This is a genomic window from Paracoccus zhejiangensis, from assembly GCF_002847445.1.
GTDB classification, from domain to species: Bacteria; Pseudomonadota; Alphaproteobacteria; order Rhodobacterales; family Rhodobacteraceae; genus Paracoccus; species Paracoccus zhejiangensis.
Genome location: NZ_CP025430.1, coordinates 3,282,501 through 3,730,850, shown reverse-complemented (window position 1 = coordinate 3,730,850; position 448,350 = coordinate 3,282,501). Strand labels below are relative to the sequence as shown.

The following is a 448,350-nucleotide window of genomic DNA, read 5'->3' as shown; positions in this document are numbered from 1 at the left end:
ATCCCGCGCACGGTCTCGGCGATCGCCGTCTCGTCCGCGCTGTCCGAATAGCGCCATTCACTGTCCGCATAGCGGTTGATCTCCTGCACCACCATCGCGGTGGTGATCGGCTGGCGCAGGGCCGAGATCATCTCGAGCTTGGTCTCGTAGGGCTGGTGCATGAAGGGTTCGGGCGTAGTGAACCATTCATCCGGCATGTCGAAATCCATCGCGCGGGCCTTCACCGCATCGGTGATGTTCTTCACCGCGCGGCCGGTGAAGCGCGGCTCGGCCTGCGAAATGGCATAGAGATAGCTGCCAAGCTCGGCGAGGTTTTCCAGCTCTCCAAAGCGGCCCGAGACCTCGTTGAAAACCTTTTCCAGCCCCGCCTCCTGCGGGCGGGAATGGCCGGCATAGCTGTCGGCGACGGCCTTCTGCATCGCCTGCGCCTTCATCAGGTCGTGCTCGCCCACCGGAATGTCGTGGCGCTTGCCCAGAAGCAGCGCGAGGATGTCGATGTAATCGGCCTGCGTCTTCGGCCCGTCGATCAGGAAGCGGGCCGAGGCGCGCTGGCGCAGAGCGTCGTCGATGGCCTCGGCATAGTTCGAGAACATCCCGAAGGTACAATTGCCGCGCACCACGGTCGAGGCACCGGCAAAAGCCTCCATCAGCACGGCGGTAATCTCCTGCTGGCCGGCAGAGGACTGGCGGTCGCCGCGCTTGCCGGCGATCTGGTCGATATCGTCGATGGTGCCGAAACCGATCACCGCCGGGTCAATGATCGAGGTGATGAAGGCCTTGGCGTTCTGGCCCGACTTGCCCTGATAGCTGTCGATATTGTCCACCGACAGGTTGGCATAGCGGAAGGGATAGCCGCCGATATTGCAATAATCGTTCAGCATCCCGGCCATCATCTGGATCAGCGTGGTCTTGCCCGTGCCGGGCTTGCCGTCGCCCAGGAAGGTAAAGACGAAGCCGCCCAGTTCGACGAAGGGGTTCATCCGGCGGTCGAAATCATAGCCCACAATCATCCGCGCCAGCCGCATCGCCTGATGCTTGGCAATGGCATTGCCGATGACCTCCTCGGGCTTCTTGAAGGCCATTGTCAGGGGCTTGCCACGGGCGCGGGTCACCGGTGCAAAGCCGGCAATGGGCAAATCATCCGCCGCCACCCGCCAGCTTGCGCCGGTGAAGGCGCCGATGCGCGGGGCGGTCTCGGCCCGGGCCTGCACGGCGGCGGCCAGCGCCTCGGCAAAGGCGATCACCGTGGCGATCAGGGTCTTGTCATCCGAGGCGCGGGCGAGGTTCTGGTCCAGCTCCCACAGCGCGCCCTGCAGCGCGACCAGCGGGTTGTCGGTCAGCACCTCGTCGGCGGTGATGCCCTCGACCGTCTCGGGACCGGCATGTTCGGCCAGAAGGAAGGCGGTGGCATTGGCAAAGACCGACAGCGCCGCCAGCGCTTCCACCGCCAGCAATTCGGTGAACTCGCTGCGCCGCTCGGGCGGCAGGCGACCTTCGAGATTGGCGCGCTTCAGTTCCGCCGCGCCCGACCGCGCCGCGACCTCGTCACTGACCGCCAGCGCGATCGCCAGCGCCCGGCGCAGCGCCCGTGCAACGGTGGCGGCGGCGGGCGATGGCAGGTCATCGCCACCCACGCCCTCTATGCGCTCGATCAGCCTAACGCCGCTGGGGCGGGCGGTGGAGCGTGCCGCGAGCCCCGGCGTGGTCGAGCGGAAGCGCGAGGCCGAGGGGATGCCGGGCGAGCGTTCGGCGGCGGCAACGGCAACCGCCTTGCCAAGACGCGGCGCGTGGTCGAAGCCGGTCAGCAGGCTCAGCGCCTGCGGGTAATGGCCCCGGATCTCGGCCTCGGGCAGTTCCATCTCACTCTTCGCGTCCATTCAGCCCTCTTTCACCCAAAGCGACGGATAGTCGGTGACCAGCCCGTCGCCATCAATCGTCATCTCGGTTTCGAACCCATGGCCGGGCGAGCGATAAGACCAGCGCCCCTCGCCCCGATCTTCGTAATGCTGCGGCAGCGGTTTCACCTGCCAGTCGCCGGGGTCAAGCCAGGCCGATGCCAGATCGGCGCTGGCCTGCCTCGCGCCACGCAGCCGCCGGATCGGCAGCGTGTTGGTGGCGGGGGTAAAGCCCAGATCGATGTCGGCCAGCCCCGTCACCTCGGGCAGCGCCTCACCATTCACCCGCCAGTTGCCCATGCCGTCGCGGTGGATCGACAGGCTCAGCGCGCGCTTGCCCGCGCGCCCCATGATCCGGGCCGAGCGGGTGATCCAGTCCTCGCCCGCGGAAACCTCATAGGCGATCTGCGCCGGCCCCTCTGGGTCCAGCCACACCGCCATGCCCTCGATCCGCCAGAGGCTGCCTTCCGACCACAGCCGGCAGGCATCATGGCCGGGATGATCCAGCCGCCGCCAGACGATCTGTGCGCCGCCCTCGCCCATGGCCTAGCGATAGCTCGTCACCCGGCCATCGGGACCGGGCACGTATTTGCGGATGTTGCGAAAGCCCGGCGGGTCCAGTGTCGCCAGCGCCTGATAGGGCCGGGCCGGCAGGACCAGCAGCCGCGTGGCCGAGGTGGCCCCCTGCCCGGCGCCATATTGGTTCAGCGGGTCCAGCTTGAAGATCTGCCGCTCGGTCACGCCGAAGAAGCCCGTGGATTCCATCACCGCGCGCTCGGCCTGCAGGTCCTCGACCGTCATGGCCAGCGCCCAATCCTCGCCCGCCGGCGCGGCGGCACTGTCCAGCACCTCGCGGATCGGGCCTTCCTGCACGGTATAGCCGCTGGAATAGGCCGGCCCCAGCGTGATCCGGCGCAGGCGATGGGGGTGCAGCGTCTCGAAATCCCGGTCGAACCCCTGCGCGATGGTCAGCAGCTGCAGGCCCGAGACCGATTGCGCCAGCAGATGCGCCCTGACCTCGGGCCAGCGTTTCGGGTCATCGGTCAGCGCCCGGCGGCCGGTATCATCCACATCCATGAGATAGAGGATCGGCACGTTCAGCTGGCTGTCATAGACCGCCCAGTGCAGCAGCCAGCGCCGCCGGCTGCTGTCATGCCCCGACAGCCAGAACCCCTGCGGATGCATCTGCGGCCAGAACAGCCCGCCCGTCGCCAGTGCCTCGTAATAATATCGCTGCGACAGCGCGTATTGCAGGCGGGTTGGGATGGTCTGGCGGCCGACGATCTCGCGCACCATGTCATCCTTGATGGCAGCGGCATCGGGCGTGCGCGCCAGTTCCGCCTGCGCCTGCGCTGCATCGGCGGCAGTCTGGGCGATCTCCTGCCAGACCGGGAAGCCGGATTCATGGATATCGATGGTCAGATGCCGCTGCAGCGGTCCCTCGATCCGGCCGGCGACGAGATATTTCATCGCCAGCGCATCCATGCTGGCTTTCAGCGCCCCCAGATAGCCATCGATCACCTCGGTTTCGACCTGCGTGAACAGCCCGTCCCGCACCATCTCGTCCAGCGCGCCGGGAAGCACCTCGGCGATGTGGCGCGTCTGGTCGATGAAGGCCCGCGCCTGCAGGTCGTCGTCAAGCTTCCGGTGGTCGGCGTCGAGGGTTCCGGTTTCAGCCACGCTCAGCCGCCATAGAGGTTGCTGTCATGCTTCTTGACGATCTCGGCAAAGCGGCGGGCGAAGCGTTCGTCGGCCTTGGCTTTCTCTTCCAGCACCTTGCGGGCAAAGACCATGTGATCGCCATGGGCTTCCAGCATGTCGGCCATCTTGTCATTGGTGGCGGTGCCGATGGCGGCCATGGCGGCCTGCGCCTCCTGGTCCGTCCGCACACCGATCTCGTTGATGCGGTGGGCGATGTCCTGCTGCTGCGCGGTCTTCAGCGACTTGGTCAGCGCGTCATAGAGGACAACCCGCTGGCGGGTGTCGGTCTGCAGCTTGTTGATCAGCACCATCTGCGTCGCCGCTTGGTTCTGCAGACTGTCCACCCAGGTCTTGCCGGCCTCGATGTAACGCTCCAGCGTCTGCGACTTGGCCAGAGCCACCTGTTCGTCCTGCACCAGCGCGTTGTGGTCCTTGTTGGCATTGGCCAGCTCGGTCTCCAGCCGGGTGCGGTCGCTGGCATCGGTGGTGGTCGAGATCCTGTTCTCCAGCTCGATCAACTGCGGGTCCATCGCCTTGATCTTCTCGCGCAGTGCCTCGAGCGTGCCGACGGTTGCCTCGCGCTCCTCCAGCGTGCCCGTCAGGTTGGCCTCGACCTTGGCCTTCTGGTCGTTCAGCAGGTCCAGTTGTCCCTGCAGCAGCCGGGTGATGGTGTCGGACTTGGAAATCAGGTCCTGCAGCTTGTCGTCGATGCTGGCGTCGCGCAGACGTTCCTGCCGCATTGCCTCGGACTTGCCGCTGGCGAAGATGCCGACGAAGCTTTCCCAGCCCGTCTTCGACCGCAGCGCCTCGAAATCCTGCGAGAAGCCCGCCGTCACGTCATCGAGCCCCATGATCAACTCGGCGATATTGGCATTCATCGCCTCGGTATGGGCATGGACATCCTGCAGCGTCGCATTGGCCACGTCGATGGGCAGGCTGGCCACGTCGGCCCTAGCCGTCGCGCGGTCCAGTGCCTCGGTCATCTGGGCGATCTTGCCCTGTGCCTCGGCCACCTGCTTCTGGCTTTCGGTAATCTGTTGTTCCAGCGATGCCATCGCCTTCCCCCCTGATATGTTCGTTGTGAAAGATGTTAGGGCGAACGCCCGCCAGTGCAAGTGGATGCGCGGGAAACCGCGCCGAATTTGGCCGTTGTCAGCGCCGAACCGGCTGCCTAACCTGCACGTCATGGACGACTTGACCCGATCAGTTCAGAACCGCCGCGACGCGCTGATCCGCCTGACGCAGGATCTGATCCGCATCCCGACGCTGAACCCGCCCGGACGGCGCTATCGCGATATCTGCGACTATCTCGAGGCGCGGATGGCGCCGCAGGGATGGGAGTGCCAGCTGATCCGCGCCCATGGGACGCCGGGCGACAGCGCGGATTTCCCGCGCTGGAACTTCGTCGCCCGGCGCAAGGGGGCGCGGCCCGGCGATTGCGTGCATTTCAACAGCCATCACGACGTGGTCGAGGTCGGCCATGGCTGGACCCACGATCCCTTCGGCGGCGAGCTGGACGGCGACCGCATCTATGGCCGGGGCGCCTGCGACATGAAGGGCGGGCTGGCGGCCAGCATCATCGCCGCCGAGGCTTTCGTCGCGGCAAATCCCGACCATGCCGGCAGCATCGAGATCAGCGCCACGGCGGACGAGGAAACCGGCGGCTATGGCGGGGTAGCCTATCTGGCGGAACAGGGCGCGTTTGCCCATGTCGATCACGTCATCATCCCCGAACCGCTGCACAAGGACCGTATCTGCCTGGGTCATCGCGGCGTCTGGTGGGCCGAGATCGAGACGCAGGGCCGCATCGCCCATGGCTCGATGCCCTTCTTGGGCGATTGCGCCGTGCGCCACATGGGCGCAGTGCTGGATGAGATGGAGGCGACGCTCTGGCCGCTCTTGGCCGGCAAGCACACGGAAATGCCGGTGATCCCCGAGGGCGCGCGCTCCTCAACCATGAACATCAACTCGATCCATGGCGGCGCGGTGGAGCAGCCGGAAAGCTTCACCGGACTGCCCGCCCCCTGCGTGCCCGACCGCTGCCGCATCGTGATCGACCGGCGCTTCCTGATCGAGGAGGATCTGGCCGAGGTGAAGGCCGAGGTCACCGCCCTTCTGGAAAAGGTCAAGGCGCGGCGGCCCAGCTTTGCCTATGAGATCCGCGATCTCTTCGAGGTCATCCCCTCGATGACCGAGAAGGACGCCCCGGTCGTGCGCACCACCGCCGCCGCCATCGAGCGGGTGCTGGGGCGCGAGGCCGGTTACGTCGTCTCGCCCGGCACCTATGACCAGAAGCATATCGACCGCATCGGCAAGCTGAAGAACTGCATCGCCTATGGTCCGGGCGTGCTGGACCTTGCCCATCAGCCCGATGAATGGATCGGCGTGGGCGACATGATCGACAGCGCCAAGGTCATGGCGCTGGTGCTGGACGATCTGCTTTCGGGTAAGTGAAACCTTACCAATACCCGCTGAACGATATTTATTTCGGCCGACCCTTTCGATAAACTGTTGGAATATAGCAAAATGACGGATGGTCGTTTTGAAAAAGACCCTGCTGCTGATCGTCCACGGCATTGGCGAACAGGCGCCCGGTGAAACCATCGACGCCCTGACCGGCGGCGCGGTGCAGGAACTGGGTCTGCCCGGCCCGATCGAGGGCCGCACCGAGATGATCGCCGAGAAGGTCGAGGGCAGCGAATTGCTGAAGCTCTTTCCCTGCACCATCCGCCGCACCACGGTTCCGGCGACCGCGGCCAATAAACTGCCGGAAGATCAGGAGATTCTGGCCGGCGAGGTCTATTGGTCGGACCTGTCGCGCGCGCCGAACGGCTCGTTCGACACGGCCATTGACCTGCTGCGCACCATTCTTGGCCTTGGCTACCTGGCATTGGAAAATGTCGATGACAGCGCTGCCGAGGTCAGCCCCTGGTCGCGCCGCGCGGTCTATCTGTTCGTCTGGATCTTCTTTGCCCTGATCGCGCCCTTCAACGCGCTGCTGCTGATTGCCTCGATCTCGCTCTTGGTCGATCCTTTCCTGGTCCAGATTGGCATCGAACCGGGGCAACTACCGGGCACGATGTTGATTGCCGGGATGGGCGGGGTGGTGGCACTCTGCTGCCTGTTCTGGCGCGCGATGATCCGCAGCCCGCAAAGCTCGTACATGGTGCGGGCCTTCGTAGCCGGGCTTGGCGGGCTGGCCGTGCTGGCCGCGCTGGCGGCGCTGCTGGTCTCGTGGACCGGCGATGCACCCTGGCTCGAGGCACTGCGTCAGGCCTCGTGTCGGTCGATCGAGATGACCACCTGCTGGTCTCTTGACCATCAGGACATTGCCCTGTTCGCCTGGGGGGCGACCCTCTTGATGGGGATCATCTGGCTGGGTGCGGTGGCGATCCTGCTGGCACTGTTCGTCACATCGACCCTGACCGACCTTGGGCTGAAACGGACGCTGCTGGTCTTTGGTCTGCCGGTGCTGCTGATCGTCGCCGCGCAGGGCGCGCCGGCGGGCAGCCGCGACTGGCTGCTGATCGCCCTGGGAACAGTGGTGGCGCTGGCGCTGATCCCGGCGGCCCGGAAGCGCCTGATCCGCACGGCCAACCGCATCACGGAGTTCTTCGGTCAGCGCGGGCTGATCTACCTGTCGCTCTGCAATGCCATGCTGATCCTGTGGATGCTGATCACCTCGGCACTCTGGGCGCTGTTCTCGGGCGTGGTGCAGAAGCTCGACGGCGACGAGGGTGGCAAGACCCTGCTGACGCAGGTCTATGCGGATTATTCGGGCCTGCTGCTCAGCACCATGGCCTATATCATGATCGCGGTGGCGGCGCTGGTGCTGGTCGGGGTGGTGCCGCTGATGATCCGGCGCATCCGGCGTGGGCAGCTGGCGCAGGATGAGCAGACGGTGCTGGACATCTGGTGTGGGCGGCTGATCCTGAACCCGGTGCTGAACCAGCTGCTGTTCGTGCTGATCCTGTGGATCGCCTTCGGCGGGCTGTTCCAGGCCAGCAAGACCGGGTTGGATGTCGTCGGCATCCCCTATTACGAATGGAATACCGACACGCTGATCGGCCGGCTAAGCAGCTTTCACGAGCGCGTCACCGAGTTGAACGTGCTCGCCGTCGCCGTCACCGCCTTCCTGGGCCTTGCGATTTATCGCGGCGCCTCCTTCATCGCGGCGGCCCTTGGCGTGGCCCGCGACATCTCGATCTACTCGACCCGCACATTGGCCGGAAAGCCCGGCCCCGGCAGCGACAGCCACTATGCGCAGCGCGAGCGCATCCTTGCCCGCTTCCGGTTGGTGCATGACCATCTGGCCCGGCAGATGGACTATGACCGGCTGATCGTCGTGTCGCATTCGCAGGGCACGGTGATCGCGGCGCAGTCGCTGGCCGAGGGGGTGTTTCCCGACCGGCCGCGCTTCCTGCTGACCATGGGCTCGCCGCTGACCCATATCTACGGCCAGTATTTCGCCAAGGGTTTCGGGCTGGACCCGCTTGCCGGGCGGCTGGCGCGCTGGATCAACATCTATCGCTGCGATGATTTCGTCGGCACGCAGGTTCGGGTGCAGGGCGGGCTGGTCGAGAATCTGCGCGTCGGCCCGAACGGCCATACCGGCTACTGGACCGACCGCAATGTCTGGTCGGCGCTGCGCGGCGCACTGACCCGGACCGACACACCCGGAAACACCGTTTCCGACAGGGATTCCCCCAAGCCGCCGCTTGTGGCATGATGCCGGAAAAATACGGGCAGTCAAAAACCATGTCTCAGCGTTTCTCGATCAGTTCAGCGGTGCTTTTCGTGCTGGCCGCCGGCCTTTGCCTCTATTTCGCCTTTGCCGCGGTGCAGGGCCCCTCGGGCATCCTGCGCCGGGTGCAGCTCGAGGCGGAAACGGCCGAGTTGATGACCGAGCGGCAGGCCCTGGCCGAGGAATCGGCGCAGATGCAGAACCTGACCCGGCGCCTCTCGGACGATTATCTCGACCTCGACCTTCTGGATGAGCGGGCGCGCGCCGTTCTGGGCCTGATCCGCGCCGACGAAGCCGTGTTGCGCTGACCGCCAAACAGGCAGTTTCCCCCCCGCTTCACCACCTCCGGGCGATTTTCGCCACCGGGCAATTCGCCATGCGTTTGACGGATTGCACCCCCCCACGCGATCGTCTACGGATAGTTTAACGCTGAACTAATTCCGACCTAAGCACGAGTGGGGGACCGAATGGCCAGGAAAGCTACAGCCGCCAAGCCCGCAGCATCATCGACGAAAGCCGCCGCACCGGCCAAAGGCAAGTCGAACACTTCCAAGGAGGAGCTGCTTCAATATTACCGTGACATGCTGCTGATCCGCCGCTTCGAAGAGAAGGCCGGCCAGCTTTACGGCATGGGCCAGATCGGCGGCTTCTGCCACCTTTACATCGGCCAGGAAGCGGTTGTCGTCGGCCTCGAGGCCGCGGCGGAAGAGGGCGACAAGCGCATCACCTCGTATCGCGACCACGGCCATATGCTGGCCTGCGGCATGGAAGCGCGCGGCGTGATGGCCGAGCTGACCGGCCGCGAGGGTGGCTATTCGCGCGGCAAGGGCGGCTCGATGCACATGTTCAGCCGCGAGAAGCATTTCTACGGCGGCCACGGCATCGTGGCGGCGCAGGTGCCGCTGGGTGCGGGTCTGGCCTTCGCCGACAAGTATCTGGGCAATGGCCGCGTTACCTTCACTTATTTCGGTGACGGCGCCGCCAACCAGGGCCAGGTCTACGAGACCTACAACATGGCCGAACTTTGGGATCTGCCGGTGATCTTCGTGATCGAGAACAACCAGTATGCCATGGGCATGTCGGTCAAGCGCTCGACCAAATCCACCACCTTCTTCGGCCGTGGCGAAGCCTTCGGCATCCCGGGCGAGCAGGTCGATGGCATGGATGTGCTGGCGGTCAAGGCAGCGGGCGAGAAGGCCGTGGCCCACTGCCGTGCCGGCAAGGGGCCCTACATCCTCGAGGTCATGACCTATCGCTATCGCGGCCACTCGATGTCGGACCCGGCCAAGTACCGGACGCGCGAAGAGGTGCAGAAGATGCGCGACGAGCGCGACCCGATCGAACACGTGCGCACCATGCTCTTGGACGGCAAGCACGCCTCGGAAGACGACCTGAAGGCCATCGACAAGGAAATCAAGGATATCGTCAATGACTCGGCCAAGTTCGCCGCTGAAAGCCCGGAACCGGCGCTGGAAGAACTCTGGACCGACATCTACGCCGACGAGAAAGCCTGAGGGAGGGACAAGACCATGGCAACCGAGATTTTGATGCCCGCCCTGTCGCCGACCATGGAGGAAGGCACGCTGGCGAAATGGCTGAAGAAAGAAGGCGATGCGGTGAAATCCGGCGACATTCTCGCCGAGATCGAAACCGACAAGGCGACGATGGAATTCGAGGCGGTGGATGAAGGTATCCTCGGCAAGATCCTGATCGCCGAAGGCACCGAGGGCGTGAAGGTGAACACGCCCATCGCGGTGATGGTCGAGGAAGGCGAAAGCGTCTCCGACACCCCCGCCGCCGCTCCGGCCGCCGCGCCCGCTGCCGTCTCGACCGAGTCGGAAAGCTCGCCCGCGACCGTGGCCGCCCAGGCCGCCCCTGCCCCCGCCATGCCGCGCGACGTGTCGCCCGACTGGCCCGAGGGCACCAAGATGAAGACCATGACCGTGCGCGAGGCTCTGCGCGAGGCCATGGACGAGGAAATGGCCCGCGACGAGACTGTCTTCCTGATGGGGGAAGAGGTCGGCGAGTACCAGGGCGCCTACAAGATCTCTCAGGGTCTGCTGGAAAAATATGGTCCCAAGCGCGTGGTGGACACGCCGATCTCCGAGATCGGCTTTGCCGGCATCGGCACCGGCGCCGCACTGGGTGGTCTGCGCCCGATCGTCGAGTTCATGACCTTCAACTTCGCCATGCAGGGCATGGACCACATCATCAACTCGGCGGCGAAGACGCTCTACATGTCCGGCGGGCAGATGGGTTGCCCCATCGTCTTCCGCGGCCCGAACGGTGCCGCCGCCCGGGTGGGCGCCCAGCACAGCCAGGACTATGCCGCCTGGTATGCGCAGGTGCCGGGCCTCAAGGTGGTGATGCCCTACACGGCGGCTGATGCGAAGGGTCTGATGAAGACCGCCATCCGCGACCCGAACCCGGTGATCTTCCTTGAAAACGAGATCATGTATGGCCGCAGCTTCGAAGTCCCCGATCTCGAGGATTTCACCATACCCTTCGGCAAGGCCCGCATCGCCCGCCAAGGCAGCGACGTGACCATCGTCAGCTTCGGCATCGGCATGACCCATGCGCTGGCTGCGGCGGAAACGCTGGCCGCCGAGGGCATCGAGGCCGAGGTCATCGACCTGCGCACCCTGCGCCCGATGGATACGGCCACGGTGATCGAATCGGTCAAGAAGACTAATCGCTGCGTCACTGTCGAGGAAGGCTGGCCCGTCGCCAGCATCGGCAACTACCTCTCGTCCGTGCTGATGGAGAACGCCTTCGATTATCTCGATGCGCCGGTCCTCAACCTGACGGGCAAGGACGTGCCGATGCCCTATGCGGCCAATCTGGAAAAGCTGGCCCTCATCACCGCGCCCGAAGTTGTCGCGGCGGTGAAGAAAGTCACCTACAAGTAAGGAGAACGCGAGATGCCGACAGAAATCCTGATGCCCGCGCTGTCTCCGACCATGGAGGAAGGCACGCTGGCCAAATGGCTGGTGAAAGAGGGAGACGAGGTCAAATCCGGGGATATCCTGGCCGAGATCGAGACCGACAAGGCGACGATGGAATTCGAAGCCGTCGATGAAGGCAAGGTGGGCAAGATCCTCATCGCCGAAGGCACGGCAGGGGTGAAGGTGAACACCGCCATCGCCATCCTGCTGGAAGAGGGCGAAAGCGCCTCGGACATCGGCAGCGCCCCGGCTGCGGCACCTGCCGCGCCCGCTGCTGCGGCCCCGGCTGCTGCTGCTGCCCCTGCGGCGGCTGCGGCACCCGCGCCTGCCCCGGCTGCCCCCAAGTCGGCTGACGGCGGTCGGGTCTTTGCCTCGCCGCTGGCCCGTCGCATCGCGGCGGAGAAGGGCGTGGACCTGGCCGGGATCAAGGGCTCTGGCCCGAATGGCCGGATCGTTCGCGCCGATGTCGAGGGTGCCAAGCCCGGTGCCACCGCTGCCCCGGCCGCTGCCGCTGCCGCCCCTGCGGCTGCCGCCCCGGCTGCGGCCGCTGCCGCGCCGGCCGGTCCTTCGGCGGAAACGATCCTCAAGATCTATGCCGACCGCCCGACCGAAGAGGTCAAGCTCGACGGGATGCGCCGCACCATCGCCGCGCGCCTGACCGAGGCCAAGTCGACCATCCCGCATTTCTACCTGCGCCGCTCGGCCAAGCTGGATGCGCTGATGAAGTTCCGCGCCGACCTGAACAAGCAGCTGGAAGGCCGCAAGGTCAAGCTGTCGGTCAACGACTTCATCATCAAGGCCTGCGCGCTGGCGCTGCAAGAGGTGCCGGATGCGAATGCGGTCTGGGCCGGTGACCGGATCCTGAAGCTGAAACCCTCGGACGTGGCGGTTGCCGTCGCCATCGAGGGCGGCCTGTTCACCCCGGTGCTGAAGGACGCGCAGCAGAAAACGCTGTCGGCCCTCTCGACCGAGATGAAGGACCTGGCCAACCGCGCCAAGACCAAGAAGCTTGCCCCGCATGAATACCAGGGCGGCAGCTTCGCGATCTCGAACCTCGGCATGTTCGGGATCGAGAATTTCGACGCAGTCATCAACCCGCCGCATGGCGCGATCCTTGCCGTCGGTGCCGGCATCCAGACCCCTGTCGTCGAGAATGGCGAGGTGGTGATTCGCAACGTCATGTCGATGACGCTGTCGGTCGATCACCGGGTCATCGACGGGGCGCTTGGCGCGCAACTGCTGGAGGCCATCGTCAACCATCTGGAAAATCCGATGGGGATGCTGGCCTGATCTGGTAGATCCGCATTCGCACCACTCGAGTCTGCGGAGATCCGTTCTGGAACACTATCAAACCGGCGCAATCTTGCGCCGGTTTTGGCAATCTGGGGTCCATGACGCCGAGGGACTCGGTACCGAGTTCGATGCTGGCGGCAAGGATCTCGTCTTTTCGACCGACCTGCGGGCCGCATCATCTGGCTTCTGCTCGACCAAGGATCGGAGGTCACCCGCAATCTCTTGGTTCGGTGGTGCGCCCGATCAACCCTTGTCGCTGCCAACGAGGCTCAAGACGGCTCGTCGTGCGAAGGGAACCTCCGAAGACGTCAAGAAGGAACGGCCCCTTCATCTTGGCCCAAGTATCCCGCAGGGGGTCCGGGGGACGCGACGTCCCCCGGGTCTCACGGCAGCCCTATTCCGCCGGTAGCGTCCGCGCCCGGTTCAGCCCGATCTTGCGTCCGATCCAGCCAAAGACCCGGTGCTGCGATCCGTGCACGACCGAGAAAAGCGAGGGCACGAAGAGAAGCGACAGGACCGTCGACAACAAGAGCCCGCCGATCACGGCGATGGCCATCGGTGCGCGGAACTCTCCGCCCTCGCCCACGGCCAAGGCCGAGGGCACCATGCCTGCGCTCATGGCGATGGTGGTCATGACGATCGGGCGGGCGCGCTTGTGGACGGCATCCAGGATCGCCTCGCGCTTGGGCGTCCCTTCGCCCATCGAGGTCAGGGCGAACTCGACCAGCATGATCGCGTTCTTGGTCACGATTCCCATCAGCATCAGGAAGCCGATGACCACCGCCATGCTGATCGAATTGCCGGTGATGTAGAGTGCGAGGATCGCCCCACCGATCGCCAGAGGCAGTGACAGGAGGATCGAAATGGGCGTGACGAAATTGTGGAACAGCAGCACGAGCACAACATAGACCAGCAGAATGCCCGACCCCATCGCCAGCCCGAAGGCGCCAAAGACCTCGGCCATGATTTCGGCATCGCCCGCCGCCTGAATCGAGGTGCCCGGCGGCATCTCGACCTCGTTTTGCAGCGCCGTCACCTCGGCGCTCACCGGACCCAGAAGTGCGCCATCGGCAAGGTTGGCCGAGACCGTGGTGCGGTATTGCTGGTCATAGCGGCCGATCTCGGTCGCGCCCCGCGACAACACCACATCGGCCACCACGCCAAGCGGGATCTGCCCCACGGCCGAGGGCACGCGCAGGCTCTCGATCAGCTGCCAGTCCTCGCGCGCTGCGCGGTTCAGCCGCACCACGATCGGCACCTGCTCCTGCCCTGTGTTGAACTTGGCGAGGTTCGATTCCGTATCCCCCAGCGTCGCCACGCGCAGCGTTGTCGCAAGCGCGCTGGCCGAGACGCCCAGTTGCGCCGCGACATCGGCACGCGGCAGGATCTGGATCTCGGGCCGCTGCAGGCTGGCCGAGGAGGTGACCCCCTCGAGGCTCGGCAGCGTCTTCATCTTCTCGACCAGACGCTCGGCCGCAAGCGCCGCACCTTCCTCGGTTTCGCCCAGCACGCTGATGGTGAAGTCGTTCTGGCCGTTCTCGTTCTGGAAATTGATGCGCAGGTCGGGCACATCGGCCAGCCGGTCCTTCAACTCGGCCTCCAGCACGAACTGGCTGCGTTCGCGCGAATCCTTGGGGCCGTAGTTGATCATCAGCCGTGACTTGGTGATCGCCGCGCCGCCGCCATTGACGAAGACCGATTGCACCTCGGGCGTCTCGCGGACCATGGCGCTGATCGCCCGTGCCGCATCCTCGGTCTCGCCGATGGTCGATCCGGGCGGCAGTTCCAGCTCGATCTGGCTGCGCCCGTAATCCGAGGCCGGGATGAACTCGGTCGGCAGCAGCGTCGCCGAGAAGATCGAGCCGGCAAAGACCCCAAGCCCCGCCAGCAGGGTCAGCCCGCGATGACGCATGGTCCAGCGCAGGATGCGCATCAGCCCGCGCATCATGAACCCGTCGCGCTGCACCTCGGGATGGGCGCGGTCGCGGATGAAATAGGCCGCCAGCATCGGCGTGATGATCCGCGCCACCAGAAGCGAGAACAGCACCGAGACCGCGACGGTCAGGCCGAACTGCTTGAAATACTGCCCCGGAATCCCGCCCATGAAGCTGACCGGGGCAAAGACCGCGACGATGGAAAAGCTGATGGCGATGACGGTCATGCCGATCTCGGTCGCGGCTTCCTCGCTGGCCTCATAGGGCGGCATGCCCATGTTGATATGCCGGACGATGTTCTCGATCTCGACGATGGCATCATCAACCAGAATGCCGGTGACCAGCGTGATCCCCAAGAGGCTGATCCCGTTCAGGGTGAAGCCCAGCCAGTCCATGACGAAGAAGGTCGGGATGATCGACAAAGGCAGCGCCACGGCTGCGATCAGGGTGGCGCGCCAGTTCCTGAGGAACAGGAAGACCACGATCACCGCCAGCGCCGCGCCCTCATACAGCGTCTCCATCGCGCTGTGATAGCTGGACGAGGTGTAGGTGGTGGAATCGTCGATCAGGGTGATGCGGGTATCGGGATAGCGGCCGGCGATCTCGGCCAGCTTGGCCTTGGTACCATCGCCCGCCACCAGATCGGATTTACCGCTGGCGCGATAGACGCCGAAGGCCACGACCGGCTGGCCGTTCAGCAGGGCAAAGCTGCGCTCCTCGCTGGCGCCGTCGATCACCTCGCCCAGCTGGTCCAGCCGGATCGTCGCGCCATTGGCGATGGCGATGGGGGTAGCAGCCAGCAGTTCGACCGTATTGGCCGCGCCAAGCGTGCGGATGGAATACTCGCTGCCCGCCAGATCGCCGCGCCCGCCGCCCAGGTCGATGTTCTTGGCGACCAGCTGGTTCGAGATCTCGGCCGCGGTCAGCCCCTGCGCCAGCAGTCGGTCGGGGTCCAGTTCCACCTTGATCTCGCGCTCGGCCCCGCCGATCCGCTCGGTCTTGCCGACAGCATCGACGGTCGACAATTCACGGTCGATCACGTCATCGACGAAGCGCGACAGCTCCTCGATTGTCTGGGTCGGGTCGCTGACCGCATAGGTCAGGATCGGAAAGCTTTCGACATCGACGCGCTGCACGATCGGCTCGACGATGCTTTCGGGCAGGTCGCTGCGGACATTCGACACCGCGTCCTTGATGTCATTCACCGCCCGGTCGCTGTCGATTTCCAGCTCGAATTCGACAGTGATGGTGGCGGCGCTGTCGCTGGCCGTCGAATGGATGTGGCGCACGCCAGTGACGGCAGCGATGCTGTCCTCGATCGGCTGGATGATCTGCGCCGTCAATTCCGAGGGTGCGGCACCCGGCTGGACCACGGTGACATTGACGATGGGCAGGTCGATATTCGGCATGGCCGTGACCGGCAGGCGCTGAAAGCTGAACAGCCCGACGATCAGCAGCACCAGGAAGATGGCAATGGGCGGGACCGGATGCTTGATCGACCAGGTCGAGAGGTTCATGGCTTCTCTCCGCCCACCTCCGCCTCGACCGCCTCCGCCGCGGCAGGCTGCGCCCCCTTCGCCGTCACCGGCTTCACCCGGTCACCATCGCGGAAGAAGGCACCCGAGCGGGCAATGACGGTCTCGCCGGCCTCAAGCCCAGTGACAATCTCGCGCTGCGCCTGCCACAGGATCCCGGCCTTGACCTCGCGCCGCTCGACCGTGCCGTCACGGACCAGCAGCACCCATTCGCCCTCGTCGTCGGCCAGGACCGCCGGTGCCGGCACCGCCACCGCTTCGCGCCGGGCGGTGATCACCGCGCCATTGGCGAAAAGCCCGGTGCGCAGGCCGGGATCAGGGTCCAGCGCAATGCGCAGGCTGCCAAGCCGGGTCACCGGATCGACCCGCGCCGGCAAAAGGCGCACCCGACCCTGAACCAGTCCGACGCCCGCCACCTCGATCTCGGCCGGATCGCCAACCGACAGCTGATGCAGCGCCGTCTCGATCACTTCTGCCGACAGCTCGATCTCGCCCCCGGTTATCAGCCGGAACAACGGATCGCCGCCCGAGCCGGCAATCGCCCCCAGTTCGGCCTGCCGCTCGACGATCACCCCATCGGTGGGCGCGGTGATATCGGTGCGCGCGAGGTTAAGGCGGGCGATGCCCCGCGCTGCCTCGGCCTGCGCCAGTGCGGCGCGTGCGACCGCCAGCCCGTCGGCGGCCGAGGCCGCCTGTGCCTGCGCCCCGGCCTCGGCGGCAACCGCGTCATCCAGCGCCGCCTGCGAGGCGCTGCCGCTGCTGCGCAGCCGCCGTACGCGGTCCAGCGTGGCCACGGCCTGCACGCGCGTCGCCTCGGCGCTGGCAATGGCGCTTTGCGCCTGGCTGACGCTGGCCTCGGCGCGCTGATATTCGGCCTCGGCCTGCGCCAGCTGCGCCGCCAGCGTGTCACGGCTCAGCCGCGCAAGCACCTGCCCGGTCTCGACCGTATCGCCGGCCTCGACCAGCAACTCGGTGATCTCGAAACCCGAAACCTGCGGAAAGATCAGCGCCTCCTGCCGCGCGACCAGCGTACCCGATAGAAGCACCCGCGCCTGCATCTCGGTCATTGCGGCCGTGGCAACGGTCACGGACGGAATAGAGGGTTCGGTCGTCGTGGTCGCGGCGCTGACCTCGGCCCAGACCGGTCGGGACAGCGCGAGGGCCGCCATGGCGATGAGCAGATAGGTCTTCACGCGGCACTCGCCCCCATCATCCTACAGCCCGGATCACCCGGGGCCGAAATGTAAGAACCATTTACTTAGGCCGGATCGGCCCCGCGAACAATGAGGGCAAACGTAATTGCCCTCAATGGCCCAGAGCGGTCAGATCGCCGGGAATCGGTCACCTTGCCGTGCCTGACGCAGCGGAAACCAGTTCAGAATGTGACCGTGACGTTGGGCAGCTTCAGTTCCGCGATCAGGTCACGCAGCTCTTGCCGGGCGGCGATATTGGACATGTTCAGCGCCTCGGTGCCGATGTCCTTGAGGTCCAGAAGCGTCAGCCCGCGCGGGAAAAGCTCGCGGAAGATGACCCGTTCGGAAAAGCCCGGCGCCACCCGGAAACCGATGCGCCGCGACAGGTTGGTCAGCGCGTCACCGACCTTGCGCTTGTTGTGCATGGCCTGCGTGCCAAGGCGATTGCGCAGCACCAGCCAGTCGATCGGCCCGGCCCCGGCCTGCCCGCGCATCTGCCGCGCCGCCCAGACCATCTCGGCATAGATCGACGGCCCCAGCACATCGCCATCGGGCGACATATGTGCCAGAAGGTCGAAATCGATGAAACTGTCATTCAGCGGCGTGATCAGCGTATCGGCCAACGCATGGGCCATCTGGCTCAGCTTGGTATGCGAACCGGGGCAGTCCAGCAGGATGAAATCGCAGCGCGGGTCCAGCTCGGCCAGTACCGGGCTCAGCGGATCGGCGCCCTCGGCCATGAAGGCCAGTTCGGGCGTCGGCAGCTCGATCCCCTCGCGCGCCATGAAGGCCATGCGGTTTTCCAGGTAGCGGCCAAAGCTGCGCTGGCGCACGTCCAGATCCAACCCGGCGATCCGGTGTCCCATCCGCGCCAGCGCGGTGGCCACATGCATCGAGGTGGTGGACTTGCCCGAGCCGCCCTTTTCGTTCCCGACAACGATGATATGCGCCACGAATCCTCCGGCCTGCGAACGGATCGGACCATAGGAGAAGCGCGCGGGGTTGGGAAGCGGGCCAAGGCAGAACCGTGGCAGGTAATCCACCTCGAAATCCCGCATCACCCTTGCCGGATGGCGCGGCGATGCCTAGGAATGGAACATGATTACCCAGAAGATGAAATATGCGCTCAAGGCCTTGATCGTGCTGGCGGAAGAACGCGCCGGCCCGAACGGAGCCCTGCAGATCGAGGAAATCGCCCGGCGCTCTGGCGCGCCGAAACGGTTTCTCGAGCATATCCTGCTGCAGATCCGTGACGCCGGGATCATCGCCTCGATCCGCGGGCGCAAGGGTGGCTACCGGATGATCCGCGATCCGGGCGAGGTGCCGCTGGAGCCGCTGATGCGCCGGATCGAGGGGCCGCTCGCGCCCCTGCCCTGCCTGTCGCGCAGCGCCTATCAACGCTGCGAGGATTGCGTTGACGAGGCGACCTGCCAGCTCAGGCGCATGTTCAGCGGCATTTTCTGGTCCTATCTCCTGCTGGTCGAATCGCTGACCCTGGCCGATCTGGTCGGTGAGCCGGGCCACAAACTGCTGACCGACCCGGCGGAAGCCTCGCCCGAAGGTTGAGAAATCAAGGCCCTGCAAGAATCTCGACTTCATAGGTCGTTTTTTCTTGATAAACACGATACGATCAGTCGTAATAAACCTGTCAGCGCAAGCTGACAGAGCAACGACGGAGTATCCGCCATGACGATGCTGAACCACCTGACCGCCTTTGCCGGTGCCGCCTACCAGGCCATGCGCCCGCTGCCTCCGGTCTTCGCGGTCGACCTGATCGACCGTGACTCGGGCCGGCACCACTGCATCGCCGGCATCCCGGTGACGGTCATGACCCGGGACCCGGCCGCCGCCAGCGCCGAGTTGCTGCGCAACCGCGACACGATGCACTGGACCACCCGCGCCACGCCCCTGGAAGGACAGCCGCAATGAACGCGATCATCTCCCAGGGCTTCACCGCCCATGTGACCCCGCTTCTGCCCGAGCTGTTCCAGTCACCCCCGCCGGCGGCAAGGAGCCGCGATCTGGGCTTTGCCACCATCGAGCTCAGCGGCCAGCGATCGGCGCAGGGGCCGGTGCTGCGCCGCTTCCGCGACGGCCGCGTTACCATCGAGGCGGGCGAGCGCGAGATCACCGGACACCCGATCGGAGGGGCTGCCCCGAAAGGGTGGTGGGCATCGCTGACGACCTCCCTCTGATCCTTCAGCCGTCATCCCTGCCCTACGAAGAACGCCGCCCCAAGGGGCGGCGTTCGCGTAATCACACAGGTCGGGCTTCTCAGAAGCCGAGGCCGGCGTATTTGTTCTTGAACTTCGACACGCGGCCGCCGGTATCCATCAGCTTGGCCGAGCCGCCGGTCCAGGCGGGGTGCGAGGTCGGGTCGATGTCCAGCGACATGGTGTCGCCTTCCTTGCCCCAGGTCGACCGCACCGAAAAGGTGGTGCCGTCCGTCATCTTGACCTCGATCATGTGGTAATCGGGATGAATGTCTTTCCGCATCAGAGGTCTCCTCAGGCTTTCGCGTCAGCGCCCGACTTGGGCTTGTAGTTGGTTTTCTCGGCGATACGGGCCGACTTGCCGCGACGGTCGCGCAGGTAGTACAGCTTGGCGCGACGCACACGACCGCGGCGGACCACTTCGATCGAGTCGATGTTGGTCGAGTACAGCGGGAAGACGCGCTCGACGCCCTCGCCAAAGCTGATCTTGCGCACGGTGAAGCTGGCGGCGATGCCGCTGCCACCCTTGCGGCTGATGCAGACGCCTTCATAGTTCTGCACCCGGGTGCGGGTGCCTTCGGTCACTTTGTAGCCGACACGGATGGTGTCGCCGGCCTTGAAGTCCGGAATGGTCTTGCCAAGCTCGGCGATCTGCTCGGCTTCCAGTTGGGCGATCAGGTTCATCGCATTAGTCCTTTTCATGCTCGCGGTAGCCCCGCGATTGGTCTGATGCGCCCGAGAGCTGTCGGTCCTTTGTCGGGTCCACTTGCGTCTCCGCAAATGCCCGCCACAGGTCGGGGCGGCGTTCCTTGGTCAGGCTTTCGGCCTGTTCGCGCCTCCAAGCAGCAATGGCCGCGTGATTTCCCGACATGACGACATCGGGGATCCTGCGGCCTTCCCACTCGGCGGGGCGAGTATATTGCGGGTGCTCAAGCAAACCTTCGGAAAAGGATTCCTCGGTCAGTGACGCCTGATTCCCCAGCACGCGCGGTATAAGGCGAACCGTCGCGTCGATCAAGACCTGTGCTGCAAGCTCTCCACCGGTCAGGACATAGTCTCCGATGCTGACCTCTTCGATGCCGCGCGCCTCGAGCACCCGCTGGTCCACGCCCTCGAAGCGACCGCAGATCAGGGTGGCGCCCGGACCCTCCGCCAGCGCACGGGCGCGGGCTTGGGTGAAGGGCCGTCCGCGCGGCGAGAGATAGAGCACCGGCAGCCGCGGATCGGCCTGATCCAGTGCCGAGGCCATCACGTCGGGACGGATCACCATCCCGGCCCCGCCCCCTGCCGGCGTGTCATCGACATTGCGATGCTTGCCGATACCATGCTCGCGCAGCGGGATGGTGCGCAGGTTCCACAGCCCCTCGGCCAGCGCCTTGCCGGTCAGCGACAGGCCAAGCGTGCCGGGAAAGGCTTCGGGAAACAGCGTGACGATGTTCACCGTCCACGCCCCTTTCACCTGCGGCTCGGTGATCAGTTCACGCGGCTTCAGGCTGGGACGGATGGTCAGTCTTCCGTGAGATTTCGACGGCGTGTCGCTCACGCGCCCGGCCCCGGCGGCATCAGGTGCCGGCGCGCCATGGCGGCCAGAACGAAGACCACCGTGACGCCCACCGGCAGCCAGTTGGGCAACCCGGCCAGCGACCCCAGACGCCCGCCCAGCCACCAGAGCCCCAGCGACAGGCCCCCGATGACAAGGAAACCCACCACGAACACCCCGACCTCGCGGCCCGAGCTTTGCACCGGCGGGCGCAGCAGCGCGACCGAGATGAGGATGGCGAAGATATAGGCCAGCGGATCTGACTGGCCGGTCAACCCTTGGAGCAGCGGCCCAGCCAACATGCCAAGCGCCAGAGCCAGGGTCAGCGGATCGCGGCTCATGCGCCCTCTCCTTCGGCTGGATCATTATCCTCGCCCGGGGGGTCGGCGACGATGCGGCCGGCGGTCAGGTCGACCGTCGGCACCACCGCACGGGTGAAGGGCAGCAGCAGGATCTCGCGGCCCACCACTTCCAGAATATCACCCGCGCCATGGTCATAGATGGCGCGAACCCGGCCAAGCGCCTGCCCGCCGGTATCCACCACCTCGAGCCCGATCAGGTCGGTGTGGTAGAACTCATCGTCGGGAAGGCTCGGCAACACCTCGCGCGGCGCCCAGAGCGTGACGCCCTTCAGCGCCTCGGCCGCCTCGCGCGTGTCGACGCCGGTCAGCCTTGCCCCGAACCCGCCGGTAACGGGCCGGGTCAGGCTGATGGTGAAGGACCGTTTGCCGTCTTCACTGCTCAGAGGGCCGTAACTTGCAATGTCGCGCGGTTCCGAGGTGAAGCTTTTCAGCCGCACCTCGCCACGGACGCCAAAGGCGCCCGCGATCGCGCCGACACAGATGCGGCCCGCCGAGGCCATGGCTTACTCGGCGCTTTCTTCGGCCGGAGCAGCAGCGCGCGCGGCTTTCTTCTCGGCGCGCTCCTTGGCAGCCTTGCCGGGCTCGCCCTTCTTCAGGTTCTTGCGCTCGGTCTTGGCGGTAACGCCGGCAGCTTCCAGGAAGCGGGCCACGCGGTCGGTCGGCTGCGCGCCCTGGCCCAGCCAGTGCTGCACGCGCTCGATGTCCATCTTGATGCGGTCTTCGCTGTCTTTCGGCAGCAGCGGGTTATAGGTGCCCAGCTTCTCGAGGAAGCGGCCATCGCGCGGCATGCGCGAATCGGTGGCGACGATGGCGTAATGCGGGCGCTTTTTGCTGCCGCCACGGGCCAGACGGATCTTCATTGCCATTGGGATTCTCCTTTAGAATGGCGTGGTGCGGTGGGGGATAGCCCCACCCTAGGATTGGAAGGTTTCGTGGTGGCGGATGACTTCCGCGATCACGAAATTGAGGAATTTGCGCGCGAATTCCGGGTCCAGGTCGGCCTCGCGCGCGAGGCGTTCCAGCCGCTCGATCTGGACAGCCTCGCGGGCAGGATCGGACGGCGGAAGATCATGTTCGGCCTTCAGGCGGCCGACGGATTGGGTATGCTTGAAGCGCTCGGCCAGCGTATAGACGATGATCGCGTCCAGCCGGTCGATGCTGGCGCGATGCTCTTTCAGCAGGCTCGCGGCGCGGGTGGTTGCGTCAGTCATGCGCTGGCTCCGATGGCTGGCGTGGCGATCAGGGTGAAGTCGGGGGCTGTCTGCCCCCGGACCCCCGAGGATATTTGTGCCAAGATGAATGCGGCCCTCATGCGACAGTCCTCGCATGGCGGAAAACGAGGTCTTCCGGGCCGGGGCGGGCGGCGGCGGCATCAAGCTGGGCGCCAAGGCGGCGTGCCAGCGCGATCGAGCGGCTGTTATCCGCATCGATATAGCTGACCAGCGTGGGCCAGCCCAGATCGTCAAAGGCATAGTCCCGCAGGCGCGCGGCGGCCTCGGTCAGGTAGCCCTGCCCTTCATCAAAGGCCAGCCAGCCGATTTCACGTTCGGGGTAATGCGGCAGGTCGTTCAGGATCACCTGCCCGACCAGCCGGCCGGTCGCGGTTTCGGTGACTGCCAGCGCGCCGCAGCCCTTGAGCGGCCATTGCGCAACGTCCGAGGCGAACCACATCCAGGCATGAGCCAGATCATATGGGCCACCCATATGGATGGCGCGATCCGATTGCATGACTGCGGAATAGGCCGGGAAGTCCGTCATGTCATGCGGGCGCAGGGTCAGCCGGCCGGTGGTCAGGGTCGGGGCACTCATACGACACCTGCCGGGTGGCGGTAGATCGCGCAGCTTGCGCCACGGATCCGGAAGTCCGGAGTTTCGATCACCGCGCCAAGGCGCTCGGCAAGGCGCTGCGACCGGATATTGCCGTGATCGATCAGCGAGATCAGCGGACCAAGGCCCATCTGGCCCTGCGCATGGTTTCGGGCGGCCAGCGCGGCCTCATGGGCAAGGCCCTTGCTCTCGAAACCTTCATAGATATGCCAGCCCAGTTCCGGCTCGGGCCAGTCGAGGTGGTAACCCACGCCCACACGGCCAGCCGTCTGGCCGCTGGCCTTGTCTTCCAGCATCCACCAGCCGAAACCACGGGTGATCCAATGGCCGATGCTGGCGTTGAGCGCGCCCCAGCTTTGCCAGGGTTCGAATTTGCCGCCGACATATTGCGTCCTGTCCGAGACGCCGAATGCGATCATCGCATCCAGATCCGACAGGCGCGGTTCGCGCAGGATCAGGCGTTCGGTTTCGATCACCGGAATATCGACGGAGAGGGTGGTCATTACTTCTTCCCGAACAGCCCCGACAGACCCGCCGGCAGCCCTGCACCGCCCAGTTGACCGCCCAGCCCCTTGGGGTCCTGCAGCATCTTGGTCGCCTCGGCCATTTTCGCCGGATCGACATTCGCCATGTCGGGCAGACCGCCGCCCTTCCCTTGCATCGCGCGCATGGCCTGTTTCAGCATGCCCCCCTTGCCCATCTTGCCGAGCTTCTTCATCGTGTCGCCCATCTGGCGCTGCATCTTCAGAAGCCGGTTCAGTTCCGCCACGTCCAGGCCGGCGCCGGCGGCGATGCGCTTCTTGCGGCTGGCCTGCAGCAGGTCGGGATTGGCCCGTTCCTTCTTGGTCATCGAGTTGATCAGCGCGATCTGGCGGCGGATGGCGCTGTCATCCATGCCGGCCTCTTCGGCTTGCTTGGCCATCTTGCCCATGCCCGGCATCATCGACATGATGGACTGCATCCCGCCCATCTTCTGCATCTGCTCAAGCTGGTTCCTGAGGTCGTTCATGTTGAACAGGCCCTTCTGGAAGCGCTTCATCATGCGTTCGGCCTGCTCGACCTCCAGCACTTCCTGCGCCTTCTCGACCAGCGCAACAATATCGCCCATGCCCAGGATACGGCCGGCGATACGCTGCGCGTCGAAACCTTCCAGCGCGTCCATCTTTTCGCCCAGACCGACGAACCGGATCGGCTTGCCGGTCACGGCCCGCATCGACAGCGCCGCACCGCCGCGCCCGTCGCCATCCATCCGCGTCAGCACCACACCCGAGATGCCGACCTTGCCGTCGAACTCGGTCGCCACGTTCACCGCGTCCTGACCGGTCAGACCATCGACGACCAGCAGGGTCTCGCGCGGGTTCGCCACGTCGCGGACCGCCTGCACCTCGTCCATCAGCACTTCGTCGATATGCAGACGACCGGCGGTGTCCAGCATATAGACGTCATAGCCGCCCAGCGTCGCCTGCTGCTTGGCACGCTTGGCGATCTGGACGGCGCTTTCGCCCTTGATGATCGGCAGCGTGTCGACGCCGATCTGCTGGCCGAGGATCGCCAGCTGCTCCATCGCGGCCGGGCGGTTGGTGTCGAGCGAGGCCATCAGCACCCGCTTCTTCTCGCGGTCCTTCAGGCGTTTCGCCAGCTTCGCCGTAGTGGTGGTCTTGCCCGAGCCCTGCAGACCGACCATCAGGATCGGCGCGGGCGGGTTGTCGATGCGCAGAGCCTCGGGCTCGCCCTCGCCCTGCAGCACCTTGATCAGCTCGTCATGGACGATCTTTACCACCTGCTGGCCCGGGGTGATCGATTTCGTCACCGCCGCGCCCGTGGCCTTGCCGGTCACCGTCTTGACGAAGTTCCGTGCCACCGGCAGCGAAACGTCAGCCTCCAGAAGCGCGGTGCGCACCTCGCGCATGGCGGCGGTGACGTCATCCTCGGTCAGCGCGCCCTGCTTGGTCAGCCGGTCGAAGACGCCGCCCAAGCGGTCTGACAGGTTCTCGAACATCGCGGGCCTCCTGCGGTCCAACTACCCCGGCCCGGACGGACCAAGAAAAACAGTAATGCCCCCGTGGGCGCGACGCGCTGACGGGGGGCGATCCCCGTATCGGACGGGGACCGGAAGGATGGCCTTCCGGGAATTGAGGTTCTGATATGGAAAAACGGCCCCCGAGTCAACGAGGGCCGTTCTTGGCTGGCACGGAGGGATCAGGCGGCCAGTTTTTCCAGATCGGCGCTGGCGCGGGCCAGCGAGGCATCGCGGTCGAAAACCAGCCGGTCGGCGGCGACGAATTCGACATCGGTGATGCCGAAGAAGCCGAGGATGAAGCGGATATAGGCCGAGGCATGGTCCAGTTCCGAGCCGATCGGCGTGCCCGAGGCGCTGTAGGCCACGATGGCGCGCTTGCCGGTCAGCAGACCCTCGGGGCCGGCCTCGGTATAGCGGAAGCTGATGCCGGTCCGGGCGATCTGGTCGATCCAGCTTTTCAGCGGCGCGCCGATGGCGAAGTTGTAGATCGGCATCCCGATGACCAGCACGTCGGCGTCTTGCACTTCCTTCAGATAGGCGTCCGAGGTGGCAACGACGGTGGCATGGGCGCTCGAGGCGTCGCCGGCAGTGCCGCGCGTGGCCTCGACCCAGGTGCCGTCGATGGCCGGCACGCCCTTGGCGAGGTCACGATAGGTGACGCTGGCATTCGGGTGGCTGGCCTTCAGCTTGGCGACGATGTCGGCGGTCAGCTTGCGCGAAACCGAGGCGTCGCCGGTGATGGCGCTGTCGAGGTGCAGGATGTTCATGTGGATCTCTTCCCGAATTCTGGTGACGATGTGTTAGCGCCGATATAGGGCCTTGCAGCTCTGCGCATATCCGCAATAATCGCGCAGGTTCTGTTCACGGATGCACAAAATGGAAGATTGGGACGGGATTCGCACGGCACTGGCCGTCGCGCGGGCGGGCACGGTCAGCGGGGCGGCCTCCGCACTTGGCGTCCATCATGCGACGGTCATCCGCCACATCGACGCGCTGGAGGATCGCCTTGGGGCAAGGCTGTTCCAGCGCCATCCGCGCGGCTATTCCCTGACCGAGGCCGGCCAGACCCTGATGGACGAGGCCAGCGCCGCCGATGCCCGCTTTGCCCAGATGGCGGCCCGGATCGCCGGCTCGGGCGACAGGATCGAGGGCGAGATCGTCGTCACTGCCCTGCCGGACCTGACCGAGATGATCATGCCGAGGCTGATCGAGTTGATGCGCGCAAACCCCGGCCTAAGGCTGCGCTACATGACCGATATCCGGCTGTATCGCCTCGACACGGGCGAGGCCCACATCGCCATTCGCGCCGGTGCGCGCCCGACCGAGCCCGATTACATCGCCCAGCCCCTGATGCAGCTCCATGCCGCGCTTTACGGCTCTCCCGCCTATGTCGAAGAGGTGGGCATGATCGAGGATGTCAGCGCCCATCGCTTCATCCTGCCCGGCCCCGAGGCCCGGCGCTCGCCCGCGATGCGCTGGCTGGCCGACCAGATTCCGCCCGAGAACGTGGTCCTGGTCAGCAATGATTTCGAGGCGCGGCTGACGGCGATCCGGGCCGGGCTGGGCCTGGGCTGGGTCAGCCCGATGCGCGCCACCGGGCTGGTCGAGGTGCTGTCGCTGTCGGAATGGGACGCGCAATTCTGGCTGGTCACCCATGTCGACCTGCACCGCACCGCCAAGGTGCAGGCGGTGCTGTCAGCCCTGAAGGCGAAATAGCAGCAACATCATCAGCTAATGCGGCTTTCCCTGCCGCCGGAACCAGTCGCGCACGTCCTGCAGCTTGCCGCGCGAGACGGGAATGATCTCGCCCGAGGCGGTCTTGACGTTCGATCCGGACATCTCCACGGCCTCGGCGCGCGACACCCAGTAGGATCGGTGCGTCTGGATACCGTCGCCATCCTCGAGCTGTTCCAGAAAATCCTTCATCCGGGCTCGGAACTCGGCCGTGCCGGTCTTGGTCGTCACCACAAGGTAATGCTCGGCGCTGCGCACGCTGCGGATCAGCGGCACCGGCAGCGACCGACCGTTCAGCACGACATAGCGGATCGCCGGCGCTGCAGGCTTCGCAGCATTGGCGTCCACAGGGTCGCTGGCCCGGCTCTTTTCAGCCTCGAGCCGCTGGATCGGCAGCAGCCAGACCAGCGCGATCGTCTCGATTACCTGGGCGATGAAGCAGTTCTTGATGATGGTGATCCAGTTGATCGAATGACCCCGCGCCGGCACCAGGTCGCCAAAGATCACCGGCATGGCCGAGGCAAAGGCGGTCAGCGCGATCACCAGCGGGACGGTTGCCCCGATCATCGGCAACGGACCCGTCGAGATCTTGGGCCAGAAGCGGATCAGCGCATCGACCCAGAAGGGAAGCAGCAGCAGGTAGAGCGCGACCGAAACCGTCCAGTAGAACAGCCGCGACTGGTATTCCGGCAGGCTGGGAAACAGCGTCGGATCGCTGGTTCCGATGGCCAGCAAAAAACCGGCCAGCAGAATCAGCACCCGGCGGCTGTAGATCAATTTGCGCAATTCACGTGACGTGAAGTGCACAATCCCACCGTTCACGAGCACAACGTGAAGTTTAAGACTGTCGTTTTGGCTCATCTGTTCTGTTCTGCTATCGGCTGACTACTCGTTCAGCTCAATTGGCCCCTTCCCGAGGTTATGGCCGTTGCAAGCGCCGAGGGTTGGTCAGTGATATGTTTAGTTTTAACAAGTAATTCCGGGTGGGTTCCCGGCACTGACCACACCTTCGCGCGCGGCCAGCCTCGTGAAACCTTTCCCTCGTCCCGGTCGTGTTCGTCAGGGAAATTCCAGTCAATTCCTGTACGCTCAAATTGTCATAGGTCTATTATGACAGCACATTTCCATTCATGCCAGTTTCTGCTGATCGCGCCCTCGCGGGTGACGCTGCGGCAGGCTGAATCTGGCCGGCAGGTCAGGGCGAGTAGCCTGGCCGAATGAGACGCCCGTTCCTCGCGCCCGCGGCACCCCGTCCTCTGGCAGTGTCGCCGTCAGCCCCGTCTTCCATCCGGGAATGAACTGGCGCAATCTGCCCGCGAAGGAGGCCCCCATGACCCAAGACACCCATCCCATCAGCCGCTTCGCCATTCCCGATCTGCAAAGCCTGCCCGAGGACCTGCGCGAGGCCATCGCCAAGGTCTCCGAGAAATCGGGCTTCATCCCGAACATCTTCCTTGCGCTGGCCCATCGCCCGGCCGAGTTCCGCGCCTTCTTCGCCTATCACGACGCGCTGATGGACAGCGACGAAGGCCTGTCGAAGGCCGAGCGCGAGCTGATCGTGGTCGCCACCAGCGGGCTGAACCGATGCCAGTATTGCGTGGTTGCGCATGGCGCCATCCTGCGCATCCGGGCCAAGAACGTGCATATCGCCGACCAGGTGGCGGTGAACTGGCGCAAGGCCGATCTGACCGACCGGCAGCGCGCCATGCTGGCCTATGCCGAAAAGGTCACGCTGGACGCCCAGTCCATCACCGATGCCGATCATCAGGCGCTGGAGGCGGCTGGCTTCACCCCGGACGAGATCTGGGACATCGCCGCCATCGCCGCGTTCTTCGGCATGTCGAACCGGCTGGTGAACGCCGGCGACATTCGCCCCAACGACGAATTCTACATGCTGGGCCGGTCGTGAGCCGACCCAGATGAACCGCCCGCGTATCGCCGCCCCGGCGGCCACCATCGACGTGCAGATGGGCAAGGCTGAATGGGCCCAGCTTCTGCTGTTGTCGCTGATCTGGGGCGCCTCGTTCTTCCTGATCGCCATTGCCGTCACCGGGCTGCCGGTCCTCACCATTGTCACCCTGCGCGTCGGCGTGGCGGCCGTGGTGCTGTGGCTGGTCGTGGCCTTGAGCGGCGCGCGCCTGCCGCGTGACCCGGCCATCTGGGGCGCGTTTCTGGTCATGGGCTTTCTGAACAACGTGGTGCCCTTCGGGCTGATCGTCTGGGGCCAGACGGCAATCCCCTCGGGTCTGGCCTCGATCCTCAACGCAACCACGCCGCTCTGGACCGTCATCGTCACCTCGGCCTTTCTCAGCGACGAGGCTGCGACCCCGGCCAAGTTGATGGGCGTGGTCCTCGGTCTTGGCGGAGTTGCGGTGATGATCGGACTCGACACGCTGGCCGGGCTTGGCCATGCCGTGCTGCCGCAGCTGGCCATCCTCGGCGCCGCGATCTCCTATGCCTTTGCCGGCACCTATGGCCGCCGCTTCCGCCGCATGGGCGTCGATCCCATCACCACCAGCGCCGGCATGGTCAGCGGCTCGACCCTGATCCTGCTGCCGGTGATGCTGGCCGTGGACGGGCTGCCGGGCGCCGAGGTCCCGGGCACGGTCTGGCTGTCGGTGATCCTTCTGGGGGTGATCTGCACCGGGCTGGCCTATGTGCTCTATTTCCGCATTCTTGCCCGCGCCGGCGCCACCAACCTGTCGCTGGTCACCTTCCTCGTCCCGGTTTCGGCCATCCTGCTCGGTTGGTTATTCTTGAACGAATCATTGGGGGCGGCGCACTTTCTGGGCGTGTTGATGATTGCCGCCGGTCTGGCGCTGATCGACGGGCGGCTGACCCGCCGGCTGTTCGCCTGACACCGCCAAAGCAAAACGCCCGCACCTTTCGGCACGGGCGTTCGAAACCGGAAAGACCGGGCGCTTAGCGGCGGATGCCGAGGCGCTTGATCAGGTCCTGGTAACGGGCCTCGTCCTTGCCCTTCAGATAGTCCAGCAGCTTGCGGCGCTGCGCGACCATCATCAGCAGGCCACGGCGGCTGTGGTTGTCTTTCTTGTGGGTCTTGAAATGCTCGGTCAGCGTGGAAATGCGCGAGGTCAGGATCGCAACCTGAACTTCGGGCGAACCGGTATCGCCGGCTTTGGTGGCGAATTCGCTGATGACCTTGTTCTTCTCTTCAACCGTGATCGACATCGGGGTCTCCTTTTCGGATCAAAGGGTTATGGCGCAGGCCGGGATGTCGTCCAGCAAGGCCCATGGAGTGTGCCGCCAGAATCACCCAGCGGACTGGCGGTGGATAGGCAAAAACCGGTGGAAAGGAAAGTGTTTTCGGCCGTACCGCCGATCACGCTGCAGAAGGCCGAACGGTAGACCGGTCCATACGCAGAGCGTCAAGCCCGACGCCATCCGGCGCAACAATGCCACGCTTCGGATCCGGCGCTATATGCTTCACTGCGCAAACTGCTGGCAGCCAATCAAACCTCGCGCTGATGAACCTGAACCTGCAGGCCATCGACATGTACCGCACCTACAAGCCTGGCCACTGCGGTGCCATTCACCCGCAGCAACAACCCGCCATCATGCGCATCGGCTAGATCAACCACTGCCCGCTCCATCTCGTCGGGTAGTTGCAGCTCGAGCCGGTCGGCCCTGCCGTCAAGACCGGCGATCACCGGCAGCGGACCATCGCCCGGATGGACGATATAGACATCATCGCCCTCCTGCCCCTCGGCGAAATCACCTGCGCCGGCGGCCAATGTGTCATTGCCGGACCCACCGTGCAGCCAACTGGTCTCAACCCCGTCATTGCCGATTAGCAGGTCGTCACCGGCCCCGCCGGTCAGATCGTCCTCACCCGGTCCGGACACCAGACGGTCATTGCCGGCACCGCCGTCGACCCAGTCACGGCCTTCGCCACCTTCCAGCAGGTCATCGCCGTCGCCGCCCTGAATGCTGTCGGCGCCGGCGCCGCCCTGGATGGTGTCATCACCGCCCTGCCCGGCCAGAAGGTCATCGCCGGTCCCGCCCTCCAGCCGATCGTCTCCGCCGGGGCCGAAATCCGATTCGCCCTGGATCCAGTCATCGCCATCGCCGCCACGCAGCGTGTCATCGCCCTGGCCACCGCGAAGATCATCGGCGCCCTCGCGCCCCTCGAGCAGATCATCGGCTCCATCGCCCATCATCGCGTCGAAGAACTCGGTGCCGATCTGCAGTCCGTCGGGGGCAAACTCGAGAGCTTCCTCCCCCTCGCCCGGACCGGCCGGCAGCGCAGCCTGCGGATCATCGCCTTCGTCCTCGTCAGACGGCGACCCATTGGCCGCGATGCCGAGATCCACGGCCACACCGACCAGCATCAGGCCGATCAACCCGGCAATCATTAACATGATGATACCCAGAACAAGGCGCGGCATCCGGGCCGCACCTCCACCCTACCAAGGAATCGGATACCGGCTAAGTCGTTCCTTAAGAATGGGTTAACCGGTCCAAGCCTCGGGTGAGCGCGCATAGGCGACGTAAAGCGGATGACGGGGCGCGCCGCTCTTGGTCAGCCCCAGATGCAGCAACGGACGGCCCGATTGCCGCAGCAGCGACAGCAGCCTTGCGTCCTGTCCGCGATGACTGCCATGGGAACCCCAGGCGCAGAGCACCCCGTCGGCGCGGCGGAGGGCCAAGCGGATCGCCGCTTCGTTCAGCGGGCCGACCGGGTCCTCGGCACGCATCAGGTCTTCCGGACGCTTGGCGCGATAGGCGAACAGGTTGACCACGCCCAGCCCCGCATATCCCAGTGCCCTCGCCCGGCGCTCGCAGCGCTCGATGGTCGGGTCATTGGCAAACTCGGTCGCGGTCGAGGGGTTCAACATGACGTAAAGCAGTGCCGGCCCCGCCGCCCATCGCCGCGACAGGACATAGCGATAGGCCTCGCAGGGCGAATAGGCCGCGAAAGACCGAACGGGTCCGGTCCGATGGCGGCGGATCACGACGTCAGGCTGGGTCATGGCAAAGGTCAGCGCCAGTCATGAAAAAACCCGCCGGCAAGGGCGGGTCCATTCGTCGTCTGGCGCGATCCGCGGCTCAGCCCTGGCGGGCCTTGAAACGGCGGTTCGTCTTGTTGATCACGTAGATCCGGCCTTTGCGACGCACGACTTGGCAGTCGCGGTGCCGGTTCTTCAGCGACCGGAGCGAGTTGACAACCTTCATCGGTCTTCTCCTGCTGAGGGCGCCGCGACGGCGCCGTTAAAACAAATGCCCCCGGTCCTCCGGGGGCGCGAATATGGTGGGCGGTACTGGGATCGAACCAGTGGCCACTACGATGTCAACGTAGTGCTCTACCGCTGAGCTAACCGCCCCTACCTTGGTGATTCTGCCAGCCCCGCTTGGGTGATCCAGCCGAAATCGCGTCGGTCCGGATGCCTATATAGGGGTGATCCGGGGGTTTCAAGTGGTATTGGCGCGGATTTCCAAACCTCTATATAGAGAAGAAGGGCAGGCAAAGAAACGGATCTGAACCGGATGAGCGAAACCGGCACGGCCTTCACGGTGACCCGCCCGCGGCATTGGCAGAGCGGGGTGATCTTCGGGTCGCCGCATTCGGGGCGCATCTATCCCGACTGGTTCCTCGAATCGAGCCGGCTACCGCTGAACCTGCTGCGCTCCTCCGAGGATGCCTTTGTTGACCAGATCATCGCCTGCGCGCCCGAGATGGGGGCGGTCACGCTCAGCGCCGGTTATCCGCGCGCCATGGTCGATCTCAACCGCGGCGTCGAAGAGATCGACCCGCTGGTGGTCCGCGGTACCCCGCGCGCGCCGCTGAACCAGCGCACCATGGCCGGGCTGGGGGTGATTCCCCGCGTCGTCTCGCAGGGCCGCGCCATCCATCATGCACCAATCAGCCAGTCCGAAGCCGAACGCAGGCTGAACGCCTATTGGCGCCCCTATCACGCCGCGCTGCGGGCGCTGATCGATGAGGCGCGGACGCGCTTCGGGAAGGCGGTGCTGATCGACATGCATTCCATGCCGCATGACGCGCTGAACCACCTGACCGCGCCGCGCCCCGATATCGTGCTGGGCAACCGCCACGGCGCCTCGGCCTCGGCCCGCGTCACCGATGCCATCGCCAGCGCCTGCGAGGCCGAAGGCTGGCGGGTGCGGCGCAACTCGCCCTTCTCGGGCGCCTATATCGCCGCCACCTATGGCCAGCCGGCGCGCAATATCCATGTGGTGCAGCTGGAGATAGACCGCCGGCTTTACATGGACGAGGCGACGATCACCAAGCGCCCCGATTTCGACGATTTCGCCGCCCGCATCGCGCGGGTGATCCGCACCCTGTCATCGCTCGATGCCGGCGGTGCCGCGCGCCGTCCCTATGCCGCCGAGTAATCGCGGCCGTAACTTTACCAGTCACAGGATATCTTGATGGAAGAACAGCTCATCGGCCTTTTGACCCAGAACATCGCGCTGATCGTTCTGGCGATCGTCATCTTCGTTACCGTCAGCAAGGCCGTTCGCATCGTGCCGCAATCCGAGAAATACGTGGTCGAGCGCTTTGGCCGGCTGCGTGCGGTTCTGGGGCCGGGGATCAACTTCATCGTCCCCTATCTGGACCGGGTGGCGCACAAGATCTCGATCCTCGAGCGGCAATTGCCGACCACGCGGCAGGACGCGATCACCGCCGACAACGTGCTGGTGCAGGTCGAAACCTCGGTATTCTATCGCATCATCGAGCCGGAAAAGACCGTCTACCGCATCCGCGACGTGGACGCCGCCATCTCGACCACGGTCGCCGGCATCGTGCGCTCGGAAATCGGCACGATGGAGCTGGATCAGGTCCAGTCGAACCGCGCCCATCTGATCGAACGCATCCGCGAATCGCTGGCCAATATCGTCGATGACTGGGGCATCGAGGTCACCCGGGCCGAGATCCTCGACGTGAACTTGGACGAGGCCACCCGCGCCGCCATGCTGCAACAGCTGAACGCTGAGCGCGCCCGGCGCGCGCAGGTGACCGAGGCCGAGGGGCGCCGCCGCGCCACCGAACTGGCCGCGGACGGCGACCTCTATGCCGCCGAACAGCAGGCCAAGGCCAAGCGAATCCTGGCCGAGGCCGAGGCCTTTGCCACCACCGCTATCGCCGAGGCCATCGCCAAGGGCGGGCTAGAAGCTGCGCAATACCAGGTGGCGATGAAGCAAGTCGAGGCGCTGACCACCGTGGGGCAAGGCAGCGGCAAGCAGACGGTGATCCTGCCCGCCGCCGCGCTCGACAGCTTCACGGATGCCTTCCGCCTGCTGACAGGGGCGCGCAAATGAACTGGGAGAACGGCTGGCTCTGGCTGATTGCGGCGCTGGTTCTGGCGCTGCTGGAACTGCTGGTGCCGGCATGGGCGTTTCTGGGCGTCGCCATCGCCGTCGCGCTCATGGGGCTGGTGTTGCTGATCGGTCTCTGGTCCGGCGGTCTGCCGATGGCGCTGGTCGTGACCGCGATCCTCTCGGGGCTGATCTGGTATCTGCTGCGCCGCCTCGCCGGGGTGCGCAAGGATCAGGTCCGGGTCTGGGACCGCGACATCAACGACAATGACTGAAGCTGAGGACGACTTCGCCGCGACGAAGCTTCTGCTGACCCGTGACGGCGACATGCTGACCCATCTGCGCGACGAGATCGACAGCATCCCCTTTCCCGGTCACTGGGACCTGCCCGGCGGCGGTCGCGAGGCTAACGAGACGCCGATGGAATGCGGGCTACGCGAACTTTTCGAGGAATACGGCCTGACGCTACCGCCCGAGCGGCTGACAGCGCGGGCCTTTCCCTCGATGTCGCGCCCCGGCCTGTCCTCCTGGCTGTTGGTTGGCACCATCACCGAGGCCGAGATCGCCGCGATCCGCTTTGGCGACGAGGGGCAGGAATGGCGGATGATGCCGATTGCCGACTATCTGGCCCATCCGCTTTCGGTTCCGGCCTTCCGCGGCTGGATCAGATCGGCGCTCCACCTCGGCTGATCACCTGACCCCGGCGATCGCTCGCACCACGGTTTGCAGCCTGCGACCCTTGACCGACCAGCTTGTGGCAATGGCGGCACTGGCCAGCACTTCGAGCCAGAAGACCGGGTTCCATGATTCAAGATCAGACCCGAGCGGCGTGAACTGCACCAGCCCGATCAGCAGCAAGGCGGCGATGATGATCCAGCCGCAGGCGCGATAGATGCGATTCGCGCCGCGCTTCAGCGGTTCGCCGTCGTCACCGCGGGTGAAGAGGCAGACGAAGGTGACGGCCATTGCCCCGAAGAACAGCAGGGCCGCAGCGAAATGCACCACGCGGGTGAATTGCAGGCCGAAGACGCACTGGGTCAACGTGCAGACCACCTCCGGCGCGCCCGGCTCGGGTATGGTCGGCCAAAGCGCGATCCCGGCCGCACCAAGGGCCGCAGCCCGCGACAGATTGCGGTCGGTCAGCCAGTTAGCCTCGACGGGGCGATAGCCCTCGTAACTCCACAGAAACACCGCCTGCGCGCAGAGCGTGCCGACGAAGATCTCGCGCATGGGCGAGTAGTAATAGGACGAGAGGCTGCCCCGGATGCCCTCGCCGCTGAGGATGCCATATGCGATCAGCGCCAATGGCAGGAACAGCCCCAACAGGCCGATGGCCCGGCGCACGGCGAGGAAGGACAGGACCAGATCATTCTCGGCCCGCTGCCTGATGCCTGACAGATCCTGATCCATCGCCCGCCCTCCGCATGGTGTCGGGAAGGTGGCAGGCGGTGGCCGTGGCGGTCAACTGCGGATTGCCCGAAGGGCGTCAGCCGTTCGGATGGACGGCCTGCGGCGAGGCCATCTCGGCCAGGATCGCCTCGGCCGCCGCGCGCGGGTTCGGGGCTTTCCAGATCGGGCGACCGACGACGATGTGATCGACCCCCGCAGCGATGGCGCTGGCCGGGGTTTCGACCCGCTTCTGATCGCCCAGATCAGCCCCCGCGGGCCGCACGCCGGGGGTCACGATCAGCCCCGCATTGGGCAGGGCCCGGATTGCCGCCGCCTCGCGCGGTGAACAGATGATCCCGTCCGCGCCCGCGTCAAAGGCGCGCGCGGCCCGTTCCACGGTGATCTCGTGAATGTCACCCGGCAGGATCAGCCCGGCATCCAGATCGGCGCGATTGAGCGAAGTCAGGATGGTCACGCCCAGAATTCTCGTATTGCTGCCCGCCGCGCCCTCCTTGGCCGCGCGGACCACGTGCGGATCGCCATGGACGGTCAGGAAATCCAGATCGAACTGCGCCAGCCCGCGCACCGCCGCCTCGACCGTCGCGCCGATGTCATAGAGCTTCATGTCCAGGAAGATGCGCTTGCCATGCTCCTCCTTCAGCTCGTTGGCCAGCGCCAGCCCACCCCCGGTCAGCATCCCCAAACCGATCTTGTAGAAACTGACGGAATCGCCCAGCTTCCCTGCCAGTTCCAACCCCGCAATCGCATTCGGCACGTCCAGCGCCACGATCAGCCTGTCGTCCATCTCGACCTCCTGCAGATTGTGAAAACTTTGGGCTTATGCCATGATTTTTTCTGTCTTGAAAGGGTGTCGGGGCGTGACCAAATGGTCAGTGAAGACCCGCACCTGACCATGCCTTGATGGGTGGTCCGACAGCGGGGGCTAATCAGAAGGAGACTACTGCCGATGAACATGGAAAAGTTCACCGAGCGGTCTCGCGGCTTCATGCAGGCTGCGCAGACCATCGCGATCCGCGACGAGAACCAGCGGGTCATGCCCGAACACCTGCTGAAGGCCCTGATGGACGACGATCAGGGATTCGCAACGAACCTCATCACCAAATCCGGAGGCGATGCCCGCGCCGTGCGTCAGGCGGTTGATCAGGCCGTGGCCAAGCTGCCCAAGGTCTCGGGCGGCAATGGACAGGTCTATGTCGATCCCTCGATGGTCCGCGTGCTGGACGAGGCCGAGCAGCTGGCTAAGAAGGCCGGCGACAGCTTCGTGCCGGCCGAGCGCATCCTGACCGCGCTGGCGATCGTCAACACCAATGCCAAGGACGCGCTGACCGCCGGCCGCGTCACCGCGCAGAACCTGAACGCCGCCATCAACGAGATCCGCAAGGGCCGCACCGCCGACACGGCCAGCGCCGAGGAAGGCTATGAGGCGCTGTCGAAATACGCCCGCGACCTGACCGCCGCCGCCGAGGAAGGCAAGATCGACCCGATCATCGGCCGCGACGAGGAAATTCGCCGCGCCATGCAGGTGCTGTCGCGCCGCACCAAGAACAACCCGGTGCTGATCGGCGAGCCCGGCGTCGGCAAGACTGCCATCGCCGAGGGTCTGGCGCTGCGCATCGTCGATGGCGATGTGCCCGAGAGCCTGAAGAACAAGAAGCTGATGGCGCTGGACATGGGCGCGCTGATCGCCGGGGCGAAATATCGCGGCGAGTTCGAGGAGCGGCTGAAATCCATCCTGAAGGAGATCGAGTCCGCTGCCGGCGAGATCATCCTCTTCATCGACGAGCTGCACACGCTGGTCGGCGCCGGCAAGACCGATGGCGCCATGGATGCCGCCAACCTGATCAAGCCCGCGCTGGCCCGGGGCGAGCTGCATTGCGTCGGCGCCACCACGCTGGACGAATACCGCAAATATATCGAGAAGGACGCGGCCCTTGCCCGCCGCTTCCAGCCGGTGCTGGTCGAACAGCCGACGGTCGAGGACACCATCTCGATCCTGCGCGGCATCAAGGAGAAATACGAACTGCATCACGGCGTCCGCATCTCGGACGCGGCGCTGGTGGCTGCGGCGGAACTGTCGAACCGCTACATCACCGACCGCTTCCTGCCCGACAAGGCCATCGACCTCGTGGACGAGGCCGCCAGCCGGCTGCGCATGGAAGTGGACAGCAAGCCCGAGGAACTGGATGCGCTGGATAGACAGATCCTGCAGATGCAGATCGAGGCCGAGGCGCTGAAGAAAGAGGATGACGCTGCCAGCAAGGACCGGCTGGAGCGGCTGGAAAAGGATCTCTCGGACCTGCAGGAGCGCAGCAGCGAGATGACCGCCCGCTGGCAGGCCGAGCGGGACAAGCTTGAAGGCTCGCGCAACCTCAAGGAGCAGCTGGAAAAGGCCCGGGCCGAACTGGACCAGGCCAAGCGCGAGGGCAACCTGGCCCGCGCGGGCGAACTGTCCTATGGCATCATCCCCGGCCTCGAAAAGAAGCTGGCTGAAGCCGATGGCAGCAGCGGCGACGGCATGATGGTCGAGGAAAGCGTCCGCCCCGAGCAGATCGCCGAGGTGGTCGAGCGCTGGACCGGCATCCCGACGACCAAGATGCTGGAAGGCGAGCGTGACAAGCTGCTGAAGATGGAAGAAATCCTCGGCAAGCGCGTCATCGGCCAGTCCGAAGCCGTCACCGCCATCTCGAAATCCGTCCGCCGCGCCCGCGCCGGCCTGAATGACGAGAACCGGCCGCTGGGGTCCTTCCTGTTCCTCGGCCCGACCGGCGTCGGCAAGACCGAGCTGACCAAGGCGATGGCCGAATACATGTTCGACGACGAATCGGCGATGATCCGCATCGACATGTCCGAGTTCATGGAAAAGCACTCGGTCGCCCGCCTGATCGGCGCACCTCCGGGCTATGTCGGCTATGACGAAGGCGGCGTGCTGACCGAGGCCGTGCGGCGGCGTCCCTATGCGGTGATCCTGTTCGATGAGGTCGAGAAGGCGCATCCGGATGTCTTCAACGTGCTGTTGCAGGTGCTGGATGACGGGCAGCTGACCGATGGTCAGGGCCGGCGCGTGGACTTCAAGAACACGCTGATCGTGCTGACCTCGAACCTCGGTTCCCATGCGCTGTCGACCCTGCCCGACAATGCCGATTCCGGCGAGGCGCGGAAGGAAGTGATGGATGCGGTGCGGGCCCATTTCCGCCCCGAATTCCTGAACCGGCTGGACGAGATCATCATCTTCCGCCGCCTGACGCGTGAGAACATGGACGGGATCGTCCGCATTCAACTGTGGCTGCTGGAACAGCGCCTTGCGCAACGCAAGATCACACTGGACCTGGACGAGAAGGCGATGAAATGGCTGGCCGACGAGGGCTATGATCCGGTCTTCGGCGCCCGTCCGCTGAAGCGCGTCATCCAGCGCGCCCTGCAGGACCCGCTGGCCGAGATGCTGCTTTCGGGCGAGGTACTGGACGGCCAGACCGTCCAGGTCAGCGCCAACGAGAACGGCCTGCTGGTCGGCAACCATGTCGGCACCGCCGGGCACAAGCTGGGCGCGGTCGGCGAGGGCTCGCGCAGCAACACGGTTCACTGAACTGAAGAGAGAAGTGAAAAGGCCCCGGAGAGTCCGGGGCCTTTTTCATTGGAGCCAACTTGGATCAGGTCAGGCCATAGAACGCCCGCGCTGTGCCTTCGAACACCTGTTCCCTGTCTTCGGATGACAGCCCGGCGGTCAGGTCCATCGCGGCCTGATGCCAGCCCGCATAGTTGCCCGCGAGGTTCACCACCGGCCAGTCGCTGCCCCACATGACCCGGCCCGCACCGAAGCGGTCCAGCACATGCGCCGCATGGGCAGTCAGGTCAGCCATGGTCCAGTCCGGTCCGATCTCGGTGACCATGCCCGACAACTTGCACCAGACATTCGGCAGGGCCGCCAGCGCATCCATGCCGCTGAGCCAGACGGCCTCGGGCGCTTGCTCGCCCCCAATCCTCGGCTTCGCCATGTGATCGATGACGATGCGCAGATCGGGATGATGGGAAGCGAGGCGCGCGATCGCCTCCAGATGGCGCGGCTGGACCAGCGCATCAAAGCAGAGGCCGGTCGCCGCCATGTGGCGCAAGGCGGGCTCTGCTGCGGGCTGCAGGATCCAGTCCGTGTCCTCAATGCCCTGCAGCATGGGCCGCAATCCCTTCAGCGCCGGGTCAGCCTGCAGCCGTTCGATGGTCGCAACCGCATCCGGCGCGGTCAGTTCCACCCAGCCCACGACACCGGCGACGAACGGCGTGCGGGCGGCGATCTGCAGCAGGAACTCCGTCTCGGCCACCGTTGGTGTCGCCTGAACCAGAACGGTCTGGTCGATCCCTGCCGCCTCGATCAGCGGCGCAAGGTCCGACGGGCCGAAATCACGGAAGATCGGCTCCACATCCGCGTTGGGCCAGGCATAATCACCGCGACCCAATTGCCAGAAATGCTGATGTGCATCGATCATGCGAAGCCCCCTCCGTTCCGGACCGTTCGTCCATAATGATAAAAAACACTATCGAGACGGCAAATGCCCTGTCAATCGGTCTGGCGGTCACGCCAGCTGGTTCACCCGCAGCGAGGCGATCAGCGTTTCCTTCGAGGTCGCCAGGTGCGCCTGCATCGCGGCCTGCGCCGCAATCGGATCGCGGGACCGCATCGCCGCGATGATCCGCCGGTGCTCGCCGATGGCCGCCTTGTTCCGGTCGCGCTCCAGCTGCTTGTCCCATTGGTAATGGTAGTGGAAGATCAGCGAGATGACCTTCTGGAAATCGGTGATGAAGCGGTTCCTGACAACACCGTTCACCACCGCATGGAAGTCCTCGTCCAGCCGAGAAAATGCGTGGAAATCGCTGTCGATCCGGTCGAGCAGGTCCAGATGAGCGCGGTCGAGCCGGTCCAGTTCGGCCCAGACCGGATCGCCGTCGGGCAGTTGGGTTACACAGCGCGCCGCGTTCACTTCCAGCAGCAGCCGGAAGTCCGACAGCTCCACGGCATAATCGGCGGTGAAGCCCAGAAGCCGCCAGCCGCCGCGCGAGCGCCGCTCGACCAGTCCGAACTGACCGAGACCCGCGAGGAATTCCTGCAGAAGATGTGGCGGCACCGAGAAGCGCTTGGCCAGTCGCGCCACGTTCAAGGGCGTGCCGGCCGGTACGTCAAAGCGCAGGACCCATTCCAGAAAGCGGCGCTCCAATTCGCGCAGCGAGATATACTCCTCGCGCTCGGCCAGACGGTCCTTCTTGCGCGTCGCCCTGAGCAGCGGCTTGTGCCGCCCATCAAGCCCGATGATGCCGCTTTCCGCCAGCCGCTTCAGCACCGAACGCACGACCGTCCGGCTGACCTTCAACGTTTCGGCCAGTTTCATCTCGGACGGCAGGGCATCGCCGGGCGTCAGACCGCCTAGATGATCCAAGGCCTGATTGTATGCCGCACGAAATCGGCTGTCGGTCCGGGCCATGCTGTCCTGTACATTTGTACTGATCGATTAAAAACAGTTTACAGCGCCGAATTCCTTCGTCTAGTGTTCTTTATCATAAAAGCCCGAAAGCGACGGGAGGCGCTTGGAATGGCAAGGACGATGCTGTGCGGCACCTGCGTCACCCCGGGCCAGTTCGCCCTGACCGAGGTCGATCTGCCGGAAACCGCCCCCGAAGGCTGGGTGCTGGTCGACATCGCCGCCGTGGGGCTGTGCGGCACCGATTTCCACATCTTCGCGGGCAAGCATCCCTACCTGAATTATCCGCGCGTGATCGGCCACGAACTGTCCGGCCGCGTCGCAGCCGATGCGGCGGGCTGGGCCGCGGGCGATGCGGTGGTCATCAACCCCTATCTCGCCTGCGGGGATTGTCGGGCCTGCCAGCGTGGCAAGCCGAATTGCTGCGCCCGGATCGAGGTGCTGGGCGTGCATCGGGATGGCGGTCTTTGCGCAAGGATCGCGGTGCCAGCGGGGAACCTCTACCCGGCGGGCGACCTGCCATTGCACGCAGCGGCGATGGTCGAGTTTCTGGCCATCGGTGCCCATGCCGTGCGCCGGGGCGAGGTTGCGGCGGGCGACCGGGTGCTGGTCACCGGCGCCGGACCCATCGGGCTTGGCGCGGCGCTGTTCGCGCGGCTGAGGGGGGCGGAGGTGCATCTGCTGGACACCACGCCCGCGCGACTGGCGCAGGCGGAAGGGCTGGGGTTTCACCAGCTGCGCGGCAGCATCGACCCGGCAGCCTCTGATGGCTTCGACGTGGTCTTCGACGCCACCGGCCATGCAGGCGCGATCGAGGCTGGCTTTGCCCATGTGGCTCATGGTGGGAGTTATGTCCTGATCTCCATCGTGCAGGACCGCATCGGCTTCTCGGACCCCGAGTTCCACAAGCGCGAGATGCGGCTGATCGGTTCGCGCAATGCGACCGCCGAGGATTTTGAACTGGTGATGGAGGCGTTGCGTTCAGGCGCCATTCAGGCGGATGCGCTCATGTCGGAACAGATCGCACTGGCGGATCTGCCCCGGCGCCTGCCGGAACTCGCCGCCGACCGTGGCCGGCTGATCAAGGCCATCGTCACCATGGAGGCAGCAGGATGAGCGAAGTCATCCGCATGAGCGCCATCGAGAAACACTTTCCCGGCGTCCATGCCCTGCGCAATGCGCAGTTCGACCTGAGGGCCGGCGAGGTTCATGCGCTGATGGGCGAAAACGGGGCCGGCAAGTCCACGCTGATGAAGATTCTTGCGGGGATCTACAGCGCCGATAGCGGCAGCGTGCAGGTAAACGGCAGCGAGGTCCGCATCATCGGTCCCCGCGCGGCGCAGGATCTGGGGATCGGCATCATCCATCAGGAACTGGCGCTGATGCCGGACCTGACGGTGGCGCAGAACATCTTCATCGGCCGCGAACCCCGCAGCCGCTGGGGCGTGCTGGACGAGGAGCGGCTGAACCGCGACGCCGAGGCGATCTTTGCCGCGATGAAGGTGCCGCTGGACCCCACCGCCGAGGTGCGCCGGCTGACCATTGCCAAGCAGCAGATGGTCGAGATCGCCAAGGCGCTGTCCTTCCGTTCGCGCATCCTCATCATGGACGAGCCGACGGCGGCCCTGAACGAGACCGAGACGGAGGAGTTGTTCGCCATCATCCGCCGGCTGAAATCCGAGGGCGTGGCGATTGTCTATATCAGCCACAAGATGATCGAGATCCGCCGCATCTCGGACCGGGTGACGATCATGCGCGATGGCGCCTATGTCGGCACCGTCACCGCCGAGGATACGCCGATCGAGACGATCATCTCGATGATGGTCGGGCGCGAGCTGGAACAGACCAGCATCGCCATCCCCGATCTCGGCGATGCGCCCGTGGCGCTGGAGGTGCGGGGCCTGAGCGCCGGGCGGATGGTGCGCGATGTCAGCTTCACCCTGCGGCGTGGCGAGATCCTGGGTTTTGCCGGGCTGATGGGAGCAGGCCGGACCGAGGTGGCGCGGGTGATCTTTGGCGCCGATCCACGCGAGGGTGGCGAAATTCTGGTTCATGGCAGCGCCCGTCCGATCCGCAGCCCGCGCGACGCGGTGGGCGCGGGCATCGGCTACCTGTCCGAGGACCGCAAGCAGTTCGGGCTGGCCCTTGGCATCGATGTGCGCGGCAATATCGCGCTGACCTCGCTTGACCGTTTCTCGGACCGCTTCCTCAGGGTGAACGAGGCCGGGCTGGCCAAGGTCGCCACCAGCTATATCGCCAGCCTCGCCATCCGCACCCCTTCGGACCAGCAGGAGGTGCGGCTTCTCTCGGGCGGGAACCAGCAAAAGGTGGTCATCGCCAAGTGGCTGTTGCGCGACTGCGATATCCTGATCTTTGACGAGCCCACGCGCGGCATCGATGTCGGCGCCAAGGCCGAGATCTATCGGCTTCTGCAGAGCCTCGCCGAGGCCGGCAAGGCGATCATCGTGATCTCCTCGGAACTGCCAGAGGTGCTGCGCCTGTCCCATCGCATCGCCGTCATGTGCGAGGGGCGGCTGACCGGCATCCTGCCCGGCGGCCCAACCACCAGCCAGCACGAGATCATGCGCCTGGCCACCCAGCGCGACCACGCCGCAGAAGGAGCATCCGCATGACCGCAACCCCCATCGCCGCCAAGCCCCGGGCCATCGCCTCGGGCGCGCAGCAGAAGCTTCTGGCCTTCGCCAGCCTGATCGCGCTTCTGGTCTTCTTCTCGCTGGCCTCGCCGAACTTCCTGCAGACCGCCAATATCCTCGCCATCCTGCAGGCAACGAGCGTGAACGGGGTCCTGGCCATCGCCGCCACGCTGGTCATCATTACCGGCGGGATCGACCTGTCGGTCGGTACGCTGATGACCTTCACCGCCGTCATCGCCGGGGTGGTCTTGACCTTCTGGGGCCTGCCGCTGCCGCTTGGTGTCATCGCAGCCATCGCGGCGGGAACGGCCTGCGGCTTCATCTCGGGCTCCCTGGTCGCGCGGATGAAGATCCCGCCCTTCATCGCCACGCTGGGGATGATGCTGATCCTCAAGGGCCTGTCGCTGGTCATCTCGGGGACAAAGCCGATCTATTTCAACGACACCCCGTCCTTCCCGCTGATCTCGACCGGCTCGCTGATCGGGTCGATCTTTCCGGCGGTGCCGGTGCCGAATGGCGTGCTGATCCTGTTCCTTCTGGCGCTGGCGATCTCGTGGATGCTGAACCGCACCACGCTTGGCCGCTATTGCTTTGCGCTTGGCTCGAACGAAGAGGCGGTGCGGCTGTCGGGGGTGAATGCCGATGGCTGGAAGGTGGCGATCTATGCGCTGGCTGGCGGCATTTGCGGCATTGCCGGGTTGCTGATCGCCTCGCGCCTCAACTCGGCGCAGCCTGCGCTCGGTCAGGGCTACGAGCTGGACGCCATCGCCGCCGTGGTGATCGGCGGCACCTCGCTGGCGGGCGGGCGCGGCTCGATCCTTGGCACCATTATCGGCGCGCTCATCATGGGCGTGCTGCTGAACGGCCTGCGCATCATGTCCGTGGCGCAGGAATGGCAGACCGTCGTGACCGGCGCGATCATCATCTTCGCCGTTTACGCAGACATGCTGCGCCGGCGTCGTGCCGGATGACACAGAGAGAACGGACAACGTTCCAGACCCCGATACCCATCCCAACCCGGAGGAAACCAAGATGCTGAACAGACGATCCCTCATGGCCGCACTGGCCGCCGGCACGCTGCTGGCGACCAGCAGCCTCGCCATGGCGCAGGACAAGATGTACATCCCGCTGGTCTCGAAAGGCTTCCAGCACCAGTTCTGGCAGGCCGTGAAGGCAGGCGCGGACAAGGCCGCGACCGAGTTCGGCGTCGAAGTGACCTTCGAAGGGCCGGATACCGAGGCGCAGGTCGACAAGCAGATGGACATGCTGGCCGCCGCGCTGGCGAAAAAGCCCGCTGCTATCGGCTTTGCCGCACTGGACAGTCAGGCGGCCACGCCGCTGTTGAAGCAGGCGCAGGATGCGGGCATCCCGATCATCGCCTTCGACTCGGGCGTCGACAGCGACATTCCGGCGACGACCGTGACGACCGACAACCTCGCGGCGGCGGGGATGGCGGCGGACAAGATGGCCGAGCTGATCGGCGGTGCCGGCAAGGTAGCGCTGGTCGTGCATGACCAGACCTCGCGTACCGGCATCGACCGGCGCGATGGCTTCGTGAACCGGATGAAAGAGGGACATCCGGATATCGAGATCGTCGACATCCAGTATGGCGCCGGCGACCAGTTGCAATCGACCGAGATCACCAAGGCGATCCTGACCGCCAATCCCGACCTCAAGGGCATCTTCGGCGCCAATGAGGGCTCGGCCATCGGTGTGCTGAACGCGATCAAGGAGACCGGGACCACCGGCGTCACCGTCATCGGTTATGATTCCGGCACGGTGCAGAAAGAGGCCATCCGTTCCGGCGCCATGGCCGGTGCAATCACCCAGAACCCGGTCGGCATTGGTTACGAGACGGTCAAGGCTGCCATCGCCGCGACCAAGGGCGAGACGCTGGCCAAGACCATCGACTCGGGCTTCAAGTGGTATGACAAGACCAATATCGACGATCCCGAGGTTGCGGCGGTCCTCTACGACTGAGTCTCCGACCCTCATGCAAGACGCCGGTCCCGATTTCGGGGCCGGCCCTCTGACAAGGACTTTCGTGATGGATATGGGACTTGCCGGAAAACTCGTAATCGTGACCGGCGGCGGTGCCGGGATCGGCGGCGCCATTTCCGAGGCGCTGGCGGCCGAGGGCGCGGTGCCGGTGATCCTTGCCCGCCGGGCGCCCGATCCCGACTGGCTGGCCGGGCTGGGGCCGCGCGCCGGGTGGATCAAGGTCGATCTGGCGGAGGACGACCAGTGCCGGGCCGCCGTGGCCGAGGCGCGCGAGCGATACGGTGCGATCTACGGGCTGGTCAACAATGCTGGCGTGAATGACGGAGTGGGCATCGAGGCCGGGCCAGAGGCCTTTCGCGCCTCGCTGGACCAGAACCTGATCCACTACTACACGATGGTTCACCTGCTGGCCGAGGATATCAAGGCCAGCGCCGGCGCGATCGTGAACATCAGTTCCAAGACCGCCGTGACCGGACAGGGCAATACCTCGGCCTATGTCGCGGCCAAGGCGGCGCAGCTGGGCCTGACGCGGGAATGGGCGGCGGCCTTCGCACCCCATGGCGTGCGGGTGAATGCCGTCATCCCGGCCGAGGTGATGACACCGCTTTATGCCCGCTGGATTGCGACATTCGATAACCCGGACGCCAAGCTGGCCGAGATCACCGCCCGCATCCCGCTGGGGCAGCGGATGACCGAGGCCGGTGAGATTGCCGCGATGGCGGTCTTTGCCCTCTCGAACCGTGCCCGGCATCTGACCGGGCAATGGCTGTTCGTCGATGGCGGCTATACCCATCTGGACCGCGCCTTGGCCGGGGTGGGCGCGTGAGACCCGTTCGGATCACCGGCGCGAAGTTGAGGTAAGAGGGCAAGGTATCCTGATGCAACGCATGGGCATGATGATCGGGCTGAAGCCCGGGAAGGTGGCCGAGTACAAGGCGCTCCACGCGGCGGCCTGGCCCGCCGTCCTTGCGCGGATCTCGGCATCGAACATCCGCAACTACACCATCTTCCTGCGCGAGCCCGAGAATATCCTCTTTGGCACATGGGAATACCACGGCACCGATTTCGCCGCCGACATGGCCGCCATCGCCGCCGATCCGGTAACGCAGGACTGGTGGCGCCTGACCGATCCCTGCCAGGAGCCGCTGGCAAGCCGCACGGACGGCGAGTGGTGGGCGATGATGGACGAGGTGTTTCATCATGACTAGCGGATCGCGGATCCAGCGCGGAACCGATGGCTTCGTCAGCGACCTCCACTCACACGGCTAAAGCCGAAACAACGCTGATTTTAATATATGAGCTTCAATTTAAATAATTTCGCATATTTAAAATAAATCTCAATTTAAAAATAATTATGTTATTTATTAATTCGCGCAGATTCGCGCGAATATCTCTGGAGTAGGGATCGATTATGAAGGACATCTCCACCAACCCCGTCCGGGTCTCGCTGCCGGCCAGCGTCGCCTCGGATATCGACCGGCTGAAAAAGGCGGTCGGCAGCGTGCTGGGCCATCTGGGCTGCCAGGCCTGCTGCTCGGGTCACGACATCATGTTCGAACTGCAGCGCGACTTCATCTTTGAAAAGGATGTGAGCGAGCATCCGGTGTCCCTGCCGGGACGGCGCGGACTGGCGTCGGGCAAGACCCTGGATATCGGCCTCAACCCCGATGCGGCCGGCAATATCGACACGGTCTTTGCCGCCATCGACAAGCTGGCCGAACTGACCGGCCATGTCGCCTGTGCCACCGGCTGCGACTGGCGCTTCAACCTCGAACGTTCGCTGGTGCTCGACGCCCGGATGAACCTTCGCGAACAGGTGATGACCATTGGCTGACATGGCTGCATTCCAGGCCCCCAAGCTCGGAATCGGCATGATCTTCTCGACGGCGCTGAAGCCCTTCCTGCAGCGCCGTCCCACCGCACTGGATGTGCTGGAGATCGAGCCGCAGACGCTTTGGCTGGCCGATGACCCGTTCGACGGGCCCTTCTACGAATTCACCCCGGCCTTCGACATGCTTGCCGAACTGCCGCAGAAAAAGCTGGTCCATTCGGTCGGCATGCCGATCGGTGGCACCCGCCGCCCACATCCGGCGCAACTGTCTCTGCTGCGCCGCGTCGCCGAGCGACTGGACAGCCCCTGGGTCAGCGAGCACCTGTCGATCGCCGGCACCCCGCACAAGGCGGCGGGCTTCCTGCTGCCGCCGCTGCAGACCGATGAGGGCGTCCAGATCGCCGCCCGGAACATCCGCGCCTTTGCCGGAGGTGTGGGCCGCCCCGTCGCCATCGAAACCGGCGTCGCCTATTTCGCCCGCAAGGCGTTCGAGATGCCCGATGGTGAATTCGTCGCGCGCATCTGCGAGGAAACCGGCTGCGGCATCCTCTTGGACCTGCACAACCTCTACTGCAACGAGCGGAACGGCCGCATCCGGATGCAGGATTTTCTGGCGCAGATCCCGCTGGACCGGGTCTGGGAAATTCACCTGGCCGGCGGGCAGGAGATGGACGGCTACTGGCTGGACAGTCATTCCGGCGAGATGCCGGTCGACCTCGCTGCCTTCTCGCGCGAGGTGGTGCAAAGCCTGCCCAATCTCGGCGCGCTGAATTTCGAGATCTACGATACCTTCCTCGAGCGCATGGCGCCCGAGGAGCTGGACGATACGGTGAACGAGTTGCGCGAGATCTGGGACCGCGCCGGCATCAGCCGCTCGGACGCGCCGCCCGCCGCGCTTGTTCCCCGGCCAGCCACCCCCGGCCCCGCTTCCGCTGACTGGGAAGACGGCGCGACCCGCGCCGTCTGGCAGGCCGATCCCGAGCAGCATCCCTGGCCCGATGATGCCAAGGCGCTGCGGCTTTACGCCAAGCTCGCCCGCAGCTTTCGCGGCTCGATTCTGGTCCGTGCCATGCCGCGCACGCTGCGCTATCTGCTCTTGCGAGACGGCAACAGCACAGAGACGCTGCTGGGCCGCTTCCACACCGCCCGCGATCCGCGCCTTTTCACCCCGCTCGAGGCCGAGAGCTTTGCCGATTACCTGATCGGCGAGGGCGAGGATGATCCGTGGCTGCTGGCGCTTCTCGGCTATGATCTGGCCTTCCTCAGGATCGTGCGGCAGGGCAAGGCACAACTCGTCCGCTTTCCCGGTGACCCGACGACATTGTTCGAGGCGCTGGCGGTCGCGCGCCTGCCCGCGAACCTGCCTGACGGCCCGGAATGGGAGGTTGAACTCTTGCCCGATGGCTTCACTCTGGCCGACTTCACTTCCGACGCGGCGGCGCTGTAACGTCACTCTGAACAAGCACACGCAAGCCATTGACAGGACGGCACCCTGCGGCGACACCCGCGCTGTTTCACCAGCCCGAAAGCTCCCCCGATGCGCCTCTTTGCCGCCCTGCCCTGCCTCACCCTCCTCGCCACGCTGGCCGCCTGTACCGGCGATGCCCCCGCCTCGAACGAATTGCAGCTTGAAAATGACGGCGGCGGCAAGTTTAGCGGCAAGGCCGGACCGGAATGGACCGGCGCCGAGCTGAAGCAGGAGGCCGCAACCTCGGTCTGCGGCGGGGCGGAACCGGCGACGTTCAAACTGAGCCGCAAGAAGGATGTGTGGAGTTTCAAGGGTAAGTGTTGAGCACTAAGTGACGTGGCGGCGGGGCAGGCATTGCCCTCGCGTCACGCTTGCCGAAACAGGGCGTCCTCCGCATATTGACGCGAACGTCAAGGAGGACTCCATGCTGCCGCCGATCCTGCAGAACCTGCGCATTCCCGTCGTCGCCTCGCCCATGTTCATCGTTTCTGGCCCGGACCTGGTGATCGCCCAATGCAAGGCCGGCATCGTCGGCAGCTTTCCGGCGCTCAATGCCCGCGAAAAGGACGGCGATCCGATCCAGCTGGAAGCCTGGCTCACGCGCATCACCGAGGAGTTGGATCGCCACAACCAGGCCAATCCCGACCGCCCGGCCGCACCCTTTGCCGTCAACCAGATCGTCCATCGCAGCAATGCCCGGCTGGAACGCGATATCGAGATCTGCCACCGCCACCGGGTACCGATCTGGATCACCTCGCTTGGCGCCCGGACCGAGGTGAACGCCGCCGCCCATGACTGCGGCGCCATCGCGCTGCATGACATCATCAACAATGTCTTTGCCAAGAAGGCCATCGAGAAGGGCGCCGACGGGCTGATCGCCGTGGCCGCGGGTGCCGGTGGCCATGCCGGCCCGCAATCACCCTTCGCGCTGATCCAGGAGATTCGCGACTGGTTCAATGGACCGCTGCTGCTGTCGGGCGCCATCGCCACCGGTCGCGCCATTCTGGCGGCCCGCGCCATGGGGGCCGATCTGGCCTATATCGGCAGCCCCTTCATCGCCACAGAGGAAGCCAACGCGCCCGCCGAATACAAGGACATGATCGTCGAATCGGACGCGATGGATATCGTCACCTCCTCGCTTTTCACCGGGGTGTCGGGCAATTACCTCGCGCCCTCGATCCGAAATGCCGGCCTCGACCCCGAGGCGCTGGCCCATGCCGATGCGAGCAGCATGGATTTCGGCCAAGGTTCGTCGAAGCCCAAGGCGTGGAGCACGATCTGGGGCTCGGGTCAGGGCATCGGCGCGGTGCGCGAGATCCAGCCGGCGGGGCAGCTGGTCGACCGTCTGGCGGGCGAATATGCCGCCGCCAAGGCCGAACTCTCCTCGATGTAAGCTCAACGCCCTTCCAAAAAACCAAAGGCCCGCCATACGATTGGCGGGCCTACTGCTGTCGGAATGGTGGATCGGATCAGCTGTTATTCGCCGCCGAGAAAGTCGCCGGCTCGCCAGTGACGGTCACGATGCTGCCCACGCGCTCGAAATTGTACAGCGTTTCCTCGTGGCCGGGCAGCGAAAAGCTGACATCATCACCATCGCTCAGTGCCATCACCAGCCGCTGCGGCTGGTCGGGGGCGGCGTCGCTGACATAGGTGGCGACCAGCTCGTAGGCGCCGGCCTCGCCATCGGTGAAATAGAGGCTCATGTCGACGCTCTCGCCTTGCAGGGTCACGCCGTTCTGCGGCGCGGTCAGGGTGACGCTTTCGGCCAGAACGGCGGCGGGGGCGAGGGTTGCCAGCAGGGCGGCGGCGGCAAGTTTCAGGGTCATGTCGGATCTCCCATTGAGATGCGGTGTTTCGATGACTGGACAAATGGGGCCTGCGACAGAATAATAAAAATCGATCCACGATATGATTGGCATAACCCACATGGATTTACGCCGAAGCGATCTCGGCCTGCTGGTCTCGCTCGACGCGCTGCTGACCGAGCGAAGCGTGACCGCCGCCGCCCGCCGTCTTGGCATCAGCCAGCCAGCCCTCTCGGCGCAACTCGCGCGGCTGCGCGACCTGATGGGGGATGAAATTCTGGTCGGCAATGCCCATGGCATGGTCGCGACGCCGCGCGCGCAGGCGCTGCAGGCGCCGCTGCACGCGCTGCTCGCGGACATGTCTGACCTGATCTTTGCCGAGACCGATTTCGACCCCGCCACCGGCAACCGGCATTTCCACATCGCTGCCACCGACGTGTCGCTGGCGGTGATCCTTCCCTCGGTGCTGAACACGATCTGCGCCGAGGCGCCGGGCATCCGCATCACCACAGGCTCGCTCGATCATGACGACATGGTGACGGCTGCCGAGACCGGGAAGCTCGATCTGGTTATCACGGCGGCCACGCGGATGCCGCAAGGCTTCCAGACCACCCGCCTGCTGACTGCGCCCAATTGCGTGATCTGGCGACAGGGCCATCCGCGCCTGACGGGTGCCATCACGCTTGATCAGTTCTGCGACCTGTCGCAGCTGAATGTCACCCCGGTCGAGGGCAGCTTTCAGGGTCCGATCGACCAGATCCTGACTGCGATGGGCCGCAAGCGCCGGATCAGCGCCTCGATCTCCAGCTATGTGCTCGCGCCGGCGCTGGTTCGGGCGACGGATTTTGTCGCTGTGCTGCCGGAGATCATCCTCCGTTTCGACGGCACGGGGCTGGTCTCATCTCCCCTTCCCTTCGCGCAAGACCCGCCGGCCATCAGCCTTGGCTGGCATCCGCGCTTTCGCAATGACCGCGCCCATCACTGGCTGCGACAGTTGATCATCGACACCTGCCGCCGGCTTGAGCGCCAGGCGGGCGGATCCCCGAGCTAGGGCCGCGCGACCACCGTCAACCACTCTGTCGGCTCGCCGCGATAACCGCCGCCATGCCTCTGATCGATGGACAGATCGTCAAAGCCGGCGCTGCGGAAGGCGGTCTCCAGCGCCTCGCGCGTGGGTCGGTTGAAATAGCGCCCGGCAGCATCCCGGCCTGCCGCGCCGCCGGTCTTGAAGGTTGCGACCAGAACACCGCCCGGACGCAGGGCCCGGCGTACCCGGACGAGGATTTCGGGCAGGCCTGCAAACGGGACATGCAACAGGCTGGCATTGGCCAGAACGGCATCATAGCGCGCCACGACCGCCAGTTCATCGAAGCGCATCTGGCGCACAGTCATCCCGGTCCGCGCCCGCGCCTCGGCCACCATCTCGGCCGAGCCATCGGTCGCGTCGACCCGGAACCCCGCGGCCAGCAAGGCCGCCGCTTCGCGCCCGGCACCGCAACCCAGTTCCAGTACCTCGGCCCCCTCGGGCAGCAGGGCGATGAAATCGGAAAGGCCGGCCCAGATCCGGCCGGCCCCCTCGTTCGCATAGTCGGAGGACGACTGCGCATAAAAGCGCAGGGTCTCGTCATCCGAGAAGCGGCTCACGCGTGCTCCAGCAGCGCCTCGCCCGCCGTGACGGTGCAGACGCCGGGCGAGTCCTCGATCTGGATCACCTGGACCGACCCGTCCGAGGTCAGCATGGCGCAGCGCTTGCAGCGACCGAAAAGGCCGGCCGGCGGGGCGTCGAAATCCAGACCCATGGCGCGGGTGACGCTGCCATCGGCATCGGCCAGAACCTCGATCCCGGCGGCTTCGGCGCCGGTTTCCTTGCCCCAGGCGGTGGCCACGAAGGCATCGTTCACGGTCAGGCAGATGATCCGGTCCACGCCCTTGGCGCGGAACTGGTCGGCGGTGCGGATGAAGCTGGGCATATGCGCGGTGGTGCAGGTGCCGGTATAGGCACCGGGCAGACCAAAGATCGCCACGCGGCCCGAGGCCAGCTCGGCCATGTCCACCGGCTCGGGCCGGCCACTCTCGTTCAGCCGCATCAGATTGCCCTCGGGCAGCGTGTCACCAACCTTGATCGTCATGCGCTCTCTCCATCAATTGCAACAGATTCGCGGCGAATATAGGGTGCAGGCCGAACACAGACCAGCAGGGGCCTCCATGCGCATTCTCATCATCGGCGCCGGTCAGGCGGCAGCCTCGCTGGCCGCGCGGCTGCGCGCCAAGGGCCATGACGGTCCACTGAGCGTGATCGGCGCCGAGCCGGTCGCCCCCTATCAACGCCCGCCGCTGTCCAAGGCCTATCTCCTGGGCGAGATGGGGCTGGACCGGCTGATGCTGCGCGGGGCCGACTGGTGGGCCGAGAACAACATCGACCTGCATCTGGGTGAGCGTGCCCTAGCCATCGATCCCGCCGCCCGCATCGTCACCACCGACAAGGGCAGCCACGGCTATGACGCGCTGGCACTGACGCTTGGCGCAACGCCGCGCCGCCTGCCGGCGTCCATGGGCGGCCATCTGCCCGGCACCTTCACCATCCGCGACCTCGCCGATATCGCCGCCATCGCGCCCTTGATGCAGGCCGGACGCAAGCTGATCGTCATCGGTGGCGGCTATATCGGGCTCGAGGCCGCTGCGGTCGCCCGCAAGCTGGGTCTCGAGGTGACGCTAGTTGAGGCTGCGCCGCGCATTCTTGGCCGGGTCGCCGCACCCGAGACCGCCGACATGATCCGCGCCCTGCACCGCGCCCATGGCACCGAGATCCTGGAAGCCACAGCGCTCGCCCGGATCACCGGAAAGGATCGCGCCGATGGCGTCGAACTGGCCGATGGCCGCCACCTGCCGGCCGATCTGGTCATCATGGGCATCGGCATCGATCCCGATACCGCGCTGGCCGCCTCTGCCGGGCTGACGCTCGACAACGGCATCGCCACCGACGCCTTCGGCCGGACCTCCGATCCCGCCATCTGGGCGGCGGGCGATTGCGCCAGCTTCCCCCAGCACGGCCAGCGCATCCGGCTGGAAAGCGTCGGCAATGCCATCGACATGGCCGAGGCGGTGGCCGACAACCTGCTGGGCGCCCAAACGCCCTATGCCGCGAAACCGTGGTTCTGGTCTGACCAGTTCGACGCCAAGCTGCAGATCGCCGGGCTGAATGCCGGCTATGACCGCACGGTCAGCCGCCCCGGCGAGGGCGACCATGGCGGCAGCACCTGGTATTTCCGCGAGGGCCAGTTGATCGCCGTCGACGCGCTGAACGATGCCCGCGCCTACATGGTCGGCAAGCGGCTGATCGATGCCGGCCGCTCGGTTGAGCCCGACACCCTTGCCGCCGCCACCGACCTCAAGGCCCTGCTGAAATGAGGATCGTCGGCGGCAACCTGCGCGGGCTGAAGCTTGCCGATGTCGGCGATGGCGATGCCGCCGCCCATCTGCGCCCGACCACCGACCGGGTGCGCGAGGCGATCTTCAACCTCCTGATCAACGGCACCCATGGCAACCCGGTCCCCGGCGCGCGGGTCTTGGACCTCTTCGCCGGCACCGGCGCGCTGGGGCTCGAGGCGCTGTCGCGCGGTGCGACACGGGTGGCCTTTGTCGATGACGGGGTGAAGGCCCGGGCCCTGATCCGCAGCAATGTCGAAAAGGCCCGCGCCATGGGCGTCACCGACCTCTGGCGGCGCGATGCGACCGCATTGGGCGAAAACCGTGGTGCCGCCTATGACCTGATTTTCCTCGATCCACCCTATGGGCAGGGGCTGGGCGAGCGCGCCATTGCCTCGGCCCTCAGCGGCGGCTGGATCGCGCCCGGCGCAATGATCGTGTGGGAGGAATCGCGCGCCCCCGTCATCCCCGCCCCGCTCGGCCAGATCGACCAGCGCCGCTATGGCGACAGCATCGTCACGCTGGCCCGGATGCCATCCATGTGATCCCCGGTGAGCGGGGTTTGTTTTGCCTTGCCGCGCCGTCACAGGCTCAGTTGCGCCACGAGCACAACGAACGAGGCCAATCATGACCCGCAAGACCGCCGCCGTCGCCGCCCTCAGCCCCATTCTCTTCGCGCTGGCCTTTGGCGCCTATGCGCAGGAGGCCGGCCCGACCGGCAATGCCGATATTGATTTCGTCCGCAGCCTGATCCCGCATCATCAGGACACGCTGGCCATGGCGCGGACCGTGCTGGAACAGGGCCGCGACCCTGAAATCCTTGCCCTCGCCCGCGAGGTCATCGCCGCGCAGGAACAGGACCTGGCGCTGATGCGGCAATGGCTGGATGATCGCGGCCAGGCATCGGTCTAGGTATTTCCGCCGCGTTTAGCCAAGCCCGGCGATCACCCGCGCCGCCGCCTCGACCGCGCCGGTGCCATGCGGAATGTCCAGAGCGATCATCCCCGCCTCCATCGCCGCCAGCGTGCCGAGCAGCATGGCGGCGTTGCAATAGCCCATATGGGCCACGCGCAGCCCGGTCGCCGGATCCTCGGCCCCGAGGCCCACACCAAGCGTCACGCCCAGATTGTCGCTCAGCCATGCCCTGAGCGCATCGGCCTGCGGCACCGTCGCCGCCGTCACCGATTGCGCCCGGAGGGCGGGTTCGGCAACCACCAGCCTGATCTCCGGATGGCCCGCGCCCCAGGCATCGAAAGCTGCCCAGCAAGCTTCGGCCAGACGCTGATGCCGCGCCCAGGCCGCCTCCAGCCCCTCATCCTCCAGCAGCATCCGCAGCGCCTCGTCCAACGCGTAGACAAGCTGCACCGGCGGTGTACCGCCCCAGTATTGCCAGGCGGCTTCGGCAGCGGCGCGGGGATGCCAGTCCCAATAGGGCGTGGTCAGATCGGTCGGACCGCGCCCGGCCACCCGGTCCGAGAACCACGCGAAGGCCAGACCCGGCGGGCACATCAGGCCCTTCTGGCTCGCGGCGATCAGCACATCGACGCCCCAGTCGTCCATCTTCATCGGCGCGCAACCCAGCGAGGCGATGGCGTCCACGACCAGCAGTGCCGGGTGATCGCCCATCGCCGCTTTCAGCGCCTGAATATCCGCCCGCGCCGAGCTGGCCGTGTCGGTCTGGCAGACACAGACGGCGACGATCCCCTCTGCATCAGCCGCCGCCAGCCGCTCGGCCAGCCGTGCCGGATCGGGCGGGGCGAGGCCGAAATCCATCGCCTCGACCGCCACGCCCTGCCGCGCCATCACCTCGGCCCAGCTACGGCCAAAATGCCCGGACTGGATCACCAGCACCCGGTCGCCGCGCTTGAACAGGTTCGCGGTCACCGCCTCCCACCCGGCATGGCCATTGCCGATATAGCAGGCGAGATGGGCCTTGGTCCCGGCGACCTGCTTCAGCCGCGCCACCACGCTTTCGATCGCGGCCTGCATCCCCTCGCCATAGATGTCGGGCGAGGCGCGGTGCATCGCCCTGAGCACCCGGTCGGGCGTCGGCGAGGGGCCGGGAATGGCGATGACGGGATGTCCGGTGGCAAGGCGCATGGGGGACCTGTTTTATGTTCCGCGCCAATCGCTAAGCCGCGCATCGGCCATCGTCAACGCCCCTCGGCTGCGGCGCGCCTTGCCGCCCCGCGCCCTGCTGGGCTAACAGGGGGAATGCAAGACCCGGACCCACAGGCATGAGCACGAGACCCAAGAGAACGCCCGGCCTGTTCGCCCGGATGTGGAAGGACTACCTGCGCCCGCACTGGCCGTCGATGACGCTGGCCTTCATCCTGATGACCATCGAGGGCTCGACCCTCGCGGTGCTCTCCTGGATGCTGAAGCCGCTCTTTGACCGGGTCTTCGTCGGCGGCGATACCGGCGCGATCTGGTGGGTGGGCGGCGTCATCTTCAGCCTGTTCCTGATCCGCGCCATCACCCTGATCTTCAACCGCACAATCCTGACGCGGGTCTCGCTGTCGGTCGCAACCGCGATGCAGACCGACATGCTGCGCCATATCCTGACGCTCGACTCGCGCTTCTTCCAGGTCAACCCGCCGGGCGCGCTGATCGAGCGCGTGCAGGGCGACACCAGCGCCGTGCAGGGCATCTGGTCCACGCTGATCACCGGGGCGGGGCGCGATGTGGTGGCGCTGGTCTCGCTGTTCTCGGTGGCCATCATCATCGACCCGTGGTGGACGCTGGCCGCGCTGATCGGGGCGCCTGTGCTGATCCTGCCGATGCTGCTGGTGCAGCGCTATATCCGCCGCAAGATGCGCCAGACTCGCGAACAGGCCAGCGCCCGCGCCACGCGGCTGGACGAGGTGCTGCATGGCATCCGCGCCGTGCGGCTGAACCGGATGGAAGAGGCGCAGACCACCCGCTATGGCCAGATCGTCGAGCGCATCAAGGAGGCGCAGGTCAAGGTCGCCACCATCGGCGCCACGATCCCCGCACTGATCGACATCGTGACCGGGCTCGGCTTCGTCGGCGTGCTGGCCCTTGGCGGGGCCGAGGTCACGCGGGGCGAGCGGACGGTGGGCGATTTCATGTCCTTCTTCACCGCCATGTCGCTGGCCTTCCAGCCGCTGCGCCGCCTGGGCCTGCTGGCCGGTAGCTGGCAGACCGCCGCAGCCAGCCTCGAACGGATCTACCAGATCCTCGACACCCGCCCGACGGTGTTCTCTGGCCCGCGCAGCGAGCCGCCGACCGACACCACCATCAAGATCGAGGATGTCTGGCTGGGCTTTGACGGTCATCCGGTGCTGCAGGGCCTCAGCTTCACCGCCGAGGCCGGCCAGACCACCGCGCTGGTCGGCCCCTCGGGCGCGGGCAAGTCCACGGTCTTCAACCTGATCACCCGGATGATCGACCCGGACCGCGGCCAGATCACCCTCGGCGGCGTGCCGGTGCGCGACTTCACGCTGGAAACGCTGCGCGACCAGTTCTCGACCGTGGCGCAGGAATCGGCTCTGTTCGACGAGACCCTGCGCGACAACATCATCATGGGCCGCCCCGGCGCCGATGCCGAGGACCTGTCGCGCGCCGTCACCGCCGCCCATGTGGCCGAGTTCACCGAGGGCCTGCCTGCCGGGCTCGACAGCCCCGCCGGTCCGCGCGGCTCGAACCTTTCCGGCGGGCAGCGGCAGCGCGTCGCCATCGCCCGCGCCGTGCTGCGCGATGCCCCGATCCTGCTTCTGGACGAGGCGACCAGCGCGCTCGACACCGCCAGCGAGCGCATGGTGCAGGAGGCGCTGGATACGCTGTCCCAGGGCCGCACCACGCTGGTCATCGCCCATCGCCTTTCGACCATCCGCCAAGCCGACAAGATCGTGGTGCTCGAGGCCGGACGGGTTGTCGAAGAGGGCACGCATGACCAGTTGATGGACAGGGGCGGCACCTATGCCCGCCTTGTCCGCCTTCAATTCGGGGAAGAGTGAACCATGTCCCTCAACACTGATCGCCGCATCTTCCGCGTCACCGGCGAGGACCGGGTTCCGTTCCTGCAGAACCTCGTCACCAATGACATTTCGCACGGCGCGGCCTGGTCGGCGCTCTTGACGCCGCAGGGAAAGTACCTGGCCGATTTCCTGACCATTCCCGATGGCGACAGCCTGCTTCTCGACGTGGATGCGCGACTGGCCGAGGATCTCATGCGCCGCCTGACCATGTACCGGCTCCGCGCCAAGGTCGGGCTGAAGCCGACCGAGCTGACCGTCGCCCGTGGCACCGGCCCCGCGCCGGATGGCGCCATCATCGACCCGCGCCACCCGGCGCTTGGCTGGCGGCTTTATGGCGGGACCGGCGATGACGGCAGCAACTGGGACGCCATCCGCGTCGAGCACACCATCCCCGAGACGCTGGCCGAGCTGATCCCCAACGATACCTACCCGCTGGAAGCCGGGTTCGAGCGCCTTCACGGCGTCGATTTCCGCAAGGGCTGCTATGTCGGGCAGGAGGTGACGGCGCGGATGAAGCACAAGACCGAGCTGCGGAAAGGCTTGCGGACGCTGCGCATCAAGGGTGAGGCGCCGATCGGCACGCCGATCCTGACCGCTGACGGGAAAGAGGTCGGCACCCTCTTTACCCAATCCGGCGGGCGGGGAATCGCCCATGTCCGCTTCGACCGCTTGGGCGAGGGGATGCAGGCCGGCGAGGCACGGGTCTTTCCCGAATGAGCCCCGGGGCGGAACGCCCCCCCGGCGCGCCACCCATTCCGGTCACGCGCAAGATCATCCATATCGACATGGATGCCTTCTTTGCCTCGGTCGAGCAGCGTGACCATCCCGAATTGCGCGGCAAGCCCGTCGCCGTCGGCGGCTCGTCCCTGCGCGGCGTGGTGGCGGCGGCGAGTTACGAGGCGCGGGTCTATGGCGTGCGCTCGGCCATGCCCTCGGTCACGGCCAAGCGGCTCTGTCCCGACCTGATCTTTGTCAAGCACCGTTTCGATGTCTACCAGGCGGTCAGCGCCCAGATCCGCGACATCTTCAAGGATTACACCCCGCTGGTCGAGCCGCTGTCGCTGGACGAGGCCTATCTGGACGTGACCGATCATCTCTGGCCCGGCCAGACCGCCACCGAGGTCGCCCGCGAGATCCGCGCCCGCATCCGCGAGACCACCCGGCTGACGGCCAGCGCCGGGGTCAGCTATAACAAGTTTCTGGCGAAGCTCGCCTCGGACCAGAACAAGCCGGACGGGCTTTGCGTCATCCCGCCCGAGAAGGGGCCGGATTTCGTCCTGTCGCTACCGGTCGGCAAGTTCCACGGCGTCGGCCCGGCCACGGCGAAGAAGATGCAGGCCATGGGCATTGCCACCGGCGCCGACCTGCGGGCGCAGCCGCTGGATTTCCTGCAGAAGCGCTTTGGCAAGTCCGGGCAATATTACTGGAACATCTCGCGCGGCATCGACCATCGGCAGGTCCGGCCCGACCGCATCCGCAAATCCGTGGGGGCCGAGAACACCTATTTCACCGACCTGATGACGCTTCATGAGATCACCGAGGCGCTGGCGCCGCTGGCCGGCAAGGTGTGGCGGCATCTTGACCAGCGTGAACTCCATGGCCGAACGGTGACGCTGAAGGTGAAGTTCGCCGATTTCCAGCAGATCACCCGCGCCCGCAGCCTGCCCCGGCCGGTCACCACCGAGGCCGAGATGCTGGCCATCGCCTGCGAGCTGGCGGTGACGGTGCTGCCCGATCCCCGTGGTGCGCGGCTGTTGGGGATCACCCTTTCGGGCTTCGATCATCCCGATCCCGAGGCCGACATGACCCAGCTTGACCTCTTCGACTGAACGGCCCCGCCCGGGTCCGGACGGGGCCAGTTCACAGGGCGGTTCAGCCGCGCATCTTCTTCAGCACCATCCCGACGACGATCTGCAGGATCATCCCGGTGACGCCGCCGCCAACGAGGTTCGAGGCCAGCGCCCCGATATCCATGCCGCCCGCCGCCGCAGCATCCGCCGCGCCCGCATTCAGCAGCCCGCCGAGGATCTGGCCACCGCCCAGCCCGCCAAGCGCCCCGGCAATCATGTTGCCGAGACCGCCCATGTCCGAGCCCTTGACGATCTTGCCACCCCCGGCGCCGCCGGCAATGCCGCCGATCAGCTGCCCCAATATCTGTTCCATCTCATCCTCCCTTTGATGCCCCTCCTTTTCGCGGAGTGTGGCTGGCGGGATTGGATCATTAACAAAGATTAACGCAAGAGATTTCAGGGGCGTGACGCAAGGTCAGGTGCCGCGCGGCTTGGCCCGCGTGGTCGGGTCGGCCTCGGTCGGGTCTTCGGGCCAGGGGTGGCGCGGATAGCGCCCGCGCATGTCCTTCCGGACATCGGCATAGGACGAGGCCCAGAAGCCCGGCAGGTCCATCGTCACCTGCACCGGCTTGCCGCCGGGTGACAGCAGCGAGATCCGCAGCGGCCGCCCGCCAACGTTCGGGTGGCGGGTGACGCCGAACAGTTCCTGCAGCCGCAGTTCGATCGAGGGAGTCTCGTGGTCGTAGTCGATCGGGACCTTGCGCCCCAGCGGGGTGGTGAAATGCGGCGGTGCCTCGCGGTCCAGACGCTGCTGGCCGTCCCAACCGATCAGCGCCAGCAAGGGCCGGGTCAGGTCCAGCGCCCTGAGATCGGCCAAGGTCCGCGCCTTGCCGAGCCAGGGCAGAAGCCAGTCACCCTCGGCCAGCAGGCTGGCGTCATCCACGGCGGGCATGTCTGGCACCAGCGCGATCCGCGCCCTGAGACGTGCCGCCGCCGGCTTCCAGCTCAACCCGTCGAGCCGCAGCCCCTCCAGCGCCGCCCGCGCCACCGCCTCTTCGGGCGCATCCGGCCAGACCTGATCCGACAGGACCAGCGCCCCCAGCCGTTCCTGCCGGCGGGTGCGCACCCGGCCCTCGCGCCGCGACCAGTCGCAAAGCTCCACCGCCTCGATCCGCTCGCCGCAAAGGTCGCGCAGCTCATCCTCGCGCATCGGCGCGGCCAGCCGCACCCGCGCCTCGCGGGCATAACCGTCAAGATCGACCGCCACGATCAGCCTCTGCCCGGCCAATGGATCGCCTGCATCCAGAACCGCGCCCTTGCCACCCGACAGCACGAAACGCGGCTCGTCGCCCTTGCGCCGGAGGCCGATCCGGTCGGGATAGGCCAAAGCCGCCATCGCCCCCGGCGACAGCTTTCCCCGTTCTTCTTCACCCAAATATCCCCGGGGGTGCGGGGGGCTGGCCCCCCGTCCGTCTCGGGACGGGACGAGCCGCCGCAACCGCTTCGCCTCGTCCCGGATCCGGTGCAGCGCCGGCAGCGAGGCTTCGTGCGCCAGCCGCGCCTTGGGATCGCGGATCGCGGTCAACCGCAGCGACAGGTCCGAGGGCGCGCCGCGCAGAGGGTCACGATCGCCGATCAGCGCCGCCAAGTCCGCCGCCTCCGGGCCAGCGACCATCAGCATATGCGCCAGACGCGGATGCAGTGGCAGGCGCGCCAGCGCCTTGCCGTGATCGGTGATCCGACCTGCGGCATCCAGCGCCCCGAGCCCCGCCAGCAGCGCCCGCGCCTCGGCCAGCGCGCCCTCGGGCGGCGGGGTCAGGAAGGCCAGATCGCCCGGTTCCGCGCCCCAGGCCGCGAGTTCCAGCGCCAGCCCGGCCAGATCGGCCACGGCGATCTCGGGCGGGGCGAAGGCGGGCAGGCCGCCCTCCTCGGCCCGCGCCCACATCCGGTAACAGACCCCCGGTGCCACCCGGCCCGCGCGGCCGCGCCGCTGGTCGGCCTCGGCCCGGCTCACCCGCTCGGTCACCAGCCGCGACATGCCGCTGCCCGGGTCAAAGCGCGCCCGCCGCGCCCGGCCGGCATCGACCACCACCCGCACCTCGGGAATGGTCAGCGAGGTCTCGGCAATCGAGGTCGCCAGCACGATACGCCGCTGCGCCCCCGGCACCGACAGCGCCGCCCGCTGCGCCTTGGCATCAAGCGCGCCGTAAAGCGGCAGCACCTCGCAGCCGGTGCCGCCTAGCAGGCTCGAGACCCGGCGGATCTCGCCCTCCCCCGGCAGGAAGGCCAGAACCGTGCCACCCGTCTCGCGCGTCTCGGCCTCGGCATCGGCAATCAGACGCGCCGCCGCATCGATGAAGCGCGCCCCAGCGGGTAGCGGGCGGTCCAGCCAGCGGGTCTCGACCGGGAAGGCCCGGCCTTCGGAGCGTACCACCGGAGCATCTTCCAACAGCGCCGCCACCGGCTCGGCCTCCAGCGTCGCCGACATGACCAGCAATTGCAGATCGGGGCGCAACGCCCCGCGCGCCTCCCAGACCAGCGCCAGGCCCAGATCGGCATTCAGGCTGCGCTCGTGGAACTCGTCGAAGATGACGCAGCCGATGCCGTCGAGACCCGGATCGGACTGGATCATCCGCGTCAGGATGCCCTCGGTCACCACCTCGATGCGGTTGCCTGCCACCGCCTCGCCGCGGATGCGATAGCCGACGCGCTGTCCCACCGGCTCGCCCAGGGTCGAGGTCATGCGTTCTGCCGCTGCCCGCGCCGCCAGCCGGCGCGGTTCCAGCATGATGATCTTGCCCTGCACCTGATCCATCAGCGCCAGCGGCACACGCGTCGTCTTGCCGGCACCCGGCGGCGCCACCAGCACCGCCCGGCCATGCGCCGCCAGCGCCGCGCGCAGCGGCGGCAGGGCATCGTCGATGGGGAGTGCCTCACTCATGCCGGTGCTTATCGCAAAGAGGCTCGGCACGCGGAAGCCGGGTTTTTCCGAATCGCCAATTCTGCTAATATTCTCCCCATATTCACATGTTTTATCAGGGAGTTAGTCATGCTGAAATTATGCCTTTTTGCACTATCCCTCGCCGCCATGGCGCTGCCCGCCGCCGCTGACTGGGTGTATCGCGCGCCCGAAGCCTCTGACGATCTGGGCAGTGCCTATGTCGAGAACGCCGCCGGCTTTCGCCTTGATGTCGGCTGCGGCAATGGGGGCTCCGTTTCATTGGGGATGTCGCCCAATCCGGGGGTGCAGACCCTGCAGGGCCAAGTCGCTATGTTTGGCTTCAGCGTCGATGGAGGTCGCCCGCATCTGATGCCGACACAATGCAGCCAGAGTGGTTGCGGGCAATCCCTTACCGCCGACATTAAGCCTTGGCCGACGGCCGAAGCGGCGGCCCTGACCTCTGCCTTGCGTGGTGGCAGTTCGGTCGAGATCCTGCTCGGCTCCACCAAACTCACCCAATTCACCCTCGCCGGCTCCGGTGCCGCGCTTGGGCGACTGAAGGCGACGACGCCGCTCTGCGACGGCCTCTGACCCCGCCCCCTACCAATCGCCGGGATGGGAACCTATCTTGCGCGAGCCGCTTTGGTTTGACGGCAATGGGTTTTGGGGGCGTGAATGGGTATCGGCAGCGATCTGATGCAGGGCTTGGGTCTGTCGGACCCGGTGATCCGGCTTGGCGTCACCGGGCTCAGCCGCGCCGGCAAGACCGTGTTCATCACCAGCCTCGTTGCCAATCTGATGGATCGCGGGCGGATGCACGCCCTGCGCGCAGCCGCCGATGGCAGTATCAAATCCGCATGGTTGCAGCCCCAGCCCGACGATACCGTGCCGCGTTTCGACTATGAACGCCACCTTGCCGCGCTTACCGGCCCCGACCCGCACTGGCCCGAGGGCACGCGCCATGTCAGCCAGCTGCGCCTGTCGCTGAGGGTTCAGCCGCAGGGCTTGTTTGCCGGGCTGAAGGGGATGCAGACCATCCATCTCGATATCGTCGATTACCCCGGCGAATGGCTGCTGGACCTGCGGCTGATGGAGCGTGATTTTGCCGAATGGTCGGCCGAGACGCTGGACCGGATGCAGGGCCGCCCCGGAACCGAGGCCTATGAAGCCGCGCTGGCGGCGATCGACCCCGAGGCGCGCTTTGACGAACCCACCGCGCAGCGGCTGGCCGAGGTCTATACCGCGCATCTGCGCGAGGCGCGCGAGGCCGGGTTTTCCGATTGCACGCCGGGCCGCTTCCTTCTGCCGGGCGAAATGGCCGGCTCGCCGGCGCTGACCTTTGCGCCGCTGCCGGCGATCCTGTCGGGCAGCCCGCTTTACCGCGAATTCCGTCGCCGCTTCGATGCCTACAAGTCGCGGGTGGTGAAGCCCTTCTTCCGCGATCATTTCGCCCGGATCGACCGGCAGGTGGTGCTGGTCGATGTTCTGGGCGCGATCCATCAGGGGCCGCAGGCGGTCGAGGACATGCGCCGGGCGATGGCCGATATCCTGACCGCCTTCCGCCCCGGCCGCGCCGGCTGGCTGTCGCAGCTTCTGGGCACGCGGCGGGTCGAGCGCATCCTGTTCGCGGCGACCAAGGCCGATCACCTGAACCATGTGCAGCATCCGCGCCTGACCAATATCCTGACCGCCATGCTGCGCGAGGCCCGCGACCGCGCCGATTTCTCGGGCGCGCGGACCGAGGCCATGTCGATCGCCGCGCTGCGCACCACCACCGAGGACGTGATCCGGCAGGGCGACGAGGATCTGCCCGCCGTGCGCGGCACGCTGATGGACGGGCGGCAGGCGGCCTTCTATCCCGGCGAATTGCCGGCCGATCCGGCGGTGCTCTTGCATCCCGCCCGCGAGGGGGCCGAGCACTGGCTGGATGCGGATTATGCCATCATGAACTTTGCCCCCGCCGCCCAGACCGCGCGGCAAGGCGACGGCCCGCCGCATATAAGGCTGGACCGCGCCGCTGAATTCCTGATCGGGGACCGGATATGAGCGACGAAACACCCAAGAAACGCGGCCCGGTGCTGATCGAACTGGGCGAGCCGTCGCGCGCCCCGCGCCCGGACCCCCGCCCCTTTGCCGGCGACGAGCCGGAACCCGCGCCGCAGGCCCGCCCTGCCGCCCCGCGCATCGAGGCCCGGACCGAGAGCCGAGACAGCACGCCGAACCCGGCCGATGCCGCGCCGATCGATGATGGCATCGGTGCGCTGCCGCGTCCCCGGACGATGGAGATGGTGACGCGACTGGTGGGCAGCGGCCCTTCGCCACTGACCCGCTTCTTCATCAACAGTGGGGTGGCGCTGTTCACCTTCCTTCTGTCCATCGCGGCGCTGAACTTCATCAACCGGCTGATGAACGCCTATCCGCTGCTGGGCTGGATCGGGGTGGCGCTGTTCGCGCTGTTCACCTTTGCCGCACTGCTGATGGCCTTCCGCGAATACCGGGCCTGGGCACGGTTCGCGCGGATCGACCAGATCCACCGCGCGGCGGGAACGGCGCTGGCCAATGGCGATCTGGCGGCGGCGCGGCAGGTCACCGGTCAGTTGCAATCGCTTTATGGCAAGCGCCCGGAACTGGACTGGGCGCGGCAGAACCTGAAGGACCGCGAGGGCGATGCCTTCGATGCCGCGACCCTGCTCGGCATGGCCGAGACCAACCTGCTCGCGCCGCTGGACCAACAGGCCCGGCGCGAGATCGAGGCCGCCGCCCGCACCGTCGCCGCTGCCACCGCGCTCATCCCACTGGCGCTCGCGGATGTGCTGGCGGCGCTGGCGGCCAATCTGCGGATGATCCGGCGGATGGCGGAAATCTATGGCGGCCGGGCCGGGGCGGTCGGCGGCTGGCGGCTGGCGCGGACGGTGATGACCCATCTGGTCGCGACCGGCGCGGTGGCGGCGGGCGATGACCTGATCCATACCATGGCCGGCGGCGGGGTTCTGGCCAAGGTCAGCCGCCGCTTTGGCGAGGGCGTGGTCAATGGTGCGCTGACCGCCCGGGTCGGTATTGCCGCGATGGAGGTCTGCCGCCCGTTGCCCTTCATCCACCAGCCCCGCCCCAAGGTCGGCAACCTGGTGGCGCGAGGGTTGCGCGGACTCTTCGGCAATGACGACACCCCGGCGCAGCAGCAGCTCAGGCCCGAGAACGACGCCTGAGCCGGTCGCGGCTCAGCGCGCCAGTTGCGGCAGGGGAATGCTGATCCGGTGACTGAGGCCGGCCTCGCTGCGGCTGGTCTCGAACTGCCCCTGCAACTGACCCTCGATGGTCATTTCCAGCAGCTGCGAACCAAAACCCGAGCCGTTCGCCGGCCCCTCGGTGCCAGGCTGGGCCGGGGCGACGCCCTGCTCGACCCAGTCGAGTTGCAGATGATCCGCGCCAAGGACCCAGCCAAGACGAAGCTGCCCGCCGGGTAGGCAAAGCGCCCCGTACTTCACCGAATTCGTCGCCAGTTCGTGCAGTGCCAGTGCCAGATGGGTGGTGGCCTTGGGACCAAGCGGCACGTCCGGGCCGATCGCTTCGATCCGGTGCGCATCGCTCTCTTGGTCATAGGGCGCGAGAAGCGAGGCCAGCAACTCGTCCAGCGGCACGCCGGCATCCGCACCGGGGTCCAGCGCCGAGGTCGGCACGATCAGCTGGTGCGCACGCGCCAGCGCGTTCACCCGCGCCTCGAGGTCAGCGGCCAGCGCCTCGACATCCTGATGCTCGCGCCGGGCCAGCCGGACCATGCCGCCGACCATGGCGAAGAGGTTCTTCACCCGATGGTTCAGCTCGGTCAGGATCATTGCCCGTTCGGCCATGCTGTGACGCAGGGCCAGTTCGGTCTCGACCACCGCCGCCAGATCGCGCAGCGCCGCAGCCTGATCCTCGGTCCAGTCCTGCGGCACGTCATTGATGGCACAGAGCGAACCGATCACCTGCCCGCCCGGTGCATGGATCGGCACGCCCAGATAGGCGATAACCCCCAGCCCCGCCACCGCGCCGTTCTGCGACAGCAGCGGATGGGTGCGGGCATCACTGACCGCCAGCGGCTGATCCGAGGTCACGACATATTGGCAGAACGAACTGGACAGCGGCGTCTCGGTGACGGCGGCATTCTCGCCCACCAGACCCTCGCGCGCCTTGAAGGCCTGATGCCGGTCATCGACAAGCGTGAACAGCCCCACCGGCACACCGGTTACCTTGGTCGCCAGCCGAACCACCCGATCGAAGGCCTCTTCCGGCAGGCTGTCGATCAGCCCGGTGGCCGTCACCGCAGCCAGCCGGTCAGGGCTGGCAAGATCCCGTCGATGGGCATCGGTCTCGGTATCGGGAAAGGGATGTATCACGTTGGGGGAGTCGCCAGATCAGATGCGCGAGGTTCTGTCATAAAGACATTCGTGCGCCCGTCCACCGATTATTGCGGCATTCGGTCGCAGCGCCGGGCGACGCAACGTAACTTGTCGGACCGCCCACAGGCTGCGGTCAGTTGCCCGCCGCCTCGCCGACCTGCGCATCGGTTGCCTCGTCCTCAGGCGTGGCCGGTGCAGTAGCGGGCGCTTCGGGCGCGCCTTCCGCGTCGCTGCCCTCGGTAGACTGACCCTCGCCCTCGGGGACAGCCTCACGGGTCAGCCGGTCATCTTCCCATTCGCCCGCCGCGACCTCGCCCGAGGCATAGCGCAAAACGCCCTCGCCCTGACGCTTCCCGGCCTCGAAATGGCCGGTATAGCTGTCGCCATTGGCATAGGTCGCCACGCCCTCGCCGTCGATCTGGCCCTCGCGCCAGCCGCCCTCGTAGGTGAAGCCGTCGGGCGAGGTCAGCTTGCCCTTGCCCTCGCGCAGCCCGCCGACGAAATCGCCGGTATAGACCGTGCCATCTGGATAGGTCGCCTGTCCCGCGCCCTCGCGTTTCCCGTCGGCCCAGGCCCCGTTATAGACATAGCCGTTGGGATAGGTGATCCGCCCCTGCCCCTGATAGCGCGCATCGCGGAAGCTGCCCTCGTAGACCATGCCATTGGCATAGCTGGCCTTGCCCTCGCCGGTGATCAGCCCGTTGAGCCAGGCCCCTTCATAGGTCGAGCCATCGGCATAGGTGATCCTGCCGCTGCCATCGGGCAGGTCGTTCTTCATCTGGCCCTGGTAGACCGAGCCATCGGCATAGGTCAGTGTGCCCTGCCCCTCCATCCGGCCCTCGACCCAGGCGCCGGTATAGACATAGCCGCCCTTGCCGGTGAAGGTGCCGGTGCCGTGGCGCTGGTCGGCCTTGAACTGGCCGTCATAGACATCGCCATTGGCATAGGTCTCGATCCCCTGCCCCTCGCGCTTGCCATCGGCCATCTGGCCCTCATAGGCATAGCCGGTGCCGTCCTGCGTCAGCCGGCCGGTGCCTGCCATCTGCCCGGCGGCCCAGATGCCGTCATAGACGGTGCCGTCCTGCATGGTCAGCTTGCCCCGGCCAGCACGTTGCCCGGCCAGCATCCCGCCCTCGTAGATCGAGCCATCGGGATAGGTGATCTTGCCCTGCCCCTCCTTCACGCCGCTGGCCCAGTCGCCGTCATACTTGAAGCCGTTGGGCTGGCTCATCACGCCCTTGCCCTGATGCAGCCCCTTGACGAATTGCCCGGTATAGCTGCTGCCATTGGCATAGGTGGCGACGCCCGCGCCGGTGATGTCGCCCGCCAGCCAGTCGCCCTCGTAGGTCGAGCCATCGGCATAGGTGATCTTGCCCTTGCCATCGGGCAGCCCGCCGGCAAAGCGCCCCTCGTAGACCGAGCCATTGGGATATTTCGCCAGACCCTGCCCCTTGATCTCGCCATCGACCCAGTCGCCCTCGTAGCGATAGCCGCTTGGCAGGGTATAGATGCCGCGCCCGTGCTGGCGGCCATTGCGGAAGGTGCCCTCGTAGATGGCGCCATCCTCGTATTGCCGGGTCACGATGTCCTGCGCGAAGGCCGCATTGCCCCCCGCACCCATCCCTGTCCCGGCAATGGCGATCAGAAGCGCCAGCCCGCCCATGCCTGCCTTCATTCCGCCCGCCTTCCGTTCTGGCCAAGGTTCTCGATGATCGGCCCATGGTGTAGCGCAGCCGGCGCGCGCGCGCAAAGCCCGACTTTCCCTTTGCGCGGCCTTCCCCTATCACGGGGCCGAGAGGCAAATGAGGCGACCATGACCGATAAATTCCGCCTGACCCTTGGCCAGTTGAACGCCACCGTCGGCGATCTGGCCGGCAATGCCGCGAAGGCGCGCGAGGCCTGGGCCGAGGCCAAGGCCGCCGGCGCCGACATGCTGGCGCTGCCCGAGATGTTCATCACCGGCTACCAGACACAGGACCTGGTGCTGAAGCCCGCCTTCGTCGAGGACGCGATGGCGGCGGTCAAGGCGCTTGGCGAGGAACTGGTCGACGGACCCGCGATCGGCATCGGCGGCCCCTATGTCGAGGGCGGCAACCGCTACAACGCCTATTACGTCTATCAGCACGGCAAGCTGGTCGCGCGGGTGCTGAAGCATCACCTGCCTTACAAACAACTGTTCGACGAACTGCGCCTGTTCGATTCCGGCCCGGTCAGCGGTCCCTATCGCATCGGCCCGATCCGCATCGGCTCGCCCATCTGCGAGGACAGCTGGTATCCCGACGTGGCCGAGACGCTGGCCGAGACCGGGGCCGAGATCCTGCTGGTCCCGAACGGCTCGCCCTATCACCGCAACAAGTTGGACCTGCGCATGGGTCACATGGTCGGCCGCTGTGTCGAAACCGGCTTGCCGCTGGTCTATCTGAATCTTGTCGGCGGGCAGGACGACCAGCTGTATGACGGCGCAAGCTTCGTCCTGAACCCGGGCGCGAAGAAGGTGGTGCAGCTGGCCCCGTTCCAGGAGCGCGTGGTGCATGTGGACTTCACCCGTGGCCCCGATGGCTGGCAGGCCGAGCCGGGTGTGATGGAGACCCAGCCCGACGAGTGGGAACAGGATTACAACGCCATGATGCTGGGCCTGCGCGAATATGCGCGCAAGTCGGGCTTCAGGAAGGTGCTGCTGGGCCTCTCGGGCGGCATCGATTCCGCGCTGGTCGCCACCATCGCCGCCGATGCCATCGGCCCCGAGAATGTGCGCTGCGTCATGCTGCCCTCGGAATACACCTCGCAGGCCTCGCTGGACGATGCCGCCGATTGCGCCACCCGTTTGGGGGTGCGGCTGGACACGGTGAAGATCGACGGGGCCCGGGATGCGGTCGAGGACGCGCTGGCGCATCTGATGGAAGGCACCAAGCCCGACACCACCGAGGAAAACATCCAGTCGCGCCTGCGCGGGTTGATGCTGATGGCGATCTCGAACAAGTTCGGCGAGATGCTGCTGACCACGGGCAACAAGTCCGAGGTCGGCGTCGGCTATGCCACCATCTATGGCGACATGGCCGGCGGCTATAACCCGATCAAGGATCTCTACAAGACCCGGGTGTTCGAGACCTGCCGCTGGCGCAATGCCAATCACCGCGACTGGATGATGGGTCCTGCGGGCGAGGTGATCCCGCCGCAGATCATCAGCAAGCCGCCCTCGGCCGAGCTGCGTCCGAACCAGAAGGATCAGGACAGCCTGCCGCCCTATGAGGTGCTGGACGCGATCCTCGAAGGGCTGGTCGAGAAGGATCTGGCCCGCAAGGACCTGGTGGCGCAGGGCTTTGACCCCGAGGTGGTGAAGCAGGTCGAGAGGCTGCTCTATGGCAGCGAGTGGAAACGCTATCAGGCCGCCCCCGGTCCGCGCATCTCGACCAAGGCCTTCTGGCTCGACCGACGCTATCCGCTGGTCAATCGCTGGCGCGACGACAGCTGAACCCGCAGAAAAGCGGCGAAAATGCGATCGCGTTAGGGAATTATTAACCTTTGCCCCGTTAGGTTGAGTCCACGGAACAGGCGAAACGCCGATCACCGTGACCGAAGCGGGCGCCCTGCCTGCCCAAGCCAGACAGGGCGTTCGACGGACATTACCCCATACTGCCCCGATCCCCGACAAGACGTGTCGCGGATCGGGGATATGTCCTTCCGCGCTGACCAGAACAGCCGCCGCTTGCAGAGCCGATGTCTGCCGGTCTAGCGTCGCCCCATGTTGCGCTATGTCATCCGCCGTCTGATCGTGCTGGGGGTCAGCCTCGCGGTTGCCTCGGCGCTGATCTTTTCGGTGGTCGAGCTGGTGCCGGGCGATCCGGCCAGCTTCATGCTGGGAACCGGGGCGCAGCCCGAAACCGTCGCCGCGCTGCGCCAGCAGATGGGCCTCGATCAGCCGCTGCCGCTGCGCTATGCCCACTGGATCGCCGGCATCCTGCAGGGCGATTTCGGCCAGAGCTTCACCTACAAGACCCCGATTGCCGGGATGATCGCTGACCGGATGCAGGTGTCGCTGCCGCTGGCGCTGATGGCGCTGGCGCTGTCGACCCTGATCGCCTTTCCCGTCGGCCTCTATGCCGCCGCGCGGCGGGGCCGGACCGGGGATGCGACGGTGATGGGGGCCACGCAGATCGGCATCGCGCTGCCGAATTTCTGGTTCGCGATGCTGCTGGTTCTTCTCTTCGCGGTAAAACTGCAATGGCTGCCGGCGGGCGGGTTCCCGGGCTGGGGCGATCCGCTGGCGGCGCTGAGGTCGCTGCTGCTGCCGGCTATCGCGCTGGCCCTGCCACAAGCCGCCATCCTCGCGCGCGTGCTGCGCTCGGCGCTGATCGAGACGCAGGAGCAGGATTACATCCGCACCGCCCGCGCCAAGGGCCTGACCCGGGGCCAGACCCTGCGCCGCCATGCGCTCAGGAACGCGCTGATCCCGGTGCTGACCATCATGGGGATGCAGTTCTCCTTCCTGCTGGCCGGCGCGATCATCATCGAGAATGTCTTCTACCTGCCGGGGCTCGGCCGGATGATCTTTCAGGCCATCACCCAGCGCGACCTGATCGTGGTGCAATCGGCGGTGCTGGTCCTGGTCTTCGCTGTCATCGCCGTGACCTTCCTCGTCGATCTGGCCTATGCCGCCGTCGATCCGAGGCTGCGCAAGCGATGAGATGGGGGCTGATCCTTGGCGGGCTGCTGTCCGGGCTGGCGCTGCTGGCGGCGCTGCTGTCGCTGGTCTGGACACCCTATGACGTGACCACCATGGCCATCGCAAACAAGCTGCAGGTGCCAAGCATGGCGCATTGGCTGGGCACAGACCATTTCGGTCGCGACATCCTGTCAATGGTCATGGTCGGCGCGCGCACCTCGATCGCGGTCGCACTGGTCGCGGTGGGCATCGGCATGGGCTTCGGCGTGCCGCTTGGCCTGCTGGCTGCCGCCAGCCGGGGCGGTTGGCTGGACGAGATCATCATGCGCGGCAATGACCTGATCTTCGCCTTCCCCAGCCTTGTCATCGCCATCCTGATCACCGCCGTCTTCGGTCCCTCGGCGGTGAATGCCATCATCGCCATCGGCATCTTCAACATCCCGGTTTTCGCCCGGGTCACACGCGGCGGCGCGCTGCCGCTCTGGACGCTCGATTATATCCGCGCGGCGGAAGTCGCCGGCAAGTCGCGCGGCCGGATCAGCCTTGAACATGTGCTGCCGAATATCGCCAATCTCTTGATCGTTCAGGGCACCATCCAGTTCTCGCTTGGCATTCTGGCCGAGGCCGGCCTGTCCTATGTCGGCCTAGGTGCGCAGCCGCCGACGCCAAGCTGGGGCCGGATGCTGGCCGAGGCGCAAACGATGGTCACGATCGCGCCGCATGTGGCGGTCATTCCCGGCCTCTGCATCCTTCTGACCGTGCTGGGCCTGAACCTGCTGGGCGACGGGCTGCGCGATGCGCTGGACCCAAGGCTGAGGGTGATGCGGTGATCGAGATCCGCGATCTGGCCGTCAGTATCGGCGCGGCGCGGCTGCTGCGCGATGTCGATCTGCGGCTGATGCCGGGGACGATCACCGGGCTGGTAGGGGAATCTGGCTCGGGCAAGTCGATGACCGCGCTGGCGGTGATGGGGCTTTTGCCGGGGCAGGCCGCCGCGTCGGGCCAAGTGCTGCTCGACAGGCAGAACCTTCTGGACCTGCCCGAACCGGCGCTGTGCGGCATCCGAGGCCGGCGCATCGGAATGATTTTCCAGGAACCGATGACGGCGCTGAACCCGTTGATGACCATCGGCGATCAGGTGGCCGAGACGCTGCTGATCCATCAGGACATGGCCCGCGCCGAGGCGCTGGCCCGCGCGCGCGAGCGGCTGGATCGCGTCGGCCTGACCGCGCCGCGCTTTCCGCTGAGCCTCTACCCGCACGAACTCTCGGGCGGCCAGCGCCAGCGGGTCGCCATCGCGCTGGCCATCGCGCTGCGCCCGGACCTGCTGATCGCCGACGAGCCGACCACGGCACTGGATGTCACCACGCAGGCGCAGATCCTCGACCTCCTGCGCGAACTGGTCCGGGACGAGGGAATGGCACTCTTGCTCATCACCCATGACCTCGCGGTGGTGGCCGGCATGGCCGACCGGGTGGCGGTGATGAAGGCGGGCGAGATCGTCGAGGAGGACGCGACCGAGACGCTGTTCCGCGCCCAGTCACATCCCTATACCCGCCAGTTGTTCGCCGCCTCGCGCCATGTGCCCGATCGGGTGACGGTCGCGCCCGACGAGACGCCGATCCTGCGGGTCGAGGAGGCGCGGCGGGAATACGCCCTGCCCCGCACATCGGCCTTTGCGACGCCTGCGGTGCTGCGCGCGGTCGATGGCGTCAGCCTTACGATTGCCGATGGCGAAAGCGTCGGGCTGGTGGGGGAGTCCGGTTCGGGAAAATCCACCCTGACCCGCGCTATCCTTGGGCTCGATCCGCTGCAGGGCGGGCGCATCTGGCTTGACGGGCAGGCGGTGACGGCGGGGCGGTCGATGCCGCTCGATCTGCGCGCGGAAATGCAGGTGGTGTTCCAGGACCCCTTCGGCAGCTTCAACCCGCGCTGGCGGGTCGAGCATCTGGTGGCCGAACCCTTCCACCTGACCGGTCGCCCGCGTGATTGGCGGGCGCGGGTCGGGGCGGCGCTGGAAGAGGTCGGGCTGGCCGCGAACGACGCGCGCAAATACATCCACGAATTCTCCGGCGGCCAGCGCCAGCGCATCGCCATCGCCCGCGCCCTGATCATCCGTCCGCGCCTGATCGTGCTGGACGAGGCGGTCAGTGCGCTGGATGTCCGCGTCCGCGCGCAGGTGCTGGACCTGCTCACCGACCTGCGCCGCAGCCATGGGCTGGCCTATCTGTTCATCAGCCACGACCTGTCGGTGGTGCGCGGCGTGACCGACAGGGTGCTGGTCATGCAGAACGGCCGGATCGTGGAGCAGGGTCCGACGGCCAAGGTCATGGACGCGCCGACCCATCCCTATACGCGGCAGCTTATCGCCGCCGCGCCCGAGATTCCTGCTGACTGGGTGTGAGGCCGCGCCCTACCCCGCCAGTGCCGCCGCCACCGCCTCGCGCAGCGGCGTCGTTGGCCGGCCGATCAGTCGCGACAGCGCGCGGCCGTCCTCCTGCAGCGCGCCCTGCGCCGCATCGCCGTCCCAACCGGCAATGGCTTCGGCCAGCGGCGCGGGCAAACCGGCACCCTGCAGGATCGCTGCATATTCCGCCTCGGGCAGGTTGCGATAAGGGATATCCCGCCCGGTCTGGCGCGACAGTTCGGCAGCCAGATCGGCCAGCGTGAAGCCCTCATCCCCGGCAAGCTCATAGGTCTTGCCCTCATGCCCCTCGCCGGTCAGCACCACCGCGGCCGCCTCGGCGAAATCCTCGCGGGTGGCGGCGGAAATGCGCCCCTCGCCCGCGCTGCCCAGAAACGCGCCGCCGGCCAGCGCCGCCGGGATCGAACCCAGATGGTTCTCGGCGTACCAGCCATTGCGCAGGATGCTGTGGGCAAGGCCCGAGGATTTCAGCGCCGCCTCGGTCTCGCGATGCTCGCCCGCAAGGCTCAGGGGCGAGCGGTCGGCATGCAACAGGCTGGTATAGACGATGCGCCCCACCCCCGCCGCCTTCGCAGCGGCGATGACATTGGCGTGCTGCACCGCCCGCTGGCCGATCTCGTTCGACGAGATCAAGAGCAGCGTTTCGACCCCTTGCAGCGCCTGCTCCAGCGCCTCGGGCGCGGTGTAATCGGCTGCGCGCGCCGACACCCCCAAGTCGGCGGCCTTTTCCGGGCTGCGCGCGAGCGCAACGATCTCGGATGCAGGCACTTTGGTCTTCAGCGCCTCAATCACCAGCCGGCCCAATTGGCCGGTCGCGCCTGTCACGGCAATGGTCATGTCTGTCTCCTTTTCGGTTCTGGTAAATCCGATCTGGAGTTGCCACTTACGAAAAGTAAGAACGCACATTTCTGTAAGTATGAAAAAATGTCCCTGTCGGAAAAACTGCAACGCGGCGATCTGATGTCCGCCGACTGCCCCTCCCGCGACGTGCTGAAACATGTGACCAGCCGCTGGGGCGTGCTGGTGCTGATGGCGCTGGAAAGCGAGACCCGGCGCTTTGGCGAATTGCGCCGGATGATCGGCGGGGTCAGCGAGCGGATGCTGGCGCAGACGCTGCAATGGCTCGAGGCCGACGGGCTGGTGCAGCGCACCGCCTATTCGGTGGTGCCGCCCCATGTCGATTACCGACTGACGCCGCTGGGTCTGCAGGCAGCAGAACGGGTCAGGGGGCTGGCCGACTGGATCGAGACCAGCCTGCCCGAGATCATCGCGGCGCGGGACGGCGGACCGGGACCGAACTAAGCCGCATCACCCGCTCAGGGCACCTCGATCTTGCCGACCAGCGGCACGTCGTCGCTGGGGCTGACGGTGTGGCGCTCGATCATCCGGTGGACCAGTGGATCCGCCTCGCCCCGGTGCAGTTGGCGCAATGCCTGCGTGACCTCGTTATCGGTCTTGGTGCGGCGCAGGTTGTGGCGGACATAGTCGTCCCAGGTGGCGATCTGATAGCTTTCCGACCAGATCTCGGGATGTTCGAGATCGCGCAACAGGCTCCAGGCCCGCGCCCCGTCACGGCGGCGGATCACGCGGCGCTGGCGCATCAGGCGCAGGAATTCCGGCACATCCTTCAGCGCGATCTGATAGTCGACCATGATCTTGATCGGCCCCGAGCGTCCGCGCAGATCCAGCGCCAAGGGCGGCTCGCGGAAGCGGTCGGCGGGGTCGAGGTCGAGATTGCCGAATTCCGGCGCCTTGAAGACAAAGCCGATCAGCAGACCAAGACCCAGCACCGCCGAGGCGCAGACAAAGGCGGTGCCGACGCCATGCGCCCCGGCCACCCCGCCCCAGACCCATGACCCCGCCGCCATGCCGCCAAAGGTCGCCGTCTGGTACAGCGCCAGCCCCCGCGCCACCACCCAACGCGGCGTCGACAGCTGCACCGTCACGTTGAAAAGCGACAGCGCCAGCACCCATGAGGCGCCGGCCGGCAGCATTGCCAGCGCGTGCAGCCAGATCGTGTCGGTCAGCCCCAGCGCCAGCGTGGCCAGCGCAAAGCCGAGGAAGGCCAGGCGGATGACATGCTCGTTATCCATTCGCGCGCGGATGCGCGGGTTCAGGATCGCCCCGCTGATCGCGCCGAGGCCGAAACAGCCCAGGAGTCCGCCGAACAGCATCGATCCGCCCTGCGGATGGGCCTTGGCGACCAGCGGCAGCAGCGCCAGCACCGAGACCGCGCCAAAGCCGAACAGCGCCGCCCGTCCGATGACCCGCAGCAGGTTCGGCGACAGCGCGACATAGCGCAGCCCGGTGCCGACGGCGCTGATGAAGGGCTCGCGGGTATGGGTCGCCGGGCGTTTCGGCGGTGACCAGCGCAGCAGCGCGGCAAGCAGCGGGATATAGCTCAGTGCATTGACGAAAAATGCTGCCGCCGCGCCGAAGACGGCGACGATCAACCCGCCCGCCGCCGGCCCGACACTGCGCATCAGGTTGAAGCCGACCGAGTTCAACGTCACCGCCGCCGGCAGATCCTCGCGCGGGACCAGATCGCCCATGCTGGCCTGCCAGGGCGGGTTGTAAAGCGCCTGCCCCGCGCCGATCAGGAAGGTGAAGCCCAAGAGCAGCCAGGGCGTCAGGATTCCTTGCCAGGCGGCAAGGGCCAGCAGCGCCGAGAAGCTTGCCATCAGCACCTGCGCCGTCAGCAGCAGCGTCTTGCGGTCGAACATGTCGGCCAGCGCCCCCGACATCAGCGCCAGCAGCATGATCGGCAGGGTGTTCGAGGCCGCCACCAGCGCAATCAGCGTGGCGCTGTCGGTCAGTTGGGTCATCATCCAGGCCGCGCCCACCTGCTGCACCAACCCGCCGAAATTCGACACCAGCGTCGCCGCCCAGAGTGTGCGGAAATCGACATGGCGGAACGGGGCAAGGGCAGAGGGCTGACTAGGCAAGACGGCTACCGGGCTACGGGTCTGGGGTCAGACTAGGCGGATGTTCCGGGCGGGGCAATGCGCGAGCGCGCGGGGCGAGCGGCATGGAAGGCGGCATCGAAAAAGGCCCCGCCCTTGGGGAAGGCGGGGCCGCAACACTCGTTGAACAATCGGGTCGGGTCGTCAGGCTCGTTTGACCAGCCCGACGATCACCAGCAGGATCACCGCGCCAAGCGTGGCATAGATGATCGAGCCAAGGATCGAACCGGCGCCGCCGATGGCAAGACCGACAGCCGGGAACAGGAAGGACGCGATCACCGCGCCGAGGATGCCGATGACGATGTTCATCACCAGCCCCTGTCCGTGCCCTTTCACAATCTCGCCAGCCAGCCAGCCCGCGATCGCACCGATCAGCAGGGTAATGAGAAGTCCGGTAACAGTCATGGTTGCGCTCCTGTGCAGGTCATCCGGCGCAAGCACCGGAAATCATGCAATTTAACCATTATGTCTGCGAAAAGTTCCGCGCCGGGGGCCGTCCTTGCCGAATGGCAACAGTCCCGCGGCTAAATCGACGCGCATTGCCTGCAAGGGTTGACGCCACACGGCACCGACAGGCTGATAAAGATTGGCTCGAATCACGCTGGCTCTGCCGTCGGCGCGGTTCCGAACTTGGTATCCGCTGTCACAGGCGCGCTTGAGGCGCCTGCCGTTACGAAGGAAATCGCTATGCGTCTCGCTGTCACCGCCGCCGTGCTGGCCCTTGGGCTGGCCGGTTGTGCCCCTGAAACCGCTGTCCAACAGTCCGATCCGAACGATCCCCGCGAGTTGGCCACGCTGCCCGTCGGCGCAACCCCGGCCAACGAGGCGCAGATCTATGCCGCACGCAACGACGTGCTGCCCGGTGGCAAGCCCTTCGTCATCCCGGCCGTGCGCCCTGCCTATCTGACCGAGCGCAACCGCCGCCAGCGCGTGCCCTATAATGGCCCCGAAGCGCCCGGCACGCTGGTCGTCGATCCCTATGCGCGCGTCCTCTACGACGTGCTGCCGGGTGGCGAGGCCATGCGCTTTGGCATCGCGGTCGGTCGCGAGGGCAAGGGCTTCGCCGGCAATGCCACGATCCAGCGCAAGCAGGCCTGGCCCAGCTGGACGCCGACCGCCAACATGGTCCGCACCGAGCCGCAGCTTTACGCGCAATTCGCCGGTGGCGTTGCCGGTGGCCCGGAGAACCCGCTGGGGTCGCGCGCGCTGTACCTCTATCGCGGCGGCAAGGACACCTATTACCGCATCCATGGCACGATGGACCCCTCGTCCATCGGCAAGGCGACCTCGGCCGGCTGTATCCGCCTGTTCAACCAGGACATCATGGACCTGTTCGACGAATCGCAGCTGGGTGACGCGGTGAAGGTCCGCTCGCAGGCCGAAAGCCTGCGGCTGGAAGGCCCGATGGTCAACACGCCCGAGGGCTACGTGGTCCCGGCGCGCGAGATGCAGGCCGCGACCGGCACCGCCGCTCCGGCAGCTGCCACCGCCGCACCGGCTGCGCAGACCGTGTCCTTCGTCTCGCCGGTCGAAAGCGCCGTTCCCGGGAACTGATCCCGGCGCAGAGAGCGTTGACATGATCCAAGGCCCCGGCAATCTGCCGGGGCCTAATCATTTGCGTGCGCGGCTTTTCTGCGGCAAAGATGCGCCATGACCTCACCCTGCATCGCGAGGACCCGATGCCGAACTTTGCCAAACTGGCCAAGGAATTGCTGTCCGAGGAAGAACTTGCGCTGACCGACCGCGCCAGCAAGCCCGCCATCATCGCACTGGACGATGCCAGCCTGATGGCGCTGATCGCCGATCTGACCACGCGTCTGGCCGGGGCGGAAACCGCTGCTGCGACCGCCGGCGCGACCCCCGAGGGGCCGTCGAAAGCCGACATCCTGAACGCCGCCCTCAGGCGCGCCCATGCCGACCGCCGTCGCCGGGGTCTGACGACCGATGGTGGGGCGCGATCCGCCGGCAAAGCGCCCGCCAGCGCGCCGCGCGCGGCCACCGCAGCGCCGAAGAAGCCGGCGACCAAGGCCACGGCAGGTCCCGGCAAGCGCCGCCCGGCGGGTCGCAAACCGGCCTCGAGCAAGCCCGACACCCGCACCACGCCACGCCGCGTGGTCAAGGCGCGGCCGAAGCCCGAGACTGCCACGAGCGCAGCCACCACCGCCGAAACGCCCGCAGCGGCAAACCCCACCCGTGCGCGCCCGGCGCAGCCGCGCAAGCCGAAGGCCGCGACGACGACCGCCAAGCCCGCCAAGGTGACGCCGACCGCCGCCGAACTCGAGCAAGCCGCTGCCGCCAAGGAGGCGGCGAAGGCCGCGCGCAAGGCAGTGAAGAAGGCCGAGAAGCAGGCGGAGAAGGCGGCCCGCAAAGCCGAGAAAGAGGCCGAGAAGGCCAAGCTGAAAGCCGAGCGCAAGGCCGTCCGGAAGGCCGCGAAAAAAGCCGAGCGGCAGGCTGAAAAGGCCAAGGCCGGGAAAGCGAAATCAGACGCGGTCAAGTCGGGCGACAAGAAGAAAAAGAAGAAGGCCAAGGACAAGGCCTGACCCCGCGTTCCGCGCGCCGATCGGCAATCCGGGCGTTTTCAACGACGACCGGCGGTGCTAATCAGGCAAGGGGTTTTCTGTCAGGGGTCTGATGCGTCAGTTTGCGTTGATCTGTGCTGTGCTGCTGCTTGCGGTGACGACTGCGGCGGCGCGGCCGGCGGTGGATGCCATCGTGGGCTATCTGCCACCGAAAGAGCGCGAGAACCAGCGCTGCACCGATGACGGCCGTGACTGCGTTCGGCTGGAGCATTACGTCGAAGATGTCTGCATGCTGATCGAGCGCAATGCCGCGCAGAACCAGCTGGACCCGAGCTTCCTGGCCCGTCTCCTGTGGAAGGAGAGCCGGTTCGAACCCAGTGCCGTCAGCCCCGCCGGGGCCATCGGCATCGCCCAGTTCATCCCCTCGACCGCCGAGCTTTACGATCTGGACGACCCGTTCAACCCGGCACAGGCGATCTCGAAATCGGCCTGGTACCTGCGCTATCTGACCAACATGTTCGGCAATATCGGGCTTGCGGCGGTGGCCTATAACGGCGGTGAGAACCGGGCGGCGCGCTTCATCAACAGCAAGACCGTGCTGCCCTACGAGACGCAGGATTATGTCGAGTCGATCACCGGCCACAATGCCTGGCGCTGGCGCGATAACCCGCCGGGCGCCGAGGAATTGCAGCTGGCCCTGAACAAGGACCAGCCCTTCCGCGAGGCCTGCGTCGAACTGGCCGGCAACCGGTCCCTGCGCGAGTTCACCCCCGAGCAGCGGGCCTTTCCCTGGGGCGTGATCCTGGCCAGCCACCCCAGCCGTTCGGGCGCGCAGCAACAGGTCACGCGGCTGAACCGCAGCTTGCGGCCGATCCTGCAGGGCAAGCAGATCGGCTATGTCAGGAAGCGCATGACCGGATCGTCACGCGCGGTCTATACGGCGCAGGTGGGCTATGACAGCCGGTCCGAGGCCAATGCCTTCTGCGTGCTGCTGAAGCAGGTCGGCGGACGCTGCATCGTGCTGAAGAACTGAACCCTAGAAGAAGCTCTGCGGATCGATGTCCACCGACAGCCGCAGGTTGGTCGGCGGCTTGTGCGGGGCCAGCCAGTCGCTGATCGCCATCTGGATCGGCGCCTGCCGCGCGGCGCGGATCAGCATCCGCATCCGGTGGCGGCCACGGATGCGGGCGATGGGCGCGGGGGCCGGACCCCACAGCTCGCAACCGGCATCGCGCAGGGGCGCGGCATGGCGGGCGAGGTGCTGGGCGAAATCGGCGACCACGCCCGGATCGGGATGCGACAGGATGATCCCGGCCAGCCTGCCATAGGGCGGCATCCCGGCGCCCTGCCGGCCGAGCGCCTCGGCATCCCAGAAGCGTTCATCCTCGCCCGACAGGATCGCGCGGATGACCGGGTGGTCGGGTTGGTGGGTTTGCAAGAGCGCCAGCCCCGGCGCATCGCCCGGCTGCCGCCCCGCTCGACCCGCCACCTGCCGCATCAGCTGGAACGACCGCTCGGCGGCGCGCAGGTCCGCCCCCTGAAGACCCAGATCGGCATCGATGACGCCAACCAGTGTCAGGCGGGGGAAGTTATGGCCCTTGGCGACGATCTGGGTGCCGATGATGATGTCGGTCTTGCCGGTCGAGATCTCGGCAATGGTCTCTTTCAGCGCCCGGGCCGAATGGAACAGGTCCGAGGAGAGGACCGTGGCGGTGGCGTCGGGAAAGCGGGCGGCGACCTCTTCGGCCAGACGCTCGACCCCCGGTCCGACCGGGGCCATGCGACCCTCGACCTTGCAACTGGGGCAGGCGGTGGGGATGGGCTTTGTCTCGCCGCATTGGTGGCAGACGAGGCGATTCTGGAAGCGGTGTTCGACCATGCGCGCATCGCATTGGTCGCAGCCGACCTGCTGGCCGCAGGCCCGGCAGACCGTCACCGGCGCATAGCCGCGGCGATTGAGGAAGAGAAGCGACTGTTCGCCCTTGGCCAGCCGCGCCTCGACCGCGCCGGCGAGCGTGGGCGAGATCCAGCGGCTGCCCGGCATCTCTTCGCCGCGCAGATCGATGGCGGCCATGTCAGGGAGTTCCGCCTCGCCATAGCGCGAGCGCAGGTCGAGCCGCTGATATTTCCCGCTGGCCGCGTTCACCCAGCTTTCAAGGCTGGGCGTGGCCGAGGCCAGCACCACCTGCGCATCGCTGAGGGACGCCCGCAGCACCGCCATGTCACGGGCGCTGTAGAAGACCACGTCTTCCTGCTTGTAGCTGCTGTCATGTTCCTCATCGACGACGATCAGGCCGAGATCGCGGAAGGGCAGGAACAGGGCCGAGCGCGCACCGACCACCAGCCCGACCTCGCCCCGCCCCGCCATGTGCCAGAGCCGGCGGCGTTCGGTGCGGGTGATGCCGCTGTGCCATTCGCCGGGGCGCGCGCCAAAGCGGGCCTCGACCCGGTCGAGAAATTCCGCCGACAGCGCGATCTCGGGCAGAAGCACCAGCGCCTGACGCCCGGCCTTCAGGCATTCGGCCACGGCTTCCAGATAAACCTCGGTCTTGCCCGATCCGGTCACCCCGCGCAGCAGCGTCGTGCCATAGCGACCGCCGGCAATGGCGTGGCGCAGCGCATCCGCCGCCGCCTGCTGGTCGGTGGCCAAGGGCTTGCCGGGCCGGTCCGGATCGAGGCGAGGATAGGGCAGATCGCGCGGCGCCGCCATCTCGGCCAATGTGCCCGCAGTCACCAAGCCCTTGACCACCGAGGTCCCGACCCCGGCCAGCTGCGCCAGTTCCGAGGGCGCGAAGCTCGCCCCGCCGTAATCGGCCAGCACCTGCATCACCCGCGCCCGCGCCTCGGTCATCCGCTCGGGCGGATCGCCGGCCAGCGCGATCACCCGCCGCTCGGCGGTCGGGCGGTCGAGATCGGGCGCGCGCGTCGCCATGCGCAGCATCAGCGGCAGCGGCGTCAGGGTGTAATCGCCGGCACGGGCGAGAAATTCGAGGAAGTCGGGGGCCAGCGGCTCGGCCTCCAGGCCCCGGATCACCGGGCGCAGCTTGGCGGCATCGAACCCACCCAGCCCCTCGCCCCAGACCACGCCCAAGACCCGGCGCGGACCCAGCGGGCAGAGGACCAGCTGCCCGGTCGCCACGCCCCCCTCGGGCGCGAGATAGTCCAAGACGCCGACAGGCTCGGTCACCAGCACCGCGATGCGGTGGCCGACAGGGAAGAAGCGGGGTTCGGGAACGAGCGTCATGACGCGCTATAAAGGCGATGAGGGGGGGCGAGTTCAAGAGCCGAGGGGAGGGACAGCGGAGGACCGCGGGTGTCCGTTGCTGGCGTTTCGTGGAGGCGGTTTATGGTGCCAGCATATCGAACGGCTGTTCGGTGCGGGACGGCACCAAAGCGGACGACCGGGGGGCGGTCGTCCGCTGGCCCGGCGGCACTGCGTGCCTTGCTCCGGGCCGGGCCTGCAAGATCGGCGGGTCGGGCGCGGCCCGTGCTGGTCGCACGGGCCAAGGTCAGGCCACCCTTTCCGCCGCCCTGCCTTTGCGGTATCACCGCCCCAACCCCAAGCATGAGGAGCGCCGCCATGAAATTCTTCGTCGATACCGCCGATGTTGCCGCCATCAAGGAACTGAACGACCTGGGTATGGTCGATGGTGTGACCACCAACCCCTCGCTGATCCTGAAATCCGGCCGCGACATCATCGAAGTCACCAAGGAAATCTGCGACATGGTCGAGGGCCCGGTTTCGGCCGAGGTGGTGGCCGAGAAGGCCGAGGACATGATCCGCGAGGGCACCAAGCTGGCCGCGATCGCGCCGAACATCGCCATCAAGGTGCCGCTGACCTGGGACGGGCTGAAAGCCTGCCGCCATTTCTCGGATGCCGGGCACATGGTCAACGTGACCCTGTGCTTCAGCGCCGCGCAGGCGATTCTGGCCGCCAAGGCCGGTGCCACCTTCATCAGCCCGTTCATCGGCCGGCTGGACGACATCCATCTGGATGGCGTCGACCTGATCGCCGACATCCGCGAGATCTATGACAATTACGGCTACGAGACGCAGATCCTTGCCGCCTCGATCCGTTCGGTCAACCACATCATCGAGGTGGGTAAGATCGGGACTGACGTAATTACCGCACCTCCGAGCGTAATCAAGTCGATGATCAACCATCCCTTGACCGACAAGGGCCTCGCACAGTTCAATGAGGACTGGGCAAAGACCGGTCAGAAGATCGGCTGAGACCGCGCAAGAAGCGCGGCAAACGAGGGCAGAGGCATGAGTGCAGTTCTGGACGACGTTACGCGCGAAAAATTGCTGGCCGATCCGTCGGTCCTTCTGGGCGACCGCGACCTGATGCGGGCGCTGGTGGCGGCGCGCGAGGCGGAGGTCGGTCACAACGTGATCGACATTCGCGGCCGCGCGATGGAGGCGCTGGAGACGCGCCTCGACCGGCTGGAGGTCGCGCATGAAAGCGTGATCTCGGCCGCCTTCGACAACCAGTCGGGCATGGCGGTGATCCACCGCGCTGTGCTGGCGCTGCTGGAGCCGCAGGATGCCGCCGGCTTCGTCGAGAACCTGCAGGCCGAGGTGGCGCCGCTTCTGCGCGTCGACACGCTGCGGCTGGTCTTTGAAAGCGACGAACCGCAGCCGGGCCTGCCCGACCAGATCATCCTGGCCCCCAAGGGCGCGGTGGCGCGGCTGATCGCCGGGGGACGGCGCAATCCGCGCGGCGATGACATCATCCTGCGCAAGGCCGCTGCCATTACGCAGACCGTGCATGGCATGGAAGTGGCGTCCGAGGCACTGATCCCGCTGGATCTGGGCCCCGATCACCCCCCTGCCCTCCTGTTGATGGGCAGTGCCGAGCCGGGGCGTTTCTCGCCCGCGCATGGCACCGACCTGTTGCGCTTCTTCGGGCAGGTGTTCCGGCTGGCGCTGATGGGCTGGCTGCGCGAATGACCGAGCCGGGCCAGCTTGCCCTCGCGCCCGCCATGTCGGACGCACTGGCGCGCTGGCTGGAGGTCGAGGCGGGCACCCGCGACCGCTCGCCGCATACGATCAAGGCCTATCGTGACGATCTGGTCAGCTTCCTGCGCTTCCTTGGCGATTACCACGGCACCCCGGCCCTGCCCGGCGGGCTGGCGCGGCTGAAGCAGACCGACCTGCGCGCCTTTGCCGCCGCTGAACGGGCGCGTGGTTTGGGCGCGCGGTCGCTCGCCCGGCGGCAATCGGCAGTGCGGTCCTTCCTGCGCTGGATCGCGGACCGCGAGGGGGTCGACCTCTCGGCGGCGCTCTCGACCCGAAGCCCGAAATACCGCCGTTCGCTGCCCCGGCCCCTCGCGCCAGATCAGGCGCGGCAGATGCTGGACATGGCGGGCGAGGCGCATGAGACGCCCTGGATCGCCGCCCGCGATGCCGCCGTGCTGACGCTGCTTTACGGTTGCGGGCTGCGGATCTCCGAGGGGCTCGGCCTCGATGGCCGCGACTGGCCGTTTCGCGAGGCGCTGACCATTCGCGGCAAGGGCGGGCGCGAGCGGCAAGTGCCGGTGCTGCCGGTCGCACATCAGGCGGTGGCGGATTACCTGCGCCTCTGCCCCTGGCCCTTGAAGGCCGACCAGCCGCTGTTCCGCGGCGCGCGGGGCGGGCGGCTGAACGCGGGCATCGTGGAAACCACCATGCGCCGTGCAAGGCAGGCCATGGGCCTGCCGCCCACCGCCACGCCCCATGCGCTGCGCCATTCCTTCGCCACGCATCTTCTGGCGGCGGGGGGCGATCTGCGGTCGATCCAGGAACTGCTGGGCCATGCCAGCCTGTCGACCACGCAGGTCTATACCGGGGTCGATGACGCGCATCTGCTGGCGGTCTACCGCGCGGCGCATCCACGGGGATAACGGCGCGGATGCGCGGCCTCTGGCAATTTCCCGCTGAGGACGCCAAATAGGCAGCCAAGGCCGATGCGAACCCAAGGCGGGCGTTTCGCGTTCTTCGGCAGAAACTGGAAAGGACGCGCGATGAGCAATCACGCCATCTTCAACCGGCCCATGAATGGCCCCATCCCCGCGGGCTATGACGAGGCCATTTTCGGCATGGGCTGCTATTGGGGGATCGAGCGGCTGTTCTGGCAGCAGGAGGGCGTCTGGCTGACCGAGGTGGGTTTTGCCGGCGGTCAGGTCGAGAACCCGACCTATGCCCAGGTCTGCGAAACCGATACCGGCCATGCCGAGGTGGTGCGTGTGGTCTATGACAGTTCGCGCATCAGCTATGAGCATCTGCTGCAACTCTTCTGGGAAAACCACGACCCGACGCAGGGCAACCGGCAAGGCAATGACCTGGGCAGCCAGTATCGCAGCCTGATCGTCGCCATGAACCCCAGCCAGCGCACCGCCGCCGAGGCCTCGATGATCGATTATGGCAACCGGCTGGCGGTCGAGGGCTATGGCAAGGTGACCACCCAGATCATCGACAAGGTCCCCTTCTGGCCCGCCGAAGAGGCGCATCAGCAATATCTGCACAATAACCCGAACGGGTATTGCGCGATGAAGGGCACCGGCGTCGCCTGCGCCCTGCCGAACCCGGCAGGTCTCTGATGCCGACCTGGACCGCCCTGACCCATACGGCGTGTCACGCGCGCGCTGCGGCGCTGGCCGAGGCTTGCGAAGAGGTGCTGGACCCGGAACCCGTCGGTTCCGGCGTCTTCGAGATCGAGGATGGCAAGGATCGGTGGGAGGTCGGGGTCTATTTCACCGAAGCCCCCGACGAGGTGGCGCTGGCACTGCTGGCCGCCGCGCATGAGGCAGAGCCCTTCGTCATCTCGGAACTGCCCGAGGTCGACTGGGTCGCCAAGGTCAAGCGCGAACTGTCGCCGGTTCATGCCGGGCGCTTCTGGGTCCATGGCAGCCATGATGCGGACAGCATCCCCGAGGGGGTCGAGCCGCTGTGGATCGAGGCCGCCATGGCCTTTGGCACCGGCCATCACGGCACCACCAAGGGCTGCTTGGAGGCCGCCGACCGGCTGCAGGTTGCGGGTTTCGACCCCAAGCGCATTGCCGATATCGGCTGCGGCACGGCGGTTCTGGCGATGGGGGCCGCGCGGCTCTGGCCCGTAACGGTGCTGGCCAGCGACATTGACCCGATCGCGGTCGATACCGCCGCCGCCAATGTCATCGCCAACGGGCTGGATGGACGGGTGGTCTGCATCGAGGCCATGGGCTTTGATCACCCGATGCTGGACGAGGGCGAACCCTTCGATCTGGTCTTTGCCAATATCCTGAAACAGCCGCTGATCGACCTTGCGCCGCATATGCACAAGCATGTCGCGCATGGCGGCCGGATCATCCTGTCGGGCATCCTGAACGAACAGGGCGACGAGGTGATCGCGGCCTATGAGGCGCAGGCCTTCAAGCTCGAGGGTCGGGACGAGCTGGGCGAATGGACCACGCTGACCATGCAGCGCGGCTGATTTCGCCCGCTTCAGACATGCAAAAACCCCCGTTGCCACCGCATCGGGGGTTTTTCATTGGCCCGTTGACCCCGGGACCGGGGGGAAGGGGTGCGGCTCAGAAGCGGCGCGCGACCCGCTCGATATCACCACGGCAGAGGCCGATGTCGTTCAGCTCGTGATCCGACAGGCGGCTCAGCGAGTTGCGCGTCACGCGCGTGTCGTTCCAGGCGGTCAGACGCTCGAGCACCCAGGCGAAAACGCCGGTCGAGTGCGAGGCAGTGGCCATGCGGTTCATGTCAATCGCGGACATCGTGTCACCTTTTTCAGTTCATCTGCCCGCGTATCGGGCTGTTTCGGTATACCGATGCAAATAGATTTTGCAGATGCAGAAAACCATCTCCAAGAATGCAGGGCTGATATGCAGGAACTGCATAAAACCCCGCAATCGTTGACGTTTTCTTGATGCTGCACCGCCGCATCGGACGGAAGGAATGCCCGGCATTACGCGCAAGTAACGCATCACAATGCCCGATATTCAGGCGAAACGTCTGATCCGCCGATGCGAGGCGGCAGGTTGTCGCAGGCGGGTGACGTGACCTCGCCCCGATCCGTTGACCAAGCGCCAAGATGCGAGGGCGCGAGAATCACCCCCGCAACAGGCTGAGCGGCCCCGTTTCCGCCCCGGTAGGGACGGGTTGGACAATCGCCATCCGAGGCGTCAGTCTGACCCCAGAGCGGAGGGGCGAGACATGGGTATCATCGAGACGCTGATCGGCGAAGTTGCGATTCCGGCCATGGCCCCGGTGCGGCAGGTCTTTGACGACAGCCGCATCACCGATATCCCCGCCGCGATCCGCGCCGAATTCGCCCGGATGGACGGCGCGCACGGGCTGCGGCCCGGCATGAGCGTCGCGGTGGGTGTGGGCAGTCGCGGGCTTGCCGATCTGCCGATCATTGTCCGCGCCACCATCGACGCGATCCGGGCCGCCGGGGCCGAGCCCTTCATCGTGCCGGCCATGGGCAGCCATGGTGGCGCCAGCGCCGAGGGTCAGCGCGCGTTGCTGGCCGGGCTCGGGGTCACACCCGACAGCGCCGGCTGCGAGATCCGCTCGTCGATGGAGGTCGACCAGATCGGCAGCCTCCCGAACGGCCTGCCGATCTACCTGGACCGGCTGGCGCTGCAAGCGGACGGAATCGTCGTCATCAACCGGGTGAAGCCGCATACCAGCTTTTCCGCCGAGATCGAAAGCGGGCTGGCCAAGATGGTGACCATTGGCCTCGGCAAGCAGAAGGGCGCGGAAAGCTGTCATGCCATGGGCTTTGGACTGATGGGCCAGAATGTGCGCGACATGGCGGCGCTGACCCTTGGCACCCTGCCGATCCTGTTCGGCATCGCCTCGGTGGAAAACGCCTATGACCGGGTCTGTCATCTGGAGCTGGTGCCGGGCGCGCAGATCATCTCGCGCGAGCCGGGCCTGCTGCAGATGGCCCGCGCCCGGATGCCACGCATCCTGTTCGATCCGCTGGACGTGCTGATCGTCGACCGCATGGGCAAGGAGTTCTCTGGCACCGGCATGGACCCGAACATCACCGGCCGCGCCGGCACGCCCTATGTCCGCACCGCGCAGACGGTTGGCAAGCTGGCGGTGCTGGACCTGAGCACCAAGAGCGGCGGCAACGCCACCGGCATCGGGCTGGCCGATATCTGCACGAGGCGGCTGGTCGAGAAGATCGACTATCCGGCCACCTATGCCAATTGCATCACCTCGACCGTGCTGGCCAGTGCCCGCCTGCCGGTCATCATGGACAGCGAGAAGGCGGCGCTGCAGGTGGCGCTGAAGACCAGCAATGCCGCCGACCCCGAGGCCCCGCGCATGGTCTGGCTGACGGATACGCTACATCTTGAAACGATCCGTATCTCGACGGCGCTGCTGCCCGAGGCGCGCGATAATCCGGCGATCGAGATTCTGGGCGAGGCCGAATTGCCGGTCTTCGATGCGGCGGGCAATCGCACCTAACCCGCGCCGATGACCTTCCAGGCTGCTGCTGCGGCGCCGAAGCCATTGCCGATATTGGTGGTGACCACGCCGGGGGCGCAGCTTGCCAGTGCCGCAGTCAGCGCCACCTGCCCGCCCGCCGAGACGCCATAGCCCACCGGCGAGGGCACGGCGATCACCAGCCCCGGCACCAACCCGGCGAGGACGGAAAACAGCGCGCCCTCCATCCCGGCGACGGCGATCAGAACGCGGAACTGCCGCAACTCGTCGGCGACCTCCATCAGCCGCCAGAGACCGGCCACGCCGACATCGGCGTAAAGCGGGGCATCGGTGCCGAAGACCTGCAAGGCGCGGCGGGCCTCGGCAGCCACAGGCAGATCGCTGCTGCCGGCGCAGACCACGGCGATTTTTCCGTCCGTTTCGGGTCGGCGGGTGGGTATTCCGAAGATGCCGGTGCGTGAGATGGGGTCATAGTCCAGATCGGGAAAGCCTGTGGCGATCTCGGGGGGCAGCCGTGTCAGGAACAGAACGGTCCGACGCGCCCGCGCTTCCGCAAGAATGCGGGCAAGCTGATCGGGGCTCTTTCCCTCGGCCAGCACGGCCTCGGGGATGCCGGTGCGGGCGCGGCGCTGCCAGTCGAAGCGGATATCGCCGGGGTCACTGGTCATGCAGGAAGGCCGATCCGCGGCGATAGGGGCCGATGGTGGTAAGGATGCGGTGATCGGCACCGCAGAGCCGGGTGGCCTCGGCGGTCAGGCGGGCGATCAGGGCGGCGTCCTGCAGCAATTCCGGCTGCAACTCGATCCGCACGCCCTCAGCCGTGATCCGGCAGCGGTGATCGCCGGGGCCGGCGAGGGTGGTCAGCGCGGCCTCGACCCGCGCGACGAAAGCCAGATCATCGGCGCGCACCGGCAACCCGGTCTCGATCCGGCTGGCGAGGCAGGGCTGCGCCGGCAGGTCCTGCACATCGCTGAGGCCGAAGCCCGCCGCCATGCGCCGGATCTCGGCCTTGCCCATGCCGGCCAGCACGAAAGGATGGATCACCTGCCGCTCGGATGCTGCCGTCAGGCCGGGGCGGTAATCGCCCAGATCGTCCAGATTGGCGCCCGAGGCGATGGTGGCATCCGTGGCCCCGGCAATCCGGGCGTAAAGGTTCGACTTGCAGAAATAGCAGCGATTGACCGGATTCCTGAGGTAATCGGGATCGGCGAATTCGCCCGCCTCGATCACCGTCAGCTGCCAGCCATGCGCCTCGGCATGACGGCGGACACGCGCCGTCGCCTCCACGGGCACGGCGGGCGAGACGGCGTGAAACACACGCGGCACCTGCCCCGCCAGTCGCGCGACCCCATGGGCCAGCGTCAGGCTGTCCACCCCGCCGCTGACCGCCAGCGCCAGCCCCGGCTGGCTTGTCAGGATCGCGCGCAATCGCGCAGCGGGATCGTCGGCTTGGGTCATCGGCACTCCTTCCGGGCGCAGCTTATCAGGTCGATCCGCCGTGACCATGCCCCTTGCCATCCGCGGCCCTGTGGGGATCATCGGGCGGCGAAGGAGACGCCCATGCCGCAAGACACCCACCTGCATCTCGACCCGCTCGGCGGCATTGCCGGCGACATGTTCGTGGCGGCGATGCTGGATGCCGCACCGGACCTCTTGCCCGAAGCGCAGGCGCTGGCCGCACGGATCGGGCCGGGGGTCGGCATCGATGCGGTGGAACAGCGCGATCACGGGATGCGCGGGCGGCATCTTGCCGTCACCCTGCCGGAAAGCCGCCGGGGTCCGCGCCATTACGGTGAGTACCAGGCGCTGCTGGCAGAATTGGCCCCCGATCCGGGTGTGGCGCGCCGGGCCGACGACATTTTGCGCCGCTTGGGCGAGGCCGAGGCGGCGGTGCATGGGGTCACCCTGGCGCAGGTGCATTTCCACGAGATCTCGGACTGGGATTCCATTGCCGATGTGCTGCTGGCGGCCTTGTGCCTCGAACGGCTGGGGGTGAGTTCGGCCAGCACCTCGGCCCTGCCGCTTGGCGGCGGGCGGGTCGAGACGGAGCATGGCCAGATGCCGGTGCCGGCGCCGGCCACGCTGATCCTGATGCAGGGCCTGCCGGTGATCGATGACGGCATTCCGGGCGAGCGGGTCACGCCGACCGGCGCGGCGATCATGGCGCATCTGCAGCCTGCGCCCGCCCTGCCCGCTGGCACCATGACACTGCGCCGGACCGGCAATGGCCTTGGCACGCGGCGGATGGAGGGCGTTGCGAACCTGCTGCGGGTCGGGTTGTGGCAGGCGGAAGCAGCAGAGGATCGGGACAGGGTCGGCGTCATCAGCTTTCATGTCGACGATCAGACCGGCGAGGATCTGGCGGTCGGCCTTGCCAATCTGCGCGGTCGCGAGGATGTGCTGGATGTGCTGCAACTGCCGGCCTTCGGCAAGAAGGGCCGAATGATGAGCCGGATCGAACTCATCTGCCGCCACGCGGCGATGGAGGAGGTCGCGCGGGCCTGTTTCGCCGAGACCACCACCATCGGCTTGCGCCTGCGGGAGGAGCGGCGGATGCTGCTTCCCCGTGAAGCGCAGCCGGTGCAGGTTGATGGGCGCGAGATCGGCACCAAGACCCGGCAGCTCCCACTTGGCGGTCAGATCACCAAGGCCGAGATGGACGATCTCGCCACAGCCGGCGACCATGCCGCCCGGCAATCCCTGCGCCGCCGGGCCGAGACGCACGATTAGAACCGCCTCCACTTTGCGCTCCCCTTGTCAACTAAGTTGACAAGTGACGGCTGTTCGGTTGAACCTTTGGCGGTCGGCGTCTCCTTCGGGAGCCAACAGGCGCCGGGGGAGGACCAGCTTGCCCAGCCAGCCGCGACCGCCAGACAAGGCGGCGGGCAGTCATGGCCGGGCTTCAAGAGCATATGACAGGGAGGATAGAATGCGCATATTGATCGCAACCGGATTTATCGCCTTTGCCGCGACCGGCGGCATGGCCGAGGCCCAGCAATTGAAACTGATGACCGGGCCGCAGGGCGGGTCCTGGTATCCGCTCGGCGGGGCGATGCAGTCGATGGTCTCGGATGACGGTATCGGCATCCAAGTGCTGCCCGGCGGCGGCGTCGCCAATGTGCAGGGGGTGCAGGGCGGTCAGGCCGACCTGGGCTTTGGCAACTCGATCTCGGTCGTCGATGCGATCGAGGGGCGGCCGCCCTTCGAGGGCAAGGCCGACAATGTCTGCAACGTGGCCACGCTCTATCCGCAATATTTCCACATCGTCGCCACCGAGGCGAGCGGCATCCAGACCGTGGCCGACATCGCCGGCAAGCGGCTGGTCACCCAGCCCGTCGGCAATACCGCCGAAGAGGTCACCCGCGCCGTCCTGAAAACCGCCGGTACGGATTACGAGGCGATGCGCAGCGTCGATTACGTCTCCTATTCCGACGGGGTGGCGCTGTTGCAGGATGGCAATGCCGATTACTTCACCCTCGGCACCACCGTTCCGGCCTCGGCGGTGATGGACCTCGCCAATTCCACCGCCATCAAGATGGTGCCGCTGGAGCAGAGCTTCATCGACGACATGAAGGCCAACCTGAATCCCGGCTATGCCAGCCTGAACATTCCCGCCGGCAGCTATCCCGGTCAGGACGAGGATGTGCTGGCGGTGGGCTATGCCACCCAGGTCATCGCGCGCTGCGATCTGGACAAGGAAGTGGTGAAGACCCTGCTGACCCGGATGTGGGACGGGCGCGACGACCTGATCGCCATCAGCGCGGCGATGAAGGACACCACGCTGGAAAGCATGCAGGCCGATACCGGTGTGCCGCTGCATGAGGGCGCCAAGGAATTCTATGCCGAACATACCGGCGGCTGATCCCTGACCCCTCGTTGACCCATGGCGGGGCCCGGTCGGGCCTCGCCCCCTCGCGGCGCGGAAGGGAACGAATATGCTGGCAAACTCGATCTGGATGCGGCGCGTGGTGACGCTTGTCGCCGTGACCATGAGCCTCTTTCACCTCTATGTGGCGTGGTTCGGGCCGCCCAATGCCTTTACCCTGCGCGCCACGCATTTCGGCTTCGCGCTGGTGCTGGCCTACCTGACGCTACCCTTCACGCCTTCGCGAGCCGAGAAATCGCCGGGGATCATGGACCTGATCCTGATGGCGGCGGCGCTGGCGGCCTCGGCCTATCCGATCGTCAACCAGACCTATTTCAACACCCGCATGGCCTATGTCGGGCCGGTCTCGGTCATGGATCAGGTGATGGCGACGATCATGATCGTCACCGTGCTCGAGGCCACGCGCCGCGCCGTCGGGCCGATCCTGCCGATCACTGCGCTGGTCTTTCTCGGCTACCAGATCTTCTTCACCGGGGCCGACCTGACGCGGCTTCTGGAATATCAATACATGACCACCGATGCCCTCTTCGGCGTGCCGGCGCAGGTCTCGGCCACCTATGTGGTGCTGTTCGTGATCTTCGGGGCGATGGCCGAGCGGTTCGGCATCGGCAAGCTGTTCATGGATTTCGCCCTTGCGCTGACCGGCCATACCGCGGGCGGGCCGGCCAAGGTCGCCGTCGTCACATCTGGGCTTTTCGGCTCGGTCTCGGGTTCGGCCGTCGCCAATGTGATGACCACCGGAACCTTCACCATCCCGCTGATGAAGCGCATCGGCTATCCGGCCCATTTCGCCGGCGCGGTCGAGGCGGTGGCTTCGACTGGCGGGCAGATCATGCCGCCGATCATGGGCGCCGCCGCCTTCGTCATGGCCGAGTTCATGGGCGTCAGTTACCTGACCGTCGCCGCCTATGCGCTGCTGCCGGCGCTGCTCTACTATCTCGCGGTCTTTCTTGCGGTGCATTTCGAGGCCCGCAAGCGCGGCATGAAGGGCCTGCCCCGCGCCGACCTGCCGCGCGTGGGCAAGGTGCTGCGCGACGAGGGGCATCTGTTCCTGCCGCTGGTCATCATCATCGCCACGCTGATGTCGGGCTATTCCGCGCCCTTCTCGGCTCTTGCGGGGATCCTGTCGATCGTGCCGGTGGTGCTTCTGCGCAAGACCACGCGGAAAGAGTTCAGCATCCCGAAACTGATCGAGGCGCTGCAATCGGGCGCGGTCAATTCGGTGGTGGTGGCGCTGGCTTGCGCCACGGCGGGCATCGTCATTGGCGTCATCGCGCAGACCGGGCTGGGACTGACCTTCACCGGGCTGGTCAGGGCAGCAGCGCAGGACATGCTGCTGCCGGCGCTGATCCTGACGATGATGGCGGGGATCGTGCTGGGCATGGGGATGCCGACGACGCCCGCCTATATCGTGCAGGTGGCGCTTCTGGTGCCGGCGCTGGTCAAGCTGGGCGTCTCGATCCCGGCGGCGCATATGTTCGTCTTCTATTTCGCCATCCTCTCGGCCATCACACCCCCGGTCGCCATCGCCGTCTATGCCGCCTGCGGCATCGGGCGATCTCCGGTGGTCAGCACCTCGATGACCGCGGTGCGGCTGGGGCTGACGGGATATATCATCCCCTTCATGTTCGTCTTCGGCCCCTCTCTGCTGCTCATCGGGGAATGGCCCAAGGTGGTGCTGACGGTCATCACCGCGACGCTTGGCGTGACCTTTCTCTCGGCGGGGCTGGCCGGCTATCTGTTCCGCCCGGCGGGCTGGCTGGTCCGCATCCTGCTGATCGCCGCCGCCTTCACGCTGATCAAGCCGGGGCTGATGACCGATGCCATCGGGCTGGGGCTGGGGTTGCTGGGTGCGCTTCTGAACCGGCGTGAACCGGACCCGGAACACACTGCCGAGGCCGATCTGGAAGGCGAGACGCATGTGAAGATGAGCGACCTGAAGACCGGCGAGAACTGACCCCGACTAGACCCTGCGCCGCTGATCCGTCACCCGCTGGCGCGCCTGCGTCAGGTGATAGCTCATGAGCAGCGCCGCGCCCTCGCCGTCGCGGGCGCGGATCGCCTCGGCGATCTGGCGGTGCTCGGTGATGACCGCCTCGATCCGCTGGTCGGTGCCGATGCGCGTCAGGCTTTGCGCCACGCCGATCGCGGCCTGCATCTGCGCGCGCGTGGTGTCCAGCATCCGCGCAAAGATCTCGTTGCCGCTGGCGCGGGCGACGGCCATGTGAAAGGCGAAATCCAGCTCGATCACCGGCTCGCGGCTGCGCATTACTTGCTCGAGTTCCGCCAGCGCCGAGTCGATCCGGGACAGGTCATCGGGCGCGGCGCGCAGCGCGGCAAGGCGAGCGGCGGCGGGCTCGACCGCCAGCCGCGCCTCCATGCAGCGCATCAGCCCGGCCACATCATCGGCCCCGGCATAGTCGATCAGCCCCTGTGGCGGGCGGCGGCGCACGAAGCTGCCGATGCCGTGGCGCGCCACAATGATTCCGTCGTCGCGCAGACGCGCCAGTGCCTCGCGCACGACCGGGCGCGAGACCGAAAACCGCTCGCTGATCTGATGTTCCGAGGGCAGCTTGGCGCCCTCGGCGATCTGGCCAGCGGCGATCAGCTCCAGCACCCGGCCATAGATCTGGTCGGCCAGCGTCTCGCGCTTGCGGATCGGCTGGATCAGCAGCGGGTCTTGGCTCGCCGGCGCGTCGTTCATGCCAGTGTCCTGAAATCCGACCAGAGGGGCATGGCTTACTTGTAAGCTTCGTTGACAACCCTGTCCAGCATGGGACAAGACAGGGGCAGTCTTGAAGGAGTCGCGCGATGCCCGATGGCAGCCAATTGAAGCCCCGCACGGCGGGTCAGGTTCTGGTCGATCAATTGCTGATCCACGGCGCCGACCGCGCCTTCTGCGTGCCGGGCGAAAGCTATCTCGAGGTGCTGGACGCGCTGCATGACGTGTCCGACCGCTTTACCCTCTACAATGCAAGGCACGAGGCTGGCGCGGCGGATATGGCCGAGGCCTATGGCAAGCTGACCGGCAAGCCCGGCATCTGCATGGTGACGCGTGGCCCCGGTGCCTGCCATGCCGCCATCGGCGTCCATATCGCGCAGCAGGACAGCACGCCAATGATCCTGCTGATCGGGCAGGTTGGCCGCGACATGATGGACCGCGAGGCGTTTCAGGAGGTCGATTACCGCCAGATGTTCGGCGGGCTGGCGAAATGGGTGGCGCAGATCGACTGCGCCGAGCGGGTGCCGGAATACATGGCCCGCGCCTTCCGCATGGCCACCTCGGGTCGCCCCGGCCCGGTGGTGCTGGCCTTGCCCGAGGACATGCTGACCGAGACCGTGACGGTCGCCGATGCCGAGCCCTACCTGCCGACCCGCGCCGAAGTGAATGCGGGGAACATCGACCGCATCTGCGCCTTGCTGTCGACGGCAAAGCGGCCCCTGGTGATGCTGGGCGGATCGGGGTGGACCGAGCAAGCGGCATTGGACATCCAGACCTTTGCCGAGGCGAACGCCCTGCCCGTCTGCACCTCGTTCCGCCGTCAGGACGCCATCGACAACCATTCTTCGGCCTATGTCGGCGAGTTCGGCACCGCCGTCAGCCCGACCATCGTCAAACGCATCGCCGAGGCTGATCTGCTTCTGGTCCTCGGCGCGCGGCTGGGGGAGATGACCACGCGTGGCTATACCACGCTGACGCCGCCGCAATCGCGCCAGCGCCTGATCCATGTGCATCAGGATGCCGACGAGATCGGTCGGGTCTATGGCCCCGATCTGGGGATTGCCGCCGACATGCCGGGCGTCGTCGCCGGGCTGGCCGGGCGCAATCTGGGGCGGCGGGCGGATTGGGCCGATTGGGCCAAGACCCTGCGCGACGAATATATCGCCGACACCGAACCGCCGGGTGACAATCAGTGGCAGCTGGACATGGGCAAGGCCTTCTGCGCCATCCGCGACGAGTTGCCCGCCGACCTGATCGTGACGCTGGATGCCGGCAACCATACCGGCTGGGGGCAGCGCTACCTGCGCTTTGGCCGGCCGGGGCGCGAGGTCGGCTCGACCTGCGGCTCGATGGGCTATGCGGTGCCGGCGGCGGTGGCGGCGGCGCTGACCCGGCCCGAGAGCCTTGTGCTGGCGATGGTCGGCGATGGCGGCTTCATGATGAGCGGCATGGAACTGGCGACCGCCGCCCAATATGGCGCGACGCCCATCGTTCTGCTGTTCAACAACGGCATCTACGGCACCATCCGCATGCATCAGGAGCGCGAGCATCCGCGCCGCGTCTCGGGCACGACCATGGCCGGGCATGATTTCGGCAAGATGGCCGAGGGGCTGGGCTGCCATGCCGAGCGCGTCACCCGCACCGAAGACTTCGCCCCGGCGCTGGCCCGCGCCCGTGCCTCGGGCAAGCCGGCGGTGATCGAACTGGTGACCGATCCCGAACAGATCTCGAGCCGCACCACCATCACGCGGCTGCGCGAGCAGGCGGAGGCCCGGGGATGAGTGCGGCGCTGATCGCCGCCCTGCGCGCCGCCGTGGGCGAGCGGCATGTCTGGACCGACCCTGACCAGATCGCCCCGCACCTCCGCGAGGATCGCCGCCGTTGGACCGGCGAGGCGATCGCGGTGGTTCATCCCGGCTCGACCGAAGAGGTTGCCGCCTGTGTCCGCGCCTGCGCCGAGGCCGGCGTGGCGATGGTGCCGCAAGGGGGCAATACCGGACTGGTCGGCGGCGGCGTGCCGCGGGGCGGCGTGGTCATCACCACCGGGCGAATGAACCGCATCCGCTCGGTCGATCCGCTGAACGCCACCATCACGGTAGAGTCCGGATGCACGCTCGCCTCGGTGCAGGAAGCAGCGGCGGAAGCCGGGCGGCTGTTCCCGCTGTCGCTGGCCTCGGAAGGCACCTGCCAGATCGGCGGCAATCTCTCGACCAATGCCGGCGGTACCGGCGTCTTGCACTACGGCAATACCCGCGAGCTTTGCCTCGGGGTCGAGGTGGTTCTGCCCGATGGCCGCATCCTGAACGAGCTGTCGGCACTGAGGAAGGACAATACCGGCTATGACCTGCGCGACCTGTTCATCGGGGCCGAGGGCACGCTGGGGATCATCACCACGGCCGTCCTGAAGCTGTTCCCGAAACCCGCCACCAAGGTCACGGCCTTTGCCGGCTGCGCCGGGCCGGAAGCCGCGCTGGCGATCTTTGACATCCTGCGGGCGCGTGCCGGGGACAGCCTGACGGCTTTTGAATATCTCGAACGCTTCGGGGTCGAGATGGTGCTGGCCCATCTGCCCGGCGCGCGCGACCCGATGACGGAGGCGCACCCGGCCTATTGCCTGATCGAACTCAGCTCGCCCGATCCCGATGCCGATCTCGAGGCGCGGATGGAAAACGCGTTGGCCGAGGCGATCGAATCCGGGCTGGTCGCAGATGCCGTCATCGGCAGGTCCGAGGCACAGAATGCCGCGCTGTGGTCGCTGCGCGAGAACATGTCCGAGATGCAGAAGCATTACGGCGCTTCGATCAAGCATGACGTGGCGGTGCCGGTCGCCCGTGTGGCCGAGTTCATCACCACCGGCGTCGGCCTCTGCCGCGACTATATGCCGCCGGTCCGCCCCTGCCCCTTCGGCCATTTCGGCGACGGCAATATCCATTTCAACCTGACCCGGCCGGTGGACATGAGTGATGCCGAGTTCCTGTCGCATTATCCCCGGTTCAACCGCATCGTGCATGATCTGGTGGCCTCGATGGGCGGCTCGATCTCGGCCGAGCATGGCATCGGTCTGGCCAAGCGCGACGAGCTGCCGCGCTACAAGGATCCGGTGGCGCTGGCGCTGATGGCCAGCCTCAAATCCGCCATCGATCCGCAGAACCTGATGAATCCGGGCAAGGTGCTTGCCCCAGCGACGGAAGGCACAAGATGATCGACCTCTATACCTGGAGCACGCCCAATGGCCGCAAGATCTCGATCCTGCTGGAAGAACTGGGCCAGCCCTACACCGTCCATGCGGTCGATATCGGCAAGGATGAACAGTTCGATCCGGCCTTCCTGAAGATCTCGCCCAACAACAAGATCCCGGCGATCTTTGACCATGACGCGGGTTTCCCGGTGTTTGAATCGGGCGCGATCCTGATCCATCTGGCCGAACGCGCCGGGCGGTTTCTGCCGACCGAGCCGAAACCGCGGGCCGATGTGCTGCAATGGCTGATGTGGCAGATGGGCGGCTTTGGCCCGATGCTGGGTCAGGCGCATGTCTATCTGAAGAACAACCCGGGTCTGGCCCCCGCCGCCGAAGATCGCTTCCGCAAGGAAGCGCGGCGGCTTTACGGCGTGCTGGACCGGCAGCTTGCAGAGGGGGAATTCGTCGCCGGCGACTACTCCATCGCCGACATGGCGATCTTTCCCTGGGTCGCGCGGCATGACTGGCACCAGGTCGATCTGCGCGATTTCCCCAACGTCCTGCGCTGGTATCGCGCGCTGGCCGAGCGCCCGACGGTGCAGCGGGGCTATCAGGTGCCGAAGGATGTCGGGCCGATCCCGATGCCGGACTGACCCGCGCGGTCAGGCCACACCGGGCTTCGGCGGCGCCTTGGGGGTAAAGCTGCCGCGCTCGGGCTTGATGTCCAGAAGCGGGGTGCCGTCAAGGCAATCGAGCCCGCGCACAATCACCTCGGCGCCCTCGATCCCGACCAGACGCACGACCGAGGTGCCGATGGGGTTCGGCCGCACCGGCGAGCGCAGGGCAAAGGTGCCGAGCGTCTTGCCATCGCCCTTGGGGCTTTGCGTGACCAGATCACGACGGCTGCGGTCGAGCCAATAGAGCACCTCGATCCGCTCGTAATCCTCGAGCCCCGCCAGCGCCGGCTGCCAGACCGGGTCCAGCACCAGCCGACATTCCGGCCCGTCCTCGGCTCCCTGACGCGGGCAAAGGTCGCGCGTGACCCATGGCGTGCGGATCACGCCAATGAAGCGCAATTGCGCATCGGTGGCCGGACGCAGATCAACCACCGCCTCATTGGCCCTGGCTGGTTTCTGATCACTCACCGCGCACCCCGTAAATTTTGCATATCCATGCAGGTCTGCGCCCGGCACATCCTCTTTTTCGCCCGAGTCGTTCCCCTTTTCCAGACTTGAATTGTCCTGCTTTCACGCGCTACCGTCATGGTCAGCACAATTTCCCGTTGGGTGGAGAATTTGCAAGGCATCGGTGAGGCATTCGGACTGGCCTGGCAGCTGGTCCTGACAGGCGATGCGGCGTTGGTCGAGATCGTCGCCCTGTCGCTGCAGGTCAGCCTGACCGCGACCGCTCTCGCCTGCCTGATCGGCCTGCCCCTCGGTGCCATCGTTGCGACGCTGCGCTTTCGCGGCCGCGAGGCGGTGCTGATCCTGATGAATGCGCTGATGGGCCTGCCGCCTGTGGTCATTGGCCTTCTGGTCTATCTCTACCTGTCGCGCTCGGGTCCGCTGGGGTTCCTGGGGCTGCTTTATACACCGGCAGCGATGATTATGGCACAAACCATCCTGATCACCCCGATCGTCGCTGCGCTGTCGCGGCAAGTGATCGAGGATCTGCATGTCGAATATGACGAACAGTTTCGCTCGCTCTGCCTCAGCCGGGGTCAGACCATGCGGGCGCTGATCTGGGATGCGCGCTATTCGCTTCTGACCGTGGGGTTGGCAGGCTTCGGCCGCGCCGTGGCCGAGGTCGGCGCGGTGATGATCGTCGGCGGCAATATCGATCACCTGACCCGGGTGATGACCACGGCCATCGCGCTGGAAACCTCCAAGGGTGATCTGCCGCTGGCATTGGCGTTGGGCATCATCCTCTTGGTGCTGGCGCTGGGGGTGAATGCGGCGGTGCAATCGGTACGGCTGACGGCTGTGAGGCAGGCCTATGTCTGATCTGGCCGACAGGACGGTTCTTCGCGGCCGCGACATCCCGGCGGTGGCGCAGCCCGCGCGCGCCCCGGTTTTGCCCCTGAGCCTGCGCGGCGTGACCCTGCAACTGGCCGGGCAGACCATCCTCGACGCGCTGGATCTGGATCTCGGCACACGCGGTTGCACCGTCATCATGGGGCCGAATGGCACGGGGAAAAGCCTGCTCCTGAAGCTGCTGCACGGGTTGATCCTGCCGACATCGGGCCAGATCCGCTGGGGCGCGCTGCCGCCTGCCGAGGTGACGGCCCGGCAGTCGCTCGTCTTCCAGAAACCGATGCTGCTGCGCCGCTCGGTCGCGGCAAATCTGGATTTCGTCCTGCAAGCGCGCGGCAAGGATCGCGGGCGGGGCGATGCACTGCTGGACCATGTCGGGCTGCGGCACAAGTCTGATCAGCCGGCGCGGCAATTGTCGGGGGGCGAGGCACAGCGGCTGGGCATGGCGCGGGCGCTGGCCACCGATCCCGATGTGCTCTTGATGGACGAACCGACCGCCAGCCTTGATCCCGCCTCGACGCTGGCCATCGAGACGATCATGACCGAGGCGCGCAGCAGCGGCATCCGGGTCATCCTCGTTACCCACGATGTCGGTCAGGCCAAGCGCATGGCCGATGATGTCGTCTTCCTGCATCGCGGTCGCATCGCCGAGCACCGCGCGGCCCCGGACTTCTTCGCCCGACCCGATACCGAGGCCGCGCGGGATTTCCTGCAGGGCAACCTGGTGCTCTGACCCCTATCGCAACGGAGAGTGTTTTCATGACCGCAAAGACCGTGAGGATTGCCCTGCTGGCCCTTGGCCTCGCCACGCCCGCACTTGCACAGGAGCAATCGATCCTCGTGCAATCGACCACATCGACGGCAAATTCGGGGCTTTACGACTACCTGTTGCCGATCTTCACCGCAGAAAGCGGCATCACCGTCAATGTCGTGGCGGTCGGCACCGGGCAGGCGATCAAGAATGCCGAGAATTGCGATGGCGACGTGCTGCTGGTCCATGCCAAGCCGGCGGAAGAGAAGTTCGTGGCCGACGGCTTCGGCACCACGCGCACCGACCTGATGTATAACGACTTCATCATCGTCGGCCCGCCCGCCGATCCGGCTGGCATCAAGGGCATGAATGACGTGCAGCCGGCCCTGGCCAAGATCGCCGAGACCAAGGCGCCCTTCGCCTCGCGCGGCGATGATTCCGGCACCCATCAGAAGGAAGTGCAGCTCTGGTCGGAATCCGGTGCCGATCCCAAGGCCGCCTCGGGCGAATGGTATCGAGAAACCGGCTCGGGCATGGGGGCGACGCTGAACACAGGGCTTGGCATGGGTGCCTATGTGCTGACCGACCGTGCCACCTGGATCAGCTTCGAGAACAAACAGGACTACGAAATTCTCGTTGAGGGCGATCAGGATCTTTACAACCAGTATGGCGTGATCCCGGTCAATCCGGCGAAATGCCCGTCGGTCAAGACCGCCGAGGCGCAGGCCTTTGCCGACTGGCTGGCCTCGACCGAGGGTCAAGCCGCGATCGCGGGCTACAAGATCAACGATCAGCAGCTGTTCTTCCCGAACGCGCCGAAACAGTGATACGGTCCGGGGACCGGGTGACCGGCCCCCGCATGACAAGATGATGATGCCCGAGACCCTCGACAGCCCCGAATTCCTGACCGTGCGCGAGCTGGCCGAGCTTTTGCGCATCAAGGAGCGCAAGGTCTATGACCTTGCCGCCTCGGGCGAGGTTCCCGTTTCGCGTGCCACGGGAAAGCTGCTGTTCCCCGCCCGCGAAGTGCGCGACTGGATCGAGCGCGCCCGTTCGGGTGGCAAGGTCGAGCTGGCGGCGCGCCCGCCGATCGTGCTGGGCAGCCATGACCCGCTGCTCGACTGGACCATCCGGCAGTCGCAATCGGGGCTGGCCACCTTCTTCGACGGATCGATGGACGGGCTTGCGCGCTTTGCACGCGGCGAGGGGGTCGCAGCGGGACTGCATATCCATGACGCCCGCAGCCGCAGCTGGAACATAGTCGCGGCCTCGACCATGGCGCAGGGTCTGAACGCGGTTCTGGTCGCGTTTGCGAGCCGCCGGCGGGGGCTGGTGATCGGTGATGGCCTGCCAGAGCCCAAGGGGATCGCCGGGCTGGCGGGCCTGCGCGTCACCCCGCGGCAAGAGGACTCCGGCACTGCCATCCTGTTCCGCGAACTGGCCGCCGAGGCGGGGCTGGATCTTGCGCAGGTGGCGCTGCAACCCGTGGCACGAACCGAGGATGATGCCGTCGAAAGCGTGCGGCGCGGCGAATCCGATGTGACCTTCGGCCTCGAATCCGTCGCCCGCAGCTTTGGCCTGCGCTTTGTCCCGCTGATCGAGGAACAATATGCGCTGCTGGTCGATCGCAAGGCCTGGTTCGATCCCTGCTTCCAGAAACTGATCGCCTTCTGCCGGACCGACGCCTTCCGCCAGCGGGCGGAAGGCTATGGCGGCTATGATGTCAGCGAGGCCGGCAGGGTGCTGTGGAACGCCTGAGCGGGCGTCAGATCTTCCCCTCTTTCACCAATCCAAATCGTTTCGGGAAGTACCATTGCAGCACTTCGCGGAACCGCTGAGAACTGTCGCGCGCCCAGTTCCGCATCAGTTCGGACCCGAACTGGATCGCCGTGATCGGCGTCGCGCCGGCCGCCCGCATCCGTTCCAGCGCCTGGTCATGCGCCACCGGGGAAATGCCGCCCACGGCATCGGCGACGGGATAGACGTGATAGCCTTCGGCCTGCATGTCGAGGGTCGGGAAGGTCAGGCAGACCTCGGTCCAAAGCCCCGCCATGACGATGTTCTTGCGACCGGTCGCCTCGACCGCCTTGCGGAATTCCTCGTCCTCCCACGCATTGACACCGCTGCGGTCGATTTCGGTCACACCCGGCAGCTCGGCCATGATCGCCTCGGCGGTGCCGGTATTCACCCCCATGTCCACGCCGACCGTCGAGACGATCACCGGGATCTCGTAGGCCCGCGCCAGCTTGCAGAGCGCGATCACGTTCAGGTCGATCTCATCCCGCGTCGAGGAGGTGATCGTGCGGTACTGCTCGGGTTGATAGTCGATCAGCACCACCGCGCAATTCTGCGGCGTCAGCAGGTGATCCGTCTTCGGATCGCGGATCGGTTCGGGTTGGGTCTTGGCCATCGGGTCCTCCTTCTTCCAGTCTTGGCTCAAAATTCGCGCTTCAGCAGGCTGCGGTCAACCGACAGCGGACCCGCACCCCAAGCCGCCAGGAACAGCGCCGCGACGGTCCACATTGCCGACAGCCCCTCGGCCTTGAACTGCACCTGATGCAGGAAGACCGCGCCGCCATCCGCCGCCAGATTGCGCAGCCCGTCCTCGGTGAAGAGGCTCGCCTGCTGGGCTAGCTGCGCCATACCCTCGGACGTCAGGATCGCCGCGCCATAGGGGTGGCTGAGATGGAACCAATAGGTCACAGCCAACATCACGCCATTGGCCAGCGCCGCCGGACGGGTCAGGAGCCCCAGAACGATCAGCACACCGCCGACGAATTGCAGCGCCGCCAGCACGGCGGACCACAGCCAGCCGGGATAGAGACCAAGGTTCTCGGTAAAGCCAGCCATGGCGAAAGGCGCGACGATCTTGGGCCAGCCCTCGACGATCAGCAGCGCGCCGACGGCCAGCCGCAGCCCCAGATGCGCCAGCGGCTTGGCAAAGCTGTCATAAAAGCCTGCCATGAAAGGCAGAAACAACGGCGTTCTGGAAAGATTGTCCCGCATCACTCGCTCCTCGTTTCCCCGGCGCGGCCACAATATGCCGCCCGTCCGCCGCAGCAGGTCGCGCCTGCAAGCGTGCGATGCCAGATGACAATGCCAAAATACGGCGTTCTGGCTTATCGAACATAAGACATCTTCCCGCCGGCAGGCTCAAGACCCATCTGACCATCAAGAGCGGCGCGGCCGCATCACCCAACAGAGGTCCGAAATGCGTAAAATCCTGTCAAAATCCTCCGCGCCGCGCGGTCATTGGGTCGGCGACGGCTTCCCGGTCCGCTCGCTGTTCTCGCATATGTCCGGCGATAACGATAACACCCCCTTCCTGATGCTGGACTATGGCGGCCCGCACGACTTCGCCCCGGCCAAGAAGCCGCGCGGCGTCGATGTGCATCCCCATAAGGGCTTCGAGACCGTCACCATCGTCTACGAGGGCGAGGTTGAACACGGCGACAGCACCGGCAAGGGCGGCGTGATCCGCAAGGGTGACGTGCAATGGATGACCGCCGGCAGCGGCATTCTGCACAAGGAATTCCACAGCCGCGATTTCACCGCCAAGGGCGGCCGTTTCGAGATGGTGCAGTTGTGGGTGAACCTGCCCAGGAAGCACAAATCGGCCAAGCCGGGCTATCAGGGCATCACCGATGCGCAGATCCCGGTGATCGATCTGCCCGGGGGCGCCGGTCAGCTGCGGGTGATCGCGGGGGCCCATGGCGGCAAGAAGGGCCCGACGCGGACCTTTACGCCGATGGATGTCTGGGATCTGCGTCTGAATGCCGGCAAGCCCGTCACCCTGACGCCGGTCGAGGGCCATAACGTCATCGTCGTCGTGCTGAGCGGCGATGTGGTCGTGAACGGCGAAACCCGGCTCAGCGGCCCGTCTTCGGCGCGGCTGTCGCGCAAGGGCGGGGACATTCTGCTAGAGGCCGGCAGCGAGGCCAAGGTGCTGATCCTTGCCGGCCAGCCCATCGACGAGCCGGTGGCGGCCTATGGTCCCTTCGTGATGAACAGCGATGCCGAGATCCGCAAGGCGATGAGCGATTTCCAGTCGGGTCGCTTCGGCCGGATGTGATCGCCCGATTGAGGAGTGAGGTCATGGATGACGAAACGCTGAAACTGGGTACCCGCGCGGGTCTGCCCGAGGAGCTCATGTTCCTCGCGCGCCAGCACCCGCGCGGCAACTGGCGCGGCCAGCCCGGCCTTGCTGGCACTGGCGAGTTCTGGCTGGCCAATCACGACTATTTCCGCGGCATGATCCAGCGGATCGCGGGCAGTCTGTCCGCCCTGCGCGAAAGCGGCGAAACCGGCTTTGACAGCGGCCCGGCGCTGCAGCGCCACATCAACGGACTGCTCGGCGGCCTCGACGGGCATCACCGGGTCGAGGATCACCACTATTTCCCCGCCTTCCAGCGCGCCGAGCCGCGCCTGCTGCGGGGATTCGAAATCCTCGATGCCGACCATCACTTGATCCATGACAGCATCGACAAGCTGGCAGCCACGACCCGCGACAGCCTGCAAAGGCTGGGTCAAGCCGAGGGGGTGATGACCAGCGACCAACGGTTTGCCGTCGATGCGCTGGCAGCGGTGGTGGACCGCTTTGCGCCGCTCTTGCGTCAGCATCTGGCGGATGAAGAGGATCTTGTGATTCCGCTGATCCTCGAACGCGCCCGGCAGGACCCCGAGTTCTCGTAAACCCGGCTCAGCCCGCCACGATGTCGCCATATTCCGGGTGGGTCGCGAAGAAGCGGCCCATGAAGCTGCATTTCAGCACCGCCTTGCGCCCCGAGGCCCGGATCTGGTCGAAGACCCCGGTGGCCAGCCGCGTGCCGATGCCCTGCCCACCATAGGCAAAGGGCACCTCGGTATGGGTCAGCACGACATTGCCGTTCTCGTCGACCTGGTAATAGGCGGCGGCGATGTCCTCGCCCTCCAGCGCCAGTTCAAAGCGATGCTCGGCCGGGTTCTCGATCACCTCACTTGGCATGGGCTTCCCTTTCGCTCGTGGAACTCGCGAGCCCCAGAAACTGGACCAACTCGCCCGCCGCCGCGCCGCCAGCACGATTGGCGCCGATGGTCGAGGCCGAGGGGCCATAGCCCACCAGATGCACGCGCGGATCGCGGGCAGCCTGCGTGGCAAGGCGACCGGTCATGACGATCCCGCCATTCTCCTCGCGCAGTTGCAAGGGCGCCAGATGGTCCAGCGCGCTGCGGAAGCCCGTGGCCCAGAGGATAACATCCACCGCCTCCTCCCGCCCGTCGGGCCAGCGGATGCCGGTGGGGGTGATCTCGGAGAACATCGGCTGGCGGTTCAACACGCCGCGGTCCTGCATGGCGCGGATCGCTGGGGTTATCGGGATGCCGGTCACCGAGACGACCGAGCCGGGGATCAGCCCCTGCCGCACCCGCTCCTCGACCCGCGCGACGGCGGCACGCCCGTCCTCGGCGGTGAAATCGCCCTCGTGGAATTCGGGCGGACGGCGGGTGACCCAGATGGTCCGGGCAGCAACGCGGGAAATCTCGTCAAGGAATTGCAGTGCCGAGATGCCGGCGCCGACGATGACCACGCGCTTGCCGGCGAATTCCTCGGGACGCTGATAGTCATGGGTGTGCATCTGCCGGCCCTGAAACAGCTCGCGCCCCGGATAATAGGGGATCTGCGGTGCGTCCCATGTGCCGGTCGCATTGATGATGCCGCGCGCCGAGAAGGTCTCGTGATCAGTCTCGATCCTGAGCCGTTCGCCCCGGCCACAGACCAGCCGCACCGTCACCGGGCGATAGACCGGCAACTGGAACCGCTGCTCATAGGCGCGGAAATAGGCCGGCACCGCCTCGGCCGCGCGCACCTCGGTCTGGCCCGGGTCCAGCACCTCGGCAAAGCGCATGCCGGGCAGGTCGTGCAGCCGGTTGATCGTCTTCATGGTCAGCGAGGGCCAGCGGAACTGCCACGCCCCACCCGGTTCCGGGGATTTGTCCAGCAGCAGGAATTCCTTGCCGCCCTTCAGACCCAGTCGGTGCAGGTGATAGGCGGCCGACAGCCCGGCCTGCCCGCCGCCGATGACGAGAATGTCGATCTTGTAGGCAAGGTTGCTCATCACGCCTCGGGGTTCTGCCACGCCCCGAGGTTAACCGGCGCGCGCGCAGGTGCAAGCCCGTGGGACGGACGCCTCCCCATCAGTCGCGCAAGCTGCGGCCAAGCTCCTGCAACTTGCAGAAGGCGTCATAGCGCCGATCATGCACCGCCTCTGCCGCAGGGTCCGGGTCATAGACCGAGGATTTATGCGTCATCCGCCCCATTGCGTCGGGCATCTGGGCAAAGCTGCCGGCCGCCACAGCGCCAAGGATGGCCGAGCCCAGCAGCACCGGCTCTTCCGCCGCGACGGCCACGACCGGGCGGCCTGCGGCATCGGCCAGCAACTGCCGGACCAGCGGCAATTGCCCGGCCCCGCCCGAGATGACGATGCGATCCACCGACGCCCCGGCGCGATCCTGCGTCTCGATGATCTGACGGAGGCCATAGCCGATGCCCGAAAGCCCGGCGATGTAAAGCGCGACAAGGCTGTCGGCGTCCCGCGCCATGCCCAGTCCGGCGATCAGGGCGCGGGCATGGGGATCGGCAAAGGGGGCGCGGTTGCCCAGAAACTCGGGCACCACATGCAGGCCTTTCGCCAGCGCCACCACGCCCTCGGCCCCGGCCAGTGCCTCCGCCCGGCTTGCCAGCCAGACCGGCAGGGATTGCCCCGCCGCCCGCGCCGTCTCGCGCGCCTCCGCTGCGGCAGGATGGAAGGACAGCAATTGATCGATGGCGGCACCGGCGGCGGATTGCCCGCCCTCGTTCAGCCAGAGCCCCGGCACCATCGCCTGATAGTAGGGCCCCCAGACGCCCGGCACGAAGACCGGATCGCTGGTCGAGGTCATGGTGCAGGAGGAGGTGCCAAAGACATAGGCGAGGTTCGATTGCGGGCTGCCCTCGGCCCCGACCGTACCGATGCCGCCGGCATGGGCGTCGATCAGCCCGGCGGCGACCGGCGTGCCGGGGTTCAGTCCCAGATCCTCGGCAGCATCGGGTGTGAGGCCAGAGCCAAGCGGCGTGCCGGGGGCGACGACCGTCTGACCGATGCGGGCAAAATCCTGATCGGCCAGATCGCCCAGACCGATGCTGCGGAAATAATCCGGGTCCCAGCGGTCTTCATGCGCGAGATAGGTCCATTTGCAGGTGACGGTGCAGGTCGAGCGGTCGAGACTGCCCGTGGCGCGCCACGAAAGATAATCCGCCAAATCGAAGAACTGCCAGGCTGCACCATAGGTCTGCGGCATATTCTCGCTGAGCCAGAGCAGCTTCGGCGTCTCCATCTCGGGCGAGATGACGCCGCCGACATAGCGCAGGACATCATGGCCGGTGGCGTTGATGCGTTCGGCCTGATCGATGGCGCGATGATCCATCCAGACGATGATGTTGCGCGCCAGATCGCCCGATGGGCTGACGGTCAGCGGCGCCCCGCCCTCGCCCAGCACCACCAGCGAACAGGTGGCGTCAAAGCCGATGCCGGCCACCCGTGCCGGGTCGATCGCGGCCTCGGCCAGTGCATCGCGCACCGAGGCACAGATGGCCGACCAGATATCCTCGCTTGACTGCTCGACGATATCGCCCGCCTCGCGCCACATGCGGATATCGCGCTTGGCCGAGGCGAGCATGGTGCCCGAAGCATCGAACAGTCCCGCCCGGGCGCTGCCGGTGCCGACATCCACGCCCAGAAACACGGCGTCACTCATGGTCTTGTTCCTCCGTGAGAGGCGTCACAGGTCGACGCTGTTCGGCAGGATCACCAGATCGCGGATCACCACATTGCGCGGGCGCGACAGCATGAACAGCACCGCCTCGGCCACTTCCTTCGGCTGCATCAGCGAGCCATTGGCCAGCGCCTCTTCCATCTTGGCCTTGGGCCAGTCGTCCAGCAGCGCCGTCACCACCGGGCCGGGCAGCACCGCGCCCATGCGGATGCCGTGCGGACTGACCTGCCGACGGGTGGCGTGCAGGAAGGCCTGAACCGCGAATTTCGAGGCGGTATAGATCGGCTCCCACACCACCGGAACAACGCCCGCGACCGAAGAGGTGAAGATGATGTCGCCGGTCTTGCGCTCGATCATGCCGGGCAGAACCGCCCGGACCGAGCGGAAGGCGGCATTGATGTTCAGATGCAGCATCCGGTCCCATGCGTCGGGATCGCCTTCGGCCGCCGGGCCGCCGATATAGGCGCCCGCATTGGCATGCAGGATATCCAGCGGCGCGCCGGCCAGTGCCTCGATAGCGGCCGCCATGCCGTCCACCTGCGCCCCGTCCATCAGGTCGACGACCAGCGGTTTGGCCATCGGCCCCAACTCGGCGCAGAGCGTGTTCAGCCGGTCCGCCGCACGGTCCACCAGCACCACGGTTGCACCTTCGGTCAGCAGGGTCTTGGCGCATTCAAGCCCGATCCCCGAGGCCGCGCCGGTGACCGCCGCGACCTTGCCCTTCATCAGTTCAGCCATATCGGATTTCCTTCTTTCTCAGCCGCGGCCATGGCTGGCGCGGGACTGGCGGGCCAGGCTGTCGACGATGACCGCGATGGCCAGAACGGCCCCGGTGATCATGTAGCGCAGCGAGGAGCTGAGGTTCAGCAGCGTCAGTCCATTCGAGATCGCCTGAATGACGAGGATGCCCAGCAGCGCCGACCAGGCCGAACCGCGCCCGCCGAAAAGCGAGGTGCCCCCGATCACCGCCGCCGCGATGGCGTTCAGGTTCACGTCGCCCGCCCCCGCCTGCTGGCTCGAGGTGGCAAGCCGGGCCGAGGCCAGAACGCCCCCCAGCGCCGCCAGCGACGAACACAGCATGAAGGCGGTCATGCGGATGCGGTTCACATTGATGCCCGAGCGGCGGGCGGCCTCGCGGTTGCCACCGACGGCGAACATCGAACGGCCCCATTGGGTGCGGGTCAGCAGGTAGTTCATCGCCACGACCAGAAGGACGAACAGCCCGAACATGTAGGGCACGCCGCGTCCCTGATTGAGATAGATTACCGCGACCAGCAGCGCTGCCGTCAGAATCGCCGCCTTGGCGATCAGCACGCTGAGTCCGGGGCTGGACAGGTTCGCCTCGGCCCGGCGGCGCATGGTGCCGAGGCCCGTGATCACCATCACCACCCCCGGCAGGATCGCCAGCAGATAGCTGAGCCAATGCGGCATGATCAGGATCTGGCCGAACTTCACCAGCGCCGAATTGTAGCTGAGGTTGATCGAGCCGGTCGGCCCGAGGATGTAGAGCTGCATCCCCAGCAGCGCCAGCAGGCCCGAGAGGGTCGAGACAAAACTGGGCATGCCGAACTTGTTCAGAAGCGTGGCATAGATCATGCCCATGACCGCCCCGGCGGCCAGCGCCGCTAGGATCGCCAGCACTACCGGCATCCCCATATTCGCCCAGATGACGCCGACCATCGCCGAGGCAAGGCCGCTCATCGAGCCGACCGAGAGGTCGATCTCGCCCAGGATCAGCACGCAGACTATGCCAAGCGAGATGCAGCCCACGGCAGCGGCGTCAAACAGCAGGTTCACCAGGTTGTTCGGCGCGAGGAAGACCGGGTTCAGCGACGCGAAGACGACTGAGATCAGCACCAGCCCGACGGCGACGGGCAGCATGCCCAGATCGCCCGAACGGACGCGGTCGATGAAGGCGCGGATGGCGCCGGAAATGCCCTCGTCATGGCGCACGCGGCTGTCCGAGCGGTCCAGCGCGGCGGGTTTGTTCTGATCGCTCATGCGTGATGCTCCACTTCTTCCTTGCGGGCGCGGCGACGCGATACCGCGTTCTCGGTGGCGCCGGTGATGGCGGCGACCAGTTCGGCATTCGATGTTTCGGCGGTGAAGATGCCGTTGTTGCGCCCCAGCCGCAGGACTACGATGCGGTCGGCGACGGCGCGCACATCCTCCATGTTATGCGAGATGAGGACGACCCCATGACCGCGATCGCGCACCCGCTCGATCAGGTTCAGCACCTCGGCGGTCTGGGCCACGCCAAGCGCGGCGGTCGGTTCGTCCAGCATGATGATCTTGGGATCCAAGAGCAGCGAACGGGCGATGGCGACGGTCTGGCGCTGCCCGCCCGAGAGCGAGGCGATGGGCTCGCGGACCGAGGGGATGCGAGCGGCCAGCTCGCGCAGCAGGGTCCAGGCACGAACCTCCATCTGCACCTCGTCCAGCGCCCAGGGGTTCAGCTCGTGACCGAGGAACAGGTTCGCCACCACATCAAGGTTCTCGCACAGGGCGAGATCCTGAAACACCGTGGCAATGCCCATTTCCAGCGCCTTGCCGGGGCTGTCCAGATCGACCGGCTTGCCCATGAATTCGATGCTGCCCGCCGTCGGCTGGTGCACACCGGCCAGAACCTTGACCAGCGTCGACTTGCCGGCGCCGTTATCGCCCACAAGGGCCACCACCTCGCCCGCATGAATGTCCAGATCGATCTCGGTCAGGGCCGAGACCGCACCGAACTGCTTGGATACGCCGCGCAGCTTCAGGATCGGCTCGGCAGGGTTTTGGCCTGTGGCCATGGGCTGTCTCCTTCCCCGGAATGGCGGCGCGCGGCCGGGACCGCGCGCCGGTTGGCGTGGTTACTGGGTGATGCCCAGTTCGGCGCAGGCGTCGGCATAGTCGGCGGTGCAGATCTGCTCGGCCGTCTGGATGCCCTTGTCGAAGATCTCGGCCTTGATGTTCTCGCGCGTGACCACGGCCGGCACGAACAGCTCGGACGGCGTGTTGTAGAGCGTGGTCTTCGGCTCGGGCGTCTCGCTCTTGAGGAAGGTCACGGCCACTTCTGCGGCGGCGCGGGCGACGATCTCGGAGGGCTTCGAGATGGTGTTGTACTGATCCCCCGCGATGATCAGCTGCAGCGCCGCAATGGTCGCGTCATTGCCGGTGACCGGCGGCACCGGGTCAACGCCCGCCGCCTTCAGCGCCGCGATGGCACCGCCCGCCGTGCCGTCATTGGCGGCGACGATGCCGGTGATCTCGGCCCCGAAGCGAGTGATCTGGCCAGCGGTCCATTCCTGCGCCTTCGGCGGCGCCCAGTCCGGCGTGTCATATTCGGCCAGCGTCTTGTATTCGGACCCGTCCAGCGAGCTGTCGATCCCGTCGCGGATCAGACCGGCCGCCGCATCGGTGGGCGAGCCGTTGATCTGCAGCACGCCCGCGCCCGCCGCCACGCCCGAGGCCTTCAGGTGATCGACCAGCGATTGCGCGATGGCGGCACCGATGCCTTCATTGTCGAACGAGACATAGTAATCCGCCGGCACGTCCGGGATCGGCCGGTCATAGGCGATGATCTTGATGCCCTGGCTCTGCGCCATCTGCACCAGCCCGGCGGCCGCGGCGCTGTCAACCGGATCCAGCACGATCACCTTGGCGCCCTGCGCGATGACCGAGTTCACCTGCTGCTGCTGCAGCGAGACATCGGCATTGGCGTTCTGATAGATCACCGTGCACTCGGCACAAAGCTCCTTCATCGCCGCTTCGAAGCCCGGGAAGTCATGTTCCTCGTAACGGGTCGAGGCCTGGTCGGGCATCAGGAAGGCCACGGTCGCGGCCTCCTGCGCCGTGGCGGCGCCACCCAGCAGTCCGGCGATCAGGGCCGAAGCGGCGGCAATCGAAGTTCTGGTCTTCATCTCGTGTCTCCTCCCTCTGTGACACGCGCCGATGGAAGGTCTCACCCGGATGAAAGCCATGACGGGCCGCACCGCCAAGGCGGTCGATCTGCCCGTTTCCTTCTGGCTATCCTCCCGCCGCCTCCCAACAGCGCAACCGATGCAGCATGCTTGCTCAATCGATGTAGCAAGATTGTCTTAACCATCTCATCCTGTCAAGATGAAGCTGGCGAGGCGCATTTTCCGCGCCCCGGCGCGCGGAGGAAAATGACAGAGAACAGCGGAAATTCTGCAAGGCGGCCAACGATCTATGATCTGGCGCAGATCGCCGGGGCCAGCCCCAGCGCGGTGAGTTCCATCCTGAACGGCACTTGGAAGAAACGCCGAATCAGCGCCGCCACCGCCGAGCGCGTCACCAAGATCGCCACCGAACAGGGCTATGCGGTGAACCTGCAGGCCAGCCTGCTGCGCCGCGAGCGGTCGCATATCATCGGCATGATCGTCCCCAAATATGACAACCGTTATTTCGGTGCGATCGCCGAGCGGTTCGAGGCCATGGCCCGCGCCCGCGACCTGTTCCCGGTCATCACCTGCACCCAGCGCGATCCCGATCTGGAATTCGAGGCCGCGCGCGAGATGGTCTCCTACCAGGCCGAAACTCTGGTCATCACCGGCGCGACCGACCCGGACCGGATCGCCGATTTCTGCGCCGCGGCCGGGGTAAGGGCGATCAATCTGGACCTGCCCGGCAGCAAGGCGCCCTCGGTCGTCTCGGACAATTTCGGCGGCGCGCGCGACCTGACCCGGCTGATCCTGTCACGGATGCGGCGGGACTTCGGCGAGGCCGCGCCGTTGTGGTTCATCGGTGGCCGGTCGCATGATCACAATACCGTGGAACGCCTGCGCGGCTTTCGGGCGGCGCATGTCGAGGCCGGGCTGCCCGCGCCGGAGGCCCAGGTGATCATGCCCGGCTATTCCCCCGACAAGGCCGCCGCCGCGCTGGCTGGCCGGGTCTTCCCCCCGCGCTTCGGCATTTTCGTCAATTCGACCATCACCATGGAGGGTGTGGTGCGCTGGCTAGGCGAGAATCTCGCCATGGACCGCGTCCGGCTGGGGTGCTTTGACTGGGACCCCTTCGCCGCGCTTCTGCCGCAAAATGTCGGCATGGCCGAACAGGACGTGCCGGCGATGCTGCAGCAGGTGTTCGACGCCATTGCCGGCGGGACGGATCAGCTAAGCCGCATCGACGTGCCCTGCATCCTGCACCCCCTGCCCGCGCGCGGCGCGTGAGAACCGTCGCCTGAACAAGAAAAAACCCCGCAGCGACAATGCGCTGCGGGGTTTTTTGGTGCCCAGGAGAGGACTCGAACCTCCACGCCTTGCGGCACACGGACCTGAACCGTGCGCGTCTACCAATTCCGCCACCTGGGCAGGTGGTGAGCGGCTGATTACGGGCAGTCGAGGGGGGTGTCAATGGGCCGAAATCGAAAATATCGTCATTCCGAGTAGAAGACTTATCCCGCCGGTCGCTTGGAAGGACAACCAGCCCGCGACGATACCGCCCCCTTTGACCGCGCGCCCGGCTTGTCGTGCCGAGCGGGCTTCGGTATTGAACTGAAAAGCACCGCACGAAGCGAAGGGGCGAGGGCATGGCGAAACTGGTGACCATCTATGGCGGGTCTGGCTTTGTCGGACGTTATGTCGCGCGGATGATGGCGCAGGACGGCTGGCGCGTGCGCATTGCCGTCCGCCGCCCGGACGAGGCGCTATTCACCCGCACCTATGGCGCGGTGGGCCAGGTCGTGCCGGTCCTCTGCAATATCCGCGACGCGGCCTCGGTGAAGCTGGCGATGCAGGATGCAGATGCGGTCATCAACTGCGTCAACCTGACCGGGAAAGAGGGCAAGAGCACCTTCGAGACCGTTCTGGTCGAGGGCGCGGCGAACATCGCCCGCATTTCCGCCGAGCTGGGCGTTCAGAACATCGTGCATATCTCGGGCATCGGCGTCGATGCCGAATCCCCCAGCAAATATGTTTCGGCCAAGGCGCGCGGCGAGGCTGCCGTGCTGGAACACCGACCCGATGCGGTGATCCTGCGCCCCTCGGTGATCTTCGGGACCGAGGACCAGCTGTTCAACCGCTTTGCCGGGATGAGCCGGTTTGGCCCGCTGATGATGATTGCTGGTGGCAACAGCCGGATGCAGCCGGTCTTCGTCGAAGACGTGGCCGCGGCCGCGACCAAGGGGCTGGACGGCACCGCCGCTGCTGGGGTCTATGAACTGGGCGGTCCCGACATCCTGACCCTGCGCGAGCTTGTGCAGATGACGCTGAAGGCCGTCGACCGCCGCCGCGCCGTCATCAACCTGCCCTTCTGGCTGGCCGGCATCGGTGCCGGGGTGCTGGACCTGGTGCAGACCATTTCCGGCGGGCTAATTGGCAACAAGATGATCACCCGCGACCAGTTGCACCTGCTGCGCACCGATAATGTGGTCAGCGAGGGGGCGAAGGGCTTCGCCGATCTGGGGATCGAGCCGACCGCACCCGAGGCCGTCATCGACAGCTATCTGTGGCGCTTCCGCCCCTCGGGGCAATATGACGCGATCAAGGCCTCGGCGAAGAACCTGCGTCACAACTGATGACCCATGACACGATCGTTTCAGCCGTCCTCGGCCTGCTCGAGGGGCTGACCGAGTTTATTCCGGTCTCCTCGACCGGCCATGTCCTTCTGGCTGGGCACTTTCTGGGCTTCGATTCCCCGGGAAATGCCTTCGAGGTGATGATCCAGCTGGGCGCGATCCTCGCGATCCTGGGCGTCTATGCCGGGCAGCTGTGGCGCATCTTCAGCGCCGCGCCACATGATCCGGCAGCCCGTCGCTTCATCCTTGCCGTGCTGCTGGCCTTCTTGCCGGCGGCTGTGATCGGCGTTCTGGCCCATGGCTTCATCAAGCGGGTACTGTTCGAGACGCCGCTGCTGATCGCCATCAACCTGATCATCGGTGGGTTCGTCCTCTTGTTCGTCGACCGCATGGCCAAGCGTCCGATCTATCACCGGGCCGAGGATTTCCCGCTGCCGATGGCGCTGAAGATCGGGTTCATCCAGTGCCTTGCGATGATCCCCGGTGTCTCGCGCTCGGGCGCGACCATCGTCGGGGCGCTGGCGCTTGGCGCCGACAAGCGGTCGGCGGCCGAGTTCTCGTTCTTCCTGTCGATGCCGACCATGCTCGGCGCCTTCGTCTATGACTTCTACAAGAACCGCGAGCTGCTGGACGCGGCGGCGCTGGAAAACATCGCCATTGGCTTCGTCTGCGCCTTCATCATGGCAATCCTGGTGGTGCGCTGGCTGCTTGGCTATGTCTCGCAGCATGGATACGGGCTGTTTGCCTGGTGGCGAATCATCGTCGGCAGCCTTGCATTGCTGGCCCTTGCGGCAGGTATGTAACACATACTGACCTATTTTTGCGGTTGCAGCGTGAAGTTTTTGCACTCCACGCCATAAATCTTGGCAATAGGTCAGTATTGCTGACTTTTCATCGGAAAGCGTCTGGTTTATTTCCACGCGAGGGGATTTTCCGTTAAGAAGGTGCGCAGCGATGGCCACGCAAAAAATGCTGAAGTTTGTCTCGACTCCGCGCGAAATGCCGGAAAAGCGGGATGCGGCCACGCGCAGCGAGGATTTCCGCGAGATCTACCAGGAATTCGCCGCGATCAAGGCGGCCGAGCAGGCCAGCCGCTGCAGCCAGTGCGGCGTGCCCTATTGCCAGAGCCATTGCCCGCTGCACAACAACATCCCCGACTGGCTGCGCCTGACCGCCGAGGGCCGGCTCGAGGAAGCCTATCGCGTCAGCCAGGCGACCAATACCTTCCCGGAAATCTGCGGCCGCATCTGCCCGCAGGACCGTCTTTGCGAAGGCAATTGCGTCATCGAGCAGTCGGGGCATGGCACCGTCACCATCGGCGCCATCGAGAAATACATCACCGACACCGCCTTTGAAGAAGGCTGGGTCAGCGCTGCCGCTCCGGCACAGGAGCGTGCGGAAAGCATCGGCATCATCGGTGCCGGCCCGGGCGGGCTGGCGGCGGCGGATGCGCTGCGCCGCAAGGGCTTTCAGGTCACTGTCTACGACCGTTACGACCGCGCCGGCGGGCTGCTGACCTATGGCATCCCCGGCTTCAAGCTGGAAAAGGACATCGTCCTGCGCCGCAATGCCCTGCTGGCCGATGGCGGCGTCGAATTCGTGCTGAACTGCAATGTCGGCGAGGATATCAGCTTTGACGCGATCCGCGGCAAGCATGATGCGGTGCTGATCGCCACGGGTGTCTACAAGACCCGCGATCTCGACATGGACAATGCCAATGCCGGCGGCGTGGTGCGCGCCATCGACTATCTGACCGCCTCGAACAAGATCGATTTCGGCGACGAGGTTCCCGATTTCGCCGATGGCGAGCTGAACGCCGCGGGCAAGCGCGTCGTCGTCATCGGCGGCGGCGACACGGCGATGGATTGCGTGCGCACCGCCATCCGCCAGGGCGCGCTGTCGGTCAAATGTCTCTATCGCCGCGACCGCGCGAACATGCCGGGCTCGCAGCGCGAGGTGCAGAATGCCGAGGAGGAGGGCGTCGAATTCGTCTGGCTCTCGGCCCCCGGCGAGTTCGTCGGCCATGTCACCGGCTTTGCCGCCGAGGCGCAGGAGCGTGACGTGGACGAGGTCGCCCAGATCGGTGCGGTCCGGGTGCAGCGGATGCGCCTTGGCGCGCCCGATGTCAGCGGCCGCCAGTCGCCCGAACTGATCGAGGGCGCGGATTACGACGAACCGGCCGAACTGGTCATCAAGGCGCTTGGCTTCGAGCCCGAGGATCTGCCGAAGCTCTGGGGCACCGATGGGCTGGAAGTCACCCGTTGGGGCACGGTCAAGGCCGATTTCACCACCCATCGCACCAGCCTGCCCGGCGTCTATGCCGTGGGCGACATCGTGCGGGGCGCAAGCCTTGTGGTCTGGGCGATCCGTGATGGGCGCGAGGCCGCCGATGCGATCGAGGACTGGCTGACGGGCGAAGCCCGCATCGCGGCGGAGTGAGGGCGGTGGACGCGAACCGCGCCCTGCCGCTGACGGTGGCAAGCCTGCTGACCGCGCTGGCGGGGCCGGTTTCGGCCGCGACCTTCCGCGCGCCGCAGGGCTGCAATCTGGAGATGACCATCCAGAATCGCGGCTGCACGGTCAGCCAGATCTATCGCTGCTCGGCCGATCCCGCAGGCTACCAGCATGTCGCCATCTTCGGGCAGGACGGGATGACCCACCTGTCCACCATCGATGCCGAGACCCGCTGGATCGAAAGCACCGACCCGGAAACCGGGCTGATCGATCGTCTGGTCGAGGCGGCCGAGGATCATGCCAGCTTCTCGACGCTGAAACAGACCGGCCGCGACGATTTCGATTTCTGGACCGAGTCGAATACCGGCGAGAAGCTGCACCATGTCGGCCATGACGAGCTGACCGGCGAGACCGTCACCATCGACGGGATCGCGCTGGAAAAGACCCGCTTCCAGTTGACCACCACCGGCTCGGACGGGCAGGTGCTGATCCAGCGCGAGGGCCAGCAGTTCATCAGCCGCGCCAATGGCCGTTTCTATGGCGGCATCGAGACCTACAGCGACTGGACCGGCGCCTCGGGCGAAAGCAATGACAGCCCGGTCGATTTCAGCTTTCCCGGTCAGCCCGGCTATGGCGAGACCGAACCCCAATACGACTGCGACATGATGGTGGCGCAGCTTCTTCAGGAAAGGGCCATGCAATGAGCAACAACTGGCAAGCAGACGAACAGGCCCGCCGCGACTGGATGGCCGAACACAGCCTCTACCGCGAAGAGGACGAACATTCGTCCTGCGGCGTGGGTCTGGTGGTGTCGATCGACGGCAAGGCCAGCCGCAAGGTGGTGCAGAACGGCATCGACGCACTGAAGGCCGTCTGGCATCGCGGGGCTGTCGACGCCGATGGCAAGACCGGCGATGGCGCGGGCATCCACGTGCAGATCCCGGTGCCCTTCTTCTATGACCAGATTCGCCGCACCGGCCACGAGCCCGACCCGAAGAAGCTGATCGCCGTCGGTCAAGTCTTCCTGCCGCGCACGGATTTCGGCGCGCAGGAACGCTGCCGGACCATCGTGGAATCCGAAGTTCTGCGCATGGGCCATTACATCTATGGCTGGCGGCATGTGCCGGTGAACACCGCCGTTCTGGGCGAAAAGGCCAATGCCACCCGCCCCGAGATCGAGCAGATCCTGATCCGCTGCGACAAGGACATCGATCAGGTCCAGTTCGAGCGCGAGCTCTATATCATCCGCCGCCGGATCGAGAAGGCGGCCATCGCCGCGCAGATCGCCGGGCTCTATTTTGCCTCGCTCAGCTGCCGCTCGATCATCTACAAGGGCATGATGCTGGCCGAGCAGGTGGCCGAATTCTATCCCGACCTGAAGGACGAGCGGTTTGAATCGGCCTTCGCCATCTATCACCAGCGCTATTCCACCAACACCTTCCCGCAATGGTGGCTGGCCCAGCCCTTCCGGATGCTGGCCCATAACGGCGAGATCAACACGCTGAAGGGCAACCTGAACTGGATGCGCAGTCACGAGATCCGCATGGCATCGGGCGCCTTTGGTGAAATGGCCGAGGACATCAAGCCGATCGTCCCTGCCGGCTCGTCGGACAGCGCCGCGTTGGATGCGGTCTTCGAGGTCATGGTGCGCTCGGGACGTTCGGCGCCGATGACCAAGACCATGCTGGTGCCGGAAAGCTGGTCCAAGGCCACGACCGACATGCCGAAGGCATGGGCGGATATGTATGCCTATTGCAACGCGGTGATGGAGCCCTGGGACGGGCCGGCGGCGCTGGCGATGACCGATGGCCGCTGGGTCTGCGGCGGGCTGGACCGCAACGGTCTGCGCCCGATGCGCTATGTCATCACAGGGGACAACCTTCTGATCGCGGGCTCGGAAGTGGGCATGGTGCCCTCGGACGAGGCGACGGTGCGCGAAAAGGGCGCGCTGGGGCCGGGTCAGATGATCGCAGTCGATATGTGGGATGGCCGTCTTTATACCGACAGCCAGATCAAGGACCGACTGGCCGGCTCGCAGCCCTTTGGCGAGTGGATCGAGAAGGTCGTCGAGCTGAACGTCATCATGCGCGAGCTGCCCGAGAATACCAGCTTCAAGGGCGACGAGCTGCGCCGCCGGCAGACCGCGGCCGGCTATACGCTGGAGGAACTGGAAAACGTCCTTGCGCCGATGGCCGAGGACGGAAAAGAAGCGCTGGCCTCGATGGGCGATGACACGCCCGCCGCAGTGCTGTCGAACCAGTACCGGCCGCTGAGCCATTTCTTCCGCCAGAACTTCAGCCAGGTGACCAACCCGCCGATCGACTCCTTGCGCGAAGCGCGGGTGATGAGCCTCAAGACCCGGTTCGGCAACCTCAAGAACGTGCTGGACGAATCGAGCAGCCAGACCGAGATTCTGCTCTTGGAAAGCCCCTTCGTCGCCAATGGCGAATTCGCCGAGATGATGAAGATGTTCGACAGCTCGGTCACGGTGATCGACTGCACCTTCCCCGATGGCGCCGGTCAGGACGCGCTTGGCGAGGGTCTGGCGCGCATCCGGGCCGAGGCCGAGGACGCCGTGCGCAGTGGTGCCGGACATCTGGTGCTGACCGACGAGCATCAGGGGCCGGACCGCATCGGCATGCCGATGATCCTTGCGACCAGCGCGGTGCACAGCTGGCTGACGCGCAAGGGACTGCGCACCTTCTGCTCGATCAACGTGCGCTCGGCAGAATGCATCGATCCGCATTACTTCGCCGTGCTGGTTGGCTGTGGCGCGACCACGGTGAACCCCTACCTGGCGCAGGATTCGATCGATGACCGGATCCAGCGGGGCCTGCTGGAAGGCAGCCTGATCGAGAACATGCGCCGCTATCGCGACGCGATCGACCAGGGCCTGTTGAAGATCATGGCGAAGATGGGGATCTCGGTCCTGTCCTCCTATCGCGGCGGGCTGAACTTCGAAGCGGTGGGTCTGTCCCGCGCGATGGTGGCCGAATATTTCCCGGGGATGCATTCGCGCATCTCGGGCATCGGTCTGCACGGGCTTCAGGACAAGCTGGAGGAGATCCACCAGAAGGGCTTCCATACCGAGAACGTGGACCTGCTGCCGGTCGGCGGCTTCTACAAGCTGCGCCGCTCGGGCGAAAAGCACGCTTGGGAAGCCAATACGATGAAACTGCTGCAGGTCGCGTGCGAGCGGGCCTCTTATGACACCTGGAAGCAGTTCAGCGCCACCATGCGGGCGAACCCGCCGATCCATATCCGCGATCTTCTGGACATCAAGCCGCTTGGCAAGCCGGTGCCGCTGGACGAGGTGGAGTCGATCACCTCGATCCGCAAGCGTTTCGTCACGCCGGGCATGTCGCTGGGGGCGCTTTCGCCCGAGGCGCATATGACGCTGAACATCGCCATGAACCGGATCGGTGCGAAATCCGACTCTGGCGAGGGTGGCGAGGACCCCGCGCATCACATGCCGCTGCCGAATGGCGACAACCCCTCGGCCAAGATCAAGCAGGTGGCCTCGGGCCGCTTCGGCGTCACCGCCGAATACCTGAACGCCTGCGAGGAACTGGAGATCAAGGTCGCGCAGGGCGCCAAACCCGGCGAGGGTGGCCAGCTGCCCGGCATGAAGGTGACCAAGCTGATCGCACGGCTGCGGCATTCGACGCCGGGCGTGACGCTGATCAGCCCGCCGCCGCACCACGACATCTACTCGATCGAGGATCTGGCGCAGCTGATCTATGACCTGAAGCAGATCAACCCGCGCGCCAAGATCACGGTGAAGCTGGTGGCCTCCTCGGGCGTCGGCACCATCGCAGCGGGCGTGGCCAAGGCCAAGGCCGACGTGATCCTGATCTCGGGCCATAACGGCGGCACCGGGGCCTCGCCCGCGACCTCGATCAAGTTCGCCGGTCTGCCGTGGGAGATGGGTCTGACCGAGGCGCATCAGGTGCTGGCGATGAACCGCCTGCGCGACCGCATCACCCTGCGCACCGATGGCGGGCTCAGGACCGGGCGCGACGTGGTCATGGCGGCGATGATGGGGGCCGAGGAATACGGCATCGGTACCGCCGCGCTGATTGCCATGGGCTGCATCATGGTCCGTCAGTGCCAGTCAAACACCTGCCCGGTGGGCGTCTGCACGCAGGACGAACGCCTGCGCGCCATGTTCACCGGCTCGGCGGACAAGGTGGTGAACCTCATCACCTTCTATGCGCAGGAGGTTCGCGAGATCCTTGCCAGCATCGGCGCGCGTTCGGTGGACGAGGTGATCGGACGGGCCGATCTGCTGACGCAGGTCAGCCGTGGCGCCGCGCATCTGGACGATCTGGACCTGAACCCGCTTCTCATCACCGTCGATGGCAGCGAGAAGATCGTCTATGACCGCTCGAAGCCGCGGAATGCCGTTCCCGACACGCTGGATGCCGAGATCATCCGCGATGCCGAACGCTTCTTCAGCGATGGCGAGAAGATGCAGTTGAGCTATGCTGTCCGGAACACCCACCGGACCATCGGCACCCGCACCAGCTCGATGATCGTGCAGACCTTCGGCATGCGCAACAAGCTGCAGCCCGACCACCTGACCGTGCGTCTGACCGGCAGCGCCGGGCAATCGCTTGGCGCCTTTGCCGCGCCGGGCCTGAAGCTGGAGGTCAGCGGCGATGCCAATGACTATGTCGGCAAGGGCCTGTCGGGCGGCACCATCACCGTGCGCCCGCCGATGATCAGCCCGCTGACCGCGGCGGACAACGTCATCATCGGCAACACGGTTCTGTACGGCGCCACCGATGGTTACCTTTTCGCGGCCGGTCGTGCGGGCGAACGTTTCGGCGTCCGCAACTCGGGCGCGAAGGTGGTGATCGAGGGCTGCGGCAGTAACGGTTGCGAATACATGACCGGCGGCGTCGCGGTGATCCTTGGCCGGATCGGGGCCAACTTCGGTGCCGGCATGACCGGCGGCATGGCCTATCTCTACGACCCCGAGGGTGTCGCGCGCGACTATATCAACCCGGAATCGCTGGTGCTGAACGCCGTCAGCCACCCGCATTGGGAAGCCGAGTTGCGCGAACTGGTCGAGCGGCACCTGAAAGAAACCAATTCGCGCCGGGCTGACGAGATCCTGCAGAACTGGGACGAGGAACTGCCGAACTTCCTGCAGGTCACGCCCAAGGAGATGCTGGCCCATCTGAAGCACCCGCTGACCGAAACCGGCGATCTGGAAGCGGTGCCGGCGGAATAGGCCGGGGAAATGCGCTTGATGCGGGCGGGGCGGAAACGTCCCGCCCGATTTCGTTTGCCCCTCCCGCGACGACCCGGCGCAGCCCCGGCAAATTGACAATCCCTCCGCGCGGGCGTTGACTGTCGACAAGGCTTGTACCCCGTATCTGCCGGTCCGTTTTCCGAGAAGGAGCCAGCGCCCCATGTTCACTCCCCTTTTTCGCCGCGCCCTGCTGCCCGGCCTGCTGACGGCCTCGGCCTTCGTGCTTTCCGCCTGCACCATGACGACCGGGGCGACTAACCCGCCGGCCTCGAATGCCTTCTATGCCCAGTTGAGCCAGACCGGCTTCAGTGGGCGCTATGATCCGGCGGGCTTCCAGCCGCACGAGGTGCAGAAAGCCCTGGGCGAGGCCTGCGCCATTCGAGGCAATATCGTCGATTATTCCGAACAGCCGGTCGATGGCGCCATGGCCTTCCGCGCGCGCTGCCGCGGCGGCACCGATGTGCGTCTGGGGACGGTCTCGGTCTATCGCTATGGCAACCGGGCGCGGGTCGTGCTGCCCGGCTATGTCGAGTTGATGCGCGAGGACGAGACCGTGCGGACCATCTCGCTCTGATCCCGAAGCCGCATCCCCATTTCCAGCCAGTAGGAGATTACCCATGTCGGAATTGATCGTCATAGCCTTCGACACCGAGGCCGCCGGCTTCGATCTGCGGACCGAACTGGTCAAGATGCAGAAGGATTATCTCATCGAGATGGAGGATGTGGTCGTTGTCACCCGCAATTCCGAGGATGACATCAAGCTGCATCAGGCGGTGAACCTGACCGCCGCCGGCGCAGTGGGCGGGGGCTTCTGGGGCACGCTGGTTGGCTTGCTGTTCCTCAACCCGCTTCTGGGCGCGGCGGTGGGTGCGGCCTCGGGTGCGCTGGCCGGGCGGTTCACCGATGTCGGCATCAATGACGAGTTCATGAAAGAGGTCGCCCATGCCGTGCCGCCCGGCGGCTCGGCCGTCTTCGTACTGGTGCGCAAGATGACCCCCGACAAGATGCTGGAGCGTCTGTCGCAGGTCGGGCATGGCGGGCGGGTGCTGCGGACATCGCTGTCGAACGAGCAGGAGCAGAAACTGCGCGATGCGCTGGCAGGGGGTGACAGCAGCGTGGCACCGCCGCCGCCCTCGGCCTGAGAGATGCTGGCAGGGCGCCGCATCGGCTTGACGCAATCCCGACCCGCGTGACAGATGCGGGTCATGGCCGAAAAAGCGTCCGCGCCCGAGGAAACCCAAACACGCGCCCGGCGTCGTCGCGCGCCCTTCCGGCGCCTGTCGATCTGGCGCGGGCTGCGCTGGTTCGGGCTGCGGGTATTGCTGCTGATGCTGGCGCTGGTCGGCTTCTATGGGTTGATCAACCCGCCGACGACCTGGACCATTGCGCGCGAGGCAAGTTTCCCCCGCGAATGGACCGATCTTGAGGACATGACGCCGGCCCTGCCGCGATCGGTCGTGGCGGCGGAGGATGCGAATTTCTGCCTGCACTGGGGTTTCGACATGGCCGAGATCCGCAAGGTCATCGCCTCGAACAGCTCGCGCGGGGCCTCGACCCTGACCCAGCAGACCGCCAAGAATGTCTACCTGTGGCAGGGACGCAGCTGGGTGAGGAAACTGCTGGAAACCGCCTATACGCCGATGATCGAGGCGCTGTGGACCAAGCGCCGCATTCTCGAGGTCTATCTGAACGTGGCGGAATTCGGGCCGGGCGTGTTCGGCGTCCATGCGGCGGCGGCCCATCACTTCGGCACCACGCCCGATGCACTGACGCCTGCGCAGGCGGCGCGGCTGGCGGCAATCCTGCCCGCGCCCAAGACCCGGGGCACCGCGCAGGGCAGCCGCCGCAGCCGCGCCATCGCCGACGGGGCCGAGACGATCCGGCGCGACGGCCGCGCCGCCTGTTTCGAATAGGCCGGCTTTCGCCACCCGCCCCCCGGCTTGCGGTTGAAACATGACGGGGCCAAGCGTATCACGGCTGCCATGCGACACGAGCGACAGATGAACACCTCCAGCCAGCAGACCACCCGCCTTTACCACACCCCCCTCTCCCCCTTCTCGCGCAAGGTCCGCCTGGTGCTGGCCGAGAAGAAGATCGAGGTCGAACTGGTCGAGGAACGGTACTGGGAAAACAATTCCGAGCTGCTGCGCCGCAACCCCGCTGGCATGGTGCCGGTGCTGCGCCATGACGGTCGGCTGATGTCGGAAAGCCAGGCGATCTGCGAATATCTGGACGAAACAGTGCCGCAGCCCGCGCTGATGCCGAAAAGCCCCGCCGAACGCTACGAGGTGCGCCGGCTCTGCGCCTGGTTCGACGACAAGTTCAACCGCGAGGTGACGCGCCCGATCCTTGAAGAGCGGGTCTGGAAGAAGATCACTCGCTCCGGCCATCCCGACTCGCGCGCGGTCAAGGCCGGGCTGAAGGCGATCAAGGATCACATCGACTACCTGACCAGCCTCTTGGAAACCCGGCGCTGGCTGGCGGGCAGCGCGCTGAGCCTTGCCGACTTCACCGCCGCGGCGCATTTTTCCTGCCTCGACTATATCTCGGATGTCGATTGGGACCGCTCGGAAATCCTAACCAGCTGGTACGCGACGATCAAATCGCGCCCAGCCTTCCGTGGCATTCTGGCCGACCAGATCCCCGGCATCCACCCTGCCCCGCATTATGCCGAGCTTGATTTCGGCTGAAGCCGGGGGGCCAGCCCCCCGCACCCCCCGGGATATTTCCGCCAAGATGAAAGCCGATCTGGCCACGCAGGCCGGGATCGAAGGTTTCGCCAAGATGGGCGTCTGCCGCCCCGATGCGGTGCCGCAGCTACCCGCGCGGTTGGCGGAATTTCTGGAGGCTGGCCGGGAAGGCCAGATGGGCTGGATGGCCGAGCGGACCGGCTGGCGTGGCAATCCCGCCGCGCTCTGGCCCGAGGCGCGTTCGGTGGTGATGCTGGCCGAGGTCTATTCGCCCGACCACGACCCGCTGGCGGTGCTGGACCAGCCCGACCGCGCGGCGGTCAGCGTCTATGCCCAGGGCAAGGATTACCACGATCTGGTCAAGAAGCGGCTGAAGCGGCTGGGGCGCTGGCTGATCGACGCCCATGGCGGCGAGATCAAGGTCTTTGTCGACACCGCCCCGGTGATGGAAAAGCCCTTGGCGCAGGCGGCGGGGCTGGGCTGGCAGGGCAGGCACACCAATCTGCTGGCCCGCGATCTGGGCAGTTGGTTCTTTCTCGGCGCCATCTTCACCACGCTCGACCTGCCCCCCGACCCGCCCGAGGTCGAGCATTGTGGCAATTGTCGGGCGTGCCTGGACATCTGCCCGACCGGCGCCTTTCCCGCGCCCTTCCAACTCGATGCGCGGCGCTGCATTTCCTACCTGACCATCGAGCATAAGGGGCCGGTCGATCCCGATTTGCGGGCGCTGATGGGCAACCGCATCTATGGCTGCGACGATTGCCTGGCTGTCTGCCCGTGGAACAAGTTCGCCCGCGAGGCGAGCGAACTGCGCTATCGTGGCGTGATCGACGCGCCGCCGCTGGCGGAGCTTGCGACGCTCGACGATGCCGGCTTTCGTGCGCGCTTTTCCGGCAGTCCGATCAAGCGCATCGGGCGTGACCGCTTTGTCCGCAACGTGCTTTATGCCATCGGCAATTCCGGCCTGCCGCAGTTGCGGGCGGTGGCGCAGGGCTTGACGGGCGATGCCGACCCGACCGTCGCCGATGCGGCAAGATGGGCCGCCGGGCGGCTGGAGTTTCCCGCGTGAACCCGCTGCGCGGCATCCTGCTGAAACTGGGCAGCGTGACGATCTTCGTCCTCATGGCCGCCCTCATCAAGGCCACCGCCGATGAGGTGCCGCCGGGCGAGCAGGTCTTCTTTCGCTCGCTTTTCGCCATACCGGTCATCCTGATCTGGCTGATGCGGCGGGGAGAGCTGTCCTCGGGCCTGCGCACCTCGCGCCCGATGGGTCATGTCTTTCGCGGGCTGATGGGCACGGCGGCGATGGGACTGGGCTTTGCCGGCCTCGGCCTTCTGCCCCTGCCCGAGGTCACCGCCATCGGCTTTGCCGCACCGCTGCTGACGGTCATCTTCGCGGCGATGTTTCTCGGCGAGGATGTGCGCGCCTTTCGCCTTGCCACGGTGGCGCTGGGGCTGATCGGGGTGCTGGTGGTACTGTCGCCGCGTCTCGGGCAGGTGGGCGACGGGCTCTCGACGGCGCAGACCCTTGGCGCGGTCATCACCCTGATGGGGGCGATGTGCGCGGCGCTGGCGCAGATCTTCATCCGCAAGCTGGTGCAGGAAGAAAGCACCTCGGCCATCGTCTTCTGGTTCTCGATCACCGCGACGGTTCTGGCGCTGGTGACGCTACCCTTTGGCTGGGTGGTCCCCTCGCCGGGCACCGCAGCCCTGCTGGTTCTGGCCGGGCTGATGGGCGGGGTCGGGCAGATCCTTCTGACCTCGGCCTACCGCTTTGCCGATGCCTCGCTGGTCGCGCCCTTCGACTATGCCGCGATGCTGTTTGCGCTGGCCATCGGCTACGGCGTCTTTGGCGAGGTGCCGACCCTGACCATGCTGATCGGTGCCGCCATCGTCATCGCCGCCGGCTTCCTGATCATCTGGCGCGAGCACCGGCTGGGGCTGGAGCGCAGCCGCCAGCGCAAGGCGATGACCCCGCAAGGGTGATCCGGGTCACAACAACAGGCCATCGGCGGTGATCGGCAGCGTGCCGTCGATGCGGATCGCTAGGTCTGGCTGGCCGTCGCCATCCAGATCGGCCTGCAGCAGCTGATGGTCGGCGGCCATTGTCAGGCGCAGCTGACCCGCGGCCGAGAAAGCCTGCGCGCCGATGAACTGCAGATGCAAGGCCGTCAGGTCGATCAGATCGCTGCCGGACGCCAAATCTTCGATGCGATCCGGCAGGGCGATGGTCGAATCGATCACCGACCTAAACACAAAGCGATCCATCCCTGCGCCGCCGAGCAGGTTGTCGGCCCCCGCCCCGCCCTCGATCAGGTCGTTGCCATCACCGCCCCGCAGGTTGTCCTGCCCCTCGCCACCATAGAGCTGATCATCCCCGACATCACCGAAGATCATGTCGGGACCCGCCTCGCCCCAGACCGCGTCATCATCGCCGCCGCCGAACAGCAGATCGCGGCCGGCACCGCCCTCGATCCGGTCGGCGCCGCCATGACCAAAGGCGGTATCGTCACCACCACCACCCAGCAGCGTCTCGGCCAGCCGGTCACCGACGAGAAGATCGCTCCCCTCCCCGCCCTCGAGGCGGCTTGCCCCCGGCCCGCCGATCAAACTGTCATCGCCATTGCCACCGAGCAGAAGATCATCGCCGCCGCCCGTGAGGATCAGGTCGTTGCCGTCATCGCCCTGCAGCAGGTCGTCACCCAGCCCGCCATGCAGGGTGTCATTGCCCGCGCCGCCCTCGGCCGTGTCATTGCCGGCTTCGGCCAGAATGCGGTCGTCGCCTGACTCGCCATAGGCACGGTCATCCCCCTCGCCGGCCTCGATCACGTCATTGCCACCGCCCGAGCGGATCACGTCTGCCCCGGCCCCGCCGCGCAGCCGGTCAACGCCACCGCCGGCGGTCAGCGCATCATCGCCCGCATCCCCTGCCAGAATGTTGTCGCCATCGCCGGCATCGATCCGGTCGTCGCCCGCACCACCCGACAGGGAATCGTTCCCCGAACCGCCCTGCAGGTCATCGTCGCCGTCATCACCGGACAGGAAATCATGCCCCGCCCCGCCAAGCAGCGTATCACCGCCGGTCCCGCCGAACAGTGTATCGGCGCCCTCACCACCGTCGAGCAGATCTTCGCCGGCATCCGCGACCATGACATCATTCCCGGCATCAGCCGAAATCCGGTCCGCGCCATCTCCCCCGCGCAGCCGATCGTCGCCAGCGCCCCCCTGAACCGTATCCTGCGACGCCCCAGCCGAGATGGTATCGTTGCCCTCATCACCGATCAGCAGATCCTCGACCTCGCTACCGACGATCAGGTCTGCCCCGGCAAGGCCGTGGATCTCGGAGCCGCCACGCGCCGCGATCAGGCGGTCATCCCCGGTCGAGCCGACAATGATGGTATCGACATCGGGCGGCGTGTAATGGGCGACCGGGAACATCGCGTTGGTGAAGAGACTGGCCGAAAGCGTGGTGCCAAGCGACGAATGGATCTCGATCAGCGTCTCGCCAAAGCGGATGCGGATACCCTTGGAAAAGGGCGAGAAGCTCAGCTGGCCGATGCTGCGCACCATGCCCAGCTGCGACAGGTCCAGCCGGTCCTCGCCCGGTTCGAAATCGCGGATCAGGATGCGGCCCGCGACCGGGGTAGCAACGAAAACGTCGCGCCCCGCGCCGCCCCAGATCGTGATGTCCTCGCGCCCGGCGACCAGCACATCATCGCCATCGCCGCCCTTCAACTGCGTCGTGCCGCGCCCCGCGCTCAGCAGGTCATTGCCCGAGCTGCCCAAAACAATGCCTGCCCCCACCCTTCGCGTCAGACCCAGTTGGCCCGGATCGAGGGACAGCTGGGTAATGCCGGTCTCGCGCGAACTCGAGACAAAGAGAACGATCTTGCCCCTCACCTCCTCGGCCGCAATGGCGCTGACATCGGTCAGGGCCATCGCCGCGTCATCGACCAGCGTTTCAAGATGAAGAAGCTTGCCATCGGGCTGCAGGGTGAAGACCGAGATGCCGTCATCCATGCCACCGACGAAGACATAGGCGCGGCCATCGACCTCGACCGTGGCCAGTGCCGAGGCGCGCTGGAACCGGGTCGACAGCTCGTCGACAACATGATCGACCGGGATCATGCTGCCATCGGGCAACAGTCGCACGGTGGTGATCGAGGATGACCGCGCCGAGGTCACGATCAGATAGACCAGCCCGTCCACTGTCACCGCAGCCACGTCATTCGGGACGTTGAAGCCAGTGCCGTCCCCCGCCGTCAGATAGTCGGCGCGGATGATCCCGCCCTGCGAGTCAAGCCGGTGACTCGCGAGGAAATTCCCCAGACCCGAGATCGCCACCAGCACCGGCTGGCCACCCATCTGCAGGGTGATGATCTTGTCCAGCGAAGCCTCGGGCATGGTCGCGGCCAAGGGCATCAGCGACCGGGTGATGCGGGTCAGGCTGCCATCATCCGCCTCGCGATAGAGCGTGAATTCCACATCGCCCTGCCGCGCGGCATAGACATAGCTGTCGCCGCCGATCTCGATCTGGCCCAACTGGGTCAGGTCGCGCGGCAGCGGCGTGGCGCCGAAGAGGGCAGCAACCGGCCCGAGATCCCCACCCTCGAGCAAGGGCAGGCGCGTGTTCGGGCCGTTCCCCAGTCCGGTCAGGGTCAGCCACGGCTGCCCGCCTATCTCGAGCAGTTGCAAACACGGATCGCCCCAGTGCTCGAAGCCGATGGGATGGGACCAGAGGCTGCCCGCGCCCGCCGGCAGGTCGGCATCGGTGATGGCAAAGCTGGCCAGCCCGCCGCCCAGATAGGTGGCACTGATCAGAACCGGGCGACCTGCGACTTCTGCGATGACCAGATCGGTGATGCGGGTCAAAAACCGGTTCTGGTCGACCCGAAGCGTCGCAACATAGTCCATTCCGGCCCAACTCTGGGAAAACGGTCACTCACGAACTGCCCCCTACGAGGCCAGACCAAGGTGCCCGATCCCCGCCCAAACGGAAGGGGATCGGTCGAATTTGCCGCGTTTTCGGCGATCAGCCCTGATCCGGCCCCTGGGCCAGCGGGCCATAGAGGATCAGCGCCGGCTGCGTCACCGGCGCATCGGCCAGCATCTCGGCCAGCGCGGCGATGGTGGTGCGGATCAGCCGCTGATGCGGATGGCTGACGGCTTCGGCGAACAGCGCCGGCGTCTCGCCCGAGAGGCCATGTTCCTGCAGCCCGCGCGCCAGATCGGGAAAGCTGCGCTGACCCATGAAGACGACGGTGGTGGTGGCCGGATCGGCGATGGCGGCCCAGTTGATATCCCTGGGCAGCGCCCCGGTGACATCGGCACCGGTCAGGAATTGCAGCCGCCGCGCGGTCAGTCGCCGGGTCAGCGGGATCTGCGCCGCCGCCGCCGCCGCCACGGCCGAGGGCACGCCCGGCACGATCTCGAAGGCGATGCCGGCCTCGTTCAGCGCGATGATCTCTTCCTCGAGCCGCCCGAAGATGCCGGCATCGCCGGATTTCAGCCGCACCACACGCTGCCCGGCCAGCGCGTATTCGACCAGCAGCGCGTTCACATGTTCCTGCTTGGCCGAGGGCCGCCCGGCGCGCTTGCCGACCGGGACCAGCTCGGCATCGGGGTTGGCAAGCTCGAGAATCGGACCCGAGGACAGGTCGTCATAGAGCACCACCTCGGCCTGGCGCAGCCGCGCGGCGGCGCGCAGGGTCAAGAGTTCGGGATCACCCGGCCCCGAGGAGACCAGCGAGACAAATCCCTTTGCGTCGCCTTTTGCATCCGGCCCGGCCATGCGGTCTCTCCCTGAAGTCCCTGCCCTGCCCGGTAGCAGCCCCGGCGCGGTGATCGCAAGCCTCTGATATTGCGAAACCACCCGCAAGTCCGCGCACATCGCCGTTCTGCACAGAGATCGGGCAGGCGCAGGCGGAAACACCGTCGCGCCAGCGGGCTTGCCTCTGCCCACCTTGCCCAGCCGTCACCACCGCTTGCAGTCAATGCAACCAGAGGTCTATCCTGAAGGAATCTATCCAGCCATTGGGGGGCCAGAGAAGATGACGAAACTCACCATAAACGGGCAAGAGGTCACGCTGGAGCTTGACCCCGACACGCCCCTGCTCTGGGCGCTGCGCGACGAGCTGCGGCTGACCGGAACGAAATTCGGATGCGGCGTGGCGCAATGCGGCGCCTGCACGGTGATGCTGGACGGCGCGCCGCGCCGGGCCTGCGTGACACCGATCGGATCGATCGGCGGCTCCGAGGTGACCACCATCGAGGGCATGGCGGGGGCGGAATTCGACGCCATCCAGACCGCCTGGCGCGCCATCGACGTGCCGCAATGCGGCTGGTGCCAGTCGGGCCAGATCATGCAGGCCACGGGTCTGTTGCAAATGGTGCCGGCACCCAGCGACGAACAGATCGATCAGGCGATGGCCGGCAATATCTGCCGCTGCGCCACCTATCACCGCATCCGCGCCGCGATCCATGACGCGGCCAAGACGCTGGAGGGCTGAGCCATGACGATCCGCACCTCAGGTTTTAAGACGTCTCGGCGGGCCTTCCTGTCCGGCGGTGCCGGGCTGGTTCTGGCGCTGACCCTGCCGGTTCCAGGTCGCCGGCTTCTGGCACAGGAGGCCGCAGCACCCGCCGCAGTCGCCATTCCGCCCAATGCCTTCGTCCGCATCGCCGCCGATGACACGGTGACGGTGATGATCAAGCATATCGAATTCGGTCAGGGCCCGATGACCGGCCTTGCCACGCTGGTCGCCGAGGAACTGGACGCCGACTGGTCGCAGATGCGCGGCGCGCTGGCCCCGGCCAATGCCGCCTGGTACGGCAATGCCGTCCTTGGCGGGCTACAGGGCACCGGCGGTTCGACCGCGCTGCCCAGCAGCTTCATGGTCATGCGCCGGGCCGGCGCCGCCATGCGCGCCATGCTGGTCGAGGCCGCCGCCGCCGAATGGGGCGTGCCGGCGGCTGAGATCACCGTCTCGAAGGGCGTGATCGCCCATGCCGGCTCCGGCAAGCAATCGGGCTTCGGTGCGCTGGCCGAGGCGGCGGGCGCCCTGACCCCGCCGGCAGAGCCGGTGCTGAAAACGCCCGAGCAATGGACCCTGATCGGCACCGACCTGCATAAGCTCGACACCGACGAAAAGACCGACGGCAAGGCGATGTTCACGCTGGACCAGTATCCCGAGGGGATGCAGGTCGTGGTGGTCGCCCATCCGCCCGCCTTCGGTGCCACCGTGGCTTCCTTCGATGACAGCGCCGCGCTGGCGGTGCCGGGCGTGCGGGCTGTGCATCAGATCCCGCAGGGGGTCGCCGTCTATGCCGACAACACCTTTGCCGCGCTGAAAGGCCGCGACGCGCTGGCCGTCACCTGGGACGAGGCCAATGCCGAGACCCGCGACGATGCCGAACTGGCCGCCATGACGCTGGCGGCAGCGCGGCAGCCGGGGATAACGGTCGAGGAAGAGGGCGGCGATCTGGCAGCGGCTTTTGCTGCCGAGGGATCGACCCTGCACGAGGCAGAGTATCAATTCCCCTTCCTCGCCCACGCACCGCTCGAGGCGCTGGACGGGCTGCTGACGGTCTCGGGCGACAGCGCCCATGCCTCCTATGGCAGCCAGTTCCCCGGTCTCGACCAGCCGACCATTGCCGGGATCCTGGGTCTCGACCCGGCCAAGGTGACGCTGGACGTGATGCTGGCCGGTGGCTCCTTCGGCCGCCGGGCAACGGGTGACGCCCATCTGGCCGCCGAACTGGCCGAGGTCGCCAAGGCGGCGGGCGATGGCAGCTACAAGCTGATGTGGACGCGCGAGGATGACATCAAGGGCGGCTATTACCGCCCGATGACCGCCCATCGCTTCCGCGCGGCCACCGACGCTGACGGCAAGATCACCGCATGGGAGAACGTGGTGTCTGGCCAGTCGCTGCTGGCCGGCACGCCGATGGAGCCGATGCTGCAGGGAGCACCCGATGCCACCGCTTTCGAGGGCTCGGTCGAACTGCCCTATGATCTGGGCGCGCGCCGGGTGGGCTTCGAGCAGACCAAGACCGGGGTGCCGGTGCTCTGGTGGCGCTCGGTCGGCTCGACCCATACCGCCTTCGCCGTCGAGATGTTCCTCGACGAGGTGCTGGTGGGCGCGGGCAAGGACCCGGTGCAGGGGCGGCTTGACCTCTTGAAGCCCGATGACCCGCGCCCGCGCGCGGTGATCGAGAAGGTGGCCGAGATGGCCGGCTGGAAAGGTCCGAACGGGACCGAGGGCAAGGGCTATGGCATGGCCTATGCCAAAAGCTTCGGCACCTATGTCGCCCAGATCGCCGAGGTCGAGGATCGGGACGGCGCGCCCCATGTCACCGGCGTCTGGTGCGCGGTCGATTGCGGCGTGGCGGTGAACCCCAACGTCATCCGAGCGCAGATCGAGGGCGGCATCGGCTTCGGCCTCAGCGCCGCGCTGTTCAGCCAGATCACCTTTGGCGCCGGTGGCCGGGTGCAGGAAAGCAATTACGACAGCTACCGGATGCTCAGGATCGGCGAGATGCCGGATGTCCAGGTCGAGATCATCGCCAGCACCGCCGATCCAACCGGCATCGGAGAGCCGGGGGTGCCGCCGATCGGACCGGCGGTCGCCAATGCCTGGCGGGCGCTGACCGGAACCCAGACACGCAAACTGCCGATGGTGCAACGAGGGGTGGTGTAACCATGAAGCGACTGACACTGACTGCCGCCGCCTCGGCGCTGGCGCTGATGATGGCTGCGCCGGCTTGGGCGCAGGAGGCCGCAACGACGGAGGCACCAGCGGCTGAGGCACCAGCGGCGGAAGCACCGGCAGCCGAGGCAGCACCCGCCGAAGCCGCCGGCCTGCAATCCCCCGAGGCCATCACCGGCGCGGATGACGCCGCCCGCTCGGTGGCGCTGTTCGAGGAAATGGGCAAGGTCATCACCCATCCGCGCTGCCTGAACTGCCATCCGGTCACCGGGGGCCCGACGCAGGGCGATGACATGCACCCGCACAGCCCGCCCATGGTGCGCGGCGCGGCCGATTTCGGCCCGGACGGCCTCGCCTGCACCACCTGCCACGGTGCCGAGAACGTCGCCTATTCGGTCGAAAGCGGCTCGATCCCCGGCCATGAACCTTGGCAGCTCGCGCCCGAAAGCATGGGCTGGGCCGGGCAGTCGCTGGCCGATATCTGCACCCAGATCAAGGATCCCGAGCGCAATGGCGGCCGCGATCTCGAGGCGCTGCACGAGCATATGGCCGAGGACGGTCTGGTGGGCTGGGCCTGGGAGCCGGGCGAGGGCCGCACCCCCGCACCGGGCAATCAGGAGATCTTCGGCGCCCTGACCCGCGCCTGGATCGATACCGGGGCCGCCTGCCCGGTCTGAGGACAAGACCGGGGCCGCAGCCAGTTGCGGCCCCGATTGATCTGCCGTGTCGCCTTTCCTGCAAATGCTGTAGTCTCGATCAGGCCGACTCGTCGGCGGAAGCCGGGCACGGCGGAGGTGTTCACCATGTCGATCAAGTGTCTCGCGCTGTTGCTGTCGCTTTTCGCCAGCGCGTCCACGGCGCAGCAACTGGATGTGGAGTTCAAGGTCTTCGAGGACGGACAGGCGGCGGGCTGCGCCGGCAGCATCGTCGCCGGGCTTGACCCGAAGGGCGATGGCTTCCTGGCCGTGCGGTCCGGGCCGGGCACCGATTTCACCCGCATCGACGAGTTGCACAACGGTGACCTGGTGCGCACCTGCGCCCGCAGCGGACCGTGGATCGGCATCACCTATGGCAAGCCCCGCCGCAGGGGCTGGGTCCATGGCCGCTGGCTGGTGGACGGAGCCGGATAGGCCGGCCCCTCTCGCTCAGATATGCCCGATGTCGCGCAGATGCCCGGCCAGCAGGTCGGCGTAGAGGGCCGGCGCCTCGACGCAAGGCAGATGGCCCACGCCCTCGATGATCTCCAGCCGCGCGCCGCTGATCCGGTCGGTCAGGTCGCGCATCGCCTCGGGCGGGGTCGAGCCGTCGAGGCTGCCACCGATGCAGAGGACCGGCCCCTGAACCCCGGCCAGCCGCTCGCGGAAATCGGCCTCGGCGATGGCGCGGCAGCAGGCCAGATAGCCCGCCTGGTCCTGCCGTTCCAGCATCAGCTTCCAGGCGCCACAGTCGGGCGTGGCGCGGAAGGCGGGCGAGAACCAGCGTTCCATGGTCGGCTCGGCAATGACACCGATGCCCCCGGCCTCGATGGCGGCGATGCGGTCGGTCCAGATCGTGCTTTCGCCGATCTTGGCGGCGGTGTTCGATAGCACCAGCCCGCCAATGGCATCCCCGTGGCGCAGCGCCAGCGACTGCCCGATCAGCCCGCCGATCGACAGGCCAACATAGACCGGCCGGTCCAGCTCCAGCGCGGCGATGATCCCCGCCACGTCATCTGCCAGATCGTCTATGCTGATCGGCCCGGTGGTCTGCGACAGCCCGTGCCCGCGCTTGTCGGCGCGCACGATCCGAAGCCCCGGCGGCAGATGAGGCAGGATCGCGTCCCACAGCCGGAAATCGGTGCCGAGCGAATTGGCAAAGATCACCGCCGGCGCATCGCGCGGGCCCTCATCGGCGACATGCAGGCGCACATGGCCCAGATCCAGAACATCAACCATCAGTAAGGCAACCCCACATAATTCTCGGCAAAAGCCAGTTGTTGCGCGCGATTGTCGCGCAGGAAGGCAATATCGGCCTGCTGCATCTTCAGATCAAAACGGCTCTGATGCGGATAGCGGTGCAGCAGCCCGCTGAACCACCAGCTGAACCGTTCGGCCTTCCATACCCGCAGAAGTGCGCGTTCGGAATAGCGGTCGATCCCCTCGCGCTCGCCCGTGTCGTAGAATTGCCAGAGCGCGTGATAGAGGTAATGGACGTCGCTCGCCGCGAGGTTCAGCCCCTTGGCGCCGGTCGGCGGCACGATATGGGCAGCATCACCGCACAGGAACAGCCGCCCCCAGCGCATCGGCTCGCAGACGAACGAGCGCAGGGGCGCGATGGATTTCTCGATGCTCGGGCCGGTCACCAGCCGCTCGGCCATCTCGGCCGGAATGCGGCGCTTCAACTCCTGCCAGAAGGCGCGATCGGTCCAATCCTCGGGATGATCGGAGAGACCGCATTGCAGGTAATAGCGCGACAGGTTCGCGTTCCGCATCGAGCAGAGCGCAAAACCCCGTTCGGAATTGGCGTAGATCAGCTCGTGATAGACCGGCGGTGTCTCGGCAAGGACCCCCAGCCAGCCGAAGGGATAGGTCTTCTCGTATTCGCGCCTGACCGACAGCGGGATGGTCTGGCGACTGATGCCGTGGAAACCGTCGCAGCCCGCCACGAAATCGCAGTCGATGCGATGGCTGCGCCCGCCCTGTACATAGGTGACATAGGGGGCATCGGTTTCGGCACCATGGATCTCGACGTGATCGACCTCGAACTCCGTCCGGGCATGAGCCGCCTCGCGCGCGTCGTAAAGGTCGCGCGTCACCTCGGTCTGGCCATAGACCGTGACCGGCCTGCCGGTCAGCGCGCGGAAATCCAGATGGAACATCTCGCCGTCGCAGGCGATCTGGGTGCCGTCATGCTCCTGCCCCTCGCGGTGCAGGCGCTCGGCCACGCCGGCCTCTTCCAGCAGCCCGACCAGCCCGGCTTCCAGCACCCCGGCACGGATCCGCCCCAGCACATAGGCGCGCGTCTTGCGTTCCAGCAGCACGGTATCGATGCCGCGCCGATGGAGCAGCTGGCCCAGCAGCAGCCCCGCCGGCCCTCCGCCGATGATGACGACCTGATGGCGCATGGTTCCTCCCCGGCTGCCACGTTATCCAAGGCTCGGGTGGCGGTAAACCGGGTTGCGCCGGCCTGCCCCTCGCCGCACAACGGGATGACGAGAGGGAGACCGCCATGCCCGAGACCGACCTGATGACCCTGCTGACCGGCGATGCCGCCATCGCGGCCCTGTTCACCGACGCGGCATGGCTGGCGCGGATCGCCGAGGTCGAGGCCGCGCTGTCGCTGGCGGCGGGCGATGCGGGCGTGGTCGATGCCGCTCTGGCGCGGCAGGCGGCGGCGTTCGTCGAAGGTTTCCAGCCCGACATGGACACGCTGCGCAGAGCCATGGTTCAGGACGGGCTGCCGGTGCCAGACTATGTGCGCCAATTGAAGGCCGCCGCTGACCGGGTCCTGCGCCCGGCCTTGCATGTCGGCGCCACCAGTCAGGACATCCTCGACACCGCGACGGTGCTGGTTCTCAGGGGGCTGAACGACCGTTTTGTCGGCGAGATCACCGCCCTGATCGCCGCGCTCGACGATCTGGCCACGCGGCAAGGGCAACAGCCGCTGATGGGCCGCACCCGGATGCAGGCTGCGCTGCCGATCACCGCCGGCGACCGTCTGGCCGCATGGCGGGCGCCCCTGCCCCGGCATCTCGAGCGTCTGGCCCAGCTTCGCCCCCGTCTGGAACTGGTGCAATATGGCGGCCCCGTCGGGTTGCGCGGCGGCCCGGAAAAACGTGCCGAGGGCGATGCCATCGCCGACGCCCTGGCCGACCGTCTGGGTCTGCACCGCGCGCCTTCGCAATGGCACAGCGCAAGGGACGGCATCGCCGAATATGCCGGCTGGCTGTCCCTGGTCACCGGCGCCACCGGCAAGATCGGACAGGACATCGCGCTGATGGCGCAGATGGGCGAGATCGGTCTTTCGGGCGGCGGCACCAGTTCGGCCATGCCGCACAAGCAGAACCCGGTGGGGGCCGAGACGCTGATGACGTTGGCCCGCGACAATGCCGGGCAGCTCTCGCTGATGCATCAGGCGCTGCTGCACGAACAGGAACGCTCGGGCGCGGCCTGGGTGCTGGAATGGCTGGCCTTGCCGCGGATGTTGCAGGCTACTGCCCGATCCCTGAGCCTTTGCACCGATCTCATCACCCGGGTTCAGCGGATCGGCGCGGCCTAGATCGGCAGCGCCGTCGTGCGGAACACAGTGCGCAGCGCGAAGGAGGAATGCATCTGCTGGACGCCCGGCAGCTTGGCCAGATGCTGGCGGTGGATACGGGCGAAATCCTCGGTGTCATTGGCGACCACCTTCAGCAGGTAATCCGCCGCGCCCGACATCAGGTGGCATTCGAGCACATCGGGGATCTCGCGCACCGCGCGCTCAAAGGCTTCCAGCACCTCGTCGGCCTGACCCGACAGAGTGATCTCGACGAACACCATGGTCTGCCGGCCGACCTTGCGGCGATCCAGAAGCGCGACGTAATCGCGGATGAACCCCTCCTCCTCCAGCCGCCTGACCCGGCGATGGCAGGCACTGGCCGAGAGATTCACCTTGGCTGCAAGGTCGGCGTTACTGATTCGCCCGTCCCGCTGAAGCAGGTCGAGAATGCGGCGGTCTATTGCGTCAATGTCGTCCATGGACGCAGTTTCTTCCAATTTATGTCAATTTCAAGACAGAATCCGCCGTTCCAGCCCGCGCCGTTCGCAGCCTTTCGTCACACATTTCGCTGATTTCATGAGAGAATCCGCTCAAAACGATAACAGCGGAGGACCCCATGCTGATCGGCTGCCCGAAAGAAATCAAACCCCAGGAATTCCGCGTCGGCGTCACCCCAGCCGCCGCCGCGGAGGCCGTGGCCCATGGCCACCAGTTGCTGGTCCAGACCGGCGCCGGCATCGGCTCGGGCTTCACCGATGCCGACTACCTGGCCGCCGGGGCCGAGATCGCCCCGGATGCCAAGGCGGTCTTCGACGCCGCCGAGATGATCGTGAAAGTGAAAGAGCCCCAGGCGGTGGAACGCGCCATGCTGCGCGAGGGGCAGGTGCTGTTCACCTACCTGCATCTCGCCCCTGATCCCGATCAGACCCGTGACCTGCTGAATTCCGGCGTCACCGCCATCGCCTATGAGACAGTGACGGACCGCGCCGGCGGGCTGCCGCTTCTGGCGCCCATGTCCGAGGTGGCGGGCAAGCTGGCGCCGCAGGTCGGTGCCTGGACGCTGCAGAAGGCCAATGGCGGGCGTGGCGTGCTGATGGGCGGGGTGCCGGGCGTCGGTCCTGCGCGGGTGGTGGTGATCGGCGGCGGTGTCGTCGGCACCCATGCGGCGCGGGTCGCGGCGGGGATGGGCGCGGATGTGGTGGTGATGGACCGGTCCCTGCCCCGGATGCGCTATCTCGACGATACCTTCGGCGACAGCTTCAAGACGCAATTCGCCAGCGGTGCCAATATCGCCGAACAAATTGCACTGGCCGATATGGTCGTCGGTGCCGTGCTGATCCCCGGCGCCGCCGCGCCCAAGCTGATCTCGCGGGCGCAGCTTTCGACCATGAAGCCCGGTTCGGTGCTGGTCGATGTCGCCATCGATCAGGGCGGTTGTTTCGAGACCAGCCACGCCACCACCCATCAGGACCCGATCTACGAGGTCGACGGCATCCTGCATTACTGCGTGGCGAACATGCCCGGCGCGGTGGCGCGCACCTCGACCATCGCGCTTGGCAATGCCACCATGCCCTTCCTCCTGGCCTTGGCCGACAAGGGCTGGCGGCAGGCCGTGCTGGACGATCCGCACCTGCGCGCTGGCCTCTCGACCCATCAGGGCCGGCTGACCTCGCTGCCCGTGGGCGAGGCGCTGCAACTCGAGGCGGTGACGCCGGAACAGGTGCTCGCGGCCTGAAGCGCATCACGCAAAGACCGTTTGCCCGGTGCTCCGGGCAAACGCTACACGGCTCCGGCGGCCAGTCGTTTGGCCAACACCAGACTCAGGATCATTGCCATCAGCAGAAAGACGGCGCCGACACTCCAGGCAATGGGCGTCGAATAGATCTCGGCCAGGGCCCCGGCCATGACCAGCCCTATCGCGGCGCCGAATTGCTGGATGAGGGATCGAAGGGACAACATGGTGGACCTTTGCCGATCCTCCACGCAGCGGTGCAGGATGCTGCTCGCAGGCGTCTCGCTTGCGCCGAGAATGACGGAATAGAGCACAAAGACGCCGACAAACCCGACGATGCCGCCCACCATGGCCAAGGCCAGTTGAACGAGCGCGAGACAGGCAAAGATCGCCGCAAGCGAGACGGCGTGGCGACGCCTGAAGATCCGGCTGATATGGGGCGACAACCACGCACCGAAAGCGATGGCGAAGAAATATCCCGCCGTCAAAGCGCCAATGGCGGTGTTGGCATAATCCTCGTCCAGCATGGGCTTGGCATAGGTCGGCCAGATCACCTCAACCGGATTGGTCGCCATCAGGAACAGCGCCAGAGCCGCGAGAAGCAGGGAAAGCGTCGGATGTCTCAACGCCAGAACACCAGCCTCGGCAATCACCGACGGGACCCTTGCGAACCCTTGCCCGATTGCCTTGGGGTTCAGCGGGCGCGGTTCCTCGGCGATGGCGACCATGGTGTAGGTCAGCACCCCGACCATCACCACGAAGCTTGCCGCATAGGACACATCGTAGACGCTGATCCCATGATCCAGGCTTATCGCGCCCAGCGCATCTGGCAGGAGGCCACCCAGAACCGCACCGACCGCAAGGCCCATCGCATTGGCCCATTGCGCTTTCGCCAGAGCGGGTTGGACATCCACACCCGGCGCAGCGGCTTTGAAGGTTTCGACGAACCATGCATCGAGCGTGCCTGACCGCAGCGCGCGTCCGAAGCCGATGAAGGCGAAGGAAAGGGCCAGAACAGCGAAGTCGCTGGACGACAGAAAGAGGGCCACCGAGATCAGGCTGGCGACCACCGCTGCGAGGAAAACCGGCTTGCGACCGATATTGTCGGCCAGACCGCCGAAGGGCAGTTCCATCGCCATGGTCGTGATCGAGTAGACCCCGAAAAGCAGCGAAATCTGGAACAGGTCCATGCCACGATCCGTCAGCGCCAGCGCGACCACGGCCACCGTGAGGCCCATGGCAAAACGGTCAAGAAACTGCTGGAACTGAAACACCCGGATGTGGCGTCGCGCAGTCTCCGTCAAGGCGTTGAAAGCGAACTCGATCTCTATCGACATGACGGCAGCATCCGCCTTTGCACAGCCTTGCGCAAGAACCGGTCATGCGGACGGCCAGAGGAAACGGCAGCCCCTCCCCGCAACAGCGCCTCTCCGGTGTACGCCCTGTGCACCCCCGGTGCACCCGCTGTGCACCCGCTGTGCACGCCAAAACCCAGCATTCGCTGGCCGAACCGGCCCCCCGTTGCGATTTCCGCCGCAGCAGCGCACGCAGCTGTTGCGCCACGCAAAAAGGGCGCGCCAGTCCGGCACGCCCTCAACTCGTTTCGCTTGGCTCGGATCAGGCCGCGCGGGTGGCCAGCAGGTCGCGGATCTGGGCCAGCAGCTCTTCCTGGGTCGGGCCGGCGGGGGCCTCTTCCACGACTTCCGCCTTGGCGGTGGTCGCGTCCTTGATGCGGTTCACGCCTTTCACCAGCAGGAACACGACGAAGGCGATGATCAGGAAGTTGATGACCGCAGACAGGAACGAGCCATAGGCAAAAACGTTCGCGCCGGCATCGCGCGCCGCCTGCAGGCCAGCACCTTCCGGGGCGGTGCCCGACAGCACGAAGTACTTGCTGCTGAAGTCGGTCCCGCCGGTGATGATGCCGATGATCGGGTTGATCAGGTCACCCACCAGCGATGTGACGATGGCCGTAAAGGCCGCACCGATGATGATACCGACCGCCATGTCCATGACATTGCCGCGGGCGATAAACTCCTTGAATTCTTTGATCACGTCTTTACCTCGCTAAAACGCCGCGCTTGTTGCGCGCTAACGGGGCGTTTACCACAAACTCATGCCCCGCAACAAATAGTAAGGTGCGAACATGTCGAAATTGGCAGATTTCCCCATCACCCATCGCTGGCCACCACGGCGCGAAGACGTGATCCAACTCTATTCGCTGGGGACGCCGAACGGGGTCAAGGTCTCGATCATGCTCGAGGAACTGGGCGTCGAATATGACGTCCACCGGGTCAGCATCGGCGACCCGGCCGACCAGCTGACGCCGGAATTTCTCAGCCTGAACCCGAACAACAAGATCCCCGCCCTGATCGACCCGAACGGCCCCTATGGCGAGCCGATGGGGTTGTGGGAATCGGGCGCGATCCTGACCTATCTGGGCGACAAGTACGGCCGCTTCCTGCCGCAATCCGGGGCGGCGCGCTGGCACACGCTGCAATGGCTGTTCTTCCAGATGGGCGGCATCGGCCCGATGTTCGGGCAGGTCGGCTTCTTCCACCGCTACAAGGGAAAAGAGATCGAGGATCCCCGCCCGCGCGAACGCTATTATGGCGAGGCGCGGCGGCTGCTGGGCGTGCTGGACCGGCAGTTGCAGGGGCGCGACTGGATCACCGGTGACTATTCGGTGGCCGATATCGCCACCGCCCCCTGGGTGCGGACGCTGACCCGTTTCTACGAGGCCGACAAGGAGGTCGGGCTGGCCGATTTCACCAATGTCACCACCTGGGTCGACCGCTTCGAGGCGCGCCCGGCAGTGCAGCGCGGCTGGAACCAGCCGCCCAATCCCGAAGCAGCCAAATGACGAATGCGCGGCGGTCCTCCGGGGCCGCCGCGCGCGATTTCTCGGATAGGCCGCCGATCAGCCGCCCATCACCCCGCGGATCAGGAAATAGATCAGCGACGGCCCCAAGAGGCACCCAAGCCCGGTATAGAAGGTCGCCGTCATCGCGCCATAGGGCACCAGCCGCTTGTCGGTCGCCGCCAGCCCGCCCGCCACACCGCTGGTCGTGCCCATCAGCCCGCCATAGGCCATTGCCGCCTTGGGATTGTTCAGCCCGATCAGCGGCGCGATGAAGGGCGTGCCGACCATGACCAACACCGATTTGATCAGCCCTGCGGCAACCGACAGCGCGATGATCTCGCTCGAGGCGCCAAGGGCCGAGCCAGTGACCGGACCGACGATATAGGTCGCGGCACCCGCGCCAAGCGTGGTCATGCTGACCGCATCGCTGTAACCGAACATCAGCGCCACGACCGCACCGACGATGAATGACAGAAAGATCCCCAGCGCCAGCGACAGGACACCGACCAGACCCGAGCGCCGGATCTCGCCCAGATCGACGCCGTAAGCGGTCGAGACGATGGCAAAGTCGCGCAGCATCGCGCCACCCATCACCCCCAGCCCGGCAAACAGCGGGACGTCGGACAGACCCTTGCTGCCGCCGGTATAGTGGCCGCCGATATAGGCCAGCACCAACCCGACGATGATCGCCACGGCCGATCCGTGCAGCCGGCCACGGGTCAGGTGATGCGAGGCGTAATAGCTGAGCCACATCACCGCGCCGACGATCAGGAAGGCGAAAAGCAGCCCGTTCTTGATCAGCACATTCGCAATCAGTTCCATGGCTCAGACCTCCTCGGCTTCATCGACAGGGGGCAGCGGTGCCTCGGCCCCGCCGATCCGCGCCAGCACCGGCACCAGTGCCCAGCAGACGACGGTGGCGCCCACGCCCGCCAGCAATGCGACCGGGCCACCCTTCACCGCCGAGACGACGTTCTGGGTCGAGGCCATGGCGACGACGATGGGGATGTACATCGCGCTCCAGAACAGCACGCCCTCGGCGCTGTGCTGGGGGAAATGGCCAGAGCGGCGCATCCGGTCGGTCAGCACGATCAGAAGCAGCATGGCAAAGCCCACGCCGCCGACATTCGATTCCACGTTCAGCAGCGCGCCAAGCGCATCGCCCACGACCATGCCCGCCAGAAGGCAGCCAGCCAGAACGGCGACTCCATAGATAATCATTCGTCCCTCCTCCCTGAGGTTCGGCGCGCGCGGGACCCCTCCTGGCCCGCGGCGCGCCGGTCAATCACTTGTAAAGATCGGCATAGGTCTTGCGCAGCTCGGCCTTCTGGACCTTGCCCATCACGTTGCGCGGCAGTTCCTTGACGAAGAGGACCTTCTTCGGCTGCTTGTAGCGCGCCAGCCGGTCGCCGATGGCGGCGATGATCCCGGTCTCGTCGAGGCTCGCCCCGCCCTGCGGCACGACCACGGCGGTCACGCCCTCGCCCAGATCGGGATGCGACAGCCCGATCACGGCGCTTTCCAGCACGCCCGGAATATCGTCGATCAGCCCTTCGATTTCCTTCGGATAGACGTTGTAGCCGCCCGAGATGACCAGATCCTTGTCGCGCCCGACGATGCGCAGATAGCCGTCATCACCGATCTGCCCCAGATCGCCGGTGATGAAGAAGCCGTCGTCGCGGAACTCGGAGGCGGTCTTTTCCGGCATCTGCCAATAGCCCTCGAAGACGTTCGGACCCCGCACCTCGATCGCACCGATCTCGCCATCGGACAGGGTCGCGCCGCTCTCGCGGTCGGTGATTCGGATCTCGATCCCCGGCAGCGCCATGCCCACCGCGCCGGGCTTGCGGGCGCCGTCATAGGGGTTGGTGGTGATCATGCAGGTCTCGGTCATGCCATAGCGTTCAAGGATCGGATGGCCGGTGCGCTCCTCGAAAGCGCGGTGATCCTCGGCCAGCAGCGGGGCGGAACCGGAGACGAAGAGCCGCATCTTGGCGGTGGTGTCGCGGTTCAGGCGGTCGGATTTCAACAGCCGCGTGTAGAAGGTCGGCACCCCCATCAGCACGGTGGCATCCGCCATCAGGTCGATGGCCTCTTCACCGTCGAACTTGGTCAGCCAGATCATCGTCGCGCCGGAGACGATGGACATGTTCGCCGCCACGAAAAGACCATGGGTGTGAAAGATCGGCAGCGCGTGGATCAGCCGGTCCTCGGCGGTATAGTGCCAGCTGTCCAGCAGCGCGGCGGTGTTCGAGGCGAGGTTGCCATGGGTCAGCACCGCACCCTTCGAGCGCCCGGTGGTTCCCGAGGTGTAAAGGATCGCCGCCGGATCGCTCATGACGCGTTCAACACAATCGGCGCGCGGCGTCGCCGCCTCGGCCAGCGCCATCAGCGAACCCTCGCCCCTGGCGCCGAGGCTCTCGACGCGCAGGCCCCCCGTCTCGCGCGCTTTGTGCTCGGCCAGCGTTGCCGGTGTGCAGACAAACAGGCGCGGCGCGGCATCGCCGAGGAAATAGTCGATCTCGGCACCGGTATAGGCGGTGTTGAGCGGAAGATAGACCCCACCAACTTGCAGCGTGGCGAGGTAGAGGCAGATCGCTTCGGCGCTCTTGTCGGTCTGCACCGCCACGCGGTCGCCGGACTGGACGCCGATCTCGGTCAGCACGGCGGCGAAACGCTCGACCAGCGCGCGGGCCTCGGCATAGGTGATGTCGGGCTGGCCCGGACGCTCGAACAGCGCCTTGCCGGGTTGGGCCTCGACCGAGGCGATGAAGCTTTGATGAATGGTCTGCATGGTCCCCTCCCCAGATGCAGTCAGCGTGACAGGATGGCGGCCAGAGGCGCGCCGGTGGCGATGGTGCCGTCGCGGACAAAGGCCTCGTGCTGGGCCTCGATCGCGGCGGGTTCGTAGAGATAGTTGATCATCAGCCCGTGGGCGCGCTTCACCGCCCCGTCCGAGCGGTCGCCGGGCCAGTTGACGCGCCATGCGGCGGCGCCATTGCCCAGATGGAAACGCGCAACCGGATCGCGCGGCGCACCGGATTTCGACCGCGCCTCGGTAAAGTATCGCGCCGCCAGCGCCTCGACCTGCGGTTTCAGCCGCTCGGCCTCGGCGGCGTCCATCAGCCATGCGCCCTGATCCAGTTCCTCGGCCAGCTTCACCGCTTCCGGCTCTTTCACACCGCTCAGCCAGCCAGCAAAGCCCGGCGCGGGCGAGAGCGTGACATAGGTCGTCAGCGAGGGCAGTTCGGCGGCCAGTTCGGCCACCACCTGCTTGATCAGGAAGTTGCCGAAGGACACGCCCTTCAGCCCGGCCAGGGTGTTGTTGATCGAGTAGAAGACGGCGGTATCGGCCTCTTCGGCCAGATCGAGCGCGGGGGCGTTCAGGATCGGCGCGATCTCGGCAGGGGTGTCGCGCATCAGCGCCACCTCGACGAAGATCAGCGGCTCGTCGCCGGTCGCCGGGTGGAAGAAGGCATAGAAGCGGCGGTCGGCCGGGTCGAGACGGCGGCGCAGATCCTGCCAGCCCTTCATCGGGTGGACGGTTTCATAGCCCATGATCTTTTCCAGCACATTGGCCGGGGTCGACCAGTCGATGCGCTGGATGGTCAGGAAGCCGCGATTGAACCACGAGGCGAAGAGATGGCCGAAATCGCTGTCGAGCGGCGCAAGCTCGGGATCATCCGCGATGGCCTTCAGCAGATCGGCGCGCATATGGACCAGTTTCAGCGTGGCGCCCGGTGCGGTGTTCAGCCGGCGCAGCAGGGTCTGGCGCGGCGGTTCAACGGCGTTGAACAGCGGCACCAGCGTCCGGGCCGAAGGGTCGGCGTCATAGGCGGCAAAGGCCGTGCGGATGGCCTCGGGCGAGGAATTGAAGCGGTCGCGCAGCATCACGAAGAAATCGTGGCGTTCGGGCTTGGTCAACTGGGCATAGGCAGCCAGCGCCTGTTCGGCCACGGCGACGCGGGCGGCATCACCGATCCGGCCCATCAGTACGTCACAGGCCGCGGCCAGACGCTCGGAGGCCGGGCGCGAAAGGGCATTGCGGGCGGCGGCCTCCTCGGTGATCGGCGCGCGCTTGCCGCGACGCTCGTTGCCGGTGATCGCCTGAACCAGGTCGTTCAGGAATGCCAGTTTCGGTCTTGCCATGACGTGTCCTCCTCCCCAATCGTTATACATAACTCATTTCATGTTGTATATAACAAGATTGTTGTTGGACACTTCAACGGGATGGCGTAATTTTGTGGTGCCTTTGCAATCGCTTGATGGATGACGCCGTGACCAGCCCCGCCAAACCGACCGTGCAGCAGATCCGGCAGGTGCTGGAAAACGCCATCGTCGATGGCCGATTCGTGCCGGGGGAAAAGCTTGATCTCGAAGCACTGGCGGCGGAATTCGCCTGTTCGCGCACGCCGATCCGCGAGGCGCTGCAGGCGCTGGAGGCATCAGGCCTGGTCAAGGTCGAGCCGAAGCGCGGGACCTTCGTCACCGAGTTGGATGTGGTCGAGCTGACCGAACGCTTCGAGGTGATGGCAGAGCTTGAGGCGATGTGCGCAAGGCTGGCGGCCACCCGCGCCTCGGGTCCGGAGCTGGCGCGCATCCATGACGCTCAGGCCGCCTGCGACGAGGCCGCGCGCACAGGCGACAGCGACGCCTATTACCACGAGAACCGGGCCTTCCATCTGGCCATCTATGCGGCGTCGGGAAACCGGTTCCTCGAGGCCGAGGCGCAGCGGCTGCAGACCATGCTGCAACCCTATCGCCGGCGTCAGTTGACCGTGCGGGGGCGGATGATGCGCTCGCTGCAGGAACATGCGACCATCGTTTCGCGGATCGAGGCGGGCGATGCCGCTGGCGCTGCCGAGGTGATGAATGCCCATGTCCGCATTCAGGGCGACCGCTTCCACGAGCTCGTCGCGTCGCTCAGGACGGGCTAGGCGGCCGGCCCGAAGGCCGGCCAGCCCGCTTGGTTGGTCGGATTACTCGGCTGCCGCCAGCTTGTCGTCGATGATCTTCTTCAGGTCATCCCAGGGCTGGTTCTGCACCTTCTCGTCACCGATGATGAAGGTCGGCGTCGCCTCGATCTCGTCGGCGCCGGCATTCGTCTGGAAGGTGGTGACCAGCTGCTCGACCTTGGCGGTGTCGTTCCAGCAGGCGGTCATCTGCTCTTCGGTCATGCCGGCCTTGAGGCCGATCTTGCGCAGGTTCGCCGCGATCTCGTCGCCCGAGCTGCCGGCCAGCCATTTCTTCTGCTCGTCAAACAGCATGTCCGAGACGGCGTAATACTTGTCATCGCCGCCGCAGCGGGCGAGGATGCCGGCCCAGAGCCCCACGGCGTCGAAATAGATGTCGCGCTGGATGAAGCGGACCTTGCCGGTATCGACATATTCGGCCTTCAGCTTCGGCCAGTTCTCGTCGTGGAAATTGGCGCAATGACCACAGGTAAAGCTGGCATATTCATAGATGGTCAGCGGCGCATCCTCGGCCCCCATCGCGATATCGGGCAGCGTCTCGGCAGCGGCACCCTCGGTCGGGGCGGCCTCGGCGCCCTCGGCGGCGGTTGCAGCCTCGGCCGTGGCCGGGGCCTCAGTGGATTTGGTCGCGTCGGCGGGGGCGGCCTCGGTGGTCGCCTCGGCCTCGGGCGCGGTGGTGCTGTCGGTCTGGGCATAGGCCGGCAGCGCCAGCAACAGCGCCAGTGCGGTCAGGGTCGGACGAAGGGTCATGCGAAATCCTCTCGGTTCTGTCTTGTCTTGCGATGGGCGTGGTTGAGGGCGAGCTGCTGCATCGCTGCGGCAAGGCCCTCGTCGGAAAATCGTTTCGCAACCGCTTCCGCCTGCTTGCGCTCGACGGGGCTGGGTTCGGGTGCGGCGGGTGGCTTGGTCAGGAAACGCGCCTGTCCCTCGGCAAAGCCCTCGGGCGCGGTCTGGGTCAACAGGATGCGTTGCACGGCATTATAGCCGTAGCAGGCGTTCACCCGCTCCTTCAGCTGCGGCAGCTGCATCTCGACCATCGGTGCGACCGGCCCCATGGTCAGCAGGGTCAGCGTAGCGCCAAAGCCGCCGCGCGAATGGCTGATCTTCACCGGCCTTGTCATCGCCGCCAGTTGCTCGCCGGCGACCTCGGGCCAATGGGTCAGCAGTCGCGTCACCGCGAAGCCGCGCCCTTCCGAGGCGCTTTGCACCGGGGCGGCGACCAGCTTGGCCGCCGGCTCGAACCCGCGCATCCGGCGCCGGGGCGTCTTGGCGATGTCTTTCCTATGGGCCATGGCCGCCTGATTGGTTATCACCCTGTCATTCTTAAGGGCGGTCCCGAACGGATGAAAGCGTTGCGGCTTGAAACATCTCTGAATTATGCGTGACGGCTCGGTGATCGCCCCGCTGCTTCTGGGCTGGTATGACCGCCATGCCCGGGTGCTGCCGTGGCGCGTGCCGCCGGGCGCGGGCGTGGCCGATCCCTATCGCGTCTGGCTGTCCGAGATCATGCTGCAGCAGACCACCGTGGCGGCGGTGAGGGCCTATTTCGAGCGCTTCACCGCGCTCTGGCCGACGGTCGACGCGCTGGCCGCTGCCGAGGACGCGCAGGTGATGGGCGAATGGGCGGGGCTTGGCTATTACGCCCGCGCCCGCAACCTTCTGGCCTGCGCGCGGGCGGTGACCGCTGCGGGGGGCTTTCCGACGACGCGCGAAGGGTTGCAGGCCCTGCCGGGCATCGGCCCCTATACTGCCGCCGCCATTTCGGCCATCGCCTATGACCAGCCCGAGACGGTCGTCGACGGCAATGTCGAGCGGGTGGTGGCGCGGCTTTTCGCCGTGACCGAGCCGATGCCCGGGGTGAAGCCACGCCTGCGCGATCTGGCGGCGACGCTGACGCCCACGCAGCGGCCGGGCGATTTCGCGCAAGCGATGATGGATCTGGGCGCGACCATCTGCACGCCCCGCAGCCCCGCCTGCGGCATCTGTCCGCTGATCGACCATTGCGCCGCCCGCGCACAGGGCATCGCCGCCGATCTGCCCCGCCGCGCACCGAAACCCGAGAAGCCGACCCGAACCGGCATCGCCTGGCTCGGGCGCGACGGCCCGCGCCTGTTGCTGGAGCGCCGACCGGCCAAGGGGCTTCTGGGCGGCACGCTGGCCTTTCCCTCGACAGGCTGGGATGGCAGCGACCTGCCGCCCCCCGGTCCGGCTGACTGGCGCGAGGTCGGCGAGGTGCGGCATGTGTTCACCCATTTCAACCTGATCCTGACGGTCATGGCGGGCGATCTGGCCGGCCCGCCCGAACGCGGGGAACTGATGGAGCTGCGGCATTTCCGCCCCTCGGACCTGCCGGGGTTGATGCGCAAGGTCTGGGATATGGTGCAGGTGCCGGGCGGGGATTAGGATGGCACCATGACCATGACGACCACCCCGCCCCTGCCCGCTGCCCTGCCCTTCTGGATGTCGCTGGGGCTGGTGCCACTGGCCGCGCTGGCAACAGCATGGGGCGGATGGTGGTGGGCCCTGCTGCCGGGCTATGCGTGGTATCTGACCACCGGGCTTGACGCGGTGCTGGGCCAGAACGAGCGAAACCCCGACACCGGCACTGCCGAGGCCGCGCTGTTCTGGCACCGCGCGATCACGTTGATCTGGTTCCCGCTGCAGTTCCTGACGATCTTCGGGGCGATCTGGTATGTGACCCATCGCGGCGATCTGTCGGGCTGGGAACTGGCCGGCCTCTTCTTCGGCATCGGCATCATGTCGGGCAGCATCGGCATCGTCTATGCCCACGAGCTTCTGCACCAGAGAAACCGGACCGAGCGCTGGCTGGGTGACCTGCTGCTGGCCTCGACGCTCTATTCCCATTTCCGCAGCGAACACATGCTGGTCCACCACGCCTGGGTCGGCACCCCCCGCGACGCGGTCTCGGCACGCTATAACGAGGGGTTCCACCGCTTTTTCTACCGGGTGCTGCGCGATGGCCCGGGCAGCGCCTGGCGGGCCGAGCGGAACCTGCTGGCCCGCGCCGGACGGCCGGTGACCGACCGGCGCAATCCGTTCTGGCGCTATGCGGTGCTGCAGGGGGCGATGCTGGCACTGGCGCTGGCTCTGGGCGGGTGGCTGGGGCTGGTCCTGTTCCTGTGGCAGGCGCTGGTGGCGATCTGGCAGCTGGAGTTGACCAACTACGTCGAGCATTACGGGCTGACCCGCAAATATCTGGGCGATGGCCGCTATGAGCATATCAAGCCGCGCCATTCATGGAACGCGGCGCAAAGCGCGACCAACTGGCTCTTGATCAACCTGCAGCGCCATTCGGACCACCATTACAAGCCCGACCGCCGCTTTCCCTTACTGCAGACCTATGGCCCGGACGAGGCGCCGCAACTGCCGATCGGCTATCCGATCATGGGGCTGATGGCGCTGATCCCGCCCCTCTGGCGGCGGCAGATGAACCCGAGGGTGCGGGCCTGGCGGCGGCAGTTCTATCCCGAGGTTACGGATTGGGGGCCGTATAACCGGGGCGAATTGCCGATGCCGCGTGGGGCGCTGTAGGCCGCGCGATGACGGCGACTGCCGGTGCCCTGGAACAGCCGCAGATTGCATATCTGAACTGAAGAGTCCGATTGACCTTTACTCGCACCCTGCGAGAATGACCGGGCAAGGTAAACGCGGGGCGCGCGATGCCGAAAAATATCCTGATCTTCGCCGACGGGACCGGGCAGCTTGGCGGCCTGAAGCCCGATCAGCGCCTGTCGAATGTCTACAAGATGTACCGGGCGATGCGCCCCGACCCGTCCTCGCCGATCAGTCCGCATGAGCAGGTTTGCTTCTACGAGCCGGGTCTGGGTTCGGGCGAGGCCGGCGGCTTCACCCTCAGGCGGTTGAAGAACATCCTTGCCGCCGCCTTCGGCACCGGGATCGATGAGAACGTCACCGATTGCTATGCCGCCATCCTGTCCTGGTACGAGCCGGGCGACCGGGTGCTGCTGATCGGCTTTTCGCGCGGCGCCTATACCGTCCGCGCCACCGCCAACGTGATGAATGTCTGCGGCATTCCGACCCGGATGCCGGATGGCGGACCGATTCCGCGCTTCGGGCCAGCCCTGCACCAGATCGCCGGCGAGGCGGTAAACAAGGTCTATAACCACGGCAATGGCCGTCCGCGCGGGCAACAGCCTTTTCTGGCGCAACGCGAGGAGTTGGGCCGCCGCTTCCGGCGCAAGTATGGCAGCTTCGATCCCGATGCTGCCGAGGATGTGCAGGGCAATGTTCAGCCCAGCTTCATCGGCGTCTTCGACACGGTCGCCGCCCTTGGCGTGCCGATGGTGGCGCTGGCCGTGGGGATCGTCGTCTTCCTGATGCTGGTGATGGTGGCGGCGCTGATCCTGTCGAACTGGAACTGGCTCGTGGGCGCGCCGCTCATCACCGTTCTGGCCGTGATCGCGATCTGGTATGTCCGGCTGAAATGGTCGCAGTGGAAGTACTTTTCACCTGACGAGAACCACCCGCTGAGCATCCGCCGGATTGGCGACTGGCCGCAGATCTGGCGAAATGGCCACTACGCCACCTGGAACCTGCAGAACTATGACCGCTGGCTCGATTCCGACGTCGGCCATGCCCGCCATGCGCTTTCCATCGACGAACGGCGCAAGACCTTTCCGCGCGTCGAATGGGGCATGGCAGCCGAGGCGCAGAAGGCCGATGGCCGCAGTCCCTGCTGGTTGAAGCAGGTCTGGTTTGCCGGCTGTCACAGCGATATCGGCGGCAGCTATCCCGAGCCGGAATCGCGTCTGAGCGATATCGCCCTGTCCTGGATGGTCGACGAATTGCGCGATTGCGTGCCCGAGGTGCAGATCAATGACGCGATGCTGTATCGCACCGCGGACCCGCTGGGGATGCAGCATGAGGAGGCCTTTGCCTTCCGCATCGGCCCGATCAGCCGCCGCTGGCCGGTCGCGGCGCGGGCCATCCCGGCAACGGCGACCCTGCATCCATCCGTCCTCGAGCGGCTGAACGCGCCGGCCGTCTCGCATTTGGGCGAGATCCGGCCCTATCGCCCTGAACCCTTACGGGTTCATGAAGCGGCAAAACACCTTTACCAATAGGCCAGCCCTACCACGAAAAAACCCCGCCATCTTGCGACGGCGGGGCAAGGTCGTTCCGGCCCTGCGGCTATGCGGGCGGAACGCTGGCGAAACTGGTAGATCGGGTCAGTGCGGACGGGTCTCGTCGACCTCCATCTCGGCCCGGATCTGCTGGCGCAGGATGTCGATGGGGATCATCTTGCCCTCGCGGCGGTAATGCCAATAGGTCCAGCCATTGCAGCTGGGCGCGCCTTCCAGCGCGGCCCCGACCTGGTGGATCGAACCCTTCACGTCATTGCCGATCAGGCTGCCATCGGCGCGGACCTTGGCCTTGTGGCGGTTGCCGATGGAATACAACTCCTCGCCCGGGCGCAGCATCCCGCGCTCGATCACCTGGCCGAAGGGCACGCGCGGCTCGGCCCGTTTCGGCTTGATCGTGGCGATGGCCTCGCTGTCAAACTTGCGGATGCGGGACAGGCGTTTCTCGGCCACTTCGCGATAGGCTTCCTCGCGCTCGATGCCGATGAAATCTCGGCCCAGCATCTTGGCGACCGCGCCGGTGGTGCCGGTGCCGAAGAACGGATCCAACACGACATCGCCCGGATTGGTCGTGCCGACCAGCACGCGGTGCAGCAGCGCCTCGGGCTTCTGGGTCGGGTGGGCCTTGTCGCCCTGCGCATCCTTCAGCCGCTCGCCGCCATTGCAGATCGGGATCACCCAGTCCGAGCGCATCTGCACGCCTTCATTCAGCGATTTCAGCGCCTCGTAATTGAAGGTGTACTTGCTGTCCTCGGACTTGCTGGCCCAGATCATCGTCTCATGGGCATTGGTCAGCCGCTTGCCACGGAAGTTCGGCATCGGGTTCGACTTGCGCCAGATCACGTCATTCATGATCCAGTAGCCCTGGTTCTGCAGCTCGGCGCCGACGCGGAAGATGTTGTGATAGCTGCCGATGACCCAAATTGCCCCGTTCGGCTTCAACAGCCGGCGCGCGGCGGCCAGCCAGTCGCGGGTGAACTTGTCATAGACGGCAAAGTTGGAGAACTGGTCCCAGTGATCGTCGACGGCATCGACCTTGGAATTATCGGGGCGGTGCAGATCGCCCTTCAGCTGCAGGTTGTATGGGGGATCAGCAAAGATCAGGTCAACGCTGCCCTCGGGCAGGCTGTTCATGATCTCGATGCAGTCCCCGGCCAGAATCTGGTTCAGCGGAAGTGGCCGCGCGGAAACCGCGCGCTTGTCTTTGGTCGTCGTCATCGCTCTGCCCTTCAATGCCGACATTTGGTGCCGGTCTGTGTGGTTCAGATCATGAGTCAGAGGCGATTCGGCGTCAATTTCTTTATTGAATCAATGGGTTGCGATTTCATCTCGACACAAGATATTGTGCACCGGCTTGAACGACCGTCTATGATGTGGGGTAACGCCCATATCTAGGAGCGCGCGTTTATGCTCCGGCGTCGGATAGCCCGCATTCACCTCCCAGCCATATCCGGGATGTTGTTGCGCCAAATCCTCCATGATGCGGTCGCGCAACACCTTGGCCACGATCGAGGCGGCGGCAATGCTGAGACAGCGGGCATCGCCCTTGATCACGGCTTCCGCCGGCAGGGTCAGATCGCGCGGCAGGCGATTGCCATCGACCAGCACATGGCAAGGCGGCGTCGCCAGCCCCGCGACCGCCCGAACCATCGCCAGATGCGAGGCCTGCAGGATGTTCAACCGGTCGATCTCCTCGACGCTGACATGGGCGGCGGACCAGTCGCAGTTCTGCATCACCCATTCGGCCAGCGCCTCGCGCCGGGCCGCCGTCAGCTTCTTCGAGTCGTTCAACCCCTCGGGAATGAGGCCGGGGTCCAGGACCACCGCGCAGGCCGTCACCGGCCCGGCCAGCGGCCCGCGCCCGACCTCATCGACCCCGGCCACGCGCCGCGCCCCGCGGTCTAGCGCCGCGGCTTCAAAGCTGAAATCGGGGGCGCTCATGCGGTGATCGTCACCGGCGCGATAACCACCTCCTCAAGGTTCACCCCATTGCCCTCACGGTCCACCACCAGAAAATCGGCGGCGCGGTCCAGCGGCGTCAGAACACCATGCCAGACACCCGCGCGGAGGTTCACCCCCATGCCGGCGGGCACGATGAAGGCCAGCGGCGCGCCGGGCTTGCCGCCCTCGTCCGGGGCCACGACCGACAGCCAGGCATCGGGGCCAAGCGGCATGAAGGCCTGCGACCCCAGCGGATGCCGCTCCAGCAGCGCGCAGTCATAGGGCAGGCTGACCGGCTCGGAGCGGAAGATGGATATGATCGCCTCACCCTCTCCGCGCTCGACCGTGGCCAGCGCATGATGACGCTCGCAGCGCCCGGCATTGATGAACCGGTCGGGCGCCGGGCGCGCGGTCAGAAGCTCGCCATAGGGGGCGAAGGCCTCGGCGGTGATGGGCTTTGCGGTGATCGTGGTCATCGGTTTCCTCTCAGCGAAGGGCGGCAAGGCCGTCCAGAATGCGGCTCAGGAATTGCCGGCGGGCGGCGGGATTGGCCAGACGCGCCACCTCGGTCCGGGCGGCGGCCGACATCTCCTTGCAGCGCGCGGGGTTTGCCCGCGCCCATGCCAGCTTTTCCTCGAGGTCCACGCAATACAGGCTGACCGGGATGTAGTGAACCCATGGCGTGAAACGCCCGGAATAATAGACCTCCCAGCCATCCTCCTCTTTCAGCAGCACCGAGTTCGCGTTGATCGCGCCGATGAAGTTCGAGCCGTGGTCATAGCCCGCAAGCGTCAGCTGATAGCGAAAGCGCTGGAAAAAGCTTCCACCGGCACGTGGGCGTGCGTAGGGAGCCAGCAGCGGATGGCATGCCAGATCGCGGAAGCGCCAGGCGAGGACCATGCCGATATCGACATCGGGATGATCGATCCAACGCCGCAGGAAGGCCAGACGCGGCACATCGCAGAGGCGCGCGAAGATCTCGCCCTGCAATGGCTGTTCATCGCCGGCCGCGCGCAACTGGTCCAGAAGCTGATGCACGGGCCGGCGAGGCAGGCCATCGCGCGGCACAGCACTGCCCGAGATATGGCCTCGCCAGACCAGACGGTCCTCTTTCTCGTCGAAGGGGATGCGGTCCGGGGATTCGGCGCAGGGCTGGCCGGGGGCGGCGATCTCGTGCTGCCCGGGCAAGGGCCAAAGCGCGATGTTCCGCGCGCCCTCGCGGCGGTTATAGGCGAGGATCGGCAGGCTCGGCGGGCCGCCCGAATTCTCGTTGAAGCGGCGGGCATCCTGCATGTCGATGCGCAAGGGATCGGCGCGGCCAAGCCGCAGGACGTCGTTCATTACCCCCTCGGGCCGCGCCCATTTTCGTTCATGGCCACGCGCGGTCATCATGATCGGCGTGCCGTCGCCTGCGCCCTTGCCGATCGCAAAGGGCAAGGGCGCAGCTTTCCGGTCGCGCACCCCGTCCCGACCGTCCCAATCGACATAGATGCCCGAGACATCGCCAATTCCCACGCCGCCGGGGCCCAGGCCCTTCAGGCAGAACCGCGCCAGGTCCTCGACCAGTTCGGGATCTTCCCGTTCGGGGCCGGGGTGAGGGCGGTCCATCGACGTGGCAAGGCGCTGATCCAGCGGAGTCCGGTCTTCGGACTGCCAGCTGTCGTAATCCGGCGACTGGTCGAACGGCTGTGGCAAGATCTGCGTCAGCCGCTGACAGAAGGCAGCCGGCGTTTCCTGCTCCATATTCACCCGGATCAGCCGCGGATCATCGCCCAGAAGCGCATCGACCGCAGCCAGGTGTTCCTGCCAATCACGTCGCCAGCAATCGGTCAGCGCCTCCTCGGGCAGGTCCAGATGATGAGCATAGCAGCGGGCGATCACGCCAGCGTCCCGCGTCATCCGGTCGAGGATCCAGCCATCTAGGTCACGGGTGGTCAGGATGAAGTACGCCTTCGGAAAGGACTTCACGAGATAATCCAGCACCCGCCAAGCCTCGAGCGGCGGGCGGGCCGGATTGTTGACGCGGTGCAGCCCGGTCAACAGGTTCGCATCGCGCAAGGACCGTGGGGGCTTCTGGCCCTTCGCCCGCGCCATCATCAGCGTCTCGGCCAGCGCGCCCCCATCGTTGTGCAGCACCGAGAGCCCGTTCCGGCGGAAGATCTGCGCCAGCCGCTCCTCTCCGCACCAGTCGGGACTGATATGCAGAAACTGCGGACCGTCAGGCGTCATGCCGCCCCGGGTTCAAGCCGGCTGAGGCGGGGCAGGAAGATCGTCAGCACCCCCAGCACCGGCAGCACCGAGCAGAGCAGGAAGACGAAACGGATGCTGGTCGCATCGGCCAGCACCCCCAGCATGGCGGCGGCGATGCCGCCCATGCCGAAGGCGAAACCGAAGAACAGCCCGGCAATCGTGCCGGTGCGCCCCGGCACCAGTTCCTGCGCGAAGACCACGATGGCCGGGAAGGCCGAGGCGAGGATCAACCCGATCACCACGCAGAGGACGCCGGTTGCCACCAGCCCGACATGCGGCAGCATGAGGGTGAAGGGCAGCACGCCGAGGATCGAGAACCAGATCACCTTCAGCGCCCCGATCCGGTCGCCGACAATGCCGCCCAGCATAACGCCAGCGGCCATGCCCGCGAGGAACAGGAACAGCACGATCTGCGCGCCCTGCGTGCCAAGGCCAAAGCGGTCGATGACGAAGAAGGTCAGATAGCTGTTCATGGCAGCGGTATAGATGTTCTTGGTGAAGACGAGAATGGCCAGAACGACGATTGCCCGGATCACCACGGCACGCGGCAGCGTCAGGGCAGGCGCGGGCGTGGCCTTGGCGGCGCGGCGGCGGCCCTCGGCCCAGTCACCGACCCGCCACAGGACTGCCGCGCCAAGTGCCGCGGCCACCGCGAACCAGGCAACCGAGGGACGACCCAGCGGCACCACCACGAAGGCGGCCAGCAGCGGCCCCAGTGACTGGCCGAAATTGCCGCCCAGCTGGAACAGCGATTGCGCCGTGCCGAAGCGGCCGCCCGAGGCGATGCGCGCCACCCGCGAGCTTTCGGGGTGGAACACCGCCGAGCCGATGCCGATCAGCATCGCCCCCGCCAGCAGCATGGAATATTGATGCGCCGTCGCCAGCAGGATCACGCCCACAAAGGTTGACGCCATGCCAAGCGGCAGCGAGCGCGGCTGCGGATGCCGGTCGGTGATCGAACCCACCACCGGTTGCAGCAGCGAGGCGGTGATCTGGAAGCCCGCCGTCAGCAGCCCGATCTGGGTGTAATCCAGCGAGAACTCGGCCTGCAGCAGCGGGTAGATCGATGACAGCATCGACTGCATGACATCGTTGATCATGTGGCAAATGCTGATCGACCACAGCACCAGCCACGCCGTCGCCTGCGCCGGGGCGCCTGTTTGCTGCCGGGTCATCGCCATGGGAGCAATCCGTCCATAAAAACTTGCGTATTGTGCAATTCTACTACCAGCCGCGTCCCTGCTTGAACATCGCAATTCGGCAGCAAACTGCCGAACTTCAAAAACCTCGATTTTTCCGAACAATTTAGTTCAGTTCGGATAGTCTTTTAGATAGCTTCCAAGCCGAGTTCGGTTTTAGGACAATGGGTTCCATCCGCCTATGAAGAAAAGCAGTTCAAGCATGAGTCGGTTACCAGCAGAGGCCGCCACGGGCCTGCGCGGTGTCAGCCCCGAACTCGCGGGACGCAGCACCACGACCTGGCAGGCGGTTCGCAACGAGGTCCTGGCGCGAATCCGGTCACAGGAATGGTCCGCCGGCAAACTGATTCCCACCGAGAAGCAACTGGCGACCGAATGGGGCTGTGCCCGGGCGACGGTGAACCGGGCGCTGCGCGACCTCGCCGAGAACGGCATCGTCGAGCGTCGGCGCAAGGTCGGCACCCGGGTCTCGGCCTCGCCCAGCCTCAAGGCCAGCCGCGAGATTTCGGCCATCCGCAGCGATATCCAGGCGCTTGGCGCCGCCTTCAGCTATCGCCTCTTGCGGAGCGAGCGGATCGGCGCGCCCTCGGGCATTGCCCGGAACCTGCAGATCGCCAGCGGCGACCCTGTGCAATATGTCAACGCCGCTTTCCTGGCCGACCAGGTGCCCTATTGCTGCCAGGTGACCTGGCTGAACATCGCCGCCCTGCCCGATCTCGATGGCGTCGACCTGTCCGAAGGCTCGGCCGAGGAATGGCTGGAACATGCCATCCATCCCAATCACGGCCGTATCGCCATCATGGCCCTGCCAATCGAAGAGGGCAGCGCCGAGACGATGAACCTGCGGCCCGGCACCCCGGTGCTGACGATCGAGCGGACCGACTGGTCAGACAGCACTCCCGTCGCCTTTTCGCGACAATCCTTTCCGCCGGGCCACCGGCTGGTCTATGACCGCTGAGCGGATGGCGGGCTGAGCCTGCGGCCCGTTACTTCGGGCCCTTCTCGCTTTTCTTGAACACGCCCTGCGCCCGGGCGATGACGGTGCCATCCTCGTGGGTCAGCGTACCCTCAAGGAACAGGGTCTTGCGACCACCCCCGGTGATCCAGCCTTCGGCCACGGCACGGCCCGGACGACCCGGCGCCAGAAAGCTGACCGTCAGCGACAGGGTGGTGAAGGGCTGGCGGCCAGTGTCATCGACCGACAGGCTGGCCGTCGCGCCAAGCGCATTGTCCAGAACCGACATGGCGATGCCGCCATGCAGACCATCCTGCCGGTTCAGGTGCTGCGGCCCGATTTCGAGATGGCATCGCGCCCGGCCATCGCCCTGCCCCACATCCAGCACATAGCCGATCAGCGTCTGCGCGCCGGTCTCGTCGCGGATGATGCCGTCCTGCATGGCTGTCCCCTCTCCTCGCCCGTTCCCGGCTTCAGGGGTATCGGCAGGGCTGCAGGGGTTCAAGACCGGGCGGCCGGCGGAAATTCCGCGTGTCGCCGCGACGACATGACCAAAATTTGACGGCCCGCACCACTGGCAAAATCCTGCCGAACAAGGGACATTGCCCGGACCGCCACTTCGGAGAGCCTGATGACCCTGCGCCCTGTTTCCCTGCTCGCAACCCTCGTCGCCGGCGCGTTGCCGGTCCTTGCGATGGCGCAACCGGTCGACAAGCCCTTCAGCGCCGCCGATATCGAGATGGCGACCTTTACTGGCGCTGATCTGGTGCGCGGTCGCACGCCCCTGACCGCGAAGGTGCAGATCCTGCTCGACCGCTCGGGCACCTCGCCCGGGGTTATCGACGGCTTCAAGGGCGGGATGAGCGAAAGCGCCATCAAGGCCTTCGAGCGGCGCGAGGGGCTGGTGATCGACGGCGTGCTGGACCAGCAAGTTTGGGACCTGCTGCAACCCTATGCCACGCAGGGCATGACGATGAATTACACCATCACCCAGAGCGATGCCGAGGGGTTGGTCGACGCGATCCCCACGGATTACGCCGAGAAGGCGGCCATGTCGGCCATGGCCTATACCAGCGTCGCCGAGAAGCTGGGCGAACGCTTCCACATGGACGACAAGTTCATCAGTTTCCTCAACCCCGGCGTGGCGCTGGTGCCCGGCTCGACCATCAAGGTCATGGTGACGGCGCAGCCGATCAAGAAGCAGGTCACCCGCATCATCGTCGACAAGGCCACCCGCCGCGTCGCCGCCTATGACGCGCAGGGCAAGATGGTGGTGGATTACCCGGCGACTGTGGGCTCGGACGCGACGCCCTCGCCCGCCGGCAATCATACCGTGGTCACGGTCGCGCTGGACCCGACCTATACCTACAACCCGAACATCAATTTCAAGCAGGGCAACAATGACAAGGTGCTGATCGTGCCGCCGGGGCCGAACGGACCGGTCGGCAATGTCTGGATCGACCTGTCGAAGCCCACCTATGGCATCCATGGTACGCCGACGCCCTCGAAGCTGTTCGTCAACCAGTCTAATGGCTGCGTGCGCCTGACCAACTGGGATGCGCGCGAACTGGCCGGCATGGTCAAGGGCGGCGTCACCACGGTGGAATTCCTCGAGCCGGGCGTGACCATTGCCGATGTGACGGGCTATGTGGCCCCGACGACGTCGGTTGGCGCGACCGCTCCGACCACGACGCCGGCGACGACCACCGACCCGGCAGCGACGACCGCGACCACCGCGCCGCTGGCCCTGCCCACCGAGGCCCCCGCAGCCACCACCACGACCCCGGCAGTCACCACGACCACCCTGCCCGACCCGGCGACCACCGCCCTGCCCGAGGCGGCCACGGCACCACTGCCGGGACGCGTGCACGAGGACACGACCGAGATCGAAAGCGAGACCGCCGACGCCGAGGACCAGCAATTGCTGGATACCGATGCGCTGAGCGCGGCGCTGGCCAAGGCGCTGGCCGAAGGCACCGTCACGCCACCGACCGAGGCCGAGGGCCAGTGACGGCACGAACGGCAGGCGCGGGACTGGTGCTGGCGCTGATGGCCGGCATGGCGGCGGCTCAAGCCGTCCCCGACCCTGCCGGTGCCGAGCGGCCACCCGAAAAGCCGGTGCAGGCCGAGGCGGCCCAACCCGCACCCGCGCCGCCAGAGAAACCGGCTGAGGCGGCGGAGGAGGCAGCGGATGATGCCGTCGATGCCACCCTGCCCGTCGCACGGCCCGACTCCACGCCCGCAGAGCCTCCTGCCGATGGCCCTGAGGCCGAAGCCGGGGCCGAGCCGGAACCCGAAGCCAGCACAACGCCCCCCGACGATCCGAAACCGGTCGGCCGCCTGATCCCGCCCGAGGAAACCGCCGCGCCTGAACCGCCCGCAGAGCCGAAAGGCCCGCCGGTCCGCGAGACCCTGCGCGAAAGCGATTTCGACTACGCCGCCTGCCTTCTGGCGCTGCATGATCTGGGCAGCGTCTACGAGGAGATTGCCACGATCAGTCAGCCCGACCAGCGCGATTGCGGCATCGCCCGGCCGATCCGGGTGACCGAGATCCTGCCCGGGATCGCACTGCAAGGAGGCGCGGCGATGCGCTGCGACACTGCGCGTTCGCTTGGATTCTGGATGCGCGATTTCGTCCGCCCCGCCGTTGCGCGTCTGCCCGATGCGCCGCGCCTCTCCGGGGTGCAGCTTGGCACCACCTATGACTGCCGTGGCCGCGTCGGCGGCGAGGCCGAGGCCGAGGCGAAGCTGTCCGAACATGCCTTCGGCAACGCCATCGACATCAGCGCCTTCACTTTCCACGATGGACCGCCCCTGCCGGTCGAACCGCGTCAGGACAGCGGCGACCTGGTGGAATCCTTCCAGCGCGCGGTGCGTGGCGCCGCCTGCCTTGAATTCACCACGGTGCTTGGCCCCGGCAGCAATGCCAGCCACAATGACCACCTGCATCTGGATATCGCCGCCCGGAACGGCGGCTGGCGGCTCTGCCAATAGCGGAGGCCGCTTAGCGCCGGTGCTTTTCCATGTCGAGATAGGTCGGATCGAAGCGGGCCAACTTGACCAGGCCGGCCCAGTCCAGGATCTCCACCTCGTTGCCGTTCCAGCGCAGCAACCCGCGATCCCGCAGATCACGCACGGCGCGGTTGATGTGAATCGGCGAATAGCCAAGGATATCCGCCAGTTCCCGCTGCAAAAGCGGCAGGGTGAAGCGATAGTTGTCGGCAGCACCCACAGCGCTCAGCCGGGTGTAGATCTCGCAGAGCAGATGCGCCAGATGCGCGCTTGACCGCAGCGAAGCTGCGGCGACCAGCCATTGCCGGTGCACAGCGGCGTCGATCAGCGTCGACATCCACAAGAGCCGCGTCAGATGCGGATAGCTTTCGGTGATCTCGACCAGTTCCTCGTGATCGACGAATTCGATCTCGGTCGGACCCAGCGATATGACCGAATGTTCGAGGCCGGCCAGCACGAAGCCATGCAGATCGACGAAATCACCCGGAACATGGACGGCGGTGATCACCCGCTCGTCCGGCCGGCCCGACAGCTGGTGCGAGCGCGCCGACATGCCCTGCAGCATCATGCAGCTGCGATTGGCGATCCGGTCGACCGGCACAATGACTTCTCCGGGGCGAAAGCTGACATGCTCCGTCTTCATCGACCGAAGCCGCTCCAGGTCTTTTTCGCCAATCTCATCACGCCGTTGAAGATAGCGGATGAAATACTCGGTTATAGCCATTCCGCTCCTCGTTTGCTGGACCGCGCGGACAGTTGCAAATCGCTCTGGCCGGTGCAATGGCCGCTTCCAAACAACTAACAATGATTAAGCACACAGCGCGAAATCGGTTGCAGTCACTCAACCCGAACGCTGCGTCACCCCGCCTCGGGCTGGCAGGCGCAGGGCCTCGGCCAATGCCACAAAGCTGTCAGCGACACTGTCGCGCCTCAGGGAAATGAAACTGTCGAGACGGGGATAAAGTTTCACCGCCTCGTCCAACTTGGCGTCTGAACCGGGTGCATAAAGCCCTGCGCGGATCATCAGTTCAGACTCGGCATAGGCGCCAAGCGCCGCGCGCGCATGGGCGATCTGGCGGTTCTCGGACAGGCTCGCCGCTGCCGGCAACGAGCGCGAGACCGAGCGCACCACGTCGATGGCCGGAAAGCGCCCGCGCTCGGCAATGGCGCGGTCCAGCACCACATGCCCGTCCAGAACTCCGCGCAGGATGTCGGCGATCGGCTCCTCCATGTCCGAGCCGGCGACCAGCACGCTGAAGATGCCGGTGATGTCGCCCGTCCCCTCGACGCCCGGACCGGCGCGTTCGGCCAGCGACATGATCATGTTCGCGGTCGAGGGCGGAAAGCCCCGGTCGCTGGCCTGCTCGCCCGCCGACAGCGCGATCTCGCGATGGGCCTCGGCGAAACGGGTGATGGAATCGGCCAGGAACAGCACATGCCGCCCCTGATCGCGGAAATGCTCGGCCACCGACATCGCCGCCCAGGCACAGCGCCGCCGCATCAGCGGCGACTGGTCCGACGTCGCGGTGACGATCACCGCCCGCCGCATCCCGTCGGCCCCTAGTGTCTCCTCGACGAATTCGCGCAGTTCGCGACCGCGCTCGCCGATCATGGCAATGACCACAACATCCGCCTCGACCCCGCGCGCCAGCGACGAGAGCAGCGTCGACTTGCCCACGCCCGAACCGGCGAAAAGGCCCATCCGCTGCCCCCTGACCAGCGGCAGCAGCGTGTCAAATACCGCAAGCCCGGTCGCCAGCCGGGACCCCAGCCTGCGGCGGTCGGTTGCCGCAGGAGCAAGCGCGCGATAGGGCCGCGCAACCAGACCCCGCGGCAGCGGGCGACCGTCCAGCGGCTTCCCCAGCGGATCGACGATACGCCCGATCCAGGCGTCCGAGGGTGCGATGACCGGGGCGCCGATCAACCGCGCCTCGACCCCGATAGACAAGCCCTCGATGTTGCCTTCGGGAAGGATGGTGGTCAGGCCGGGGGCCAGCGCCACGACCTCGCCCGTGATCAGTCGCGCGCCCAGTGCTAGTGACACCCGGTCGCCGACCGAGGCCAGCCCGTCCAGCCCGGCGATGCCGATGATCCCGGCGCGGATGCCGGTAACACGACCATAGCGGGTGACGAAACTCGCCTGCCGCATCCGCTCGACGATCGCTGCAATTTTATCCATTTTCCGTTGCTCCGCGCGCGGCCAGTCCGGGCCTGCCGAAACGGTTTCTAAACCTCTTGGGGTTAAGACCGGGTTATCGGAACAGAGGAGAAACCTCGGTGTTTGACCGAATCGAACTGATCAGCATGAGCCGCGCCATGACCGATCACGCAGCACAGCGGCAAACCGTCGTGGCCCGCAACATCGCCAATGCCGACACGCCCGGATACCTGGCGCGCGATCTGGCGCCCTTCGCGGCCAGCTATCGTGCCGTGGCGGCGGACCCGCTGCGCGGCACCAACCCGCGCCATCTCACCGACCCGTTCACGGGCGGCGGCATTGCCCGCACCTTGGCGGATCAGGGCGAGATCTCGCCCAATGGCAACTCGGTTTCGCTGGAAACCGAGATGGTCAAGACGGCGGAACTGCGCAGCGAACATGACCTGTCGCTTGGTGTCTATCGCTCGGCGCTCGACATGCTGCGCACCAGTATCGGCCGGCGGGGCTGAGACCCACCATGACGGAACCCGTCTCTGCCCTGCGCCTCGCGGCGTCCGGGATGCAGGCGCAGGCCGACCGGCTGCGCCATATCTCGGAAAACATCGCCAATGCCGATACGCCGGGCTATCGCCGCAAGCTGGTCAGCTTTGACGAAACGGTCGCCTTTGGTCGGCCCACCGGTGAGGTCGAGGCCTCGCGGGCGATGCTGGACCAGACCGCGCTGCCGCGCATCTTCGACCCCGCAAATCCGCTGGCCGACGAAGCGGGCTACTACGATGGCTCGAATGTCGACCTGGTGGTCGAGATCGCCGACTCGCGCGAGGCCAGCCGCAGCTACGAGGCCAATCTTCGCATGTTCGAGCAGAGCCGACAGATGAGCGCGTCACTGCTCGACCTTCTCCGTCGCTGAAAGGATTTCAGATGATCACCGCCGCACAGGCCGGCCAGGCCTATTCCGCCGCACGCAGCGCCATCACCGGCACCGCCAAGGCTGCGCCCCCATCTTCCGGTCCCGATTTCGCCGCCATGGCGCAGGACTTCACCCGCGTCATGGACCGCGTGGACAACGCCGCGACCGGCGCCATGACCGGCACGGCGCCGACGCATCAGCTGGTGCAGTCGCTGGCCGAGGCCGAACTGGCGCTGCAGACCGTGGTGGCGATCCGCGACAAGGTGGTCGAGGCCTACCAGGAAATCCTGCGGATGCCGGTCTGAGCCGCTGCCATGGACGAGCTGATCCTCTTTGACATGATGCGCCAGGCGCTATTGCTGGCGGTGCGCATCTCGGCCCCGATGCTGGCGGTGGCGCTGGTGGTGGGGGTGGCCATCGGCCTTTTCCAGGCGCTGACCTCGGTGCAGGAGATGACCATCACCTTCGTCCCCAAGGTCGGGCTGATGCTGGCGGTCTTCTGGGTCACCATGAGCTTCATGACCACCGCCCTGTCCGATTTCTACACCGGGCAGATCATCCCGCTGATCGCCGGGGGCTGAGCCATGGAGAACGGCATCTATGCTGCCCTGACGCGGCAATCCGGGCTGATGCGCGAGATGCGCGTGGTCGCCAACAACATCGCCAATGCCAATACCACCGGCTTTCGCCGCGAGGGCGTGATCTTCGCCGAGCACCTGACCCGGCTCGACCGCCGGGGCGAGGGCCTGTCGATGGCCGATGCGCGTGGACGGCTGGTCGATCTGCGCCAGTCGGTCCTCGGCCAGACCAATGGCGCCTTCGACCTGGGGATCGAGGGCGAAGGCTTCTTCATGGTCTCCACCCCCGAGGGCAACCGCCTGACTCGCGCCGGCGCGTTCATGCCGTCGCCCGAGGGCGAGTTGATGAATGCCGATGGCAACCGCCTTCTCGACGAGGGCGAGGCGCCGATCACCATTCCTCCCGGTGCCGGCCAGATCGACGTGGGCGCCGATGGCACCATCTCGGCCAATGGCCAACCCGTCGGCAAGGTCGGGCTGTTCAACGCGGACGATACCCAGCTGACCCACCAGGGCGGGACGCTGTTCGCCTATGACGGCGCGGTTCTGCCCGCCGAGGCAACCGGTATCCGCCAGGGATTTCTGGAGGAATCCAACGTCGATCCGGTCTTCGAGATCAGCCGCATGATCGAGGTCCAGCGTGCCTATGAGCTGGGCCAGTCCTTCCTCGACCGCGAGGACCAGCGCATCCGCTCGACCATCACCGCCCTCAGCCGCTGAAAGGCCCGACCATGAGAGCATTGCAGATCGCCGCCACCGGCATGAGCGCCCAGCAGACCCGCGTCGAGGTGATCTCGAACAACCTCGCGAACATGTCGACCACCGGCTACAACGCCCGCCGCGCCGAGTTTGCCGACCTGCATTACCAGCAGGCGACGCGGCCCGGCAGCATCACCGCCTCGGACGGCACCGTCATCCCGGCCGGTGTGCAGCTGGGCCTCGGCGTGCGGCCCACCGCCGTCAGCGTGAACCTGCAGCAGGGATCGCTGAGCGAAACCAATGGCGATCTGGACCTGGCCATCGACGGGGACGGCTATCTCGAGGTGCGCCTGCCCTCGGGAACCTCGGGCTATACCCGCGATGGCGGGCTGAAGCGATCGCCCGAGGGGCTGGTCGTCACCTCGGACGGCTATGCCGTGACCCCCGAGATCACCATCCCCGACGATGCCCGCAAGATCAGCATCAACGCGGCGGGCGAGGTCTGGGCCTATTTCGCCGACCAGGTCCAGCCGACCATGCTGGGCCAGCTGACGCTCGCCAGCTTCTCGAACGAGAAGGGGCTCGAGGCGATCGGCTCGAACCTGTTCCTGGAGACCGGCGCCTCGGGCGCGCCGATGGTGGCGACGCCGGGGCAAAGCGGCCTTGGCACCCTGCGCCAGGGCTATCTCGAGGAAAGCTCGGTCGATGCGGTGCGCGAGATCACCGAGTTGATCAAGGCGCAGCGCGGATACGAGTTGAATGCCAAGGTCATCACCGCCGCCGACCAGATGCTGGGCGCAACCGTGCAGGTGCGCTGATGCGGCGGCTGATGGTTCTGGCCGCGCTGCTGGCCCCGCTGGCTGCCAATGCCGAGGGCGTCACCGCCGCCCGCACCCTGCCCGCGGGCACCGTGATCGGTCCGGGCGACCTGCTGCCCGCACCCGGCGGCGATGCCGTCGAAACCGAGGCGATGATCGGGTTGCAGACCCGCTTCGTCCTCTATGCCGGCCGGCCGGTCACGCCGGCACAATTGCAGATGCCGCAGCTGATCGCCCGCAACCAGATCGCGCCGCTTGTCTATCGCAGCGGCACGCTGCTGATCGAGACCAGCGGGCGCGCCCTGTCCGAAGGCAGCGCCGGCGAGGTAATCGCGGTGATGACGCTGGACACGCACCAGACCGTCAGCGCGCTGATCGCCCCCGATGGCCGCCTGCAGATCTCGCGCTGAGGAAAGACAACCGATGAAAGCCCTGCCGCTTTTCCTTCTGCTCCTGTCCCTGTCGGCCTGCAGCCGCGTCGCCAACCTGGGACAGGCGCCCGACATCACCCCACCCCGGCAATCGACCGAATTCATCGCCATGACCGAGCCGCCGCTGCTGCTACCGCCCAGCACCGGCCGGCCCGAAGCGGCAGCCTCGCTCTGGACCGCGCAACCGGCCTCGCTGGTCGCCGACCGTCGCGCCACCATGCGCGGCGACATCCTGACCGTGGTGATCCAGATCGACGACAAGGCCGAGATCTCGAACAGTTCGCAGCGCTCGCGCAAGGCCGGCGACAAGGTGAACATCCCCGCGCTGGCGGGCCTGCCGCAGCGGATCGACGCCAAGCTGCCCGAGGGTGCCAGCATGGAGGATCTGGTCGATGCGAATTCCAGCTCGACCTATGCCGGCGAGGGCAATGTCTCACGCCGCGAGAAGCTGACCCTGCGGGTGGCGGCGACGGTTCTCGACACGCTGCCGAATGGCGTGCTGCAGATCGAGGGCAGCCAGGAGGTGCGGGTGAATTACGAACTGCGCGAGCTGACCGTCAGCGGCTTCGTCCGCCCCGCCGATATCAGCAGCCGCAACGAGATCGCCTATGACCGGATTGCCGGGGCGCGGATCTCTTATGGCGGGCGGGGCCAGATCAGCGACGTGCAGCAGCCGCGCTATGGCCAGCAGGTCGCCGATATTCTGCTGCCCTATTGAGGTCCTGATGCGATGCTGAAGAAACTTATCTGGATTCTTCCTGTCCTCGCGCTGGTCGGAGGCGCGGTGGGCGGAGATCTTCTGGCACCGCAGCCCGAGGCGAAAGCCGACGAAACGGCGGCAGAGGGTGAGCATGCTGCTGCGGAGGGGGAACATCCTGCCACCGAGGGCAAGGCCGAAGCCGAAGGCGATCATGCTGCGCCGGACGGCGAGCCGGCAGCGGAGGGGGGCCACGGCGCCGAGGAGACCGAGGCCCATGGCGCAGACCAGTCAGGCCATGGCGGGTCCGGGCACGGCTCCGGCGAAAGCGAGGGCGGAAACGCCCCCGCCTGGTTCAGCTTCCCGAACCAGTTCTTCGTGCCACTGGTCGCGCGCGGCGAGATCGGCGGGATCATGGTGCTGACCATCTCGATCGAAACCACCGAGGCCGAAAGGACGACGATCGAGAACCACGAACATCACCTGCGCGATGCGCTACTGAGGGCGCTGATCGTCCATGCCAATACCGGCGGTTTCTCCGGCAACTATACCGACGCACCCAAGCTGGACCGGCTGCGCGCAGCCTTGCTCAAGGCAGCGGTCGATGCCTCCGGCACGGCCGTCCATGCCGTGCTGATCGAGGATATCGGTCTGGCAGGCACCTGATCGGGTAGGCGCCCGTCACCGCCGGCAATTGCAATCGGCGGCAGGAACGCGCTAGGGACAAGAGGTCATTTCCTGTCGTCAGCCATGCCCGATCTGCCACCCGTCACCATCCTTCTTGCCGTCTACAATGGCGGGCTGCACCTGTCGGAACAGCTGGACAGCTTCGCTGCGCAGGAGCGCAGCGACTGGCGGCTGATCATCTCGGATGACGGGTCAACAGATGACAGCCGGGCCATCTGCGCGGACTTCCAGACGCGCCACGGGGCCGACCGGGTGCGGCTGATCGACGGGCCGCGGGCCGGGGCGACGCGTAATTTCCTGCACCTGGTCGAGGCTGTACCGGCGAATGTGCCACTGGCCTTTTCCGATCAGGACGATGTCTGGCTGCCGCAGAAGATGGTCCGCGCCGCCGCGCATCTGGCCGGGCGAACGGGTCCGGTCCTCTATTGCGCCCGCACCATGATCTGCGATGCCAACCTGCAGAACCGCACCCCGTCGCGCCATTTCACGCGGCCGCACGGCTTTCGCAACGCGCTGGTTCAGGCCTGCACGCCGGGCAACAGCAGCGTCTTTACCCCGGCGGCGGCGGCGCTGCTGAAGCGCGGCGCGGCAAGCGCCATCGAACACGGGATCGAGGCGCATGACTGGTGGGCCTACCAGGTGGTCAGCGCTGCCGGGGGCGAGGTGATCTTTGATCCCGAACCCTCGCTGCTCTACCGCCAGCACGCGTCCAACGTCATGGGTCGGAACGATACCGCCTCGGGGCGCTGGCGACGGCTGACCATGCTGATGCAGGGCGACTATGGTTCCTGGCTCGCGGCGAATGTCGATGCGCTTGCCGCGGTGCCGGACCTGCTGACGCCCGAGAATAGCGCGCTTTTGGCCCGGTTCGACCAGATGCTGACCCTGCCCGGTCCGCTGGCCCTGCGCGAGATCAGCCGGCTTGGCCTCTATCGCCAGACCGGCAGCGGCGATGTCGCGTTGCGCCTTGCCGCCCTGACCGGGCGCTTGCGGCGGCCGGCCTGAGCCCGATCAGCCGCGCGTATCGGGCAAGAGGCGCATCAGGTAGGCGCCGTAATCGTTCTTCGCGAACAGTTTCGCGCGCTCGGCCAGCTGGTGGGCATCGATCCAGCCCTTTTCGAAGGCAATCTCTTCGGGACAGCCCGTCTGCAGCCCCTGCCGCCGCTCCAGCGTGCGGACGAAATTGCCGGCATCGAGCAGGCTTTCATGGGTGCCGGTGTCCAGCCAGGCATAGCCGCGCCCCATCCGCTCGACCGACAGGAGCCCGTCGGCGAGATAGGTTTCCAGCAGGGTGGTGATTTCCAGCTCGTTACGCTCCGAGGGCTTGATCAGGGCCGCGCGGTCGGGCGCGGTACCGTCGAGGAAATAGAGCCCGGTGACAGCATAGTTCGATGGCGGAACCTTGGGCTTTTCGATGATCGATGTGGCTTTCCACTCGGAATCGAAAGTGACCACGCCATAACGCTCGGGATCGACCACCTGGTAGCCGAAAACGGTGCCGCCGGTCTCGCGGGCATCGGCATTCACCAGCGCCTCGCTGAGCCCGTGACCGAAGAAGATATTGTCCCCCAGCACCATGGCCGAGGGCGCGCCGGCGAGGAAATCGCGGGTCAGCAGATAGGCTTGGGCCAACCCGTCGGGCGAGGGCTGGATGATCCATTCGAAATGCAGACCCCATTGGCTGCCATCGCCCAGCAGACGCTGGAACTGGCTCTGGTCGTCCGGCGTGGTGATGATGGCGATCTCGCGGATGCCGGCCAGCATCAGCACCGAGATCGGGTAATAGATCATTGGCTTGTCATAGATGGGCAGCAGCTGCTTCGACACGCCCATGGTGATCGGATAAAGCCGCGTGCCCGAGCCACCGGCCAGAATGATGCCCTTGCGATTGGTCATGGGTTTCCCTTCAATTCGGCCAGCACCTGCGCCAGACCGGCCTGCCAGTCGGGGCGCGCGACGCCGAAATCGGTGGTGATGCGGTGGCAGTCGAGCCGCGAGTTCAGCGGCCGGCGCGCGGGGGTGGGATAGTCGCTGCTGGGGATATCGACGACCTTGGTCGTCAGGCCCGAGAGCCGGAAGATCGCGCGGGCAAAATCGGCCCAGCTGGTATCAGGCGCGCCGGCAAAATGGTAGAGTCCGCCCTTCTGCGGGTCCGCGACCATCTGCCCGGCCATGGCCAGCAGCGCGGTGGCAATGTCGCCCGCCGGCGTCGGGCCGCCGATCTGGTCGGCGACGATGGTCAGCCGGTCGCGCTCGGCCCCGAGCCGCAGCATGGTCTTGACGAAATTCGCGCCATGGGCGGAAAACACCCAGGAGGTGCGCATCACCGCCCATTGCCCGCCAGCCGCCGCAATCGCCTCTTCGCCCGCGCGCTTGGTGGCGCCATACGCCCCCAGCGGCGCCGTCGGTGCGGTCTCGTCGCGCGCCGTCTCGCCCGAGCCGTCGAAGACGTAGTCGGTCGAGACATGGAGGAAAGGCACGCCCTTGGCCGCAGCCGCGCGGGCCATGGCGGCGGGGGCCTCGGCATTGACCAGCCGGGCGGTTTCAGCGTCGGTCTCGGCGCGGTCGACGGCGGTATAGGCGGCGGCATTGATGACGGCGCCGCAATCGCTTTGCGCAATCACGGCGGCGCAGGCGGCGGGATCGGTCAGGTCGACGGCTTCACGGCCCAGGAACATCGCCTCCGGCGCGCGGCGCTGCAATTCCCGCGCCACCTGCCCGCTGCGGCCAAAGACCAGAAGCCCGCCGCTCATCCGGCTTTTCCCAGACGCTGGCCCACACCGGAACGGGTCAGCAGCGGTTCCCACCAGTCGCGATTCTCGAGATACCAGGAGACGGTGCGGCGTAGCCCCTCCTCGACCGTGACCGAGGGACGCCAGCCCAGCTCGTCGCGGATGCGGGTCGGGTCGATGGCATAGCGGCGGTCATGACCGGGGCGGTCGGTGACGAAGGTGATCAGCCGCTCATGCGGCGCGCCCGCAGGGTTCATCTCGTCCATATGGGCGCAGATGGTGCGCACCAGATCGATGTTCCTTGCCTCGTTCTCGCCACCGATATTGTAGCTGCGACCGAGCTCGCCCTTCTCGGCAACCAGCAGCAACGCAACGGCATGATCCTCGACATAAAGCCAGTCGCGGATATTGCCGCCATCGCCATAGACCGGGATCGGCTTGCCAGCCAGCGCCTTGAGGATCACCACCGGCACCAGCTTCTCGGGGAAGTGATAGGGGCCGTAATTGTTCGAGCAATTGGTCAGGACGACTGGCAGGCCATAGGTCTCGTGCCAGGCACGGACCAGGTGGTCGGACCCCGCCTTGCTGGCCGAATAGGGGCTGCGCGGGTCGTAGGGGGTTTCTTCGGTGAACTGGCCGGTCTCGCCAAGCGAGCCGAAGACCTCGTCGGTCGAGATGTGGTGAAAGCGGAAGCTTTCAGGGCGACCCTGGGAGATCCAGTTGGCCCGCGCTGCTTCCAGCAGGTTATAGGTGCCGAGGATGTTGGTCTCGATGAAGGCCCCCGGCCCGTCGATCGAACGGTCGACATGGCTTTCGGCGGCCAGATGCATGACCACATCGGGATTGTGGGTCGAGAAGATGCGATCCAGCGCGGCGCGGTCGCGGATGTCGGCCTCTTCGAAACTGTAGAGATTGCTCTCCGCTACCGGCGCGACATTGGCGAGGTTCGCGGCATAGGTCAGCGCGTCCAGGTTGACGACCTCATGGCCGCGTGCAACGGCCAGCCGCACCACCGCGGAACCAATGAACCCGGCCCCGCCGGTAACGAGAATCTTCATCAGAACTCCCCATAGGCAAAGGGCGACTGCCAGTCGGCAAAGGAAGTGGCGACACGATCCTTGTCCGACAGCAGCGGATCGCTGACGCCCCAGTCGATGCCAGTGCTGTTCCAGCGCACCGCGCCCTCGCTGGCCCGATCATAGTAATCGGTGCATTTGTAAATGACCTCGGTATCCGGCTCGCGGGTGACAAAGCCATGCAAAAAGCCCGCCGGCACCCAGATCTGACGGCCGTTCTCGAAGCTCAGTTCGACGCCGATCCATTGCCCGTAGGTCGGGCTACTCCGCCGTGCATCGACGACAACGTCGAAGAGGCTGCCCCGGCCACAGCGAACCAGCTTGCCCTGGGCATGAGGTGGTGCCTGATAGTGTAGGCCCCGCAGGGTGCCTGCCTGACGAGACAGTGAATGGTTGTCCTGCACGAACTCGGGCAGGTCCACCCCGGCCTCGCGCAGCGTCTTGCGATTCCAGCTTTCTGCAAAGAATCCCCGCTCGTCCCCACGTCGTGCTGGGGTCAGGATCAAGACTTCGGATATCGCAGTTCTTTCAATCTGCATCATGGTCGAACACTCATATTTGAGCCTTTATTGCCACGGGACGAGCCGGAATGCACGCCCGCTCTCCGCTCTCTCGATGCCCTGCTAACCGCCTCAACCGGCAATGAAATCGATCACCAGGAACAGCAGCGCCGACAGCAGCGCGGCGGCGGGCACGGTGATGACCCAGGCCGCAATGATGGTCAGGAAATGCGAGCGACGCACCAGCTTGCGGCGGCGGCGTTCCTCGGGCGGCAGCGGCGGATTGTCGGGCATCGCCTCGCGGGCTTGGCGCAACCGCCGCTCGGTGTCCCATTCGCGGAAGAAGCCGACGCCGAAGACCCCGCCCACGGCGATATGGGTAGAACTGACCGGCAGGCCCAGCCAGCTGGCGACGATCACCGTCAGCGCCGCCGACAGCGCCACGCAATAGGCGCGCATCGGGTTCAGCTTGGTGATCTGGTTGCCGACCATGCGGATCAGCTTGGGGCCAAAGAGGAACAGGCCGAAACTGATGCCGAAGGCACCGATCAGCATGACCCAGGTCGGGATGCCCACCGCATCGGTCAGCGCACCCGACTGCGCGGTGGCGACGATGGCCGCCAGCGGACCCACGGCATTCGCCACGTCATTGGCGCCATGGGCAAAGCTCAAGAGCGCCGCCGAGACGATCAGCGGGATGCCGAACAGCACCTTCAGCGACTTGTTGCGATTCTCCAGCCCGGCCGACTGGCGGCGGATCACCGGGATCATCACCGCCCAGGTCACGATGCCGATGACCAGCCCGGTCAGGAGCGAGACGCCCATCGATACATGGATCAGCTGTTTCAGCCCCTTCAGCACCAGGTAAGCCGAGAACACCCCCGCCATGATGCCGACCAGCACCGGCACCCAGACCCGCGCGGCGGCGATCTTGTCGGGCTGATAGATGATCCGGGCCTTGATAAACCAAAGAAAAGCAACGGCGATCAGGCCGCCCAGCAGCGGCGAGATGACCCAGCTGGCGGCGATCGTGGTCATCATCGACCAGTTAACCACGCCAAGCCCGGCCGAGGCGATGCCCGCGCCCATCACGCCCCCCACGACCGAATGCGTGGTCGAGACCGGCGCGCCGATCCAGGTGGCGAGGTTCACCCACAGCGCCGAGGACAACAGCGCCGCCATCATCGCCCACATGAAGGTTTCGGGCGTAGCCATCGCCTCGGGCGCGACGATGCCCTTGGCGATGGTCGAGACCACGTCGCCCCCGGCAATCAGCGCCCCGGCGCTTTCGAAGATGGCGGCGATGGCGATGGCCCCGCCCATGGTCAGGGCATTGGCACCGACCGCCGGCCCCATGTTGTTGGCAACGTCATTAGCGCCGATGTTCAGCGCCATGTAGGCGCCAAACACCGCCGCGATGATGACGATCAGCGAATTTCCCGACAGGCCGATGGTCAGCCCGGCGATCAGCCCGGCCAGCAGGATGAAGACCAGCGCGATGCCGGGCGCCACCATCGGCCGTGCCGCATAGGCGGCGGCGTTTTCCAGGGTCGAGAACCGGCCAAGGTCACGGTCCAGTGTTTCAAGATGGCGGGCTTCGTCTTCGATCCGGCTCATGTCGTTCCTCGTGGTCAGGCCCTCGCCCTAGCAAATTCTGACAATAGCGCAACAGTCCTTGGATCAACTGCCGTACCGGCAGATTACTCCACCGACCCCGCGCGCACCTTGCCGATGCTGTAGCCGAAGGCCTGCTTGAAGGCGCGGCAGAGGCTTGGCACGGTCTCGAACCCGGCGCGCAGCGCGATCTCCTGCAGGCTCAGATCGGTCTCGACCGCCAGATCGCGGGCGCGGCTGAGGCGTAAGAGCCGGTAATAGCGGCCGGGGGCCATCTGCAACTCGTGGCGAAAGAGGCGATTGAGGCTGCGTTCCGACAGGCCGGCCTGACGTGCAAGGCGATCAAGCGGCAGCGGGCTTTCCACATGTCCCGCCATCAGGTTCAGGACGGCCCGCAGCGCGTCCGAGCCGCGACCGCCCAGCAACGCCGGCCCCCGCTGCATCTCGCGCTGGCGCGAGGCGTCGTGCAGGAACATGGTCGACACGTCGAAGGCCGCCGCCGGGCCATAGCGGCTCTGGATGAAATGCAGGATCAGGTCCAGCGCGGTCGAGGCTCCGCCGCAGGTCCAGACCGTGCCATCGGCGACGAAGCGGTCATGGCTGACCCGGATCTGCGGGAAGTCCTGCGCCAGGTCGCCCAGTACCTGCCAGTGGATCGTCGCCCGCGCGCAGTCGAGCAGCCCCAGATCGGCCAGCAGCCAGGCGGCGGTATCGGCCCCCACGACCATCCGCGCCCGACGCACGGCCTGCGCCAGCACCCGCCGCCCCGGCCCCTCGGCATGGGCGCGGAAGCCATAGCCCGAGATCACCACCAGGAGATCGCAGGCCTCGATCCGCGCCGCCGGGCCGTCAGGGCTTACCCTCAGCCCGCTGGAACTTTCGACCGCCGCGCCATCGGGGCTGAACACCTGCCACGACACCGGATGGGCCATCTGGTCCCGCAGGGCGCGCAGCGGCTCCAGGAGGCAGGCCAGCACCATGTTGGAGAAGCCATCATGGATGAGGACAGAAACGGCAAGCGGTGTCATTGGCAGGATAGGACAAGAAACTGGCCAGAACAGGTAATCATGGTTTCGGGCCGAAGGCTAGTCTTTGCGGAAATCGGATCAGATACGGATCACGCCCGAATGCCCCTTGCCATGAACCGCGATGTCTTCATCACCTGCGCCGTCACCGGATCGGGAGGCACGCAGGATCGCAGCCCGCATGTCCCCCGCTCGCCCAAGGAGATCGCCGACAGCGCCATTGTCGCAGCCCGCGCCGGTGCGGCGGTGGTGCATTGCCATGTCCGCGACCCCGAGACCGGTGCGCCCTCGCGCCGGCTGGACCTCTACCGCGAGGTAACCGAGCGGATTCGCGATGCCGAGGTGGACGTGGTGCTGAACCTGACCGCCGGAATGGGCGGCGATATCGTCTTCGGCGGGGTCGAGGCGCCGTTTCCGGTGAACCAGAAGGGTACCGACATGGTCGGCGCGACCGAGCGCATGGCGCATGTGGCCGACTGCCTGCCCGAGATCTGCACGCTGGATTGCGGCACGATGAACTTTGCCGAGGCCGATTACGTCATGACCAACACGCCCGGCATGTTGCGCGCCATGGGCGGGATGATGACCGAGCTGGGGGTGAAACCCGAGATCGAGGCCTTTGACACCGGCCATCTGTGGTTCGCCAAGCAACTGGTCGAGGAAGGCACGCTGGCCTCGCCGGCGCTGGTGCAGCTTTGCATGGGCGTGCCCTGGGGGGCGCCGAACGATCTGAACACCTTCCTCGCAATGGTGAATGCGGTCCCCGCCGACTGGACCTGGTCGGCCTTCAGCCTTGGCCGTGAGCAGATGCCCTATGTTGCGGCGGCGGTGCTGGCCGGGGGCAATGTCCGTGTCGGTCTCGAGGACAACCTGTTCCTTGGCAAGGGCCAGCTGGCGACGAATGCGCAGCTGGTCGAGCGTGCGGTGACCATCATCGAGGGCATGGGTGGCCGGATCATCGGGCCGCAGGCGGTGCGCGACAAGCTGGGGCTGGTGAAGAGGGCGCCGAAATGACCAAGAAGGCAGCAATCATCGGTGGCGGGGTCATCGGCGGCGGTTGGGCGGCACGCTTCCTGCTGAACGGCTGGAACGTGGCGATCTTCGACCCCGATCCCGAGGCCGAGCGCAAGATCAACGAGGTGATCTCGAACGCCCGGCGCAGCCTGCCCTCGCTCTACGACCGCCCCCTGCCCGCTGAAGGAACGCTGAGCTTTCACCGCGATCTGGCCGAGACCGTGGCCGATGCCGACTGGGTGCAGGAAAGCGTGCCCGAGCGGCTGGACCTGAAGCACCGGGTTCTGGCCGCGATCGACGCTGCTGCGCCGGCCCATGCGGTCATCGGTTCCTCGACCTCGGGTTTCAAGCCGTCGGAACTGACGGCAGAGGGATCGCGTGCACTCGTCGCGCATCCCTTCAACCCAGTCTACCTGCTGCCGCTGGTCGAGCTGGTGGGTGAAGGTGCCGATGCGGCGGCCGAAACCCTGCGCGGCATCGGCATGTATCCCCTGATCGTGCGAAAGGAAATCGACGCCCATATCGCCGACCGGCTGCTCGAGGCGGTCTGGCGCGAAAGCCTGTGGCTGGTCAGCGACGGCATCGCCACCACCGAAGAGATCGATCAGGCGATTCGCATGGGTTTCGGGCTGCGTTGGGCCCAGATGGGCTTGTTCGAAACCTATCGCATCGCCGGGGGCGAGGCCGGGATGCGGCATTTCATGCAGCAATTCGGCCCGGCGCTGGCCTGGCCCTGGACCAAGCTGATGGACGTGCCCGAATTCAACGAGGCGCTGGTCGACCAGATTGCCGGGCAATCCGACGCACAATCCGGCCACCGGACGATTCGCGAGCTGGAGCGTCTGCGCGACGACAACCTGGTCGGCATCATCCGTGCGCTCAAGCACTCCGGCAGCGGTGCAGGCGGCGTGGTGCAGGCGCATGAAACCGCCCTGCCCCTGCCCGAAACCGACGGGCTGCCGATCACGCTGGACCGGCAGGTGCCGCAGGGCTGGGCCGATTATAACGGCCATATGAACGAGGCGCGCTATCTCGAGGCCGGGGCCGAGGCGACCGACCAGTTCATGCGGATGATCGGCGCGGATGCGGATTACATCGCCTCCGGCAAAAGCTATTTCACCGCCGAAAGCCATGTCCGCTACCTGGCCGAGGCCCATGCGGGCGACCGGCTGATTTGCCGCACCCGGCTGCTGGACGGCGCGGGCAAGCGGATGCACCTGTTCCATAGCCTGACCACAGGTGACGGAACGGAAGTGGCGACGGTCGAGACGATCCTGCTGCATGTTGATCTGGGCACCCGCAAGACCTGCTTGGCCGAACCTGCCGTGGCCGAGGCGCTGGCGCGCCATGCCACCGCGCAGGCCGGGCTGCCGCAGCCCGAGGGTGTCGGACGATTCGTCGGACAGGTCAGATAAGGTTCTCGACCGAACCGGAATTTAGATCATAATGCCGCAAAAGGCAGAACAACGGGGAGACAACGAAAAATGACCAAGGAACTCGAGGCACTTGCCAGCCTCACCCGCATCGGCGCCATGTCCCGACGCGATTTTCTGGGCCGAGCCTCTGCGCTTGGCGTCAGCGCCGCCATGGCGGGCACCCTTCTGGCCGGCAAGGCCTCGGCGCAGCCGGTCAAGGGCGGCGTGCTGCAGATGGGCCTGGGCGGGGGCGAAAGCACCAACTCGCTCGATCCGGCGGCAGCACTGAGCCAGGTGCCCTTCCACACCAGCCGCGCCCTGGGCGAGACGCTGGTGGACGTGAATCCCGATGGCAGCCTCGATTTCCGCATCGCCGAGGCGGTCGAGGCCAGCCCCGACGCCAAGACCTGGACCTTCCGCATCCGCAAGGGCGTCGAGTTCCACAACGGCAAGACCGTGACGCCGGATGACGTGCTGGCGACGATGAAACGGCATTCGGACGAGAACACCAAATCAGGTGCGCTTGGCGTCATGCAGGGCCTCGCCGACATGCGCGTGGACGGCGACAACTTCATCGTCGAAACCACCACGCCCAATGCTGACCTTGCCTATCTGATGTCGACCTATCAGCTGGTGATCCAGCCGAATGGCGGGATGGATGATCCGGCGGCGGGCATCGGCACCGGCGCCTACAAGGTCACCGCCAACGAGCCCGGCGTGCGCTATACCTTCGAGAAGTTCGCCAATTACTGGGACAGCTCGCGCGGCCATTTCGACGGCATCGAGATGAGCGTGATCAACGATTCCACCGCCCGCAACGCGGCGCTGCAATCGGGCCAGGTGCAGATCATCAACCAGGTCGATCCCAAGGTCGCGGGCCTGTTGGCGCGGGCACCGGGTCTGCAGATCAAGAACGTCTCGGGCCGCGGGCATTACGTCTTCGTCATGCATTGCGACACCGCGCCCTTCGACAATCACGACCTGCGCATGGCGCTGAAACTGGCGATCAACCGCGAGGAGATGCTGGAGAAGATCCTGATGGGCTATGGCACGGTCGGGAACGACATCCCGATCAACAAGGCCTATCCGCTGTTCGACGACACCATCCCGCAGCGCACCTACGACCCGACGGCCGCCGCAGAGTTCTACAAGAAGTCCGGCCATGACGGCAGCCCGATCGTGCTGAAGGTCTCGGAAGTGGCCTTCCCCGGCGCCATCGACGCCGCCCAGCTGTTCCAGCAAAGCGCCGCCGCCGCCGGTATCCCGCTGGAGATCGAGCGCTCGCCCGGCGATGGCTACTGGTCAGAGGTTTGGAACAAGGCCCCGTTCTGCGCCTCTTACTGGGGCGGGCGTCCGGTGCAGGACCAGATGTATGCCACCGGCTACCTGTCCACTGCCGACTGGAACGACACCCGCTTCAAGAACGAACAGTTCGACGCGCTGCTGCTCGAGGCGCGGGGCGAGTTGGACCAGGACAAGCGCAAGCAGCTTTACCGCCAGATGGCCGATATACTGCGCGAGGATGGCGGGCTGATCCTGCCGATGTTCAACGACTTCGTCGAGGGCGTCAGCGACAAGGTCCAGGGCTGGGAGCAGAACGGCATGTGGGAGGTGATGAACGGCCTTGCCCCCAGCAAGTGCTGGTTTGCCTGACGGGCCGGCGCGGTGAACGCCCTCATCCTGAAAATCGTGGCTCAGCGCATCGCGCTGAGCCTTGTCATGCTGCTCATGGTCTCTGTGCTGATCTTTGTCGGCACCCAGATCCTGCCCGGCGACGTGGCGCAGTCGATCCTCGGCCAGTCGGCAACGCCGCAGGCGCTGGCCAACCTGCGCGAGGAACTGGGGCTGAACCAGCCCGCCTATATCCGCTATTTCCAATGGCTCGGCGGGCTGTTGCAGGGTGATCTCGGCACCTCGCTGACCAATGGCCGCGACATTGGCGAGGCGATCGGCCAGCGCTTCGGCAACACGCTGTTTCTCGCCTCCTGCGCGGCGCTGATCGCCGTGCCGCTGGCGATTCTTCTGGGGCTGGTCTCGGTGCTTTACCGCAACCGCTGGCCCGACAAGCTGATCTCGATCGTCGCGCTGGCCTCGATCTCGGTGCCTGAGTTCCTGATCGGCTATATCCTGATGTTCTATATTGGCGTGCAATTGGGCTGGGCGCCCTCGGTCTCGATGGTGACCGAAGGCATGCCGTTCTTCGCCCGCCTTCACGCCATTGCCCTGCCGGTGGCCGTTCTGGTGCTTGTGGTGCTGGCGCATATGATGCGCATGACCCGCGCCGCGATCCTGAACGTGATGCAATCGCCCTATATCGAAACGGCCGAACTCAAGGGCCTTGGCATGTTCCGCATCATCCGCAAGCACGCCTTCCCAAACGCCATCGCACCGGTGGTCAACGTGGTGATGCTGAACCTTGCCTATCTGGTGGTCGGCGTGGTCGTGGTCGAGGTGGTCTTTGTCTATCCCGGCATGGGGCAGTTCCTGGTCGATCACGTCGCCAAGCGTGACGTGCCGGTGGTGCAGGCCTGCGGGCTGATTTTTGCCTCGGTCTATATCCTGTTGAACATGATCGCCGATATCGTCTCGATCATGGCCAACCCGCGGCTGAGGCATCCGAAATGAGGCGCATTCCCCTGTCCGCGCTGATCGGTCTGTTCATCACCGCGCTGTTCTTCCTGACCGCGATCTTCGCCCCGCTGATCGCCCCCTATGGCGTGGCCGAGGTGGTGGGCGGGGTCTGGGACCCGCCCTCGGCAGATCATCTTCTTGGCACCGACAATATCGGCCGCGATCTGCTCAGCCGGATGATCTATGGCGGGCGCACGACGATCTTCGTGGCCACCGCCGCCACCGCCATCAGCTTCATCACCGGCGCGTTCCTCGGCCTTTCCGCCGCAGTGATTGGCGGCTGGTTCGATCAGCTTCTGTCGCGCTTCGTCGATGTGGTCATGGCCATCCCGACGCTGATCTTTGCCCTCGTGGTCCTGTCGGTCATGCCGGTGACCATGCCGGTGCTGATCGTGGTGATGGGCCTCTTGGACTCCACCCGGGTCTATCGCCTGTCGCGCTCGGTCGCCGTCGATATCGAGGTGATGGACTACGTCGAGGCTGCGCGCCTGCGCGGCGAAGGCCGCTTCTGGATCATGTTCCGCGAGATCCTGCCCAATGCCCTCTCGCCCTTGGTGGCCGAGATGGGCCTGCGCTTCATCTTCGCGGTGCTCTTCGTCTCGACCCTCTCCTTCCTCGGACTGGGGGTACAGCCGCCCGATGCCGACTGGGGCGGGATCGTGAAAGAGAACAAGGACGGCATCGTCTATGGCATCGGCGCAGCCCTGTGGCCGGCCATTGCCATCGCCGCGCTGGCGATCAGCGTGAACCTTGTCGCCGACTGGGTGCTGAACCGCACCACCAGCCTGAAAGGGGGCCGGGGATGAGTGACCCGCTTGTCCGTGTCCGCGGGCTGAAGATCGGCGCGACCATCCATCCGCCGGGCGAGCCGTCGCAGGATGTCGAGATCGTCAAGGGCGTCGATTTCGACCTCGCCCGTGGCAAGGTGCTGGGACTGATCGGCGAATCCGGTGCGGGCAAATCGACCATCGGCCTCTCGGCCATGGCCTATGGCCGCGGCGGAGTGCGGATCACCGGGGGCGAGGTCTTCGTCAATGGCCGCGATATCCTGAAGCTGCGCGAAGGCGGGTTGAGAAAGCTGCGCGGGGCCGAGGTCACCTATGTCTCGCAATCCGCCGCCGCCTCGTTCAACCCGGCCAAGCGCATCCTGGCGCAGGTGACCGAGGCCGCCGTGCTGCATGGCAAATTCAGCCGCCGCGAGGCCGAGGCCCGCGCAGTCGATCTGTTTCGCAAGCTGGGCCTGCCCGATCCCGACAATATCGGCCAGCGCTATCCGCATCAGGTCTCGGGCGGGCAGTTGCAGCGCTGCATGACGGCACTGGCCTTGTGTCCCCAGCCCGATCTGGTCATCTTCGACGAGCCGACCACGGCCCTCGATGTGACCACCCAGATCGACGTCTTGAAGGCAATCAAGGACGTGATCGCGCTGACCGGGGTGGCGGCGATCTATATCACCCATGACCTCGCTGTCGTGGCGCAGATCGCCGATGACATCATGGTGCTGCGCCACGGGAACACGGTCGAATACGGCACCACCGACCAGATCATCAACGCCCCGCGCGAGGATTACACCAAGGCACTGGTCTCGGTCCGCGAGATCGAACATCAGGAACAGCCGCCCGCCCCGCCGCCGGTCCTGTCGGTACAGGGGGTCAGCGCGCAATATCGCGGCATGGACCGCGACGTGCTGTCGGGGATCAATGTCGACCTGTCGCCCGGCCAGACGCTGGCCATCGTCGGCGAAAGCGGCTCGGGCAAATCGACGCTGGCGCGGGTCATCACCGGGCTTCTGCCGCCCTACAAGGGCCGGGTGACGTTCGACGGCCATGACCTGACGCCCGACCAGCGATCCCGTCCGCGCGAGGATCTGCGGCAGTTGCAGATGATCTATCAGATGGCCGATGTGGCGATGAACCCGCGCCAGACGGTCGAGACGATCATCGGCCGGCCGCTGGAATTCTATTTCGGCCTGAAGGGGGGCGAGCGGAGGAAGCGCGTCGTGGCGCTGCTCGACCAGATCGAGATGGGGGCCAAGTTCCTTGACCGCTATCCGGCAGAACTGTCGGGCGGGCAGAAGCAGCGGGTCTGCATTGCACGGGCGCTGGCCGCCGATCCCAAGGTCATCATCTGCGACGAGGTGACCAGCGCGCTGGATCCGCTGGTCGCCGACGGCATCCTGAAGCTGCTGCTGAACCTGCAGAAAGAGGCCGGGGTCGCTTATCTCTTCATCACCCATGACCTCGCCACGGTCCGCGCCATCGCCGATTCCATCGCCGTCATGCATCGGGGCAAGGTGGTGCGCTATGGACCCAAAAGCGATGTCCTGTCGCCGCCCTTCGACGATTACACCGATCTTCTGCTGAGTTCGGTGCCCGAGATGCGGCTCGGCTGGCTCGAGGATGTGATCGCCCATCGGCGGATGGAGGCAGGCGGCGAATGACGCCGCTGACCGATCCCGAGGTTCTGGACTTCATCGCCCGGACCGACGCCGCCTATCCGCCCGAGGCATCGAGCGCCGGGGTGGCTGAGAGCCGCGCCTATTACGATGCGATGTGCAAGGTCTTCCGTGCGCCCCGGCCCGAGGGTCTGACCGTCGAGGATCGCGTGATCGCCGGCGTGCCGGTGCGGCACTACGATCCGGGGCATGGCGCGGCGGACCGGCCCTTCGCCCTTTACCTGCATGGCGGCGGTTTCGTTCTGGGCGGTCTCGACAGCCATGACGATGTCTGCGCCGAGATTGCGGCCTCGACCGGGGCCGAGGTGTTTTCTGCCGATTACCGGCTGGCGCCTGAACATCTCTATCCGGCACAACAGGATGACACGCAGGCGGTCTGGCGGGCGCTGACGACCGACGGCCGACCGGGGGTGATCGCGGGCGACAGTGCCGGGGCCAATCTGGCGGCGGGACTGTGCATCCGGCAGCGGGATCAGGACGGGGCGATGCCACTGGCGCAGGTGCTGATCTATCCCTGGCTCGGGGGCGACGAGCCGTTGGCGTCTTATGTCGAGAACCGCGACGCGCCGATGCTGACCACGGCAGATTGCCAGATGTTTGCCGACCTCATCACCGGCGGCGATCTGTCGCTGATCCGCACGCGCGCGGACCTGTCACCGCTGGTTGCAAGGGATTTTACCGGACTGCCGCCGGCGGTGATCGTGACCGCCGATCTGGACCCGGTGCGGGATGACGGTCTGGTCTATTCAGAGAGGCTGGTGGCTGCGGGGGGCAGCGCCGTGCTGCGCAACGAGCCGCAGCTGGTGCATGGCTATCTGAGGGCGCGGCATATAAGCCGGCGCGCGGCCGAGAGTTTCGGCTTTATCTGCGCCGCGATTGGCGCGTCGGTCGAACAGGGCAAAGAAAAACCCCCATCGCCTTAACGGTCGATGGGGGTTCGGTCTGGTTGAGACGCTTGCGGTTGCGGTCGCATCTCAGATCTTGCTCACGATGCCGTCGATGTCGGCACGGACAAGGCCGATATCTTCCAGCAGGCGCTCGGACAGGCTGTTCAGCTCGTTGCGGGTCACGCGGCGGGCGTTCCAGGCGTTGAAGCGGGCGATCAGGCCGGCAACGGGGCTTTCGGTCACTGCTTCGGCGTAATGGGAAACCATGGCGGTCATGTCTTTGGTCCTTCTCGTGTTCCACCCGGACCATCCGGGTCGTCTCACAGGATCAAAGATAGATGCTGCACCTGCACAATTCCAGACAGGCGCCGATCACATCGGAGCTCACAGACGCCTCGTAAATTACTGATATTGAATGATTTACAATTTCTGCAATGCAGCATTATCGCTAACGCATAGCAGGAGGTCCGAAGTGACGCTGGGTCACGAATCCTGTCGCTGCCAGTCGCCCAATGCCGCCTGCCACAGGGTCAGCGCCGCCACAGCCGCCGTATCCGCCCGCAGGATGCGCGGGCCAAGGCTGATGCGGTGGACGAAGGGCAAGGCCCTCAGTCGCTGCCGCTCGGCATCGGAAAAGCCGCCCTCCGGCCCGATCAGGATCGCCCAGGGCCCGCCGGGCAGGTCCGAGAGCGGCGCAGCCTCGCCCGCCGCCGCCTCGTCCGCCCAGAGCAGGCTGCGCGAGGGATCCCAGCCCTCCAGCACCTTCGCGAGCGACAGCAGATCCCCGACCGGCGGAACGAAGGTGCCGCCGCATTGCTCGGCCGCCTCGACCGCATGGGCCTGCAGCCGGTCCTGACGAATGCGTTCGGAATTGGTGAAATCGGTCTGCACCGGCAGGATGCGCGCGGCGCCCATCTCGGCCGCCTTCTCGACGATGAAATCGGTCCGCGCCTTCTTGATCGGGGCGAAGATCAGCCAGAGATCGGGCGGATCGCGCTGCGGCGCCGTCTGCTCTGCGGCCTCGAGAATGCCGCCGCGCTTGCGGATATCGACGATGCGGCAGCGCCATTCCCCGTCGCGGCCATTGAAGACCAGAATCTCGTCGCCCGCGCCAAGCCGCATCACCCCGGAAAGGTAATGGGCCTGATCCGCCTCCAGCGGGACGGCTTGTCCCGCAGCCAGCGGGTGATCTATGAACAGTCGAACCTTCGCCATGACGGGCCGACGCTATGCAAAGCCAGACGGAAACGCCAGCCCCGACCACGGTCGCACAAACGGTGGCCGATGCCCCTGCGGGCAATTGGGTCGACCGCTATGCCCCGCCGGGCTGGCGGCCCTGGCTGCGGCTGTCGCGCGCCGACCGGCCCATCGGAACCTGGCTGCTGCTGCTGCCCTGCTGGTGGGGCATCGGGCTAGGGATGATGGCCACCGGGCCGCGCTGGTTCGACCTGTGGATTGCCATCGCCTGCGCCTTGGGCGCTTTCGTCATGCGCGGCGCGGGCTGCACCTGGAACGACATCACCGACCGCGACATCGATGGCAGCGTCGCACGCACCCGGTCGCGCCCCATCCCCTCGGGCCAGGTGACTTTGAAGGGCGCGCATGTCTGGATGGTGCTGCAGGCGCTGGTGGGCTTCGTGATCCTGCTGACCCTTGGCCGCACGGCGATCCTGCTGGGCGTGGCCTCGCTGGCGCTGGTGGCGATCTATCCCTTTGCAAAACGGTTTACATGGTGGCCGCAGCTGTTTCTGGGCTTCGCCTTCAACTGGGGCGTGATCCTCGCCTATGCCGCCCATACCGGCCGGGTCGATGCCGCGCCGGTGGTGGCCTGGCTGGGCGGCATTGCCTGGACCATCTATTATGACACCATCTATGCCCATCAGGATGCCGAGGATGACGCACTGATCGGGGTCAAATCCACGGCGCTGCTGTTCGGCGACAACAGCCCGACGATCCTTCTGGGTTTCGCCGGGCTGGCGGTGGTGCTGCTGGCTCTCGCGATCGTGCTGACGGGTGATGGGCTGGTGATCGGGCTGATCGGACTGGCCGGATTTGCCGCGCATCTGCTGTGGCAATGGTCGCGCTTTGATCCGAAAGACAATTCCGGCTGCACCCGGCTGTTCAGATCGAACCGCGATGCGGGGCTGATCCTTGCGCTGTTTCTTGCCGTGGCGGGGCTCGTCTGATTGCGAAATGTGTGCCGCGTGGCTACATCAGGCAATCCCTGCAGCAGCTTGAAGGCTTGCACATGACCGATGCCCGGCACCGACCCTCGACCGCCCTTACCACCATCGTGGTTCTTGCCGGGGCGGGTGGGCTGTGCTGGATGGCGGCCACCGCCACCGCCCATTTCATCGAACAACGCTCGCTGCAGGATGTCAGCCTCGCGCTGCAGACCGGCGGCTATGCCTGGGCCAATGTGACCACGAACGGGCTGCAGGTGCAGCTGGAAGGCACCGCGCCAAGCGAGGTGCAGCGATTCCGCGCCATGACGCAAGTGGCCTCGGTCGTCGATCCCAGCCGCATTGTCGATCAGATGCAGGTGGCGCAGGCCGAAGCCATCGAGGCCCCGAAATTCTCGGTCGAACTGTTGCGCAATGACGAGGGCATCTCGCTGATCGGTCTGGTCCCGGCCGAGACAGACCGGCTGGCCGTGGTGCGCCTGCTGCAAAGCGAGACCGCGGCGCCGCAGGTCACCGATCTGCTGGAGGCCGCCGAGTTCCCCGTGCCCGAGGGCTGGGAGTTGGCGCTGGATTTCGGCCTCGACGCGGCGCAACTGGCCCGAAGGGCCAAAATCTCGGTCGCCCCCGGTCTGGTCCGGGTCAGCGCCATCACCGACAGCCCGGCGGAAAAGGCCCGTCTGGAAACCGACCTGCGCCGCGCCAAGCCCGAAGAGGTGGTGCTGGTCAGCGAGATCTCGGCCCCCCGCCCGGTCATCGCCCCCTTTACCCTGCGCTTCGTCATCGACGACGAGGGCGCGCGGCTGGATGCCTGCGCCGCCGATGACGATGCCGCCCGCAACCGCATTCTGGATGCCGCCCACAAGGCCGGCGTGACCGGAGCTGCCGGCTGCACCATCGGCCTTGGCACGCCTTCGCCGCAATGGGCCGATGCCGCCACGCAAGCCATCGCCGCCGTGGCCGAGATCGGCCAAGGCTCCGTCGCCCTGTCGGATGCCGACGTGTCCCTGTTTGCGCCGGCAACGGTGGACCGGGAGAAATTCGACGATGCCGCCGGCCGGCTGGAACAGGCGCTGCCCGCTGTCTTCTCGCTTCAGGCCGAGCGCGAACAGCCGGTCGAGGCCGACGCCGGCCCGGCCGAGTTTCTGGCCAGCGTCTCGCCCGAACAGACCCTCTACATGCGCGGGCGCATCACCGACGAACGGATGCGCGAGGCGGTGGACAGCTTTGCCAGCGCCCGCTTCAAGGATGTGGAAAGCACGCTGCGCACCGATGACGCCGTGCCGGGCGGCTGGACCGTGCGGGTGATCGCGGCGCTGGAGGCCATGGCCTCGCTGAAGAACGGATCCGTCACGGTGACGCCGGATCTCGTCCGCATCACCGGCACCTCGGGCGACCAGCATGCCTCGGGCAAGGCGGCGGCGACCCTGTCGCAGCGGCTTGGCGCGGGCGCGGCCTATGAATTGGCGGTGCGCTATGACGAGCGGCTGGACCCGCTTCTGGGTCTGCCCACGGGCGAGGAATGCGTGGCCGGGCTGAACACGGTCATGTCGGAATCGGCCATCGGCTTCGAGCCGAACAAGTCGATCATCGCCGGAGATCCGGCCGAAACGCTGGCCCACCTGGCCGAGATCATGACCGATTGCGCCGATTTCCAGGTCGAACTGGGCGGGCATACCGATTCGCAGGGCTCGGAAGGCTTCAACGCCGACCTGTCGCGCGCCCGTGCCCAAGCCGTGCTGACCGCGATGCAGGCCGACGGGATGGACACCGGCAACCTGACCGCGCGTGGCTATGGCGAAAGCCAGCCGGTCGCCAGCAACGAGACGGAGGAGGGCCGTGAGGCCAATCGCCGCATCGAGTTCCGCCTGCTGTCGGACGTGCCCGTGCGCCGCGAACCCCTGCCCGAGCCGGTGGTTGTGTCGGGCGTGACCGAGGCACCCGCGACCTTGTCGGCCCCCGCGGCGACCGACGCCGAAGCCGAACCCGGCGCGGAAACCGAGACTGCGGCCTCGGAGGACCAGGCCGTCGAGGCAATCGGACCGCGATTGCCCGAGCCGCACCCCACGACCGGGACACAGGAAGTTTCAAGACCTGCAGGTCCGCAGGTCCAGACCCCGGCCACCGTTGGCGCCGCCGAGAACCTGTCGCATCCGCTGGTGCTCGGCCCGCCGGCCGGGCTGGACGCCGACGAGGAAAACGCTAGGCTGCCGGTGCAGACACCTGACGATAACACGCCCCGCCCGGAACCCCGGCCCGAGGACGCGGCGAACCCTCCGCAGTAAGGCCCCGGAACACCGATGAACCGCACCGAATTCATAACCGTCACCGCGATCATCCTGTTCACCGCCTTCGTGCTGGGCTGGTTCGCCAGCTGGCTGATCCACCGCCTGACCCGCCCCACCCGCGCCGACATGGGCGAGCTGGACAAGATGGCCCAGCAGCTGCACGAGGCCGAGGAACAGCGCGACGCGGCCATCGCCCGACTGGAGGAGCGCGAGGCCGAGCTGCGCTCGACCCTTGCCGGAACCGAGGCGGAACTGCGTGCCGCCATGGACGGGCTGCGCGAAAGCCGGTCCGAGATCGAGGAGCTGCGCGAGTATATCGAGCTGAAACTGGCCCGCAACCGCGCCAATCCCCCGCGCTGAGCGCCACCTTCGGTCCGGCAACGGAACTTCTTGCGACCGGTGCAAAAAGTACACGAAAACCGCTTGACCCCGCCCGACGCCCGTCCTAAATCCCCCGCACCCGTGGCGGAGTAGCTCAGCTGGTTAGAGCAGAGGAATCATAATCCTTGTGTCGGGGGTTCAAATCCCTCCTCCGCTACCATTTCACTTCATCTGAAAATCGAAGATCGACGCCGGACCAGAAGGGCGCGCGACCTTTGCGATGTTCGCTGCAGCAGGAAAACGGCGCCCGTGACGGGCGCCGCAGATGGTCAGGCTGTGGTGTTACTGCGTGTCGGCCTCAGGTGATCACGTCCGGCCCATCGCGCCCGGTCCGTTCGCGGATGCCCGCGATCGCATCGGCGGCGGCGATGACGGGGGCCAGCGCCTCCTGCGCGTCCCGCCCCAGGGCAGCGGGATCAGTTTCCAGTTGCTCGAGATAGACCCTCAGCGTCGCGCCCTCGGTGCCGGTGCCCGAGAGGCGGAACACGGCGCGGCCGCCCGAGGTGAAGCCGATGCGGATACCCTGCCCGGTCGAGCGCGAGCCATCCACCGGGTCGTCATAGGCGAACTCGTCCGCGGTGGCGACGGTCAGCGGGCCGAACTCCTGACCCGGCAAAGTGGCAAAGCGCGCGCGCAGATCGGCCATCAGCCCGTTCGCGGCGGCGCTGTCCACCGCCTCGTAATCATGGCGCGAATAGTAGTTGCGGCCATAGCGCGACCAGTGATCCTCCATCAGCGCGGCGACCTGCTTGTCGGTCGCGGCAAGGATGTTCAGCCACAGAAGCACCGCCCAGAGCCCGTCCTTCTCGCGCACATGGTTCGAGCCGGTGCCGGCGCTTTCTTCGCCGCAGATGGTGGCCTGCCCGGCATCCAGGAGATTGCCGAAGAACTTCCAGCCGGTCGGCGTCTCGAAGCAGGAAATGCCCTTGGCCGCCGCCACCCGGTCCACCGCGCAGGAGGTGGGCATCGAACGCGCGATGCCGGCCAGCCCGTCCTTGTAGCCCGGTGCCAAGTGCGCTAGGTCGGCCAGCACCGCGAGGCTGTCCGAGGGGCTGACATAGCAGCCCTTGCCGACGATCATGTTGCGGTCGCCATCGCCATCCGAGGCCGCGCCGAAATCCGGGCCATCGGCGGCATACATGTGATCCATCAGGTCCTTGGCCCAGATCGGGTTCGGGTCGGGATGGCCGCCGCCGAAATCGGGTTTTGGCGTCCCGTTGACCACCGTGCCCTTGGCCGCGCCGAGGCGGTTCTCGAGGATCTCGGTCGCATAGGGGCCGGTCACGGCATGCATGGCGTCGAAACGCATCCGGAAGCCGCCGGCGAACAGCGCGCGGATGGCGTCGAAATCGAACAGGCTCTCCATCAGCGCCGCATAGTCGCTGACCGGATCGACGATCTCGACCCGCATCCCGGCAAGGCTGGTCTCGCCGATGCGGTTCAGATCCACGTCCTGCGCCTCGGCGATGCGATAGCTGTCGATGACCTTCGTCCGCTCGAAGATGCGGTCGGTCACGCCCTCGGTCGCTGGGCCGCCATTGGGGCCGTTGTATTTAAGCCCGAAATCCTCGTCCGGCCCGCCCGGATTGTGGCTCGCCGAGAGGATCAGCCCGCCATCGGTGCCGCGCAGGCGGATCAGGTGCGAGGCGGCTGGCGTGGAGAGAATCCCCGCCTCTCCGACGATGCAGGCAGCCGCGCCATTGGCGGCGGCCATGCGCAGGATCACCTGGATGGCACGGTCGTTGAAATAACGGCCGTCACCGCCGACGACGAGGGTCTTGCCCTCGACCCCGCCGATGCCGTCGAAGATCGCCTGGACATAGTTTTCCAGGTAATGCGGCTGCATGAAGACGCGGGTCTTCTTGCGCAAGCCACTGGTGCCGGGCTTCTGGCCCTCGATGGGCGTGGTGGGGACGATAGTCGGGGTCATGCGTGCTCTCCCTTCGCCGTTCTGGCCGCTGCTCGGGCCCTGGATCTGGTCTTGTCGATCAGGTCAAAGACCGCGACCGAGTTTTCCTTGATGTCGTTTCTCAGCGTCGCCGGGGCGAGGATGCCCTCTTCGGCAGTGTCAAAGCAGCGCCGCCAGAACTGGCCGTCAGGGGCCTCGGGCAGGGTCACGCGCTGCGCCGCGCCGGCATTGAAGACGACATAGATCGCGCCGAGACGCGGCTCATAGGGCGGCGTCCCCCGCGCCATGCGGACCTCCATCCCCAGCAGGTGCAGCGCTGGATTTGCCCAGTCATCCACCGTCATCGGCTGGCCGTCGGCACGGCGCCAGTAGAGATCGGGCTTGCCATCGACGGTGCGCGGCAGCGAGTGCAGGAAGCGGCTCTGGCGCAGGATCGGGTTGGCTTTGCGGAAGGCGATGATCTTCTGGCAGAATTGCAGGAAATCCTCGTCCACATCGGCCCAGTTCACCCAGCCAAGCGGGTTGTCCTGGCAATAGGCGTTGTTGTTGCCGCCCTGCGAATTGCCCAGCTCGTCCCCGGCCAGGATCATCGGCGTGCCCTGGCTCAGCATCAGGGTGGCCATCATGTTGCGGCGGCGGCGGGCGCGGCGGGCGAGGATCTGGGCGTCATCCGTCGCCCCCTCGATGCCGCAATTATCCGAGAAATTATGGTCGTGGCCGTCGCGGTTTTCCTCGCCATTGGCCTCGTTGTGCTTGGAGTTGTAGCTGACGGTATCCATCAGCGTGAACCCGTCATGCGAGGTCAGGAAATTGATCGAGGAGGTCGCGCGCCGCCCGTCATGGTCAAAGCGCACCGACGAACCCGCCGCGCGGCTGGAGAGTTTCGGCACCATGCCCGCATCGCCCTTCCAGAAGCGGCGGACCTGATCGCGGTAGCGGTCGTTCCATTCCGAGAAGGGCGCGGGATAGGCGCCCAGCTGATAGCCGCCGGGTCCAACATCCCAGGGCTCGGCGATCAGCTTGACCTTGTTCAGGACCGGGTCCTGCCGGACCGCGCGCAGGAAGGGCGCATCACGGGTAAAACTGCCGCTGGTGCGCGCCAGCGTCGAGGCGAGGTCGAAACGGAACCCGTCCACCCGCATCACCTGCACCCAGTAGCGCAGCGAATCCATCACCAGCCGCAGGGTAAAGGGATGATCGAGGTTCAGCGAATTGCCGCAGCCGGTATCGTCCTGATAGTATCGCCGATCCCCGGCCAGCCGGTAATAGCTGGCATTGTCAAAGCCCTTGAGGCACAGCGTCGGCCCCATCTGGTCGCCCTCGGCGGTGTGGTTGTAGACCACGTCCAGGATGACCTCGATCCCGGCCGAGTGGAACCGCGCAACCATCTGCTGGAACTCGGCGATATCGCCGCCCGAGAGATAGCGCGGATCGGGCGCGAAGAAGCCATAGCTCATGTAGCCCCAGTAATTCTTCAGCCCGCGCTCGACCAGAAAGCGGTCATCGACGAAGGCCTGCACCGGCAGCAGCTCGATGGCGGTGATCCCGAGCTTGTCCAGGTGCTCGAGGATCGGGTCCGAGGCCATGCCGAGGAACTTGCCCGGATGCAGGATGTCCCGGCGCTCGGCCGTGAGGCCCTTCACATGCGCCTCATAGATCACCGTCTCTGACCAGGGATGGCCAAGCGCGCCGCCGGCCTCGCCCCAGGTGAAGGCGGGGTCCACCACCACGCTGCGCGGCATGAAGGGCGCGCTGTCGCGGCGGTCAAAGCTGAGGTCACGGTCGGCACTACCGATGGTATAGCCGTAAAGGGCATCGTCCCAGACCGGCGCACCGGTCAGCTTCTTGGCATAGGGATCGATCAGAAGCTTGTGCGGGTTGAAGCGATGGCCGTTCTGCGGATCATAGGGGCCGTGGACGCGATAGCCATATTGCTGGCCGGGCTGCATCCCCGAGATATAGCCGTGCCAGACATGACCGTCCCGCTCGAGCAGGTCGAGGATGACGGTCTCTTCGCCCTCTGCGCTGAACAGGCACAGCGACACCTTGGTGGCATGCTGCGAGAAAACGGCGAAATTGACGCCCTCGCCGTCGAAGGTGGCACCCAGAGGATAGGGGCGCCCGGCAGAGAGGTTGATCCGGCTTAACATCACTTGCCCAGGAGCCTTTCATAGAGTTCGGCATAGCGGGCAGCGGATTGGTCCCAGCCCACCGGCTGGCTCATGGCATTGCGCTGCATCTTCGTCCAGCGCTCGGGGTCGGCATAGAGATCACAAAGCCGCTCGAGCGCATGGGCCAGAGAGGCGGCGGTGACCGGGAAGAACTGGATGCCGGTTGCCACCTCGCGCGCCATGGTGGCGGGCGTGGCGGGGATGACGGTATCGGCCAGTCCGCCGGTCAGCGCCACCAGCGGCAGCGTGCCATAGCGCAGCCCGTAAAGCTGCGTCAGGCCGCAGGGTTCGAAGCGCGAGGGGACCAGAATAGCGTCACCCCCGGCCATCATCCGGTGCGACAGCGCCTCGTCATAGCCGATGCGGATGCCGACATTCGGCCCCGCAGCCGCCTGAAACGCCGCCTCCAGCCCCTTGTCGCCGGAACCGAGCAGGGCCAATTGCCCGCCCTTGGCGAGCAGCGCCGGCAGCGCCTGCAGCAGCAGGTCCAGCCCCTTCTGATCGCTCAGCCGCGACACCACGACGCAAAGCGGCCCACAGGCTTCGGCCAGTCCGAACTCGTGCTGCAACGCCGCCTTGTTCGCGGCCTTGCCCTTGGCGGTCTTGTAGGGGGTGATCGCCGCATCGGTGGCGGGCGACCAGGTCTCTTCGTCGATGCCGTTCAGGATGCCCGAGAAGCTGTCCTTGCGGGCGCGCATGACGCCTTCCAGCCCCATGCCGAATTCCGCGGTCATCAGTTCTGCCGCATAGGTGGGCGAAACCGTGGTCAGCCAGTCGGCGAAGACCAGACCGGCCTTCAGCGCCGAGATCTGGCCCCAGTATTCCAACCCGTCCGAGGTGAAATCGACCGGCGCGATCCGAAGCCCCTGCATCTTCCATGCTGGGGCGAGGCCCTGAAAGGCGATGTTGTGAATGGTGATGAGCGTGCGCACCCGACCGGCAGCCGGCGAGCGGGCGATGTAATAGGGCGCCAGACCCGCCTGCCAGTCATGGCAATGGACGATCGCGGGTTGCCAGTCACCGATGGCGCCATTGGCGATCTCGGAGGCCACCCAGCTCAGCGCCGCAAAGCGTTCGGGATTGTCGGGCCAGTCGCTGCCCGCCGGGCTGAGATAGGGCCCGCCGCTGCGGTCATAGAGATGCGGCGCGCTCAGAACCAGGAGGTCCAGACCGGCCACCTCGGCGGCCAGCAAAACGGCTGGCCCACCGAAGCAATCGGGAAAGCGCGCGACGATCTCGTTCTCGCCCAGCATCCGCATCACCTGCGGATAGCCGGGCATCAGCGTCCTCAGCCGGACGCCAAAGGGTTCGAGCGCCGCAGGCAGCGCGCCGGCCACGTCGGCCAGCCCGCCCGTCTTGATGATCGGTGCAACCTCGGATGCGACCGACAGTACCTGCGTCACCGCGCGGCCTCCCATTTCGCCACCATCTCCTTGGTGATGAGGGTCGTGCCCTTGTCGGTGACGCGGAAGAATTTCGCATCCTCGACCGGGTCCTCGCCCACCACCAGACCTGCCGGGATCTGCACGCCGCGGTCGATGACGCATTTCGTCAGCCGGGCCGAGCGGTTCACCACCACATGCGGCAGCACCACCGCATGATCCAGCACCGCGTAGGAATTGGTGTGGACCTGCGTGAACAGCAGCGAGTTCCGCACCTCGGTCCCCGAGATGATGCAGCCGCCCGAAACCATCGACGAGATCGCCACGCCACGGCGGTCCTTCTCGTCATGGATGAACTTGGCCGGGGGCTGGCTTTCCGAATAGGTCCAGATCGGCCAGTCGCGGTCCCAGAGGTTCAGGTCGGGGTCGAAATTGGTCAGGTCGATATTCGCCTCCCAGAAGGCATCGATGGTGCCCACATCGCGCCAATAGCTGGGCTTGCCCTCGGTCTTGACGCAGCTGTCGTCAAAGCGATGGGCGATGGCCTTGCCGTTCGCCACGATGTCCGGGATCAGGTCATTGCCGAAATCATGGCTGGAATTCGTGTCCTCGGCATCCTTCAGCAGAAGGTCGCGCAGGAAGGCCCAGTTGAAGACATAGATGCCCATCGAGGCCAGCGCCTTGCTCGGATCCTCGGGCGTGCCGGGCGGATCGGCGGGCTTTTCCAGGAACGAGGTGATGCGGCCGCTGGCATCGGTGGCCATGACGCCAAAGGCCGTGGCCTCTTCCCGCGGCACGGTCAGGCAGCCGATGGTGACATCCGCGCCCTCCTGCACATGCTGGCGGATCATCATCTCGTAATCCATCTTGTAGATGTGATCACCGGCGAGGATGACGATGTAGTCGATGCCATAGCTGTCGACGATGTCGATGTTCTGGGTCACCGCATCGGCGGTGCCGCGATACCACATGTCCTCGCCCATGCGCTGCGACGCCGGCAGCACATCCAGAAACTCGTTCCGCTCGGCCCGGAAGAAGTTCCAGCCACGCTGGCAATGGCGGATCAGGCTATGGGCCTTGTATTGCGTGGCGACCGCCATCTTGCGGATGCCGGAGTTCATCGCGTTCGACAGGGCGAAATCGATGATCCGGGTCTTGCCGCCGAAATAGACCGCGGGCTTCACCCGGCGGTCGGTCAGTTCCTTCAGCCGCGAACCGCGCCCACCGGCCAGAACGAAGGCCATCGACCGCTGTGCAAGTCGTCTATCATCCGTCATCTTTACAGTCCTCCCACTGTCGCGGCGATCACCGCGTCGATTGTTCCAAGCGTAACATCACGGTCGCAAGCGGCGGCAGGCGGATCTCAATCGAGTTCCCCAGCCCGTCCCATTCCTGCGGGCTGCTGTCAGCGCCCGCAGCATTCACCCGGTTGCCGCCGCCATAGGCCTCGGCATCGGTATTCATCACCTCGACCCAATGCCCCGCCTCGGGCACGCCAAGGCGGAAATGCCCGCGCTCGACCGGGGTGAAGTTGCAGATCACCACCACCGGCGCATCGCCCTCGGCCCCCGTGCGGGTAAAGACCATGGTCGATTGCTGCGGGTTGTTGGCGATCCAGCGGAAGCCCGCGGGGTCGCAATCCTGCCGGTAAAGCGCGGGGGTGTCGCGATAAAGATGGTTCAGGTCGCGCACCAGCGCCTGCACGCCCTGCTGATGCGCGCCATGCAGCGCGTCCCAGTCCAGCGAGACATTGTGGTTCCACTCTTCCCACTGGCCGAACTCGCAGCCCATGAAGAGCAGCTTCTTGCCCGGGTGGCCCCACATGAAACCGTAATAGGCGCGCAGGTTGGCGAACTTCTCCCACTCGTTCCCGGGCATCTTGGCAATCATGCTGCCCTTGCCGTGAACCACCTCGTCATGGCTGATCGGCAGGATGAAATTCTCGCTGAAGGAATAGTCGATCGGGAAGGTCATCAGGTGATGATCGTAAGAGCGATAGACCGGGTCCTTCTCGATGTAGCGCAGGGTGTCGTTCATCCACCCCATGTTCCACTTGAACCCGAAGCCAAGCCCCCCCGCATCGACCGGGGTCGAGACGCCGGGGAAAGCCGTCGATTCCTCGGCCACGGTGACGATGCCCTCGACCCGGCCATAGGCCTGCACGTTCATGTCCTTGAGGAAATCGATCGCCTCGTAATTCTCGCGCCCGCCATCGCGGTTCGGCACCCATTCGCCCTGACGCCGCGAATAGTCACGGTAGAGCATCGAGGCCACCGCATCCACGCGCAGCCCGTCGACATGGTATTCCTCGAGCCAGTAGAGCGCGTTGGCCACCAGATAGTTGCGAACCTCGGTTCGGCCGTAATTGTAGATCAGGGTGTTCCAGTCCTGGTGGAAGCCCTCGCGCGGGTCGGCATGTTCATAGAGATGGCTGCCATCGAACTGCGCCAGACCATGTGTATCCGAGGGGAAATGGCCGGGCACCCAGTCGAGGATGATCCCCAGACCGGCCTTGTGCGCAGCTTCGACCAGATCGCGGAATTCATGCGGCGGGCCGAAACGAATGGTCGGCGCATACATGCCCACCGGCTGATAGCCCCATGAGCCGTCAAAGGGAAACTCGCTGATCGGCAGGAATTCCAGATGGGTGAAGCCCATAAAGGTGGCGTAATCGACCAGCTCGGTCGCGAGCTCCTTGTAGCTCAGCGGCCGGTTGCCCTCGGCCCGGCGCCAGCTGCCCAGATGAACCTCGTAGATCGAGATCGGCTGGTCGCGCCGGCTTTTCTCGGCCCGGCTTTCCATCCAGTCGCCATCGTCCCAGCCATAGCCCGAGATGTCGCGCACGACCGACGCCGTTTGCGGCGGATGCTGCGCGCCAAAGCCCACCGGATCGGCCTTTTCCAGCAAGCCACCATGCTGCGGCGCGATCTCGTATTTGTAGAGCGCGCCATCACCGATGCCGGGGATGAACAGCTCCCACACGCCCGTCACACCGACGCGGCGCATCGGGTGGCGGCGACCGTCCCACTGGTTGAAATCCCCGATCACCGAAACCCGCGCCGCATTGGGTGCCCAGACCGCGAAATGCGTGCCATCGACACCCTCATGCGCGCGGACATGGGCGCCAAGCGCATCCCACAGCCGGCGGTGCGTGCCCTCGCCCATCAGATACTGATCGACATCGCCCAGAACCGGGCCAAAGCGATAGGGATCGTCAAAAACCCAGTCGCGGCCATCCTCGAACTGGGCGCGCAGGCGATGCGGGGTTTTCGACACCGGCACCGGCCCGCCGAACAGCGCGCCCTCGATCCGGGGCAGCTCGACCGTCTTCTTGCCGACCTCGGCCACCAACGAGACCGCATCGGGGACCAGTGCCACGATCCAGGCCTTGCGGCCCTGCTTGTGCAGGCCCAGCACGTCGAAGGGCGCATCATGCCGCGCCTCGAGCAGCCGCGACACATGCTGCCCGGAAAGATGCGGAGGAAGATCAGCCGTTGTCATGTCTCGCGCACTCCGTCCTGTGGTTGCTGTCTGCCGGCCCGGCAGTCTGCCCTACCCGTTCCGTTTCCGGCCGATGACAAAGCCGTTGGCGGCCAGCGTCACCTGACCCTCGGCAATCTCGGCCCCCTGCGTCAACAACTCTTGCACGGGTTGTGCCAGATCGATGGTGACCGGCTCGGCCGAAAGGTTAAAGAGGCAAATCACCGCCTCGCCCCGCTCGTAGCCCAGAACCGGCTCGGGCAGGTCGAGGAAGCGGATGTCGCCAAGCCGCAGATCCGGCTCGGCCCGGCGCAGCGCCAGCATCTCGCGGTAGAAGGCAAGAACGCTGTTCGGCTTGCCCTCCTGGGTCGAGACCGCCCGCGCCTGCTGCGGCGCCTTGACCGGCAGCCAGGTCTTGTTGGCCTTGGAAAACCCGCCATTCGCGGCCCTCGCATCCCAGACCATCGGGGTCCGGCAACCATCGCGGCCCTTGTATTCCGGCCAGAAGGCGATGCCGTCCGGGTCGGTCAGTTCCTCGAACTCCAGCTGCGTATCGACCAGCCCCAGTTCCTCGCCCTGATAGAGACAGACCGAACCTTCGAAGCTCAGCAGCATGGCCGCCGCCTGCTTGGCCAGCGCATCCTGGTCTGCCGCATGGGGCAACCAGCGCCCGACATGGCGCGGCACGTCATGATTCGAGAAGGCCCAGCAGGGCCAGCCCTCGGGCGCGCCCTTGAAGAAGCCTTCGATCCGGCTGCGGAAATGCTCGGCGCTGAAATTCGGCCCCAGCATCTCGAAGGAATAGGCCATGTGCAGCTTCTTGCCGCTGGTATATTTCCCCATCAGTTCGATCGACAGATGGCTGTCTCCGACCTCGCCCACGGTGGCGCGGGCGTCGAATTCGTCCATGAGCGCGCGCAGCCGTTCGAGGAACGCCAGGTTCTCGGGCTGGTTCTTCGAGAACAGGCAGAACTGCATGTCGAAAGGCTTCAGCGCCTGCTGCGACCAGGGCAGGTAATTCGCCGGGTTGTCGCGCAGCAGCTTGTCGTGGAAATAGAAGTTGACCGTGTCCAGCCGGAACCCGTCCACCCCGCGCTCGAGCCAGAAGCGCATAGTCGAGAGCATATAGTCCTGCACCTCGGGGTTATGGAAGTTCCAGTCCGGCTGTTCCTTCAGGAAGTTATGGAAATAGTACTGACGGCGGCGCGAATCCCAGGTCCAGGCCGGGCCGCCGAAGATCGACTGCCAGTTGTTCGGCGGTGTGCCGTCAAGGTTCGGATCAGCCCAGACATACCAGTCGGCCTTGGGATTGTCGCGCGAACTGCGCGATTCGGTGAAGAACGGATGCTGGTCCGAACTGTGCGAGATCACCTGGTCGATGATGACCTTCAACCCGAGCTTGTGGGCCTTCTCAACCAGCGTGTCGAACTCGGCCAGCTTGCCGAAGCCCGGATCGATGTCGGTATAATCCGACACGTCATAGCCCATGTCCTTCATCGGCGAGGGAAAGACCGGCGACAGCCAGATCGCATCGACCCCCAGCCTGGCGACATAATCCAGCCGCGAGATGATGCCGGCCAGATCGCCAATGCCGTTATTGTCCGAATCCATGAAGGACCGGGGATAGATCTGATAGGTCACCGATCCGCGCCACCAATCCGCGCCCCCTCGTTCAACAACCATCGGCACCCTCTCTACAATCTTCGATTCGCTCATGTTTGCGATAACATTTTTTAACCAGACTTGCCAATCCGGCACGAGTTGCAAGTACCGATTGCGCGGGGCGGCGCATTTTGGCCACGAGTGAGCGGCTTAGTCGAGGTGAGGGACGAGCAAACGCACGCGCGGAAACCGGCCTGCGGCGGAAACATCGGGTCTGGGAAGGACACTTATCGCCCGGCATCTCTGCTGCGATAAGTGGTGCCGCTGAAGGGACTCGAACCCCCGACCCCATCATTACGAATGACGTGCTCTACCAGCTGAGCTACAGCGGCCTCTGGTGCCGCGCCGGATAGCAGGTTCCATCCGGCGGGAAAAGGGGGCGCGACAGATTTTCCGCCGCGCCCCCGAAAGCGATCAGGACTTCTTGCCGGAAGGCGGCAGAACCTCGTCCTCGGGCGGCTCGACATCGGGGCGCACCAGCACCGGCTCGGCCGGGACGGGCTTGGCCGTATCGGTCATCACCGTCCCATTCAACGGCGCCTTCTCGGTCGCCGGGGCGGGGGCCGGTTTCACCACCTCGCGCGCAGGTTCAGGCGAGGTATCCGTGGAAGACGGCTCGATCTCCACGAAATCAACCTCGCGCGGGACCATGCCGGGGGCCACGGCAGCAACCTCGACGCGGGTCGCGCGCTCGGTCGCCGCGCGCGGTGCCGCGCCATTGGGTTTCGGCGCGGGTTTCGGCGTCTCGGTGACGATCTCGGCTTCTTCCGCCACGACCGTCGCCGGTTTCGGCGAAGCACCAACCAGAAGCGGCAGCATCTCTGCCCCCGGTCGTCCGGTCGTGGCGGTCAGCTTTTCATCCGGCACACGCCAGCTCAGCGTGTCGAAGCCGCCGCATTTGTCGCAGACCGGGGCCCAGTCCACCATCACGTTCTGGCATTTGTCGCAGCACCATTGCGGCCCGCGCGAGGCGGTCAGCGCGCGCGCCAGCCAGCCGCGCACCACGGCATCATCGGCACCCTCGCCACGTTCGACCGCGGCCATGATCGACAGCGTGCGCACGGTGGGCTGGGTCTCGGCCAGATTGCCAAGCGCACGCCGCGCGCCGGGGAAATCCTCGGCAGCCAGCGCCAGCTCGGCACGCAACAGACGGCTTTCCTGATCGTCCGGGTTCTTGCGGATCAGGTTCTCGAAGCGGCGCTGCCGCGCCACCGGGGTCTCGTCCGGCACGATCTCGGCATAGGCGGCGGCAATGTCGGGATGCGGGCGCACCGACCAGGTCTTTTCCAGAACCCGGCTCGCGTGGCGCGGATCGTCCTTGGCCATATAGCTGCGCGCCGCCAGCACCGCCGCCGGGATCAGGTCGGGCGAGGCGCGGTTGGCCGAGATCGCCGCCTCGCGGGCGCTGATCGAATTGCCTTGCGCCAGAACCTCGCTGGCCTCCTGCAGCGCCAGAACGGCGTCGCGGCGGATATGCACATCCTTCGGCAGATCGCCCTGCTTGCGCTGGTCCTTCAGCACGCCCCGCGCGCCCTTCCAGTCATGCCGCTGGGTCTGCAGTTCCAGCAACGTATCCTGAACCTCCTTGTGGCGCGGCTTCAGCGCATAGGCCTTTTCGGCCAGCTTCAACGCCGTTTCGGTGTCACCGGCCAGAAGCTTCTGCCGCATCAGCCCGCGCACGCCGACAAAGCGCGTGCGGTCATCCTCCAGCAGTTTGCGATAGACCGCATCGGCGCGCGTGGTATCCCCGGCCACCTCGGCCGCCTGCGCCGCCAGCAGGTTGGTGACATGCGGCTTGTCCAGGTATTTCTCGGCCTTGGCGGCCTTTTCCTGCGCCAGCTTGCCCTCGCCGGCAGCGACGGCCAGCATCCCCTCGCCCAGGGCCTCGTAACCCCGCCGCTCGCGCGAGCGGGCGAAATAGCGGTTGATGGCGGTCTCGTCCCCGGCGAGGAAGCGCAGGAAGGCCACGAAAAGACCCAGCAGCTTCATCGCCAGCCAGGCCGCGACCATCAGCACCAAGAGGCCGATGATGACCTGAACCGGCCCCAGCAGGTATTCGGTGCCGTTGAATTCCAGTCTCAGCGACTGGCCGGTTTCCGACAGGTGCATCGCCCCCAGCGCGACGGCGAGGACGACGGCAAAGAAGAACAGGATTTTCAGCAGAGACAGCAGCATCGTGTTCTCCCTTAGTTCGATTGGCCGGCGAGTTCGTTCAGCGCAGCGCGGGCGGCGACATGAGCCTCGGCCCCGGCCAGCCATGCGGCCATCTCGGGCTCGTCCCGCGCGACGGCGGGCAGGGTCTCAAGCTCAGTCAGCGCGGCGGCCAGATCGCCCGCCTGCACGGCGGCATCGGCGCGCGACAACACCGCATCGGGATCGGCCCCCTCGCGCGGCTCGACCGAGCGGGCGCCGGTCTGCGCCCGCAGGAAATTCCCGATCAGCGTGCCGCCATCGGCCTCGGCCGAGCTGTCGCGCAGCGCCACCTTCAGCGCCGCACGCGCGGCAGGTGCAAAGCCCTCCTGCAGCACCGGCAGGGTCGGCGGCTCGGCCTGCACCGCCTCGGGCGCGGCGACGCCGGCATCCTGCAATTGCTGGACGGCGGCATCGGTCGAGCTGCCCTCGTCCAGCGCCGATTTCAGCGCCGCGACGGCAGCCACCGCCTCGGCCCGGATCGTCGAGTTCTGCGCGGCTTCCTGCAGCTTCTGCGCCTCGGCCAGGGCAGAATCGATCTGGGTCTTGGCGGCTGCGGCCGCCTGTTCCAGCTCTGCCTGCATCGCGGCCAGCCGCTGCTGCAGCTCCGGCGAGGCCTCACCGCCACCTTCGACGGGCCCGGCGGTTTCCAGCGCCGTCAGCTTTTCGGTCAGCGCGGCGATCTGCTGCGACTGCGCCTCCAACGCGGCCTGCAATTCCGGCGTGGTATCGGCACCCGCCGGCATCTCCGCAATGATCTGGCGCGCAGCCTCGGCCCCGGCTTCGCCGGCCTGCTGCGCCACCGCCTCGCCCTGCGCAGCGATCTGGGCCGAGGCTGCCGTCGCCGCCTCGCCCAGAATTTCCTGCTTCAGCGCGGCGGTATCGACCGCCGCCGCCGGCTGCAGACCGTTCGGAAAGGCCCAGAGCGCAGCCGCCGCACCGATCCCTGCGGCCACGACGCCGCCAAGGGCCACCGGCCAGAAGCCGTTTTTCTGCACCACGGGCGCCGGGGCGCCGCTGGTTTTCACCGGTTCAGTCCTGGCGGGTTCGCTCTTGGCGGGTTCGGGCTTCGCGGCCTCGGTCTTCACAGGTTCGGCCTTGGCCGGCTCGGTCTTGGGCACCGTGGTCGCGGGCTTCGCCAGCGGAGTCGCCGGCGCGGTCTCGGCCGAAGCCACCCGGTCCTGCGTGGTCGAGACCAGCACCGTCGGCTTCACTTCAGTCTTCCTGGCCGCAGCCGCCTCGGGTTTCTTCTGTGCGCCGAGCAGGGCCGAGTCGGCGGGTTTCACCTCGCCTCCACTGGCCGCAGCCTTGGCGGCAGTGCCGGCCTCGACCGCCTTGCTCTCGATCACCGAAGCGTCCGCCGCCGGCTTCTTCCCGGTCGTGGCAGTGGCTGCGTCCTTCGCCTTGGATTCCGCGCTGGATTTCGCAGGCGTCTTGTTCTCCGGATTTTTCACGTCTTTTCCCCGTCAGAAGTTCGGCGCGGGCCCCCGCCTCGGCGCGACCCTTTGGCAGCCGATACTAGAGAGCCGCCGCCCCCGGCTCAACCCGCTCTCCGCATCATTGTTCCGGCGAAAGCAGGCTCAGGATCGCTTTTATTACCCCGTCGGCATCCGGGCGCGCGGCGATCCGCGACCGCTCGACCGAATGGCCCCAGTTGGCCCGCGCAGATTCGCTGATTGCTGCCAGCCAGATCGGGGCTTTCGGCGCGTTTTCCGCCGCTTCGGACAGAAGCCGGGCCGAGCGTGGAGAAAAGAGTGGCAGGATCACCGGCGCCGCGCCAGCCAGCAGACCCTGCGCCGCATCCGACAGAGGCTGCGACCATTGGTCATAGACCACCATCCCCTCGACCGGCAGCGCGCGCGCCAGATGCCGGCCTTGCGGATGGATCAGCGGCACCGGGTTGGCGGCGATCAGCGGCAGCAGCCCCCCGGCCTCGCCGGTCGCACCTTCCTGCACGTCGAAACCCGCCGCCCGCGCCAGCGCCGCCGTTCGCGGCCCGACACACAGCGCCAGCCGCCCCTGCCCCGGACCAGCGGTGGCGACCGCATGGGCCGAGGTGAAGACGAGGCCCGGCGCCGAGGCGAGGCGCGCGGCGTCATGCGCGACCGGCACGATTCGCAGGATCGGCGAGATCACCACCGGCAGCTCGGGCGGCAGCCCGGCGGCAAAGCGGCGCGAATCCGCTTCGGGCCGGGTCAGCAGCACGGTAGGGCGCGGGGGGACGTCGGGGGCGGTGCTTGGCATTGGCAATTCCCTGGTGAGGGTGATACCCCGAAGCCCTAACCCCGCGACCCCGACATGGCAAATGATGAGTGATCTGGTCTTTCTCGGCATCGAAAGCAGCTGCGACGATACCGCCGCCGCCGTCGTCACCGGCGATGGTCGCATCCTGTCCTCGGTGGTGGCCGGGCAGAACAGCCTGCACGCGGATTTCGGCGGCGTCGTGCCCGAGATCGCAGCCCGCGCCCATGCCGAGCGGCTGGACGGGGTGGTCGAACAGGCGCTGGCCGAGGCCGGCAAGGATCTGAGCGATCTTGATGGCGTGGCGGTGACCGCCGGGCCGGGGCTGATCGGCGGGGTGATGGCGGGGGTGATGATGGCCAAGGGGTTGGTCGCCGGGACCGGCCTGCCGCTCGTCGGCGTCAACCATCTGGCCGGCCATGCCCTGACCCCGCGTTTGACCGACGGGATCGGCTTTCCCTACGTGATGCTGCTGGTCTCGGGCGGGCATTGCCAGTTCCTGCGGGTTGAAGGCCCCGAGGATTTCACCCGGCTCGGCGGCACCATCGACGACGCGCCGGGCGAGGCCTTCGACAAGCTGGCGCGGCTTCTGGGCCTGCCCCAGCCCGGCGGCCCCTCGGTCGAGGCCGAGGCGGCTGAGGGCGACGCCAGCCGCTTCGACCTGCCGCGCCCACTGCTGGACCGGCCGGGCTTCGACATGTCCTTTTCCGGCCTGAAAACCGCCGCCCTGCGCCAGCGCGACGAGTTGGTGGCGGCGCAAGGCGGGCTTTACCAGCGCGACCGGGCCGATCTTTGTGCCGGCTTTCAGGCCGCCGTCAGCGATCTCTTGGCCGGCAAGGCCGCGCGGGTGCTGAAAGCCTCGCCCGCGCCGGTTCTGGCGGTGGCGGGCGGCGTCGCCGCGAACCGCACCATCCGCGCCGCGCTGGAAAAGGTTTCCAATGATGCCGGCGCACGCTTCCTCGCCCCGCCGCTCGCGCTGTGCACTGACAATGGCGCGATGATTGCCTGGGCCGGGATCGAGCGGTTCCGGCAGGGCGCGGCGGATGACCTGAGCCTTGCCGCGCGCCCGCGCTGGCCGCTGGATCAGCGCGCCGCGCCGATGCTGGGCGCGGGCAAGAAGGGGGCCAAGGCATGACGGTTTCAGTCCTTGGCGCCGGTGCTTTCGGCACCGCTCTGGCGGTCACGCTGGCCGGCAACGGGCCGGTGACGCTGTGGGGGCGTGATGCGGCCAAGCTGCGGACAAACCCGAAACTGCCGGGCGTCAGCCTGCCGCCCGAGGTGAAGGCGACCACTGATCTCGCCAAGGCCACCGCCGCCGACACCCTGCTGCTGGCCCTGCCGGCGCAGGCGCTCGGCGCCTTTCTGGCCGACCATGCCGCGCTGCTTGATGGCAAATCGCTGGTCAACACCGCCAAGGGCATCGACCTGACCACACTGACCGGCCCGTCCGAACTGATCCGCGCCGCCTGCCCCGCTGCCACGGTCGCGGTGCTGACCGGCCCCTCCTTCGCCGCCGACATCGCTTGCGGCCTGCCCACCGCGCTGACACTGGCCTGCGCCGATGCCGATCGTGGCGAGGCGCTGCAGGCAGAGCTGTCCACGCAGACCCTGCGGCTCTATCGCTCGACCGACGTGACCGGGGCGGAGCTGGGTGGGGCGCTGAAAAACGTCATCGCCATCGCCGCCGGCGCGGTCATGGGCCGGCAACTGGGCGACAGCGCCCGCGCCGCCATCATCACCCGTGGCTTTGCCGAAATGACCCGGCTGGCAACCCATCTGGGCGCACGGGCCGAGACGCTGACCGGGCTCTCAGGTCTGGGCGACCTGACGCTGACCTGCACATCGGACCAGTCGCGCAACTATCGCTTTGGCTTCAGCCTTGGCGCGGGGACCGAATTCGACAGCTCGACCACGGTCGAGGGCGCGGCCACGGCGCAAGCAGTGGCCGCACTCGCCGGCAAGCTGGGGCTGGACCTGCCGATCACCGCCGCCGTCGCGGGGCTTGTCACCCGCCGCGTATCCGTGGAAAAGCTGATGCAACAGCTGCTGAACCGACCTCTGAAGGACGAATAATGCCACTTTTTGCCGTCATTTGCCGCGACAAGCCCGGCCATCTGCAGACCCGCATCGACACGCGCGAGGCGCATCTGGGCTTTCTGAATGCCCATGGCATCGTCCGCATGGCCGGCCCGCTGATCGAAGAGGGCGAAATGCGCGGCTCGCTGCTGGTGATCGAGGCCGATGATCTGGCCAGCGCGCAAGGCTGGGCCGATCAGGACCCCTACAAGGGCGCCGGCCTGTTCGAGAAGGTCGAGATCATCGAGTGGAAGAAGGTGATCGGCTGATGCGCTACTGGCTGTTCAAATCCGAGCCCGATGTCTTTGGCTGGGACGATCTGGTCGCCAAGGGGGCCAAGGGCGAGGAATGGGACGGCGTGCGTAACTATCAGGCGCGCAACAACATGCGCGAGATGGAGATCGGCGATCGCGGGCTGTTCTACCATTCGAATATCGGGAAAGAGGTCGTGGGCATCGTCGAGGTCTGCGCCGAGGCGCATCACGACAGCTCGACCGAGGACCCGCGTTGGGAATGCGTCGATATCCGCGCGCTTGAACCGGTGAAGACCCCGGTGACGCTGGATCAGGCCAAGACCGAGCCGCGGCTAAAGGACATGATCCTGGTCAACAATTCGCGCCTGTCGGTGCAGCCGGTCAGCGAGGCCGAATGGGCCGTGGTGATGGAACTGGCCGGGATGGACGGGACCAAGGCCTAGGCTGCTGCGGAACGGGGAGGCAGGATGCAGGAGAAATCGAGGCGCCTGTCACTGACGTCGGACCACGTCGCCCATGTCCAGCGGGTTGTCGCGGATGCCGGCCCGCCACCCGGGGCCGAACAGCACACGGATGCCGATTATGACGATTGGGTCGCCCGCATCCTCGCCGGCCGCCCCGCGCCCGACCGGCCAATCCAGCTTTTCGCCTATGGCTCGCTGATCTGGAAACCCGAGCTTGAACACCGCGCCGAACAGGTCGGCATCGCGCGCGGCTGGCACCGCGCCTTCTGCCTGCGCGCCCTGCGTTTTCGCGGCACGCTGGACAAGCCCGGCCTGATGATGGTGCTGGACCGTGGCGGACAGTGCCGGGGCGTGCTGTATGAGTTGCCGATGGAGGATCTCGAGGCGCAGCTGCACCGGCTGTTCCGCCGCGAGTTCACCATGAAGCCGATCAACAACATTCCGCGCTGGTTGACGGTGCAGACCGCATCCGGCCCGGTCAAGGCGCTGGGTTTCGTGATGAACCGCCAGTCGCCCAACTATGCCGGACGCCTACCGCTGGAAGAGGTCGCGCAGACGCTGGCGGTGTCTTGCGGGCATTGGGGCAGCGGGGCGGAGTATCTTTTCAACACCGTCTCGCATCTTGAGGAGATGGGCATCCATGACAGCGGGCTATGGCGGCTGCAGCGGCTGGTTGCCGAGGAAATCGACCGGAACAGGGCGGACGGCAAGCAAGAGTGGAACCAACCGCAGGGGTAACGTCAGCCCGGAGGTAAAGCAGCTACGAGAGAAAGGGTTCCGGTCGCATACAGGTCAACCGGAACCCTCCCCCCATGCGCCCCACTTCCACCGCAGGCATTCTGTCAGGGTTTGAAACTCACCGGGGCGACCTTCTGCCCGCTCACCCTCTGGTGATACCTCACCTGCCGATTCCCAGCAAATTCAAAGCCCTTAGCCTTTGAGACAATCTTGCTAGAGTTCCCCGCCGGCACAGGGTAATTTCCCCCGCGAAACGAATTGCAGGAGGCCCTATGAGCCAGCGTTTGCACCTTGTCTTCGGCGGCGAACTTGTCGATCCGCAGAAGACCGAGTTCCGCGACACCAGCCAGATCCATGTCGTCGGCATCTTCCCGAATTACGAACAGGCCTACAACGCCTGGAAGGCCGAGGCGCATCGCACCGTCGACAGCGCCCAGACCCGCTATTTCATCGCGCACCTGCACCGGCTGCGCGACGAGGAAACCCCGGTCAGCCCGACCGAGGAACTGGGCAGCTGATGTCACGCTCCAGCCTTGGTTCGCTTGGGCTATGGCTGGAGCTGCGCCGCAAGCGCGGCGTGCGGTTGCAGAACCTGTCGCTGCCGCCGGGCAAGGGGCCGCTCTTGATCCTGCGGTCCACCCCCGATGCGGCGGCGGCGGCGGATCAGGTGGTGGCGGCAATGCGCAAGGCCACGCCTGACCTGCGCATCCTGTTTCTCGGCCGCGACGGCCTGCCCGATGTGGCCGACGATCCGGTCGCCGCGCCGCAACTGCTGGCCGAGGCGCAGCCGCGGGCCATCCTGCTCTTGGGCGATGACCTGCCCGCCGCCCTGATCAGCGCCGCCGAAGCCGGGGCGACGCCGCTGGTCCTGGGCCAGATCGCGATCCGCGAGAAGCCCATCTGGGGGCTGGAGCGCAGCCTGCAGCGGCACCTTCTGGAACCGGCCGAGGTGATCTGCGTCACCGACGAGGCCAGCCGCAAGGCCGCGCTCGGGATGGGCCTGCCCGCCGCGCGCATCCGCCTGACCGGGCCGGTGACAGAGATCCGCGATCCCCTGCCCGGCTTCGAGGGCGAGCGCATGACGCTGGCCGCGATGCTGCGCGGGCGGCATGTCTGGCTGGCCACCGCCCTGCCCGTGGCCGAGGAAGAGGCGGTGTTCCAGGCGCATCTGGCGGCGCTGCGTCATTCGCACAAGGCGCTGCTGGTGGTGAACCCTGCCGATCCGGCCGTGGCCGATGCCATGGCCGACCGTTTCGAGGCGGGCGGGCTGGTGGTGGCGCGGCGCAATGCCGACGAGGACCCGACGACCGAGGTGCAGGTGCAATTCGCAGAGGATGCACAGGAGTTGGGCCTGTGGTACCGGCTGGCGCCGCTTTGCTACATGGGCGGCACGCTTTCCGAGGATGACGCCGCCGCACGCCATCCCTTCGAGCCGGCTTCGCTGGGGTCAGCGATCATGCACGGGCCGCAGATCGGGCGCTACGAGGTGGTCTGGCGCCAGCTCGACGGCGCCGGCGCGACCCGGCGGTTGCGCGATGCCGGCGATCTGGCGGCTGCGGTCACGCAGCTGTCGCAGGCCCAGCAGGTCGCCACCCTGGCCGCCAATGCCTGGGCCGTCAGCACCGGCGGCGCCGGCGTCGCGCTGGAGATCGCCCGCTCGGTGCTGAACCTGCTGAAAGGGATCAAGGCATGAGCCGCCCACCCGGTTTCTGGTATTACCGCCCGCCGACGCTTACAGCGCGGCTCTTGTCGCCGCTCGCAGCTTTCTATGCTGCCGGCACCGCACGGCGGCTGGCCCGCGGCGCGCGCGAGAAACTCTCGGTGCCGGTCATCTGTGTCGGCAACCTGAATGCCGGCGGCACCGGCAAGACGCCGACGGTCATCCACCTGCTGCAGGCGCTGCAGTCGCGCGGAGTGGCGGCGCATGTGGTTTCGCGCGGTTATGGCGGTTCGGCAGAGGGGCCGCTCAGGGTCGACGAGCGCAGCCATGACGCCGCCCTGACCGGGGACGAGCCGCTGCTGATCTCGGCCTTCGGACCGGTTTGGGTGTCGAGGGACCGTCTGGCCGGCGCGCGCGCGGCCATCGCCGCCGGGGCGCAGGCGATCATCCTTGATGACGGGTTTCAGGACCCGGCGCTGGCCCATGACCTGTCGCTGATCGTGGTCGATGCCGCCAAGGGGTTTGGCAATGGGCTCTGTCTGCCCGCCGGTCCGCTGCGCGAGCCGGTGGATGTGGGGCTTCAACGGGCCGATCTACTGCTGTCGATCGGACCTGAAGCCGCGCAGGCGCGATTTCCCGCGCCCGGCGGCATTCCGCGTCTCAGGGGCGCGCTGGAACCCTTGCAGACCGGCATCGACTGGCAGGGCCACCGGGTCCTCGCCTTTGCCGGGATCGGCCATCCCGAGAAGTTCTTCGCCACGCTTGCAGGATTGGGCGCCGATCTTGTCCGGGGCGAGGCGCTGGACGATCACCAGCCCTTCACCGCCGGGCTGCTGACCCGGCTAGAAACCGAGGCGCGGCTGTCGGGTGCGCAGCTGGTCACCACCGAGAAGGACGCTGTCCGGCTGCCGCGCGACTTCCGACCGAAGGTTCTGGCCCTGCCGGTGCGGTTGCAGATCAGCGATCCGGCGCCGCTCACGGATGCGCTGGATCGCCTGTTTCCGGCGTGACACCGGGGGCTTTCCGCCCCCGGACCCCCGAGGATATTTGGACCAGGTGAAAGCTCAGGCGCGCAGCGTGCCGCCGGTGGCCTTCTGCACCTTCTCGATGATCTTCTGGCTGACCGCCTCGATCTCGGCATCGGTCAGGGTTTTGTCGCGCGGCTGCAGCCGGGCGGTGATGGCGATCGACTTCCTGCCGCCCTCGAGCCCGGTGAACTGGTCAAAGACCGTGACCTTCTCGATCAGCGCCTTGTCGGCCCCGGCGGCGGCATTGACCAGCGTCAGCGCCTCGACCTGGGCCTCCACGACAAAGGCAAAGTCACGCTCGACCGCCTGCAGGCCCGAGGCCTCCAGCGCCGGGCGGGTGGGCGTCTTGACCTTGGGGAAGGGCACATTCATCAGCCGGATGGTGAAGCCGACCGCCGGGCCTTTAACATCCATCTCGCGCAGGATCTTGGGATGGATCTCGCCGAAGCTTGCCAGCACATTCGGCCCCAGCGCGATATTGCCCGACCGACCCGGATGCCACCAGCCGTCCAGCTTGCGGTTGATCTGGGCCTTGGCCGGCGCACCGATGGCGGCCAGCACTGCCTCGGCATCGGCCTTGGCGTCATAGAGATCGACCTTGCGGCGGCTGCCAAAGGGATCGCGCGGCGTGGTCGAACCGACCAGAAGACCGCTGAGTTGCAGCGCCTGATCGCCCGGCTCGCCGCCCGAGAAGACCGGACCGACCTCGAACAGCGCCAGATCGGCGAGGCCGCGCGCCTGGTTGCGGGCGGCGGCGGCCAGAAGGCCGGGTAGCAGATCGGGGCGGAGATGGGTCATCTCGCTGCTGATCGGGTTCTCGACGCGCACGGCATCGGTGCCGCCGCCGAACAGTTCTGCCGATGGCTGGTCGATGAAGCTGTAGGTCACGCATTCATTGTAACCCAGGGCCGCAGCCTGACGGCGGGCGGCCTTCTCGCGCATCTGCAGGGGCGTCAGCACCGGCAGCGGCACGCCCCGCTGCGGGCGCGGCAGCGGTTTGCCCTCGAGCTTTGTGAGGCTGGCGATGCGGGCGATTTCCTCGACCAGATCGGCCTCGCCCAGAACATCGGGGCGCCAGCTGGGCGGATGGGCCATGTCACCTTCCAGCTGGAAGCCGAGCGCCTCCAGCGTGGCGCGCTGCGTGGCCTCGGGAATATCAAGGCCGACGAGGCTGGCGACGCGGGCCGGGTTCAGCCGATAGGCGCGGTCGCTGGTCGGGATCGCCCCCGCCGTGACCACCTCGGACGGCTCGCCGCCGCAGAGGTCGATCACCATCTGCGTCGCCAGTTCCAGCCCCTCAAGGGTGAAGGCCGGGTCGATGCCGCGCTCGAAGCGATAGCGGGCGTCGGAATTGATCTTCAGCGCCCGGCCGGTGGCGGCGGTGCTGATCGGGTCGAAATAGGCGGCCTCGATGAAGACATCGATGGTCTCGTCGGTGGACCCCGAGGCAGCGCCGCCCATGATGCCGGCGATGCTTTCCGGGCCATTGGCGTCGCAGATCACCACCGCGCCTTCGGGCAGGGCATAGGTCTTGTCATCCAGCGCCACGATCTCTTCGCCCGGCTTGGCGGGGCGCAGGATCAGGTCGCCATGGACCTTGGCCGCGTCGAAGACATGCAGCGGGCGGTTCAGGTCGAAGGTGAAGAAATTGGTGATGTCGACCAGCTTGCTGATCGGACGCAGCCCGATGGCCCGCAGGCGTTTCTGCAACCAGTCGGGGCTGGGGCCGTTCTTGACGCCGCGCACCAGCCGGCCTGAGAAGAAGGGCACCTTGGCGGCAACCTCGGGGGCGATGGTGACGCCGATCGGCGAGGGGAAGCTGCCGGCGATCTGCACCGAGCGCACCGGCTTCAGCACGCCCAGACCGCGCGCCGCAAGATCGCGGGCGATGCCGTGGACGCCAAGCGCGTCGGGGCGGTTCGGGGTGATCTTCACATGGATCATCGGATCGATCTTCTCGGGCGCGTTCGCCGCCAGCCAGTCGGTGAAGCGCTGCCCGACCTCGCCCGAGGGCAGTTCGATGATGCCGTTATGCTCGTCCGACAGCTCCAGCTCGCGTTCCGAGGCCATCATGCCATGGCTCTCGATGCCGCGGATCTTGCCGACGCTCAGCGTGGTGTCGATGCCGGGGACGTAATCGCCGGGCTTGGCCAGAACGCCGATCAACCCGGCCCTTGCATTGGGCGCCCCGCAGACGATCTGCTTCTCGCCCTCGTCGGTCGCCACCTTCAGCACCCGCAGGCGGTCGGCATCGGGATGGGGCGTTGCCTCCAGCACCTTGGCGATGGTGAAATTCCTCAGCTTGCCCGCCGGATCGGCGACCTCTTCGACCTCGAGGCCGAGATCGGTCAGGGCCTCGGTGATCTCGTCAAGCGAGGCCGTGGTGTCGAGATGCTCTTTGAGCCAGGAAAGGGTGAATTTCATGTCAGAAACCGTCGCTGCGGGCCGGGGCCGTGTTCGCTTTGGCGCGGGTCTAACCGATGTGCGCGGGGATTGGTAGGCCGGTGCCGCCCAGAGCTGCAGAAGACGCCGCCACGGGTCTTGTTTCGGCCCCGCGAGCCCCTATGTTAATCCCATGAACATTCACCCTGACTGTCGAGAAAGGACCAAGGGCCGATGACCGTGCAAGAGCAACTGCTGATCGAGCAGCGCGTGACCAACGAGGCGAAATCGCCGCTGGTCGCCTATCTGCTTCTGATCTTCCTCTGGGGCTTTGGCGTGCACCGGATCTATCTGGGCCGCTGGGACAGCGGCATCCTGATGGCGGCGACCTGGGGCCTCGGCTGGCTGACCGCGCCGATCCTGATCGGCTTCCCGCTGCTGGGCTTCGTCTGCCTCTGGGTGATCGTGGACCTGTTCCTCATCCCCGGCATGATCGAGGAAGACAATGCCGTGAACCGCCAGCGCATCGCCTCGGAACTGGCGCGGTACTGATCCGGTGCAGGCCCTGCTGGTCACCACTGGGACCGTCCTCCTCTGCGGCGGGGCGATCGGGATGTGGCATCTGGCGGCAGGCCTGCGCAAGGCGCGGCTGATGATCGTGGCGCTGTGGCTGGTCCTGCTGGCCATGGCGCTGATCGCCGGCTCCCCGTTCAACCTGGTGATGGGCGCGGCCACGGTGATGATGGCGCTGATCGTCTGGCTGATCGGGAAACCCTGGTGGATCTAGCGGATCAGCCCCTGTCGGTGCGCAGTTCCGCGCCGAAGCCGATGCGATAGGGTTCCTGCTCGGCCACCGGCGGCACCGCGATCAGCAGAAAATTCAGCTGCGAGACATGCTGAACCACGGTGACCTGCCGGTCGCCATCCAGAAGCCCATAGAATTCGATGATGTTCGGGTTGCGAAAGCCCATGCCGCGCACATGCAGCGCGCGCTCTCCACCGTAATTCGCCAGCTGGATGCCCAGCTCGTGATGGGCGGGCAGGTTCGCCTGAAACTCCTTCACCCGCGCCAGCAGATGGTTGAACACCTCTTCGGCGGCATGAAGCGTGGCCTGATCCGCCGCATCCTCTTGCGGCCAGAGATCCTCGGCAATGGCCGGAACCGGGATGGTGATGGCGGGTGGGGTGGCGGCGGGCGGGATGATGGTGGGGGCACCGGCGAATTTCGGCGCACCCGAGGGGGCGGCGAGGGGTTTCTGCTCGGGTTTCGTCGCCGTCTTGGGGGCGGCCTTGGGAGGGGCGGTCGGCGCCTTCAGCTCGGGCGTGGTCCGCGCGGGCTTGGTCAGCTTCGGCTCGGTTCTGGTTTTCGGTGTCCTGGTCATCATCATCTGCCCGCCTTGTGGTTTTTTCTTAGAATGCGCGAAAGGGGCGGGAAGGTGAAGGGATGGGAGGGGGGATTCACCGGGATGTGCGGTCAGGGAGGGGGAGCTTGGTGGGGTGGAACCCCACCCTACGGTTCCTACGTGTGATAGCGTGGTGGAGTGGGCCGCCGCACTACCTTTTGCTGCATGCGAACATAGCCCAGAAGTGCATCTTCGATATTTTTCAGAGCGGCCAACTGCTTGCTGCCCAGTTCGTCATTGTCGCCATAGTGCCCCCAGATCACTCGCCTCGATTCCAATTGCAGTTGCCGTAAGGCTGGATCATGTTGATCAGGCGGCTCACGAACTAAGTCTGCATAAACTTGGATCGACGCCGCAACGCTGTTCCTTATCTTCAGCAGCTCGTCATAGTCCCTATCAAGTTGGTCATCTCCCAGCACCGCCTTGAGCTTTATCTGAACCACTCTTGCCTCTGCAAAAAGCTCGTTGGCCTCGACAAGCCATCGATAGCGCCGCTCCACCCCGAAGAGCTTGTTATCTTTTTCTTCTATTGGAATGCTGTCGAGTGGATTACGAATCCGCTTCAGTTCGTCCGAAACTCGGTTCGCAAAAAGAATAGCTTCTTCCGCCACTTCACTTCGTCGAGTGGCCTGACGTTGATCTCGCCACGATGTAAGTTGCTGATACGCGATAACGACGCCAGCAATGACCGCAAAGCTAGAGATTAGCTGTGAAGTGTTTGAGAAAACCGCTAAAATTTCAGCTGTAGTCGGGTGAGAACTCACCTACTCAACCCACCCGCCACACTCGGCACATCCCCGGCAGCAAACCCATAGTGCCGGAGCCAGCGCAGGTCGGCCTCGAAGAAGGCGCGCAGGTCCGGAATCCCGTATTTCAGCATCGCCAGCCGGTCGATGCCCATGCCGAAGGCAAAGCCCTGCCATTCGTCGGGATCGACACCGCCCGAGCGCAGGACATGCGGATGCACCATGCCGGAGCCCAGAATTTCCATCCAGCTGTCGCCCTCGCCGATCTTCAGCTGGCCGTTTTCCCAGGAACAGCGGATATCGACCTCGGCCGAGGGTTCGGTGAAGGGGAAATGGCTGGCGCGGAAGCGCAGTTCGACCGAGGGCACCTCGAAGAAGGCGCGGCAGAATTCCTCGAGCGTCCATTTCAGCTGGGCCATCGAGATGTCGCGGCCGATGGCCAGCCCCTCGAGCTGGTGGAACATCGGCGTATGGGTCTGGTCCATGTCCATGCGATAGACCCGGCCCGGGGCGATGACGCGGATCGGCGCGCCGGTTTCCTGCATGGCGCGGATCTGCACCGGCGAAGTATGGGTGCGCAACACATGCGGCGGGCGGTCATCGCCGGGGGCGCGGTGCATGAAGAAGGTGTCATGCTCCTGCCGGGCGGGATGTTCGGGCGCGATGTTCAGCGCGTCGAAATTGTACCAGTCGCTTTCGACCTGCGGGCCTTCGGCGACGGCAAAGCCCATATCGGCAAAGATCGCCGTCACCTCGTCCATCACCTGGCTGATCGGGTGGATGGTGCCGGCGGGGCGCGGGCGGCCCGGCAGGGTCACGTCCAGCCATTCGCTGGCAAGGCGCGCGTCCAGCGCCGCATCTTCCAGCGCCAGCTTGCGGGCGCGGAGGGCAGCGTCCAATTCGTCGCGCAGCTCGTTCAGGGCCTTGCCGGTGGTCTGGCGTTCCTCGGGCGTCATCTTGCCCAACTCGCGCATCTTCAGGCTGATCTCGCCCTTCTTGCCAAGGGCCGCCAGCCGCACCTCCTCGATCTGCGCCGGATCGGCGGCGGTGGTGATGCGGTCCAACCATTGCTGGCGAAGGGGGTTCAGGTCGTCCATCGGGTGCCTCGAGCGTCTTGTCGCGGGATGCGTTAGCATTTCGGCGCGCGAGGGGAAAGCGCGAAGGGGTGGTAACGTAGGGCTGAGGGTCGCGCCCGACCCGGGGGTGGGCGTTCGTGGCAGCGCGCGAGCAGAGCTTTATGGTGCAATCCACATCCGACGCCCGTGCAGGTCGCGGCGTCGCAATGCGCCCGCCCTTGGGGCGGGTCGGGCGCGACCCGTGCTGGTCGCACGGGCCAAGGGCCGCTACAGCCCGTCGATCAGCCCGCGCACCGTCTCGGACGGGCGGCAGAGGCGCACGCCGTTCGGGCAGGCGACGAAGGGGCGGTTCACCAGGATCGGGTCATCGACCATGGCGTCAAGGATGGTCTCGTCACTCGCATCGGGCAGGCCAAGCGCCTCGGCTTTTGTGCCGTTGAGGCGCAGCGCCTCGCGCGGGGTCAGGTCGGCAGCGGCGAAAAGGGCCAGAAGCTGGGGACGGGTCCAGCCGGTCTGCAGATACTCGATGACGACAGGATCATGGCCTGCGGTGCGGGTGATCTCGACGACATTGCGCGAGGTGCCGCAATCGGGGTTGTGGAAGATGACGATCATGTGGGGGCTCCTTGCGGTTTGAACAGCCAGCGGCACAGCGCGGCCGCCAGCACCGCACCGGCCAGCTGCGCGGCAATGAAGCCGGGCGCATCGGCGGGGCGGATGCCGGAAAAGCTGTCGGTCAGGGTGCGGGCGATGGTGACGGCGGGGTTGGCAAAGCTGGTCGAGGCGGTGAACCAATAGGCGGCGGTGATGTAGAGGCCGACCAGAACCGGCACCGCCTCGGGCCGGGCGCGCAGCCCGCCGAGGATGGTGGTGATCAGCCCGGCCGTCGCCACGGCTTCGGCGATCCACTGGCCCGGGCCGCTGCGGATGGTGGCCGAGGGCAGCCAGAACGGCGCTTCGAACATGGCATGCGCCAGCAGCGTGCCGACCAGCCCGCCGGCGATCTGCGCACCGGCATAGGCCAGCGCCATCCGGGCTGGCAGCGCGCCCTGCAGGGCGAAGACCATGCTCACGGCGGGATTGAAATGCGCGCCCGAGACCGGGCCGAAAACGGTGATGAGCACGATCAGGATCGCGCCGGCGGGCAGGGTATTCGCCAAGAGCGCCAGCGCCGAGTCACCTGTCAGCCGTTCGGCCATGATGCCCGAGCCGACGACGGTGGCGACCAGAAGCCCTGTGCCGATGGCCTCGGCGGCAAGACGGCGGGCGGTATCGCTCATGCCGGGTCAGGCGCAGCAGGTCTTGGCGACGGGGCCGCTCTGGCCCGGGTCGCAGCAGAGGCTGTCGAACAGCGCCGCGCAATCGCCCGGACGGCCGCCGCAGCACTCCTCGACCAGATAGGTGACTAGCCCGCGCAGGCCCGGAAGCTCGACGAAATATCGGACATGTCGTCCCTCGCGCTCGCTGCGGATCAGCCCGGCATTGGCGAGGATCGAGAGGTTGCTGGAGAGCGTATTGGGCAGGACGCCGGCGCGCTCGGCGATCTCGCCGGCGGTCAGACCGTTATGGGCATGGCGCACCAGCTCGCGGAAGACCCGCAGGCGCGTATCCTGACCCAGCGCGGTCAGGGCGCGGATGGCATGGGCTTCGGCAGGCTGGTTGGAATCCATGTGACCCCCATTAATTCGATATTTCCAGAATTATCGAATTAATTGCCAGAAGCAAGGGGCCCGAAGGCCCCCTGCCCTGTCGCTTATTTCCAGATCTCGCGGTTCACACCCGGAGCGATCTCGGGGTGGTCGGCGATGTGGAACTTGGGCAGCTTGCCGGCCTTGCGCTGCGCCAGATAGTCACGCGTCACATAGGTGATCGTCCCCGATAGGGCGACAATGGCGATCAGGTTGATGGTGGCCATCAGGCCCATGCTGGCATCAGCGAAGTTGAACACCGTGGCGACGGTCTGGATCGCGCCCCAGATCACCATGGCCAGCGCGGCGACCCGCAGCACCATGATGCCGGTCGTTCCGGCGCCCAGATAGACCACCGCATTCTCGGCATAGGAATAGTTGCCGATGATCGAGGTGAAGGCGAAGAAGAAGATCGCCACCGCCACGAAAACATGGCCGAAGCTGCCGAAATGATCCGACAGCGCCGCCTGTGTCAGCGCCACCCCGGTCAGTTCCGCCGAGGGCATGACATCGGCCAGCAGGATCATGACCGCCGTAGCCGAGCAGACCAGCAGCGTGTCGATGAACACCCCCAGCGCCTGCACGAAGCCCTGCGACGAGGGGTGATGCGGGTCGGGCGTCGCCACCGCGGCGATGTTCGGGGCCGAGCCCATGCCGGCCTCGTTCGAGAAGAGGCCGCGCTTGATGCCGTTCAGTGCCGCCGCAGCGACACTCCCGGCGACGCCGCCGACCGCCTCTTGCAGCCCGAAGGCGGACTTGACGATGCCAATGAGGATGCCCGGCACATGGCCGATGTTCATCACCATGACGATGACCGCGGCCAGCAGATAGATCCCGGCCATCAGCGGCACGACCTTCTCGGCCACCCGCGCGATCTGCGGGATGCCGCCGAAGATGATGACCGCGGTCAGCACCGCCGTCAGCACGCCGACGATGGCCTTGTTGACGCCAAAGGCACCGCTGACCGCCTCGGCGATGGAATTGGCCTGCACCGCGTTGAACACCAGCCCGAAGGAGATGATCAGCGCCACCGAGAAGATCGCCGCCAGCCATGGCTGCTTCAACCCGTTGGCGATGTAATAGGCCGGCCCGCCGCGATACATGCCACCGGGGCCATGCACCTTGTAAAGCTGCGCCAGCGCCGATTCGGCATAGGCCGTCGCCATGCCGACCAGGGCCACCATCCACATCCAGAAGATCGCGCCCGGCCCGCCAAGGGTCAGCGCCACCGCCACCCCGGCGATATTGCCGGTGCCGACACGGCTGGCCAGCGACACGGTCAGCGCCTGGAAGGGCGTGATGCCGTTCTTGTCGGCCTCGCCCGATCCGACGACGCAGCGCCACATCTCGCCGAAATGCCGGAACTGGATGAAGCCCAAGCGGATGGTAAAGTAGACCCCCACCGCCAGAAGGCCGTAGATCAGGATGTAACCCCAGAAAATCGTGTTCAGAAAACCGATGATCGCGTCCATGGCATGTCCCCCTGCCCGTTTCTCGCTTGCGGAGTGTGTAACAGGACCGTGAAGCCGGCAAGCGTGCAGATATAGGCGCTAACACGCGCTGCGGGACGTGATGCCGGCTTGCAACCCCGACCGGCTCAACGACGTGGGTGAATGCGCAGCCAGACCCCGCCATGGGGACGCAGCGTCAGGATCATCCGCGGCTCGGGCACGCGGCCCGGCACCGCCTCGAAGCGCAGGCGCGCGAGCAGCGTGGCAAGGATGATGACCGCCTCTTGCAGCGCAAAGCTGGCGCCGATGCAGATGCGTGGGCCCGCGCCGAAGGGCAGGAAGGCATAGCGGTCGGGCGCGGTCAGGAAGCGGTCGGGGCGGAACGCCTCGGGTTCCTCCCACAAGAGGTGATTGCGATGCAGCGCATAGATCGGCAGCATCACCGTGTCGCGCGGCAGGATCTCGCGCCCGCAAAGCCGGTCAGGCACCTGCGCCGTGCGCGACAGGAAGGCGGCGGGCGGATAGAGTCGCAGCGTCTCCTGCACGATCCGCATGGTATAGGGCAGATGCTCGACATCCGCCGCGCCAGCCGGACGATCCCCCAGCACGGTGCGGGCCTCGACCGCCGCGCGCTCCTGCACTTCGGGGTCAAAGGCCATCAGGTACAGCGCCCAGGCCAGCGTCAGCGCCGTGGTCTCGTGGCCGGCGACGATGAAGGTCAGGAGATTGTCGCGCAGCTCGGTCCGGCTCATGCTGCGGCCCGTCTCGGGGTCCTGCGCCACCAGAAGCAGGTCCAGGAGGTCCGGGGTGCCTGCGGGCTTGCCGCGCGCGGCGCGGGTGGCGATGGCCTGATCGGCGACGCGCTTCATCCGCCCGAGGCTGACGCCCGAAAACAGCCGACCCGGTCGCGGCACCCAGCCCGGCAGGCCAAGAACGTCCATGACCGACAGCTTGGCGGTCTGGGCGATATAGGCGCCGATGGCATCATGGACGGCGTCACGGTCAAAGGCCTCATCGCCCGAGAGGGTGACATCCGAGATCACCTCGAAGGTGGCGGCGACGGTTTCCTCGAACACATCGACCGGTCCGGTGGCGGCCGAGAGCCGGCGCAGCGAGGCGGCGGCGGCGGCGGTCATCACCGGGGCAAGGCTTTCCACCGTGCGCTGCGAAAAGGCGGGCGCGGCGGCGCGACGCTGCCAGCGCCAATGCGCACCCTCGGCGATGAACAGGCTGTCACCGATGGCGGGCTTCAGGATCAGCTTGGTGACGACAGATTTCGGGTAGTCCTCGACCCGATCCTTCAACACCCGGCGCAGCGCGCCCGGGTCCATGACCATGTGAAAGCGCACCCCGGTCTTGCCCGAGACCATCGGCTGACGCAGTGCCAGTTCCGGGATCAGTTCCAGAAGGTTGCGCCGGGCGGTGACGGCGCTGGCGATAATGCCCAGAGGCTTGGTTGCCAGCGGCACGCGCGGCGGCAGGGCATCGGTTCGGTGATGGTCGGTCGTGTCTGCGAGGGCGCTCATGTCCGGGGCCGGCCTGACCGGCGATCAAGGGGCGAAAATCAGGGCGATATAGGCAAGAAACATGACCAGATGCACCGCGCCATGCAAGACATTCGTGCGCCGTGCCCCAAAGGTCTGAACCGAAACGATCAGAGTCAGGGCCAGCAGCACCTGCATCTGCGGCCCCAGACCCAGCACCACCTGCTGGCCCGTGACCATGCCGATGACCAGCACCGCCGGAATGGTCAGTCCGATGGTCGACAGCGCCGCGCCAAGGCAGAGGTTCACCGCCCGCTGCAGCCGGTTCCTCAGCGCCGCGCGCACCGCGCTCATCCCCTCGGCGGCCAGAACGATGATGGCGATCAGCACCCCGCCAAGCGCGGCGGGCAGGCGCAGCACGGCCGAGCTGTGATCGACGAAGGCGCCCATCTTCTTGGACAGAAGCACGATCGGAACCAGCGTGGCGATCAAGAGCAGCATATGCGCCCAGTTCGGATACTCCGCATGGGAATGGCCGTCCGTCAGCGGCGGCTCCTCGGCATCGCTGAAGAAGCCTTTGTGGCGCACGGTCTGGATCGACAGGAACACAAGATACAGAGCCAGCGTGATGATCGAGAAGAACACCGCCTGAAAGGTCGTGTAGGTCGGCGTGTCGCTGGAGATGGTATAGGTTGGCAGGACTAGGCCAAAGACCGCGAGCGGCACCAGCACGGTCAGAAAGGCCGCCGCGCCGGCGAGGTTGTAATTCTGCTCGCCAAAGCGCAGCGCACCCAAGAGCAGCGACAACCCGACCAGCCCGTTCAGCACGATCATCAAGACCGCGAACATCGTGTCGCGCGCCAGCGTCGGCCCGCCATCGCCCGAGAGCATGACCGAGGCGATCAGCGCCACCTCGATCAGCACCACCGAGAGGGTCAGGATCAGCGTGCCGTAGGGCTCGCCCAATCGCTCGGCCAGCGCCTCGGCATGATGGACCACGGCCGAGGCGCCCCAGATCATCACCCCGAAAAGCCAGAAGAAGCCGATCAGCCCCATCGTGTCATTGGTGGGCTTGGCCAGATCCAGGGGGTTGGCGTTGAAGATCGCCAGCGTCAGGATCACCGCCAGAATGGCGCGCTCGCGAAGCAGATTGTGAAATATACGGCTCATGAGGTCGAGAATAACAACGGGCCGGGTTTGCGACAATCGGCGCGTGCAGGAAAACGCGGCTCTGTTGCGTCAAATTGTAAGGGTGGAGGCGCAGCAGAGGGCGAGCGCCGGACCGCGCATCGGGCGGGGTTGCCGCTCGCGTTCCGCACGGCTCCCCCTGCCCGACCAACAGGTCCAAGCAAAAAGGCCCGTCCTTGCGGAACGGGCCTTCGGATGGGCTCTGCCAGGCGGGGATCAGGCCGCGGCTTTCGCCTTTTCCACGATCGCGCCAAAGGCTTCGGGTTCGTGCACGGCCAGGTCGGCCAGAACCTTGCGGTCAACCTCGATGCCGGCTTTCGACAGCAGGTTGATGAAGCGCGAATAGGTCATTTCGGCATCGACCGCGCGGACGGCGGCGTTGATGCGCTGGATCCACAGGGCGCGGAAGTTGCGCTTGCGGTTCTTGCGGTCGCGGGTGGCATACTGGTTCGCCTTGTCGACCGCCTGGGTCGCCGTGCGGAAGTTCCGCGAGCGGTTGCCGTAATAGCCCTTGGCAGCGTCAAGGACCTTCTTGTGGCGGGCGTGGGTAACCTTGCCGGATTTAACTCGTGCCATCTGTCAGTCCTCCGATCAGCGGTTATAGGGCATGTATTTCTTGACGATCTTGGCATCCGCGTCCGACAGGACGGTGGTGCCGCGCGCGTCGCGAATGAACTTGACGGTGCGCTTGATCATGCCGTGGCGCTTGCCGGCCTGAGCCGACTTGACCTTGCCCGAGGCCGTGAACGAGAACCGCTTCTTGGCGGCCGATTTGGTCTTCATCTTCGGCATTTTCGTCTCCTCTAGGGTCAGAGTGAACGCGCGACTCGGCAATGCCATATCGGCCGGCCGCACGGGTAGGAAGCGCGCCCTATAGAGGCGCGCGGGAAGGAAGGCAAGCCCTATTGGGCCGGAACTGCGGCGGGCTCCCCACCCTGAAGCCGGTCCCATGCGCCAGCGAAATCACCCAGCTGGAAGGGGCCGGGTGCCAGATGCGCGCCGGCGAACATCACCGCGATGCCCAGGCACAGCAGGATCGCCGCAACACGCGGCGGCTCCATGCGGATCAGCTGGATCACGGCAAGGATGACGGACAGCGCGCAGAGGACGACACCACCCAGAAGCAGAAGATCGGACATGAGATCAGGCCCAGTTAGGATTGTTCCGCCGTGGGTTATTCCGGATCGGTGCTGTAGATCAAGCGCTCATCACAGGGCGCGATGCGCAGGATGTTGGTGGTTCCGGGCACATTGAAGGGCACACCGGCCATGACCACAATCTGCTGCGTTTCATCGGCAAAGCCCGCATCCCGCGCCGCCTGCGCCGATTGCACCACCGCCTCCTTGAAGCGGTTGAGCCGCGGCGTCATGACGCAATGCGTGCCCCAGGTCAGGCACAGCCGGCGCAGCACCGTCTCGACCGGGGTCATCGCAAGGATCGGCACGCGCGGACGCTCGCGCGCGACCAGGCTGACGGTGGTGCCCGACTGGGTGAAGGCGCAGATGGCGGCGATATCGGTGGTCTCGGCGATCTCGCGCGCGGCGGTGACGATGCCGTCGGCGACCGAATGACGCTTGGCACTGCGCGTGGCCTCGATCATCTCGCGATAGTTCGGATCGCTTTCGACCGAGCGAGCGACGCTGTCCATGGTGGTGACGGCCTCGACCGGGAAATCGCCGGCGGCGCTTTCGGCCGAGAGCATGACCGCATCGGTGCCTTCATAGATGGCGGTTGCCACGTCGCTGACCTCGGCGCGGGTCGGGATCGGGTTCTCGATCATCGATTCCAGCATCTGGGTCGCCACGATCACCGGCTTGGCGGCGGCGCGGCAGGCGCGCACCAGTCGCTTCTGGATCGGCGGCACGGCATGCATCGGCAGTTCCACGCCCAGATCGCCCCGCGCCACCATTACCCCGTCCGAGACGGCAAGGATGCTGTCAAAGGCGCGCACGGCGGCAGGTTTCTCGATCTTCGACAGCACGGCAGCGCGGCCACGGGCCAGCTTCTTGGCTTCCTCGACATCCTCGGCGCGCTGCACGAAGGACAGCGCCAGCCAATCGACGCCCATGGCGCAGGCGAATTCCAGATCGGCCTTGTCCTTCTGCGACAGGGCCGCCAGCGGCAACACCACGTCGGGGACGTTCACGCCCTTGCGGTCCGAAATCTCGCCGCCCGCGGTGACGATGCAATCCGCGAAATCCTTGCCGTGATCTTCGACGCGCAGGCGGATCTTGCCGTCATTGACCAGGAGTTCCGAGCCCTTCTGCAGCGCCGCGAAAATCTCGGGATGCGGCAGCTGCACCCGGCTCGCGTCACCCTTGGCATCGTTCAGGTCAAAGCGGAAATGCTGGCCATTGGCCAGATCCACCGGACCGCTCTCGAACTGGCCCACGCGCAGCTTCGGTCCCTGCAGATCGGCGAGAATGGCGATGGGGCGGCCGGTGTCGGCCTCGATCTTGCGGATGGTGGCATGACGGGCGCGGTGGTCGTCATGGCTGCCATGGCTCATGTTCAGGCGGAACACGTCGGCCCCAGCCTCGAACAGCTTGCGGATCATTGCCTCGTCGCTGGAGGCCGGGCCAAGGGTGGCCACGATCTTGACCTTGCGGTGCCGTCTCATCTGAATTTGCCTCCGTCATGTTTGCGCTATCTATGCCCCAAGCCGCCCCCTGCGGCAACTGGCACTTGCCCGCCGGGTCGCATAAACCGGGGATTGGGGCAGAGTTGACACAATGAATGATGACGCTTTCACGATAATCGGCGAAAACCGGCCTTCGCGCTGGCTTCTGACCTGCGATCACGCGACGAATCGCGTGCCGGACTGGGTGAATGGCGGCGATCTGGGGATCGCGCCCGAGGATATGGCCCGACATATCGCCTTCGACGTGGGCGCGGCGGGGCTGACGCTGGCTTTGGCCGAGCGGATCGACGCACCCGCTATTCTGTCTGACTTCTCGCGCCTGGTGATCGACCCGAACCGGGGCGAGGATGACCCGACGCTGCTGATGCGGCTTTATGACGGCACCATCATCCCGGCCAACCGCCATGCCGATGCGGCCGAGCGCGAGACACGGCTGGACCGGCTTTACCGCCCCTATCACCGCGCCTATGCGGCGCTGGCCGCCCACCATCCCGCCCGCGCCATCTGCGCAATCCACAGCTTTACCCCGCAACTCCGCGGCCGCTCGCTGCGGCCCTGGGAGGTCGGCATCCTCTATTCCTGGAAGGATGAACGCCTTGCCCTGCCGATGATCGAAGCCTGCCGGGCCGAGGGCTGGGTCACCGGCAACAACCAGCCCTACAACGGCCATCTGGACGGCGATTCCATCGATGAGCACGCCCTGCGCCATAACCGCCCGAACCTGCTGATCGAGCTTCGCAACGACCTGATCGCCGATGCGGCGGGCCAGCAGAAATGGGCGGACCGCCTGGCCCCGGTGATCGAGAGGGTGCTGGCGGATTCGGGCGTCTGAGGCGGGCGGTCAGTCCTCGCTGCCACCCGTATCCCCGTGGATCGCAAAGGCAGCCAGGTCGGCATCCTGCGATTCGATATAGCGATAGTCCTCGGCCACGCCGGCCTCGGTCAGCCGTCGGGCGACGGTCAGCACGGTATTCGGGGCGTGATCGGCACAGAGATCGGCCATCTGGCGCATCTCTTCGGCGGCCACGGGCCATGCGGCTTCGATCGAGGGGGCGCCGTAATGGCTGACGAAATGCGCGGCCAGTGCGGCGGTCAGCGTCTCGTATTCCGAAGGCTCGATCCGGGCCACGGCGACGAAGGTGACGCGGCCAAAGCTTTCCAGTCCCAGCCAGCCATTGGCAAAGGCCTGCCGCGCCTTGCCGGTCAGATCGGCCTCGGTCCAGTTGGAAAACTCGAACCCGCCCGAGATCGCCCATTCGCCGGTGACTGCGGGGCGGTGAAAGATGCGGCTGTCGCTTTCGTCGAAATGTACGGCACGGGCGAGCAGCATGTCAGTCCTCCAAGAGCGTGGTCAGGGGCGTCAGCACTGTCTGGTCGCCCCGGCGGTCCAGCCGGCCGAAATCCTCGTCGACGCCGATGAACCCGTCCTCGCCAAGACCCTTGCAGAGACCCTGCCATTCCCGCGCCAATGCCCCGCGCCCCTGTTGGCTGTCGAGATCCCCCAGCCAGAACATGCTGTGTCGCCCCCAGGCGCTGACGATATCCATCGGGGCCAGCGTCACCCCCTCGTCGTAAAGCGCGGTCACGCCGGGGGTCGCCCCGGCCTCCTGCCCTTCCGGCATCATCAGCGGCAGCGACCAGCCGACGACCAGCCAATCCGGCGCCGTCGCGGGATCGCGCCCCGAGGCCGCGACGCGAAACCCGCCGCAGCGCGCGCCATTGACCCAGAAGCTCCCGTCCCAGCCCAGCAGGATCGTGACCTCGCTTGGCCCGATGCTGCCCAGCGCGTTCTGCATCCCCACCATCACCGCCGGCAGAACGGCCATGGCGCGCGACAGGGGAATGTCCGGGGCCAGCACGATGGCGCCCTGCACCGCATCGGGCAGCGGACGCCACGGCAGAAGCCCGCCATCCACGCCATCCCGCGCCGCCTGCCGTGCCACATCGAACGGGTCATCGACGCAAAGGAGACCCGACAGCAGCGGCGGCAGGTCCGGGGTCATGCCTGGCCTGCGGAGATCAGGGTGCGGGCGAGGTCTCGGAAGGCCTGCGCCTGCGGACTGTCTGCGGCGCTGACGACGACCGGCGCACCGCCATCACCGGCAGTGCGGATCGACAGGTGCAGGGGTATCTCGGCCAGCAGCGGCACGCCCATCTTCGCCGCCTCGGCCTTGACGCCGCCATCACCGAAGATGTGCTCGCGCGCGCCGCAGGTCGAGCAGACATGCACCGACATGTTCTCGATCAACCCGAGGATCGGCACGTTCAGCTTGCGGAACATGTCGATGCCCTTGCGCGCATCGATCAGCGCGATGTCCTGCGGGGTCGAAACGATCACCGCCCCGTCCACCCGCGCCTTCTGCGCCAGCGTCATCTGCACATCGCCGGTGCCGGGCGGCAGATCGACGATCAGCACGTCGAGCGCCCCCCATTGCACCTGGAAAAGCATCTGCTGTAGCGCGCCCATCAGCATCGGCCCGCGCCAGACCACCGCTTCGTCCTCGTTGGTCAGCAGGCCGAGACTCATCAGCGTGACACCGTGATTGCGCAGCGGCAGGATCGTCTTGCCATCGGGGCTGGCGGGCCGGCCCGAGACCCCCAGCATCCGCGGCTGCGACGGGCCATAGACATCGGCATCCAGAAGCCCGACCTTGCGGCCCTCGGCGGCCAGCGCGGTGGCGAGGTTTGCCGCGACCGTAGACTTGCCGACGCCGCCCTTGCCCGAGGCGACCGCGATGAGGTGCTTGACCCCCGGGATCGGCTCGGGTCCCTGCGGTGCCGCCTTGGGGCGCGGCTTCAGGTCGGGCGGGGCCTTGTCGCTATGCGCGGTCAGGACGATGGAAACTTTTTCCACGCCTGGCAGGTCGCGCAAGCGATCCTCGGCCTCGGCCTGCACCGCCTGCATCTGCGGCGCGGTGCGGGGATCGATCTCGATAACGAAGCGGACGGTGCCGCCCTCGATGGTCAGCGCCCGGACCAGACCGGCCGCCACCATGTCCTGCCCCGATAGCGGGTCGGTCACGGCCTTCAGGGCCGCCAGGACGGCCTCGCGGGTCAGGCTCACGCAGAGGGCCCCGCGATCTCGCCGGTCACCACATGCTTGAGGTCCAGCCCGTCGATGGTCAGCACCATCCGCACCTTGTAGGGGCCGGACTTGCCGCTGGTTCTCACGGCCTCTTCGATGGCCTGCTGCGAGGTCACGCCGACCTGTTTCAGATATTTGCGCATCGACATGTTGAAGGGGTCATCCATGGCGGGCCTCCTAGTGCTTTCCATTGGGTTTCTTCTGGTAATCCTCGGTGGTCCGGGGCTGGCGCGGGCCGCCGAAGGCCATCGGATCATCGCGGTTGAACTGCGCCTGGATCCGGCAATCCTCGCACATCTCGATCAGCCGTGTCTGCGCGCTGCCGGCAAACATCGGGTGCCGACCCTCCAGCTTTTCGACCACCCGGCGCACGGTCGAGGCCACGCCGAAGGGCTTGCCGCATTCGATGCAGGCAAAGGGCTCCTCCTCGTGCAGGATGACCGAGGAGAGCGCCGCATCCGAGGGATCAAAACGCGGCTCAAGCCGGATGGCATCCTCGGGGCAGAGATTGGCGCAGAGGCCGCATTGCAGGCAGGCATCCTCCTGAAAACGCAGTTGCGGCTTGTCGGGATTGTCCATCAGCGCGCCGGACGGGCACAGCGAGACGCAGGAGAGGCAGAGCGTGCAGGCCTCGTTATCGACCAGCACCGCACCATAGGGCGCGCCCTTCGGCAGGGCGACCGGCTCGGTCACCCCAAGCGCCTTGGCCGCAAGACGGGCGACCTGACGGCGCGAACCCATGGGCAGGGCGACCGCAACCGGCTCGGGCGCGAGATGACCGTAAAGGGCGTCGGACAGCGCGTCGGGCTCGGCCGGCTCGATCAGGTCCAGCCGACCCTCGGCGCCCATCAGACGCGCCAGCTCGATCTGCCCGTCCAGGACCTCGCGCTCGGTCCGGGGGCCGGGCAGGATCGTGACCTGACCAAAGCCCGATACCAGCGCCGCCAGCATCTCGGCATGGCCGAACGAGGGCAGCGCCTCGACCAGAAGCGGGATCACATTGGCGGGCAGGCCGCGGCCGAAACGGGCGGCAAGGCGGATCATCTCGGCCCCGTGCGCGTCATGGACCAGCAGGCGCGGCGCGGTGCCGCCGGCGCGGGTGTAGGTGTCGGCCAGCACGCGGATGCGGCGCAGCAGGTGATCGCGGGGCGGGTCCTCGAAGCTGATCGCGCCGGAGGGACAGACCGAGGCGCAGCCGCCGCAGCCGGCGCAGACCAGCGGATCGACTGCCACCGTCTCGCCCGCTGGCGTCAGCGCGCCGGTCGGGCAGATGTCGAGGCAGCGGTTGCAGGCCGGCTGACCGGCGCGGGAATGGGCGCAGAGGCCCTGCTCCAGCCGGATGTGCAGGGGCTTCTCGAAGGTGCCGACATGCCGCGCCGCCTTGGCCACCGCCTCGGCCACAGCCACCGGGCTGCCCGGATCAGCGCGCAGATACCCGTCGCGCTTCCCCGGCGCCGGGAACAGCGGCGTGCCGCCGGAAAGGTCGAGGATGACGTCGCAGTCCGACTGCGCCCCGTCGCGTGGCGCGGTGAAACCCGCCGCGCCGCGACCACCCGGCTGCAGCAATTGCAGCGCGTCGAGCTGCAGGTGAAACCGCCCCAGCGTGCCGATGGCGCGCGTCAGCCGCCCGGCAATGATGCGCAGATCGCCCTCGACCGGCGGCTCGTCCAGTTCGGGTCGGGGCAGCAGCACCGTAACCGCCATCTCGCCCGCCAACTCGCGCGCGGCGGGCAGGGCCACCTCGGCATCACCGATCACCAGACAGGTGCCGGCGGAGACCACGTCGCGGGTTGGCGTCTCGGGCTGCGGCAACAGCGCCTCGGCCAACAGCGCGGCCTGCTTGGGCGTGGCGTCGGCATCATCGGTCCAGCCGGCGCGGTCGCGGATATCGACGCAAAGCGGTGGCGCGACCCCCAGCCCCTCGGCGATGGCGGCGAACCGCCGCGCCTCCTGCCCGCAGGCGATCAGAACGTCACCCTCGGCCATGGCCGTGGCGGCAGCGTCACCTTGACGCAGACAGAGTTCGGTATAGGGGCGCGAAACCGGCTGCCCGAGGGCCGCTTGCAGGCGCTCGGGGTCAAGATTCTGGCTGTGAAGACAGTCGCAGACGAGAATTCTGGTCATTGGGTCGCGATGCTCATGGCCGCATTACTTAGGCAGGAAGCGCACGGCACAACAAGACCGAATGGATCAATTGATCGGGACGAGCGGCCCAAAAACGTTGCAATTCGGGGCGGTATCTGAAAACCTTTCTACAAGAGAGACCGCAAGCAGGATTTCTCGCCAAGGGAGAAAAAAGCCGAATATGGCTGCCATACGCGACCATATGCCGGTGGGAATCGTCGTCCGCCGCAGCCCCGGAGTGACCCGTTGGGCGAAATGGGCGTGGAAGATCGTCGCGGTCATTCCCGGCGCCGGTCCCGCCGAGTGGCGGGAACTGAGGCGCGAGGGCGAGGTGATCGAATATCACGCCGCCACCCTGACCTTGGAAGTCTGGTCCACTGATACCGAAGCCTATCTGACGACGCTGGCCGGCCATCGCCCCGGTGTTACCGTGGTGATGCAGCCCGACACCCGCCACAACGCGCCGATGCCGTGGCGCGCGAGCCATGTCACCGTCTCGGCCTACGAGGCGCAGGACTACGGCGATGCGGGCGAGGCGATGCTGGAAATCGTGCCCATGCCCGACGCGATGATCGGCTGGCTGCAGGCTTTCGTCGAGACCCATCACGTCGAGGAAACCTTCATCAAGCGCCGCCGTGACCGGTTGCGGGTCGATCTGACCGAGGACGGCAAGGGCGATGCCCGCATCCGGCAGATGGCCGATGTCTATCGCGCGCCGCGGGGCGGGACCGCACCATGAGCGATTTCTGGACACGTCGACGGACGCAGGTGCTGGCCGAGGATCGACAGATCGAGGCCGAGGCGCAGATGGCTGTCGAGGCGGCGGAAGACGCCGCGCGGGTAGAGGCTCAGGCGGGCCTGAGCGAACCGGAACTGCTGGCGGAACTGGGTCTGCCTGACCCGGACGGGCTGAAGGCCGGGGATGATTTCGCCGCCTTCCTGCGTCGCGAGGTGCCCGAGGTCCTGCGCCGCCGGGCGCTGCGGCAATTGTGGAAGTCGAACCCGGTTCTTGCCAATCTCGACGGCCTTCTGGATCACGACGAGGATTTTTCCGATGCGGCGACGGTCAAGCCGGCGATGCAGACCGTCTATCGCGTCGGTCGCGGCATGGTCGAACGCGCGCTCGACGGCGTTGACGCGCTGATCGCCGGGGCCGAGACCGGCGATCCGGCACCGCTGCCCGACCCGGTGCGGCGACCGACCTCGGCACGGGTCAGCGTATTGCCGCCCTCGACCCCGATCGAAGTGGTAGCTGAAGCCGTGCCGGTGGCCGAGGCCGCCGAGCCTCGCCCCGCCCCGCGCCACATGCAGTTCCAGTTCGCGGAGGCCCCGGCATGACCTCGCACAACACCGCCGCAACCATCGACCCCGACGAGAAGATGCGGGCGGATTTCTATGATTTCCTCGCAGGCTTCCTTGCCCGTCCGCCCTCGGCCGAGCGGCTAGCCGCGGCCGCAGCCCTTCAGGGCGATGACAGCCCGATGGGTCGAGCCATCGATGCCTTGGCACGGGTCGCCGCCCACAGCACGCCCCGCGCCGCCGAGCGCGAGTTCAACGCGCTTTTCATCGGTCTTGGCCGGGGCGAGCTTCTGCCCTTTGCCAGCGTCTACCTGACCGGCTTCCTGAACGAGAAGCCGCTGGCGCTCTTGCGCCGGGACATGGCGGTTCTGGGCATTCACCGCGCAGATGACGTGTTCGAGCCCGAGGACAATATCGCCAGCCTGATGGAGATGATGGCCGGGCTGATCGAAGGCCGATTCGGCGTGCCCGCCGGGCTGCAGAGCCAGCGCGATTTCTTCAGCCGCCACATCGCCCCCTGGGCCGGACCGTTCTTCAGCGACCTGGAGGCGGCGAAGGGATCGGTGCTTTATGCGCCCATCGGCCAGATCGGCCGCCTGTTCATCGAGATCGAGAAAGAGGCCTTCCGCCTCGGCGGATAGGTTCACCGGAAAGGAGCCAGCCATGAGCCAGCCAAAACCCTCCACCCGCCGCGCCTTTCTGAAACTGGCGGGCACTGCCGCCCCGGCAGCGGTCGCCGTGGCCGCCATCGCGCCCGGCGAGGCCGAGGCCGCGCCCGAGGTCAAACGCTCGGATCGCGGTGATGCCTGCATGCAGGACACCGCCCATACCCGGACCTATTACCAACTCGCCCGCTTCTGACCGCCCATCTCAGCCCTGCCGGATGCCCCGGCACAGCCAAGGACAAGACCCATGCTGAAACGCAAGACCAATGGCGCCCCGCGCCGCAGCGATGCCCCCGCCTTCGTCACCGCCCTGGGCGAGACACCCCTGGACCGGCGGAGCTTCCTGAAACGCTCGGGTCTTGCGGTGGGCGGCATCGCGGCGCTTGGCGGCATGGCCGGGACGGTGCGACCGGCCACGGCGCAGGAAGCAGCGGCGGCCGGGGGCGAGATCCAGACCATCAAGTCGGTCTGCACCCATTGCTCGGTCGGCTGCACGGTTCTGGCCGAGGTGCAGGACGGGGTCTGGATCGGGCAGGAACCGGCCTTTGACAGCCCGTTCAACCTGGGGGCGCATTGTGCCAAGGGCGCCTCGGTGCGCGAGCACGCCCATGGAGAGCGGCGGCTGAAATACCCGATGAAGCTGGTCGGCGGGGAATGGCAGCGGATCAGCTGGGAGGACGCCATCAACGAGGTCGGCGACCAGATGCTGTCGATCCGCGAGACCAACGGGCCGGACAGCGTCTATTGGCTGGGCAGCGCCAAGCACAGCAACGAACAGGCCTATCTGTTCCGCAAGTTCGCCGCCTATTGGGGCACGAACAATGTCGATCACCAGGCGCGGATCTGCCATTCCACCACGGTCGCGGGTGTTGCCAACACCTGGGGCTATGGCGCGATGACCAACAGCTACAACGACATCCACAAGTCGAAATCGATCCTGATCATCGGCGGCAACCCGGCCGAAGCGCATCCCGTCAGCCTGCAACACGTGCTGAAGGGCAAGGAAGAAAACAATGCGCCGCTGATCGTCTGCGACCCGCGCTTTACCCGCACCGCCGCCCATGCCGACGAATATGTCCGCATGCGGCCCGGCAGTGACGTGGCGCTGGTCTGGGGCATCCTCTGGCATGTCTTCGAGAATGGCTGGGAGGATGCCGAGTTCATCCGCACCCGCGTCTGGGGCATGGACCAGGTGCGCGAGGAGGTTGCCCGCTGGCACCCGGCGGAATGCGAACGCGTGACCGGCGTTCCCGGCGAGCAGGTCGAGCGCGTCGCCCGGCTGATGGCCGAGAACCGGCCCGGCACGCTGATCTGGTGCATGGGCGGCACCCAGCACACCACCGGCAACAACAACACCCGCGCCTATTGCATCCTGCAGCTGGCGCTGGGGAACATGGGCATCTCGGGCGGTGGCACCAATATCTTCCGCGGCCATGACAACGTGCAGGGCGCGACCGATGTGGGCGTGCTGTCCCATGACACGCCCGGCTATTACGGGCTGACCGACGGGGCCTGGGCGCATTGGTGCCGGGTCTGGGGCGAGGATCTGGCCTGGCTGAAATCGCGCTTTGCCGTGGTCAAGGATGCCGAGGGCAAGGACAAGCCCCTGATGAACGAGAACGGCATCCCGGTCAGCCGCTGGATCGACGGCGTGCTGGAAGACCCGGCGAACATGGGTCAGCCCGATGACGTGAAGGCCATGGTTTTCTGGGGCCATGCGCCGAACAGCCAGACCCGCATGACCGAGATGAAGACGGCGATGGAGAAGCTGGAGCTGCTGGTCGTGGTCGACCCGCATCCGACCATTGCCGCCGTCCTCTCGGACCGAACTGATGGCGTCTATCTGCTGCCGGCCTCGACCCAGTTCGAGACCCGTGGCTCGGTCACCGCCTCGAACCGCTCGCTGCAATGGCGCGAGCAGATCATGGCGCCGATGTTCGAGAGCAAGCCAGACCACACGATCATGAAGCTTTTCGCCGACAAGTTCGGCTTCACCGACCGGCTGTTGCGCAATATCGCGGTCGAGGGCGACGAGCCGGTGGTCGAGGACATCACCCGCGAGTTCAATCGCGGCATGTGGACCATCGGCTATACCGGACAGTCGCCCGAGCGGATGCGGCTGCACATGCAGAACCAGCACACGTTCGACCGCACCACCCTGCGCGCTTCGGGCGGACCTTGCGATGGCGAGTTCTACGGCATGCCCTGGCCCTGCTGGGGCACGCCCGAGATGAAGCATCCGGGCACGGCGAACCTTTACGACATGTCGATCCCGGTCAGCCAGGGCGGACTGACCTTCCGCGCCCGCTTCGGGGTCGAGCGCGATGGCGAGAACCTGCTGGCCGAGGGGGTCTATTCCAAGGATTCCGAGATCCAGGACGGCTATCCCGAATTCACCTATGAAATGCTGGTGCAACTGGGCTGGCACACCGACCTGACCGAATACGAACGCTTCATGATCGGCAAGGTCGCCGGCATCGAATCGATGCAGGGCAATTGGGAAGAGGTCGGCGAGGCCGAAGGCATGTCGGTGCCGTCGGATTACGATGCGCGGGCCAGCGCGATCAACTGGAAGACCGACCTGTCGGGCGGCATCCAGCGGGTGGCGATCCTGCATGAATGCGCCCCCTTCGGCAATGCCAAGGCGCGCTGCAATGTCTGGACCTTCCCCGACCCGATCCCGCTGCATCGCGAACCGCTCTATACCAGCCGGCGCGATCTGGTGGCCGATTACCCGACCTATTCGGACCGCTTCTTCTATCGCCTGCCGACGCTCTATGCCTCGATCCAGAGCAAGGATTTCTCGACCGACTTCCCCATCATCCTGACCTCGGGCCGCTTGGTCGAATACGAGGGCGGCGGCGACGAGACGCGCTCGAACCCCTGGCTGGCCGAGTTGCAGCAAGAGATGTTCATCGAGATCAACCCGAAGGACGCGGGCGATCGCGGCATCCATGACGGCCAGCAGGTCTGGGTCGAAGGCCCCGAAGGGGGCAAGGTCCGGGTGAAGGCGATGGTGACCGAGCGGGTGGGCGCGGGCGTGGCCTTCATGCCCTTCCATTTCGGCGGCTTCTACGAGGGCGCCGACCTCCGATCCAAGTATCCCGAGGGCGCCGACCCGATCGTTCTGGGGGAATCCACCAATACCGCGCAGACCTATGGCTATGACTCGGTGACCCAGATGCAGGAAACCAAGGCCACGCTCTGCAAGATCACGGCTGCGTAGGGAGGAAACGGAAATGGCACGAGCGAAATTTCTGTGTGACGCCGAACGCTGCATCGAATGCAATGCCTGCGTGACGGCCTGCAAGAACGAGCACGAGATCCCCTGGGGCATCAACCGCCGCCGGGTGGTGACCGTCAATGACGGCAAGCCGGGCGAGCGGTCGATCTCGGTCGCCTGCATGCATTGCTCGGATGCGCCCTGCATGGCGGTCTGCCCGGTCGATTGCTTCTACCAGACCCCCGACGGGATCGTGCTGCACAGCAAGGACCTGTGCATCGGCTGCGGCTATTGCTTCTACGCCTGCCCCTTCGGCGCGCCGCAATACCCGAAGGCCACGAATTTCGGCAGCCGCGGCAAGATGGACAAATGCACCTTCTGCGCCGGCGGCCCCGAGCCCGACAATTCCGAGGCCGAGTTCCAGAAATACGGCCGCAACCGCATTGCCGAGGGCAAGCTGCCGATCTGCGCCGAGATGTGCTCGACCAAGGCACTGCTGGCCGGTGACGCCGATCAGGTCAGCGACATCTACCGCGAGCGGGTGATCGCCCGGGGCTTCGGCACCGGCGCCTGGGGCTGGCAGCAGGCCTATGGCGACAACGATCTGGCTGCATTGCCCACTTCGCCGCGCACCGACAGCCCGGCGCGCAACACCGGCTCGCCGGTGCTCAACCCGGCAGGCGTCGGCTCGATGTCGAAGGTCGACCCGGCCAGCCTGCCGCCGCGCGTGCTGGAACAGCCCAGCAAGGGCGAATAGGGAGGGGCCATCATGACACCTCCCGCCGCCGTTCTACGGATCGCTGCCGCTGCCGGGCTTGCCGCCCTGCTGGCCCTGCCCGCCGCCGCGCAGCAGGTTCAGGTCAACGAGGGTGATTTCGGCCGCGACGTGCAGGACCCGACGCTGATGGAACCGATCGAGCCACCCTCGTCGACCGTCCGCCTGGATCCCCCGCGCGAGATCATCCCGGCCCCGGCGCCCCTGCCCCGCGACGAATGGCAGGTCACGCGGATGGCCGGCCCCTCGGCTGATACCGGGTCCTCCTCGGTGCGGATCGACGATCCGGCCGATGCCGGCATGGTCGCCGACAGCTTTGCCGATGTCATGTCGCACGAGCCGCCGGCGCAGGAATCCGGGTTGCAACTGCTGGGCCAGTTGATGCGCGGTGATGCGCAACCGACGCCCCCGGTTACACAGGCGGCCGATCCCGCGCTCGCGCCCTCGGCCGCCAATCCAGAGGCAACGGTCGGTCCCCTGTCCATCGGCGGGGCGCATAACGATGCCGAGATCTGGTCCGCAATCCGCGAAGGCCGTGCCGCCATCGACACCCAGGTTCGCGGCCCGGCGACGGCGACGCTGATCCAGGATGCCGGGATGCCCTGGCTGACCTTCCGCCATGGGGCCATGCTGCAATGGGGCGGCTGGCTGCTGCTCGGGACGCTGGCGGCGCTGGCGCTATTCTTCCTGATCCGTGGCCGCATCCGCATCGAGGGCCATGCGACGGGCCGGCTGATCGAGCGTTTCGCTTTCATCGAGCGCTTTGGCCATTGGCTGACGGCAGGCAGCTTCATCCTGCTGGCAATCACCGGCCTTCTGGTCTTGTTCGGGCGGGTGGCGCTGATCCCACTTTTCGGGCACCAAGTCTATTCGCCCATCGCCATCGCCAGCAAATGGGTCCACAATAACGTGTCCTGGGCCTTCATGCTGGGTCTGGTGATGATCTTCGTCATGTGGGTGGCGCAGAACATCCCGAACATGACCGACCTGCGCTGGCTGGCGAAGGGCGGCGGGCTTTTCAGCAAGGGCACCCATGTCCATGCGTGGAAGTTCAATGCCGGGCAGAAGATGATCTTCTGGTCGGTGATCATTCTGGGCGCATCGATCTCGGTCTCGGGACTGTCGCTGATGTTCCCCTTCGACTTCCACCTGTTCAGCCACACCTTCGGCTTCATCAACGGCATCCTCGGCACCAGCCTGCCCGAGACCATGGCGCCGCAGCACGAGATGCAGCTGGCCCAGACCTGGCACGCCATCGTCGCCTTCGTCTATATCGCGATCATCTTCTGCCACATCTACATCGGCACGATCGGGATGCAGGGCGCGTTCGACGCGATGGGCTCGGGCGATGTCGAGGTGCAATGGGCGCGCGAACACCATGACCTCTGGTACGAGGAAGTCACCGGCCGCAGCGCGCATGAACATATCCCGCCCCCGCAGGGGCAGGCCACGACGCGGCACAGCTAGGAGGACGCGAGATGAAGGCGATGTACACGGCCTTTCTGGCCATCGCGGTGATCGGGGTGGTGGCCGCCGTGGCGCTGAACAGCGTCGGCCACAGCACCGCCGAGGCCTGGCAGGCCGGCGGCGGGGCGGTGCGGCTGGAGGGTGAACCGGTCAGCCGGTGACGGCCCATCTTCCCGGCAAACGAAAAACCCCCGCGACCATGGGCCGCGGGGGTTTTCTGAACCTTTCCGGTCCGCGCGTCTTACGGCGCCTTGTCGAGGGCCCTTAGAGGGCGCCTTCGCGCTGAGCTTTTTTACGAGCCAGCTTGCGGGCGCGGCGGACGGCCTCGGCCTTTTCACGGGCTTTCTTGACCGACGGCTTCTCGAAATGTTGCCGAAGCTTCATCTCGCGGAATACACCCTCGCGCTGAAGCTTTTTCTTCAGAGCACGAAGCGCCTGTTCGACGTTATTGTCGCGAACGTTGACCTGCATGTGGTTGTCACCACCTTCCTAGGTTAGAGTTGCAATGATTGCAGGAAGCGTCCCCTTACCAGCGGGAATCGCTTTTGTCCAGCCGGGGTTGAGGACAGGATGACAGACGAACGCGACAGGCTGCTGAACGCAGCATTGGCCCATGTGCCCTTTGACGGGATGAACGACAAGGCGCTGATGGCGGCGGCCGAGGAACTGGGCATCAGCCGCGACATGGTGCGGGTGCATTTCCCCGAGGGGGGCGCCAGCCTTGCTGCGGCCTATCACCGGCGCGGCGATGCCCTGTTGCGCGACTGGATGGAGAAGACCCCGCCCGAGGGCCGCTATGCCGAACGGGTGGCGCAGGCGATCTGGCACCGGCTGGAACTGGTGCAGCCCGAACTGGTGCGGGCCGGCGCGACCGTCCTGTCCCTGCCCCAGCACGCGGCGCTTGGTGCAAGGCTGGTCTGGGAAACCGCCGACACGATCTGGAACGGCCTTGGCGATACCTCGCGCGACGTGAACTGGTACACCAAGCGCGCCACCCTGTCGGCGGTCTGGGGCTCGACCGTGCTCTATTGGCTGGGCGACGAGTCGGAGGGCAAGGCCGAGACCCGCGCCTTCATCGATCGCCGCATCGAGAACGTCATGGGCTTCGAGAAGTTCAAGGCGCAGGCGCGCAAGGTGCCGGGGCTCGCGGCCCTGACCGATCTGGCCACCGGCTGGATGCGCGCCCCCGGCCCCCGCGACTTGCCCGGAAAGACAAAGGAACACTGATGATCCCCGACGACATGACCGCCATCGAAATCACCGCCCCCGGCGAGGCCGATGTGTTGCAACCCCGCCGCCGCGCCGTGCCAGTGCCGGGCCATGACCAGATCCTCATCAAGGTCGAATGGGCCGGGGTGAACCGCCCCGACGTGCTGCAGCGCAAGGGCAGCTATCGCCCGCCCGCCGGCGCCTCGGACCTGCCGGGGCTGGAAGCCTCGGGCGAGGTCGTGGGCCTGGGCGCGGGCGTCATCCGCTGGAAGAAGGGCGACAAGGTGACGGCGCTGCTGCCAGGCGGCGGCTATGCCGAATATGTCACCTGCAATGCCGATCACGCGCTGGCCATTCCCAAGGGCCTGTCGATGCGCGAGGCCGCCTGCCTGCCCGAGACCGCCTATACCGTCTGGTCCACCATGGTCATGCGCGGCGGGCTGCAGGCGGGCGAGCGTTTCCTGATCCATGGCGGCACCTCGGGCATCGGGGTCATGGCCATCCAGATCGCCGTGGCACTTGGCGCGCGGGTCTTTGCCACCGCCGGCTCGGCCGAGAAATGCGCCGAGATCGAAAGGCTGGGCGCGACCGCGATCAACTATCGTGAGGCAGATTTCGTGGCCGCCTTGGAGGCCGAGGGCGGGGCGAACCTGATCATCGATATGGTCGGCGGCAGCTATATCCCGCGCAACATCAAGGCGCTGGCCGATGACGGGCGGCTGGTGCAGATCGCCTTCCTCGAAAGCCCCAAGGTCGAGCTGAACTTTGCCCCGATCATGACCCGCCGGTTGACCGTGACCGGCGCGACCCTGCGCCCGCAGACCGACATCGCCAAGGCCCGCATCGCCGATCAGCTGCGCGACCATGTCTGGCCGCTGGTCGAAAGCGGCAAGGTCAAGGTGATGATCGACAGCGAGTTTCCCTATGAGCAGGCGACCGAGGCGCATAAGCGCATGGAGAGCAGCCAGCATATCGGCAAGATCGTGATGAAGGTGGCGGGGGACTGACCGTCGTTTCCTGACCGCGACCGGCGCCGCCATTCGGAAGCGCCGGTCAAAATCTTGCACGATGCGCAAATGCGACATGGCACGGTCGCAAGCCTGTGGGACAGGGCCGCAAAGGCTCGATAAATCCACACCATGCCCGACCGCGCCAATTCCACACTGGTTCAGCCTGTCCTGCACCGCCCCGCCCCCGGCTTTCGCGATTTCGCCCTGCTGGGCGGCCTCGAATCCTGCGTGCGCGGCACGCTGGTGGCGATCTGGCCGCTCGAGATGTACAGCCAGCTCGGCAGCAAGGAAGCGGTCAGCTGGGCCTATTTCCTCGTCGGCATCGCCTCGCTGATCTGGGGCCTTGCGGTGCCCACATTGGGCCGGATCATGCCGAGGCGCTGGATGTATACGCTGGCGGCAGGCTTCTATCTTCTGGCGATGGCACTGGCGATTGCGGGCGGATCATGGCTGACGCCGCTGGCGCTGCTGGCCATGGGGTTCGGCGTCGTCACCAACCAGATCTGCATCAACGCCTATCTGATGGATTACATCTCGCGCGTCGATCTGGGCCGGTCCGAGACGCTGCGGCTGTTCTATTCCGCCCTGCCCTGGGCCATCGGCCCGGCGGTGACGGTGGTGCTGTGGCAATATTGGCGACCCGCGCCCTTCGTCATCGCGGGCTTTGCGACGCTGCTGATGCTGACCCAGTTCTGGCGGCTTCGCATGGGCAATGGCAAGGCCATCGCCCGCGCCCGCAGGCCGCATACCAACCCGCTGGCCTATCTGGGCCGCTTCCTGCAACAGCCGCGGCTGGTGGCAGGGTGGCTGTTCGCGGTGGTCCGCTCCTCGGGCTGGTGGGTGTTTGTCGTCTATCTACCGATCTTCTGCGTCGAGGCGGGTCTGGGCGACCGCATCGGCGGGTTGGCCTTTGCGCTCTCGTCGCTGATGCTGTTCCTCGCGCCGCAGATGCTGAAATGGCAGCGGAGGGTGACGCTGCGCCGGGCGGTGACGATCTCCTTCGCCTCGGCCTCGCTGTGTTTTGCGCTGGCGGCCCTTGGCGCGTGGTGGCCCTTGGCGGCAGTGGCGGGGATTCTGGCCGCCTCGTTCTTCCTCGTCAGCCTCGACGCCTATGGCTCGTTGCCCTTTCTCACCGCCGTGCGCCCCGCCGAGCGGACCGAGATGAGCGCCGTCTACACCTCGTTCCGCGACGTGTCGGGGATCGTGACGCCGGGCATCGCCTTCCTCATCCTGACCCTGACCGAGTCGATCCCACTGGTGTTCCTGGCAACCGCGCTTGGCATGGCCTCGATGGCCGCGCTGGCCGGGCGGATGCACCCGCGCAGCGGCATGGCGCGGATGCGCAGCGCGGCCTGAAACTACAGCCCCGTCCTACCCCGCCCAAGGGCCGTGCTGGTCCTTCGTCCCGTCATCCAGCCGCTCGAACCCGTGGCGGCCGAAATAATCCCTCTGGCCCTGCAGCATGTTCGCCGTACCGCGCGCCGTGCGCATGGCGTCGAAATAGGCCAGAGCCGCCGAATGCGCCGGCACCGCGATCCCGTGCAGCGCGGCCAGTGCCACGACGCGGCGCAGCGCGCCCTCGGTGCGCTTCAGGTGATCGGCAAAGGTGGGCGCGGCCATCAGCGGCGCATCGGGTGCGGCCTCCAGCGCCGAGGCCATGTCATCCAGCATGGCCGAGCGGATGATGCAGCCCGCGCGCCAGACCCGGGCGATGGCCGCGCCGTTCAGCGACCAGCCGAATTGCTTGCTGGCGGCGGCGATCATGCCGAAACCCTGATCGTAGCAAAGGATCTTGCCGCAGATCAGCGCCTGTTCCAGCACCGCCATCTCCGGCGCATCCGTGGTGATCGGCTGCGGGCCGGCACCAAAGATCGCCTGCATCTCGGCCCGGCGGGCGCGCAGGGCCGAGATGTTGCGCGCAGTCACGGCGGCGTCGATGACCGGGATCGGTGCGCCCAGATGCTGTGCCTCGATGGCGGTCCAGCGGCCGGTGCCCTTCTGCCCCGCCGCATCGACGATCACGTCGAGCACCGGTCCGCCGGTCGCGGCGTCGCTGGCGGCGGCAACCTCGGCGGTGATCTCGACCAGATAGGATTGCAGCGGGCCCTCGTTCCAGCCCCGGAACACCTCGGCCACGGCAGCGGCATCCATGCCCAGCCCGTCGCGCATGATGCCATAGACCTCGGCGATCAGCTGCATGTCGGCATATTCGATGCCGTTATGCACGGTCTTGACGAAATGGCCGGCGCCGTCCTCGCCCATCCAGTCGGCACAGGGCTGATCCTTGTAGCGCGCGGCGATGGCGGTCAGGATCGGTGCCGCGCGATCCCAGTTCGCGCGCGGCCCGCCGCCCATGATCGAGGGACCGTGGCGCGCGCCCTCTTCGCCGCCCGAGACGCCGATGCCGAGGAAGCGGCCGGGCAATTCAGCCATGCGGCGGTTGGTGTCGTTGAAGTTGGCGTTGCCCGCATCGATGATCAGGTCGTCGGGACCGAGCAGCGGCAGCAGCGCGGCAATCTGGTCGTCGACGACCTTTCCCGCCGGCACCATCAGCAGGATCATCCGCGGGGTCTTCAGCGCCTCGACCAGCGCCTGCAGCGATTCGGCCGGGGTGATCCGGTCGGCCAGCGGACCGGCTTCGGCTGCGAAATCGCGGGTGACGCTGGTCGTGCGGTTGAAGACGGCAATGTCAAAGCCCTTTTCGGCGATGTTCAGCGCCAGCGCGCTGCCCATGGTGCCAAGGCCGATCAGCCCGATATCGCAATTACCCATCGCCATAGTCCTTTCCTAGCGAACCTTTTCCATCAACACGGATTTCCGGCTGCAATCGCGCCGCGCATCCGGAGCGCAGGCGCGCGGCTCCAGATCGCGGGTCAGGCAGATGCGGACCTCCTGCAGATCCTCGCCCTGACAGGTGACGGTGATGCCGTCGCGGGTCAGATCGGGATTGGTCTCGATGAAGGCCTCTTCGATGACGGCGGGCGGCACCCGGACATCGCGGGTCAGGTCATCGAAGACCGCCGGGATCTCGGTCAGCTCCGCCGCGTCGCGGATCGCCTGGTAATAGCCCCGCGCCGACAGGCCCGAACAGCGGCCATGCTTCTGCCACTGATACCAGGCAAGGCCGCCCGAGCCCATCACGTCCTCCATCGCCTGGCTTTCCCGGCGCGAGGGATCGCGTTCCCGGGTGCGGCAATCCTGCGGCCAGCCATTCTCGTATTGCGGCCAGAGACCGTGGACGACGAAATCGATCCCCTGTCCCGGTTCGCACTGCTCGGCGTCGCGGGAATCACCTGTGGCGCTGCACCAGCTCGACGACCAGCTGAGCGACAACACGTAGTAATCGAACTCGCCCGCCACCGGCTCGCGCGCCACTGCCGCGCCTCCTGACAGAATCGTCCCCGCCAGAATCACGCCCTTCAGAATTCCCCGCATGCTGCCCCTGCCACCCTCTTGTTACCGGCACCATGGCAAAGCCCGGCAGCGAAGGCCAGCATCTGCTGAAGATGCCGCGCAGAATCCACTTTTCTCTGCCGCCCCGATTGCCTATATAGTCCGGCAATTCCCCCCGAAAATGGAATGGCACCCGCCAAAAAGCCGTTTTCCCGGCCAGTCCAGCCATGTTCGGGGGCATGAGATGCAAAGGAGAACGCGATGAACAAGCCGCTGATGGCCAGGGCCACTGCCGTTTGGCTGGTCGACAACACGACGCTGACCTTCAAGCAGATCGGCGATTTCTGCGGGATGCACGAGCTCGAGGTTCAGGGCATCGCCGATGGCGACGTGGCTGCGGGCGTCAAGGGTTTCGACCCGGTCGCCTCGAGCCAGCTTGACCCCGAAGAGATCAAGAAGGGCGAGGCCAGCCCGTCCTATCGCCTCAAGCTGAAGCACAACCCTGCCGCCGATGGCGAGGAAAAGCGTCGCGGCCCGCGCTATACTCCGCTGTCCAAGCGTCAGGACCGCCCGGCCGCGATCCTCTGGCTGGTCAAGTTCCACCCGGAACTGGCCGATGCCCAGATCGCCAAGCTCGTGGGCACCACCAAGCCGACGATCCAGGCGATCCGCGAGCGGACCCATTGGAACATCGCCAATATTCAGCCGATCGACCCGGTGGCCCTTGGCCTCGCCAAGCAGACCGAGCTGGACAGCGCCGTGCAGAAGGCCGCGAAGAAGAAGGCAGCCGAGGGTGGCGTGATGTCGGATGACGAGCGCCGCAAGCTGGTCTCGACCGAGACCTCGCTGGCCATGGGCGAAGAACCGCGCCTGCCGACCGCGATTGCCGGCCTCGAGAACTTCACCCTCACCAAGGACGAGGACGAGGAACCCAAGCGCGAGTTGGACGCCGACAGCTTCTTCAACCTGCCCGATTCCGACGAGGATGACGACGAGGACGATAACGGCCGTCGCTGATGGAAAAGCGCGTCCTGCCCGAGCGCCCGGACTGGCGCGCCGAAGCCGAAGACCTGGGGTTCACCTTTGCCGACATGCATGGTGAGCCCTATTGGGACGAATCCTCGGCCTATGAGTTCACGTTGAGCGAGATCGAGGACCGGATCGAGGATCCCGCGACCGAGCTTCACGCGCTGGCACGCGAGGCGGTGGACCGGGTTCTTAGCGATGAAAGCCTGATGGAGCGCATGGGGATTCCCCGCGCCCATTGGGATCTCGTCGCCGACAGCTGGCGCGCGGGCGAGCCCGAGCTTTATGGCCGGATGGATTTGGCCTATGACGGGCAGGGTCCGGCGGTGCTGCTGGAATACAACGCAGACACGCCGACCTCGCTTTACGAAAGCGCGTCCTTCCAGTGGCTGTGGCTGGAACAGCAGATCGCGGCCGGCGTGCTGCGGTCGGGTGATGACCAGTTCAACGGCATCCACGAGGCGCTGGTCGAGCGCTGGCGCGAGATGGCCCCGCCCGACACCGATATCCATTTCGCCGCGATGAAGGACCTGCCCGAGGATTACGCCACGGTCGAGGCCATGGCCTGGGCCGCGCGCGAGGCGGGGCTCGGGGCGCATTACACTGACCTCGAATCCATCGGCCTGACCACCGAGGGCCAGTTCGCCGATGGCGAGGACCGGGTAATCGGCACTCTCTTCAAGCTCTATCCGTGGGAAGACCTGCTGCGCGACGAGTTCTCGGCGCATCTGCGGACCTCGGGCCTGCGGATGATCGAGCCGGCGTGGAAGGCGCTGGTCTCGAACAAGGCGATCCTGCCGGTGATGTGGCAAATCGCGCCGGATCACCCGAACCTGCTGCCGGCCTTCTTCCTCGACGACGTGGCCGATGCACTGGCCGGTCGCGGCGCGGCCAAGGCAGCGGGCTTTGACGCCGCGGCCACGCGCATGGCGCAGGGCCATGTCATCAAGCCGATCTTCTCGCGCGAGGGCGCCTCGGTCCGCATCGTCGAAGGCGGCCGCGAAACCGAAGCCGCGCCCGATCGCAGCTATGACGACCAGCCGATGATCGTGCAGGCCTATCAAGCGCTGCCGATCTTCGACGGCTTCCGCCCCATCATCGGCGCCTGGATCGTCGGCGAAACCTGCGTCGGCATGGGCGTCCGCGAGGACCGCGCCCGCATCACGCAGGACCTGTCACGCTTCAAGCCACATTTTATCCGGGGGTGAGGGCGGGCAACATGTCGCTTCACCGTGTTGTCGGGTGACATTTCGCCGCCCACGCCCCTATATGATCTAAAAGCAGGAGGGTTCATCATGCGCAAACGCTCAGCCCATGTCTCGCTGGCCATTCTTGGCGCCGCGGCCTTTGGCCTTGCCGGCTGCAAGTCGCAGGAGACCGATGCCAGCGCCTTCCCGGACGAGGCGTCCTGTGTCGCCGCCGCCGATCAGGGCAGCCTGTTCTTCACCGCCGAGGACTGCAAGACCGCCTTCGCCGAGGCGCAGGCGAACCACCTGGAGACCGCGCCGCGCTATGACAGTCTCGAGGTCTGCGAGGAGCAGCATGGCGTCGGCAATTGCGGCGGCGATCCGGCGGCGCAGCAATCGGGCGGCGGGATGGGCTCGATCTTCATGCCGCTGATGATGGGCTATCTCTTGGGCTCGGCGCTGGGGGGCAGCCGCGGGGTGATGAGCCAGCCCCTGTCGCGCACCGCCAATGGCGGCTTTGCCACGCCGTCGGGCGATACCCGTCTGGCCACCAACAACGGCACCGGCAAGATGCAGGCCGGCGCCTTCACCAAGGCCCCCACCACCATGGGCCAGCCGCCGATGAGCCGCGCCCAGGTCGCGCAGCGCGGTGGGTTCGGCCAGACGGCCACCAGCCGCTCGGGCGGCGCGCGCGTGGGCGGCTGACGAACAACACGCAGACCAAAATGAAAAAGCCCGCCGCGATCGCTCGCGGCGGGCTTTTCCGTGTCCGGGATGATCCGTCAGCCGCGGCCGCGCACCATGCGGCCGGCCCAGATCAGGATGCAGGCGCCGATCACCGCCACGATCACCTGACCAATGGCTCCCCCGGCGGTCGCGTCGAACAGCGCGCGGAAGAGCCAGTTGCCCAAGAGCGCACCGATGATGCCCAGGATGATGTTGGTCAGCAGCCCGTGATCGCCGCCCATGATCTTTTCCGCGATCCAGCCGGCAATGGCGCCGAGGATGATCGAGAGAATCCAGCCGAAACCTTCCATAAGTCGTCCTTCCAGAAATATTGCCCGAGGCCGCCCGCCGGGCCGCCCGCATGTGAATGGAATGCGCAGAGCCGGGCTTGCGTTCCCGCTCTGCGCGAATTTCCTCAGATCGACAGGCAGATGTACTTCAGTTCCAGGTAATCCTCGATCCCGTGCCGGCTGCCCTCGCGGCCGAGGCCCGACTGCTTGACCCCGCCGAAGGGCGCGACCTCGGTCGAGATGATGCCGGTGTTCACGCCGACGATGCCGTATTCCAGCGCCTCCTGAACCCGGGTGATGCGGCCAATGTCGCGGGCATAGAAATACGAGGCCAGACCGAAGATGGTGTTATTGGCCTTCTCGACCGCCTCCTCTTCGGTCTCGAAGCGGAAAAGCGGCGCCAGCGGCCCAAAGGTCTCCTCGGTCGACACCTTCATCGCGTCGGTCACACCGGTCACCACGGTCGGTTCGAAGAACAGCCCCTCCTTGCGCTTGCCACCGGTCACGACCTTGCCACCGCCATCCAGCACGTCCTGGATATGCTCCTCGATCTTCTCGACGGCATCCTCGTTGATCAGTGGGCCGGTCGTCACGCCCTCGGCCATGCCATCGCCGACGCGCAGCTTGTCGACCGCCGCCGCCAGCTTCGCGGCAAAGGCGTCATAGACCCCGGCCTGCACATAGATGCGGTTGGCGCAGACGCAGGTCTGGCCGTTGTTGCGGAATTTTGACGCCATCGCGCCCTCGACCGCGGCATCCAGATCGGCGTCGTCAAAGACGATGAAGGGCGCGTTGCCGCCCAGTTCCATCGAGCATTTCAGCACCTGGTCGGCGGCCTGACGCAGCAGGATGCGGCCCACCTCGGTCGAGCCGGTGAAGGTTAGCTTGCGCACCAGCGGGTTCTCGCAGAATTCCTTGCCGACCTCGGACGAGCGGCTGGAGGTCACCACGCTGAAGATGCCCTTGGGCAGCCCGGCACGCTCGCCCAGCACCGCCAGCGCCAGCGCCGAGAGCGGCGTTTCCGCCGCCGGCCGAGCGACGAAGCCGCAGCCCGCCGCCAAGGCCGGGCCGCATTTGCGGGTGATCATGGCATTCGGGAAATTCCACGGCGTGATCGAGCAGGCGACCCCGATGGGCTGGCGGATCACCGTCAGGCGCTTGTCGGCCATGTGGCCGGGGATGGTCTCGCCATAGATGCGCTTCGCCTCTTCGCCGAACCATTCGATGAAGCTGGCGCCATAGGCGATCTCGCCCTTGGCCTCGGCCAGCGGCTTGCCCTGTTCGGCGGTCAGGATGCGGCCCAGATCGTCCTGGTTGGCGATCATCAGGTCGAACCATTTGCGCAGGATATTGGCGCGCTCTTTCGCCGGACGGGCGGCCCAGTCCTTCATCGCGGCATGGGCGGCCTCGATGGCGCGGGCAACCTCGGCGCGGGACAGATCGGCCACCTCGGCGATCACGTCGCCCCGGGCCGGGTTGGTCACCGGGAAGGTTTTGCCGTCCTTCGCATCGACCCATTCGCCGGCCAGATAGGCGCGGGTTTCCAGAAGCGAGGGTTCCTTCAGCTGCGTCTTCAGATCAGTCAGGTGCTTGTTCATCGGGATGCCCTTTCATGCGTCGGCGACACCATGATCCTCGGCGGGCAGCTTGTCAAAGCGCGCATCGCGGTCACGGCGGGGCACGGTTTCGTGACCGGTCGTGCCGGAACGCCCCGGAATGCCTGCCCGTTGGTGCCCCGACGATCCGAGAGCAGTCGGGTCCACAGTCAGTACAGGAGTTATCCATGCGTAAGCTGTTTACCGCCACCACCCTTGCCGCCCTGACCCTGTCGGGCGCGGCCTTTGCCCAGACCATGGCCACCGCCGGCACCGACCTGAACATGCGTTCGGGCCCCGGCGTCCAGCACCCGGTCTCGGGCGTGATTCCCGGCGGCGAGGAAGTCACCGTCAAGGGCTGCATCGAAAGCGCCAACTGGTGCGAGGTCACCCATGGCGAAAAGACGGGCTGGGCCTATGGCGACTATCTGGCCGCCAAGGTCGGCGAAGAATTCCAGCCGCTCTACCCGAACCGCCAGGCCGTCGGCGTGACGGTGATCGAAGCCCCGGTCATCGAGGAACCGAGCGGGCAGGACCAGGCCGTCGGCGGCGCCACCGGTGCGGCCATGGGCGCGCTGGTTGCCGGCCCGCTTGGCGCGGTCGTCGGCGCGGCTGCGGGCGGCGTTGCGGCCAGCCTGCCCGACCCGGACCCGGCGGTTCAGACCTACGTGGTCGCGAACCCGCAGGAAGCCGTGGTGCTGGATGGCGAGGTTGTCGTCGGCGCGGGTGTTCCCGAGACTGTGACTCTCTACGAGGTTCCAGATCACGCCGACTATCGCTATGTGAACATCAACGGTCAGACGGTTCTGGTGAACCCGGACGACCGCAAGATCGTTTACATCTATCGCTAAGCTATCCCTCTTGGCGATCTCTCGGGGGCGGGGCCGTATGGTCCCGCCCTTTCTCGTAGAACGAGGCCATCGCGCGGCTTGCCCTGTCAGCCCGTCCGGCACGACAACGGATCTTCAGCGCCCGCTTCTGCCAGCAGTGAGACGATCTTGACCGCTGCGTCCTTTTGGACACCGGGTCAAATAAATACCCCGGAGGCATGTTGGCACATCATCGCCTGACATGTACGGTTCGGTTTCCACGAAAACACATCATTCTGACGCAATTCTTGCGGATCGACTTGCTATAGCCCCGGACAGGACGTGAATTTCAATGCCCGATTATACGCTTGAATATGTCTACACCGATGCTGGCGTTAACTGGTCCACGACCTCCAGCCCTAGCAACAGCGTACCAGTAGGAACAACCTTCACGCTGAACGGTATCGGTGCGAGTGCCATCGTCCGAGATGACGATGGGCTGCTCGAGGACAACAATGCCGGCGCGCCTCAGACCCTGGACCTTTCCCAGCAGGTTCTGGCCTCGGCTTTCGGCAGCAATGCCGCTGGCGACTATGTCCATTCGCGCGGCTATTACGAGATCGTGGATTCGCTTGGCAATGTCGGTCGTCTCTACCAGGTCCGCATGGGACCCTGGAACTATCAGGGAAGCATCGCCTCCAGTAACGCCCAGTACTGGGCGATTGCCGGAGATGTCGTCATTGATCCGTCGGTAAGCTATACCGTGCGTGGAACGCCCGCCAGCGACGGTCGAATCTACCTGAACGGGTTTGGGAATGTCGACTACGGATTGCTGACCGAGCCTCGCTGTTTCGCCGCAACGACGCTGATCGAGACCGAGACGGGTTCAGTCGCGGTCGAGGATCTGGAGGTTGGTGATCTGGTGCAGACCCGTGACAATGGCTTCAAGCCGGTCCGCTGGATCGAATCGCAGACGCTGGATGCCGGGATGCTGGCGGCAATGCCGCATCTGCGCGCGATCCGTATCCGGGCCGGTGCCTTGGGCGCAGGCCTGCCGCGACGTGATCTCTGCGTCTCTCCCCAGCACCGGATGACGGTTCGCAACGCCATCGTCGCGCGCATGTTCGACACCGAGGAGGTTCTGGTCGCGGCCAAGCATCTGCTGGCGGTGGACGGGATCGAGATCCTGCCCGAGGGTAGCGGGATCACCTATCTCCATTTCCTGCTGGACCAGCACGAGATCGTCTTTGCCGAAGGCGCCGAGGCCGAGACACTCTATACCGGCCCGCAGGCCCTGCGCACGATGTCGCCCGAGAGCCGGGCCGAGCTTCTGGCGCTGTTTCCCGAGCTTGCGACACTGGATCACGACGCTTTGCCCGCGCGCGCAGGCCGTTTCGCAGAGGGGCGCCGGGCGCGCCGGCTTGCCGATCGCGCCGCCCGGAACAAGGTCAGCCTGATCGAGGGTTAAGGCCGGTCAAATGGTCGGCCTGCCATGTCGCCCCGACCAGCAGGGTTGCAGATCTCCCGCCGCCGGTTCGGCCGCGAAAACCCCCCGCGCGATGGCCCGGGCCAGAACCGAAGCCGCGGCATGGCCGAGACGGAACGGATCGGCCGCCGGATCGGTCAGCGGTTTTGCCCCGGTCGAGGCGGCAAAGATAAGATCGCCGTCAAAGGGCGTGTGGCTGGGCACCAGCGCGCGTGCCATGCCGTCATGCGCCGCCGTCGCCATGCGCTGCAGCGCGGGCTTGTCCAGCGCGGCATCGGTGGCGAGGATGGCGATGGTGGTGGCCTCGCCCAGCCTCTTGCCCGGCGCGGGTTCCTGCGCGGCCGGGAAATCCGGGGGCAATCCCAGCCCGCCGAACTCATCCGCCAACTCCCAGGGCGCGGCCCAGAATTGCCGCCCCTCACCCACGGTGGCCGAGCCGAGCGCATTGACCACCACCAGCGCGCCGACCGTATGGCCCGTGTCGAGCACTGCCGAGGCCGAGCCGAGCCCGCCCTTCAGCAGCGCCGTCATCGCCCCGGTTCCGGCGCCGTGGCTGCCGATGGAAAAGCTGTCCGAAGCCGCGCCGAACGCCGCCTCGCCCAGCGCCGGATAGGGATTGCTGCGCCAATCCTTGTCGCCGCCATTCAGCAGGTCAAAGACGATGGCGCCCGGCACAATGGGCACGCGAACCGGGCCGATCTCGAACCCTCGCCCCGCTGCGCGCAATCCGGCCATCACCCCGTCGCAGGCGCCAAGGCCGAAGGCGCTGCCGCCCGACAGCACCAGCGCATCCACGGCCTGAACCATCTTGTCGGGGGCCAGCAGATCGGTCTCGCGCGTGCCGGGCGCGCCGCCCATGACATGGACGGCGGCGGCAAAGGGCGCAGCGGCGGTCAGCACCGTCACACCCGAGCGCAAGCCGGCATCAGCGGCATTGCCGACCCTGAACCCGGCGACATCGGTGATGAGATTTCGCGGGCCGGGCCTCATATGCGATCCTTGGGGGCCGCGGTGGCGGGGTCGCCGGTATTGGGCGTGCCGGCGGGCTCGATCAGCAAGAGATGGGTTTCCTCCTCGGCGCGGGGCCGGTGCTGCACCCCGCGCGGCACGACAAAGACCTCGCCCGGTTCCAACGTGACCGCAGCACCCTCGGGCAGGTCGATCACCAGCCGGCCCTTCAGGACAAGGAAGAAGTCGTCGGTCTCGGCGTGCTCGTGCCAGGTGAACTCGCCCTCGACCTTCACCACCATCACGTCATGGCCGTTGAAGGCGGCGACGATCTTGGGGCTCCAGTGGTCCTCGAAGCCGGCCAGCTTCGCGGCAAGGTTCACCACCTCATGGCGTTCGGTCATTCCCAGTCTCCCTTCTGCCGCGCGCGGATGCTGCGCAGCGTCTCGATCATCACGGCGGTCAGCATGCCCATGTTCAATAGCCCGTTCACCGCCATGAGGCCGCCCAGAAGCCGCCACTGCTGCGGCAGAAGCACATCGCCGAACCCCAGCGTGGTAAAGACCACCAGCGAGAAATACAGCGCCTCCTCAAGACTGGCAAAGATGCCGAGCAGATGGAAGGTCAGCGCCCAGCCCCAGACGCCGAGCGTCACGATCAGAAGCACCCAGAGCGAGGCCAGCATCAGCGCCGCCACCAGCTTCGGATCATGCGGCTCACGCGCCAGCCAGTCGGACCGACGACGGAAAAAGCCCAGCATGGCCAGCGCCGTGGCGCCCGCGATGACCGTGCTGAGCATCAAAAGCACTGCCCCCAAGGCAATCTGGATCAGCACCCTTGCCCCCTTTTCCCGGCCCCAGCTCTGGCCTAGCCTGCCCGGCATGACGAAATCAATCACCCTGACCGATCCGATGGACCCGGCGCGCATGGTGGCGCTGGCCGCCACCCTGGGCATCGACTGGCAGAATGGACAGGCGCTGCCGCCCTTTGCCCATCACGTCTATTTCTGGCAGCCGCAGCCACAGGCGCGGCTGGGGCGGGACGGTCATCCGAAGGTGGGTGGGGACGGCCTGATCCCGGATTTCGGCCTGCCCCGCCGCATGTGGGCTGGCGGACGGCTGCGCTTCCATGCCGATCTGCATGCGGGTGTGCCGACCGAGAAGCGGTCGACACTGTTGAAGACCAACGAGAAGCAGGGGCGAAGCGGGCCGCTGGCGTTTGTGACGTTGCAGAACGAGATCATCCAGAACGGCAGGCTCTGCGTCACCGAGGAACAGGACCTGGTCTATCGCCCCGAGGCGGTGGACAGCGCGCCCGCCGCGCTGAAGCCCGCGCCGGTCGAGGCTGACGAGACGGTCGAGCGGCGCTTTTCCACGGTCGAACTGTTTCGCTATTCCGCGCTGACGCTGAACGGTCACCGCATCCATTACGACCGCGACTATGCCACCGGGGTCGAAGGCTATGCCGGGCTGGTGGTGCATGGTCCGCTGCTAGCGCAGAACCTGATGCTGATGGCCGGGCCGGGGCTGGCGGCGTTCAGCTTTCGCGGCACCTCGGCGCTGATGGATTTTGAAACCGCGCGGTTCTGCCGCGAGGGCAATGAGATGTGGGTGGCGGGGCCGGACGGGCGGCTCTGCATGGAGGCCTGCCGCACGCTCGCCTGACACAGCGTCGCCCCTTGCACCCTGCCCGGCCAAGGGCCAGCCTTTACAGACGCCGCTGCGACGCATATCTGACCGGCATGGCCAAGGAACCCGAGAACAAGAACTACAAGGTGGTCGCCGAGAACCGGCGGGCGCGCTTTGACTATTTCATCGAGAGCGATCTCGAGGTGGGCATCGTGCTGACCGGGTCCGAGGTGAAATCGCTGCGCACCGGGCAGACGAACATCGCCGAAAGCTATGCCAATGTCGAAGGTGGCGAACTGTGGCTGATCAACGGCTATATCTCGGCGCTGACCAATGCCGGGGTCTTCGGCCATGACGAACGCCGCCGCCGCAAACTGCTGGTCAGCAAGCGGGAACTGTCGCGCCTCTGGCAGGCGATCGGGCGCGAGGGCATGACGCTGGTGCCGCTGGTCATGTATTTCAACGACCGGGGCAAGGTGAAGCTGAAGATCGGTGTCGCCAAGGGCAAGAAGGTCGCCGACAAGCGCGAAACCAGCGCCAAGCGTGACTGGGGCCGCCAGAAGCAGCGGTTGCTGAAGCAGGGCTGAGGCCCCGGCTGGCCTACTGGCCTAGCCAGATCATCGCCATCACGATCACCGCCGGCAGCGTCTGCACCATGGCGATGCGCGGTTTCACGGTGATGCCGCCATAGATCCCGGCGACGGCGATGCAGCCGAGGAAGAACAGGATGATCCCGTCATCCGGCCGCAGATAGCCCCACAGGATCCCCGCCGCCAGAAAGCCGTTATAAAGCCCCTGATTGGCAGCCATCTTCTTGGTCAGCGCCGCAACCTCGGGCGTGGTGCCGAAGACCTTGCGGGTACGGGGATGCTCCCATCGGAACATCTCCATCACCAGAATCCAGAGGTGCAGCAGCGCGATCATCAGCGCGAGGAACAGACCGATCTGGTGCATGGAGCTTCCTTTCCTGACCGGCGGAAAGTCTATCCGGCGCAACTCGCTGCGCAAGCTGGCATTGCAGCGTTACCCTGCGGCGGTTAAAGCGGATGGGTGCGCCATGAAGGAGGGAAGAATGCAGGACGACCCGAAGACGCTCGTGTCCACCGGCTGGCTGGCGGATCACCTGAACGACCCCGATCTGCGCATCATCGACGCCAGCTCGCATATGGCCGCGACCGGCCGCGACGCCAAGGCCGAATACAACGCCGCGCATATCCCCAATGCGCGCTTCTTCGACATCGACGCGATTTCCGACAAGCGCAGCACCCTGCCGCATATGGCCCCGCCGGTCGAGCTGTTCGTCAGCCGGATGCGCGCCATGGGCATCGGCGACGGCCATCAGGTGGTGGTCTACGACAATTCCGACCTGCACAGTGCCGCCCGGGTCTGGTGGACCTTCCGGCTGATGGGCAAGACCGATGTGGCGGTGCTGGATGGCGGTCTGGCGAAATGGCAGGCCGAGGGCCGCGAGATCGAGGACATGCCGCCGATCCTGCGCGACCGCCACATCACCGTGCAGCGGCAGGCGGGCCTGGTGCGCGACGTGACGCAGGTGGCGGCGGCCTCGAAACTCGGCGATCACGAGATCATCGACGCCCGCAGCGCCCAACGCTTTCGCGGCGAGGCGGCGGAACCGCGCCCCGGCCTGCGCTCGGGCCATATTCCCGGCTCGAAGAACCTGCCCTTCGGCCAGCTTTACAATACTGACGGCACGATGAAAGAGCCCGAGGCCATGCGCGCCGCCTTCGAGGCCGCCGGTATCGATCTGTCGCGGCCTGCCATCACCACCTGCGGATCGGGCCTGACCGCCGCCACGCTGAGCCTCGCGCTGGAGCGGATCGGCCACCGCAACCACTCGCTTTACGACGGAAGCTGGACCGAATGGGGCAGCTTCCCAGACCTGAAAATCGCAACCGGAGACGCCTGAGCGATGCTGTCCAACCTGAAACCCCAAGCCCCCGACAAGATCCTGATGCTGATCGAGGAGTTCAAGGCCGATACCCGTCAGGGCAAGATCGACCTGGGCGTCGGGGTCTACAAGAACCCCGAAGGCGTGACCCCGGTCATGCGCGCGGTGAAAGAGGCCGAGAAGCGCATCTGGGACAGCCAGATCAGCAAGGCCTATACCGGGCTGGCAGGCGAGGCGGATTACCGCAATGCGCTGGCGGGCATGGTGCTGGGCTCGGTTCCGGCGGACCGGCTGGCCAGCGTCGCCTCGGTCGGCGGCACGGGCGCGATCCGGCAGGCGCTGGAACTGGCGCGGATGGCGAACCCGGATGTCACCGTTTACGTCTCGGACCCGACCTGGCCGAACCATCTGTCGATCATGAAGTTCATGGGCGTGCCCTATGTCGAGTATCGTTACTTCGACGGCGCGACGCGGGGCGTCGATTTCGAGGGCATGAAGGCCGATATCGCCAAGGCGAAAAAGGGCGATCTGGTGCTGCTGCATGGCTGCTGCCACAACCCGACCGGCGCCAACCTGACGCTGGCCCAGTGGGAAGAGGTCGCGGCGATCCTTGAAAAGTCCGGCGCGATCCCGCTGATCGATCTGGCCTATCAGGGTTTTGGTGACGGGCTCGAGGAAGATGCGGCGGCGACGCGGCTCTTGGCGGGGCGTCTGCCGGAAGTGCTGATCGCGGCCTCCTGCAGCAAGAATTTCGGCATCTACCGCGAACGCACCGGCATCCTGATGGCGCTTGGCGACAGCACGGCGGCGCGTGATCTGTCGCAGGGCGCGATGGCCTTCCTGAACCGGCAGAACTTCTCGTTCCCGCCCGATCACGGCGCGCGGATCGTCTCGACCATCCTGACCGATGCGGGCCTGACCGCCGAGTGGAAGGCCGAGCTGGAAGAGGTGCGGAACACCATGCTGGGCCTGCGCACGCAACTGGCATCCGAACTGCGCGACCTGTCGGGAAGCGACCGGTTCGACTTCATCCAGCACCATCGCGGCATGTTCTCGCGGCTTGGGGCGACGCCCGAACAGGTGGCGAAGCTGAAATCCGATGCGGCGATCTACATGGTCGGCGATTCGCGGTTGAACATTGCCGGGCTGAACAGCGACACCGTGCCGGTTCTGGCGCGCGCGATCATCGACGCCGGGATCTAAGCGAAACGCGGGCGGCGGGGTTACTCCTCGCCGTCCCTCGGTGCACCGCCGCCGAAAGGCGCGGCACCACGCGGATCGGGCGGGGCTTCCTGCATCTGCAGATGCAGCCCGTCACCCTGGTAGGCATGGGCCATCACCACATCCATATCGATCTCGATCCCGAGGCCCGGCGTGTCCGGCACCTCGATGAAGCCATCCCTCCATGGCAGGGCATCACCGATCAACCTGCGGTGGAAGTCACCGCCGGTCTCGATGGTCTCGATCATCAGCAGATTCGGGATCGCCGCGCCCAGTTGCACGCTGGCCGCCCATTCGACCGGGCCGCAGTAAAGATGCGGCGCGATCTGGACGCCATAGATCTCGGCAGCGGCTGCGATCTTGCGGGTTTCCCAGATGCCACCCGAACGCCCCAGCGCCGGTTGCAGGATGCCCGCAGCCCCCGCCCGCAGGATCGGCGCGAATTCCCAACGTGTCGTCAGCCGTTCGCCCGTAGCGACGGGGATCGAGGTCGCCCGCGCGACTTGCGCCATGGCCGGCACGTCATCGGGTGGCACCGGTTCCTCGAACCACAGGGGCCGCAGCGGCTCCAAGGCCTTGGCCAGACGGATCGCGCCCGAGGGGGTGAACTGCCCATGCGTGCCGAAAAGGATATCGGCCCGGTCGCCCACGGCCTCGCGGATGGCGGCGCAGAAGGCGACGGAACGATCAATATCGGCCAGGGCCGGCTGGTGCCCGCCGCGGATCGTATAGGGACCGGCGGGATCGAATTTCAGTGCGGTGAAGCCCTGATCGACCATCGCCAGCGCCCGGCGGGCATGGGCCTCGGCATCGGCCCAGAAGGCCGGGGTCTGGTCGCGCGGGCCGGGATAGATATAGGAGTAACTCCGCAGCCGCTCGTTTACCTTGCCGCCCAGAAGCGCATGGACCGGACGGTCGCGCGCCTTGCCCAGAATGTCCCAGCAGGCAATTTCCAGTCCGGAGAACGCGCCCATCACCGTCAGGTCGGGCCGTTGGGTGAAGCCCGAGGAATAGGCGCGGCGGAACATCAGTTCCACGTTCTCGGGATTTTCGCCCTGCATGTGGCGGGCAAAGACATCCTCGATCACCGCGCGCATCGCCACCGGGCCGACCGAGGCGGCATAGACCTCGCCCCAGCCCTGCAGCCCGCTTTCGGTGGTCAGCCGGACAAGGGTGAAATAGCGGCCGCCCCAGCCCGGGGGCGGCGTACCGACGATGAAGATCTCGCAGGATTCAAGGCGCATGGCGGCAGAGTGTGACAGCGCGATGCGCTTGTCGAGGGGGTGAACGGCGCGGAAATGCGGGTCAGACCGGGACGTTGTCCATCAGATCGAATTCGGCGTGCTGGTCTGCGGGGGCAGACCTGCTCAATCGCGCGGCGGGGGCAGGATCGGCCTGCGGCGTCTGCACCGCTTTCGAACCCTCGCGGAGGTCCTGCAAACCGGCGATTCCGCTCAAGCGCCAGCCGCGCTCGGTCATATCGTCTCTGAGATGTTTGGTCATGGCAGCCTCGTTCAAAAAAAGACATTCCGAAGTTCCGGCAGCAACGGAACAGCGGTCGGGGGGACCTGCGAGATACGACAGCACCCGGCTGGAAGGACTTAAAGAATTGAAAAAGCCTCGCGGTAACGATCGACCGGTCATCCCCTCCCAAGAATCAGCGCGGTCGTCTCAACCAAAGGTAGCAGAACATCCACGACAACTGGATGACAAATCTGTGGGAAAGGGCGTGCGGCGCGCAGATTGGCAGCGATCTGCCATTTTGCCCGATTCTTGACCAGAGCTGCCGCGCTGTCGAGCACGATCAGTCAACGAATCGGTTGATTAATGCGAGGCGCAATGTTAATTATACCAAATGGTAGAACGAGAATTACGCCAATGAACGAAATCTTCCACGCCCTCAGCGACGATACCCGCCGCACCATGCTGCGCGATCTGGCCCATGCCCCGCGCACGGTCAGCGAGCTGGCAGCGCCCCATCCGATGACGCTGGCCGCAGCCTCGAAACATATCAAGGTGCTGGAACAGGCCGGGTTGATCCGCCGCGAGATCCAGTGGCGCACGCATCTGTGCCATCTCGAAGCCGCGCCGCTGAAGCGGGCGATGGACGAGTTGGCCTACTATCAGCGCTTCTGGACCGAGCGGCTGGACGGGCTGGAGAAGCTGCTGACCGACGAAGATGCGGTCCAAGCGCCCGCAAACATTAGAACCCCCAAGACGGAGACAGAGTGATGCAGACCGATCAAATCGACGATCATGCCGTGATGCTGACCGGCTCGACCCTTGTAATCAGCCGCTGGCTGCCCGGCCCGGCCGAGCGGATCTGGCGCTATCTGACCGACAGCGAGTTGCGCCGCAAATGGCTGGCGGCGGGCGAGATGGAGCCGGTGGCCGGTTCCGCGCTGGAACTGGTCTGGCGCAATGACGAGCTGAGCCACAGTGGCGACCGGCGGCCCGAGGGCTTTGCCGAGGAACAGCGGATGGAGAGCCGGGTCATCGCCATCGATCCGCCGCGGCTTCTGACCATCGGCTGGGGCGCGGGCGATGTGACCTTCGAACTGCGCGAAGAGGGCGAACGGGTACTGCTGACCCTGACGCATCGCGGGCTGGACGATCCGCGCGACCGGCTCATGACCGCCTCCGGCTGGCACATGCATCTGGATATTCTTGTCTCCGAGGCCAATGGCGAGCCTCCGGCCTCGTTCTGGTCGGGCTGGGTCAAGCTGCGCGACGACTATGCCCGGCGTCTGAACGCCTGACATCGGCGGCAGGCGCCCCGGTTCAGGGGCGCTTGCGCTTGCGCTTGGCTGCGCGCTTCACCTCGGACAGCCGTGCCTGCGTGGGCTTCCTCCGCAAGGGCCGGCCACGCTTGCCGCCCTTGCGGGGGCCCTGCGACAGGCTGCGGCCTTCCAGTTCCACCAGTTCCAGCGTCAGCCCGCCGGTGGTCGGCACCGCCTCGGTCAGCCGCACGGTGACGCGCTGGCCGATGCCGATCTCGATCCCGGTTTCCGAGCCGATCAGCATCTGCGCATCGGGATCATAGTGGAAATATTCATTGCCGATCTCGCGGATCGGCAGCAGCCCGTCGGCCCCGGTCTCATCCAGCCGGATGAAGGCACCGAAGCGCTGGATGCCGTTGATACGGCCGGTCATCTCGGACCCGACACGCTCGGCCAGGAAGGCGGCGAGATAGCGGTCGGTCGTATCCCGCTCGGCCGCCATCGACCGCCGCTCGGTCTCGCTGATATGGGTGGCGGTCTCGGGCAGACGCTCGATCTCGGCATCGCTGAGCCCGTCCTTGCCCCAGCCATGCGCGGTGATCAGCGCCCGGTGGACGACCAGATCGGAATAGCGGCGGATCGGGCTGGTGAAATGGGCATAGCTTTTCAGCGCCAGACCGAAATGGCCGAAATTCTCGGGATGGTAATAGGCCTGGGTCATCGAGCGCAGGGTGGTGATGTTGATCAACTCGTCGAAATCCGTGCCCTCGGACTGCGCCAGAAGCCGGTTCAGATGATGCGTGTGCAGCACCTGCCCCTTGGCCAGCGTAAAGCCCGATGCCTGCGCCACCTCGCGCAGGGCGTCGATCTTTTCCAGCGTCGGTTCCTCGTGAACGCGGAACAGCAGCGGACGCTGGCGGCGGGTCAGTTCCTCGGCGGCGGCGACATTGGCCAGCACCATGAACTCCTCGATCAGCCGGTGGGCGTCGAAGCGGTCGCGGAAGTTCACCGATTTCACCCGCCCGTCCGGGGTCAACTCGATCCGGCGTTCGGGCAGGTCCAGATCCAGCGGCTGACGCCGCGCGCGGGCCTGCTTCAGCAGGTCATAGGCGTGCCAGAGGGGCTTGATGACCTCATCCACCAGGGGCGCGGTCTGATCATCGGGATTGCCGTCCGCAGCCGCCTGCGCTTGTTCATAGGCCAGCGAGGCGCGGCTGTTCATCAGCCCGCGATGGAAGCTGTGCGAGACCTTGTTGCCCTGCGCATCGAGCCGCATCCGAACCGCGATCACCGCCCGGTCGACGCCCTCGTGCAGCGAGCAGAGATCGCCCGACAGCGCATCTGGCAGCATCGGCACCACCCGGTCGGGGAAATAGGTCGAATTGCCACGTTTCCACGCCTCGCGGTCCAGCGCCGAGCCGGGGCGGACGTAATGGGCGACATCGGCGATGGCGACCCAGATGGTCGCGCCGCCGTCTTCCTCGATCATCGCCGCGACCGCGTCATCATGGTCGCGGGCATCGGCGGGGTCGATGGTGACCAAGGGCAGCGGGCGCAGATCCTCGCGGCCCTTCATCGTGGCGGGCTTGGCGGCATCGGCCTCGGCCAGCACCTGTTCGGGGAAATCGTCGGGAATGCCGTGCTGGTGGATCGCGATCAGACTGACGGCGCGCGGGGCGGAGGGATCGCCCAGACGCTCGGTCACCCGCGCATAGGGCAGGCCAAGGCGGTTCTTCGGGCCGACCTGCTCGGCCTCGACCAGTTCCCCCGGCTGCGCGCCATGGGTGGCGTCAGGGCGCACCCGCCATTCGCGGTCCTGGCCCTTGTCGATCGGGACGATCCGGCCGCCCTCTGCTTCCTTGCGGAAGATGCCGACGATCTTCTGCGGCGCGAGGGTGATCTTGCGGATCAGCCTTGCGTCATACTGGTAATCCTCGCCCTGCACCTCGATCAGCCGGGCAAGGATGCGGTCGCCCGGCCCCAGCGCGCTGTCAGCCTCGCGCGGCTTGTAGAGGATGCGCGGTTCCGGCCCCTCGCCCTGCCATTCCAGCGGCCGCGCCCAGAGATCACCATTGCCGTCGGGGGATTCCAGCCGCACGACCGTGACCGGGGGCAACTGATGCGTGTCCTGGTAGTGCCGGCGGCGGCGTTCCAGATGGCCCTCGGCCTCCAGCTCCTTCAGCAGGCGCTTCAGCTCGATGCGCTCGGCGCCCTTGATGTTGAAGGCCTTGGCGATGTCGCGCTTGGAATTTGCGTCCGGGTGGTCGGCCACCCAGTCGAGGATCTGCTGTTTCGAGGGGATCTGTGCCATGTCCGACTGTTAGCACGGCGCCATGCGGCGCACAGCGGCAAAATGCAGGGCGGCTTACAAGTCCAGAACCATGTCCCGATGCGGCACGCCGCCATCGTCGTAATCGGCCCCCTGCCCCACGAAGCCCAGTTTTTCATAGAAACCCATCGCCCGGACCTGCGCACTCAATTTCACGCGGCGGATGCCGGGCTGCGCGCGCAGCACCTCCAGCGCGGCGCGGACCAGATCGGCACCAAGGCCGGTGCCGCGCATCTCGGGCAGGACGCAGACCCGGCCGATCTTGCCGGTCGCTCCTTCTGCAAAGACCCGTGCCGTGCCGACCGGGCGGTCGCCGTCGCGCGCGAGGATCTGGATCGCATGATCGTCCTGTCCGTCCAGTTCCTCGGCCTCGGAATAGCCCTGCTCGGCGACGAATACCGCCATGCGCACGGCAAGGCAGGCCTCCAGATCGTCGGTGACCTCGATCTTCATGCGAAATACCGCTCAAGCATCTTCTGGTAGACGCGCTTCAGGTCATTCACCTGCTGCGCCGGCACGCGCTCGTCCACCTGATGCATGTAGAGGCCGACCAGCCCGAACTCGACCACCGGGCAGTGATCCTTGACGAAGCGCGCATCCGAGGTGCCGCCCGAGGTGGACAGCACCGGGTCGATGCCGGTCTCCTCACGCACCACGCCGCGGACCAGATCGACGAAGGGGCCGGGCTGCGTCAGGAAGCTTTCGCCCGAAACATGGACATCAAGCGTGATCTCGACCGCTGTTTCGGCACTGATCTTCGCGGCACGTTCGGTCAGGTCCTTGGTCAGCGAGGCGGAACTATGGGCATCGTTGAAGCGAATGTTCACCACCGCCTCGGCCTTTTCAGGGATGACGTTGCTGGCCGGGTTGCCGGTGTCGATGGTGACGATCTGCAAGCCGCTCGGGTCGAAATGCTCGGTCCCCTCGTCCAGCGGTGCGGCGATGAGGTCGTTCAGATAGCGCGTCAGCGCGTGCAGCGGGTTCTTGGCCCGGTGCGGATAGGCAGCATGGCCCTGCACGCCTTTGGCAGTGACATGGACATTCATGCTGCCCCGGCGGCCGATCTTCATCATCTCGCCGAAGGTGTTGGGGTTCGAGGGCTCGCCCACGACGCAGACATCCATCCGCTCGCCATTGGCCGTCATCCAGTCCAGCAGCGCGACCGTGCCGTCACGACCGGGGCCTTCCTCGTCGCCGGTGACGGTCAGGATCACCGCACCATCGGGCGGGGTCTCCGTGACGAAATCCACGGCGGCGGCGACAAAGGCCGCGACGCCGGATTTCATGTCGGTCGCGCCACGGCCCCAGATCACCCCGTCCTCGAGATGGCCGCTGAAGGGTGGATGGGTCCATGACCCCAGCGGACCGGGCGGCACCACATCGGTATGGCCGTTGAAGCCGAAGGTCTTTGCCCCCTTTGCGCCCCAGCGGGCAAAGAGGTTCGGCGTGCCATTGCGATCGACGCGCGTGACCTCGAATCCGGCATCCGCCAGCAGATCGCGCAGCAGGACCAGCGCGCCGCCCTCCTCGGGTGTCACCGATGGGCATTGGATCAGGCGGGCGGTCAGTTGGGCGGCGTCGGTCATCTCAGCTCCAGAGTTCAAAGGCACGGCGGACAAGGTTGGCCCCGCTGATGACCAGCAGGATCTGGGTCCAGCGCCGAAACTGCACCACATCCAGCCGGTCCTGCAAGGCAAAGCCCAGTTGCATCCCGATCACGGCAGGAATGCAGAGGATCAGCGAGAAGGGCAGAGTCTGCGCGTTCAGCACACCGGAAAACAGATGCGCGACCAGCAATGTCACCGCCCCGATCAGGAAGACGATCCCCTGCACCCGCACCTGCTCGCGCTTGTCGACGCCGATGGACAGGAGATAGACGATCAGCGGCGGCCCCCAGATGCCCGAGATGCCGCCATAGAGCCCGCCGATGATGCCGGTGATCGCCTCGACCCGGCTGCGGTGATGGATCGGGATCGTCAGCGACCTCCCGGACAGCTGCCAGAGCGCGTAGAGCATGATCGGCAGGCCCAGCAGGATATACATCACTGCCTGCGGGATCATCTTGGCAAAGCCGGCCGAGACGGCGATGAAGATCACCACCATGGCGATATGCAGCCGGAACCGCTTGACCGAGGCGATCATCTCGCCCCGTCCCTGACGGAAGGCCTGCTGGATATTGGTCACCAGCGTCGGCAGGATCAGCGCCGCCAGCGCCGTGGTGGCGGGCAGGATCGAGCCGAAGGCGGACATCATGATCATCGGCATGGCAAAGCCCACCGCGCCCTTCACGAAGCCCGCGAAAAGCGTGATGCCGATGGCCGCCCAGAACTGCCAGATTTCCAACCCGAACATGGGCCGCACGCTAGCCGGAGCTTCAGGCGAAGGGAAGCCGGGTTGCAGAATCTGCAGAGAACGAACAAGCGCCCGGATCGGCGGCGCAGCCTTCCGGACTAACGCGACATTTTCATTCGTTCATATCACATCTTGCGCATTATAGTTGCGCTGCGACTGCAAAGCGCCTAGGGATGCTGCAACGCCGCAATGCGAGGATTCGATGAAAGACATGGCCCAGACACCCGAAGCGATCCTGCCCGAACTGGATGATCTGCAAGCCCGCGCCACCTCGGCGCTGCGCGACATCGTGGCCCCCGGCGGCAAGGTCGATGCGGCACTTCTGGAACAGAACCAGCATGCGGCGCACGCCCTGTCCTGGCTGGCCACCTATGTCGAGGCGCTGAAGCAGCTTTCGGCATGGTCGGCCCGTGTCGATGGCGAGATCGAGCGGCTGATCCTGCAGATCGGCTTTGGCGAATATCTGAGCCAGATTGCCGGCGGCATCCTGATGAGCCAGAACGAATTCGCCCGGCTGTCGGATCTGGGGATAGAGTGGCAGCCGTCCGAGGCTGCACGCGCGCTGATGGCCGGCAACACCCCCGCCGCCCGCGCCCGTCTGGCCGAGCTGGTCGCCGACAATCGCGGCAGCGCCACCTTTGGCGCCACCGGGCTGGACGAGGATCTGGAGATGATCCGCGACCAGTTCCGCCGTTGGGCCGATGACAAGGTCGTGCCCCATGCCCATGGCTGGCATCTGAGGGACGAGCTGATCCCGATCGAGATCATCGACGAGCTGGCGGAACTCGGCGTGTTCGGCCTGACCATTCCGGAGGAACTGGGCGGTCTCGGCATGTCCAAGGCGGCGATGGTCGTCGTCTCCGAGGAACTGTCGCGCGGCTATATCGGCGTCGGCTCGCTTGGCACCCGCAGCGAGATCGCGGCAGAGCTGATCTTGGGCGGCGGCACGGACGAGCAGAAGGAACACTGGCTGCCGAAACTGGCCAGCGGAGAGATCCTGCCCACCGCCGTCTTCACAGAGCCGAATACCGGCAGCGACCTGGGCAGCCTGCGCACCCGCGCGGTCAAGGACGGGCTGGACTGGAAGGTCACCGGCAACAAGACCTGGATCACCCATGCTGCCCGCACCCATGTGATGACGCTCTTGGCGCGAACCGATCCCGCGACCGACGATTATCGCGGCTTGTCGATGTTCATCGCCGAAAAGACCCCCGGCACCGCCGAGGATCCGTTCCCCACCCCCGGCATGACCGGCGGCGAGATCGAGGTTCTGGGCTATCGCGGGATGAAGGAATACGAGCTCGGCTTCGACGGGTTCGAGGTCAAGGGCGAGAACCTGTTGGGCGGAGTCACAGGCCAGGGCTTCAAGCAGCTGATGCAGACCTTCGAAAGCGCCCGCATCCAGACCGCCGCCCGCGCCATTGGCGTGGCGCAGAACGCGCTGGAACTGGGCCTGCAATATGCGCTGGACCGCAAGCAGTTCGGCAAATCGCTGATCCATTTCCCCCGCGTCGCCGACAAGCTGGCGATGATGGTGGTCGAAATCATGATCGCCCGGCAACTGACCTATTTCAGTGCCTGGGAAAAGGATCACGGCCATCGCTGTGATCTCGAGGCCGGGATGGCGAAGCTGCTGGGCGCGCGGATTGCCTGGGCCAGCGCCGACAATGCCCTGCAAATTCATGGGGGTAACGGTTTCGCGCTGGAATATCAGATCAGCCGGGTGCTCTGCGATGCCCGCATCCTGAACATCTTCGAGGGAGCGGCCGAGATCCAGGCGCAGGTGATCGCGCGGCGGTTGCTGGGGTGACACGTGGCCGGGCAAGCGGTCAGGCCTGCGTGAAGGGGCGTGCAAGGAACGAAAATCCGGTGTAAGGCGTTGCTGACACACAAAAGTTCAGCTTCACGAGGACACTGCCATGATCCGCCCCGCCGTCACCCTGCTTGCCGCCCTCACCGCCCTTGCCGCCTGTGAGCCGGTGCCCTCTGCCAATGGCCTGACCGGCAACGTGCCGCTGGAAAGCTATTATCTGGTCGGCATCGGTCAGGACGCCGTGCCCGAGCGCAACATGGCCGTCCGTTTCACCGGCAACCAGATCCTCGGCAGCGGCCCCTGCAACAGCTTCACCGCCACCAATGCCGCCGCCCTGCCGGCGATCCAGGTGACGAATTTCGTGCCGACCAGCGCGCCCTGCGGCGAAGCCCGGCAGGAACAGCGCTTCTTCGAGGCCGTGCGCAGCGCCACCAGTGCCGACTACCAGGGCGGCGTTCTGCTGGTGAAGGGTCCGACCTACATGCAATTCGAACCCGGTCGGCCGCTCTGATGCGCGGGCTGGGGAAAGTTGCCGCGCTGGCACTGGCACCGCTGCTGCTGGCGGCTTGCGAGCCGGCGGCAACAACGGGTGGCAGCGCGGCTGCGGTGCCGCTTGGTGATTACCAGCTGGTCAGCATGGGCGGGCAGGATGTCGAATCCGCCCATGTGACCCTGCTGCTCGAGGCGGACCGGATCAGCGGTGCCGGCTTCTGCAACCGCTACAGCGGGGCGCAGGCGGGCACGCTGCCGGAACTGGCCATCGGGCCGGTCGTGTCGACGCGGATGGCCTGCATCGGCGACCGCATGCCGCAGGAGACCGGCTATTTCGCGGCAATCGAGGGGGCAACTGCCGCCCGCTTCGAAGGTGGCCGGCTGACCCTGACCGGCAGCGGCCCGGAACTGGTCTATACGCCGCATACCCCGGAAGGCTGAGGCCCGCCTCAGCTCCCCCCGGCCAAACGCCGCACCAGCCGCCCCCGCGCGGCTGGCAGCGGCTTTCCCACCAGCTCCCGCGCCAGCCGGGCATCCAGAAAATGCCCAGTGATGGCCAGCCCCTCGGCAATGCCCCGGCCGCGATTGTCCCCGGCCCCGCCGAGGATCGCCGGCAGCGGTAAAAGGCGGTCCGCCCATTCCCCTGCCCCGGCCCGACTAACGGCCCGGCCCGAGCGCGGGCTGACATAGGCCAGCCCCTCCCGCGCGCCGGTTACCGCGCAATCGACGAGATCGAGGCCGAAGCCCATCTCGTCGAGAAGCTGCATTTCCCAGTGCAGATAATCCTCGGCCCAGTCCCCGCCCGCATCCATCCGGTCCAGCAGCGCCTCGGTCGACAGTGTCAGGCCGGGATGCGGGTCGCGTTCGGGCAGGGCAAATCCCAGCATCGCGCAGACGGCGTTCAGCCCGGCCAGAGCCAGCGGATCGGCCATCAGCCCCGGACGGGCGCGCAGGGGTTCGGCGGCAAAGGTGCCCAGCTGGTCATCCAGCCGCGCCCGCCAGCGCAGCGAGAGGCGGTTCCCCGGTTGCAGCAGCGCCGCCCGCTTCTGCGAGGCACCCCCCGGCACCAGCCCGGCATGGCGGCCGAACTCCACCGTCATCACTTCGATGATGATGGCGTTTTCCCCATGCGCGCGGCGCGTGATCACCGTGCCCTCGGCCTGCCATTCCATGTCGGTTTCCCCGTGCTGGCGGGCAGCCTGCCGCATTCCGCGCCAAAGCGCAAAGGGGCGCTCAGCCCCCTTTGAAAGTCAGTCTGGAAGGGTCAGGCTGCCATCAGCGGCCAGCGGCCAGAAGGGGTTGGTGGCGATCTCCCAGACATGGCCGTCGGGATCGGAGAAATAGCCGGAATAGCCGCCCCAGAAGACCTTTTCGGGCTTCTTCAGCACCGTGCCACCGGCGGCGATCGCCGCTTGGAACGTTGCATCGGTCTCGGCATCGGTCGGGCAGTTCTGCGCCAGGGTGATCGCCCCCATGCCCAGCTCGGCATCGGGGCGCCCCTGGTCCTCGGCCAGGTCCTTCAGCCCGAACAGCCCCAGAACGGCACCCTGCATCTGGTAGAAGGCGACACCGTCCTGCGACCGGGGGTGCAGCTTCCAGCCCCAAGCCTCGTAGAAGTTGCGGGCACGGATCAGGTCGCGGGTTCCGAGCGTAATCAGCGTAACGCGTTGACGCGGCAGGGGCACGAGAGCCTCCTAGTTTGCACGTTGGCTGGCCATGTCCCGGCGCGTGCGGCGGCGTTGGCCAGCCTCTCGGATCAGCGTAACCGAATAGATCACCAGCGCCAACCAGATCATCGGAAAGGCGATCAGCCGCGCCCCCTCAAAGGGTTCGCCAAAGACCAGAAGCGCGGTGATGAAGACCATGGTGGGGGTGATGTATTGCAGCGTGCCGATGGTCGAAAGCCGTACCAGCTTGGCGCCATTGGCATAGAACATCAGCGGGATGGCGGTGGCCGGACCGGCGAGGATCAGGAGGATGCTGTCCTTGAGATTACCCTGCGCGAAGTGGCTTTGCCCGTTCACCTGCAGCCAGATGACATAGCCGATGGCGAGCGGAAGCAGCAGCAACACCTCGAGCGTGAACCCCTGATTGGGACCAAGCGGCAGGCTTTTCTTGCAATAGGCATAGAAGCCCCAGCTGAGCGTCAGCCCAACGGCCACCAGCGGCAGGCGCCCGGCCTCGACCGTCAGCAGGATCACCGCGGCGGCGGCCAGCGCGACCGCCAGCTTCTGCAGCCGGTTCAGCCGCTCGCCCAGCAGCATCGCGCCAAGGAAGATGCTGAACAACGGGTTGATGTAATAGCCAAGCGCCGCATCCATGGCGTGATCGTTGGTCACCGCCCAGACATAGATCAGCCAGTTGACCGAGATCAGCGCCGCCGTCAGCGCGGCCATCGCCAGCAGACGTGGGGTGCGCAGCGCAGTCAGCACATCGGCACTGCGGCCCTGCCAGAACAGCACGACGGCGGCGATGGGCAGCGACCAGATCACCCGATGGGCAATGATCTCGAAGGGCGAAATATGGTCCAGCGCCTTCATGTAGAGGGGCAGGAATCCCCACAGGACATAGGCGGCCAGCGCAAAGACCAGGCCGCGCGGCGAATCGCTGTTGGGATCGGGGATCGTGCTCATTTGGTTTGCATAGGCTGCAAAGGTGGGAGGGGGAAGGGGGAAGCGGAGGCGAGGCTGGGCCACTCGGACGCAAGCTGCACGAGCGCACCGTACGCCAAACTCGACGCCGCAGTTGCGATGGCGGCCTTCGACGTGAAATCGGCTACCCCTTTCAAAACCTGCGCAAAGCCCCGACGTTGACAACGAGAATATGCCCGGCGACATAGCCGGCGTCGGACGCGGCGAGACAGGTCATTTCAGAGCCTACGGCTTCAACCACGACATCGGTCCCGCCGTCACCTGCCAGGGTCGGCACCCGTGCCGCGACATACTCGCACGCGGTGTTGTTAACCTCAGATGCGCCCAATGCCCTCGCGCTGCACACCAATGGTCTGGTCGTTCCGGCAGGCATTCGGCCGGTTCAACGAAAGGCCTCGTAGCCGCCACAGTTGAGATCTGGCAGAATCGCCCAGGCACCAAACCCAATTAAGATACTGATCTGTTGTCATTCTTCTGATGGCACTTCTCCGACAGGACAATGGGAGCTCGGTGATGGCAGTCCCATTTTGGCTTTCGGGTCGGGCTTGGCTGGCGATTGAGCCGCTTTTTGCCGGCGAGCCAGCCGGGTGCGAGGAGGGCGGACGATCGCCGCATGATCAGCGGGATCATCCATGTATTGCATGTCGGATGCCGAGGGCAGGATTGTCCGCCCGGCTATGGGCCTGTGACGACGACCTATAATCGTTTCAACCGTTGGAGCCATCGCGGCATTTGGGGGCGCTTCTTTGTCACCCTTGCGGCACAGACAGTGTTGCTCGATGAACCGAGCATCGGCTTTACCGCCGAGCGCTCCGATCGGTCGACACACTGCGAAAAAGGGGGCGCAAATTCAGGCCATCCGGCACTCGCGCAGCGGCCCGACAGCTTTCGCCCGGTCATCGCGCAGCTTGGCCCTCACCCGCCGCTTCGGCCCTAGGCGTGGCCTTGAACCAGTGGCGGCTCACGCATCGATCTTCCGCAGCCGGAGGCCTAACTCTTTGTAAAAAATTATATACGATCTTGATACTGACCTCCGAGCCTTCCCGATCAAGGACGACGTAAACGCGGCGATGCCCATACCGCACATCAATCGCCGTCGGGCTCGAACCGATGGCGCCTCGACGGCTCATATTTCGCATCTCTCCTTGATCCGCCGTTTCAACTCTGCCGGATCGGTGCGGCGGGACTTGTAGTGGTAGCTCGAACAGTCGAACCGGAGGCTCCCGTTGTCATCTGCGCTCGGACCGATGGCGCGCCGACGACAACCCCGTGCAGATCGAAACTGCCCAGTCTGCGCACATCCCGCGAACCAGCTCGCGCGTCCGTTCCAGCTTCAGAGCTCTCGCCGCACGACACCCTGCACCATCTGGCGATCCAATGTCAGGTCGGCCAAATTGCGCTTCAGCCGCGCGTTCTCGTCCTCGAGTTGCTTCAGCCGGCGCATCTCGTCCGGTAGCAAGCCGCCATACTTCTTCCTCCACGCAAAGTAGGTCGACTGGCCGATCCCGGCCTTACGACAGATCTCGGCAACCGATGTGCCTTCCTCGACCTGTTTCAGGATGAATGCCTTTTGCGCTTCCGCAAACTTCGATGCCTGCATTGTTCTCAGCTCCTTTCCCAACCAGGAAATGTTAACTGAAAACTCCAGCCTCAAATGGTCCAGTTCTTAGGGGGCGTCAAAGGCGCTTGTGCTAAGTTGAGGCCAGTCTCGTCTTGTGCTCAAGGCTAGCGGCGAAATCGAACTGGTTGGCACGGGCATCAAACTAGCGGGTGGAAAAATTTGGCTCAACTGAGATTAGTTTCCGTTCTTGGTCTTGCGCTGCTCGCTGGTGCCGGCGCATGGATTCTTGCCGATCAGCGCGGCGAGGCCACGGAAATGACACCCTTGTGTCAAGGAGCACAAGCTGGTTCCGGCTTTGACGGGGCGCTTGCCTATATCCAGTCAGCGCAAGGTTACCTGACGGGGCGGGTTGACAGTAGCGACCCTGATCAATGCCCAGAAAGCGCGCTAGGCCAGTTTCTTCTGGCGAAAGACGACCCCGACGCCTTGGAGAAATACTATACGCAGCGGCTTGAGCAGCGCGACGCGATGCCTTCGGTCGAAGCGCGGTATGGCTGGGACGTTGAGACGCTTCTGCAGATCAACCTGGAATGCGATGCGGATCAGGATTGCGCACGGGAGCGTATTTTGGCGTTGATCGAGGCAGGGTTGAAGCCTTCGCACGGCTTGGTCTTCTGCGGCTTCGATAGCGCCCCATCGCCGGAAGCGGAAGAGGTGGACCGATTGGCCGAATTCGGCAGACCGCAGTCCCTGCCCTTCATATGCGACGAGCTGCTGCAGGGTAGCGGCGTGTCGGACGGATGGATGACAGCCTACGCCGACTATTTTGACGGTCGATAGCAGGACGGAGCATGTAATGGGTTACACGGTTATCGACGGCATTGAATATCTTGGAACGCCCAAGCTTGACCTGCCATTTGACGACGGGGATGGCCTAGAGACTACGACGAGGAGCGGCCTCATGGCGCGATCGGCAACAAAGTCCCGGCGGCGCTGATCAAATTGGCACACGCAGCCAGCCCGTGTATCCGACCAAATGGCAGAAACTCTGACAGCGGCCGATGACGCGTTGGGTAGCACATCAGATGGACAACATACTAATCTCAGACCGCGGATGTTTCAGGTGAGCAGGTCACGCCCTTCGTGCTTCCAATGTGCTTCCACTGGTGCAGCAGTAACGTCAAAACCCTCGCGCTGTGCGGGTATAATTCGTTATAATCGTTATTATTTTTTAGCTTACGGGGCAGGATTTGGACACTGTTTCGGATCATCCTTGTTTGCGCATTCATCAGCTTGATGACGCGAATAATCGCCGAAACCACCACAATCTTCAGGTCATGCCTCACGTCAAATGGACCATAACCGATTGCGAAGCAAAGATAGCTTTCGGTGACTGAAACCAGCTGCGGGAGGACCTAGCGCGTTGATTGTTAGGACCACGAATAGATTTCATCCTTGCGCTTCGCATCTGCGCCTCCCCCATGAGTTGCTTACGCCGCGAAAGGTACCAGCCGCCGTCAATCGCCTCGGCCCTACCGTGACCTGACGGGAGGGTTGCGCTAGCCGTTTGGTTCGCGGATGAAAAAGCGGCGCAGGCTTTGCCTTCCCTCGATCCCGCATTACCTGTCTCTACCCGAATACCAGTTCCGGCAGAACCACCTCCCACTCATCCCGGCGGATGTGGCTGCGATATTCTTCGCTGTTGTCGCGCTTGCGCCAGCGGATAACCGCGCCGACCTCGCCGCGCAGGAACGTCAAGCCCCCGGGGGGAGAGAACCCGCCTGACATACGGCCAAGGACCCGCCCGTCCAGATCGCAGATATACCAGCCGCGTTTGCCATTCAGCTCGCGGTAGACGAGATTCACCGGATCGCCGACACCAATTGCGGCAAGCTCGGTACTGGCGGATGCCTGCCGTCCGGCCCAGGACAGATCTACCAGTTTCATCTCGGGCATCACATAATGCTCTGACCGCCCCTGTAGCACCCGACAGTCGGGCCGGACCTCGCGCTGCAGCAGCGCCTCGCCAGTGGCCAGGAACGGATGCCTGCCATCCGCCATCACCGACAGGCTTCGGCGCGCGCGGGTCATGGCGACGTAAAACAGGCGGCGGGGGGCATCGCGGTCTTCTCCCCGCGATGGCTTTTCCCAGCCCCCGTCAAGAATGACCACATCGTTGAATTCCAGCCCTTTGGCGCGATGCGCGGTCAGCAGCAACAGCCCGCGCTGCTCACCTCGCGTATCACGTGCCCATTCGGCGAACCACTCGATCAGGTCGGGCGCCGGAATCGTCTTGTCGGCGATCTCGCGCGCCAGCGCGGCAATGCCCTCGGCGATAAGATCAATCCACCGGTTGCCCGGCTGGCAGTTCAGCCGTTCAACCAAATCCCCGATCCCCAGCCGCGCAGCGGGATCCTGTCTGATCGCGGCAACAAAAATCTGCATCTCGCGCAGCCGCCAGATATTCGGAAGGCTCTCGTTGGCCATCTCGACGGGAATGCCGCAAGCCTCAGCATAGGCACGGACCGGCCCCAACCGCTTCCACTCGCGCGAGATGATCGCGGCGCGGGACCAGCTCCAGTCAGGATCGAGGCGGGACAAGCGCAGAAGCTCGTCCACAGCCGCGACGGCCTGGGCGACGGCCCCGGACGGGCATCGCAAAAGCTGCACGCGACCGGCGGCGACGGGATCGAGATCAGCGAGCGCCCCGCCGGCGGGGTGCCCTGCGCGCTTGCGGTCAATTGTGATCTGCTGATCGGCCTTCATTCGTGCCCCGGCCGGGGCAATCACGGCATTGGCGGCATCGATGATGTGACGGGACGAGCGGTAGTTCTCGATCAGGTATTCGGGCTTAGCGCGATACTCACCTTCGAAGCGGCGAATGAAGTCCACCGAGGCGCCGGCGAATGCATAGATGTTCTGATCATCGTCACCCACGGCGAACAGGCTCAGACGCAGATCGGGATCTTCAAGCGATCGCCCGGCGATCGCCGCGATCAGCGCATATTCCTCGGGCCCGATATCCTGGTACTCGTCGACCAGAATCCATCGATATCCCTGTATGAGCGCATCGCGCTGCGCTTCGGCCTCGGCCTTGCTCAGCCCCTCGCCATTCAGCTGCCGGACGGCCTCCAGCACGATGCCATCAAAATCGTGGTCGCTTCCGGTGGCCCCGGCGAAGCTTGCCCCGACCAGCCGCATGGCCATGGCATGACAGGTCGAAACGGTAACATGAATTGCATCGTCCCCGATCAGATGGCGCAGCCGCGCGCGGATCTCTGCCGCAGCATGGCGATTATAGGCCAGGACCAGAATGCCGCGCGGATCCTCGCGCCGGACACGGATCAGATAGGCGATGCGATGCACCAGCACCCGGGTCTTGCCCGATCCGGGTCCGGCCAGGACCAGAACATTGGTCTGTTCGCGATCATCGGCAACGATCTTTTGCTGCACTGGATTGTTCAGCGCCTCGACGATCGAGCGCCACGAGATGCCGGTTGTCTGTCGACCGATTTCGGCGCCGCGACCCGGCAGCCACTTGTTCAGGAAGCTGTCCTGATCGAGCTGGAAGTAATCACTTGAAAGCTTCTCGGCCCGGTCCATTGCCTCGAGACCCTGCTGAGCATAGGCGGCCATCACATGGGTCTGGATCGTCTGTTCGGCATAATGCTGTTCAAGCGGCGTGAAATGGTCGACGGTGAAGGTCTCGCGACCCGGTCGCAGATGCACTGTCATCGCCGGGCGAAATACCGTCAGCCCCTTGCCGAGCGTCACCACCTCCTGCTCATGCAGCCACAGCAGGGCGCGCTCCATCAGCTTGTTCATGTCTTGCACCGCACTGCGCAGAAAGGCATCGCCGGTCAGGCTGGCCAGCAGGTCGCCCATCGTGGTTTCCACCTGCAGATCCTTGCCGCGCGTCCCTTTCGCGACCTTGCCGGTCAGATGGGTCAGCAGCAATTCCGCACCCTGACGCCGGATAACCGCCGTCTGCTCCACCACCTGCCAGGGCCGCTGCAATGTGACCAGCAGCGTATTGCGCGAGTCCTTGCGCAGATGCAGATTGCCGCGTCCGCCATCCTGGTCACGCCCGTCGCGCGCCATGCCACGCAAGAGCTTTTCAATGACATCGGGGCGCACCGCCCCATGGCCCCTGTCGCGCAACGCCTGACAGGTCTCGGCCAAATGCAGCGGCACAGCCGACGTGCCATCAGCATCCGGCGCGACCTCGCGCATCAGCGCGATCAACTCGGCCTCCCATCGCGACGCTTGCGCGTACCGGCTCTGCGAATGCCCCTCAACCCCGACATGGACAAAGACCGTCACCGCCAGATCGTTGCGGGCAATGCCAAGCGTCTCGAGATCGGCCATCGCCTTGTTCAGCCCCGCCCCTGTCAGCCCGCTGACGCCGGTTAGCTCGTCGGTGGAAATCCCCAGATCGGCCGGTGCATTCATCAGATGGCGGACGATATCCAGCAACTGCTTGCGCCTCACACCGGTGATCGACTGGCGGAAGAGGATCTGCTCGACCTGGTCCAGATTACGGATGCGCAACGAGGACGGAAACACCTTCACCCGGTTTTCCTCGCGCGACAGTAGACTGGCCTCCTCCAGCCAGGAAACGGCCGTCTTGACGCGGGTATCATCGGTGGCGCTGTCGCGCGCGAATTCCTGATCACGCTCGGCCCGGACGATCTCGCCAGAGGTGGCGACGACCTCGCCGGATTTCTCGGTTCGGCCATCGATCCGGCGCAACGCCCTGAGGATTGCGCCGATCTCGTGCCGCGCCAGCCGCGAGCGCGCCGACAGGGAAAACTGCCGCTCGACATCCTCGGTCGAGAACAGCAGCACGCAGTTGGCATGAGCCCGGTCGCGGCCTGCACGCCCGGCCTCTTGCAGATAGTTTTCCAGCGATCCCGGAATATCACCATGCACGACCAGCCGGATATCAGGCTTGTCGATTCCCATGCCAAAGGCATTTGTCGCGGCGATGATCCGCAAGGCGCCAACGCGGAACCTTTCCTGAATGTCGCGTTTTACGTCGGGGGTCAGCCCGGCATGGAAATGCTCGGCGGCAAGCCCTTGCCCTTTCAGAAAGTTGGCGACGCGTTCGGTCGCGCTGCGGGTGGCGCAATAGACCACCGCGCCTGATACGCCCTCGGCCGGCAGCTTCGCCTCTATCACGTCCAGAATATCGGCCAGTTTGGTATTGCGCTGCGTTTCGCGCACCTCGAAGGACAAATTGGTGCGCGCCGCGCCACCGTCCAGCAGCAACAGATCAACATCCAGCCGCGAGTGGAAATGTTCGCGGATGTCCTGCACCACCTCGGGCTTGGCGGTGGCCGTCAGGCACAGGACCGGCGGCGCCGGTTCATCGCCCGAGGTTTCCCTGATGAAGCGCGAGATATAGCGGTAGTCGGGCCGGAAATCGTGCCCCCATTTCGAAACGCAATGGGCTTCGTCGAGCACCCAAAGCCCGACCTCGCGCTGTCTCAGCACCGAACGGACCGTGACACTGCGCAGTTGTTCTGGCGAGATCAGCAGGATCGCCGCCTCGCCCATCCGCACCTGATCCAGCGCATTCTGCCGCTCGGGCATGGACAGCATTCCGTTGATGGTTACAGCCGACGAGATCCCCGCCCGTTCCATCCCCTGCACCTGGTCCGCCATCAGCGCGACCAGCGGCGAGATCACCACCGTCAGTGCCCCGGTCTTGTCGAATTTCGTCAGTGCCGGGATCTGGTAGCAGAGAGATTTTCCGGTCCCCGTCGGCAGAATGCCAAGGATGCTTTGACCCCGCATCGCCTCTTCGACAATCCGCTCCTGCAGGGGCCGACCGGTTTCAGGTTCCTGGGGCTGCGGACGAAACGCATCGAATCCAAACCAGCGGGTCAGGGCGCGGCCCGGGTCGCTCTGCTCGCGGCACCAGCTGCAGTCGGGGCTATCGCAGGCGGTATCGCGCAGATGCCGCACGATCAGCGAGGCCTCCCGGAACTGCATCCGCACCCAGGGTGGCATGACAGAATCCCCACCAGCGACCGAGATCCAGGCCAGCGCATAGGCCATGGGCCAGCCAAGCCTCGGATCGACCAGCCGGCTTAGCACCTGATCGACCCGTCTGTCGCAGGCACGCCCCGAAAGCAGCCGCCGGATCGCCTCATGGGCCGTTGCGGAAGAAGGGCAGGCTGCGCCGCGGACATGCCGGAAGACGGCATCAAACCCACACGATGCCTCGCCCCGCGTCGTCAGCAGATGATACGCGATCAACGCGTCTGGTTCCTTGACATTCAGCTGGCCGAACGCCTCGATCTGGTTTTCCAGCACCTGAAATACCAGACGTGCATCCTGTTCCGGATCATTCACATGGCCGACCTGCAATCGCCCATCATGGTAATGCTTGACCAGCCGATGATAGGGATTGCGCGGAAACGCCAACGGGTTCTGCCACAGTGTGTCAATCGCGTCCTGCGCCAGTCTCGCCAGCCTTGGCCGGACCGCCATCAGATGTGGCAGGTCGTGACGCAGGATATTGTGGCCGATCAGATGTCCGGTCGCGGGCAAGGCATCATCCAGTTTGTCGAGAGCCTCCTCTACCGCACCCTTGTGGGAAATGATGGCCGGGGTTTCATCACATCGCGCGGCGGCAAACGCGAATATCCTGGCGGATTTGGGATCGACCTCGAGATCAAGGGAAAGGCAACGCTCGAGAAATTCGCGGGAACGGGAGTCCATATTGAACGGCAGGTCCAATCCGATTGATCATTCCAAATGCTGCAATCGTCTCGGGATTATGTGTTCAGGTCAATATCACGTGTCTCGATCGAAACGGATCACGTCTTTGGCGACCGAGGATCGTCTCACGATCAGATCCGACAGTTCGGCCCTGACCTTGCGGCTCCGGCCCTCGATCCGATCGAAAAGCAGGTTCACCGCCTCCTCGGCGATCACCGGCAGATGCAGGTCGACAGCGGCAAAGATGCCGTCGATTTTCGGCGTCTCGCGCAGAAGCCGCAGGGTCTCGCGATAGCCGATCTCCTCGCCGCCCTCCTCGTCGAGCCTCAGCATCAGCGACGGCGCGCGGCGGCTGCCGATAAAGGCGGTGTAGGCCGCGGCGCTTTCGATCTGGCTGGTCCGCTCGGCTGACGCCACCAGCGCCGCCACGCAGCGGCATCCCTGCATCGCCAGATGATAGAGGAGCAGCTTTGCCGTCTCGTGCGAGCGCAGGTCAACTGCGGGAATGTCGAGGCGGTCGGGCACAGTTCCGAACGAGACGATGCGGATGCTGCGACCTTCGAAATGGGCGACCAGTGGGTCGTCGCGCCGGGGCTCGACCAACGCATATGCCGTATGTTCATGGTGAAGTTACGCTACGTCGACCATGGGGTCTATGAAAACTCCGATGATCAAGACCGAGGCATGGGAGCGCCACTGGTCCAAGCAACCACGGCGAGGCATGGAGCTCTCCGAGCTTCTGACCAAGCACTATCACTGCGACTTGGAACGCGACATCGCCGAGGCCGTCCTACAGCTGATTCTTGAGGCCGATATCGAATGCCTGATCGGCGCCGTAGGGCACGAAGGCAGCGGCGTGCGCTCGATCTGGCGCAACGGGTTTCGAATGCATGTGCTCGGACTTCCGCAGAGCTTCGCCAGCTTCCTCCGCCCTCGAGACGAGTCACGATCGCGCCGACAGAGGGACATCCTTGACATGGGGGCGAGACCCCTCCGCCAGCAGCCCTACGGCGTATTCCCGGCATTCGGCCAGCTGTGGCAGGTCACGCAGGTATTCGGCGCGCCCTGCTGTTCGTGGCAGTTCATGCAGCTGGCCATGCTGGTCACCGCCGTCACCTCCTGCATCTGCGGCATCTCCGAGACCGCGCTGTGGCAGGAGGTGCAATCGACCCCGGCATCGATATGGGTGCGATGGCTCCACGTAACGCCGGGCAGGACCTGATAGACCCGTTCCCAGGGGATCTGCTCCTGCGCTTCGTGATACTGGGTCAGGCGCTGGATCGGCTCTTTCTCGATGGCGATGTCGCTGTGGCAATCCATGCAGGTCTGGGTGGCCGGGAAGGTCATCATATTGCCGGGATCGGGGTTCACATGGCAGGTGGTGCAGTCGAGCCCCAGCTCGCCCACATGCCATTGATGGCTATAGGGCAAGGGCTGGTTCGGTGCAGGCGGCGGGTTCGGGTTGGCCTGAACCGGCTCGACCACCCGTTCGGCGGGCGGGGGCGCCTCCTGCTGCGCGGTGACCGGCGCGACCGTGACCATGGCCATGCCGGCGCCAAGGACGGCAAACCCGGTGAAAGCAATCCAACGGAGCATGAGATGCCCCCCCTTGCTGAAACTCAACCCCTTCCGACCACCTCGGCCAACGTCTTGCCGTCATCTTCCAGAATGGCGATGGCGGCGTTGCGGCCGGGCTGGCCGGTGACCGACCCGCCCGGCGCGGTGCAGGCCCCGGTCTGGTAAAGCCCCGGGATCGGCATCCGGTAGGGCGCGAAATTGCCCCAGCGCTTGTCCAGATGATGCACGCTGCCGCGCCACATGGCGGGGTTCATCCGCTCGATGTCGATCGGGCTCATGATCACCCGCGCCAGCACATTCTCGCGCGTGAGGTTCGGGGTATAGCGCAGGTAGCGGTCCAGCACCTGATCGGCGACCTCGTCCTTGATCGCGTCCCAATGCTCGGGGCCTTCCTTCAGCGCATAGGGCATCCCGCCCTCGATCTTCAGCAGCGAAAAGCCGTCGGGCGCGCGACTGCGGTCATAGCCGGCGGCATGGACGATCTGCAGCGGATAATCTTCCAGCGTCAGCTCGCCCCGGGCATTGTCCTCGTTCAGTTTGAAGATGCTTTCCGGACGCTCCATGATCGAGGCCTCGGCCCCGGTGACCGAACCACCCCCGGCCAGCGGATATTCGGGCGATCCCTTCAGCGCGAAATGGAAGGCGAACATGGCCATTTCGGGTTGCCAGACCTCGACGCTGTCGGTGAAGGCCTGCCCCCAAAGATCCGAGGGCGCCATCTGCATCAGATGCTTGACATGTATGGTCGAGACCACGCCCTTGCGGCCCCGGAAGCGGCTGCCATCGGCGCATTCGACGCCGGTGCAGCGGCCGTCCTCGATCATCAGCGCCACCACCGGCATATTGGTCAGGACCGTGCCCTGATGCGCCTCGATGAAGCGGCCAAGCGAGGTGCTGACCATGCCAGAACCGCCCTTGGGCATCGGCCTCCCGTTCATATGGGTCAGCATCGACCAGGCCTGCGACCCGCTGCCCGGGTCGCTGCCCTGCACCCCGCCCCAGCGCCCGCCCGAGATGTTCGCCGCCTGCATCTGCGGGCTTTCCCACAATTGCCGCGCGGCATCGAAGCCCGACAGCACCTCGAGCCGCTGGAAGAAGATCGCCTCGCGCGAGGGATCGGAGCTGGCCGGGTCTGAGAACGGCGGTGAGAAAGTCGACCACGGTAGCGGCGGGATGAGCCCGCTGCGGGCGGCGTAAAAGTCGTCCACCTTTACCCTTTCTGGCGACAGGGAGGGCGGGAGGATTTTCACCGTGGATTTGTATCGGAAGGTTCGCCTGGCTTGTTCAGAAGGCATGAGCCAGCGCGAGGCTGCGCGTCAGTTTGGGGTTTCCCGCGACAGCGTTCGGAAGATGTTGGCGTTCTCGGTTCCGCCTGGATACCGGCGGACGGCGCCGGTGAAGCGGCCGAAGCTGGATGGGTTCACCGAGATCATCGATGGCTGGCTGGAGGGGGATCGCGAGGTCCATCGAAAGCAACGGCACACGGCGAAGCGGGTATTCGAGCGGCTTCGCGATGAGCATGGCTTCACCGACGGCTATACGATCATCAAGGACTATATGCGGGAGCGCGAGCGGCGCGGCCGAGAGATTTTCGTGCCGCTAGCCCATCCGCCAGGACATGCCCAGGCCGACTTCGGCGAGGCTGTGGTCGTCATCGGCGGCGTCGAGCAGAAGGCGCACTTCTTCGTTATGGACTTGCCGCACAGTGATGCCTGCTTCGTGCGCGCCTATCCCGCGGCGACAGCGGAAGCCTGGGTAGACGGCCACGTCCACGCCTTCGCCTTCTTCGGCAGGGTGCCGGTATCGGTCCTCTACGACAACGATCGCTGTCTTGTTGCGAAGATCCTGGCGGACGGCACACGTCAGCGGGCCACGCTCTTCAGCGGGTTCCTGTCCCACTACCTGTTCCGAGACCGCTATGGCCGCCCCGGCAAGGGGAACGACAAGGGCAACGCGGAAGGATTGGTCGGCTATTCCCGCCGCAACTTCATGGTCCCGGTCCCGCGGTTTGTGAGTTGGGCTTCGTTCAACGCCTATCTGGAGGAGCAGTGTCGCAAACGTCAGGCGGATGTTCTGCGCGGCCAGTCCGAGACCATCGGGGAACGCCTCGTGCGAGATCTGGTCGTGATGTCTGATCTGCCACCCGCGCCGTTCGATGCCTGCGACCAAGCCACCGGGCGAGTCAGTTCCCAAGCGCTGGTGCGCTACAAGACCAACGATTACTCGGTGCCGGTCGCCTACGGCCACCGCGATGTCTGGATCAGGGGCTATGTCGACGAGGTTGTGATCGGCTGCGGTGGCGAGCTCATCGCACGCCACCCCCGCTGCTATGACCGCGAGGACATGGTGTTCGATCCGGTGCATTACCTCCCGCTCATCGAGAGGAAGATCAATGCTTTGGATCAGGCCGCGCCTCTTGCCGAATGGAACCTGCCGCCGGAGTTCGCAACCCTGCGCCGCCTGATGGAGGCGCGGATGATCAAGGCGGGACGCCGGGAATATGTGCAGGTTTTGCGCCTGCTGGAAACCTTCGACATCGATGATCTCCACGCGGCCGTGAAGAAGGCCCTGCAATTGGGCGCTGTCGGCTTCGATGCCGTGAAGCACCTCGCTCTCTGCCATGTTGAGAAACGGCCGCCGAAGCTGGACCTCGATGTCTATCCCTACCTGCCGCGGGCCAACGTGGGGACCACCTCGGCGGCAAGCTACATGTCTCTGCTGTCGGGAGACGCGGCATGACCGGTGCGCCGCAGATCCTGCTTGCTCATCACCTGAAGACGCTGAAGCTCCCGACCTTCTTGCGGGAGCACGAGAAGCTGGCGCGCCAATGTGCAGCCGAGGGCCTGGACCACGTCCAGTTCCTCGCCCGACTGGTCGAACTGGAACTGATCGACCGCGAGGGACGGATGATCGAACGCCGGATCAAGGTTGCAAAGTTCCCCGCCAAGAAGAGCCTGGACAGCTTCGACTTCAAGGCGATCCCGAAGCTCAACAAGATGCAGGTGCTGGACCTTGCCCGTTGCGAATGGATCGAGCGGCGCGAAAACGTCATTGCGCTCGGACCGAGTGGCACGGGCAAGACGCATGTTGCTCTGGGGCTGGGACTGGCCGCTTGTCAGAAAGGAATGTCGGTCAGCTTCACTACGGCCGCGGCACTGGTCAACGAGTTGATGGAAGCCCGCGACGAGCGCCGCCTCCTGCGGCTCCAGAAGCAGCTGGCTTCGGTCAAACTGCTCATCATCGATGAACTGGGCTTCGTGCCTCTGTCAAAGACCGGCGCCGAGCTACTCTTCGAGATGATCTCGCAACGCTACGAGCGCGGCGCCACGCTCATCACCAGCAACCTGCCGTTCGACGAATGGACCGAGACCTTCGGAACAGAGCGGCTGACCGGCGCTCTGCTCGACCGCCTGACCCACCACGTCAACATCCTCGAGATGAATGGCGAGAGCTACAGGCTCGCGCAAAGTCGGGCCCGAAACGCCGGCCAGACCCCATAGAAAACCGCAACGCGCGCTTGAGCCCGCCGCTCGGGCTACGCCCTCCCGGCGGGCTCAAGCGCGCAAGAAAGTGGCCTGCTTTTGCGCCGCCCCGTGGCCGGTTTTTGCTCCGCCGTTGACACACTGACCTGGAACAGGATTTTTCCAGCTCTGATTCTCCCCAAGTGAAGTGGTCCGTCGCTATTCTGAGGAAACGGAGGATCGAGAATGGCCAACAAGCGACCGAAGGCGGAAGAAATTGTTTCGAAGTTGCGACAGGTTGAGGTTTTGATGGGGCAAGGCCGTTCCCGCCTGGATGCTATCAGGCGGATCGATCTTGTCGAACAGACCTATTGCCGGTGGCGAACGCGGAATGGGCGTAGACCAACTCAAGGAGCTGGAGCGTCCTCAGCAGGAGTATGAGCGGCTTAGACGTGCCGTGTCGCATCTGACGCTGAGTATTCTTGACGAGTTTAGCCGCGAATGCCTGACGATTAGGGTGCGGCGCAAACTTAACTCAACTGATATGATTGATGCCCTGATGGATCTGTTCATCCTGCGCGACATCCCGGCGCTCATTCGCTCCGACAATGGCCCCGAGTTTGTGGCCCTGGCGATCCAGTCGGGGCGCAGAAGGCCTATATCGAACCGGGATCGCCCCGGGAGAACGGGTATCGGAAGAGCTTCAACGCGCGCTTTCGCGACGGGATGCTGAGCGAGAAAGTCTTCCATAGCCTGCGCGAGGTGCAGATCCTGATCGAGGAATGGAGGAAACGCTACAACACAAAACGACCATACAGCGGATTGGGCTATCGCCCACCAGCCCCAGAAGCCATCGCCCCGATGGACCAAAGACCGGTCATACACCAACCTTCCAAATGGACCACTCAGATGGGGTTGATCACCAACCCGAGCCCCGACCCGGTGCGGATCCATCCGTCCATGGCGCGCACCTATCGCGACCGAGTCGGCGCGCTGATCCGAGGTTTGTCGGATGCCGAGGGGATGGAAGAAGCGAAGGAGGCCTTGCGCGCGCTGGTCGAGCGGATCGCGCTGGCGCCCGACCCGAATGGAGACGGTATGACCATCGACCTGCATGGCGGGCTGGCGAGCCTTTTGCGCCTGGCAACGGGCCAGCCGCTGCACCGGATCACGCGGCACGCAAACGACAGAAAAGCCCTGGGCGCGAGCACCGAGGCTTTTGATAGGATAGGCGAATTAGTGTTGGTTACTGCGACAGGATTTGCATTACAGCGAACTGAAATAGCCGTAACATGCCGCCATTGTTCAGCTTCACAGTTGACGCTGTTTCGCCCACACTGAGCGCATATTCCTGAAGACTATCTTGTCCGATGCTGATGCCTCAATCAGTTCCCTCTCTCCGATCAGATCGACCGCCGCGCGATGTCGAAGAATGCATGGACCAGCTTGGAATTGCGCCGCTCCTGCAGGCAGATCAGCGCCTCGTCCATGATCAGGTCTTCCTCGGGCGTGAGCGTGATCGGGACCAGGCGCTTGTCCTCGCTGAACTCGGCCAGCGACACGAAGCCGATGCCGACGCCCGAGGCGACGATCTCGCGCACGGCCTCGCGGCCCTCGGCCTCGACGGTGGGCTGAAGCTCGACCCCGCAGGCCTGCGCCGCCACCTCCAGCTTGGTGCGGGTCTTTGACCCGCGCTCGCGCAGGACCAGCGGATGGCCCGGCAGCTGGTCCAGCCGCAATTGCCCGACCTCGGCCAAGGGGTGCCCGCGCGCCACGAAGCCGATGATGGGCGAGGAACTGAGCAGCTGGCAGTCAAAGCTTTTCAGCGTCGGCATCTCGCCGAGAATGCCCAGATCGGCCTCGTAATTGTAAAGGCTGCTGACGACGGTCTGGGTATTCCCCGCATGGACCGAGATGCGCACGCCGGGATAGCGTTTGCGGAACTGGGCGAGGATATGCAGCAGGTGATGGGCACTGTCGGCGATGACCCGCAGATGCCCCGATTGCAGCGCCCGGCTTTCTGACAGCAGGTCCAGCGCCTGCTGTTCGCAATCAAAGAGCCGCCGGGTGATCTGCAGCAGCGACTCGCCGGCGCTGGTCAGTGTTACCTGCTTGCGCATCCGGTTGAACAGCAGCACGTCATATTCTTCTTCCAGCTTGCGCACCTGATCCGAGATGGCGGGCTGGGTTAGCAGCAACTCCTCGGCCGCCCGCGAGAAGCCGCCGCAGGTGGCGACATAGTGGAAGGCCCGCAGTTGAACATAGCGCATGACAAACCCCGGTAGATTCTATGATACCATTGAAACTATCGATTTGATTTATGGATGGCAATGCCGCTTGCATGGGGCCTTCCAGCCGGAGGTCGCGCCATGCATCCCTTTCTGATCCTGCTTCACCTTGCCGCCGCGGTGATGCTGCTGCTCTGGGCGGTCCGCATGGTCCGCACCGGGGTTGAACGCGCCTGGGGGGTATCATTGCGTCGCAGCCTGCGGCAGGCGCGGGGCGGCACGGCCGGGATCGCGGCGGCGGGGATGGTGCTCGCAGTGGTGCTGCAAAGCTCGACCGCGGTGGGGGTGCTGGCGGTGGGCTTTGCCGCCTCGGGAATCCTCGGGGTGACGGCGGGCATCGCGGCGATGCTGGGGGCCGATTTGGGGTCCGCGCTGGTGGTCAAGATCCTGTCCTTCGACCTGTCCGAACTGATCCCGGTGCTGCTGCTGGCCGGCGCGACCATGTTCCTGAAATTCGAGAGCCGGCAGATCCGCCAGATCGGGCGCATTCTGCTGGGGATCGCCTTCATCCTTCTGTCGCTCAGGATGGTGGGCGAGGCGACCGAACCACTGCGTGACAGCGCCGCCCTGCCGCAGCTTGTCGCCTATCTTCGCGGCGATCCGCTGACCGCCTTCGCGCTGGCGGCGCTGCTGGCCTGGGGGCTGCATTCCTCGGTCGCGGCGCTCTTGCTGTTCGCCAATTTCGCCGCCAGTGGGCTCTTGCCGGTCGAGGCGGCGGCGCCGATGGTGCTGGGCGCCAACCTGGGCGGCGCGCTGATCGCGGCATGGCTGACGCGGGGGGCCGCCCTGCCCGAGCGGCGGATTCCGATGGGCAACCTGATCTTCCGCGGGCTTGGCGCGGTTATCGCGCTGATCCTGCTGCAGATCATGCCGCAACCCCTGCACCATCTGGGGGGGAGTGCCGGGGTGCAGCTGGTCAATTTCCATGTGCTCTTCAATGCCGCGCTGGTGATCATTGCCCTGCCCCTTGCCGGGGCGATGGGCCGGCTGACCCTGCGGCTCTGGCCGACGCCCGACACGCCGGGCGAAGCCGCCGCCTATCGCAGCGCGCTGGACCCTTTCGCGCTGTCGCAGCCGCGACTGGCGCTGGCCAGCGTGCGGCGCGAGTTGCTGCACATGGCCGAGGCGGTCGAGGCGATGCTGCGCCCGGTCGCCGATCTGCTCGAGGGCGGCGACAGCAAGCGGATCGCACAGCTGCGCGCGATGGATGACGAGGTGAACCAGCGCCATACCGACATCAAGCTATTCATCGCACGGATGAACCGCGCCAACCTGACCGATGAAGAGGCGCGGCGGGGGCTTGAACTGACCGGCATGGCCATCGATTTCGAGGCGATCGGCGATATCATTGCCAAGAACCTGCTGGCACAGGCCGATGAGAAGGTCGGCCGGCAATTGCGCTTCTCGGCCGAGGGCTGGGAGGAGCTGTCGCGTATGCATGCCCGGGTGCTGGCCAACATGCAGCTGGCCCTGCATGTGATGGTCAGCGGCGACCTGCCCACCGCGCGGCAGCTGGTGGCCGAGAAATCCGTCCTGCGCCGGTTGGAGCGCGAGAGCCACGACCGGCATCTGATGCGCCTGCGCAGCGGCCAGACCGACAGTGTCGAGACCAGCGACCTGCACCTGGAAGTGGTCCGGTCGCTGAAGGAAATCAATTCCCTGCTGGTCAAGGTCGCCTATCCGATCCTGACCGAAAATGGCGACCTGCTGGAGTCGCGCCTGCAGATGATGCTTCATCAGTAAAATCGATCATCTGATCTGAAATAACGATTTTACATATATCATACCCCGTGGAAATCTGCATCCAGACAAGGGTTACACTGCAACGAGGATTGCCATGACCACCGCCGATGCCGCCTTCCCCGATCCGCAGATGGGAGAGCCGTTTCTGCTGACACCGGGGCCACTGACCACCGCCTTTAGCGTGAAGCAGGCGATGCTGCGGGACTGGGGCTCCTGGGACGCCGATTTCCGCGCCATGACCCGCTCGCTCTGCGATCAGCTGGTGGCGCTGGCCGGAGATACCGCCGGCGAGTTTGTCTGCGTGCCGATGCAGGGCTCGGGTTCCTTCTCGGTCGAGGCGATGCTGGGCACGATGGTGCCGAAGGGCGGCAAGGCGCTGGTGCTGGCCAATGGCGCCTACGGGCTGCGCGCGGCAGAGACGCTGCGGGTGATGGGCCGGGCCTATACGCTGATCGACAAGGGCGACTACCTGCCCCCGCGCGGTGACGAGGTGGGCCGCGCGCTGGACGACGATCCGGCGATCACCCATGTCATCGCCATCCATTGCGAAACCTCTTCAGGCATCCTGAACCCGGTGGCCGAAATCGCCGAGGCAGTCGCGGCGCGCGGTCGCAGCCTGCTGATCGACTCGATGAGTGCCTTTGGCGCGGTCGAACTGGACGTGAACCAGATCCGCTATGACGCGATGGTCTCCTCGGCCAACAAATGCATCGAGGGCGTGCCGGGCTTTGGCTTCGTCATTGCCCGCAGATCGGCACTCGAGCCGGCCAAGGGCAATGCCCATTCCCTCAGCCTCGACGTTCACGCGCAATGGCAGGGGCTTGTGAAGTCCGGCCAGTGGCGCTTTACGCCGCCCACCCATGTGGTCGCGGCCTTCCTCGAGGCGCTGCGCCTTCACGCCGAAGAAGGTGGCGTGCCCGCCCGTGGTGCCCGCTATACGCAGAACCGCGATGTGATGGTGGCGGGGATGCGCGAACTGGGTTTTGAAACCCTGCTGGCCGATCGCTGGCTGTCGCCGATCATCGTCACCTTCTTCAACCCGGCGCATCCGAACTTTGATTTCTCGCGCTTCTACGAGCTGATGAAGGCCAAGGGCTTCATCATCTATCCGGGCAAGCTGACGGTGGTGGACAGTTTCCGCGTCGGCTGCATCGGCCGCATGGATGCCGAGATCATGCGCCGGGTGGTTCGCGCTGCCGGCGAAAGCCTGACCGAGATGGGTGTGGACAATGCCGCGCCCCCCGCCGCCGCCATTGCCGAGCGCGCCAAGCTGGCCGCCTGACCCCTTCCCTCCTTCACATGGAACCGAACCACATGAACGCCCATTCCCGCGCCCCGGTCCTCGCCAATGACCGCGCCTATCCCTGGCCCAAGGTCCCGGCCATCGCCATCTGCCTCGACGGCTGCGAACCCGCCTATCTCGAGGTCGCCATCGAAAAGGGGCTGATGCCCACGCTGAAGCGGATGCGCGAGACCGGCACCGACCGGCTGGCCCATTCGGTGATCCCCTCCTTCACCAATCCCAACAACCTGTCCATCGCGACCGGGCGCCCGCCCGCCGTCCACGGCATCTGCGGCAACTACCTCTACGAGCGCGAAACCGGCAAGGAAGTGATGATGAACGATGTGCGCTTCCTGCGCGCACCGACCGTATTCAGCCGCTTCTACGAGGCCGGCGCGCGCGTGGCCGTCGTCACCGCCAAGGACAAGCTGCGCGCCCTGCTGGGGGCCGGGCTGCGCTTTGACGAGGATCGGGCGATCTGCTTCTCATCCGAGAAATCCGATACCGCCACCGTCGCCGAGAACGGCATCGACAATGCCAGCGCCTGGCTGGGTCGCCCCGTCCCCGAGGTCTATTCGGCCGATCTGTCGGAATTCGTCTTTGCCGCCGGGGTCCGGCTTTTGGCCGAGTGGAAGCCGGACGTGATGTATCTGACCACGACCGATTACGTGCAGCACAAATACGCCCCCGAGGATGCCGAGGCGCAAAGCTTCTACAGGATGTTCGACAGCTATCTGGCGCAGCTTGACGCGCTTGGCGCGGCGATCGTGGTGACGGCCGATCACGGTATGAAACCCAAGCATCTGGCCGATGGCAGCCCCGCCGTGATCTATGTGCAGGACAAGCTTGATGCGATGCTGGGCAAGGACAAGGCGCGGGTGATCCTGCCGATCACCGATCCCTATGTTGTCCATCACGGCGCGCTAGGTTCCTTTGCCACCGCCTATCTGCCCGAGGGTGTCGATCAGGCGGCGGTCATCGCCGAGCTGTCGGCCATCCCCGGCATGACGCTGGTGGTGGACAAGGCCGAGGCGGTGGAACGCTTCGAACTGCCCGATGACCGGATCGGCGATCTGGTGATGATCTCGGGCGAGAACATGACCCTTGGCACCAGCGCCCACCGCCACGACCTTGCCGCGCTGAAGGAACCCTTGCGCAGCCATGGCGGGCTGACCGAGCAGGTGGTGCCCTTTATCGTCAACCGTCCGATCGACTTGCCCTCGGCGCCGGTGCTGCGCAACTTCGATGCCTTCCTTTATGCCTGTGTGGCGGCGGCGGTGTGATGATGCTGGACAAATCCCCTCCCATCGCCCTGCGGCACGAAGCCATGCGCATCGCCGGGCGCAAGGTCCAGACCAAGGACCGCGTTCCGGTGCATTACCCCTGGTCGGGCGAGGTGATCGGCACCGTGCCCGCCGGAACGGCCGAACACGCGCGCGAGGCCTTTGCCATCGCCGCCGCCTATCGCCCGACGCTGACCCGCTACGAGCGGCAGAAGATCCTGCTAAACGTGGCGCAGATCATCAACGACCGAAAGACCGAGCTTGCGCCGATCATCACCGCGGAACTGGGTATCTCGCTGGCCGATGCCCTGTATGAATGCGGCCGGGCCTATGATGTCTATACGCTGGCCGGGCAGATATGCATTCTCGACGATGGCGAGATCTTTTCCTGCGACCTGACCCCGCATGGCAAAAGCCGCAAGATCTTCACCCTGCGCGAACCCTTGCGGGCGATCTCGGCCATCACCCCCTTCAACCACCCGCTGAACATGGTCAGCCACAAGATCGCGCCGGCCATCGCCACGAATAATTGCATCGTGGTGAAGCCGACCGAACTGACGCCGCTGACCGCATTGTGGCTGGCCGATGCCATCTACGAGGCCGGGTTGCCGCCCGAGATGCTGTCGGTGCTGACCGGCTGGCCGCAGGATATCGGCGACGAGATGATCACCAATGCCGATTTCGACCTCATCACCTTCACCGGCGGCGTGCCGGTGGGCAAGATGATCGCGGCCAAGGCGGTCTACAAGCGGCAGGTGCTGGAACTGGGCGGCAATGACCCGCTGATCATCCTGAACGATCTGTCGGATGCCGATCTGGCCAAGGCCGCCGATCTGGCCGTGGCCGGGGCGACCAAGAATTCGGGCCAACGCTGCACCGCGGTCAAGCGCATCCTGGTGCAGGAGAGCGTCGCCGACCGTTTCGTGCCGTTGGTGCTGGAGCGGGCCAAGAGGCTGCGCTTTGGCGACCCGATGGACCCGGCGACGGAACTCGGCTGCGTCGTCCACGACCGCGCCGCCGAGACCTTCGAGCGCCGCGTGCTCGACGCCGAGGCGCAGGGGGCGAAGATCCTCTATCACCCGGGCCGGCAGGGCGCGCTGCTGCCGCCCATTGTGGTCGATCATGTAAACCATGAAAGCGAACTGGTGATGGACGAGACCTTTGGTCCGGTCATCCCCATCGTTCGCGTGCCCGATGACGATACCGAGGTCATGCGCATCTCGAACTCGACGCCCTTCGGCCTGTCCTCGGGGGTCTGCACCAATGACTACCGGCGGATGCAGGCTTTCATCTCGGGTCTGGTGGTGGGCACGGTGAACATCTGGGAAGTGCCCGGCTATCGCATCGAAATGTCGCCATTCGGCGGCATCAAGGACAGCGGCAACGGCTATAAGGAAGGCGTGATCGAGGCGATGAAAAGCTTCACCAACGTCAAGACGTTCTCTCTGCCCTGGGGGTGAGGGGCCCGGGTGAGCGAACGGGGGCGGGTCAATGCTGCGGCCCGCCCCGCCATCCACAGCGTCAAAGCCGTTCTGCGTGAGTCAAAGATGAGCCTTCTTTCGGTATCGCTGGTCCTTCTGGCCGCTCTGATGCACGCAAGTTGGAACGCGCTGGTCAAGGCGGTGGACGACCGCGCCGGGGTATTGGCGGCGGTGTCGGGGGTCCATGCGCTGACCGGGCTGGCACTGATCGCGCTGGCGCCTGCGCCCCTGCCGGCAAGCTGGCCGATGATCGCGACCTCGGCGTCGCTGCATTACGGCTATTACCTGCTGCTGTTCCGGTCCTATTCCATCGGGGACCTGAGCCAAGTCTATCCGATCTCGCGCGGGATCGCCCCGGCTCTGGTCGCGGTTTCGGCGGCGGTTCTGATCGGCGAGACGCTGCCGCCCGCCGGATGGCTGGGGGTGGTTCTGGTCTCGCTGGGGGTGGGCATTCTGGCGCTGCGCCGGGGTGCGGGGCCGGCGCCGCGCGGTGGCGTGACCTATGCCATCGGCCTTGGCATCCTGATCGCTGCCTATTCGGTCGCCGACGGTCTTGGCGTGCGGGTCTCCGGCAGCGTCCTTGGCTATATCGGCTGGCTGTTCCTGCTGGAATTTCCGGTGCCGCTGGCCATCGCGCTCGCGCGTCACCGGGGCGGCGGCGCGATCCCCCTGCGCGTGCTGTCACTAGGGGCCGGCGCCGGAGTCCTGGCCGTCTCTGCCTATGCAATCGTCTTGTATATCAACCTCTTGGAGCCGCTTGGCGCGGTCTCGGCCGTGCGCGAATCAAGCGTCGTGTTCGCTGCCCTGATCGGCATCTTCCTGTTCGGGGAACGCCCGGTGATTGGCCGCCTGATCGCCGCGACGGTTGTGGCGGCAGGGGTCATCACACTCGCGGTCAGCTGAACGCGTCATATTATCGATACAAGTAATCATTACATCGAAAGAATAGATTTTACTTATTGTTGGACCTCTTCAAACTCTCAAGGAAGGAAAGCCGGGCATGACGATCAACAGAATCCGGCGTCTTCACCACCCTGCGCTTAGCCCGGGCCGGGCAGCGGCGCGCAATATGCCCCAACGGGCCTCATAAACGACAGGGAAATTCTGATGAACCTCAAGACCGCCTTCAAGACCTCAGCCCTTCTGGCCTGCATGGCCGCGGGCGCGCAGGCCGAGACCGAGCTGACCGTCTATACCGGTCTCGAAGCCGACCTGCTGGATCGCTATGCGCAAGCCTTCAACAAGGATCACCCGGATATCAAGATCAACTGGGTGCGCGATTCCTTCGGCGTCATCACCGCCAAGCTTCTGGCCGAAAAGAACAACCCGCAGGCCGACGTGATCTGGGGCATCGCCGGGTCGTCGCTGCTGCTGCTGAAATCCGAGGGGATGCTGGAACCCTATGCCCCCAAGGGTGTCGAGACGCTGGACCCGCGGTATCGCGACAGTGACGAGCCGCCGGCCTGGGTCGGCATGGATGTCTGGGAAGCCTCGGTCTGCTACAACACCGTCGAGGGTGAAAAGCTGGGCGTGCCAGCGCCGACCAGCTGGGAAGACCTGACCAAACCCGAATATGCCGGGCATGTGGTGATGCCGAACCCCGCCTCATCGGGCACCGGCTTCATGGATGTCTCGTCCTGGCTGCAGATGTGGGGCGAGGAAAAGGGTTGGGACTATATGGACCGGCTGCACGCCAATATCGCCGCCTATACCCATTCGGGCTCGAAGCCCTGCAAGATGGCGGCGGCGGGCGAAACCGTGGTCGGCGTGTCCTTCGCCTTCCGTGGCGCCAAGTCGAAATCCGACGGCGCGCCGATCGAGGTGCTGATCCCCTCGGAAGGCATCGGTTGGGATATCGAGGCCTCGGCCATCGTCGCCGGCACCGACAAGCAGGAAGCCGCGCAGACCCTGATCGACTGGTCGATCACCCCGGAGGCGATGAAAGAATATAACGAGGGTTTTGCCATCCTTGCCGTGCCCGGCATCGCCCAGCCCGTTCCCAACTATCCGGCCAATACCGAGGCCGCGATGATCAAGAACGACCTGGAATGGACCGCCAACAACCGCGCGGCGATCCTGGCCGAATGGTCCAAGCGCTACGAATCCAAGTCCGAACCGAAATCGTGAACCCGGCAGGAGACCGGCTGGCAACGGCCGGTCTCCCCCACGCCCCTGAGGGACCAGCGACATGAATGCCATGACCCAGACCCGCGACCCCCACATGCCGGTGGTGCCGGACGCCTATCTCTGCATCGAGAATCTTTGGAAGGCCTATGGAGAGTTCATCGCGCTCCGCGATGTCTCGCTCAGCATGGCCAAGGGTGAGTTCATCTGTTTCCTCGGGCCTTCGGGCTGCGGCAAGACCACGCTGCTGCGCGCCATCGCCGGGCTTGACCCGCAGACCAGCGGCACCATCCATCAAGCCGGGCGCGACATCTCGCGGCTGCCGGCCTCCAAACGCGACTATGGGATCGTGTTCCAGTCCTATGCGCTGTTCCCGAACCTCACGGTTGCCCGCAACATCGCCTTCGGGCTGGAAAACACCGGCCGTCCCAAGGCCGAGATCGCGCAGAGGGTGAGCGAATTGCTGGAACTGGTCGGTCTGCCCGACCGCGCCGGCAACTATCCCGCCCAGCTTTCCGGCGGTCAGCAGCAGCGCATCGCGCTCGCCCGCGCCATCGCCATCAATCCGGGGCTTCTGCTTCTGGACGAGCCGCTCTCGGCGCTGGATGCCAAGGTACGCGTGCATCTGCGCCACGAGATCAAGGAATTGCAGCGCAAGCTGGGCGTCACCACCATCATGGTCACCCATGACCAGGAAGAGGCGCTGGCCATGGCCGACCGCATCGTGGTGATGAATCACGGCGTCGTCGAGCAGGTCGGCACGCCCACCGAGATCTATCGCCAGCCAGCCTCGCTGTTCGTGGCCGATTTCATCGGCGAGACCAACCGCGTGCGCAGCACTTATCGCGGCGGCGCCATCACCATCGGCGGCACCACGCTGCAAACCGCGACACAGGGCGCGCGCGAGGGACAGCAGGTCGTCGTCGCCATCCGCCCCGAGGATGTGCTGCCCCATGCGCTGGACGAGGAGACCGCCACCCTGCCCAACCACCTGCCGGTGACGATCATCGCGATGGAGTTTCTGGGATCGTTCTGGCGCGCCCATCTGCATAGTCCCGAACTGGGCGACACGCCGCTGCTGGCGAATTTCTCGATCAATGCGGTGCGCCGTTTCAATCTGCAGCCCGGCTGCGGCATGGCCGTAGAACTGCCGTCCGAGCGCATCCTCGTCTTCCCGTGCGAGGGCTGAGCGATGACCGCCTCCACCCTGCCCGCCGGCCGCGCCCTCAGCCTTCAGATCGACCGCGATGGCGCGATCAAGCGCGGGTTGATGCTGGTCATCGCGCTCTATCTGGTCGTGGCGCTGGCGCTGCCGCTCTACACCATGCTGTCGAAATCTTTCGTCACCTATTCCTTCGACCTGACCCGCTATGAATTTCAGGTCAGCGATGACAGCGGCACCAGCTTCGGCCCGATCACCAGCGCCTTTGACCTGAACCAAGAGACCAGCCGGCTTGGTCCCGATGATCTGCACAGCACATCGGAAGGCCGCCTGCCCGCCCCCGATCTCTTCGCCGATTTCAGCTTTCGCAGCCCGGTCACCTACCGCATCCGCGCCACCGAGCCCGGCACCAGCTGGCTGGTGGGGCTGGAGCGCGTCGCCTCGCAGGACTGGGTGCAATATGACAGCAACAGCTTTCGCCGGGTCAGCCTGCTGCCGGCGACCAGCACTGGCATTCAGAACTACACCGCCTATTTCTCGAACCCGGCGCTGTCACGCTCGATCTTCAACTCGCTCTTCATCGCCTCGGTCAGCACGGTCCTGACGGTGCTTCTGGCCTTTGGCTTTGCCTATGCGCTGAACCGCAGCTGCATGCGCTTCAAGGGCGCGATGAAGCTGATCGCGATGATGCCGATCCTCGTGCCCTCGCTGCTGCCGGGGATCGGGCTGATCTATCTCTTCGGCAATCAGGGCTTGCTGAAAGGGCTGCTGATGGGCCAGTCGATCTATGGCCCGCTGGGGATCGTGATCGGCTCGGTCTTCTTCACCTTCCCGCATGCGCTCATCATCATCTCGACGGCGCTGGCGATCTCGGACCAGCGGCAATACGAGGCCGCGGATTCGCTGCGCGCCTCGCCCTTGCGGACCTTCCTTACGGTGACGCTGCCCGGTGCGCGCTATGGCCTGATCTCGGCAGCCTTCGTCACCTTCACGCTGGTCATCACCGATTTCGGCCTGCCCAAGGTCATCGGCGGGCAATACAGCGTCTTGGCCATCGACATCTACAAGCAGGTGATCGGCCAGCAGAATTTCGAGATGGGCGCGGTGGTCTCGGTGCTGCTTCTGATACCGGCGGTGCTTGCCTTCCTGGTTGACCGGCAGGTGCAGAAGAAACAGGTCTCGCTGCTGACGGCGAAATCGGTGCCCTATCAGCCCAAGCCCAATGCCGCCTTCGATCTGGCCTGCCTCGGCTGGTGCGGCCTGATCGCCCTCTTCATCCTCGCCATCATCGGCACCTGCCAGCTGGCGGCGCTGGTCAAGCTCTGGCCCTATGACATGTCGCTGAGCCTTGGCAACTATGCCTTTGACCGGATGGATGGCGGTGGCTGGGGGGCCTATTGGAACTCTATCACCCTGGCCGGGCTGACCGCGGTCCTTGGCACGGTGATCGTCTTCACCGGCGCCTATATGGTCGAGAAGATCGACGGGTTCCGCTTTGGCCGGGGGCTGTTCCAGTTCCTCGCCATGCTGCCGATGGCGGTGCCGGGGATGGTGCTTGGTCTCGCCTATATCTTCTTCTTCAACAACCCGGCCAATCCGCTGAACGCCATCTATGGCACCATGGCGATCCTGGTTCTGTCGACGGTGACCCATTTCTACACCGTCGGCCACCTGACCGGACTGACCGCACTGAAGCAGATCGACGCCGAATTCGAGCCGGTGGCAGCCTCGATGCGGCAGCCTTTCTACCGGGTCTTCACCCGGGTGACGGTGCCGATCTGCCTGCCGGCGATCCTCGACATCATGATCTATCTCTTCGTGAACGCGATGACGACGGTTTCGGCGGTGGTCTTCATCTACTCGACCCACACGGCGCTGGCCTCGATCGCGGTGCTGAACATGGACGACGCCGGCGACATCGCCCCGGCGGCGGCGATGGGGATGATGATCTTCTACACCAATGTCGCCGCCCGGCTGCTCCACGCACTGCTGTCGCGGAGGCTGCTGGCTGCGACGCAGAGGTGGAGGGTGAGATCGACCTGACCGGGGATGGTACGCGATGCCGGTGGCTGATCACGGAACTGAAAAGGCGGCCTGATCGTCTGTGGCCCATATCGCAATGCGCCCTGTTTCGGTATCGGGGACGACTCGGCCGGACTGATTTCGGCGTAAGACATCGACATTTGACAGATGCGGTAGATTTCTGAAGGCTCTTTACTCGCGGGTGGGCAAGATCACCAGCAGCCCACACCCCGTGAAACAACGACATGGCCCGCCTGACAGCACGTGAGGACGAGCGCGATGCACTGCGTGCGGAGATCGCCAAGCTCACCGAACCGGCGGTCCAGCATGTCCCGACCCATGCTGAGCTTGAGACGATCTATCGGGCGCAGGTCGAGCGGCTGGAGAGCCTGCTGACCGGCAGTGACCAGATGGTGGCCACGAACGCGCTGCTGAAGGACCTGTTGGGCGAGATCCGCGTCATGGGGGACCCTGAGGCCGCAGACGGTGTGTCGATCACGCTCTGCAGCGCGGCGGCGCAGCTGCTGTAGGTGCCTGTTAGGCAACTAAAAAGCGCCCCGTGGGGCGCTCTGCTTCTGCCTAAGCCATTGATATCTTGCAAGAAAGTATGGTTGCGGGGACAAGCAACCATCTTTACTTGCGACCGCCCTATTCTCTTCACGCCATGCTGCTGCAGACGGAAACATCGCTCCATAGCGAGGTCTTTCGCGCAGCAGCGTAGACGACAATCCGAACCCGGATGCGACCTTTTCACCCACGTTTCGCGTTTCGATCGCCAGCACCTCAACGCTGCCTGATTTTCTTTAGCTCTTTGGGAATGGACAGATCAGACACCCGCCGGCAAAGGATCAGTCCCTTCGCTAAGGATCGCAAGATAGCGGCGGTAGCTGAACACCCGCCCCCGCTTGCGCCCGGTGATTTCGTCAATGATACCCATCTTCTCCAGATCGGCCAGGGCGGCATTGACTGTCGGGGCCGACAGGCCTGTCTGCCGGACCAGTTGGTTGGAAGTCAGGAACGGGTTCTGCTGGAAAAGGTCATGGATGCGAAGCGCCGATCCGGCACGGTCGCTCTCTGTCGTGATGCGCTCGCGGTCTTCCTTGAACAGGTCGACGATCCTGGTCGCGGCCTCGAACGCCTGGTTCGCCGTCTCAGCCACCCCGGCAAGGAAGAAATCCAGCCAGGCCTCCCAATTGCCATGCTCGCGCACCTCCTGAAGCAGCCGGTAATAGTCGGCCCGAGGTCACGTCCGTCAAGGTGGTGTAATTTCTCGGATGGCCTGAGGGCATGATTAGGCGGCTTTCGTTGTGATGCTAAGAATGGGATCGATCTCCTCCTTGTCGATCTGGGCGAAGGCCTCGACCATCATGTAGCGGCTTGCAGTCTGCCACTCGTCGTTTTGTTCGAAGAGGACGGCACCGATCAGGCGCATGATGGAGGCCTCGTTGGGGAAGATCCCGACGACGTCGGCGCGGCGTTTCACTTCCTTGTTCAGACGCTCGATCGGGTTGGTCGAGTGCAGTTTGGTGCGGTGCTGGCGAGGGAAGGACATGTAGGCCAGCACATCGTGCTCGCTTTCGTCCATGAGGTCGGCCAGCTTTGGCCATCTCGGGCGCAACTGCTCGGCCACCTTGCGCCAGGTTTCGCCGGCATGGGCACGGTCGGGCTGGTCGAAGGCCTGCCGGATCGCGGCTGCGATGACGGTGTGCTGGCCGCGCGAAACATGAGCGAGGGCATTGCGCATCCAGTGAACGCGGCACCGCTGCCACGTCGCTTCGAACACCCGGGCGATGGCGGCCTTGAGACCGGTGTGGGCGTCGCTGATGACCAAGCGGACCCCACCGAGGCCGCGCGCCTTCAGCGAGCGCAGGAACTCTGTCCAGAAGGTTTCGGCCTCAGAAGGACCGATGCCCAGACCGATGATTTCCCTGCGCCCCTCGGTGTTCGCGGCCACGGCGATTATCGCCGCCACCGGCACGATACGGCCGCCCTGCCGGACCTTCAGATAGGTGGCATCCAGCCAGAGATAGGGCCAATCGCCGGTCAGCGGCCGGTTCAGGAACTCGCCGACCCTTTCGTCGATGTCCTTGCACAGCTTGGACACGGTGCTCTTGGAGATGCCCGACAGCCCCATGGCCTGCACCAACTCGTCGACGCGACGGGTCGAGACGCCACCGATCCAGGCTTCCTGGATCACCGCGACCAGCGCCTGTTCCGAGGTCTTCCGGGCTTCGAGGAAGCCGGGGAAATAGCTGCCCTTCCGGAGCTTCGGCACCCGCAGGTTCAGCGTGCCCAAACGGGTATCGAGAGCGCGCTCTCGATACCCGTTGCGCCAGGTCGTGCGTTCGCCGCTGCGTTCATGCCGGCCGGCGCCGATCAGGCCGTCGACATCACTCTCCATGATCAGCTGAAGAACGGCCTCGGCAATGCCGCGCAGGAAATCGCCCTGATCATGCTTGGCCAGAAGCTCGGACAGGTCCATGTTGGTCTTGGTCATCGGGGTCTCCGTAAGGTTCGTGGTTGAAGCGTCGAAACTCCACCTCGACCATACACCTCGATGGCCACCCGGGATTACACCGATGAAGGCGTAGAAATTACACCACGTCCGCGGACGCTAACCGGCCCGATGTGTCTTCAGATAGAGGCTGAGGTAAAGCAGCGGCTTGCGCAGCACCCCGTTGACGCAAAGGTACAGCGTCACCAGCAGGCGGCCGATACGGCCGTTGCCATCTAGGAACGGGTGGATGGTCTCGAACCGGACATGCAGCAGCCCGGCCTTGATCAGCGCCGGGAGCCGCGTTTCGTCCTCGTGCATGAAGCGCTCCAGCGCGTCGAGACAGGCACCGAGCTCGGTAACGGGCGGCGGCACATAGAGCGCGTTTCCGGGACGCGAGCCGCCGATCCAGTTCTGCGAACGGCGGAACTCACCGGGGCTTTTCGTGCCGCCTCGTCCACTGTGCAACAGCCGCGCATGCATCTCGCGGATCAGGCGCAGGGACAGCGGCAGTTCCTCCAGCCGCTCCAGCCCGTACATCATTGCATCTACGTAGTTCGACACCTCACGGATGTCGTCGATCGGTTCCCCCGCCTGCGCCTCGGTTTCGAACCGCAGCAGGTCGGTCAACGTGGATTGCGTCCCCTCGATCTGGGACGACAGCACCGCCTCCTTGCGTAATACATGTAAAGGAACAGTTCCTGGCGCGGCAGCAGCATGGTAATGCCGTCCAGCCGCCCCAGCGCACGCTCGGCGAGGCTCAACCGCTCGAGAAGCGCCAGCACATCGATCTGCGGGTTCGGCGGCAGGGGCGGCGGGACAAAGGCGCGCACGATCTCACCCGCGACGGGGGTCTCGACAAAGCGGCCAAGGCGTTGATCAGGTTCGGAATCGGTCATGGGGCGATCATGGCACCCGAGTCCTATTTAAGCAATGTCAGCCAAGATTAAATAACGACAGTGCTAACATAAGCCACCTTAAATAGGCTCACCCTCTTCTGTCCGTAGCAGGTCCACAACCTGCACGACCTGCGATATACCTCTCAAGGATATCGCACACCGGAGCAGACCTCCCTAGGACGGCCGAACCGCAACCTGGCCCAAGAACGCCGCCAGAAGCCTTGCGCCGTTGCGAGTCCTCCAAGGCTGCGAATAGTGTGCCACATGGTCAGAAACACAAAATACACCCTTCCGGCAGGTACTTCGGACTGCGACGGCGCCGTCGAAAAGATGGCGACATCATACACCAATTCTCCTGCTTCCGCAGACATGCTGACCCCTCCAGGGCGGATACTAATGGGCACCGAGGGGCTCACGGCATTTCTTGCTGCCCTGGAGGCTCCAGCAGCGCCGGTGCCGGAGATGGTCGAAGTATTGCGGCGCCCGGCCCCTTGGGAAGCAAACTAAGGGCCCAGGTTCCACAGCCCCCACGAAGCTGCAGAGACGTCCTGGCAGACGTGATATGCTATCGGAATCGCTCGCCAACATCACGGAGGATCGCCGCCTTCCCCTTACATACTGCTGACGATCTTGGCCTCGCGTTGATGAACCTCGACCTGCATGGGTGCGTGGGCATCACCGCGGCCAACATGCTTTGCGATTATGAGCTGGTCTCGCCCGCCACCTTCGTCGCATCCCGCAACGATGCCGGAAACCTGGTCTTCAAAGCTATCGAGATGGAATTGCTGGCCACGGTCGAGATCGGTCGCATCTCGCAGGCCGGGGCCGCAAAACACCCCTTCATCACCGAAGCCTTCGCACGAATGCGGGCAGACCAGTTCGCAACACACAAGCATGTCGTGTTCGACTACGACTACCTTTCGCAATGCGGGCCCGAGGCGCTGGAAACCGCATTCGCAAGATCTGCGCGAAGATGGCGAAAGTAGGAGACGCCGAGCAGTCAGTGCGAACTCGCGACACAGGGAGAACACACCACTGTGCGCCGTACCCGGCCCAATCCTGCCCTTCGCGATTTCGGGATGCCGCAATGTTGCTTTCACCGAACCGGCCGTTCGACCGCTGGTGCAGCATTTTCGTGAGGCGGGCGGCAGCAATGCGGGACGGAGCGGGCTTTCGCTGCGGCTGCGTTCTGCAGACCAAATGCTACCGCTGCATAGACGTGTTGGGCGGGACGGAGACATTCGCTGCAAGCGCGAATGGAACCTTGCTAGAGCGTCGAAGCGGACATTCCGGTAAGACCGCGCCGCCGAACATCGCGCGACCTGCATAAGAGGGTGGTTTCCGGCCATTCGTTTTAAGCGCAAGATGCTCGTGGCCATCCTTCGAAACCGGACATCATCGGAACAGTGGCTTCCGGTTTGGATTTCCGATGTGGAGCATGGCCGCCTGAACTTAAACTGACCGTCACCAGCCAAGACAAGTTGGCAAGTGCAGAAACCCGCACTCTCTCGCAGCCGGCCCAGACCCGCTGCCCATTCGTGCCAAATGGACCGCAGGTTCCGAACGCTGGCCGAATGACCCCCGGTTGAGTCGCCTTAGCCGATAAAGTGCTGCAAAGCCCGGGCGGGGGCCCGGCTCACCAGGATATCTGGATTCGCGCGGCCAAAATCGTTTCCGGCAATTTATGCAAGTTGAACACCACTTCCGCGTAACCTTGGAACGGGCATCTGCGCTGCCCGCGTCACCCGCGTGTGTCATGTCTTACGGGTCACCGATAGCGTGGAGTCCTTCGGCGCGTTGTGGTAACGATCAAATATGACCACGACGACGCACTCACGCTGTCTCTCAAAGCGCCTCCAGCGAACCGGGATTAACGCGGAAACGCTTTGGACCACCGGCGCGCTGGTGTGGCGTGGCGTTCTGCTTGGAACCGCGCTCTATCTGCTTCTCGGCGAGGATCCTGAAGCCAACCTCAAGCTCAACGGCGTTTCCTACATCGTCGCCGTTGTCTGGTCCTACTATGACGGCATGTTCGCCAGACGGGTTTGGTCGATGGCGTTCATGGAGGCGATCTTCCTGCATCTGCTGGGGATCCAGGTCGGCAACCTGCTCGCGGTGATCTTCGGCAATCCGCTGCTCGGGACATGACAGGCGGCGGAAAACAATTCCACATGCCTCCCCGTTCGCTGACCCGCATCAGGACGCTGCATGAACGATCGGTCGGCGAAGGTGGCGTATCTCGGCATGAGACGTGGTCCCTTGTGGAGGTAGACGGGGAACGTAGGGTTCTCTTCGAGGCCCATAGCTCCGAGCAAGGCGGCGCTTCGCCGCCCCTCGAACAACGCCTGATGACCTTGCGGGAGGCGCTCCGCGGACCGCGGGCGGTCGCCCGTCAGATCTGGCTGGCGCTCGATGACTGACCTGCGACCCGCCCTCGCCGTTACCAAAGCCGACGCGTGGCTCAGTCGGCGCGTTGCGGCGGAATGGCGAGGATGTCGATCTGCGCTATTCTGAGCACCTGCTCTGTGACGCTTCCGATGAGCATCTTGGCCAGCCCGCTTCGGCCATGCGTCGACATCACGATCAGGTCCGCGTGCTCTTCACCGGCCGCCTTCAGGATTTCGTGCGGCGCTGGCGCCGCCTCGTAGCGCACGATCTGCCGCAGACGTCCCAGATCTGTCGAGGAGAGGAAGCGAGCGAGATCGCGAGAAGCGTCACGCTGTTCATCTTCGAGGTAGTGCTTCTGATCGTCCTTCGGGATCGAATGGCTGAAGACAAGACGGAGCGCAGGAGCATCAAAGATATGTAGCAGCGACGTCCGGGCATGGTCGGCAAGCCCCAACGTCTGGAACCAGAGCAACGCCTCGCGCGAGCCGTCGGACAGATCGGTCGTCTGCAGCACATGCCGATACTGCCCGGCTGGCGTAGCATTCACCATCAGGACCGGACAATCTACCGACCGGATCGTCCGCTCTGCCGTGGTGCCGACGAACACGTCCCTGAGCACCTGGCGTCGATGCGGGCCGATGACGAGAAGGTCAGGCGTCGCGTCCGCCACGGCTTGGGCGATGCCGACGAATGGGGACGCGAGGATGACCCGCGTCTCGCAGGTTACGCCGTCCACGTCCCGCAGCGTGGCGGCCATCTGGCGAAGCAACTTGGTGGCCTCGTCGCGCTCGGCGTCCACGATCCGGCGCGGTTGATCGTCGTCGACAACGTGGACCAGCAGCATGGTGGCTTGGAACTGGCGGGCCAGAAGGGTCGCGCGCCGCAGCGCCCGATCCGACCGCTCCGAAAAGTCCGTGGCCACCATGAGATTCTTCATCGTCTCCTGTCCCCGGCCATGGCCTCGCGTTTGTGAGCGATGCGGTGCGACGCATCCGGCTCTGTCTGAATCAGCTCAGCTATCCTATAATACGCTATATTAAGCCAAACTCGGTGAAAAGGCGCTAGCATGTCACGCGAGCAATATCGGACCGTCAAGGAGGTCGCGGACCTCCTGCAGGTCAACGAGGTCACCGTACGCCGCTGGATCAAGGACGGCGAGCTCCGGGCGATCGATATCGGCAAGGGATGGCGGATCGGCCCGGAGGACCTCGACGCCTTCCTGGAAGGTCACGCGACGCGGCCCGCCGCCAGGCCAAACGGCGGCACGAAAACGTCTCCGGAGGAGGCAGCGGCACAAAAGACGAAGGAACAGAAGAATTGATGGAAGTAATTGTTCAGTCGCCGTTCGCGGAGATCGCTGCACTGCTCGTTCTGGCGGCGGTGGTAGGCTTTCTCGGGATCATCCTGCGCCAGCCGCTGATCGTCAGCTTCATCGCGGTCGGCCTGATCGCGGGGCCCTCGGCGCTGGACCTGGTGCGATCTGACGAGCAGATTAGCCTGTTGTCCGAGCTCGGTATTGCAGTCCTCCTGTTCCTCGTCGGCATCAAGCTCGACGTGAAGCTCATCCGTTCCCTCGGGGCGGTCTCGCTTCTCACCGGCCTCGGCCAGGTCGCGTTCACGTCTGTCTTCGGCTACCTGATCGGGCTGGCGTTGGGACTGGGGCACGTCACCAGCCTGTATGTTGCCGTGGCGCTGACCTTCTCCTCCACGATCATCATCGTGAAGCTTTTGTCGGACAAGCGCGAGATCGACAGCCTGCACGGCCAGATCGCGCTGGGTTTCCTGATCGTGCAGGATCTCGTCGTCGTGCTGGCGATGATCGTGCTGTCAGCCATTGGCATCGGCACCGGGGATGGCGGCCATGGCGGCGGGTCGGTCCCGCTGGTCCTGGCCTCGGGCGTGGCGATGGTGGCGCTGGTCGTCCTCTTCGTGCGCTACGTCGCCAATCCGCTGACGGAGCGGCTGGCGCGCGCGCCCGAGCTTCTCGTGATCTTCGCCATCGCCATGGCGGCCATGTTCGCGGCGGCGGGCGACATCGTGGGGCTGGGCAAGGAGGTGGGCGGCCTCCTGGCCGGCGTCGCGCTGGCCTCCACACCTTACCGCGAGACGATCGCGGCACGGCTGGCGCCGCTGCGCGATTTCCTGCTGCTGTTCTTCTTCATCGCGCTCGGCTCCGCGCTCGATCTTTCCCTCCTTGGCGCGCATGTGACCGGGGCGATCATGTTCTCGCTCTTCGTGCTGATCGGCAACCCGCTCATCGTGCTCGCGATCATGGGGGCGATGGGCTACCGCAAGCGCACCGGTTTCCTCGCGGGCCTGACGGTGGCGCAGATCAGCGAGTTCTCCCTGATCTTCGTGGCCATGGGCGTGTCGCTCGGCCATGTGCAGGAAGACGCGCTCGGCCTCGTCACCATGGTCGGGCTCGTGACCATCGCCGCCTCGACCTACACGATCACCTATTCGCATCAACTCTATCCCGTGTTCGAGCCGCTGCTCGGCGTGTTCGAACGCAAGGGCACACCGCGCGAGCCGTCCGAGGCCGGGGCGCATCGCGAGGACGGCTACAAGGTGATCGTCTTCGGGCTGGGGCGGTTCGGCACCGCCATCGGGATGCGGCTGAAGAAGCGCGGCATCAGGGTGCTTGGGGTCGACTTCAACCCACTCGCGGTCCGGCGCTGGCGGGAACTGGGGCTGGAGACCGAGTTCGGCGACGCGACCGATCCGGAATTCGTGGCCGAGCTTCCGTTGTCGCGGTCGGAATGGATCGTCTCCACCGTGCCGATTCACCCGACCGGCCTCAGCCACGAGGACACGCGCACGACGCTGATCCAGCTGACCCGCACCTCAGGTTTCCGCGGGCGGGTGGCCGTCGCGTCTCACCACCCCAAGGACACCGAGGAACTCTTCGCCTCCGGCGCGGACATGGTTCTGGAGCCGTTTCAGGATGCGGCCGACCGTGCGGTGGACCTGCTCTGCGGCGCACGGGAGGAAGAGCGGACCGAGATCCCGTCCATCGAAACGGAAGAGAAACAGGCATCGTGATCGCGTAATCTCTTCGAAACCCGGGCATGTTGGCGGGAATACGCCGGCGAACTTGAAGAAGTACCCAGGTCGGATAGCTTTCCGGTTATGACGACGATGACCTGCACCCCCGCGCACCCTTTCCTTCCGACCAGCCCCGGACGAGCCCTCGCCAGCCTGCGCACCGCTCTCCCGCGCCTGCCCGTGAGAGACGCACTCCTTGCAGCCTGGCTCGTGCTGGCCGCCTCGGCCGTCGTCTACGCCGACGAGCACCTGCAGGACTGGATCCCCGACGTGCTCACGATCCCGGAGGATGCGGAGGTCGTCACAGATCGCGCCATCGGCTCAACCGTGCGGATGTTCTCCATCGCGACGGGCGCCGATGTCGATGCACTCTTTGCCGAATGGGAAGAAAGCCTGAGCGGCAATGGATATCCCGTGACGCAGGGTGCCGATGATCTGCTGGACCATTCGATCGAATTTTCCGGCCCGGGCATCGCCAACGCGAAGATCATCGTCGCGCCTACGACAGAGGACGGGCGCAGCGTCATCGAGTTCGACGCAACGCTGGACTGACTTCACACCGACATGCGATCGTCTGCCGGGCGCTCTACATTCGTGTCCTCGAACAGATGGTCCGGGTCGATCCCGCGTTTCTCGGCGCTCGCGCGGACGGCGTCCTGAAGGGCCTGGCTGCGGCCCAGCAGCCGGCGGAAACGCGCCTCGTCGAGGACCAGCAGCGTCGAGGGCGCGATGGCGCGCACTTCGGCGCGGCGAGCCTTTTGCAGTAGGATCGCCATCTGCCCGAACATCTCGCCCCGCCCGAGCCGCCATGTCTGACCGGCGGTTTCAAGTTCCACCGCACCGGAGGCAATAAAGAACACGCTTCGAGGGACGCTGTCCTTGCGGATGAGGACCTCGCCAGCGTTGACGTAGCGCGTCTCGAGCGCGCGGCCGAGCCGCTTCAATACGGCATCGTCGAGTTCGGAGAAGAGCGGGAACTGCCGGACCAGTTCGGCCCGCTGCAGCGCGATGTCGAGATGCGGACGTTCCTCGGCGGCGGTCCTGCGCGCATCGAGATCCTGCATCAACGTGGTGTAGACCTCGGCGCCGATCAGCCCGTCCTCGCGCATCGCGGTGTATTCCCGCTCCTCCAGCCGAAGCGCCGTGCGCCGGATGAACCGGCGCTCCAGCTCCTCGGCATAGCCCGGATATTGCAGGCGCAACCCCTCCAGCGCGGTCTCAACCATCTCGATCCGGCGGGCGAGCAACTCGTGCAGCAGCTCCGCCACGCGCCGTCCGTGAATGCGCCGGATGCGACCGTCGATAAAGGCGCCGAGATCCCGCAGGATCAGCCGCTGCGAGAGCAGAAGCTCGAACCGGTCGGCGGTCATGCGCGCCAGCGGCCCCGACAGGCGCAGACGGCCGTTCAGCACCACGGCGACGCGGAACCCCCGGCCGTAGGCAACGCTGCGCCGCGCGGCGCGGTTATAGCCGCTGCGCCCCTGGCTGCGGGCGCCCTCGATCAGCCGGTCGGCGTCTGACAGGACCTGTTCGGCCATCCACGCCGAGATCGTCCGCTCCCGCACGCGGGCAAGGATCGTGTCGCGCTCATGGCCGGCCAGTGCGATCAGGCCGAGCGTGACCCGGTCGCGGTCGAGGATGTCGGCGCTATCCTCCGCCAACTTCACCGCCGTGTCCAGCCGCTCACCGAAGCGCTTGGCCTCGGAGCGCACGGTGTCGTGGCTCAACTCGTAATTCTCGGTGGTGCGCGCCACGTCCTCGCGGACGGTCTGCAGCGCGACGGCGACGGCCTGACGCGACAGCGCCTCGTCGATGGGCGAGAGCCGGGCGAGACCCAGCCGGCCGATTACCCACCTAAGCGTCGTCCCCTGCACGATCAGCGTGAACAGCGTGAAGCCTGTGGCAAGAATGCCCACCACGCGCTGGATGCCGTCTGGCACGCGGAAGCTTTCCGTCACTGCGAGTGCGAGTGCGAGCGTCACCGCGCCCCGCAGGCCACCCCAGAGGATTGCGACACGGTAAGGGCGCTCGACCGCGGGCGAGAGCCTGAGCGCGGTCAGGAGCGGCAGAAGCCCGAACAGGATCACCGCCCGCGCCGCGATGGCAGCGAGGATCACCACGCCGACCAGAACGAAATCCTCGACGCGCACCTCCTCCAGCATCCGCGGGATCAGCAGCGCGGCAAGAACGAAGATCAACGCCCCAGCCCAATGCGCCAGCACGTCCCAGATCTCGCGCAGGTTCGTCCATGCCTGTGGCGGCAGGCGCCCCGGTCCGGTCAGGTTCAGCGTCAGTCCAGCGGCCACCACCGCGATCACGCCCGAGGCGCCGATACTTTGCTCGGCCCCGATATAGGCGAGGTAGGGCAATGCGACCGAGATCGAGATCTGCGCCAGCTCGTGGCGCGAGAACAGCGCCATGACCCAGACCGCCACCCGCGCCGCCAGCCAGCCGACAGCTGCGCCTCCCGCGATCAGGACCGGGAACCGGACAAGCGCCTCGTAAAGGTTGGGATCCGGCATCCCAAGCATCACGAAGCCCATGAACAGGCCGAAAAGCGCGATGGCGGCGGCATCGTTGAGCAGGCTCTCGCCCTCGATGATCCGCGCCAGCCGACGCGGCGCCGAGATCGACCGGAAGATGGTGACCACCGCGGAAGGGTCGGTCGTGGAAACAATGGCGCCAATCAGGAGGCAGGCCACGAGAGGCAGCGCGCTGGCCCACGACAAGGCGTAGCCCACGCTGAACGTCGCCACGACCACGGCCACGATCGCAAGAACGAGGATCGGCACCCAGTCGTCAAGCATCCGCCTCAGGTTCATTCCCAGTGTCGCCTGGAACAGTAGCGTCGGCAGGAACACGTAGAGGAATACGTTGGAACGGATCGGCAATCCCAAGATCGCCTCGGCTACTGGGTTCAGTGCGTCAGTCAGCTCGGTTCGCAGGAAAAAGATCGCGCCGGCGCCGATCATCACGCCGAGCACGGCCAGGATCACGCTGTAGGGCAGCGTCAGACGCGCGGCGAGCGGCTCCGCCGCTCCTATGACAAGGAACAGGGACGCAATGACAGTGGTGGCGAGAACGATATCCATACGCCTGAAATAGCTTGATTTTCGTGAGAGGGGAAACGGCGATGTGGGAACATCACCAGAGGAAAGTGCGGGCTGCACTTCCGGCTTTGTGCCCACTATCGTCAATCCCCTAACCAATGCCAAGAAACAAAATCAGCGGTTCAGGCTTCGATCAACGGAGCGTTCTCAAAAGAAAATGCCAGCTGCAGTCATTCCCTCGCGATATCATTCGTGGGCACAACAGAGGATCGAGCGTTCCTTACACGGCAGCATGTCCCGCAGTGGGTAGGACCTGCCTTTGCTTCCTATCTGTCGTAGTGAATGACTGGTCTGGTAATGCTGCGGCGCCGCGTAGATCTTCACTTAAAACGGCTGGATTGGGCCGTCTCTGCCGGGCGGACCCACTCGCCTGGGCGTCCAGCACGCCGCGCCGCCGCATGACCGCCTCGAGCCCAAATACGACGTAAGCTTTGGATTCAGCAAGAGCTCGGACCGTGCCCCGTCCAATCGCTCTCCAGCCCTAAGACGGCTCTTGAACGACGGAGGGCGATCGCCGGCGGTGCCGGCGATCACGGTCTAACTCAGGCAGCTTTTGCAGACTTGAGCGAGGCGTAGAAGGCGCTTTCGAAGTCCATGTAGCCGACGAAGGAGACGGGATCTCCGAATGGGAGAATCTGTGTCGCCCAGAAGCCTCCGAACCCGTTCGCCCTATCGATCCAGTAAAACAGGTTCGCGAGCCCCGCCCAGCCCAACGCCCCTGCCGGCCGACCTGTGGGGGCTGCCTCGTCGTTCACCATGAAGCTATAGGACCATGACTTCAAAAGGCCCGGGAAGAACTCGGCGTCGTTCGACAGGGACGGGATCACCCCCGGCAACATGCCGATCTTCTTCTCGCCAAGGTGGTTCTTCTCGGCCATCACCACCGTCTCGGGCTTCAGGACGCGCCCGTTCGGCCCCATGCCGTCGTTCAGCCACATGCGGATGAACTTCATGTAGTCGCCGACCGTGCCGTATAGGCCGTGCCCGCCCATGTGGATCTCGGGCCTATCGGGCAGCTCGAAGTCCATCGGTGTCAGCGAGCCGTCTTCCCCGCGCGCATGCATGCCCGCAAGCCGCTTGCGGAGACTGTCGTTCAACTCGAAGGTCATGTCTTCAATCCCGAGCGGCTCGAAGATCCGACTCTGGAAGACTTCGCCCAGACGCTTGTCGGTGATCCCCTCGACCACCTGCCCGCACCAGTCGATGTTGGTGCCGTATTCCCACTTGTCGCCCGGGTCGAACTGCAAGGGCGTCATCAACGAGGCCTTCGATGCGGTGATGACGCTGGGCTGGCCCTTCTCCTGCGCAAGCCGGTTGTAGGTTTCGGAGAAGAAGTCGTATCCAAAGCCGGCGGTATGGAGCAGCAGGTGCTTCGTCGTGATCGGGCGTTTCGGGTCGCGCAGGATCGGCTCGCCGGCGTCGTCGAAGCCGTCGATCACCTTGAGCTTTCCGATATCGGGCGCGTAGTCGCTCGCCGGTGCGTCTAGGTCGAGCTTGCCCTCCTCGACAAGCTGCAACGCGGCCGTCGCGGTGATAGCCTTCGTGGTCGAGAAGATCGCGAAGACGTCGTCGGTGGTCATCGCCGTGTCACCGTCGATCCGGCGGACACCCGCGGCACCTTCGTAGATGTTCTTCTCGCGGTCCGTGACCATCGCCACGACGCCGGGCACGCGTGGATCGGACGTCACGACACCATTCAGGACGGAATCAGCGTTGAATTTGTGGCCCATGGTTTCCTCCCATTCTTTGAAGCCGGTCTTGGGAACGCCCCGTCGCGGGGACAGGGCGGTCTTGTCGTTTGCTGGATTTCAGGCGTCACCGCTATTCTACTTTCCGCTCAGTTTAAGAAGCGAGCTAAGCATGCAGAGCGCTCGCGATTGTAAGACCTCACTACGCCTGAGCGAAAGCTATTCACACCTTCACTGACCTGGAAAAGTCGCGTGTTTTGCGGGCTGCTAGTTACGCGTGAAGCCAAGAAGCAAACGGCGGCTTCGTCCCGCATTGCTGCCGCCCGCCTCACGAAAATGCTGCACCAGCGGTCGAACGGCCGGTTCGGTGAAAGCAACATTGCGGCATCCCGAAATCGCGAAGCGCAGGATTGGGCCGCGAGCGCCATGCTATACCGCCAAAGTGATTTGGCTGCACGCCGCTCGACCGCTTCGAGCCCATTTCCACTAATGAAACACTCTGGCAAAATCCTGTCATACAGCGAAATCGGGACGGGTCTCGTGACGCCTCATATTCTTTGGTCTGGTCGATTTCCGGCAGCCAGCAACCAGATCAGAATGACCGACGCTGTCCAAGACAGTCGCTTCTCCATCTACAATTCGAGATCCAGCAGCGCCTGCCGCATGACGTGCGGATCGACATCCACACCGGTCCAGTATTTCACTCCAATCACGCCCTGCTGCACCAGCATCCCGAGCCCGTCGACGGTCTTACAGCCGCGATCCTTGGCGGCCTGAATCAGGCGTGTCAGGGGCGGGTTGTGAATGCCGTCGGCAACGACCATCTCGGGCGTCAGGCTGTCGGTGTCGATGTCGGGCATTGCGTCGACGTCGGGATACAGACCGACGGATGTGGCATGAATCACGATATCCGAGCCGGACGGCACGACGAATGTGCCCTCCCACGACGTGTAGCTTGCCTGCGTGTCCGTGCGGTCGTTCAGCAGATCGACGACCACTCGCCCCCGCTCCGCGCTGCGGTTGACGACGGTGATCCGCGTGGCGCCGGCCAGCGCCATCTCGACCGCAACCGCCCGCGCCGCACCGCCCGCACCGAACAGGACGACGGATTTGCCCGCCGGATCCACGACGGTTTTCAGCGCCGCGACAAAGCCGCGCCCGTCGGTGTTTTAACCGATCAGCCGGTCACCGTCGCGCACGATGGTATTGACGGCTCCTATGATCTCGGCCGATTTTCCCAACCCATCGAGGTGGTCGATCACGGCGACCTTGTGCGGGATGGAACAGTTGAAGCCGCGCCAGCCCATCGCCCGCGCGCCGCGCACCGCGTCCGCCAGATCGTCGGGCGAGACCTCGACGTTGATGTAGCGCCAATCGAGACCGTGATGGCGGTAGGCGGCCTCGATCATCGCGACGGTCGGGTTCTCGGCTGCGGGTTGTGCGAAGGAACCCGTCAGGGGCAACAGGAAGTTCATGGGGCGTGTCCTTTCAGATGGCGCGGGCATTGCGTAGATGCGCCCCGACCCGAAGCGCCTGGGCTGCGATGGTCAGGGCGGGGTTCAGCGCGGCGGATGAGGGAAAGAACCCCGCGTCCACCACGTAAAGGTTCGGATGATCATGCGCGCGGCACATGGCGTTTAGGGCTGATGTCGCCGGATCATCGCCCATCCGCACCGTGCCGCATTGGTGCGAGGGGGCCTGAATGCCGAAGCTGTGACGCAGAACGACCGGGAACCCTGCCCGGCGCAGCACATGCCTGACATGGCGCACGAACCGGTCATGGGCGGCCCGCCCGCCGGGGCGGTAATCGACCTGCACCCGGTCACCGTCCAGAAGGCGCACGCGGCTCTCGCGGTCGGGCAGATCCTCGCCCATCGCCAGCACGTCGACGGAATGGCGGCCCAACCAGTCGGCCGCGGCACGCGGCGTTCTGGGATACGTTGCACGGATCATCGCACCCTGGATATTGCCGAGCATCTGGATGTTGCCGCGCGCATCGGGATCATCTGGCAAACCGTGGTAGAAGTCATTCAACGACAGGGTTTTGGGGAACTTCGTGGTGTTTGTAGTGAAAGGCTTCACCCCCATCAGCCCGGTCAGGTGATGGTTCATCAGGTATCGGCCCACGACGTCGGACCGGTTGGCAATTCCGTCCGGTGCCGCCTCACAGGCGGACCGCAGCAGGATCAGAGCGGAATTGATCGCCCCCGCGCAGAGGGCGAAGACCTGCGCTTCCACGCGCAGGATCTCTCCGGACCGGAGCACCTCAGCGGCGACGATATGCTTGCCCTCGCCATCGGTGATCAGTCGCGTAACCTTTGCGTTGCGGTCCAGCCGCACGTCCGAATGCGCCAAAAGTGGGCGGAGCACGCGCTTATCCGCGTCACCCTTGGCGTCGAACCGGCAGGCAAAGGCATCGCAGGTGCCGCAGCGCCGGCAGGTGCCATCGGGGCCATAATCGATTGCAGATGGCATCGCAAATGGGTGCAGGCCCTGGGCGCGCAACCGATCCGACAGCGCGGCAATCACCGGCTCGTGCGGGATCGCGGCGTGGGGGAAGGCATCGCGGGGCGGCTCGGTCGGATCGACACCTGCCGCGCCGCGCACGCCATACAGGCGTTCGGCTGCGGCGTAGTATGGCGCAAGATCGGCGTAGCTGACCGGCCAGGCGGGGGATGTGGCGCCATCGATCTGCGTGTGCGTGAAATCACTTTCGCGGAACCGGAACATCGCAGTGCCGTAGAACTTCGTATGCCCGCCGACATAGTAGTATTGACCGGGCCGATAGGGTGCCCGCTTCGCGTCCACCCATTCATCCGTCGTCTTGTATCGGGACTGGACGAAAACCGCCTCTGCATCGCTGTTCTGCGGCTCATTCGGCAGATCGTCGCCGCGTTCGAGGATCAGGATTTTTGCGCCGCTGCCTGCGAGTTGATGCGCCACGGCAGATCCACCCACCCCCGACCCGATAATCGCGACATCCGTCCTAATGGTTTGCATCACGTCCTCCCCGGTTTCCGCTTCACAGATGCCAAGCCTTCACCGCGCGCACCATTCCCTATTGCCGCATATCCTTGTATGATTGCCGCATCTCAGCGCTACAGTTGAATGTAATGCCCATATCGCCACCCTACTTCGAGACCGTTGCCATCCCGCCGGACCGGTCCCTGCATGTCTTCGACCGCCGCCTGCCAGAGTTTCCGTTCAACTGGCATTACCATCCGGAATTCGAGTTGACCCTCACGGTGAACAGCCGCGGATTGTGCTTTGTGGGAGATCATGTCGGGCCCTACAACGATGGCGATCTTGTCCTGATCGCCCCCAATCTGCCGCACGCGTTTCAATCCCAAAACCTGATCGAGATTGCCGGCGACCATCGCGCCATTGTGTGCTGGTTCACCAGTGACTGGATCACCAGCCTGATCGGTCTGGTGCCAGAGCTTTCGCCCGTCACGCCGCTGCTTGCGCAGGCCCGGCGTGGATTGCGGTTCGGCGCACAAACGTCGGCGCAACTGCGAGACCGGATCCTGCAACTGGGTCAGATTGACAGCGTGGATCAGGTGATTGCCTTCCAAGCCATCCTTGCGACCTTGTCAGGATCTACTGACCGAGTGCCGCTGGCCAGCGGAGAGGTTACCGTCAGCGAGATGCCGCGCGACCGGGCGCGGATGCAGAAGGTGCTGGACCATTTGCATGCCCATTACGATGAACCGGTGCGGCTGGCCCCGCTGTGTGATCTTGTGCATCTGACCGAAAGTCAGCTGCAACGGATCTTCAAGCGCAGCGCCCGCATGTCCATCAGCGCCTATGTGCTGCAACTGCGGCTTGGCCGGGCGTGCCAAATGCTGATGCAGACCGACAGCCCCGTGGGCCTGATCGCAACCGAGTGCGGTTTCTCCGATGCCGCCGACTTCGCGCGACGCTTTCGCAATGCCCGCAACATGACGCCAACGGCGTTCCGGACCGCAATCAGGGGGCAGGAGCTGAAATCTGTGCCAAAGCGAGGTCGGTCCGTCCGCCAAAGCCCGCAGACATAGGAGGCTCGCGCGACCTTTCCGAAAATCGTGCAATATTGGCAGGAATGGCCAATGTGATCCCGATTAGGTTTTTCTCTTTTGTGCGCGATTGCATGACCTCGTTGTCCCGCGTTGTGCGAGTTCGATGTTTCGGAACCCATGCAGGCGCAGCGAAAGTCCGGTCTTATGATGCCGCGCTGCGGCGTTGGTCATCCTGGCGAACGGCAGCTTCGGGCCGAAGACGTCGATACAGTGGCGGCTCCCTCGTGATGGAGCTGCCGCGCCGCCGCATGTCGGCTCTGAGCCCAATTTCAGCTTTCCGCGCTGAACGAAACGCCCCTCCGGGCAAGCCGGGGCGGTTCAAATTGTGAAAAGTTTCGTTGAGTGTAAGAGTGAGGGGGAACGGAAGGGCGCCAACTGATGCTAATTGAAACCCGGACATTGTACGTAATGACCGTCCTGGCGTTGATGAGTACGCCGGGACCAAGCCAGTTATTGATGCCCGCCGCGCCTCTTTGTCTCCTAGTTTCACTCATTGTTTGGTGTGCATTGCAGCAGGGACTCTTCCTTGATCGTATCGGTCAGCGTGACATTCTCACCCTTTGTCCACCATTCGTACCGCCCAGACACGTAACGGGCGCCTGAGGCGGAGACCACGTTGACGAATACACGATGATCTTCATCCACTGGCACCAGTGCCAGCACGTCGGATTCTGAAGTGAAATAGTGCACGACGAACGGTTGCCCTTTGTCGCATTCGTATTCTATCGTGCGTATCGCCATGTCTTCGGTATCAAAGCCGAGCGAAAACGAGACGTCCGCCGACGCGGCCGAAGCTAATGCGACAGTTATCGCAATACTTGACACAAAGCGCATAAAATATCCTTCCTGTTTGTCAGAGACGGCCTTAGTAACAGCCGTTGTCCACGATCCTACTCCGACTGTATGGCTCCTACGAACGGCAGAAAAGTCCCGCATTGCTGCCGCCCGCCTCACGAAAATGCTGCACCAGCGGTCGAACGGCCGGTTCGGTGAAAGCAACATTGCGGCATCCCGAAATCGCGAAGGGCAGGATTGGGCCGTCACCGTCCGCAGGCTTGGCGTGCCAGGGCGAGGTGCATGCCGCACCGCCGCATGTCCGCTTCGAGCCCAAACCAGCCGCCCCGGCTCAGAGTTTATAGCATTCGCAGCATTCTTATCCGTGGCGACATAGAACAGATTGGGTCGAGCATCCGGTAACCTCGCCACAATGCTCCTGTCTTGCGAACCGGCCCTCCGCTATAGGAATTCTGGGCTGCGCCGCTCCCGCATCAAGTCCACATGGATCAAGAATGCCATCGAGAACGGGACGATGGCCGTTGCGGCGAGAAGGACCATCGTCGTTTCGGCGCCGACCTTGTCAATGAGCAATGCCCCAAGCGTCGGGGCGGCAGCGCCAGCCAACAGCATCGGGCGAGCCAAACGTCCCATTAGAGCGCCATAGTGCTCCGGACCGTAGAGCGCGAGCGGAAGAGCACCGCGCGCGATGGACCAAAGGCCATTTCCGGCCCCGTATGCGACGAGAGCGGCGGCAGCTGGAAATCCCATCTGCAGCCCCAGGAAGCCGACGAAAACGAGCATGGTCGCTGCAAGCATGGTCCATATCGGGTGATGTCGGCCCCCTCCCATCATTTCGACGACGCGGGCACCGACTTGGGATGGCCCGATCAAAGTACCGACCGCGATCGCTGCAGCCGTGGTGTAGCCCCCGGCGGTCAGGATCGTCACCATGTGAATGGACCAGATGGTCGCAAGAAGAGTCAGCGTGACGCCTGCGACGACGATACAGAGGAACCTGATATCGGCGCGGCGAACGCCAACTTCCGATCGGCGCACTGGTTCATGCATCGTTGCTGAGTGCGTGGCGGAAGCATGCGGCAAGGCCCACCAGCAAAGGGGCAGCGTTCCGAAGATGTGGATGCCAGCATAGAGCAGACAGGTTGTGCGCCAGCCGATGCTTTCGACCAGCCAAGCCGAAAGCGGCCAGCACACGGTACTGGCAAAGCCGCCCCAGAGGGTCAGTTGCGTGATCGCGGATCGCGCATCACGTCCATAGGCGGCACCCAGGACGGAGAAGGCGGCGTCGTAGAGCCCGGCAGCCATCCCGCAACCGAGGACGCTCCAAGCGAGCAGGTAGACCCATGGGGCGTGCGCCATGCTGAGAAGGAACAGACCAATGGCCATGAAGGCCATCCCGAGGCAGAGGGTCTTTCTGCCACCGCTCCGGCCGATCCAGCGGCCGATTTTCGGTGCCGTCAGACCTGACATGAGCAAGGCAACCGATACACCGGCGGAAATCATGGCATGGCCCCAGCCGGTATCGTCTGCGATCGCACCGGCCAGCGGTGCCAGCAGGTAATAGCTGCTGCCCCATGCGAAGATCTGGACGATCCCGAGCGATGACACGACTTTTGCGCGTGACAGCGTCATTTGCCTGACGCGGCCTCATCCGCGCAGCACTCGTCGACCAAAAAGCCCACCAACGCCTTCATCGCCGGATATTCGGCGTGGCAATGGAGCGTGTTGCCGCTGCGCTCCTGGCGGATCAAACCGACGTCGAGCAGCTTTTTCAGGTGATGCGACAGGGTCGATGCCGGAAGCCCAAGAGTGTCTTGCACCCGACCGACTGGAGCGCCGCTTTCACCGGCGCGCACGAGTGTCCGGTAGATGCGCAGACGCGTCGCGTTGCCGAGGGCGTCGAGTTGGCGGGAAGCTGTTTCGATGTTCATGGAAATAGATGCGCGCCAAATCTTGCGGGCGTCAACATCCATTTCCATTTCCGTCGAATTAGATCGTCTTGAGGTTCACCCGCGCCGACAGTTCGGCATGGCTTTCCTTCCGCTCGGAATAGCGGTCGACCAGATGATCGCGGATGTCGCGCGTCAGAAGGGTGAACTTCACCAGCTCCTCCATCACGTCCACGATCCGGTCGTAATAGGGCGAGGGTTTCATCCGCCCGTCTTCCTCGAATTCATTCCAAGCCTTGGCAACCGAGGATTGGTTCGGGATGGTGAGCAGGCGCATCCAGCGCCCGAGGATGCGCAGCTGGTTGACCGTGTTGAAGCTCTGTGACCCGCCTGAGACCTGCATCACCGCCAGCGTCTTGCCCTGCGTCGGGCGCACGGAGCCGAGCGAGAGCGGAATCCAGTCGATCTGCGCCTTCATGATGCCGGTCATGGCCCCGTGGCGTTCGGGCGAGGACCAGACCATGCCTTCGCACCACTGCACCAGATCGCGCAGCTCCGCCACCTTGGGGTGATCGGTCCCGACACTGTCAGGCAGCGGCAGATCACGGGGATCGAAGAACCGCACCTCAGCCCCGAGGCGTTCGAGAATGCGCGCCGCCTCTTCGGCTGCAAGACGCGAGAAGCTGCGCTCGCGCAGCGATCCATAGAGCATCAGGATGAGCGGTGGGTGGATGCAGCGGGTAGCAGGGAAAAGCGTGTCCGAGTCTGGCTGGCGTAGCAGCGTGTCGTCCAGGTTCGGCGTTTCAGGCAAGCCGTTCTCCTTCTTCGTTCAGGATCATTTCTCCGTCCTCCTTGAACAGCGGTCCGGGCGGCAACCGGTCCAGAAGGTCGAGAACGGTTTCAGAGGGGCGGCACAGGCGCACCCCCTTGGGCGTGCAAACAATGGGCCGGTTCACCAGGATCGGGTGTTCGATCATCGCATTCAGGAGCGTGTCATCAGAGGCACCCGGTTCCAGAAGCCCGAGCGCCTCTGCGGGCGATTTCGTTTCCCGCAGGGCGCTCCGCGGGTTCAGTCCTGCCGCGGCGAACAGGGCCAGGAGCTGAGGACGCGTCCAGCCTTCCTTCAGATACTCGATGACGACCGGCTCCTCGCCGGTCGCTCGAAGAAAGGCCAGAACATTGCGGGAGGTCCCGCAATCCGGATTGTGATGGATGACGATGCTCATGCCGCAGGCTCGGGAAAGCGTGCGCGGGTGCGATTGGCAAAGGCCACGAGCGACAACATCACTGGCACCTCAACCAGCACGCCTACCACCGTGGCCAGCGCTGCGCCGGAGTTCAGGCCAAAGAGCGAGATGGCAACCGCAACCGCCAGTTCGAAGAAGTTCGATGTTCCGATCAGGGCGCAGGGCGCGGCGATCTGGTGCGGCACCTTGAGGGCGAAGGCTGCGCCATAGGCCAGGGCGAAGATGCCGTAGCTCTGGATGATGATCGGCACCGCAATCAGCAGAATCACCGTCGGCTTGGCGAGGATCGTTTCTCCCTGAAGGCCGAAGAGGATTGCGACGGTAGCAATCAGCCCGACCATGGACCACGGCTTTACCTGCGCCGAAAACGCGTCGATGGCCGCCTTGGAGCCCAGCTTGCGGCGTGTGATCAGACCGGCTCCAAGCGGCAGGACAACATAGAGCACCGTGGCCAGCAAAAGCGTTTCCCACGGCACAGAGAGGTCCGTCACGCCCAGAAGGAAGGCCACAATCGGCGCGAAGGCCACCACCATGACCAGATCATTCACCGAGACCTGCACGAGCGTGTAGGTGGCGTCTCCCTTGGTCAGCTGCGACCAGACGAAAACCATCGCCGTGCAGGGTGCGGCCCCGAGCAGGATCAGCCCCGCCGTATACTGGGCGGCATCTTCGGGAGAAATCAGCGGCGCGAAGACATGGTCAAAGAACAACACGGCCAGAAACGCCATGGTGAAAGGCTTGATCAGCCAGTTGACGGCCAGCGTAACCAAAAGCCCCTTGGGTTGGCGCGCGACACCGGCGACCGCGCCGAAGTCCACGCCCACCATCATTGGGTAAACCATGGCCCAGATCAGCACGGCCACGACAAGGTTCACGCTCGCGACCTCGGTCGCGGCAATGGCCTGCACAAGCCAGGGTGCGCCCTGACCAATCAGGACACCGGCAATCATCGCGAGACCGACCCAGACGGTCAGGTAGCGTTCGAAAATACTCATGCAGTCACCTCGTTCGTCTGATCGGTCAGGCGACCCGAGGTCAGGGCCGCCAGGACGACCATGACCGCCGCCGTGCCCATGACGAGGGTCAACCCGCCGATCTGGTAGGTCAGGCCGGACAGGAGCGTGCCGATCAGACGACCGCCCGCATTGGCCATGTAGTAAAAGCCTACATCCATCGTGACCCGTTCAGATTTCGAGAAGGCGAGGATCAGGTAGGAGTGGAGCGAGGAATTCACGGCAAACAGCGCGCCGAAAGCCAGCAGACCCAGGACCAGCGTCACCGTCAGCCAGGTCTGCGGCGCAGGCGAAAACGCAACGGCCACCGTCAACGCGGCTGGCACGACGAAGAGCGCAAGAGCCCAGCTCCGAGCCGCACGGATCAGCTCGCCCTCCGGGCGGCTCGCCGCGCGCAGGATCTTCGGTGCGCTGGCCTGCACCATCCCATAGAGGATGACCCAGACCGCCATGAAGGTGCCGATCATGAAGAAGGCAGCGCGGTTGCCATCCTCGGTGCCGTCCGAGAGCACCGCATAGAAGTAGATCGGGATGCCCACGACGAACCAGACGTCGCGCGCCCCGAACAGGAACACCCGCGCCGCCGACAGCCAGTTGACGTTGGCCGATTTCGAGAAGACCTCGGAAAACTTGGTGCCCTTCCTGCCCTTGGGCAGGCCCGAAGGCATGAACAGCACGACCGCGACGAGGATCACCCCGAGGACGATGGCCATGCCCAGCACGGCCCAGTCGAAGCCAAGCACCGCCAGCAGCGCCGCGCCAAGCAGGAAGCCCAGCCCCTTCACTGCGTTCTTCGAGCCGGTCAGTACCGCGACCCAGCGAAACAGTCCGCCATCGCCCGAAGGAGCCAGCAGTTTCACCGCCGATTTCGAGGACATCTTGGCGAGGTCCTTCGCCACGCCTGAAAGACCCTGGACGCACATGACGAAGGCGACCGAAGCCGCGATGCTCCAGCCCGGATCGAGCTGCGCAAGCGCAAGCAGCGCGACCACCTGCAACCCGAGTCCAGCATAGAGCGTCGAGGTCAGCCCGAACCGAAGAGCGATCCAGCCTGCCGCGAGGTTGGTGATCATCCCTGCGACTTCGTAAAGAATGAACAGGTAGGCCAGCTGCACCGGGCTGAAGCCTAGCGTGTGGAAATGCAGCAGCACCAGCATCCTGAGCGCGCCATCGGTCAGCATGAAGGCCCAATAGGCGGCCGTGACGGCGATATAGGCAGACAGCCCTTCGGGACGGGCCGGGGCGAGATGGCTCACAGTGAGTCCCCGACCATCAGCGCGACGTCGACCAGCCGGTTGGCATAGCCCCATTCGTTGTCGTACCAGGCGTAGATCTTCAGCTGCGTGCCATTGATCACCACCGTCGATGGCGCGTCTATAATCGAGGAGCGCGGATCATTGGTGTAATCGGTCGAGACAAGCGGACGCGTCTCGTAGCCGAGGATGCCTTTCAGCGGGCCATTGGCCGCAGCCTCGAAGGCGGCGTTGACCTCTTCCGCCGTGACAGCACGCTCCAGCTCGAAGACGCAGTCGGTCAGCGAGGCATTGAGCAGCGGCACGCGCACCGCATGGCCGTTCAGACGACCCTTCAATTCCGGATAGATCAAGGTGATCGCGGTGGCCGAGCCGGTCGTCGTCGGGATCAGCGAATTCAGCGCAGACCGCGCCCGACGCAGGTCCTTTGCCGGGCGGTCGACGATGGTCTGGGTGTTGGTCACGTCATGGATCGTGGTGATCGAGCCATGCTTGATGCCGAAAGTCTCGTGAACCACCTTCACCACCGGCGCGAGGCAGTTGGTCGTGCAGGAAGCCGCGGTGACGATCCGGTGCTCGGCAGGATCATATGTCTCGTTGTTGACGCCGTAGACGATGTTGGCCGCATTGCCGTCCTTCACCGGGGCGGAGACCACGACCTTCTTCACGCCCGCCTCGAAATAGGGGGCGATCTTGGCCTCGGTCTTGAAGACGCCGGTGCAGTCGATCACCACATCGACACCGTCCAGCGGCAGATCGGCAATCGCGCGTGCGCCGATGAACGGCAGGCGTGTGCCATTGATCGTGACGCTTTCGGCGTCATGCGAGAACGCGGCATCCCAGCGTCCGTGGACCGTATCGAACTCCAGAAGATGCGCGTGTATCTCCGGATCACCCACAGCGTCGTTGATCCAGGCGATCTTGGCGCCGCTATCGAGGAGAGGCTTGAGGGCGAGCTTGCCCATGCGACCGAGGCCATTCAGTGCGTAGGTGGTCATGCCAGTGTCTCGGGGCTGGCGCGGCCGATGTCGTCCACGGCTTTTTGCAATGCAATGCGGTCCAGGGTCTCGATCGGTAGGGCGACAAAGGCTTCGATCCGGTGCTTGAGCGCCCCGTAAGCCTGTTGGAAGGCCAGCGCTTTTTCAGCATTGGTTCCTTCGACTTTGACCGGGTCCGGCATACCCCAATGGCCACTTACTGGCTGCCCCTCCCAAGCGGGGCATTCCTCGTTTGCCGCCTGATCGCAAACCGTGAAGACGAAGTCGAACTGCGGCGCATCGGGGCGAGCAAACTCGGACACGTCCTTCGAGCGCAGTACGGAAACGTCATGCCCCTTGTCCTGCAAGACCTGCACCGCGAAGGGATTGAGTTGGGTCCCCGGTCGAGTTCCTGCGGAATACGCAATGAACCTGTCGCCAGCGGCACTGCGCAGGAGTGACTCGGCGAAGATGGACCGCGCGGAGTTGCCCACGCAGATGAAGAGGACGTTGTATTTGCGGCCAGACATGGGGGTGGTTCCTGTGCTGAAAGGCATGCAGATATCGGGACGGCCACGGCAGCAATCGCTGAACAGGTATCCGAACAGCCGTTGCACCGTGGTCATGTTGATCGCGTAGAGAAGCGACGTGCCTGCCCGTTGTTGTTCCACCAGCTGGTCCCGCGTCAGTGCGGACAGATAGGTGGACATCGTGCTCGCCTTGACGCCAAGCGTGGAGGCGATCTCCCCGGCCGGAACACGGTCAGGGTATCGGCGCATCAGCAGCCGGAAGATCGCCAACCGCTGCGGATGGCCGAGGGTGGACAGTTGGTCGGGAATCTCTTTTTCCATATTTCATGTATTATTGAATTATTGATTGCCTGCCAAGTGAAGGTTTTGTAACGGCCTGCTTCCGACGAGGCAGCGCTCTGTTTGTCGCCTCTACTTCAGGCTATGCGCATTGTGCCGTGCCCCTCGATGACCAAAGGTGATAACGGCAGGCGGTATTTCGAGATCGGAACGGTTGTGGCGAAGGAAATTGAACGCAAGTTTCTGCTCAGCACGGATACTTGGCGCGAGCTCGCCACGCATAAGGTTGAGATCCGTGACGGCCTCTTGGCATTCCGTGATGGACGGAAGATCCGGGTGCGCTTCTGCGACGACAAGGCAACTCTCAGCGTCAAAGGGCCCAAGAAGGGTCTGACCCGCGACGAATTCGAATACGAAATTCCTGCCAGAGATGGCCTTGCCCTCTTGGAAGACCATTGCGACGGGACAATTCTGAAGAAGACTCGGTACTTCATCCCCCATGGTGGGTATGTCTGGACAGTCGACGAGTTTCAGGGCGTTCACACAGGCCTCGTGCTGGCCGAGATTGAACTGCCGAGCGAGGATGCTGAATTCGAGAAGCCGACATGGTTGGGGCGCGAAGTGTCGGGAAAGAGCCAGTATAGGCAGTCGTCGCTGTTCAAGAAACACCGGCAGGCGACCAAGTAACCGCATTCACGCGAAAATCGGCGGGAAGCCGCAAGGTCTCTCGGATGCAGCCTAAACCCCGCTTGCTGCGGCTGCGAGCAACTCCAACGCTATGCTGCGTTTGCACCGGATGGTCGCCGAATGACCGAAAAGTCCCGCACTGCCGACCTTGGGGCTCTGGACTATGCTGCGCGGTGCCACAGATGGCCGGTTTGGGGAAGCCGCGCCACGGCGTTGGTGGCACAGGCGAACGGCAGGTTCGGTGAAGGTTTTCCGATGCGGGTCGCGTTGGAACGCTGTTCATTGGCGCGACCACGACCCGCGTTGGGAAACCTCCCAAGGTGGAAGCCGCGGGGGTCTTGGATCAGGCTATGGGGAAAATGCTCGAACGGTTGCGGCGGCGGCTGTATTCTGGGCGCTGCTAATGGCGAGGCAGGCGCCAGATACGGTCTCAAACCCGGCGGATGCTCCCAACAAGGCGGTGTGCTCTGGACATACTGCCGCCCTCTGCCGGGTTGGAAGTAGACGAGCACGCGCTGTTCGGACCGGGTCTGCGGAGTGTAGCCGGTGCTGTTTCGTGACGGATGACGGGCGATATGTCATGCTGCCTGCTCCCTGGGTGGTGCACGCGATATCGGTTTCTGTCCCCGCCTGAAGATCTCGATGATCCGCATGGGACCGCCGCAACAGGGGCATGGTGCGCGCAGGGTGAGCGGGGGGATCTCAAGCTCTGGCTCTGGAACGGCAGGCGGTTCAGACTGCTGGACGCAGAGCAAGGCACGGATCTTGGTGATGTTGGCCTTGCGGGTCGAACTGGCGAGCAGGCCGAAATGCCGGATGCGATGGAAACCATCGGGCAGGACGTGGATCAGGAACCGGCGGATGAACTCTGACGTGGCCAGCCGCATCACCCTCGAGCGGTCGCCGCGCTTGATCCTATAATCCTTCCAGCGGAACGCCACGGTATCGGCATCCGCGCTGACCAAGCGGGTGTTGGAGATCGCGACCCTGTGCGTGTATCGGCTCAGATAGGCCAGCACGGCCTTGGGTCCGCCGAAGGGCGGTTTGGCATAGACCACCCATTCGGATTTGCGGAATGGGGCGAGCCAAGCTCTGAAGGTGTCCGCGCTGGCCAGTTCAGCCAGATCGCCGAAGAAGGCCAACTGACCGGCCCGGTGCAGATCCCTCAGCCCCTCCAGAAACAGGCGTCGGAACAGCCGCGACAGAACCCGCACATGCAGGAAGAACCCGGGGCGGCAGGCGACCCATCTGGTGCCATCCGGCGACAAGCCGCCGCCCGGGAGGATCATGTGGATATGGGGATGATGGGTCAGCGCCGATCCCCAGCTGTGCAGCACGCTGGTCATGCCGACCCTTGCGCCGAGACGCCTGGGGTCGGCAGCGATGGTCATGACCGTTTCCGCAGATGCCTTGAACAGCAGCCCGTAGATGGCCTTCTTGTTCCAGAACGCGATCTGCGCGATCTCAGCCGGCAGGGTGAAGACGACGTGGAAGTATTCCACCGGCAGGAGATCCTCGGCGCGCGCGGCCATCCAGTCCCGTGCCGCTGGCCCCTGGCACTTCGGGCAATGCCGGTTCTTGCAGGAGTTGTAGGCGATGTGGTGGTGGCCACAGTTGGCACAACCGGCCACATGCCCACCGAGTGCCTCGGTCCGGCAGGCCTCGATCGCTGACATCACCTTCAGCTGGGTCAGGCTGACATGCCCCGCATTGGCCTGCCGCCACGCAGGGCCATGGGCACGGAAGATGTCAGCCAGTTCCAGCAATGGCCGGGACACCCCGGCGCCCGATCACTCCAGGCTTCGCTTCACGGTCTGGTCCTGCAACTTGGCCAGCATCTCGTAGGGACTGACGGTGTCACGGATCGTCTTGGTCGCCACATGAGTGTATCGGGCGGTGGTCGTCAGCTTGGCATGCCCGAGCAGCACTTGGATCACGCGCACATCGGTGTTGGCTTCGAGCAGATGCGTCGCGAAGCTGTGGCGCAACGTGTGCAAGGTGGCGGGCTTCTTGACCCCGGCCATATGCTTGGCCGAGGTGAAGGCGCGGTTCAGTTGGCGCGGCGAGATCGGGTTGATCTTGGGCTTGCCGGGGAACAGCCAACCCTCCGGCCGGGCCTCGCGCCACCAGTCGCGCAGAAGGTTCAGCAGGCCTGGCGACAGCATCACCTTGCGGTCCTTCTGGCCCTTGCCCTGCTCGACATGGATCAGCATTCGATCACTGTCGATGTCGCCGAGCTTGAGGTTGCAGACCTCGGCGGCTCGGAGCCCTGCGCCATAGGAAATGCTGAGCGCGGCGCGATACTTCAGGCCTGGCCCCGGCGCCGCCATCAGGATGTCGGACACTTCCTCGACGCTGAACACCACGGGCAACTTCCGCGGTTCGGTGCGGAATTGCATGTAGCGCTTCATCTCCTCCCGCCCGCAGGTCATGCCGAAAAAGAACCGAAGCGCCACGATCCGCACGTTGAACGTCGATGGCGTGACCCCGGTGTTGGTCATGTGGAGCTGATAGGCGCGCAGATCCTCCGGCGTCGCCGTATCGGGTGACCGCCCGAGAAAACCCGCGAAATCCCTGATTGCCCGGATGTGCGACTTCTGTGCCTTGTCGCCCATCCCACGGATGCGCATGTCTTCGATCATCCGCTGCCGCAACGGGGATACTCTCTCCTCTGTCATGGGAACCTCCTGTCTGATGATTGAGAAGGCCCCAATCGTCAGGCAGGATCGCCCATTCCCAAATGCAAGACGGTCAGATCAGCGCGCGACCTCAACAACACGCGCCACTGCCGCGCGAGCGGCTTCGTCCTTGGGCCGTTTTTGACGAATGCTGCCGAGCGACTGGACGGCCGCTTCGGCGGACCCGCAGCTTAGCGAGGTGTTCTCCGTTCGGGTCTAGACATACTCCGTAATGCGTTTCAACAAGGCGACACCGGCACCTGATAGAACGCCGCAAGAAGACGTAAGCTCTTGACGACGCCCGGTGTCGAGCGGGTGGGGTCCTGTTATGTGACCGTAAACTGCCCCATCATGCCCGCATCCTCGTGTTCGAGGATGTGGCAGTGATACATGAATGGTGTCTCTTCCGAAGCCAGCTTGTCGAACCTCAGCAGGATTTCGGTCGGACCCTGCACACGGACGACATCTTTCCAACCGATCTGCGCCGAGTCGACCGGCCGTCCGTTCTGACTCACGCCTCACGATAATTGTCACACGCCTCAACACCCTCTGCGACCACGTCAAGAAGTGCGTCCACATCGTTCAGAAGGACCGTGATGCGCGGGCTGCTGATACGGTAGCGGATGAAACGCCCATGGCGATCGCTGGCGACAAGCCCGCACTCCAGCAGGCACCTCAGATGGTTGGAGACGTTGGGTTGCGATAGTTTCGTCCGCTCGACGAGCTCGTGAACGGCCAATGGCTCGTTACAAAGTGCACCGAGGATGGCCAGGCGGCTCGGGTCCGCGAAGCCGCGAAACAGCTTCGCCCGTCGCTCGATGGTTGCGCTCTTGCGGTCATCGACGAATTGCGCCATATCACTCCTCGCTGATATGTTGTTCTTTGATTCATCCTAGCAGGAATAGCGCGACCATGGCCAACACCGAAAGTGCCGGATTGACGGCAGATGCCCCGCCCGTCCGTTACCGGGTTTCCGGTATGGACTGCGCCAAGGATGCCGCACAGATCGAGCGGGCGGCACAGTCGGCCGGAGTCGCGCCCGGCGATGTGAAGGTGTCGGCCGCAACTCACATCATGACACTGAATGCCCCCGAAGCGCGCCTGCCGGACATCGAAAAGGCAGTCGCGGTGACAGGCTATGGCTTCGACCGGATCGATGGCGATGAAGACATTCCGCCGAATCCTGCCCATCAGGACCCGGCCTACCGCCGCGCCCTCTGGATCGTCGTGATCCTGAACGTGGGATACGGGGTCCTCGAAATGATCGGCGGTTTCATTTCCGGATCGCAGGCCGTGAAGGCCGATGCGCTCGATTTCATCGGCGATGGCGCGATCACCTTCCTCGGCCTGCTGGCCATCGGCTGGAGCCTCGCTTGGCGGGCACGGTCGGCTCTGATCCAAGGCATCTTCCTCGGGCTCCTCGGTCTTGGCGTCCTCGGCACGACCATCGTCCGGGTCTTCGAACAGACGACGCCGGATGCAGGTCTCATGGGCCTGCTTGGCATGATCGCCCTTTTCGTCAACGCCATCTCCGTTCTGCCACTGCTGCGGTTCCGCAAGGGCGACGCGAACATGCGGGCCGTCTGGCTCTTCTCGCGCAACGACGCCATCGGTAATGCGGCGGTCGTCGTTGCCGCCGGTCTTGTGGCGTGGCTGGGCAGCGCATGGCCAGACCTCATCGTCGCTTTCGGTATCGCCGGGCTGTTCCTGCACTCGTCATGGGCGATCATCCGCGACGCGCGGGCCGATCTGAAGGCGCCGGCATGAATAGCCGCTTTCTGGGCGGGCTTTGCGCGATCGCAGCCTTTGGTCTCGATCAGGGCACCAAGGCGCTTGCCCTGAACACACCGGCGCTTGAGCGCGGAGTCGAGGTTCTGCCCTTTCTCAATCTCGTGCGGGTTCTGAACGATGGCGTCAGCTTCGGTATGTTGGGCGGGATCGTGCCATGGTGGGGTCTCATCGCACTTGCTGCCGTAATCGTGGCATGGCTGCTGATCTGGTTGTGGCGCGCGCCGGACAGGCTGACGGCTGCCGCTCTCGGTCTGATCATCGGCGGCGCGCTCGGCAATGTCCTCGACCGGCTGCGTTATCGGGCCGTCCCAGACTTTCTGGATTTCCATTACGGAACATACCACTGGCCGTCCTTCAATCTTGCGGATGTGGCGATTTTCTGCGGTGCAGTCCTGCTGTTCTGGGACAGCTTCCGCTCGGCGCAGAACAAGCCCGAACGTAACCACCGAGAAGAAAACGTTACGGGGAAATAATCGATGTCCAGCATTCCATCCGCAAAGGGCATCGACAGCACGCTTGCCCTGCTGCGCAACCCATATGGGTTCATTCCGGACACATGCCGCGATCTTGAGGGCGACCTATTCGAGACCCGCATCCTCTTTCAAAAGACGATCTGCATGACTGGTGCCGCAGCTGCGGAGGTCTTCTATTCCGAGGATGGGCTCGTGCGCGCAGGCTCGATGCCGAAGCGTATCCAGAGAACCCTGCTCGGCGAAAAGGGCATCCAGGGGCTCGATGGCGAGGCCCACCGTCATCGGAAGCGGATGTTTATGTCACTCATGGCGTCGGAGCGGATCGAAGCTCTCGAAAACACGACGCGGGACCTGTTGGACCGCTACGCACGGGACTGGCAAGCGGCGGAGAAGGTCGTTCTCTACGACGAAGTGCGCGAAATCCTCACCAGAGCTGCCTGCGCCTGGTCGGGCGTGCCGCTTCCCGAAGCGGAGGTCGAGACGCGGACGGCGCAGATGACGGCGCTCTTCCAAGACGCCGGGGCGGTCGGCTGGAAGCACTGGGGTGCGCGTCTGGCGCGGCATCGCGCAGAGCGTTGGATAGCCGGGATTATTGAACGGGTGCGCGACGGAAGCCTTCAGACAGGACAGGAAAGCGCCGCCCATGTCGTCGCGACGTGGCGCGATCTGAATGGGGAGCTGCTGACCTCCAAGGTTGCCGCCGTGGAGCTTCTGAACGTAGTACGCCCGATCGTCGCCGTCTCTGCGTTCATCGCCCAGGCGGCGCATGCCCTGCATCGGCATCCCGAGTGGCGGCAAAAGCTGAAGGACGACGAGGGACAGCTCGAACCTTTCGTGCAAGAGGTCCGCCGTCTGTATCCGTTCTTTCCCGCGGTCGCGGCACGGGTGAAGAGCGATTTCGAGTGGCGCGGATATCGCTTTTCCAAAGGGTACAGGGTTCTGCTCGACCTCTACATTCGTAGAACTTACGCGGCCATTTTCAGTTTCATGGCGGGTGTTATGCCGCCGATGCCCATGTTCGGGCGGTCGTTGTTATAAGTCCATAGCCATTGCGTGGCGTGATCCTGGGCCTCCTCAATGGTTTCGATGATGTATTGGTCGAGCCATTCATGCCTGACCGTGCGGTTGTAACGCTCGATGTAGGCGTTCTGTTGGGGCTGGCCGGGTTGGATGTGCTGAATGGTGATGCCGCGTTTCTCGGCCCAGATCAGCAGCTTGCCACTGATGTATTCCGGGCCGTTGTCGACCCTGATGGTGCCAGGTTTGCCGCGCCATTCGATAATTCGGTCGAGACTTCGAATGACCCGTTCGGCCGGCAGCGAGAAGTCGACCTCGATCCCCAGGCCTTCGCGATTAAAGTCGTCCAGCACGTTTAGCAGCCGGAATGGGCGGCCATCGCCGAGCCGGTCGGCCATGAAATCCATCGACCAAGTCATGTTCGGGGCCTCAGGCACCGCCAGCGCATCCGGTTTGTCCCGCTTCAGTCGCTTGCGCGGTTTGATGCGCAGGTTCAGTTCCAAGGCGCAATAGATGCGATAGACGCGTTTGTGGTTCCACGGATGCCCCTTCACGTTGCGCAGGTGCAGGAAGCACAGACCGAACCCCCAGGTCTTGCGCGCATCGGTCAGACCGACCAGCAGATCGGCAATCTCCTCGTTCTCGGCCTTCAGCTTCGGGCCATAGCGATAGCAGGTCTCGCTCACCCCAAAGGCACGGCAGGCCAGCGCAATGCTCGCTCCTCTTCGCGCCACCGCATTCTCGGCCATCTCGCGGCGTTGAGACGGCCCGGTCACTTTTTTCCAAGAGCCTCCTTCAGCAGATCAGCCTGCATGCTCAGGTCCGCATACATCCGCTTCAGCCGCCGGTTCTCGTCCTCGATGGCCTTCATCTGGCTGATCAGGGACGCATCCATCCCGCCATACTTCGCCCGCCACTTGTAGAACGACGCGTTGCTCATGCCGTGCTCGCGGCACAGCTCGGCCACCGGCACACCGCCTTCTGCCTGCCGCAGAATCGCGATGATCTGCGCCTCGGTGTATCTGCTTGTCTTCATTCGGAATCTCCTCGTTCATCTTGCCGAGAAAATTCTACTTATGCAGCCCCTTACTTTCGGGGGGGATTACCCCTACTGCCAACTTACCTGCCATCCGCGCTTGCCGCCCTGCCTGGAACAAGGGGCGCCTGATAGGTCAGAAACGCCCACTTTTGCCGAAACATGTCTGGGCCATCCGCGTTCGCCTAGAGATCGCCGGGAACGATCGCGACCTTGCCCTCTTCAACTTGGCCGTCGACAGCAAGCTCCGTGGCTGCGACTTGGTGAAACTAAAGGTCGTCGACGTCTACGCTCCCGGCCAGGTCAAGGAACGTGCATCGATCATTCAAAGCAAGACCCAACGGCCGGTCAGGTTTGAGATCACGGAAGGAACGCGGAAATCGCTGTCGCGCTGGATGGAAGAGCCGTTGATGGTCGGCTCGGAATTTCTCTGGCCGGGCCGTTTCCATGAGCGCCTGCACATCTCTACACGGCAGTACGCTCGTCTCGTTCGGGATTGGGTGTCATCCATCGGCCTGGACCCCACATCCTACGGAACTCACTCCATGCGCCGGACGAAAGTCGCGGAGATCTATCGGAAGACGGGGAACCTGCGCGCCGTTCAGCTTCTTCTGGGACACACCAAGATGGACAGCACGGTCCGGTATCTGGGCGTGGACCTAGAAGACGCGCTTGCCATCTCCGAAAGTGTTGAAATCTAATGGACCGGGCCGCCGTCACTGGCGGCCCACAGCCGCCGTTCAAGAAGGTGCCGCGCTGCTATGCGGCATTCACCAGACCAGTCATTCGATCCCCGGGGCAGCATTTTCACGGGTTGTGTGGCAGCAATGCGGACCAAGCGGTCATACGCTGCAGATGCAAAAAAAGTCTGTGCCATAGCAGTTGCCTAAACCTGACGGGCAGCGAGCTACCTGACATAGATACAGTATGGCTGGTGCAAATCTGGGTGAAGCAGACATCTGCTTCGGAGCGCCCAATGCCGGGTCACTTTCAACTCTAGGCTGTAGCGCTGATTCATGATTAAGCTATCCTTAAGCAGATATGATAAGGGAGTTTCGATGGCGCAGGTTCGAACAATAGCCTCGGCAGCGGGCTTGGCATGCCTTCTGGGTCAGACTGCCGCCGCCGACGGCTATTTCCTCCAAGGAGATGCGGGTGGGCGCACCCAATCCGTGGTTGCTTCGGTGAGCCGCAGCTCCCTGAACTACGGGCTGAACTTTTCCAACTACGAGGATGGGCATTCTGGCGCGATCAGCCTCACCTATGCGCTGCCGCTGGCGGATATTGCCGTCATGAAGGTCGGTCCTACCATCGGCTTTCAGCACGAGCAGGATGAGGGCGATGATGTTCAGGCCGGCCTCAAGCTGTCGCTCGAGCGTTACACCCCCACCTCCTTCGGATCCACCTATTTGCTGGCTGATGTCAGCTCGGTTCACCAGTCCTGGTTTCTGCTTGGACAGTTGACATTTGCACCAGGCAATTTTGGCGTCGAGCTGTCACGCGGCGGAAGCGACACTTACCACGAGACCACCCTGGCCTTTCAAAAACGCATCGCTGACGGGCCGCTCAGCGTCCGGCTCGGCTACAAACTGAGCTCTGACGAAGTCTTTGCCGGCTTCTCCATCAACACGTTCTGAGGTGCCATGACCCAGCTGCCAACCCTGACCCTGCGCAAGGCTCTTGTCGGCTTTGCGCTTTCCTGCATCCTGGTGATGTGCCTGGTTCCCATGGCATTTGCATACCTTCGCGGCGACCGCTTTACTGACAGCACCCTGGATTATGCGGCCCGCTTCCGCACCACCGCCGCCGCCGAGGGCCTGGCCCGAACCCTCGAGCGCGACTGGCGTGACCTGGCGTTCCTGACGGAAAGGGTTGACGAGTTGAACCCGGAGCAGCTGACCTACCTGATGACAGGGGCGAGCGGCGACGGCAGCCGCATCTCCTGGGCGGGCTTTGCCGATCTGAGCGGCCAAGTCATCGCGGCGACGAATGGCTTGCTGATCGGGCAGGATGTCAGCGAGCGGCCCTGGTATCGCAACGGCCTCAGCGGTGGGTTTGCGGGCGATGTTCATGACGCAGTGCTTCTGGCCCAGCTTCTCGGAGGTGAAGGGGACGAGCCGCTGCGCTTCATCGATCTGGCCAGACCGGTCACGGACGCCAATGGTGATCTGATCGGCGTCGTCGGCATGCACATCAACGCGACCTGGTTGGCCGAACATCTGCGCGAGACCTCGGAAACCTTTGGCATTGACCTCTACCTGATCAATCCCTCTGGCGACATATCTGCCTCTTCAACGGATGAGGCACCAGACACAGCGGAGTTGCAGATCCTGGGCGCGGCGCAGACCGGCGTACAGTCTGGAGGACGCGAGACCTGGCCTGATGGGCGGGAGTATTTCTCGGCGTTGGTGCCGGAGGTGTCTTACGGAGACCTGCCGAACTTCGGGTGGCGGATGGTGGGACGGCTGGATGCCGAGCGCCTTGATATCGGCGTCGACCTGATCCGGAACGGGGCGCTTTACGCGCTTGGGGTCGCCGTTTCCCTGATCGGGCTGCTGACCGCTCTTGTCACGCGTGCTGTCAGGACGCCCTTCGCCCAGCTTGCCGCCTCTGCGCAGCGCATCGCGGACGGCTCTCAGGAATATCCTCCGAGCTTCCACGTCACCCGCGAAGCCGCGCTGCTGTCGGCGGCGCTGACCCAGCTTCAGCAGGATCGCGTCAGCGACGATCGCTGAACGACAAGCGCTGCCCCAGCCCGGCCAGCAGTCCCGCCAATTGCGCCCGGCCTGTGCCGGGTGCAGCCCCTTCAGCGTAAAAGCGGATCATCAGCGCCTCGCGCTGCACCGGCGTGGGCCTCAGCCGGACCCGATTGCCGTCTACCGTCTGCGCGATGACCTCGACTGGCACATCGCCAACATCACGCAGCCGCAGCAGGCCTGTTGCGCCAACCGGATAGATTTTTCCGCGCAGCCGCGCCTCCTCCATGGTCAGTGAGCTGATCCACTGGCGGCGAATGTCGCCATCCGTGACTAGGATGCCCCGGTCCGGCAGATCAGCGATGTGGCGCTCACGGCGGGGCAGCTCGACACAGGCCAAGATCGTCATGAGCAACACAAAGACATTGTAGATCGTCCAGAAGATGACCACCCACTTGCCGTCGCCTGCATCGTTGAAGGCGAAGCGGTCCACGAAGATGCCCAGCGTCAAGCCGAGAAGCGTCAGGACCAGCAAAACCAGGAACGGGGACATCATCTCCCACTGCACGATGACCTTGGTCCGGTCGCCGCCCTTGGCCGTGACCGAGAAAGGATGGCCCTTGGGCCGGAAGAGCCCCGTGAAGGCCGCCCGGCTGATGGGAAGGGCGCCGATCAGCTGGCTGGTGTCGTGAAGAACGGGCACGAACATGCCAGGCATCAACGTCCGCTGTGCCAGAAACGACCAGACGAAATAGACGCCGAAGTAGCTGATCACGTCTGTCAGCGTCGCGTTCACCACGATCACGTTGAAGAACCAGTAAAGCAGCGGATATACGACAACGGCTATCCGGAAGGGAAAGCTGGTCAACCAGAAGAACACCGAGTCGATCACGCTCCAGCGGTCGCGAAGGCGCAAATTGTTCTTGGCCAGAGGCCCATATTTAGAGCGGGCGATCTGCATCAGCCCCAGGCACCAGCGGGCGCGCTGCGTGACGTATTCCTTTAGCCCCTCGGGCGCCAGACCTTCGGTCAGCGGCTCGGCCAGATAAACAGTCTTCCAGCCGCGCTCCTGCAGGGCCAGCGTCAGCAGGAAGTCCTCGGTAACGCTTTCCGTGGGAAAGCCACCCATTTCTCGAAGGGCACTCCAGCGGCAGATCGACGAAGTGCCACAGCAGATCGCAATCCCCCAGGCGTCGCGCGAGGGTTGCATGTAGTCAAAGAAGAACCTCTGCTCGTCCGGGTAGGAGCGGCTGATGCCGAGATTGTGCTGGATCGGGTCGGCGTTGAAGAAGTGCTGCGGCGTCTGGACCAAGGCCACCCTGGGATCATGGAACAGCGCCAGGCTGCGCGAGATGAAGCCGCGGTGGGGCACGAAGTCCGCGTCCAGCACCGCCACGAAATCCGGCGGCACCGGGTCCTCCGCCAGGCGATCCAGGCAGTGGTTGATGTTACCGGCCTTGGAGCCCTTGTTGTCAGGCCGGCGCATGTAGCGCACGCCTTGTTCAGCGCAATAGTCGCGCAGCCAATCGCGCCGGCTGTCGTCGAGGACCAGCACCTCCTTGTTCTTGTGGCGCAGCGACCGGGCACCAACGATCGTCCGCTCCAGGATTTCCAGCTCTTCGTTATAGGTGGCGATCAGGATGGCGACGCGGGGCTCCTGCTCGCCCCACCATCCTTCATGCGCATCGGCCTCCTCGCTGCGCAGGCGGATGCGCGACATGATGGTGAAGGCGCTGATCGAGCCAATGAGAGCCAGCATCTCCAGTGCAAACAATGACCAGCTGGCCAGCATGTCGATGGTCCACCCAGCCGGCGCCAAGGTCTCGGTCCCTCGCCACCAGACATAGCGGAGAGCCAGAAGGAAGGAGATGCCCATCAGGGCGGCCCGGTGGCGATTGTTGGTCGGATCGACCACCGAGGGCAGGATGAGGCCTGCGCCGAGCGCCAGCAGCACATGGGTCCAGCTGGAGCCGAGTTCAGTCAGGTGAGGAAACGGAAGCATATCAGCGGAACAGGTTGCGCAGCCCGTCCAGCGGGCGGGTTTCAAAGAAGGCGCGGCCGGTGCGCCCGATCATGCAGCCTTCCGGCCCTGCCTGCCGCAGTGCGGGAACGATTAGGGCCACGTCATACCGCTCGAGGTGACGCTGGCTGGGAGCCACGGCCAGGCTGCGATAAACTGCGGCAGCCCCGCTGCCGGCAAGGCGGCTGATCGTGGCGTCAAGCACCTCGGACGTGCCGCCAAGCCTGAACGTCGCCGCCTGACCGACCGTCAGGCCGTTGTAGACGCGTTCGGTCACAGAAACTGTCACCAATGTCGCCTGACAATCCACCAGCCGCAGGAGAGGATCACCGCGCTGGACTGTAACGCTATCGGCCTCCAGCACCTCCCAGAAGAGGCCATCCACAGGAGCCTGAAGATCACCACCGGTCAGGCCATTGACGCGGATCCGCTCGCGATCCGCCCGCTCCCGGACGGCAGCGCTGCGCTCCTGGGCCTCTGCGAGGTGCGAGGCTAGAATGGCAATGTCTTTGTCCAACTCCCGCAGGCGCTGCCCGGCATCGTTGCCATCGCGGAGAAACACATTCTCTTCGGCGGCCCGAAGCGCAATCCGCAGGACGTCCACCCGTTCGCGTGCATGGTCGAGGACCAGAGCGTCCAGTCTCGGCTCACCTGGCAGACGATCGGCATCCTGCGCAACGGCATCGAGCAGCTGCTGATCTTCATTCTCCAGCGTCACTCCGCCAGTTTCCAAGATGGTCAGGCGTGCTTCGGCATGGGACAGATGCTCGCGCAGTTCCTCCAGTCGACGGGCACGGTCGCTCCGGGTTTGTTCGGCCAGATGCTCCCGGATAGATTGCGTCTCCGACAGCAAAGCCGCGATCTGCGCTTCGGCAGCCGCTTCCAACCGGGCCTCCATCAACAGATCGTCTAGGCGTATCCGATCCACAATGGGATCCTGAAGGCTGGCCAGAACCTCGCCCCGGCTGACCCGCGACCCCAACTGGCGCGCCGGCATCTGCAGATTGCCAGCGACCGGAGCGCGGACGGTCACCACAGGGGCGTTGACCACTGCATCGGCGCTGGCGCCTGACATCTGCTCGCCCAGGATGATCCAAAGGGCTGTGATGACGGCCACAATGCCGATGATCAGTCTTCCATACTTCATGAGCGTCGCCTTGGTTCGATCCGGTTGTGTCACTCAACCTAAACGGTATGCCGCTAGAAATTAACCAAGTTCGATTAGTGCTTCGGATTTTTCTTGTTGCCTGTGGTTCAAACCTTGCATTGACCTTCGCGCTGCGCCACCTGGGCCAGCATCAGCAGGCTGTCCGAGTAATAGTCGCTGCCGTCCGGCCTCCGATCCGGCACGTCTCGGCAGTGCGCAAGCGCGTGCAACGCCAGAAAACCGGGTTTGTTGCTCTGCGCCAAGATCTGCCCGTCCGGGGAAGCCTCCACGGCGAGATGATCCGGGATGCTGCCCCGTTCCATCAGCTCGCGCGCCAGACCAACGGCCGGATGATCGGCGCGGCCAGACCACGTCAGGTAAAGCGGGATACGAAGGGCATCATACCCCCATAGCAGGTCGTGCTCGAGCGGCTTGACGAACCCTGATAGCGTGACATCCACCCAGTTGGGCAGAAATCCTGTCATCGCCAACTCAGCCAGCACCGTCTCGCCATGCTCCGCGGCCTTGATCAGGCGCGGCTCCCCGGCAGCGGCCCCCAGCTCTCGAAGCGCGCGGGGCAGGATATAGGAGGGATTGAAGAGGACCCGCTTCGGGCTGCGACGGGCCTCGGCGCCCGGCACCAGGAGCCACTCGGCTGGTGCCCTGGGGTCGGCGGTCAGGCACAGTTCAGCGATATCATGAGCGATGGCAAGTGCGGTTTCCCGATATCCGGACCATCCGGAGTCCCGTTCCGCGCGCAGCAGTGCCCAGGCTCGAAACAGATCGCCATCCGTCGCATTATGCCAGTCTGCAATATTGGTGTGAGGATCCGGCACCCATTTCCACGCCATCAACCGGTCCTGCCGCACTGCCAGGTGGCGTTCAGTCCATTCCTCAAGCTCCGTGAAAACCTTGCGATCACCAAACGCCTGCGCGAGCAAAAGCCCGTAGCCCTGGCCTTCGGAATGCGTGATCCCATCCTGGCGCCGATCAATGACGCGGCCGCCGTTCACGTAAGATCGAACCCATTTTGACCATCCCCTGTCGAGCGCCGCAGCTTGGACACGGGCCGAGGTAACCAAACCCGCCACCATGGCAGCCCCGAGAAACAGGCGTCGTGTTGGCATGTCTGGCTCCTTGCATCTTCCAGTCTCGTACTCGCCTCTGGATGCAGTAACTCGTCTAGGTTCGATCTGACCACTTTGCTGCGCCAAGCACGAACGGCGGCTATGAGGAAATTTGCATCCTTATGTAAGCGGAGGTCGAAAGTATGGGCAAAGAACCGAATGCCCATGCTGCAGATGCATTCACTGCGCCGTGAACGAATGTCTCCGATGGCTCTGACCCGACCTGCGGCGCTGCGGCACTGTTATTCAACCTCGGCCAAGGCCGCTCGGCAGGGTCGGCCCATTGCCGACAGTCGAGATGGCTCGACGCTGCAATGCAGCATTCACCAGACCTGCCGTTCGATCATCGGTGCAGCATTTTCGCTGGCCGGGCGGCGGCTGAGCGGACCAAGCAGCCGTCTGGATCGCGGAAACGAAGGTCTGCTCCAATACGCTTTGAGGACCTTGACAGCGGATTGTATATCAACTGTACGCTAAATGACCCTCAGCGCATTGGCGAGACTGTTGGGTCTTTCCGTTCCTCCAGCGAAGTCTAGGTAAGGTGACCAATGGACCCAAAGCAAGCCCATGGCCGGTGCGAAACATTCCTATCCTATTGAGACGCCGAACAACGCCCCCACCGCAGCCGTCGCGCCCATGGCCAGCGCGCCCCAGAACGTCACCCTTGCGGCCCCACGCACCACGCCGGCTCCGCCGGCTGACGCGCCGAGCCCGCCGAGAACCGCAAGCCCGATGATCGACGATGCCGCCACTAGAAGCCCGATCCGGGTTTCCGGCACCAACAGCGCGACGATCAACGGAAGCACGGCGCCCACGGCGAAGGTCAGGGCCGACACCAAGGCGGCCTGGATCGGGCGGGCCATCACCGTCTCGGAGATGCCGAGTTCGTCGCGGGCATGCGATCCGAGCGCGTCGCGTTCGGTCAGCTGGTGGGCCACCTTCTCCGCCAGGTCGCGATCCAGCCCCCGGTCAACGTAGATCCGGGTGAGCTCCTCGAGCTCTGCCTCAGGCGTTTCCGCCAGCTCGCGGGTCTCGCGGGCAAGATCGGCTTGTTCCGCATCGGTCTGGGAACTGACCGAGACGTATTCTCCTGCCGCCATGGACATCGCACCGGCCACGAGGCCAGCCAGCCCCGCGATCAGGACCTCCGGCTTTCCCGATCCTGCCGCGGCGACGCCGACAACGAGGCTCGCAGTCGACACCAGTCCGTCGTTGGCTCCGAGAACGGCGGCCCGCAGCCAGCCGATGCGATGCACCATGTGGATTTCGGAATGCGAGAGGCGGCTCATGGCGTGGCTCCTTGCGCGATGTCGGCCTGCCCGGAGGAGACAGCCTTTGGATTCGGGATAGTGGGCTCATGGGGCGCGATGCGCAGCGCGCGCAGGGCGTTCAGGATCACGGCGACGTCGATGATCTCCTGCAGGAGCGCCCCCTGCACCGGAGTGAGATAGCCGAAAGCCGCGGCGATCATGCCCATGACCGACAGGCCGATTCCGGCGACAACGCTTTCGACAGCGATGCGGCGCGCACCGCGCGCAATCTCGATCCCCGGCCCGAGCCGGTCGATACGGTCGACGAGCAGCACGACGTCTGCCGCCTCCGCCGATGCAGCGGCTCCGCGTGCGCCCATCGCGACACCCACATCGGCCGCTGCGAGAGCCGGCGCGTCGTTGACGCCGTCGCCCACCATCATCACGGGCCCGCGCTTGCGCTCGGAGAGAACCAGCAGAACCTTCTGGTCGGGCGTGAGCCCGGCGCGCAGCCCGTCGAGGCCAAGCCCCTCGGTCACGCGCTCAGCCACGTCCGCGCGGTCGCCGGTGGCGAGCAGGATACGCGCGATGCCCTCGCGGCGCAGACCGTCGAGCATGGCGCCCGCACCCTCGCGCAGCGGATCGGACATCACGAGGTGCCCTGCCATTTGCCCGTCGACGGCGACGGCGACGAGAACCGAACCGGCGGCAATGGCGGAATGATCGCCCGGCTGGCGCCCCACGCGCGCGGCCACGAAGCCGTCGCCACCGACGATGACCTTCCGGCCCTCGACATGGCCCACGACGCCTTCACCCGGGATCTCAGCCACGTCCGACGGAACCGGCAGCGTGAAGCCGCGCGCCTTCGCGGCCGCAACGATGGCCTGCGCCACGGGGTGCTTGGACGCCTGGTCGAGCGCTGCAGCGAGGCGCAGTATGTCGTCCTCCGCCATCCCGTCGTGGCTATCGATCGAGACGATCTGCGGCCGGCCGTCCGTCAGCGTGCCGGTCTTGTCGAGGATCAGCGTTCGGATGCGCGCCATCGTCTCGAGCGGTCCCGCCCCCTTGATCAGCACCCCGAAATGCGCGGCACGCGACAGCCCGGCCACCAGCGCCACAGGCACGGCCAGGATCAGCGGACAGGGCGTGGCGACGACGAGCACGGCGACGGCCCGGATCGGGTCGCCGGTGAACCACCATGCAGCAAAGGCAATGCTGACCGTGACCGCCAGAAACCCCAGCGACCAACGGTCGGCCAGCCGCGACATCGGCGCCTTCGAGGCCTGCGCCTCCTCGACCAGCCGGACGATCCCGGCATAGGTGCTGTCCTTGGCTTCTCTCGTCGCCGTCAGATCGAACGCCTCGCCTGCGTTTGTGGAGCCGCTCATGGCTTCGGCGCCGTGGGCGAGGCGCACTGGCAGGGACTCGCCCGTCAGCGCTGAGGTGTCGACGAAGGCCGTCTCCGAGGCCACCTTGCCGTCCACCGGCACCACGTCGCCCTGACGTATCAGGAGGCGGTCGCCGGGCGCGATGTGGTCGAGCGGGATCTCCTCCAGCCCGCCGTTGCGGTGCCGGGTCGCGGTCCGCGGCACGCGGGAGAGGAGGTCGTGCATCTCGCGCCGGGCGCGGCCTTCGGCGAAGGCTTCGAGGAATGTGCCGCCGGAATACATCACCGCGACCACCGCCGCGGCGAGGGTCTCGCCGAAGACGAGCGCCGCCGACATCGACAGCGCTGCGACGATATCGAGGCCCACCTCGCCGGAGCGCAGGCTGCGCAGGATCTCGACCACGAGCGCGGCGAGCGCTGGAACGACGCCGGCGATCCAGATCAGGTTCGCAGCGTTGGGTCGGCCGGAAAAGTAGAACGCAAGTCCCGCAAACAGGCCGGTCGCGGCAATGAGCAGGATAGCGGTCTTTAAGCGGTCAGTCCTTGTCGTCTCCATGCGGCCTATCTCCCCTCTGCAGGGGTAATCGCCGCTGGCTCTTCGGAAAAAAGTCGTCCGACTCCCACGCCCCTCACGCTCCCGCAATCTTCGCGCAAGAGGAACAGGGCGTCGAGCCCTTCTTTTCTTGCGAGTTCGGCCCCTTTGCCGAGACCGAGCACCATGAGCGCCGTCGCCCAGGCATCGGCCTCGGCACAGCTGCGGGCAACGACGGTGACGGAGGCCGGCGATGCGATCAGCGGCGCACCGCGCCTCGGGTCCATTGTGTGCGACAGGCGTCGTCCCTGAACCTCGACCCAGTGGCGATAATCGCCGGAGGTGGCGACGGCGGCATCCTGCAGCGCGAGGATCGAATGCGGCGTCCGGCGTTCCGCGTCCGGCGCCTCGACCGCAATGCTCCAGGCCTCGCCGTCAGGCCGGAGACCCATCGCGCGCATCTCGCCATCGACCCCGACGAGGGCGTCGGCGATCCCGTAATCGCGCAGGGTTTCGGCCAAACGGTCCACGCCGTAGCCCTTGGCTATGCCGTTCAGATCCAGCGCTATGGGAGCGACCTTGCAGATGCGGTCGCCTTCGAACTCCAGAGCCTGATCCGCCGGGCGGCGCGGGGTTTTCATCGCGGCGCGGATGCCCTCGGGCGCGGCCGTCTTCGGCCCGAACCCCCAGGCCGTCACCGCGTCACCCATGCCGATGTCGAACGCGCCGCCGGATATGCGCCCGATCTTTAGGCCGAGTCGCAGCACCTCGGCGAGCCGCGCGGGAAGCGCGATCCATTCGCCCACCGGCGCCGCGTTGAGCCGCATCAGGCCGCTGTCGGGCTTCCAGGTCGACATCTGTCCGTCCACTTCGTCCACGGCCGCCTGCAGCGCCGTGCGGATCGCCGCCGTGTCGAGACCGGGCCCTGCGAAGAACAGCGCCGACCAGCGCGTGCCCATGGTCGCCCCATTCAGGGCGTGCCTCGTAAGCTCAGTAGACATCTTCGACATACCGCCCCTCCGCCTTCAGGACCGCCGGCGTCAGCCCGGCCGGTGCGAGGATCTCGGCCAGCGCCTCGGCCACGCCGGCGGCCATGTCCCGTCCGCCGCAGACCATCACGCGCGCGCCATTGCGGATGAGCTCTGCGACCTGAGTGGCCTCGCTGCGCAGCGCGTCCTGGACGTAATGGGGACGCGCCCCGCGCGAGACGGCGGTGACCAGCCGGCTTACACGCCCTTCGTCCTGCCATCCGGGGAACTCCTCGCCGTAGAAGAAATCGCTGTCGGGATGGCGCATGCCGAAGAACAGGTGGATCGGCCTGCGGCGCGTATTGCCGCGCACAAAGCCCGCTAGCGGCCCGATGCCGGTCCCTGCGCCGATCAGGATCAGGGGCGCCCGGCTCCGCCCCGGACGGAAACCGGGGTTGGGGCGCAAGAAGGCGCTCACCGTGTCGCCAGGTTCCAGCGCTGTGAGCTGACCCGAGCAGAGGCCGCCGGGATGCTTCTTGACCACGATCTCGATGAAGCCGTCGCGGCGCCCAGAGGCGAGCGAATAGAGCCGCGGGACGGTCCCGCCTTCGGGCAGAATGCCGATCAGGTCACCCGCCTGGAACCGTGCGAACCCGCCCCCGAGCAGCCGTTGCCCGAGCGAGACGCGGGGAAACGCGAAGCGGAGGATCGCCGTCGGGGCCGGCACCTCAGCGCCGTAGTCGCGCCGCGAGACGAGGGTCAGCGTGGTCGTTTGCGGCTGGACCGGCTGGTGCGTCAGTTCGAGCGCAATGCCGAGCACGTCTCCGAGCGCCCGGCCCCAGCGCGCGAAATCCTGCGGCGATTGCCGGTCGATTGTGTCGAGCGGCAGAAGCTCGGGCCAACCCTTCGCCTGCGCCGCTGCCGCGACGTCCCTTGCGAAGGCGCAATAGGCAGGAAAGCTGCGGTCGCCGAAGCCGAGCACCGCCAGAGAAATGTCCGGCGCCCTGTCGGAAGCGTTTAGCCGCTCGAGAAAGCCCTTCGCCGAGGCGGGCGCCGCGCCGTCGCCATAGGTTGCGGCGAGCAGGATGATCCGCTGGGCCGTAGCGTAGCGTTCTGGCGCGAAGGCCGACATCGGCGCTGTGTGTACCTTCTGCCCGGCTTGCGTCAGTGCGGTGTGGAGCGTGGCCGCAAATCCCCAGGTGCTGCCGCCCTCGCTGCCGACGAGCAGGATCGTCTCGGCACGTCCCGCGGGCTGATTGCCTCGGATGCGCGGCCGACCGCGCCGCCCGGCGAGCCAGATCAGCACGCCGGTCGCGCCCATCGCGGGCACGCCGAGCGCCATGAGGCCGAGCACCAGGCCGAGCGTCGCCGCGCCCTGTCCGGTGTGCAGCATGTAGATGGTCTCCGAGACGCGCTCCCATCCCGTGAGGTCGGCCCAGGCCAGGAGGTCTCCGTCGCCCTGGTCGAGATAGCCGGTGCCCCGGTCGGTCTTGAGCGTGAACACGTCCGTCGCGTCGCCGGGATAGGGAAAGCTCAGTTCGCGCAACTCGGCGACGGGCGTCTGCTGCAGCGTGGCCATTCGGTCCGGCGCAAACCCCGTCGCTCCACTGACCTCGGTCGGCATGGCCGGGATGGCGCTGCCATCCGGCAGGAGATCGAAGGTCGACGCCGTCATCCAGAGGGCGGTCGTGGAAGACAGAACGAAGCCGACGACGGCGATCCGGGCGATCTCGACGTGCAGCCTGCCCGCGAGCGGACCGCGCAGGCGCGCGAACCAGTGCCGCCAGCCGCCCGTCCGCCGCGCGACCAGCGCCGCACCGGAGAGCGAGAGGATCAGCATCGCGGCAGCCCCTGCAGCCATGGCTATGCGCCCGCCGTCCCCGAGGAACAGCGACCGGTGCAGGTTGGTGAGCCAGCGTTCGGCCTGGTTCGGGTCGGCCGAGGCCACGCCCTCACCGGTCACCGGGTCAATCACGGCAGCGCCCGGCGCGCCCTGGTCGAACCAGTAGGCGGTGATCCGGCCCGAGGGTGATCGGCGGATCTGCTCGACGCCCGGATAGACCGTCTGGATGCGGTCCGCGAGGGCGGCGACGGTCAGTCCGGCTTCCGCCTGCGGTGCGGCAAGCCGTTCGGCCGCTGGGAAGACCGACAGCGCCGCGCCGCTCAGACTCAGGATGGTGACGAGCGCAAGGGCCAGAAGACCCGGCCAGCGATGGAGTGCACGGATCATGGCCCCGCTCCTCACATGTCGTAGGCGAAGCTGGCGATGTAGCGGCGGCCCTGCACCGGCGTGCCGGCGCCGTCGGTCGTGAGCGGGACGGCCACCTCGTTCGGGCTGTCGCGCATGTCCTCGACGGCCGCGTCGATGTGGAGCGTGTAGCCCGCGTCGAAGAGCGCGTCGGCCAGGTCGAGCGTGATCTCGAGCGTGCGGCCCGCGCCGACGCTGGCGCCGGTGATGCCGTTCACCTGCGCGGTGTCGCCGCCGGTGGCGCGGTACCAGTCGCTGAGGTGCTCGTAGTACTTGGACTTGCCGCCAGCCATCCAGAGACTGCCGACATAGGCGCCCGAGGTGTCGGTGACGTAGAGCGCGAGATAGGCCCCGTCGCCGCCGTAATTGTTGAGGATCGTGGTGAGCGTCACCGGACGCGCCATGGCGAGGCCGGGGAGCGTCAGCGCCGTGGTCAGCGCGAGCGTGGCGAGAAGCGATTTCATCGTATGGATCCTTGTTCGGAGAGGAACTTCGGAGCGGTTCAGTTCACCTGAACCTGCGGCGGCGCACCGTTGCCGAAGAGGCCGTTCTGCGGAGGGGCGACCGTGCCGGCGGGCGCGGGATTGCGAGCGCCGCCCTGACAATCGTCGTCGTCATCATCGTCGTCGCAGTCATCGTCGTCATCGTCGTCATCGTCGTCGTCGTCGTGGCCGCGACGAGAACCGTCCCGCCAGCGGTCGTCATCGTCGTCGTCGTCGTGGCCGCGACGAGAACGAGCGGCATCGCTTGCGGGGCGTCATCGAAGAGAGCGGCGACGGGCCGAAGGACGCCGGGCGGGGATTGCATCGCGCTCCAGGCGGGGACGCCGATCGCGGTGGTCAGCGCCGTGGACGCGACCAGAAGTGTCAGGGTCTTTTTCATGGCAGGGTCTCCTTTCGTCTGCTGAAGCCAATCTGGCGGCCGGACCTGAGGGCTTCCTGACGGAATCGTGCAGACCGCTTCAGCTTGCCGTCAGGTACGAAAAAGGCCCCGCCGATTTCGGCGGGGCCAGTGCGGCCGTTGGGACGAAGCGGCCGGGGGAACGCTCAGGCGATGTCGCCAGGGCCGGGCGCGCGCTTCTCGCCGGTCACCATGGCCCGCGCCAGATTCTCGCGGTGGCGGAACGACGCCAGTACCACGCCGGCGACATGCGCCGCGATCAGAAACAGCATGAGGTTCGCGAGCACCTCGTGCAGTTCCTCCACGGCACTTTCGCCCCCTTCGCCCCGCTCGCCATATTCCTCGCGCTCGTCGCCATCATCGTCGGCCCAGGCCGGCGCCACGATCTGTGGCAGGGCAGGCAGCATGGCGATGCGGTTTTCATCTTCCAACAGCCATCCGCTGAAAGCGGTTCCGGACAACGTGAGCAGCAACGCGACAATCATCGCCGCGCCTGCAGGGTTGTGCCCCAGGTAGTGGCGTTCCCGGCCGCCGAGCATGTCACCCAGATAGCCGACCGTGGCAGACGGACCTTTCAGGAACTGTGAAAACCGGGCGTACCGGCTTCCGGCGAAGCCCCAGATTAGGCGAAAGACCACCAGTCCCGCCACGGTGTAGCCCGCGATCTCGTGAACGGTGGAAAGCTCCTCGGCTGTCAGGTAGGCGACGGCAAAGGCCGCGACCAGGCCCCAATGGAAGACCCGCACCAGCGGATCCCAGACCCGGATCGTGCCATCCGCACCACCTCTGCCGGCAGCGTGCCCGGAGGCGGAAGTTTCAGTCATCGTCATCATCCTCGAATTCGAACTCTATGATTTGCAGGGTTGACGGGTGCACGGTCACCTCGATCCGGCGACCCTCGGCATCGCGGCCGTCGATCTCGTAACACCCGTCGTCGATCTTGATGCGGCGCACGGTCCAGCCGTTATCTTCCGCAAGCCGCGTCACCGCGTCTCGCGGTTGCCAATCGGCCATCGGCACGAAGCAGTCATCGTCCGCCAGGGCGACGCTGGCCGGGAAGACCGCGAGAAAGCCAAGAATTGTCAATGTCTTCTTCATGGGCCAAACTCCTCGTCACGGCCATCTCGATGAGATTACTGCACCACAAAGCTGACGGCAGCCTGAAGCGGCTTGACGTGCCCGCTTCAGCTTCACGTCAGCCTGCCGGATCATTGAAGGCCACCGGTTAAGTGCGGAGAACGGGATGCGCATCCTTCTGATCGAAGACGACATGGTACTGGGAGCCGCAGTGCGCGATCAGATCGCGGCGGATGGCCAGTCGGTGGATTGGGTTACGCGTCTCGATGTGGCGGGCGATTCGGTGCGAACCACTGCCTTCGATCTGATCCTGCTCGACCTGATGCTGCCTGATGGCCGTGGCATCGGGTTTCTCAAGGGCTTGCGCGCGCGCGGCGACGTGACCCCCGTCATTATTCTGACCGCGCTCGACCAGGTTTCGGACCGGATCGAGGGGTTGAACGCGGGCGCGGATGACTACCTCGTGAAGCCTTTCGACCTTGCCGAACTGTCCGCCCGGATCGGCTCGGTCGCCCGGCGCTACAGCGGCGATCCCAACCCTCTCGTGTCGCTCGGGGCGCTGCAGATCGACCTCGCGGCCCGCAGCATCCACCGCGATGGCAAGCTTGTCCCCCTGACCGCCCGTGAATGGGCGCTGTTCGAGGCGTTTCTTGCACGGCCGGGGCAGCTTCTTTCGAAAGCACAGCTGGAAGAAAAGCTCTATGCCTTCGACGCCGAAGTGGAGAGCAACACCATCGAGGTCCATGTGAGCCGCCTGCGCAAGAAGCTTGGGGCTTCCGTTATCGAGACCGAGCGTGGCATGGGCTACAGGCTCGGCAAATCATGAAATGGCCTGCGAGCCTTCAGGGCCGACTCGGCCTGTCGCTCGGCCTGGCGCTGACGGTGCTGTGGCTGCTCGCGGCGACGTTGACTGCCGTCATCGTCAGAGGTGAGCTGGACGAGGTCTTCGACAGTGCCCTGCGCGAGACGGCGGAACGCATTCTCCCGCTGGCGGTGACCGATATCGTCGGGCGGGAAGATCAGGGCGTGACGCAGCGGCTCGCGCCCATCCGGGAGCACGACGAGTTCTTCACCTACCTCGTGCGCGATGGCGAGGGGCGCATCCTGCTGCAATCTCATGCGGCCGACCCTGCCGTGTTCCCGCCTTGGGACGGGCGCGGGTTTCGGCAGACCGCCACCCACCGGTTCTACAGCGACGCAGCGCTTCAGGACACGATCCGGATCACCGTGGCCGAGCCGCTGGCCCATCGCGCGTCGGTCGCGCGTGAGATCCAGATGGGCCTCGGCCTGCCGCTGATCATCGTGCTGCCGATCGCGCTGGTGGCGATCATTCTTGCCGTTCAATTCAGCCTCGATCCGCTGCGCCGGTTCCGTGCTCGGCTGGAGGCGCGCGGCGCCCGCGACCTCTCGGAGGTTCCTGCCAACGATCTGCCGACGGAGATTGGTCCATTGGCCAAGACGCTCAACGGCCTTCTGGCCCGCTTGCGCGAGGCGTTCGAGGCCGAGCGCAGTTTTGCCGCGAACGCGGCCCACGAGTTGAGAACGCCGCTGGCCGGCGCAATCGCTCAGGCGCAGCGGCTGAGGGCGGAGACGCAGGAGCCGGCCACCGAAGCGCGTGCCGCCGAGATTGAGGCGACGCTCAAGCGCCTGACCCGGCTTTCCGAACGCCTCATGCAGCTTGCGCGGGTCGAAGGCGGGCGGCTACGGCTGGACCGGAGCGCGGACCTTAGGGGGGTCGCCCGCATAGTGGTGGACGATCTTGGGCGCGCCACTGGCGAGGGCCGCATCGCGCTGACGCTGCCGCCGAGAGCCGTGATGTCCGATATCGACCCCGACGCCTTTGCCATCCTGTTGCGCAATCTCGTTGAAAACGCCCTCCGTCACGGGTCCGAGAATTCGGCGGTCGAGGTGACCCTTATGGCGGACGGCCACCTTGTCATCGCGAACGATGCTCCCGTCGTGCCGCGCGAGATGCTCGACCGCCTGACGGCACGTTTCGAACGGGCGAACGCAAGCACAGATGGCAGCGGACTTGGCCTTGCCATCGTCGCGGCCATCGCGAACCGGGTCGGAAGCTCGCTCGTTTTGAAATCGCCACGACCTGGTTCGGCCTCCGGTTTCGAGGCATCGATTGGTTTGCCGATAGAGCACCCCTCCCATCGCAAGGATTTATCGCACGGGGTGTGAGGCGTGGTGAGCGTCTTGGATGACCGCTTCTCCGGGTTTTTCGATAGTTGGTGCGTTTTGCAGCATCGGCCAGTTTGGTGAAGGTTTTCCGATGCGGGTCGCGTTGGGACGCTGCACACTGGCGCGACCACGACCCGCGTTGGAAAACCTCCCAAGGTGGAAGCCGCGGGGTCTTGGATCAGGCTATGGAGAAAGTGCGCGAGCGGTCGCGGCGGCGGCTGTATCCTGGGCGCTGCTGATGGCGAGGCAGGTGCCGGCTACGGTCTTAAACCCGGCTGATGCTCCCAACGAGGCGGTGCGTTCTGGAGATGTTGCCGCCTTGTGCCACGTTGGAAGTAAACGAGCACGCGCTGTTCGGACCGGGTCTGCGGAGTGTAGCCGGTGCTGTTTCGTGACGGATGACGGGCGATATGTCATGCTGCCCGCTCCCTCGGTGGCGCGCGCGACATTGGTTTCTGTCCCCGCCTGAAGATCTCGATGATGCGCATGGGACCGCCGCAACAGGGGCATGGCTCGCGCAGGGTGTGCGGGGTGATCTCAAGCTCTGGCTCCGGAACGGCGACCTGTTCAGACTGCTGGACGCAGAGCAAGGCGCGGATTTTGGTGATGTTGGCCTTGCGGGCCGAGCTGGCCAGCAGGCCGTAATGCCTGATGCGGTGGAAGCCATCGGGCAGGACGTGGATCAGGAACCTGCGAATGAACTCCGGCGTGGCCAGCCGCATGACCTTTTGCCGATCGCCGCGCTTGATCCTGTAATCCTTCCAGCGGAACGCCACGGTATCGGCATCCGCGCTGACCAGGCGGGTGTTGGAGATCGCGACCCTGTGCGTGTATCGGCTCAGATAGGCCAGCACGGCCTCGGGTCCACCGAAGGGCGGTTTGGCAAAGACCACCCATTCGGATCTGCGGAACGGGGCGAGCCAGGCGGTGAAGGTGTCCGCGCTGGCCAGTTCGGCGAGATCGCCGAAGAAAGCCAATTGACCGGCCCGGTGCAGATGCATCAGCCCATCTAGAAACAGGCGTCGGAACAGCCGCGACAGAACCCGCACATGCAGGAAGAAACCGGGGCGGCAGGCGACCCACCTGGCGCCGTCGGGCGACAGTCCGCCGCCCGGGACGATCATGTGGATGTGGGGATGATGCGTCAGCGCCGAGCCCCAGCTGTGCAGCACGCTGGTCATGCCAACCCGTGCGCCCATGCGCTTGGGGTCGGCCGCGATGGTCATGACCGTTTCGGCCGAAGCACGGAACAGCAGGTCATACACCGCCTTCTTGTTCCAGAACGCGACCTGCGCGATCTCGGCCGGAAGGGTGAAGACGACGTGGAAATACTCGACCGGGAGCAGGTCCTCGGCACGGGCCGCCATCCAGTCCCGCGCCGCCGGCCCCTGGCACTTGGGGCAATGCCGGTTCTTGCAGGAATTGTAGGCGATGTGCTGGTGGCCGCATTTGGCACATCCCGCCACATGCCCGCCGAGCGCCTCGGTCCGGCAGGCTTCGATGGCCGACATCACCTTCAGCTGGATCAAGCTGACATGCCCCGCATTGACCTGCCGCCACGTGGGACCATGGGCGCGAAAGATGTCAGAGATCTCCAACTTCGGCCGGGGCACCCCGGCGTCCGGTCACTCTAGGCTTCGCTTCACCGTCTGATCCTGCAACCTGGCCAGCATCTCGTAGGGACTGACGGTGTCACGGATCGTCTTGGTGGCCACGTGGGTATATCGGGCGGTGGTCGTCAGCTTGGCATGCCCGAGCAGCACCTGGATCACGCGCACGTCCGTGTTGGCTTCGAGCAGATGCGTCGCGAAGCTGTGGCGCAACGTGTGCAAGGTGGCGGGCTTCTTGACCCCGGCCATATGCTTGGCCGAGGTGAAGGCGCGGTTCAGTTGGCGCGGCGAGATCGGGTTGATCTTGGGCTTGCCGGGGAACTGCCAACCCTCCGGCCGGGCCTCGCGCCACCAGTCGCGCAGTAGGTTCAGCAGGCCTGGCGACAGCATCACCTTGCGGTCCTTCTGGCCCTTGCCCTGCTCGACATGGATCAGCATTCGATCACTGTCGATGTCGCCGATCTTGAGGTTGCAGACCTCGGCGGCCCGGAGCCCTGCGCCATAGGAAATGCTGAGCGCGGCGCGATACTTCAGGCCCGGCCCCGGCGCCGCCATCAGGATGTCGGACACTTCTTCGACGCTGAACACCACGGGCAACTTCCGCGGTTCGGTGCGGAATTGCATGTAGCGCTTCATCTCCTCCCGCCCGCAGGTCATGCCGAAAAAGAACCGAAGCGCCACGATCCGCACGTTGAACGTCGATGGCGTGACCCCGGTGTCGGTCATGTGGAGCTGATAGGCGCGCAGATCCTCCGGCGTCGCCGTATCGGGTGATCGCCCCAGGAAGGCCGCGAAATCCTTGATCGCCCGGATGTGGGACTTCTGTGCCTTGTCGCCCATCCCGCGGATGCGCATGTCTTCGACCATCCGCTGACGAAGCGGGCTTACTCTCTCCTCTGTCATGGAAGCCTCCTGTCTGATGATTGAGAAGGCCCCAATCGTCAGGCAGGATCGTTCATTCCCAAATGCACGACGGTCAGATCAGCGTCCAACCTTTACCAAAGGCACCATTGCCGCGCGAGCGGCTTCGTCCATGGGCTCGGAGCCGACGCGCGGCGCTGCGGCGACGCCCAGGAGACCCGTTGCAGGCCAACCATCTGCAAGGACGGCCCAAAGCCGGCGGTCATCCTATTGCTGGCGCTGCAGTGCAGCTTCCAAAAAGCGGACGGTGGTGCAACGCGCAGCGACATCTTCATGCTGTATCCGCAGCGTGGGAATTGGCCGAAGCGGTTCCGCGGCGTTGGCGCCCGCGCCGCCGGTGGGACGCTTAGCGCATGTGGACGCGGCCTGTTGCCTGGTCGACAAAGACAGTAAGCGGCTCCTTGTGGAAGCCTTCCCCGTCCCACATGGTTGCCGTCATCGGAACCCGCAGACCCGAGGCGGGATCATGGCTGGCCGCACCAGGCCCGAAGGTCATCCCGCCCCAGCCTTGCCCGTCATCCGTAATGAGCAGCCTGCAGATCCGGGCACCATCCAGCGGGGTCGGGCATCAGCACGGCAACGGCGGTGCCGCAACAGGCAGGCTCTGGCGCAGAAAGGATCAGGATGCGCACCGCGCCTTGCGCATATGAGCGCGTCGTTTCCTCAAGAGGCTCTGTCACGTGCGCAAGATAAGCCAGGTTTTGCCCGACGCAGTTGATGCTCTCGCGAGCCACAGCAGCAGCGGCGGGCAAAGTTGCTAGAGTTGCAGCAAGAAGGATACGCATCATCAACATCCCCGGGTCGTCTCACATGCCGCTTGTTTAGCTCCCTTCTGGTCACGAGCAATCCCGGCCGTCATTCTCATCGGAAGGTGTCGGTAGCGGTCAGCCATGGTTGCGCCGAAGCCGGCTTGGCCGCGGTCCGGTGCTGGCGGCGACGAGCGACATAGCAAGAGCTTCCGCCCTTGGTCTTCGCCGCGCCTTCGGTTGGCTCAGGTCACTTCTCGTGCTGATCGGCTTGTCTTGCGTCCGACGAGCACATCCCGCGCGGCAGCAAGATGTTGCTCTCTGGCAGGTTGTGGGTAACGTCCCGACATGATCGTCGGGAGGACATGCATGGTGGGCGAATCGCGCCTCTGGTGTCGTGCTGCGCTTGTGACGGCGGTGCTGGCGGTTGCGGCCTGCGCCCCGCGCGCAGACCTGTCACTCATGAACCCGCCCCCGCCCGGCAGCCTGCTCGAGGCCGAACGGTTCGAGGTGCTGGCTGTTACCACCCGCGCTCGGCTGTCTCCGACGGCCAACGTCTTTACGACGACGCGCAGCCTCGTCCCAAGCCACGCGCTGTTTCACATCGCGGCGGCGCAGGGGCGCCAGCCGGGCGTGACGCAGTCCGCGGGACACGCGCCCGTCATAGCCGTCGAAAGGCAGGCCATCATCACCTCGCGGCAGGCACTGCTCGACCATCTTGCCGGCAGTCCGCGCCCCCGCGACATCAGCCTGTTCATCCACGGCTTCAACCTGAACTTTCCCGAAGCGCTGATGCGCACCGCGCAGTTGTCGGCGGACGAGATCCTCCGCGGCCAGCCGCTGCTCTTTGCCTGGCCCTCTGAGGCGCGGGTGCAGGGATACCTTCATGACCGGGACTCGGTGATCGTGTCACGCGATGCGCTGGTCCAGCTGCTGGTGGATCTGGCGGGTGACGCACGCTTGGGGAACGTGGACGTTCTCACGCATTCCATGGGCGCACTGCTGATGGTCGAGGCGATGCGACAGCTGCGACTGACTGGGCGCGGGGACGTGCTGGACCAGCTGTCGGTGACCTTGGCAAGCCCGGACATCGATCTGGATGTCTTTGCCGCCCAGATGGCGGTGATCGGCCCCATGCGTCGACCCATGAAGATCCTGGTGGCGCGGGACGATCGCGCCCTGATCCTTGCGGGCCGCCTCAGCGGCGAGGCGAGACTTGGCGTTCTGGACGTGGCGAATCCGCGTGTCCAGAAGGCCGCAGAGGCATACAACATCGCCATCATCGACATCTCGGAGCTGCGGGCAACGGACGGGCTGCGCCACGACCGCTATTCCGGGCTCGGCAGCCGAGGAGCGACGCGAGCCCAGCTTGGCGAGCTGCGGCAAGCCGGCGCATTTGTCGTGACCGCGCTCGGCGCCATCGTCAGTGCCCCCTTCGACGTGCTGGAAGGGGTGCTGGCGCTGGAGTGAGCGGCGTCTGGTTGTCACTGCAGAAGGCGCTTGATCTGGAACAAGTCCCGGGAACGCAGCTCAATATATAAGCGCAGAAGACGGAAGGGCAGATCATCGGCTCATCCGGGCAACGAACTTCAATGCGGGAGGCAAGATGCGGTTGTTCGTCATTGGGGCGTCAGGCGGCGTCGGCAGATGCCTGCTGGAACGGGGTGCGGCCCGTGGGCACGCGATCACGGCGCAGAGCCGCAGCGGAAACGGCCTGGTGCCCGGTGCGGCTCTTCACGTCGTCAAGGGTGAGCCGACCGATGCGCCATTCCTTCGCCAACACATGACTGGTCATGATGCCGTCGTCTTCTGCCTCGGCATCGACAGCCGCGCGCCGACGACCCTCTTCTCGGACACGACGGCGGCGGTGGTCGAGGCGATGGACGCTGCAGGCCTCCGGCGGCTCGTTGCGGTGACCGGCATCGGAGCGGGTGACAGCACGGGGCATGGCGGGCTCGTCTACAACCGCATCATCTTTCCGCTCTTCACGCGCAACCGCTATCTCGACAAGGACCGGCAGGAGGGGATGATCGAGAGAAGCCGCCTCGACTGGACGATCGTCAGGCCGGCGCCGTTTGCCCGCACCTCCGGGGCTGGGCCGCTTCGGGTGGTGACGCAGATCCCACCGGGGCTGCAACTGCGAAGAGTGACCCGCCAGGAAGTCGCGGGCTTCATCCTGGACTGCCTCGAAAAGGTCAGCTTTCTGCGCCAGAAGCCCTTCATCGGGCATGAATAAGAGCGCACCGCGATCTGACATAGGTCAATGTCGCGGCCTGCCATCTCGCTAAGAAGGAGCCGTGCCAAGGCCACGCGCAACATGTGCGTTGCAGGCACACCGACTCTGCTTTTGGAAGGAGCAAGACCATGACCGACCTTCGCTTTGACTTCTCTGGCCGCACGGCCGTCGTCACCGGCGCCGCCTCGGGGATCGGCCGGGAGATTGCGCTGGAGCTTGGGCGCTCGGGCGCGCTGGTCGTCGTCAGCGACCTTCAGGAAGATGGCTGCCAGCGGGTGGTCGGCGAAATCACCGAGGCCGGGGGACAGGCGCGGGTCTTTCCTGCGGATGTGACGGACGAGGCGGCGATGAAGGGTCTCGTTGCATTTGCCGAAGCCGAAGGCGGCGGGCTGCACATGGCGGTGAACAACGCCGGGGTCGGCGGGCCGAGCCTGCCGACCGGAGAATATCCGGCCGAAGACTGGCGGCGCGTGATCGACATCAATCTGAACGGTGTCTTCTATGGCATGCGCTGGCAGATCCCGGCGATGGAGCGCGCCGGCGGCGGGGCGATCGTGAACATGTCCTCGATCCTCGGCTCGGTCGGTTTTGCCAATGCCGCACCCTATGTCGCGGCCAAGCACGCGCTCCTGGGGCTGACGAAGACGGCGGCGATGGAATATGCGCAGAAGGGCGTGCGGGTGAACGCGGTCGGGCCGGCCTTCATCGACACGCCACTCCTGTCGGCGAACCTCTCGGCCGAGGTGATGGCGGGGCTGGCCGCGCTGCATCCAATGGGCCGTATTGGCACGCCCGCCGAGGTCTCGGCCCTGACCTGCTTCCTGCTGTCCTCGCGCGCGAGCTTCATCACCGGCAGCTATCACCTCGTCGATGGCGGATATACCGCGCCGTGAGGAATGTGTCAGAGGCAGAGGATCTGAACCATTGGGCCATGTCAGCGGACGAGGTGCTGCGGGCACTAGGCACCATGCCTGCTGGGCTGGATGCGGCCGAGGCCGCCGCGCGTCTTGAGCGGCACGGGCCGAACCGGCTGCCCGAGCCGCCCCGGCCTTCTGCGCTGGCGCGGCTTGCGCGGCAGTTCGGCAACCTGCTGATCGTGGTCCTGATCATCGCTGCAGGGATCACGGCGCTGCTGGGGCACTGGATCGATACGGGCGTCATCCTCGCGGTGGTGATCGTGAACGCGGTGATCGGCTTCGTTCAGGAAGGACGGGCCGAGCAGGCGATGGAGGCGCTGCGAGACATGCTGGCGCCCCGCGCCTCGGTCCTGCGGGGCGGGCAGCGGCAGGGGGTGGATGCGTCGCAGCTTGTGCCGGGCGACATCGTGCTGATCGAGGCTGGCGACCGGGTGCCGGCCGACCTGCGACTGATCGAGGTGGCGAACCTGACCGCGGAAGAAGCGATGCTGACGGGCGAGTCCCTGCCGGTGCGCAAGGCGCTGGCCCCGGTCGCGGCCGAGGCGCCGCTTGGCGACCGCAGCTCGATGGCCTTCAGCGGCACCATGATTGCCGAAGGCACCGGCACCGGCGTCGTAGTGGCGACGGGGCCGGCGACGCAGATCGGCCGCATCAGCGACATGATGAGCGCGGTCGAGGTGCTGACGACGCCGCTGATCGCCCAGATGAGCCGCTTTGCGAAAGTGCTGACCGGCTTCGTGCTGGCGGTCGCGGCCCTGGTCCTGGCCTTCACCAGCCTGGTCCGCGGCACGCCTTTCGCCGAGGGCTTCATCGTCGTCGTCGGCCTGATCGTCGCAGCAATCCCCGAGGGCCTGCCGGCGGTCCTCACAGTCACCCTCGCCATCGGCGTCCAGCGGATGGCCGCGCGGAGCGCCATCATCCGCCGCCTGCCATCCATCGAGACGCTCGGCGCAGTTTCCGTCATCTGCTCGGACAAGACCGGCACGCTGACCCGGAACGAGATGGTCGTGGCGCGCATCGCCACAGCCGAAGGCGATGCCGAAGTCGGCGGCGCCGGCTACGCGCCCGAAGGCGACGTCACCGGAGCGAGCGGTGCGGCGCTGCCTGGCTTGGGGCGCATCGCGGCGCTCTGCAACACCGCGCATCTCCGCCATGACGGTGCTTGGCGGGTCGAGGGCGATCCGATGGAAGGGGCGCTGCTCGCACTGGCCGGCAAGTTGGGCGCGCCCTGGCAGGACCGCCCCGCGCCCGAGGCGGCAATCCCCTTCGACGCGCGCTATCGCTACATGGCGGTGCTGCAGGACGGGATGATCCTCCTGAAGGGGGCGCCCGAGGCCGTTCTGTCGCGTTGCGACAGCGCCCTTGGCGCCACCGGGCCGCTGGACCGCGCTGCGTGGGAGGAACGTGCCGAAGCCATCGCGGCAGACGGGATGCGCGTTCTGGCACTGGCGCAGAAGCCGCATGACGGGCCGGCCTTGGACCACGCGGATGTCGAAGCCGGGCTTGTCCTTGTCGGCCTCGTTGGCCTGATCGACCCGCCGCGTCCCGAGGCGATTGCCGCCGTGGCCGACTGCCGCCGCGCCGGCATCGCGGTCAAGATGATCACCGGCGATCACGCGGGCACCGCCGCCGCCATTGGCCGCCAGATCGGGCTGGCGCGCCCGGACCGCGCGCTGACCGGGGCGCAGATTGACGCGCTGGACGACGAGGCGCTGATCGGCGCCGCAGCGGGCACCGATGTCTTTGCCCGCACCAGCCCCGAACACAAGCTGCGCCTCGTGATGGCGCTTCAGGCGCCGGGGGCCGTGGTCGCGATGACCGGCGACGGCGTGAACGACGCGCCTGCGCTGAAGCGCGCAGATGCAGGCATCGCGATGGGGCAGAAGGGATCTCAGGCGGCGCGCGAGGCGAGCGATCTGGTGCTGGCGGACGACAACTTCGCCTCGATCGTAGAGGCGGTGCGGCAGGGGCGGACCGTCTACGAGAACCTCAAGAAGGTGATCACCTTCCTGCTGCCGGTGAACGGCGGCGAAAGCATGAGCCTGATCATCGCCGTCCTCTTCGCGCTGACCTTGCCGATCACGCCCCTGCAGATCCTGTGGGTGAACATGCTCAGCTCGGTCGCGCTGGCCATGGCGCTGGCCTTCGAGCCGCCCGAGAAGGGCGTGATGGCACGCCCGCCGCGTCCGGCCTCGGCGCCGATCCTGTCGCGCTTCGTGCTCTGGCGCATCATGCTGGTCTCGGTTCTCTTCACCATCGGCATCTTCGGACAGTTCGAGATGGCGCTGGCGACAGGGGCGGATCTGGACGTGGCGCGGACCATGGCGGTCAACACATTGGTCGCGATGGAGGTGTTCTATCTCTTCTCGGTCCGTTACCGGCACGGCGCCTCGGCGACAGTGGAGGGCTCGCGGGGCACGCCGGCCGTCCTGATCGCGCTGGCCGTCGTGCTGGCATTGCAGGCGCTTCTGACCTACGCGCCGCCGCTTCAGGCGCTGTTCGGCGCGGCTGCGCTTTCCCTGTCGCAACTGGCCACCTGCGCCGCTGCGGGCGCCGTGCTTCTGGCGGTGCTGGAATTCGACAAGCGCGCGGCCGCCTTCTGGAAGCGCAGCCCGACAGGAGACACCGCATGAGGGTCCTCGTCTTCAACGCCGGCAGCTCCAGCCTGAAGCTGGGCGTCTTCGACGGCGAGCAGCAGGTCTTCAAGGCCAGCTTCGACCGTTTCGGCCCGGAGGGTTGCGACCTGAAGATCGGCGGTGAGACCAGCCGCGCCCCGCAGCCGGATCTCGCTGGCGCCATCGCCGCCGTTCCGGCGCTGCTGGATCGTCACGGCGTCGAGAAGATCGACGCTGTCGGCCACCGATTGGCGCATGGCGGAACCGGCTTCACCGCCCCGGTGCGGATTGACGACGAGGTCGAGACCCGCATCGAAGCGCTGACGCCGCTGGCGCCGCTGCATAATCCGGCGATGCTGCAAGCGGTTCGGCTGGCGCGGCAGCTGTGGCCCGACCTGCCGCAGGTCGCGGTCTTCGACACCAGCTTCCACCTGACGAACCCCGCACGCGCCACCACCTACGCCGTGCCCAAAGCGTGGCGCGAGGCCGGGCTGCGGCGCTTCGGCTTTCACGGCACCTCGCACCGCTACGTCGCTCAGCGCGCGGCCGAGGCGCTTGGCCAGGACGCGAAGGACCTCAGGATCGTCAGCATCCACCTCGGCAACGGCGCCAGCGCCTGCGCGGTGCAATACGGGCGCAGCATCGACAGCTCGATGGGGATGACGCCGCTGGAGGGGCTGGTGATGGGCACGCGCTCGGGCGATGTCGATCCCGGCGCCTTCGGCTTTCTGCAGCGCGAGCTGGGGCTGGACATTCCGCAGATCGAGGCGGCGCTTTACGCAGACAGCGGCCTCAAGGCACTGACAGGCAGCGCGGACATGCGCGATGTCGAGGATCGCGCGGCGGCGGGCGACCTTGAGGCGCAGCTGGCCATCAACATCTACGCCTACCGGGCGCGGAAGTATCTCGGCGCCTATGCGGCGGCGATGGGCGGGCTGGATGCGGTCGTCTTAACCGGGGGGATCGGCGAGAACTCGGCATCGATGCGGCGGCGCATTTGCGACGGGCTGGGCTTTCTGGGGCTGATGCTGGACGACGACCTGAACCGCGCGCCCGACCTGACCGATCGCGCTGCGCCGCAGATCCAGGCGCAGGGCAGCCGCGTCGCGGTCATCGTGACCGAAACAGCCGAGCAGCTGATGATCGCCCGCGAGGTGCGCCAGCTTCTGCTCCGGTCCGCGCCGGTCCCGCGCAGCATCCCGGTGGCCGTCTCGGGCCGCCACGTCCACCTGTCGGCCGATGCGGTGGAGGCCCTGTTCGGCCCCGGCTACCGCCTGAACCCGGGGGCGCCCCTGCGGCAGCCCGGCAACTGGGTCGCAGAGGAACGCCTCTCGCTGGAGGGGCCGAAGGGCCGGCTGGAGCGGGTGGCGATCCTCGGCCCGCTGCGCCCGCGCACCCAGATCGAGGTATCGCGCACCGACAGCTTCGCGCTTGGACTCGACGCGCCCGTCCGCGACAGCGGCAAGCTCGACGGCACCCCCTCCGTGCGCCTGATCGGGCCGGCCGGGCAGCTGGACTGCAATGGCCTGATCGTCGCCGCGCGGCACATCCACACCAGCCCCGCGGATGCCGAGGCCATGGGCCTCACCGATGGCAGCCTCATTCGTGTCCGAGTCACCGGCGCGGGCGGCCGCGACCTGGTCTTCGACCGCGTGCTGATCCGGGTCGCACCCGGCACGGTGACGGAAATGCATATCGACACGGATGAGGCCAATGCCGCCGGCATTAGCGGCGCCGGAGAAGGAGAGCTGGCAGGAAAGGCTGTTGCTGAACTCTGAAGGGAGAGGCGCATTGCTCCAAACCGGCCGGTCACTATGCGCCTCTGTCAGCGGCAGGGTCCCCCAAAGCGGCCTTAGCGGCGCTGCAGCGAAAGTGCGCAGCCAAAAGGCCGAAACGCGAAGCTCCCGCTCGGGACATCAACTTACCCCAAGCGGCCTGAGGATCTGCTGGGCGATGCCGGGCTGATGAAAGAGCTGAAGGTCCGGCTGATGGAACGGATGCTGGGGGCCGAACTGACCGCCCATCTGGGCTATGAGGCCGGTGCGGTGCCGCCAGCCGAACAGAGCAACCGCCGGAACGGGGTTGCGGCGAAGCGCGTGAAGGGTTCGGACGGCGAGGTGCCGCTTTTGGTTCCGCGTGACCGGGACGGCAGTTTCGAGCCGGAGCTGGTGAAGAAAGGCCAGACCCGGATCGACGGGGTGGATGACAAGATAATCGGGCTCTATGCCGCCGGGCTGTCGGTGCGCGACATCCAGGCCCATCTGGAAGAGCTTTATGGCCTGAGGGTCTCGCCCGACCTGATCAGCCGTGTCACCGATGCCATGCTGGGGGAGGTCCGGGAATGGCAGCACCGGGCACTGGACCGGATGTATCCGATCGTCATTTTCGACGCGCTGCGGGTTAAGATCCGCGATGCCGACAGCCGGATGGTCAAGAACAAGGCCGTTTACATCGCCCTCGGCGTCACCCGCGAGGGGGAGCGGGAGGTTCTGGGCCTGTGGATCGCCGACAACGAGGGGGCCAAGTTCTGGCTGTCTGTGATGAATGAACTGCGCAACCGGGGCGTTCAGGACATCCTGATCGCCGTTGTTGACGGGCTGAAGGGCTTCCCGGAGGCTATCACCGCGGCCTTCCCCGAGACCATGGTCCAGACCTGTATCGTCCATCTGATCCGGCATTCGATGAACTTCTGCAGCTGGAAGGACCGCAAGGCAGTGGCCGCCGATCTGCGCCCGATCTACGAGGCCCCGACCGCCGAGGAGGCCGCCCGCCAGTTGGAGGTATTCGAGGAAAAGTGGGCCGGGAAATACCCGTCCATCGCCCCGGCCTGGCGCCGGGCATGGGCCGAGGTCACGCCGTTCTATGCCTTCAGCGCGGCGATCCGGAAGATCATCTATACGACCAACGCAGTGGAATCGCTGAACCGGGTGCTGCGGAAAACGCTGAAGACCAAGGGCTCCTTCCCGACCGAGGAAGCTGCCACGAAGCTGATCTTCCTGGCCATCCGCAACTTCGAGAAGGGCGGCCGCGCCGTCCGGGAGTGGGTTGCGGCCCGCAATCAGCTGGCCATAATGTTCGCCGGGCGCTTCGACGCCTGAACGTATCTGAAAACCGCATGGGCCCGCTCAGATACACAGAGTTCCTGACACTCCCCGGGCCGAAGGCCATGATCTTTGCTCACGGCTTCGGCTGCGATCAGAACATGTGGCGCTTCGTCTGGCCCGCCTTTGCCAACGAGTATCGCGTCGTGCAGTTCGACCATGTCGGCTGCGGCGGCTCGGACCTGAGCGCCTATGATGCGAGCAGATACGCCTCCCTGGACGGCTATGCCGACGACCTCAGGGAGATTTGCCATGAGCTTGATATCACCCATGGCGTCTTTGTCGGCCATTCAGGTCCTGTTCACCTCGGGCTATACGCGCAACGCCGTCGTCCATAACGGCACTTGATCCCTCTGTGAACCTTCTGCAGAAGCCGGCTTCGCTGGAGCAACTGGCAGCAAAGGTCAGAGCGGTGCTGGATCAGTAGCTCGGACTGTAGCGATGCTGCGCTCATAGAAAAATGTCGGTGCCGCTCGCTGCCGCCCACGCACTAGCCCAGGACTACTGTCTACTCTTGCCTTGCTGCAGTTGCTGTCGGACGCGTTTTTCCGCCCGCTAGCAGCGGCGCAGGGCAGAGGGCGCTTTGGGAAGAAGCCAGTGTCTGCTTGGGCTTGATGCTGCACATGCTCAGCGGCACCACAGACAGACCGCTGTCCGCCCTTCAGGTCGATCATGGCGTCAGTGGTGCTGCGGCGGAGACGAACGGCCGCTTCCACGTGATGCGCAAGGTCCTTGCTGCATCACTGACAGGCCGCTCTCCGCCCGTTGCGATGGACCAAGCGCCTGCGGAGCTGCGCTGGCGGCGAATGACCGCTTCTGCATCGTGAGGCTTTCGGTTCGCCGCACTGCCGTCAGGCCGCTTTCCGCCCCTTCCCGCCATCTACTCTACATCATCAAGAGCCGCGATACCCTCTGCTCGAACCCTTGCCGGACGGAGTCGCACAACCCACCAGGGAAGCCTGGCGGCATGTCCGCCACGGCCGCATCGAACGCCTGTTGGCCCTTGCCTTAATGTCTTCGAACACCTGTGCGACCTGTTCGCGCGAGAAGCCTGCCGCAAGGCCCGTCTCGACGAAGTGCCGACCCTGGATCTCTGATACCTTGTAGTGCCGACCCTTGCCTACCCGCATGGCGAGCTTCATGTCCTTGATCTTAAGCTGCCCGGCATCCAGCGACGGCTGCACGGTCAGCACATCGTAGAGTGGCGTCATCGTGAAGCGGCCGCCGGGCGTCAGCGCGATACTGAAGTTCTTGGCATGGCCGTCGGTCGCGCCGATCAGCCAGAACAGGACATTGGCCTTGAGGAAGTCGGCGCGGTCACGCAACGGCTCGTCGCTGCCCTGAAGTAACTCACAGATCTCAACGGAGCCGGGGCCGCCCTCGCTCTGGTATTTGCGTGTGGGCGGCACGGACAAAGCCTGGCAGCAATCCTCCTGCGGCAGGCGGATCAGGCGGCCGTCGTCGGCGCGCAGCCGGTCGAAGCGTTCGATGATCAGCGCCCTGGTCCCCGCAAAACTGGCGATCTAGGTGTGAGCAACCTTAAGACCGAAGGAGGCCATCAGCCTCAGGCAGAAATGCTCGTTCTCGATGCTGTCGGTCAGGTCCATGCCGTTCGGCAAGGTGCCGATCGCCGGCTTCAGGATATGCGTCGTCGGCGTCGTGCCGGTCGGCTCGACCCATTGGCCATCATGGAACAGCAGCGCGGTCTTTTCCTGCGCGCCAGCGACGGAGATGCGGAAATCCCGCTCGGCCCGGATGCCGAGGGGCGTGCGGTGCAGATCCTTCAGCATCGCGGCGATCTGGGCGTCAGAGAGAGTTGAGCGCGGCGAACATCCAGGCGATCGCGCGCGCTCTCGCACTTGCCTCATCCGGCAGCAGGCCCGGGTGGTGCTCGGCGATATGGAGGATGATCGCCCCTGATCGAACAGGGCAAGCTCGCCGTCCTCATAGGTCGGGATCTGCCCGAACGGATGCAGCGCCAGATGAGCGGGCTCCTTCATCTCCTCGAACGAAAGAAGACGAACGTCATAAGGCTGTCCCACCTCTTCAAGCGCCCAGCGCACGCGCATGTCACGCGCCAGCCCCCGACCCTCATCGGGCGATTTCTCGAACGCGGAGATCGTGGGGGGCATGGACGGCTCCGATCATGCGCATGGGCGTCAGTCGTCGAGCCTGGGATACCACTCCGCGCCGCGGCCCTCGGGCGTCGTGTCGCGCAACACCCAGAGCGGGTTCATGTCCGGCGCGTTGTGCGGATCCTGGCCGGGATCGGCGATCTCGGTGCCGCCCTCCGCCGAATAGAAATGGCGCAGGGTGCCGTCAGGATCCCGGCGAAAGACCACATAGGCCGGGTCGTCGGCGTCGCGATCGTGATTGTAGTCGGCCCAGAAGTCGCCAGACGGATCGCTGTAGAATTGCAGGCCCGTCCAGCCGCGATCGCGCGCATAGTCGAGAATGCGCGCGATCGGCGAGCCGGCGACGACCGCCAGGGCCGCGCGCTTCTGGATATGGCGGGCCTCGCCGTCCCAGGCATCGAGCATGGCCGAACACATCGGGCAGCCGGCCTTGCGCTCTGGCCCATACATCATGCAGTAGATGATCAACGTGTCGTGGTCGCCGAACATCCGCGACAGTGTGACCGACCCGTCCGCACCCTCGAAGCGATAATCCTGCGGAACCTCGCCCCCCGGCGGCAAGGCGCGGCGCCGGGCCGCGACCCGCTGGATATGGCGGCGCTGCTCGTCGAGGAGATCGAGCTGCGCGGTGCGTGCCTTGCGATACTCGGCGCTCTCGTTCGGCCAGGTGGCCGGCTTCAGCGCGGCGAGTTCATCGGCGGGGCTGAGCGTTTCGGTCATCGTCAACGTCCTTTCGTCGTCAGGATGCTGCCGTCCGAACCCGAGGCCAGGCGTGCTGCCGCAGAGATCGCCGGCGGTCGAGATCGGAGACCACGAGGGTGAGGACGAGCCTTGTTCTTCTGCATGAGGGTCTCCCTCGCACCGCTTGATGGCCAAGACTGGCATCAACGCCCCACCCGTCATGCCAGTTCCGCCCATGGACGCCGCTCTTCAAGTCATTTCCCGGGCGACTCCACGCCACGAAGAACGGCAGACGATGCCGCCGGAGGCGCGAGTTAGCCAGCTTCAGTGGGCCGTTTGATCCGCGCCATCGCGCTCGACAAAGACCCAATCCCGAAAAGTCTTGGCGTTTGATTGCATGGAACTGACGGTCAGCGGTCCCCAGAGCAGATAATAGCCGAACTCCTCCAGCACACTAGTCTGCGACAGGCATACGAGATGGCCAGCGTCGAGATCGTCCCGGATCATGGCTTCGGGACAGAGCGCCACCCCCTGTCCCGAAAGCGTCGCCGCGCGCAGCAGGTTGAAATCCTCGAAGACCGGTCCGGCGGGTGGCGGGTGATCGCCCGCGCCTGCTCGGGCGAACCATGACTGCCAGCCCGACAGATCGGTGTCATGCAGCAGCCCAAGCGCCGCAATGGCACCGGCGCGATCGCCCTGCCCCAGCCGCGCGGCCACCGGCGGGCTGCAGACCGGGACCGAGTCGCCGGGCAGGAAGGGCTCTGCCGTGATTCCGGGCAGCGCGGGCATGCCCCTGGCGAAGACGAAGGCCAGATGGACATCGTGGAAATCGATGTCGCGGCCATGCATGGCATAGATGATGCGGATCTCGAGTTCGGGATGGGCCTCGCGGAAGCGCGCCAGCCGGGGAATGAGCCAGCACACCGCGACCGAGGGAATGGCCGCGATGACAAGTGGTTGAGAAATTCTGCGCTCCTTTATCGTCTGGCAGGCCGCCGTCATCTCGGCGAAGGACAGGGAAAGCCTGCGGGCCAGTTCCTCGGCATGGGGCAAGGGGCGCGGGCGGTTGCCGTCGCGCGCGAAAAGCGGCGTGCCGAAATATTCCTCAAGTTGCCTGATTTGATGGCTTATCGCGCTTTGCGTCACGAACAGCGCCTCGGCGGCAGCGCGGAAGGATCCGGTGCGAACCACCGCCTCGAAGGCGCGGAGGGCGTTGAGCGAAGGAAGCGCGGACATCGGCATGTACATGAATTTTCCTCATCTTGCCTTGAGAAAGCCTCTTTTGACAAGACCCCGGCTTCGGCGGACTGTCGGGGCTGCCAGCCCGGTCGGGGCGTCAATCACAGGATCAGCGCATGGAACGCGAACGGCTTCAGAACTATGTCGGCAATGGCGCACAGGTGCGGCCCACCTTCACGCAGGCGGAGATGCAGCGGCGGCTGGATGCCCTTCGCACAGCCATGGCCGGCACGGAAATCGACGCGGCGCTGTTCACCAGCTATCACAATATCAACTATTATTCGGACTTTCTCTATTGCCAGTTCGGGCGCCGCTACGGGTTGCTGGTGGATCATCAGGCGATGACCTCGATCAGCGCCGGGATCGATGGCGGCCAGCCCTGGCGGCGCACCTTCGGCGGGCGCAACCTAACCTATACCGACTGGCGCAAGGACAATTACTTCCATGCCATCCGGCAGCTGACCGGCGGCGTCCGGCGGCTGGGGATCGAGTTCGACCATGTGAATATCGACCTGCTGAACCTGTTGAAGGCGGAATTTCCCCAGATGGAATTCGTCGATATCGCCCAGCCCGCGATGCGGCTGCGGATGGTCAAGTCACCCGAGGAGATCGCGCATATCGAGAAGATGACCGCCATCGCCGATCTTGGCGGCGCGGCGGTGGTCGAGGCGGTGCAGGTCGGCGTGCCGGAACACGAGGTCGCGCTGCATTCCACCGCGACCATGGTGCGCGAGATCGCCCGCACCTGGCCACATGCGGAATTGCTGGACACATGGACATGGTTCCAGTCCGGCCTGAACACCGACGGCGCCCATAATCCCGTCACCTCGCGACGGATCGAACGCGGCGACATCCTGTCGCTGAACTGTTTTCCGATGGTCGCCGGTTACTATGTCGCGCTGGAGCGCACGCTGTTCGCCGAAACCGCCAGCAACGCGCATCTGCGCCTGTGGGCGCTGAACTGCAAAGTCCATGACCGGGGCAAGGAATTGCTGGTGCCGGGCAATCGCTGCAGCGACATCGCGAAAGAGCTGAACGAGATCTATGCCGCCGAAGACCTGCTGCAATATCGCAGCTTCGGCTATGGCCACAGCTTCGGGGTGCTGTGCCATTACTATGGGCGCGAGGCCGGGCTGGAACTGCGCGAGGACTGCGACACGGTGCTGGAGCCGGGCATGGTCGTCAGCATGGAGCCGATGATCACCATCCCCGAGGGAATGCCCGGCGCCGGCGGCTATCGCGAACATGACATTCTGGTCCTGACCGAGACCGGCAACCGCAACATCACCGGCTTCCCCTATGGCCCCGAACATCTGATCGTAGACCATGGGGCGAAAGTCGCCTGCTAGGGAAAAACGGGGGGCGCCGCGACGGCGCCCCCTGTCGTTTCAACGGTCCCGAACGAAGGGCCGCCCGCCGCGCGTGACGCGGCCAATGACAACCGACAACATCCAACAGGGAAACCAGAACCATGAAGACATGTCTCAGCCTTTCGACGGCCCTGACGCTCATCGCGACCGCCGGCATGGCGGAAAGCATCACCATCATTTCCTGGGGCGGCACCTATGCCCACAGCCAGGTCGAGGCCTATCACAAGCCCTTCACCGCCCAGACCGGCATCGGTGTAATTTCGGTGGACAGCGACAACCCCGCGACGCCGATCAAGGCGCAGGTCGAGGCGGGCAATGTCACCGCCGATGTGGTCGATGTGGAATATGCCGATGCAATCCGCCTTTGCGATGAGGGTATGCTGGAGGAAATCGACCCGGCCGTGCTGCCGCCGGCCCCCGACGGCACCCCCGCGACCGAGGATTTCCTGCCGCAGGGCCTGAGCGAATGCGCAATCGGCTCGATCGTCTTCTCCACGATCTACGCCTATGACAGGACGAAATTCGCCGAGGGCGATGCGCCGCGGACCATCGCCGATTTCTTCGACACCGACAGGTTCCCCGGCAAGCGCGGCTTGAAGAAGGCGCCCAAGGCGTTGCTGGAAATGGCGCTGATGGGCGACGGAGTGCCAGCGGATCAGGTCTATGACCTGCTGTCCACCGATCAGGGCATCGACCGCGCCTTCGCCAAGCTGGACAGCATCAAGCGCGATGTCGTCTGGTGGGAAACCGGCGCCCAGCCGCCGCAGCTTCTGGCCGATGGCGAGGTGGTGATGACCGCTGCCTATAATGGCCGGATCTTCAACGCCGCCGTGTCCGAGGGCAAACCCTTCGAAATCGTCTGGGACGGGCAGGTCTACGAATACAACCTTTTCGCCATCCCGGTCGGGGCACCGAACCCCGAGGGGGCGCTGGAATTCATCAAATTCGCCACCGATACCCGGCGACTGGCCGATCAGGCACAATGGATCAGCTATGGCCCGGCCCGGCGATCCTCGGCCGGGCTGGTGGGGCTCTATCACGATGGCCAGACCGAGATGGGTCCGCATATGCCGACCAATCCCGATAATATGACGAACGCGCTTGGTTCATCCTACGACTTCTGGGTCGATCACGAGATGGAACTGGCGGAACGCTTCGGTGCATGGCTGACCGCGAATTGACAACCTTGCCCTCGCTTTGATCAAGCCGTCGACCGAGCGCGTCGAGATGCCCTGAACTGCGCCTCATGGATCACTATCTGGACTGCGCAGATCGGGGCACCTACAGCCATCGGCGGCTGCATAGCTATCCCGACGGCGGCGTCGCGCGCCTGCACGTCTACGGCCATCCGTGCGCCCCGATCCGGCCCGGCCATCGGGTATCTCGCCGGCTCAGTTCAGGCGGCGGATCTGGACAGCGGCACGGCGGCGCTGACGAAATCGGTCGTGACCAGTGCAATGTTCTGGCCCAGCCTGCTGCCGCAGACCCCGTCGATCACGTTGAGAATGCAATACTTCCTTCCATCATGGGGTGTTCGTCGGGAAAACAGTCCCCCGGACTGTTTTCCGATCCTCCTCACTCCTCGACGACGTCGTAGAACCAGACACGGTTGGACCGTTCGGCGCGCAGGCGGATACATGATCCGTCGGCGAGCCAGAGCCGGCCTCGCTTCGGTTGTTTCGCCGGAACCTTCAGCCCTTCTTGCCGCCAGATCCGCTCGACCCGCTTGTCGTTGACGACCCAACCCGCCTGGCTGCGCAGGAGTTCGGCGATCTCGCGATAGCCGTAGCGGCCATAGCGGCGGGCCAGTGCAACGATGTCCTCGGTCAGTTGCCACTCGTCGTCCCGGCCGCGGGGAATGCGGCGCTGCGTGGAGCGGTGCTGCCCCACCACGCGGCACACCCGGCGCTCCGACAAGCGCGGCAGGACAGTGCGAACGTGGTCGATGCAGGCCCGGCGGCGCGAGGGGCTCAAAAGTTTCCCCGTGCCGCCTCCGTCAGGATCAGCTTGTCCAGCGTCAGATCGGCCACCGCCTTGCGCAGCCGCTCGTTCTCCTTTTGAAGCTCCTTCAACTGGCGAAGCTGATCGCGGCTCATGCCGCCATACTGTTTGCGCCACCTGTAATAGGTCAGTTCGGAAACTCCGATCTGGCGCACCGCATCCGCCATCGCCATCCCCTGGCCGCGCAGCACTTCAACCTGCCGCAGCTTCGTCACGATCTCATCGGGCTTGTGTCGCTTCTGTGCCGTGGTGGTCCTCCTTCATGGTCAAAACCAGACTTCAAGGTGGACCCGTTCAACGGGGGGCGGATCAGTCTTGCGCCGTTCGTTCCCAAGCAAGCCATCGAGAAACTGCCCCGCCGATGCCGCAACCCGGTCCTGCGTGAACAGCACCCGCATCCGCGGCTTCACGTCCGGAAGCGACGAAGCCCTCAGTTCAAGCGTTTCCTCGACAGGCAATCCCGACATCCATGACCTCATCCACATCATGGTAGCCCACTGGTTCAGCGGTCGGGTGAAAACGCAACTGTAATGCTAAGCACAATGATCCCATATCCCGAGACCGTTTCGGGCGGCCATATCTGACGGCAATGGGCGCCAACATGACGACTGCATCGATAATCATTCGTGCCGCGCGGCACGGTCACTATGGTCTACGCCGGATTCATGGGTGGAAAAGCCTGAAGTAGTCATCTGCTAATCGAGATGGACTCCGCGCAAATCGTGCCAGCACTGGCTTATGGAAACCAGCCCCTTCACCCGACCCGAGAACGCGACCATGCCCCGGCGCGTATTCAGCAGCGGCAGAACCGGAAGTTCCTCCATGACGCGCCTGTCGGCCTGCCGATACAGCCGCATGCGTTCGGCATCAGCAAGCGTTCCCGCTGCACGATCAAGCAGATCATCCAGAAGCGGATCGCTCGCATAGCCCGCATTGAATCCCGTCGGCGAGGCGTTGCGGCTGTGCAGGACCTGCCGCAGCCACAGGTCGCTGGACATCGCCCAACTCATCTCGCTGAAAGAGACGCCCGATGCCGCGCCCTGCCGCCATTCGTTGCAATAGCCGACCCAATCGGGACGAAGCGTCATCTTCAGCCTGACACCGACCGCGGCGAGATCCCGTTCAATCTGCCGGTAGATCGCGCCGGGATCGAGTTGGGCCGAGCCCGCGCGCGCCCCAAGCGCGTGCAGCGTCAACCCCTCTGGTGTGCCCGCTTCGGCAAGAAGCGCACGGGCGCGATCCGGATCATGGGGATAGAGATCCTCGGCTTGCGGATCATGGGACGGCGAGCCGGGGGGCAACATGCCGAATGCCGGGACCGCAGCCCCGGGAAACAGTTTCGCGCACAGGGCCTCACGGTCGACCGCATGGGCGATGGCGCGGCGGACCCTGATATCGGCCATCTGCGGATCGCGCAGGTTGAAGACCAGATACCAGATATAGGGTGGATGGTATTCTGGAATCCTGAAGCCCTGCGCGGCCAGTTCCGCGAGATCGGCGCCTTCGAGGCTGTAGGCCATATCCACCCGCCCCTCGGTCAGCGCCCTGACCCGGTCGCCCGGATCGGGAAAGGGCAGAAAGCGTATCCCCGAGAGCCTTGGCCGACCGCCCCAGTAATCGTCGTTCCGCACCAGTTCGACCCCTGAGCCATGGGGCGTGTCGAAGCGCCGATGAAAGCGGAACGCGCCGGTTCCGGGCGCGCGGTCGACGCATCCGTCGGGACCGAAACGCTTCAGCGCCAGTGGACTGACCAGCGACTGCGCGCCCGGCGCGTCCTCCTGCGTCATGTAGCGCAGGAATTCCGGCGACGGCTGCGTCAGCGTGATCTCGACCGTCAGGGAATCGACTGCCCGGACCTTCGCGATCAGTTCCGCCGCCGCGCGGTTCAGATCGGCCGCCTCGGGTGAAAACATGGGCGATGCCGGATCGCAGAGGCGGGCGTAGTTCAGGACCACGGCTTCGGCATCGAGCGGTGCGCCATCGTGAAAGCGGATGCCGGGACGCAGACGGAACAGGAACCGGCGGGCGTCGTCCGAGACATCGCAGCTTTGGGCCAGACGCGGAACGATTGCGGTCGGCTGGCCCGGATTTACCGGAGCGGTGTCGAAATCGTCCTCCATCAGGCTTTCATGGGTCTGCTGGACCACGCGGCCCGTATTCCAGCCGCCGAAGGACCGGGGCGGGTCGATCCCGTCCACCTCCCAGTCCAGCGCCACGCGCAGAACATGTCTCTCATCCATTCCGGTTACTCCGTGCCGATCCTTGATTCATTGCGGTATTCATGTGGCGAACAGACGGCCGTGGTCCCGCGCATGGCGCATGACGGCCGTCTCGATCACGGCGGCTGCGCTGCATTCCATCTCGTCCAGCGCGGTCGCCAGGGCGATCCGGCTGGCCGCCAGTATCTCGGGCGCAAGGCTGGCGAGCATCGCCTGCGACGCCGCCGCAGGCAGAATGTCCAGACGCACCGCCGCCGACAGGATCATCGTGGCGATGCCCCGCATTTCCATCAGAACCGCCGCCGGGCGGGAAACGCCGCAGGCTGCCAAAATTGCCGCCGAGATCACCGCCAGATGGCCGGGGCTGCGGCCCGCGGCGATGGCCGCTGCATAGTCCGCCAGCACCGCGTCGCGCGACAGCGAGGGCGCGAGCCCCGCCAGCCTGCGACCGCATCGCCGGGAGGCCGCCTGCGCCGCATCGGTCAACTTCAGGCAATCGAGCCGGGCGTCGATGGCCAGCAACCGGGACCCGTTCCCGGAAGTCAGGGCCTGATGCGCAAGGGATGCCGCCGCCCCGTCGCAGCGGGCGCCTCCCTGCATCAGTGCCGAGACGACGATCTGCCGAAGACGCTTTTCGTCGGGCACCCGACCGTCCCGCAGCAGGCGCTCGAGTCCCAGGGCATGGGCATGACGCCCGATGGGCAGCGCCGTGTCCGACAGTTGCATCAGGGCCAGCAGCGCCGGACCATCTGCCTGCGCGCCGGGCGTCGGGTCACGGGTCATTCTGCGTGATGGTGGTGGTGGTGACGTGGCCGGTCCACCGGATGATCGTGCCCGGCCCCCGCGCAGACAGGCGGGGCATCCGCCGCAAAAGGCATCCGAGCGAAACGGATAAGCGCGGGGTCAATACTGTGCGCCAGGAGCGGGCGCGGTCAACTCCGGGGTCTCGGTCACCGGAACGATGACCTCGAAGCCTCGCAGCTCGCAGGGGGCGTGGCGATTTCCAAGGGCGTGCCCGACCCGGAACGCCGCAAGCGCATCGGTTTCCGACAGGGTGACGATCATGACCTCCTCCGGCAGGCGGGCCACGGTCAGGATACGGGTGCCGTCGTCGTCCAGAACCGCCTCGTCCGACAGCCAACCCGGCTTGCGCAGCTCGATCCCGACATCGGTGCCCGCTTCGCTGGTCCTGCGCAACCGGCGCCGGCCGGCATCGGCGGCGGCGATCCATATCCGGTCCCGCCGCCGCCGGCCGAAGCGCGGCTCATCGGCATGACCCAAGATTTCACGAACAATCAGCATGATCTTTCCCTTATTTTCTGAGGATCGGGGCGGGCCGGCCCCGCATCCGCCGCCTCGACGCGTCCCAGGCCCGGTGGCTGGCAAGACGCAGCGCCGGCGCATCGGCGGCAAGGAAGCGCGCGACGACGCCGTGACCCCAGGTCAACGGGGCCGCGCCACCGAATACCCCCTCCGTGCCGTCAAGCGCGGCGGCGATGTCGGCGGCCAGAGCCATGGAATCCACCTGCGCACTCAAGGCGAACATCGTCCCGACATAACCTTCCTCGCCCAATGCGCCTGCCAGGGCGGGATCGGCCTCGGCGGGGCAGAAGCGCGCGCCGTCGATCAGGATGTCGCGGCCCTCGCAAGTCACGACCAACCGCAGCAGGACGAGGGCATAGTCGTGCCGCTCGCCCCGCGCCGCCCGGCCCGGCGCCATGCTGTCCAGAAGGATTGCACCCGCATCCCTTTCCATCGCCAGGCGGGTGATCTGGTGATGGCAGGCCCCGGCATGGGGGATGATCATGTCCGGCACGGATTCCAGAAAACCGTTCCGCGCCACGGAAATGCGGGTCTCCTGCACGGACAGGGCTGAGAACGGCGGTGAGAAAGTCGACCACGGTAGCGGCGGGATGAGCCCGCTGCGGGCGGCGTAAAAGTCGTCCACCTTTACCCTTTCTGGCGACAGGGAGGGCGGGAGGATTTTCACCGTGGATTTGTATCGGAAGGTTCGCCTGGCTTGTTCAGAAGGCATGAGCCAGCGCGAGGCTGCGCGTCAGTTTGGGGTTTCCCGCGACAGCGTTCGGAAGATGTTGGCGTTCTCGGTTCCGCCTGGATACCGGCGGACGGCGCCGGTGAAGCGGCCGAAGCTGGATGGGTTCACCGAGATCATCGATGGCTGGCTGGAGGGGGATCGCGAGGTCCATCGAAAGCAACGGCACACGGCGAAGCGGGTATTCGAGCGGCTTCGCGATGAGCATGGCTTCACCGGCGGCTATACGATCATCAAGGACTATATGCGGGAGCGCGAGCGGCGCGGCCGAGAGATTTTCGTGCCGCTAGCCCATCCGCCAGGACATGCCCAGGCCGACTTCGGCGAGGCTGTGGTCGTCATCGGCGGCGTCGAGCAGAAGGCGCACTTCTTCGTTATGGACTTGCCGCACAGTGATGCCTGCTTCGTGCGCGCCTATCCCGCGGCGACAGCGGAAGCCTGGGTAGACGGCCACGTCCACGCCTTCGCCTTCTTCGGCAGGGTGCCGGTATCGGTCCTCTACGACAACGATCGCTGTCTTGTTGCGAAGATCCTGGCGGACGGCACACGTCAGCGGGCCACGCTCTTCAGCGGGTTCCTGTCCCACTACCTGTTCCGAGACCGCTATGGCCGCCCCGGCAAGGGGAACGACAAGGGCAACGCGGAAGGATTGGTCGGCTATTCCCGCCGCAACTTCATGGTCCCGGTCCCGCGGTTTGTGAGTTGGGCTTCGTTCAACGCCTATCTGGAGGAGCAGTGTCGCAAACGTCAGGCGGATGTTCTGCGCGGCCAGTCCGAGACCATCGGGGAACGCCTCGTGCGAGATCTGGTCGTGATGTCTGATCTGCCACCCGCGCCGTTCGATGCCTGCGACCAAGCCACCGGGCGAGTCAGTTCCCAAGCGCTGGTGCGCTACAAGACCAACGATTACTCGGTGCCGGTCGCCTACGGCCACCGCGATGTCTGGATCAGGGGCTATGTCGACGAGGTTGTGATCGGCTGCGGTGGCGAGCTCATCGCACGCCACCCCCGCTGCTATGACCGCGAGGACATGGTGTTCGATCCGGTGCATTACCTCCCGCTCATCGAGAGGAAGATCAATGCTTTGGATCAGGCCGCGCCTCTTGCCGAATGGAACCTGCCGCCGGAGTTCGCAACCCTGCGCCGCCTGATGGAGGCGCGGATGATCAAGGCGGGACGCCGGGAATATGTGCAGGTTTTGCGCCTGCTGGAAACCTTCGACATCGATGATCTCCACGCGGCCGTGAAGAAGGCCCTGCAATTGGGCGCTGTCGGCTTCGATGCCGTGAAGCACCTCGCTCTCTGCCATGTTGAGAAACGGCCGCCGAAGCTGGACCTCGATGTCTATCCCTACCTGCCGCGGGCCAACGTGGGGACCACCTCGGCGGCAAGCTACATGTCTCTGCTGTCGGGAGACGCGGCATGACCGGTGCGCCGCAGATCCTGCTTGCTCATCACCTGAAGACGCTGAAGCTCCCGACCTTCTTGCGGGAGCACGAGAAGCTGGCGCGCCAATGTGCAGCCGAGGGCCTGGACCACGTCCAGTTCCTCGCCCGACTGGTCGAACTGGAACTGATCGACCGCGAGGGACGGATGATCGAACGCCGGATCAAGGTTGCAAAGTTCCCCGCCAAGAAGAGCCTGGACAGCTTCGACTTCAAGGCGATCCCGAAGCTCAACAAGATGCAGGTGCTGGACCTTGCCCGTTGCGAATGGATCGAGCGGCGCGAAAACGTCATTGCGCTCGGACCGAGTGGCACGGGCAAGACGCATGTTGCTCTGGGGCTGGGACTGGCCGCTTGTCAGAAAGGAATGTCGGTCAGCTTCACTACGGCCGCGGCACTGGTCAACGAGTTGATGGAAGCCCGCGACGAGCGCCGCCTCCTGCGGCTCCAGAAGCAGCTGGCTTCGGTCAAACTGCTCATCATCGATGAACTGGGCTTCGTGCCTCTGTCAAAGACCGGCGCCGAGCTACTCTTCGAGATGATCTCGCAACGCTACGAGCGCGGCGCCACGCTCATCACCAGCAACCTGCCGTTCGACGAATGGACCGAGACCTTCGGAACAGAGCGGCTGACCGGCGCTCTGCTCGACCGCCTGACCCACCACGTCAACATCCTCGAGATGAATGGCGAGAGCTACAGGCTCGCGCAAAGTCGGGCCCGAAACGCCGGCCAGACCCCATAGAAAACCGCAACGCGCGCTTGAGCCCGCCGCTCGGGCTACGCCCTCCCGGCGGGCTCAAGCGCGCAAGAAAGTGGCCTGCTTTTGCGCCGCCCCGTGGCCGGTTTTTGCTCCGCCGTTGACAGAAAGCAAGCATGGTCGTGGCGATCCCAGAGGAACCAGACGACAATACTTGCCAAAGAAGGATAGCACCATCAAGTTAGGGTATCAAATACCGAAGCGATATCAGGTTCGCGCCAGTCATACGATGGTTAGAATTTCAAAGCTGCAAACGCACTGACTGAGTTGTCATCCACATTGTTCACGCCGTACTTGTTCTTGTAGTACGTATATTCCAGACCCAAGATGGCACCGCCCTCCTTGCCTACATCCCAGCGCAGTTGGGGAGAGAACACGATCTGGCTTTCGAAGCCATCGCCTTGCTCCCCGATAAAGTCCGCAAATCCCCGGATCGACAGGTTTTCATTGCCTATCATGAAGGGATAATCCCAGACAAACGTTATCTGGTATGTCGTGTCGAGGTCGCGATCGAATGGATCATCGACATTTTTATAGACATAGGCACCGGCCGTGAAGACGGAAAAGCCGCTCACGTTCAGGTCGGCGCGGACACCCGGAGCGACGACCAGAAAATCCTCGCCATGGTTGATGCCAAGATCGGGCCCGACGTCCTTGACGAACGCGCCTTGGGGAAATGTCAGCCCCATAACTTTCCCGCTCAGGTGCAGCCAGGCCTCGGCGTAGTGATGGTTTTTCGATCCGGTTCCCTGATGGTCCTTGTTAAGGTCGACGAAATAGAAAAGATCGCCCCAGTCGAACAGGGTGTATTGTTCAAAGGTCAGGGTGGTGCGGGTGGTCGAGTCTAGGCCGTTGGCGCCCAGATGAAATCCGTCGCCGTAGTGCAGCTGTATCTCGCCTCCGGAAAAAAGCACTTCGGCCTGGCCTTCATGCCCGATAATTCCCAGCCCAAGTGCCAGTATCGACGCCGGGATGATGCTGTGTTTGGTCATAAGTAATCCTCCTGTTGCAACAGGTTTTTCTGCTTTTGTGATATTCTAGGCGGTCATCGGCATGCACCCGGCAAGCGCATGGTCAATGGGAGGATCAGCCCGTTTCGGGGTCAATCCCGAGAAAATGGCAGCGAACGCCTAGTTCTGCAGCCGCGTGTCGATGCCTTGGACAAGGAAGTCCATACTCTTGATCTCGGTCGAATCCAGCGTCTTTCCGAATGCGATCGCCTCTGACCCGTCATTGTTCATGACCGGGCCGGTGAAGGGATCGAAACTGCCGTCGCGCATCGCGTCCTGCTTTGCCAAGATCGCCGCCCGCTGTTCTTCCGTCAGATCCTTCGACAATCCGGCCACTTCCATGGCTCCCTCGGCGACACCGGCGAAGGTGTCCTTGCCTTCGAAGGTTCCATCGATCACGGACTGGACGACATCGGCATAGACGACCCCGAAATTGGCCTGCCCCGCGCACAAGTGCTTGGTCGGCGCGTGGGCAGAGTTGTCGCTGAGCGTCGTGACGGCATAGACGCCCTTTTCCTCGGCCGTGGCGACGGCTGACGGGGTGCCCGGGAACAGCGAATAAACCACGTCAGCGCCCTGCGAAATCAGGCTTTCCGCCGAGGATCGGTCGCGCGGCGGATCATACCAGGCATTCAGCCACACCACCTTCACCGGCTTGAGGTCCGGGTTGACGCTTTGTGCGCCCAGAACATAGGCGTTGAGGATGCCCAGGACTTCCGGCAGCGGGAAAGCGGCCACGACACCAAGCTGCTGGTTCTTCGTCGCATAGCCAGCCGCCATGCCGCACAGATAGGATGCCTGGTAGTGCCGGACGGTGAATGTCGCGAAGTTCGGAAGGTTCTGGTACCCGCCGATATGCAGGACCTTCAGGTCGGGCGATCTCTTCGCCAGCGCCAGACCGTCGCTCAGGTATCCGAAACTGCCCAGGATCAGGATGTCGGTTCCGTTCGCCACAAGCCGGTTCATGGCGCGGGTGGCGTTGGGCCCCTCGCCGACCGAATCCACCACCGTCACGTTCAGCTTGTCCCCGAACCGTTCCTCGAGAACCTCCTTGCCGCGTACGATCTCGTGGTCCCAGCCGACATCGCCGATCGCGTTGGGCGCGACGATTGCAACGTCGAGCGGTTCCTGCGCGAGCAGAGCCCCGGACCATGACATGGAAAGGATTGCAGCAAGCAAGGGTGCGTGAATGATATGGTACATGATTGCTCCTGTTGGTCGCTTGTTCTTATTTTGATGGTCGAAAGTTCTGGCCCAGCGAAACCGGTGCGTTCAGCCGGATCAGGAGTGCGTTCCTAGACACAGCCGCGAGAACGACGATGGTCATCACGTAGGGCAGGGATGTCATGATCTGCGCCGGGACGCTGAAACCTGTGGCTTGGACCGCCAGATCTCCCAGCAGGAGCGCCCCGAACAGATAGGCTCCGAATGCGATCCTGAGTGGCCGCCAAGTGCCGAACACAACCAGTGCAACCGCGATCCACCCCCGGCCGGCGATCAGGCCGTCCGACCAGCCGGGCGTCAGGATCGTCGAGGCATAGGCGCCCCCAAGGCCCGACATGACGGCGCCGAAGATGATCGCGAAAAGGCGGATGCGGATCACGGCAAAGCCCAGGTTGTGCGCGATGGCCGGATCTTCGCCCACGACCTTCGTCATGCGGCCATGGCGCGTCCTGGCAAGGAACCACCAGGTCAGGAACGCGACCGCAAAGGCGAAATAGGTGATGGCGCTTTGTCGGAACAGGATCGGCCCGACAAGAGGCAAGTCCGACAGGACGGGGAGCGAAAGGTTTGCCGGAGCCATCATCGTCAGGTTCTCGAAACTGCGCCCGGCCAGGCTGGAAAGCCCAAGGCCAAGAATCCCGACGGCAAGCCCGGAAACGATCTGGTTTGCCGAAAAGCCCAGCACAAGGATCGAGAAGACCAGGGACAGCGACACGGATGCGCCGACCGCAAGGCCGAAGCCCAGCACGATGTTTCCCGTCTGATAAGTGACGGCAAAGGCCACGGCTGCCGCGAATGCCATCATGCCTTCCACGGAAAGGTTCATGACCCCTGTTTTCTCTGCCACGGCCTCGCCGATCGCGGCAAGCAGAAGGGGTGTTGCGGTTGCGAAGGCGCCCGCCAGGACGAAGATGATCGTGTCTGTCATGCCCTTGCCTCCTGATGGATCCGAACGATGCGGTATTGGACCAAGGCGAAGGAGGCGAGGTAGAACACGAGAACCATTCCCTGGAAGATTACCGGCGCTGCCGAGGGAAGGCCCACATCGATGATCGCACCGTCCGCGCCGACATAGACGATTGCCATGAATGTCCCGGCCAGCAGTATCCCGACCGGATGAAGGCCTCCGAGATAGGCCACGATGATCGCGGCAAAGCCGTAGCCGGGGGACAACGACGGCTGGAGCCGGCCGATCGGCCCCGAAATCTCGCCCACTCCGGCCAGGCCCGCCGCGGCACCGCCGATCAGCAGCGTGATCCAGACCGCCTTCTTGGCGCTGAAGCCTGCATAGCTTGCGGCACTTGGGGCAAGCCCCCCCACAAGCAGCGTGTATCCCGAGAAGGTGCGCGTGACATAGATCAGCGCCGCAATCGACAGCAGGATGACCACGAGGATGGACGCGCTCGCCCTGAGCATTCCGTCATCCGACAGGAGCGGATACATCGCCACCGGAGGAAAGCTTACCGACTGGGGATAGGAGAACCCCATCGGATCCTTGAGCGGCCCGCTGATGAGAAAATACAGGATCTGCACCGCGATTTGGTTCAGCATCAGCGTCACGATGATCTCGCTGGCGTTGAAGCGTGTCTTCAGCGCAGCTGCGATCCCGGCCCACGCCGCCCCCGCGATCGTGCCGGCAAGCATCATCGCCGGAAGCATCAGGACGTTCTGGCTTTCCGGAAAGGTTATGGGGATGACGCTTGCCGCCACGGCGCCGATGATCAGCTGGCCTTCCGCGCCGATGTTCCAGACCTTCGCCCGGAACCCGATAGCCAGACCCTGGGCGATCAGGATCAGCGGGGCAGCCTTTATCACCACCTCGGAAATGTTGTACGCCGATGCCAGCGGATCAATCAGCAGCCTGTATAGGACTTCGAGAGGCGGGGCGCCCAGAAAGCCGAACAGGACCATGCTTCCCAGCAATGCCAGAACGAAAGTCACCAGTGGCACGAGCATGATACTCTTGAGCGACACCTCGCTTCGCTGGACAAGTGCATACCGACCCATCATCACGCCGCCCTCTTCGTCTGGTCGAATTCGCCCATCATCATCCGCCCGACATCTTCGGCGGTCACCGACCTGGCCTGGACCGAGGGGGACAGCCGTCCATGATACATGACGTGGATGCGGTCGGAGATCTCGAATATCTCCTCCAGTTCCTCGGAAATCATGAGGATCGCCGTGCCGTTGTCCCTCAGGTCCACCAGCTTCTGCCTGACCATCGCCGCCGCTCCGACATCGATGCCCCAGGTCGGCTGTGAAACGATCAGGATGCGGGGCTCCAGCAGAATCTCGCGGCCCAGCACGAACTTCTGCAGGTTGCCGCCCGAGAGGCTGGATGCGATCGATTGCCGCCCCCGGGAACGGACATCCATGCCGGAAATGCATTTGTCAGCAAAATCGGCCTGCTGCCGTCGTCTGATCAATCCCTTTCGGACCAGGCCTGCCCGGTGGGCGGTAAGCAGCACGTTGTCCGCAAGGCTCATGGTAGGGACCGTGGCGCGCCCCAGTCGTTCTTCGGGAACGAAGGTCACCCCCATTTGCCGGCGCGTTCCCGGCGGAACATCCCCCACGGGGCGATCGAAAACCTGGATTCTGCCGGCCATATCGCCCTGCAACCTGATTTCACCTGACAAAAGCCGCGCCAGCGTGGACTGGCCGTTGCCCGACACCCCGGCAATGCCGACGATCTCGCCAGGGCGCACCACCATCGACACGCTGTCGAGGCTTTCTCCCAGCGGATCGGGATTGTCATAGGCGAGGTCGCTAACGGTCAGGGCGGGTTCGCAGCTCGGTTTCGCCTCGGCGTGGCGGGCTGTCGGGATGTCCTGCCCGATCATCAGGCGGGCCAGTTCCGCCGATGTGGCCTGCCGCGGGTTCGCCGTGCCCGTGACGCGTCCCTGGCGCAGTACGACGGCGCAATGGCACAGGTCCCTGATCTCTTCCAGCTTGTGCGAGATGTAGAGCATAGCAACGCCACGCTCGGATAGTTTCCTCAGCGTCCCGAAAAGCTGCTGCACACTGTGGGGCGGAAGCACGGATGTCGGCTCGTCCAGGATGAGCAGCTTCGGATCCTGCATGAGGCAGCGGATGATCTCGACCCTCTGCCGCTCGCCAACGGAAAGGTTATGCACCGGCGCGTCAGGATTGACATGAAGGCCGTATTCATTCGCCTTCTGCCTGATTTTTTTGGCCAGGTCCGGCAATGATCCGGGAACGGTCAGCGAGATGTTTTCAACGACGCTGATAGTTTCGAACAACGAAAAATGCTGAAAAACCATTCCGATACCCAGATCTCTGGCAACACTCGGACTGGTGACGGCGACCTTTTCGCCGTTCCAGACAATCTCGCCCTCATCCGGTTGCTGAATACCGTAAATGGTCTTCATGAGGGTGGATTTGCCTGCGCCGTTTTCACCAAGGATGGCGCAAATCTGGCCGTGTTCCAGCGCAAGATCCACGCTGTCGTTTGCCACATATGTGCCGTATCTCTTGGTAATGTTCCGCAATTGAAGCAATAGGGGGGATTCACCTGCCTTGGTCTTCAAATGCTGCTCCCTGTTGTTGATGACGACGCGCACTGGCGGCAGCCTCGATCACGTACGCCGAGCTTGCGACGAAAGTCGTGTTTTTGTTCTTTCTGCAGGCATGGATCGGCTGAAACGTTAAGCTTATCGGTCCGCCGAACGCTGATTGCCATTTTTGGTATCAAGGCCAACAGGGGACGAATAGATAAACAACAGAGACGTTCTGTTCCAAAAATCGAACGCCACCCAAGGATGAAGCAAGCCTAGTTAGAATTGAAGACATTAGCAATTTTGTGCTTATTGCCCGGACGGGCAGTCTGACACGCTCGGCAGTGGTGTCCGGCGTTCCAAAGGCGACGTTGAGCCACAGCATCCACCGTCTAGAGAACCTGCTGGAAGTCGAACTGTCCTCAGGTCCCCGAAGGGGCTGCACCTGACTGATGCAGGCCGCGCGCTGCTAGACAGCGCACGCGTGTTCGACAGCATCGAGGCCGCGACGATCCGAAGGAATGACTGACATTCTCTGCCAGCATGCGAGGAGCGCGCAAAGATGCGTCCGCCATGAGCCGTTCTCAACTAGGACCGTGCCTGCGCCCAGGCCGAGAAAGGTTTTCGGGCTGCCGAGAAGCGGTCCGTGCTTTGGGTCGATCGGATGTACAGACATCCGGTCGGGCGAAAGGCCTTTGGACAGACCGGATTATGCAAGCCGAAGCACGAAAGCACCTGCAATCGCTTCGAAAATCCGGGTCGAAGAGCACACGGAAGCAGGGGCATGCTCTCGGCAAAAGGTCGCATTCAGCGGCGGACAAAGGTTGATTGCCAGATTGTGAATCGTCGCCTGTTCGGCAGCGCTACCCAGCGTTCCGAACTGTCGTTCAAAATCCGAAACACAAGGTACAATTTAATGCACTTTTTGAAACGCGCTGCCTTCCGTTAGGCTTTTATGAAGCAACTATTACAACGGTAGCTAACCGGGGGGAATAATGAACGCCTTGACTCCACTCACCGCAGATCAAAGCTATCTGCGCCATTTCTGGCATCCTGTCGCAACCGTGAACGAACTCGAGGTTGCCGATCCGGCAGGCAACGGTCCGATCGGTAGGACGCTTCTTGACGAACCGCTGGTCATCGCGAAGCTGAATGGAAAATACGTCGCCATGCGAGACCGCTGCGCGCATCGCTACGCGAAACTGTCCGTCGGGAAGGTGCTTGAGAACAACCGCATCCAATGTCCGTATCACGGCTGGGAATATGGTGCCAGCGGCCGCTGCGAACTTATGCCGGCCTGTCCCAGCGACGCGATCCCTAAAAAGGCGTTTACGCCCGCCTATGCCTGCGAAGAGCGGTACGGAATCATCTGGGTCCGCCTCGACAGCTCGTGGGATTGCACGAACATCCCTTACTGCGAAGCTTGGGAAAACCCCGAATTCAAGCGTCAAATCATCGCGGAGCCCTACAACTGGGACAGCTCGGCCGAACGCCGCTGGGAAAACTTCACCGATTTTTCGCACTTCGCCTATGTGCATCCGGGCACCCTCTATGACCCGGCATATTCGGAACCGGCGATCGTGCCCGTTGACCGCGTGGACGGGGAACTTCGCTTCTTCATGGAGCCGGGCCGCGACATGCTGGACACGCTGCCGGACGATAGCCCGCTGGGAAGCTGGAACTACCGGAACTCCATGCCGTTCAGCGTCAACCTGTCGATCAGGTTGTACAAGAACGACAAGCCTTTCCTTCTCTGGACCACCTCCAGCCCGATCTCACAGAACTCGTGCCGCAACTTCATGATCATCGCGCATACCGAAGACGACTTGCCCGACAGCCAGCCGCTCGACTTCCAGAAGCTCGTCTTGGCCGAAGACCAGCCGGTCATCGAGACGCAGCCTGGCCCGATCTACCTGGACGAGGTTTCGCTGCCGACGGACAAGATCTCGAACCAGTACCGGAAATGGCTGCGCGAACTGTCCACTGCCGCGGCAAAGGGCGAAGAAGCGTTCAAAGCGGCACTGTTCACCGACGTCACCGAAAGCAAGTGACCGGCATGAACGAACGTGAAGACCCGATGGTCTGGAACCGTTGGTACCCGCTTGGGTCGCCAACGGACATCCGGCGGAGGAATGCGACAAGGACCCGGCTGCTGGGCCATGACATCGACCTGGAAATCCACAAGACCTGGATTTCCGTGTCGAGCGACTCCCGGCCTTTGCCGGTGACCGAGCGGCTGGGATATATCTGGACAAGCCTTGGCAAGCCCGACGGCCCCCCGCAGCAGTTGCTGGAATATTACGAGGTCGATCGCCTGGTCATGAACATCTGGTCCACGCCCATCAAATGTTCGGGCCTGCGGATCGTTGACAACGTGATCGACAACGCACATTTCCCCTTTCTGCATCCCAATATCCTGGGCGATGAGGATCACCTTGATCTGGTTCCGGGACAGGCCAGCGTCGATGCGGCGGGTGCGCTGTGGCTGAAATCGCAGAAGGCCTGGCTGCCGCTGATCAACTCGGTCGCGGAATACACCTACCGGATTTCGGACCCTTATTCGGTCGTTCTTTTCATCCATCGCCCGTCGACACCGGGCCGATACGACTATCTTGGCATATTCGCACAGCCTTTGGATGAAGAAAACTTTATCGCGCACAAACTGCTTGCGTGGATAAAGGAAGACTGGATGGATGAGCGTCAGTTGAAAGCCGACCAGCAGAGCATCTCGGCGCAGGACAAATATGTTCTCGAACGGCATGTCCACAAGAAGTTGCCGCTCAACGGTGCGGAAACCTCGATCGAGGTGGACAGCCCTTCGCTGAACTACCGCGAATGGCTGCGGGCCAACAATGTATCCTATGGGGCGATGACATGACCTCATATGTTGTTGCAATCGAAAAAGACGTGCGCGACGGCTCGATCGTCAGGTCGATGATGGGCGACAAGCCCCTGGTCATCTGGCGGGGCGCCAGCGGCGCGATCAACGTCTGGCTGGATCTTTGTCCGCACCGCTCCGTAAGGCTCAGCGCCGGACGGAACATGGGGGAATACCTCGAAGGCGTATATCATGGCTGGCGATTCGACGAATCGGGCAAGGTGACGCTGGTTCCCGCGCTGCGGGGGCGCCCGTCCCAGGACATAAGCGCGACCGTCTATTCCACCGCCGTGGCGGACGGCTTTGTCTGGGCAAGCGAGAAAGAATGCTCGCCCACGGGCAGCACAGGCAAGCCTTGCTATCCGGTTCACATCGCGGCACCGGTCGATCAGGTCAGACTGCATGTCGATTCCAGCGTCGATCGTCTTACCCCCTGGGGCGTCGATGGAACGATGGTTTACCCGACCGGCGATCCGGCGCAAAGGCGCGCAGAACTGTCGGCGATCCGGCGCAGATTGGAGGCGTCATGATACAGCTCCATGACTACCCGCTTTCGGGAAACTGCTTCAAGGTCCGGTTCCTGCTGGATCAGCTGGGCCTGGAATACCAGTCGGTCCTTGTCGACTTTTATCCGGGATACGAACACAAATCGCCGCGGTTCCTTAGCATAAACCCGCTGGGGCAGCTTCCGGCCATCACGGATAAAGGTCAAACGGTTCGCGATGCGCAGGCCATCCTGGTCTATCTTGCCGCCGCTTACGACACGTCCGGCAAATGGTTTCCGCGCGATCACCAGGGCGCGGTCTATCAATGGCTCGCCTTCGCGGACCAGTTGACGGGCTCCATCTCGGCTGCGCGGCTGCATGATGCGATGTTCTATCGGCTGGACGTGAACAAGGCCCGGACCGAAGGCATCAGGCTGCTGCGGATCATCGACGAACATCTCTGGTTCGCCGAAAGAGACGGCCATGACTGGCTGCTGCCGTTACCGCATCCGACCATCGCGGATATCGCCTGCCTTCCCTATATTGCACTTGCCGAAGAAGGTGGCATCGACCTGGCTCCGTTTTTCTCCGTTTCACGGTGGATGGAGCGCTTCATGAGACTCGAGAAGTTCAAGCCGATGCCCGGCATGATGCCTCTTCAAATGCCGAAGGAAACGCCATGAACACTCAACGTGTAAAGATCAGGCGGATCGTAGAGCAGACGCCCGAAATCCGTTCGTTCGAACTGGTCCCCTGCGATGGATCGTCTGTCAAATTCACACCAGGCGACCATATTGAGGTCCGCGTGGGCGACGGTCTCGTCCGTCAATACTCGCTCTGGAACGCCCCCACCGACTGCGATGCCTATCATATCGGCGTAAAGCGCGAAACGAACGGCCGCGGCGGATCGGTTGCGATGCACGCGCTGAACGAAGGCGACGAGATCGAGGTTGGCCTGCCACGGAACAACTTCGAGCTTCGCTCGGACGAGGGTCCGGTGATCCTGATCGCCGGCGGCATCGGCATCACCCCGGTGCTGGCGATGGCGCGCCATCTTCAGTCCGTGAACCGCAAATGCGTTTTGCACCTGTTCGCCCGAAGCGCCGAACATGTGCCGTTCAAAAGCGAACTCGCCACCCTGGACGACGCTCCAATCTATCTTGGCCTTGTTCCGCCGACGCTCAACGCAGTTCTGACCGGGATCCTGTCCGATCCGCCCGTCGATGCTCGCCTGTATTTCTGCGGACCCGGACCCTTTATGGACCTGATCGAGAAACTGGCGAATAACTGCGGCTGGAAAAGCGACCGCGTCCACCTGGAACGGTTCAGCGTCGATGCGGCCACGCTGGAACTCGACGGCGACAGCTTCGAGGTGGTGCTGCAGAAATCGGGTGTCACCCTGACGGTCGAGGAAGACCAGACCATCATCGGCGCGATGGAGGCTGCCGGGCTGGAGCCGATGACATCCTGCGAACAGGGGGTTTGCGGCACCTGCCTGACCACCGTTCTGGAGGGCGAACCGGATCACCGCGATCTCTACCTCAATCCGGCCGAGAAGGAATCAGGGACGCTGATCCTGCCTTGCGTGTCGCGTTGCAAGGGCAAGAAGCTGGTGCTGGACCTGTGACATGGTAACACGGCGCGTATCTCTTGAGGGAGCTCTCAAGACCGAGTCCTGCCTTGCCATGATCAGCCACTTTGCTCGGCGTCTTTCGTTGTCGAGCACGATCACAAGCGCGACCCCCAGTTACATCACGCTGATCCTGACCGGGGATGAACGCCTTATCGACATGTTCGAGATTGCCTGCTGGCTCGGACCGGACGACGTAAACATCGACACGATCACGCTTGAGACTGTCTGACGCGGTACAGAATCGAAGCCCGGCGCCGCGAAGGACGCTGAAACGGACGGGCTGGACTACAGCCCAACCGACCAGTGTCCAGGGCTGAAAACACAGAAATGGGGAGTAAAATGAAACCTTCAGAACTGGAAGCCGGGTGGTTCCCTGCCGGACTTCAGAACTACGTCCTTCCCAAGACGGCAGGACGTGTCGTGATCGCCGACAACGACATCGCCCTGTGGCGCGGTGAGGACGGCCAGATCCGCGCATGGGAAAACAGATGCCCCCACCGGGGCATGCGCCTGTCCTACGGCATCGTCCGGGGCAACACGCTGACATGCCTGTATCATGGCTGGTCCTATGACGGGGCGGGTGCCTGCGCGGGCATCCCGGCGCATCCTGACCTGACTCCGCCCAAGACGATCCGCGCCAAGGCCTATCGCGCGGCGGATTCCGGCGGGTTCATCTGGGTTGCAAACTCGGGCGAGACGACGGCGGCGCCGTCGATCGATGGCGACTGGGTTCCCAACCGTTCGGTCCATATCGACCTTGCCCCGGCTAGCCTGAATGAGCTTGCCAAAGGCATTGGCGCCGAACTGGTATCGAAGATCACCGATCACGCCGCGATCGTCCGCGTTCCCGAAGTGGAGGGAAAAGTCCTTTTGGCGTTCCTGGACATGAAGGAACACGGGGCGATGATCCACACCTCGGTTCCGGCCAGTGCATCGGAGGATGTCGTGATCGCCGTCAGCAAGCTGTCCACCCGTCTGCGGCAGGTATTCAAGGCGTCAAGCGCCGCTTGATAGGCATCGCAGCCTAGCAAATTGATCGTCTCACTTCGACAAGCGAGGAGAAACACTATGACACCCGACACTTTCACCCGTTCGCAATGGTATGCAATCGGTCGCCTTCCCGATTTCGAAGGTGCGGAAGCGAAACCCGTCCGACTGCTTTCGCAGGATCTGACCGTGAGCGACGCGGCTGGCGTTCTTTCGGTGAACGATGCCGATGGGCGCAGCCTTCTGACGCAGATCCGCTACGGCCATCTCTGGACCACGCTGAGCGATACGCCGCGCCCGCTTTATGACATGCCGGAGTTCGACGAGCCGGACCGGCGTCTTGTGACCGCAGGTGGCGTGGGCGTTCGCTGCTCGGGACTGCGCTGCGTCGAGAACTTCCTCGACATGGCTCATTTTCCCTTCGTTCACACCGACATCCTCGGCGTGGAAGAACATCCGAGCGTCGAGAGCTACGACGTCAGCATGGATGCGGAAAAGGACGAAATCTGGGCGACCAAATGCAAGTTCTTCCAGCCCATGGCTTCCGCGGCGGCATCGGGCGGCCAGATGACCGAATACAAGTATCGCGTCCCGCATCCCTATTCGACGATCCTGTACAAGACCTGCCCGATCCGAGAGAATGTCTGGGATCTGGTCGGGCTGTTCATCCAGCCCGTGGAAGAGGACGAGTGTATCGTCCACTCGTTCATTCTGGTCTTTGACGAGGAAAACACCGACACCGGCCTTCTCCACTTCCAGCAGAACATCTTCCTGCAGGACCGGATGATCCTCGAGAACCAGGTTCCCCGGAAGCTGCCGCTCGATCCCCGTTGGGAATTGCCGACCCGCGCGGACGCGTCCTCGATCGCCTACCGCCGCTGGCTGAAGGCCAATGAACTTCAGTGGGGGGTCGCCCTCTTCAACGAGGCGGCATGAGATGAAGCTGTTTGACTATGTCCTGTCCGGCAATTGCTACAAGATACGGCTGTTGCTGGATTTTCTTGAGCTTTCCCATGAAAAGCAAGCCGTGGACTTCTTTCCGGGTCGTGAACACAAGTCCGATGCATTCCTCCAGATAAATCCGTTGGGACAGATCCCGGTTCTGGAGGACGACGGAGCCTATATCCGGGATGCGCAGGCCATTCTCGTGTATCTCGCCTCGCGCTACGATCCGACAGGAACGTGGTGGCCGGTCAACGATCCGTCCGAACTGGGTCGGGTCGCGCAATGGCTGGCCTTCGCTGATAGCATCACGTCCACGGCCTCGGCGGCGCGGCTGCATGACGTGCTGGGCTATGACCTCGATGTGGCGCAGGCAAGGGCCGACGCTCACAAGCTGTTCCGTGTCCTGGATGACCATCTGGCCAACCAGGAACTGCAAGGGTTCAACTGGATCGCGGGATCACGCCCCACGGTGGCGGATATCGCGTGCTTCCCCTATGTGGCGCTGGCAGGGGACGGCGGCATCGAGCTATTCTACTACCCAGCGATCCAACGCTGGATACGCAGGTTCGTCAATCTTCCGCGCTTCAAGCTGATGCCCGGGATCAACATCTTCGACTGACCCTGTCGGGATGCGATGACCGGGAACGTCACCTGCCATCAGGATGCCGTTCTCGGTCTTTTATTTCTGACCCGCCCGCGTCAGCAGCAGTCTCAACGTTCCGCGTCTGACCGCAGGGCAGGATATTCGACCGTTCCGTCCTGTTGACGCGCTACAGACGACCATTGGCTGAGTTTTTGCTGCAGACTAGAAACCGTCACGCCGAAGTGGGTGGAGCCGAATCGGTACTTCCGAATAGCAACTCGCTTGCCTTGTCCATTCCCGGCATCATCGCCCTGCCTCCGATCACGCAAAGGATGAAACATGCTCTTGCACGGCATAGAGTGTCGGCTTTTGCAGCCTGCTAGGCTTCGCTGCTGCGTAGGATCTTTTCGATACGCTCGGCATCCGACTTCGACAAGCGCCCGCTTGCGGTACCCCCTCTAACCTTTCGATAAATGGCACTCGTATACCTATCCGTGTGGCCGCCCTTCTTGGTATGGCGCAAGGTAAGGATTTCCGATGGCTTGGAGATCGGAAAGCACGACCGAAGGAAAGTCGTCCTTATCTCCGAATGAAGCTCGGCGCTATCGCCGCAGATTGCGCTTATGCCCTCCGAGAAGGCCCAGTCGAACAGGTTTTCCTGTGTCTCCCGGTGTGAAGCAATACTTGAGGCAACAAAAAAGGGATGTGCCGGATCGTCTCCCAAGCAAATGTCGCAGCTTATGCCGGTTATTCTGGCAGGCAGGCGCGCAGCAAAAATCTTCAGGCCATTCAGCTCAAGCTCATCCGACAGGCTTCGAAACGAGCGGGAACCGATCCCCAGTCGATGCCGGATCATGTCTGCCATGCCGGTAGCAGTCTGATGCTTCGGATCGCAAAGGTCCATCCTGCTGGGCGGGGTGATGGTTCCGGTGGCCAGAAACTCGGCCGAGATATAGTTCTCGACGGCAATATATGTCGCCACCAGTGCCCGTGCCCTGATCGCCAGAGAGTCGACGTCATCGCCGAAGTATCTCTGCACCTTGATGTCTCTGACAAGCGGCGGCAGGAAAAAGCAGAGCGAGATGCCCGCCAGCGAACCGATGGCCGTCAGCTCACGAAGTGTCGGCGATGCCTCGTCTGCCTCCCACCTGGCAAGGGAGGCGGCGTTGCCATCCATGCCAAGCGCCGAGGCAAACTCGGCAATCTCCATGTCGAGGCTTTGGCGCGCAATCTGAATTCGTTGACCAAGCATCGCGGCCCCTTAGCGATCAGTAAAGAACGACCGACCGGATCGACTCGCCCTTGTGCATCAGGTCGAAGCCCTTGTTGATGTCCTCCAGCGGCATGGTGTGGGTGATCATCGGGTCGATCTCGATCTTGCCGTCCATGTACCAGTCCACGATCTTCGGCACGTCCGTCCGGCCACGGGCGCCGCCGAAGGCCGTGCCCTTCCAGACCCGGCCGGTGACAAGCTGGAACGGCCGGGTGCTGATCTCGGCACCCGCCGCCGCCACGCCGATGATGACCGACTGGCCCCAGCCGCGATGCGTGCATTCCAGGGCGTCGCGCATCACCTTGGTGCTGCCGGTGGCGTCGAAGCTGTAATCGGCGCCGCCGATCTGGTCGAAGGGGGTCTTGGTCATCTCGACGATGTGCTGGACGATATTGCCGTCGATTTCCTTGGGATTGACGAAATGCGTCATCCCGAACCGCTCGGCCATCTCCTTCTTGTCGTTGTTCAGATCGACGCCGATGATCATGTCGGCGCCCGCCAGGCGCAGGCCCTGGATCACGTTCAGCCCGATCCCGCCCAGGCCGAAGACCACCGCCTTGGCGCCGATTTCCACCTTGGCGGTGTTGATGACCGCGCCGATGCCGGTGGTGACGCCGCAGCCGATGTAGCAGATCTTGTCGAAGGGCGCGTCCTCGCGCACCTTGGCCAGCGAGATTTCCGGCAGCACGGTGTGGTTGGCGAAGGTCGAGCAGCCCATGTAATGCCGGATCGGGGTGCCGTCCAGCATCGAGAAGCGGGTGGTGCCGTCTGGCATCAACCCCTGGCCCTGGGTGGCGCGGATGGCGTGGCACATGTTGGTCTTGCCCGATAGGCAGGACGCGCATTGCCGGCACTCGGGCGTATAGAGCGGGATGACGTGGTCGCCGGGCTTGACCGAGGTCACGCCGGCGCCGACTTCCAGCACCACGCCCGCGCCTTCATGGCCCAGGATGGCGGGGAAGACGCCCTCGGGGTCGTCGCCCGAGCGGGTGAATTCGTCGGTGTGGCAGATGCCGGTGGCCTTGATCTCGACCAGGACCTCGCCGGGCTTCGGGCCTTCGAGGTTGACCTCCATGACTTCCAGCGGCTTCCCGGCCTCGAGGGCGACGGCGGCGCGTGTTCTCATCGTCTGTTCCTTCGTTCCATACCTGTCCACTAATGCGGACAGGCGATCTTCGCGTGTTAAGGATGTTAGCGAAGCCTCGACAGGGAGGATCGAGGCTTCGCCTCGTCCGGCAGAAGAGATTGTAGGCGCCGGACGTGTCTTACTGGACAGCGCAATAGTAAGGTCATTCACCGTCCAAAGGAGCCAGTTTATCTGGACCTAATGTACAGAAAGTTAGACAATGTATTGCTCTTGCACACCGAGTTGGGATTTCTAGAGCAAGGTTGCTGGCGCTTTTCCTTGCGCTATATTGTCAGTTCACCCTAGCAGGCCCATGGCCGAATTGAACAAGGCAATCTTGTCTGAAACCCGTCTTGTCTGCAAGACGACGGGCGCGAACAAAGCGTCTGAGAAAATGCGCCGTACCATATACGTCCACGGCAGATAGATCATGTTGCGGATTTTAGACACCCTGTTCACATATAAATTCTATGTTGCAGAGACATGTTGGGCTGACACTGCTGGTCTATTCTATGCAGCAAAAGCTACAAAAGGAATGCCGGTATGGGCGCACGTCCCTTAATCGAGAACATGGAATTTCTCCGCCATTTTTGGCATCCGGTCGCGACTCTCGACGAATTCGAGAAGGCCGACCCGCTGGGCAATGGCCCCATGGCCGTCACCTTGCTTGACGAGAAGGTCGTTCTTGCTCGTCTCGACGGCAAGATGATCGCAATGAAGGACCAGTGCGTCCACCGTTCGGCCAAGCTGTCCGGCGGCAAGGTCAAGGACGACCAGCTTCAGTGCCCGTACCACGGATGGATGTACAATGCCGAGGGCAAGTGCACCCATATGCCGGCATGTCCGACGCAGAAGATTTCCTCGCGCGCCAAGGTTCCAAGCTACCAATGTGAACTGAAGTACGGTTTGGTCTGGGTCCGTCTGGACAGCTCGTGGAACGTGACGGAAATCCCGTATTTCAGCGTCGCTGATGACCCGAGGATGAAGATAGTCGTGCAGGAGCCCTACTGGTGGAATGCCAGCGCACCGCGCCGCTGGGAAAACTTCACGGACTTTTCGCACTTCGCGTTCGTTCACCCGGGCACGCTGTTCGATCCGAACAACGCCGAGCCGCCCATCGTGCCGATCGATCGCGTGAAGGGCCAGCTGCGCTTTGTCTATGACACCCCTCCGGGCATGGATGTTCCCGATCAGGCACCCATCGGCAACTTCACCTACCATTGCAGTATGCCGTTCACGATCAACTTGGCGGTTCAAAAATATGTGGGGAACAACCTTCACGTCCTCTTCAACGTGTCCTGCCCGGTGAACGCGAAGCAAACGAAGAACTTCCTGATCTTCGCCCGCGAGAAGAGCTTGAACGATTCGGATCATCCCCACATCGCCTTCAACGACCTGGTCTTTGCCGAGGACCAGCCGGTCATTGAATCGCAGTGGCCAGAAGAGATTTACGACGACGAACTGTCGGTCGTGACCGACAAGATCTCGATACAGTACAGGAAATGGATCAAGGAACTGGAAAACGCCCACGCGCAGGGCAAGGAGGCTTTCGAGAAAGCTCTCCTGACGCCGGTTCTTGAAAGCGACCGGATTCACCCTGAACTGCAAGCAGTCGCGGGCTGACGCTCGGCCGGATTTCAGGAGATATCCCAGTGTCAGTCCATTTCATGACCAATTCTCCCGATGCGCTGCTTCGGGAGTTCAACCGGAGAATTGTCCAGGAAGAAGCGTGGGGGAAGGCGGAAGGCTGGATGCTGGAGGCTGATACCTCCTACCAGCATTCCGAAGACGTGTCGGATATCGGCGCAAGGCTTGTGCCAAGCGTCGATGCGGGCACGTTGACCTTCGAACTTCAGGCCGATGGCGGCAAAGGCATCCCGCCTGACGTGGTCAAGCTGTACTACACGAGGCTGGTGGAAACCTTCCTCCGGTGGATGGACGTGCGCTTTGATGAGGTTCTACTGGACTGAGCAGTCACGAAAGCTGTCAGGCGGATAGATTTGGAACGGAAAGGAAAAAAGTTGGCCTTGTATGTAAGCACCGCCGAACCGGAGAAGGCACTTAGGGCCTTCAATGCGTCGGTCGGCAATATCGATCAACCTCATGACGGCGCAAGATGGCTGCGACCGAAGAACTCGGACTACTTCACGCATGCGGACCCGGAATGGGCCTACAAGTCCTGGGTGCTGCCCACTGTCCGCCAAGGATCGCTGATGTTCAACATCATCAGACCCGAGGACCGCTATGTTTCAGTGAAAGCCTATGCCGCCTATCACGCCGAGCTTGTCGGGACGCTGATGGATGCGGGACTGGCGGCCCCGCTGGGCATAAAGATGTCGTCTCGATGCGCCGACGGCGACCTCAATGCCTGATCTCAAGAGGAGCGTGGACACACCGATGGCCAGTGCAGACAAGTTCCAGCCTATGCACAACATCTTCTGCGATGATGTGGAGAAACAGAAACAATTTTACGCTGCAATCCTGGGTTGGGACGACATTCCCGAGGCCTCTTCGCCGATCTACCGGGTTCTGCAAGGCAATGGCTTCCAGCTGGCCTTCAACGGCGTCCCGGCCTATGAGCTTCTGGGCCTGAAGGATCGTGAGAGACGCAGGACATCAACATCCAGCGCCGGCACGATGGTGACGTTCGTGGTTGAAGACTGGGCAACGGTAGATGAGATCGCGCACAAGGTGCCCCAGCTTGGCGGGTCGATCGTCAAGGGGCCGTTTGCAACCTATTACGGGCAGTGGCAGTTGGTCTTCAACGATCCGGAGTTCAACATCGCGCGCATCACAGCCATGACCATTCCCGAGGGTGCCGAAATTCCGGTTGTCAACTTCGACTAGGGCCTGTGTCTATACGCAGGCCCTGTGCTGCCAAGCCGTGCCGCTTTTCAGGACGGCGTTCCCGGTGCAGGCTCCATTCTGAATGCACCAGTGCTGCGGAGCAGGAGCACGTCGGGCTTTGATTGTCAGCCGGAGGTCGACGTAGGCACGGCACAACAGCGCCCTTGACCGTTACCACCTCCGGCCCATAGCTGAACCCTCTTGTCTTCTAGCGACGACAAGCAAACTGCCGCGCCCTTGGGCGCGGCTCTTTCGTTCGTGATTATCCGCTCCGGCCCCCGGCCGGTGCTTGCAGGGCATACAGTGCGCGGGCTTACGCCCTTTCCTTCAGGCACTGCAACGGTTCGAGGAGGCTTTCGGCTGGGCCAAAGCCATCGGAGGTGCCGTCCAGACCGTTTATCGCGGCATTGAACGCGCACGGGCTCGCTTCATCATGACGCTGGCCGCCGGAAATCTCGCCGGACTGCCAAAGCTGCTCCCAGCCTGAGCAGAAGATCACGCCACAAACCGACCAAACCCGCCACACAGAACAGATGAACAAGCCAAAGCCGCAACAAACCTGAGAACAACGTTTTCAGCGCGGCACTAAATCAGAGGCCTGTTAGTCTCCAAGTGCTACTCCCTGTTGCTATATCGTCTTCTCAAGCCCTATCGTTCTCGGACGGAATCCCCACCAAATGCTACTTAAGTAGTTATTTTTGTTGTTACCTTGCATAGAATGGCAGCGAAGTGCTAACCTCACCTGCCGAAGACAGAACGCTGTCATAATTTGGTAGCAACGCGTTGGCACCCGGAGTAGACGAACTAACTAGATCTTCCGTTCGAAGTTTGGAAGACAGCCCAGGCCCCCATGACGACCAAGGTTGAATTCAAGGATATCAGCAATTTCGTCCATGTCGCGAGGACAGGAAGCCTGACGCGCGCCGGTATGATCTCCGGCGTACCAAAGGCAACGCTCAGCCACAGCATCCGCCGCCTAGAGGATTTGCTGGAGGTTGAATTGTTTCATCGTTCTCAGAGAGGCTTGCAACTCACAGATGCTGGACGTGCCCTTCTAGATAATACCGGCCGTATATTTGATAGCATCGAATTGGCTGCAAGCGCGGCTCAACGTGCCCATAGCTCCTTGAATGGTAAAGTGAGGATATTAGGAAGCGCGGAGTTTGGGACCAGCATTATTGGTGCAGCAACTTTGTATTTGGCAAGAGAGCATCCGGGGCTATCCTTCGAAACACGAATGTACCCTAGTGACACCCCATTGCCGGAACAAACAGAATTTGATTGCCTTATTTTTGTTGGCACTGCCCCATCATCTGATCACGTTTGTCGAAAGCTAGGCAATGTTGGGTATCGCGCTTACGCTAGTCCACTACTTCTGCAGCGACTAGGAACCCCTAAGTCCGTTGAGGATATAAGGGAAATGCCCGGCATAGAATATACGCGCAAGGGAATAGCGGAACCTTGGTTACTTCAAGACGCAGATGGACAGCGGATTGGCGATTACAATGTACGGTTCAGTGTTCATGATTATTGGATGGCAAAATTCTATGCAGTTTCAGGAGAGGCAATAGCATATCTGCCGGACTTTTTTGTGCATTATGAGGTTGCTGAAGGTGACCTCATACCGCTCCTCCAAGAAGCCAACGAGAGTGAGAAAATATCTGTCTGGGCAATATATGGCGCCGCCCGCCATCGCAACCCGCGCGTTAAACTAGTAATTGATACGCTTTGCCAAAACTTCGACAAATTGATTCGTCATCCAGGCTATGCACTCGTGCGTCAGTACCCATAACTCCAAAACCAAATATTCAGCACACAGTGCAAGGAATAATATTAGCCTACAAGGCCAAAAAGCAAGAGTACTTCGGTTTGCGACAGGTCCAATCAGTCGATCTTTGCCCTAACCAAGAATCATGGCGAGGAGTGGTTACCTATCTCGGCCAATGGGCGCGCTCGTCATGATAACGGATGACAGCCTAGGGTCCAGACTCATTGAATTTCACAGCCAGAACAAGACGGTTGCGGCGAGCATGATCGCGGAGAAGAAGGTTTCCGGGCAACGGTCGTATCGGGTGGCGACGCGCCGCCAATCCTTCAGACGGCCGAACATGATCTCGATGCGGTTGCGCCGTTTGTAGCGCCGCTTGTCGTATTTGACGGCCTTCCTGCGGGACTTTCGACCGGGGATGCAGACTTTTATCCCCCTGTCTTTCAACGCTTCTCTGAACCAATCAGCGTCGTAGCCCCTGTCAGCCAGCAGCCAACCCGCCTTCGGCAGACTGCCCAGAAGAGCCGCTGCGCCTGTGTAGTCGCTGACCTGGCCGGCCGACATGAAGAACCCGATCGGCCGCCCCGTGGCATCGGCAACGGCGTGCAGTTTGGTGTTCATGCCGCCTTTTGTCCGCCCGATCTGGCGTGCGCGCCCCCCTTTTTCACGCACAGGCTCGACGCCGTGCGGTGTGCCTTGAGATAGGTCGCATCGATCATGATCGTCTTGTGATCGGCGCTCTCAGCGGCCAGGCCGACCATGATCCGGGCGAAGACCCCGTTGTCACTCCAGCGCTTCCAACGGTTGTAGAGGGTCTTGGCGGGCCCGTATTCCTTCGGCGCATCACACCACCGCAACCCATTGCGGTTGATGAAGATTATGCCGCTGAGAACGCGGCGATCATCGACGCGGGGCTTGCCATGACTCTTGGGAAAGAACGGCTTCAGGCGTTCCATCTGGGCATCGCTCAGCCAGTAAAGATTGCTCATCGATCAGGTCTCCTGGCGGAGCCTGAATCATGCCAAACGCCGGAAATCAATGGGTCTGGAGCCTAGCGGTGGCCAGACTGCCGACGGTGCATCAGAACCCACTACCACGGGGAGGAGGCCAACCCGATTTGCCGGAACGGTGATGGTATCTGCCGACAGGCCGGCGCGGGACATGCACCAGATCGTTGAGGCCATCGTCGAACAACTCACCATCATTCCCGGTAGCGATGTGAAGTTGAGGCTCGAAATCGAAGCCGAGATCCCTTCTGGCCTCGATCGGGCAAAGGTCAGAACGCTGGTCGAAAACGCCAACACACTCGGGTTCATCGAAAAGTCGGTAGAATAGTCGAGATGGGTTGCCCGTCGTCCCGCAGGTAAGAATGATGGTACAAACTGGCCACGGCAGCGGTGGCTTGGTTCAGGAAGTGGGGATCCGTGGCGGAAGGGCAGATCGAAACAGCGATAGCGGAACTGGCGCGGCTGCAGGACGATGACAGCGCGCGCCGCGAGGTGCTGGACCGCGCAAGCTTTACGATGCTGCATCGGCCTGCATTGGGTGGGCGTCTGGTTGCGAAGCTCTGCGCCACGGAGGAGAGTGCCCCCGAGTTGGAGCCACTCACCGAATTGCTGGCATCGGCACTGGATGCCGCGCGCATGGCCAGGGAGAACCGCAAGAAGCGAGGTGATACCTTTCTTGAGGCAGTGACGGATGCGGTCGAACTGGCTTCTGGCCAGGGGCGCCTGAGTCCCTTCCACCGCCTGCTTCTTGCAAGCGCATGGACGAGGAGCGGACTGCCCGCACCCGCATCTCTTGAGGTTTCTTCCGCCGATATGATGCGCGCAGCGCCCGGCCCTGCCCCGCAGGATCGTGTCGCGGCGGAGGCGGCGCTGGAAGATCTGTTCCGCAGTCTGATCGAGCAGACCGAAGGCGATGCGCTCGCGCTGCATGCCGCGCTGACCGAGACATTCCCGGCAATGCCGTCGGCAATGCGTCAGCACGTCATCGCATGGTCGGTTGGACGATCGGAGCCGATCCACGCGAGGCTGGCATGTTTCTGGCTGCTCGATCCCGCTGCACCGGTCCGCGCTGCGGCGGCGCAAGCCTTGGGCGAACGCGCCGCGGCAGGCACGCTCTCGCAGGAGATAGCGAGCAAGATGGTGATCCTGCGCAGCTGGATGCCTCAGGACGAGGCCCGCGCTTCGGTGGACGAGGCATTGAAACTCGCCATGCGGTCGGGTCTGGCGACCGGCGCATCAGCCAAGCCGTGGATCATCCATTCGGTCATGGCCACACTGCCCGATGGCGGCGGCGCGCAAAGCGTCATGATCGCGCTACAATCGGGCGGAAGCCGCAAGACCGCGATGCTGCTCTTCAAGCAGGGCCACGGGGTCAAGGACGCCTATGCCGTGCCCTGCACGTCGGCGAGCGAACAGAAGGCGCTGATCAGCCGCATCAGCCAGGAGACCGGCTCGGTCAAGGTGCCCCTCAACTGGCTCGAAGGCAGCCTCGCCATGGCGCTGGCCGATGGCCTTGCAGCAGGGTTGCCCCCGGCCCCGGGGATCATCGAGGTGTCGGAACTTTGCGGCCTCGACAAGCTGCGACCTGAAGCCGTCACGACAGAAGCCATGATCTCTGCCTTGCCCGCGTCGGAACGTATACGCGACCTCTCGGCGCAGGCGCGAGGCAAGCTGATCAATGCCAGCGAAGGCTGGTGGGATCGTCATGAGATCGTCCAGAGCTGGTTCGAGGAAAGCGATCATGCGCATGAGGTGCTCGAGGGCCGCCACAGCCCGCGCGCGCTGGACTCGGCGCTGTGGCGATGGCTTGAGACCCGACGCGACTTCTGGGCGCGACTTGTCGGGCGGGCAGCCGATGTGCTGGCGGCGGCCGACCACCCGGACGCCAACAGCTTCACGGCCACGGCGATTGCGCTCCTCGAAGGGCGCGATCTGAATAAGATCCCGGTCATGGCCGATGTCCACGACCAGACAATCGAGGCGTGGTTATTCGACGACCCGAACGTGGATCAGGACACCACGCTTGAGGAATGGGTGGAAGAGGCGGAAGCAGAGGCGCCAAAGCCGGAGCGGAAGGGCGAACTGGCGCGCCTCGTGAAAGGCTCGGCGATCACGGCGGACTGGATCGACGGGTTCCTGATGTCGGCCACCATCGCGCCGAAGGTAATCGCGCCGAACAGGTGGCTACCCGAGATCCTCGGCAGCGCCATTGGCAACCTCACGTCGGATAGTATCCAGCGCTTCGCCGATCTGATCCTGATGCGCGCGAACGCCTGCTTGGACCAAGCGAAAGAGGCTGCGGAGTTTTCAGCGGCGATGTCCGCGCGAAGCCAGATGGCCATGCGGGACTGGGCGGCCGGGTTCAGTTATGCCTGTGGGCATTTCCGATCATCCTGGCCCGCAAAGTCGACCGGCCCGGATGATCGGGCGATGATGCAGCGCGTTGCCGATGCGATGGCCACGGGCTTCAGCGCTGCCGAGGTGAAGGCGCTCAGCCAGTGGATAGCCGCGCGCCATAATCGAAACTGCGGTTCCTGAAGCCCGCGACTTCCGCCGAATTTCGTTCGGTGGGGGGAACGCAGGAGTTCTTGTGCCACGCATCCTGCGGAACTGAGGCTTCCCGTCGGCGCTGAATGTCAACGGCGGAGCAAAAACCGGCCACGGGGCGGCGCAAAAGCAGGCCACTTTCTTGCGCGCTTGAGCCCGCCGGGAGGGCGTAGCCCGAGCGGCGGGCTCAAGCGCGCGTTGCGGTTTTCTATGGGGTCTGGCCGGCGTTTCGGGCCCGACTTTGCGCGAGCCTGTAGCTCTCGCCATTCATCTCGAGGATGTTGACGTGGTGGGTCAGGCGGTCGAGCAGAGCGCCGGTCAGCCGCTCTGTTCCGAAGGTCTCGGTCCATTCGTCGAACGGCAGGTTGCTGGTGATGAGCGTGGCGCCGCGCTCGTAGCGTTGCGAGATCATCTCGAAGAGTAGCTCGGCGCCGGTCTTTGACAGAGGCACGAAGCCCAGTTCATCGATGATGAGCAGTTTGACCGAAGCCAGCTGCTTCTGGAGCCGCAGGAGGCGGCGCTCGTCGCGGGCTTCCATCAACTCGTTGACCAGTGCCGCGGCCGTAGTGAAGCTGACCGACATTCCTTTCTGACAAGCGGCCAGTCCCAGCCCCAGAGCAACATGCGTCTTGCCCGTGCCACTCGGTCCGAGCGCAATGACGTTTTCGCGCCGCTCGATCCATTCGCAACGGGCAAGGTCCAGCACCTGCATCTTGTTGAGCTTCGGGATCGCCTTGAAGTCGAAGCTGTCCAGGCTCTTCTTGGCGGGGAACTTTGCAACCTTGATCCGGCGTTCGATCATCCGTCCCTCGCGGTCGATCAGTTCCAGTTCGACCAGTCGGGCGAGGAACTGGACGTGGTCCAGGCCCTCGGCTGCACATTGGCGCGCCAGCTTCTCGTGCTCCCGCAAGAAGGTCGGGAGCTTCAGCGTCTTCAGGTGATGAGCAAGCAGGATCTGCGGCGCACCGGTCATGCCGCGTCTCCCGACAGCAGAGACATGTAGCTTGCCGCCGAGGTGGTCCCCACGTTGGCCCGCGGCAGGTAGGGATAGACATCGAGGTCCAGCTTCGGCGGCCGTTTCTCAACATGGCAGAGAGCGAGGTGCTTCACGGCATCGAAGCCGACAGCGCCCAATTGCAGGGCCTTCTTCACGGCCGCGTGGAGATCATCGATGTCGAAGGTTTCCAGCAGGCGCAAAACCTGCACATATTCCCGGCGTCCCGCCTTGATCATCCGCGCCTCCATCAGGCGGCGCAGGGTTGCGAACTCCGGCGGCAGGTTCCATTCGGCAAGAGGCGCGGCCTGATCCAAAGCATTGATCTTCCTCTCGATGAGCGGGAGGTAATGCACCGGATCGAACACCATGTCCTCGCGGTCATAGCAGCGGGGGTGGCGTGCGATGAGCTCGCCACCGCAGCCGATCACAACCTCGTCGACATAGCCCCTGATCCAGACATCGCGGTGGCCGTAGGCGACCGGCACCGAGTAATCGTTGGTCTTGTAGCGCACCAGCGCTTGGGAACTGACTCGCCCGGTGGCTTGGTCGCAGGCATCGAACGGCGCGGGTGGCAGATCAGACATCACGACCAGATCTCGCACGAGGCGTTCCCCGATGGTCTCGGACTGGCCGCGCAGAACATCCGCCTGACGTTTGCGACACTGCTCCTCCAGATAGGCGTTGAACGAAGCCCAACTCACAAACCGCGGGACCGGGACCATGAAGTTGCGGCGGGAATAGCCGACCAATCCTTCCGCGTTGCCCTTGTCGTTCCCCTTGCCGGGGCGGCCATAGCGGTCTCGGAACAGGTAGTGGGACAGGAACCCGCTGAAGAGCGTGGCCCGCTGACGTGTGCCGTCCGCCAGGATCTTCGCAACAAGACAGCGATCGTTGTCGTAGAGGACCGATACCGGCACCCTGCCGAAGAAGGCGAAGGCGTGGACGTGGCCGTCTACCCAGGCTTCCGCTGTCGCCGCGGGATAGGCGCGCACGAAGCAGGCATCACTGTGCGGCAAGTCCATAACGAAGAAGTGCGCCTTCTGCTCGACGCCGCCGATGACGACCACAGCCTCGCCGAAGTCGGCCTGGGCATGTCCTGGCGGATGGGCTAGCGGCACGAAAATCTCTCGGCCGCGCCGCTCGCGCTCCCGCATATAGTCCTTGATGATCGTATAGCCGCCGGTGAAGCCATGCTCATCGCGAAGCCGCTCGAATACCCGCTTCGCCGTGTGCCGTTGCTTTCGATGGACCTCGCGATCCCCCTCCAGCCAGCCATCGATGATCTCGGTGAACCCATCCAGCTTCGGCCGCTTCACCGGCGCCGTCCGCCGGTATCCAGGCGGAACCGAGAACGCCAACATCTTCCGAACGCTGTCGCGGGAAACCCCAAACTGACGCGCAGCCTCGCGCTGGCTCATGCCTTCTGAACAAGCCAGGCGAACCTTCCGATACAAATCCACGGTGAAAATCCTCCCGCCCTCCCTGTCGCCAGAAAGGGTAAAGGTGGACGACTTTTACGCCGCCCGCAGCGGGCTCATCCCGCCGCTACCGTGGTCGACTTTCTCACCGCCGTTCTCAGCGCGTTCTCTGACTCGACATCATCGATCGGAACAAAGGTCAGCTCAAGGTCGAGCGAGAGGGTGCGAAGCTGCCCGAAATAGCCGGACGGGGTGCGGGTAAACTGGCCGATCTGTGCCATGGAAGGCTCCTTTCCTATGCGGTAGAGAAGACGCGGGCCGCTCGCACGCCCCGCACTGGACGCGCCGTCACCGCATCGGCGCGCGCCAGACAAAGCGGCCATCGCCGTCTTCGTCGGTGAAAAGCGGGATCGCGTGGCCGATCACCGCGGAGGCGGGGAGCGGGCCGAAATAGCGGCCGTCGAGGCTGTCGCCGACGTCCGGGTTCATCAGGAAAACCTCGCCCTCGGCGATGACGCGGCAGCCCAGCCAGACCGGCAGGTCTCGGCCGAGGCTGTCGTGGTCGCGCGCCTCGCCGAGCGGAACGCCGTTGACGGAGATGGCGCGGCCAGCGCGACATACGCGCTGTCCGGGCAAGCCGAGGACATGCTTCAGAAGCGGCACGTCGCGGGCGACATAGCCGCGCTTGACCATGAACGAAGCGATGGGTTCGGGTGGGATGACGGCGACCAGATCGGGCACCTCGATCCGCTGAGTGGGCGTGACGGTGTAGAAGCCGATGGGCACGCTGGCCGATGCGTTCCAGACCAGCCTTGGCGCGGTCGGAACGAATCCGGTAATGGCGATCCCGAGCGTGGCAGCCGTTGTCGCCATGACATAGCGAAAGCGCGTCATGGGGCGATCTCCCGGCGCCGGAGCCATGCCTGATGGCGCTCGGCGGTGTAGGGTCGCGGCGCTTCGCCCGCGTTCATCCAATGGGCAACGTGCCGCCAGTGATCGGGATCGACCTGGGCGGGATCGACGCCAATGGCCTCGATCCCGTCGACATGGCGGAGGACGGCCTCGACCTTCGGCCAGCCTTCGATCTTCAGCAGGATTTCGCCGCCCGGACGGGCGAAGGGCAGCGTCTGATAGGACTCGCCCGGCGCAACCGCGCGCAGGATGTCGAGGCGCGAAATGATCGTGCCGTGGTCGTTCGCCGCCCAGCGGACGAACGCGAACACCGCGCCAGGACCGAAAGAGACGATACGGCGGTTGCGGTCGAGGAGCTGCGTTCCCGCCTCATGGCCGAACCTGATCCAGTATTCGGTCCTGCCTTCCACCCAGGTCAGTTCCACGCGGGTCAGATCGTCGTCATGGGCGTCGATGCCGTTCATGGGCGGTCTCCCGATATGTCGGGAAACTCGCGCGCCAGCAGGTCGCGCAGCATGTCGGCGACGGTGATGCCGCGTCTGATCGCGGCGATCTTGATCCGCCCGCGAAGCTCGGGCGTGATGTCAATCGTCAGCCGGGCGGAATGGGCGGTTACGGCGCCATCTCGCGCTGGTCGCGCATCGCCGGCCCTGATCCAGCCTTCGGGATCGGCCGGGCGGGCGGCGAAGCCGCGCTTGTCGGTGCGCGCCGTCATGACGGGCCTCCGTCATGAAACGGCAGCACGGTGGCGATGCGCGCCCGCGCGCGCTCGGCCATGTCGGGGTCGATCTCGCAGCCGATATAGCGCCGGCCGGAAAGCCGGCAGGCTTCCCCGGCCGCGCCGGAACCGGCGAACCAGTCGCCGACCAGGCCACCTTCCGGGCAGCTCGTGCGGATCAGAATTTCCAGGAGCGCCGCAGGTTTCTCGCTCGGATGGATGGCGCGGCCATGACAGTTGCGCAGGTAGATGACCGAGCGCATGAGGCGCGGCCCGCCGTCATGGCTGACGTAATGGCCGGCGTCGATCTTGCCGGTATGGGGTGGGCGCCGCTTGCGCCGGACGGTGCGGGCTGTTGCGTCGGGCGTGGTCTGGACGTCGTTGTAGATGTCGCGCCATGTCGTCTCGGCGGGATAGAACTGCACCGCCAGTTCATGCACGCGCTTGAAGCGGTCGGCATGAAAGCCGGTGCCGTTCTGCTTCTCCCAAACCACCTCCTGCGCGATCCGCAGGCCCGCATCAGTGAAGCGGTCCGCTGTCGCCATGAAGCTGCGCAGCGAACCGAAGACCCAGAGCGAGCCGGTCGGCGTAAGCGCGGCGCGCGCCAGCCCGACCCAGCCCTCGACACGCCGATCCCAGGCGAGCGAGGTGCCGCCATAGGGCGGATCAGCGAGGATCATGTCGTAGGGTGCGTGCCAGGGCATCTGTTCGCGGCAATCGCCGGTGAGAATCGTCATGCCGACGCCCTCCCGATGCCCAGCCGTTCGACCTCGGTAGCCAGTGCTGCGATCTCGCGCGCCGCAGGTGATCGGGCGTCGATCTCACTGGCGAGCCGCCCGGTCTGCGCGGCGTCGGCGAAGACGACGCGCTGGCCGATGGCGCTGGCGAGTAGCGGGGGGTCGTGGTCCGCCAGCGTCTCGGCCGTTTCGCGGGCAATGACGGTGCGCGAGCCGCAGCGGTTGAGCACGAAGCGCGCGACGAGCTGCGGGCGATAGATGCTCGCTTCCGTCAGGAGGGCGAGCATCTCGGCCGAGGCCCAGCCGTCGAACGGCGATGGCTGCACCGGGATCAGCACGAGATCGGCGGCGAGCAGCGCCGAGCGCATGAGGCCGGCGACGCGCGGCGGCCCGTCTATGACGATATGATCGACATCGCGAGCAAGCTCTGGCGCCTCACGGTGCAGCGTATCGCGCGCCAGGCCGAGTGTGCCGAAGGCACGGGGCAGGCCCTCACGCGCGCGTTGTTGCGACCAGTCGAGGGCGGAACCTTGCGGATCGGCGTCGATCAGGGTGACGCGCTTGCCACCCTGCGCCAATTCTCCGGCAAGATGCAGCGCCAGCGTCGTCTTCCCGACGCCGCCCTTCTGGTTGAGGAGCGCGATGATCATTCGCACCCCCCCGGCAGATCGAGAGGCAGGCGGGGTGTATCGGCAGATTCAGGAGCCTCGGTTGCGCCTCGATCAGATGCCGGTCGAGGCGGTGTCAGGGCACATGAGGCCCTCTCCTTCGCGGCTCTACCGAGGTTTCTGGCGGTGTCGCGGATGAGGTTTTCCACATCGCGCGCGCGCTCTTCAAAGTTAGACTCTTTGTTAGACTCTAAGTTAAGGGCGCGATTTCCTGAATGGGTTCCGGGTGTTAAGCCCGGTTTCGGTTCCTGATAGCACGAGACTCCGGTTCCCGATAGCACGATAGTCCGGGTTCCTGATAGCACGAGGCCATCCACAGGTTTTCCACAGGGCGCGACCGGCTCGAAGGCCAGCAGCATCCGCCCGCCAACCTCAGCTTCGAGAAACAGCGAATAGCCCGGCAGAGGCTGGCGCCGGATGATGTCGCGCAGCTCGAAGGCGAAGCGCTTGAACGGCGACAGGCTGCCGGATTTCTGGTGAAGGTGACGGAAATCGAACCGCCAGCCATCGCGCTGGCGACCGCCGTGCTTGCGCACCAGGCGATAGAGCCAGCGGTCAAGGCCGCCGGTTAGGTCGAAATAGGTCCGGTCGATGGTCAGCACGAGCGCATCGTCGAGGACGGCCTGGTAGAACCAGTCCGGCACGATCATCTCGATGCCATCGGGTCTGCCGCTATGGTCGGTGCGTTCCTGCCATTCGTTGATCCAGGAGAAGCGATGCCGGCGCCCTTCGACCGGCTGGCGGATCGAGGTGGAAATCGTGGTCGATTGCAGCCGGTCGAGCGCCGCCTTCAGGCGCTGATAGTCGCGCAAGCCGGTGCCGCGCCCGACATAGGTGAGAATCTCGTAGGGCGTGGCGGCCATCAGCCGGGAGGTGCGAAGGCCGCTGTCGCGGGCTTCGACGATCTGGCTCGCCGCCCAGATCAGAATATCGGCGTCCCAGATCGTGGCCATGCCGTGATCGGGAACAGCCTCGACCCGGATGGAGACATTGCCGGCGGCGAAGTCGATGGGCGCGATGCGCTTCGACTTGGCGAGGGAGAAGAAGGGATAGGCCATGAGATCCTGCGCGTCTCGTGGCGCGAAATCGCCGGGGAGCGCCCTGAACAGGTCGAGTTGCCCGCGCTCGGAAAGGGATCGACGTCGCACCGTCATGAAGAAAACCGCGAGCGGTCAGCGGGCGTAACGACCAGCCTGCGGGCCGGACGGAAACGCATGACGCTTGGCGGGCAGCACGGAGCCGCGCGGATCGGAGGTGGAGGTCACCGCGCCGCGCTCGGTCCAGGCCTCAAGATCGTCGATGGCATAGACCACACGGCCGCCAAGCTTGCGATAGGCTGGCCCGGTTCCGTAGGTGCGGTGTTTTTCGAGCGTCCGGGCCGAGAGGCTGAGAAAGGTCGCGGCCTCTTTGGTCCGTAGAAAACGCGGCGGCAGGACGACGGGTTCATGTGGCATGATCGGGCCTCCGTGGGGTTGCAAACGGCCGCTGCGGATCAGCGGCGGGCAACGACCACGGTGGCGAAGAAAGACTGGCGAGATGCAGGGCGAAGTTGGGAGGCATCGAAATCGCCCACCATCGGGGTGAAAGGCACCCTCTCCGTATCCGTGATGAGGGCAGCACCGAACTGTTCTGAGGGCGACGGCTCGATTTATGCCCCTTCTCACGAACGCCACCGGCATCGAAATGTTCAGACGGGCGATCTCGAAAAAGAAAACGATTTCAGATTACTGTAGGTAATTTACCAAACCGGCGCAGTCATCAGGTCAGGAGAGTATCGGTCCGGAGAAACCGCTTCCGGACCTCATGGCAGCGGGGTCAGTGTTCAGCCGCCCGAATAGCCCTCGAAAACAACGAAAAAATCCGGCCGCAACCGGATCGGGAGAACGCTTTCGCGAGGGCAAGTGCCGGAGGGGATGCGCCTGATGTTGAATGCTCCCCAAATTAATGCATTGATATATTAAAGCCAAACCCCGCCAGCTCACGCTTCAGATCACGAACACGGGCGCGAAGCCGCCCCCTGGCGTCCTGAAGTTCGTGGTCTGACCTTGATAAAGGCGCGCGGCCACCAGAAGCACCTGCCCATCATAGGTGTACAGTCGCACGTCCATCTTGCGCCTCTGGGGTGTCTCGTCGATCTTGATCATGCGTTCGCTGGGGCGGACCAGCGTCTGGGCTACGTATCCGCCCTCCGCGATCTCCGCCCAAGCTCCTTTCGTCAGCTTGTCGCCACGATAGACCGCCTTGCCGCCATGCCCGCCGGTCGGCTTGAAGAACAGGTCCCTGCGGGATTTCCAAAGTGCGTCAGCGTTATCGGGATTGACCAGGACGGTGCGTGGAACGGCATCAAGCAGGGCGCGAAGTCTCGGCTCCACGCCCCAGGCCTCCAGCGTCGCGGGTTTTGAAAGAAGCGAAAGATTGCGCTTGTCGGCAAGGAGCGCGTGGTTGTGCGGATTCGGCGTCACAACCACCGCGCCGTCCCGGTAGGCTTCCTGCAATGCCTTGTGCTCGGGCTGATCGAAGGAGAAATCGGTGACCCGGTTGTAAACGAGATCGATTGTCTTTCCATCGACGCTGAGCCGACCATCGTCGTAGCGAAGTTGGCTGGCATCGGCGATGACCGCGTCTACCCCTCGTGCCGCGAAAACCCGCCGCGCGAGCACGAATTCGGGATAAAGATACTGTTCCGGCGGATTGTCGTCGACGATGGCGATGCGTTCTGGCGCGCCCGTTCCCCGCTGCCGAATCCATTCGTTCTGGAACATGCGGAACGCCGCGTCCTCAAAGGATAGCAGCGTCGGGGGGATGTCCATTTCGGCACAACACGCGCGCTGCGCCCTTGCAAGAAAGGCATTGAGAAATGCCCCGCCGGCGTTGGTATTGATCTCGATCAGCCGGGGGCCGTCTTCGCCAAGATGAAAGTCGTAGCCCATCAATGCCCCGATCGGACCGTGATCCGCCCGCGCGATTTCCGGCGCCCAGGAAAGGACCGCGGCTTTGTATGCCGCGAGTTGGGCGGTGGTCTCCACAGCCGCTGCGATGGCGCGCATCTCATCCACGGTGGTGGCCGAAAGGAACACCGGTACGTGCGAGAACAGATGGGCCTTGGGGCGGATGAACGTCTCGAAGAATGCCGGCTCACCGGCCTCGCGCTCCATCGCTTCGCGCAGCGATGGAAGGTCCAGTGTAACGCAGAAGCAGTTCTTGTTGAGTCGGTCCGTGCGGTCCTGAACCCGCTTCGATGAACTGGAGCCGGGATTGTTCATCGAGGGAAAACCCGAGGCGGCGCCAAGATCGAGCGCGCTTCAAATGCCAAGTAAGCCATGAATAATCCCACGAACATCCCTCCCAAAGGTTTCGCCATCAGGTCGATCCAAACATGCCGCTTCTGTTCGGCGGCCTCAACTGTGACCGGTGGGCCTCGGGAAATTGCACTGCCGGTCGCAGGGGCAGCTCCATCCCGAAGGTGCCATCAGTGTGGTTGCGACACATTCTCCTGGTAGGTCCGCTCGCGCTCTGGCCAGGTGCTCTTGATATAGGCGAGGACAGCCCGGATCTCGGCGTCGCTGAGAAGATCGGCAAACCCCGGCATGTCGCTCTCATAGCCGCCCCCGACGATGGCGGCCGTGCCTTCCCTGACGATGCGGAACAGGATGTCATCGGGATGGTGCCACGTGTGGCCGCCGGCATCGTGCGGTGGCGCCGGGAGACGCCCGGACGGAAGGGGCGTCTTCCAGTCCGGCTGCCCCTCGAGCTGCGCACCGTGGCAGGACGCACATTGGTCCGCATAGATCTGCCGGCCCTGTTCGATGACTTCTGCAGATGACGCGGCGTTGGATGCGGTCTGGGCATAGTGCCTGCCAGCGAAGACCGCCATGACCAGGCCTCCGACGAGCAACCCGGGCCACAAGATATTACGGAGTTCTTTTCGCATGAGTTGCATGATTGGTGGCGAGGAATTTCTATTGGCTATATGCCGAGGATGAATTTCTGCCAGAGGCGCGACGCCGGAGGCAATGGACATTCCCGTGACCAGCGCCTATCTTTCCGGCATGTTCTCGCGCCTCGTCACCATGCTTGCCGTCCTCGCGATCGCCGTCATGACGACGGCGACGTCCGCGCACGCGGCGCGCTTGAGCGCAGAGCCGGATCACTCGGTGCATGTCGGCGAGATGATGCAGGTTGCGGCCGGCAGCGAACATTCCTGTGATGGCGAACAGCACTGCGGATCGATCGACACCGGAAGCTGTGAGCTGCTTTGCGTAGGTTTTTCGGTCTTCCTGACCTCGCCGAGCGAAGGCTCTGGCAGCGATTACGCGCCTGCCAGCCATGACCTGCCGACCGGTGCAGTGCTTGCCAGTCGGGCACCTGGGCTGAACGAACGACCTCCCAAGCTCCGTCTCCTCTGATTGCGTCCGGGCTGGAGCCCGCGGCGTTCTGTCGGTTTTGATGAACGGGACAGGCTGTCCCGAGGAGACGACCATGAATACCCTTTCACGACGCGGCTTTCTTGCCGCTGGCGCAGCCGTGCTGGCCTATGCGCATCTGCCCCGGATCGCGGCCGCGCAGGGCGCCGCCCCGCTATCATTGCACGCCGCTAGCCGGACGCTGGACATCGACGGTCGCGCCGCCACCGTCTGGGGTCTTTCCGGACCCACCGGACAGGGCCTGACACTCAACCCCGGCGCGCGCTTCCGGGTGGATCTGCGCAACGATCTCGATGTTGACACGCTGATCCACTGGCACGGCCAGATCCCGCCCAACGCGCAGGATGGCGTGCCCGACATGCCTTTGCCGATGCTCGCCCCCGGCGAGACACGCGCCTATGACTTCGCGCCGCTGCCCGGCACCTACTGGATGCACGCGCATGTGCCGCTGCACGAAATGCGCCTTCTGGCAGCACCGCTGATCGTGCGCAGCGCCGAGGATATCAGCGCCGACCGTCAGGAAGTAGTGCTTTTCCTGCATGACTTCTCGTTCAAGGCGCCCGAGGAAGTGATGGCCGAGATCCTCGACGGCCATGGGACGGCAGACGGCCATGGAGGCGGCCACGGCGCGGGCATGGGCGGCATGGCGGGTATGGATCATGGCGCCATGGGGAACATGCCGATGGAAGGCATGGATCACGGCGCCATGGGCGGCATGATGGGGATGGGTGCCATGGACGCCATGGCGATGGACCTCAATGACTACGACTGGGACGCCTATCTTGCCAATGACCGCACGCTGTCGGACCCCGAGGTGGTGCAGATCGAGCGCGGCGGGCGCGTCCGCCTGCGTGTGATCAACGCCGCCGCGGCGACAGTGTTCTGGATCGAGACCGGCGAGGCGCAGGCGCGGCTTGTTGCGGTGGACGGACATGCGGTTCAGCCGGTTTCTGGCACGCGCTTCGGCCTGGCCATGGGCCAGCGGCTCGATCTGGAGATCGACCTGCCGAACGAGGGCGGCGCTTGGCCGATCCTCGCGCTGCGGGAAGGCGCGCGTGAGCGCACCGGCCTGATCCTTGCCACGCAGGGTGCCGAAATCCGGCGCATCGATGCCGTGGCTGAATCGGAAGCCCCCGCCTTCGACACCGATCTGGCGCAGGAGTCGCGTCTGCTCGCGGCGGAGGCGCTGCCGGATCGGCCGGTGGACCGCAGCCATATGGTGATGCTGGGCGGCTCGATGCAGCCCTATGTCTGGACGATCGACGGAGCCGTCTGGGGACAGCATCGCCCGATAGCCGCGCGCAGTGGTGAGCGGGTAGTGCTGTCCTTTCACAACATGTCGATGATGGGTCACCCGATGCATCTGCACGGGCATGTCTTCCAGGTCGTCAGGCTGAACGGACGTGCGGTCGCGGGCGCGTTGCGCGACACGGTCTATGTGCCGCCGATGTCGATGGTCGATGTGGCGCTCGACGCCGGTGAGGCGGCGCGCTGGATGTTGCATTGCCACCACATGCCGCATCTCGAAACCGGCATGATGACCGAATTCGCGGTCAGCGCATAGGCCAAACCGAGAACGCCGGATCCCGGCGTTCTCCCTCAGCAACAAGGAGGCGGACTCATGTCGATGTCTCACGGCGGCCATGCCGGTCACATGCCCGTGGGCGGCGATCGCAAGGCGCTTGTCATCTCGGGCTGGCTCACCGGCCTTTACTTTGTCATCGAGCTGGGAATCGGCATCTGGACGGGCTCGGTCGCCGTCATCTCCGATGCCTTTCACACCTTCTCGGCCGTGGGCGGCGTGCTCATCGCGCTGGTCGCGCTACGCTTGACCGAGCGGAAATCCAGCCCGGCGCGCACCTTCGGTTATGTCCGGGCCGAGATCCTCGGCGCCCTTTTCAACGGCCTGTTTCTCGTCGCGATGGCGCTTTTGGTGCTGTGGATGGGCGCGATGCGCCTCATGGAGCCGATCGAGCTGGCCACGACGCCGATGCTGTTTGCCGCTGCGGGCGGGATCGCCACCGAGCTTGTCGCGCTCTGGCTGCTGTACGAGCGCCAGAAGGGCAACCTGAACATGCGCGGCGCCTACTGGCACATCCTGCAGACCTTCGTCGGCAGCTTCCTGATCATCATCTCTGCGCTGGTGATCCGGTTCACGGGCTTTATGGCCATCGATCCTCTGCTTGGCATGGCCTTCGGACTGGTGCTGCTCTGGGCCTCCTGGGGCATTCTGCGCGAGGCATTGCACATCCTGCTGCAAGGCACGCCGGAAGACCTCGACCTGGAAGCCGCCATCGAGGCCATCCGGCAATTGGAGGGGGTGACGGACGTGCATCACGTCCATGCCTGGAGCCTGACATCCGGGCGCAATGTCTTCTCGAGCCATATCTGCGTTCGGAACTGGCAGGACGGCGAGCGGGTGCTGCGGCAGGCGAACAATCTTCTGCGCCAGCAGTTCAACATCTACTTCTCGACGTTGCAGATCGAGGAATACTGTCTCGATGGTGAGGAGACCGCGGCCGACATCGACATCACGCGGTCACATGCCGGGTCAGGACGGGCCAGCGTCGGAAAGGTCCACGGTAGTCACTGACGGCAGGAACTCCGGAATCCAATCACCTCTTGACCTTCCAGCGATTGGAAGGCGCAGAACAGACGAAACGCAAGCTCAGGAAACGCCGAGGAGGCGTGAACATGACCAGCAAGACGGAACACGATCACCAGAACCAGACTCACGCCCATTCGGCCCACGGACATGTGCATGATCACGCGCATGACCACGCAGCCGCCGCGCAGGACGACACGCACAAGGTCAAGGACCCGGTCTGCGGAATGATGGTCGATCCCCACACGACCCAGCACAAGGCCGAGCATGCCGGTCGGCCATATTACTTCTGCTCGGCCGGGTGCCGGGCGAAGTTCTTGGCCGAGCCGGAACGCTATCTCGATCCGGCCGCCGCGGCGGCCAAGGCAGAGCCGGTTCCCGAAGGGACGATCTACACCTGCCCGATGCACCCGGAGATCCGGCAGGTCGGGCCCGGATCATGCCCGATCTGCGGCATGGGGCTGGAGCCGGTTCTGGTCAGCCTAGAGGCAGAGCCGAATGTAGAACTGATCGACATGACGCGCCGGTTCTGGATCGGCCTTGCTCTGACGATCCCGGTGTTCGTCCTCGAGATGGGCGGGCATCTTTTCGGGCTGACCCACGCCATCGGTCAGCAGGCCTCGAACTGGCTGCAACTGCTCCTCGCCACGCCAGTCGTTCTCTGGGCGGGCTGGCCATTCTTCCAGCGCGGCTGGCAGTCGCTGGTCAACCGCAGCCTCAACATGTTCACCCTGATCGCCATGGGCACCGGCACGGCCTGGATCTACAGCGTCGTGGCGACGCTGGCGCCGGGCATTTTTCCTGACCAGTTCCGCCAGCCCGACGGCTCGGTCGCGGTCTATTTCGAGGCGGCGGCGGTCATTACCGTGCTCGTGCTGCTCGGGCAGGTGCTGGAGTTGCGCGCGAGAGAGAGCACCAGCGGCGCGATCCGCGCGCTGCTCGACCTTGCCCCCAAGACCGCCCGGATCATCCGCGACGACGGCACCGAGGAGGAGGTTCAGCTCGACACCGTTCATGTCGGCGACCGCCTGCGGGTGCGGCCCGGCGAGAAGGTTCCGGTCGATGGCGAGGTGCTCGAGGGTCGCAGCGCCGTCGATGAATCGATGGTGACCGGCGAGTCGATGCCGGTGACCAAGGAGGTCGGCGCCACCGCCATCGGCGGCACCATGAACCAGTCCGGCGCGCTGGTGATCGAGGCGAAGAAGGTCGGCCGCGACACCATGCTGTCGCAGATCGTCCAGCTTGTCGCCGAGGCGCAGCGGAGCCGCGCGCCGATCCAGCGGCTGGCCGATCAGGTCTCCGGCTGGTTCGTCCCGGCGGTGATCGTGGTCGCGGTGCTCGCCTTCATCGCCTGGTCGATCTGGGGTCCCGAGCCGCGCTTCTCGTTCGGTCTCATCGCGGCGGTCTCGGTTCTGATCATCGCCTGCCCCTGTGCGCTGGGGCTGGCGACGCCGATGTCGATCATGGTCGGCGTCGGGCGCGGCGCGCAGGCGGGCGTGCTGATCAAGAACGCCGAGGCGCTGGAGCATATGGAGAAGGTCGACACCATCATTGTCGACAAGACCGGCACCCTGACCGAGGGCCGGCCCGCCGTCACCGCCATCGTTCCGGCTGCTGGCTTTACCGAGGAAGAAGCCTTGCGCCTTGCCGCCAGTGTCGAACGCGCCAGCGAGCATCCGTTGGCGCTGGCCATCGTGCGGGCGGCCGAGGAGCGCGGGCTTGAACTCGCACCGGTCGCGGATTTCGACTCACCCACCGGCAAGGGCGCGCTCGGAGTGGTCGAGGGCAAGCGCATTCCCCTTGGCAATGCCAAGTTCCTCGCCGAGCAGGGCGTCGATGTCGCGCCGCTGGCCGATGAGGCCGACCGGCTGCGCGAGGACGGCGCAACCGCGATCTTCATGGGGGTGGACGGGCAGGTTGCGGCCATCTTTGCCATCGCCGATCCGGTCAAGCCATCGACGCCCGAGGCGCTCGCCGCGCTCAAGGAGCAGGGCATCCGCGTGGTGATGCTCACCGGCGACAACTGGACCACGGCGAAGGCCGTCGCGCGCCAGCTCGGCATCGACGAGGTCGAGGCGGAGGTGCTGCCCGACCAGAAGAGCGCGGTCGTGCAGCGGCACAAGGCGGCGGGCGAGGTGGTGGCGATGGCCGGCGACGGCGTCAACGACGCCCCGGCGCTGGCCGCTGCGGACGTTGGCATCGCCATGGGCACCGGCACCGATGTGGCGATGGAAAGCGCGGGCGTCACATTGCTCAAGGGCGATCTGACCGGCATCGTCCGCGCCCGCAAGCTGTCGGAAGCGGTCATGGGCAATATCCGCCAGAACCTGTTCTTCGCCTTCATCTACAACGCTCTGGGCGTGCCGGTCGCGGCCGGGGTGCTGTATCCGTTCTTCGGCATCCTGCTGTCGCCGATCATCGCGGCGGCCGCCATGGCGCTGTCCTCGGTCAGCGTGATCACCAATGCCGCTCGGCTGCGGAGGGTGAAGCTGTGATGCCCGCTGGCGCGCCTCTGCCGGCACCATGCCGCAGCATGCAAGCACCTGCTCACCCCTTCGTGCGTCGCGCCCGGACCGTGACGGCGAGATAATGAATCCATGAAACGAGGTTTGACGATGAGAAACGATCACCCCATCAGCCGGCGCACCGTTCTGGCCGCTGCCGGCGCGCTGCCCCTGCTGATGTCCATGCCAAGGCGGGGACATGCAGAAGCGCTGCCGCTGGTGAGCGTCAGCAAGGATCCATCCTGCGGCTGCTGCGATGGCTGGGTCGCGCATATCGAGGCCGCAGGCTTCCCGGTGAAGGTGGTAGAATCCTCCGATATGGACAGCCTCAAGCAGCGGCTCGGCGTCCCGGCCGAACTGGCCTCCTGCCACACCGCCGAGGTGGGCGGCTACGTGGTCGAGGGCCATGTGCCTGCCGCAGCCATCCGCCGCCTTCTGGCCGAGCGGCCTGACGCGACGGGGCTGGCCGTTCCCGGCATGCCGGCCGGCTCGCCCGGCATGGATTTTCCGGGCGTCGATCCCGAGCCCTATGAAGCGTTCCTGTTCGGCCCGACCGTCCGGAGCTTCGGGCGCTTTCTCGGTCCACGGGAAATCTGACACGGGGCTGCCGACATGATCGCCCGACTTGCGAATGATCCGAAACAGCACCTGGCCGAGGCGGCTTGCCTCCGTCAGCGGGGCGGTCTCGCGGCGTCGGGTGGCGGGAGACGTGAACGCGACATCGCACTGGCCCGGCGTGCCGCCGGGAAGGAAAGTGGCGCATGACCGGGCGGGTGCGAGCTGCCTTCCGGGTGAGATGCGGCCGATTGCGCCAGTTTGCGGTTTGCATCCTGCTGCTTGCCATCGGCGCCCTGGTTCTGCAGGTCCCGGTACATGCCGGCCCCGCCGGACACGCCATCCACCAGCAGCAGGTCGCCGCCACGGCAAGCCACTGCGCCCAGCCTCACCTGCCGGACGAGCATGGCGCAGATCAATCGGCAGGCTGCCTGAACGAGGACAGTGGCCAGGGTCCGGCGGACTGCTGCCAGATCTGTCTGGCCGCCGCGGTTCTCGTCGCGCCGCCGACGTTCGGCCCGTCCGTGAACGGTGAGGTTTTCACGGTTGTGCGCACTGATCCGCACGACCGATCACCCGAAGGCATCCTGAAGCCGCCACGTCTCATCGCTGTGTGATGCGCAGGGATCGCCGCGAGGACGAGAGACGTCTCCGGCCGCTCCGCGCAAACCCGAAAGACAAACGAACAGGATGGAGAGCCGCGCCCGCAAATCCGGGCCGGTGCTCCGGAACCAGAGGATGAAATCCAATGAACCGAACAGCAATCGTAATCGCCCTTACTGTCAGCCTGCTGGCAGGCCTGCCAGGCGCTGCTCTCGCGCAGGCCGGACATGACACCCATCACCCGGGAACCCCGCCCGCACAGGCGGAGCAGGCGCCCGCGCCAACGCCGCCTTCAGGCCAGATGCCCGGCATGCAAGGGATGATGCCCGAGCAGTGCCAGGCCATGACCCCGGAATGCATGGGCGCGATGCGCCAGATGATGCAGGGTGGGATGATGCAGGGGATGATGGGCGCGCCGAACGCCGGGGCGGCCCCGGTTAACGAAAGCCTTCCGGATTTCACCCGGGCCTACGTCGAATCGATGAATGAAATGCACGGACCGATGATGGACGGCGTCATGGCCGACGATCCGGATGTCGCCTTCGTCCGGGGCATGATCCCGCACCATCAGGGCGCGATCGATATGGCCCGGATCGTCCTGCAGTATGGCGACGACCCGAAGACAAGGGAGTGGGCGGAGCAGATCATCGCGGTGCAGGAAGGCGAGATCGCCGAAATGCAGGCATGGCTGGAGGCGAAGGCCGGCGAGGCACCTGCGCCCTTTGGTCAGACCGGCGGGACTGTCTGGTCCGCCAATGAAGGCGGCAATTCCATCAGCGCCATCAATCTCGCCACCGGAGCGGTCGACACGGTTTTGATCCCGATCGCGCCCCACAACGTCGACCTGACGCCTGACGGCAAGCTGCTGTTGGCCGTTGGCGATCCTGCCGTCGAAGGGGATCACGGGTCGGACGGGCATGGGCACGGCGGGGACGGTGCGGCCGAGGGTCTGTTGGTCATTCTCGATCCGCAGAACCTCTCGGCGCCCAAGGCGACCGTCGCGGTAGGCTCGCACCCGGCCCATGTGGTCGCTGACCGGCAGGGGCGCGCCTATGTCTCCTTGGCCGGCGGAGACGAGATCGCGGTCGTCGATCTCGCACGGGCCGAAGTCATCGGGCGTATCGCGACGGGGGACTATCCGCACGGCCTACGGCTCAGCCCGGATGAGACCCAGCTTTACGTGGCCAATGTCGAGGACGGGTCCGTGTCCGTCATCGACACCCAGGCGCTGTCCGAGGTCGCGCGCATTCCGATCGGGACCGCGCCGGTTCAGGTCGGGTTCACGCCCTCGGGCGATCAGGTCTATGTCTCGCTGCGCGACGAGAACCGCGTCGCCGTGATCGACACTTCAACCCGCGAGGTGACGAACAGGATCGACGTCGGGCCGAACCCGATCCAGCTCATCGCGACGCAGGATGGGAAATTCGTCTATGTCGCCAATCAGGGCACCGAGGCCGAGCCGAACGACACCGTATCCGTGATCGACACCGCAATCGGTCAGGTGGTGAAGACCATCACCACCGGCCGCGGCGCCCATGGAGTATCGGCATCGGCGGACGGGGTCTATGTGTTCGTGACCAACATCGCCGACGATACCGTGTCGATCATCGACGTGGGGAGCCAGGAAGTGGTCAAGACAGTGCCGGTTGGCGATCGCCCGAACGGCATCGTCTACGGCGGCCCGGCGCGCTGAGCGATCGGCGCCGGAGTTCGCTCCGGCGCCAGCTACCGGCCAGGCACCGAGCCGCGGTCGGTCAGAACAATAGGGCCCGCCGTCTCATTGGCGGGCCCTCGCTATCCCTTGGGGGGCGCGAGCCTGTTACTGACCGCGGGCGGCCAGCCACTCGCGCATCATGGCGATCTCGCCCTCCTGCGCCGCGATCACGTCTTCGGCGAGGGCACGGATCTGCGGGTCCTCGCCGTGTCCCAACACGACGCGCGCCATGTCGATGGCGCCCTGATGGTGCGGGATCATGCTGCGCATGAAATCCACGTCGGCGTCGCCACTGAACTCGACGGCCATCCCGGCATGCATGCGGTCGTTTGCGGCCATGTAGGCCTGAACTGCCGGGCTGTCGGAGGCAGCCGCACCATGCGCGCCATGACCCATGTCCGAACGATCCGTGATCGTAACGCCTTCATCCACGATCTGCGATTGCGCAACGGCCAGTCCGCCCGCGGCGGCAAGCGCGGTCGCCATGAACAGAACGGACAGCTTGTTCATCAGGCGACCGTCCCCACCGGCGCGACGGGAAAGCCCGCCTCGGCCAGCGCGGCCTCGAAGGCGGCGCGGGGCTGCCCGGAGGTGACGACGACCTTGCGCTTCGGGGGATCGGCCTCGACGTTCGCTGCGGGATCAACCGTGTGAATCGCCCTGGTCACGCCGCACGCGCAGCCGCCGCAGGTCATATTTTCAATGTGGAACTGCATGAGTGCCTCCTGTGGTTCGTCTCATGCAAGGTGAGATAGGGTTTCCCATCGTTGGAAGGTCAAGAGGAAAGAATCGATCCTGACAGGTCTTGACCTTCCAGCGATGGGAACCCTTATCTCCCTTGGCGGATGATGGAATAGCTTCAAGGAGACCCCCTTCATGACCGCCCCAGCGCGAGATCGCGAGCCCGGAGCCGGCAGCATCAATCTGCCCCCGATCAGCCTGTCCATCGAGGGCATGACCTGTGCCTCATGCGTGGGCCGGGTCGAGAAGGCGCTGCGGGCCGTGCCCGGCGTCGCCTCGGCAAATGTCAACCTGGCCACCGAGCGCGCCGACATCCGTCTCAGCGCGCCGGTCGAGCGTGCCGCGCTGGTGGGTGCGGTGGAAAGCGCGGGCTATGACGTGCCCAAGCCCCAGGGTGCGGTCGAGATCGCCATCGAGGGGATGACCTGCGCCTCTTGCGTGGGCCGGGTCGAAAGGGCGCTGCAGGCGGTGCCCGGCGTTGCTTCGGCGACCGTCAACCTCGCCACCGAGCGCGCGACCGTCACGGGCCCGGCCGATGCCGGCGCGTTGCTGCGGGCCATCACCGAAACCGGCTACGAGGCGCGGCTGATCGACGGCGGCGGGGCCGATGAGGCGCAGGCCAACGCCCGCAAGGAGGCCGAGCGCGAGACGCTGCGGCGCGACCTGATCCTGGCGGCGGCGCTGACCCTGCCGGTCTTCGTCCTCGAGATGGGCAGCCACCTCATTCCCGCCGTCCATGACCTCGTCGCGGGCACCATCGGCATGCAGGCCAGTTGGTATATCCAGTTCGCGCTGACGCTGCTGGTCCTCGCCATCCCCGGCATCCGCTTCTACCAGAAGGGCCTTCCCGCCCTGTTCCGTGGCGCGCCTGACATGAACAGCCTTGTCGCGGTCGGCACGCTGGCGGCTTTCGGTTATTCACTTGTCGCCACCTTCGCCCCCGGCCTGCTGCCGGCGGGCACCGTCAACGTCTATTACGAGGCGGCAGCCGTTATCGTGACGCTGATCCTGCTCGGCCGCTATCTCGAGGCGCGCGCCAAGGGCCGCACCTCCGAGGCGATCACCCGCCTTGTTGGCCTGCAGCCCAAGACCGCGCGCGTGCGCCGGGGCGGCCGCGTCGAGGACATCGCGGTGGCCAACGTGGCTCCCGGCGATCTCGTCGAGGTCCATCCGGGCGAGCGCGTCCCCGTGGACGGCGAGGTGGTCGAGGGCGAGAGCTGGGTGGATGAATCGATGATCACCGGCGAGCCCATCCCCGTCCAGAAGCAGGCGGGCGCTGCCGTGACCGGCGGCACCGTGAACCAGAAAGGCGCCTTCGCCTTTCGCGCCACTGCGGTCGGCGGGGACACGGTGCTGGCGCAGATCATCCGCCTGGTCGAGGAGGCGCAGGGCTCGAAACTGCCAATCCAGGCGCTGGTGGACCGCGTCACCATGTGGTTCGTCCCGGCCGTCATGGCGGTGGCGGCGCTGACCTTCGGCATCTGGTTCTTCTTCGGTCCCGACCCGGCGCTGACCTTCGCGCTGGTGAACGCCGTCGCGGTCCTGATCATCGCCTGCCCCTGTGCGATGGGTCTCGCCACGCCGACCTCGATCATGGTGGGCACCGGGCGCGGCGCCGAGATGGGCGTGCTGTTCCGCAAGGGCGAAGCGCTCCAGCTGCTGAAGGATGCCAGGGTCGTGGCGGTGGACAAGACCGGCACGCTGACGGAAGGCGCCCCCGCGCTGACCGATCTGGAACTGGCCGCCGGGTTCGAGCGGGCCGAGGTCCTGAGCCTCGTCGCCGCGGTCGAGGAGAAGTCGGAGCACCCGATCGCCCGTGCGATCGTGGACGCGGCCGCCGGGGAAGGCCTTACGCTGCCCGCCGTCTCGAACTTCGAGTCGGTGACAGGGTTCGGCGTCAGGGCCGTGGCCGGCGGCAAGCCCGTCGAGATCGGCGCAGACCGCTACATGGCCGAGCTTGGCCATGACGTGGCCGGTTTCGCCAAGATCGCCGAGCGTCTCGGCAACGAGGGCAAGTCGCCCCTCTACGCCGCGATCGACGGCAAGCTGGCGGCGATCATCGCCGTGGCCGACCCGATCAAGGAGACGACGCCGGCCGCGATCGCGGCGTTGCACGACCTCGGCCTGAAGGTTGCGATGATCACCGGCGACAACCGCCGCACGGCCGAAGCCATCGCCCGGCGGCTAGGCATCGACGAGGTCGTGGCCGAGGTGCTGCCCGAAGGCAAGGTCGAGGCCGTGCGCCGTCTCAAGACCAGTCATGGGACGCTGGCCTATGTCGGTGACGGCATCAACGACGCCCCGGCGCTGGCCGAGGCGGATGTGGGCCTTGCCATCGGCACCGGAACGGATGTGGCGATCGAGGCCGCCGACGTGGTGCTGATGTCGGGCAGCCTCAAGGGCGTGCCCAACGCCATCGCGTTGTCGCGCGCGACGATCGGCAATATCCGGCAGAACCTGTTCTGGGCCTTCGCCTACAACACCGCGCTGATCCCGGTCGCGGCGGGCGTGCTCTACCCGGCCTACGGGGTTCTGCTGTCGCCGGTCTTCGCCGCCGGGGCGATGGCGCTGTCCTCGGTCTTCGTGCTCGGCAACGCGCTCCGCCTGCGCCGCTTCACGCCGCCGATGGGGACCGATCCGACGGCCCCAGCGACCGCCAGCCCCGCCATGTCCGGCCGGCTTGCACCTGCCGAGTGATCGCCACCCGCGCCGACCGGGGCGCCAGAGTGCGTCCCGGTCATTCCCCTAGCCTGGAAGACCGTCATGACCAATATCACGCACGTCACGCACGACGTCATCTTTCCGCCAGCGGCCGTTCCGCTCATCTTCACCACCAACCAAAGGAGCCACCCATGAACATCGGACAAGCAGCCCACGCCTCGGGAGTCTCCGCCAAGATGATCCGCTACTACGAACAGACCGGCCTCATCCCTCCCGCCAACCGGACCCAATCGGGCTATCGCGACTATTCGGACACCGACGTCCACATGCTGCGCTTCATCCGTCGCGCGCGCGATCTGGGGTTCTCGGTGCCCGAGATCCAGAAGCTCCTGAACCTCTGGCGTGACGGCAGCCGGCAGAGCGGCGATGTCAAGCGCGTCGCTCTTCAGCACATCGAGGAGCTGCGGCATCGGATCGCCGAGATGGAGGACATGGTCACCACGCTCACGACGCTGGCGGACGCCTGCGCGGGCGACCACCGGCCCGACTGCCCGATCCTCTGCGACTTCGAGCAAGCGGCCCCGGAGCATCGGCCGGCACCCGCGAGGGCACCCCTGCCAGGCAGCCGCCCCTCCGTCTGACTGCGGGGCATTGTCGGCCATCGCCGCTTAATCCGGCGGCGCGGCCTCTTCGCCGTCGAGGCCGATATCCGCCAGTGCGCGTTTTGCGCCTTCTTCCGCCGTGCGCGTCAGGATCGCCTCGAACTCGGCGTCCGGCATGCGGACAAAGCCCTGATCGGAACGGGTGGTGTCATCACTTCTCCCTTCCGCCGCTCAACCGACCTTGCAGCCCCAGAACGACGTGTGATCGGCCGCGAAATACCCATCCGCCGCGCGAAAGGTGCCCTGCAACTCGACGGTGTCGCCCTGCGCGAGCGGCGCCATGGTCTGCAGCCAGAGCGCCGTCGCCTCGGAGGCGTGCGCCCCTGAAATCTCGCCCTTTGATCTCGGATTTCGGTCGATCCGTTCAGCACCAGCCGCCCGCGCATACGCGCATTGGTGCTGGAGTTGATCTTGTATAGCAGCGTGGCACCGAAGAGCCACGCGCCCGCGACGGGCGCAACGAAGTGGCTGTTGCCGGCGCAAACCCGCGCTATCGTGGGCGGCGATGACGAAGGAGTTTCCGATAACCGCCGGCGACCATGGAACGGGCGTCACGCAGGAGTGCCTTGATGGCATGACGGGCGGAGGATGCCTGCCATTCGTCCCGGTCGAGACGGCCGGTGTTCAGGAGGACACGCGCGATCTCCTGCTGCGTGGTGCCGGCCCGATGGCCATCGAAAGCCCGCAGCATCCGTCGGAGTCGCTCCCTTTGCTGGCGTGTCAGGCGCGTATCCGGGGGAATCGCGCGTCCATGCAGGGCGGAAAGGAAGCGTTGAACGGCTTCGATCCGGTCGAAACCGGCGAGACTGAGAGGGACGACGGCGACCGCGATCGCGTCCCCCATAATGGCGCCGTCGAAGATCTGGAGCTTCTGCCCATTGCCAAGCGGGACATGGAACTCCGCGCCAGCGTTCTCGACCGAGAAGTCGAGGCGCCAGTTCGGCGGAGCGCCGTCAGTGCTGTCGTCAAGTTCCGAAGGGGCTTCGGTCAGCACCACCACACTTGTGTCCTCCGCTGGGAGCCAGAAGACCGGCGCATCGGGTGGCGGGACCAGCGGATCGACAGGGAAATCGCAACCCCCAGCGCTGCCGGATCCGTTCGGTCAGCGGTTGGGGGTCTCCTTGGTCGGCAATCGAGGCTTCAAAATCTGCGTCATAATCGTCATTGCGGCGCAGCCATTCCCAGGCCAGATCGGATGCCGTCAGTTCATCCAGATGGTCGTATCGCGCCGAAGAACGCCAGGTCGATGCGTCAGGGGTCATCGCGGCCTCCCGAATCCACTCAAACGAATAGGGAAGGCTCAAGATTCCCGCATGAGTTGCGTTTCGGAAGTCAGGCGCTGGTCAACAGGTGATGCGCGGCACGCATCACGGGTCAGGTCTTGCGCTGACTTTCGCGGACCAGTTCGCGGTAGCCCTGTTCGGTCATCCAATGCGCGCGAGCGAGATGAGTATCATGGATGGAGCGGCAGCGGTCGGGATCGCACTCTGGATCGAGGCCAAAGAGAACCTGCACAGCTTCGCGCCAATCGGCGCCATCACGCTCGGCATCGAGAAGGCGCATGTAGAGCTTCATGTGCTCGCGATCATAAGACGTCAGCGTCTGGCTGGACGGTGGTGTGTCGAGATATGTCTGTGTCGCGCGGCCCATCATTCGCTCACGTACGGGTAACGTATTTGTTAACCATCTTCGGCGGAAGATAGCCATTCCTTTTGACGAGAACCTGACATCACGCTGGCCGCTATTTCACCGTTTGTCGGTGTTGGCCCCATTGTGTTGCAGCAACACGCCCTCGCCCTTGTCCGTCGACAGGAATACGATCCCGGCCGCTTCGAGAGCGCGGCGCACCTGGTCACGGGTGGACTCGAACACCTCGAGCCCGCTTTGGGATTCGAGGCGTTTGAGTGCGGTCAATGCGACCTGGGCCTTGTCGGCGAGCGTCTCCTGTGTCCATCCCAGTAACGCGCGCGCAGCCCGTGATTGGCGAGCGGTGATCATACATGATCACCTCCCACCGGGATATGCACGCACTCCAGAACTACGGCTATAATAGTCGTTCTCGCTGTGAGCACCAGCCGAAATTCAGGTGCAATTATCAAGGATAGAGAGACGACGCTCCCGTCCATGCCCGTCTGATTCGGTCGCTGGACCTTGCCAGAAGCGGCGGGCGCGATCCGGTGAAGCAGGAGGGAAACCCGGCGGCTTGCGCCGCCGGGCCTCGGGTTCCCGATCAGAACGGAATGTCATCGTCGTCGATGAACTTGCCGTCGTCGTTCTGGGTCTGCTTCGCCCGGCTCAGGAAATCGACCGTCTCGGCGATGATCTCGCAGCCGTAGCGATCGACCCCGGCGGCATCGGTCCATTTCGTGTAGTGGATGCGGCCGCGAACCAGAACCTTCATGCCCTTGTCGCAATGCTGCTGGACCGTCTTGCCGAGGCCGTTGAAGCAGGTGATGCGGTGCCATTCGGTGTCCTGGACCCGATAGCCGTTCTCGTCGCGCAGGACGCGGCCTTCCGAATAGCGGGGGCGCGAGGTGGCCAGGGTGAAGTGGGTGATGCCGGTGCCGCCCTGGGTGGTGCGGGTTTCGGGGGCCTGGCCGATGTTGCCGGCGAGGATGACGATGTTCTGCATTGTAGGTCTCCGTTGCTCCTCGGAGGGACCGTCCCTCCGACGAGACCCGGCCAAGGCCGTCGGAAGACTCCTGCAACTGCCGCCCTTGCTGCAGCTTGCCCCCAAGGCCCCAGGTGGGGCGGGCAGCCGCGCTTGCGCGGCAACACGGCTGGGAGCCGCGGGGGTTGCTGGTGGAAGCCGAACGGACTTAGGGGATCAGTCAGGCGGAGGGATGGTGCTTTCGTGAGCGGATCGGGGACGCACAGCAGAACCATCGTCCTTGCTTGCAACCGTGACCTGTCAGCCCCATTTGAACCAAGACCACCCGGCATGGCAGCCGTCACCCGTCATTGTCGGCCGCCCTCGCGTCCGCCGCCGGAAGGCCCTGTCATCCGCGATGTGATCGAACAGGCTATCGGGTTCCCAGGTCCAGTGTGGCACCGTCCTGCTTCATCGGCCAAAGGCTCGGTCCCACTGCATCGTGAAGGGGCAAGGAAGGTGTTCTCGGAGGCCCTACGAAGCGAGGTGGACCGATGCAGCGGGGTATCGACCGCAAAGAACTGCGGGTTCGCACCGATGAACCGTTTCCAGAGCCGGGCGAAGCGGGCCGGGAGCGACGGCGACATGCCCGCGATGAACTCACTTTCCGTCTTGGGTGGAACGACCGAGGCCCGATAGCGCAAGCTGCCGGGTTTACTCGGAGGTGGCGGATCGCGGCGGGAGTTTCAGCGCGAGAACACCGACTCGCCGAGGGCATTCAGATTGACGATGGCCGAGATGCCGAGGACGAGACCGCCCATGCCGCCGAGCAGATTGAGGACCAGGCCCGAGTCGATGGCGTTCTTGGTGATGCCATAGACAAGGGCATAGCCGGCAATGACGGCAGGCACGGCGAAGAGAGCAAGCGCAATGAGCCGCAGCGCCGGATTTTTCGCGAAGCCGAGAACCACGATCACAAGGGCGATCGAGAACAAGGCAGCGCCGATGGCAGCAAAGCCCGACATCACGACACCGGCTCCCGCGCCCCAAGCATATTGCGCGGCCGTGATGGCCGCCATGACGGGCAAGGCATAGATCGCGAGATTCCAAGCGATCACGCAGGCCGCGATGGTGAGCGAGATGGCAAGCAGGATCAGCGTCATGGAAACCTCCAGAGAACGGTTGGGGATCACGACAGGCTGCCGGGAGATGCGCTCCGCCTGCGACTATGCTGCTTCGCCGGTTCTGCAAGGATGTTTCATCAAAGGCGCGGCGGCACTTTCTGTCAAGGTTTGGCGGCTGAAAGCCGCCGAACGGCGGGGCTTACGCCCCGCCATCGAACTTCATGACCGGAATGCCGAGCTTGCGGGCCTTGTCGGCGAGATTCTCCTGAATCCCGGTGCCGGGGAAGACGAGGACGCCGACCGGCAGCACGTCCAGCATGGTATCGTTGCGCTTGAACGGCGCGGCCTTGGCGTGCTTGGTCCAGTCGGGCCGGAAGGCGACCTGTGGAACCTTGCGGTTGTCCGCCCAGCGGGATGCGATCAACTCCGCCCCCTTCGGCGAGCCACCGTGCAGCAGCACCATGTCGGGGTGCTTGGCATGGACCTGATCGAGCTTCGCCCAAATCAGGCGATGATCGTTGAAATCCGCACCGCCGGTCAGCGCCACCTTTGGACCGGCGGGCAGCATCACCTCGGTCTCGGCCCGGCGCTTCGCGGCGAGGAAGTCGCGGCTGTCGATCATCGCGGCGGTCAGGTTGCGATGGTTGACCATCGAGCCGGTGCGCGGTCGCCAGGCGCTGCCGGTATGGTGCTCGAAAGCCTCGGCGGCGAGGTCGCGGAAGAGTTCCATGCTGCTGCGCCGTTCGATCAGAGTCTGTCCCTCGGCCGTGAGGCGTTCGAGTTCGACGGACTTCACTTCGCTGCCGTCCTGTTCCCGCTGCATCCGGCGCTGTGCCTGCTCGTTGTCGTCGAGATCGCGTTCCACCCGGCCGGTGGCCCGGTGGAAGAGATTTGCGGTCCCCCAGAGCAGTTCTTCGAGATCGGGCTCAAGGCGGGTGTCACTGAGCGTCGCCACAAGGGCGTCGAAGATGTCGGTGACGGCGGCAGCGACGGTATTGCCCTCGGGCAGCGGCCTTGGATCGGGTTCATCCTGGAAGGGACGCCAGCCGTAGAGCTGGAGCTCAGAGAGGGCGTGATCGGTCTGGGAGGAGGTGTGGACCGGCTCGGCCCCTGCATATTCGGGATCAATCGTCATCGGGAGCGTCCTTTGTCTGGAGACCGCGCCCATCGCGGCCTTCGCAGGCGTCGAAGCGCACGGGCGAGGCGGGTTGGCAGCCCTCGCCCGCTCCGCGAGGGCCTCGATGGCCGGGGTGGGCTATTTTGACTTTCGCGATGCAAAGGCGGGGCCAGAGACGGGGTCCCCACGCGACCTGTCGCGTGGGGTGGCTCCCCGCCGGCGGAAAATAGTCCACCCCCGGCCATTGCCAGCCCGGCCCGTTTGTGCGCCGATCGCCCTCTCCGAAGGCCGTGGGTGCGGGACTCTCCGACGAAGGATGCGGCTGCCGATGGCGAGTGGTTGAGCCCGGCAGGGGATGAAGCAGGACCACGCCACCGGGACCGATCATGCGCTTACCCCGCCATGAAACGGCGGACGTCTTCGGGATGAAGCTGATCCTTCAGGGCCGCCCGAAGGGCATCGGCACCGTGGCGTCGCAGATCATCGTTGAAATCGCCCCTGAGCGGCGTGAGCGATATCGCCTCGATCCCGAGGCTCGCTGCTCGGGCGACCAGGCGGTCTCTTGCGCCTTCCCCGGCCGGGTCGCGATCCCTGACGACATAGAGCCGGCGCAGGGACGGCGGGAACAGGATGGCGGCGAGGTGAGCGGCCGAAAGCGCCGCCAGCATCGGCATGCGGGGCAGAACCTGACGGGGCGACAGCACGGTCTCGATGCCCTCGCCGGCGGCAAGCACCTCATTGGCGGTGCCGAAGCGGACGGCGTGCCCGAGAAGGTCGCCCATCGCCCGCCGCGGTGTCTCGACAGTTGCTTTGCCGGAACCGTCCGGGGCGAGCCAGGTGCGATGCGCGCCGGTCTGGTGGCCGGAGAGATCGGTGACGGCGGCAACGAGTGCCGGCCTGATCTCGGTGGGCGAATGATCATCGGGCCGGTAATAGCACCGGGGATGGAAGCGCAGCACGGCGGTGCCGGAAAGGGAGGTGATCGCCCGCCCGTTGAGATAGATCTCCGCAAGCGTGCCGCGGATCGGCTGCGCCATGGCGAAGAGGCGGCGCGACGCTTCAGGCGAACCGGGCGCGGTGCTGGAGGTGCTGCCGGTCGGCATCCTCGTCGACTCCGGTTCGGGATGCGGGATCGACAGGAAACGGCGCGCTTCCTCGGCCACGTCCCTGAAGTCGGCAAGGCCAAGCGCCTCGCGGATGACGTCGAGCAGATCGCCATGCTCCCCGGTGGCCATGTCGGTCCATTTCCCCACCGCGCCCTTGCCGGATTCCGGGCCAGTCAACCGCACGAACATGGAGCGTCCTGGGGTGTTCTGCACGTCGCCGACCAGCCAGTATCGCCCAGTGCGTTGGCCGGACGAGAGATAGTGGCGGCAAACCGCCTCGGCCTCCCGGCCGAGACGAATCGCCAGTTCAGATGCGTCGTGACGCGGCATCATGCGGCCTCCCGCTCGCCGATGCGCAGAGCGGGCCAGCGGTCGAAGAGCTTGGCCAGCACGGCGGGTCCGCTGGCATCGACCGGCACGAACATGCGCAGCTTCCACGAGATGATCTCGTGGAACAGACCATAGGCCGTGAGCCGCTGGCGCATGGTGTCGGTGAAGCCCGACAGCTCGATCCGGTTCACCCCCATGACGCGCACCCGGCGAAGCTGGAGGCCCTCGGCGAGATCGAGGATGGTCCGACTTTCCAGCAGCGCCGCGAAAGCGTCGTCCGGCGAGACCGAGGTGATGCCGGTCTCGGTCGCATTGGCCGCCCAAGCCGGGGAGACCTTGCGGCCGATGATGCGCTCGCCGGCGTCAGACTGAAGCCGATAGACGCGAGTGGAGTCGTTCGGCAGCCGCTTCCAGATCGGTAGCAGCAGGCCCGTCACCATGTGCAAGGTGGACTCGGCGAACTCCGGCACCTCCGCGACTTCGGCTTCCCAGGCCGATGCGAAGGCATCCCTGTCGGCTTCGACCCAATGGGTCTCGCGCATCATCCTGACCTGGACGTTCTGCGCTTCCATCGGCCGGATCAGCCGGACGCGGCGCTCGCTCTCGCCATCGTCCAACATCACGCTGGTGGTGGGGATCTGCACCGCTGCCCGGCCTGAGCGCTCGTTGATCAGCAGCCTGGCGCGGGGATCGTCGAGTTCCGCCAGCGCGGCGTCGAGCGTCACCGGGCGGTTGCGCCTGCGTTCGGTGATGGTCAGCAGGCTGGTCTCGGCCCCGGTGCGCGGGTGCGTGTAGATCACCTGCCGATCCGTCACTACGAAGCTCTCGGCGCGCAGGGTCTCCAGCCCGGCGTCATAGGTGCCGGAGGCGATGGCGCCCTCGATGCGGGCGGTCAGAAGTTGTTCGAAGGCGGTGAAGAGGATGCCCTGAAGCTCGATGGTCAGCGCCAGCAGCCGGTTGAGGAAGGTGGTGATGGCCGGCAAATCGTCCTTGATGCCGTTCGCATCCATCAGCTTCAACCCGGTGGCAGCCTCGAACCGCTCCAGTGAGCAGCCGTCGACCTTGCCGCGCACCAGCAGGAGATAAAGCTGGCGCAGCGCGTCACGGGCGTAATGCGATTCCAGGTTATCTTCCGGGCGGAACAGGCCCTGACCACCGGTCTGGCGCTGGCCGCGCGTAATCGCGCCCAGCGTGTCAAGACGGCGGGCGATGGTCGAGAGGAAGCGCTTCTCGGCCTTCACATTGGTCGAGATCGGTCGGAACAGTGGCGGCTGTGCCTGGTTGGTGCGATGCGTGCGGCCGAGGCCCTGGATGGCGGCGTCCGCCTTCCACCCGGCTTCGAGGAGATAGTGGACACGCAGCCGGGTGTTCTTCGCCGACAGTTCGGCGTGATACGACCGGCCCGTGCCGCCCGCATCGGAAAAGACCAGCACGCGTTTCTGATCGTCCATGAAGGCTTGCGTCTCGGCCAGATTGGCCGAACCGGCGCGGCTTTCCACGACGAGCCGGTCGATGGAGACGCTGCGTTTGCGGACGATACGGCGCGAACGACCCGTGACCTCGGCCACCGTGTCGGTCCCGAAATACTGGATGATCTGGTCGAGCGCGCCGGGAACCGGCGGCAGGCTGGCGAGACTGGCGATCATCTCGTCGCGCCGGGCTACCGCCTCCCGGCTCTCGACCGGCTGGCCGTCCCGATAGACCGGGCGCGAGGACAGATTGCCCTCGCTGTCGGTGAACGGCTCGTAGAGTTGGACCGGGAAGGAATGGGCAAGGTAATCTAGGACATATTCGCGCGGCGAGAGGTCCATTTTCAGATCGCCCCATTCTTCGGTAGGGATCTCCGCCAGCCGCCGCTCCATCAGCGCTTCGCCGGTCGAGACAATCTGGATGACGGAGGAATGGCCCGCTTCCAGATCGCTGGCGATCGAGCGGATCAGCGTCGGGGTTTTCATGCTCGTCAGCAGGTGCCCGAAGAAGCGCTGCTTCGCGCTCTCGAAGGTCGAGCGGGCGGCGGATTTGGCCTGCCGGTTCAACGTGCCGGAACCGCCGTCGCCGCCGGTGATGTTGGCGGCCTGCATCGCCGCATCCAGATTGTTGTGGATGATGGCGAAGGCATCGGCATAACTGTCGTAGATACGGACCTGCTCGGGCGTCAGCTCGTGGTCGAGCAACTCGTATTCGACGCCTTTGAAGGACAAGGACCGGGCGGTGTAGAGGCCGAGCGCCCGCAGGTCGCGGGCCAAAACCTCCATCGCCGCGACGCCGCCCGCCTCGATCGCCTCAACGAACTCGGCCCTGGTCGAGAACGGGAAATCCTCACCGCCCCAGAGGCCGAGCCGCTGCGCATAGGCGAGATTGTGGACGGTGGTGGCGCCGGTGGCCGAGACATAGACGACTCGGGCATCGGGAAGTGCATGCTGGATGCGCAGCCCGGCACGGCCCTGCTGCGAGGCGGCGACATCGCCGCGTTCTCCCCTGCCTCCTGCTGCATTGGCCATGGCATGCGCCTCGTCGAAAATCACCACCCCATCGAAGTCTGTGCCCAACCATTCGACGATCTGTTTGACCCTGGAAACCCTTGTCCCCCGGTCGTCGGAGCGCAGCGTGGCATAGGTTAGAAACAGGATGCCTTCGTTCAGCGTGATGGGCTTGCCTTGCGGGACTCGCGACAGCGGCGTGACCAGCAGCCGCTCCATGCCGAGCGCCGACCAGTCACGTTGCGCGTCCTCCAACAGCTTGTCGGATTTCGAGATCCAGATCGCCTTACGCCGCCCCTGCATCCAGTTGTCGAGGATGATGGCGGCGGATTCCCGACCCTTGCCGACGCCGGTGCCGTCGCCGATCATGAAGCCCTGACGGAAACGGATTGCTCCCTCGGCATCCTCCGGCGCGGCGGCGAGATTGTCGAGCGTGTCATCGATCGTCCAGCCCCCGGCGAGGAAGCCCCCATGGGCCTCGCCCGCATAAATCACGGTCTCCAGCTGCGCCTCGGACAGCTTGCCGAGAATGTCGTTGGGAAGCGTCGGCCGATAGCTGGGCTTCGGCGGCGCGATGCTCGCCATCGAGGCCGACTGCACGAGCTGGGTAGGATGCGCCTGCGCCCCGTCGATGCGGATGGTCTGAAGCCCGTATTCCTCGTAGATCGCGTCGGAGAGGCCGCCGCCCTCGGCCGGTTCCCAATCCACGGTCTCGTAGGCGACCGGCACGGCCTCCGGTTCCGCAAGGGGCGCGGCGGGCGCGGATCGCGCGGCGCGGTTGACGTAGCCGCGCACGGTGCGGGGCGCGGTGGGTCGTGCGACCGGCACCGTCAGGCCGGGATCGACCGGCAGCCGCGTGGGAAGCATGTCGGCTAGCCAGGCGATCAGCGTGGCCACGTCCGGCGCGACACCAGGCGCTGCCGGAAACACCGCCGCATCTTCGGCCGGCAGCTTGTCGATGACCGTGAGCCGGGTCGGGACAGTGGTGCCTTGCTTGGCATAGACCGAGCCGTCGATGGCGGCGGAAAAGGTGACGCGACCGCGTTCCTGCAGCCGGGTCCAGGAGGCGGTCCACGCCGGATTATCGGGGGCGAAGCTCGCCCCGGTGATGGTCACGAGCCGTCCGCCGGGCGCAAGACGCGCCAGCGCCGAAGCGACATGGCGGAAGGCAGCATCGGCCATGCGGCCCTCGACATGGGCCATGACCGAGAACGGCGGGTTCATCAGCACAACGGTCGGAACAAGGCAGGGATCGAGATGGTCATCGATCTGGGCCGCATCGAAGCGGGTAACGGAAAGGGCCGGAAAGAGGGAAGACAAGAGGCCGGCGCGCGCCTCGGCCAGTTCATTGACGAGAAGCGCGCCGCCGGCGATCTCGGCCAGGATGGCGAGGAGCCCGATGCCGGCCGAGGGTTCCAGCACCCGGTCGGCGGGGGTGATCGCCGCCGCCGTGACCGCCGCGAAACCGAGCGGGATCGGGGTGGAGAACTGCTGGAAGCTCTGCGCTTCTTCCGAGCGGCGCGTATGCGTCGGCAGAAGCCCGGCGATCTTGCCGAGTTGCGGCAGGATGGTGGCCGGAGACCCGGTTTTGCGGAAAAGCGCTTTGCCGTATTTGCGCAGGAAGAGGACGGTGGCCGCCTCGCAAGCATCATAGGCGATCTTCCAGGTCCATGCGCCGGTAGCGTCGGAAGCGCCGAAACCCGCTTCCATCGCGCCGCGCAGCGTGGCGGCGTCGACACGCTGACCGCGTTCCAGATGCGGCAGCAGCAGACCGGCAGCGGTGAAAACGCAGGCTGCGGTCTCGGCGCCATGGTCGAGCGGAAGCGGCGCGGTGGCGGATGCCGCCGCGGATGCGGAAATCATGTTCATCGGGGATTCCTCGGGAGAGCAAGTCAGGATCAAGCCGGGCAGCGCTCTCTCTCGACCGCACCGGCTCAAACCCCTTCCGGCCCATCTCTCGCTCTGAAGCCGTGGCGAAAGCAGGCATGAAACAAGCGCCCGACCGTCAGGCTGGGCGCTTGTGGGTTTCAGTCGATGGCCTGGAAGATCGCCGCCGCCTCCGGGTGATTGGCGGCATGTTCGTAGAGACGGCCATAGCCCTCGGCGAGTTCGTCGTCATCGTAGCGGAAGGAAAGATGCGAGAAGGCGAAGAGCGTGGCGATGATCCCAGCCGCATCGCATGAGACCTCGCCCTCGAAACCGTTGCCTTCGCAGAACAGGAGGTAACGGGGCTTTGATGTCGGCGCGAGATAGAGCGGCTGGCCGGCGCGTTCGTAGAAATCCCAGAGCCCGCCGCCGTAATCGGCGGGGCTGAGGATCTCCATGAATCGGAAGACGGCATGCTCGCCGATGATGAGCAGGCGCCGGCCGAAAAGGCGCGGCAGGAACTCCATGCGGCGCGCGTCGGGGACACGGGTTGCGGATTGAGAAGCAAGTTCGGGCAAAGCCATGATCGGTCTCCTGGAGGGAAAGGGACGGCAGCCGGACGACCCTCTCTCAACCCGTCCGGAGGCACCCTCTCCCGGCCCTCCTCTCGCTCTGGGGGCTTGAAATGGACCATTCTATGGACCATCTTGGCAGGATAGCGGAGAACATCTGGAGCGATGTGCGATGAGGGTTTCTGTCACCGAGGCGAAAGGGCAGCTCACCGAACTGGTGAAACGCGCCGAGGCCGGCGACGAGGTGATCCTGACCCGGCGGGGCCATGAGGTCGCCCGCCTCGTGCGGGTTGCTGTCGCAGCGACCCCGAAAGGCCGGCGTGCGCTGATGGAGCGGGTCCGGGCCACGGCGCGGGGCAAGGCACTGCCCGGCGCCGATGCCGCGCGCAGTCAGGACTTCCTCTATGGTGATGACGGGATGCCGGCGTGATCGTCGTCGACACCTCGGCGCTGATGGCGATCGTGCTGGACGAGCCGCAGGCCGAGACCTGCATGGCGGCGATCGAGGCGGCGGACGGATTGCTGATCTCGGCCGGAACCGTGGCCGAGACGCTGATCGTCGCAGGGCGCCGCAATGTTGGGGAAGAGATTGCCGCCCTGATCGAGGGCCTTGGGTTCGAGGTCGTCTCCGTCACGGAGGCTTCGGCACGCAGGATCTCCGAAGCCTATGCTCGCTGGGGCAAGGGCGTTCATCCCGCCGGTCTCAACTACGGCGATTGCTTCGCCTATGAGGTCGCGAGCGAGCGCGGCTGTCCGTTGCTCTTTGTCGGCGATGATTTCTCACGGACGGACCTGCGGTCGGTACTGTAACCCCGGAAAGCCGGGCTTTAGCCGAAGCGATTCCCATCAACGGTGAAGCTGTATTCGTTGGCACCGATGGCCTCATCGACCGCCTCATCCGAAGTCAGGTCATCGTAGTCGCGCTCAAGCTGGCGATAGAGCCAACGCGCGAGATCGCGCAATGCCTCGATGACGGTCTCCTCGGCATCGGCGGTCATGCCCTGCCCTGTCGGGCTGTCGCGGGTGACCGAGATCGCCATGCAGTATTCGTGATAGTATCGCCCCCGATGGGTCGTCTCGGCCGTCAACTGGTAGAAGTTGCGGCGTTGCGCCTGATGTAGGGCATCCGCGATGCGGTGCAGCTCCGCATCCTTCGGCGCATAGGCACGGATTTCCGCCGCCGTGCCTTTGCGATAGGAATAGTGGCCTTCGAACGCGGCGCCATCGCCCTGCGACCAGAAGCCCGTAAACCAGATGCAAGGCTCTTGTCGCACGCCGCCGCCCATGAGGCGGACGGTGCGGGTCTTGATGCGGATGCCGAGGATGTCCGCGATCCGCCGGAAATCCTCATAGACGGCATCGTACCAATCGTAGTCGAAGCCGCCCTCGCGATACCAGGCGCGGGCCTTGCCTTTCGCGGCTTCGGAAAGCTCGTCGAGCCGATAGACCGTGGTTTCGATGACGTCAGGCATGAGCGTCGCCTCCGTCCAGAACGGTGGAAAGCCAACCGTCGGTGTAGATCCAGTCCACCGTCTCGCCGGTGGCGAGGTCGAGGACATGCGCGCCGCCCCCGAACCCGTCGATTCTCGGACGTGAGCAGGTATTGGCGTATTGCATCCCCCATAGCCCGGTCAGGCCGAACGCGGCGGCACAGCGTTTGACGAACTGGATGACATGCTCGGGATCGCCGGTGCCGTCATCGCGCATCCAGAGCTGGGTGCCGCCATGTTCGGGCTGGATCGAAAGCATGAAGCCGTCCGAGGGCGGATCTTCGGCGGCGTTTTCGTGCGCCAGCGCGTTGTAGAGATCAAGCGCGCGGGCGGCGTTCTCGGGGCTGCCCACGTCGAGCAGGCAGGAGAAATGGGTGAAGTAGTCGGCCATGTCAGGCTCCTGAAACGAGAAGGCCCGGCGCGGGGCCGGGCCTAGTGGATGGAAAGGGGCGACAGGTCAGGCAGCTTGTGGCAGCCGCAGCAGATCGGCAGTCGTCTCGCGCCAGAAGGGATCGACCAGCCGCGCCTCGAGCAGGCTGGCGCGGTGGCGGAGATCACGAGCCGATACCGCATCGCCGCGCCCGGATGCCGTGAAGGCCATGCCCCGCAGACGGCTGGCCTCCGTGACGGTGCGGCGAGCCTCGGCGTCGGAGGCGACCGGATGCTGCCAGAGCACGATCCCGGCCCGGACCTCACCGGCAAGGACAAGGCCCAGTTCGTTGTCCTGAATGACCATGACGCGGGGGCGAAAGCGCAGCGCATCGCCCTGTCCAACGCGGAAATCACCGCGCGCAACGCGCTGGCTGGCGATGATCAGCGCCTCTTCGGGGGATTGGCACTGGCCGATGACGAGCGTGCGGTCGAAGCCGCCGACGTCATCGCTTTCGTCATCGCTGGCGATACCGATGCAGGAGATGCGCAGCGGCAGCTTCTGGGCATGACGCAGCCGGGGCAGGATCTGTCGCGCGACAATTTCGCCGATCGAGGCGAAAGTGGTGTGGTGGGAAAGGCTCATGGGGAATGCTCCGCGACGGACGGCGGAAGCCCCTCTCCCGCCTCACAATCCGTCACGGCCAACCGGCCCGCACTCTTACTCTCCCGTCCCGACGGTGGATCGTCCCGCACCTCGGCGGGACGATCCGGCGATCAGCACCAGGGCTCACGCCGCCCGGCCCAGGTTCTCGCCAGCCCTTCATCGACGAGAATATCGCCGACATCGCGGCCTTCGACGCGTATCGCCGCCAGGGTCCGGCCATAGCGGTCGGTCCCCTGACGCAGGATTTCGACCCGCCGACCTTGCAGGATTTCCGCCAGCCTGATCTTCGCTTGCCGGGCAGGGTCGGTTTCATGGATGCAGCGGCCCTCCATTTCGGGAGCGTCGATGTTGAATATCCGAACAGCTTCGGACTGCTGTCCCATACCCAGCCGGATCGAGTCACCGTCCCAGACGCGGATTTCCGCCGGTTCGCAGGAAGCCGTGCAGAGCAGGACGGAGATGACGATATGGCTGAGCATGGCAAGAGGCTTTCATAAGGGGGAGGCTGACGCGACTGCTCAGACTTCTTCCTGAAGTCGGCCATTGACGCAATGCGGATCGACCTCCGCCTCGATCCGCTGCGTCCGCCCCATCCAAGGCGCCGGGTGGATTGCCCGCGCCCAATCGGCGAAGGACGGGATACGGCCCAGATCCTCGCGGACATGCTGCTCCCCGACCCATCGGGCCGGGATCACCCTGCCGGTGGACAGGGTGATCGTCGCCCCGAAAATGGTCTCGGCCATGAAGATGCCCTCGGCATGGTGGCGAAGCGCGCGATGACGAAAATCGGCCAGGATCTCCTTGCTGGCATCGAACCAGCTATGGATGGGCAAGTAATCCTCGACCGTGCCGCCCCATTTCTTCACCGACGAGAGCGCATGATGATAGGGATGTGCCATTTCCGCCCCCTCAGAACTCGTGACTGTAGAATTCGGTGGCGGTGTAGCGCTCGTTGTAGTCGAGCGTGATGGTGCGCGCCGCCACATCGAAGCTGAACTCGCCATAGGCGCCATCATTGTTCTCCCAGCCGCCATGGGTTTCCGAGAGGAAGTCATAGGCGAGCTGTTCGATGGCCGCCTCAACGCCCATTGAGATTGCGGTCACCTTGTCGGTTCCCCATGCCACCGTGGCAATGGTGATCTCGCCCTGCGGCAGGTCCACGGTCCGGTCGTCCGATTGCGCGGTGATGTCCTCGATCTGGCCGCTGTCGCCAGAACCGTCGAAGGTGACGGTCACGAGAGTGATGCCTGCGGCGGCCAGCGCATCGAACAGCGCCGTCTTGTTGTCGGGACGGACCGCTTCAGCGCGACGGTTGCGCTCATCGCGCTCGGCGAAGAAGCGCGCGACGCTGGCGGCCATGTCGAATTCCGGCGTGGCTGGTTTGTCGGTATCGGTCATTGGATGATCCTCCAGGAGAGCGGGATGATATGGCCCGGCGGCGCTCTCCTCTCCTTCCGCCAGGCTCGCCCCGATCCCGGCCCAACTCTCCCTTTCCACAGCCGAGGCGAGGCCTCGGCACCGCCGCTGGCGATGCGCAGCCTGCGCATGGCACAAGGCCCGGCTGCGCCTGACGCGGGCCGGGCCGTCGGGCGGAGGCGCTTTCGCGCCTCAGCCGAAGGGATCGAGTTCGAGCTTCACCATCTCTTCGTCGCCGTCGAACTCGTCGGCGGGCATGGCGCCGTGGGTGCCGTCCCCGGCCTGGAACACGACGATCACGACCATCAGCGTGGTGGCGAGGCTGGCGGCGAAAGCGGTGGCATCTGCGTAGGACATGGGTTCCGGCTCCTGTCTTTGGAGGCGGGGGACCATCCCCCGCGCGACAGGCGCCCGAAGTGTCTGACCGGATCTGCAATCACCCTCGGGCGTTCGGATTCTTTCCGAATCCCCGAGGGCGGCACGCGCGCGTAAGCCGACCCCACCGGGGTTGAATGCAAAGAGACGGTCGGACCAAGGTTAGCGAATGGAAGCGGGGGATGGTGCTTTGCGTCGAGCCGGTGCCGGAAACCCGTCGCAGATGCTTTGCTGCGCCAGCCTCGTTGCCGGCGGATATTCAGGGTGTGTTTCAGGCCGGGGACGGAACCCGTTGCCCCCACAACACCAAGGAGTTGGCGCAATGGTGAAGCTCGAACTCGATCCATCGCTGCTTGTGCAGCGATACCCGATAGCCCCGTGTGCAAGGTTCGGCTTTCAGGGCCGGTCAGTCCCAGAACCCATCGGCGATTTCGCGGGCGATCATGGCGCGGGCCTTCATCATCACATCGTCGCCGGAGGTGTCGATATGACCGAAAAAGCGCGTCCGGGCGCCATGGGCCGTCCAGTCGGCATAGCGGCAGTATTCGCGGGCATCGAGCCGGAAGGCGCGCATGTCCTCGGCCCAATGCGGTTTCGGTTCCACGATGACGGTGACGCCGTTGCGGGTTTCCTTCCAGGGAAGCGAGCGCTCCGATGGCGGATTGCGGCGGTCATCGGCGAAGATTTCATCGACCGTCATCATGATGCGCCCCCATCTTCGGCCTTCTCGACAAAGCCGGCAGGATCGTCGGGATCCGGCGGCAGATAGGCGTCATAGGGGTTGCCGCTTGCGAGATGGCCGAACGGCGTGAAGACGTAATCACCCCCGTCGCGGCCGACCGCGCACAGGACATAGCGTGTCTCACGGGTCGCGGCGTCGAGGCATTCCATAAGGGCGAGATTGCCGTCATCGGCAGCACGAAGCAGAGTGTCGAAGTTCGTTCGAACGGGATCGGGAATGGCCATTGTGTTCTCCTGAAACGAAGAAGGCCCGCCGTTACGGGACAAGCGGGCCGGATGAACGGGATCGGCGAACGTCACGCGGCAGCTCGACCCTCGACGGCGTCGGCGCCTGCCTCGTCGGCGGTGATCTCCTCGAGGCGCGCGCGGGTGTAGCCGTTCCTGGCTAGCCAGAGTTCGGCCGCCTCGTGGTTCTCCGCGAGGTGCAGCAATTCGACGTTCTCTCCGACATCCTGCACAACGCGGACTTGACCGATCTTCGGGCGTTCGATCACCCGGAAGCTCAGATCGCTGTCGATGCCGTAGCTGCGCATGACGGTGATAAGAATGATGCCGCCTTCGCCGAAATCGCCTTCATGCAGGGTGAAGGACGGCGTGGTCGTGTAGGTCGGGCGCTCGCGGCCCGGTTCCTTGCGCACGAGACGACCGGCCCCGTTGCGGGATTTCCACGCGGCGAGCTTCTTGGTGAAACGTGCGGGCGGCTTCGGCTGGCCGTCGCTGTAGGCCACGAGCGAGCCGAGCGGCACGATGTCGAAGATGAGGGAAGCGGACATGATCTTGCTCCTGAAACGAAAGCGGCCCGGCGAGATGCCGGGCCTTGAGATGGAAGGGATGGAATGCGGGGCGACGGAGGCCGCCCCGCTGATTCGCGTCACTCGGCGGCGACGAGGGCCTCCGGATCGTCGGCGGCCTCGGCCGTGTCCTCATGGCCACCGGCGAGGAAGTCGGGCAGCGCCACGCTGTCCTCGTCCTGATCGGTCGCGCCATCCACGGCCTGCGCCTCGATGGCGGGGCGCAGCGGCTCCGGCAGCCAGCCGGTATCGGCCAGGAGCCGTTCGGCCTCCTTCGCCATGTCGCCCTTCTTGAGATGCGCGATGAGATCGGCCGCGCGATCGCCGGCACCCTCGCGCACCGCCTCGATGATGCGGGTCTTGGTCACGCGGCCCAGATAGTTCTCGACCGTTGGCCTCCAGCCCGCTTCGACGAGGTCGAGGCCGGTGGCCTGCGCCAGCCGTTCGGCCTCGGCCATGCGGCGGTCGAGACCGTGCTGCGAGATGCCATTCCCCGAATAGGGGTTGGGCCGCTCGTAGAGCGCGTTGACGCCGAAACTGACGCAATGCGCAAGCAGCGCCAGGCGGCTGGCATCGTCGAGACCGTCGATCCAGTCCCAGAGCCGGTCGTCATCACCGGAGGGAATGTCCCCCCGCCAGGCGTCCGCGCGCTCGTCGATCATCTTCGCGGCGGCGCTGTCAGCGAGCCCGGTCGCATCCGTGGGAAGATAGATGTGACGCACGGCGGCATAGAGGCTGGTTCCCGAGGTGGCGGTGCGCTCGAAAGTATCGAGAACCAGCTTGTGCAGCAGCGCCGTCATGGCGACGCGCGGATTCTCGGCAAGCGCATTGCGCAGCGCCAGCGTCCGCCAGGCGGTCAGGTCGGTCACGAGTCGCTCGGGCAACGGCTTGACGGCATCGTCCTCCTCTTCATCGGCGTCCGGGACGGGCTCGCCGCCGACGGTGATGACCGCGCGCTGCACGGCATCGGGATCGGACGGGTCCGCACCCTCGGTGGCATCCTCGCCATCGACGGTCTCGGGTTGTTCGTCCTCGGAGCGGACGTAGCCGTTGCTGACGATCAACTCGCCATCGCGGCCGATGCTGACGAAGACACCGGCACGAGCGATGTCTTCCGGCGCGAAGGTGACAGGCCGATTCTCGAAGGCTTCCAGCTCGGCTTCGATTTCCCCGAGCCGCTGATCGACCTCATCGGGCAGCTCGTCGGCTTCGGCATACTGCGCTTCGAGTTCGTCATACTCGTCGCGCAGCGCCTCTCGGGTGGCGCGTTCCTCGTCGGTCAGTTCCTGGGTCACGCCGACCAGCCTGCGCAACCCGTTGGTGTGGCCGTAGGGCAGCTCGACTGCCGCGTCGATCCACTTCCAGCCCTGACCGGCGATCTCGTCGGCGACGGTGCGCAGCTTCTCGTCGACCAGCCGGTCGAGAAGCGTGACGTCCTGCAACCAGCCGCCGTTCTCCTCGGAGAAGAGGTCGCGCAGCACCGGGCCACCCGCCGCATCGTAAGCGTCAACGCCAATGAAGCGGGCGCGCTTGTCGGCGGCCGGAACCGTGGTCTCGGTCAGCATGTTGCGGATCTGCCAGGGTTCCTTCTGCCACGACGTGCTGATGCGCTCCCAGACCTGCTGCTGGCGCTCGTGGTCGGGGTTGACGGTGAAGGCTTCCAGCATCGCCAGCGTCATCTCGTTGCGCGCATAGGCGTCGTGCAGCGTCGGCGCGACGGTGGCGAGGCGAAGACGCTGCATGATGTAGCGCGGGGTGGTCCGCCATGCGTCGGCGATCTCCTCCTTCGACATGCCCATGTCGAACATCCGCTTGAACGCCTTGAACTGGTCGAGCGGATGCAGGGCGAGGCGCAGCAGGTTCTCGGCCAGCGAGTCGTCCACGGCCGAGGTCTTGGCGTCGGCCTTCTTGACGATGCAGGGCACGAGCCCTTCGGCCGGGAAGCGACCGGCCTCGACAAGGCGCGCGATGGACCTGTAGCGGCGGCCGCCGGCCGGGGTTTCGAACTCGCCGGTCTCATTGCCGTCCTCGTCGAGGATGGCGCGGACATTGAGACCCTGCACGAGATCCTCGCGCCGGTCGATGTCATGGGTAAGTTCGTCCAGACCCGCCTCGACATCGGTCTCGCGGACATTGCTGTCCGACAGCCTGATGCGGTTGAACGGAATGTCGCGCGCCCGCGAAAAGACGATCATCGGGGCGACGGGCTTCTTCCTGGCAGCTTTGGCCATGGTGGTTTCTCCGCGACGGGCGGCCGGGAGCCTCTCTCTCGACCTCCAACCCGTCACGAAGCGAAGCGCCGCCCTCTTCCTCTGAAGAGCGCGACGCCAGGCCACAAAGCCGACAGCCGGAAATCAGGAATCCCGGCTTTCCGTATCTGCGGATGTGCAGGTGAATGCCGCACCGGCGCGGTAGAGGGCTCGCTCCGCCGCACGGATGCTGCCGGCTTCCCGCGCAGCCTCCGCCCAGACCGAGATCGGGAAATCCCCGGTGAAGAGCAGATCCCGCTCGATCCCCATGCCGAAGGGCAATCGGACCCTGCGCAGCTCTTCCAGGCTCCACGAGCCAAGTTCGGGGTAGCCGATATCGGCCAGGCCGAACATGATGTCGCCGCCCGGATCCAGCTCAGTGGCGAGCCAGACGCCCGCGCCGAAGGGGTTGAAGAATTTCACGACGGGGATGTGATCCCCGCCGCGCTGGCATCCATTGGCCAGAAGCCGGTCACGCTGTGTTCCGGTCAAAAGGATCATGCCGCGACCCTCCCTTCGATTGCAGCCGGAACCGGCTCCCCGGCATCTTCGTCGGGCAGATGCGACAGCAGCCAGTCGGCCGCCTTGCTGGCCTGAGAAGCTGCGCGGACGATGGCGCGGTTGTCCTCGCGCAGCACCTCCAGCCAGGAGCCGATATAGTCGGCATGGCGCACGGTCGGCACGATACCAAGCGAGGCGCAGCAGAATGCCGCGTTCATCTCGGCCACCAGCTCCTCGAAGGCGTATTTCTTCGTGCCGAAACTGCCCGAAAAATCCCGCCCCAGGCGCGAGGCATGGCCTGTGTGTTGATTTCCACCCAGAACTGACCCGGGTTTTCCATCGAGAATTGACCCACCTTGAGATTATGTTGGTCGGGTCATGACCGGGTCAAGACATCAGAGGTCTCCTTCTTTTTTCTGGTCGCAGCAGCCGAGCTTGCCTTGAAGCGGAAGCTGTCATTGCCGGTTTCCAGGATGTGACAGCGGTGGGTCAGGCGATCGAGTAGCGCGGTGGTCATCTTGGCATCGCCAAAGACCGTCGCCCATTCGCTGAAGCTGAGATTGGTGGTGATGATGACGCTTGTGCGTTCGTAAAGCTTGCTCAGCAGGTGAAAGAGCAATGCGCCGCCTGATGCGCTGAACGGCAGGTATCCCAACTCGTCCAGGATCACGAGATCCAGCCGCATCAGGGTTTCAGCCAGTTGGCCGGTCCTGCCTCTCGCTTTCTCCTGCTCGAGCGTGTTGACCAGTTCTATGGTCGAGAAGAACCGGACCTTACGGCGATGATGCTCGATGGCCTGAATGCCAATGGCGGTTGCGACATGGGTCTTCCCGGTGCCTGGGCCGCCGATCAGGACAATGTTCTCGGCGCCGCCCATGAACTCGCAGCGATGCAGCTGGCGCACAGTCGCCTCATTGACTTCGCTGGCCGAGAAGTCGAAGCCTGACAGGTCCTTATAGGCGGGAAAGCGGGCGATCTTCATGTGATAGGCGACTGAGCGAACTTCTCGCTCGGCCATTTCGGCCTTCAGCAGTTGGGTGAGGATCGGCACGGCGCTTTCGAAGGCTGGTGCGCCTTGCTCGATCAGATCGGTGACGGCTTGCGACATGCCATGCATCTTGAGGCTGCGGAGCATGATCACGATGGCGCCGCTGGCAGGATCATGACGCATGGCGGCCTCCGGTCATGTGCGCGCGCAAGCCATCATAGCGTTCGACATTGGCCTTGGGCTCTCGGCGCAGATGCAGAGCCTGGGGCGTGTCGATGGGTGGTCCGTCGGTCTTTCCGTCGATCAGGCGGTGCAAAATGTTCAGCACATGGGTCTTGGTCGCGACGCCCTCGGACAGGGCAAGTTCGACCGCGGTCAGCACCGCTTGCTCGTCGTGATGCAGGACCAAGGCCAGGATATCGACCATCTCGCGATCACCGCCAATCCGCCGTAGCATCTGCTCCTGCAGCCGTTTGAAGGCAGCGGGCAACTCGGCAAACGGGGCTCCGTTGCGCAGGGCACCGGGTTTGCGCTGGATGACGGCGAGGTAATGCCGCCAGTCGTAGATGGTGCGCGGCGGCAGGTGGTGCGAGCGCTCGATCACCCGCTCATGCTCGCACAAAATCTGCCCTTCGGCGGCAATGACCAGGCGCTCGGGATAGATCCTGAGGCTCACAGGGCGATTGGCAAAAGACGCCGGCACGCTGTAGCGATTGCGCTCGAAGCTGATCAGGCAGGTCGGTGAGACGCGCTTGCTTTGCTCGACAAAGCCATCGAAGGCAGGCGGCAGGGCCATCAGCGCGGCCTGCTCCTCGGTCCAGGCATCGGCGATGCTGCCGGCACGGGTTCCATGTGGGATCTCCCGCCACAGTTCCATGCAGCGCTGCTCCAGCCAGGCGTTCAGGGCTGCCAGGTCCGGGAAGTTGGGCATTGGCTGCCACAGCCGCGGGCGCGCATCCTGGACGTTCTTCTCGACCTGTCCCTTCTCCCAGCCCGACGCCGGATTGCAGAATTCCGGCTCGAAGACATAGTGATTGGCCATGGCGAGGAAGCGCATATTGACCTGACGCTCCTTGCCGCGGCCAACGCGATCCACAGCGGTCCTCATGTTGTCGTAGATTCCCCGCCCAGGAACGCCGCCGAAGACGCGAAAGCCATGCCAATGGGCGTCGAACAGCATCTCGTGGGTTTGCAGCAGATAGGCGCGAACCAGGAAAGCCCGGCTGTGTGACAGCTTGATATGGGCGACTTGCAGCTTGGTGCGTTCTCCGCCCAACACCGCGTAATCCTCGCTCCAGTCGAACTGGAAGGCCTCCCCCGGGCGGAAGGCCAGCGGCACGAAGGTACCGCGTCCCGTGGTCTGCTGCTCGCGTTGCCGGTCGGCGCGCCAGTCACGAGCAAAGGCGGCGACGCGATTGTAGGAACCGGTATAGCCGAGCGCGACCAGATCGGCGTAGAGTTGCTTCAATGTCCGGCGCTGCTTGCGCGACTTCGTCGTCTCAGTCTTCAGCCAAGCCGCGAGCTTCTCGGCGAACGGATCGATCTTGCTCGGGCGCTCAGGCACCGAGAACTTCGGCTCGATCGTGCCCGCGTTCAGATACTTCTTGATGGTGTTCCGAGATAGCCCGGTCCGGCGGGCTATCTCGCGGATCGGCAGCTTCTCACGCAGCGCCATCCGCCGGATGATATTCAAAAGTCCCATGTGGATCACTCCGTTGCTCCCCGCCGCTGATCGCGTTGGGGAAGGGTCACATGGGTCAAATCTCAATGGAAATTACGCGCCAACCCGGGTCAGTTCTGGGTGGAAATCAACACCAAGCACCCTGCTCCATCTCAATAGGCTCGGGAGTGTCCACGATCCGGACTGAGGCAGGCGCACGCCCGCGCAGCCTGCTCCAGAGTCCACCGGCTCGCGCATGATCGTGGTTGCCCGGCATCAGCCACCAGGTGACCGACGCCCGCTGCATACGTGACAGCATCTGCGTGACGATGCGGTCGCCGGGTTCGACGTTGTCGAACACATCACCGGCGACGACGATGTGCGTGGCACCGCTGGATATTGCCGCAGCACCGAGGCGATCGATGGCATCGAGGCGAGCCTCAGCCAACGCACTACGCACCTCCTGCGGAAAGCGCCCGAACGGCTTTCCGAGCTGCCAGTCAGCCGTATAGATGATCTTGAGCGTCGCCACGAATCAGTTCCTCGTTACAGTGCCACACATGGATCACGCACCCACTGCTACCGGAGCTTGCGCCTCCGTCGGGTCCGGGATTTCCTCATCGCGGAAGAAACGCCACATGGCACGGACGAGGCTCTTCAGCATCTCGCTCTCGTGGCCCTGTTCTTTAGCACGGAGAAGTGTCTGATAGACGATTTCCGGTATCTTCTGCGCATCGTTGCTCGGATGCACACCAAAGGGTTCGCAGGCAGCAGCAAGGCACGCCGTGTGTACTTCAGGCGTGAGATGCCTTCGGTTGACAGGATGGCGATGCCGGCCGCCTCGAAATTCACGCCGAGCATCCGCGCCGTCGCGGTGAGCGCCGCTTTATCGCTTCGGCCCTCAACCAGAATCACACCGGTGGCGAAAAAGCCTTCGGCCAATTCAGCACCGAGAATGTGCAACCGCGGCATCAAAGTCTGTGCACTGAAAGTGCCAGCGGGCTTATTCCAGCCGCGTTCGAGCTTCTGCGCAACGGTGCCGAGATCCAGCGCTTGCAGGCTGCATTGCTTGAATTCACTGTCGTCACAATGCGAGCGCCGGGTAAGCCTGATCTCGTCGGCCTTCCCCATCGAAATGAACATTGGCGAGTGCGAACCGAAGATAACCTGTGTGTGGCCCTGCGCGCCAGGGAGCGTACCGCTACTCAAGCCCCGCAGCACTTCCGCGAAGTGCCGCTGTTTGGTCGGATGCTGATACAGTTCGGGTTCTTCAATTGCGAGGATAAGCGTCGGTGCCTGCGCCATGACCGCAGCCGCAGCCGCAGCGGGCGCGTCATCACTGCCGTCAACGTCACTATCAGGGGGTGCCTCGTCGCCCTCCGGCACGGCAGTTCGCGCAAGATGCTGGAGAAGTGTAAAGATGAAGGCACGCTGGAGGCCGTGACCTTGCCTGTCCACCGGTCCACCGAAGCCTTCGTCCTTGAGAAACACATCCGCCATTGGCAACGGGACTGGCATCTCGCCGACCTCGCGCCAGGCCAACGAAACTTCAGCATCTTGATACAAACCCCGCAGGTCGGCGGTGAGGGTCCCAGCGAGCGCACCGAGTTCAGGCATATTTTCGGCGGATACCAAGGCCTGGTAGGCCTCGGTCATCTGCGCCTTGAACGCTTGAACGTCCGGCCGCTGAAGGATCTGACTGCGCACTAGCAGTTCGAGTAGTTTGCCGATGACGCTCGTCTTGCCGTCCGCCGCGTCCGCTGATGCGTCGCGAACCGCCGGAATGAACACGAAGCTCGTGTGCTGCTGGAGCTTGCCTCGGCTGTTGTTCTGGAATCCGAAAAACTGACCATCGTCGGGCAGCAGCACCAACTGATCGGGATGCTCAGCCTCCCAGGTTAGCATCGCCTGGTCGACCGCTGCCGCACTGCCAGCAGTGGGAAGGTCGGCGTAGAGTGGGTTATTCTCGCGCAGGGCATTATAAGCAGCGCGCTTGGGTGTGGCTGCGGAATGAGCCCGAACAGCGACGAAGTCGGGAATCTGTGGAACGACACCATGATAGCGTCCACTTGATGGACCTCCGTCAAAAATGCGGGTGACGACCAACCTACCATCCCGCACCCGATCCTCGAACGCTGCGGCTTCTTGCTCGCTAAGCTGGTGAAAGGTTAGTTCAATCTCGATCGGCTGCCCTTGATCGCGTCCAAAGAAATCGTCAGCGTCGCAGTTTTTCGTAGTCGAGTAGAACTTCTCGATAGCCTTCAAGATTGAAGACTTTCCTGCGCCATTGCCGCCGATCAATGCGGTGTGTGCGCCAAAAACGACTTCGACATCGCGAAGTGAACGGAAATTTCTGATGCGAGCACGCTCAAGCTGCATGGCATTTTCCCCCGAGTACACCAGTTGTCGAATCCGAGCGGCGGGAATGCAAGTGCGATGAACAGCTACTCCATCAAGTCGCGCCTACCTCGCACGGCAAAGCCTTGGTCACACTGGGCGCTGAAAAGCTGCTTCCAGGATCAGCGGATCATCGTCGAAACGACCGAGAAGGGGCGCACAGTGAGTTAGTTTGATCTCGCCAGGCGGTCGACGGCGTGGAACTAACGTCTACGGGTTGCACCACCATTCTTCGCCATCGGGCCAGGGTCTGGCCAGCCTTTCGGCAATCAGGATGTCACCGATGTCGCGACCACCGATTCTGATCGTCACGAGCGTCCGCGTGCCGGTGTTGTCCGGCTCTCCATATTCGACGGTCCAGTCGTGCGAGTTCAGCAGCTCGATCACCCGATCACTGGCTCGGTGTGCCAGCGCGATTTCGGCGTCGCCACCACAGATGTGGGTTTGCGGTTCCGGGGTGTCGTAGCCTTCCATGCGCAGCTTTTCCCCGTCGATCCAGATCGTGTCGCCATCAACGAGGCAATATTCGTCGGCGGTACGGGCCTGGCCGGGAACGCACTTCGCAATCTGCGGCCGAGGCTGAGCCTTGGCAGGTTCGGGCATGCCGCCGACCGCCCAGAATAGCGCGAAGGAAAGCACGAACATCTGCCAGTGGAATGTGGGCAATGGGGGAGGACGAATTTGCATGGGCGGATCTGATCTACTTCAATCTGACTGAAGGGGCGGATCGCTACGGTTGGAGGCCAGCCAAGCTTTCACCCACCGCCCTCGCCGAGCGAGGCAGCGATGTCGCTGATCGAGCGGAGCAGAACCAGGGGATCATCCCTGGAAGGCTCGAAGCCACGCCGCCTCCAGAACTTGGCCGCCTCCCCGTCGACGGCGTTGACCAGCAAGGCCCGCCCGCCGATCAGCGATGCGGCCTGAACGCAGCGCTGGAGAGCATGCTTCACAAGACCGGTCCCGATGCCCAGCCCTGCCCATCCGGTGTCGGTTGCGAGTTGGCCGAGCAGCATACAGGGGACCGGGTTGGGCGGCTGCCCCGTCCTGATCGAACGCGGCAGAACCGAAGGCACCACACCGGTAGGCGCGAGGCCGTAGAAGCCGACCACGCGCCCAGCCTCATGCACGACGAGGACGGCGGTGAAGCCCTTCTGCTGATTGGAGAGGGCGCGTGATTTCAGCCAGTGGTCAAGCGTGGGCTTGCCACAGGTGAACTCGGACACATCGTGTTCGGCAGAGAGCGGTTCAGGACCCGAAAGGTGCAAGAGCTTACCGCTTCGCCACGTAGCCGGGCTCCCATGGCGCGGGCCGCTTCAGAACGTCTACCATCTCCGGAACGGGAGCGGCCGGACGCGCCAGCACATCCATGAACTCGGCGAAGCCCTCCGGGCTCATCCGGATCAGGCCCTGCTCCATGACGACCTCCTCGGCCGCGCGCACAGCGGCGTCGCGCACGAAATCGGTGCGCGAGCGGCCGCGCAAGCTGGCGGCGCGATCGATCATTGCGACATCCGCCTCGGGCAAGCGCATCGAGATCGGGTATTCCTTGCGTTCGGCGGTCGTGGCCATGGCGAATCTCCTTGGTCGGCATATAGCGTCTTGTATCGCGAATTACAATACGATAAGGTTGCGCCTACAGTCAATGACCTCATGAGGAGAGGCGACGAGGCCAATGATGACCGGGCCAGCGAGGGATTCCGATAGGTTATTTTGCTACGCCATGGCTCGCCAGGACACGCTGAGCTACGCGATAGCACGCTCACCCGCGCCAATTGCCGCCGAATATTCGCCTTCAATTTCCGTTGCTTATGCTTCCCTCGGGGCGAATGCTGCAAGTTATGACCTTGCGAGCCCCAGGAAACCCGGCAAAGATGACAGGAGGAGAGCGCGAAGCGCTGCTCGAATCCTTGCTGCTGGACGTGCCGGAGCTGACGTTTACGCCACGCGGCAATCCCGACCCACGCCTTCTGCGACTGGTCGGCATCCTGGCGAGGCAGGCGGCGCAGGAGTGCTATGCAGAGGAAGTGATGATGTCACGGCAAAGGAGGAAGCGCTCCTCCTGATATGGATGGGAGCCAAGTTTTGAAAGTCGCGATCTACGCTCGCTATTCTTCCGACAATCAACGCGACGCTTCCATCGCCGACCAGTTCCGTATGTGCCGTCTCCATGCCGAGAAGCAGGGCTGGCACATCGTCGAGGAGTATTCGGACCACGCGATCTCCGGCGCCTCGCTGATCCGGCCGGGCATTCAGGCGCTCATGGCCGACGCAATGGGCGGCCGCTTTGACCTGATCCTCGCCGAGGCGATGGACCGCCTCTCCCGCGACCAGGAAGACATCGCGGGCATCTTCAAGCGCATGTCCTATGCCGACGTGAAGATGTTCACCCTGTCGGAAGGCGAGGTGACGCATCTGCATGTCGGCCTCAAGGGCACGATGAATGCGCTGTTCCTGAAGGATCTGGCCGACAAGACCCGCCGCGGGCAGCGCGGCCGCGTCGAGGCAGGCAAATCGGGTGGCGGCAATGCCTATGGCTACGATGTGGTCAAGAAGTTCGATGCGAACGGCGAGCCGATCCGCGGCGATCGCACCATCAACGAATTCCAGGCCGAAGTCGTGCGCCGCATCTTCCGCGACTATGCCGCCGGCAAATCGGCCAAGACCATCGCCTTCGCCCTGAACAAGGAAGGCATTCCCGCTCCGTCAGGCGGCGACTGGGGCTTCAGCACGATCAACGGCAACCCGAAACGGGGCAACGGCATCCTCAACAATGAGATGTATGTCGGCAAGATCGTCTGGAACCGACAGCGCTTCGTCAAAGATCCGAGCACCGGCAAGCGGCAGGCCCGCCCCAACCCGGAAGAGGAATGGGTCATCCAGGAGGCGCCGGAGCTGCGCATTCTCGACGACGACCTCTGGAGCGCGGTGAAGGCGCGACAGGAAAAGAACAAGATCGCCCGGAAGGAAAACGGCGAGGCCGATCTCTCCCGGATCAATACCCGCCGCCGTCCCAAATACCTCTTCTCGGGACTGACCAAATGTTCCTGCTGTGGTGGCGGCTATTCCGCGATCTCGGCGACGCTGATCGGATGTGCGACAGCGCGCAACAAGGGGACCTGCAACAACCGGGTCAACATCCGCCGCGACGAGCTTGAATCGCGTGTACTCAATGCGCTGCGCACCAAGCTCGTCGATCCGGAGCTCTTCGCCCATTTCTGCGAGGTCTTCACGCAGGAGATGAACCGCCTGCGCATGGAAGGCCGTGCGGGTATCGCGTCGGCCGAGGCGGAACTGGCCAAGGTCAACCGAGAACTGGAAAAGATCCTCGACCTGTACCTGAGCGACGCCCTTTCGGTCGACATGGTGAAAGAACGCAGCAAGAAGCTCGAGGCCCGAAAGACCGAACTGGAACAGTTCCTGGCCGAAGCCGACGAGCCGCCACCGCTGCTGCACCCGAGCATGGCACTGCAATACCGCAAGCGGGTCCAACAGCTTTACGACGCTCTGCAGGACGAAGATGAGGGGAAGCGGATCGAGGCCGCCGACACGCTGCGCTCGCTCGTGGATCAGATCGTGCTGACCCCAGTCGACGGCAAGGTGGAGATCGACGTTCAGGGCGATCTCGCTGGAATCCTTACGATTTCCACGCAAAGCAAAAACCCCGCAGCGGGTGCTACGGGGTCGCAAGTAAAGATGGTTGCGGGGACAGGATTTGAACCTGTGACCTTCAGGTTATGAGCCTGACGAGCTACCGGGCTGCTCTACCCCGCGACAGGGTATGTCTTGTTCGGAGGTTATCCATCGTTTCAGAGAGTTCCGTTTCTTTCCAGGTCTGGCGGTGACCTACTCTCCCACGTCTTGAGACGCAGTACCATTGGCGCGACGGCGCTTAACGGCCGAGTTCGGGATGGGATCGGGTGTTTCGCTCGTGCTATGGCCACCAGACCGGGAAAGAAACGGATCAGCGTTGCGCCCTTTTTACCGGGCAGGTGTTGTCCAAGTTGCATGTCTGCATGCTTGTGATCGGTTTGGAAGTCTGTCTTCCACCGGATCAAATCAAGCCAATCGAGCCATTAGTACCGGTCAACTGAACGCATTGCTGCGCTTACATCTCCGGCCTATCGACGTGGTGGTCTTCCACGGCTCTCAAGGGATACCTTGTTTTGAGGGGGGCTTCCCGCTTAGATGCCTTCAGCGGTTATCCTGTCCGTTCATAGCTACCCAGCACTGCCGTTGGCACGACAACTGGTCCACCAGTGGAACGTTCACCCCGGTCCTCTCGTACTAGGGGCAACTCCTCTCAAGTATCCTACACCCACGGCAGATAGGGACCGAACTGTCTCACGACGTTCTAAACCCAGCTCACGTACCTCTTTAAACGGCGAACAGCCGTACCCTTGGGACCTGCTCCAGCCCCAGGATGAGATGAGCCGACATCGAGGTGCCAAACGATGCCGTCGATATGGACTCTTGGGCATCATCAGCCTGTTATCCCCAGCGTACCTTTTATCCGTTGAGCGATGGCC

442 protein-coding genes, 5 tRNA genes, 2 rRNA genes and 8 pseudogenes (2 of these 457 running past the window's edge) are annotated in these 448,350 nt (G+C 65.2%); 217 read left to right on the top strand and 240 right to left on the bottom strand.

Annotated features, from left to right (window positions below; translation table 11 throughout):
- The 4 genes in view from CX676_RS18135 to CX676_RS18120 are tightly spaced (at most 3 nt apart) and all read right to left on the bottom strand, a layout consistent with a single transcriptional unit that may run on beyond the window.
- A protein-coding gene (locus tag CX676_RS18135) for an AAA family ATPase (protein ID WP_101753810.1) crosses the window boundary here: on the bottom strand, positions 1-1,877 show its 5' portion. Its footprint begins 46 nt before the window's first position; the window shows 1,877 of its 1,923 coding nt (coding positions 1-1,877); it begins with the start codon at positions 1,875-1,877; its stop codon lies beyond the left edge, outside the window.
- On the bottom strand, positions 1,878-2,438 hold the full coding sequence (locus CX676_RS18130) for a putative glycolipid-binding domain-containing protein (protein WP_101753809.1): 561 nt from the start codon (positions 2,436-2,438) through the stop codon (positions 1,878-1,880). It lies immediately after the preceding gene.
- A 3-nt stretch (positions 2,439-2,441) separates the two neighbouring features.
- The gene (locus CX676_RS18125) at positions 2,442-3,575 is read right to left on the bottom strand and encodes a hypothetical protein (RefSeq protein ID WP_101753808.1); all 1,134 of its coding nucleotides are present in this window, start codon (positions 3,573-3,575) and stop codon (positions 2,442-2,444) included.
- A 2-nt stretch (positions 3,576-3,577) separates the two neighbouring features.
- Positions 3,578-4,651 carry a hypothetical protein gene (locus tag CX676_RS18120; protein WP_101753807.1) on the bottom strand — a complete coding sequence of 358 codons (1,074 nt, stop codon included), beginning with the start codon at positions 4,649-4,651 and terminating at the stop codon, positions 3,578-3,580.
- Between the two features lie 130 nt (positions 4,652-4,781).
- Here CX676_RS18120 and CX676_RS18115 point away from each other — a divergent pair, with 130 nt between their 5' ends.
- The 6 genes from CX676_RS18115 (at position 4,782) to CX676_RS18090 (ending at position 12,575) form a co-directional block, all read left to right on the top strand.
- On the top strand, positions 4,782-6,050 hold the full coding sequence (locus CX676_RS18115) for an acetylornithine deacetylase/succinyl-diaminopimelate desuccinylase family protein (RefSeq protein WP_101753806.1): 1,269 nt from the start codon (positions 4,782-4,784) through the stop codon (positions 6,048-6,050).
- Positions 6,051-6,138: 88 nt separating this feature from the next.
- The gene (locus tag CX676_RS18110; protein ID WP_157935986.1) at positions 6,139-8,325 is read left to right on the top strand and encodes a hypothetical protein; all 2,187 of its coding nucleotides are present in this window, start codon (positions 6,139-6,141) and stop codon (positions 8,323-8,325) included.
- A gap of 29 nt (positions 8,326-8,354) precedes the next feature.
- Positions 8,355-8,648 (top strand): FtsB family cell division protein, encoded by a 294-nt coding sequence (locus tag CX676_RS18105; RefSeq protein ID WP_101754427.1) that lies wholly within the window; start codon positions 8,355-8,357, stop codon positions 8,646-8,648.
- Positions 8,649-8,807: 159 nt separating this feature from the next.
- Positions 8,808-9,854, top strand: a complete 1,047-nt coding sequence (pdhA, locus tag CX676_RS18100; protein WP_232816520.1) for a pyruvate dehydrogenase (acetyl-transferring) E1 component subunit alpha — start codon at positions 8,808-8,810, stop codon at positions 9,852-9,854.
- Between the two features lie 15 nt (positions 9,855-9,869).
- Positions 9,870-11,249 (top strand): pyruvate dehydrogenase complex E1 component subunit beta, encoded by a 1,380-nt coding sequence (locus tag CX676_RS18095; RefSeq protein ID WP_101753804.1) that lies wholly within the window; start codon positions 9,870-9,872, stop codon positions 11,247-11,249.
- Between the two features lie 12 nt (positions 11,250-11,261).
- On the top strand, positions 11,262-12,575 hold the full coding sequence (locus CX676_RS18090) for a pyruvate dehydrogenase complex dihydrolipoamide acetyltransferase (RefSeq protein WP_101753803.1): 1,314 nt from the start codon (positions 11,262-11,264) through the stop codon (positions 12,573-12,575).
- Positions 12,576-12,972: 397 nt separating this feature from the next.
- On the opposite strand, the gene CX676_RS18085 is transcribed toward CX676_RS18090, so the two are convergent.
- The 3 genes from CX676_RS18085 to CX676_RS18075 all read right to left on the bottom strand — a co-directional run bounded on the left by CX676_RS18085 (position 12,973) and on the right by CX676_RS18075 (position 18,193).
- Positions 12,973-16,029, bottom strand: coding sequence for an efflux RND transporter permease subunit (locus CX676_RS18085; protein WP_101753802.1), 3,057 nt, complete (start codon positions 16,027-16,029; stop codon positions 12,973-12,975).
- Positions 16,026-17,240 (bottom strand): efflux RND transporter periplasmic adaptor subunit, encoded by a 1,215-nt coding sequence (locus CX676_RS18080; RefSeq protein ID WP_232816519.1) that lies wholly within the window; start codon positions 17,238-17,240, stop codon positions 16,026-16,028. Before CX676_RS18080 ends, CX676_RS18085 begins: the two co-directional genes overlap by 4 nt.
- 182 nt (positions 17,241-17,422) lie before the next feature.
- On the bottom strand, positions 17,423-18,193 hold the full coding sequence (locus CX676_RS18075; protein WP_101754424.1) for a division plane positioning ATPase MipZ: 771 nt from the start codon (positions 18,191-18,193) through the stop codon (positions 17,423-17,425).
- A gap of 145 nt (positions 18,194-18,338) precedes the next feature.
- On the opposite strand from CX676_RS18075, the gene CX676_RS18070 reads away from it, so the two are divergent.
- From CX676_RS18070 to CX676_RS18060, 3 genes are all read left to right on the top strand, one after another.
- On the top strand, positions 18,339-18,806 hold the full coding sequence (locus CX676_RS18070) for an RrF2 family transcriptional regulator (protein WP_101753801.1): 468 nt from the start codon (positions 18,339-18,341) through the stop codon (positions 18,804-18,806).
- Between the two features lie 120 nt (positions 18,807-18,926).
- On the top strand, positions 18,927-19,169 hold the full coding sequence (locus CX676_RS18065) for a hypothetical protein (protein WP_101753800.1): 243 nt from the start codon (positions 18,927-18,929) through the stop codon (positions 19,167-19,169).
- Complete coding sequence (locus tag CX676_RS18060; RefSeq protein WP_232816518.1) at positions 19,166-19,435, top strand: hypothetical protein; 270 nt, start codon at positions 19,166-19,168, stop codon at positions 19,433-19,435. The genes CX676_RS18065 and CX676_RS18060 overlap by 4 nt, the downstream gene beginning before the upstream one ends.
- A gap of 79 nt (positions 19,436-19,514) precedes the next feature.
- On the opposite strand, the gene rpmE is transcribed toward CX676_RS18060, so the two are convergent.
- From rpmE to CX676_RS18010, 11 genes are all read right to left on the bottom strand, one after another.
- The gene (gene rpmE, locus CX676_RS18055) at positions 19,515-19,736 is read right to left on the bottom strand and encodes a 50S ribosomal protein L31 (protein WP_101753799.1); all 222 of its coding nucleotides are present in this window, start codon (positions 19,734-19,736) and stop codon (positions 19,515-19,517) included.
- A gap of 11 nt (positions 19,737-19,747) precedes the next feature.
- Entirely contained in the window at positions 19,748-20,137 is a 390-nt protein-coding gene (rplS, locus tag CX676_RS18050) for a 50S ribosomal protein L19 (RefSeq protein ID WP_101753798.1), read from the bottom strand.
- A gap of 4 nt (positions 20,138-20,141) precedes the next feature.
- On the bottom strand, positions 20,142-20,996 hold the full coding sequence (gene trmD / locus CX676_RS18045; RefSeq protein ID WP_232816517.1) for a tRNA (guanosine(37)-N1)-methyltransferase TrmD: 855 nt from the start codon (positions 20,994-20,996) through the stop codon (positions 20,142-20,144).
- Positions 20,993-21,334, bottom strand: a complete 342-nt coding sequence (locus CX676_RS23060; protein WP_232816516.1) for a hypothetical protein — start codon at positions 21,332-21,334, stop codon at positions 20,993-20,995. Before CX676_RS23060 ends, trmD begins: the two co-directional genes overlap by 4 nt.
- The gene (rimM, locus tag CX676_RS18040; RefSeq protein ID WP_101753796.1) at positions 21,331-21,855 is read right to left on the bottom strand and encodes a ribosome maturation factor RimM; all 525 of its coding nucleotides are present in this window, start codon (positions 21,853-21,855) and stop codon (positions 21,331-21,333) included. The genes CX676_RS23060 and rimM overlap by 4 nt, the downstream gene beginning before the upstream one ends.
- Before the next feature lie 3 nt (positions 21,856-21,858).
- The gene (gene rpsP, locus CX676_RS18035; RefSeq protein WP_101753795.1) at positions 21,859-22,221 is read right to left on the bottom strand and encodes a 30S ribosomal protein S16; all 363 of its coding nucleotides are present in this window, start codon (positions 22,219-22,221) and stop codon (positions 21,859-21,861) included.
- A gap of 48 nt (positions 22,222-22,269) precedes the next feature.
- Entirely contained in the window at positions 22,270-22,566 is a 297-nt protein-coding gene (locus CX676_RS18030; protein WP_101753794.1) for a chorismate mutase, read from the bottom strand.
- Between the two features lie 97 nt (positions 22,567-22,663).
- On the bottom strand, positions 22,664-23,164 hold the full coding sequence (locus tag CX676_RS18025; protein WP_101753793.1) for a GNAT family N-acetyltransferase: 501 nt from the start codon (positions 23,162-23,164) through the stop codon (positions 22,664-22,666).
- The gene (locus CX676_RS18020; RefSeq protein ID WP_101753792.1) at positions 23,161-23,685 is read right to left on the bottom strand and encodes a GNAT family N-acetyltransferase; all 525 of its coding nucleotides are present in this window, start codon (positions 23,683-23,685) and stop codon (positions 23,161-23,163) included. The genes CX676_RS18025 and CX676_RS18020 overlap by 4 nt, the downstream gene beginning before the upstream one ends.
- Positions 23,685-25,181, bottom strand: coding sequence for a signal recognition particle protein (gene ffh / locus CX676_RS18015; RefSeq protein WP_101753791.1), 1,497 nt, complete (start codon positions 25,179-25,181; stop codon positions 23,685-23,687). The genes CX676_RS18020 and ffh overlap by 1 nt, the downstream gene beginning before the upstream one ends.
- Positions 25,182-25,381: 200 nt before the next feature.
- The gene (locus CX676_RS18010; RefSeq protein WP_101753790.1) at positions 25,382-25,969 is read right to left on the bottom strand and encodes an FMN-dependent NADH-azoreductase; all 588 of its coding nucleotides are present in this window, start codon (positions 25,967-25,969) and stop codon (positions 25,382-25,384) included.
- Positions 25,970-26,078: 109 nt separating this feature from the next.
- On the opposite strand from CX676_RS18010, the gene CX676_RS18005 reads away from it, so the two are divergent.
- The gene (locus CX676_RS18005) at positions 26,079-26,918 is read left to right on the top strand and encodes a LysR family transcriptional regulator (protein ID WP_101754422.1); all 840 of its coding nucleotides are present in this window, start codon (positions 26,079-26,081) and stop codon (positions 26,916-26,918) included.
- 15 nt (positions 26,919-26,933) lie between these two features.
- On the opposite strand, the gene CX676_RS18000 is transcribed toward CX676_RS18005, so the two are convergent.
- A complete protein-coding gene (locus CX676_RS18000; protein ID WP_157935985.1) occupies positions 26,934-27,722 on the bottom strand; it encodes a LytTR family DNA-binding domain-containing protein in 789 nt (262 codons plus the stop codon).
- Positions 27,723-28,266: 544 nt separating this feature from the next.
- On the opposite strand from CX676_RS18000, the gene CX676_RS17995 reads away from it, so the two are divergent.
- On the top strand, positions 28,267-28,845 hold the full coding sequence (locus CX676_RS17995; RefSeq protein ID WP_101754421.1) for a peroxidase-related enzyme: 579 nt from the start codon (positions 28,267-28,269) through the stop codon (positions 28,843-28,845).
- Positions 28,846-28,855: 10 nt separating this feature from the next.
- Entirely contained in the window at positions 28,856-29,794 is a 939-nt protein-coding gene (locus tag CX676_RS17990; RefSeq protein WP_232816515.1) for a DMT family transporter, read from the top strand.
- A gap of 64 nt (positions 29,795-29,858) precedes the next feature.
- On the opposite strand, the gene rpsO is transcribed toward CX676_RS17990, so the two are convergent.
- From rpsO to CX676_RS17965, 5 genes are all read right to left on the bottom strand, one after another.
- The gene (gene rpsO, locus CX676_RS17985; RefSeq protein ID WP_101753788.1) at positions 29,859-30,128 is read right to left on the bottom strand and encodes a 30S ribosomal protein S15; all 270 of its coding nucleotides are present in this window, start codon (positions 30,126-30,128) and stop codon (positions 29,859-29,861) included.
- Positions 30,129-30,409: 281 nt separating this feature from the next.
- Positions 30,410-31,318: a calcium-binding protein gene (locus tag CX676_RS17980; RefSeq protein ID WP_101754419.1), complete on the bottom strand. Its 909-nt coding sequence runs from the start codon at positions 31,316-31,318 to the stop codon at positions 30,410-30,412.
- A gap of 90 nt (positions 31,319-31,408) precedes the next feature.
- Positions 31,409-31,930: a DUF1643 domain-containing protein gene (locus CX676_RS17975; RefSeq protein WP_101753787.1), complete on the bottom strand. Its 522-nt coding sequence runs from the start codon at positions 31,928-31,930 to the stop codon at positions 31,409-31,411.
- Between the two features lie 76 nt (positions 31,931-32,006).
- Positions 32,007-32,132: a type B 50S ribosomal protein L36 gene (gene ykgO, locus CX676_RS17970; protein WP_101460224.1), complete on the bottom strand. Its 126-nt coding sequence runs from the start codon at positions 32,130-32,132 to the stop codon at positions 32,007-32,009.
- A gap of 74 nt (positions 32,133-32,206) precedes the next feature.
- A tRNA-Val gene (locus tag CX676_RS17965) sits at positions 32,207-32,281 on the bottom strand.
- A gap of 163 nt (positions 32,282-32,444) precedes the next feature.
- On the opposite strand from CX676_RS17965, the gene CX676_RS17960 reads away from it, so the two are divergent.
- The 4 genes from CX676_RS17960 to CX676_RS17945 are packed head-to-tail and all read left to right on the top strand — an operon-like array spanning position 32,445 to position 34,925.
- A complete protein-coding gene (locus CX676_RS17960) occupies positions 32,445-33,311 on the top strand; it encodes an N-formylglutamate amidohydrolase (protein WP_101753786.1) in 867 nt (288 codons plus the stop codon).
- Positions 33,312-33,347: 36 nt separating this feature from the next.
- On the top strand, positions 33,348-34,238 hold the full coding sequence (locus CX676_RS17955) for an SPFH domain-containing protein (protein WP_101753785.1): 891 nt from the start codon (positions 33,348-33,350) through the stop codon (positions 34,236-34,238).
- Positions 34,235-34,510: a hypothetical protein gene (locus tag CX676_RS17950; RefSeq protein WP_101753784.1), complete on the top strand. Its 276-nt coding sequence runs from the start codon at positions 34,235-34,237 to the stop codon at positions 34,508-34,510. The genes CX676_RS17955 and CX676_RS17950 overlap by 4 nt, the downstream gene beginning before the upstream one ends.
- The gene (locus CX676_RS17945) at positions 34,503-34,925 is read left to right on the top strand and encodes an NUDIX hydrolase (RefSeq protein WP_198590240.1); all 423 of its coding nucleotides are present in this window, start codon (positions 34,503-34,505) and stop codon (positions 34,923-34,925) included. The genes CX676_RS17950 and CX676_RS17945 overlap by 8 nt, the downstream gene beginning before the upstream one ends.
- On the opposite strand, the gene CX676_RS17940 is transcribed toward CX676_RS17945, so the two are convergent.
- Both CX676_RS17940 and pyrF read right to left on the bottom strand, forming a co-directional pair.
- Complete coding sequence (locus tag CX676_RS17940) at positions 34,926-35,645, bottom strand: DUF998 domain-containing protein (RefSeq protein WP_101753783.1); 720 nt, start codon at positions 35,643-35,645, stop codon at positions 34,926-34,928. It lies immediately after the preceding gene.
- Between the two features lie 76 nt (positions 35,646-35,721).
- Positions 35,722-36,429, bottom strand: a complete 708-nt coding sequence (gene pyrF / locus CX676_RS17935) for an orotidine-5'-phosphate decarboxylase (protein WP_101753782.1) — start codon at positions 36,427-36,429, stop codon at positions 35,722-35,724.
- 162 nt (positions 36,430-36,591) lie between these two features.
- Between pyrF and clpB the strand changes: the two genes are divergently transcribed.
- Positions 36,592-39,228: an ATP-dependent chaperone ClpB gene (gene clpB, locus CX676_RS17930; RefSeq protein WP_101753781.1), complete on the top strand. Its 2,637-nt coding sequence runs from the start codon at positions 36,592-36,594 to the stop codon at positions 39,226-39,228.
- Between the two features lie 64 nt (positions 39,229-39,292).
- Here clpB and CX676_RS17925 read toward each other — a convergent pair whose 3' ends face one another.
- Both CX676_RS17925 and CX676_RS17920 read right to left on the bottom strand, forming a co-directional pair.
- Positions 39,293-40,123, bottom strand: a complete 831-nt coding sequence (locus CX676_RS17925) for an amidohydrolase family protein (RefSeq protein ID WP_101753780.1) — start codon at positions 40,121-40,123, stop codon at positions 39,293-39,295.
- Positions 40,124-40,210: 87 nt separating this feature from the next.
- Positions 40,211-41,113, bottom strand: coding sequence for a GntR family transcriptional regulator (locus CX676_RS17920; protein ID WP_101753779.1), 903 nt, complete (start codon positions 41,111-41,113; stop codon positions 40,211-40,213).
- Positions 41,114-41,221: 108 nt separating this feature from the next.
- Between CX676_RS17920 and CX676_RS17915 the strand changes: the two genes are divergently transcribed.
- The 10 genes from CX676_RS17915 (at position 41,222) to CX676_RS17870 (ending at position 50,457) form a co-directional block, all read left to right on the top strand.
- A complete protein-coding gene (locus tag CX676_RS17915; RefSeq protein ID WP_101753778.1) occupies positions 41,222-42,226 on the top strand; it encodes a zinc-binding alcohol dehydrogenase family protein in 1,005 nt (334 codons plus the stop codon).
- Positions 42,223-43,743, top strand: coding sequence for a sugar ABC transporter ATP-binding protein (locus CX676_RS17910; RefSeq protein WP_101753777.1), 1,521 nt, complete (start codon positions 42,223-42,225; stop codon positions 43,741-43,743). The genes CX676_RS17915 and CX676_RS17910 overlap by 4 nt, the downstream gene beginning before the upstream one ends.
- Complete coding sequence (locus CX676_RS17905) at positions 43,740-44,735, top strand: ABC transporter permease (protein WP_101753776.1); 996 nt, start codon at positions 43,740-43,742, stop codon at positions 44,733-44,735. Before CX676_RS17910 ends, CX676_RS17905 begins: the two co-directional genes overlap by 4 nt.
- 61 nt (positions 44,736-44,796) lie before the next feature.
- Positions 44,797-45,744, top strand: a complete 948-nt coding sequence (locus tag CX676_RS17900; protein ID WP_101753775.1) for an ABC transporter substrate-binding protein — start codon at positions 44,797-44,799, stop codon at positions 45,742-45,744.
- A gap of 67 nt (positions 45,745-45,811) precedes the next feature.
- Complete coding sequence (locus CX676_RS17895) at positions 45,812-46,591, top strand: L-fucose dehydrogenase (RefSeq protein ID WP_101753774.1); 780 nt, start codon at positions 45,812-45,814, stop codon at positions 46,589-46,591.
- A gap of 52 nt (positions 46,592-46,643) precedes the next feature.
- Positions 46,644-46,973, top strand: coding sequence for an L-rhamnose mutarotase (locus tag CX676_RS17890; RefSeq protein ID WP_101753773.1), 330 nt, complete (start codon positions 46,644-46,646; stop codon positions 46,971-46,973).
- A gap of 203 nt (positions 46,974-47,176) precedes the next feature.
- Complete coding sequence (locus CX676_RS17885) at positions 47,177-47,599, top strand: hypothetical protein (RefSeq protein ID WP_101753772.1); 423 nt, start codon at positions 47,177-47,179, stop codon at positions 47,597-47,599.
- A 1-nt stretch (position 47,600) separates the two neighbouring features.
- A complete protein-coding gene (locus CX676_RS17880) occupies positions 47,601-49,043 on the top strand; it encodes a DUF692 domain-containing protein (protein ID WP_101753771.1) in 1,443 nt (480 codons plus the stop codon).
- 90 nt (positions 49,044-49,133) lie between these two features.
- The gene (locus CX676_RS17875) at positions 49,134-49,388 is read left to right on the top strand and encodes a hypothetical protein (protein ID WP_101753770.1); all 255 of its coding nucleotides are present in this window, start codon (positions 49,134-49,136) and stop codon (positions 49,386-49,388) included.
- A gap of 100 nt (positions 49,389-49,488) precedes the next feature.
- Positions 49,489-50,457: an NAD(P)H-dependent flavin oxidoreductase gene (locus CX676_RS17870; protein WP_101753769.1), complete on the top strand. Its 969-nt coding sequence runs from the start codon at positions 49,489-49,491 to the stop codon at positions 50,455-50,457.
- Positions 50,458-50,533: 76 nt separating this feature from the next.
- Here CX676_RS17870 and CX676_RS17865 read toward each other — a convergent pair whose 3' ends face one another.
- A complete protein-coding gene (locus CX676_RS17865) occupies positions 50,534-50,890 on the bottom strand; it encodes a hypothetical protein (RefSeq protein ID WP_101753768.1) in 357 nt (118 codons plus the stop codon).
- A 100-nt stretch (positions 50,891-50,990) separates the two neighbouring features.
- Between CX676_RS17865 and CX676_RS17860 the strand changes: the two genes are divergently transcribed.
- Positions 50,991-51,920 carry a LysR family transcriptional regulator gene (locus tag CX676_RS17860; protein ID WP_198590239.1) on the top strand — a complete coding sequence of 310 codons (930 nt, stop codon included), beginning with the start codon at positions 50,991-50,993 and terminating at the stop codon, positions 51,918-51,920.
- On the opposite strand, the gene CX676_RS17855 is transcribed toward CX676_RS17860, so the two are convergent.
- Both CX676_RS17855 and CX676_RS17850 read right to left on the bottom strand, forming a co-directional pair.
- The gene (locus CX676_RS17855) at positions 51,917-52,513 is read right to left on the bottom strand and encodes a class I SAM-dependent methyltransferase (RefSeq protein ID WP_101753766.1); all 597 of its coding nucleotides are present in this window, start codon (positions 52,511-52,513) and stop codon (positions 51,917-51,919) included. The genes CX676_RS17860 and CX676_RS17855 overlap by 4 nt on opposite strands.
- The gene (locus tag CX676_RS17850) at positions 52,510-52,998 is read right to left on the bottom strand and encodes a peroxiredoxin (RefSeq protein ID WP_101753765.1); all 489 of its coding nucleotides are present in this window, start codon (positions 52,996-52,998) and stop codon (positions 52,510-52,512) included. The genes CX676_RS17855 and CX676_RS17850 overlap by 4 nt, the downstream gene beginning before the upstream one ends.
- Positions 52,999-53,074: 76 nt before the next feature.
- Here CX676_RS17850 and CX676_RS17845 point away from each other — a divergent pair, with 76 nt between their 5' ends.
- From CX676_RS17845 to CX676_RS17835, 3 genes are all read left to right on the top strand, one after another.
- Positions 53,075-54,277: an NAD(P)/FAD-dependent oxidoreductase gene (locus CX676_RS17845; RefSeq protein ID WP_101753764.1), complete on the top strand. Its 1,203-nt coding sequence runs from the start codon at positions 53,075-53,077 to the stop codon at positions 54,275-54,277.
- Complete coding sequence (gene rsmD / locus CX676_RS17840; RefSeq protein ID WP_101753763.1) at positions 54,274-54,840, top strand: 16S rRNA (guanine(966)-N(2))-methyltransferase RsmD; 567 nt, start codon at positions 54,274-54,276, stop codon at positions 54,838-54,840. Before CX676_RS17845 ends, rsmD begins: the two co-directional genes overlap by 4 nt.
- A gap of 82 nt (positions 54,841-54,922) precedes the next feature.
- The gene (locus CX676_RS17835) at positions 54,923-55,207 is read left to right on the top strand and encodes a DUF305 domain-containing protein (protein WP_101753762.1); all 285 of its coding nucleotides are present in this window, start codon (positions 54,923-54,925) and stop codon (positions 55,205-55,207) included.
- A 15-nt stretch (positions 55,208-55,222) separates the two neighbouring features.
- On the opposite strand, the gene CX676_RS17830 is transcribed toward CX676_RS17835, so the two are convergent.
- Positions 55,223-56,395 carry a pyridoxal-phosphate-dependent aminotransferase family protein gene (locus CX676_RS17830; RefSeq protein ID WP_101753761.1) on the bottom strand — a complete coding sequence of 391 codons (1,173 nt, stop codon included), beginning with the start codon at positions 56,393-56,395 and terminating at the stop codon, positions 55,223-55,225.
- A gap of 137 nt (positions 56,396-56,532) precedes the next feature.
- Here CX676_RS17830 and CX676_RS17825 point away from each other — a divergent pair, with 137 nt between their 5' ends.
- The 3 genes from CX676_RS17825 to dinB are packed head-to-tail and all read left to right on the top strand — an operon-like array spanning position 56,533 to position 60,125.
- Positions 56,533-58,275, top strand: a complete 1,743-nt coding sequence (locus CX676_RS17825) for an ABC transporter ATP-binding protein (RefSeq protein WP_101753760.1) — start codon at positions 56,533-56,535, stop codon at positions 58,273-58,275.
- Between the two features lie 3 nt (positions 58,276-58,278).
- Entirely contained in the window at positions 58,279-59,013 is a 735-nt protein-coding gene (gene ygfZ, locus CX676_RS17820) for a CAF17-like 4Fe-4S cluster assembly/insertion protein YgfZ (RefSeq protein ID WP_101753759.1), read from the top strand.
- Positions 59,010-60,125: a DNA polymerase IV gene (gene dinB, locus CX676_RS17815; RefSeq protein ID WP_101753758.1), complete on the top strand. Its 1,116-nt coding sequence runs from the start codon at positions 59,010-59,012 to the stop codon at positions 60,123-60,125. Before ygfZ ends, dinB begins: the two co-directional genes overlap by 4 nt.
- A 43-nt stretch (positions 60,126-60,168) precedes the next feature.
- On the opposite strand, the gene CX676_RS17810 is transcribed toward dinB, so the two are convergent.
- Together CX676_RS17810 and hrpB are read right to left on the bottom strand one after the other, a co-directional pair.
- A complete protein-coding gene (locus tag CX676_RS17810; protein WP_101753757.1) occupies positions 60,169-60,459 on the bottom strand; it encodes a hypothetical protein in 291 nt (96 codons plus the stop codon).
- A gap of 102 nt (positions 60,460-60,561) precedes the next feature.
- Positions 60,562-63,027, bottom strand: a complete 2,466-nt coding sequence (gene hrpB / locus CX676_RS17805; RefSeq protein WP_101753756.1) for an ATP-dependent helicase HrpB — start codon at positions 63,025-63,027, stop codon at positions 60,562-60,564.
- 108 nt (positions 63,028-63,135) lie between these two features.
- Between hrpB and CX676_RS17800 the strand changes: the two genes are divergently transcribed.
- From CX676_RS17800 to CX676_RS17790, 3 genes are all read left to right on the top strand, one after another.
- The gene (locus CX676_RS17800) at positions 63,136-63,618 is read left to right on the top strand and encodes a hypothetical protein (protein ID WP_157935984.1); all 483 of its coding nucleotides are present in this window, start codon (positions 63,136-63,138) and stop codon (positions 63,616-63,618) included.
- An 84-nt stretch (positions 63,619-63,702) separates the two neighbouring features.
- The gene (locus tag CX676_RS17795; protein ID WP_101753754.1) at positions 63,703-65,073 is read left to right on the top strand and encodes a YcjX family GTP-binding protein; all 1,371 of its coding nucleotides are present in this window, start codon (positions 63,703-63,705) and stop codon (positions 65,071-65,073) included.
- Positions 65,070-66,233, top strand: coding sequence for a YcjF family protein (locus tag CX676_RS17790; protein WP_101753753.1), 1,164 nt, complete (start codon positions 65,070-65,072; stop codon positions 66,231-66,233). Before CX676_RS17795 ends, CX676_RS17790 begins: the two co-directional genes overlap by 4 nt.
- A gap of 12 nt (positions 66,234-66,245) precedes the next feature.
- Here CX676_RS17790 and CX676_RS17785 read toward each other — a convergent pair whose 3' ends face one another.
- Both CX676_RS17785 and CX676_RS17780 read right to left on the bottom strand, forming a co-directional pair.
- Positions 66,246-67,403, bottom strand: coding sequence for a GAF domain-containing protein (locus tag CX676_RS17785; RefSeq protein ID WP_101753752.1), 1,158 nt, complete (start codon positions 67,401-67,403; stop codon positions 66,246-66,248).
- Between the two features lie 136 nt (positions 67,404-67,539).
- On the bottom strand, positions 67,540-69,081 hold the full coding sequence (locus tag CX676_RS17780) for an MORN repeat-containing protein (RefSeq protein ID WP_101753751.1): 1,542 nt from the start codon (positions 69,079-69,081) through the stop codon (positions 67,540-67,542).
- Positions 69,082-69,219: 138 nt separating this feature from the next.
- Between CX676_RS17780 and CX676_RS17775 the strand changes: the two genes are divergently transcribed.
- The 4 genes from CX676_RS17775 to CX676_RS17760 all read left to right on the top strand — a co-directional run bounded on the left by CX676_RS17775 (position 69,220) and on the right by CX676_RS17760 (position 74,473).
- Positions 69,220-70,878 carry an NAD+ synthase gene (locus CX676_RS17775; RefSeq protein ID WP_101753750.1) on the top strand — a complete coding sequence of 553 codons (1,659 nt, stop codon included), beginning with the start codon at positions 69,220-69,222 and terminating at the stop codon, positions 70,876-70,878.
- 270 nt (positions 70,879-71,148) lie between these two features.
- Entirely contained in the window at positions 71,149-72,090 is a 942-nt protein-coding gene (locus tag CX676_RS17770; protein ID WP_101753749.1) for an ABC transporter permease, read from the top strand.
- Complete coding sequence (locus CX676_RS17765; protein WP_101753748.1) at positions 72,087-72,899, top strand: ABC transporter permease; 813 nt, start codon at positions 72,087-72,089, stop codon at positions 72,897-72,899. Before CX676_RS17770 ends, CX676_RS17765 begins: the two co-directional genes overlap by 4 nt.
- Positions 72,896-74,473: an ABC transporter ATP-binding protein gene (locus tag CX676_RS17760; RefSeq protein ID WP_101753747.1), complete on the top strand. Its 1,578-nt coding sequence runs from the start codon at positions 72,896-72,898 to the stop codon at positions 74,471-74,473. Before CX676_RS17765 ends, CX676_RS17760 begins: the two co-directional genes overlap by 4 nt.
- 9 nt (positions 74,474-74,482) lie before the next feature.
- On the opposite strand, the gene CX676_RS17755 is transcribed toward CX676_RS17760, so the two are convergent.
- On the bottom strand, positions 74,483-75,331 hold the full coding sequence (locus CX676_RS17755) for an SDR family oxidoreductase (RefSeq protein WP_101753746.1): 849 nt from the start codon (positions 75,329-75,331) through the stop codon (positions 74,483-74,485).
- Between the two features lie 87 nt (positions 75,332-75,418).
- Here CX676_RS17755 and CX676_RS17750 point away from each other — a divergent pair, with 87 nt between their 5' ends.
- Complete coding sequence (locus CX676_RS17750; protein WP_101753745.1) at positions 75,419-75,796, top strand: winged helix-turn-helix transcriptional regulator; 378 nt, start codon at positions 75,419-75,421, stop codon at positions 75,794-75,796.
- 14 nt (positions 75,797-75,810) lie between these two features.
- On the opposite strand, the gene CX676_RS17745 is transcribed toward CX676_RS17750, so the two are convergent.
- Positions 75,811-77,439: an MFS transporter gene (locus tag CX676_RS17745; protein WP_101753744.1), complete on the bottom strand. Its 1,629-nt coding sequence runs from the start codon at positions 77,437-77,439 to the stop codon at positions 75,811-75,813.
- 162 nt (positions 77,440-77,601) lie between these two features.
- Positions 77,602-77,862: a GlsB/YeaQ/YmgE family stress response membrane protein gene (locus CX676_RS17740; RefSeq protein WP_101753743.1), complete on the bottom strand. Its 261-nt coding sequence runs from the start codon at positions 77,860-77,862 to the stop codon at positions 77,602-77,604.
- A gap of 282 nt (positions 77,863-78,144) precedes the next feature.
- Between CX676_RS17740 and CX676_RS17735 the strand changes: the two genes are divergently transcribed.
- The 3 genes from CX676_RS17735 to CX676_RS17725 all read left to right on the top strand — a co-directional run bounded on the left by CX676_RS17735 (position 78,145) and on the right by CX676_RS17725 (position 81,009).
- Positions 78,145-79,011 carry a L,D-transpeptidase gene (locus tag CX676_RS17735; RefSeq protein ID WP_101753742.1) on the top strand — a complete coding sequence of 289 codons (867 nt, stop codon included), beginning with the start codon at positions 78,145-78,147 and terminating at the stop codon, positions 79,009-79,011.
- Positions 79,012-79,100: 89 nt separating this feature from the next.
- Positions 79,101-79,997 carry a hypothetical protein gene (locus CX676_RS17730; RefSeq protein ID WP_101753741.1) on the top strand — a complete coding sequence of 299 codons (897 nt, stop codon included), beginning with the start codon at positions 79,101-79,103 and terminating at the stop codon, positions 79,995-79,997.
- Between the two features lie 91 nt (positions 79,998-80,088).
- On the top strand, positions 80,089-81,009 hold the full coding sequence (locus CX676_RS17725) for a lytic transglycosylase domain-containing protein (RefSeq protein ID WP_101753740.1): 921 nt from the start codon (positions 80,089-80,091) through the stop codon (positions 81,007-81,009).
- Positions 81,010-81,012: 3 nt separating this feature from the next.
- On the opposite strand, the gene CX676_RS17720 is transcribed toward CX676_RS17725, so the two are convergent.
- Positions 81,013-83,220 carry a primosomal protein N' gene (locus CX676_RS17720; RefSeq protein WP_101753739.1) on the bottom strand — a complete coding sequence of 736 codons (2,208 nt, stop codon included), beginning with the start codon at positions 83,218-83,220 and terminating at the stop codon, positions 81,013-81,015.
- Between the two features lie 336 nt (positions 83,221-83,556).
- Here CX676_RS17720 and fsa point away from each other — a divergent pair, with 336 nt between their 5' ends.
- From fsa to CX676_RS17695, 5 genes are all read left to right on the top strand, one after another.
- Entirely contained in the window at positions 83,557-84,210 is a 654-nt protein-coding gene (gene fsa / locus CX676_RS17715) for a fructose-6-phosphate aldolase (protein WP_101753738.1), read from the top strand.
- 36 nt (positions 84,211-84,246) lie between these two features.
- On the top strand, positions 84,247-84,930 hold the full coding sequence (locus tag CX676_RS17710; protein WP_101753737.1) for a DUF484 family protein: 684 nt from the start codon (positions 84,247-84,249) through the stop codon (positions 84,928-84,930).
- Positions 84,927-85,862 (top strand): tyrosine recombinase XerC, encoded by a 936-nt coding sequence (locus CX676_RS17705; RefSeq protein WP_101753736.1) that lies wholly within the window; start codon positions 84,927-84,929, stop codon positions 85,860-85,862. Before CX676_RS17710 ends, CX676_RS17705 begins: the two co-directional genes overlap by 4 nt.
- A gap of 120 nt (positions 85,863-85,982) precedes the next feature.
- The gene (gene msrA / locus CX676_RS17700) at positions 85,983-86,558 is read left to right on the top strand and encodes a peptide-methionine (S)-S-oxide reductase MsrA (protein WP_232816514.1); all 576 of its coding nucleotides are present in this window, start codon (positions 85,983-85,985) and stop codon (positions 86,556-86,558) included.
- A complete protein-coding gene (locus CX676_RS17695; RefSeq protein WP_101753734.1) occupies positions 86,558-87,430 on the top strand; it encodes a 50S ribosomal protein L11 methyltransferase in 873 nt (290 codons plus the stop codon). The genes msrA and CX676_RS17695 overlap by 1 nt, the downstream gene beginning before the upstream one ends.
- Before the next feature lie 97 nt (positions 87,431-87,527).
- On the opposite strand, the gene CX676_RS17690 is transcribed toward CX676_RS17695, so the two are convergent.
- Entirely contained in the window at positions 87,528-87,722 is a 195-nt protein-coding gene (locus tag CX676_RS17690) for a DUF1127 domain-containing protein (RefSeq protein ID WP_101753733.1), read from the bottom strand.
- A gap of 439 nt (positions 87,723-88,161) precedes the next feature.
- On the opposite strand from CX676_RS17690, the gene CX676_RS17685 reads away from it, so the two are divergent.
- On the top strand, positions 88,162-89,430 hold the full coding sequence (locus tag CX676_RS17685) for a nickel pincer cofactor-dependent isomerase, group 22 (RefSeq protein WP_101753732.1): 1,269 nt from the start codon (positions 88,162-88,164) through the stop codon (positions 89,428-89,430).
- Here CX676_RS17685 and larB read toward each other — a convergent pair.
- Together larB and CX676_RS17675 are read right to left on the bottom strand one after the other, a co-directional pair.
- Positions 89,427-90,077: a nickel pincer cofactor biosynthesis protein LarB gene (gene larB / locus CX676_RS17680; protein WP_101753731.1), complete on the bottom strand. Its 651-nt coding sequence runs from the start codon at positions 90,075-90,077 to the stop codon at positions 89,427-89,429. The genes CX676_RS17685 and larB overlap by 4 nt on opposite strands.
- Positions 90,067-90,867 carry an adenine nucleotide alpha-hydrolase family protein gene (locus CX676_RS17675; RefSeq protein ID WP_101753730.1) on the bottom strand — a complete coding sequence of 267 codons (801 nt, stop codon included), beginning with the start codon at positions 90,865-90,867 and terminating at the stop codon, positions 90,067-90,069. Before CX676_RS17675 ends, larB begins: the two co-directional genes overlap by 11 nt.
- Positions 90,868-90,969: 102 nt before the next feature.
- On the opposite strand from CX676_RS17675, the gene larC reads away from it, so the two are divergent.
- The 3 genes from larC (at position 90,970) to CX676_RS17660 (ending at position 95,252) form a co-directional block, all read left to right on the top strand.
- Complete coding sequence (larC, locus tag CX676_RS17670) at positions 90,970-92,139, top strand: nickel pincer cofactor biosynthesis protein LarC (RefSeq protein ID WP_101753729.1); 1,170 nt, start codon at positions 90,970-90,972, stop codon at positions 92,137-92,139.
- A 199-nt stretch (positions 92,140-92,338) separates the two neighbouring features.
- Positions 92,339-93,271 carry a TAXI family TRAP transporter solute-binding subunit gene (locus CX676_RS17665; RefSeq protein ID WP_101753728.1) on the top strand — a complete coding sequence of 311 codons (933 nt, stop codon included), beginning with the start codon at positions 92,339-92,341 and terminating at the stop codon, positions 93,269-93,271.
- Positions 93,272-93,344: 73 nt separating this feature from the next.
- Positions 93,345-95,252 carry a TRAP transporter permease gene (locus CX676_RS17660; protein WP_101753727.1) on the top strand — a complete coding sequence of 636 codons (1,908 nt, stop codon included), beginning with the start codon at positions 93,345-93,347 and terminating at the stop codon, positions 95,250-95,252.
- A gap of 6 nt (positions 95,253-95,258) precedes the next feature.
- On the opposite strand, the gene CX676_RS17655 is transcribed toward CX676_RS17660, so the two are convergent.
- Positions 95,259-95,999: a FadR/GntR family transcriptional regulator gene (locus CX676_RS17655; RefSeq protein WP_101753726.1), complete on the bottom strand. Its 741-nt coding sequence runs from the start codon at positions 95,997-95,999 to the stop codon at positions 95,259-95,261.
- A 107-nt stretch (positions 96,000-96,106) separates the two neighbouring features.
- Between CX676_RS17655 and CX676_RS17650 the strand changes: the two genes are divergently transcribed.
- The 3 genes from CX676_RS17650 to CX676_RS17640 are packed head-to-tail and all read left to right on the top strand — an operon-like array spanning position 96,107 to position 99,848.
- Positions 96,107-97,798 carry a thiamine pyrophosphate-binding protein gene (locus tag CX676_RS17650; RefSeq protein WP_101753725.1) on the top strand — a complete coding sequence of 564 codons (1,692 nt, stop codon included), beginning with the start codon at positions 96,107-96,109 and terminating at the stop codon, positions 97,796-97,798.
- A complete protein-coding gene (locus CX676_RS17645) occupies positions 97,795-99,219 on the top strand; it encodes an FAD-binding oxidoreductase (RefSeq protein WP_101753724.1) in 1,425 nt (474 codons plus the stop codon). The genes CX676_RS17650 and CX676_RS17645 overlap by 4 nt, the downstream gene beginning before the upstream one ends.
- Positions 99,216-99,848: a glutathione S-transferase family protein gene (locus tag CX676_RS17640; protein WP_101753723.1), complete on the top strand. Its 633-nt coding sequence runs from the start codon at positions 99,216-99,218 to the stop codon at positions 99,846-99,848. Before CX676_RS17645 ends, CX676_RS17640 begins: the two co-directional genes overlap by 4 nt.
- 9 nt (positions 99,849-99,857) lie before the next feature.
- On the opposite strand, the gene tsaA is transcribed toward CX676_RS17640, so the two are convergent.
- Positions 99,858-100,340 carry a tRNA (N6-threonylcarbamoyladenosine(37)-N6)-methyltransferase TrmO gene (gene tsaA, locus CX676_RS17635; RefSeq protein ID WP_101753722.1) on the bottom strand — a complete coding sequence of 161 codons (483 nt, stop codon included), beginning with the start codon at positions 100,338-100,340 and terminating at the stop codon, positions 99,858-99,860.
- Positions 100,341-100,490: 150 nt separating this feature from the next.
- Between tsaA and CX676_RS17630 the strand changes: the two genes are divergently transcribed.
- Genes CX676_RS17630 through CX676_RS17615 form a run of 4 tightly spaced genes read left to right on the top strand, consistent with a single transcriptional unit; the run spans position 100,491 to position 103,737 of the window.
- A complete protein-coding gene (locus tag CX676_RS17630) occupies positions 100,491-101,198 on the top strand; it encodes an ABC transporter permease (protein ID WP_101754417.1) in 708 nt (235 codons plus the stop codon).
- Positions 101,191-101,961, top strand: coding sequence for an ATP-binding cassette domain-containing protein (locus tag CX676_RS17625; RefSeq protein ID WP_101753721.1), 771 nt, complete (start codon positions 101,191-101,193; stop codon positions 101,959-101,961). The genes CX676_RS17630 and CX676_RS17625 overlap by 8 nt, the downstream gene beginning before the upstream one ends.
- Positions 101,962-101,987: 26 nt before the next feature.
- Entirely contained in the window at positions 101,988-102,806 is an 819-nt protein-coding gene (locus CX676_RS17620; protein WP_101753720.1) for a substrate-binding domain-containing protein, read from the top strand.
- Between the two features lie 43 nt (positions 102,807-102,849).
- Positions 102,850-103,737: a helix-turn-helix transcriptional regulator gene (locus CX676_RS17615; protein ID WP_198590237.1), complete on the top strand. Its 888-nt coding sequence runs from the start codon at positions 102,850-102,852 to the stop codon at positions 103,735-103,737.
- Between the two features lie 7 nt (positions 103,738-103,744).
- On the opposite strand, the gene CX676_RS17610 is transcribed toward CX676_RS17615, so the two are convergent.
- Together CX676_RS17610 and CX676_RS17605 are read right to left on the bottom strand one after the other, a co-directional pair.
- Entirely contained in the window at positions 103,745-104,389 is a 645-nt protein-coding gene (locus CX676_RS17610) for an isochorismatase family protein (RefSeq protein WP_101753719.1), read from the bottom strand.
- Between the two features lie 26 nt (positions 104,390-104,415).
- Positions 104,416-104,985: a DoxX family protein gene (locus CX676_RS17605; protein ID WP_101753718.1), complete on the bottom strand. Its 570-nt coding sequence runs from the start codon at positions 104,983-104,985 to the stop codon at positions 104,416-104,418.
- A gap of 205 nt (positions 104,986-105,190) precedes the next feature.
- On the opposite strand from CX676_RS17605, the gene CX676_RS17600 reads away from it, so the two are divergent.
- Positions 105,191-106,051 (top strand): pirin family protein, encoded by an 861-nt coding sequence (locus CX676_RS17600; RefSeq protein ID WP_101753717.1) that lies wholly within the window; start codon positions 105,191-105,193, stop codon positions 106,049-106,051.
- Positions 106,052-106,074: 23 nt separating this feature from the next.
- A complete protein-coding gene (locus CX676_RS17595; RefSeq protein ID WP_101753716.1) occupies positions 106,075-106,671 on the top strand; it encodes a hemerythrin domain-containing protein in 597 nt (198 codons plus the stop codon).
- Between the two features lie 7 nt (positions 106,672-106,678).
- Here the strand turns inward: CX676_RS17595 and CX676_RS17590 are convergent, their stop codons facing one another.
- From CX676_RS17590 to CX676_RS17560, 7 genes are all read right to left on the bottom strand, one after another.
- Positions 106,679-106,963 carry a GNAT family N-acetyltransferase gene (locus tag CX676_RS17590; RefSeq protein ID WP_101753715.1) on the bottom strand — a complete coding sequence of 95 codons (285 nt, stop codon included), beginning with the start codon at positions 106,961-106,963 and terminating at the stop codon, positions 106,679-106,681.
- A complete protein-coding gene (locus CX676_RS17585; RefSeq protein ID WP_101753714.1) occupies positions 106,953-108,071 on the bottom strand; it encodes an NAD(P)-binding domain-containing protein in 1,119 nt (372 codons plus the stop codon). Before CX676_RS17585 ends, CX676_RS17590 begins: the two co-directional genes overlap by 11 nt.
- 79 nt (positions 108,072-108,150) lie before the next feature.
- Positions 108,151-109,749, bottom strand: coding sequence for an FGGY-family carbohydrate kinase (locus CX676_RS17580; RefSeq protein WP_101753713.1), 1,599 nt, complete (start codon positions 109,747-109,749; stop codon positions 108,151-108,153).
- A 24-nt stretch (positions 109,750-109,773) separates the two neighbouring features.
- Positions 109,774-110,505 (bottom strand): SDR family oxidoreductase, encoded by a 732-nt coding sequence (locus tag CX676_RS17575; protein WP_101753712.1) that lies wholly within the window; start codon positions 110,503-110,505, stop codon positions 109,774-109,776.
- A gap of 18 nt (positions 110,506-110,523) precedes the next feature.
- Positions 110,524-111,768, bottom strand: a complete 1,245-nt coding sequence (locus CX676_RS17570) for a sugar ABC transporter permease (protein ID WP_101753711.1) — start codon at positions 111,766-111,768, stop codon at positions 110,524-110,526.
- Positions 111,765-112,559: an ATP-binding cassette domain-containing protein gene (locus CX676_RS17565; RefSeq protein WP_101753710.1), complete on the bottom strand. Its 795-nt coding sequence runs from the start codon at positions 112,557-112,559 to the stop codon at positions 111,765-111,767. The genes CX676_RS17570 and CX676_RS17565 overlap by 4 nt, the downstream gene beginning before the upstream one ends.
- Before the next feature lie 60 nt (positions 112,560-112,619).
- Positions 112,620-113,669, bottom strand: coding sequence for an ABC transporter substrate-binding protein (locus CX676_RS17560; protein ID WP_101753709.1), 1,050 nt, complete (start codon positions 113,667-113,669; stop codon positions 112,620-112,622).
- 246 nt (positions 113,670-113,915) lie between these two features.
- On the opposite strand from CX676_RS17560, the gene CX676_RS17555 reads away from it, so the two are divergent.
- Positions 113,916-114,938: a LacI family DNA-binding transcriptional regulator gene (locus tag CX676_RS17555; protein WP_101753708.1), complete on the top strand. Its 1,023-nt coding sequence runs from the start codon at positions 113,916-113,918 to the stop codon at positions 114,936-114,938.
- Positions 114,939-114,994: 56 nt separating this feature from the next.
- Here the strand turns inward: CX676_RS17555 and CX676_RS17550 are convergent.
- Positions 114,995-115,079: transfer RNA gene (locus CX676_RS17550), tRNA-Leu, on the bottom strand.
- Between the two features lie 218 nt (positions 115,080-115,297).
- Between CX676_RS17550 and CX676_RS17545 the strand changes: the two genes are divergently transcribed.
- The 11 genes from CX676_RS17545 (at position 115,298) to CX676_RS17495 (ending at position 128,674) form a co-directional block, all read left to right on the top strand.
- Positions 115,298-116,284 (top strand): complex I NDUFA9 subunit family protein, encoded by a 987-nt coding sequence (locus CX676_RS17545; RefSeq protein ID WP_101753707.1) that lies wholly within the window; start codon positions 115,298-115,300, stop codon positions 116,282-116,284.
- Positions 116,284-117,087: an undecaprenyl-diphosphate phosphatase gene (locus CX676_RS17540; protein ID WP_101753706.1), complete on the top strand. Its 804-nt coding sequence runs from the start codon at positions 116,284-116,286 to the stop codon at positions 117,085-117,087. Before CX676_RS17545 ends, CX676_RS17540 begins: the two co-directional genes overlap by 1 nt.
- A 151-nt stretch (positions 117,088-117,238) precedes the next feature.
- The gene (locus CX676_RS17535) at positions 117,239-118,723 is read left to right on the top strand and encodes an NAD(P)-dependent oxidoreductase (protein ID WP_101753705.1); all 1,485 of its coding nucleotides are present in this window, start codon (positions 117,239-117,241) and stop codon (positions 118,721-118,723) included.
- A 5-nt stretch (positions 118,724-118,728) separates the two neighbouring features.
- Positions 118,729-119,442: a hypothetical protein gene (locus CX676_RS17530; protein WP_232816513.1), complete on the top strand. Its 714-nt coding sequence runs from the start codon at positions 118,729-118,731 to the stop codon at positions 119,440-119,442.
- On the top strand, positions 119,439-123,977 hold the full coding sequence (gene gltB / locus CX676_RS17525) for a glutamate synthase large subunit (protein WP_101753703.1): 4,539 nt from the start codon (positions 119,439-119,441) through the stop codon (positions 123,975-123,977). Before CX676_RS17530 ends, gltB begins: the two co-directional genes overlap by 4 nt.
- Before the next feature lie 181 nt (positions 123,978-124,158).
- Positions 124,159-124,572 carry a hypothetical protein gene (locus CX676_RS17520; RefSeq protein ID WP_101753702.1) on the top strand — a complete coding sequence of 138 codons (414 nt, stop codon included), beginning with the start codon at positions 124,159-124,161 and terminating at the stop codon, positions 124,570-124,572.
- 43 nt (positions 124,573-124,615) lie between these two features.
- Positions 124,616-125,140, top strand: a complete 525-nt coding sequence (locus tag CX676_RS17515) for a DUF1269 domain-containing protein (RefSeq protein ID WP_101753701.1) — start codon at positions 124,616-124,618, stop codon at positions 125,138-125,140.
- Positions 125,141-125,203: 63 nt separating this feature from the next.
- Complete coding sequence (gene mtgA, locus CX676_RS17510; protein ID WP_101754415.1) at positions 125,204-125,911, top strand: monofunctional biosynthetic peptidoglycan transglycosylase; 708 nt, start codon at positions 125,204-125,206, stop codon at positions 125,909-125,911.
- Between the two features lie 87 nt (positions 125,912-125,998).
- Positions 125,999-126,688, top strand: a complete 690-nt coding sequence (gene fzlA / locus CX676_RS17505; RefSeq protein WP_101753700.1) for an FtsZ-binding protein FzlA — start codon at positions 125,999-126,001, stop codon at positions 126,686-126,688.
- 46 nt (positions 126,689-126,734) lie between these two features.
- On the top strand, positions 126,735-127,757 hold the full coding sequence (queG, locus tag CX676_RS17500; protein WP_101753699.1) for a tRNA epoxyqueuosine(34) reductase QueG: 1,023 nt from the start codon (positions 126,735-126,737) through the stop codon (positions 127,755-127,757).
- A complete protein-coding gene (locus CX676_RS17495) occupies positions 127,724-128,674 on the top strand; it encodes a DMT family transporter (protein ID WP_101753698.1) in 951 nt (316 codons plus the stop codon). The genes queG and CX676_RS17495 overlap by 34 nt, the downstream gene beginning before the upstream one ends.
- A gap of 6 nt (positions 128,675-128,680) precedes the next feature.
- On the opposite strand, the gene CX676_RS17490 is transcribed toward CX676_RS17495, so the two are convergent.
- A complete protein-coding gene (locus tag CX676_RS17490; protein ID WP_232816512.1) occupies positions 128,681-131,602 on the bottom strand; it encodes a calcium-binding protein in 2,922 nt (973 codons plus the stop codon).
- Positions 131,603-131,720: 118 nt separating this feature from the next.
- On the bottom strand, positions 131,721-132,479 hold the full coding sequence (gene cobA, locus CX676_RS17485; protein ID WP_101753697.1) for a uroporphyrinogen-III C-methyltransferase: 759 nt from the start codon (positions 132,477-132,479) through the stop codon (positions 131,721-131,723).
- A 259-nt stretch (positions 132,480-132,738) separates the two neighbouring features.
- Between cobA and CX676_RS17480 the strand changes: the two genes are divergently transcribed.
- The 4 genes from CX676_RS17480 to CX676_RS17465 all read left to right on the top strand — a co-directional run bounded on the left by CX676_RS17480 (position 132,739) and on the right by CX676_RS17465 (position 136,526).
- On the top strand, positions 132,739-133,197 hold the full coding sequence (locus tag CX676_RS17480) for a (2Fe-2S)-binding protein (protein ID WP_101753696.1): 459 nt from the start codon (positions 132,739-132,741) through the stop codon (positions 133,195-133,197).
- Positions 133,198-133,200: 3 nt separating this feature from the next.
- Complete coding sequence (locus CX676_RS17475; protein WP_101753695.1) at positions 133,201-135,387, top strand: xanthine dehydrogenase family protein molybdopterin-binding subunit; 2,187 nt, start codon at positions 133,201-133,203, stop codon at positions 135,385-135,387.
- A gap of 2 nt (positions 135,388-135,389) precedes the next feature.
- The gene (locus tag CX676_RS17470; RefSeq protein ID WP_232816511.1) at positions 135,390-136,073 is read left to right on the top strand and encodes an Isoquinoline 1-oxidoreductase subunit; all 684 of its coding nucleotides are present in this window, start codon (positions 135,390-135,392) and stop codon (positions 136,071-136,073) included.
- Positions 136,074-136,199: 126 nt separating this feature from the next.
- The gene (locus CX676_RS17465) at positions 136,200-136,526 is read left to right on the top strand and encodes an SH3 domain-containing protein (protein WP_101753694.1); all 327 of its coding nucleotides are present in this window, start codon (positions 136,200-136,202) and stop codon (positions 136,524-136,526) included.
- 15 nt (positions 136,527-136,541) lie between these two features.
- On the opposite strand, the gene pcaD is transcribed toward CX676_RS17465, so the two are convergent.
- Both pcaD and pobA read right to left on the bottom strand, forming a co-directional pair.
- Positions 136,542-137,330 (bottom strand): 3-oxoadipate enol-lactonase, encoded by a 789-nt coding sequence (gene pcaD / locus CX676_RS17460; protein WP_101753693.1) that lies wholly within the window; start codon positions 137,328-137,330, stop codon positions 136,542-136,544.
- The gene (gene pobA, locus CX676_RS17455) at positions 137,330-138,499 is read right to left on the bottom strand and encodes a 4-hydroxybenzoate 3-monooxygenase (protein ID WP_101753692.1); all 1,170 of its coding nucleotides are present in this window, start codon (positions 138,497-138,499) and stop codon (positions 137,330-137,332) included. The genes pcaD and pobA overlap by 1 nt, the downstream gene beginning before the upstream one ends.
- A 104-nt stretch (positions 138,500-138,603) precedes the next feature.
- On the opposite strand from pobA, the gene CX676_RS17450 reads away from it, so the two are divergent.
- Positions 138,604-139,653, top strand: coding sequence for a 3-carboxy-cis,cis-muconate cycloisomerase (locus CX676_RS17450; protein ID WP_101753691.1), 1,050 nt, complete (start codon positions 138,604-138,606; stop codon positions 139,651-139,653).
- On the opposite strand, the gene CX676_RS17445 is transcribed toward CX676_RS17450, so the two are convergent.
- Positions 139,650-140,111 (bottom strand): Lrp/AsnC family transcriptional regulator, encoded by a 462-nt coding sequence (locus CX676_RS17445; protein WP_101753690.1) that lies wholly within the window; start codon positions 140,109-140,111, stop codon positions 139,650-139,652. The two genes, CX676_RS17450 and CX676_RS17445, sit on opposite strands and share 4 nt — an antisense overlap.
- A 137-nt stretch (positions 140,112-140,248) precedes the next feature.
- On the opposite strand from CX676_RS17445, the gene ald reads away from it, so the two are divergent.
- Positions 140,249-141,367, top strand: a complete 1,119-nt coding sequence (gene ald / locus CX676_RS17440) for an alanine dehydrogenase (RefSeq protein ID WP_101753689.1) — start codon at positions 140,249-140,251, stop codon at positions 141,365-141,367.
- Between the two features lie 44 nt (positions 141,368-141,411).
- Here the strand turns inward: ald and CX676_RS17435 are convergent, their stop codons facing one another.
- Both CX676_RS17435 and mscL read right to left on the bottom strand, forming a co-directional pair.
- Positions 141,412-142,701: an MFS transporter gene (locus tag CX676_RS17435; RefSeq protein WP_101753688.1), complete on the bottom strand. Its 1,290-nt coding sequence runs from the start codon at positions 142,699-142,701 to the stop codon at positions 141,412-141,414.
- Positions 142,702-142,981: 280 nt separating this feature from the next.
- Complete coding sequence (mscL, locus tag CX676_RS17430) at positions 142,982-143,419, bottom strand: large conductance mechanosensitive channel protein MscL (protein WP_101753687.1); 438 nt, start codon at positions 143,417-143,419, stop codon at positions 142,982-142,984.
- Positions 143,420-143,510: 91 nt separating this feature from the next.
- On the opposite strand from mscL, the gene CX676_RS17425 reads away from it, so the two are divergent.
- Positions 143,511-144,227: a glutathione S-transferase N-terminal domain-containing protein gene (locus tag CX676_RS17425; protein ID WP_101753686.1), complete on the top strand. Its 717-nt coding sequence runs from the start codon at positions 143,511-143,513 to the stop codon at positions 144,225-144,227.
- Between the two features lie 57 nt (positions 144,228-144,284).
- Here CX676_RS17425 and madM read toward each other — a convergent pair whose 3' ends face one another.
- The 4 genes from madM to CX676_RS17405 all read right to left on the bottom strand — a co-directional run bounded on the left by madM (position 144,285) and on the right by CX676_RS17405 (position 148,376).
- Positions 144,285-145,049 carry a malonate transporter subunit MadM gene (gene madM / locus CX676_RS17420; protein ID WP_101753685.1) on the bottom strand — a complete coding sequence of 255 codons (765 nt, stop codon included), beginning with the start codon at positions 145,047-145,049 and terminating at the stop codon, positions 144,285-144,287.
- Positions 145,050-145,052: 3 nt separating this feature from the next.
- Positions 145,053-145,448 carry a malonate transporter subunit MadL gene (gene madL, locus CX676_RS17415; RefSeq protein ID WP_101753684.1) on the bottom strand — a complete coding sequence of 132 codons (396 nt, stop codon included), beginning with the start codon at positions 145,446-145,448 and terminating at the stop codon, positions 145,053-145,055.
- Between the two features lie 64 nt (positions 145,449-145,512).
- Positions 145,513-147,021, bottom strand: a complete 1,509-nt coding sequence (locus CX676_RS17410; RefSeq protein ID WP_101753683.1) for a malonate--CoA ligase — start codon at positions 147,019-147,021, stop codon at positions 145,513-145,515.
- A gap of 20 nt (positions 147,022-147,041) precedes the next feature.
- A complete protein-coding gene (locus tag CX676_RS17405; protein ID WP_198590236.1) occupies positions 147,042-148,376 on the bottom strand; it encodes a malonyl-CoA decarboxylase in 1,335 nt (444 codons plus the stop codon).
- A 128-nt stretch (positions 148,377-148,504) separates the two neighbouring features.
- Between CX676_RS17405 and CX676_RS17400 the strand changes: the two genes are divergently transcribed.
- The gene (locus CX676_RS17400) at positions 148,505-149,164 is read left to right on the top strand and encodes a GntR family transcriptional regulator (RefSeq protein WP_232816510.1); all 660 of its coding nucleotides are present in this window, start codon (positions 148,505-148,507) and stop codon (positions 149,162-149,164) included.
- Positions 149,165-149,206: 42 nt separating this feature from the next.
- Here the strand turns inward: CX676_RS17400 and CX676_RS17395 are convergent, their stop codons facing one another.
- On the bottom strand, positions 149,207-149,950 hold the full coding sequence (locus tag CX676_RS17395; RefSeq protein WP_101753680.1) for a DsbA family protein: 744 nt from the start codon (positions 149,948-149,950) through the stop codon (positions 149,207-149,209).
- Positions 149,947-150,492 carry a DUF721 domain-containing protein gene (locus CX676_RS17390; RefSeq protein ID WP_232816509.1) on the bottom strand — a complete coding sequence of 182 codons (546 nt, stop codon included), beginning with the start codon at positions 150,490-150,492 and terminating at the stop codon, positions 149,947-149,949. The genes CX676_RS17395 and CX676_RS17390 overlap by 4 nt, the downstream gene beginning before the upstream one ends.
- 85 nt (positions 150,493-150,577) lie before the next feature.
- Between CX676_RS17390 and CX676_RS17385 the strand changes: the two genes are divergently transcribed.
- The 3 genes from CX676_RS17385 (at position 150,578) to CX676_RS17375 (ending at position 154,305) form a co-directional block, all read left to right on the top strand.
- Entirely contained in the window at positions 150,578-151,603 is a 1,026-nt protein-coding gene (locus CX676_RS17385; protein WP_101753679.1) for an A/G-specific adenine glycosylase, read from the top strand.
- A 15-nt stretch (positions 151,604-151,618) separates the two neighbouring features.
- Positions 151,619-152,752 (top strand): alkane 1-monooxygenase, encoded by a 1,134-nt coding sequence (locus CX676_RS17380; RefSeq protein WP_408634491.1) that lies wholly within the window; start codon positions 151,619-151,621, stop codon positions 152,750-152,752.
- A gap of 128 nt (positions 152,753-152,880) precedes the next feature.
- The gene (locus CX676_RS17375; RefSeq protein ID WP_101753677.1) at positions 152,881-154,305 is read left to right on the top strand and encodes a DUF2235 domain-containing protein; all 1,425 of its coding nucleotides are present in this window, start codon (positions 152,881-152,883) and stop codon (positions 154,303-154,305) included.
- 105 nt (positions 154,306-154,410) lie between these two features.
- Here the strand turns inward: CX676_RS17375 and CX676_RS17370 are convergent, their stop codons facing one another.
- The 5 genes from CX676_RS17370 to CX676_RS17350 all read right to left on the bottom strand — a co-directional run bounded on the left by CX676_RS17370 (position 154,411) and on the right by CX676_RS17350 (position 159,695).
- The gene (locus tag CX676_RS17370) at positions 154,411-155,541 is read right to left on the bottom strand and encodes a site-specific DNA-methyltransferase (protein WP_101753676.1); all 1,131 of its coding nucleotides are present in this window, start codon (positions 155,539-155,541) and stop codon (positions 154,411-154,413) included.
- A 90-nt stretch (positions 155,542-155,631) separates the two neighbouring features.
- Entirely contained in the window at positions 155,632-156,264 is a 633-nt protein-coding gene (locus CX676_RS17365) for a ribonuclease HII (protein WP_101753675.1), read from the bottom strand.
- Complete coding sequence (locus CX676_RS17360) at positions 156,261-156,740, bottom strand: ureidoglycolate lyase (protein ID WP_101753674.1); 480 nt, start codon at positions 156,738-156,740, stop codon at positions 156,261-156,263. The genes CX676_RS17365 and CX676_RS17360 overlap by 4 nt, the downstream gene beginning before the upstream one ends.
- Before the next feature lie 10 nt (positions 156,741-156,750).
- Positions 156,751-158,493 (bottom strand): glycosyl transferase family 90, encoded by a 1,743-nt coding sequence (locus CX676_RS17355; protein ID WP_101753673.1) that lies wholly within the window; start codon positions 158,491-158,493, stop codon positions 156,751-156,753.
- Complete coding sequence (locus tag CX676_RS17350) at positions 158,490-159,695, bottom strand: MFS transporter (RefSeq protein WP_101753672.1); 1,206 nt, start codon at positions 159,693-159,695, stop codon at positions 158,490-158,492. The genes CX676_RS17355 and CX676_RS17350 overlap by 4 nt, the downstream gene beginning before the upstream one ends.
- Positions 159,696-159,915: 220 nt before the next feature.
- On the opposite strand from CX676_RS17350, the gene CX676_RS17345 reads away from it, so the two are divergent.
- The gene (locus CX676_RS17345) at positions 159,916-160,671 is read left to right on the top strand and encodes a GntR family transcriptional regulator (RefSeq protein ID WP_198590235.1); all 756 of its coding nucleotides are present in this window, start codon (positions 159,916-159,918) and stop codon (positions 160,669-160,671) included.
- Between the two features lie 28 nt (positions 160,672-160,699).
- Here CX676_RS17345 and CX676_RS17340 read toward each other — a convergent pair whose 3' ends face one another.
- Positions 160,700-161,110: a PaaI family thioesterase gene (locus CX676_RS17340; protein ID WP_101753670.1), complete on the bottom strand. Its 411-nt coding sequence runs from the start codon at positions 161,108-161,110 to the stop codon at positions 160,700-160,702.
- A 189-nt stretch (positions 161,111-161,299) separates the two neighbouring features.
- Between CX676_RS17340 and CX676_RS17335 the strand changes: the two genes are divergently transcribed.
- Positions 161,300-162,679, top strand: coding sequence for a L,D-transpeptidase family protein (locus tag CX676_RS17335; RefSeq protein WP_101753669.1), 1,380 nt, complete (start codon positions 161,300-161,302; stop codon positions 162,677-162,679).
- Entirely contained in the window at positions 162,676-163,662 is a 987-nt protein-coding gene (locus CX676_RS17330) for an extensin-like domain-containing protein (RefSeq protein ID WP_232816508.1), read from the top strand. The genes CX676_RS17335 and CX676_RS17330 overlap by 4 nt, the downstream gene beginning before the upstream one ends.
- Positions 163,663-163,672: 10 nt before the next feature.
- Here the strand turns inward: CX676_RS17330 and CX676_RS17325 are convergent, their stop codons facing one another.
- Positions 163,673-164,404 carry a Crp/Fnr family transcriptional regulator gene (locus CX676_RS17325; protein WP_101753668.1) on the bottom strand — a complete coding sequence of 244 codons (732 nt, stop codon included), beginning with the start codon at positions 164,402-164,404 and terminating at the stop codon, positions 163,673-163,675.
- A 117-nt stretch (positions 164,405-164,521) separates the two neighbouring features.
- Positions 164,522-165,859 (bottom strand): FliI/YscN family ATPase, encoded by a 1,338-nt coding sequence (locus CX676_RS17320; RefSeq protein ID WP_101753667.1) that lies wholly within the window; start codon positions 165,857-165,859, stop codon positions 164,522-164,524.
- Between the two features lie 98 nt (positions 165,860-165,957).
- Here CX676_RS17320 and CX676_RS17315 point away from each other — a divergent pair, with 98 nt between their 5' ends.
- The 10 genes from CX676_RS17315 to CX676_RS17270 all read left to right on the top strand — a co-directional run bounded on the left by CX676_RS17315 (position 165,958) and on the right by CX676_RS17270 (position 171,663).
- Positions 165,958-166,347, top strand: coding sequence for a FlgB family protein (locus tag CX676_RS17315; protein WP_101753666.1), 390 nt, complete (start codon positions 165,958-165,960; stop codon positions 166,345-166,347).
- Positions 166,348-166,355: 8 nt separating this feature from the next.
- The gene (gene flgC / locus CX676_RS17310; protein ID WP_101753665.1) at positions 166,356-166,748 is read left to right on the top strand and encodes a flagellar basal body rod protein FlgC; all 393 of its coding nucleotides are present in this window, start codon (positions 166,356-166,358) and stop codon (positions 166,746-166,748) included.
- Positions 166,749-166,759: 11 nt separating this feature from the next.
- Positions 166,760-167,053 carry a flagellar hook-basal body complex protein FliE gene (locus CX676_RS17305; RefSeq protein WP_101753664.1) on the top strand — a complete coding sequence of 98 codons (294 nt, stop codon included), beginning with the start codon at positions 166,760-166,762 and terminating at the stop codon, positions 167,051-167,053.
- Between the two features lie 9 nt (positions 167,054-167,062).
- Positions 167,063-167,329 carry a flagellar biosynthetic protein FliQ gene (locus CX676_RS17300; RefSeq protein WP_101753663.1) on the top strand — a complete coding sequence of 89 codons (267 nt, stop codon included), beginning with the start codon at positions 167,063-167,065 and terminating at the stop codon, positions 167,327-167,329.
- A gap of 3 nt (positions 167,330-167,332) precedes the next feature.
- A complete protein-coding gene (locus CX676_RS17295; protein ID WP_101753662.1) occupies positions 167,333-168,046 on the top strand; it encodes a flagellar hook-basal body complex protein in 714 nt (237 codons plus the stop codon).
- 11 nt (positions 168,047-168,057) lie between these two features.
- On the top strand, positions 168,058-168,843 hold the full coding sequence (flgG, locus tag CX676_RS17290; protein ID WP_101753661.1) for a flagellar basal-body rod protein FlgG: 786 nt from the start codon (positions 168,058-168,060) through the stop codon (positions 168,841-168,843).
- Positions 168,843-169,253, top strand: coding sequence for a flagellar basal body P-ring formation chaperone FlgA (gene flgA, locus CX676_RS17285; protein WP_101753660.1), 411 nt, complete (start codon positions 168,843-168,845; stop codon positions 169,251-169,253). Before flgG ends, flgA begins: the two co-directional genes overlap by 1 nt.
- 13 nt (positions 169,254-169,266) lie before the next feature.
- Positions 169,267-169,992: a flagellar basal body L-ring protein FlgH gene (gene flgH / locus CX676_RS17280; RefSeq protein ID WP_101753659.1), complete on the top strand. Its 726-nt coding sequence runs from the start codon at positions 169,267-169,269 to the stop codon at positions 169,990-169,992.
- A 12-nt stretch (positions 169,993-170,004) separates the two neighbouring features.
- Positions 170,005-170,637 (top strand): hypothetical protein, encoded by a 633-nt coding sequence (locus tag CX676_RS17275; protein ID WP_101753658.1) that lies wholly within the window; start codon positions 170,005-170,007, stop codon positions 170,635-170,637.
- Positions 170,638-170,721: 84 nt separating this feature from the next.
- Complete coding sequence (locus CX676_RS17270) at positions 170,722-171,663, top strand: glycosyltransferase family 2 protein (protein WP_101753657.1); 942 nt, start codon at positions 170,722-170,724, stop codon at positions 171,661-171,663.
- Positions 171,664-171,669: 6 nt separating this feature from the next.
- Here the strand turns inward: CX676_RS17270 and rfbA are convergent, their stop codons facing one another.
- The 6 genes from rfbA to CX676_RS17240 form a co-directional block, all read right to left on the bottom strand.
- Positions 171,670-172,554: a glucose-1-phosphate thymidylyltransferase RfbA gene (rfbA, locus tag CX676_RS17265; protein ID WP_101753656.1), complete on the bottom strand. Its 885-nt coding sequence runs from the start codon at positions 172,552-172,554 to the stop codon at positions 171,670-171,672.
- Entirely contained in the window at positions 172,551-173,411 is an 861-nt protein-coding gene (rfbD, locus tag CX676_RS17260) for a dTDP-4-dehydrorhamnose reductase (protein WP_101753655.1), read from the bottom strand. The genes rfbA and rfbD overlap by 4 nt, the downstream gene beginning before the upstream one ends.
- On the bottom strand, positions 173,408-174,448 hold the full coding sequence (rfbB, locus tag CX676_RS17255) for a dTDP-glucose 4,6-dehydratase (protein WP_101753654.1): 1,041 nt from the start codon (positions 174,446-174,448) through the stop codon (positions 173,408-173,410). Before rfbB ends, rfbD begins: the two co-directional genes overlap by 4 nt.
- On the bottom strand, positions 174,448-175,005 hold the full coding sequence (gene rfbC / locus CX676_RS17250) for a dTDP-4-dehydrorhamnose 3,5-epimerase (RefSeq protein WP_101754410.1): 558 nt from the start codon (positions 175,003-175,005) through the stop codon (positions 174,448-174,450). The genes rfbB and rfbC overlap by 1 nt, the downstream gene beginning before the upstream one ends.
- A 93-nt stretch (positions 175,006-175,098) precedes the next feature.
- On the bottom strand, positions 175,099-176,583 hold the full coding sequence (locus CX676_RS17245; RefSeq protein WP_101753653.1) for an inorganic phosphate transporter: 1,485 nt from the start codon (positions 176,581-176,583) through the stop codon (positions 175,099-175,101).
- 83 nt (positions 176,584-176,666) lie between these two features.
- Positions 176,667-177,608: a GlxA family transcriptional regulator gene (locus CX676_RS17240; protein WP_101753652.1), complete on the bottom strand. Its 942-nt coding sequence runs from the start codon at positions 177,606-177,608 to the stop codon at positions 176,667-176,669.
- A gap of 99 nt (positions 177,609-177,707) precedes the next feature.
- Between CX676_RS17240 and CX676_RS17235 the strand changes: the two genes are divergently transcribed.
- From CX676_RS17235 to CX676_RS17205, 7 genes are all read left to right on the top strand, one after another.
- Complete coding sequence (locus tag CX676_RS17235; RefSeq protein WP_101753651.1) at positions 177,708-178,619, top strand: BKACE family enzyme; 912 nt, start codon at positions 177,708-177,710, stop codon at positions 178,617-178,619.
- Positions 178,616-180,034: a carnitine 3-dehydrogenase gene (locus tag CX676_RS17230; protein WP_101753650.1), complete on the top strand. Its 1,419-nt coding sequence runs from the start codon at positions 178,616-178,618 to the stop codon at positions 180,032-180,034. The genes CX676_RS17235 and CX676_RS17230 overlap by 4 nt, the downstream gene beginning before the upstream one ends.
- 69 nt (positions 180,035-180,103) lie before the next feature.
- Positions 180,104-181,687, top strand: a complete 1,584-nt coding sequence (locus CX676_RS17225; RefSeq protein WP_101753649.1) for an ABC transporter substrate-binding protein — start codon at positions 180,104-180,106, stop codon at positions 181,685-181,687.
- Positions 181,688-181,753: 66 nt separating this feature from the next.
- A complete protein-coding gene (locus CX676_RS17220; protein ID WP_101754409.1) occupies positions 181,754-182,659 on the top strand; it encodes an ABC transporter permease in 906 nt (301 codons plus the stop codon).
- Entirely contained in the window at positions 182,656-183,471 is an 816-nt protein-coding gene (locus tag CX676_RS17215) for an ABC transporter permease (RefSeq protein ID WP_101753648.1), read from the top strand. Before CX676_RS17220 ends, CX676_RS17215 begins: the two co-directional genes overlap by 4 nt.
- A complete protein-coding gene (locus CX676_RS17210) occupies positions 183,468-185,105 on the top strand; it encodes an ABC transporter ATP-binding protein (RefSeq protein WP_101753647.1) in 1,638 nt (545 codons plus the stop codon). Before CX676_RS17215 ends, CX676_RS17210 begins: the two co-directional genes overlap by 4 nt.
- Complete coding sequence (locus CX676_RS17205) at positions 185,102-186,043, top strand: alpha/beta hydrolase (protein WP_101753646.1); 942 nt, start codon at positions 185,102-185,104, stop codon at positions 186,041-186,043. The genes CX676_RS17210 and CX676_RS17205 overlap by 4 nt, the downstream gene beginning before the upstream one ends.
- A 51-nt stretch (positions 186,044-186,094) precedes the next feature.
- On the opposite strand, the gene CX676_RS17200 is transcribed toward CX676_RS17205, so the two are convergent.
- Together CX676_RS17200 and CX676_RS17195 are read right to left on the bottom strand one after the other, a co-directional pair.
- Complete coding sequence (locus tag CX676_RS17200; protein ID WP_101753645.1) at positions 186,095-186,283, bottom strand: DUF1127 domain-containing protein; 189 nt, start codon at positions 186,281-186,283, stop codon at positions 186,095-186,097.
- A 207-nt stretch (positions 186,284-186,490) separates the two neighbouring features.
- Positions 186,491-187,222, bottom strand: coding sequence for a 16S rRNA (uracil(1498)-N(3))-methyltransferase (locus tag CX676_RS17195; protein WP_101753644.1), 732 nt, complete (start codon positions 187,220-187,222; stop codon positions 186,491-186,493).
- A gap of 14 nt (positions 187,223-187,236) precedes the next feature.
- Here CX676_RS17195 and ubiA point away from each other — a divergent pair, with 14 nt between their 5' ends.
- From ubiA to CX676_RS17175, 4 genes are all read left to right on the top strand, one after another.
- Positions 187,237-188,193 carry a 4-hydroxybenzoate octaprenyltransferase gene (gene ubiA, locus CX676_RS17190; RefSeq protein WP_101753643.1) on the top strand — a complete coding sequence of 319 codons (957 nt, stop codon included), beginning with the start codon at positions 187,237-187,239 and terminating at the stop codon, positions 188,191-188,193.
- A 62-nt stretch (positions 188,194-188,255) separates the two neighbouring features.
- Positions 188,256-190,472, top strand: a complete 2,217-nt coding sequence (locus CX676_RS17185) for an OmpA family protein (RefSeq protein ID WP_101753642.1) — start codon at positions 188,256-188,258, stop codon at positions 190,470-190,472.
- A gap of 15 nt (positions 190,473-190,487) precedes the next feature.
- Positions 190,488-190,835 (top strand): cation:proton antiporter, encoded by a 348-nt coding sequence (locus CX676_RS17180; protein WP_101753641.1) that lies wholly within the window; start codon positions 190,488-190,490, stop codon positions 190,833-190,835.
- 104 nt (positions 190,836-190,939) lie between these two features.
- Positions 190,940-191,016 (top strand) — tRNA-Met (locus CX676_RS17175).
- Positions 191,017-191,154: 138 nt separating this feature from the next.
- Here CX676_RS17175 and CX676_RS17170 read toward each other — a convergent pair.
- The 10 genes from CX676_RS17170 to CX676_RS17125 all read right to left on the bottom strand — a co-directional run bounded on the left by CX676_RS17170 (position 191,155) and on the right by CX676_RS17125 (position 205,894).
- Positions 191,155-192,786, bottom strand: a complete 1,632-nt coding sequence (locus CX676_RS17170) for an alpha-D-glucose phosphate-specific phosphoglucomutase (protein ID WP_101753640.1) — start codon at positions 192,784-192,786, stop codon at positions 191,155-191,157.
- Positions 192,783-194,915 carry a glycogen debranching protein GlgX gene (gene glgX / locus CX676_RS17165; RefSeq protein ID WP_101753639.1) on the bottom strand — a complete coding sequence of 711 codons (2,133 nt, stop codon included), beginning with the start codon at positions 194,913-194,915 and terminating at the stop codon, positions 192,783-192,785. Before glgX ends, CX676_RS17170 begins: the two co-directional genes overlap by 4 nt.
- Positions 194,915-196,354 (bottom strand): glycogen synthase GlgA, encoded by a 1,440-nt coding sequence (glgA, locus tag CX676_RS17160; RefSeq protein WP_232816507.1) that lies wholly within the window; start codon positions 196,352-196,354, stop codon positions 194,915-194,917. The genes glgX and glgA overlap by 1 nt, the downstream gene beginning before the upstream one ends.
- Complete coding sequence (gene glgC / locus CX676_RS17155) at positions 196,336-197,595, bottom strand: glucose-1-phosphate adenylyltransferase (protein ID WP_101753638.1); 1,260 nt, start codon at positions 197,593-197,595, stop codon at positions 196,336-196,338. Before glgC ends, glgA begins: the two co-directional genes overlap by 19 nt.
- Positions 197,596-197,623: 28 nt before the next feature.
- The gene (glgB, locus tag CX676_RS17150; RefSeq protein WP_101753637.1) at positions 197,624-199,819 is read right to left on the bottom strand and encodes a 1,4-alpha-glucan branching protein GlgB; all 2,196 of its coding nucleotides are present in this window, start codon (positions 199,817-199,819) and stop codon (positions 197,624-197,626) included.
- Positions 199,820-199,870: 51 nt separating this feature from the next.
- Positions 199,871-201,481: an alpha-amylase family glycosyl hydrolase gene (locus CX676_RS17145; protein WP_101753636.1), complete on the bottom strand. Its 1,611-nt coding sequence runs from the start codon at positions 201,479-201,481 to the stop codon at positions 199,871-199,873.
- Between the two features lie 235 nt (positions 201,482-201,716).
- Positions 201,717-201,792: transfer RNA gene (locus CX676_RS17140), tRNA-Thr, on the bottom strand.
- An 82-nt stretch (positions 201,793-201,874) separates the two neighbouring features.
- Complete coding sequence (locus CX676_RS17135) at positions 201,875-203,635, bottom strand: heme biosynthesis protein HemY (protein ID WP_101753635.1); 1,761 nt, start codon at positions 203,633-203,635, stop codon at positions 201,875-201,877.
- Positions 203,636-203,646: 11 nt separating this feature from the next.
- The gene (locus tag CX676_RS17130; RefSeq protein WP_101753634.1) at positions 203,647-205,104 is read right to left on the bottom strand and encodes a COG4223 family protein; all 1,458 of its coding nucleotides are present in this window, start codon (positions 205,102-205,104) and stop codon (positions 203,647-203,649) included.
- Between the two features lie 103 nt (positions 205,105-205,207).
- Positions 205,208-205,894 carry a uroporphyrinogen-III synthase gene (locus CX676_RS17125; RefSeq protein ID WP_101753633.1) on the bottom strand — a complete coding sequence of 229 codons (687 nt, stop codon included), beginning with the start codon at positions 205,892-205,894 and terminating at the stop codon, positions 205,208-205,210.
- 61 nt (positions 205,895-205,955) lie between these two features.
- On the opposite strand from CX676_RS17125, the gene tsaD reads away from it, so the two are divergent.
- The 8 genes from tsaD to lpxK all read left to right on the top strand — a co-directional run bounded on the left by tsaD (position 205,956) and on the right by lpxK (position 212,093).
- Positions 205,956-207,026, top strand: coding sequence for a tRNA (adenosine(37)-N6)-threonylcarbamoyltransferase complex transferase subunit TsaD (gene tsaD / locus CX676_RS17120; protein ID WP_101753632.1), 1,071 nt, complete (start codon positions 205,956-205,958; stop codon positions 207,024-207,026).
- Entirely contained in the window at positions 207,023-207,964 is a 942-nt protein-coding gene (locus CX676_RS17115) for an NAD(P)H-dependent glycerol-3-phosphate dehydrogenase (protein WP_101753631.1), read from the top strand. Before tsaD ends, CX676_RS17115 begins: the two co-directional genes overlap by 4 nt.
- Entirely contained in the window at positions 207,964-208,236 is a 273-nt protein-coding gene (locus CX676_RS17110) for a YciI family protein (protein ID WP_101753630.1), read from the top strand. The genes CX676_RS17115 and CX676_RS17110 overlap by 1 nt, the downstream gene beginning before the upstream one ends.
- Positions 208,236-208,664: an EVE domain-containing protein gene (locus CX676_RS17105; RefSeq protein ID WP_101753629.1), complete on the top strand. Its 429-nt coding sequence runs from the start codon at positions 208,236-208,238 to the stop codon at positions 208,662-208,664. The genes CX676_RS17110 and CX676_RS17105 overlap by 1 nt, the downstream gene beginning before the upstream one ends.
- Before the next feature lie 24 nt (positions 208,665-208,688).
- Positions 208,689-209,423 carry a gamma-glutamylcyclotransferase gene (locus CX676_RS17100; RefSeq protein WP_101753628.1) on the top strand — a complete coding sequence of 245 codons (735 nt, stop codon included), beginning with the start codon at positions 208,689-208,691 and terminating at the stop codon, positions 209,421-209,423.
- A 272-nt stretch (positions 209,424-209,695) separates the two neighbouring features.
- A complete protein-coding gene (locus CX676_RS17095) occupies positions 209,696-209,941 on the top strand; it encodes a DUF4170 domain-containing protein (RefSeq protein ID WP_101753627.1) in 246 nt (81 codons plus the stop codon).
- Complete coding sequence (locus tag CX676_RS17090) at positions 209,941-211,116, top strand: 3-deoxy-D-manno-octulosonic acid transferase (protein WP_101753626.1); 1,176 nt, start codon at positions 209,941-209,943, stop codon at positions 211,114-211,116. The genes CX676_RS17095 and CX676_RS17090 overlap by 1 nt, the downstream gene beginning before the upstream one ends.
- Positions 211,113-212,093: a tetraacyldisaccharide 4'-kinase gene (lpxK, locus tag CX676_RS17085; protein ID WP_101753625.1), complete on the top strand. Its 981-nt coding sequence runs from the start codon at positions 211,113-211,115 to the stop codon at positions 212,091-212,093. Before CX676_RS17090 ends, lpxK begins: the two co-directional genes overlap by 4 nt.
- 54 nt (positions 212,094-212,147) lie before the next feature.
- Here lpxK and pheT read toward each other — a convergent pair whose 3' ends face one another.
- Complete coding sequence (gene pheT, locus CX676_RS17080) at positions 212,148-214,535, bottom strand: phenylalanine--tRNA ligase subunit beta (protein ID WP_101753624.1); 2,388 nt, start codon at positions 214,533-214,535, stop codon at positions 212,148-212,150.
- Positions 214,536-214,727: 192 nt separating this feature from the next.
- Between pheT and CX676_RS17075 the strand changes: the two genes are divergently transcribed.
- Both CX676_RS17075 and CX676_RS17070 read left to right on the top strand, forming a co-directional pair.
- Positions 214,728-215,045 carry a TM2 domain-containing protein gene (locus CX676_RS17075; protein WP_101753623.1) on the top strand — a complete coding sequence of 106 codons (318 nt, stop codon included), beginning with the start codon at positions 214,728-214,730 and terminating at the stop codon, positions 215,043-215,045.
- Positions 215,046-215,049: 4 nt separating this feature from the next.
- Entirely contained in the window at positions 215,050-215,280 is a 231-nt protein-coding gene (locus CX676_RS17070) for a hypothetical protein (protein ID WP_101753622.1), read from the top strand.
- Between the two features lie 4 nt (positions 215,281-215,284).
- On the opposite strand, the gene CX676_RS17065 is transcribed toward CX676_RS17070, so the two are convergent.
- The 13 genes from CX676_RS17065 to pyk form a co-directional block, all read right to left on the bottom strand.
- On the bottom strand, positions 215,285-215,881 hold the full coding sequence (locus CX676_RS17065) for a DUF6173 family protein (RefSeq protein ID WP_101753621.1): 597 nt from the start codon (positions 215,879-215,881) through the stop codon (positions 215,285-215,287).
- 131 nt (positions 215,882-216,012) lie between these two features.
- On the bottom strand, positions 216,013-216,660 hold the full coding sequence (locus CX676_RS22620) for a hypothetical protein (RefSeq protein WP_157935983.1): 648 nt from the start codon (positions 216,658-216,660) through the stop codon (positions 216,013-216,015).
- On the bottom strand, positions 216,657-217,739 hold the full coding sequence (gene pheS / locus CX676_RS17050; RefSeq protein WP_101753618.1) for a phenylalanine--tRNA ligase subunit alpha: 1,083 nt from the start codon (positions 217,737-217,739) through the stop codon (positions 216,657-216,659). Before pheS ends, CX676_RS22620 begins: the two co-directional genes overlap by 4 nt.
- 246 nt (positions 217,740-217,985) lie before the next feature.
- Positions 217,986-218,333 (bottom strand): arsenate reductase family protein, encoded by a 348-nt coding sequence (locus CX676_RS17045; RefSeq protein ID WP_101753617.1) that lies wholly within the window; start codon positions 218,331-218,333, stop codon positions 217,986-217,988.
- A complete protein-coding gene (locus tag CX676_RS17040) occupies positions 218,330-218,998 on the bottom strand; it encodes an aquaporin (RefSeq protein ID WP_101753616.1) in 669 nt (222 codons plus the stop codon). Before CX676_RS17040 ends, CX676_RS17045 begins: the two co-directional genes overlap by 4 nt.
- A 6-nt stretch (positions 218,999-219,004) precedes the next feature.
- Complete coding sequence (locus tag CX676_RS17035) at positions 219,005-219,388, bottom strand: ArsR/SmtB family transcription factor (protein WP_101753615.1); 384 nt, start codon at positions 219,386-219,388, stop codon at positions 219,005-219,007.
- 83 nt (positions 219,389-219,471) lie between these two features.
- On the bottom strand, positions 219,472-220,878 hold the full coding sequence (locus tag CX676_RS17030) for an alanine/glycine:cation symporter family protein (protein WP_101753614.1): 1,407 nt from the start codon (positions 220,876-220,878) through the stop codon (positions 219,472-219,474).
- A 125-nt stretch (positions 220,879-221,003) separates the two neighbouring features.
- Positions 221,004-222,383 carry a cytochrome P450 gene (locus CX676_RS17025; RefSeq protein ID WP_101753613.1) on the bottom strand — a complete coding sequence of 460 codons (1,380 nt, stop codon included), beginning with the start codon at positions 222,381-222,383 and terminating at the stop codon, positions 221,004-221,006.
- 24 nt (positions 222,384-222,407) lie between these two features.
- Positions 222,408-223,511: a calcium:proton antiporter gene (locus CX676_RS17020; protein ID WP_101753612.1), complete on the bottom strand. Its 1,104-nt coding sequence runs from the start codon at positions 223,509-223,511 to the stop codon at positions 222,408-222,410.
- Between the two features lie 234 nt (positions 223,512-223,745).
- Entirely contained in the window at positions 223,746-224,105 is a 360-nt protein-coding gene (rplT, locus tag CX676_RS17015) for a 50S ribosomal protein L20 (RefSeq protein ID WP_101753611.1), read from the bottom strand.
- Positions 224,106-224,120: 15 nt separating this feature from the next.
- Positions 224,121-224,321 (bottom strand): 50S ribosomal protein L35, encoded by a 201-nt coding sequence (gene rpmI / locus CX676_RS17010; protein ID WP_101753610.1) that lies wholly within the window; start codon positions 224,319-224,321, stop codon positions 224,121-224,123.
- 110 nt (positions 224,322-224,431) lie between these two features.
- Complete coding sequence (locus CX676_RS17005; protein WP_101753609.1) at positions 224,432-224,668, bottom strand: hypothetical protein; 237 nt, start codon at positions 224,666-224,668, stop codon at positions 224,432-224,434.
- A 35-nt stretch (positions 224,669-224,703) separates the two neighbouring features.
- Positions 224,704-226,149: a pyruvate kinase gene (pyk, locus tag CX676_RS17000; protein ID WP_101753608.1), complete on the bottom strand. Its 1,446-nt coding sequence runs from the start codon at positions 226,147-226,149 to the stop codon at positions 224,704-224,706.
- A 112-nt stretch (positions 226,150-226,261) separates the two neighbouring features.
- Between pyk and CX676_RS16995 the strand changes: the two genes are divergently transcribed.
- Positions 226,262-227,002: an N-formylglutamate amidohydrolase gene (locus tag CX676_RS16995; RefSeq protein WP_101753607.1), complete on the top strand. Its 741-nt coding sequence runs from the start codon at positions 226,262-226,264 to the stop codon at positions 227,000-227,002.
- Positions 227,003-227,011: 9 nt separating this feature from the next.
- Here the strand turns inward: CX676_RS16995 and CX676_RS16990 are convergent, their stop codons facing one another.
- The 5 genes from CX676_RS16990 to CX676_RS16970 are packed head-to-tail and all read right to left on the bottom strand — an operon-like array spanning position 227,012 to position 231,379.
- Complete coding sequence (locus CX676_RS16990; RefSeq protein ID WP_101753606.1) at positions 227,012-227,500, bottom strand: DUF6505 family protein; 489 nt, start codon at positions 227,498-227,500, stop codon at positions 227,012-227,014.
- A 1-nt stretch (position 227,501) separates the two neighbouring features.
- Entirely contained in the window at positions 227,502-228,173 is a 672-nt protein-coding gene (locus CX676_RS16985; RefSeq protein WP_101753605.1) for a biotin/lipoate--protein ligase family protein, read from the bottom strand.
- Positions 228,170-229,234 (bottom strand): Mrp/NBP35 family ATP-binding protein, encoded by a 1,065-nt coding sequence (locus tag CX676_RS16980; protein WP_101753604.1) that lies wholly within the window; start codon positions 229,232-229,234, stop codon positions 228,170-228,172. The genes CX676_RS16985 and CX676_RS16980 overlap by 4 nt, the downstream gene beginning before the upstream one ends.
- The gene (locus tag CX676_RS16975) at positions 229,231-229,422 is read right to left on the bottom strand and encodes a DUF6494 family protein (protein ID WP_101753603.1); all 192 of its coding nucleotides are present in this window, start codon (positions 229,420-229,422) and stop codon (positions 229,231-229,233) included. The genes CX676_RS16980 and CX676_RS16975 overlap by 4 nt, the downstream gene beginning before the upstream one ends.
- Positions 229,423-229,432: 10 nt before the next feature.
- Complete coding sequence (locus CX676_RS16970; protein ID WP_101753602.1) at positions 229,433-231,379, bottom strand: 4Fe-4S binding protein; 1,947 nt, start codon at positions 231,377-231,379, stop codon at positions 229,433-229,435.
- 181 nt (positions 231,380-231,560) lie between these two features.
- Here CX676_RS16970 and CX676_RS16965 point away from each other — a divergent pair, with 181 nt between their 5' ends.
- The 8 genes and pseudogenes from CX676_RS16965 to CX676_RS22820 all read left to right on the top strand — a co-directional run bounded on the left by CX676_RS16965 (position 231,561) and on the right by CX676_RS22820 (position 238,969).
- Positions 231,561-232,118 (top strand): DUF3305 domain-containing protein, encoded by a 558-nt coding sequence (locus CX676_RS16965; protein WP_232816506.1) that lies wholly within the window; start codon positions 231,561-231,563, stop codon positions 232,116-232,118.
- On the top strand, positions 232,115-232,717 hold the full coding sequence (locus tag CX676_RS16960; RefSeq protein ID WP_101753601.1) for a DUF3306 domain-containing protein: 603 nt from the start codon (positions 232,115-232,117) through the stop codon (positions 232,715-232,717). Before CX676_RS16965 ends, CX676_RS16960 begins: the two co-directional genes overlap by 4 nt.
- Positions 232,714-233,319, top strand: a complete 606-nt coding sequence (locus CX676_RS16955; protein ID WP_101753600.1) for a TorD/DmsD family molecular chaperone — start codon at positions 232,714-232,716, stop codon at positions 233,317-233,319. Before CX676_RS16960 ends, CX676_RS16955 begins: the two co-directional genes overlap by 4 nt.
- Positions 233,320-233,341: 22 nt before the next feature.
- Positions 233,342-233,539: a twin-arginine translocation signal domain-containing protein gene (locus tag CX676_RS16950; RefSeq protein WP_101753599.1), complete on the top strand. Its 198-nt coding sequence runs from the start codon at positions 233,342-233,344 to the stop codon at positions 233,537-233,539.
- A 51-nt stretch (positions 233,540-233,590) separates the two neighbouring features.
- Positions 233,591-236,569: a formate dehydrogenase subunit alpha gene (locus tag CX676_RS16945; RefSeq protein ID WP_101753598.1), complete on the top strand. Its 2,979-nt coding sequence runs from the start codon at positions 233,591-233,593 to the stop codon at positions 236,567-236,569.
- A gap of 13 nt (positions 236,570-236,582) precedes the next feature.
- Positions 236,583-237,158, top strand: a pseudogene (fdh3B, locus tag CX676_RS16940) (formate dehydrogenase FDH3 subunit beta); the annotation flags it as partial.
- 177 nt (positions 237,159-237,335) lie between these two features.
- Positions 237,336-238,808 (top strand): formate dehydrogenase subunit gamma, encoded by a 1,473-nt coding sequence (locus CX676_RS16935; RefSeq protein WP_232816505.1) that lies wholly within the window; start codon positions 237,336-237,338, stop codon positions 238,806-238,808.
- 11 nt (positions 238,809-238,819) lie between these two features.
- The gene (locus CX676_RS22820; RefSeq protein WP_198590234.1) at positions 238,820-238,969 is read left to right on the top strand and encodes a hypothetical protein; all 150 of its coding nucleotides are present in this window, start codon (positions 238,820-238,822) and stop codon (positions 238,967-238,969) included.
- A gap of 103 nt (positions 238,970-239,072) precedes the next feature.
- Here CX676_RS22820 and rpsU read toward each other — a convergent pair whose 3' ends face one another.
- On the bottom strand, positions 239,073-239,279 hold the full coding sequence (gene rpsU / locus CX676_RS16930) for a 30S ribosomal protein S21 (RefSeq protein WP_022705914.1): 207 nt from the start codon (positions 239,277-239,279) through the stop codon (positions 239,073-239,075).
- A gap of 99 nt (positions 239,280-239,378) precedes the next feature.
- Between rpsU and CX676_RS16925 the strand changes: the two genes are divergently transcribed.
- The 3 genes from CX676_RS16925 (at position 239,379) to CX676_RS16915 (ending at position 242,383) form a co-directional block, all read left to right on the top strand.
- Positions 239,379-240,035 (top strand): COQ9 family protein, encoded by a 657-nt coding sequence (locus CX676_RS16925; RefSeq protein ID WP_101753597.1) that lies wholly within the window; start codon positions 239,379-239,381, stop codon positions 240,033-240,035.
- Positions 240,035-241,024 carry an NAD(P)H-quinone oxidoreductase gene (locus CX676_RS16920; protein ID WP_101753596.1) on the top strand — a complete coding sequence of 330 codons (990 nt, stop codon included), beginning with the start codon at positions 240,035-240,037 and terminating at the stop codon, positions 241,022-241,024. Before CX676_RS16925 ends, CX676_RS16920 begins: the two co-directional genes overlap by 1 nt.
- A 132-nt stretch (positions 241,025-241,156) precedes the next feature.
- Positions 241,157-242,383 (top strand): MFS transporter, encoded by a 1,227-nt coding sequence (locus CX676_RS16915; protein ID WP_101753595.1) that lies wholly within the window; start codon positions 241,157-241,159, stop codon positions 242,381-242,383.
- 15 nt (positions 242,384-242,398) lie between these two features.
- Here the strand turns inward: CX676_RS16915 and gndA are convergent, their stop codons facing one another.
- Complete coding sequence (gndA, locus tag CX676_RS16910) at positions 242,399-243,799, bottom strand: NADP-dependent phosphogluconate dehydrogenase (protein ID WP_101754405.1); 1,401 nt, start codon at positions 243,797-243,799, stop codon at positions 242,399-242,401.
- A 15-nt stretch (positions 243,800-243,814) separates the two neighbouring features.
- Complete coding sequence (locus CX676_RS16905; protein WP_101753594.1) at positions 243,815-244,462, bottom strand: ribonuclease T2 family protein; 648 nt, start codon at positions 244,460-244,462, stop codon at positions 243,815-243,817.
- Between the two features lie 219 nt (positions 244,463-244,681).
- Here CX676_RS16905 and CX676_RS16900 point away from each other — a divergent pair, with 219 nt between their 5' ends.
- From CX676_RS16900 to CX676_RS16890, 3 genes are all read left to right on the top strand, one after another.
- The gene (locus CX676_RS16900; RefSeq protein ID WP_101753593.1) at positions 244,682-245,437 is read left to right on the top strand and encodes a DUF1013 domain-containing protein; all 756 of its coding nucleotides are present in this window, start codon (positions 244,682-244,684) and stop codon (positions 245,435-245,437) included.
- Positions 245,437-246,654 carry a glutathionylspermidine synthase family protein gene (locus tag CX676_RS16895; protein ID WP_101753592.1) on the top strand — a complete coding sequence of 406 codons (1,218 nt, stop codon included), beginning with the start codon at positions 245,437-245,439 and terminating at the stop codon, positions 246,652-246,654. Before CX676_RS16900 ends, CX676_RS16895 begins: the two co-directional genes overlap by 1 nt.
- Positions 246,655-246,741: 87 nt before the next feature.
- Positions 246,742-247,338 (top strand): DUF1190 domain-containing protein, encoded by a 597-nt coding sequence (locus tag CX676_RS16890; protein ID WP_101753591.1) that lies wholly within the window; start codon positions 246,742-246,744, stop codon positions 247,336-247,338.
- Between the two features lie 77 nt (positions 247,339-247,415).
- Here the strand turns inward: CX676_RS16890 and CX676_RS16885 are convergent, their stop codons facing one another.
- Both CX676_RS16885 and CX676_RS16880 read right to left on the bottom strand, forming a co-directional pair.
- Entirely contained in the window at positions 247,416-247,670 is a 255-nt protein-coding gene (locus CX676_RS16885; protein WP_101753590.1) for a GlsB/YeaQ/YmgE family stress response membrane protein, read from the bottom strand.
- Positions 247,671-247,774: 104 nt separating this feature from the next.
- The gene (locus CX676_RS16880) at positions 247,775-249,247 is read right to left on the bottom strand and encodes an NAD-dependent succinate-semialdehyde dehydrogenase (protein WP_101753589.1); all 1,473 of its coding nucleotides are present in this window, start codon (positions 249,245-249,247) and stop codon (positions 247,775-247,777) included.
- Between the two features lie 185 nt (positions 249,248-249,432).
- Here CX676_RS16880 and CX676_RS16875 point away from each other — a divergent pair, with 185 nt between their 5' ends.
- Both CX676_RS16875 and CX676_RS16870 read left to right on the top strand, forming a co-directional pair.
- Positions 249,433-250,095, top strand: coding sequence for a DUF1236 domain-containing protein (locus CX676_RS16875; protein ID WP_101753588.1), 663 nt, complete (start codon positions 249,433-249,435; stop codon positions 250,093-250,095).
- 310 nt (positions 250,096-250,405) lie between these two features.
- On the top strand, positions 250,406-251,521 hold the full coding sequence (locus CX676_RS16870; RefSeq protein ID WP_232816504.1) for a Hint domain-containing protein: 1,116 nt from the start codon (positions 250,406-250,408) through the stop codon (positions 251,519-251,521).
- 6 nt (positions 251,522-251,527) lie between these two features.
- On the opposite strand, the gene CX676_RS16865 is transcribed toward CX676_RS16870, so the two are convergent.
- Genes CX676_RS16865 through CX676_RS16855 form a run of 3 tightly spaced genes read right to left on the bottom strand, consistent with a single transcriptional unit; the run spans position 251,528 to position 253,322 of the window.
- Positions 251,528-252,529: a P1 family peptidase gene (locus CX676_RS16865; RefSeq protein ID WP_101753587.1), complete on the bottom strand. Its 1,002-nt coding sequence runs from the start codon at positions 252,527-252,529 to the stop codon at positions 251,528-251,530.
- Positions 252,526-252,891, bottom strand: coding sequence for a cupin domain-containing protein (locus tag CX676_RS16860; RefSeq protein ID WP_101753586.1), 366 nt, complete (start codon positions 252,889-252,891; stop codon positions 252,526-252,528). Before CX676_RS16860 ends, CX676_RS16865 begins: the two co-directional genes overlap by 4 nt.
- Complete coding sequence (locus CX676_RS16855) at positions 252,888-253,322, bottom strand: potassium channel family protein (RefSeq protein WP_232816503.1); 435 nt, start codon at positions 253,320-253,322, stop codon at positions 252,888-252,890. The genes CX676_RS16860 and CX676_RS16855 overlap by 4 nt, the downstream gene beginning before the upstream one ends.
- Before the next feature lie 46 nt (positions 253,323-253,368).
- Between CX676_RS16855 and CX676_RS16850 the strand changes: the two genes are divergently transcribed.
- Together CX676_RS16850 and smpB are read left to right on the top strand one after the other, a co-directional pair.
- Positions 253,369-254,151, top strand: a complete 783-nt coding sequence (locus tag CX676_RS16850) for an FAS1-like dehydratase domain-containing protein (protein WP_101753584.1) — start codon at positions 253,369-253,371, stop codon at positions 254,149-254,151.
- Between the two features lie 77 nt (positions 254,152-254,228).
- On the top strand, positions 254,229-254,702 hold the full coding sequence (gene smpB, locus CX676_RS16845) for an SsrA-binding protein SmpB (protein ID WP_101753583.1): 474 nt from the start codon (positions 254,229-254,231) through the stop codon (positions 254,700-254,702).
- A 13-nt stretch (positions 254,703-254,715) separates the two neighbouring features.
- Here smpB and CX676_RS16840 read toward each other — a convergent pair whose 3' ends face one another.
- On the bottom strand, positions 254,716-255,069 hold the full coding sequence (locus CX676_RS16840) for a DUF1304 domain-containing protein (protein ID WP_101753582.1): 354 nt from the start codon (positions 255,067-255,069) through the stop codon (positions 254,716-254,718).
- A 118-nt stretch (positions 255,070-255,187) separates the two neighbouring features.
- Here CX676_RS16840 and sseA point away from each other — a divergent pair, with 118 nt between their 5' ends.
- On the top strand, positions 255,188-256,042 hold the full coding sequence (gene sseA / locus CX676_RS16835) for a 3-mercaptopyruvate sulfurtransferase (protein ID WP_101753581.1): 855 nt from the start codon (positions 255,188-255,190) through the stop codon (positions 256,040-256,042).
- Positions 256,043-256,045: 3 nt separating this feature from the next.
- Positions 256,046-257,227, top strand: coding sequence for an amino acid aminotransferase (locus CX676_RS16830; protein WP_101753580.1), 1,182 nt, complete (start codon positions 256,046-256,048; stop codon positions 257,225-257,227).
- Positions 257,228-257,247: 20 nt separating this feature from the next.
- On the opposite strand, the gene CX676_RS16825 is transcribed toward CX676_RS16830, so the two are convergent.
- Positions 257,248-258,489, bottom strand: coding sequence for a mandelate racemase/muconate lactonizing enzyme family protein (locus CX676_RS16825; protein ID WP_101753579.1), 1,242 nt, complete (start codon positions 258,487-258,489; stop codon positions 257,248-257,250).
- Between the two features lie 61 nt (positions 258,490-258,550).
- A complete protein-coding gene (locus CX676_RS16820) occupies positions 258,551-258,748 on the bottom strand; it encodes a hypothetical protein (protein ID WP_101753578.1) in 198 nt (65 codons plus the stop codon).
- A gap of 375 nt (positions 258,749-259,123) precedes the next feature.
- On the opposite strand from CX676_RS16820, the gene CX676_RS16815 reads away from it, so the two are divergent.
- Both CX676_RS16815 and CX676_RS16810 read left to right on the top strand, forming a co-directional pair.
- A complete protein-coding gene (locus CX676_RS16815) occupies positions 259,124-259,477 on the top strand; it encodes an ArsR/SmtB family transcription factor (RefSeq protein ID WP_198590233.1) in 354 nt (117 codons plus the stop codon).
- Positions 259,477-260,004: an SRPBCC family protein gene (locus tag CX676_RS16810; RefSeq protein WP_101753576.1), complete on the top strand. Its 528-nt coding sequence runs from the start codon at positions 259,477-259,479 to the stop codon at positions 260,002-260,004. The genes CX676_RS16815 and CX676_RS16810 overlap by 1 nt, the downstream gene beginning before the upstream one ends.
- Before the next feature lie 22 nt (positions 260,005-260,026).
- Here the strand turns inward: CX676_RS16810 and rnr are convergent, their stop codons facing one another.
- The 4 genes from rnr to CX676_RS16790 are packed head-to-tail and all read right to left on the bottom strand — an operon-like array spanning position 260,027 to position 264,646.
- Positions 260,027-262,276, bottom strand: a complete 2,250-nt coding sequence (gene rnr / locus CX676_RS16805; RefSeq protein WP_101753575.1) for a ribonuclease R — start codon at positions 262,274-262,276, stop codon at positions 260,027-260,029.
- A gap of 54 nt (positions 262,277-262,330) precedes the next feature.
- Positions 262,331-262,747, bottom strand: a complete 417-nt coding sequence (locus CX676_RS16800; protein ID WP_101753574.1) for a GNAT family N-acetyltransferase — start codon at positions 262,745-262,747, stop codon at positions 262,331-262,333.
- Entirely contained in the window at positions 262,744-263,880 is a 1,137-nt protein-coding gene (gene dapE, locus CX676_RS16795; RefSeq protein WP_101753573.1) for a succinyl-diaminopimelate desuccinylase, read from the bottom strand. The genes CX676_RS16800 and dapE overlap by 4 nt, the downstream gene beginning before the upstream one ends.
- Position 263,881: 1 nt before the next feature.
- Positions 263,882-264,646 (bottom strand): sulfite exporter TauE/SafE family protein, encoded by a 765-nt coding sequence (locus CX676_RS16790; RefSeq protein WP_101753572.1) that lies wholly within the window; start codon positions 264,644-264,646, stop codon positions 263,882-263,884.
- A 202-nt stretch (positions 264,647-264,848) separates the two neighbouring features.
- Between CX676_RS16790 and CX676_RS16785 the strand changes: the two genes are divergently transcribed.
- The 3 genes from CX676_RS16785 to CX676_RS16775 all read left to right on the top strand — a co-directional run bounded on the left by CX676_RS16785 (position 264,849) and on the right by CX676_RS16775 (position 267,392).
- Positions 264,849-266,456, top strand: coding sequence for an acyl-CoA dehydrogenase family protein (locus CX676_RS16785; protein ID WP_101753571.1), 1,608 nt, complete (start codon positions 264,849-264,851; stop codon positions 266,454-266,456).
- A gap of 109 nt (positions 266,457-266,565) precedes the next feature.
- Positions 266,566-266,970: an META domain-containing protein gene (locus tag CX676_RS16780; RefSeq protein WP_101753570.1), complete on the top strand. Its 405-nt coding sequence runs from the start codon at positions 266,566-266,568 to the stop codon at positions 266,968-266,970.
- Positions 266,970-267,392, top strand: coding sequence for an META domain-containing protein (locus CX676_RS16775; protein WP_101753569.1), 423 nt, complete (start codon positions 266,970-266,972; stop codon positions 267,390-267,392). The genes CX676_RS16780 and CX676_RS16775 overlap by 1 nt, the downstream gene beginning before the upstream one ends.
- Positions 267,393-267,400: 8 nt before the next feature.
- Here CX676_RS16775 and recO read toward each other — a convergent pair whose 3' ends face one another.
- The 3 genes from recO to rarD form a co-directional block, all read right to left on the bottom strand.
- Positions 267,401-268,123, bottom strand: a complete 723-nt coding sequence (gene recO, locus CX676_RS16770; protein WP_101754403.1) for a DNA repair protein RecO — start codon at positions 268,121-268,123, stop codon at positions 267,401-267,403.
- A 78-nt stretch (positions 268,124-268,201) separates the two neighbouring features.
- Positions 268,202-268,630, bottom strand: a complete 429-nt coding sequence (locus CX676_RS16765) for a VOC family protein (protein ID WP_101754402.1) — start codon at positions 268,628-268,630, stop codon at positions 268,202-268,204.
- A gap of 15 nt (positions 268,631-268,645) precedes the next feature.
- Complete coding sequence (gene rarD / locus CX676_RS16760) at positions 268,646-269,584, bottom strand: EamA family transporter RarD (protein ID WP_101753568.1); 939 nt, start codon at positions 269,582-269,584, stop codon at positions 268,646-268,648.
- Positions 269,585-270,215: 631 nt separating this feature from the next.
- Between rarD and CX676_RS23335 the strand changes: the two genes are divergently transcribed.
- Positions 270,216-270,539, top strand: coding sequence for a transposase (locus CX676_RS23335; RefSeq protein ID WP_408634465.1), 324 nt, complete (start codon positions 270,216-270,218; stop codon positions 270,537-270,539).
- Here the strand turns inward: CX676_RS23335 and CX676_RS23050 are convergent.
- Positions 270,477-271,202, bottom strand: a pseudogene (locus tag CX676_RS23050) (transposase); the annotation flags it as partial. The gene CX676_RS23335 and the pseudogene CX676_RS23050 sit on opposite strands and share 63 nt — an antisense overlap.
- A gap of 180 nt (positions 271,203-271,382) precedes the next feature.
- On the opposite strand from CX676_RS23050, the gene CX676_RS16745 reads away from it, so the two are divergent.
- On the top strand, positions 271,383-272,003 hold the full coding sequence (locus tag CX676_RS16745) for a hypothetical protein (protein ID WP_157935982.1): 621 nt from the start codon (positions 271,383-271,385) through the stop codon (positions 272,001-272,003).
- A gap of 789 nt (positions 272,004-272,792) precedes the next feature.
- On the opposite strand, the gene CX676_RS16740 is transcribed toward CX676_RS16745, so the two are convergent.
- Entirely contained in the window at positions 272,793-277,265 is a 4,473-nt protein-coding gene (locus CX676_RS16740) for a RecQ family ATP-dependent DNA helicase (protein ID WP_232816501.1), read from the bottom strand.
- A 93-nt stretch (positions 277,266-277,358) separates the two neighbouring features.
- On the opposite strand from CX676_RS16740, the gene CX676_RS23045 reads away from it, so the two are divergent.
- Entirely contained in the window at positions 277,359-277,919 is a 561-nt protein-coding gene (locus tag CX676_RS23045; RefSeq protein WP_232816500.1) for a hypothetical protein, read from the top strand.
- 48 nt (positions 277,920-277,967) lie between these two features.
- Here CX676_RS23045 and CX676_RS16735 read toward each other — a convergent pair whose 3' ends face one another.
- From CX676_RS16735 to CX676_RS16725, 3 genes are all read right to left on the bottom strand, one after another.
- Entirely contained in the window at positions 277,968-278,495 is a 528-nt protein-coding gene (locus tag CX676_RS16735; RefSeq protein ID WP_101753564.1) for a type 1 periplasmic-binding domain-containing protein, read from the bottom strand.
- Positions 278,496-278,897: 402 nt separating this feature from the next.
- Positions 278,898-279,488, bottom strand: coding sequence for a cytochrome c3 family protein (locus CX676_RS16730; RefSeq protein WP_101753563.1), 591 nt, complete (start codon positions 279,486-279,488; stop codon positions 278,898-278,900).
- A 23-nt stretch (positions 279,489-279,511) separates the two neighbouring features.
- Positions 279,512-280,678, bottom strand: a complete 1,167-nt coding sequence (locus CX676_RS16725) for a phytoene desaturase family protein (protein ID WP_101753562.1) — start codon at positions 280,676-280,678, stop codon at positions 279,512-279,514.
- A gap of 43 nt (positions 280,679-280,721) precedes the next feature.
- Here CX676_RS16725 and istA (CX676_RS16720) point away from each other — a divergent pair, with 43 nt between their 5' ends.
- From istA (CX676_RS16720) to CX676_RS23330, 3 genes and pseudogenes are all read left to right on the top strand, one after another.
- Positions 280,722-282,209, top strand: coding sequence for an IS21 family transposase (gene istA / locus CX676_RS16720; RefSeq protein ID WP_157935981.1), 1,488 nt, complete (start codon positions 280,722-280,724; stop codon positions 282,207-282,209).
- On the top strand, positions 282,206-282,970 hold the full coding sequence (istB, locus tag CX676_RS16715; RefSeq protein ID WP_028095139.1) for an IS21-like element helper ATPase IstB: 765 nt from the start codon (positions 282,206-282,208) through the stop codon (positions 282,968-282,970). The genes istA (CX676_RS16720) and istB (CX676_RS16715) overlap by 4 nt, the downstream gene beginning before the upstream one ends.
- A gap of 433 nt (positions 282,971-283,403) precedes the next feature.
- Positions 283,404-283,813: pseudogene (locus CX676_RS23330) on the top strand (integrase core domain-containing protein); the annotation flags it as partial.
- 521 nt (positions 283,814-284,334) lie between these two features.
- Here CX676_RS23330 and CX676_RS16705 read toward each other — a convergent pair.
- A complete protein-coding gene (locus CX676_RS16705; protein ID WP_101753560.1) occupies positions 284,335-285,201 on the bottom strand; it encodes a LysR substrate-binding domain-containing protein in 867 nt (288 codons plus the stop codon).
- Between the two features lie 99 nt (positions 285,202-285,300).
- Here CX676_RS16705 and CX676_RS16700 point away from each other — a divergent pair, with 99 nt between their 5' ends.
- The 9 genes from CX676_RS16700 to CX676_RS16660 all read left to right on the top strand — a co-directional run bounded on the left by CX676_RS16700 (position 285,301) and on the right by CX676_RS16660 (position 296,846).
- Entirely contained in the window at positions 285,301-286,962 is a 1,662-nt protein-coding gene (locus CX676_RS16700; RefSeq protein WP_101753559.1) for a Na/Pi cotransporter family protein, read from the top strand.
- A gap of 94 nt (positions 286,963-287,056) precedes the next feature.
- Positions 287,057-288,244 (top strand): 2-aminoethylphosphonate--pyruvate transaminase, encoded by a 1,188-nt coding sequence (locus CX676_RS16695; protein WP_198590231.1) that lies wholly within the window; start codon positions 287,057-287,059, stop codon positions 288,242-288,244.
- Between the two features lie 32 nt (positions 288,245-288,276).
- Positions 288,277-289,527: a phosphonoacetate hydrolase gene (gene phnA / locus CX676_RS16690; RefSeq protein ID WP_101754400.1), complete on the top strand. Its 1,251-nt coding sequence runs from the start codon at positions 288,277-288,279 to the stop codon at positions 289,525-289,527.
- Positions 289,528-289,529: 2 nt separating this feature from the next.
- A complete protein-coding gene (gene phnY, locus CX676_RS16685) occupies positions 289,530-290,987 on the top strand; it encodes a phosphonoacetaldehyde dehydrogenase (protein WP_101754398.1) in 1,458 nt (485 codons plus the stop codon).
- An 87-nt stretch (positions 290,988-291,074) separates the two neighbouring features.
- Positions 291,075-291,911, top strand: a complete 837-nt coding sequence (locus CX676_RS16680; protein WP_198590230.1) for an EamA family transporter — start codon at positions 291,075-291,077, stop codon at positions 291,909-291,911.
- A 204-nt stretch (positions 291,912-292,115) separates the two neighbouring features.
- The gene (locus CX676_RS16675) at positions 292,116-293,135 is read left to right on the top strand and encodes a putative 2-aminoethylphosphonate ABC transporter substrate-binding protein (RefSeq protein ID WP_101753558.1); all 1,020 of its coding nucleotides are present in this window, start codon (positions 292,116-292,118) and stop codon (positions 293,133-293,135) included.
- Positions 293,136-293,196: 61 nt separating this feature from the next.
- Positions 293,197-294,321, top strand: coding sequence for a putative 2-aminoethylphosphonate ABC transporter ATP-binding protein (locus CX676_RS16670; RefSeq protein WP_232816499.1), 1,125 nt, complete (start codon positions 293,197-293,199; stop codon positions 294,319-294,321).
- Positions 294,322-294,324: 3 nt separating this feature from the next.
- On the top strand, positions 294,325-296,337 hold the full coding sequence (locus CX676_RS16665) for a putative 2-aminoethylphosphonate ABC transporter permease subunit (protein WP_101753557.1): 2,013 nt from the start codon (positions 294,325-294,327) through the stop codon (positions 296,335-296,337).
- A gap of 224 nt (positions 296,338-296,561) precedes the next feature.
- On the top strand, positions 296,562-296,846 hold the full coding sequence (locus tag CX676_RS16660; RefSeq protein WP_101753556.1) for a hypothetical protein: 285 nt from the start codon (positions 296,562-296,564) through the stop codon (positions 296,844-296,846).
- Between the two features lie 296 nt (positions 296,847-297,142).
- Here CX676_RS16660 and CX676_RS16655 read toward each other — a convergent pair whose 3' ends face one another.
- The 4 genes from CX676_RS16655 to CX676_RS23030 form a co-directional block, all read right to left on the bottom strand.
- Positions 297,143-297,526 carry a winged helix-turn-helix transcriptional regulator gene (locus tag CX676_RS16655; RefSeq protein WP_232816498.1) on the bottom strand — a complete coding sequence of 128 codons (384 nt, stop codon included), beginning with the start codon at positions 297,524-297,526 and terminating at the stop codon, positions 297,143-297,145.
- A gap of 81 nt (positions 297,527-297,607) precedes the next feature.
- On the bottom strand, positions 297,608-298,813 hold the full coding sequence (locus tag CX676_RS16650; protein WP_101752090.1) for an IS256 family transposase: 1,206 nt from the start codon (positions 298,811-298,813) through the stop codon (positions 297,608-297,610).
- A gap of 117 nt (positions 298,814-298,930) precedes the next feature.
- Positions 298,931-299,440, bottom strand: coding sequence for a Fic family protein (locus CX676_RS23035; RefSeq protein ID WP_232816497.1), 510 nt, complete (start codon positions 299,438-299,440; stop codon positions 298,931-298,933).
- Positions 299,437-299,709: a hypothetical protein gene (locus CX676_RS23030; protein ID WP_232816496.1), complete on the bottom strand. Its 273-nt coding sequence runs from the start codon at positions 299,707-299,709 to the stop codon at positions 299,437-299,439. The genes CX676_RS23035 and CX676_RS23030 overlap by 4 nt, the downstream gene beginning before the upstream one ends.
- Before the next feature lie 644 nt (positions 299,710-300,353).
- Here CX676_RS23030 and CX676_RS16640 point away from each other — a divergent pair.
- Together CX676_RS16640 and CX676_RS16635 are read left to right on the top strand one after the other, a co-directional pair.
- Positions 300,354-300,695, top strand: coding sequence for a hypothetical protein (locus tag CX676_RS16640; RefSeq protein ID WP_101753555.1), 342 nt, complete (start codon positions 300,354-300,356; stop codon positions 300,693-300,695).
- Positions 300,696-301,524: 829 nt separating this feature from the next.
- Positions 301,525-301,857: a hypothetical protein gene (locus tag CX676_RS16635; protein ID WP_157935980.1), complete on the top strand. Its 333-nt coding sequence runs from the start codon at positions 301,525-301,527 to the stop codon at positions 301,855-301,857.
- A gap of 313 nt (positions 301,858-302,170) precedes the next feature.
- Here the strand turns inward: CX676_RS16635 and CX676_RS16625 are convergent, their stop codons facing one another.
- Positions 302,171-303,034 (bottom strand): universal stress protein, encoded by an 864-nt coding sequence (locus tag CX676_RS16625; RefSeq protein ID WP_101753552.1) that lies wholly within the window; start codon positions 303,032-303,034, stop codon positions 302,171-302,173.
- Between the two features lie 129 nt (positions 303,035-303,163).
- On the opposite strand from CX676_RS16625, the gene CX676_RS16620 reads away from it, so the two are divergent.
- From CX676_RS16620 to CX676_RS16610, 3 genes are all read left to right on the top strand, one after another.
- Positions 303,164-303,418 (top strand): helix-turn-helix domain-containing protein, encoded by a 255-nt coding sequence (locus CX676_RS16620; protein ID WP_101753551.1) that lies wholly within the window; start codon positions 303,164-303,166, stop codon positions 303,416-303,418.
- Positions 303,418-305,139 carry a cation:proton antiporter gene (locus CX676_RS16615; protein ID WP_198590229.1) on the top strand — a complete coding sequence of 574 codons (1,722 nt, stop codon included), beginning with the start codon at positions 303,418-303,420 and terminating at the stop codon, positions 305,137-305,139. Before CX676_RS16620 ends, CX676_RS16615 begins: the two co-directional genes overlap by 1 nt.
- 87 nt (positions 305,140-305,226) lie before the next feature.
- Positions 305,227-305,694, top strand: coding sequence for a hypothetical protein (locus tag CX676_RS16610; protein ID WP_157935979.1), 468 nt, complete (start codon positions 305,227-305,229; stop codon positions 305,692-305,694).
- Positions 305,695-305,696: 2 nt separating this feature from the next.
- Here CX676_RS16610 and CX676_RS16605 read toward each other — a convergent pair whose 3' ends face one another.
- The 5 genes from CX676_RS16605 to CX676_RS16590 form a co-directional block, all read right to left on the bottom strand.
- Positions 305,697-308,234: a cation:proton antiporter gene (locus tag CX676_RS16605; RefSeq protein ID WP_101753548.1), complete on the bottom strand. Its 2,538-nt coding sequence runs from the start codon at positions 308,232-308,234 to the stop codon at positions 305,697-305,699.
- A 560-nt stretch (positions 308,235-308,794) separates the two neighbouring features.
- Positions 308,795-309,982 (bottom strand): serine hydrolase domain-containing protein, encoded by a 1,188-nt coding sequence (locus tag CX676_RS16600; RefSeq protein WP_101753547.1) that lies wholly within the window; start codon positions 309,980-309,982, stop codon positions 308,795-308,797.
- A gap of 590 nt (positions 309,983-310,572) precedes the next feature.
- A complete protein-coding gene (locus tag CX676_RS22815) occupies positions 310,573-311,067 on the bottom strand; it encodes a shikimate dehydrogenase family protein (RefSeq protein ID WP_198590228.1) in 495 nt (164 codons plus the stop codon).
- A gap of 42 nt (positions 311,068-311,109) precedes the next feature.
- Positions 311,110-311,415 (bottom strand): shikimate dehydrogenase family protein, encoded by a 306-nt coding sequence (locus CX676_RS22810; protein ID WP_198590227.1) that lies wholly within the window; start codon positions 311,413-311,415, stop codon positions 311,110-311,112.
- 13 nt (positions 311,416-311,428) lie between these two features.
- Positions 311,429-312,883, bottom strand: coding sequence for a GMC oxidoreductase (locus CX676_RS16590; protein WP_198590226.1), 1,455 nt, complete (start codon positions 312,881-312,883; stop codon positions 311,429-311,431).
- A gap of 170 nt (positions 312,884-313,053) precedes the next feature.
- On the opposite strand from CX676_RS16590, the gene CX676_RS16585 reads away from it, so the two are divergent.
- Entirely contained in the window at positions 313,054-313,977 is a 924-nt protein-coding gene (locus tag CX676_RS16585) for a helix-turn-helix domain-containing protein (protein ID WP_101753545.1), read from the top strand.
- A gap of 507 nt (positions 313,978-314,484) precedes the next feature.
- Here CX676_RS16585 and CX676_RS16580 read toward each other — a convergent pair.
- From CX676_RS16580 to CX676_RS16540, 9 genes are all read right to left on the bottom strand, one after another.
- Positions 314,485-314,832, bottom strand: coding sequence for an MliC family protein (locus CX676_RS16580; protein WP_157935978.1), 348 nt, complete (start codon positions 314,830-314,832; stop codon positions 314,485-314,487).
- A 402-nt stretch (positions 314,833-315,234) separates the two neighbouring features.
- Positions 315,235-316,425: an MFS transporter gene (locus CX676_RS16575; protein ID WP_101753543.1), complete on the bottom strand. Its 1,191-nt coding sequence runs from the start codon at positions 316,423-316,425 to the stop codon at positions 315,235-315,237.
- Positions 316,422-316,766 carry an ArsR/SmtB family transcription factor gene (locus CX676_RS16570; protein WP_232816495.1) on the bottom strand — a complete coding sequence of 115 codons (345 nt, stop codon included), beginning with the start codon at positions 316,764-316,766 and terminating at the stop codon, positions 316,422-316,424. Before CX676_RS16570 ends, CX676_RS16575 begins: the two co-directional genes overlap by 4 nt.
- Positions 316,767-316,782: 16 nt before the next feature.
- Complete coding sequence (gene arsH / locus CX676_RS16565) at positions 316,783-317,493, bottom strand: arsenical resistance protein ArsH (protein WP_101753542.1); 711 nt, start codon at positions 317,491-317,493, stop codon at positions 316,783-316,785.
- A complete protein-coding gene (gene arsC / locus CX676_RS16560) occupies positions 317,486-317,908 on the bottom strand; it encodes an arsenate reductase (glutaredoxin) (RefSeq protein ID WP_101753541.1) in 423 nt (140 codons plus the stop codon). The genes arsH and arsC overlap by 8 nt, the downstream gene beginning before the upstream one ends.
- A complete protein-coding gene (gene arsB / locus CX676_RS16555) occupies positions 317,905-318,924 on the bottom strand; it encodes an ACR3 family arsenite efflux transporter (protein WP_101753540.1) in 1,020 nt (339 codons plus the stop codon). Before arsB ends, arsC begins: the two co-directional genes overlap by 4 nt.
- Entirely contained in the window at positions 318,921-320,123 is a 1,203-nt protein-coding gene (gene arsJ / locus CX676_RS16550; protein ID WP_232816667.1) for an organoarsenical effux MFS transporter ArsJ, read from the bottom strand. Before arsJ ends, arsB begins: the two co-directional genes overlap by 4 nt.
- Positions 320,124-320,194: 71 nt before the next feature.
- On the bottom strand, positions 320,195-321,193 hold the full coding sequence (locus CX676_RS16545) for an ArsJ-associated glyceraldehyde-3-phosphate dehydrogenase (protein WP_101753538.1): 999 nt from the start codon (positions 321,191-321,193) through the stop codon (positions 320,195-320,197).
- Positions 321,190-322,023 carry an arsenate reductase/protein-tyrosine-phosphatase family protein gene (locus CX676_RS16540; protein ID WP_088233789.1) on the bottom strand — a complete coding sequence of 278 codons (834 nt, stop codon included), beginning with the start codon at positions 322,021-322,023 and terminating at the stop codon, positions 321,190-321,192. The genes CX676_RS16545 and CX676_RS16540 overlap by 4 nt, the downstream gene beginning before the upstream one ends.
- 126 nt (positions 322,024-322,149) lie before the next feature.
- Between CX676_RS16540 and CX676_RS16535 the strand changes: the two genes are divergently transcribed.
- Complete coding sequence (locus CX676_RS16535; RefSeq protein ID WP_198590225.1) at positions 322,150-322,668, top strand: CYTH domain-containing protein; 519 nt, start codon at positions 322,150-322,152, stop codon at positions 322,666-322,668.
- 578 nt (positions 322,669-323,246) lie between these two features.
- Here the strand turns inward: CX676_RS16535 and CX676_RS16530 are convergent.
- The 4 genes from CX676_RS16530 to CX676_RS16515 form a co-directional block, all read right to left on the bottom strand.
- Complete coding sequence (locus tag CX676_RS16530; RefSeq protein WP_101753537.1) at positions 323,247-324,446, bottom strand: IS91 family transposase; 1,200 nt, start codon at positions 324,444-324,446, stop codon at positions 323,247-323,249.
- Positions 324,447-324,458: 12 nt separating this feature from the next.
- On the bottom strand, positions 324,459-325,346 hold the full coding sequence (locus tag CX676_RS16525) for a tyrosine-type recombinase/integrase (protein ID WP_101753536.1): 888 nt from the start codon (positions 325,344-325,346) through the stop codon (positions 324,459-324,461).
- A gap of 326 nt (positions 325,347-325,672) precedes the next feature.
- Positions 325,673-325,801 (bottom strand): multicopper oxidase domain-containing protein, encoded by a 129-nt coding sequence (locus CX676_RS16520; RefSeq protein ID WP_231564796.1) that lies wholly within the window; start codon positions 325,799-325,801, stop codon positions 325,673-325,675.
- Positions 325,802-325,857: 56 nt separating this feature from the next.
- Positions 325,858-326,202: an ArsR/SmtB family transcription factor gene (locus CX676_RS16515; protein ID WP_036743566.1), complete on the bottom strand. Its 345-nt coding sequence runs from the start codon at positions 326,200-326,202 to the stop codon at positions 325,858-325,860.
- A gap of 56 nt (positions 326,203-326,258) precedes the next feature.
- Between CX676_RS16515 and CX676_RS16510 the strand changes: the two genes are divergently transcribed.
- From CX676_RS16510 to CX676_RS16500, 3 genes are read left to right on the top strand one after another with little or no spacing between them, the layout of a single operon-like run.
- Positions 326,259-327,113 (top strand): cation transporter, encoded by an 855-nt coding sequence (locus CX676_RS16510; protein WP_101753535.1) that lies wholly within the window; start codon positions 326,259-326,261, stop codon positions 327,111-327,113.
- Complete coding sequence (gene lspA / locus CX676_RS16505; protein ID WP_036743586.1) at positions 327,110-327,610, top strand: signal peptidase II; 501 nt, start codon at positions 327,110-327,112, stop codon at positions 327,608-327,610. The genes CX676_RS16510 and lspA overlap by 4 nt, the downstream gene beginning before the upstream one ends.
- A 3-nt stretch (positions 327,611-327,613) precedes the next feature.
- On the top strand, positions 327,614-328,648 hold the full coding sequence (locus CX676_RS16500) for a cytochrome P450 family protein (protein ID WP_232816494.1): 1,035 nt from the start codon (positions 327,614-327,616) through the stop codon (positions 328,646-328,648).
- Here CX676_RS16500 and CX676_RS16495 read toward each other — a convergent pair.
- Positions 328,576-329,663, bottom strand: a protein-coding gene (locus tag CX676_RS16495; RefSeq protein WP_101753534.1) for an IS3 family transposase whose coding sequence is annotated in 2 segments (ribosomal slippage) — positions 328,576-329,402 and positions 329,402-329,663 — 1,089 coding nt in all. Because the reading frame shifts where the segments join, the coding sequence is not laid out codon by codon here. The two genes, CX676_RS16500 and CX676_RS16495, sit on opposite strands and share 73 nt — an antisense overlap.
- A gap of 65 nt (positions 329,664-329,728) precedes the next feature.
- Between CX676_RS16495 and CX676_RS16490 the strand changes: the two genes are divergently transcribed.
- The 3 genes from CX676_RS16490 (at position 329,729) to CX676_RS16480 (ending at position 332,398) form a co-directional block, all read left to right on the top strand.
- Positions 329,729-330,364: a tyrosine-type recombinase/integrase gene (locus CX676_RS16490; protein WP_101754394.1), complete on the top strand. Its 636-nt coding sequence runs from the start codon at positions 329,729-329,731 to the stop codon at positions 330,362-330,364.
- Between the two features lie 357 nt (positions 330,365-330,721).
- Positions 330,722-331,300: a hypothetical protein gene (locus CX676_RS16485; RefSeq protein WP_157935976.1), complete on the top strand. Its 579-nt coding sequence runs from the start codon at positions 330,722-330,724 to the stop codon at positions 331,298-331,300.
- Positions 331,301-331,306: 6 nt separating this feature from the next.
- On the top strand, positions 331,307-332,398 hold the full coding sequence (locus CX676_RS16480; RefSeq protein WP_101753532.1) for a cache domain-containing protein: 1,092 nt from the start codon (positions 331,307-331,309) through the stop codon (positions 332,396-332,398).
- Here the strand turns inward: CX676_RS16480 and CX676_RS16475 are convergent.
- The 11 genes and pseudogenes from CX676_RS16475 to CX676_RS16425 form a co-directional block, all read right to left on the bottom strand.
- Positions 332,382-334,313, bottom strand: a complete 1,932-nt coding sequence (locus CX676_RS16475; protein WP_232816493.1) for a glycosyltransferase family 2 protein — start codon at positions 334,311-334,313, stop codon at positions 332,382-332,384. The two genes, CX676_RS16480 and CX676_RS16475, sit on opposite strands and share 17 nt — an antisense overlap.
- A gap of 49 nt (positions 334,314-334,362) precedes the next feature.
- Positions 334,363-335,526, bottom strand: coding sequence for an HlyD family efflux transporter periplasmic adaptor subunit (locus CX676_RS16470; protein WP_101753530.1), 1,164 nt, complete (start codon positions 335,524-335,526; stop codon positions 334,363-334,365).
- Between the two features lie 107 nt (positions 335,527-335,633).
- On the bottom strand, positions 335,634-336,653 hold the full coding sequence (locus tag CX676_RS16465) for a glycosyl hydrolase family 8 (protein WP_232816492.1): 1,020 nt from the start codon (positions 336,651-336,653) through the stop codon (positions 335,634-335,636).
- 587 nt (positions 336,654-337,240) lie between these two features.
- Complete coding sequence (locus CX676_RS16460; protein ID WP_101753528.1) at positions 337,241-337,942, bottom strand: VIT1/CCC1 transporter family protein; 702 nt, start codon at positions 337,940-337,942, stop codon at positions 337,241-337,243.
- Positions 337,939-339,846, bottom strand: a complete 1,908-nt coding sequence (locus tag CX676_RS16455; protein ID WP_101753527.1) for a heavy metal translocating P-type ATPase — start codon at positions 339,844-339,846, stop codon at positions 337,939-337,941. Before CX676_RS16455 ends, CX676_RS16460 begins: the two co-directional genes overlap by 4 nt.
- A 5-nt stretch (positions 339,847-339,851) precedes the next feature.
- Positions 339,852-340,832, bottom strand: a complete 981-nt coding sequence (locus CX676_RS16450; protein ID WP_101753526.1) for an FAD:protein FMN transferase — start codon at positions 340,830-340,832, stop codon at positions 339,852-339,854.
- Positions 340,813-343,020, bottom strand: a complete 2,208-nt coding sequence (locus CX676_RS16445; RefSeq protein WP_101753525.1) for a PepSY domain-containing protein — start codon at positions 343,018-343,020, stop codon at positions 340,813-340,815. The genes CX676_RS16450 and CX676_RS16445 overlap by 20 nt, the downstream gene beginning before the upstream one ends.
- 11 nt (positions 343,021-343,031) lie before the next feature.
- Entirely contained in the window at positions 343,032-343,502 is a 471-nt protein-coding gene (locus CX676_RS16440) for a DUF2271 domain-containing protein (protein ID WP_094022008.1), read from the bottom strand.
- A 38-nt stretch (positions 343,503-343,540) separates the two neighbouring features.
- Positions 343,541-343,920: pseudogene (locus CX676_RS22805) on the bottom strand (hypothetical protein).
- A 164-nt stretch (positions 343,921-344,084) separates the two neighbouring features.
- Positions 344,085-344,762 (bottom strand): cytochrome b/b6 domain-containing protein, encoded by a 678-nt coding sequence (locus tag CX676_RS16430; protein WP_101754393.1) that lies wholly within the window; start codon positions 344,760-344,762, stop codon positions 344,085-344,087.
- Entirely contained in the window at positions 344,755-345,036 is a 282-nt protein-coding gene (locus tag CX676_RS16425) for a PepSY domain-containing protein (protein WP_101753524.1), read from the bottom strand. The genes CX676_RS16430 and CX676_RS16425 overlap by 8 nt, the downstream gene beginning before the upstream one ends.
- A gap of 145 nt (positions 345,037-345,181) precedes the next feature.
- Between CX676_RS16425 and CX676_RS16420 the strand changes: the two genes are divergently transcribed.
- Together CX676_RS16420 and CX676_RS16415 are read left to right on the top strand one after the other, a co-directional pair.
- Positions 345,182-345,841 carry a response regulator transcription factor gene (locus CX676_RS16420; RefSeq protein ID WP_101753523.1) on the top strand — a complete coding sequence of 220 codons (660 nt, stop codon included), beginning with the start codon at positions 345,182-345,184 and terminating at the stop codon, positions 345,839-345,841.
- Positions 345,838-347,202 (top strand): ATP-binding protein, encoded by a 1,365-nt coding sequence (locus CX676_RS16415; protein ID WP_101753522.1) that lies wholly within the window; start codon positions 345,838-345,840, stop codon positions 347,200-347,202. The genes CX676_RS16420 and CX676_RS16415 overlap by 4 nt, the downstream gene beginning before the upstream one ends.
- A 413-nt stretch (positions 347,203-347,615) precedes the next feature.
- Here CX676_RS16415 and CX676_RS16410 read toward each other — a convergent pair whose 3' ends face one another.
- The 3 genes from CX676_RS16410 to CX676_RS22615 form a co-directional block, all read right to left on the bottom strand.
- The gene (locus CX676_RS16410) at positions 347,616-348,815 is read right to left on the bottom strand and encodes an IS91 family transposase (RefSeq protein WP_101753521.1); all 1,200 of its coding nucleotides are present in this window, start codon (positions 348,813-348,815) and stop codon (positions 347,616-347,618) included.
- Between the two features lie 12 nt (positions 348,816-348,827).
- Positions 348,828-349,715 carry a tyrosine-type recombinase/integrase gene (locus tag CX676_RS16405; protein WP_101753520.1) on the bottom strand — a complete coding sequence of 296 codons (888 nt, stop codon included), beginning with the start codon at positions 349,713-349,715 and terminating at the stop codon, positions 348,828-348,830.
- A 533-nt stretch (positions 349,716-350,248) separates the two neighbouring features.
- Positions 350,249-350,518, bottom strand: coding sequence for a hypothetical protein (locus CX676_RS22615; RefSeq protein ID WP_157935975.1), 270 nt, complete (start codon positions 350,516-350,518; stop codon positions 350,249-350,251).
- A 330-nt stretch (positions 350,519-350,848) separates the two neighbouring features.
- On the opposite strand from CX676_RS22615, the gene CX676_RS16400 reads away from it, so the two are divergent.
- The 7 genes from CX676_RS16400 (at position 350,849) to CX676_RS16370 (ending at position 359,686) form a co-directional block, all read left to right on the top strand.
- Positions 350,849-351,949, top strand: coding sequence for an alpha/beta hydrolase (locus CX676_RS16400; protein WP_157935974.1), 1,101 nt, complete (start codon positions 350,849-350,851; stop codon positions 351,947-351,949).
- A gap of 136 nt (positions 351,950-352,085) precedes the next feature.
- Positions 352,086-352,715: an NAD(P)-dependent oxidoreductase gene (locus CX676_RS16395; RefSeq protein ID WP_101753518.1), complete on the top strand. Its 630-nt coding sequence runs from the start codon at positions 352,086-352,088 to the stop codon at positions 352,713-352,715.
- Between the two features lie 128 nt (positions 352,716-352,843).
- On the top strand, positions 352,844-353,608 hold the full coding sequence (locus tag CX676_RS16390) for an SDR family NAD(P)-dependent oxidoreductase (protein ID WP_101753517.1): 765 nt from the start codon (positions 352,844-352,846) through the stop codon (positions 353,606-353,608).
- A gap of 38 nt (positions 353,609-353,646) precedes the next feature.
- On the top strand, positions 353,647-356,265 hold the full coding sequence (locus CX676_RS16385; RefSeq protein ID WP_101754392.1) for a cation-translocating P-type ATPase: 2,619 nt from the start codon (positions 353,647-353,649) through the stop codon (positions 356,263-356,265).
- Positions 356,262-358,025, top strand: a complete 1,764-nt coding sequence (locus CX676_RS16380) for an acetate/propionate family kinase (protein WP_101753516.1) — start codon at positions 356,262-356,264, stop codon at positions 358,023-358,025. The genes CX676_RS16385 and CX676_RS16380 overlap by 4 nt, the downstream gene beginning before the upstream one ends.
- Positions 358,026-358,190: 165 nt before the next feature.
- Positions 358,191-359,345, top strand: coding sequence for an IS256 family transposase (locus CX676_RS16375; RefSeq protein WP_101753515.1), 1,155 nt, complete (start codon positions 358,191-358,193; stop codon positions 359,343-359,345).
- Between the two features lie 17 nt (positions 359,346-359,362).
- Entirely contained in the window at positions 359,363-359,686 is a 324-nt protein-coding gene (locus CX676_RS16370; RefSeq protein WP_198590223.1) for an alpha/beta fold hydrolase, read from the top strand.
- A gap of 555 nt (positions 359,687-360,241) precedes the next feature.
- Here the strand turns inward: CX676_RS16370 and CX676_RS16360 are convergent.
- The 3 genes and pseudogenes from CX676_RS16360 to CX676_RS16345 all read right to left on the bottom strand — a co-directional run bounded on the left by CX676_RS16360 (position 360,242) and on the right by CX676_RS16345 (position 363,400).
- Positions 360,242-361,417, bottom strand: a pseudogene (locus CX676_RS16360) (HipA domain-containing protein).
- 90 nt (positions 361,418-361,507) lie between these two features.
- Complete coding sequence (locus tag CX676_RS16350; protein ID WP_101753514.1) at positions 361,508-362,203, bottom strand: DUF899 family protein; 696 nt, start codon at positions 362,201-362,203, stop codon at positions 361,508-361,510.
- A 285-nt stretch (positions 362,204-362,488) separates the two neighbouring features.
- Complete coding sequence (locus CX676_RS16345; protein WP_232816489.1) at positions 362,489-363,400, bottom strand: LysR substrate-binding domain-containing protein; 912 nt, start codon at positions 363,398-363,400, stop codon at positions 362,489-362,491.
- A gap of 119 nt (positions 363,401-363,519) precedes the next feature.
- On the opposite strand from CX676_RS16345, the gene CX676_RS16340 reads away from it, so the two are divergent.
- Complete coding sequence (locus tag CX676_RS16340) at positions 363,520-364,752, top strand: aminopeptidase P family protein (protein ID WP_101753513.1); 1,233 nt, start codon at positions 363,520-363,522, stop codon at positions 364,750-364,752.
- A 122-nt stretch (positions 364,753-364,874) separates the two neighbouring features.
- On the top strand, positions 364,875-365,954 hold the full coding sequence (locus tag CX676_RS16335; RefSeq protein WP_101753512.1) for an ABC transporter substrate-binding protein: 1,080 nt from the start codon (positions 364,875-364,877) through the stop codon (positions 365,952-365,954).
- A 308-nt stretch (positions 365,955-366,262) separates the two neighbouring features.
- Here CX676_RS16335 and CX676_RS16330 read toward each other — a convergent pair.
- The 6 genes and pseudogenes from CX676_RS16330 to CX676_RS16305 form a co-directional block, all read right to left on the bottom strand.
- A pseudogene (locus tag CX676_RS16330) lies at positions 366,263-366,992 on the bottom strand (IS3 family transposase); the annotation flags it as partial.
- 93 nt (positions 366,993-367,085) lie between these two features.
- Positions 367,086-367,259, bottom strand: a pseudogene (locus CX676_RS16325) (IS701 family transposase); the annotation flags it as partial.
- A gap of 210 nt (positions 367,260-367,469) precedes the next feature.
- Complete coding sequence (locus CX676_RS16320) at positions 367,470-369,014, bottom strand: ABC transporter substrate-binding protein (protein ID WP_101753511.1); 1,545 nt, start codon at positions 369,012-369,014, stop codon at positions 367,470-367,472.
- 39 nt (positions 369,015-369,053) lie between these two features.
- On the bottom strand, positions 369,054-369,776 hold the full coding sequence (locus CX676_RS16315) for an urease accessory protein UreF (protein ID WP_101753510.1): 723 nt from the start codon (positions 369,774-369,776) through the stop codon (positions 369,054-369,056).
- 120 nt (positions 369,777-369,896) lie between these two features.
- Entirely contained in the window at positions 369,897-370,295 is a 399-nt protein-coding gene (locus tag CX676_RS16310; RefSeq protein WP_101753509.1) for an urease accessory protein UreE, read from the bottom strand.
- Positions 370,296-370,305: 10 nt separating this feature from the next.
- Positions 370,306-370,941 (bottom strand): urease accessory protein UreD, encoded by a 636-nt coding sequence (locus tag CX676_RS16305; RefSeq protein ID WP_157935973.1) that lies wholly within the window; start codon positions 370,939-370,941, stop codon positions 370,306-370,308.
- A gap of 43 nt (positions 370,942-370,984) precedes the next feature.
- On the opposite strand from CX676_RS16305, the gene istA (CX676_RS16300) reads away from it, so the two are divergent.
- Positions 370,985-372,472 carry an IS21 family transposase gene (gene istA, locus CX676_RS16300; RefSeq protein WP_157935855.1) on the top strand — a complete coding sequence of 496 codons (1,488 nt, stop codon included), beginning with the start codon at positions 370,985-370,987 and terminating at the stop codon, positions 372,470-372,472.
- Positions 372,469-373,233, top strand: coding sequence for an IS21-like element helper ATPase IstB (istB, locus tag CX676_RS16295; protein WP_028095139.1), 765 nt, complete (start codon positions 372,469-372,471; stop codon positions 373,231-373,233). Before istA (CX676_RS16300) ends, istB (CX676_RS16295) begins: the two co-directional genes overlap by 4 nt.
- A 248-nt stretch (positions 373,234-373,481) precedes the next feature.
- On the opposite strand, the gene CX676_RS16290 is transcribed toward istB (CX676_RS16295), so the two are convergent.
- From CX676_RS16290 to CX676_RS16270, 5 genes are all read right to left on the bottom strand, one after another.
- The gene (locus CX676_RS16290; RefSeq protein ID WP_101753507.1) at positions 373,482-374,240 is read right to left on the bottom strand and encodes a DUF5020 family protein; all 759 of its coding nucleotides are present in this window, start codon (positions 374,238-374,240) and stop codon (positions 373,482-373,484) included.
- A gap of 138 nt (positions 374,241-374,378) precedes the next feature.
- Positions 374,379-375,461, bottom strand: a complete 1,083-nt coding sequence (locus CX676_RS16285) for a BMP family ABC transporter substrate-binding protein (RefSeq protein ID WP_198590222.1) — start codon at positions 375,459-375,461, stop codon at positions 374,379-374,381.
- A 25-nt stretch (positions 375,462-375,486) separates the two neighbouring features.
- Entirely contained in the window at positions 375,487-376,410 is a 924-nt protein-coding gene (locus CX676_RS16280) for an ABC transporter permease (protein ID WP_101753505.1), read from the bottom strand.
- Positions 376,407-377,492, bottom strand: coding sequence for an ABC transporter permease (locus CX676_RS16275; RefSeq protein WP_101753504.1), 1,086 nt, complete (start codon positions 377,490-377,492; stop codon positions 376,407-376,409). Before CX676_RS16275 ends, CX676_RS16280 begins: the two co-directional genes overlap by 4 nt.
- Positions 377,492-379,063: an ABC transporter ATP-binding protein gene (locus CX676_RS16270; RefSeq protein WP_232816488.1), complete on the bottom strand. Its 1,572-nt coding sequence runs from the start codon at positions 379,061-379,063 to the stop codon at positions 377,492-377,494. Before CX676_RS16270 ends, CX676_RS16275 begins: the two co-directional genes overlap by 1 nt.
- Before the next feature lie 239 nt (positions 379,064-379,302).
- On the opposite strand from CX676_RS16270, the gene CX676_RS23325 reads away from it, so the two are divergent.
- The 10 genes from CX676_RS23325 (at position 379,303) to CX676_RS16220 (ending at position 386,544) form a co-directional block, all read left to right on the top strand.
- Positions 379,303-379,446, top strand: coding sequence for a helix-turn-helix domain-containing protein (locus tag CX676_RS23325; RefSeq protein WP_157935972.1), 144 nt, complete (start codon positions 379,303-379,305; stop codon positions 379,444-379,446).
- Between the two features lie 546 nt (positions 379,447-379,992).
- The gene (locus tag CX676_RS16260; RefSeq protein WP_167553441.1) at positions 379,993-381,048 is read left to right on the top strand and encodes an aromatic ring-hydroxylating oxygenase subunit alpha; all 1,056 of its coding nucleotides are present in this window, start codon (positions 379,993-379,995) and stop codon (positions 381,046-381,048) included.
- A 5-nt stretch (positions 381,049-381,053) separates the two neighbouring features.
- On the top strand, positions 381,054-381,875 hold the full coding sequence (locus CX676_RS16255; RefSeq protein WP_198590221.1) for a hypothetical protein: 822 nt from the start codon (positions 381,054-381,056) through the stop codon (positions 381,873-381,875).
- Positions 381,872-382,405, top strand: a complete 534-nt coding sequence (locus tag CX676_RS16250) for a Rieske 2Fe-2S domain-containing protein (protein WP_157935971.1) — start codon at positions 381,872-381,874, stop codon at positions 382,403-382,405. The genes CX676_RS16255 and CX676_RS16250 overlap by 4 nt, the downstream gene beginning before the upstream one ends.
- Positions 382,402-383,043, top strand: coding sequence for a glutathione S-transferase family protein (locus CX676_RS16245; protein WP_080621505.1), 642 nt, complete (start codon positions 382,402-382,404; stop codon positions 383,041-383,043). The genes CX676_RS16250 and CX676_RS16245 overlap by 4 nt, the downstream gene beginning before the upstream one ends.
- On the top strand, positions 382,959-383,987 hold the full coding sequence (locus tag CX676_RS16240) for a PDR/VanB family oxidoreductase (protein WP_198590220.1): 1,029 nt from the start codon (positions 382,959-382,961) through the stop codon (positions 383,985-383,987). The genes CX676_RS16245 and CX676_RS16240 overlap by 85 nt, the downstream gene beginning before the upstream one ends.
- Before the next feature lies 1 nt (position 383,988).
- Positions 383,989-384,222 carry a hypothetical protein gene (locus CX676_RS16235; RefSeq protein ID WP_080621503.1) on the top strand — a complete coding sequence of 78 codons (234 nt, stop codon included), beginning with the start codon at positions 383,989-383,991 and terminating at the stop codon, positions 384,220-384,222.
- Between the two features lie 110 nt (positions 384,223-384,332).
- On the top strand, positions 384,333-385,004 hold the full coding sequence (locus CX676_RS16230) for a Rieske (2Fe-2S) protein (protein WP_101753501.1): 672 nt from the start codon (positions 384,333-384,335) through the stop codon (positions 385,002-385,004).
- A 165-nt stretch (positions 385,005-385,169) separates the two neighbouring features.
- Complete coding sequence (locus CX676_RS16225) at positions 385,170-385,916, top strand: aromatic ring-hydroxylating oxygenase subunit alpha (protein ID WP_198590219.1); 747 nt, start codon at positions 385,170-385,172, stop codon at positions 385,914-385,916.
- 1 nt (position 385,917) lies between these two features.
- Complete coding sequence (locus tag CX676_RS16220) at positions 385,918-386,544, top strand: glutathione S-transferase family protein (protein ID WP_080621498.1); 627 nt, start codon at positions 385,918-385,920, stop codon at positions 386,542-386,544.
- Positions 386,545-386,887: 343 nt separating this feature from the next.
- On the opposite strand, the gene CX676_RS16215 is transcribed toward CX676_RS16220, so the two are convergent.
- Together CX676_RS16215 and CX676_RS16210 are read right to left on the bottom strand one after the other, a co-directional pair.
- On the bottom strand, positions 386,888-387,760 hold the full coding sequence (locus tag CX676_RS16215) for a helix-turn-helix domain-containing protein (protein WP_101753499.1): 873 nt from the start codon (positions 387,758-387,760) through the stop codon (positions 386,888-386,890).
- Between the two features lie 16 nt (positions 387,761-387,776).
- On the bottom strand, positions 387,777-388,907 hold the full coding sequence (locus CX676_RS16210; protein ID WP_101753498.1) for an S-(hydroxymethyl)glutathione dehydrogenase/class III alcohol dehydrogenase: 1,131 nt from the start codon (positions 388,905-388,907) through the stop codon (positions 387,777-387,779).
- A gap of 543 nt (positions 388,908-389,450) precedes the next feature.
- Here CX676_RS16210 and CX676_RS16205 point away from each other — a divergent pair.
- The 6 genes and pseudogenes from CX676_RS16205 (at position 389,451) to CX676_RS16180 (ending at position 393,546) form a co-directional block, all read left to right on the top strand.
- On the top strand, positions 389,451-390,530 hold the full coding sequence (locus CX676_RS16205; RefSeq protein ID WP_080621494.1) for an aromatic ring-hydroxylating oxygenase subunit alpha: 1,080 nt from the start codon (positions 389,451-389,453) through the stop codon (positions 390,528-390,530).
- A 44-nt stretch (positions 390,531-390,574) separates the two neighbouring features.
- Positions 390,575-390,877, top strand: a complete 303-nt coding sequence (locus tag CX676_RS16200) for a hypothetical protein (protein ID WP_101753497.1) — start codon at positions 390,575-390,577, stop codon at positions 390,875-390,877.
- Positions 390,878-390,928: 51 nt separating this feature from the next.
- Entirely contained in the window at positions 390,929-391,279 is a 351-nt protein-coding gene (locus CX676_RS16195) for a hypothetical protein (protein ID WP_157935969.1), read from the top strand.
- Between the two features lie 25 nt (positions 391,280-391,304).
- Entirely contained in the window at positions 391,305-391,754 is a 450-nt protein-coding gene (locus CX676_RS16190) for a VOC family protein (protein ID WP_198590218.1), read from the top strand.
- 337 nt (positions 391,755-392,091) lie between these two features.
- Positions 392,092-392,241 (top strand): annotated as a pseudogene (locus tag CX676_RS23025) (IS5/IS1182 family transposase); the annotation flags it as partial.
- Between the two features lie 363 nt (positions 392,242-392,604).
- On the top strand, positions 392,605-393,546 hold the full coding sequence (locus CX676_RS16180) for a LysR family transcriptional regulator (RefSeq protein ID WP_101753495.1): 942 nt from the start codon (positions 392,605-392,607) through the stop codon (positions 393,544-393,546).
- A gap of 207 nt (positions 393,547-393,753) precedes the next feature.
- Here CX676_RS16180 and CX676_RS16175 read toward each other — a convergent pair.
- Positions 393,754-394,511, bottom strand: a protein-coding gene (locus tag CX676_RS16175) for an IS5 family transposase (RefSeq protein ID WP_101753494.1) whose coding sequence is annotated in 2 segments (ribosomal slippage) — positions 393,754-394,187 and positions 394,187-394,511 — 759 coding nt in all. Because the reading frame shifts where the segments join, the coding sequence is not laid out codon by codon here.
- A 142-nt stretch (positions 394,512-394,653) separates the two neighbouring features.
- Here CX676_RS16175 and CX676_RS16170 point away from each other — a divergent pair.
- Both CX676_RS16170 and CX676_RS16165 read left to right on the top strand, forming a co-directional pair.
- A complete protein-coding gene (locus CX676_RS16170) occupies positions 394,654-394,857 on the top strand; it encodes a hypothetical protein (RefSeq protein WP_232816487.1) in 204 nt (67 codons plus the stop codon).
- Positions 394,858-394,946: 89 nt separating this feature from the next.
- Positions 394,947-397,067 carry a UPF0149 family protein gene (locus CX676_RS16165; RefSeq protein ID WP_101753493.1) on the top strand — a complete coding sequence of 707 codons (2,121 nt, stop codon included), beginning with the start codon at positions 394,947-394,949 and terminating at the stop codon, positions 397,065-397,067.
- A gap of 217 nt (positions 397,068-397,284) precedes the next feature.
- Here CX676_RS16165 and istB (CX676_RS16160) read toward each other — a convergent pair whose 3' ends face one another.
- From istB (CX676_RS16160) to CX676_RS16105, 12 genes are all read right to left on the bottom strand, one after another.
- Positions 397,285-398,049, bottom strand: a complete 765-nt coding sequence (gene istB / locus CX676_RS16160) for an IS21-like element helper ATPase IstB (protein WP_028095139.1) — start codon at positions 398,047-398,049, stop codon at positions 397,285-397,287.
- Complete coding sequence (gene istA / locus CX676_RS16155) at positions 398,046-399,533, bottom strand: IS21 family transposase (RefSeq protein WP_157935855.1); 1,488 nt, start codon at positions 399,531-399,533, stop codon at positions 398,046-398,048. Before istA (CX676_RS16155) ends, istB (CX676_RS16160) begins: the two co-directional genes overlap by 4 nt.
- Positions 399,534-399,607: 74 nt before the next feature.
- Positions 399,608-399,772, bottom strand: coding sequence for a DUF736 family protein (locus tag CX676_RS16150; protein ID WP_101753492.1), 165 nt, complete (start codon positions 399,770-399,772; stop codon positions 399,608-399,610).
- Between the two features lie 67 nt (positions 399,773-399,839).
- A complete protein-coding gene (locus CX676_RS16145; RefSeq protein ID WP_058096764.1) occupies positions 399,840-400,385 on the bottom strand; it encodes a S26 family signal peptidase in 546 nt (181 codons plus the stop codon).
- A complete protein-coding gene (locus CX676_RS16140) occupies positions 400,382-400,867 on the bottom strand; it encodes a DUF2840 domain-containing protein (protein ID WP_058096763.1) in 486 nt (161 codons plus the stop codon). The genes CX676_RS16145 and CX676_RS16140 overlap by 4 nt, the downstream gene beginning before the upstream one ends.
- A complete protein-coding gene (locus tag CX676_RS16135; protein ID WP_058096762.1) occupies positions 400,864-401,118 on the bottom strand; it encodes a ribbon-helix-helix protein in 255 nt (84 codons plus the stop codon). The genes CX676_RS16140 and CX676_RS16135 overlap by 4 nt, the downstream gene beginning before the upstream one ends.
- Complete coding sequence (locus CX676_RS16130; RefSeq protein ID WP_101753491.1) at positions 401,115-401,858, bottom strand: DNA-methyltransferase; 744 nt, start codon at positions 401,856-401,858, stop codon at positions 401,115-401,117. Before CX676_RS16130 ends, CX676_RS16135 begins: the two co-directional genes overlap by 4 nt.
- The gene (gene parA, locus CX676_RS16125; RefSeq protein WP_058096760.1) at positions 401,855-402,508 is read right to left on the bottom strand and encodes a ParA family partition ATPase; all 654 of its coding nucleotides are present in this window, start codon (positions 402,506-402,508) and stop codon (positions 401,855-401,857) included. Before parA ends, CX676_RS16130 begins: the two co-directional genes overlap by 4 nt.
- Entirely contained in the window at positions 402,505-403,584 is a 1,080-nt protein-coding gene (locus tag CX676_RS16120) for a replication initiator protein A (protein WP_456299515.1), read from the bottom strand. Before CX676_RS16120 ends, parA begins: the two co-directional genes overlap by 4 nt.
- Before the next feature lie 114 nt (positions 403,585-403,698).
- The gene (locus CX676_RS16115) at positions 403,699-403,980 is read right to left on the bottom strand and encodes a helix-turn-helix transcriptional regulator (RefSeq protein WP_012092626.1); all 282 of its coding nucleotides are present in this window, start codon (positions 403,978-403,980) and stop codon (positions 403,699-403,701) included.
- A 531-nt stretch (positions 403,981-404,511) separates the two neighbouring features.
- Positions 404,512-405,789, bottom strand: coding sequence for an ATP-grasp domain-containing protein (locus tag CX676_RS16110; protein WP_101753489.1), 1,278 nt, complete (start codon positions 405,787-405,789; stop codon positions 404,512-404,514).
- 206 nt (positions 405,790-405,995) lie between these two features.
- Positions 405,996-406,400 (bottom strand): c-type cytochrome, encoded by a 405-nt coding sequence (locus tag CX676_RS16105; protein WP_052174987.1) that lies wholly within the window; start codon positions 406,398-406,400, stop codon positions 405,996-405,998.
- Between the two features lie 151 nt (positions 406,401-406,551).
- On the opposite strand from CX676_RS16105, the gene CX676_RS16100 reads away from it, so the two are divergent.
- The 7 genes from CX676_RS16100 (at position 406,552) to copM (CX676_RS16070) (ending at position 414,910) form a co-directional block, all read left to right on the top strand.
- On the top strand, positions 406,552-406,932 hold the full coding sequence (locus tag CX676_RS16100; protein ID WP_232816486.1) for a hypothetical protein: 381 nt from the start codon (positions 406,552-406,554) through the stop codon (positions 406,930-406,932).
- A gap of 73 nt (positions 406,933-407,005) precedes the next feature.
- Positions 407,006-408,514 (top strand): multicopper oxidase family protein, encoded by a 1,509-nt coding sequence (locus tag CX676_RS16095; RefSeq protein ID WP_058099084.1) that lies wholly within the window; start codon positions 407,006-407,008, stop codon positions 408,512-408,514.
- Positions 408,515-408,571: 57 nt separating this feature from the next.
- Positions 408,572-409,543 carry a cation diffusion facilitator family transporter gene (locus tag CX676_RS16090; protein WP_088233772.1) on the top strand — a complete coding sequence of 324 codons (972 nt, stop codon included), beginning with the start codon at positions 408,572-408,574 and terminating at the stop codon, positions 409,541-409,543.
- A gap of 101 nt (positions 409,544-409,644) precedes the next feature.
- Positions 409,645-412,050 (top strand): heavy metal translocating P-type ATPase, encoded by a 2,406-nt coding sequence (locus CX676_RS16085; RefSeq protein WP_088233771.1) that lies wholly within the window; start codon positions 409,645-409,647, stop codon positions 412,048-412,050.
- A 120-nt stretch (positions 412,051-412,170) separates the two neighbouring features.
- Positions 412,171-412,656, top strand: coding sequence for a DUF411 domain-containing protein (locus CX676_RS16080; protein ID WP_058099086.1), 486 nt, complete (start codon positions 412,171-412,173; stop codon positions 412,654-412,656).
- A gap of 164 nt (positions 412,657-412,820) precedes the next feature.
- The gene (locus CX676_RS16075) at positions 412,821-413,231 is read left to right on the top strand and encodes a hypothetical protein (protein WP_157935968.1); all 411 of its coding nucleotides are present in this window, start codon (positions 412,821-412,823) and stop codon (positions 413,229-413,231) included.
- Between the two features lie 131 nt (positions 413,232-413,362).
- Positions 413,363-414,910 (top strand): CopM family metallochaperone, encoded by a 1,548-nt coding sequence (gene copM, locus CX676_RS16070; protein WP_058099088.1) that lies wholly within the window; start codon positions 413,363-413,365, stop codon positions 414,908-414,910.
- A gap of 126 nt (positions 414,911-415,036) precedes the next feature.
- Here copM (CX676_RS16070) and copM (CX676_RS16065) read toward each other — a convergent pair whose 3' ends face one another.
- Positions 415,037-415,441: a CopM family metallochaperone gene (copM, locus tag CX676_RS16065; protein ID WP_058099089.1), complete on the bottom strand. Its 405-nt coding sequence runs from the start codon at positions 415,439-415,441 to the stop codon at positions 415,037-415,039.
- The gene (locus CX676_RS16060) at positions 415,441-415,647 is read right to left on the bottom strand and encodes a heavy-metal-associated domain-containing protein (RefSeq protein ID WP_058099090.1); all 207 of its coding nucleotides are present in this window, start codon (positions 415,645-415,647) and stop codon (positions 415,441-415,443) included. Before CX676_RS16060 ends, copM (CX676_RS16065) begins: the two co-directional genes overlap by 1 nt.
- Positions 415,648-415,807: 160 nt before the next feature.
- Between CX676_RS16060 and CX676_RS16055 the strand changes: the two genes are divergently transcribed.
- Positions 415,808-418,369 carry a heavy metal translocating P-type ATPase gene (locus CX676_RS16055; protein WP_101753486.1) on the top strand — a complete coding sequence of 854 codons (2,562 nt, stop codon included), beginning with the start codon at positions 415,808-415,810 and terminating at the stop codon, positions 418,367-418,369.
- Positions 418,370-418,524: 155 nt separating this feature from the next.
- Complete coding sequence (gene cueR / locus CX676_RS16050) at positions 418,525-418,974, top strand: Cu(I)-responsive transcriptional regulator (protein ID WP_058099091.1); 450 nt, start codon at positions 418,525-418,527, stop codon at positions 418,972-418,974.
- 27 nt (positions 418,975-419,001) lie between these two features.
- On the opposite strand, the gene CX676_RS23020 is transcribed toward cueR, so the two are convergent.
- From CX676_RS23020 to CX676_RS15995, 11 genes are all read right to left on the bottom strand, one after another.
- Positions 419,002-419,112: a DUF6127 family protein gene (locus CX676_RS23020; RefSeq protein ID WP_223191438.1), complete on the bottom strand. Its 111-nt coding sequence runs from the start codon at positions 419,110-419,112 to the stop codon at positions 419,002-419,004.
- Between the two features lie 373 nt (positions 419,113-419,485).
- Positions 419,486-419,995, bottom strand: a complete 510-nt coding sequence (locus CX676_RS16040) for a DUF2285 domain-containing protein (RefSeq protein WP_232816485.1) — start codon at positions 419,993-419,995, stop codon at positions 419,486-419,488.
- Positions 419,961-420,257 carry a transcriptional regulator domain-containing protein gene (locus CX676_RS23015; protein ID WP_101753485.1) on the bottom strand — a complete coding sequence of 99 codons (297 nt, stop codon included), beginning with the start codon at positions 420,255-420,257 and terminating at the stop codon, positions 419,961-419,963. Before CX676_RS23015 ends, CX676_RS16040 begins: the two co-directional genes overlap by 35 nt.
- A gap of 112 nt (positions 420,258-420,369) precedes the next feature.
- Positions 420,370-420,702, bottom strand: coding sequence for a DNA -binding domain-containing protein (locus CX676_RS16030; protein ID WP_456299508.1), 333 nt, complete (start codon positions 420,700-420,702; stop codon positions 420,370-420,372).
- A gap of 39 nt (positions 420,703-420,741) precedes the next feature.
- Positions 420,742-420,993: a helix-turn-helix domain-containing protein gene (locus CX676_RS16025; RefSeq protein WP_058099093.1), complete on the bottom strand. Its 252-nt coding sequence runs from the start codon at positions 420,991-420,993 to the stop codon at positions 420,742-420,744.
- 232 nt (positions 420,994-421,225) lie between these two features.
- Positions 421,226-421,627 carry a single-stranded DNA-binding protein gene (locus CX676_RS16020; protein WP_012092621.1) on the bottom strand — a complete coding sequence of 134 codons (402 nt, stop codon included), beginning with the start codon at positions 421,625-421,627 and terminating at the stop codon, positions 421,226-421,228.
- A gap of 704 nt (positions 421,628-422,331) precedes the next feature.
- Positions 422,332-422,748: a hypothetical protein gene (locus CX676_RS16015; RefSeq protein WP_101753483.1), complete on the bottom strand. Its 417-nt coding sequence runs from the start codon at positions 422,746-422,748 to the stop codon at positions 422,332-422,334.
- Positions 422,749-422,908: 160 nt separating this feature from the next.
- Positions 422,909-423,844 (bottom strand): DUF2493 domain-containing protein, encoded by a 936-nt coding sequence (locus CX676_RS16010; RefSeq protein ID WP_088233769.1) that lies wholly within the window; start codon positions 423,842-423,844, stop codon positions 422,909-422,911.
- Positions 423,845-424,218: 374 nt separating this feature from the next.
- A complete protein-coding gene (locus CX676_RS16005; protein WP_101754388.1) occupies positions 424,219-425,262 on the bottom strand; it encodes a DUF7146 domain-containing protein in 1,044 nt (347 codons plus the stop codon).
- Positions 425,262-429,611, bottom strand: a complete 4,350-nt coding sequence (locus tag CX676_RS16000; RefSeq protein WP_101753482.1) for a strawberry notch family protein — start codon at positions 429,609-429,611, stop codon at positions 425,262-425,264. The genes CX676_RS16005 and CX676_RS16000 overlap by 1 nt, the downstream gene beginning before the upstream one ends.
- Positions 429,612-429,769: 158 nt before the next feature.
- On the bottom strand, positions 429,770-430,192 hold the full coding sequence (locus CX676_RS15995; protein WP_074970573.1) for an antirestriction protein: 423 nt from the start codon (positions 430,190-430,192) through the stop codon (positions 429,770-429,772).
- Between the two features lie 160 nt (positions 430,193-430,352).
- Here CX676_RS15995 and CX676_RS15990 point away from each other — a divergent pair, with 160 nt between their 5' ends.
- Both CX676_RS15990 and CX676_RS15985 read left to right on the top strand, forming a co-directional pair.
- The gene (locus CX676_RS15990) at positions 430,353-430,610 is read left to right on the top strand and encodes a type II toxin-antitoxin system Phd/YefM family antitoxin (RefSeq protein WP_058098140.1); all 258 of its coding nucleotides are present in this window, start codon (positions 430,353-430,355) and stop codon (positions 430,608-430,610) included.
- Complete coding sequence (locus CX676_RS15985) at positions 430,607-430,990, top strand: type II toxin-antitoxin system VapC family toxin (RefSeq protein ID WP_058098141.1); 384 nt, start codon at positions 430,607-430,609, stop codon at positions 430,988-430,990. The genes CX676_RS15990 and CX676_RS15985 overlap by 4 nt, the downstream gene beginning before the upstream one ends.
- 17 nt (positions 430,991-431,007) lie before the next feature.
- Here CX676_RS15985 and CX676_RS15980 read toward each other — a convergent pair whose 3' ends face one another.
- The 20 genes from CX676_RS15980 to CX676_RS15885 form a co-directional block, all read right to left on the bottom strand.
- Positions 431,008-431,652, bottom strand: coding sequence for an antitoxin of toxin-antitoxin stability system (locus CX676_RS15980; RefSeq protein WP_074970575.1), 645 nt, complete (start codon positions 431,650-431,652; stop codon positions 431,008-431,010).
- On the bottom strand, positions 431,645-432,061 hold the full coding sequence (locus CX676_RS15975) for a hypothetical protein (RefSeq protein WP_101753481.1): 417 nt from the start codon (positions 432,059-432,061) through the stop codon (positions 431,645-431,647). The genes CX676_RS15980 and CX676_RS15975 overlap by 8 nt, the downstream gene beginning before the upstream one ends.
- Positions 432,062-432,127: 66 nt before the next feature.
- Entirely contained in the window at positions 432,128-432,685 is a 558-nt protein-coding gene (locus tag CX676_RS15970) for a hypothetical protein (RefSeq protein ID WP_039194755.1), read from the bottom strand.
- A gap of 131 nt (positions 432,686-432,816) precedes the next feature.
- On the bottom strand, positions 432,817-433,185 hold the full coding sequence (locus CX676_RS15965) for a thermonuclease family protein (RefSeq protein ID WP_101753480.1): 369 nt from the start codon (positions 433,183-433,185) through the stop codon (positions 432,817-432,819).
- Positions 433,186-433,224: 39 nt separating this feature from the next.
- Positions 433,225-433,605, bottom strand: coding sequence for a DUF6915 family protein (locus tag CX676_RS15960; protein WP_012092609.1), 381 nt, complete (start codon positions 433,603-433,605; stop codon positions 433,225-433,227).
- Positions 433,606-433,615: 10 nt separating this feature from the next.
- Positions 433,616-434,104, bottom strand: a complete 489-nt coding sequence (locus CX676_RS15955) for a DUF6878 family protein (protein ID WP_012092608.1) — start codon at positions 434,102-434,104, stop codon at positions 433,616-433,618.
- 210 nt (positions 434,105-434,314) lie between these two features.
- Positions 434,315-434,479, bottom strand: a complete 165-nt coding sequence (locus CX676_RS15950) for a hypothetical protein (protein WP_166507195.1) — start codon at positions 434,477-434,479, stop codon at positions 434,315-434,317.
- A 424-nt stretch (positions 434,480-434,903) separates the two neighbouring features.
- Positions 434,904-435,200 (bottom strand): hypothetical protein, encoded by a 297-nt coding sequence (locus tag CX676_RS15945; RefSeq protein WP_101753479.1) that lies wholly within the window; start codon positions 435,198-435,200, stop codon positions 434,904-434,906.
- Positions 435,197-435,463, bottom strand: coding sequence for a DUF6117 family protein (locus tag CX676_RS15940; protein ID WP_012092596.1), 267 nt, complete (start codon positions 435,461-435,463; stop codon positions 435,197-435,199). Before CX676_RS15940 ends, CX676_RS15945 begins: the two co-directional genes overlap by 4 nt.
- 71 nt (positions 435,464-435,534) lie before the next feature.
- Positions 435,535-436,011 (bottom strand): hypothetical protein, encoded by a 477-nt coding sequence (locus CX676_RS15935; RefSeq protein WP_058098278.1) that lies wholly within the window; start codon positions 436,009-436,011, stop codon positions 435,535-435,537.
- A 98-nt stretch (positions 436,012-436,109) separates the two neighbouring features.
- Complete coding sequence (locus tag CX676_RS15930; protein ID WP_074970581.1) at positions 436,110-438,260, bottom strand: ParB/RepB/Spo0J family partition protein; 2,151 nt, start codon at positions 438,258-438,260, stop codon at positions 436,110-436,112.
- 123 nt (positions 438,261-438,383) lie between these two features.
- On the bottom strand, positions 438,384-438,779 hold the full coding sequence (locus CX676_RS15925; protein WP_101753478.1) for a DUF2958 domain-containing protein: 396 nt from the start codon (positions 438,777-438,779) through the stop codon (positions 438,384-438,386).
- Positions 438,776-439,063 carry a zincin-like metallopeptidase domain-containing protein gene (locus CX676_RS15920; RefSeq protein WP_456299514.1) on the bottom strand — a complete coding sequence of 96 codons (288 nt, stop codon included), beginning with the start codon at positions 439,061-439,063 and terminating at the stop codon, positions 438,776-438,778. The genes CX676_RS15925 and CX676_RS15920 overlap by 4 nt, the downstream gene beginning before the upstream one ends.
- 92 nt (positions 439,064-439,155) lie before the next feature.
- Positions 439,156-439,950, bottom strand: coding sequence for an IS21-like element helper ATPase IstB (istB, locus tag CX676_RS15915; RefSeq protein WP_101751536.1), 795 nt, complete (start codon positions 439,948-439,950; stop codon positions 439,156-439,158).
- A complete protein-coding gene (istA, locus tag CX676_RS15910; RefSeq protein ID WP_101752186.1) occupies positions 439,940-441,469 on the bottom strand; it encodes an IS21 family transposase in 1,530 nt (509 codons plus the stop codon). The genes istB (CX676_RS15915) and istA (CX676_RS15910) overlap by 11 nt, the downstream gene beginning before the upstream one ends.
- Before the next feature lie 106 nt (positions 441,470-441,575).
- Entirely contained in the window at positions 441,576-441,959 is a 384-nt protein-coding gene (locus tag CX676_RS15905; RefSeq protein WP_232816484.1) for a metallophosphoesterase family protein, read from the bottom strand.
- 125 nt (positions 441,960-442,084) lie between these two features.
- Positions 442,085-443,806, bottom strand: a complete 1,722-nt coding sequence (locus tag CX676_RS15900; RefSeq protein WP_198590217.1) for an ATP-dependent nuclease — start codon at positions 443,804-443,806, stop codon at positions 442,085-442,087.
- Positions 443,807-444,034: 228 nt separating this feature from the next.
- Positions 444,035-444,511 (bottom strand): thermonuclease family protein, encoded by a 477-nt coding sequence (locus CX676_RS15895; protein ID WP_012092582.1) that lies wholly within the window; start codon positions 444,509-444,511, stop codon positions 444,035-444,037.
- A 68-nt stretch (positions 444,512-444,579) separates the two neighbouring features.
- Positions 444,580-445,047: a GNAT family N-acetyltransferase gene (locus tag CX676_RS15890; RefSeq protein WP_223850374.1), complete on the bottom strand. Its 468-nt coding sequence runs from the start codon at positions 445,045-445,047 to the stop codon at positions 444,580-444,582.
- A 46-nt stretch (positions 445,048-445,093) separates the two neighbouring features.
- Positions 445,094-445,393, bottom strand: coding sequence for a type II toxin-antitoxin system TacA family antitoxin (locus CX676_RS15885; RefSeq protein ID WP_012092580.1), 300 nt, complete (start codon positions 445,391-445,393; stop codon positions 445,094-445,096).
- A 495-nt stretch (positions 445,394-445,888) separates the two neighbouring features.
- Between CX676_RS15885 and CX676_RS15875 the strand changes: the two genes are divergently transcribed.
- The gene (locus tag CX676_RS15875) at positions 445,889-447,562 is read left to right on the top strand and encodes a recombinase family protein (RefSeq protein ID WP_232816664.1); all 1,674 of its coding nucleotides are present in this window, start codon (positions 445,889-445,891) and stop codon (positions 447,560-447,562) included.
- On the opposite strand, the gene CX676_RS15870 is transcribed toward CX676_RS15875, so the two are convergent.
- The 3 genes from CX676_RS15870 to CX676_RS15860 all read right to left on the bottom strand — a co-directional run.
- A tRNA-Met gene (locus CX676_RS15870) sits at positions 447,519-447,595 on the bottom strand. The two genes, CX676_RS15875 and CX676_RS15870, sit on opposite strands and share 44 nt — an antisense overlap.
- A 59-nt stretch (positions 447,596-447,654) precedes the next feature.
- A 5S ribosomal RNA gene (gene rrf, locus CX676_RS15865) occupies positions 447,655-447,769 on the bottom strand.
- Positions 447,770-447,876: 107 nt separating this feature from the next.
- A 23S ribosomal RNA gene (locus CX676_RS15860) occupies positions 447,877-448,350 on the bottom strand; it runs 2,358 nt beyond the window's last position.

Bases quoted from the DNA above. Each gene is read 5' to 3' on its own strand.
- CX676_RS18130 (WP_101753809.1), bottom strand. From the start codon at position 2,438: ATGGGCGAGGGCGGCGCACAGATCGTCTGGCGGCGGCTGGATCATCCC.
- CX676_RS18120 (WP_101753807.1), bottom strand. From the start codon at position 4,651: ATGGCATCGCTGGAACAACAGATTACCGAAAGCCAGAAGCAGGTGGCC.
- CX676_RS18115 (WP_101753806.1), top strand. From the start codon at position 4,782: ATGGACGACTTGACCCGATCAGTTCAGAACCGCCGCGACGCGCTGATC.
- CX676_RS18105 (WP_101754427.1), top strand. From the start codon at position 8,355: ATGTCTCAGCGTTTCTCGATCAGTTCAGCGGTGCTTTTCGTGCTGGCC.
- pdhA (WP_232816520.1), top strand. From the start codon at position 8,808: ATGGCCAGGAAAGCTACAGCCGCCAAGCCCGCAGCATCATCGACGAAA.
- CX676_RS18095 (WP_101753804.1), top strand. From the start codon at position 9,870: ATGGCAACCGAGATTTTGATGCCCGCCCTGTCGCCGACCATGGAGGAA.
- CX676_RS18090 (WP_101753803.1), top strand. From the start codon at position 11,262: ATGCCGACAGAAATCCTGATGCCCGCGCTGTCTCCGACCATGGAGGAA.
- CX676_RS18085 (WP_101753802.1), bottom strand. From the start codon at position 16,029: ATGAACCTCTCGACCTGGTCGATCAAGCATCCGGTCCCGCCCATTGCC.
- CX676_RS18070 (WP_101753801.1), top strand. From the start codon at position 18,339: ATGATTACCCAGAAGATGAAATATGCGCTCAAGGCCTTGATCGTGCTG.
- CX676_RS18065 (WP_101753800.1), top strand. From the start codon at position 18,927: ATGACGATGCTGAACCACCTGACCGCCTTTGCCGGTGCCGCCTACCAG.
- CX676_RS18060 (WP_232816518.1), top strand. From the start codon at position 19,166: ATGAACGCGATCATCTCCCAGGGCTTCACCGCCCATGTGACCCCGCTT.
- rpmE (WP_101753799.1), bottom strand. From the start codon at position 19,736: ATGCGGAAAGACATTCATCCCGATTACCACATGATCGAGGTCAAGATG.
- rplS (WP_101753798.1), bottom strand. From the start codon at position 20,137: ATGAACCTGATCGCCCAACTGGAAGCCGAGCAGATCGCCGAGCTTGGC.
- CX676_RS23060 (WP_232816516.1), bottom strand. From the start codon at position 21,334: ATGAGCCGCGATCCGCTGACCCTGGCTCTGGCGCTTGGCATGTTGGCT.
- rimM (WP_101753796.1), bottom strand. From the start codon at position 21,855: ATGGCCTCGGCGGGCCGCATCTGTGTCGGCGCGATCGCGGGCGCCTTT.
- rpsP (WP_101753795.1), bottom strand. From the start codon at position 22,221: ATGGCAATGAAGATCCGTCTGGCCCGTGGCGGCAGCAAAAAGCGCCCG.
- CX676_RS18030 (WP_101753794.1), bottom strand. From the start codon at position 22,566: ATGACTGACGCAACCACCCGCGCCGCGAGCCTGCTGAAAGAGCATCGC.
- CX676_RS18025 (WP_101753793.1), bottom strand. From the start codon at position 23,164: ATGAGTGCCCCGACCCTGACCACCGGCCGGCTGACCCTGCGCCCGCAT.
- CX676_RS18020 (WP_101753792.1), bottom strand. From the start codon at position 23,685: ATGACCACCCTCTCCGTCGATATTCCGGTGATCGAAACCGAACGCCTG.
- ffh (WP_101753791.1), bottom strand. From the start codon at position 25,181: ATGTTCGAGAACCTGTCAGACCGCTTGGGCGGCGTCTTCGACCGGCTG.
- CX676_RS18010 (WP_101753790.1), bottom strand. From the start codon at position 25,969: ATGAACATCCTGCACCTCGACAGCGCCATCACCGGCGACGCCTCGGTT.
- CX676_RS18005 (WP_101754422.1), top strand. From the start codon at position 26,079: ATGGAAGATTGGGACGGGATTCGCACGGCACTGGCCGTCGCGCGGGCG.
- CX676_RS17995 (WP_101754421.1), top strand. From the start codon at position 28,267: ATGACCCAAGACACCCATCCCATCAGCCGCTTCGCCATTCCCGATCTG.
- CX676_RS17990 (WP_232816515.1), top strand. From the start codon at position 28,856: ATGAACCGCCCGCGTATCGCCGCCCCGGCGGCCACCATCGACGTGCAG.
- rpsO (WP_101753788.1), bottom strand. From the start codon at position 30,128: ATGTCGATCACGGTTGAAGAGAAGAACAAGGTCATCAGCGAATTCGCC.
- CX676_RS17980 (WP_101754419.1), bottom strand. From the start codon at position 31,318: ATGTTAATGATTGCCGGGTTGATCGGCCTGATGCTGGTCGGTGTGGCC.
- CX676_RS17975 (WP_101753787.1), bottom strand. From the start codon at position 31,930: ATGACCCAGCCTGACGTCGTGATCCGCCGCCATCGGACCGGACCCGTT.
- ykgO (WP_101460224.1), bottom strand. From the start codon at position 32,132: ATGAAGGTTGTCAACTCGCTCCGGTCGCTGAAGAACCGGCACCGCGAC.
- CX676_RS17960 (WP_101753786.1), top strand. From the start codon at position 32,445: ATGAGCGAAACCGGCACGGCCTTCACGGTGACCCGCCCGCGGCATTGG.
- CX676_RS17955 (WP_101753785.1), top strand. From the start codon at position 33,348: ATGGAAGAACAGCTCATCGGCCTTTTGACCCAGAACATCGCGCTGATC.
- CX676_RS17950 (WP_101753784.1), top strand. From the start codon at position 34,235: ATGAACTGGGAGAACGGCTGGCTCTGGCTGATTGCGGCGCTGGTTCTG.
- CX676_RS17945 (WP_198590240.1), top strand. From the start codon at position 34,503: ATGACTGAAGCTGAGGACGACTTCGCCGCGACGAAGCTTCTGCTGACC.
- CX676_RS17940 (WP_101753783.1), bottom strand. From the start codon at position 35,645: ATGGATCAGGATCTGTCAGGCATCAGGCAGCGGGCCGAGAATGATCTG.
- pyrF (WP_101753782.1), bottom strand. From the start codon at position 36,429: ATGGACGACAGGCTGATCGTGGCGCTGGACGTGCCGAATGCGATTGCG.
- clpB (WP_101753781.1), top strand. From the start codon at position 36,592: ATGAACATGGAAAAGTTCACCGAGCGGTCTCGCGGCTTCATGCAGGCT.
- CX676_RS17925 (WP_101753780.1), bottom strand. From the start codon at position 40,123: ATGATCGATGCACATCAGCATTTCTGGCAATTGGGTCGCGGTGATTAT.
- CX676_RS17920 (WP_101753779.1), bottom strand. From the start codon at position 41,113: ATGGCCCGGACCGACAGCCGATTTCGTGCGGCATACAATCAGGCCTTG.
- CX676_RS17915 (WP_101753778.1), top strand. From the start codon at position 41,222: ATGGCAAGGACGATGCTGTGCGGCACCTGCGTCACCCCGGGCCAGTTC.
- CX676_RS17910 (WP_101753777.1), top strand. From the start codon at position 42,223: ATGAGCGAAGTCATCCGCATGAGCGCCATCGAGAAACACTTTCCCGGC.
- CX676_RS17905 (WP_101753776.1), top strand. From the start codon at position 43,740: ATGACCGCAACCCCCATCGCCGCCAAGCCCCGGGCCATCGCCTCGGGC.
- CX676_RS17900 (WP_101753775.1), top strand. From the start codon at position 44,797: ATGCTGAACAGACGATCCCTCATGGCCGCACTGGCCGCCGGCACGCTG.
- CX676_RS17895 (WP_101753774.1), top strand. From the start codon at position 45,812: ATGGATATGGGACTTGCCGGAAAACTCGTAATCGTGACCGGCGGCGGT.
- CX676_RS17890 (WP_101753773.1), top strand. From the start codon at position 46,644: ATGCAACGCATGGGCATGATGATCGGGCTGAAGCCCGGGAAGGTGGCC.
- CX676_RS17885 (WP_101753772.1), top strand. From the start codon at position 47,177: ATGAAGGACATCTCCACCAACCCCGTCCGGGTCTCGCTGCCGGCCAGC.
- CX676_RS17880 (WP_101753771.1), top strand. From the start codon at position 47,601: ATGGCTGCATTCCAGGCCCCCAAGCTCGGAATCGGCATGATCTTCTCG.
- CX676_RS17875 (WP_101753770.1), top strand. From the start codon at position 49,134: ATGCGCCTCTTTGCCGCCCTGCCCTGCCTCACCCTCCTCGCCACGCTG.
- CX676_RS17870 (WP_101753769.1), top strand. From the start codon at position 49,489: ATGCTGCCGCCGATCCTGCAGAACCTGCGCATTCCCGTCGTCGCCTCG.
- CX676_RS17865 (WP_101753768.1), bottom strand. From the start codon at position 50,890: ATGACCCTGAAACTTGCCGCCGCCGCCCTGCTGGCAACCCTCGCCCCC.
- CX676_RS17860 (WP_198590239.1), top strand. From the start codon at position 50,991: ATGGATTTACGCCGAAGCGATCTCGGCCTGCTGGTCTCGCTCGACGCG.
- CX676_RS17850 (WP_101753765.1), bottom strand. From the start codon at position 52,998: ATGACGATCAAGGTTGGTGACACGCTGCCCGAGGGCAATCTGATGCGG.
- CX676_RS17845 (WP_101753764.1), top strand. From the start codon at position 53,075: ATGCGCATTCTCATCATCGGCGCCGGTCAGGCGGCAGCCTCGCTGGCC.
- rsmD (WP_101753763.1), top strand. From the start codon at position 54,274: ATGAGGATCGTCGGCGGCAACCTGCGCGGGCTGAAGCTTGCCGATGTC.
- CX676_RS17835 (WP_101753762.1), top strand. From the start codon at position 54,923: ATGACCCGCAAGACCGCCGCCGTCGCCGCCCTCAGCCCCATTCTCTTC.
- CX676_RS17830 (WP_101753761.1), bottom strand. From the start codon at position 56,395: ATGCGCCTTGCCACCGGACATCCCGTCATCGCCATTCCCGGCCCCTCG.
- CX676_RS17825 (WP_101753760.1), top strand. From the start codon at position 56,533: ATGAGCACGAGACCCAAGAGAACGCCCGGCCTGTTCGCCCGGATGTGG.
- ygfZ (WP_101753759.1), top strand. From the start codon at position 58,279: ATGTCCCTCAACACTGATCGCCGCATCTTCCGCGTCACCGGCGAGGAC.
- dinB (WP_101753758.1), top strand. From the start codon at position 59,010: ATGAGCCCCGGGGCGGAACGCCCCCCCGGCGCGCCACCCATTCCGGTC.
- CX676_RS17810 (WP_101753757.1), bottom strand. From the start codon at position 60,459: ATGGAACAGATATTGGGGCAGCTGATCGGCGGCATTGCCGGCGGCGCC.
- hrpB (WP_101753756.1), bottom strand. From the start codon at position 63,027: ATGAGTGAGGCACTCCCCATCGACGATGCCCTGCCGCCGCTGCGCGCG.
- CX676_RS17800 (WP_157935984.1), top strand. From the start codon at position 63,136: ATGCTGAAATTATGCCTTTTTGCACTATCCCTCGCCGCCATGGCGCTG.
- CX676_RS17795 (WP_101753754.1), top strand. From the start codon at position 63,703: ATGGGTATCGGCAGCGATCTGATGCAGGGCTTGGGTCTGTCGGACCCG.
- CX676_RS17790 (WP_101753753.1), top strand. From the start codon at position 65,070: ATGAGCGACGAAACACCCAAGAAACGCGGCCCGGTGCTGATCGAACTG.
- CX676_RS17780 (WP_101753751.1), bottom strand. From the start codon at position 69,081: ATGAAGGCAGGCATGGGCGGGCTGGCGCTTCTGATCGCCATTGCCGGG.
- CX676_RS17775 (WP_101753750.1), top strand. From the start codon at position 69,220: ATGACCGATAAATTCCGCCTGACCCTTGGCCAGTTGAACGCCACCGTC.
- CX676_RS17770 (WP_101753749.1), top strand. From the start codon at position 71,149: ATGTTGCGCTATGTCATCCGCCGTCTGATCGTGCTGGGGGTCAGCCTC.
- CX676_RS17765 (WP_101753748.1), top strand. From the start codon at position 72,087: ATGAGATGGGGGCTGATCCTTGGCGGGCTGCTGTCCGGGCTGGCGCTG.
- CX676_RS17755 (WP_101753746.1), bottom strand. From the start codon at position 75,331: ATGACCATTGCCGTGACAGGCGCGACCGGCCAATTGGGCCGGCTGGTG.
- CX676_RS17750 (WP_101753745.1), top strand. From the start codon at position 75,419: ATGTCCCTGTCGGAAAAACTGCAACGCGGCGATCTGATGTCCGCCGAC.
- CX676_RS17740 (WP_101753743.1), bottom strand. From the start codon at position 77,862: ATGACTGTTACCGGACTTCTCATTACCCTGCTGATCGGTGCGATCGCG.
- CX676_RS17735 (WP_101753742.1), top strand. From the start codon at position 78,145: ATGCGTCTCGCTGTCACCGCCGCCGTGCTGGCCCTTGGGCTGGCCGGT.
- CX676_RS17730 (WP_101753741.1), top strand. From the start codon at position 79,101: ATGCGCCATGACCTCACCCTGCATCGCGAGGACCCGATGCCGAACTTT.
- CX676_RS17725 (WP_101753740.1), top strand. From the start codon at position 80,089: ATGCGTCAGTTTGCGTTGATCTGTGCTGTGCTGCTGCTTGCGGTGACG.
- CX676_RS17720 (WP_101753739.1), bottom strand. From the start codon at position 83,220: ATGACGCTCGTTCCCGAACCCCGCTTCTTCCCTGTCGGCCACCGCATC.
- fsa (WP_101753738.1), top strand. From the start codon at position 83,557: ATGAAATTCTTCGTCGATACCGCCGATGTTGCCGCCATCAAGGAACTG.
- CX676_RS17710 (WP_101753737.1), top strand. From the start codon at position 84,247: ATGAGTGCAGTTCTGGACGACGTTACGCGCGAAAAATTGCTGGCCGAT.
- CX676_RS17705 (WP_101753736.1), top strand. From the start codon at position 84,927: ATGACCGAGCCGGGCCAGCTTGCCCTCGCGCCCGCCATGTCGGACGCA.
- msrA (WP_232816514.1), top strand. From the start codon at position 85,983: ATGAGCAATCACGCCATCTTCAACCGGCCCATGAATGGCCCCATCCCC.
- CX676_RS17695 (WP_101753734.1), top strand. From the start codon at position 86,558: ATGCCGACCTGGACCGCCCTGACCCATACGGCGTGTCACGCGCGCGCT.
- CX676_RS17690 (WP_101753733.1), bottom strand. From the start codon at position 87,722: ATGTCCGCGATTGACATGAACCGCATGGCCACTGCCTCGCACTCGACC.
- CX676_RS17685 (WP_101753732.1), top strand. From the start codon at position 88,162: ATGGGTATCATCGAGACGCTGATCGGCGAAGTTGCGATTCCGGCCATG.
- larB (WP_101753731.1), bottom strand. From the start codon at position 90,077: ATGACCAGTGACCCCGGCGATATCCGCTTCGACTGGCAGCGCCGCGCC.
- CX676_RS17675 (WP_101753730.1), bottom strand. From the start codon at position 90,867: ATGACCCAAGCCGACGATCCCGCTGCGCGATTGCGCGCGATCCTGACA.
- larC (WP_101753729.1), top strand. From the start codon at position 90,970: ATGCCGCAAGACACCCACCTGCATCTCGACCCGCTCGGCGGCATTGCC.
- CX676_RS17665 (WP_101753728.1), top strand. From the start codon at position 92,339: ATGCGCATATTGATCGCAACCGGATTTATCGCCTTTGCCGCGACCGGC.
- CX676_RS17660 (WP_101753727.1), top strand. From the start codon at position 93,345: ATGCTGGCAAACTCGATCTGGATGCGGCGCGTGGTGACGCTTGTCGCC.
- CX676_RS17655 (WP_101753726.1), bottom strand. From the start codon at position 95,999: ATGAACGACGCGCCGGCGAGCCAAGACCCGCTGCTGATCCAGCCGATC.
- CX676_RS17650 (WP_101753725.1), top strand. From the start codon at position 96,107: ATGCCCGATGGCAGCCAATTGAAGCCCCGCACGGCGGGTCAGGTTCTG.
- CX676_RS17645 (WP_101753724.1), top strand. From the start codon at position 97,795: ATGAGTGCGGCGCTGATCGCCGCCCTGCGCGCCGCCGTGGGCGAGCGG.
- CX676_RS17640 (WP_101753723.1), top strand. From the start codon at position 99,216: ATGATCGACCTCTATACCTGGAGCACGCCCAATGGCCGCAAGATCTCG.
- CX676_RS17625 (WP_101753721.1), top strand. From the start codon at position 101,191: ATGTCTGATCTGGCCGACAGGACGGTTCTTCGCGGCCGCGACATCCCG.
- CX676_RS17620 (WP_101753720.1), top strand. From the start codon at position 101,988: ATGACCGCAAAGACCGTGAGGATTGCCCTGCTGGCCCTTGGCCTCGCC.
- CX676_RS17615 (WP_198590237.1), top strand. From the start codon at position 102,850: ATGATGCCCGAGACCCTCGACAGCCCCGAATTCCTGACCGTGCGCGAG.
- CX676_RS17610 (WP_101753719.1), bottom strand. From the start codon at position 104,389: ATGGCCAAGACCCAACCCGAACCGATCCGCGATCCGAAGACGGATCAC.
- CX676_RS17605 (WP_101753718.1), bottom strand. From the start codon at position 104,985: ATGCGGGACAATCTTTCCAGAACGCCGTTGTTTCTGCCTTTCATGGCA.
- CX676_RS17600 (WP_101753717.1), top strand. From the start codon at position 105,191: ATGCGTAAAATCCTGTCAAAATCCTCCGCGCCGCGCGGTCATTGGGTC.
- CX676_RS17595 (WP_101753716.1), top strand. From the start codon at position 106,075: ATGGATGACGAAACGCTGAAACTGGGTACCCGCGCGGGTCTGCCCGAG.
- CX676_RS17590 (WP_101753715.1), bottom strand. From the start codon at position 106,963: ATGCCAAGTGAGGTGATCGAGAACCCGGCCGAGCATCGCTTTGAACTG.
- CX676_RS17585 (WP_101753714.1), bottom strand. From the start codon at position 108,071: ATGAGCAACCTTGCCTACAAGATCGACATTCTCGTCATCGGCGGCGGG.
- CX676_RS17580 (WP_101753713.1), bottom strand. From the start codon at position 109,749: ATGAGTGACGCCGTGTTTCTGGGCGTGGATGTCGGCACCGGCAGCGCC.
- CX676_RS17575 (WP_101753712.1), bottom strand. From the start codon at position 110,505: ATGGCTGAACTGATGAAGGGCAAGGTCGCGGCGGTCACCGGCGCGGCC.
- CX676_RS17570 (WP_101753711.1), bottom strand. From the start codon at position 111,768: ATGAGCGATCAGAACAAACCCGCCGCGCTGGACCGCTCGGACAGCCGC.
- CX676_RS17565 (WP_101753710.1), bottom strand. From the start codon at position 112,559: ATGGCCACAGGCCAAAACCCTGCCGAGCCGATCCTGAAGCTGCGCGGC.
- CX676_RS17560 (WP_101753709.1), bottom strand. From the start codon at position 113,669: ATGAAGACCAGAACTTCGATTGCCGCCGCTTCGGCCCTGATCGCCGGA.
- CX676_RS17555 (WP_101753708.1), top strand. From the start codon at position 113,916: ATGACAGAGAACAGCGGAAATTCTGCAAGGCGGCCAACGATCTATGAT.
- CX676_RS17545 (WP_101753707.1), top strand. From the start codon at position 115,298: ATGGCGAAACTGGTGACCATCTATGGCGGGTCTGGCTTTGTCGGACGT.
- CX676_RS17540 (WP_101753706.1), top strand. From the start codon at position 116,284: ATGACCCATGACACGATCGTTTCAGCCGTCCTCGGCCTGCTCGAGGGG.
- CX676_RS17535 (WP_101753705.1), top strand. From the start codon at position 117,239: ATGGCCACGCAAAAAATGCTGAAGTTTGTCTCGACTCCGCGCGAAATG.
- gltB (WP_101753703.1), top strand. From the start codon at position 119,439: ATGAGCAACAACTGGCAAGCAGACGAACAGGCCCGCCGCGACTGGATG.
- CX676_RS17520 (WP_101753702.1), top strand. From the start codon at position 124,159: ATGTTCACTCCCCTTTTTCGCCGCGCCCTGCTGCCCGGCCTGCTGACG.
- CX676_RS17515 (WP_101753701.1), top strand. From the start codon at position 124,616: ATGTCGGAATTGATCGTCATAGCCTTCGACACCGAGGCCGCCGGCTTC.
- mtgA (WP_101754415.1), top strand. From the start codon at position 125,204: ATGGCCGAAAAAGCGTCCGCGCCCGAGGAAACCCAAACACGCGCCCGG.
- fzlA (WP_101753700.1), top strand. From the start codon at position 125,999: ATGAACACCTCCAGCCAGCAGACCACCCGCCTTTACCACACCCCCCTC.
- queG (WP_101753699.1), top strand. From the start codon at position 126,735: ATGAAAGCCGATCTGGCCACGCAGGCCGGGATCGAAGGTTTCGCCAAG.
- CX676_RS17495 (WP_101753698.1), top strand. From the start codon at position 127,724: ATGGGCCGCCGGGCGGCTGGAGTTTCCCGCGTGAACCCGCTGCGCGGC.
- CX676_RS17490 (WP_232816512.1), bottom strand. From the start codon at position 131,602: ATGGACTATGTTGCGACGCTTCGGGTCGACCAGAACCGGTTTTTGACC.
- cobA (WP_101753697.1), bottom strand. From the start codon at position 132,479: ATGGCCGGGCCGGATGCAAAAGGCGACGCAAAGGGATTTGTCTCGCTG.
- CX676_RS17480 (WP_101753696.1), top strand. From the start codon at position 132,739: ATGACGAAACTCACCATAAACGGGCAAGAGGTCACGCTGGAGCTTGAC.
- CX676_RS17475 (WP_101753695.1), top strand. From the start codon at position 133,201: ATGACGATCCGCACCTCAGGTTTTAAGACGTCTCGGCGGGCCTTCCTG.
- CX676_RS17470 (WP_232816511.1), top strand. From the start codon at position 135,390: ATGAAGCGACTGACACTGACTGCCGCCGCCTCGGCGCTGGCGCTGATG.
- CX676_RS17465 (WP_101753694.1), top strand. From the start codon at position 136,200: ATGTCGATCAAGTGTCTCGCGCTGTTGCTGTCGCTTTTCGCCAGCGCG.
- pcaD (WP_101753693.1), bottom strand. From the start codon at position 137,330: ATGGTTGATGTTCTGGATCTGGGCCATGTGCGCCTGCATGTCGCCGAT.
- pobA (WP_101753692.1), bottom strand. From the start codon at position 138,499: ATGCGCCATCAGGTCGTCATCATCGGCGGAGGGCCGGCGGGGCTGCTG.
- CX676_RS17450 (WP_101753691.1), top strand. From the start codon at position 138,604: ATGCCCGAGACCGACCTGATGACCCTGCTGACCGGCGATGCCGCCATC.
- CX676_RS17445 (WP_101753690.1), bottom strand. From the start codon at position 140,111: ATGGACGACATTGACGCAATAGACCGCCGCATTCTCGACCTGCTTCAG.
- ald (WP_101753689.1), top strand. From the start codon at position 140,249: ATGCTGATCGGCTGCCCGAAAGAAATCAAACCCCAGGAATTCCGCGTC.
- CX676_RS17435 (WP_101753688.1), bottom strand. From the start codon at position 142,701: ATGTCGATAGAGATCGAGTTCGCTTTCAACGCCTTGACGGAGACTGCG.
- CX676_RS17425 (WP_101753686.1), top strand. From the start codon at position 143,511: ATGTCGAAATTGGCAGATTTCCCCATCACCCATCGCTGGCCACCACGG.
- madM (WP_101753685.1), bottom strand. From the start codon at position 145,049: ATGGAACTGATTGCGAATGTGCTGATCAAGAACGGGCTGCTTTTCGCC.
- madL (WP_101753684.1), bottom strand. From the start codon at position 145,448: ATGATTATCTATGGAGTCGCCGTTCTGGCTGGCTGCCTTCTGGCGGGC.
- CX676_RS17410 (WP_101753683.1), bottom strand. From the start codon at position 147,021: ATGCAGACCATTCATCAAAGCTTCATCGCCTCGGTCGAGGCCCAACCC.
- CX676_RS17405 (WP_198590236.1), bottom strand. From the start codon at position 148,376: ATGGCAAGACCGAAACTGGCATTCCTGAACGACCTGGTTCAGGCGATC.
- CX676_RS17395 (WP_101753680.1), bottom strand. From the start codon at position 149,950: ATGACCCTTCGTCCGACCCTGACCGCACTGGCGCTGTTGCTGGCGCTG.
- CX676_RS17390 (WP_232816509.1), bottom strand. From the start codon at position 150,492: ATGGCCCATAGGAAAGACATCGCCAAGACGCCCCGGCGCCGGATGCGC.
- CX676_RS17385 (WP_101753679.1), top strand. From the start codon at position 150,578: ATGCGTGACGGCTCGGTGATCGCCCCGCTGCTTCTGGGCTGGTATGAC.
- CX676_RS17380 (WP_408634491.1), top strand. From the start codon at position 151,619: ATGACGACCACCCCGCCCCTGCCCGCTGCCCTGCCCTTCTGGATGTCG.
- CX676_RS17375 (WP_101753677.1), top strand. From the start codon at position 152,881: ATGCCGAAAAATATCCTGATCTTCGCCGACGGGACCGGGCAGCTTGGC.
- CX676_RS17370 (WP_101753676.1), bottom strand. From the start codon at position 155,541: ATGACGACGACCAAAGACAAGCGCGCGGTTTCCGCGCGGCCACTTCCG.
- CX676_RS17365 (WP_101753675.1), bottom strand. From the start codon at position 156,264: ATGAGCGCCCCCGATTTCAGCTTTGAAGCCGCGGCGCTAGACCGCGGG.
- CX676_RS17360 (WP_101753674.1), bottom strand. From the start codon at position 156,740: ATGACCACGATCACCGCAAAGCCCATCACCGCCGAGGCCTTCGCCCCC.
- CX676_RS17355 (WP_101753673.1), bottom strand. From the start codon at position 158,493: ATGACGCCTGACGGTCCGCAGTTTCTGCATATCAGTCCCGACTGGTGC.
- CX676_RS17350 (WP_101753672.1), bottom strand. From the start codon at position 159,695: ATGGCGATGACCCGGCAGCAAACAGGCGCCCCGGCGCAGGCGACGGCG.
- CX676_RS17345 (WP_198590235.1), top strand. From the start codon at position 159,916: ATGAGTCGGTTACCAGCAGAGGCCGCCACGGGCCTGCGCGGTGTCAGC.
- CX676_RS17340 (WP_101753670.1), bottom strand. From the start codon at position 161,110: ATGCAGGACGGCATCATCCGCGACGAGACCGGCGCGCAGACGCTGATC.
- CX676_RS17335 (WP_101753669.1), top strand. From the start codon at position 161,300: ATGACCCTGCGCCCTGTTTCCCTGCTCGCAACCCTCGTCGCCGGCGCG.
- CX676_RS17325 (WP_101753668.1), bottom strand. From the start codon at position 164,404: ATGGCTATAACCGAGTATTTCATCCGCTATCTTCAACGGCGTGATGAG.
- CX676_RS17320 (WP_101753667.1), bottom strand. From the start codon at position 165,859: ATGGATAAAATTGCAGCGATCGTCGAGCGGATGCGGCAGGCGAGTTTC.
- flgC (WP_101753665.1), top strand. From the start codon at position 166,356: ATGACGGAACCCGTCTCTGCCCTGCGCCTCGCGGCGTCCGGGATGCAG.
- CX676_RS17305 (WP_101753664.1), top strand. From the start codon at position 166,760: ATGATCACCGCCGCACAGGCCGGCCAGGCCTATTCCGCCGCACGCAGC.
- CX676_RS17300 (WP_101753663.1), top strand. From the start codon at position 167,063: ATGGACGAGCTGATCCTCTTTGACATGATGCGCCAGGCGCTATTGCTG.
- CX676_RS17295 (WP_101753662.1), top strand. From the start codon at position 167,333: ATGGAGAACGGCATCTATGCTGCCCTGACGCGGCAATCCGGGCTGATG.
- flgG (WP_101753661.1), top strand. From the start codon at position 168,058: ATGAGAGCATTGCAGATCGCCGCCACCGGCATGAGCGCCCAGCAGACC.
- flgA (WP_101753660.1), top strand. From the start codon at position 168,843: ATGCGGCGGCTGATGGTTCTGGCCGCGCTGCTGGCCCCGCTGGCTGCC.
- flgH (WP_101753659.1), top strand. From the start codon at position 169,267: ATGAAAGCCCTGCCGCTTTTCCTTCTGCTCCTGTCCCTGTCGGCCTGC.
- CX676_RS17275 (WP_101753658.1), top strand. From the start codon at position 170,005: ATGCTGAAGAAACTTATCTGGATTCTTCCTGTCCTCGCGCTGGTCGGA.
- CX676_RS17270 (WP_101753657.1), top strand. From the start codon at position 170,722: ATGCCCGATCTGCCACCCGTCACCATCCTTCTTGCCGTCTACAATGGC.
- rfbA (WP_101753656.1), bottom strand. From the start codon at position 172,554: ATGACCAATCGCAAGGGCATCATTCTGGCCGGTGGCTCGGGCACGCGG.
- rfbD (WP_101753655.1), bottom strand. From the start codon at position 173,411: ATGAGCGGCGGGCTTCTGGTCTTTGGCCGCAGCGGGCAGGTGGCGCGG.
- rfbB (WP_101753654.1), bottom strand. From the start codon at position 174,448: ATGAAGATTCTCGTTACCGGCGGGGCCGGGTTCATTGGTTCCGCGGTG.
- rfbC (WP_101754410.1), bottom strand. From the start codon at position 175,005: ATGCAGATTGAAAGAACTGCGATATCCGAAGTCTTGATCCTGACCCCA.
- CX676_RS17245 (WP_101753653.1), bottom strand. From the start codon at position 176,583: ATGAGCCGGATCGAAGACGAAGCCCGCCATCTTGAAACACTGGACCGT.
- CX676_RS17240 (WP_101753652.1), bottom strand. From the start codon at position 177,608: ATGACACCGCTTGCCGTTTCTGTCCTCATCCATGATGGCTTCTCCAAC.
- CX676_RS17235 (WP_101753651.1), top strand. From the start codon at position 177,708: ATGCCCCTTGCCATGAACCGCGATGTCTTCATCACCTGCGCCGTCACC.
- CX676_RS17230 (WP_101753650.1), top strand. From the start codon at position 178,616: ATGACCAAGAAGGCAGCAATCATCGGTGGCGGGGTCATCGGCGGCGGT.
- CX676_RS17225 (WP_101753649.1), top strand. From the start codon at position 180,104: ATGACCAAGGAACTCGAGGCACTTGCCAGCCTCACCCGCATCGGCGCC.
- CX676_RS17220 (WP_101754409.1), top strand. From the start codon at position 181,754: ATGCTGCTCATGGTCTCTGTGCTGATCTTTGTCGGCACCCAGATCCTG.
- CX676_RS17215 (WP_101753648.1), top strand. From the start codon at position 182,656: ATGAGGCGCATTCCCCTGTCCGCGCTGATCGGTCTGTTCATCACCGCG.
- CX676_RS17210 (WP_101753647.1), top strand. From the start codon at position 183,468: ATGAGTGACCCGCTTGTCCGTGTCCGCGGGCTGAAGATCGGCGCGACC.
- CX676_RS17205 (WP_101753646.1), top strand. From the start codon at position 185,102: ATGACGCCGCTGACCGATCCCGAGGTTCTGGACTTCATCGCCCGGACC.
- CX676_RS17200 (WP_101753645.1), bottom strand. From the start codon at position 186,283: ATGACCGCCATGGTTTCCCATTACGCCGAAGCAGTGACCGAAAGCCCC.
- CX676_RS17195 (WP_101753644.1), bottom strand. From the start codon at position 187,222: ATGGCGAAGGTTCGACTGTTCATAGATCACCCGCTGGCTGCGGGACAA.
- ubiA (WP_101753643.1), top strand. From the start codon at position 187,237: ATGCAAAGCCAGACGGAAACGCCAGCCCCGACCACGGTCGCACAAACG.
- CX676_RS17185 (WP_101753642.1), top strand. From the start codon at position 188,256: ATGACCGATGCCCGGCACCGACCCTCGACCGCCCTTACCACCATCGTG.
- CX676_RS17180 (WP_101753641.1), top strand. From the start codon at position 190,488: ATGAACCGCACCGAATTCATAACCGTCACCGCGATCATCCTGTTCACC.
- CX676_RS17170 (WP_101753640.1), bottom strand. From the start codon at position 192,786: ATGACCCCGACTATCGTCCCCACCACGCCCATCGAGGGCCAGAAGCCC.
- glgX (WP_101753639.1), bottom strand. From the start codon at position 194,915: ATGTTAAGCCGGATCAACCTCTCTGCCGGGCGCCCCTATCCTCTGGGT.
- glgA (WP_232816507.1), bottom strand. From the start codon at position 196,354: ATGGGAGGCCGCGCGGTGACGCAGGTACTGTCGGTCGCATCCGAGGTT.
- glgC (WP_101753638.1), bottom strand. From the start codon at position 197,595: ATGACGGATGATAGACGACTTGCACAGCGGTCGATGGCCTTCGTTCTG.
- glgB (WP_101753637.1), bottom strand. From the start codon at position 199,819: ATGACAACGGCTGATCTTCCTCCGCATCTTTCCGGGCAGCATGTGTCG.
- CX676_RS17145 (WP_101753636.1), bottom strand. From the start codon at position 201,481: ATGGTTGTTGAACGAGGGGGCGCGGATTGGTGGCGCGGATCGGTGACC.
- CX676_RS17135 (WP_101753635.1), bottom strand. From the start codon at position 203,635: ATGCTGCTGTCTCTGCTGAAAATCCTGTTCTTCTTTGCCGTCGTCCTC.
- CX676_RS17125 (WP_101753633.1), bottom strand. From the start codon at position 205,894: ATGCCAAGCACCGCCCCCGACGTCCCCCCGCGCCCTACCGTGCTGCTG.
- tsaD (WP_101753632.1), top strand. From the start codon at position 205,956: ATGATGAGTGATCTGGTCTTTCTCGGCATCGAAAGCAGCTGCGACGAT.
- CX676_RS17115 (WP_101753631.1), top strand. From the start codon at position 207,023: ATGACGGTTTCAGTCCTTGGCGCCGGTGCTTTCGGCACCGCTCTGGCG.
- CX676_RS17110 (WP_101753630.1), top strand. From the start codon at position 207,964: ATGCCACTTTTTGCCGTCATTTGCCGCGACAAGCCCGGCCATCTGCAG.
- CX676_RS17105 (WP_101753629.1), top strand. From the start codon at position 208,236: ATGCGCTACTGGCTGTTCAAATCCGAGCCCGATGTCTTTGGCTGGGAC.
- CX676_RS17100 (WP_101753628.1), top strand. From the start codon at position 208,689: ATGCAGGAGAAATCGAGGCGCCTGTCACTGACGTCGGACCACGTCGCC.
- CX676_RS17095 (WP_101753627.1), top strand. From the start codon at position 209,696: ATGAGCCAGCGTTTGCACCTTGTCTTCGGCGGCGAACTTGTCGATCCG.
- CX676_RS17090 (WP_101753626.1), top strand. From the start codon at position 209,941: ATGTCACGCTCCAGCCTTGGTTCGCTTGGGCTATGGCTGGAGCTGCGC.
- lpxK (WP_101753625.1), top strand. From the start codon at position 211,113: ATGAGCCGCCCACCCGGTTTCTGGTATTACCGCCCGCCGACGCTTACA.
- pheT (WP_101753624.1), bottom strand. From the start codon at position 214,535: ATGAAATTCACCCTTTCCTGGCTCAAAGAGCATCTCGACACCACGGCC.
- CX676_RS17075 (WP_101753623.1), top strand. From the start codon at position 214,728: ATGACCGTGCAAGAGCAACTGCTGATCGAGCAGCGCGTGACCAACGAG.
- CX676_RS17065 (WP_101753621.1), bottom strand. From the start codon at position 215,881: ATGATGATGACCAGGACACCGAAAACCAGAACCGAGCCGAAGCTGACC.
- pheS (WP_101753618.1), bottom strand. From the start codon at position 217,739: ATGGACGACCTGAACCCCCTTCGCCAGCAATGGTTGGACCGCATCACC.
- CX676_RS17045 (WP_101753617.1), bottom strand. From the start codon at position 218,333: ATGATCGTCATCTTCCACAACCCCGATTGCGGCACCTCGCGCAATGTC.
- CX676_RS17040 (WP_101753616.1), bottom strand. From the start codon at position 218,998: ATGAGCGATACCGCCCGCCGTCTTGCCGCCGAGGCCATCGGCACAGGG.
- CX676_RS17035 (WP_101753615.1), bottom strand. From the start codon at position 219,388: ATGGATTCCAACCAGCCTGCCGAAGCCCATGCCATCCGCGCCCTGACC.
- CX676_RS17030 (WP_101753614.1), bottom strand. From the start codon at position 220,878: ATGGACGCGATCATCGGTTTTCTGAACACGATTTTCTGGGGTTACATC.
- CX676_RS17025 (WP_101753613.1), bottom strand. From the start codon at position 222,383: ATGAGCGCCCTCGCAGACACGACCGACCATCACCGAACCGATGCCCTG.
- CX676_RS17020 (WP_101753612.1), bottom strand. From the start codon at position 223,511: ATGAGCCGTATATTTCACAATCTGCTTCGCGAGCGCGCCATTCTGGCG.
- rplT (WP_101753611.1), bottom strand. From the start codon at position 224,105: ATGGCACGAGTTAAATCCGGCAAGGTTACCCACGCCCGCCACAAGAAG.
- rpmI (WP_101753610.1), bottom strand. From the start codon at position 224,321: ATGCCGAAGATGAAGACCAAATCGGCCGCCAAGAAGCGGTTCTCGTTC.
- CX676_RS17005 (WP_101753609.1), bottom strand. From the start codon at position 224,668: ATGTCCGATCTTCTGCTTCTGGGTGGTGTCGTCCTCTGCGCGCTGTCC.
- pyk (WP_101753608.1), bottom strand. From the start codon at position 226,149: ATGAGACGGCACCGCAAGGTCAAGATCGTGGCCACCCTTGGCCCGGCC.
- CX676_RS16995 (WP_101753607.1), top strand. From the start codon at position 226,262: ATGAATGATGACGCTTTCACGATAATCGGCGAAAACCGGCCTTCGCGC.
- CX676_RS16990 (WP_101753606.1), bottom strand. From the start codon at position 227,500: ATGCTGCTCGCCCGTGCCGTACATTTCGACGAAAGCGACAGCCGCATC.
- CX676_RS16985 (WP_101753605.1), bottom strand. From the start codon at position 228,173: ATGACCCCGGACCTGCCGCCGCTGCTGTCGGGTCTCCTTTGCGTCGAT.
- CX676_RS16975 (WP_101753603.1), bottom strand. From the start codon at position 229,422: ATGGATGACCCCTTCAACATGTCGATGCGCAAATATCTGAAACAGGTC.
- CX676_RS16970 (WP_101753602.1), bottom strand. From the start codon at position 231,379: ATGACCAGAATTCTCGTCTGCGACTGTCTTCACAGCCAGAATCTTGAC.
- CX676_RS16965 (WP_232816506.1), top strand. From the start codon at position 231,561: ATGGCTGCCATACGCGACCATATGCCGGTGGGAATCGTCGTCCGCCGC.
- CX676_RS16960 (WP_101753601.1), top strand. From the start codon at position 232,115: ATGAGCGATTTCTGGACACGTCGACGGACGCAGGTGCTGGCCGAGGAT.
- CX676_RS16955 (WP_101753600.1), top strand. From the start codon at position 232,714: ATGACCTCGCACAACACCGCCGCAACCATCGACCCCGACGAGAAGATG.
- CX676_RS16950 (WP_101753599.1), top strand. From the start codon at position 233,342: ATGAGCCAGCCAAAACCCTCCACCCGCCGCGCCTTTCTGAAACTGGCG.
- CX676_RS16945 (WP_101753598.1), top strand. From the start codon at position 233,591: ATGCTGAAACGCAAGACCAATGGCGCCCCGCGCCGCAGCGATGCCCCC.
- CX676_RS16935 (WP_232816505.1), top strand. From the start codon at position 237,336: ATGACACCTCCCGCCGCCGTTCTACGGATCGCTGCCGCTGCCGGGCTT.
- CX676_RS22820 (WP_198590234.1), top strand. From the start codon at position 238,820: ATGAAGGCGATGTACACGGCCTTTCTGGCCATCGCGGTGATCGGGGTG.
- rpsU (WP_022705914.1), bottom strand. From the start codon at position 239,279: ATGCAGGTCAACGTTCGCGACAATAACGTCGAACAGGCGCTTCGTGCT.
- CX676_RS16925 (WP_101753597.1), top strand. From the start codon at position 239,379: ATGACAGACGAACGCGACAGGCTGCTGAACGCAGCATTGGCCCATGTG.
- CX676_RS16920 (WP_101753596.1), top strand. From the start codon at position 240,035: ATGATCCCCGACGACATGACCGCCATCGAAATCACCGCCCCCGGCGAG.
- CX676_RS16915 (WP_101753595.1), top strand. From the start codon at position 241,157: ATGCCCGACCGCGCCAATTCCACACTGGTTCAGCCTGTCCTGCACCGC.
- gndA (WP_101754405.1), bottom strand. From the start codon at position 243,799: ATGGGTAATTGCGATATCGGGCTGATCGGCCTTGGCACCATGGGCAGC.
- CX676_RS16905 (WP_101753594.1), bottom strand. From the start codon at position 244,462: ATGCGGGGAATTCTGAAGGGCGTGATTCTGGCGGGGACGATTCTGTCA.
- CX676_RS16900 (WP_101753593.1), top strand. From the start codon at position 244,682: ATGAACAAGCCGCTGATGGCCAGGGCCACTGCCGTTTGGCTGGTCGAC.
- CX676_RS16895 (WP_101753592.1), top strand. From the start codon at position 245,437: ATGGAAAAGCGCGTCCTGCCCGAGCGCCCGGACTGGCGCGCCGAAGCC.
- CX676_RS16890 (WP_101753591.1), top strand. From the start codon at position 246,742: ATGCGCAAACGCTCAGCCCATGTCTCGCTGGCCATTCTTGGCGCCGCG.
- CX676_RS16885 (WP_101753590.1), bottom strand. From the start codon at position 247,670: ATGGAAGGTTTCGGCTGGATTCTCTCGATCATCCTCGGCGCCATTGCC.
- CX676_RS16880 (WP_101753589.1), bottom strand. From the start codon at position 249,247: ATGAACAAGCACCTGACTGATCTGAAGACGCAGCTGAAGGAACCCTCG.
- CX676_RS16875 (WP_101753588.1), top strand. From the start codon at position 249,433: ATGCGTAAGCTGTTTACCGCCACCACCCTTGCCGCCCTGACCCTGTCG.
- CX676_RS16870 (WP_232816504.1), top strand. From the start codon at position 250,406: ATGCCCGATTATACGCTTGAATATGTCTACACCGATGCTGGCGTTAAC.
- CX676_RS16865 (WP_101753587.1), bottom strand. From the start codon at position 252,529: ATGAGGCCCGGCCCGCGAAATCTCATCACCGATGTCGCCGGGTTCAGG.
- CX676_RS16860 (WP_101753586.1), bottom strand. From the start codon at position 252,891: ATGACCGAACGCCATGAGGTGGTGAACCTTGCCGCGAAGCTGGCCGGC.
- CX676_RS16850 (WP_101753584.1), top strand. From the start codon at position 253,369: ATGACGAAATCAATCACCCTGACCGATCCGATGGACCCGGCGCGCATG.
- smpB (WP_101753583.1), top strand. From the start codon at position 254,229: ATGGCCAAGGAACCCGAGAACAAGAACTACAAGGTGGTCGCCGAGAAC.
- CX676_RS16840 (WP_101753582.1), bottom strand. From the start codon at position 255,069: ATGCACCAGATCGGTCTGTTCCTCGCGCTGATGATCGCGCTGCTGCAC.
- sseA (WP_101753581.1), top strand. From the start codon at position 255,188: ATGCAGGACGACCCGAAGACGCTCGTGTCCACCGGCTGGCTGGCGGAT.
- CX676_RS16830 (WP_101753580.1), top strand. From the start codon at position 256,046: ATGCTGTCCAACCTGAAACCCCAAGCCCCCGACAAGATCCTGATGCTG.
- CX676_RS16825 (WP_101753579.1), bottom strand. From the start codon at position 258,489: ATGCGCCTTGAATCCTGCGAGATCTTCATCGTCGGTACGCCGCCCCCG.
- CX676_RS16820 (WP_101753578.1), bottom strand. From the start codon at position 258,748: ATGACCAAACATCTCAGAGACGATATGACCGAGCGCGGCTGGCGCTTG.
- CX676_RS16815 (WP_198590233.1), top strand. From the start codon at position 259,124: ATGAACGAAATCTTCCACGCCCTCAGCGACGATACCCGCCGCACCATG.
- CX676_RS16810 (WP_101753576.1), top strand. From the start codon at position 259,477: ATGCAGACCGATCAAATCGACGATCATGCCGTGATGCTGACCGGCTCG.
- rnr (WP_101753575.1), bottom strand. From the start codon at position 262,276: ATGGCACAGATCCCCTCGAAACAGCAGATCCTCGACTGGGTGGCCGAC.
- CX676_RS16800 (WP_101753574.1), bottom strand. From the start codon at position 262,747: ATGAAGATCGAGGTCACCGACGATCTGGAGGCCTGCCTTGCCGTGCGC.
- dapE (WP_101753573.1), bottom strand. From the start codon at position 263,880: ATGACCGACGCCGCCCAACTGACCGCCCGCCTGATCCAATGCCCATCG.
- CX676_RS16790 (WP_101753572.1), bottom strand. From the start codon at position 264,646: ATGTTCGGGTTGGAAATCTGGCAGTTCTGGGCGGCCATCGGCATCACG.
- CX676_RS16785 (WP_101753571.1), top strand. From the start codon at position 264,849: ATGAAAGACATGGCCCAGACACCCGAAGCGATCCTGCCCGAACTGGAT.
- CX676_RS16780 (WP_101753570.1), top strand. From the start codon at position 266,566: ATGATCCGCCCCGCCGTCACCCTGCTTGCCGCCCTCACCGCCCTTGCC.
- CX676_RS16775 (WP_101753569.1), top strand. From the start codon at position 266,970: ATGCGCGGGCTGGGGAAAGTTGCCGCGCTGGCACTGGCACCGCTGCTG.
- recO (WP_101754403.1), bottom strand. From the start codon at position 268,123: ATGGAATGGCAGGCCGAGGGCACGGTGATCACGCGCCGCGCGCATGGG.
- rarD (WP_101753568.1), bottom strand. From the start codon at position 269,584: ATGAGCACGATCCCCGATCCCAACAGCGATTCGCCGCGCGGCCTGGTC.
- CX676_RS23335 (WP_408634465.1), top strand. From the start codon at position 270,216: ATGATCAGCGGGATCATCCATGTATTGCATGTCGGATGCCGAGGGCAG.
- CX676_RS23045 (WP_232816500.1), top strand. From the start codon at position 277,359: ATGCCGGAAGACGGCATCAAACCCACACGATGCCTCGCCCCGCGTCGT.
- CX676_RS16730 (WP_101753563.1), bottom strand. From the start codon at position 279,488: ATGCTCCGTTGGATTGCTTTCACCGGGTTTGCCGTCCTTGGCGCCGGC.
- istB (WP_028095139.1), top strand. From the start codon at position 282,206: ATGACCGGTGCGCCGCAGATCCTGCTTGCTCATCACCTGAAGACGCTG.
- CX676_RS16705 (WP_101753560.1), bottom strand. From the start codon at position 285,201: ATGCGCTATGTTCAACTGCGGGCCTTCCACTATGTCGCCACCTGCGGC.
- CX676_RS16700 (WP_101753559.1), top strand. From the start codon at position 285,301: ATGCATCCCTTTCTGATCCTGCTTCACCTTGCCGCCGCGGTGATGCTG.
- CX676_RS16695 (WP_198590231.1), top strand. From the start codon at position 287,057: ATGACCACCGCCGATGCCGCCTTCCCCGATCCGCAGATGGGAGAGCCG.
- phnA (WP_101754400.1), top strand. From the start codon at position 288,277: ATGAACGCCCATTCCCGCGCCCCGGTCCTCGCCAATGACCGCGCCTAT.
- phnY (WP_101754398.1), top strand. From the start codon at position 289,530: ATGCTGGACAAATCCCCTCCCATCGCCCTGCGGCACGAAGCCATGCGC.
- CX676_RS16680 (WP_198590230.1), top strand. From the start codon at position 291,075: ATGAGCCTTCTTTCGGTATCGCTGGTCCTTCTGGCCGCTCTGATGCAC.
- CX676_RS16675 (WP_101753558.1), top strand. From the start codon at position 292,116: ATGAACCTCAAGACCGCCTTCAAGACCTCAGCCCTTCTGGCCTGCATG.
- CX676_RS16670 (WP_232816499.1), top strand. From the start codon at position 293,197: ATGAATGCCATGACCCAGACCCGCGACCCCCACATGCCGGTGGTGCCG.
- CX676_RS16665 (WP_101753557.1), top strand. From the start codon at position 294,325: ATGACCGCCTCCACCCTGCCCGCCGGCCGCGCCCTCAGCCTTCAGATC.
- CX676_RS16660 (WP_101753556.1), top strand. From the start codon at position 296,562: ATGGCCCGCCTGACAGCACGTGAGGACGAGCGCGATGCACTGCGTGCG.
- CX676_RS16650 (WP_101752090.1), bottom strand. From the start codon at position 298,813: ATGACCAAGACCAACATGGACCTGTCCGAGCTTCTGGCCAAGCATGAT.
- CX676_RS23030 (WP_232816496.1), bottom strand. From the start codon at position 299,709: ATGACCGATTCCGAACCTGATCAACGCCTTGGCCGCTTTGTCGAGACC.
- CX676_RS16640 (WP_101753555.1), top strand. From the start codon at position 300,354: ATGAACCTCGACCTGCATGGGTGCGTGGGCATCACCGCGGCCAACATG.
- CX676_RS16635 (WP_157935980.1), top strand. From the start codon at position 301,525: ATGACCACGACGACGCACTCACGCTGTCTCTCAAAGCGCCTCCAGCGA.
- CX676_RS16625 (WP_101753552.1), bottom strand. From the start codon at position 303,034: ATGAAGAATCTCATGGTGGCCACGGACTTTTCGGAGCGGTCGGATCGG.
- CX676_RS16620 (WP_101753551.1), top strand. From the start codon at position 303,164: ATGTCACGCGAGCAATATCGGACCGTCAAGGAGGTCGCGGACCTCCTG.
- CX676_RS16615 (WP_198590229.1), top strand. From the start codon at position 303,418: ATGGAAGTAATTGTTCAGTCGCCGTTCGCGGAGATCGCTGCACTGCTC.
- CX676_RS16610 (WP_157935979.1), top strand. From the start codon at position 305,227: ATGACGACGATGACCTGCACCCCCGCGCACCCTTTCCTTCCGACCAGC.
- CX676_RS16605 (WP_101753548.1), bottom strand. From the start codon at position 308,234: ATGGATATCGTTCTCGCCACCACTGTCATTGCGTCCCTGTTCCTTGTC.
- CX676_RS16600 (WP_101753547.1), bottom strand. From the start codon at position 309,982: ATGGGCCACAAATTCAACGCTGATTCCGTCCTGAATGGTGTCGTGACG.
- CX676_RS22810 (WP_198590227.1), bottom strand. From the start codon at position 311,415: ATGAACTTCCTGTTGCCCCTGACGGGTTCCTTCGCACAACCCGCAGCC.
- CX676_RS16585 (WP_101753545.1), top strand. From the start codon at position 313,054: ATGCCCATATCGCCACCCTACTTCGAGACCGTTGCCATCCCGCCGGAC.
- CX676_RS16580 (WP_157935978.1), bottom strand. From the start codon at position 314,832: ATGCGCTTTGTGTCAAGTATTGCGATAACTGTCGCATTAGCTTCGGCC.
- CX676_RS16575 (WP_101753543.1), bottom strand. From the start codon at position 316,425: ATGACGCTGTCACGCGCAAAAGTCGTGTCATCGCTCGGGATCGTCCAG.
- CX676_RS16570 (WP_232816495.1), bottom strand. From the start codon at position 316,766: ATGGATGTTGACGCCCGCAAGATTTGGCGCGCATCTATTTCCATGAAC.
- arsC (WP_101753541.1), bottom strand. From the start codon at position 317,908: ATGAGCATCGTCATCCATCACAATCCGGATTGCGGGACCTCCCGCAAT.
- arsB (WP_101753540.1), bottom strand. From the start codon at position 318,924: ATGAGTATTTTCGAACGCTACCTGACCGTCTGGGTCGGTCTCGCGATG.
- arsJ (WP_232816667.1), bottom strand. From the start codon at position 320,123: ATGCTGACCGATGGCGCGCTCAGGATGCTGGTGCTGCTGCATTTCCAC.
- CX676_RS16545 (WP_101753538.1), bottom strand. From the start codon at position 321,193: ATGACCACCTACGCACTGAATGGCCTCGGTCGCATGGGCAAGCTCGCC.
- CX676_RS16540 (WP_088233789.1), bottom strand. From the start codon at position 322,023: ATGGAAAAAGAGATTCCCGACCAACTGTCCACCCTCGGCCATCCGCAG.
- CX676_RS16535 (WP_198590225.1), top strand. From the start codon at position 322,150: ATGACCAAAGGTGATAACGGCAGGCGGTATTTCGAGATCGGAACGGTT.
- CX676_RS16525 (WP_101753536.1), bottom strand. From the start codon at position 325,346: ATGACAGAGGAGAGAGTATCCCCGTTGCGGCAGCGGATGATCGAAGAC.
- CX676_RS16515 (WP_036743566.1), bottom strand. From the start codon at position 326,202: ATGGCGCAATTCGTCGATGACCGCAAGAGCGCAACCATCGAGCGACGG.
- CX676_RS16510 (WP_101753535.1), top strand. From the start codon at position 326,259: ATGGCCAACACCGAAAGTGCCGGATTGACGGCAGATGCCCCGCCCGTC.
- lspA (WP_036743586.1), top strand. From the start codon at position 327,110: ATGAATAGCCGCTTTCTGGGCGGGCTTTGCGCGATCGCAGCCTTTGGT.
- CX676_RS16500 (WP_232816494.1), top strand. From the start codon at position 327,614: ATGTCCAGCATTCCATCCGCAAAGGGCATCGACAGCACGCTTGCCCTG.
- CX676_RS16485 (WP_157935976.1), top strand. From the start codon at position 330,722: ATGGCGCAGGTTCGAACAATAGCCTCGGCAGCGGGCTTGGCATGCCTT.
- CX676_RS16480 (WP_101753532.1), top strand. From the start codon at position 331,307: ATGACCCAGCTGCCAACCCTGACCCTGCGCAAGGCTCTTGTCGGCTTT.
- CX676_RS16470 (WP_101753530.1), bottom strand. From the start codon at position 335,526: ATGAAGTATGGAAGACTGATCATCGGCATTGTGGCCGTCATCACAGCC.
- CX676_RS16465 (WP_232816492.1), bottom strand. From the start codon at position 336,653: ATGCCAACACGACGCCTGTTTCTCGGGGCTGCCATGGTGGCGGGTTTG.
- CX676_RS16460 (WP_101753528.1), bottom strand. From the start codon at position 337,942: ATGAGCCGCCTCTCGCATTCCGAAATCCACATGGTGCATCGCATCGGC.
- CX676_RS16455 (WP_101753527.1), bottom strand. From the start codon at position 339,846: ATGGAGACGACAAGGACTGACCGCTTAAAGACCGCTATCCTGCTCATT.
- CX676_RS16450 (WP_101753526.1), bottom strand. From the start codon at position 340,832: ATGTCGAAGATGTCTACTGAGCTTACGAGGCACGCCCTGAATGGGGCG.
- CX676_RS16445 (WP_101753525.1), bottom strand. From the start codon at position 343,020: ATGATCCGTGCACTCCATCGCTGGCCGGGTCTTCTGGCCCTTGCGCTC.
- CX676_RS16440 (WP_094022008.1), bottom strand. From the start codon at position 343,502: ATGAAATCGCTTCTCGCCACGCTCGCGCTGACCACGGCGCTGACGCTC.
- CX676_RS16430 (WP_101754393.1), bottom strand. From the start codon at position 344,762: ATGACTGAAACTTCCGCCTCCGGGCACGCTGCCGGCAGAGGTGGTGCG.
- CX676_RS16425 (WP_101753524.1), bottom strand. From the start codon at position 345,036: ATGAAGAAGACATTGACAATTCTTGGCTTTCTCGCGGTCTTCCCGGCC.
- CX676_RS16420 (WP_101753523.1), top strand. From the start codon at position 345,182: ATGCGCATCCTTCTGATCGAAGACGACATGGTACTGGGAGCCGCAGTG.
- CX676_RS16415 (WP_101753522.1), top strand. From the start codon at position 345,838: ATGAAATGGCCTGCGAGCCTTCAGGGCCGACTCGGCCTGTCGCTCGGC.
- CX676_RS16405 (WP_101753520.1), bottom strand. From the start codon at position 349,715: ATGACAGAGGAGAGAGTAAGCCCGCTTCGTCAGCGGATGGTCGAAGAC.
- CX676_RS22615 (WP_157935975.1), bottom strand. From the start codon at position 350,518: ATGCGTATCCTTCTTGCTGCAACTCTAGCAACTTTGCCCGCCGCTGCT.
- CX676_RS16400 (WP_157935974.1), top strand. From the start codon at position 350,849: ATGGTGGGCGAATCGCGCCTCTGGTGTCGTGCTGCGCTTGTGACGGCG.
- CX676_RS16395 (WP_101753518.1), top strand. From the start codon at position 352,086: ATGCGGTTGTTCGTCATTGGGGCGTCAGGCGGCGTCGGCAGATGCCTG.
- CX676_RS16390 (WP_101753517.1), top strand. From the start codon at position 352,844: ATGACCGACCTTCGCTTTGACTTCTCTGGCCGCACGGCCGTCGTCACC.
- CX676_RS16385 (WP_101754392.1), top strand. From the start codon at position 353,647: ATGTCAGCGGACGAGGTGCTGCGGGCACTAGGCACCATGCCTGCTGGG.
- CX676_RS16380 (WP_101753516.1), top strand. From the start codon at position 356,262: ATGAGGGTCCTCGTCTTCAACGCCGGCAGCTCCAGCCTGAAGCTGGGC.
- CX676_RS16370 (WP_198590223.1), top strand. From the start codon at position 359,363: ATGGGCCCGCTCAGATACACAGAGTTCCTGACACTCCCCGGGCCGAAG.
- CX676_RS16350 (WP_101753514.1), bottom strand. From the start codon at position 362,203: ATGACCGAAACGCTCAGCCCCGCCGATGAACTCGCCGCGCTGAAGCCG.
- CX676_RS16345 (WP_232816489.1), bottom strand. From the start codon at position 363,400: ATGTCCGCGCTTCCTTCGCTCAACGCCCTCCGCGCCTTCGAGGCGGTG.
- CX676_RS16340 (WP_101753513.1), top strand. From the start codon at position 363,520: ATGGAACGCGAACGGCTTCAGAACTATGTCGGCAATGGCGCACAGGTG.
- CX676_RS16335 (WP_101753512.1), top strand. From the start codon at position 364,875: ATGAAGACATGTCTCAGCCTTTCGACGGCCCTGACGCTCATCGCGACC.
- CX676_RS16320 (WP_101753511.1), bottom strand. From the start codon at position 369,014: ATGGATGAGAGACATGTTCTGCGCGTGGCGCTGGACTGGGAGGTGGAC.
- CX676_RS16315 (WP_101753510.1), bottom strand. From the start codon at position 369,776: ATGACCCGTGACCCGACGCCCGGCGCGCAGGCAGATGGTCCGGCGCTG.
- CX676_RS16310 (WP_101753509.1), bottom strand. From the start codon at position 370,295: ATGCTGATTGTTCGTGAAATCTTGGGTCATGCCGATGAGCCGCGCTTC.
- istB (WP_028095139.1), top strand. From the start codon at position 372,469: ATGACCGGTGCGCCGCAGATCCTGCTTGCTCATCACCTGAAGACGCTG.
- CX676_RS16290 (WP_101753507.1), bottom strand. From the start codon at position 374,240: ATGACCAAACACAGCATCATCCCGGCGTCGATACTGGCACTTGGGCTG.
- CX676_RS16285 (WP_198590222.1), bottom strand. From the start codon at position 375,461: ATGTACCATATCATTCACGCACCCTTGCTTGCTGCAATCCTTTCCATG.
- CX676_RS16280 (WP_101753505.1), bottom strand. From the start codon at position 376,410: ATGACAGACACGATCATCTTCGTCCTGGCGGGCGCCTTCGCAACCGCA.
- CX676_RS16275 (WP_101753504.1), bottom strand. From the start codon at position 377,492: ATGATGGGTCGGTATGCACTTGTCCAGCGAAGCGAGGTGTCGCTCAAG.
- CX676_RS16260 (WP_167553441.1), top strand. From the start codon at position 379,993: ATGAACGCCTTGACTCCACTCACCGCAGATCAAAGCTATCTGCGCCAT.
- CX676_RS16255 (WP_198590221.1), top strand. From the start codon at position 381,054: ATGAACGAACGTGAAGACCCGATGGTCTGGAACCGTTGGTACCCGCTT.
- CX676_RS16250 (WP_157935971.1), top strand. From the start codon at position 381,872: ATGACCTCATATGTTGTTGCAATCGAAAAAGACGTGCGCGACGGCTCG.
- CX676_RS16245 (WP_080621505.1), top strand. From the start codon at position 382,402: ATGATACAGCTCCATGACTACCCGCTTTCGGGAAACTGCTTCAAGGTC.
- CX676_RS16235 (WP_080621503.1), top strand. From the start codon at position 383,989: ATGGTAACACGGCGCGTATCTCTTGAGGGAGCTCTCAAGACCGAGTCC.
- CX676_RS16230 (WP_101753501.1), top strand. From the start codon at position 384,333: ATGAAACCTTCAGAACTGGAAGCCGGGTGGTTCCCTGCCGGACTTCAG.
- CX676_RS16220 (WP_080621498.1), top strand. From the start codon at position 385,918: ATGAAGCTGTTTGACTATGTCCTGTCCGGCAATTGCTACAAGATACGG.
- CX676_RS16215 (WP_101753499.1), bottom strand. From the start codon at position 387,760: ATGCTTGGTCAACGAATTCAGATTGCGCGCCAAAGCCTCGACATGGAG.
- CX676_RS16210 (WP_101753498.1), bottom strand. From the start codon at position 388,907: ATGAGAACACGCGCCGCCGTCGCCCTCGAGGCCGGGAAGCCGCTGGAA.
- CX676_RS16205 (WP_080621494.1), top strand. From the start codon at position 389,451: ATGGGCGCACGTCCCTTAATCGAGAACATGGAATTTCTCCGCCATTTT.
- CX676_RS16200 (WP_101753497.1), top strand. From the start codon at position 390,575: ATGACCAATTCTCCCGATGCGCTGCTTCGGGAGTTCAACCGGAGAATT.
- CX676_RS16190 (WP_198590218.1), top strand. From the start codon at position 391,305: ATGGCCAGTGCAGACAAGTTCCAGCCTATGCACAACATCTTCTGCGAT.
- CX676_RS16180 (WP_101753495.1), top strand. From the start codon at position 392,605: ATGACGACCAAGGTTGAATTCAAGGATATCAGCAATTTCGTCCATGTC.
- CX676_RS16170 (WP_232816487.1), top strand. From the start codon at position 394,654: ATGGTATCTGCCGACAGGCCGGCGCGGGACATGCACCAGATCGTTGAG.
- istB (WP_028095139.1), bottom strand. From the start codon at position 398,049: ATGACCGGTGCGCCGCAGATCCTGCTTGCTCATCACCTGAAGACGCTG.
- CX676_RS16150 (WP_101753492.1), bottom strand. From the start codon at position 399,772: ATGGCACAGATCGGCCAGTTTACCCGCACCCCGTCCGGCTATTTCGGG.
- CX676_RS16145 (WP_058096764.1), bottom strand. From the start codon at position 400,385: ATGACGCGCTTTCGCTATGTCATGGCGACAACGGCTGCCACGCTCGGG.
- CX676_RS16140 (WP_058096763.1), bottom strand. From the start codon at position 400,867: ATGAACGGCATCGACGCCCATGACGACGATCTGACCCGCGTGGAACTG.
- CX676_RS16135 (WP_058096762.1), bottom strand. From the start codon at position 401,118: ATGACGGCGCGCACCGACAAGCGCGGCTTCGCCGCCCGCCCGGCCGAT.
- CX676_RS16130 (WP_101753491.1), bottom strand. From the start codon at position 401,858: ATGACGATTCTCACCGGCGATTGCCGCGAACAGATGCCCTGGCACGCA.
- parA (WP_058096760.1), bottom strand. From the start codon at position 402,508: ATGATCATCGCGCTCCTCAACCAGAAGGGCGGCGTCGGGAAGACGACG.
- CX676_RS16120 (WP_456299515.1), bottom strand. From the start codon at position 403,584: ATGGCCTATCCCTTCTTCTCCCTCGCCAAGTCGAAGCGCATCGCGCCC.
- CX676_RS16115 (WP_012092626.1), bottom strand. From the start codon at position 403,980: ATGCCACATGAACCCGTCGTCCTGCCGCCGCGTTTTCTACGGACCAAA.
- CX676_RS16110 (WP_101753489.1), bottom strand. From the start codon at position 405,789: ATGAACAATCCCGGCTCCAGTTCATCGAAGCGGGTTCAGGACCGCACG.
- CX676_RS16105 (WP_052174987.1), bottom strand. From the start codon at position 406,400: ATGGCGGTCTTCGCTGGCAGGCACTATGCCCAGACCGCATCCAACGCC.
- CX676_RS16095 (WP_058099084.1), top strand. From the start codon at position 407,006: ATGAATACCCTTTCACGACGCGGCTTTCTTGCCGCTGGCGCAGCCGTG.
- CX676_RS16090 (WP_088233772.1), top strand. From the start codon at position 408,572: ATGTCGATGTCTCACGGCGGCCATGCCGGTCACATGCCCGTGGGCGGC.
- CX676_RS16085 (WP_088233771.1), top strand. From the start codon at position 409,645: ATGACCAGCAAGACGGAACACGATCACCAGAACCAGACTCACGCCCAT.
- CX676_RS16080 (WP_058099086.1), top strand. From the start codon at position 412,171: ATGAGAAACGATCACCCCATCAGCCGGCGCACCGTTCTGGCCGCTGCC.
- CX676_RS16075 (WP_157935968.1), top strand. From the start codon at position 412,821: ATGACCGGGCGGGTGCGAGCTGCCTTCCGGGTGAGATGCGGCCGATTG.
- copM (WP_058099088.1), top strand. From the start codon at position 413,363: ATGAACCGAACAGCAATCGTAATCGCCCTTACTGTCAGCCTGCTGGCA.
- copM (WP_058099089.1), bottom strand. From the start codon at position 415,441: ATGAACAAGCTGTCCGTTCTGTTCATGGCGACCGCGCTTGCCGCCGCG.
- CX676_RS16060 (WP_058099090.1), bottom strand. From the start codon at position 415,647: ATGCAGTTCCACATTGAAAATATGACCTGCGGCGGCTGCGCGTGCGGC.
- CX676_RS16055 (WP_101753486.1), top strand. From the start codon at position 415,808: ATGACCGCCCCAGCGCGAGATCGCGAGCCCGGAGCCGGCAGCATCAAT.
- cueR (WP_058099091.1), top strand. From the start codon at position 418,525: ATGAACATCGGACAAGCAGCCCACGCCTCGGGAGTCTCCGCCAAGATG.
- CX676_RS23020 (WP_223191438.1), bottom strand. From the start codon at position 419,112: ATGCCGGACGCCGAGTTCGAGGCGATCCTGACGCGCACGGCGGAAGAA.
- CX676_RS23015 (WP_101753485.1), bottom strand. From the start codon at position 420,257: ATGACCCCTGACGCATCGACCTGGCGTTCTTCGGCGCGATACGACCAT.
- CX676_RS16030 (WP_456299508.1), bottom strand. From the start codon at position 420,702: ATGGCTATCTTCCGCCGAAGATGGTTAACAAATACGTTACCCGTACGT.
- CX676_RS16025 (WP_058099093.1), bottom strand. From the start codon at position 420,993: ATGATCACCGCTCGCCAATCACGGGCTGCGCGCGCGTTACTGGGATGG.
- CX676_RS16020 (WP_012092621.1), bottom strand. From the start codon at position 421,627: ATGCAGAACATCGTCATCCTCGCCGGCAACATCGGCCAGGCCCCCGAA.
- CX676_RS16015 (WP_101753483.1), bottom strand. From the start codon at position 422,748: ATGACGCTGATCCTGCTTGCCATCTCGCTCACCATCGCGGCCTGCGTG.
- CX676_RS16010 (WP_088233769.1), bottom strand. From the start codon at position 423,844: ATGACGATTGATCCCGAATATGCAGGGGCCGAGCCGGTCCACACCTCC.
- CX676_RS16005 (WP_101754388.1), bottom strand. From the start codon at position 425,262: ATGCCGCGTCACGACGCATCTGAACTGGCGATTCGTCTCGGCCGGGAG.
- CX676_RS16000 (WP_101753482.1), bottom strand. From the start codon at position 429,611: ATGAACATGATTTCCGCATCCGCGGCGGCATCCGCCACCGCGCCGCTT.
- CX676_RS15995 (WP_074970573.1), bottom strand. From the start codon at position 430,192: ATGGCTTTGCCCGAACTTGCTTCTCAATCCGCAACCCGTGTCCCCGAC.
- CX676_RS15990 (WP_058098140.1), top strand. From the start codon at position 430,353: ATGAGGGTTTCTGTCACCGAGGCGAAAGGGCAGCTCACCGAACTGGTG.
- CX676_RS15980 (WP_074970575.1), bottom strand. From the start codon at position 431,652: ATGCCTGACGTCATCGAAACCACGGTCTATCGGCTCGACGAGCTTTCC.
- CX676_RS15975 (WP_101753481.1), bottom strand. From the start codon at position 432,061: ATGGCCGACTACTTCACCCATTTCTCCTGCCTGCTCGACGTGGGCAGC.
- CX676_RS15970 (WP_039194755.1), bottom strand. From the start codon at position 432,685: ATGAGCCTTTCCCACCACACCACTTTCGCCTCGATCGGCGAAATTGTC.
- CX676_RS15965 (WP_101753480.1), bottom strand. From the start codon at position 433,185: ATGCTCAGCCATATCGTCATCTCCGTCCTGCTCTGCACGGCTTCCTGC.
- CX676_RS15960 (WP_012092609.1), bottom strand. From the start codon at position 433,605: ATGGCACATCCCTATCATCATGCGCTCTCGTCGGTGAAGAAATGGGGC.
- CX676_RS15955 (WP_012092608.1), bottom strand. From the start codon at position 434,104: ATGACCGATACCGACAAACCAGCCACGCCGGAATTCGACATGGCCGCC.
- CX676_RS15950 (WP_166507195.1), bottom strand. From the start codon at position 434,479: ATGTCCTACGCAGATGCCACCGCTTTCGCCGCCAGCCTCGCCACCACG.
- CX676_RS15945 (WP_101753479.1), bottom strand. From the start codon at position 435,200: ATGATGACGGTCGATGAAATCTTCGCCGATGACCGCCGCAATCCGCCA.
- CX676_RS15940 (WP_012092596.1), bottom strand. From the start codon at position 435,463: ATGGCCATTCCCGATCCCGTTCGAACGAACTTCGACACTCTGCTTCGT.
- CX676_RS15935 (WP_058098278.1), bottom strand. From the start codon at position 436,011: ATGTCCGCTTCCCTCATCTTCGACATCGTGCCGCTCGGCTCGCTCGTG.
- CX676_RS15930 (WP_074970581.1), bottom strand. From the start codon at position 438,260: ATGGCCAAAGCTGCCAGGAAGAAGCCCGTCGCCCCGATGATCGTCTTT.
- CX676_RS15925 (WP_101753478.1), bottom strand. From the start codon at position 438,779: ATGATCCTTTTGACCGGAACACAGCGTGACCGGCTTCTGGCCAATGGA.
- istB (WP_101751536.1), bottom strand. From the start codon at position 439,950: ATGCGTCATGATCCTGCCAGCGGCGCCATCGTGATCATGCTCCGCAGC.
- istA (WP_101752186.1), bottom strand. From the start codon at position 441,469: ATGGGACTTTTGAATATCATCCGGCGGATGGCGCTGCGTGAGAAGCTG.
- CX676_RS15900 (WP_198590217.1), bottom strand. From the start codon at position 443,806: ATGCAGCTTGAGCGTGCTCGCATCAGAAATTTCCGTTCACTTCGCGAT.
- CX676_RS15895 (WP_012092582.1), bottom strand. From the start codon at position 444,511: ATGCAAATTCGTCCTCCCCCATTGCCCACATTCCACTGGCAGATGTTC.
- CX676_RS15885 (WP_012092580.1), bottom strand. From the start codon at position 445,393: ATGGCCACGACCGCCGAACGCAAGGAATACCCGATCTCGATGCGCTTG.
- CX676_RS15875 (WP_232816664.1), top strand. From the start codon at position 445,889: ATGGATGGGAGCCAAGTTTTGAAAGTCGCGATCTACGCTCGCTATTCT.